Source organism: Achromobacter aloeverae, assembly GCF_004121055.1.
Lineage (GTDB): Bacteria > Pseudomonadota > Gammaproteobacteria > Burkholderiales > Burkholderiaceae_B > Bordetella_C > Bordetella_C aloeverae.
Map to the genome: position 1 here is coordinate 513,319 of NZ_PYAL01000002.1, position 422,448 is coordinate 935,766.

Sequence of the window (422,448 nt, forward strand, 5' to 3'; positions counted from 1 at the left end):
CCGCCAGCACCTGGCCAAGATGGAAGTCGCCGTGGATGCGGATATGCAGCGTGTCCTCCTCGTTGGCGGCCAGGTCGCGGACCACCTCGACCAGGGCGTCGCGGTGTTCGGCGAGCCAGGCGGCGGTTTCGGCGTGGGCGGCGTCCAGGCGTCCCATGTTGGCCTTGAGGGTGTCCAACCCCTGGTCCAGCATGGCGATCACGGCCTTGGCGCGCCGTTCGGCGTCGTGGCGCGTCGCGCGGTGCGGCTTGAAGGCGGCGTCGTCCGTGGGCAGGGACAAGGCGGCATGCAGTTCGCCCAGGCGCTTGCCCATGGTGTGCGCGAAGTTGATGTAGCCGAGCAGGTCCTCGTCATAGTCTTCCGCGCTTTCGGCCGTCAGGGCGGCCGCCTCCAGCGTGCGTTTCAGGTAGTTGAGCGTCCAGGTCCAGGCATCGCCCTGGTTGGTGATCATCTGGTGCATCAGCGCCAGCGTATGGGGCGTGCCGTCCTCGTCGATGCGCTGGATTTCGCCCAGCAGCGGCGCGCCGTTGGCGTAGCCGACCTCGGTCAGGCGGCGGGTCATTTCGGCTTCCGGATGGACGCCGGGAACGATGCGCCGCAACAGCTTGAGCATCATGATGCCGCCGAGGGTGACGGAGCTGTTGGATTGTTCGCCCGTGAACCACTGCACCTCGGCGTCCGGCGGCAGCTCTATCTTGTCCAGGGTGGGTTCGCCGCGGAAGCGCAGCACGGCCGGCGGATGCGCCCGCGGCACCGGTATTTCGGTCCTTTCCCGCAGCCCCCGCACCAGGGCGTGGATGAAGGACGGCAGGGTAAAGGCGTCGGTGAGGTAGCCCATTTCGGCGGCGCGGCGCACGCGGGCGAGGGCGTATTGCTGCGCCATCGGCGGCAGCGTCTCGTCCCATATCAGCGCGGCCGGCAAAAGGAAGCGCGCGGGCTTCCCGTCGAAGTCGACCTGGATTTCGGCGATGAAGCATTCGTGGTCCGCGCCCGGAAGCTGCGCGGCGTAGGCGGCCTGCGCCATCTTCACCTTGCGGTCCTTCGGATACCAGCGCTGGCGCGAAAGGTACAGCGGCAGCACGTCCTCGCGCAGGGAGCGGACCGCGCCTTCGGTCAGTTCGTAGCCGGTGCGGCCGCGCAACACCAGCGTGTAGTACTCCGGCATCCGTTCGGGATGGGTGGCATGCCACTCGGGCGGAGACGCGCTGGCGCTCAGGTCGAACCAATAGAAGCCATAGGGCGGCAGGGTGAGCAGGTAGGTCAGTTCGCCGATGGCGGGGAAGGGCGTGCCGCCCAGCAATTCCACCGGCACGCGGCCGGCGAGCGAGGACAGGTCCAGCTCCACCGGCTGCGATGCGCGCGAAAGATTGGCCACGCACAGGATGGTGGTCGCTTCGTATTCGCGCAGGTACGCCAGGATGTTGCGGTTGCCGGGAAACAGGAAGCGCAGCGTGCCGCGTCCGAAGGCCTGGGTCTTGGCGCGCGTGGCCAGCATGCGGCGCGACCAGTTGAGCAGGGAGTGCGGGTCGCGCTGCTGCGCTTCCACGTTGACCGCCTCGTAGCCGTACAGGGGGCCCATGAGCGGAGGCAGCGGCAGGCGTTCGGGGTCGGCCCGGGAGAAGCCGCCGTTGCGGTCGGGGGACCACTGCATGGGCGTGCGTACGCCGTCGCGGTCGCCCAGGTGGATGTTGTCGCCCATGCCCAGTTCGTCGCCGTAGTAGATCACCGGCGTGCCGGGCATCGACAGCAGCAGGCTGTTCATCAACTCGATGCGGCGGCGGTCGCGTTCCATCAAGGGCGCCAGGCGACGGCGGATGCCCAGGTTGATGCGGGCGCGGCGGTCGGCCGCGTACGTGTTCCACAGGTAGTCGCGTTCGTTGCTGGTGACCATCTCCAGCGTCAACTCGTCATGGTTGCGCAGGAAGATGGCCCACTGGCAGGTTTCCGGAATGTCCGGCGTCTGCCGCATGATGTCGGTGATGGGAAAGCGGTCTTCGCGCGCGATGGCCATGTACATGCGCGGCATCAGCGGGAAGTGGAAGGACATATGGCATTCGTCGCCCTGGCCGAAGTATTCCTGGGCGTCCTCGGGCCACTGGTTGGCCTCGGCCAGCAACATGCGGCCCGGATACTCGGCGTCCAGCTGCGCACGGATTTTCTTCAGGACGGCATGGGTTTCCGGCAGGTTCTCGTTGTTGGTGCCTTCGCGTTCGACCAGGTAGGGCACGGCGTCCAGCCGCAGGCCGTCCACGCCCAGGTCCAGCCAGAAGCGCATGACGCCGATGACCTCCTTCAGCACCTGCGGGTTGTCGTAGTTCAGGTCCGGCTGGTGCGAGTAGAAGCGGTGCCAGAAGTACGCCCCGGCAACGGGGTCCCAGGTCCAGTTCGATTTCTCGGTGTCGAGGAAAATGATGCGCGTGCCCGCATATGCCTGGTCGTTGTCCGACCAGACGTAATAGTTGCGCGCCGCCGAGCCGGGCTTGGCGCGACGCGCGCGCTGGAACCAGGGGTGCTGGTCGGACGTATGGTTGACCACGAGCTCGGTGATCACGCGCAGGCCGCGCGCGTGCGCCGCCTTGATGAGCTTGCGCACGCCGGCCAGGGTGCCGTAGTCGGGATGCACGCCCCGGTATTCCGCGATGTCGTAGCCGTCGTCGCGGCGCGGCGAGGGATAGAAGGGCAACAGCCAGATGGTGTTCACGCCCAGCGACGCGATGTAGTCCAGCTTTTCCACCAGGCCGGCGAAATCGCCGACGCCATCGTTGTTGGCGTCGAAAAACGACTTCACGTGCAACTGGTAGATGACAGCGTCCTTGTACCAGAGCGGATCGTCCCGGTTGGGGCTGTTGACGTGGTTATCTGACATGCCGTTATCCTCTTGTCGTTGCGCCGGCCGCGGGACCCGGCCCGGCTGCGCATTCAGGCGGGCGTCACTCGCCAGATGCGGTACGGCTGGTCGGGGTGCAGGTGCACGCCCTGTTGCTTGCCGCGCCATACCATGCGGTTGCCGTCGATCAGGTCCTCCGCCTGCAAGGGACCGTCGTCGGGCAGGCCGAATTCCCACATGGGAATTTCCAGGACGACGTCGCGGGGGTGATGTGGATCCAGGCTGATGGCGACCAGCAGGACGTTGTCGCGCTGCGGCGTGGACTTGGAGAAGAACAGCACCTGGTCGTCCCAGGCCGTGTGCCAGCGCACGCCCAGGTGCGTGTGCAGCGCGGGATTGGCGCGTCGGATGGCATTCAGGCGGGTAATCTCGCGCACGATATTGCCGGGACGTTCATGGTCCCAGGCGCGGATCTCGTATTTCTCGGAATCCAGGTACTCTTCCTTGCCAGGCACCGCGGACGCTTCGCACAGCTCGAAGCCGTTGTAGACGCCCCAGAGGCCGGACAGCGTCGCGGCCAGCGCCGCGCGGATCAGGAAGCCGCCGCGCCCGGATTGCTGGAGAAAGCGCGGGTTGATGTCCGGCGTGTTGACGAAGAAATGCGGGCGGAAGAAATCGGCGGGCGGGCCCTGCGTCAGCTCGGTCAGGTATTCGGTGAATTCCTGCTTGGTCTCGCGCCACGTGAAATAGGTATAGGACTGGCTGAAGCCGACCTTGGCCAGCCGGTACATCATCTTGGGGCGCGTGAAGGCTTCCGACAGGAACAGCACGTCGGGATGGCGGCCCTGCACGTCGCCTATCATCCACTCCCAGAAGGGCAGCGGCTTGGTGTGGGGATTGTCGACGCGAAAGACCCGCACGCCCTGCGCTACCCAGAACAGCACCACGTCGCGCAGCGCGCGCCACAGCGGCGCCTGGCGCGACGCGCCGGGCTTGGCGCCGTAGAAGTCGACGTTGACGATGTCCTCGTATTTCTTGGGCGGGTTCTCGGCGTATTTCAACGAGCCGTCCGGACGCCAGTCGAACCATTCAGGATGCGCCTTCAGCCACGGATGGTCCGGCGAACACTGGATGGCGAAGTCCAGCGCCAGCTCCAGCCCGTGCGCGCGCGCCGCCGCCACCAGGCGACGGAAATCGTCCAGCGTACCCAATTGCGGATGCAGGGCGTCGTGGCCGCCGTCTTCCGATCCGATGGCATAGGGACTGCCGGGATCGTCCGGCCCGGCCTGCAGGCTGTTGTTGCGGCCCTTGCGGTTGCGCGCGCCGATCGGATGGATGGGCGGGAAGTACAGCGTATCGAAGCCCATGGCGCGCACGCGCGGCAACGTGGCGATGACGTCGTCGAAAGTGCCGTGGCGTCGCGGATCGCCGCTTTGCGAACGGGGGAAGATCTCGTACCAGCTGGAGAATATCGCCGCCGGCCGGTCTACCGTGACCGGATAGATGGCGGAAGTGGTTTCGAAACGGCGGTCGTCGGCCTCGCGCATCGCGCGCGCGGTGGCCGCGTCCAGCAAGGCGGCCACCTGGTCGGGCGTGGGCGAGGGGAAGCGCGGCGGCGATGCCTCGCCGGCGCTTTTCTTGCGGTCGCGGCGTGGCTTCTCGGCGGGCGCGGCGCCGAGGACGCGCAGGACCTGGCGCAGCGCCGCCGCGCTGGTTTCCGCGGTGTCCGGCAGCCGCTCCAGCGCTTCCTGCACCAGGCCGCGACCTTCGGCGGTCTCCAGCGCGATATCGACGCCCGCGCGGTACTTCTTTTCCAGGCCGTCGCGGAAGGTCGTCCAGGCATCGTCCCAACCTTGCACCGCGTAGTAATGGCGGCCGATGCGGGCCGGCGCGAAGCTGGCCGTCCAGCGGTCGTTGCCGAGCGGCGTCATGGGCACGCGCTGCCATTCCTTGTCGTCGGCGGCGCGCCACAGCAGCGCCACGGCGATGTATTCATGGCCGTCGCAAAAGACATCGGCCTCGACCGTGATGGTCTCGCCGGCGATGCGCTTGATGGGGAAGGCGCCGTCGTCCACCGCCGGCGTGACGTGCTCGATGGCCAGGCGAGGTTGGCGCATCGCCGCGGTGACGCCCAGGCGCGTGTCGTCGGACGCCGGCACCGTGACCGGCGGCAGGCGGCTCGCGCCCAGCCGCAGCATGTCGCCGGGCGCCAGCGTCGTCGGCAGGTCCTGGGCCGGGCGGTCGGCGTCCCACTGGTCCAGGCGGCCGTAACCGTCCGGCAGGCGCGCGCGCAGGGCGTCCCAGTCCGGCGAGGCCGCCACGTCGTCGCTGGGATTCAGGACGATCAGGCGCGCGCTGCCGCGTCCGGCGCCGGCGGCAGGCGTCGCCGCGCCGTCGCCGCGGAACAGCGCGGTGACGCCGGTATGCGGCCCCTGAAGGCTGTGCAGCGGCCCGCGTGCGGACGCCGTGCGGGCCAGCCACTGGTTGGCGCGGCCGATGTCGATGTGCAGGCCGGGATCGCCCTGCGGGTCTTCGCGCACGCCGCTGCCGTCGCGTTCGAGCGCATGGGTGGCGGCGTCCTCGAAACCCATGGGCACCAGCACGCCATCGCCGACCACGGCCGCGGTCCAGACCGCGCGCGCGGCGTTGCGGTAGCGGCCGGCGGGGTCGCTGCGCCAGGAGGCCACGCGCTTGGCGTAAGGCGCTTCCACGGGCGCGATGACCGGGGCGATGGCGCGCAAGCGGTCGGTTTCCTCCAGCAGCCACTCGGCGCGGTAGTCCCACCAGGGGAATGACGAAAACACGCCATCGAAGCCGACACCGGCCAGCGGCGCCACGTCCCAGGGCGCGACCCCGGGCGTCCAGGCCAGCCAGCGGCAGTCCGGCCGGACCGCGCGCACGCCCTGGATCAGGTCGCGCCAGTCCGCCGGCGCCAGTTGCGCCAGGCCTTCGCAGCGGAAGCCGGCCACGCCGTTCTCCACCCACAGGCCCAGGCGTTCGATCCAGTGGTCGACAAAGCCGGCCGGCGCGCGCCCATGCTCGCGGCGCAGCGGCAGGGCATGGCGGTCTTCCCAGGGACGGCGCGGGTCGAGCAGGGCATCGCCACCGGCGTCTTCGTACCAATGAGGATGGGCGCGCGCCGCGGCGCCGTCGATCGCCACTTTTTCCAGCGGCAGGTCGATCATCAGCGCCAGTCCGTGCTCGCCGCACAGCCGCGACAAGGCGGTCATGGCGGCCGCCAGGTCCATGTCTCCCAGCGCCGGATGAAGGCGGTCGGGATCGTCGGGAACGTAAGGGTTGCCGGCGGGGTCGGGCGCCCACAGGGGCGCCGTCATCAAGGTATCGAAACCCAGCGACTTGATACGCGCGCACCGGGCCTGCCAGTGGCTGAAGCTGTCTCCGGAGAGGGAGCCAACGTGCAAGGGATGAACATAATAAATACGCATGAGCAGGCCTGGATCGACGTCGGCGTTGGCGGAAGAACGAGGGATGAGCGGGCGGTCCGCGGCATCAGTCTCCCGCGCCGGCGGCCAGTGCCACCGGTTGCGCGACAGTCAATGCCTTCAGCGGGCGCGTGGCCGCGCTGACCTGGTCAAGCAGGCTGGGACGTCCCAGCGCGGTGACCTCCGCCGGCGCCAGGCTTTCGGCGGCGACGCGGTCGGGCTGGATGGACCGGTACAGCGTCATGTAGAGCGGCGCGGCGCGCTCCCAACTGAAATCCGCGGCCATGGCCTTGTGCTGCATGGCGCGCCAGATCTCGGGACGGCGGTAGAGACCCAGCGTACGGGTGATAGCAGCCGCCATCGCGTCGACGGTCTCGCCGTCGAACAGCACGCCGGTGGCGCCGCGCATGGCATCGCGTCCCGCGGCGGCGCCCAGGTCGACGATGGTGTCGGCCATGCCGCCGACGCGCGACCCGATGGGGATGGTGCCGTAGCGCATGGCGTACAGCGGCGTCAGGCCGAAGGGTTCGAAGCGGCTGCCGTGCAGCAGCATGTCGCCGCCGGCATGCAGCTTATGCGCGGCGTCCTCATCGAAGCCGATGCGTACGCCGCAGCGTCCGGGGTAGCGATGGGGCAGGCGCTGGAACTCCTGCTCCAGCCCGCGTTCGCCCTGGCCCAGCACGGCGACCTGCAACTCGGGGTGGTCGTCAAGCGCGCGCTGGACCGCGTGCAGCGCCAGGTCGGCCATTTTCTGGTGCGTCAGGCGGCTGCCCATGATCAGCAAGGGCGCGTCCGCATCCAGGTTCAGCCCGTAGCCCCGCTGTAATTCCCGCTTGTTGTGCGCCTTGTTGGCCATGTCGCCCGCGTGGTATCGATAGATGCCCAGGTGCGGGTCGGTGGCGGGATCCCATTCGCGCGCGTCGATGCCATTGGGGACCGGCAGCAATTCGTGCTGGCGCGCCGCCAGCAGGCCTTGCAGGCCGCAGCCGAAACGCTCGGTCAGGATTTCCCGGGCATAGGTGTAGCTGACCGTGGTGATGCGGTCGGCGTAGCGCAGCCCCGCCTTCATGAAGCTCAGCTTGCCCCAGAACTCGGCGCCGTCCCAGGTCAGGTATTTGTCGTCGATACCCAGCGACTCCGCCCATTCCATGTCGTAGACGCCCTGGAAGGCCATGTTGTGGAGGGTCAGCACGCTCTTGACGTCGTGCAGGCCGGCATCGCGCAGCAGGAGCGGCACCAGGCCCGCGTGCCAGTCGTGTGCGTGCACGATGTCCGGACGGTCGAGCCGGGTGCGACCCGCCGCGATGTGCAGCGCGGCGTGCGCGAGGGCGCCGAAGCGCAGCGGGTTGTCAAGGTATTCGCGGCCGTCGCGGTCCACATAGAGGTGATCGCGGTCGTACAAGGCATCGTTTTGCAGAAGCAGCACCGGCACGCCCCCCAGCGCGGCGCAAGGCGCCCGCATCAGGCGCGCCGGCCCGCCGGGCAGGTCGGTAAAGCGGGCGACCTCGCGGGCGCCGGGCAGGCGGTCCAGTACGCCGCGATACGCAGGCATCAGGATCTGGACGGACGCGCCCGGCGCGGCATGTAGCGCGCGCGCCATGCCGCTAACCGCGTCCCCGAGGCCCCCGGTCTTCGCCAAGGGGAATGCTTCCGACGTTACAGCCAAGATTTTCATCGACACGATACCTGCTCCAGAGGCGACGGCATGATGGGGACGTATGGGCAAATTACGCGGGCCGGCTGCGTGTCACCGCGCCACGAAATACTGCGGCGCAAAAAAAGCGGTGACATGACAATTTCTACGCCGAATATTTCGGTTTGGATATCGCCTGCCCTTCAATTTTTGTCTGGTGAGCAAGCACCGTGCCCGCCCGTTTCCGAGGAGAAAACGCGGTTTCACCGGCCGGGGATTGAATTGAATGGTTACCAAATTCTTGCACTGCAATAGCGGGGGCGGATCACGCCCGGCGTGCTATTTGCTTGCGGGGGCGCTAGCTGCCGAGCATCGCTTGCGAGCGGCCCCGGGGGCTCCCGCGGACCTTCCAGCAACTCCTAACCCGCTACGTAGCGTCCCCACGATGGATCTGATCGTCGCCCGTCCCGAAGGCCTTTACTGTCCGCCCGGTGATTTCCATATCGACCCCTGGCGACCCGTCGATCGGGCGGTGATCACGCACGCGCATGCCGACCATGCCCGCGCCGGCAGCCGGCATTACATGGCGGCGGCGGCGGGGCAGGCCGTGCTGCGGCAGCGACTGGGGGACATCGACCTGCAGGCCGTCGCCTACGGCGCACCGGTGACCCACAACGGCGTGCGGATCAGCCTGCATCCGGCGGGGCACGTCCTGGGATCGGCCCAGGTCAGGGTGGAGCACCGCGGCGAGGTATGGGTGGCGTCGGGCGACTACAAGCTGGGCGACGATCCCACCTGCGCGCCTTTTGAACCGGTGCCTTGCGAAGTGTTCATCACGGAATCGACCTTCGGCCTGCCCATCTACCGGTGGCAGTCCGGGGACGCCCTGTATCGCCAGATCAATGCCTGGTGGGCCGGCAATGCGCAGGCCGGACGCACGTCGGTGCTGTATTGCTATGCCTTCGGCAAGGCGCAGCGGATCCTGTGCGGACTGGACACGGCGACCGGACCCGTCGTCGTGCATGGCGCGGTGGAAACCGTCAATCGCGGCTATCGCGCGGCCGGCGTGGCGCTGCCGCCGGTCTTGCGGGCCGACGAGGTGGACGCCCAGGCGCTACGGCGGGCCCTGGTTCTGGCGCCGCCGTCGGCGCGCGGGACCGGCTGGCTGCGCCGCTTCGGCGACCATGCGGACGCGTTCGCCAGCGGCTGGATGCAGGTGCGAGGCGCTCGCCGCCGCCGCGGCGTGGACCGTGGCTTCGTGCTGTCGGACCATGCCGACTGGCCGGGCCTGCAGACGGCCATCGGTGCGTGCGGCGCGAGCCGGGTGATCGTCACGCACGGACAGGTGGCGGTGCTGGTGCGCTGGTTGAACGAACTGGGCATCGCCGCGCAGGCCTTCGAAACGGCCTATGGGGACGATGAGAACGATGCGGCGGATGCCCACGAGGCCCCGGACACGCCGGAGCAATCCGGTCCGGAGGTCCCGCAATGAGGGCCTTCGCCGAGCTGTATGCCCGCCTGGACGCCACCACCTCCAGCAACGCGAAGCTGGCGGCCATGAGCGATTATTTCCGCACGGCGCCGCCGGAGGACGCCGCGTGGGCCGCCTATTTCCTTGCCGGCGGCAAGCCGCGCCAACTGGTGCCGACACGGCTGCTGCGGCAATACGTCATGACGGCGGCCGGCATTACGGAATGGCTGTATGAAGAGTGCTACCAGGCCGTGGGCGATATGGCGGAGACGCTGTCGCTGCTGCTGCCGGAGCCTGGACAGGCCGACGATGCGGGCCTGGCGCAATGGGTGGAGGAACGCCTGCTGCCCCTGCGGGGGCTGCCGCCCGAACAGGTGCTGGAGCGCCTTGCCGCCTTGTTCGAGCGCCTGGATGCGCATGGGCGCTTCGTCTGTGCCAAGCTGATGACGGGCAGCATGCGGGTCGGCGTGTCGAAACTGCTGCTCACGCGGGCGCTGGCGACGGTGGCGGGGATCGAAGCCGGGCACATGGCGCAGCGCCTGATCGGTTATACGGACATCGGCGCGCGACCGGCCGCGCAGGCCTACCTGGATCTGCTGGCGCCCGTGTCCTTCGATGCCGGGGCGCGCGCGGATGGCCAGCCTTATCCGTTCTTCCTCGCCCATCCGTTGGCGGCGCCCCTCGAACGCCTGCCGTCAATGCTGGGGCCGACCAGCAGCTGGCTGGTGGAGTGGAAGTGGGATGGCATACGGGCGCAGGTGGTGCGCCGGGCGGCGCAGACCTGGGTATGGTCGCGCGGGGAAGAACTGGTCAGCGAACGTTTTCCCGAACTGCTGCGGCTGGGCGGCCTGCTGCCCGACGGAACGGTGCTGGATGGCGAGATCGTGGTCTGGCGCGAAGGACGCGTCCAGCCGTTCGCGCAATTGCAGCGGCGCCTTGGCCGCAAGAACGTCGGCGCGCGGCTGCTGGCGGACGCGCCGGTGGTGCTGCTTGCCTATGATGTGCTGGAACTGGAAGGCGTGGATCTGCGCAGCCAGCCGCAGGCCGCGCGCCGCGCGGCGTTGGAGCGGCTGGCCGACCAGGTGGCGGGGCGGGAGCGGGCCGGCCATGAGCACGGCGCCAGGGGCAACGATGGCGACAGCGCATCCACCCCTTCGTCCTCCTTGATCCTGTCGCCCTTGCTGCATGGCGACGACTGGGCCGCATTGGAGGCGCAGCGCGCCAAATCGCGGGCACTGGGCGTGGAGGGCATGATGCTGAAGGCCGCCAGCGCCGCCTATGGCGTCGGGCGCACGCGCGAGACGGGCATCTGGTGGAAATGGAAAATCGATCCCTATTCCATCGATGCCGTGCTGATCTATGCGCAACGTGGCCACGGACGCCGCGCCAGTCTCTATACCGACTATACGTTCGCCGTGTGGGACGGGCCGCCCGGGGCGGCCGATCGCCAGCTGGTGCCTTTCGCCAAGGCCTATTCGGGCTTGAGCGACGAGGAAATCCGCGCGGTCGACGCCATCGTGCGCAAGACCACGATCGAGAAGTTCGGACCGGTGCGCAGCGTGGCGCCGACGCAGGTGTTCGAACTGGGCTTCGAGGGCATCGCGCGCAGCGCGCGCCACAAGAGCGGCGTGGCGGTGCGCTTTCCGCGCATGCTGCGCTGGCGCCAGGACAAGGGCGTGGCCGACGCGGACACCTTGCAGACGCTGGCGGAGCTGCTGCCATCATGACGCGTGCGAGCGCTGCCGCGTTGACCCCCGACGCCATTGCCCGCAACGTGGCGTGGATGGCGCGGCAGGGCTGGCGGCCTTTCGATTTCCAGCATGAGATATGGGACGCCATGGCGCGTGGCGAGAGCGGGCTGCTGCACGCGACCACCGGCGCGGGCAAGACTTACGCGGTCTGGCTGGGCGCGCTCGCCGCCTATGCGCCGGCGCGCACGCCCAAGCCGCCGCCCTTGACGGTGCTGTGGTTGACGCCCATGCGCGCGCTGGCCGCCGATACGGCGCAGGCCCTGGCGCGGCCCATGGCCGACCTCGATAGCGCATGGACGGTGGGCGTGCGCACCGGCGACACCTCCAGCGCGGTACGCGCCGCGCAGGACCGTACCTTGCCCACGGCGCTGGTGACCACCCCGGAGAGTCTCTCCCTGCTGCTGGCACGCGCGAATGCGCGCGACCTGCTGGGCCGCGTCCGCGCGGTCGTGGTGGATGAGTGGCACGAGTTGCTGGGCAACAAGCGCGGCGTGCAGGCGCAATTGGCGTTGGCGCGCCTGCGACGCTGGAATCCCGGGCTGTGCACATGGGGCTTGTCCGCCACGCTGGGAAATCCGCGCGTGGCGCTCGACGTGCTGCTGGGCGTGGACGAGGCGGCCGCGCCATCCGCGGACGGCAGGGGCCGCCTGGTTCGCGGCCGCTTGCCCAAGGCGCTGGTCATCGACACCTTGCTGCCGGCCGACCCCTTGCGCTTTCCGTGGGCCGGCCATCTGGGCATGTCCATGCTGCCGGCGGTCTGTCGCGAGATAGAGGCCAGCGCCACCACGCTGGTCTTCGTCAACACCCGTGCACAGGCCGAGCTCTGGTACCAGGCCTTGCTGGAGGCGCGGCCCGACTGGGCCGGCGTGCTGGCGCTGCATCATGGGTCGCTGGACAGCCAGACCCGGGAGTGGGTGGAGGCGGGGCTGAAGGATGGCTTGCTCAAGGCCGTGGTCTGCACGTCCAGCCTGGACCTGGGCGTCGACTTCCTGCCGGTCGAACGGGTACTGCAAATCGGCTCCGCAAAGGGTGTCGCACGGCTGCTGCAACGTGCGGGTCGCTCGGGCCACGCGCCCGGGCGCCCGTCGCGTGTGACGCTGGTGCCGACGCACAGCCTGGAACTGGTAGAGGCCAGCGCCGCGCGCGCGGCCGCCCAGGCGGGACGGATCGAATCGCGCGACCCGCCGGACCGCCCGCTGGACGTGCTGGTGCAGCACCTTGTGACCATCGCGCTGGGCGGCGGCTTCCGGCCGGACGATCTCTACGCGGAGGTGCGGCGGGCCTATGCCTATCGGCACCTGTCGCCGGAGGAATGGCAATGGGCCCTGGACTTTGTCGCCAGCGGCGGCCGTTCGCTGGGCGCCTATCCGGATTACCGGCGCGTCGTCCCCGACGACGAAGGCGTCTGGCGCGTGCCGGACGCGCGCCTGGCGCGCCGGCATCGCATGAGCATAGGCACCATCGTCGCGGATGCCGCCATGCAGGTGCGTTATTGGTCCGGCCGGGGCGGTGGCGCAAGATTGGGGACCGTGGAGGAGGGCTTCATCGCGCGCTTGCGGCCGGGCGACTGCTTCCTGTTCGCCGGGCGCCTGCTGGAATTGGTGCGCGTGCACGAGATGACGGCCTATGTCCGTCGCGCCCAGGGCCGCCGGCCCGCCGTTCCGCGCTGGAACGGCGGCCGTATGCCCCTGTCCAGCGAGTTGGCCGACGCCGTGGTGGAGCAGTTCGCGTTGGCGGCGCAGGGGCGCTTCGAAAGCCCCGAGCTCGCCCGCGCCGAGCCCATGCTGGCCTTGCAGGCCAGATGGTCCGCGCTGCCGCGGCCCGGCGTGTTGCTTGCGGAGACGCTGCGTTCGCGGGAGGGATCCCACCTGTTCCTGTATCCGTTCGGGGGCCGCCATGTGCATCTGGGGGTGGCCAGCCTGGTTGCGTGGCGCGTGGCGCAACGGGCGCCGGCGACGTTCACGCTCGCGGTCAACGACTATGGATTGGAACTGCTGTGCCCCGAGGCGCAGGATTGGCCGGCGCTGTTCGCGGACGCGTCCCTCGGCTTGCTGGAGGAAGGGGATCTGCTGGAAGACGTCCTGGCCAGCCTGAATGCCGCCGAGCTGGCGCGGCGGCGCTTTCGCGAGATCGCGCGTGTGTCCGGACTCGTGTTCCAGGGATTTCCCGGCGCGCACAAGAGCGCGCGGCAGTTGCAGGCGTCATCCAGCCTGTTCTACGAGGTCTTCCGCGAGCACGACCCACGCAATCTGTTGCTGACACAGGCCGAGCGCGAGGTCCTGGCGCAGGAGCTGGAACTGCGCCGCCTGCGCGAGGTGCTGGCGCGACTGCGGTCCAGCCGGCTGCAATGGCAGCCCTTGGCGCGCGCCACGCCCTTGTCCTTTCCATTGATGGTCGAACGCTTGCGCGAGAAGCTGTCGACCGAGAAACTGGCGCAAAGGGTGGCGCGCATGCTGGCGGACCTGGAGAAGGCGGCCGACGCGGCGCCGATGACCGAAGCGGGGAGGCGACGCAATGTCCGGCGCAAGGCCTGAGCATGAGCGTGAGGGTGGACATGAACGTGAACGTGCAGGGGGGGCCTCACGGCCGGATCCCGGGATCCCGGCTGCGAGGGATGCCACGGCCGCCGCTGCTGGCGCGACCGCCATGTCCGGCGCGATGGCCGGGGCGGCCGCGGTCGAAGTGGCTGGCGAGCGCGTATACCTGCTGCCACAGCGGGCGCTCTGGTGGCCCGCGCGCGGCGCCTTGCTGCTGGCCGATCCGCATTTCGGCAAGGCCGCCGCCTACCGGTTGCTGGGGCAGCCGGTGCCGGCCGGGACGACCGCGGCTACCCTGGCCAGGCTGGACATGCTGATCGCGGTCCTGCCGGTACGGTTATGCGTGGTGCTGGGAGATTTCCTGCATGCGCGGGCCGCGCGCGCGCCGGCCACGCTGGCGGCCCTGGAAGCGTGGCGCGCTCGCCATCCGGGATTGCGGCGGGTGCTGGTACGTGGCAACCACGACAGCCGCGCCGGTGACCCCCCGCCGGAACTGGGGTTCGAAGTGGTGGACGAGCCGTATCGGCTGGGACCCTACGATTGCCGGCACCACCCGCCCGTGCAGGGGGCGACGTCCGTGGGACGGTATGCATGGGCCGGGCACCTGCATCCGTCCCATGTCTTGAGCGGCCGTGGCCGCGACAGCGTGCGATTGCCCTGTTTCGTGCTGGACGAGGATCACGGCGTGCTGCCGGCCTTCGGCGCATTCACCGGCACCTGGCCGGTGGAAAGTCGCCAGGGGCGCCGCATTTTCGTGGTGGCGCAGGACCGGGTGCTGGCGGCGCCGGCGCGGGGCGGCTGAACGGGCTGGTCCCGGTATCAGCCGTCGCAGTCCGCCCAGCAATTGGGCGTTTCGTACAGGCGTACCCGCGTCAGGCGCAGGTCCAGCCCGTAATGGCCGTGATAGTGCGGCGCCAGCGTATCGAAGGCGATGCGCGCCAGGTTTTCCACCGTGGGGATGCGGTCCAGCACCACGGTCTTGTGACCCGGCAGGCTGTGCAGGAAGGCCAGCACCGCCTGGTCGCCGGCATGGACGAGGAAAGCGTGGTCCCACCGGTCCACCAATTCCCTCTTGGCGATGGCCTTGATCTCGGAAAAGTCCATCAGCATGCCGTTGTCGGAACTGCCGGGGGTGTCGACGACGTCGCCTTGCAGCGTGACTTCCAGCACGTACCGGTGGCCGTGCATGTTGCGGCATTGGCTGCGGTGGTCGGGAATGCGATGGCCGGCGTCGAACTCCAGCTTGCGAGTGACGGAAATCATGCCAGGCTCCAGGCCTGGAGGGCGGTAATCATGGAATGCCTATGTACTTATGGGTTTGCAGGCTGAGACGCCATTGCGGATGCTGCGTGCAGTAGCGCACGGCGCGCTCGGTATGAGCGGCCCGCTGCGGGCCGTCCATGGGCTGCAGGAAAAAATGCTCGAAATCCAGGCCGGCGAAGGCCTCCGGCGGCGCGTCGAGTTGCGGATAGACCAGCTTCAATTCATTGCCCGACCGCAGCGCCACCGGCGCCGTGCCCTTGGGACTGACGCAGATCCAGTCGATGCCGGGCGGCGGCAGCAGCGTGCCATTGGTCTCGATCGCGACTTCGAAGCCTTCGGCGTGGACCGCCTCCAGCAAGGCGGCGTCGAGTTGCAGCAGGGGTTCGCCGCCCGTGAACACGACGTAGCGGCGGTCGCGGTTCGGTCCCCAGGTGGCGGCCAGGGTCGCGGCCAGCGCCTGCGGGGTGGCGAACTTGCCGCCGCCGGGGCCGTCGGTGCCGACGAAGTCGGTATCGCAGAAGGTACAGGCGGCGCTGGCACGGTCGCTTTCACGGCCCGACCACAGGTTGCAGCCGGCGAAGCGGCAGAACACCGCGGCCCGGCCGGCCTGGGCGCCTTCGCCCTGCAGGGTCTTGAAAATTTCTTTGGCGGCGTAGGTCATGGCGTAGCGGGAAAGCGGGCGAACCGACTATTTTAGCAAGCCGCTCGCCCGGCTGCCCGCGCCAGGACGCCATCCGTCCCCTAGGCGGGGAAAAATGCGAAGCGCACCACGAACAGGGCAGCCACCAGCCACGTCGCCACGTGGATCTCGCGCGCGCGGCCCGTCAGCGTCTTCAGGACCACGTAGCTGATGAAGCCGAAGGCCAGGCCGTTGGCGATGGAGTAGGTGAAGGGCATGACCAGGGCCGTCAAGGCCGCCGGGGTGGCCTCGGCGACGTCGTTCCAGTTGACATCGATCAGTTCTCGCATCATCAACCCGGCCACGTAGAGCAGGGCGGGCGCCGTCGCATAGGGCGGCACCGAGCCGGCCAGCGGCGAAATGAACAGCGCTGCCAGGAACAGCAGGCCGATCACCAGGGCCGTCATGCCGGTGCGGCCTCCGGCCTGCACGCCGGAGGCGCTTTCCACGTAGGCGGTGGTGCTGCTGGTGCCCAGCAGGGAGCCGGCGACGATGGCCGCGCTGTCGGCGAACAAGGCCTGGCCCAGCGCGTTGGACTTGCCCTCCGTCACCAGCCCGGCGCGCTTGGCGACGCCGATCAGGGTGCCGGTGGCGTCGAAGACTTCGACCAGCACGAAAACCAGGATGACGTGGAACAGGCCGCCTTGCAGCGCGCCGCGTATGTCCAGTTGCAGCAGCGTGGGCGCCAGGCTGGGCGGAGCGGAGAAAATGCCCTTGAATTCGTTGTAGCCCAGCAGCATGGACAGCACGGTGACCACCAGGATGCCGATCAGTATCGCGCCGCGCACGCGCAGGGCGTCCAGCGTGGCGATGACGAAGAAGCCCAGGATGGCGAACAGGGGACCGGGCGCGCGCAAGTCGCCCAGCGTTACCTTGGTGGCCGGATGGGCGATCACGATGCCGGAGTTCGACAGGGCGATGATGGCCAGGAACAGGCCTATGCCGGCCGCGATGGCGCTGCGCAGGGAGTTGGGTATGCCCCGCACCAGCCACGCGCGTATTCCCGTCACCGTCAGCAGCAGGAAGATGAGGCCCGAGATGAAGACCGCGCCCAGGGCCTGTTGCCAGCTGAATCCCATGGTCTTGACCACGGTGAACGCGAAGAAGGCGTTCAGCCCCATGCCGGGCGCCAGGCCGATCGGCCAGTTCGCCAGCAGGGCCATGACCAGGGTGCCCAGCGCCGCGGCGAGGCAGGTGGCGACGAAGACCGCGTCGCGGTCCATGCCCGTGGACGACAGGATGGTCGGGTTGACGAAGATGATGTAGGACATCGTCAGGAAGGTCGTCAGGCCGGCCACGGCTTCGGTGCGTGCATTGCTGCCGTGCTCGCGCAGGTGAAACAGTCTCTCCAGCATCTTTTCTCCGTCTGTGGTTGCCGCGTCCCTTGGACTGGGGGGCGATGGTACGGATCTTCAGGGGGATAGGCAATTGGCTATGGTATCGCTTCGCGCATGCCGAAGGCTGCCGGGGCCGCCCGGGGCCGGCCGAGGTCCCGGACGTCCCGCGGCGGCAAGGCGCGGGCACGGTGCGCCGGCGCAATGCAAGGCGTGGGCGGCGCCGCGCCGGCGCAAGGTAAACTGCGGCCCATCATGATTATTCTTGGCTTCGAAAGCTCCTGCGACGAGACCGGCGTGGCGGTGGTCGACACCGCTCGCGGCCTGCTCGCGCACGCCCTGCACACGCAGATCGCCATGCACCAGGAGTATGGCGGGGTGGTGCCGGAACTGGCGTCGCGCGACCATGTGCGGCGCGTGCTGCCGCTGACCCGCAAGACCCTGGCGGATGCGGGACTGACCGTGGCCGATGTCGACGCCGTCGCCTACACCGCGGGCCCCGGCCTGGCCGGCGCCTTGCTGGTCGGCGCCAGCGTGGCCCAGGCCTTCGCCTGGGCGCGCGACCTGCCCGCCATTGCCATCCATCACCTGGAGGGGCATCTGCTGTCGCCCCTGCTGGCCGACCCCCGCCCGGAGTTTCCCTTCGTGGCCCTGCTGGTGTCGGGCGGCCATACGCAATTGATGCGGGTCGACGGCGTCGGCCGCTACGCGCTGCTGGGCGAGACGCTGGACGACGCCGCCGGCGAGGCCTTCGACAAATCGGCCAAGCTGCTGGGCCTGGGCTACCCCGGCGGCCCCGCGCTGGCGGCGATGGCCGAACATGGCGATGCGAGCCGGTTCGAGCTGCCCCGTCCGATGCTGCATAGCGGCGACCTGGATTTCAGCTTCAGCGGCCTGAAGACGGCGGTGCTGACGCGGGTGCGGGCCGCGGAAAAGGACGGTGGCACGCTGGACGACCAGGCGCGCGCCGATCTTGCGGCGGCGACCCAGGCCGCCATCGTCGACGTGCTGGCGGCCAAGGCGGAAAAAGCCCTGAAGCAGACGGGCTTGAAGCGGCTGGTGGTGGCGGGTGGGGTGGGGGCCAACAAGCGGCTGCGCGCGCGGCTGGCACAATCGCTGCCGCGCCTGAAGGCGCGCGCCTATTTTCCGCCGCTTGAGCTTTGTACCGACAATGGGGCGATGATCGCTTTTGCCGCCAGTGAGCGGGTCAAGGCCGGACTGGTCACGCTGCGGCGGGACGAGCATGCGTTCACGGTGCGTCCGCGCTGGGATCTGGCGGATATATCGGCCTGAAATGCCGGCCTGGGCGGCCCAGGGGCGTCCAGGTCGTGCGCTCCGGCGTCCAGGCCGCCTTTCTCAGCTTGCCTTTTTCTTGCTGCCGATGCGCGATTCGGTCCCGTTCAGCAGCCGCGTGATGTTGGCGCGGTGCCGGAAAATGAGCAGCAGCACGATGATGGCGATGGCCACGGTCAGCGGTCCCTGGGCATACCAGGCCAGCCCGCTGCCGAAAACGTAGTAGAAGGGCGCGAAGACCGCCGCGGCCAGCGCGGCCAGGGACGAGTAGCGGAAAAACACCGCCACGATCAGCCAGGTCGCCACGGTGGCCAGCGCCAGCAGGGGCTCTATCGCCAGCAGCACGCCCAGCGCCGTCGCCACGCCCTTGCCGCCGCGAAAACGCAGGAACAGCGGAAACAGATGTCCCAGGAAAACCGCCAGCGCGACCATGGCCACCACGTTCCAGGACAGCGACGGCGTACCCAGCCGTTCGGCCAGCCAGACGGCGAACCAGCCCTTGGCGGCGTCGCCCAGCAGCGTCAGCGCGGCTGCCGTCTTGCTGCCGGAGCGCAGCACATTGGTGGCGCCCGGGTTGCCGGATCCATAGCTGCGAGGGTCCTGCAATCCCATCAGCTTGCTTACCACGACCGCGAAGGGGACGGACCCGATCACATAAGCCAGTACGACCAGGGCCAGGCTAAACAAGATGGAATGCGGTTCCTGCACCATGAGTAGGTTTCCATAAGGACGACAGCCGCGGATTCTACTCCCTCGGCCGCCCGCCATGGCGGCGTTCGGGATGCGCAGCGGGTACAATTCGAGCCGCTCCGGCGGTTTGTTTTTGCCGATGGCCGCTCCAAGGTAGAAACGCCCCATCAAGGCGGCAATTGGCGTAGGCCGCGCCAGGTAAGCATATTTTTGGAAGGACAATGCGGATTCTCGTATCCAACGACGACGGTTATACGGCGCCGGGCCTGCTGGCGCTGGTCGAGGCGTTGCGGGGGCTGGGCGAATTGACGGTCGTGGCGCCGGAGGTCAACCACAGCGGCGCGTCGAATTCCCTGACGCTGAACCGGCCCTTGTCCGTGCGCGAAGCGGCCAACGGATTCCTGTACGTCAACGGCACGCCCTCGGATTGCGTCCACGTCGCCCTGACCGGCGGCCTGGTGCCCGTCCGTCCGGACCTGGTGGTCTCCGGCATCAACAATGGCGCGAACATGGGTGACGACACCCTGTATTCCGGCACCGTCGCCGCCGCGACCGAGGGTTATCTCTTCGGCATTCCCGCCATCGCTTTCTCGCTGGCCCAGAAAGGATGGGAGAACCTGGACGCCGCCGCCGCCATGGCGCGCCGGGTGGTGGAGCACCAGATCGCGCAGCCGCTGGCCGCGCCGGTGCTGCTGAACGTCAATTTTCCCAGTCGTCCCCTGGAAGCCATGACCGGCTGGGCCGTCACCCGCCTGGGCAAGCGCCATCCGTCGGAACCGGTAGTCCGCACCACCACGCCCTATGGCGATCCGGTGTACTGGATAGGCCCCGCCGGCGGCGCCGCCGACGCGACGCCGGGAACGGACTTCCACGCTGTCGCCGAAGGCAAGGTATCCATTACCCCCTTGCGCCTGGACCTTACGCACCAGGCGCAACTCGACCCGGTCCGCGCCTGGGCGGAGCCGCTATGCGCAAGCCGGTGAACCCTCCGACGGCGGCATCCACCCCGGCCTCTGCGACGCGGGCGGAGCCCACGCGCACGCGGGTCAACCCGGCCACGGGCATCGGCAGCCACAGCGGCCAGGCGCCCAAGGGCGTGACGGCTGCCAACAGCAATACGCGGATTTCGTCGGCCACGCTGCCGCGGCCCGCGGCGGCGCCCGCGGCGCCCAGCGCCGCCGGCAATCTGGGCTTGAATTCCGCGCGCTTGCGCTCGGCCATGGTGCAACGGCTGCGCGCCCAGGGCATTACCGATGAACGGGTGCTGACCGCCATGGAGGCCGTGCCGCGCCACATCTTCGTCGACCAGGCGCTGGCCAGCCGCGCCTACGACGATGCGGCCTTGCCGATCGGCCATTCCCAGACGATTTCCCAGCCGTGGGTGGTGGCGCGCATGATCGCCGCCGTCTGCGAGGGGCGCGCGCCAACGCGGGTGCTGGAGGTCGGCGCAGGCTGCGGCTACCAGGCGGCCGTGCTTGCGCATATCGTCCGGGATGTCTACGCCATTGAAAGAATACGCGGACTTTTTGATTTGGCGCGCGATCACCTGCGGTCGTTGCGCCTGAACACGCGAGTGCGGTTAACGTATGGCGACGGCATGCTGGGCCTGCCTAACGCCGCGCCATTCGATGCTATCGTTGTGGCCGCCGCGGGCATCGCCATCCCGCAGGCGCTGCTGAATCAGTTGGCGCCGGGCGGACGGCTGATCGCGCCGGAAGGCACATCGAACCAGCGCCTGGTGCTGGTCGAGCGGACCAGCGCGACGGCGTGGAAGCGTACGGAATTGGAAGCGGTGCGTTTTGTTCCGCTAAGGGCCGGCATACAATCTTGAGCAACCAGGAGAATCATATGCTCAACGGGCAGTTGTCACTGACCGGAATCAGTCATTTCGCGGGCGCGTCCTTCATGCGCGCGCAACGTAGCTTCATGATCGCGGGCCTGTTCGGCTGCGTGGTCCTCGCCGGTTGCACGACCGGGCCGCGCGCGCCCGTGGTCGACCTGACCAACGCGCCGCCGGCGCCGGCGACCAGTGGTGCAACGGGCGGCACGTATGTCGTCAAGCCTGGCGACACCTTGTACAAGATCGCTCGCGCCAATGGCGTCGACGTGGACACCCTCAAGCGCTGGAATGGCATGAGCGATTCCAACGTCCTGTCCGTCGGCCAGGTTCTCAAGCTGTCCGCCCCGGCGGGCGGCGCCGCCGGACCCATCGGCGCGCGTCCGATCGCCAAGCCGCCGGAACAGAATACGGAGCCCACGCCGCTGCCGCCGCCGGGCGAACAGCCCCAGCCGTCGTCGCCGTCCGCGCCGCCGGCGACGACGCCCAGCACCCAGCCCCCGCCCACCGTGGCCGAGACGCCGAAGACGCCGCGCGCGGCTGATGCCGGCATCATCAACTGGGCCTGGCCGGCCAGCGGACAACTGATCCAGACCTTCAACGCCAACACCAAGGGCATCGACATCGGCGGCAACGCCGGCGATCCCGTCACGGCGGCGGCCGACGGCAAGGTGATGTACAGCGGCAATGGCGTGCGCGGCCTGGGCAACCTGATCATCATCAACCACAACAACGGCTTCATCACCGCCTACGCGCACAACCGCGCCTTGCTGGTGAAGACCGGCCAGGAGGTCAAGCGCGGCACCAAGGTGGCCGAAATCGGCCAGACCGACGCCGCGTCGCCGCGCCTGCATTTCGAGATCCGGCGCCAGGGCACCCCGGTCGACCCCTTGCAATACCTGCCGCAGCGATGACGCCGACCCTGGTCTTCGACCTGGAGACCCTGCCTGACGTGCAGGGTCTGCGGCGGCTCAACGGCTGGGGGCCCGACGTGTCCGACCTGGAGGTGGCGGAGCGCGCCTTTGCCGCGCGCCGCGAAGCCACCGGCGGCGATTTCCTGCCCCTGCACCTGCACCAGATCGCCGTCATCGGTTGCGTCTTTCGCGACGAGCAGGGCTTTCGCGTGCGGACGCTGGGCAACCCGGACGATGCGGAGCCGGCCCTGCTGGCTCAGTTCTTCAAGACGATAGAGCGCTATACGCCCAAGCTGGTGAGCTGGAACGGCTCGGGCTTCGACCTGCCCGTGCTGCACTATCGCAGCCTGATCCACGGCGTCCCGGCGCCGCGCTACTGGGACCTGGGCGAGGACGACCGCGAGTTCAAGTTCAACAACTACATCGGCCGCTATCACACCCGCCACATCGACCTGATGGACGTGCTGGCCAAGTACAACGGGCGCGCCAATGCACCGCTGGACCAGTTGGCCAAGCTTTGCGGCTTTCCCGGCAAGCTGGGCATGGACGGCGGCAAGGTGTGGGAATCCTGGTGCCAGGGACGCGCCGACGAGGTGCGCGCCTATTGCGAGACCGACGTCGTCAATACCTGGCTGGTCTACTGCCGCTGGCGCTTCCTGCGTGGCGAGCTGGACCGCGTCTCGTACGACGAGGAGATTGCGCTGGTGCGCGAATCGCTGGCCAACAACCCGGCGCCGCACTGGCGGGAATACCTGGCCGCGTGGGACGCAAATTGAGGAGGGTTTGTGGAAGCGGGCCTGAAACCCCACTTTCGCAACCGACTGAAATAATCCTCCTCGGATAAGAAACCAACTCGTAATCAGGCTGGACAGACAATGGTCTCGCGTTCCCACTCCACAGGAGACCAAGATGTCCCGATTCGCACTTCGTCCTATCATTGCCGGCCTGTCGCTGACCCTTGCCGCCGGCGCCTTGTCCGGCACGGCCCTGGCCGCCGCCGCCACTGACGCTCCCGCCGCCGCGCCCGCGGCCACGGCCCCGCAAGGCGGTCACGCCGGCAAGGGCTCGCACGCCGGTCCCGGCGAACACCGCCGCTGGGAGGGCATGCGCGACGCCTTGTGGATTCCCGGCCTGGGCCCCATCGGCAAGAAGGAAGTCGATCAGCTGAAGCTGAATACCCAGCAGGAAGGCCTGTTCAAGACCGCGCAGGAGGCCCAGCGTGACCTGGGCAAGTCCATGCACGAGGCCGGCCGGTCCCGCCACCAACTGCTCGACGAGCAGATCAAGGCCGGCAAGCTGGACCCGCACGCGCTGATGGACCAGGAAAGCCAGAGCCGCCAGCAGTTCCAGGGCCAGGTCGACCAGGTCAAGCAGAAGTGGCTGGCGGTCTGGGATAGCCTGAACGATACCCAGCGCGGCCAGGTGACCCAGTTCGTCAAGCAGCGCCAGGCCCGTTGGGAAGCCGACCGCAAGGAGCATCGCGGGGAGCATCGTGGCCCGGACGGCCATCGCCCGCCGCCCGCCGGGGCGCCGGCGCCGGCTGACAAGCCGGCGGGCTGATCGTCCGGTGACGGCATAAGGTGCTGCCCCGCCGGCCAGGCGTGAGATCCTGGTCGCGCCTGGGCTTCAGGTCAGGCCCTAGGCGGCAGGCGCCAGCATGGCACCCGGGAATGCCCGGTCCGGTTCCGGACCGGGCATTTTCTTGTCCCGACAAAGGAGATTGCCCTCAAGCCGCGCGCCGAGGGCTTTTTTTGTGCGCACAGACGCGGCGATGCACAGCGAATCGCACCAATATGGTGCATTGTGAATGATTTGGATAGATTCCTAACCAAGTGAAAAAGTTGGCATGGATCGTGCTTGAAAGGAAACAGGGCCAGTCAGGTCTGACGTCTTCCGGAGGAGGGAAGAGCGTCGCAAAAGGACCTTCCTGGCTTGTACGGCAGTTTCCAAGCACGCGACGGCCGGGCGGCGATGCCGCCGTCGTCCCCATAAGTCTCAACTTGTTCTCTCATCAGGATCCGAACCATGAAGAAGACGCTGCTCGCTGTACCCTTTGCCTTGGCTTCCTGCCTGGCGGTTGCCCCGGCGCTGGCCGCCGAGCCGACCGACCTGGGGGCTGGCCTGTCCCTGAGCGGCAATGCCACGGTGACCAACGACTATCGTTTCCGAGGCTATTCGCAGACGGACTTTCGTCCGGCGGCGCAACTGGGTTTCGACCTGACGCATACGTCCGGCTTCTACCTGGGCAACTGGAACTCCAACGTGTCCAGCGCCGTGTACACCGACGGCAACCTGGAAATGGACTTCTACGGCGGCTGGAAGGGTGACATCGGCCACGGTTTTGGCCTGGATGTCGGCGTGCTGCACTACTACTACCCCGGTTCCAGCTCGCCCAAGGGCGGCAACTACAACAACACGGATCTCTACATAGGCGGCAGCTACGCCAATTATTCGTTGAAGTACTCCTATACCCCGGGCGACTTCTTCAGCACCCCGAACTCCAAGGGCACCTGGTACCTGGACGCATCGGCCAATTTCGACCTGGGCGACGGCTGGGGCCTGCTGGGCCACGTCGGCTACCAGAAACTGAAGAACGCAACCGACACCGACGGCGACGACCTGGGCCATTACGTCGACTACAAGCTGGGCGTGACCAAGGACATCAAGGGCTGGGTCTTCGGCCTGGCCGCGGTCGGGGCGTCCAAGGACAATTGGTACAACACCAAGTACGGCCATCCCGCCGGCCGCCTGGGCATCCTGGCGTCCATCCAGCGCACGTTCTAACCAGGTTTCCGAGTTTCGAGTTTCGAGCGGACCCGAGTCCGCCAGCTCCCAAGGGGACAACGCCCGCCACTAACGGCGGGCGTTGTTTTTTCCGTCGCTAGGGTTCCATTACAATGCCCGGCTGCTCGAATAGTCATGCCTGGATAGCTTAATGGCCGAAGTTCTCGATATCGAATCCCTGGATCTGGAAGCCCGGGGAATCGCCCGCCGCGACGGCAAGGTGGTTTTCGTCGAAGGCGCCTTGCCTGGCGAACGTGTCACGGTGGAAACCGTGCGCCGCAAACCGTCGTATGAAATCGCGCGTACCGTGGACGTGCTGCGGCCGTCGTCGCAGCGCGTGAAGCCGCGCTGTCCGCACTTCGGCGTCTGCGGCGGATGCGCCATGCAGCACCTGGAGCCCTCGGCCCAGGTGGCGATCAAGCAACGGTCCCTGGAAGACACCTTCTGGCATGTGGGCAAGCTGCGTCCGGCCCGGGTGCTGGCGCCCTTGCACGGGCCGACCTGGGGCTACCGTTTCCGCGCCCGCCTGTCGGTGCGGGTGGTGGCCAAGAAGGGCGGGGTGCTGGTCGGTTTCCATGAGCGCAAGAGCAGCTACGTGGCCGACATGCGCGAATGCCACGTCCTGCCCCCGCACGTGGCCGGCCTGCTGATGCCGCTGCGCGCCATGATCACCCGCATGTCGCGCCCGGACCGCATGCCGCAGATCGAGGTCGCCGTGGGCGACGTGGCCACCGTCCTGGTGCTGCGCCACCTGGAGCCCTTGACCGACGGCGACATCGCCATCCTGCGCGAGTTCGCCACGCATCACGGCGTGCAATGGTGGCTGCAGCCCAAGGGGCCCGATACCTGTCATCCGCTGGAGCGCGAGCACGCCGACACGCTGGCGTATTCGCTGCCGGAATTCGGACTGCGCATGCCGTTCAAGCCGACCGACTTCACGCAGGTCAACCATGCCATCAACCGCGCGTTGATCTCGCGGGCCTTGACGCTGCTGGAGGTCCAGCCGACCGACCGCGTGGCGGACCTGTTTTGCGGCCTGGGCAATTTCACGCTGCCGCTGGCGACGCTGGCGCGCGAGGCGGTGGGCGTCGAGGGCAGCAAGGCCCTGACCGACCGCGCGCTGGACGCCGCGCACCGCCACGGGCTGGGCGCGAGCACCCGCTTTTCCACGCTCAACCTGTTCGAGGTGGATGTGAAGTGGCTGCGCGGCCTGGGCTACTTCGATCGCATGCTGATCGATCCGCCGCGCGAAGGCGCGCAGGCGGTGGCGCAGGCGCTGGCCCTGCTGGCGCCGGCGGAACGGCCGCGCCGGATCGTCTACGTGTCCTGCAACCCCGCCACGCTCGCACGCGACGCGGCCATCATGGTGCACGAGGGCGGTTATGTGCTGCGCAGCGCGGGCGTGATCAATATGTTCCCGCACACGGGACACGTCGAATCCATCGCCGTGTTCGAGTCGCTGGACGACGAGGCCGTGCTGGCGGCGCAGAACCAGGCCGCCGAGAAGCGGCTGCTGGCGGAGCAGCAACAGCAGCAGGCGGAACAGCAACAGGCGGAACAGCAACAGCAGGCAGCGCCCACCGCCGCCACGACCGCCTGAGTCAGCGGCAAAAACAAAGGCACGCGCAAGCGTGCCTTTGTTCATTGCAGCCCGGTCACCAATCCCGGGCTTCGTTACCAACCCCGGACTTCGTCATCAACCCCGGGTTTCGTCCAGCACGCGCTGCGCTTCCTCGCGCACGCGTTCGGGCGCCGTGCCGCCGATGTGCTTGCGCGCGGCAACCGAGCCTTCCAGCGTCAGCACCTGGTGGATGTCCTCGCCGATGGCAGCGTTGTAGGCCCGCAGCTCGGCCAGCGTCAGGTCGGCCAGGTCGCAGCCGCGCTGCTCGCAGTCGCGCACCGCGTGCGCCACCACTTCGTGGGCGTCGCGGAAGGGCAGGCCGCGCTTGACCAGGTAGTCGGCCAGGTCGGTGGCCGTGGCGAAGCCCTGCAAGGCGGCGGCACGCATGTTGTCGGCCTTGACCTTGATGCCGCCGGCCATGTCCGCGAAGAGGGTCAGCGTGTCGCGCAGCGTATCCGCGGTGTCGAACAAGCCTTCCTTGTCTTCCTGGTTGTCCTTGTTGTACGCCAGCGGCTGGCCTTTCATCAGGGTCAGCAGGGCGACCAGGTGGCCGTTGACGCGGCCAGTCTTGCCACGTGCCAGTTCCGGGACGTCCGGGTTCTTCTTCTGCGGCATGATGGAGCTGCCGGTGCAGAAGCGGTCGGCCAGGTCGATGAAGCCGACGCGCGGGCTCATCCACAGCACCAGTTCTTCCGAGAAGCGCGACACGTGGGTCATGACCAGCGCGGCGGCGGCGCAGAACTCGATGGCGAAATCCCGGTCCGACACGGCGTCCAGCGAGTTGCGGCAAACGCCGTCGAAACCCAGGGTGCGCGCGACGCGCTCGCGATCGATGGGGTAGCTGGTGCCGGCGAGGGCGGCGGCGCCCAGCGGCAGGCGGTTGACGCGGCGGCGGCAGTCGGCCAGCCGTTCGGCGTCGCGGCCGAACATTTCGGCGTAGGCCAGCAGGTGATGGCCGAAGGTCACGGGCTGGGCCACCTGCAAATGGGTGAAGCCCGGCATGATGGTGCCGGCATGCTCCAGGGCCACGCCGGCCAGGGCGTGGCGCAGTTGCCGCAGCAGGTCCAGCAGGATGTCGATTTCCCCGCGCAGCCACAGGCGGATGTCGGTCGCCACCTGGTCGTTGCGGGAGCGTCCGGTATGCAGGCGCTTGCCGGCGTCGCCGACCAGCTCCACCAGTCGCTTTTCGATATTCAGGTGCACGTCCTCCAGGTCGAGCAGCCACTGGAAGCGGCCTGCGTCGATCTCGGACAGGATCTGCGTCATGCCGCGCTGGATGTCGGCCAGGTCCTGGGCGGAAATGATGCCCTGGGCAGCCAGCATGTCGGCGTGGGCCAGCGAGCCCTGGATGTCGTGGCGCGCCAGGCGCTTGTCGAAATCCACGGAGGCGGTGTATCGCTTGACGAGATCGGAAACCGGCTCGGAGAAGCGGGCGGACCAGGCCTGGGCCTTGTTGGCGAACTGGTCTTGCGTGGGGGCGGGGGAGTTTGCGGGGGTGTTTGCCATAGTGGGGGGGATTATAGAACCCGGCCGCGAACGCGGCATGCGATAATTTCATCCCTCTTTTTCTGCCTCTCCCCATCCCCAGCAATGAGTACAGCCCGAGTCTCTATCGCGCAGATCAACGCTTGTGTCGGAGACCTGTCCGGCAATGCCCAGCGCGTGCTGGCGGCCGCCCGGCAGGCGCATGAGCAGGGGGCTGACATCCTGCTGACGCCGGAGCTGGTCCTGACCGGCTATCCGCCCGAGGACCTGCTGCTGCGACCGCAGTTCGTGCAGGCGCAGCTGGAGGTGCTGGACGGCCTGCGCCAGGAACTGGCGCAATTCAAGGGCCTGCGGGTGGTGGTGGGCCACGTCGACGGGGAGGGCCGGTCACTGTACAACGCCGCGACCGTCTTCTTCGAGGGCGCGGCGCTGGGCAGCTACCGCAAGCGCGAACTGCCCAATTATTCGGTATTCGACGAGCAGCGCTATTTCAAGGCGGACGGCGCGCCGCTGACCTTCGAGGTCGCCGGCGTGACCTTCGGCGTGGTGATCTGCGAGGACATGTGGTTCGACCGCGCGCCGGCGGCCGCGCGCGAGGCCGGCGCCCAGGTGCTGCTGGTGCCCAACGCGTCGCCCTACAACACCGGCAAGCAGGACGATCGCCTGCGCGTGGCGCGCGATTGCGTGCGCGTCGGCGCCTGCGCGGTGGTGTACGCCAATATGGTGGGCGGACAGGATGAGCTGGTGTTCGATGGCGCCTCCTTCGCCATGGACCGCACCGGCCGCATGGCCGCGCGCTTGCCGGATTTCACCGAAGCGGTGCAGTCCATCGAGGTCGACGCCCAGGGCAATGTGCGTCCCGTGACGTCCCAGGCGGACGCCGCGGCGCCGGAACCCGAGGCGCAGGTCTGGCAGGCGCTGGTGCTGGGCGTGCGGGATTATCTGGGCAAGAACCGCTTTCCCGGCGCCATCATCGGCTTGTCCGGCGGCATCGATTCGGCCGTGGTGCTGGCGGTGGCGGTGGATGCGCTGGGCGCGGAGAACGTGCGCGCGGTCATGATGCCGTCGCGCTATACGGCGGACATTTCGCAGATCGATGCCGAGGACATGGCCAGGCGCCTGGGCGTGCAGTACGACGTCATCACCATCGGCTCGGTGGTCGATTCCTTCGAGGCCATGCTGGCGCCGCATTTCGCCGGGCGGCCGGTGGACGCGACGGAAGAGAATATCCAGGCGCGCGCGCGCGGCACCCTGCTGATGGCGCTGTCGAACAAGACCGGCCGGCTGGTGCTGACCACCGGCAACAAGTCGGAAATGACCACGGGCTATTGCACGCTGTATGGCGACATGGCCGGCGGCTTCGCCGTCATCAAGGATGTGCCCAAGACCCTGGTCTACCGGCTGGCCGTATGGCGCAACCGGCAGCAGGAAGTCATACCGGAACGCATCATCACGCGGCCGCCGTCGGCCGAGTTGCGGGAGGACCAGAAGGACCAGGACAGCCTGCCGCCCTACGACATCCTGGACGGCATCGTCGAGCGCTATATGGAGCGCAACGAGTCGGCCGCCGATATCGTCGCCGCGGGCTTTCCGCGGGAGGCGGTGGAGCAGGTGGTGCGCCTGATCCGCATCAATGAATACAAGCGCCGCCAGGCTCCTCCAGGACCGCGAATTACGCCGCGGGCGTTTGGCCGGGATTGGCGCTATCCTGTCACCAATGGCTTTCGCGAAACCGTGTAAGCCCCAATAAATAGAGTGTAGAAAGGACCTCAAGTGAAACAAGTCACCGCTATCATCAAACCGTTCAAGCTCGACGAAGTGCGCGAGGCGCTGGCCGAAGTGGGCGTCAGCGGGCTGACCGTCACCGAGGTCAAGGGCTTCGGCCGTCAGAAAGGCCATACCGAGCTCTATCGCGGCGCCGAATACGTGGTGGACTTCCTGCCCAAGATCCGGGTCGAAGTGGTGTTGCCGGATGAGCTGGTCGAGCCGGCCATCGAAGCCATCGTCAAGGCCTCGCGGACGGGCAAGATCGGCGACGGCAAGATTTTCGTTACCCACGTGGAGCAAGCGATCCGCATCCGCACCGGCGAAGCCGACGACGAAGCATTGTAGAAGGCCCCCCCCTACCGCGCGGAGCGCGGCCCCCCAGGGGGCGAAACCCGCGGACCGGGGGACCCGGATCCGCGGTTTCCCCGATGGGCCGGGGTTCTTGTGTTGGGTTTTTACTTTAGTGTTGGGTTTTTATTTAGTTGGCTGGATCTCGGTCTGCACGGCGTGAATCGACGAGCGATGCAAGTGCGGAGAGGCGGACATGGCCGGAAAGCTGAAGACCTGGGCGCGGTCGATAAAACGTGATGCCCATGCGCTTTACCTTGCGGCAAGAGATCCCAGGGTGCCCTGGTATGCGAAGGTGCTCGCCGCCTGCGTCGCCGGGTACGCACTGTCTCCCATCGATCTCATACCGGACTTCATACCGGTGATCGGGTTCCTGGACGACGTTATCCTGGTCCCGCTGGGAATCCTGGCGGTCGTCAGGCTCATCCCGCCCGGGATCATGGCCGAACACCGGGCCGCTGCCGCGCTCGCTGCCGGACGCCCCGCCAGCCGTCTTGCCGGCGTTGTCATCGCGCTGATCTGGGCGGCGTCGATCGCGCTGGCCGCATGGCTGGCCTATCGATATTTCCATGCCTGATGGCGGGGCGTCGCCTGGCGCCCTCGTACTAGCGTTCGTCCTGTAGTTGCGCGCAGCGCTGGAAGATGGAATCGGTGATGGCCTGGCGGGAATGCTCGCGACGGTCTATCAGGCCGACGGCCCGGACGATAGGCCCGATGTCTTCCGGGAGCGGCAATACCCGCAGGTCCGGCGCGCTTGCCCACTGCGCCGCCTTCAGCAAGGGCAGCAGGGTGACGCCGACCTCCTGCCGCACCAGTTCCACCACGGTCTCGATCGCGTTCAGCTCCAGGAATTCGTGCACATGCACGTTCAGGCGCCGCAGTACGCGGTCGATCTGCAGGCCGGTGCGCTGGGTGCGGTCGAAACGCAGGAAGGGGTTGCGCTCCAGCAGCTCGTGCAGGGTGTCGCCCGAGGCGCTGGGCGGGGCGATCACCACCAAGGGCTCTTCATAGAGCGGCGTCCAGCGCGTGCTGGCCATGCGCCGGCCCGATTCCACCACCAGCGCGGCATCCAGCTCGCCGCTCTCGACCTTGCCCGCCAGTTCGCTGGACTTGCCGGAAAACAGGCGCACGTCCAGGCCGTCATGTTCGCGCTTGAGCGCCGACACGGCCTTGGACAGCAGGCCCATGCAGGACACGATGGCGCCCACCGCCACCGATCCCGCCAGTTCGCCCGGCCCTGGCCGGCGCGGCGAACGGATACGGTCGTACAGATCCAGGAATTGCTTGATCTCGGGCAGCAGGTCCCGGCCCGCCGCGTTGAGGATGGCCAGCCGCCCGCTGCGGTCGAACAGCTCGCGGCCCAGTTCCTCTTCCAGCGCGCGCATCTGGAAGCTGACCGCCGCCTGGGTAAGCGCGACCCGCTCGGCCGCCTCCGAGAAAGAGCCGTAGCGCGAGACGGCGACAAAGGTGCGCAGGAAACGAATGGTGCTCATCGATTAGGCGATTCAAGTAAGTAGGCAGGAGCGCCAGGGACACGCTGGAGAGCGACGCCATCGCCCCAGCCGCTAGCCAGCGGCCAGGACCGGGCGGGCGCGGCCGGTACGGCCGGCCCGCGGCGCGCGTCGCCGTCGGGGCGTGGGTACCGGTCGACCGCGCTGGCCGGGCAGGCCAGCGCCCCTGCGGCGGTGCTGCCCAGTCCCGGAATGACGTCCCCATGACTCATAAAATTTTCTTGTTTGACGCGAAAAAAAATCAAATTGATTTAATTAGATCACGCGTGTACCTTGCGGTGTTTGATTGCCCTCACGCCATTTACTTCTAGCCGAGCGTCATATGAAGAACTTTCTCTGGGAAAACCCGTACCCGACCATACGCGCGCCGATGTTCGCCCGCAATATCGTGTCGACGTCGCATCCGCTGGCCGCCCAGGCAGGCCTTCGCATGCTGCTCAAGGGCGGCAGCGCCATCGACGCCGCCGTCGCGGCCGCGGCCACCATCGCCCTGACCGAGCCGGTTTCCTGCGGCCTGGGCAGCGATTGCTTCGCCATCGTGTGGGACGGCAAGGAACTGCAAGGCCTGAACTCCTCCGGCGTGGCCCCGGCCGCCTGGAACGTCGACTACTTCAAGAAGAAGTACGGCACGGGCGCGGACGGCCTCGCGGTCCAGCCCAAGCGCGGCTGGGACAGCGTGACGGTGCCCGGCGCCGTGGCCGGCTGGGCCGCCCTGCATGAGAAATTCGGCAAGCTGCCGTTCGAAACCCTGTTCGAGCCCGCCATCGAAATCGCCGAACGCGGCTATTCCGTGCCGCCCATCACGGCGCGCAAGTGGGACGCCGCCGTTGCCGAGCTGAAGGACCAGCCGGGTTTCGCCCAGGCCTTCATGCCCAACGGTCGCGCGCCGTCCGTCGGCGAGCATTTCCGCATCCCGGAAGCCGCCTGGACGCTGCGCCGCATCGCCGAGAGCAAGGGCCGCGACTATTACGAAGGCGATATCGCCGCCAAGATCGTCGCGCACAGCAAGGAATGCGGCGGTTCGATGACGCTGGACGACCTGCGCAACTACCGTCCCGACTTCGTCAAGCCCATTTCGCGCAAGTACCGCGGCTACGACGTGCATGAAATTCCGCCCAACGGCCAGGGCATCGCCGCGCTGATGGCGCTGGGCATCCTGGACCATTTCGACCAGGCCGGCCTGCCGCTGGACTCGGTGCGTGCCCAGCATTTGCAGATCGAGGCCATGAAGCTGGCTTTCGCCGACCTGTACAAGTACGTCGGCGACCCGCGCTCGATGGAAGTGACGCCGGAGCAGATGCTGGACGACGCCTACCTGGCCTCGCGCGCAAAGCTCATCAACATGGATCGCGCCACGCATTTCGCGGCCGGCCGCCCGCACGCCGGCGGCACCATCTACATGACCACCGCCGATGAAAGCGGCATGATGGTGTCCTTCATCATGTCCAACTACATGGGCTTCGGCTCGGGCGTGGTGGTGCCGGGTACCGGCATCAGCCTGCAGAACCGGGGCGTCGGCTTTTCCATGGACCCGAAGGCGGCCAACGTGGTGCAGGGCGGCCATCGTCCCTTCCATACCATCATCCCCGGCTTCCTGACGCGCGACGGCCAGCCCGTGATGAGCTTCGGCGTCATGGGCGGCGACATGCAGCCGCAAGGCCATCTGCAGACGGTCTCGCGCATGCTGGATTATCATCAGAACCCGCAGGCCGCCTGCGACGCGCCGCGCTGGAAGGTCAACCGCGACTTCACGGTGGACCTGGAGTCGACCATGCCGGCGAGCACGGTTGAAGGGCTGAAGAACCTGGGCCATGCCTTGAAGAGCGTCAACGATCCGTACATGGACTTCGGTTCGGGCCAGTTCATCTGGCGCATGTCCGAGCACGATCGCGAGCTGGGCTACGTCGCCGCCAGCGACAGCCGCCGCGACGGCCAGGCCGTGGGTTTCTAGGCCCTCGGTTTCCAAGCCTTCTTGAGCAATCGAAACTAGGGGATCAGCAATATGAAAAAACTGGCAAGCGCCGTCGGCGCAGCGGTCCTGATGCTGGCGTCCGGGGCCACCCTGGCCCAGGAGATCCGCATCGGGTTGCAGGAAGACCCGGACGTGCTCGATCCGCATCGCGCACGCACCTACGTCGGCCGCATCGTCTTCACGTCCCTGTGCGACAAGCTGGTCGACATCGATCCGCGCCTGCACATCGTGCCGCAGCTGGCGGAGTCGTGGAACTGGAACACCGACAACACGGTGCTGACCTTCAAGCTGCGCAAGGACGTGGTGTTCCATGACGGCACCAAGTTCGACGCCGCCGCCGCCAAGGCCAACCTGGACCGCGCCCGCACGCTGCCGGACAGCTTCCGCAAGGGCGAGCTGGCGTCGGTCGACAAGGTCGACGCGCCCGACGCCGAGACCCTGGTGTTGACGCTCAAGGGACCCGACGCCACGCTGCTGGCCCAGTTGAGCGACCGGGCCGGCATGATGCTGTCGCCCGCGTCCTTCGATCCCAAGGACCCCAACGCGGTGGGCCGCAAGCCCATTTGCTCGGGGCCGTACAAGTTCGTCGAGCGGGTCCAGAACGATCGCATCGTGCTGGACAAGTTCGACAAGTACTACGACGCCAAGAACTACCACTTCAGCCGCATCACCTTCCTGCCCATTCCGGATACCACGGTGCGCCTGCAGAACCTGCGCGCCGGCGGCCTGGACATGCTGGAGCGCCTGAGTCCCTCCGATGCGCCGGACGTGAAGAAGGACAGCAGCCTGCACTTCTCGTCGGTGGCGGGCCTGGGTTTCCAGGAAGTGGTGTTCAACTCGAACAACGGCAAGCGCGCGGAAAGCAGTCCCTTCCGCGATCCGCGCGTGCGCGCCGCCTTCGAGCTGGCGCTGGACCGCGACGCCATCAATGAAGTGGTGGGCGGCGGTATTTACGAGCCGGCCAACCAGCCGTTCCCGCCGGCCAGCCCCTACCATAGCGACAAGTTCCCGCTGGTCAAGCGCAATGTCGAGAAGGCCAAGGCGCTGCTCAAGGAAGCCGGCAAGACGCAGGTCAAGGCGGAGCTCGCCTTCGGCAACAACACGACCACCGCCGCGATCGCCGAAATGATCCAGGCCATGGAGCGCGAAGCCGGCATCGAACTGAGCCTGCGGCCCACCGACTATGCCGCGCTGCTCGGCCAGATGCACAACGGCAATTTCGAACTGGCCCTGCGCGGCTGGTCCGGCCGTCCCGATCCCGACGGCAATATCACCCAGTTCGTCAGTTGCAAGGGCGAGCTGAACGACGGCGGCTATTGCAACGCGGACGTCGACAAACTGCTGTTCGATGCCCGCAAGGTGCCGGACGAGGGCAAGCGCAAGGCGCTCTACGACCAGGCCCAGGCCATCCTGCGCAAGGACGTGGCTGACGCCTTCCTGTATTTCCAGCCGTGGCCCTTCGCCATGCAGCGCAAGGTGCAGGGCTTCATGCCGTATCCTGACGGTATGATTCGCCTGAAAGGCGTCTCCTTCGCCCAGAAGTAAAGCAAGTCCTGGCGCGCGGCGTCTTCCTTATCCGGGAGACACCGCGCGCTTGGCATTTTCCGGTCTTACCCATGATCAAACTCATCCTGCGCCGCGTGATCGTCGCGATACCGACACTGATACTGGTGTCGATCATCGTGTTCGCGCTGCAAAAACTCCTGCCCGGCGATCCCGTGCTGACCCTGGCCGGCGAAGAGCGCGACCCGGCCGTGCTCGACTACCTGCGCGAAAAATACCACCTGAACGATCCGATGCCCGTGCAATACGTGGCGTGGGTCAAGCAGGTCATGACCGGCGACCTCGGCAAATCGCTGCGCACCGACGTGCCGGTGACCCAGTTGATCGCCCAGAAGCTGCCCGTGACGCTGCAACTGGCGGCCATGGCGATGGTGCTGGCCCTGCTCGTGGGCATACCGACGGGCATCCTGGCGGCCGTGCGCAAGGGCAAGCTGACAGAATATGGCGCCAACGTGGCGGCGCTGTCCGGCATGTCCATTCCGAACTTCTGGCTGGGCATCATCCTGATCATGGTGGTGTCGGTGCAACTGCGCTGGCTGCCGGCGTCCGGCTACGTATCGCCCAGCGAGGACTTCTGGCTATCGATCAAGACCATGCTGATGCCCGCCATCGTGCTGTCCACGTCGCTGGCGGCCTACCTGATGCGCCATACCCGTTCGTCCATGCTGGAGGCGCTGGGCGCCGACTACGTGCGCACGGCCCGCGCCAAGGGCGTGTCGCCGCGCAACGTGGTCCTGCGCCATGCCCTGCGCAATGCCCTGATGCCCATCATCACCCTGGTCACGTTGCTGTTCGGCGAACTGCTGGCCGGCGCGGTGCTGACGGAGCAGGTGTTCACCATCCCCGGTTTCGGCAAGCTGGTGGTCGACGCCGTGTTCAACCGCGACTATGCCGTGGTGCAGGGCGTGGTGCTGTGCGTGGCCGTGGGCTTCATCGCGATGAACCTGCTGGCCGATATTCTCTACATCGTCGTCAACCCCCGTCTGAGGCACTCATGAGCGCAACTTCCGCCGCGGCCGCGCCCGGCACGCCGCCTCGCAGCGGCAACCGGGCCTGGGGCAAATTCAAACGCAATCGCATCGCCATGGTGGGCGCGGCGATCGTGCTGTTCTTCGTCGTGGTCGCCATCCTGGCCCCGCTGATCGCCAACCACGATCCCTTCCAGACCAGCTTCTCGACCATCCGCAAGGCGCCGTCGGCCAAGTTCTGGCTGGGCACCGACGAGCTGGGCCGTGACATCTTCAGCCGCATGGTCTACGGCGCCCGTGCGTCCTTGATGGCGGGCCTGGCGTCCGTGGTCATCGCCATGGTCGTGGGCGTGCCCTTCGGGCTGGTGGCCGGCTATTTCGGCGGCTGGACCGACAGCGCGATTTCGCGCGTGACCGAGGCCCTGCTGGCGATTCCTTTCCTGATCCTGGCGATCGCCCTGGCCGCCTTCCTTGGCCCTAGCCTGGTCAACGCGATGATCGCCATCGGCGTGTCGGCGGCGCCCAAGTTCGTGCGCCTGGCGCGCGGGCAGGCCATGGCGGTGCGCAGCGAGGACTATGTGCAGAGCGCGCGCGCCCTGGGCGCGTCGGACCTGCGCATCCTGGCGCGCCACGTGCTGCCCAACATCATGCCGCCGCTGATCGTGCAGGCCACCATCACCATCGCCACGGCCATCATCGCCGAGGCCAGCCTGTCCTTCCTGGGCCTGGGCCTGCAACCGCCCAATCCTTCGTGGGGCTCGATGCTGAACACGGCCAAGAACTTCATGACGCAGGCGCCCTGGATGTCGATTTTCCCGGGCTCGGCGATTTTCCTGGCAGTGCTGGGATTCAACCTGTTGGGCGACGGCTTGCGCGACGCCCTCGATCCCCGTCAGGACAAGTAGACACCATGGCCATGATCGATACGCAGCGCGTGGCGCAGGTCGAGGACCTGACCGTGCGCTTCAAGACCCATGACCGCACCGTCGAGGCGGTGCGCAATGTTTCCTTCCACGTGGACCGGGGCGAGACCCTGGCCATCGTCGGCGAGTCCGGTTCCGGCAAGTCGGTGACGTCGTTGGCCCTGATGCGGCTGGTTGAGTACGGCGGCGGCGTCATCGCCAACGGCCGCATCCATCTGCGCCGGCGCAACAACGAAGTCCTGGACATGACGGCCGCGTCGGAGCGCACCTTGCAGCGCGTGCGCGGCGCGGACGTGGCGATGATCTTCCAGGAGCCGATGACCTCGCTGAACCCCAGTTTCACGTCGGGGCGGCAGATCGCCGAAGCCTTGCAGCTGCACCAGGGGCTGGACGCGGCCGGCGCTCGCGCCGAGGCCTTGCGCATGCTGGAGCGCGTGCGCATCCCGGAAGCGAAGTCGGTGCTGGAACGCTATCCGCACCAGCTGTCCGGCGGCATGCGCCAGCGCGTGATGATCGCCATGGCGTTGTCGTGCAAGCCGCAGCTGCTGATCGCCGACGAGCCGACGACCGCGCTGGACGTGACCATCCAGGCCCAGATCCTGCAACTGATCCGCCAGTTGCAGGAGGAAATGGACATGGGCGTGATCTTCATCACGCACGACATGGGCGTGGTGGCGGAAGTGGCTGACCGCGTGCTGGTGATGTATCGCGGCGACAAGGTGGAAGAGGGCGGATCGGACGAAGTGTTCGCCCGTCCGCGGCATCCCTACACGCGGGCGCTGCTGTCGGCCGTGCCGCGCCTGGGCGCGATGCATGGCACGGACGAGCCATCGCCGTTCCCGCTTTTGAAGGTGAGCGATGCGCTGGCCAGCGCCGCCGCTGGTGCCGATGCAACGGCTCCTGTCGGCGCGGCTGCCACTGCCGATGGTGCCGCGAGTGCCGAGGGTGCCGAGAGCGCTGAGGGCGCGAGGGGGGCTGAGGTTGCTGCGGCGCCCGCCGCATCATCCAGCGCGCAGGCGGTGGCCCAGCCCAGCACCGTCCGGCGCGAGCAGGGGCCGGTGCTCAAGGTGCGCGACCTGGTCACGCGCTTCGACATCGCCGGCGGCGTGCTGGGCCGCGTCCAGCGCCGCGTGCACGCCGTGGAGAAGGTCAGCTTCGATCTCTACCCCGGCGAGACCCTGTCACTGGTTGGCGAATCGGGGTGTGGCAAGACCACCACGGGCCGTTCGCTGCTGCAACTGGTCAAGAGCCAGGGCGGCTCCATCGAGTTCGACGGGCGCGACATCGGCGCGCTGCGCGGCGCGGCCATGCAGACGCTGCGCCGCCATATCCAGTTCATCTTCCAGGACCCGTTCGGTTCGCTGGACCCGCGCATGACCGTGGGCGACTCCATCATGGAACCTCTGCTGATCCACGGCGCGGCCAAGGGCAAGGCGGCGCAGGAGCGGGTGCGCTGGCTGATGGACAAGTGCGGCCTGCTGCCGGAAATGATCAGCCGCTATCCGCATGAATTCTCCGGCGGCCAGCGCCAGCGCGTGTGCATCGCGCGGGCCCTGGCGCTGAATCCCAAGGTGGTGATCGCCGATGAATCGGTGTCGGCACTGGACGTGTCCATCCAGGCGCAGATCGTCAACCTGCTGCTGGACCTGCAGCGGGAACTGGGCGTGTCCTTCCTCTTCATCTCGCACGACATGGCGGTGGTGGAGCGGGTCAGCCACCGCGTGGCGGTGATGTACCTGGGGCAGATCGTGGAGATCGGCCCGCGCCGCGCCATTTTCGAGAATCCGCAGCATCCCTACACGAAGAAGCTGATGGCCGCCGTGCCCATCGCCGATCCGCAGCGCCGGCATCGGCAACGGTCCCTGCTGGTGGACGAGATACCGAGCCCCGTGCGCAAGGTCGGCGACGAGCCGCTGGTCGCGCCGCTGGTCGAGGTCGGGCCGGGCCATTACGTGGCGCGGCATTCGGTCGGGGTTTATTGAGCGCTATGATGGCGCCGTCGTGCCGGTGTGGGCGCGTTTTACGAAAATCAGTTTACGAAGGTCAGGTTTCATGGCATTGCGCGCCACCATCTACAAGGCCGATCTGCATATCGCGGACGGCGACCGGCACTACTACGGCAGCCACGCCTGCACCGTGGCGCGTCATCCGTCGGAAACGGATGAGCGGTTGATGGTGCGCCTGCTGGCCTACGCCTTGAACGCCGATGCGGACGAGACGCTGGCGTTCACGAAGGGATTGAGCGACGCCGACGAGCCGGACCTGTGGCGCAAGGACCTGACCGGGGCGATCCAGACCTGGATCGAAATCGGCCAGCCCGACGAACGCCGCCTGCTCAAGGCCTGCGGCCGCGCCGACCAGGTGCTGGTGTATTGCTACGGCCACGCCAGCGATATCTGGTGGAACGGCATACGCAACAAGGTGGAGCGGGCGCGCAACCTGGGCGTGGTCTATTTCCCGTCCACGGCGACCCAGGAACTGGGACGTCTGGCCCAGCGGACCATGGATCTGCATGTGAACATGCAGGACGGCGAGCTCTATGTCACCGCGCCCGGCGGCGAGGTGACCGTGTCGCCGCGGATCTGGCGCTGATCCGGCGCTCCCGCGCCACCGGCCGGCCGTCGAACCCCTTCAGGGCTCAACGGACATCGTGCAGGACGCGGGCGAGGTCCCAGAACGCGGGCAGGAAGCCCTCGGCCACCAGCAGCGGCTGACCCTGGCGCCAGAAAACGGAGCGCCGGGCCAGGATGCCGGCCGCGCCCAGGCGACGCGAAGCCTGCGACACATCCTCGGCGGTGCGATGAAAAGGCACCGGCGACGCCAGGCGGCGGCAGACGAACCGCGAACGGCGTACGCTGCTGTCGTGGTACAGCATGTCCGCCAGCGGCCGCGTGCGCAGGCGCCGCATACCCTGCCACATGGCGTGCGACGCGGCCAGGGGCGTGAGGCTGCGGGCCACCACGCTGTCCACGCCGTCCACCGACATCAGGACTTCGCGCACCCAGACCGCCGCGCCCGGGGCCAGGCGCAGGGCCAGTGCCTCGTCGGATTGCGCGCCTTCGGGATATTCGGCCAGCACGCGCAACCGCACCTGCCCCAGTTGGCGCAGGCCGGCCGTCAAGGCGCCGGGGCGGAACAGCCAGTATTTCTGGACGGCGGTGAGGGAGGGCGGGGGGGCGGGCAACCAGCCGCCCGCGGATAGATGCGGAGTCTTCATGGCGGCGTATTATCCCGTCCGATCGCCGCCCGGCAAAATCGGGGCAGGGTTCGCAACGTAAAATGCGTCTTTTGCACGCCGCCGTCCCCATGGAAAAAGTACGTATCTCCAAGCTCATGTCCGAACGCGGGCTTTGTTCACGCCGCGAGGCCGACAGCTATATCGAGCGGGGCTGGGTCCGGGTCGACGGGGTGGTCGTGTCCGAGCTGGGCGCCCGCGCCTTTCCCGACCAGGTCATCACGCTGGAGCGCGCCGCGCAGGCCCGCCAGACCGCCCGCGTCACCATCCTGGTCAACAAGCCGATCGGCTATGTGTCCGGCCAGGCGGAGGACGGCTATCAACCCGCGGTGGTGCTGGTCACGCCCCGCAGCCGCGCCGCCAACGACCGCGCGCCCTTGCGTTTCGAACGGGGCCATCTGCAAGGCCTGGCCGTGGCCGGCCGGCTGGACATCGATTCCACCGGCTTGCTGGTGCTGACGCAGGACGGCCGCATCGCCAAGCAGTTGATCGGCGAGGACTCCGACGTCGAGAAGGAATACCTGGTGCGCGTGCAGGGGCGCCTGGCGCCCAACGGCCTGGCCTTGCTCAATCATGGCCTGTCGCTCGACGGCAAGGCGTTGCGGCCGGCGCACGTCACGTGGCAGAACGACGACCAGTTGCGCTTCGTGCTCAAGGAAGGGAAGAAGCGGCAGATCCGCCGCATGTGCGAACTGGTGGGCCTGAAGGTCATAGGCCTGAAGCGGGTGCGCATCGGCCGGGTGGCGCTGGGCGATTTGCCGCTGGGACAGTGGCGCTATCTGCGCGACCACGAAAAATTCTAGATTCGCGGCAGTTCTTTCAGTCGGTTTCCATGTGATGGCGGCGCCAGCTTTTTGTCATGTGCGTCGCGTACGCTGACGCCGGCCGGACCGGCCATTGTCAGCGCACGCGGATCAAGCCGCTGCGCAGCCGCTCGGCCAGGAACTCGACGAAGATGCGCGTCTTGGCGGGCAGCAGCCGGGTCTCCGTCACCGCATAGACGGGGAAGGGGCCGGCCTCCCAGTCCGGCAGCACCCGTTGCAGCGTTCCGGCCGCCAGCTCGGCCCGCGCGCTGTCCTCGGCGAGGATGGCGATGCCCGCGCCCAGCACCGCCAGCCGGCGGATCATGCCGGTGCTGTTCAGGGAGAAGCGCTTGCCAGGATGGAACTGGATATGTTCTCCTGCGCTGTGCAGGGGCCAGCGCGTGACGCGCGAACCCTGGTTGGCGCGGAACTCGATGCACTCATGGCGCGCGAGGTCGGCAGGGTGGGTCGGCGTGCCGTGCTCCGCCAGGTAGCGGGGCGCCGCGTAAAGATGGGCGGACATGGTGCCCAGCTGGCGCGCGATGCGGGTCTGGGCCGGCTGTTCGCCGATTTCGATGGCGACGTCGCAGGTCTGGAAAACCTGGCCGGCATGTTCGGGCGCCGCCAGGTCCAGGCGGAAGGTTACGTCCGGATAGCGGCGCGAGAACTCCATGAAGATCTCCGCCAGGAAGTCGGTGCCAAAGTCAGCGGGCATGTTGACGCGCAGCGGCCCGAAGGGCGTGCTGGCAAGATCCATGATTTCTTCATGAGCCACCTGGGCCTCGGCCACGATATGCTGGCAGCGCGCGTAATAGCGCTCGCCGGCGTCGGTCAGCTCGACCTTGCGGGTGGTCCGGCTGAGCAGGCGCAAGCCCAGGGATCGTTCCAGCTCGGCCACTTGCCTGGACAGGGTGGACTTGGGCACGCCAAGGGCCAGGGCGGCGCGGCTGAAGCTTTTCGCCTTGGCCACCTCGACGAATAATTCCATGGTTTGTAACTGTTTGCTCATAACCGCTATTATCCCATGAGTGGAACTATGTTTTCGTGCCGGCTTTAGCTTGTTACCCCAGTGGAATAGTGCACAATGCACTCTTTTGCATCGCAGCAAATCTAGCAAGTGGTAAAAATTAGGGTTTGCGTTTTTGCGCTTGTCGTCTATCAAACCGCCTAACCCGCTTCGGCTTGCGGCCAGCAGGTGTCCGAGCCCCGCTTACGTTGGAACCAGGAAATGCAACAACTGAAAAAAAAGACCGCCGCGCGCACGGGCGCGGTAGCGGCTATCGCTGCAATCACGCTCGCGTTGGCCGCGTGCGGTAAACAGGAACAGGCGCCGCAGGCCGGCAAGCCCACGGTGGGCGTGGTGACCTTGAAGACCCAGCCCGTCTCGCTGACGACGGAATTGCCGGGGCGGACGTCGGCCTTCCGTATCGCCGAAGTGCGTCCCCAGGTCAACGGCATCGTGCTCAAGCGCACGTTCGTCGAGGGCGGCAATGTGAAGGCGGGCCAGCAGCTGTACCAGATCGATCCCGCCTTGTACCAGGCGACCCTGGACAGCAACCGCGCCGCGCTGGCGCGCGCCGAGGCGACGCTCAAGAGCGCGGCCTTGCTGGCGCAGCGCTACAAGCCGCTGGTCGAGACCCGCGCCATCAGCCGCCAGACCTACGACGACGCCGTCGCCTCGCGCGACCAGGCCGCCGCGGACGTGCAATCGGCCAAGGCGGCCGTCGACACGGCCCGCATCAACCTGGTCTATACGCGCGTGCTGTCGCCCATCGAAGGCATCATCGGCCGCTCCTCGGTGACCGAGGGCGCGCTGGTGACCGCCAGCCAGACCACCGCGCTGGCCTCGGTGCAGCAGATCGATCCCATTTACGTCGACGTGGTGCAATCCAGCGCCCAGCTGCTGCGCCTGCAGGACCAGTTGTCCAAGGGCCTGATCAAGCGCGTCGAAGGCGACCAGGCGGCCCAGGTCAGCCTGACGCTGGAAGACGGCAGCCAGTACGGCCAGCAGGGCAAGCTGCAGTTCTCCGAAGTCACGGTGGACCAGAGCACGGGCGCGGTGACGCTGCGCGCGATATTCCCCAACCCCGATCATCGCCTGCTGCCCGGCATGTTCGTGCGTGCCCGCCTGGTCGACGGCATCGCCCAGCAAGGCCTGCTGGTTCCCCAGAAAGGCGTTTCGCGCAGCCAGAACGGCAACCCCACCGCCATGGTGGTGAACGCGCAGGGCAAGATCGAGGTCCGCGAGATCAAGACCGACCGCGCCATCGGCAGCAACTGGCTGGTGACAGGCGGCCTGCAAGCCGGTGACCGTGTCGTGGTGGAAGGCCTGCAGACGGCTCGTCCGGGCGCGGAAGTCACGGCCAATGAAGTCAGCGCCGCCCCGGCGGCCGCTGGCCAGACCCAGGCGGCTCCGGCCGCGGCGGCACAAGCCCGCTAGGAGCCCGCAGCATGGCAAAGTTTTTTATCGAAAGGCCGGTATTCGCCTGGGTGATCGCCATCGTCATGATGCTGGCGGGCGCTCTGTCGATTTTCGGCTTGCCCGTTTCGCAGTACCCGAACATCGCGCCGCCTTCCATCGCCATCCAGGTGACCTACCCGGGCGCGTCCGCGCAAACGGTGCAGGATACCGTGGTGCAGGTGATCGAACAGCAGATGAACGGCATCGACGGCATGGAATACATGTATTCCGAAAGCTCCGCTGATGGCAGCGTCACCATGACGATCACGTTCCGCCAGGGCACCAACGCCGACACGGCCCAGGTGCAGGTGCAGAACAAGCTGTCGCTGGCCACGCCGCTGTTGCCGCAGGAAGTGCAGCAGCAGGGCATCCGCGTGACCAAGGCCACCAAGAACTTCCTGATGGTGGCGGGTTTCATTTCGCGCGACGGCAACATGACGCGCGCCGACCTGGCCGACTACGTGGCGTCCTATGTGCAGGATCCCATCAGCCGCACCGAGGGCGTGGGCGACTTCACGCTGTTCGGTTCCTCGTACGCCATGCGCATCTGGCTGGATCCGGCCAAGCTGCTGAACTACGGCCTGACGACGGTGGACGTGGTCAACGCCATCAGCGCGCAGAACGTGCAGATCTCCAGCGGCCAGCTGGGCGGCCTGCCCGCCGTGCGCGGGCAGCAGTTGACGGCGACCATCATCGGCCCGTCGCGCCTGCAGACGGCCGAGCAGTTCGGCAACATCCTGCTGAAGGTGAATCCCGACGGTTCGCAGGTGCGCGTGCGCGACGTCGGCCGCACCGAGCTCAACGCGTCGTCCTATACCATCGACAGCCAGTACAACGGCCGCCCGGCCGCCGGCCTGGCGATCAAGCTGGCCCCTGGCGCCAACGCGCTGGATACCGCCAAGGCCATCCGCGCGACCATCGACGGCCTGAAGCCTTTCTTCCCTGCCGGCATGGACGTGGTGTATCCCTACGACACCACGCCCTTCGTCAGCCTGTCGATCGAGGAAGTGTTCAAGACCCTGGGCGAAGCCATCGTGCTGGTGTTCCTGGTGATGTATCTGTTCCTGCAGAACTTCCGGGCGACGCTGATTCCGACGCTGGCGGTGCCGGTGGTGCTGCTGGGCGCGTTCGCCGTGCTGGCGGCCGCCGGCTTCTCGATCAACACGCTGACCATGTTCGGCATGGTGCTGGCCATCGGCCTGCTGGTGGACGACGCCATCGTGGTGGTGGAAAACGTCGAGCGCTTGATGGCGGAGGAGGGGCTCACACCCAGGCAGGCGACCCGCAAGTCCATGGAGCAGATCACCGGCGCGCTGGTGGGTATCGCCATGGTGCTGGCCGCCGTGTTCGTGCCGATGGCGTTCTTCGGCGGTTCGACGGGCGTGATCTATCGCCAGTTCTCCATCACCATCGTGGCGTCCATGGCCTTGTCCGTGCTGGTGGCCATCGTCTTCACGCCGGCGCTGTGCGCGACCTTGCTCAAGCCGATTCCCAAGGGCCATCATGGCGCCAAGACGGGGTTCTTCGGCTGGTTCAACCGCGTCTTCGACCGCGGCAGCCACGGCTACGCGAACACGGTGTCGCGCGGGCTGAACCGCACCAAGCGGCTGATGTTCATCTACCTGCTGCTGGTCGCGGGCATGGTCGTCATGTTCATGCGCGTGCCCACCTCCTTCCTGCCGGAAGAAGACCAGGGCATCCTGTTCGCGCAGGTGCTGGGGCCCAACGGCTCCACGGCCGAGCAGACGCAGCAGGTCCTGGACCAGGCGACCAAGCACCTGCTGGAGGACGAGAAGGATACCGTCGAGTCGGTGTTCGCGATCAACGGCTTCAACTTCGGCGGCCGCGGCCAGAACGCCGGCATGATGTTCATCAAGCTGCATGACTGGTCGGATCGCGGCACCGCCAAGCAGAAGGTGGGGGCGCTGGCCGCCCGGACGCAGGCGTGGTTCGGCAAGAACATCCGCAACGCGCAGGTCTTTGCCTTCGCGCCGCCGGCCGTGCTGGAACTGGGCAACGCCACCGGCTTCGACTTCATGCTGATGGACCGCGCCGGCGTGGGCCACGAGAAGCTGCTTGCCGCGCGCAACCAGTTGCTGGGCCAGGCCATGCAGAGCAAGATCCTGGCCGGCGTGCGCCCCAACGGCGTGGAAGATGCGCCGCAGTACCAGTTGAATATCGACCGCGAAAAAGCCCAGGTGCTGGGGCTGTCCATTTCCGATATCGACAGCACCTTGAGCACGGCCTGGGGTTCGTCCTACGTCAATGACTTCATCGACCGCGGCCGCGTGAAGAAGGTGTATGTGCAGGGCGAACCGTCGTCCCGCATGTTGCCCGACGACCTCAACAAATGGTACGTGCGCAACAGCAGCGGCGGCATGGTCCCGTTCTCGTCCTTCGCGACGGCGGAATGGACCTTTGGCGCGCAGAAGCTGAACCGCTACAACGGCGTGCCCGCCTATGAAATCCTGGGCCAGCCTGCGCCCGGCTACAGTACGGGCCAGGCGATGGCGGAAATGGAGCGCATCGCCGCCACCATGCCGCAGGGTGTCGGTTTCGAGTGGACCGGGCTGTCCTATGAAGAGCGCATGTCGGGCTCGCAGGCGCCGGCGCTGTACGCGATTTCGCTGATCGTGGTGTTCCTGTGCCTGGCGGCGCTATACGAGAGCTGGTCGATTCCGACGTCGGTGATGCTGGTGGTGCCGCTGGGCATTGTCGGGACACTGGCCGCGACCCTGTTGCGCGGGCTTTCCAACGACGTGTACTTCCAGGTGGGCCTGCTGACCACGGTTGGGTTGGCGGCGAAGAACGCGATCCTGATCGTGGAATTCGCCAAGGAGCACTACGAGGCGGGCGCCAGCCTGACCGAGGCTGCCGTGCATGCCGCGCGCCAGCGCTTGCGGCCCATCCTGATGACGTCCATGGCCTTCATCCTGGGCGTGGTGCCGCTGGCGATTTCCACCGGGGCCGGCTCGGGCAGCCAGAACGCCATCGGTACCGGCGTGATCGGCGGCATGCTGTCCGCGACGTTCCTGGCGATTTTTTTCGTGCCGATGTTCTTCGTGGTCATGCTCAAGCTCTTCCGCGTGAAGCGCATAAGCGAAAGCGGCGATCCGCACGATCCCAACGATGTCCGGAATCAACCCCGGCAGCCTGCTTCCGACCCGTCGGGAGGGCATGCTGAATGAACGCACTAGTCATGCATAACAACAAGATGTCGTCCTCGCGCTCCTTCCGTCCCGGCCGCCTGGCCGTGGCGGTGGCGTTGGCGTCCGCGCTGGCCGGATGCACGCTGATCCCCGACTACCAGCGCCCCGCGGCGCCGGTGGACGCGGCTTATCCGACCGGTCCGGCCTACGACACGCCGGCCGGCGCGGCCGCCAAGCCCGCCAGCCAGGCGGGGGTGGCGACGGCCAATATCGGCTGGCGCGACATGTTCCCCGATCCGCTGCTGCAACAGTTGATCGAACTGTCGTTGTCGAACAACCGCGACCTGCGCATCGCCGCGCTGAACGTGCAGTCGGCGCAGGCGCAGTACCGCATCCAGCGCGCCGATCTCCTGCCGACGGTGGGCGTGGGCGCGACCGAGAGCGCGCAACGCACGCCGCACGACCTGACGTCCAGCGGCAAGGCGGTGACCTCGCACACCTACCAGGTGGGTGCGTCGCTGTCCTGGGAGCTGGACCTGTTCGGCCGCATCCGCAGCCTGTCGGAAGAGGCCTTGCAGACCTACCTGGCGCAGGACGAGACGCGCAACGCCACGCAGCTTACCCTGGTGTCCGAGGTGGCCAACGCATACCTGACGCTGCGCGCGGACCAGGAACTGCTCAAGCTCACCCAGGACACGCTGAAAAGCCAGCGCGATTCGTATGACCTGACCAAGCAAAGCTACGACAACGATGTGGCGACGGCCTTGGACCTGAGCCAGGCCGAAGTGTCGGTGCGCACCGCGGAAAGCAACCTGGCGCAGTATTCGCGCCAGGTCGCGCAGGATATGAACGCGCTGGTGCTGCTGCTGGGCAATCCCCTGCCGGACGACGTGCGGGCCAAGCTGGACACCCCGGGGCGCCTGGACGATGCGCTGATCCCGACCGCCTTGCCGGCCGGCCTGCCGTCGGACCTGCTGGAGCGGCGTCCGGACATCCGTTCGGCCGAGCACAGCCTGCTGGCCGCCAATGCCGATATCGGCGCGGCGCGTGCGGCGTTCTTCCCGACCATCTCGCTGACGGGCAGCGCGGGCACGGCCAGCGCTACGCTGGGCGGCCTGTTCAAGGGCGGTTCGGGCGCGTGGTCCTTCGCGCCGCAGATCACCACGCCCATCTTCGCCGGCGGTTCCTTGCGGGCCGAGCTGGACGTGGCCAAGCTGCAGAAGCAGATCCAGGTGGCCACCTACGAGCAGGCCATCCAGAGCGCTTTCCGCGAAGTGGCGGACGCCCTGGCCGGCCGCGGCACGCTGGACCAGCAGATCCAGGCGCAGCAACTGCTGGTGCAGGCCGACCAGCGGGCCTACGACCTGTCGCAGCAGCGCTATCGCCAAGGCATAGACAACTACCTGACGGTGCTGGACTCGCAGCGGTCCTTGTACAGCGCGCAGCAGACCCTGGTGACGACGCGCCTGACGCGCCTGACCAACCTGGTGACCCTGTACAAGGCGCTGGGCGGCGGCTGGACCGACAAGACGGTGCAGGCGCAGGCGTCGGCGCCGGAGCCCCGTGCCGCGCAGTGAGCGGCGGGTTCGGGAGGGTGCCCGGGCGAGGTCCGGGCGCTTCCCGTTGCGGCAGGACTCGGTGCAGGAACGTCGACCGGCTCTCTTGCTGAGGTCGCTGACGCAGGGGCCTAGTCCGCCATCTGCGCCGGAGGTGTGAATCCAGCCGCGCGCAGCTCCGCGGCAACCATGCGCGTAAGCGACATCTTGCGCGCGTAGTTCATCTTGCCGGTCACCGCGGCGATGGAAATCGCCGCATATCCGTCTTCGCCGACGTCGAAGCTGATGCCGACGCCGGAGACGCCTTCGTGCACGAGGCCGTCCGTGGCGGAAAACCCCTGTTTTCTCGTTTTATCGACGAGACTCCGTATACGGGCCAACGTCAGTCCGGACGGACTGAATTCCTCTTTATGCCGCTTATAGATCGCTTCGATCGACGCATCGTCCTCGCGTGACAGCAGCGTAACGCCCGCTGATCCCACGCCCAGCACGCGCATGCCGCCCACCTGGAGCACCAGGGTCCGCACCGGCGATCGGCCTTCCTCGTAGTGCAGGCAATGCGCGTAGTCTCCGTTGCGGACAACCAGGAATACCGAGTCCTCGGTCATGCGTGCGAGCCGTTTCATCAACGGCCGGCACCGTTCGAGCAAGGGCGCCCGCTTCATGGACGCCAGTCCGATCTGCATGGCCTGCATGCCCAGCCGATAGCGCTTGCTGCCTTCCCCGCGTTCGACGAAACCCGATAGCGCCAGTGTCTTGAGTAGCCGATTCGCGGTGATGCGGTCGATTTTCGCGGCCTTGGCCAGGTCCGTGACCGTGGCGCCATCCGGATGCAGGCCGGCGACTCGGCGCAGCAGGTCCAGCGCTCGGGAAACGGATTGCGTCCGCTGTACGCCAGACGGTTGGTCGGTCTGTGTGCCTGTCATGGTTTTCCCTCAAAACGTTCGTATCGTGACCGTTTTAACTTGGTCTCAGTATGAACGTTTCCCGTCCGGGATGGAATAGCTCACTCGCGCAACCACATCACGGCTTGGCATGACACACAATCCCCATCAAATCCCTACGCTTAGCGACCAGGAATGGTCTGAAGGCCTTCGACTGGCGCTGCCGTCGGCCAATCTTCCGACGCTGCTGATGGTCCTGGTCCATCTGACGGGCGACCGCAAGTGGCTGGACCAACGCTATCAATGCTCGCGCATACGCGGCCTGGACGAGAATGATTCGGGTGGCTTGCAGGAAGAGGTTCAAGCGGAAATCCGTGTAGCGGCGGAGCGTGCGCTGCTGAAGTGGCGGGCCGACGGGCAAGTGCAATTGCCGGGTCCCGATTGGGACACCCTGGTCCAGATGCTGCAGCTCAGCGTCGGAGAGGCCATTCCGGCATCCTATGGCCCGATGATCAGCGCGTGGCTGGGTTTCGACGAGGACATGGTCATCGAACAGAAGGACCGCTTCGACGTTCCGGAAGGTTTCAAGGCCGTGATCATCGGCACCGGCGTTGCGGGGCTGTGCGCGGCGATCCGTCTTCAGGGCGCCGGCATCCCGTACATCGTCATTGAAAAGAACGACGAGGTCGGCGGCACCTGGTACGAAAACCACTATCCCGGCTGCGGCGTCGATACGCCCAACCATATTTACTCGTACTCGTTCGCCAAGGGCGATTGGTCGAAGTATTTCGCGCTGCAGGAAGAAATCCAGACCTACTTCGCAGGCGTTGCCGACCGCTACAACCTGCGCCCGCACATCCGCTTCGAATCGCGCGTCGAGTCGGCCCGCTACGACGAAGCCTCGATGCGCTGGACGGTGGAAGTCTCCAGCAAGGGAGCGAACTACAGCCTCGAAGCCGACGTCCTTATCAGCGCGGTGGGTCTGCTGAATGTACCGAAGATGCCGGACATCCCCGGCCTGGACACGTTCACGGGCCTGGCTTTCCATTCGACGCAATGGCCGGAGAATCTGGAACTGGAGGGCAAGCGTGTCGCCGTGATCGGGACCGGCGCTACGGCTATGCAGATCGTTCCGGAAATCGCTCCCCGCTGCGGCCACCTGACCGTATTCCAGCGTTCCAAGCAGTGGGCCGCGCCCTTCGAGCAATTCCGCAAGGATGTTCCGCAAGAGAAGCGCTTCCTGCTGGCGCAGGTTCCCTTCTACCAGGAGTGGTACCGCCAGCGCCTGGCGTATATTTTCAACGACCGCATCCACGCTTCCTTGCAGATCGACCCGGCGTGGCCGCATCCGGAGCGTTCGATCAACAAGACGAACGAACGTCATCGCACCTACTTCATCGATTACATCAAGGAGCAGCTCGGCGACCGCCAGGACCTGCTCGATGCCTGCATCCCCGACTACCCGCCCTTTGGCAAGCGCATGCTGATGGACAATGGCTGGTACCGGACCATGACGCGCCCGAACGTCTCGCTGGTCCAGGGCGGCGTGGTCGAGGTGCAAGGCAACAAGGTGATCGACAGCAACGGCGCATCGCATGAGGTCGACATCCTCATCATCGCCACGGGCTTCGACGCCGTGAATATGCTCTCGTCGTTCAATCTCTTCGGCCGCGATGGCCGCAGCATACGGGAGGTGTGGGCCGAGAAGGGCGCGGAAGCCTATCTGGGCGTCGCCGCGCCCGGCTTTCCCAATTTCTTCATGCTGGCGGGGCCGAATACGGCGCTCGGCCACGGCGGTTCGGTGGTCGCCCTGTTGGAAACGCAAGTCGCCTACGTCATCAATATCCTGCGCCAGGCAATGAGCCAGGCGGGCAGGAACCAGCGTTTCGAATTCGAAGTGGACCAGCGCATCCACGACGAATTCAATGTCCGTGTCCAGGAGGCCCATCGGCGGATGATCTGGTCGCACACCGGCATGACGAACTGGTATCGCGTCGGCCATGGCCGCATCATCGCCACGACGCCATTCCGGAACGACGATTACTGGCATATGGCACGCCGTGCGGATTTTTCCGACTATGCGTACAAGACGGCCGTTGTCGAAGTGGAGGCAGCGTAAATGGATGCGACGACCATGACCGCCACAGGCCGGCGGCAACCCGGCCCCTATATGCTCAGCGGCCTTCGCATCCTGGACCTGGGCACGATGGTCGCCGGTCCGGTGGCCTGCACGCTGTTCGGCGATTTCGGCGCCGACGTGATCAAGGTCGAGGTGCCGGAGCGCGGCGACACGGTACGCGACCTGGGCCCTTTCGTCGAAGGGGAATGCCTTTACTGGGAAGTCGAGAACCGCAACAAGCGCTCCATCACGCTGAATCTGCGGGAAAAGGAGGGCCAGGAAATCCTTTATCGGCTGGTCAAGGAAGCGGACGCGGTGGTGGAGAACTTCCGGCCCGGCACGCTGGAAAAGTGGAATTGCGATTTCAGCACATTGAAAAAGCACAATCCCAGGCTGATCATGCTGCGGGTATCCGGCTTCGGCCAGACCGGGCCGTATTCGGAACGCGCAGGGTACGACCGCATTGCCCTGGCATTCGGGGGCTTGATGGGCATTACCGGCTATCCGGATCGTCCGCCCGTCCGTATCGGCACATCGACGGCCGACTACCAGACCGCCATCCTGGGCGCGTTCAGCCTGATGATGGCCCTCTACAATCGCGACGTGCTGGGCGGTCCCGGCGAGGAAATCGACCTGGCCATGTATGAATCGGTGATTCGCTTCACCGAAGTCCTGGTGCCGGAATACGACCGCCTGGGTGTCGTGCGCAAGCCGCGCGGCAACAAGCATTTCGCCGCGGCGCCGGGCGAGCATTTCGAAACCAGCGATGGGCGTTACGTCATCCTGACCTGTTCCGCCGAGGCGGGTTTCCAGCGCCTTTGCGCGGCGATGGACCGTCCCGACATGCTGGAGGATCCACGGTTCAAGACTCATCCCATGCGTTGGCAGTACATCGACGAACTGAACGCCCTGGTCGGTGACTGGATCAAGTCCCTGCCGGTGCCGGAACTGACCGCCAAGCTCGATGAAGCGAAATGCGCCTATGCATTTATTCTCGGCATCGACGACATCATGAAGGACCCGCACTACCAGGCCCGCGAGACCATCGTGCCGGTGGACAATCCACGCATCGGGCCGGTGCGCATGGCTGGCGTCATACCGCGTATCCCCGGCGCTCCGCGGAAACCCATAACGCCCGCGCCGAGCATAGGCCAGCATAACGCCGACATCTATGGCGACTTGCTGGGCATGAGCGCCGGCGAGCGTGAGCAATTCCAGAAGAAGGGCATTATCTGATGAAGCGCGCGGCGGTTTTTGGCGGCGGCGGCGTCGTCGGTATTGCATGGTCTGCCGGCATCCTTCATGGCCTCGAAGAGGCCGGCGCGCGCATGGCGGATGCCGACCTGCTGGTCGGAACTTCGGCGGGTTCCATCATCGCGGCACAGGTCGCGTGCGGCGAAAAGGCGGCCGATATGTATGCGCGGCAACGATACCCGTCGCCCGACAGCCAGGAACAGTTCCGGCCATACTCGCAGGAGGACGCCGACGCGGCTAACCGCAAGCTGATGGAAAAGGTGGCGGGCGACCTGGTCGCCGCCCGCAAGCGCATCGGTGCATACGCGCGACGTAGCGAGACGCCCGCGGTCGCCGCCCGGCGCGCGATCATCGCCTCACGCCTGCCGGGCGACGAATGGCCGGATCGGCCTCTGCGTCTGGTCGCCGTCGACACGGATAGCGGAATGCCCCGGGTGTTCGATGCGGCGAGCGCTTGTCCATTTATCGACGCGGTGGCGGCGAGTTGCGCCGTGCCCGGCGTATGGCCTCCGGTTCCCATCGACGGGGCGCAGTACATGGACGGCGGCATCGCGTCGATAACCAACGCGTGGGCGGCCGTTGCGGCCGACCGAGTCCTGGTTGTGGCGCCGCTCGGCTATTCCGATGGCAATCCCGTCAGCGGCCACCTGCGCGCGGAGGTCGTCACGCTCGAAGCACGTGGAGCCAGCGTGCGAGTCCTCATTCCCGACGCCGCCTCGCTGGAGGCTTTCGGTAGCAACGTTCTCGATCCGGCGCGGCGCGGCCCCGCGGCGCAGGCGGGTCACGAGCAGGGCGTCACGCTCGCGCAGGAAATCGCGGCCTGGTGGCTGTGAATAATAAATATCAAGGAGACAGGCAAAGATGAGACAAGCAAGAGAGACGGGACAAATGGAGAACGCCCGCCATGAAGGCGCTGCTGATATCGGATCGCTGTGCGCGGGACGAACCACGCTCCGCACCCAGGCAAGGCGCCGCACCATTCAGCGGCCCCACTGCTGGTCCTTGTACGGCACAGCCGCCGTGCTTTTCGGCGCGCTCGCCGCTTTCTCGACCGGCGCCCGTGCGCAAGACTATCCGGCGCGCCCGGTCCAGGTCGTGGTGGGCTATACGCCGGGAGGCGCTTCGGACATTGTCGGCCGGCTGCTCGCCAGCGGCCTCAGCCAACTCAACAAGCAGAGTTTCATCGTCGCGAACAAGCCCGGCGATGGCGGCATGGTGGGCATGGCTTACGTGAAGAATGCCGCGCCCGATGGCTATGTGATCGGCGTATCCGTGTCCGGCACGATGGTTACCGGTCCGCATCTGCAGAAGCATGTTCCCTATGACGCGCTCAGCTCATTTGCCCCGATAGGCATGATCGCAAAAGCGCCCATGATCATGTTGGCGTCCCCTGAGTTCAAGGATCCCACCGTCAAGCACATCATCGCCCAGGCGAAGGCCCAGCCCGGCCGGCTCATGTCCGGGCAAGGCGCCAAGGCCTTCGAGCTGGCGCAGCGGCTCTTCAATTCGAAGGCTGACGTAAATATCGGCATCGTTTCCTATCGAGGCGGCGCGCCGGCGGCGATAGACGTGATGGCGGGGCGTGTGCCGCTGATGGTCGACACCATAGGCGCGCAGCTTGGCAGCATCCAGGGCGGCAAGCTGGTGCCGGTGGCCGTGCTGGACAGTAAACGGTCATCCCTGCTGCCTGACGTACCTACCGTTGCCGAGAGCGGCGTGCCCGGATACGAGGCCGTGGGTTGGCTGGGCCTGGTCGCCCCCAAGGACACGCCTCCGCAAGTCGTGGAGACGCTGCACAGGCAACTCGCGCAGGTCCTGGCGCAGCCCGAGGTGGCCAGGAAGCTCGAATCGCTCGGCTATGAACCGGACCCGAGTCCCACCCCGGAGGCATTTGCCCAGGTGGTTCGGACCGAGTACGCCAAGTGGGGGAAGGTGGTTGCAGATGCGGGCATCCAGCCCGAATAGTTGGTCGAACGCGATATAGGCCCGACTCCCCTCGCATCAGGACGGCCGGGTATCCCCAGGCCCTGTAGGGGGCGGTGACCCGCCTGTCCGGTGGTCCTGCGGCCCAGTAGGCCCGGAACGGGTTTCCCCCGTTCCGGGCCTTTTTCCATTTCCGCTCCCCGCCGCAGCGCGGCGGGGAGAACGTCTCGCGCGCTGCGGCAATTCTTTAAAGAAAGCCTTAAAAACCGCAGTCCTCGCCTAAACAACCCTTGAGACTTTAAATTAACATATAGAAATATTTACTCATCAAATGCGAGAATCTTGATGTCCCACTCCCATCCGTCCCGTTCCCTACCGAACTTCCGTCTTAGCGCCGCCGCCGCAGCCCTGGGGTCCGTGTTATTGGCCGCCCCGGTCGCAGGCCATGCCGCAGGCCTGGACGGACAGCAAGGATCGATAGGCCCCCGCTTCAATACCAGTCCGGGCGGTTTAGGCGGTGTCGGCCCGTTGGGCGCCGGCGGGCAGGGCGGTACGGGTACGGTCCAGAATGCGACTGTCACTAATCAGGGCCATGGCAGCTTGCCCGCGGGCACAAGTACCGAGTCCGCCAACGGCGGTGCCTATAGCTCCTGGCCGGGCGGCGGCCTGTCCCTGGCGAACATGCCGGAAGGCGGCGGTGGCGGGGCCGGCGGCGTGGGCAACGGGGCCGAGGCGGCCGGCGGCGGCGGTGGCGGTGGAGCCACCGCGGCGTCGTACTACACCGACAGCACGCCGTCGCTGACGACCGCCACCACGGGAGGCAAGGGCGGCGATGGCGCGGATGGCACGATCGTCAGCGGCGCCTATGCCAGTACCGGCGGTGGCGGCGGCGGTGGTGGCCATGGCGTCTACCTGACCGGCGCGAGTCCATTCTCGGTCGCCGCCAATGTGACCGGCGGCGCGGGCGGCAATGGCGGCACCGGCCAATACAACGCCGGCGCGGCGCGGGGCGGCCAGGGCGGTATCGGCATTGTTTCGAATGCCTGGTCTTACATCGTGGTCGAATCCGGCGTCACCGTCGCGGGAGGTAGGGGCGGCGACGGCGGATATACCGATACGACGCGCACCACCGTTGCCGGGATGGGCGGCGCGGGCGGCGCGGGCATCGCCTTCAATAACCCCGGGATCGTCCTCAACAGGGGCACGATCCTGGGCGGCAACGCCGGGGCAGATAGCCAGCCGTCGGCGTTCCAGGCCGTGGGCGGGGTAGGCGTCTCCCTGCTCCAGGGGACGGTGATCAACGAGGGCACGATCGTCGGCGGGCTGAGTTATGGCGGCGTGCGTAGCAACGCCATCGAACTCTACAACGGCGCGCTCGAACTGCATGCCGGCAGCACGATACTCGGCAACGTCGTGGCTTCGGGGAGTTCCAACCTCCTGGTGTTGGGCGGCTCGGCCGACCAGACCTTCGATGTCTCCGCGCTCGGCACGCAGTACCAGGGGTTCACGGATTTCCAGGTGAGTACCAGTGCCAACGTCACACTGGCCGGCATCACGACGCAACTCACGCCTTGGGTGCTTTACGACGGCCAGATAACGATCGCCGGCGATGCGGCGCTGGGCAGCGCGTCAGGCGCATTGAGCTTCAGCGGCGGCTCGCTGCGATACACCGGCGCGTCCGAGTCGTCCTATCGTGACATCCTCGTCAACGCGGGCACGGGCGCCGTCGACATCGTCAACCCCAATACCGTGCTGACCTGGAATGGTACCGTCTCGGGCTACGGCAACCTGGACAAGGCCGGGGCCGGGACGCTCGCGATCAAGAACGACAGCAGCGGCTTCATGGGCGGCTTCAAGGTGCTGGACGGTACGCTGAGCGTGCTGGGCAGCCTGGGCGGCACGGTGGCCGTGATGTCCGGCGGCACGCTGGCGGGCGACGGCACCGTCGGCACCACGTCGATAGCCAGCGGCGGCACCCTGGCCCCGGGCAAGGACAAGGCCGGCACCTTGACGGTGAACGGCGACCTGACGATGCAAGCCGGTTCGACGCTGCGCATCCTGTCGGATTCAAGCACGACCGCGGCCAGCCAGGTCGCCGTGACGGGCGCGGCGACCATCGCGGGGTCGGTGGCGAACGTGGAAGCCAACGGCAATTATTCGACGCAGCAGTCCTACGTCATCGTGCATGCGGGGCAGGGCGTCACCGGCAACTTCGACGGCGTGGCGAGCAATCTGGCCTTCCTGCAGCCGACCCTGACCACCAGCGCCAACGATGTCGTGCTGACCTTGAAGCGCAAGGACGTCGTGGTCGATCCCGGCTCGGGCGGAGGCACGACCCCGACCACGCCGACGGACCCGGGCACCCCGACTACTCCCACCACTCCTACTACCCCCACCACCCCGACTGCGCCGATCACCCCCACCAGCCCCTCCGCGGGAGGAGGCAGCTCCCCCGCCACGCGCCCCATGACGTTCGCGGACGCCGCCCAGTCGCGCAACCAGCGCGCCGTGGCCAACGGCATCGAGAGCCTGGGGTCGGGCAACGCCCTCTATCGCCAGGTGGAGAACCTGGCCGTGGGTCAGCCGGCGAATGTGTTCAAGGCCCTGTCCGGCGAATCGCATGCGTCGACCGTGTCCACGCTGCAAGCGGGCGCGGACATGGTTCGCACCCTGCCGCTGGAGCACTTCCGCTCCAACCTGGGCGCCAACCTGATGGCGGGCGCGCCGACCGCGCAGGCGGGTACCAGCGATGTTCCGACCAATATCAGCGCCTTGCCCAGTTCCTCGGCCAAGCCGGCGTGGGCACAGCTGTACGGCAGCTGGCAGACCTTCGGCGGCGGCGATGCGGCACGGGTAACGCAGGCCACGTCCGGGTTGTTCGTCGGTGGCGACCAGGCGGTCGGCGGCGGTTGGCGCGCTGGCGGCGCGCTGGGATACAGCAATACGCACAGCCGCGCCGGCGAGGTTTCGTCGCAGGCCGACATCGACAACTACAGCGCCACCCTCTACGCCGGCCGCAGCTTCGCGGCGGGCGCCGGCCGCTTGAACTTCATCGCCGGCGGCAGCTATACGTGGCATGACATCGACAGCAAGCGCAATATCGCCACCAGCGGCTTCGACCAGTCCCTGAAGGCCAACTATGGCGCGAGCACCGGACAGCTGTTCACCGAGCTGGGCTATGCCTTGCCCGTCACCGGCGCGCTGACCGTGGAGCCCTTCGCGGGCCTGGCGTGGAGCGACCTGCGCACGCGTGGTTTTTCGGAATCGGGCGGCAGCGCGGCGTTGAACGGCGCGAGCGACCGCAACACCATTACCACGACGACGCTGGGACTGCGCACGCGCACCGCCTTCGACCTGGGCAGGCTGGAAGGCAACCTGCGCGCGACCCTGGGCTGGCGCCATTCCTTCGGCGATGTCATCGGGCACAGCAAGATGTGGTTCGACGGCGGCGAGACGTTCACGGTCGCCGGCGCGCCTCAGGCAAGGGATAGCGCGCTGGTGGCGTTGAGCGCCGACGTGGCGCTGTCGCGCAATGTCTCCCTGGGACTGGCGTATGGCGGCGAGTTCGGCGGCGGCAACACGCAGAACTCGGGCATGCTCAACCTGGCCTGGAAGTTCTGATCGGAGGCGCGCGGTGCTGGGGCGAGGCCGCGCCTTGAACCGGGGGCCCTGAACAAGCGGCCTTCAGGCCTCAGCTCCCCTGAAGGCCGCGGCCCTGAACCCGCGGCCTTCAACCTTCCCGCTGCTCCAGCACGAAATGGGCGCGGTCGTCCTGCGCCAGCAGCCCGGTCAGCCACGGCATGGCTTCCTTCAGCGCCGCGTGCAGGGTCCAGGGCGGGTTGACCAGGAACATGCCGCTGCCGTGCAGGCCGAAGCCGGTGGCGGCGGGCTTCTTCACCGATAGCGCCACGCGCAGCCAGCTCTTGACGTCCAGGCGCTCCAGCTGGCGCGGCAGGTCGGTGGACTCGCGCCGCTGCACCTGCGGGTACCAGACCGCATAGGTGCCGGTGGCGAAGCGCTTGACCCCTTCCTTCACCGTCGTCAGCGCACGGCGGTAGTCCTGCTTGTCCTCGTAGGACGGGTCGATCAGCACCAGGCCGCGGCGGGGCGGCGGCGGCAGCAGGGCCTTGACGCCCTCGAAGCCGTCGGCGTCGTAGACCGTGGTCTGGCGCAGCGCGATGCGGCCCTGGTGTTCCAGGTTGCGCACCAGGACCTCGGCCTCGCTGGGATGCATTTCGAACAGGCGCAGGCGGTCGCTTTCACGCAGGGCCTCCAGCGTCAGCCAGGGCGAGCCCGGGTAGTTGCGCAGGCGGCCGTCGATATTGTGGCGGCGCACCAGTTCCATATAACGCGCGAACAGGGGCGGCAGGTCGTCGCGGCCCCAAAGCCGCGCGACGCCGTCGGCATATTCGGCGTTCTTGTTGGCCCAGTCGCTGTCCAGGCGATAAAGCCCGGCGCCGGCGTGGGTGTCGATCACCCAGTAGGGCGTGTCCTTGCGGTTCATGTAGTCGAGGACATGCGCCAGCACGGCGTGCTTGAGCACGTCGGCATGATTGCCGGCATGGAAGGCGTGGCGGTAACTGAACAAGCGGTATTCCCCTCAAGCCCGCGCCGGGAAGGGCGGGCGGATGGTGTCGAGCATATCGGTGAACAGCGCGTCCACCCCCCAGGCCAGCAGGTCGCGGGCGCGCTGGACGTCGTTCACCGTCCAGGCGCACAGCCGGTAGCCGGCCTCGTGGACGTCGCGCACCAGGTCGGGCGTGACATCCTTCTGGTTCACGTTCAGGGCCACGCAGTCGTGCCGCACCAGGCGATCGCGCCAGTCCACGGGGATGGCCTCGACCAGGAGCGCACGCGGCAGCAGGGGAGCGGCCACATGCGCGGCGGCCAGGGCATCCTCGGAGAAGGATGACAGCAGCGGCGGCACCGCGGCATCGCCCCATAGCCGCTGGACGGCCAGGGCCACGGCCGTGCCGGTCTCGGCCTCGCGGCCGGGGCAGGGCTTGATCTCCACGTTGCTGGCGATGCTGCGCTGCAAGGTAAAGGCCGCGACTTCGTCCAGGGTGGCCATGCGTTCGCCGGCAAAGGCGGGCGAAAGCCAGGAGCCGGCGTCCAGCGCGGACAGTTCGGCCCAGGTCCTGGCCCGCGCGGGCCCATGGCCGTTCGAGGTACGGTCGAGATCGTCGTCATGCAGCAGGAACAGCACGTCGTCCTTGCTCAGCTTGACGTCGTATTCGAACATGGTGAAGCCGTGCTCGGCGCCCACGCGCATGGCGGCGGGCGTGTTCTCCGGCGCCAGCTTGCCACCGCAGCGGTGCGCGATCAGGGATGGGTAGGGCCAGCGAAAAGAGGGGGCGGTCATGGGGGGAGGGCACCTGGATGGAAACGGGCACGGATGGAACGGGCACATGCGTCGCTGCGGAGCCGCCCGGAGCTGTTTTCCCGGTGGCGGCGTCGCGGGCGTCATGACGGGGTCATGGCGGGTATCACGACGATGACCGCCAAGGATACCGCAGGCGGCCGCCATGGCGATGGGCACGCCTGCCAGTGGTGGTAAACTGCTTGCCCGCTGATCCGATAGTATGCAGTGTCGGCTGCGTAGTATGAGAGCAAGGCGAATTTGTTTCGCCTTTTTTTATGCGTTTTGTGTGGCGGGCCGCGGTATGCGTTGCGGCCGTCGCATTGGGTCTCAGGTACTCCATGTTCGAATTCATTCGCAATCATCAGCGCTGGATGCAACTCATCCTGCTGATCCTGATCGTGCCATCCTTCGCCTTCTTCGGCGTGCAGAGCTATAGCAGCTTCATGTCCGAAGAACCCAAGATGGCCACGGTGGCGGGTCGCCCGATCACGCAGCGGGAATACGATCAGGCGCGCCGCAACCAGCTGGATCAATATCGCCAGATGATGGGCGCGCGTTTCGACGCCGCCGCCCTGGACAACCCGGCCATGCGCCAGCGCCTGCTCGACCAGATGATCGACCAGCGCGTGCTGGCCGCCGCCGCCGCGGACTATCGTTTCTCGGTGTCGGACGAGACCCTGCGCAACACCATCGCTTCCAATCCCGCGGTCCAGGACGACGGCCGCTTTTCCGCCGAGCGCTACCGCGCCGCCCTGGCCGCGCAGCGGCTGAGCGCCGCCGAGTTCGAAGCCAACCTGCGGGCCCAACTGGCCGTGGATCGCGTGTTGCAGCCCATCGGGCAATCGGCGCGCGTGCCGGGCACGGTTGCCGCCGATGTCGAGCACGCCCTTACCGAAACCCGCAGCGTTCGCACGCGCCGCTATGCGGCCGCGGATTTCCGCTCGAAGGTGCAGGTGAGCGATGCCGACCTGCAAACCTGGTACGACGCCAACAAGCAGCAATTCGCGGTGCCCGAGCAGGTCAAGGCGCAATACCTGGTCCTGGACGAAGCCGCCGCAAGCGCCGGCATCCAGGTCAAGGACGAGGACATCCAGCGCTACTACGACCAGAACAAGAGCCGTTTTGGCCAGGCGGAACGCCGCCGCGCCAGCCATATCCTGGTCCAGGTGCCGGCCGATGCCACCGACGCGCAGCGCAAGGCGGCGCAAGCCAAGGCCGAAGAGCTGGCCAAGCAGGCGGCCGCCGATCCGGCTGGCTTCGCCGAGCTGGCCAAGAAGCGTTCGGATGACGCCGGTTCGGCCGCCAAGGGGGGCGACCTGGGCTGGCTGTCGCCGGGCATGGTCCCGCCGGAGCTGGAAAAGGCCATCAACGGCATGTCGAAGGACCAGGTCTCGGGCGTGGTGCAAAGCTCTGCCGGCCTGCACATCCTGAAGCTGACCGATCTCCAGCCCGCGCAGTACAAGCCGTTGGCCGAGGTCAAGACGCAGATCGTCGACGAGATCCGCAAGCAGATCGCGGCGTCGCGCTTTTCCGACATGGCGACCAAGCTGACCTCGCTGGTCTATGACCAGCGCGACAGCCTGCAACCGGCCGCCGATGCGCTGGGCTTGAAGCTGCGCGAAGCCGGCGGCATCGGCCGTTCCGAACTGTTGCCGCCCGACGTGGCCGGTGCGGGCTCCGCCGCCGCCAGCCCGGACTCGGCCTTGCTGGACAGCCCGCGCGTGCGCCAGGTGTTGTTCTCGCCGGAAGTGCTGCGCGACAAGCAGAATTCCGGCGTCATCGAGCTGTCGCCCGACACCATGCTGGTGGTGCGCGTGGCTGGCCTGACCCCGGCCCATGTGCCGCCGTTGGATCAGTTGAAAGACAAGATCCGCGCCAAGCTGGTTGACGAGCGCGCGGCCGACGCCGCCGCCAAGGCGGGCGAGCAGGCCCTGGAGGCCTTGCGCAAGGATCCGGCCGCGTCGCTGGACGGCTTCGCGCCGGCCGTCGACGTTTCCCGCGACAATCCGCAAAAGCTGTCGCGTCCGGTGGTGGACGCCGTCATGCGCGTGCCCGCCAAGCCGCTGCCGGCCTACGTCGGGGCGCGCGAGGCCAATGACTACGTCGTAGCGCGCGTGGAGAAAATCGTAGCCGGCAAGAACGATCCCGCCGTGGCGACGGCCCTGACCCAGCAATTGTCCTCCGCATGGGGCCAGGCCGAGGACGCCGCCGTGCTGAAGGTCCTGCGCGAGCAGTACAAGGTACAGATCGCACCGGAAGCCGCGAAGATCCTGAAGGGCGACGATATCCAGACCGACGCGGGCTGATCACGACCGGTCGGTTACCGTTGGTGCAGCATCACGACGCACTCGAAGTTCCCGGCCTTTCCCGCCAGCGCCATCGCTTGCGGCAGCTCGGACAGCGGTAGCGTACGGGGGCGTATCGGTCCCAGGTCCAACTGCCCGGACCGGACCAGGTCCAGCAGGCGCCCGTAGGCCTGGCGCGGGTACATGAAGTTCCCGATGACTTCCCACCCGTTCAGCATGAGTTCGAGGTAGGAGATCGGCAAGGGCACCGTCATCGATCCCATCAGCACCAGGCGCCCTTCATGGCGCAGGCTGCGCAAGGCCGCCAGGGTCATATTGGGATCCGTGGCGCCACCCACCATATCGAACGCAAGATGCGCGCCGCCTCCCGCAGCGGCGCGGATGCGCGCGGCGTCGGTGGCAATGTCGCCCGTCACCGCCACCGGCGTCACGCGCGGGCCGCCGGCCACGGCAATGGCCTGCAGCGTTTTGGCGTTCCGCCCGATAGCGACCACCCGGGCCGCGCCCATGGCGAGCCCGAGCAGTACCGCCGCCGTACCGTAGGCGCCGGTGGCGCCGGAGACCACCAGCGTTTCGCCCGCGGCCAGCCGGCCACGCAGCAGGCCGCCATAAGGGACGACATAGCGCATGAGGGTCGCCAGGTCCGCCGCGCTGATTTCCGGCAGCCCCTCCGCCGGCGTGACCGCCGTCGCGGGCAACAGGGCGTATTCGGCCAAGGTGCCGTCGGGCCAGTCCGCCTGCATTTCTTCGGCGACGGGGCCGGCGGCGGTGATGCCGAGCAGGAAGCGTCCCGGTTCGTCCACGTTCTCCTGCGCGACGACGTAGGAGGAAATGAGCACGCGCTGTCCCGGCTTCAGGTGCCATACGTCCGCCCCGACCGCGTGCACGACGCCGACGCCGTTGCCGCCGGGGATGAAGGGCTGGTCCGGAGCGTGGTAGATCGGCAGGCGGCCTTCGACATAGGGTTGCATATACGACATGAGCGCGGACGCATCCATCCGCACCACGACGCTGCCAGGGCGGGCCTGGGGAATGGGCCGATCGATCAGGCGCAGGTCGCCACCGAGTTTTTCGAGTTGCCAGGCTTGCATGCTTGCTCCGGTTTGGGTTCGAGTCCGGCTATCATCGCGCCGATGGCTTGTACTTCATATAATCGAAAGCGCTGTTTTTCTATGAGACCGTACATATGGATGCGCTCTCCGACGTCTTGTCGACCCTGCGGGTCGGCAGCGTGCTTTCCACCCGCTTCGAGGGGCGTGGCGATTGGGCGTTGCGCTTTCCCGCCTACAAGCATGTCAAGTTCGGCGGCGTGCTGTCGGGCACCAGTTATCTCGGACTGGAGGGCGGCGAGCCGGTCCTGCTGGAGGAGGGCGACTTCTATCTGCTCACCGACGGGCGGCCCTTCTGCTCGGCCAGCGATCCGTCGTGCGCGCCGGAGGATGGCGTGGCGGTGGTCCACGGCAAGCGGGGGGAGGATGGCGTTACCCGCCACTATTGCGACGGCGCCGGCGCGCCGGTAAGCCTGGCCAGCGGTCGCTTCACTTTCGAGAACGAGGTGGGCGATGTGCTGTTGCGCCATCTGCCGCCGCTGATTCATTTGCGTGCCGCTGACATCGGATCCACCGCGCTGGGCCATGTCCTGGGCCTGCTGAGACTGGAATCCAGCGGCCTGCACCTGGGCGGCGAAGTGGCGCGCGGCAGCCTTGCCTCCCTGGCCCTGGTGCATGTGCTGCGCGCCCATCTTGATACGACGCCGCAACCGCAAGGCTGGCTGGGCGCCCTGTCCGATGCCAGGGTCGGCAAGGCCCTGTCCGCCATGCACGCCGAGCCGGGCCGGCGTTGGACCGTCGACAGCCTGGCCAGCACGGCGGCGATGTCGCGGACCGCTTTCGCCAACCGCTTTCGGGACCGGGTGGGAGTTGCGCCCCTGTCCTACCTGAACCAGTGGCGCATGACGCTTGCGCGCACCGCCTTGCGGGACTCCGACCAGCCCCTGGCCGATATCGCGGCCAAAGTAGGCTATCTGTCCGATACGGCCTTCAGCATCGCCTTCAAGCGCAGCACGGGCATGAGTCCGGGAAGGTTCCGCGTTTCAGCCGGCCGCTAGGCCTACTTCAGCAAGGGCGCCAGCACCGGCCATACGTTGTCCAGCAGTTTCGGCTGTCCGGCCTCGTTGGGATGCATGCCGTCGGCCTGGAAGAGCTCGCGGTTGGTGGCGATGCCGTCCAGCAGGAAGGGCACCAGGCTGGCTTGATTCTCCTGGGCGATCCTGGGAAAGAGGGCGGCGAAGCGCGTGGTGTAGTCGCGGCCGTAGTTGGGCGGGATCTGCATGCCGACCAGGACGACCTGGGCGCCGGCGCGTTTCGATTCCTGGGCCAGGGTGCGCAGGTTGTTTTCGGTCATGTTCAATTGCAGGCCGCGCAGGGCGTCGTTCGAACCGAGTTCGATGATGACGACGGCGGGATGGTGCTGGGCCAGCAGCGCCGGCAGGCGCGTGACGCCGCCGCTGGTGGTGTCGCCGCTGATGCTGGCATTGACGACCTTGTAGCCTGGCTTCTGCTCGTCGAGCCGCTTTTGCAGCAGCGGCACCCAGCCGCTGCCGCGCTCCACCCCGTATTCGGCGGACAGGCTGTCGCCCAGGACCAGTATGATGCGCGTTGCGGCGGAACCCGGCGCGGGCGTGGCGGTCTGACCGTGGGCAGGCTGGGCGATCGTGGCGGCGGCCAGGAGCGCCGCGGCGGCGAACCCCAGGCGGGAACACAAGTAACGGAAAAACAGGCGCATGGACACAGGCAACTCGATAGAGGTCACGGGACTGGGCAAGCACGTTGCCGACGCGGGAGGCCGGCTGGCCATCCTGGAGGATATCGCTTTTACGGTGCGCGCTGGCGAGGCCTTGGCCATCACGGGCAGCTCGGGCTCCGGCAAGTCGACCTTGCTGGGACTGCTGGCGGGCCTGGATGTTCCCTCGTCGGGCAGCGTGCGACTGGCGGGCCACGACCTGTTCGCGCTGGACGAGGACGGCCGCGCCCGGCTGCGCGCCAGCCACGTGGGCTTCGTGTTCCAGTCGTTTCAACTGCTGCCCAACCTGACCGCGCTGGAAAACGTCATGCTGCCGCTGGAGCTGGCCGGCCTGCCGGCGCGGGAGGCGGCCGAGGCCATGCTGGAGCGCGTCGGCCTGGGCCAGCGCCTGCACCACTATCCCCGCACCCTGTCGGGCGGCGAGCAGCAGCGCGTCTCGCTGGCGCGCGCTTTCGTGGTCAAGCCGGCCTTGCTGTTCGCGGACGAACCCACCGGCAGCCTGGACGCCGCCACGGGTGATCGCATCATCGACCTGATGTTCGCCCTGCAGCGCGAGCAGGCCGCAACGCTGGTCCTGGTCACCCACGACCCCGCCCTGGCGTCGCGCTGCGAGCGCCAACTGGTCCTCGCCGCCGGCCGCGTGGCCAACAGCAACTGACCGCCAGGCCAACCGCCGCTGGTGAGCGGGGCCGACTGTGCTGGCCTTTAAGGCCGAGGCGCCGCGGGGCGGCGGGCGCGTTGCCATTCGAGCAGGGCGATGCCGATGCCGCTGCCGCAGATGATGGCGATGCCCACCCATGTGACGGCGTCCGGGAAATGGCCCCAGATCAGCCAGCCGGTGGTCGTGGACGTGACGATCTGCAAGTAGGCGAAAGGCGCCAGGGTCGACGCCGACGCGTTGCGGTACGCGCCGATCTGCAGCAGGTGGCCCATGCAGCCGGTGAATCCCGTGGAAACGAGCACCAGCCAGTGGAGCGGGTCCAGCGTGCGCAGCACCGGCAGCGCGGCGGGCAGGGCGAAGGGCAGGGTGAAGGTCAGGGCGATGGCGCCCATGCCGCCGCTCCAGATGACCGACGTCAAGGGATCGTCCCCCGCCACGCGCCGCGTGGCGATGTACTGGGCGGCGAAGCAGCAGGCGCCCAGCAAGCCGCAGATCACGCCCGTGCCGTCCAGGCCGCCGCCGGGACGGATGATGACCAGCACGCCGCCGAAGGCGATGGCGGCGGCGACCCAGCGCGACAGCCGCGGCGGTTCGCCCAGCACCCAGGGCGCCGATGCCAGCACCATCAATGGCGCCAGGAAATTGATGGCGGTGGCTTCGGCCTGCGGCAGGAAATGCAGCGTGGTGAAGAACATCAGCGTCGCGCCCAGCATGGCCGTGCCGCGCAGCACCTGCTCGCGCGGCCGCCGGCTGCGCAGGATGCCCCAGCCGCGCAAGGGCACGATGAGCGCCAGGGCCAGCGCCAGGTGGACGGCATAGCGTACCCAGCACAGCAACAGCAGGGACACGCCGCCCGCCATCACCCATTTGCCGGTGGCATCCAGGGTGGACAGGAAGCACATGGACAGGAGCAGCAGCACGATGCCCATGAAGGGACTGGACGGGGTGGGCAGGCCTTTGCCAGACCGTCCCGCATCGACGCGCGGCGGGTTGGCCGGCGCCGCGCCTGTCGAGGCATGCATCGCGGCGTTGTCCTTGCGCGCGATGGCCTGGGCCCGCGTCATGGTGTGTCTCCTGTGCTCATTACGTCTTCCGGCCGTATTCCGGCATCGGGCCGGCGCGGCGGGCGGCAGGGCGCTGGTGGCCGTCGCGCGCGCCGCCTGTCGTCCGGCTCGCCCTTATTGTCCGGGCGTCATGATACGCTCAGGCGCGCTGCCATGTTGCGAACCGTGCATCGCGGTCCCCGTTCCTGGCTTCCTGTTTTTTGAGTCCGGTCCGTGGTCCTTATTCCGTGATCCCTATCCCTGATCCCCTTCCGGGGACGTCCTCCGCATGATCGACCTGCGCAATATCGAGACTTTCTTCTGGGTCGCCAGGCTGGGCGGCTTTCGCGCCGCGGCGGAAAAGCTCAACGCCACGCAGCCGGCCATTTCACAGCGCATCGCGTCGCTGGAGTCCGGCTTGGGCGTACGCCTGTTCGAGCGCGATGCGCGCGGCATCAAGCTCACCGCCAAGGGGCACGAACTGCTGTCCCATGCCGAACGGATGCTGCAGATGCGTACCGACATGCAGCAGGCGGCGCGCGCCCAGAACGTGATGAGCGGCACCCTGCGGCTGGGCGTGGCCGAAACCATCGTGCATACCTGGCTGTCGCGGCTGATGGAATACATGCACGAGGCCTATCCGGCCTTGATGGTGGAAATACAGGTCGACACCACGCCCGCGCTCAAGAGCCTGCTGACGTCGCATCAGATCGACCTGGCCTTCCTGATGGGGCCGGTGGACGAGCCCCGCGTGGACAACATCCACCTGTGCCGCTATCCCTTGGCATGGTTGGCCAGTCCGCAGCTGAAGCTGGGGCGCGAGCCCATTCCGCTCAAGCGCCTGGGCCAGTGGCCGGTGCTGACCTATTCGTCCATCACCGAGCCGCATCGCGCCGTGCGCCGCATGCTGGTTGAAGCCGGCGTGGCCACGCCGCGCATGTACGGCAGTTCGGCGCTGAGCGTCATCGTGCGCATGGCCATGGATGGCATCGGCACGGCCGCCATTGCCCCGGTTTTCCTGGGGCGCGAACTGGCCCAGGGCGAATTGCGCCAGCTGGATGTCCGCGCGCCGGACCTGCCCCCGCTGAGTTTCACGGCCAGCTGGATGCAGGGGCCCGACAGCCACGTCGCGCGCACCATAGCCCAGGCTGCCCAGGTCATCGCGCGGGACCATGCGGGGGAAGGGGCGTCGGAGATGGTCGCGTCGCCGCCGGCGCGCTGATCGCTGGCGGGCAGTGGCCACCCGCAACGGCCGGTACGCAGATCAAGGCCGGGAGGCCTGGCCGAACGGCGCACCCGCCTATTTCATCGCCATCTGGCTGCCCAGGATGCGGCGCACCCGCACGGCATCGCCGAAGCGCGACCCGCTGGTGCCGCCGGCGTTGAGCAGCACCATGGAGACTTCGCGATTGCCCAGGCGTGCCAGCATCACCAGGCAGTCGCCGGCCATGCGCGTCGTGCCAGTCTTGGACGCGAGGATGGTCCATTCAGGACGGCCGACCAGCATATTGGTGTTGCGGAAGTCCTGCGCGGCGACCTTGTATTGCGTATCGGTGGAATAGCGCTGGATCAGCGCTCGCCGGGACGCGGCGTACGCCAGCCTTGCCAGGTCCCGGGGCGAGGAGACGTTCTCGTTGGACAGGCCGGTGGGTTCGACAAAGCGGGTTTCGTTCATGTCCAGCTGTCTCGCCTTGGCATTCATGGCTTGCACGAAGGCCGCCATGCCGCCCGGGTAGGTCCGTCCCAAGGCATGCGCCGCGCTGTTCTCGGAAGCCATCAACGCCAGGTGCAGCAGATCGGACCGGGTCAAGCGCGCGCCCACCGCCAGGCGGGACGGCAGATCGGAAGGCATGTCGTTGTCGCTGGCCTCGATGCGTATCGATTCGTCCATGCGCAGGCCCGCGTCGACCGCCACCAGCGCGGTCATCAGCTTGGTGATGGAGGCAATGGGCCGCACCACGTCCGCGTTGCGCGCGAAGAGGACGTCGGACGTGGACATATCCTGCACGTATACGGTGCTGGAACGAAGTTTCTCGATTTCCTTGGCCGGATTCAGCGTGGTCAGCGAGGCATCCGCCTTGGCGTCGGGATCCAGCGGTCCGGACAGGCCGGACTCCGGCAGCGCGCCCCAGCGCATGACGGCGACCCGCTTGCCATAGCCGTGCTGGCAGATCGGCAAGGCGGGCTGGGCGTTGCAGGGATGGAAATTCGCGGGGCCTTGCGCGCGCGCGGCGGCCGGCCAGGTCGAGGCCCAGGCCGCGCCAAGCAGCGCCGGCGCCAGGATCGTCCTCCCGGCCCATCGCGCCCTCCATGCCGCTTGCCGCCGCAGTGGCGCCATGCTCTCTCCCGATGCGCCGCGGGGTGGCGGCGGATATAAATGGAGAGGGATTTTACTGTTCGTAGCTAAAGCTGCACCGGTCGATAGGTGAAAACCCCATCCGTAATAACCCGAATATTTTCTTTATAGGGTGATAATATTTTTTTATATCTCTTCATCGCAACATATGATTGGACACCCCCGGCCCCGATGCGATGCAATACCGCATCAACAAGAAAGCTGTCGTTTACGGGCATGCGTTCCGACCATGCCCAGGACTCATCAAGTTCAAGGGGAGTTTCCCATGTCGTCGCTCGCCCCGGTCAATACCGTCGCGCATCCGGCCTCGTACCAGGCCCGCCTGGACGCCCGTAACGGCGTAGCCACCGGTCCCACCGCCAACGTCGCGCCCGGCCATGTGCAGGGCAACCTGGCCATCCTGCCCAAGGACATGGCCGACGAGTTCCTGCGCTTCTGCCTGCGCAATCCCAAGCCGTGCCCCATCCTGGCGGTGTCCGAGCCGGGCGATCCCAGCCTGCCGGAACTGGGCGTCGATATCGACATCCGCACCGACATCCCGCGCTACCGCGTGTGGCAGGACGGCGTGCTGGTCGACGAGCCGACGGACGTGCGCAGCGTGTGGCGCGACGACCTGGTCTCCTTCCTGATCGGCTGCTCCTTCTCCTTCGAGGAAGCCATACTGGACAACGGCCTGCCGGTGCGCCACATCGAGCAAGGCTGCAACGTGCCGATGTACCGCACCAGCGTTCCGACCCAGGCGGCCGGCCGCTTCCATGGACCGCTGGTGGTGTCGATGCGCCCGCTCAAGCCGGCCGACGCCATTCGCGCGATCCAGGTCACGTCGCGTTTCCCGTCGGTGCATGGCGCCCCCGTGCACTTCGGCGACCCCGCCGCCATCGGCATCCAGGACATCAACCGTCCCGACTATGGTGACGCGGTGGAGATCCGCCCCGGCGAAGTGCCGGTGTTCTGGGCCTGCGGCGTGACGCCGCAATCGGTGGTCGCCGCGGTCAAGCCGTCGTTCTGCATTACGCACGCGCCGGGCCATATGCTGGTCACGGATCTCATCAACAGTCGTGTCGCGGCGCTCTGACGCCCTTGGGCGCTTCAGCCGCCTCGGCTGCCTCGGTCCGGAACGCGGCGTGGCGCCCGCGCGGGCGCTGCGCGGAACAGGGCGATAGCCCGCGCGCATCGCGACGGTGAAGACCGGCGACCAGGGAACGCATGGCGCGCCGAGCGCCCGTTGCGCCCCTGGACGGCCGGCCCTTGTGCCGCACGGAAGTGCATATGGCGCGCAACAAGCTTGCTGTCAGGGTTTCTACCGTCGCAAATACGTCGCTGGTGCGGGTAAGTTAGTCCGCGAAGTCAAAGTGCAAGGTCTCGTAACTTTTGTTGTAAGTCCTCTCAGTCCCTAAGGTTCTCCCAGGAGCAACGTAATGAAGATGAAGCTGATTGCCGGCGTCGCGGCATGCTTGGCACTGACGTTCGGTCAGCCGGCCGCCGCGCAGGAAAAGACGATACGTATCGGCGCGATCTATCCGCTGAGCGGCGCGCTGGCGTCCACCGGCGCGGAGATCAAGGCCGCCATCGAACTGGCCGTCGACATCATCAACAATCCGCATCCCGAACTCGAAGGCTTGCCGCTGGCCGCCGGCGCGGGCCTCCCCAAGCTGGGCGGGGCCAAGATCGAAGTGGTCTTCGGCGATTCGCAGGGCAAGCCCGAAGTGGGCCTGGCCGATGCGCAGCGCCTGATCCAGCAGGAAAAGGTGGTGGCCCTGACCGGCGCTTACCAATCGGCCGTGACCAAGACCGCCAGCCGCGTCGCCGAACAGGCCGGCATTCCCTACCTGAACGGTGAATCGAGCAGCCCGGACCTGACCGATCGCGGCTACAAGTGGTTCTTCCGCACCTCGCCGACCGACGACACCTTTGTCGAGAACATGATGCAGTTCCTGGACGGCATCAAGAAGGTGCCGACCAAGAAGATCGCGGTGGTCTACGAGAACACCGACTTCGGCGTCAACACCTACAAGGCGGTGGAGCGCTACGCCAAGAAGTACAACCGCGAGGTGGTCGCCAACATCGCCTATGCGGCGGGCTCGCCTTCCGTGACCGCCGAAGTGCAGAAGCTGGCGGCCGCCAAGCCGGACGTCGCGCTGTTCGCCAGCTATACGTCGGACGCCATGCTGTTCGTGCGCACCATGCGCGAGAGCAAGTACGCGCCGCCGGTGCTGCTGGCCAATGACGCGGGCTTCATCGATTCGCGCTTCGTGCAGGAAGTGGGTCCGCAAGTGCAGGGCGTGCTGACCCGCGACGTCTGGAGCAACGACGTCGCCGCTGCCAAGGCCGGTCTGAAGAAGATCAACGACATGTACAAGGCGAAGACGGGCAAGGACCTGAACGGCAACAACGCCCGTTCGATGCAGGGCGTGCTGGTGCTGGCCGATGCCATCAACCGTGCCGGTTCGACCGATCCGGAAGCCATCCGCAAGGCCATCGCCGCCACCGACCTGAACGCCTCGCAGATCGCGATGCCTTGGGAAGGCGTGAAGTTCGACGACAAGGGCCAGAACACGCTGGGCGCCGGCCTGATCCTGGAACTGAAGGGCACTGGCTACGTGCCCGTGTGGCCTGAGAAGTACCGCACCGACACGTCCTTGCCGACGCTGCCGTTCGCCTGGAAGTAATTTCCGGGTAATCGTGGGCGCGCGCCGCCGGGTGCCACTTGGCGCCTGATGGTGGCGGCGCGCCTCTGTATCGCAACCGCCGGCGGATCCGCGTGCATCCGTCGTGGGAGTACCGCATGTTCGAAGCACTAACCGCCGGCCTGTTCAACGGCTTGATCTACGCGGCCGTCGCCGTGGGCCTGGCGCTGATCTGGGGCATTACCGACGTCATCAACTTCGCCCATGGCGAGTTCCTGATGCTGGCGATGTATGCCGCGTACTGGCTTTTCACGTTGGGCCATGTCGACCCGACGCTTTCGGCGCCGCTGGTCGCCATCCTGCTGGGTTTCGTTGGTTTCCTTACCTACGCGCTGATCATCAAGCGCTTGCAGAAGGGGCCGCCCATGGCGGTCATCCTGGCCACCTTCGGCCTGGGCATTGTCCTGCGGCAGTTGGCCTTCATCGCCTTCACGCCCGACTACCGCAGCCTGCCCGACACGCTGGTGTCCGGTAGCGTGAGCCTGCTGGGCATTTCCATCGGCCGTCCGCAAGTGGTGACGGGCCTGGTGGCGCTGGTGGTCGTCATCGTGCTGTTCTGGCTGGTCTATCGCACGCGCTGGGGCCATGCCTTGCAGGCGGTCGCGGAGGATCGCGACGTGGCCGCGCTGGTCGGCATTTCGCCGGATCGCGTCAACGCCCAGGTGTGGATGCTGGGCAGTGCGGCGGTGGGCCTGGCGGGCGCGCTGTTGACCACGTTCTTCTATGTCTTCCCGTCGGTGGGGCTGGTGTTCGGCCTGCTGGCTTTCGTGGCGGTGTGCATGGGCGGTTTCGGCTCGCTGCCGGGCGCCTTCATCGCGGGCATCCTGATCGGCATCATCGAGGCGATGACGGGCTACTTCGTGGCGCCCGCGCTGAAGACGGTCAGCATTTTCATTCTTTTCATCCTGGTTCTCTGGTACCGGCCGCGCGGCCTGTTCGGGCGGTGGTGATATGACGACAGAAAACAAACTCGATCCGGCGGCCAGTACGGCCGCGGCCACGGCGGTGGCCGTCTCGCCCGCCAAGGCTTATCACTCACGCGCGCCGATCGCCGTGGCCATCGTCATCGCGGTGCTGTTCGCGTTGGCGCCGGTGGTCATCAAGGACCAGTTCACCATCCAGGTGTTGTTGCAGATCGTGCTGTTCGGCGCGCTCGGGGCCGCATGGAACCTGGTGGGCGGCTTCCTCGGCCGGGTGTCCTTCGGTCATGGCGTGTTCGTCGGGGTGGGGGCCTACACCACCATCCTGCTGTTGCAGCACCTGAAGCTCACGCCCTTGATCGGCATTCCGGTGGGCGCGTTGATCTCGGCGCTGCTGGCCTACATCGTGGGCGGTCCCACGCTGCGCTTGTCGGGCCATTACTTTGCCATGGCGACCATCGCCTTGCTGCAAATCGGCCTGCTGTTGATGATCAATTGGGATTGGGCCGGCGGCGCCGTCGGCCTTGAATCGCCGATCGGCGATGCGCCCTGGATGCTGCAATTCCGCAGCAAGGTGCCGTACTACTGGATCGCCGTGGGCCTGGGACTGGTGACTTTCCTGGTGACCTATTTCCTGGTGCATTCGCGCGTCGGCTTCTACTGGCGCGCCATCAACGGCGACGAGGGCGCGGCGCGCAGCCTGGGCGTACCGGCCGACCGCTACAAGATGCTGGCCTTCGTGCTGTCGGCCGCGTTGACGGGCGCGTGGGGCGGTTTCTTCGCGATGTACGTGGGCTTCATCGATCCCGATTCGATGTTCAGCCTGACCATGTCCGTGCAGATGGTGCTGGTGGCCATTCTGGGCGGCGTGGGCAGCCTGGTCGGTCCGTGGATAGGTGCGGCGCTGCTGCTGCCCTTGTCCGAGGGCACGCGTGTCATGTGGGGCAGTTCGGGCCTGGGCCTGGACCTGCTGGTGTTTGGTTTGGCTATCCTGCTGGTGACGATGTTCCTGCCCGGCGGTCTGGTGACGTTGAGGGGGCGCCGTGGCTCTGCTTGAAGTAAAGGAACTGACCAAGCGCTTCGGCGGGTTGGTCGCCAACAAGGACATCAACCTGTCGGTGGGCGAGGGCGAGATCGTCGCCATCATCGGGCCTAACGGCGCTGGCAAGAGCACGTTGTTCAACGGCCTGGTGGGTTATCACGAACCCACGTCCGGCACGGTGACTTTCGGCGGCAAGTCCATGCTGGGCCTGAAGCCGGAGCAGGTGGCGGCGATGGGGCTGGTGCGCACGTACCAGATCCCGCGCAACTTCGGCCAGATGACGGTGCTGGAGAACGCCATGGTGGGCGCCTTGCTGCGGCATCCGCGGCTGGCGGATGCCCGCGAGGCGGCGCGCAAGGTGCTGGACCTGGTGGGGTTGGCGGATCGTGCGGACGTCAAGGCGGCGGGTTTGAACGTGGCGGGACAGAAGCGGGTGGAGCTGGCGCGCGCGCTGGCCACCGAGCCGCGCATGCTGCTGCTGGACGAGGTGGCGGGTGGGTTGAATCCGACCGAGGCGATTGCGCTGGCGGACATCCTGCGTGGGATACATCAATCGGGCGTGACGCTGGTGATCGTGGAGCACGTGCTGGAAGTGGTGATGCGGCTGGCGCAGCGGGTCCTGGTGCTGAATTTCGGCCAGATGATCGCCGAGGGACCGCCGCAGGAGATCGTGCGCAATCCCACTGTCATCGAGGCCTATCTGGGGAGAAAGCACCGTGCCTGATGTGATGTTGAAAGTCGAGAACCTGAGCGTGGCTTATGGCGGCGTGCAGGCTGTGCGGAATATTTCCCTGGAGGTGCGGGAGGGGGAGATTACTGCCTTGCTGGGGGCCAATGGGGCTGGGAAGTCCAGTACGTTGGCGGCCATTATCGGCAACGTGCGGCCTGCGTCGGGTCGGCTCGTTTTCGAGGGGCAGGATATTACCGGTACGCGGCCTGAGACGCTGGTGACGCGCGGGATTGCATTGATTCCCGAGGGGGCGCGTGTGTTCGCCCGGCAGCCGGTCGAGCAGAATCTGCGGCTGGGGGCTTATACCGTGCGGGATGAGGCGGTGTATAAGCGGCGGCTGGAGCATGTGTACACGCTGTTCCCGCGGTTGCTTGAGCGGCGCGAGCAGTTGGCTGGGACGATGTCTGGTGGTGAGCGGCAGATGCTGGCGATTGGGCGTGCGCTGATGAGCGGACCTCGGTTGCTGCTGATTGATGAACCTAGTCTTGGGTTGTCGCCGTTGCTGGTCGAGCAGGTGTTTGATGCTCTGGCGGCGCTGAATCGGGAAGAGAAGTTGTCGGTGCTGCTGGTTGAGCAGAATATGGCGGCGGCGCTGGAGGTGGCTACGCAGGCGTATGTGATGCAGAGCGGGGCGGTGGCGTTGTCGGGGAGTGCTGCGGAGTTGGGGGCTTCGGATGAGGTTAGGCGGGCTTATTTGGGGATGTGATCGATAGGGACCATTGCCGCGAGCAGGGTGTGTGGTTCCGGTGATGGGGAAGGGCGGCTGCGGCGATCTTATGGGTTTGCCGGCAGTTACGATATTTGAATATGGATTGATGCGAATAAGGCCTGCGACCAATACGGTTTGCAGGCCTTTTGCTTTCCGGCTAGTGCTGTCGTAAATCGCTTCTAAAACAGATGCTTTCATATACAATAAGTTACCTATTGTGCGGACGGGATATGGTGCTCATAGGCGTCGACAGAGCATCCAAGGATCGGACCAGATGTTTTCCCTTAAGGTCTTTAGAGCCGCGATGGTTGCTGTTGCTTGAGCTGAAGGGTTTTGCCGCGGCGCTGCTCGGGGGCCATAAGATGGTGAGGGAAACGCCATTGAAGATCCGGCGATTACCATTTCAGAGTCATTGCGGCACAGGCTTGTCGCGGCCACGCATATGACGATCATAGGCGCGATCGAGGGGGCAAGGAACGACGACCGCGCACTATCCTTGAAGCCGGTTCTGGCAGCGATTTTGCCCTGGCATCAAGATATTGAACTGGATGGTCACGGTTACCGTGATCGACGGGTTTCACTATCAAGTAGTCAATGGCGTCAGGTTCTGGGTGATTGATGTTGTGAATAAGACCGCTACTCCGGAATCGGCCGCAGGGGACAGATCGATGACAAAAAGGCGCTACGGTTTGCTCAGAGGTGCTAGCACTAGACGTTAATGCTCTGATCAAAGTCCGGGCGTCGAAAGAACGGCCAGGACGTCACCACGTAACTCCACACGGCAGGCATCCGGCAATGTGGGTGCCTGCCACCATCAGCTTTCCCAGGGAGTCGAAATGAGTTACGACCTAGATTTTTGGAAGTACAAATCAAACGTGGTGTTGGACGAATCGACGTATGAAAGCCTGAGTCAAGGCAAACATGTCGAAGGGCTCGAGCAATTGCCGACTCAGATATGTTGGCTCGTCTCACGACTCTATTCTCGGATGGCTTGAATCAACTGGATGGGCTGCACTGGGAATCTGCAAAACGTGGAGCATTTAAAATTTTCATCACGCCACAACTTTTTCGTGTGGACTGCTATGAAATGAATGGCGATGACATGAACCGCTTCATCGACCTTGGTTCTGAGTTCGGATGTCCGCTCTATGACCCTCAAGTGAGAATGCGCCTTGATGTGAAAGCCGATCGTGAGTAGTTTACGAAGCGGTCCGTCAGGAGCGACTGCTTGTGGCCCGGACCTATCAGTCAACCGAAAATTATGCCCAGTCTCCGTACCTCTTTCTCAGCGAATTTCTCACAGTAGTGAAAGAGAACGAACGATGGTGAAAAGCCCGAAGGAAGCGCGACCCTCCGGCCGTTCGCCGCTGTAGTACAGTGTTACGCCATGGAAGCGTTATTACTTTGGAGAGCCGGAGTGTCAAATTTGGCGGTGTTGGTTGACTTTGACAATGTGGAATCAAGCCTTACCCGGGCCGGAGCTGTCAGCCTGGCAAAAATTTTAGTGCCGTTGATTCCAGCTTCTGTACTGGCCCGGCACACCGCGGTGCAAGTACGTCTGTATGGCGGCTGGCGCTGTCTGGGCACTTTGACGACAGGGGCTCAGAGGCTAATTCCGGATATCAGGGCGGGATCTCCTACGATCGCGGTACGACCGGGAACCGACACCGGACCGCCCATTCGACTGACGGTTGAATTGGCGGAAGGGCCTTTAGGTATATCCGCAACTCTTCAGGATACGCTGGTCCGAAATAGAGACCTGCGAAATTTTCGCGCTCGGTCCACTTGGACCGAGTGTGCTAGCCCAGGTGGTGGTTGCGGTATGAGCATGCATTCCACACTGACACACTCCACCTCCTGCTCCATGTCCGGCTGTGGGAGTCAACTACGTCATGTCTTGGTGCGCGACGAACAGAAAATGGTAGACACGCTATTAGTAGCCGACATCGCTTACCAAGCACTCGCGCTCAAAGCCACCGATATTGTAGTTGTGTCATCAGATACAGATATGTGGCCAGGAGTGCTGGTTGCAACCAGATCGGGATGCAATGTTGTGCATCTCCATACGCGAGCCGGCTGGAGAACGCAAAAGCGCCTAATGTCAACCCTTAGCGAGGCTGCTAAGGAACACTATATGCAATGCAGTATTTAGGATCTTGCTATGGATATTAACGATCTCCGAAGAATCTTGACCGCATTTGCTGATGAACCGTCCGATGTCGATGTTCGATTGGGACGAATCGTTGCGCAAGTCCGCGACGAGTTAGTTGAGGCGACCGTCCACTATTCCACAACAGAGGACAGACACCTGCGTGTGGTCGAGAATGGACAGGAATATACCGCGCGATTTTGGCTTGTCAATCGCATAGCGCGCCTCCCCCAGCTTGCGGAGCGGATCATAGCTGCCACCGGTCAGGTGCCGGATATCAGCTCGAAAAGCCCATTTGTGGTGCCCTCAGGTCAAATGTCCGCAGATTTAAGTTCTTCCAGTGATGCTGATACCGCAGTTAATGACGTTGTGGAGACGCTACTGAGTCAGGCTTCGGCCCCTGTACCAGGCGCGACATCGGTCCTGTATGTAACGTCGGACGCGGGCGAAGGTAAAACTACAGTGCTCAATCGGGCCTCGCGAGTTCAAGCTCAGCGCTATAAAGCGAAGCAGGCGTCTTCGTTGGTAGTGCCAATTCCGCTGAGTGGACGAGCCTTTTTAACCTTTGACGACGCCGTTATTGCAGCTTTAGTAAATAAGCTGCGTTTTAACTACTTGTATTTCGATGCATTTATAGAGTTGGTGAAACTTGGAGTCGTCGTTCCCGCATTTGATGGATACGAAGAAATGTTAGTGGAGGGGTCCAAGGGTGAGGCCGTTTCTGCTCTCGGTACACTGGTCCAACGTTTAGACTCGTCTGGAACCGTGTTTATTGCAGCACGGAAAGCCTTCTTCGAGTACTTAAGCTTTCGAACCCAAGCACGGCTTCTTGATGCGATTGGCGATCGATCGGCAGCGTTTGGGCGGCTGGCGCTCTCGCGGTGGAGCAAAGACCAGTTTTGTAGATACGGTCAACTTCGCGGCGTGGAAGATTCCTTGACAGTGTACGAAACTGTGGCCACCCGCCTCGGCGCTACCCACCCTCTTTTAACTAGAGCTGTACTCGTTCGACGACTCTTTGATGTTTTAGAAGGCGTCGATAGGACCGCCCTGGTAGACATGCTCGGAGCCAATCCGCACGACTACTTCTTCACCTTTGTCGATGCGATCGTTAAGCGCGAGGCGTCAGAGAAGTGGCTTGCTCGAGTTGCGGGCGATGTCATGGAGCCCTTGCTTCAACAAGGCGAGCATCACCAACTATTGGCCCAGGTCGCACTCGAAATGTGGCAGTCTTCGTCCACGTCCCTGCGACATGATGTCCTCGATGTTGTTGTCGACATCTTCTGCGAAGGCCTCAATAAAAGCGGTGCAGTGACGCGGCAAGTTAAGGAAAGAATCAAACAGCACTCGCTGCTTTCCTCCGAAACATCACGCGGACAAGGCGTTGGCTTCGATCACGAAGACTTTCAGAATTTTTTCCTTGGCGAAGGCCTTGGGCTAATCCTTTCCAAGAAGGCCATTACAGAAATCCGGGCGTTTCTTTCCGTAAATGTGGTGCCGGCGGCGACAGTGGAGCAATCGGTGCAGTACTTGATAAGGCACCAAACGGATCTTATGGGCGTTTTTAACACGATTATTGCAATCAACCAGTCTGAGGTGGGTTACTCTTTCTGCAAAGAAAATTGCGGATCGTTGGCAATACGGGTGTTAGAGTGCTTGAATGAGGGTGAAGCTGCACTAGCGCTAAGAGGTATGTTCTTCCCTTCTGGCGCATTGGGCGGACGGGTTTTTAAACGAGTTCGATTTGAAAAATGTCATTTCCAACCTACGCATGTATCCAATGGACTCTTCGCTGACGTAGTCTTCGTGGACTGTGAATTCGAGCGCATTGAGGTCGATCTACGCCAACCCAAATTGTTGTCCGGAGTTTCCTTTTCCGACTGCCGCATTGATTCTTTAGTGGTTACGGAAGAAGAAAACATTTACGACCCCATGTTGATCCTAGAATCGCTTCAGGCTCTCGGTGCGACGGTGGGAGATGGGCAAAGCACACTGTCGACGCCACTTCTTGTCGATAACAGATTGAAGCTGCTTGAGCGATTTCTCCGTGTCTTTCTTCGGCATACGCATGTTGATGAAGACATTATTCGCCTTCGACTTGGAAAAGGCTTTTCATCGAGTTTTTTCGATGATTTGCTCCCCGTTCTGCTGTCAGAGAATGTTCTTGAGCAGACTTCTTGGCGGGGGCAAGGTGTGCAACGGCGCTTCAAACTAGTAAGACCGATGTCCGAAATTAGTGACGCCCTTGAGCTGTCCCGAGGAAGTTTCGATAATTTCCTAAAAATTCTCAGGGAAAATTAGCCCGAGTACAAGGCTCAGCTTGCCTTGCTCGCCGCCTGTGATTTGCCTAATCGCGCGTAGCCACCCCTGTCAAGTAGACAACGGCCGATAGAGATTCGGAGCATGGGTTAGCCGGGGCATGTACTGCACCGGCGGGACGCCACCCAGGGCTTCATGGGGGCGGTATTCGTTGTAATCGACTAGCCACTGGTCGGTGATGGCCTGGACCTGCTCCAGGTTGGCGAACAGATGTGCATCGAGCACTTCCGTGCGGTACGTTCGGTTGAAACGCTCGATAAAGGCATTTTGATTGGGCTTGCCCGGCTGGATGTATCGAACCGCGATGCCTTTTACCGCAGCTCATTCGGTGAATGTTTGGGAGACTAGCTCCGGCCCGTTGTCCAGCCGTATGGCATCCGGCGCGCCGTAGCAGTCGACCAAGCGGCTCAAGACGCGGATCAGCCTGGCAGATGGGATCGACGTGCCAACCTCGATGGCCAAGCCTTCCCGATTGGCCTCGTCGATCACATTGAACGTTCGGAACCGCCGGCCGCAATACAGGGCGTCGCGCATGAAGTCCAATGCCCAGCAACGGTTTGGCTCGCTTGCCAGGTCCAGCGGCTGGCGAGGGCGGTCTGGCAACCGCTTCTTGCAACGCCGAGGCAAATTCAAACCCATATCGCAGTACACCCGATGCACACGCTTTTTGTTCCAGCAGCGGCCATCGAGCCGCAACCGGGTAAAGCACTCCCAGAATCCCCAGCGCCCGTGCCGGCTGACGATGGCATTGAGCGCTTCGATCACATCGGCATCTCGCTCGAATGCCGAGGCCGGCCGCTTGTAGTACGCCGCCCGCGACAGGCCAGCAATGCGGCAGGCACGCGTGATCGACAAGCGGGCTTGTACCAACTGCTCGACCACCTCGGGCCTGGCCGTCAGGATTTTCGGTTCAGAACATCCTTGATCGCCGAATTCTCCAGGGCGAGATCGGCGTACATGCGCTTAAGCTTGGCGTTCTCGGCCTCCAGCTCGCGCAACCGTTGCAGCTCGGACACCTGCACGCCCGAGTACTTGCTCTTCCACTGGTAATACGTGGCGTTGCTGATGCCGTGCTTGCGGCACAACTCGGCGACCGGAACTCCGGTCTCGCCCTCCTTCAACACCGCAACGATCTGGCTTTCTGTAAACCTGCTTTTCTTCAAGGGAGTCTCCGACTCTTGGAGGCTCCGAAATTCTACTGGCTGATGTCTACCCCAGTGGGGGAGCTTACGCGCGGACTGTGCTGGGCAGAAAATAGGTGGCAGACCTCTGAGACTTTCCACGACTTCCAAGGAATCTCATGCGGAGTCATCGCGGCCTGCCCAAATGCGGCACAGGTCTGTCGACCCGTTCGTTCGGCGCCTGCGCCACCTATGGCACGGCCCGAATGCGAGGCCTGAAGCCAATGGCCCGCTTTTTGACGTGCCAGCCCTTGAGCTGGAATACCGTTGTACCGTGTTCTTGTTGAACCCCAGTAGATACGCCACCGTCCGGTAGCCGAACGAAGGCGACTCCTCGATCATCGCCTTGATCGGCTCTGCGTATCTGGGACCCACCTTGGGCTCGGCCTTCACCGCCTTGTAGTACACCGTGCGGCGCGGCACTTCGAACCAGCGGCACAACTTGGCTATCGAGACGGAGGTGCCTTCGGTTTGCAGTCTGTGGCGGATCGTCTCGATCACTTCTCGTCCTCGCCCAGCAGGGACGGGAATTTTTTTCTGGCGCGCAACGCCAGCATCGCTTCGCCGTACGCCTCTTGCAGATCCTTGATCTGCCGTTCGTACTGCTCCTTAATTTCAAAAGGGCTGGCCCGCAAGGCGTTCTCCATGTCCCGCTTGCCATTTTCGACTCATTGTTCGACCTCCGAGGGCGACAGGTCTTACGCCCGACTCGCCTCGGCGACTGTCGTCTTGCCCTGGATGATGTCCAGCACCAATGCGCTCTTACGCTTGGCCGTCCATCGCTTAATTTCGTCTTCCATTTGCTTGTTCAAGGTCTTTTTCCTTCGAATTGTGGCCTGAGCTGATTTTCAGTGGGTCATTACACAAATCTCCAACTATCGCTCCTGGGTCAACATCCTGGCGGCCAATGCCGCCATTATGCCCAGGGGGCACTTTTGCCTCCGCGCCAGAGGGCAGTATTACTCCGGCGCTGACACTTGCCGGCGAAACGCAGACGCAAAACCGCCGATGCAAGTGATTGACTCAGGCATTCTTTTCAATTATTCACCTTGGTAACCGCTTAAGCAACCGTGAGTGAATGTCTTGGAAGTACATGTGATTCACAGAGGATTAAAGTTTTCAGCGAAGAAAATTTATGTTACAAGACTGCTGAGACGCCTTCGGCGTGAAGACACAATATCTCATCCCTGCACCAATAGACTGGAGAAGTATCGTGGCAACTGTGAAGAAGCAACCATCTCGCGGCAAGAAAGTCACGACAAAAGCGCGCGCTACTCCCATTGCCATTCCTACAGAAAAACGATCGTACCTGAAGCAATCGAACGTACCTGGGGCCTCGCTTGAGGAGGCTCTCCGTATCCCCGAAGCTATTCTTGATCACTACGCCGGGAAGCCGACCGCACCTCTTTATGTTGCCAAAGCCTTGAACGTTGATCCAAAAGGCTCACAGCTTCGAGTTCTTTCAGGCGCTTCAATCGCCTTTGGCCTCGCCGAGGGAGGCGCTCAGGCAGCAACCATGGTCGTTACCGACCTCGCAAAGCGGATCCTTAGACCCAAGGTGGAAGGTATGGACATTCAGGCGCGTAGAGAAGCTGTCTTGCAGCCTAGAGTCTTCGGAGATTTTCTGCGTCAGTATGATGGTCACCCTTTCCCTCGCCAGGACATCGCAATGAACGTTCTGGAGGAAATGGGTGTGCCGCGTGATAAGGCGCCCCAAATTCTCGAACGGATCGACGCTAGTGCTCGGGCTGTTGGCTTCATCGAGGAGATCAGAGGAAAGTCGTATGTGTCCTTAAATGGGGCCGCAAATCAATCATCTGCTCCCATAAGCGAGGAACAAGAAACGGTGAGTGCAGACCAAACTGAAGCAGCATATATGGAGTTTGACTCGAGTGTGCCAGAAGAGCAGCAGCAATCAACATCGGCTCCCCATATCCCTGTCTCTAAACTGTCTGGTCCACTGCCTGTTCAACCCCCCTCGACGGCTCTCGCGACGGCAATTGCGGACGATGAGCGACGGCGCAAAGTTTTTGTCACTCATGGCAAGAATCGGGAGTTGGTTGAGCCGATCAAGCGGCTCTTGGAATTTGGTGAGTTGGTGCCTGTTGTTTCAGTGGAGCGCCAGTCCGTCTCCAAGCCTGTGCCTGAGAAGGTTATGGACGATATGCGAATGTGTGGCGCGGCGATTATTCACGTTGACGCGGATAGGGCACTTGTTGATGCAGAAGGCGTGGAGCACCTCATGTTGAATCCCAACGTGCTAATCGAAATTGGCGCTGCAATGGCTTTCTATGGAAGGCGCTTCATCTTACTTGTCCGAGATGGAGTGAAACTTCCTTCTAATCTGCAGGGGCTATATGAAGTACGGTATGTCGACGACAAACTCGATGCTAATGCGACGATCAAGTTGCTTGAGGCCATCAAGGACATTAAGAATTATTCGCTTCCTACTGAGGGCTCTTTCACGGAAAAGTAAGGCGGGGTTGCGGCAAATTTTATTTCCAAAATTAATGAGTTACTTCGAATCTGGAGTCAGCCATTTTTTCGTTGTTTCAGCTTTTTGATGTGTTGGCGCGCAAACCAAACGAGCTTTCCCAAAAATAGAGTGACGCACGCTATCAATCTCCCCTTTCAACGCTCGATGGTTCTTATTCACCCGTTTTCTGACTGCCCAAGAAGCCCTTATCTGTCATTCACCGCAAATCGGTGAGCTCCCCCTTTAGGCTGTGTATTCAACCGGTCGTTGCAACACACTAGAGGCTGCGCAAGCAGAAGAGGTGTTGCAAATGAAGCAGAGACCTCGAATCTACTACATCGAAAGTCAGAAGCTCGTGATGTGGGAGCACTGGCGAAAGGGTGACTCGCTTCAGCAGATTGCTCAACTGTTTGACCGAAATCAGTCGTCAATTCAGAGGATTCTTGCTGAGACGGGCGGTATTCAGCCCGCGCCGCGCTGTGGATCTTGCCTAGCGCTGTCTTTGGCAGAACGTGAAGAAATTTCTCGGGGTCTGGTCGGCGGTCAATCGATTCGCTCCATCGCCATAGGGCTCAGGCGTGCGCCCTCAACCGTCAGCAGAGAGATCAAGCGTAATGGTGGGCAGTCGGAATACCGCGCCAGCCAGGCCGATCAAGCGACGTGGGACAGGGCGCGTCGCCCAAAGCCGTGCAAACTGGCAGACAATTGGCGTTTGGCGCGTTAGTGGCGGAGAAGTTGGCTTTGCAATGGTCGCCGGAGCAAATCGCCGGTTGGCTGAAACGCGCCTACTGCGGGGACGAGGCCTGCCAAGTGTCGCACGAGACCATTATCGGACGCTCTTTATCCAAGCGCCCGGAGCCTTGAAAAAGGAGTTCGTAGCGCATCTGCGACGTATCCGAGCCATGCGCCGATCTCGCCACCATACAGAAAAGACGGATGACCACGGGCGGATCGTGAATGCGATCTCGATAAGCGAGCGCTGGCCTCAGCGGAGGATCGAGCCGTACCGGGCCACTGGGAAGGCGACCTGCTCTTCGGAAGTTGTAATAGTCAGATCGCCACGCTGGTCGAAAGGCAGACGCGCTACCTCATACTGATCAAGGTGGCAGCGAAGGACACCGAAACGGTCGTCAATGCGCTGATCAGGCATGCTCGGAGGTTGCCTCGTGAGCTATACAATCTCTGACGTGGGACCGAGAAAAGGAAATAGCTGCCCATAGCCGGTTCACTCTAGCCACGGATATACAAGTGTTCTTTTGCGATCCACAGAGTCCCTGGCAGCGTGGAACCAACGAAAATACCAATGGCCTCCTCAGGCAATATCTGCCAAAGGGCCTCGACCTCAGCGACTACTCGCAGAACAGACTAGATGCTATTGCTAGATGCTTGAACGAGCGTCCGCGAAAGACTCTGGGCTACGAAACGCCGGCCGAGCGATTTAACAAGGCTGTTGCAACGACCGGTTGAATGCACAGTCGAAAGCAGCCGTCCGCCAACGCGGTCTCCGACCTACGTAGCCTTTCGGATTTATCAAAATCGGCTACTTAGCCACTTGCTAAATGTTGGCGGCGACCATTGCCGTCTCCACCACTGCATCGCCATCGTAGTAAGTCTGGTACGCCGTCGATCCGGCTCGCCATGACACCACGCCGTCTAAGGAAGCATCAACATAAAGAGCGGCTGCAAAATCATCGATTGCAATTGAAGTAGGTATCGTCCACGCCTGATGCGCGGCATGGAGGCTTCGTCGTCTTTCCTGATCACTGCTGTAATGCACGGCACACCCACCTCGCAGAAATCCCAAGCCGTCGAGCGGACGAAGCATGGCTCGCCCGAGTGAATCCGTCACTCCGGCTTCAAACCAGCACATCGCGCCGGCGCTCATGCCTGCAAGTAGTACGCCTCCTTCCCAAGCTTCTTTCAATACGTTATCAAGTCCCCACTCGCGCCAAACTGCAAGCGCAGACTTGGTGTTGCCGCCTCCTACGAATATTGCGTCTTGCTCCAGCAGCTTTGTATGAAACTCGGAGACAAGGATGGACCTCGAGTCGGGTTGGCGAAAGAACGCGAGATGAGATGTTTCACATCCCATATTGCCGTATGCGGCGTGAAATTTATCGAGATGAGCCGGGAGATCTCCACTAGCAGTGGCCAGATAGCAGATCCGCGGCCGGACTTTTCCTGTAAGAGACACAATATATTCGTCGATAGGCGATAAGGTATCTTCCATCATGAAGCCACCGCCACCTATGGCCAAAATGCGTTTCATGTCCCACCCTATGCTTTAGCGAGCATCCCCGCCAATTTGTCGCGCAGTGACAGACAGGGCTGCCCGCTCTGAAAGTTTGGCAGAGCTAATCCAGATAAATCCCAGCTTACGTGTCTTCGATCTCACGTTAAAGCATTCTTTAATGTGATTTGGCTAATGCAAGTGCTCTTTAATGTGTGGTGCATGGCCGGGGAGGGGCGCACTCGGGCCTGGCCGGCACGAAGTCCTCTGGGATGGTCGCCCGCGCCGTGCACGGAATCGGCGCCGGGCGCCGGCGCAGGAGCGCGCATCCGGCGCCGGCCCTCACAGCTCTGTTCGCCTATATGGTTCACATGTAACTTTTATGGAAAACAGGGAATCACCCACACCCGATCAGTGACGAACGTCGCGCAAATGCCGCAAAGCAGAGTGTTGTTAATACGTCCCTAAATATATCCACTAAAAATTTATTAGGGACGACACAAAAATCTCTGGCAAAATGGCGGCATCCTTTCAACGGAGCCACCCTTCATGTCGCAATCGCCTACCCATGCCTTGCCCTCGTACCTGGACCCGGAACACCTGGGCCCCTGGGGCGTCTACCTGCAACAGGTCGACCGTGTCACCCCCTACCTGGGTTCCCTGGGCCGCTGGGTCGAAACGCTGAAGCGCCCGAAGCGCGCGCTCATCGTCGACGTGCCGGTGGAGCTGGACAATGGCCGTATCGCCCATTTCGAGGGCTATCGCGTGCAGCACAACACCTCGCGCGGCCCGGGCAAGGGCGGCGTGCGCTTCCACCAGGATGTGACGCTGTCGGAAGTGATGGCCCTGTCGGCCTGGATGTCGATCAAGAACGCCGCCGTCAACCTGCCTTACGGCGGCGCCAAGGGCGGTATCCGCGTGGATCCGCGCACGCTGTCGCAAGCTGAACTGGAGCGCATCACCCGCCGCTACACCAGCGAAATCGGCGTCATCATCGGACCGTCCAAGGACATTCCCGCGCCCGACGTGAACACCAACGCCCAGATCATGGCGTGGATGATGGACACGTATTCCATGAACGAAGGCGCCACCGCCACCGGCGTGGTCACCGGCAAGCCGATCACGCTGGGCGGCAGCCTGGGCCGTGTCGAGGCGACGGGCCGCGGCGTGTTCGTGGTTGGCTGCGAAGCCGCCCGCGACGCAGGCGTCGAAGTGGCCGGCGCGCGCGTGATCGTGCAGGGCTTCGGCAACGTAGGCGGTACGGCGGCACGCCTGTTCCATGGCGTCGGCGCCAAGGTCATCGCGGTGCAGGACCATACCGGCACCATCTACAACCCGGCCGGCCTGGACGTTCCGGAACTGCTGGTGCACGTGTCGCAAAAGGGCGGCGTCGGCGGCTTCGCCAAGGCCGAGCCCCTCGACCCCAAGGAGTTCTGGACGCTGGAAACCGAATTCCTGATCCCGGCCGCGCTGGAGTCGCAGATCACCGCCGAGAATGCGCCCAGCATCCGCGCCAAGATCGTCGTGGAAGGCGCCAACGGCCCGACCACCCCGCAGGCCGACGATATCCTGTTCGAGAACGGCACGATGGTAGTGCCCGACGTGCTGGCCAACGCCGGCGGCGTGACGGTCAGCTACTTCGAATGGGTGCAGGACTTCTCCAGCTTCTTCTGGACCGAGGACGAGATCAACCAGCGCCTCGAACGCATCATGCGCGAAGCCTATTCGTCGATCTCGCAAGTGGCACGCGAGCAGAAGGTCACCCTGCGTACAGCGGCCTTCATCGTGGCTTGCACGCGCATCCTGCAAGCCCGTCAGGTGCGCGGTCTGTATCCGTGATGCAAGCGGACACCGGCCGATAGCCGCGACCCCTGCGCAGCTATCGGCCGGTGCTTGGAACCCGCGATGCAAGAAGACGGTTATGGACCTCGGAACTGCCGTAATGCTTGGCGTCCTCGCTGCCGTTGTTGGCTTCGGCCTGTTCGTCGCCAACAACGTCTTGAAGACCGACCGTGAAAAGGCGACCGCGAAGCAGGGCTCGTCGCCGACATCGAGCAAGCGGGATACTCAGCCTGACTGGCCTTTGGCGTACCGTCCGGGCGGTACGCCCACATGCCGCGTGAAAGCCACGCCGAAAGCGCTGACCGAACTGTAGCCGACACGCTCCGCGATCTCCGCCATGGCGGTTTCCCGTTTCAGCAGCAGCTGCTTGGCAAGCGCCATGCGCCACGCAAGCAGATATTCCATCGGCGCAATCCCGATAGCGCGGCTGAACCGTTCGAAGAAGCTGGACCGCGAAATGGCGGCCTCCCGCGCCAACTGGGCCACGGTCCACGGCGCGGCCGGCCGCTCGTGCATGCACCGCAGCGCGTGCGCCAGTCGCGGGTCGGCCAGGCCACGCACCAGCCCCGGCGACGATGCCGTGGTCGCCGTGGAGCGGAAGGCTTCGATCAGCAGCACTTCCAGCAGCCGGGCCGTTACGATGTCGCGCGCGGGACGGTCGGCGCGCGATTCGTCGCCAACCAGCTGTACCAGCGTCGCCAGGCGGTTTTCGCCGCTGACGTGTATCCATTGCGGCAACAGCGGCACCAGCAGGGCGGCATCCGGCGAGCCGAACAGGCAGTTGCCGACCAGCATGCGCACGTCCTCAACGCCGTCCGGATCCCCTACACGTACTCCCCAAGGCCGATGCGCCATCCGCGTGGTGACCGTCTCGTCTTCGCGAGGAGGCGGCCGGTCGACGCTGGATGTCGCGAAACTGCGCGCGGCCGGGATCAACACGAAGTCGCCCGAGTTGAGCGTGAGCGTATCGCTACCCGCAGGGCTATCGATCGTCAGATGGCAGCACCCATCAAGCACGACGAAGAAGAAGGGGCGCCCTGTGTCCGCGCGCCGAATCGCCCAGGGCGCCGTCGCGACTACGAGCTTCGAGAAGGGCGCGCCGGGCTGCAGAAGGGAAACGATCTCCGCCAAAGGATCGACCACGATGGACTATCTCTACAAAAATAGGGATCTCCAATTGTAGTCAGTCCACATCGCGACGCCTAAGCTGGTAGTCGTTCACCCCACAGGAGTTTCGAATGCCTTCCACTTCCACCATCCTGATTACAGGTTGCTCGTCCGGTTTTGGCCTTGAGACCGCGCGCTATTTCCTCGACAAGGGCTGGCGCGTCATTGCGACGATGCGGACGCCGCGCGATGAGCTGCTGCCGCGTTCCGACCGGCTTCGTATCCTGCCGCTGGATGTGGCCGATGCGGCAAGCATCCGCCGCTGCATCGAATCCGCCGGCCCCATCGATGCCTTGGTCAATAACGCGGGTATCGGCTTGCTGGCGCCGATGGAAGGCATCGCAATGGACGATGTCCGCCAGATTTTCGAGACCAATACGCTGGGCACGATCGCAATGACCCGGGCCGTGCTGCCGCAGTTCCGGGAGCGGCGTGCAGGCGTGGTCGTCAACGTGACCTCCAGCGTGACGCTCAAATCCTTGCCCTTGCTGTCCGTTTATACCGCCAGCAAGGCAGCGGTAAATGCCTTCACGGAGTCGCTTGCGTTGGAGCTGGAGCCGTTTTCCGTCCGAGTGCGACTGGTGTTGCCGGGACGGGCGCCAGGCACGAGTTTCGGCGCCAACGCCCGCCAGCGGATCACGGCCAGCGGGCACGAGGCTTATGCGGGACTCATGAAGCAGGTATTCGCCTCGGTGCAGGATACGTCGACGCCGATTACCCACGCAAAGGATGTCGTGGAGGCGGTATGGCAAGCCGTGACCGATCCCTCTGCGCCCATGCGGATTCCCGCGGGAGCCGATGCGGTCGCGGTAGCCGCGGGTCGTCCAGCAGCGTGAAGCGGGCCGAGCATGGCGGCCGCGTGCTTTTACCGCGTGGCCGTCTGCGCCGCGCCGTCGAAACCCAGCCGCAACGCATGGTCGCGCACATCCGCCGGCCACGCGCTGATCCGCGCAGCGAAACCCTCGCGGTCGTCAGCGAACAGGGCGCGGCTGGCTTCCTCGAAGCCCGGCAGGTCGCCGCCGATAGCCAGCATGAAGTGATATGCCGCTTCGCGGGCCTTGCGCAGGCGCGCTTTTTCCCCACCGGAACGGCGTGCTTCTTCCACCAGCTTGCGCAGCGCGATGGACGCGCCGCCGGGTTGCGCCGCCAGCCATTCCCAGTGGCGCGGCAGCAGCGTCACCTCGCGCGCCACCACGCCCAGCTTGGGGCGTCCACGCCCACGAGGTTGAGCAGGGGGCTCATCGCTCTCCGCGGGTGCCGCCTGCGCGGCGGCGGCTTGCGCCACGACCACGGGATGTCCCTCCAGCCGGGCGACGACGTCCGCCGTGCCGCCGCGTGTGTCGATATCGATCGTGCGACCGTTGCTGTCGTCGAACAGCAGCAAGGGACCGGCGGCGCCACTATCGAGCGCCTCCTTCAGCGCGACCGCCGCTCGCTCGATGGAGCCACTGGCAAGCCGGCGATAGCCGTCGAAACTGGTGAACGAGGCAATGGAGGGGACAGCGCCGTGCGTAACGGGCGCCGGGGTGGCCAGGTCAGTAGAGGGCATGTTCATGGAAGAGGTCGATGGCATGGAGTCCTTTAATTATTACCCGGGTATAAAATAATGTCAATTAAGCCCGGGTAAAAAGACGCCCAGATGCGCGACGCCTTGCATGGCGAGAACGATAATTATTCTTAAATAAAAAGTACAGCGAATACTCGCAGCCGACCCGCACCGTTTATTTTGTGTCATTGCCCGTCAGCAGGGCGATCAAACCATCAACGGCTTGCCCGTAAGGAACCACTGAATCCGCCGCCCGCGCCAGGACATACCCGCCCTGGCGTACCGCCAGGACAGTGGCCGCCAGGGCCCGCGCATCCAACCCGGCGCGCAAGCGGCCGGCAGCCTGTGCTTCGGCCAGCAAGCTTGCCAGCCGTTCCCCGATCTGGGCAAAGGTGTCCGCCACGGGCTTGCGCAGGGCAGGGTCGGCGACGACCTCCGGATCGGCCGCCAGGCGGCCAACGCGGCACCCCTTGAGTATGTCCCTCTCCAGGCGGAGATAGCCGACGACACGGTCCAGCGGATCGCCGGGCGCCTCCAGCAAATGGCGGACTTCCTCCAGTAATTCGGCCGAAGATCGCTCTTCGGCAGCCAACGCCAACGCCGCCTTGCCGCGGAAGTGGTGGTACATGCTGCCTTGGCCGACGCCGGCCATATCCTGGATGGCGCGGGGGCTGGTGCCCACGTAGCCGCGCTCCCAAAGCAGGGCCTGGGTCGTTTCGATGAGTTTGTCCGCGGAGGTCGTCATACGGAAATTGTACCAACTAGTACGTTTTTCATGCTAGCCTGAAAAAACATACTAGTTGGTACAGAGAGCCTCATGACATCCTCCCCCCTTTACGCCATCCCGCGCGCTACCCCCTCCTGGGGCCTCGCCGCCATCGGCACCGGCATGTTCATGGTGACGCTGGACGGCGTGGCGCTGAACCTCGCCTTGCCCAGCATCCAGCATCAATTCAACGGTACGGTGTCGCAGCTGGAATGGGTGGTGACCGCCTACACTTTGCCGTTGGCCAGCCTGTTGCTGACCACCGGCGCCCTCGGCGACCGCTGGGGCGCGCGGCGCTTGTTCATCGCGTCTCTCCTGGCGTTCGCGTTGGCCTCGGCCTGCTGCGCGGCCAGTCCTTCGTTGCCGGCGCTGATCGCCGCGCGCGTGCTGCAAGGCGTCGCTGCCGCTGGCGTGCTGCCCATGGTCCTGTCGCTGGTCGCCAAGACGTGGCAGGATCGCGGCGAACGGGCCCGCGCGGTGAACACGCTGGCCATCGTGGGCGGCGTCGCGATGGTGGTCGGCCCATTCGGCGGGGGCGCGCTTACCCAGGTCCTGGGCTGGCCTTCGATTTTCATGATCAATCTTCCGGTCGGCGTCCTTGGCGCGTGGCTGGCGCAACGGCACTTGCAGGAGACCCCGCGCCGCCGCGCGCCGCTGGACCTGCCGGGCCTGGCCGTGGGTACGCTGGCGCTGACGCTGCTGATGGCCGGTCTTATCGAGAGCAATACGCTGGGGCGCACGCATCCGCTGGTGCTCGCGCTCGTGGCAGGGGGCGTGCTGGGCTTGGCGGGGTTCGTCGCCATCGAGCGCCGTGCGCCGCATCCCATGCTGCCCTTGGGCATTTTCCGCAATGCGTCTTTCAGCGCCGCGGTGGCGGGCGGCTTCGCCTTCCAGTTCAGTTGCTATGGGCTGCTGTTCATGCTGGCGCTATTCGTGCAGCAGGCTTGGCGCCTGTCGCCTCTGCAGGCCGGCGTGATGCTGTTGCCTTTCGCGATCGCCTTGATCCTGACGACGCTGCTGCTCAATCCCAGGGTGATCGGGCGCGGCCCGCGCTGGATGTTGTGGGCGGGCGCCAGTTGCGCCGTGGCTGGCGGCATCGTGACGCTGGGAGTTTCCACGCATGCCAGCTGGCCTGTCCTGGTGCTGGGAACCGTGCTCATGGCCATCGGAACGGGCGTGTATTCGCCGACGTTGAACGTGGTGGCCGCGACCTCCGTCGATACGGCCTATGCGGGCCTGGCTTCCGGCGTCTACAACACGGCGCGGCAGATTGGCATGGCGGCGGGGATCGCCATCCTGGGATCCCTCGTCGGCGGCGCCTTGCCGGCCGCGGCCCCTGCATTGACCGGTTTGCGCATCGGCCTCTTGCTGGTCATCGGCTGCGCCGCCGCCATTGTCGGACTCACTCTGCGCTACATCCGCGCCTGATCGGCCTTGCTTCGGGCGGCGCGCCTTGAGTCGTTCAACCCCAATCGTTCAACCCAGGTCGTTCAACCCAAGTCGTTCCACCAAGTCGTTCAACCCGAGTCGTTCCACCCGATTCACTTGGCCGGCAGGAATTCCGGCTTCAACACGCCCACCAGCGCGCTATACGGGATGGTGAGTTCCGGTTCGCCGTGGGAGTAGGGCGCGATGCTGTAGGCGTCGTACTTGACCACCATGCCGTCGCGCGTCAGGGCGAAGTTGTCGCTTTCCGTGTAGGGGAAGGTGCGGGCATAGGTCGCGGGATCGCGCTTGGCGTCGTCGTTGCCGGCCAGCCACTTGTCGTAGACCTTGCGCAAGGCGGCCGCGTACTGGTCGCGACGGCCCGGGATGATGGCCTCGTCCAGGGCCAGCACGCGGCCGGACGTGCGCTGCCAGTTCAGGTACTGCGTGGCGGGAATGCCATGGGCCGCGCCGGCGAAGTACTGCTGGGTGTGCAATTCGATGGCGATGATGTCGCCGACGGTGTCCTTGACGCTGGCCTTGAAATACGTGGCGTCGCGCGGCTGGGCGGTTTTCCAGAACCAGGTGGCGTACTCGTCCAGGGTCTCATAGGGACCGCGCAGGCGTTGATCGGTGCCGGTCATATAGGCCAGCACGTGATCGACCAGCTGGGTCAGCCGGGGGATGGCCGGGAAGGCCACCGAGTCCACTTCGATGCGCGGGCAATCGTCGCCCTTGCAACCCGGCTTGCTGCGCTTCCACGAGATCGACTTCACGTCCACGTCGCCTTGCTTGGTCGTGGCGCCGGACTGCTGCGAGGGCAGGCTGATGTTGGCCGGAGGACTGCTGCCGCACGCGGCCAGCAAGGCCAGGCACAGCGTGGCGCCGGCGACGTGGAGCGCACGGAGCGCAGGGCGGGAGGATACGGGAAGAAGAGAAGTCGGCATCGTCGGTCTTTCCAGAGCGGGTCGCGTGCGAGGCGGCTCGGCGCCACGACGCATGATGATATCGGAATCGGCCGGCGTGGCCGCCGCGCGCTCGCCGGCGCTGCCGGTCATGGCACCTGGTACAGCCATTCTTCCGTGCCGAAACGCTCGCGCGCCTGCTGGTCGGCCTGGGCCAGTTCGTCCGCCGTGACGGCGCCCGCGGTCAGGCCATGCCGCGCCTTGAAGACGTCGATCATGCGCGCGATGATCTGGTCGCGCGGCATCCCGGTTTGCGTCAACAGGGGATCCACCCGTTTCTTGGCGCTGGTGGTGCCCTTGTCCGACAGCTTCTCGCGCCCGATGCGCAGCACCTGCACCATCTTGTCGGCATCGATGTCATAGGCCATCGTGACGTGGTGCAGTACCGCGCGCCCGCGGCGCGCCTGGGCGGCGCCACCGATCTTGCCGGCCGTGGACGTGATGTCGTTCAGCGGCTGGTACCAGGCCTTGATGCCCACGGATTCCAGCGCCTCCAGCGTCCATTGGTCGAGAAAGGCGTAGGACTCCTGGAAGCTCATGCCTTCGACCAGGGACAGCGGCGCGTAGATCGAATACGTAATGGTGTTGCCGGGTTCGACGAACATCGCGCCGCCGCCGCTGACGCGGCGAACCACTTCGATGTGGTGGCGTCGGGCGCCTTCGGGATCCACTTCGTTCCTGACCGACTGGAAGCGGCCGATGACCACCGCACCCGCCGACCACTCCCAGAAGCGCAGCGTGGGCGGACGCCGGCCGGCGCCGACCTCGTCGCAAAGCACGGCGTCCAGGGCCATGTGCTGCAAGGGCATCCGGGGGCCTTCGTGGATCAGCTGCCAATCGTGGTCGTGCCAGGTGCTGCGCGTCATGCCAGCGCCCTCCGCACCGCGATGGCCACCGCCTCGGGCGAGAAACCGAACATGACGGCTTCCGGGGGCAGGGCCGCCGCTACAGCCAGCGCCAATTCGGTCTCGCTGGCGTCCGCGTGCTGGCCCACCAGCGCCTTGTCGATATTGCCCAGCACCTCCGGCGGCTCCAGGAAGAAGTCACCGCTGATCTGTACCCGCACCAGGCGACCGGCCTGTACGCCGATGTCGGCGACAACCAGCTTGCCGCCTGGAACCTTGTATTCGCCGTGTCCGTTCATTGCTTGCCCCATCCTGGGTATAGGCGTAGAGCCTGGATATTAACGGCTTTGCGCGCCATGCCCACGCTTGTCCTTGCGCGCTACGGGGCGGAATTGCACGCCGCCTGCACCGCGCTCGCCAGCGATTCCGGCTTGTCGGTGGGAGCATAGCGGCGAATCACCTGGCCATCGCGGCCAACCAGGAATTTGGTGAAATTCCATTTGATCGCCTGCGTGCCCAGCAGTCCGGGCTTTTCCTGCTTGAGCCAGTGGTACAGCGGATGGGCCTGGTCGCCGTTGACCTCGATCTTGGCAAAGAGGGGGAATTCGACCTGGTAGTTCAGCGAGCAGAAATTGCGGATTTCCGCCTCGTCGCCCGGCTCCTGGTGGCCGAACTGGTCGCAGGGAAAGCCCAGCACGCTGAAGCCGGCCTCGCGATAGGTCTTGTAAAGTTCCTGCAAACCCTTGTACTGGGGCGTGAAGCCGCATTTGGACGCGACGTTGACCACCAGCAGCACCTGGCCCGCATAGTCGCGCAAGGAACGTTCGGCGCCGTCGATGTCGCGGGCGGAGAAATCGTATATCGAGGTCATGGGGCAGGCTCCTGGTTGCATCGCCGCGGTCATGATATCCCGGCCGGCGGGTATAGTGCGTGCGGAAAGAGCGGCGCGGGACGCCGGATTGGGCCCGATGGGCAGCGGCAAGGAGACAGGCATGGCACAGGCGACGCAGATGGTGGATCGATTGCTGGGGATGCTGGCGGCCGGCAAGGACAACATGCTGCTGCGGTACACGCTGGGCAAGACCTACGTGGAGCAGGAGAACTACGAAGCCGCCGCCGAGCACTTGCGCGCGGCGCTGGCCTTCGACGATACCTATTCGGTCGCCTGGAAGTGGCTGGGCAAGGCCAGGCTGGGATCGGGAGACCGCGCGGGCGCGCGCGAGGCCTGGGAACGCGGGGTAGCGGCCGCCCAGGCGCGCGGCGACGCGCAGATCGTGAAGGAGCTGGGCGTGTTCCTCAAGCGGCTGGATCGTGAGGAGGGCGGGCAGGCTGGCGCCGGCCAGGGCCAGGGCCAGGGCCAAGGCCAAGGCCAAGGCCAAGGCCAAGGCCAAGGCTAAGGCTAAGGCCTGGGGCAGGGGCAGGGGCAGGGAGGTACAGAGCCCTCATCGTGACGGCGTGGCCGGCCCGCGCAGATTGCCATAGGCCTCCAACGCGCGCAGCCGCGTTTCCTTCAGGTCGCACAAGGGTTCCGGATAGCCGAGGCGTCGCCGTTGTTCGCTAGCCGGCGCATGGATGGCGCGCGCGTCGAGCGGCGCCAGTTCCGGCAGCCAGGTGCGCAGGAACTGCCCTTGGGGGTCGAACTTCCGCGATTGCGATTCCGGATTGAAGATGCGGAAGTAGGGGACGGCGTCGGCGCCGGTGGAGGCGCTCCATTGCCAGCCGCCGTTGTTGGCCGCCAGGTCGCCGTCGATCAGGTTCTCCATGAACCAGGCTTCGCCGGCGCGCCAATCGATCAATAGATTCTTGCTGAGGAACATGGCCACCACCATGCGCAGGCGGTTGTGCATCCAGCCCGTGGCGGCAAGTTGCCGCATGGCGGCGTCGACGATGGGAAAGCCGGTGCGGCCGGCGCGCCACGCCTCCAGGTCGCCGGCGGCATCGCGCCAGGGCACCGCGTCGGTCTCCGGTCGCATGGGCCGGTGCATGGACAGGGCGGGATGGGCCGCCAGCAAGTGCTGGTAGAACTCGCGCCAGAGCAATTCGGTGATCCAGGTGCGCACGCCCTGGCTGCCGCTGTCGATTTCCCCGTGGTTCGCGGCCAGCGCGCGGTGCAGGCACTGCCCCGCCGACAGCACGCCGGCGGCGAGATAGGGCGAAAGGCGGCTGGTGCCGTCGCGGTCCGGGCGGTCGCGTTCGGTGTCGTAGGCAGCCAGGGCGTCCGCGGCGAACGCATCCAGGCGCCGGTGGGCGGCCTCTTCCCCGGCGGGCCACAGGTCGCGCAGTTTGTCGGCGGGCGGCTTGCGCCGCCCGAGGAAGGCGGCCTCGTCCGGCACGGCATCGGCCTCGATGACATGGCCCGGACGGTCCGCATGACGCACATGGTCCGCACCGGCGGTCTGCGCGCCGTGCAAGGCGCGGGGTGCGCGCGGGCCCCTGGTTTGCGCGCGCGGCAATGGCAGCGGTCGCGGTGGCGCGGTGATCAGTCGCTCGCGGCAGGCCCGCGCAAAAGGGGTGAAGACCTTGTAGCACTCGCCCTTGCCGGTCACGACCGTGCCTGGCGTCAACAGGGTGGCGCCCTGGTGCAGGGTCAGTGTGGCCTGGTCCTGTTCCAGGCACGCCGCCACCTCGGTGTCCCGGCGCCGCTCATTGATGGCCCACTCCACGTTGGCGTGGACGGTGGCGACATCATGGTCGCGGCAGAAGCGGGCGAGGGCGCGCGGCAGTGCCGTCCAGTCGTCCACGCTCAGGAACTTGAGGGGTATCCCGCGGTCGGCCAGCGCCGCGGCCAAGGCCAGCAGGTTGCGCCGCCAGAAATCGATCTTGACGACGGCGTCGCCATGGGCACGCCATTGCGCGGGCGTCACGATGAACAGGGCCAGCGTCGGGGCTTCCTGCAAGGCCGCGTCGAGAGCGGGGTTATCACCCAGCCGCAGGTCGCTGCGTATCCACCATAAGGTGTTGCGGCTGTCGGGGCGGTGCATGCGATCGGTCTCCAGGAAGGGCGTGATGGTGCGATGCCTGATGGTGCGATGCCTTTCGAGCGCGGCCGGCGGTTATCGCGGCGTCGATGGCGTGGCCGGGATGATCGCACAGGATAGGTCCCTACTGCTGCCATCGGATGCTCGAAACGTCGCACCGGTGTCGCCTGAAAAGTGTTGGTCTTGCGTCACATAGTGGAGGGCCGACGAGTAGGGATGAGCCACAAAAAGCAAACAGATGTGACGACTGAGACCAGCCCCAAGGGGGCTTTCTCCGCGCCTCTTCATTGCCGGGCGCGACGTCCGTCAAACCATGAAACAGGCGTGACGCCGTACCAGGTTGACGCTCGCGCGGTGGCCGACTTGTAATGCAATGGGACCAGCCTTGGCAGCCGCAATGGGATATTTGATGGATTTTCGTCCGCCCTTCTTCAGAGGGGGCTCTTCCAACCGTAAAGCAGCACACGGCGCGCTGGGCGCATTGTGGCGGCTGGTCGATTTGCCGGAAGAAGCGCTGGACTACATCGACCTGCCGGGCGCCGATCCTGTCCTGCCTTCCTCCTTCTCCGTAGGCATGGCCGCGCAATACAGCATGGGCGCGGCGGCATTGGCCGCGGCCGAGATCTGGCACCTGCGCGGCGGCGGCAAGCGGCAGCGCGTGACGGTGGACATGCGGCACGCGGCGCAGGAAACCCGTGGCTACTACACGCTCAATGGCACGCCATCGGCCCGCTACGACAAGATTACCGGGGTCTATCGCTGCGCCGACGGCAACTGGGTTCGCATACACGCCAACTTCGCGCATCACCGGGACGGGGCGCTGGCGCTGCTGGGCTGTCCGACCGGCGCGACCGTGGACCGGCGCATGGTCGAGAAAGCGCTGTCGCGCTGGAATTCCTTCGAGTTCGAACAGGCCGCTGCCGATGCCGGCCTGGTGGTGGCCGCGATGCGCTCCTTCGATGAGTGGGATCGCCATCCACAGGGCATCGCGGTGTCGCAACTGCCCGTGGTCAGCATAGAGCGCATCGGCGATGCGCCGCCGCGCGCGCTACCCAGCTATGGCGCCGATCCCCGGCCGCTCAAGGACATCCGGGTGCTGGACCTGACGCGCATCCTGGCGGGTCCGGTCGGCGGCCGCACGCTGGCTGCCTATGGCGCCGACGTCATGCTTTTGAATTCCCCCAATCTGCCGAATATCGACGCGATCGCGGAGACCAGCCGCGGCAAGCTGTCGGTGCTGGCCGACCTGGATACGGCGACCGGCCGCATCACGCTGGGCAATCTCCTGCGCAGCGCGAATATCTTCATGCAGGCCTATCGCCCAGGTGCGCTGGCGGACCTGGGTTTCGGGGTCGAGGACGTGGCGCGCATCCGGCCGGGCATCATTTATGTTTCCTTGTCCGCCTATGGCCATGTCGGACCGTGGGCGTATCGGCGCGGTTTCGATTCGCTGGTGCAGACGGCGACGGGCTTTAACCACGCCGAAGCCCAGGCGGCGCATCAAGAGGCGCCGCGGCCCTTGCCCACCCAGATTCTCGACTATGCCAGCGGCTATTTGATGGCGTTCGGCGCGCAGGCGGCGCTGGCGCGCCAGGCGACGGAAGGCGGCAGCTGGCACGTGCGCGTCTCGCTGGCGCAGACCGGGCGCTGGCTGCGGGGCTTGCCCCGGGTGGCCACCGGACTGGGCTCGGCCTTGCCGCCGCTGGAGCCGTATCTGGAAACCACCGATTCGGGTTTCGGGCGCCTGGCCGCCGTGCGGCATGCGGCGCGTTTCTCCGTCACCCCGGCGCGTTGGGCGCGGCCGTCGGTCCCGCCCGGCACGCATCCCACGGTCTGGCCGTTCAGCTGAAGCCATCCCTGGCGGATTTTCTGTAGACTTCCGGCGCCGGACGATACACGCGGTGTATCGTCATCGAAGCCGGCGCCCCCGCTTGCGTGGGCGCATTGTTTTCATAACGACCGCCAGGTGTCCATCATGTCCACGACCATCTATCACAATCCGCGCTGCGGGACGTCGCGCACTGTTCTTGAGCATCTTCGCCAGGCGGGTATCGAACCCACCGTGATCGAGTACCTGAAGACGCCGCCCACGCGCGAAGCGCTGGCCGCCATGATCGCGCAGTCCGGCCTGACGGTGCGCGAAGCCGTGCGCGCCAAGGAAGCGCTGTACCAGGAACTGGGCCTGGACGCCGAAGGCGTCAGCGACGACCAGTTGCTGGATGCGATGATCGCGAATCCCATCCTGATCAATCGTCCTTTCGTGATCACGGAGCGCGGCGCGCGCTTGTGCCGGCCGGCGGACGTGCTGGAAGAAATCCTGCCGCGCTGATCGTCGTGGCGGCGCTGCTAGCGTCCGGCTGGCGGCGCTAGCGCTTGCGCTACTGCCTCGCGGGCTTGTTCCGCGGCTCGGCGTGCCTGTTCGGCTGCTTCTCCGCGGGCTTGTTCCGCAGCCTGTCGTCCCTGTTCGGCTGCCCCCTGGCGGGTGTGCAGGTAGCATCGTGGGGCGCCGCGCCGAGTTAAAACGAGGCGATTCTCGGCGCGAATATGCCTGGGGAGCACCCGAAAGATCCGACCGGTGTCCGATCAATCCTTCGCGGGATGCTGCGCACGCCAGGCGCGTAGGGCTTCCAGGGTGTTGGCGACGTGTTTGTCGGGAGCGGAATCGGCGTAGGAATAGATCACCTTGCCGTCCGGCGCGATGACGTAGGAGATGCGTTGCGCGCGCTCCGCGTTGCGCTCGTGCACCGCGTCATAGGCGCGCATGATTTTGCCGTCCCCATCGGCGGCGACCGGGAACTTGCTCTGGCACTCGCTGACGGAGAAGGGCTTGAGCACGTCGATGCTGTCGGCGGAGATGCCGATGACGCGCGCGCCCAGCTTTTCGTACTCCGGCACGGCCTCGGCGAAGTCATGGGCTTCTATCGTGCAGCCCTTCGTGAAGGCGGCGGGGAAGAAATACAGCACCAGCGGGCCCTTGCGCAGGGCATTCTTCAGGTCGAACTGGAAGGTCTTGCCACCCTGCGCAGCCTGGGTCTTGAACTCGGGCGCACTGGCGCCGTTGGGCAGCGCGGCCCACGCCGACGGCAGCGCGATCAGTGAGCAAGCGAGGACAGCGGCAGTCAAGCGTTTTTTCATGATCGCACCTGCGGGAAGGGGGGAGGGGGCGCACCGTTCGGTACACCGATTATAGGCGCGTCGTGCGACCGTTCGCCGCGGGTGGCGGCATGCAGCCGATATGGTTCCGGATGGCGGACTGGCGGCTGGTGGCTGCGGACTGGTGGCTGCGGACTGGTGGCTGCGGGCTGATGGCTGCGGGGTGGTGGCTGCGCGCTGGCTGCTGCGGACTGGCTGCTGCGGGCGGGCGGCTGCTACTGCAGGCTGGTGGGAGTGGGCGCCCGTACATCGGAGGCCAAGGCTGCAATCGCAGCCGGTGCCTTCAGGTAAAGCCGGGCTCGGCGTCCCTGCGACGGGACGCCTTCGGGCGGGTGGCCCGGTGTGGGCTACCCGTTTTGCGACTGGCGTGGATCTCGCCGTTGTTCGTGACGGTCCTGGTGCTGCTCTCGACGATCCGATTGCTGTTGGCGCTGCTGCTGCTCCCGTTGTTGCATCTGCTGCTGTTGACGCTGCTGTTGCTGTTGCATTTGCTGCTGGCGCTGCTGCTGTTGCTGCATTTGCTGCTGCTGGCGCTGTTGTTGCTCTCGCTGCATCTGCTGTTGTTGCATCTGCATCTGCTGCTGCTGCTGCTGCTGCTGCTGGCGCTGCTGTTGCTCTCGTTGCATTTGCTGCTGCTGCATCTGCTGCTGTTGTCGCTGTTGCTGGTCGCGTTGCATCTGTTGTTGCTGCATTTGCTGCTGTTGGCGCTGTTGCTGCTCCCGTTGCATCTGTTGCTGCTGGATTTGTTGCTGCTGCATCTGCTGACGCTGCTGCTGATCGCGTTGCTGCATCTGCATCTGCTGACGCTGCTGCTGATCGCGCTGTTGCATCTGCATCTGCTGTTGTTGCTGTTGCTGCTGGCGTTGTTGCTCCTGCATCTGCTGCATGCGTTGTTGCTGCTGTTGCTGCTGTTGCTGCTGGACCTGCTGGACCTGCTGGACCTGCTGGACCTGCTGCACTTGCTGCGGGTTCTGGCGTTGCAACTGCGAATTCTGCTGCCGCTGGCCGGCCTCCTGCCGTTGCAGGTCCGCCGCGCGCTGTTGCTGCTGGCGAGCCTGGTCGGCCCGCTGTTGTTGCTGCTGGCGTTGCTGGTCGGCCTGCTGTTGCTGGAACTGGCGCTGCTGTGCCGGGCTCATCGTGCCGGCGCCGGCGGGTTGCTGTGGACCGCCCGGTCGCTGACCAGGACCTCCAGGCTGCGCCCCCGGTCCACCCGGCCGTTGCCCGGCACCACCGGGTTGCGCCCCCGGTCCGCCAGGCCGTTGTCCGGGCCCGCCAGGTTGGGCGCCCGGCCCACCGGGCCGATCACTGCCCGGCGGCTGGCGCCAGTTGTTCCCGCTGCCCATGGGATGGCTGAATGCCGCCTGCGGCGGCCGGCCATGGTTGACGTTCATGAATTGTCCGCGTTCGCGGCCGGCGTCGTAGGCGTGCCTATCCTGTACGGCCATGGGCGCCATGTGCCGTTCGCGCTGCGCGGCCACTTCATGGGGATCGGGCCCGCGCGTGATCCCGCCCGGCCCGCCGTGATAGCTCACGCGGTCGTTCCTGTTGATCACAACGTTGTGGTTATAGACGTATGTGACGCGCGTCGGCCCGATCCTGGTGACCGACCGGTTGTAGTAGAAGTGCCGGTCGCGCCAATAGCCGCCGACATATCCCGTGCCGAAATAGCCGAACCCGTAATTGATCCCGCCATAGAACCCGATGTGCGGTCCCCAATACCCCGGATACCAGCGGTAGTAGCCGCTCGAGAAGGCCCAGTAGCCAGGCGTCCACAGCGCGCCTTCATAAGGGGCCAGCACCCAGGCGCCTGGCACCCAATAGAACCCATAGTAATTACGCGCCCAATATCCCGGCACCCAGATATAGCCCTCACCTGGCACCGGCGGCTGTTCATATACCGGCAATGGCGGCGGCGCCTCCTGGGCGGTGGTCACCGGCGCGAGGTTGCCATCGGACGGGTCGGGCGATCCCTGCACCTGCTGCGCGGCGGGGTACGCCTGGCCTTGCTGATAAGACTGGTCTTGCTGATACGCCGGCTGCTGCCCTTGCGCATCGGCCGGATAAGGCTGCCCTTGCGCGTCGACCGGGTAGCCGTTCTGGTCGGTCTGCGGGTAGGGCACCTGGCTGGAGGGATAGGCCGGATAGTTGGACGGATAGGGATCCGACGCTTGCGCCTGCGTGAGCGCCGGCGCACAGGCGCCCAGGCCCAGCGCCAGGACCATGGCGGTCACGCCGGCGTGGCGCGGCCCCGCGATCCGTGCGAGCAGGCCGCCGCGCCATGGCGCATCCGGCGGGCGGACGGCGGCCGGTCGCGACCCGACGCGCCGGCCGGGAGAGTGGGGGGATTCTAGGCTTTTCATGCGAGCATCGAGCGGCTCACGCCGTTCGCCCTTTTCGTGGTCTCGGTATCGTTATCGGACGCGGCCTCGGCCTTCGCCTGGATCGCATCGATCGCCACCGTATCAATAGCCGTAGTAATAGTGCGCTGGCGCGGGATAGTAACGGTATCCACCATGGCGGTGGTAGCCGCCATCGGCCGGGACGACGATACAGCCGGTCAGCGAGCACGCGACGGCAATCAAGGCTATGAGCTTCTTCATGCTGGACTCCTTCAGGAACGCATATGCATCATGCGTACGAGCCCAGTGTAGAGAGGCGAAAGAAGCGCGTGGGGAGTCTGAAACCGATTTGAAATGCGGACGGGGTTACCAATTCCTACGCCTGTCGCGGAGCGTATCTGGACGGCCTCGATGCGTATCCGAAAGACTCGTTTAATGCAGGGCGTTGCGCCCTGCCACGCCCGGCCAGCGGCCGATTCCCGAACGGTGTCGCCTCCGTGCGGGAATCGATCCGGCAGTCCTAATTGTAGCGGCCGTTCGCTCCGCCCAGGCTGAAGCGGCCCGCGCCGAACAGCGCGACGGCCAGGCTAGCCGCGAGATACATGCCTTGGAGTTCCAGCTGCCATCCGCCTTGGGAGTTGATCTGGAACAGCTGGCTGGAATGCACCAGGCCGAAGGCGAACAGCATGTTGATGGCGATGATCAGGCCGCCCAGGCGGGCGAACAGGCCGACGATGACGAGGATGGGAGCGATGACTTCCCCGATGTAGACCAGGTAGCCGACGAAAGAGGGCAAGCCGTGCTGCTGGACCAGGTTGACGATAAAGCCGACGCCATGCGTCATTTTGCTGATGCCGTGCAGCAGGATCAGGATGCCCAGTACCAGGCGTAGGATCAGCTTGCCGGCGTCGTCGTTTCGGTTCATGGTGAGGTCTCGCGGGTGACAGAGTCTTGTTGGGGGAAGGGATCCCGTCCGGCGGCTTCCGGCCGAGGACGAAGCCGGTCATTATCGCAACAGAGTGTGAACCACTCAAGGACCCCGTGTAGCGCCATCCGGTCCGGAGACGGCGGCACCCGGGCCGGCGAGGCGGCCTACTTGCGGATCAGGGTGGATTTGCCGAACAGGCTCTCGACCAGGTCGACCACCACTTCCGCCGTCTGGTTGCGAACGTCGCACGCGGGATTGAGCTCCATCAGGTCCAGGGAGGCCAGTTGGCCGGTATCCGCGATCATTTCCATGCACAGTTGCGCTTCCCGGTAGGTGGGACCGCCCAGGACCGGCGTGCCGACGCCGGGCGCCACCACCGAATCCAGGAAGTCCGCATCGAAGCTGACGTGCAGATGGGTGTCCGCATCGACCTCGGCCAGGGCTTGTTCCATGGTCAGGCGCATGCCGTTCTCGTCGATGTGGCGCATGTCGAAGACGCGCAGGCCCAGCGCACGCAGCTGGCGTTTTTCCTCCGCATCGACGCTGCGGATGCCGACCTGGCGGATGGCCTTGGCGTCCACGGCCGGATAGGTATCGCTCAAGCGCGTGAGGGCGTCGGGACCCTGGCCGCACAGGCAGGCCACCGGCATGCCATGGATATTGCCGGTGGGCGTGATGTCGTGGGTATTGGCGTCGGCGTGGGCGTCCAGCCACAGTACGACCAGCTTGCGGCCGACGGCGCGGCAATATTGCGCCACGGCGCTGACCGATCCGATCGCCAGGCAATGGTCGCCTCCCATCAATATGGGAAAATGCCCGGCTTGCAGGGAGCCCAGCACCGCTTCGTGGACCGACCGGTTCCAGTGCGCCACCTCTTCCAGGTGGCGGAAACCGTCGCGCGGCGGATGCCAGGGATTGGTCGGGCCGGCCAGGTTGCCGGCATCGGCCACCCGCAGGCCCTGGCGTTCGAGGGCCAGGGGCAGGCTGGCGACGCGCAAGGCTTCGGGCCCCATCGATGCGCCGCGTATGCTTGCGCCGACATCGGTGGGCGCTCCGATAAGATCCACTTGCGTGATTGCCATGCCAGCCTCGCGAATTCCAAACGCCAAGGCTAACATCGTTTCATATCGCGCCGCCGTCCGTCCAGGATCACCGATGATCGTCATCATTTACGCCCATCCTTACCCCCGCCATTCGCGCGCCAACAACGCCTTGCTCGATGCCCTGGAGGGCATGGACAGCGTGCGGGTCCGGTCCCTCTACGACCTTTATCCCGATTTCAGCATCGACGTCGCGGCCGAACAGGACGCGCTGGCGCCGGCGCGCCTGGTGGTCTGGCAGCACCCCATGCACTGGTACGGGTCGCCAGCGCTGTTTCGCCTGTGGATGGACAAGGTGCTGCAATACGGCTGGGCCTATGGCAAGGGGGCGGCCAGCCTGGGCGGCAAGGACGTCCTGTGGACGGTGACCACCGGCGGCGACGCGGGCAGTTTCAGCCGTTGCGGCGAGACCGACCTGGCCCTGCTGGCGCAGCCCCTGCGCAACGCCGGCGAGCAATGCGGCATGCGCTGGCTGCCGCCATTTTCCCTGCACGGCGTGACCACGCTGACGCAGGAGCAGCTGGCCGGCGCCGGCGCCCGCTATCGGGAAATGCTGGAGGCGCTGGCCGGCGGCTATGACCAGGCCGGTGGTGTCCAGGATAGCGGAGGCCGTCCATGAACGATCAATTGTTGCTGCAGGTCCTGGTCTACCTGGCCGTGACAGTGGTGTTCGTGCCGCTGGCGGTGCGGGCGCGCATGGGATCGGTGCTGGGATACCTGATCGCGGGCTGCGTGATCGGTCCGTGGGGGCTGCGGGTGGTGGACGACCCGACCGAGATCCTGCATTTCGCGGAGATCGGCGTTGTCCTGATGCTGTTCCTGATCGGCCTGGAGCTGGACCCCCGGCGGCTGTGGAACCTGCGGGTGCCGGTATTCGGCGGCGGCGCGCTGCAAATGGCCGTTTGCGGCGCCGCGCTGGGCGCCCTGGTCTGGTGGCAAGGCATGGAGTGGCGGGTGGCGCTGCTGGTGGGGATGACGCTGGCGCTGTCTTCCACGGCCATCGCCGTCCAGGCCATGAACGAACGCAGCCTGCAGCAGACCACGCTGGGGCAGCGCGCATTCTCGGTGCTGTTGTTCCAGGACCTGGCGGCGATTCCCCTGGTGGCCCTGATTCCCCTGCTGGCAGGCGGCAAGGGCGGCGAGGGCGACACGCTGGGGGTAGCGACCTTGAAGATCGTCATCGCGCTGTCGATCGCGGTGGTGGGCGGCCGCTACCTGGCGCGGCCGCTGCTGCGTTTCGTGGCCAGGTCCGGACTGCGCGAGGTGTTCAGCGCGGTGGCGCTGCTGCTGGTGATCGGCGTGGGCGAACTGATGGAGAGCGCGGGGCTGTCCATGGCCATGGGCGCGTTCCTGGCCGGGGTGCTGCTGGCCAGCTCGGAATACCGGCACGCGCTGGAAAGCGATATCCAGCCGTTCAAGGGACTGCTGCTGGGACTGTTCTTCATCGGCGTGGGCATGTCCATCGACTTCGGCACGCTGTTGTCCCATCCCCTGCAAGTGCTGGCGCTGCTGCTGGCCTTCCTGGTGCTGAAATTCGTGCTGCTGTGGGCCCTGTCCCATATGCTGGGCATAGGCGGCGGGCGCTGCGTGCTGTTCGCCACGCTGCTGGGACAGGGCAGCGAATTCGCCTTCGTGGTGTTCGGCAGCGCGCACGACGCGGGGGTGCTGCCGGACGACTGGTCACGCCTGCTGACGCTGGCGGTGGCCCTTTCCATGGCGGCCACGCCCATCGTGCTGGCGGTGCTGGACGCACTGGAGCGGCGGCGGCCACGCAAGCGGCGCGCGGATGACGAGATCGATGATGATGGCGCCAGCGTCATCATCGCGGGCTTCGGCCGTTTCGGCCAGATCGCCGGCCGCTTGCTGCTGGCCAATGGCGTGAAGGTGGTGGTGCTGGACCACGATCCGGACAATATCGAGACCTTGCGCAAGTTCGGCATGAAGGTGTTCTATGGCGACGCCACCCGAGCGGAGTTGCTGGAGACCGCCGGCGCGGCGCGGGCGCGCGTGCTGGTCAACGCCATCGATACGGTGCCCGAGAATCTGCGGCTGGTGGACGTGGCGGCCGAGCACTTTCCCCATTTGCGCGTGGTCGCGCGGGCGCGCGACGCGGTGCATTACTACCAGCTGCGCCAGCGCGGGGTGGACGTGGTCGAGCGCGAAATGTTCGAGTCGGCGCTGACCGCCGGCCGCCACGCCTTGCAGGCGCTGGGCATGGATCCCTACGAGGCGCGCGAGGTGGCCGACGCCTTCCGCCGCAACAACGTGAACATGCTGGAAGAAACGACCGCCAATTTCGAGGACGAGGGCTTGCGCATCACGGTGGCCAAGCGCGCGCAGGAGACGCTGGAGCAGTCCATCGCGCGCGACCGCAGGCTGGCGCTCAGCACGCATCGGGATTCGTGGGGGCCGCGGTCCGACCATGCGGAAGAACAGCCTGAGCCGCGGCCGGAGGAAGCGCAGGGCGCTGGTTAAAGACGGGGAGAGGCGGGGCACCGCCTCTGATTGCTGGCCGCGAGCCGGCGAAAGCCGGCGAAATCGTACCGTGCCTTCCTAGAACCGGTACATGACCCCCACCGAACCGAACAGATTGGTCTTACGCTCGGTCAGCGGGCTGTCCCGCGCGTCGCCCAGCAAGGTGTGGACACCGATGGTGGACACCGTGCTCCAGCTTGCATTGATGCGATACGACCAGGTGGTGAAGAGCGCCGCCGACTTGAAGCCGGACGACGGCGAGTACGTCGACAAACCCTCGCGGCTGCGCGCGGCTTGCGATGACGTTACGCCGAACCAGGTCTGCATGGTGTCGTGGTCGGCCCATTCCGTGCTGACGCCCACCCGCACCGTGTTTTGCTCGGTCTTGATCGCCGCATAGGAAGCGCGCAGTTCCAGCGTGCCGCCATAGCCGTTGCGCGCCGCCTGCTTGTAGCCCGCGCCCAGCGAATAGCGGCCCGGATGCCATTCCACATAGGTCCCGTAGGCGGCGTGGAACTTGATGTCGTCCAGGCCTTTGGTGCGGTCGGCATCGTCGGCCTTGCGTCCCAGGTTCAGCCCCAGGAACACGCCCGCGTCCAGGTCGGGCGCCAGGGACGTCTTCAAGCCCATGGCGGGCAGGCCCATGCGGGGCGTGATGAAGAAATTGCCGGAATGGTAGTTAAAGAGCGGCACGGGCAGCGCGTGATATTCGCGGGATCCTTCATAGACCGGAACGACCCCGACCCCCAGTCCTATGCCGTTCGTCGCCTGTTCCTGCGCCTGCGCGGCGCCTGCGCAGGCGCCGCCAAGCACCGCACTCGCCATCAGGCATCTTGCTACTATACTCATCCGCATCAGGGCTTCCTTTCGTTCATGACAGTGGCCGTGGGCACGCGCCCCGGGATAGGCCGGCATTGTCCTGATCGACTTTTAATATTTCTTTAAGACCCCGCCGCGCCGTGCCTGACGGCGCTCTGGAGCGTGCGTGCGTATCCTCCTTGTCGAAGACGATTCCATGCTTGGCGATGCCTTGCGCGCGGGCCTGGCCGCGGACGGCGCCGACGTGGACTGGGCCCGCACGCTGACGGATGCCCAACTGGCGCTGGTGGACCACGACTATCGCGCCGTGCTGTTGGACCTGGGCTTGCCCGCCGGCAGCGGGCTGGCGCTGCTGAAGGCGCTGCGCGGTCGTTTCGATACCACGCCCGTATTGATCATTACCGCGCGCGACCGCCTGAGCGAACGCATCAAGGGCTTGGACGCGGGCGCCGACGACTACCTGGTCAAGCCGTTCCAGCTGGATGAGTTGCTGGCGCGCTTGCGCGCCGTGCTTCGGCGCAGCAGCAACAGCGTGGTGTCCGCGCTGCGTTGCCGCGACGTGGTGCTGGAGCCGGCGGGCCGCATCGTCAAGCGAGGTGGCCAGGAAGTCAGCCTGAGCGCGCATGAATACCATACGCTGCTGGCCTTGATGCAACGCATGGGCCAAACCGTCAGCCGCGACCAGCTGGAGGTGGCGGTCTATGGCAGCAGCGGCACGATCGAGAGCAATACGGTGGCCGTGTATATCCACCAACTTCGGCGCAAGCTGGGCGAGGGGCTGATCGAAACGCAGCACGGACTGGGTTACCGCATGGTGGCGGGCACCGCGCCATGATCACGCTGCGCAGGCGGCTGGCGATCACCCTGCTGTTGGCCATGCTGGCCACCTGGCTGATCGTGTTCTTGCTGATCTATGTGCAGCAGATGCGGGCCGAAACCGGCATGCTGGACCAAAGCGTGCGCTACGGCGCGCAAAAGGTGCTGCTGTCGCTGCCCACCAGCCTGCTGCAGGCCGAGCCGGCGCGCGAAGACCATTTTGACCTGCCTGCATCGTCGACCTTCGACGGGGAAACCTCCACCTTCCAGGTCTGGTCGCTGGCCGACAAGCGGCTTCTCGTGCGCTCGCCCACCGCGCCTGACCGACCGATGGTGCCCGGTTTCCAGGATCGTTTCCAGGATGTCATGGTGCGTGGCGAACCCTGGCGCGTCTATGCATTGTCGGATGCGGATGGCCTGGTGCAGGTGCAGTTCGCCAAGTCGGTCGATAAATTGCAGGACGACACCATGGCGCGGATGTGGAGCGAGCTGGGGTTTTTCACCGCGCTTTTCCTGGCGTTGACGGGCCTCACATGGGTGGTGATACGCCGCGCTTTCCGTCCCGTGGACCGGGCGCGAGACGCCATCGTCAACCGTACCGGCATGGACTTGACGCCGGTGCCCGCCGCGGGCATGCCGGGCGAACTGCGGCCTTTCATCGGAGCCATCAACGGTTTGCTGGAACGGCTGGCGGCGTCGCTGGACCGGGAACGGCGCTTTCTGGCCGACGCGGCGCACGAACTGCGTACGCCGCTGGCGGCGCTAGGCACCTATGCCGACCTGGCCTTGCGCAGCGACAGCGAATCGGCGCGTGCCCAGGCGGTGGAACAGCTGCGCAACGTGGCGTCGCGCACGTCGCGCCTGGCCGAACAGTTGCTGGAACAAGCGCGCATGCAGGCCCAGGACGAAAGTGAAATCGAGGCCGTGCCGCTGGACCACCTGATCGAAATGATTGCGCGTGACAGCGAAGTGCTGGCCAACACCAGGCAACAGCGCATCATCCTGGACACCCGGGCCACCACCATCCGCGGCAATGTCGACGCGCTGGGGGTGCTGGTGCGCAACCTGCTGGACAATGCATTGCGCTATACCCCCGAAGGCGGCTGCGTCCGGGTGGGCTGCGGCCCATTGCCGCAAGGTGGCGCGCAACTCAGCGTGGCGGACAATGGTCCCGGCATCGCGGTCGTCGAACGCGAGCGTGTGTTCGACCGTTTCTACCGCGTGCCCGGCGCCATCGAGCGTGGCAGCGGCATCGGTTTGTCGCTGGTGGCGCAGATTGCAACGTGCCACGGTGCGCGGATCGAATGGGGGCCGGGACTGGATGGCCGGGGCATAGGAATCACCCTCATTTTCTCCGACGTTCGGTAGGTCCTTTGTTCGGCAGGTCCTTTGTTCGGCAGGCCCTTTACGTTCCGTCGGCCTTTACGTTCGGAGCGGAACGTACTGCGGACCTTGCAGGCGACCCCGGGGCCGGCGTCATGAAGACCGTATCGGCCCACTCGATGAAGGCGCGCAGGCGCGGCGAAGGCAGGCGCGTGCGGGCGTAGACGATGGACACCGGATTGGACGGCGGCGGGAAGTCCTCCAGCAAGGGCGTCAACTGGCCCGCGGCGAAAAGGGCTTCCAGCCGATAGCGCGGCGACTGGATGATGCCCAGGCCGGCGCACGCCGCGCCGACATAGGATTCGGCGCCGCTGACGCGCACCCGGCACGGCAGGGCGATTTCGTGCACCTGGCCGTCGCGCCGAAATGCCAGGGGCAGCAGGGTGCCCGTGTTCGTGGACTTGAAGCCGACCATGAGGTGGCCCCGCATATCCCCCGGGTCGCGTGGCAGGCCATGGCGTTTGCAATAATCCGGCGAGGCCGCCGTGGCTTCGGGCAATTGCGTCAGGCGATGCGCGACCAGGTCGCTGTCCTGCAACCTGCCCACGCGCACCGCGCAATCCACGCCTTCGCGCACGAGGTCGACATAGCGGTCGCCTTCGCTGACATCCAGCTCGATGTCCGGATAGCGCAGCAGGAAGGCCGGCAGATGGGGGAACAACAGGTGCCGGGCCATGGTCCCATGCACGTCGATGCGCAGCAGGCCTTTCGGCGGCGCGTCGGCGAACGCTTTTTCGGCGTCCTCCATGTCGGCGATCAGGCGCAGGCACCGGCCGTAGTACGCCTCGCCTTCCAGCGTCGGCGTCACCTGGCGCGTCGTCCGACGCAGCAACTGCACGCCCAGCCGCGTTTCCATGGCCTTGATGGCGTCCGTGACGGTGGCGCGCGGCAAGCCCAGGTCATCCGCCGCACGGGTGAAGCTGCGACGTTCCACGATACGGGCAAAGACGCGCATGGCGTCGAAGCGGTCCATTGTTCGATTTTCCGAATAGCGATGACAGATCCATGGAGATTATCCGAAAGGTAAGAACTAATAAAGTGCCGTTCATACCAACCGCACTTCAATCCAGGAGCCACATCATGAACAGCCTAGCCCCCAGTCAGACCGTTTCCGCTTCGGCCACTTCAACCGCTTCAACCATTTCAACCGGTCCCGCCCGTCTCGTCTCGCTGGTCACAGGCGGGTCGCGCGGCATCGGCGCGGCCATCGTGGAGCGGTTGGCCGCCGACGGCCACGCCGTCGCCATCAACTACGCCGGGCGCCGCGACGACGCCGAGGCGCTGGCCGCCCGTATCGAGGCGGCGGGCGGCGCGGCGGTGGCCTTGCAGGCCGATGTCGCCGATCCCGTCGCGGTGCGGCGTCTCTACGATGCGGTGCAGGCCCGCTGGGGCGGGGTCGACGTCGTGGTGAACAATGCCGGCATCATGGCCTTGTCCCCCATTGCGCAGGTCGACGACGCCAGCTTCGACCGCCTGGTCGGCATCAATCTGAAAGGCAGCTTCAACGTCATGCGGGAAGCGGCGCGCCGCGTGCGCGACGGGGGCCGGATCGTGAACCTGTCGACCAGCCTGGTCGGCACGCGCCTGGAGACCTACGGCGTCTATACCGCCACCAAGGCCGCCGTCGAGGCCTTGACGCACATATTGGCCAAGGAGCTGCGCGGTAAATCCATCACCGTGAATGCCGTGGCGCCGGGCCCCACGGCCACCGACCTGTTCCTGGACGGCAAGACGCCGGAACTGATCGACCGCCTGGCCAGGATGAATCCGCTGGAGCGCCTGGGCACGCCCGCCGATATCGCCAATGTCGTGGCGTTCCTGGCCGGCCCGCAAGGCGCATGGATCAACGGCCAGGTCATCCGGGCCAATGGCGGGATGGTGTAGGAGCGCCGCCCGGATCCGCCGCCCGAATCCGCGGCCCGAATCCGCAGCCCTCAGCACCCGGCCGCGTAGGCCGGCCGGCGGGGGTCGGCCCCGCCCCAGCGTATGCCGGAGACAAGGTCGTGGCGCACCGCGCACATCGCTCCCGCACGCCAGCTGCGGTCGCGCCACCACTTGACGGTATGGCCGATGGCGGCCAGTTGTTCGCCGACGGCGCGGTCGACCAGGTCTTCTATCATCAATCGGCCCGGCATGGCGTTATGGGGTTCGAAGGACGAGGGGAAACTGAACGTGGCGAAGCGCGGGGCCTCGATGGCCTGCTGCACGTCCATGCCGAAGACCTCGATGTTCAGGAAGGTTTGCAGCATGGCCTGGCATTGGACATCGCCGCCCGGCGTGCCGAAAGGCATGACGTATTGCCCCGGCCGGATCGCCAACGAGGGATTAGGCGTCAGGCGCGGCCGCCGGCCCGGGCCGATGGCGCAGGGATGACCGGCCTCGGCCCAGGACTGGCTGCCGCGCCCCGACGCGCAGATGCCTGTGCCGGGAATGACCGGGATGTTGTAGGAGCCGTCGCTGGGCGTGGCCGAGAACGCGTTGCCATGCTTGTCCACCACGGCGACATAGGATGTGTCCAGGCGCGGGTCGGTGCGAGCCATGTCGTCGGCGCCCGCGACGCGTAGCGCGATGTCCCGCGCGGCGGGCAGGCGGCCCGCGGGCGGCATGTCGGGACCGGCGCGGTCGGGCGCGATCATGGCCAGGCGTTCGCGCGCATAGGCCTTGGACAGCAGCGCCTCTTGCGGCACGGCAACATGCCGGGGATCGGCATAGTGCGCTTCGCGGTCCGCGAAGGCCAGCTTGATGGCTTCGGTCAACAGGTGCACGTAGGGCGCCGTGTTGTGGCCCAGCGCCAACAGGTCGCGCGGTTCCAGGATGTTCAGCATTTGCAACAACGCCGGCCCCTGGCACCAGAAGCCGCAGCTATGTACGCGCGTGCCGCGGAAGTCGATAGCCAGGGCCGGGTCGACCTCGACGGAGAAGCCGCGCAGGTCTTCGTGCGTGACCAGTCCTCCTTCCTGCTCGTGGTACTTGACGATGGCGGCGGCGATATCGCCTTCGTAGAACGCGCGGCGGGCGGCGGCCAGGCCGGCGAGGCGTCCGTCGCCCTGGCGCGCGCGCTCCTCGTCGGCCATGTACTGGATGCTGGCCGCCAGGTCCGTTTGCCGGAAGATGTCGCCGGCCGCGGGCGGCTTGCCGCCCGGCAGGTAGACCGCCGCGCTGGAAGGCCAGCGCGCATAGTTCGCGGCGTTGTCAGCCAGGACTTCCGCCATCAGCGGGTACATGACGAAGCCTTGCCGGGCCAGCCGGATGGCGCCAGCCGCGACTTCACCGAAGCTCATGGTGCCGAAGCGTTCCAGCGCGGTGATCCAGGCATCGGGCGCCGCCGGGATCACGGTGCGCAGCACGCCGGCGGGTATGGTGCCGCCGTGCTTTTCCAGGAAGGTTTCCAGGCGAGCCGCCTTGGGCCAGTAGCCCAGCCCCGAGATGCTCCACACCTGGCCGGTTTGCGCCTGGTACACCAGGATGGGAGCGACGCCGCCGAAGTTGACGATATCGCTCTGGACCACGCCCAGGGCGATGCCGGCCGCCACGCCGGCGTCCACCGCATTGCCGCCGGCCTGCAGCACGTCCATGCCCGCCTGGGTGGCCAGGTAGTGGCCGGCGGAAATCATGTGGTTCAGGCCGGCCAGCGCCGGTCGCATCGAAGTGGGAGCGCTGCCGGCGGTAAGGTCGGGTGCATAGGGCGTGGTGGACATGGATGTCTCCAGTTCGGGGCGGCTTGCCGAGGTGTGCGGGCCTTCGTATGGCGTCTTGCGTGGGGTGTCTTGCGCTATGGGGCCGCGGGTTACTGCGGCTTGATGCCCAGTTTCCCCGTTACGTCTTTCCAGCGCTTGAATTCGGCCTGGAGGTATTGGCGGAACTGATCCGGGGAGCTGCCTTCGATGACGACATCGCGTGCTTCCATCGCGCGGCGAGCGTCTTCGCTCGACAAGGCCGTCCGGGTTGCCTGGTAGAGGCGGTCGACGATAGCCGGCGGCGTGCCCTTGGGTAGCAGCAGGCCGTACCAGGACCCGCCGACCAGGTCGGGAAAGCCCGATTCCTTGGCCGTGGGGATGTCGGGCGCGCGCGCCAGCCGCTGCTCGCTGAAGATCGCCAGCGCCTTGAGCTTGCCGGTGTGTATCAGCGGCAGCGTGGTGCCCGGCGTGTCCAGCGTGTACTGGACCTGTCCCGCCATCACATCGTTGAGCAGTGGCGCGCTGCCTTTGTAGGGAACGTGGGCGGTCTTGATGCCGGCCTGCATGTTCAGCAGTTCGGCGAAGAAGAAGTTGGCGGTCATGATCCCTGGCGACGCGTAGTTGATCTCGCCGGGATGCGCCTTGGCATAGGCCACCAGCTCGCTCAGGTTGCCGGGCGGGAACTGCGGATTGGCCACCAGGATGAAGGGGCCGCCGCCGATGCGGGTGACCGGGATGAGGTCGTTCAAGGGATCGTAGGTCAGGCCCTTGACGGTCAGTGGCGCGCCGGTCAGCGGCGACGCCGTGGCGAACAGGACCGTGTAGCCGTCCGGCTCGGAACGGATGACCTGTTGCGTGGCGATGGTGCCGCTGGCACCGGCGCGATTCTCGACAACGATGGACTGCTTCAGGACCTTGCCCAGTTGTTGCGCCAGGACGCGCGCCACGGTGTCGGTGCCGCCGCCTGGCGGATAACCGACGACCAGGCGTATCGGTTTGTCCGGCCATCCCGCGGTGTCGAGGGGTGCGGCGTGGGCGGGACGCTGCACGACAGCGCCGGCGGTGCACGCGAGCAGGGCGGCGGCCGCCAGGCGCAGGAGACGCCGGCCGTCGCGTGCCGGGCGCCGATTGCCGGTGGCGCCCCGGGCAGGGGCGAGTGACGGACTCCCGGCGTGCGCGCGCCGGAGGAAAGCAGGTACGCAAGCAATCATCGTGATCTCCTTGGATACTGCCACCGGCGCATGGATCGGGTCATGCGCCGGATCATGCCGGTGCTGCCTGCCCTACTTGCTCGACGCCAATCCCAGCTTGCGGACGATATCCGCCTCCAGCGCGTACTGCCTGGCAGCGTAGTCCGCGTACGCCTTGCCATCCATGTAGACCAATTCCTGTCCATATTGCGCCAGCACCTGCTTGAACGCATCGGTTTCGGCGACCTGCTTGAGCACGGCCTGCAATTTGGCGACGACCGCGGGTGGCATGTCCTTGGGTCCGGCGATGCCGAAGGGCGCGTTGGCGGGCGGCGTGCCATCCAGTTCCTTGAGCGTGGGCGTGTCGGGATACTGCACGCTGCGCTGGTCGCCCCACGTCACCAGCATCCGCATCTTCCCGGCCTGCACCATCGGCTGCACGGTCGTGGACCCGGCGTACGCCGTTATCTGGCCGCCCATGACCGCGGTCAGCACGTCGGCTTCGCCCTTGTATGGGATATGGCGCCACGTCACGCCGTTGCGGGTGGCGATGTCCTCCATCATCACGTTGGACGCACTGCCCACGCTGGCCGTACCGTACGTGACTTCGTTCGGGTGCTTTTTCGCGTAGCCTATGAAGTCCGCCCAGGTCTTGTAGGGCGAATCGGCAGGCACCGCGACGCCCAGCGTGTAGCCGCTGAGCATCATGATGTACGTGAAGTCGTGGACCGGGTCGTACCCCATGTCCTGGATGTGCGGCATGCGGAAGACAGGGCTGGGCAGGATGGCCAGCATATAGCCGTCCGGCCGCGCCGTCTTGATGGCCCGCGCGCCCAGGGTCGCGCCTGCGCCCCCGCGATTCTCGATGATGATGGGCTGGCCCAGCTTGGGCGCGGCGAGTTCGGCGAACTTGCGAATCACGATATCGGTGGAACCGCCGGCCTGGTACGGCACGACGATGTGCACGGGGTAGGCCGGATAGGCGTCGGCGGCGTGCACTGTCGTGGGCGACCCGGCGAGAGCCGTGAGCGCCAGGGCGGCGGCAGCGCAGCCCTGGCGCACGCCCTGGACGATGGCGGCGACGCCGATGGGGCGGCCGGCGGGACGGCCTTGATGCGGGCGGGGCAAGGGGAATTTCATGGGGATCTCCAGGGATTCAGGCCGCGGTCCATGCACGCGCGAAGGCACGCTGGAAGTTGCCGCCCAGCACGCCCAGGATCTGGCTGTCGCCCAGGCCGGCGCGATGCAGGGCTTCGGTGAAGACGGGGAATTGCGCGGGTGTGGGAGTTTCCACCGGATACCGCGCTTCCATGACGTCGCCGAAGGCATCCGAGAAGTCGCCGCCCGACTTGGCGTATTTGGTGCGCGACATCACCATGACGTGGCGTACGGCCTCATAGGTATCGGCGGAGGGGAAGTCGGTGCCGATACCGACATGCTCGTAGCCGACCCGCTCGCCGATGTGCTTCACGTTGGCGACAAAATCCTCCAGCAGCGGTTGCTGGCGCGGATCGCCGCGCCAGCTCAGGTACGCATGGATGCTGCAGCCTATGACGCCGCCGGTGTCGGCGACGGCCTTGATCACCTCGTCGGACTTGTTGCGTGGGCGCTGGATCACGGCATTGGCGTTGGCATGCGTCAGGAAGACGGGGCTGCGGCTGTGACGCGCGGCGTCCAGGCAGGTCCGCGGCGCGCAGTGGCTGAGGTCGATGGCGATGCCGACGCGGTTCATCTCCTCGACCATCTTCAGGCCCAGGTCGCTGAGCCCGGCGTTGCGCTTTTCCAGGCAGCCGTCGCCCAGCAGGTTGGCTTCGTTATAGGTCAGCTGGATCACGCGGATGCCCAGCGTGTGGAAGAGGGCAAGCCGGTCGAGTTGGTCGCCCAGGGGCTTGCCGTTCTGCCATCCCATGATCAGGCCCAGCTTGCCGGCCTGCTTGGCGCGCGCGATATCGTCGGCGGACCGCACCAGCAACCAGGGGCTGTCCGGCGCGGCGCAGCGCTCGCGCCAGGTCATGGCGTCCTTCAAGGCCTGCTCGAAATCGGCGCCCATGTCGCTGACGGTGACGTTGATCGCGCTGACGCCGCCGGCAAGCATGTCGCGCGTGCTGCCGTCGCTGAAGAAAACCAGGCCGTCGATGATGGTGGCGCGTCGGTGGAGGTCGGCGCAGTGGCTATCCATGTAGGAAGTCTCCTGGGGGAATTGGGGAAAGGGGATGTGTGGTCAGGGGCCGGGGAGCGAGTGGCGCGTTCGGTGCAATGGTCGCCGGCTAGGTGCCGTAGCGGTCGAAGCGGAAAGGGTGGAGATCCACGCCGGGCGTCTGCCCGCGTATCAATTGGGCCATCGCTTCGCCGGCGGCCGGCCCGATGCCGAAGCCGTGGCCGGAAAAGCCCGAGGCCAGGTACAAGCCCGGCAAGCCGGGCACGGCATCCATCACTGGCATCGCGTCGGGTGTCACGTCGATATAACCCGCCCATGAGTGGGCGATACGTGCGTGCTCGAAGACGGGGAAGGCGTGCCGCAGCCGCTTCCAGGCAAGCGCAATGCCGTGGGCGGACGGCCGCGGGTCCAGCATGCGATGGTTTTCGAAAGGCGAGACCTGGTCCTGCGCGAAGTGGCGCGGGATGGCGAGTTCCTCGAAAAAACGCTTGCCGAAACGCAGCCGTACGAAGCTGTTGTTGGCCAGCCAGGGGCGCAGGAAATGCGGCAGCAGGCGAAAGCTGTCGGGCACGATGTCCGCCATGGACGCGCCGAACTGCGACACCGTGTAGCCGCCGTCCGCGCGCCGGCGGCAGGTGAAGTCCTTGCCGTTGATCGCGACGTCCAGGCCGGCGTCGATCGGCTCAGTGCGCAGCACCGAGCCACGCACCTTGAGTTGCGGAAAGTCGGCGCCCAGGTTGCCGCAGAACAGGCGCGACCAGGCGCCGGCCGCCACCAGCACCGCGGGCGTGGCAACCGTGCCGCGTTCGGTGACGAGCGCGGATACACGGCCCGCGCTGCGCTCGACGCCGCGCGCGGCGCAGTTCTCGTAGATCAGGCCGCCCGCGGCGCGGGTCAGGCGGGCGATCGCGGCGGTGGCCAGGTGGGGCTCGGCGACGCCGTCAGTCGGGCTGTACATGGCGCCGGTCCAAGGGCGCCGGGATGGCGGCAGCAATTGGCGGACGGCGTGGCTGTCCAGCATCCGGGCGTCGACGCCATGGCTCTTGGCGCCGTCGAGCCAGGACTGGTGGCCGGCCGCGTCGTCCTGGGTTTCCTGCAGATAGAGCATGCCATTGCGGCGGAAGCCGACATCGGCGAGGGCCTGGATGTCCTGCCACAACTGGTTGGCGCGCAGCGCCAGCGGCACTTCGGGAAGATCGCGACCCAGGGTGCGCACCCAGCCCCAATTGCGCGAGGACTGCTCGCAGGCCAGCGTGCCTTTTTCGAATACGGCCACGCGTACGCCGGCACGGGCCAGGGCGTAGGCGGCGCTGATGCCGACGATTCCGCCGCCGATGATGGCGACGTCGACGGCGGCGGGCAGGCGGGGCGGCGGGCAGGCGTCGCCCGGGCCTTCTGTAGCCAATACTTGCTTCATCGTCCCTTGCTGTAGAATTATCGCTATTCGATAATATTCTACGAATAGCGATAGTTAAGATGGGCATACTTATACTGCGCATCCGCTGTCGCAACAACGTAAGGGTTTCCCTAGGGCACGTTATGCCGTGGACGCCCCGCCACCCGAGTTTTTGGAGACACCATGTCCGAGTCCTCCGCGTTGATGATCCAGTCCCTGGAAAAAGGGCTGGCCGTGCTGCAGGCCTTTCGCGCCCATGCCTCGCTGAGCCTGCAGGAAATCGCGCGGGAAAATGGCATTACGCTGGGATCGGCGCAGCGGGTGGCCCATACGCTGGAGCAGACCGGCTATCTGCGGCGGGACCCGCGCAGCAAGCGCTACAGCGTGACGGTGAAGGCCGTGGGGTTGGGGTATAGCTACCTGTACCGCCAACCCCTGTTCCAGAACGCGCATGCGGTGTTGCACCAGGTCAACCAGGAGTGCGGCGAAATCGTCAACCTGGCCGTTCCGGATGGCGAAGACAATATGGTTTTCGTCATGCGCGTGGCGCCCGCGCGGCATATTCCCGTCTACCTGCCGGCGGGCACGCGTATCCCGTGCGCCGCCTCGGCGTCGGGGCGGGCGATGTGGGCCCAACTGCCTCCGGCCGAACTGGATCGCAAGCTGCGCGGCATCGCGCGCATCAAGCACACCCCCAAGACCACCACCGATCCCGCCGCCTTGCGCCTATTGATCGACGAGGCGCGGCGTGACCATTACGCCTATGCCGACGAAGAATTCTTCCCTGGCGATGTGAACGTCGCGGCGGTGATCCAGGATGACCATGGCGAGGCGATCGGCGCGGTGAATATCTCCGTGCCCAAGCCCCGCTGGACACTGGCGCGGGCGCGGCAGGAGCTGGGGCCGCTGGTGATCCGGGCAGCGCGCGCGATCGGCAAGCACGGTTGAGCGTGCGGGGTTCAGTCGCGTTGACGGATAGCCGCGATAAGGCCGGCGCGTTGACCGGCTGCCCGCGGCCAGGCCTGGCGGTGTGCGTGGGCGGCGTGCCTAGACAGGCCGTTTCGCCAGCAGGGCCCAGATGCCGGCGGCCGAGAGCAGCGCGCCGCCGGTGAGATGGAAGCCGCGTTGCGCCCGCCGGGTGGCCAGCAGCCGCCGCGCCGAGCTGGCGAAGACCGCATAGAGCGTCGCATTCAACGCGGCCATCGACACGAAGGTCATGGCAAGCAGCCACAGTTGCTGCGTGACGTTGCCCTTGGGGTCGACGAATTGCGGCAGGAAGGCGACGAAGAACACGATGCCCTTGGGGTTCAGCGCGGTCACCAGGTAGGTGTTGAGAAAGAGCTTCCAGCGCGTATCCATGCGCGGGGCCTGCGCCAGCACCGCCGGCGCGACACCCGCGCGCAGCAGCTTCAAGCCCAGGTAGAGCAGGTAAAGGCCGCCTGCGTACTTGACGGCCGTGAACCAGAACGCCGACGCCGCGAGCAGGGCGCCCAGGCCCAGCAGGGAAAGGAACAGGGCCGTGGAGTCGCCCAGCGCGACGGCCGCCACCAGGGGAACGTTGGCGCGCCGGCCGTGCGACATCGAGTAGCTGATCACCGTGAGGATGGTGGGTCCGGGTATGGCCAGCAGGATCGCCGATGCGGCGACGAACGTGATCCATGATTCGATGGACATCGGAGTGCGCCCCTTATGATCGCTTAAGGTGTGTTGTAGCCCATGGTGGTGGGCTGTGGCCGATTGTGCTCGGGTCTGGCGGCCGTGGCCGGCCGTAGACCGTCGTCGCCTGGCGTGGCCGAGCCCCTATTGAATCCTCTTTCAAGCCCTTTGCGCAAGCAGGGCGCCCACGCCGAAGGCGGACAGCAGGACGCCACCCATGACCTGGATCAGGCGATGCGCGCGCGGGGTGGCGAGCAGCCGCCGGGCGCTGCTGGCGAAGCCGGCATAGACGGCGGAATTCACCATGCCCAGCGCCACGAAGGTGAGGGCCAGCATCCATGACTGGCGCGTTACATCGCCCTGCGGATCGACGAATTGCGGCAGGAAGGCCACGAAGAACGTGATGGCCTGCGGATTCAGCGCGGTGACGAGGTAGGCGTTCAGGCTCAACTTCCAGTACGGCTGCGCTGCCCCCGCGTCGTCGGGACCAACCGCCGCGGCGCGTGCCCGCAGCAGCCGATAGCCGAGGCCGAGCAGGTAAAGTCCCCCCGCGTACTTGACCGCGGCGAACCAGAATGGCGACGCGGCCAGCAAGGCGCCCAGGCCCAGTAGCGACATGGCGAGGCAGGTCGAATCGCCCAGCGCCACGGCGGTCACCAGCGGTGCGTTGACGCGCCGGCCGTGCGAGATCGAATAATTGACGATGGTAAGTACCGTCGGGCCAGGCATGGCCAGCAGCACCGCCGACGTGGCGACGAAGGCAATCCAGAGTTCGATCGACATCCTTTGCTTCCTCTTGTCCGGCCCTGGGCAGGGTCTTGCCCCAGCAGCGGTGATTCGGCGATCCGGTGACGGGTATCGCCGCTGCCGCGCCAGTCGCGTACAAGACCCGCGCCCCGACACGCCGCCAACGCGAGTGGGTAACACAGGCACGCGATTGGTTCGCGCCGAGGAGAGGAAAGGGAAACTGGAGGAGGAACTGGCGGGAAGGGCGATTACCGCTGCGCAACCGGTTGGCGTGGCTCGCCCGGTCGGTGATCGATGAAACGCCGCGCCAGCTTGTTCAGCCGGTCAGGCTAAGGCCTGGTGAGGATCAGGCGACGGCCTGGTGGCGGGCGAGCAGCAGGGCGATGGCGCAGGAGCCCAGGCGCGCCAAGGTCTCGTCCGCGCGGCTGGTGAGGATGATGGGTACGCGCGCGCCCAGCACGATGCCGGCGATCTGGGCGCCGGCCAGGTATTCGAGCTGCTTGGCCAGCATGTTTCCCGCTTCCAGGTCGGGCACCACGAAGATGTCCGCGCGGCCGGCCACGGGCGAGTGGATGCCCTTGGTGGCTGCCGCGGCGGCCGAGACGGCGTTGTCGAAGGCAAGGGGGCCATCGAGGATGCCGCCGGTGATCTGCCCCCGGTCCGCCATCTTGCAGAGCGCGGCGGCGTCCAGCGTGGAGCGCAGCTTGCCCGTGACGGTTTCCACCGCCGACAGGATGGCGACGCGGGGCTGCGCGATGCCCAGGGCGTGCACCAGGTCGATGGCGTTCTGGATGATGTCCTGCTTGTCTTCCAGCGTGGGCGCGACATTGATCGCCGCATCGGTGACGAACAGGGGTCTCGGATAGGCCGGTGCGTCGATGGCGAACACGTGGCTGATGCGCCGCGCCGTTCGCAGGCCGTCCGCGCCGCTGACCACGGCGCGCATCAGTTCGTCGGTATGCAGCGAGCCTTTCATCAAGGCCTGCACCTGCCCCGCGCGCGCCATCAGAACCGCCTGCCGGGCGGCGGCGTCGCTGTGTTCCGTGGCGACGATCTCGTAGGGCGCCAGGTCGATGCGGGCATGTTCGGCGGCAGCCTGGATCCTGGCGGCGGGACCGACCAGCACCGGCACGATGAGCCCGGCACGCGCCGCTTCGATGGCGCCGACCAGCGACGGCGTGTCCACCGGATGCACGACGGCCGTGCGCAAGGGCGCAAGCCCGCGGGTCATGGCGATCAGGCGTTCGTAGCCGCGGCCGCGCTGGACCAGCTCCACGTCGGGCAGGGCAACGCGGGGACGCGAGACCTTCTCCGTCGGGGCGGCCACCTGGACCGTGCCGACGATGACGTCCTCGGCGTTCTGGTTCACCGCCCGGCAGTCCAGCGTGACGCGGTGCGTCGCATCGTCCTTGGCCGTGACGCACACGGATACGGTGATGGCATCGCCGACGGCGATGGAGCGGGCGAAATGCAGGGACTGGTCCAGGAACATCGTGCCCGGCCCGGGCAGCCGGGTGCCCAGCACCGTCGAGAGCAGGGCCACCGCCCACATGCCATGCGCCACCGTGGCCTGGAACTGCTCGCTATGCGTCACGCCCTCGTCCAGGTTCATGGGCGCGGCATCGCCCGCCATGACGGAGAAGAGTTCGATATCGCGATGGGAAAGCGTGCGGGCGAGACTGGCCGAGTCGCCGACGCTCAGTTCGGCATACGTGCGATTCTCTATCCGATCCATGGCATTCTCCCAGGAGGCGCGCCGGTCCCGGGCAGGATGGCGGCAGGTCGATGGCGTCGATATTACATGCCTGTGCCGCGACGCATCGGCCCCAGGCCTTGACCTGCATCAATTGAGCCGGCTTTCCAGCGTGCCGTGCCACCCGGGAGCCCAGGACGCGATGATGGCGGGCAGCCGGCTACGGTTCCGGCCCCGCCGGCCTCGTCGCCGGCGCGAAAGCGCCGGATCCGCATAAGGATGCGCATAATATTGTCCGCATCCATGATCAACTCCTCCTTCAGGCGTCGCATGAAAAACTCAAACGCTTCCCGGCCATCATCGTATTTCGAATTGATAAGCGCGTCGCGCTTCGTGCCTACGTCCTACGTGGGCGGCGGCTGGAATCCCGCCGAGCAGCATATCGCGCCCGCCCTGGGCTTGCTGGCACACCTGGTGGAGACCCATCGCGACGGCCGGCGCCAGGATGGGCTGCAGATCGGGCGCGCCAGCTACGACATCTACGGCGTCCTGCCCATGGAGGCGTGCGACGTCGAGATCGAGGTCATCCGGCCGGGCAAGACGATAGAACTGGTGGAGGCCCGCCTGCTCCACGCGGGGCGCGTGGGACTCACGCTGCGGGCGTGGCTCATGGCCACGATGGATACCCAGGCGGTGGCGGGCGATCCCTACGCCCGGCTGCCCGCGCCGGACGCCTTGCCGTCCTGGGACATGACCGGCGTCTGGCCGGGCGGCTTCGTGCGCAGCGTGCAGTTGCGGCGCGACGAATCGACCCCCGGCGCCGCGACCTATTGGGTCAACACCGACGTAAGCCTGCTGGCCGGCGCCGAGGCCAGCCCGACCGCCAGGCTGCTGGGGCTGCTCGATACCGCGAACGGGGTGACCCCGCGCGCCCATCCCAAGGACGTGGCGTTTCCGAACATAGACCTGACGGCCCATTTGCTGCGGCAGCCCGTAGGCGACTGGGTGGGCTTCGATACGAAGGTCGGGTTCGGGCCCACCGGCCTGGGCGTGACCCACAGCATCGTGCACGACGTGCAGGGACCCGTGGCGGTATTGAGCCAGTCCCTGACCGTCCGGCCCAGGATCGCTTGACCCGTTCCCTGGGACCGACCTCATCCTGGATGCTCCTGGTCGATGACAACGAGGTTTGCGATGACGAATACGGTCCCTTTTCAATTGATCGCCTCCGAGGCCGCGCGGCGGCTGGGCGTGTCCATCAAGACCCTGAGGCTGTACGAGCAGCATGGGTTGGTGGCGCCCGGCCGTACCGCCGCCGGATACAGGCTGTATGGTCCCGCGGACATGGCGCGCGCGGGCGAGGTGGCGGCGCTGCGGGCCCTGGGCTTGAGCCTGGCACAGGTGGCCGAGGTGCTGGCCGGCGCGGGCGCAAGCCTGGATGCGGCCTTGCGCGCGCACGAGGCGGTGCTGGACCGCGAGATCCTGGAGCGCGTCCGCAAGCTGGACAAGCTGCGCGACATGCTATCCGGGCTGGCGCGCGGCACGATACCGACCGATAGCGACCTGGCTGCGGTGCTGCACGGCCGCCGCTGGCCGGGCGCCGCCTTCGCGTTGCCCTGGCCCTGGGCCGGGGAGTGGTTCGCGCTGGACGACATCCGCCCGCTGAACTATCTCATCGGGTCGCTGGGCAGCGGCAAGACGCGCCTGGCGCAATGCATCGCCGACCACCTGCCGCAGGCGCGCTTCCTGGGCCTGGACCGGCTGGACGCGGCCAACATGGCGGCGTCGATGGCGCGGCTCCAGGCCGATCCCGCGCTGCGGGCGCGGGTCGAACAGGCCGCCGCCTGGCTGGCGGGCGAGGGGGCCGAGGCCTCGGACGCCTTGACCGTGCTGCTGGCGGCGATGGAGGCCGACGGCACGGGCGCCCTGGTGGTCGACATGGTGGAACAGGACCTGGCCCAGGCCACGCAGGAAGCCCTGGCCGCCTATCTGCGCCAGCGGGCGGCGCTGTTGTCCAGGCCGCTGTTCCTGATGACGCGGTCGTCGTCCATCCTGGAGTTGGCGGCGGTGGGGCCGGACGAGGCCATCATCCTGTGCCCGGCCAACCACAGCCCGCCCACGCGCGTGGCGCCTTATCCGCGCGCCCCGGGCTACGAGGCCGTCGCGACCTGCCTGGCGACACCGGAGGTGCGGGCACGCGTCGCCAGGCGGCCCGCCGCCGCCTGACGCCGGCAAGAAAAAACGGCGCCGCCGGAAGCCGGGGGCGCCGTCATCGCGGGCATGGCTGCCCGTGCCGTTCAAGTCCCCTGCGCGCGCTTGCCGCCGTGGGTTTCGAACCAGTGCAGTTCGTGCCGGCCGTCCGGGCCGATGTTCAACTGGTCGCCGGCCTTGATGACCGCTTCCTGCATCTGCCGGGTCGTGCAGCGCACCACCACCGATGCCTTGCCGCAACGGCCATGCACCAGTTGCTCGGAACCCAGGGTTTCGACCATCTCCACCTCGACCCGCATGCCGGGCGAATTCAGCACCATGTGCTCGGGCCGCATGCCCATGATGATGTCGCGGCCGCGCACGGCGCCGGGCACCGCGGTGGGCGGGATGGCCAGGTCCAGGCCATCCTCGGTCTTCAGCGTGCCGTCGCCGTGGGCGTGGACATTGATCAGGTTCATGGGCGGCGAGCCGATGAAGCTGGCGACGAAGGTGGACGCCGGTTTTTCGAATACTTCCATCGGCGTGCCGATCTGTTCCGGAATGCCCTTGTTCATGACGATCATGCGATGCGCCAGCGTCATGGCTTCCACCTGGTCGTGGGTCACGTACAGGCTGGTGGTGCCCAGGCGGCGATGCATCTTGAGCAGTTCCAGGCGCATGGCCACGCGCAGCTTGGCGTCCAGGTTGGACAGCGGCTCGTCGAACAGGAAGACCTTGGGCTCGCGCACGATGGCGCGGCCCATGGCCACGCGCTGGCGCTGGCCGCCGGACAGCTGGCGCGGGCGGCGCTCCAGCAGCGGGCCCAGTTCCAGGATCTGCGCGGCGGCCTCGACGCGCTTGCGGATCTCGTCCTTGGGCATCTTGCGGATCTTCAGGCCGTAGGCCATGTTCTGGAACACGCTCATGTGCGGATACAAGGCGTAGTTCTGGAACACCATGGCGATATCGCGCTCGGCCGGCTCCAGGTTGTTGACTACCTTGCCATCGATTTCGATGGTGCCGCTGGTGATTTCCTCCAGGCCGGCCACCATGCGCATGAGCGTGGATTTGCCGCAGCCCGACGGCCCGACGATGACGACGAACTCGCCGTCGGCGATGTCCACGTCGATGCCGTGGATGACCGGCACGTTGCCGGCGTAGGTTTTCTTGACGTTGCGGAAGCTGAGGGTAGCCATACGATTGTTCGCTGGGTTGTAGCCTTGTTCAGTGGGGCAGGGGGCGCGGCGGACGCGGGTGCGTCACTTCTCCGTATCGACCAGGCCCTTGACGAACCATTTCTGCATGAGAATCACGACCAGCACGGGCGGCAGCATGGCCAGCATGGCGGTCGCCATGGTCAGGTTCCATTCGGTCACGCTGTCGCCGCCGCTGACCATGCGCTTGATGCCGATGACCACCGGGTACATGTCTTCCTTGGTGGTGATGAGCAAGGGCCACAGGTACTGGTTCCATCCGTAGATGAACTGGATGACGAAGAGCGCGGCGATGCTGGTCTTCGACAACGGCAGCAGCACGTCGCGGAAGAAGCGCATGGGGCCGGCGCCGTCGATGCGGGCGGCTTCCACCAGTTCGTCCGGCACGGTGAGGAAGAACTGGCGGAACAGGAAGGTGGCGGTGGCCGACGCGATCAGGGGCAGCGCCAGGCCGGCATAGCTGTTGAGCAGGCCCAGGTCGGCGACGACCTTGTACGTGGGCGCGATGCGCACTTCCACCGGCAGCATCAGCGTGACGAAGATCATCCAGAAGAAGAACATGCGGAAGCGGAAGCGGAAGTACACCACCGCGAACGCCGACATCAGCGAAATCACGATCTTGCCGATGGAGATCGACAGCGCCATGACAAGGCTGACGTACATCATGCGGCCGACCGGCGCGCCGCTGGAGCCGCCGCCGGAACCGGCGAACAGCGCCTGCATGTAGTTGCTGACCAGGTGCGAGCCAGGGATCAGCGACATGGGGGCGGACGCCACTTCCTGCGCGGTCTGCGTCGACGCGACGAAAGTGACGTACAGCGGGAATGCCACCACGGCCACGCCGCAGAGCAGGATTACGTGGGCCAGGACATCCAGCCAGGGACGGCGCTCAACCATATGCCTAATGCCTCGGAAAAATCAGTACTGGACCTTGCGGTCGATGTAGCGGAACTGGACCACGGTCAGGATCACGACGATGAACATCAGGATCACCGATTGCGCGGCCGACGAACCCAGGTCCAGGCCCACGAAACCGTCGCGGTACACCTTGTAGACCAGGATGGACGTGGACGTGCCGGGGCCGCCCTGGGTGGTCGTGTCGATCACCGCGAAGGTATCGAAGAAGGCGTAGATGACGTTCACCACCAGCAGGAAGAAGGTGGTAGGCGACAGCAGCGGGAATACGATGGACCAGAAGCGGCGCGCGGGCGACGCGCCATCGATGGCGGCCGCCTCGATCAGCGAACGCGGAATGGATTGCAGGCCGGCCAGGAAGAACAGGAAGTTGTACGAGATCTGCTTCCACACCGCCGCGATCAGCACCAGGATCATGGCCTGGTTGCCATTCAGGCGCGGGTTCCAGTCCACGCCCACGTTGCGCAGCGCCACGGCCAGGATGCCCACGGCCGGCGAGAACAGGAACAGCCACAGCACCCCCACCACGGCGGGCGCCACGGCGTAGGGCCAGATCAGCAGGGTCTTGTAGACGGCGGCGCCCTTCATCACGCGATCGGCCATGACGGCCAGCAGCAGGGAGACGGCCAGCCCGACGAAGGCCACCAGGGCCGAGAACACGGCGGTGGTCTTGAAGGAGTTCAGGTAGTCGGTCTGCTTGAACAGATCGATGAAGTTGGCCAGGCCGACGAATTCCGACGACAGGCCGAAGGCGTCCTCCAGCCGCAGGGACTGCCACATGGCCTGTCCCGCCGGGAGGAAGAAAAAGACGACGGTGATGATCAACTGCGGCGCGAGCAGCAGGTAGGGCAGGGTCTTGTGGCCGAATACGACGCGTTTTTCCATGGGGCGAGCTATGCCTTGCCCACGATGCGGGGGCATCGCGCGCGGGTAACAAACGTGTAATGGCCCTCGCGCGGCGCGTTCGGACCATCGTGTAAGCATCCAGACAAACGACACAATGCGGATTGCCGGGCTCGCCTGCAATCCGCATGGACTCGGTGCATCGCCGGAAACCGGGGGAGGAGGGGGCTTTTGCAGCCCGGTGCTTTATAGCCCGGCTTACAGCCCGACTTGCAGCCCTCTACCCGCGGTTCCGAACATATCTGTACGCAAGCCGGACCCCTGGGGCCCGGCAAAGCGCGCTACTTTACACTTTTTTCGAACTTTTCGAGCAACTCGTTGCCGCGCTTGGTGGCGTTGGCCAGGCCTTCCTTGGCGCTTTCCTTGCCCGAGACGATGCGCTCGATCTCGGCATCCTCGATTTCGCGGATCTGCGGCAGGAAGCCCAGGCGCACGCCGCGCGACTGCGCGGTGGTCTCCACGTTCAGTTCCTTGACGCCGACGTCGGTGCCGGGATTCTGGGTGTAGAAACCGGACTTCGCGGTCAGGTCATAGGCGGCCTTGGTCACCGGCACGTAGCCCGTCTGCTGGTGCCACTTGGCGGCGACTTCCGGGCTGGAAATGAACTTGAAGAACTTGGTCACGCCCTTGTAGACCGCCGGCGACTTGTTGCCGAATACCCACAGCGAGGCTCCCCCGATGATGGTGTTCTGGGGCGCGCCCTTGACGTCGGCGTAGTAAGGCACGGTGGAAGTGCCGAACTGGAACTTGGCGTTCTTGATGATGTTGGCGCGCAGGCCGCTGGAGCCGGTGATCATGGCGCACTTGCCGGAGATGAACAGGGCGTTGGGATCGTCGCCGCGGCCGCCGTACATGAATTCGCCGTCCTTGGCCAGCTTGGCCAGGAACTCCAGGTGGCGCTGGTGCAGCGGCGAGTCGATGGCCAGGCGGGCGTCCAGGCCGCCGAAACCGTTGTCCTTGGTGGCGTAGGGGACGTTGTGCCAGGCCGAGAAGGTTTCCAGCTGCACCCACGACGGCCACGAGGTGGTGTAGCCGCACTCCTGGCCGGCGGCCTTCAGCTTCTTGGTGGCCTCGGCCATTTCCTGCCAGGTCTTGGGCGCCTTTTCGGGGTCCAGGCCGGCCTTCTTGAAGGCGTCCTTGTTGTAGTACATGACCACGGTCGAGCTATTGAAGGGCATCGACACGAGCTTGCCGTCGGACGAGGAGTAATACCCCGCGACGGCGCCGATGAAGCCCTTGGGGTCGATCGGGTCGCCGGCTTCCTCGGACATTTGCTGCACCGGCTTGATGGCGCCCTTGGCGTACATCATCGTGGCGGTGCCGACTTCGAAGACCTGGAGGATATCGGGGGCGTTGCCGGCGCGGAAGGCGGCGATGCCGGCGTTCATCGACTCGCCGTAGTTGCCTTTGTAGACGGCCTTGACCACATAGTCGGACTGGCTCTTGTTGAACTGATCGACCATTTCATTGACACGGTCGCCCAGTGCGCCTTCCATGGAGTGCCAGAACTGGATTTCAGTGGCGGCATGGGCCGATGATGCGCCGAACGCGGCGATCAGGGCCGCCGCGGCAAGGGCGAGGCGATGGGAGCGCATGGGTATTCCTCCTAAGTACACGTATGTGCCGCCTGAGGGTTGTCCTCGGCGAAGCACGACACCATATGAATTGTTTGTGACGAACACGTGACTGTTACACCGGTCCGGAGGGCTGTCAAATGCGGAGTCTCCCTGAGAGAGTGGGCAAGGCAGCCTGCCCCCGCGGCCCGCCGATTACAATTCCGTCCATGAATACGCCATCGACTCCCCCCGCTACGGACCGTAATCTCCACGTCGCCTTCATCGGCGGCGGCAACATGGCCACCGCCCTGGCCATAGGCATGGCCGGCCGCCTGTGTCCCCCGGGCCAGATCCACGCCATCGATATCAATACGGACATCCACGCCGCGTGGCATGCCCGCGGCGCCACGGCCGCCACGGCCCCCGACGAGAAATTGTCGCTGTGCAATGTGTGGTTTTTCGCGGTCAAGCCGCAGTACATGCGCGAGGCGGTGCAGGCCTGCCGGCCCTGGCTGCGTCCCGGCACGCTGGTGGTCAGCGTGGCCGCCGGCCTGCGCGGCGACGTGCTGGCCGGCTGGCTGGGCCAGGACGGCCAGCCCTATGGCAAGCTGGTGCGCTGCATGCCCAATACGCCCGCCCTGGTCGGCGCCGGCGTGACCGGCATGCTGGCGCTGCCCGGCGTCGGCGAGGCCGACCGCGCGCTGGCGCAGGCCATGCTGGGCTCGGTGGGGCAGGTCGTCTGGGTGGATGACGATGCCGCCATCGACGCCGTAACGGCGCTGTCCGGCAGCGGGCCGGCCTATGTCTTCCGGTTCCTGGAGGCCCTGATCGCGGGCGGCGTGGCGGTGGGCCTGGACGAGGCGCAGGCCAGGGCGCTGGCGCTGGGCACCTTCGAGGGCGCCGCCAAGCTGGCCCGTGAATCGGCCGAACCGCCTTCGGTCCTGCGCGAGCGGGTCACGTCCAAGGGCGGCACCACCGCGGCCGCGCTCAAGGTGTTCGACGAGGGCGGCCTGATGACCCTGGTGGCGCGCGCCATGGCCGCCGCGGCCGAGCGTTCGCGGGAGCTGGCGCGGGAGTTCGGAAAGTGATGCGTGAACCGCAAGGGCGCGAGCGCGCGGTTCGCCCCGGCGCGGTGCCGCCGTCCCGCCGCATGTTGGGCCGGTCGGGCATGCCGGGCCTGTTGGGGCTGTTCGGGCTGGCGCCCTCCCGCGGCGACCATGGCCGCCCGGCGCGCTTCGAGCGCATGCGCGTGCCGCAGTTCCTGGTGGCGGTGCTGTGCATGGGCCTGGTGGTGGTAGGGTCCAACGTCCTGGTGCAGATCCCCTTGAATCACTGGCTGACCTGGGGCGGCCTGTCGTATCCGCTGGCCTTCCTGGTGACGGACGTGCTGAATCGCCGCTTCGGCCCGCTGGCCGCCCGGCGGGTGGCCTGGGTGGGCTTCGCGGCCGCGTTGGCGGCGTCGGTGTGGCTGGCGTCGCCGCGCATCGCGCTGGCGTCCGGGGTGGCCTATATCTGCGCGCAACTGCTGGATATCCAGGTGTTCGACCGGCTGCGCGACCAGCGCTGGTGGCGGGCGCCGCTGGTGTCCGGCGTGCTGGGCGCCTTGCTCGATACGGCGCTGTTCTTCAGCGTCGCCTTCGCCGCGACCGGGACGCCGTGGGTGACCTGGATGCTGGGCGACGTCGCGGTCAAGCTGGCGGTCAATATCAGCATGTTGGCGCCTTTTCGCGCCCTGATGTGGAACCTGGCGCGCCCCGCCGCTACGAACAGGACTCCTGCTTCACCCTGAGCGTGACGAGGCAGGCGCCAGGGGCGTTCGCAGGAAGGAAGGCCCGGGTTGAAATACCCGGGCCTTTTTTATCGCCGGCGCCCAGGGTAAAAGGCCCTCTCGGGCGCGGTAAGCGGCCTAAGCCGCGCGGCGTGGGGGGCTTTTTTGACTTTTTTACGGGAAGACCGTCACAGGGGTGGTGTTCCCCGGTCCTTGTGCTTGTCCATACATATTCAGACCTGGGGAATACACGCAGTGACAGTCTGACTCCTTGCTTTCAGAATGGCTGCCACGTCGTGTTTTGCCTCTGAGTTTTGCCCAAGAAGCCGGTGACGCGCGATGCGACGGGGGGACCATCATTCCCGCCCGACGTCCAGTGCCGAGCCGCCTAACCCTCGCGGAGACCCTCGCATGAAGTTGTTGAAACGCGTTACCCCCCTCGCACTGGCCCTGGGGGCCCTTACGCTGGCCGGCGCCGTGCACGCTGCCGATACCATCAAGATCGGCATTCCGCAGCCCATGACGGGTCCCAATACCCAATACGGGGACCAGATCCAGGCGGGCGCGCTGACCGCCATCGAAACCATCAACGCCAAAGGCGGCGTCAAGGGCAAGAAGCTCGAACCCATCCTCATCGACGACGGCTGCGAACCCAAGCAGGCCGTGCCCGCCGCCAACCGGGTGGTGAACTCGGGCGCCAAGTTCGCCGTCGCCCACGCCTGCTCCGGCGTCACGGTGCCGGCGGTCAACGTCTACGAGCAGGAAGGCATCGTCGGCATCACCCCGGGCGCCACTTCGCCCCTGGTCACCGATACCATCAAGCCCAAGATGTTCTTCCGCACCATCGGCCGGGACGACCAGCAGGGCCCCTACGCCGCCAACTACATCGCCAAGAACATCAAGCCCAAGAAGGTCGCCGTCCTGCACGACAAGCAGACCTACGGCTCCGGCGTGGCCACCCAGGTCAAGGACACCCTGGTCAAGGATGGCGTCAACGTCGCCATCTTCGAAGGCATCAACGTCGGCGACAGCGATTATTCGGCGGTCATCACCAAGCTGAAGTCGCAGGGCGTGGACTTCGTCTACTTCGGCGGCTACCACCCGGAACTGGGCCTGCTGCTGCGCCAATCGCGCGAACAGGGCCTGAACGTGCAGTTCATGGGACCGGAAGGCACGGCCAACCAGGACCTGGTGGCCATCGCCGGACCGGCCATCGCCGGCCTGCTGGTGACGCTGCCGGCGGACTTCACCAAGATGCCGGGCAACGAAGGCATCGTGAAGGCCTTCCATGACAAGAAGCGCGATCCGGACGGCGCGTTCCAGATGCCCGCCTACGCGGCGGTGCAGTTGATCGCCGACGGCATCGAGGCGGTGGGCGAGGACCCCGTCAAGGTCGCCGACTACCTGCACAAGCACAGCTTCAACACGGCCATCGGCAAGGTCGAGTACGACGCCAAGGGCGACTTGAAGAACTTCGAGTTCGCCGTGTTCAAGTGGGACAAGGACGGCAAGAAGACCCAGCTCTGATGACGCGCATCCCCGCCTGGCCGGGGTATCCACCGAAGTAAATCCAGGTTTCCGGCTCCGGGGGCGTTTTTCCGGGGCCGGATCTATTTGGAGCATTGGTAATAATGTCTGACCTTCTTCCGCAATTGACACAACAGTTCTTCAACGGACTGTCGCTGGGTGCCATCTATGCGTTGATCGCCATCGGCTACACCATGGTGTACGGCATCATCGGCATGATCAATTTCGCGCATGGCGAGATCTACATGATCGGCGCCTACGTCGGGCTGGTGACGCTGACGGCCGTCGGCACGCAAAGCGGCATGCCGGTCTACCTGCTCGTGGCGGTCATGCTCATCGTCGCCATGGCCGTGACGGGCGCCTACGGCTTCGCCGTCGAACGCGTGGCCTACCGGCCCCTGCGCGGCAGCCCGCGCCTGGTGGCCCTGATTTCCGCCATCGGCATGTCCATCTTCCTGCAGAACTGGATGGCCCTGGGGCAGGGCGCGCGCGACATGGCGGTGCCCAACATCCTTTCGGGCGCGCTGCAATTCCACATGGGCAGCAAGTTCGACGTCACGATTCCGTATTCGCGCGTGATGATCATCGTCGTGACCGTGGTGCTGATGATCGCGCTGTCGCTGTACATCCGCCACTCGCGCATGGGCCGGGCGTCGCGCGCCTGCTCGCAGGACATGCACATGGCCAACCTGCTGGGCATCGACACCAACCGCGTGATTTCCTTCACCTTCGTGCTGGGCGCCATGCTGGCGGCCGTGGGTGGGGTGCTGGTCGCGGTGACCATCGGCAAGCTCAATCCCTTCATCGGCTTCATCGTCGGCATCAAGGCCTTCACGGCGGCGGTGCTGGGCGGCATCGGCAGCATTCCCGGCGCCATGCTGGGCGGCGTGCTGCTGGGACTGGTGGAGACCTTCGCCGCGGCCTATCTCTCGTCCCAGTACAAGGACATCGTTGCGTTCCTGCTGCTGGTGCTGATCCTGCTATTTCGTCCCACCGGCCTGTTGGGCAAACCCGAGGTGGAAAAAGTCTGATGGCGCAAAACATACGAAATGCCTTTATCGCGGCCATCATGACCGCGGTCATCGTCACGCCCGTGTTCGGCCTGCAACTGGTGCGCCAGGGCGCGCGCACGCTGATGGACCCGCACTGGTCCAATGTCCTGGTCGCCATGGCGGTGGTCTTTGTCGGCCAGTTGCTGCGACCCTGGCTGGGCCTGCCGTTCAAGCGCCTCAAGGGCGCCTTGCCGACCTTGCCGGCCGCGCCCGCCAGCGGCCATAAGTGGCTGGCGTCGGCGCTGATCGTGCTTGCCATCGTGTGGCCTTTCTTCGGCGACCGCAGTTCGGTCGACATCGCCACGCTGGTGCTGATCTACGTCATGCTGGGCCTGGGCCTGAACATCGTGGTGGGTTTCGCCGGCCTGCTGGACCTGGGCTTCGTCGGCTTCTACGCGGTGGGCGCGTACACCTACGCCCTGCTGTATCACTGGGGCGGCTGGGGGTTCTGGGAAGCCTTGCCCTTCGCGGGCGCCATGTCGGCGCTGTTCGGCTTCGTGCTGGGCTTTCCGGTGCTGCGCCTGCGCGGGGACTACCTGGCCATCGTCACCCTGGGCTTCGGCGAGATCATCCGCCTGCTGCTGATCAACCTGAACTGGCTGACGGGCGGCCCGGACGGCATCTCCGGCATCCCCAAGCCGTCGGTATTCGGCATCGAGATGGCGCGCTCGTCCAGCGTCGAGGGGCGCCAGACCTTCCATGAAATGCTGGGCCTGACGTTCCAGAACCAGCACGTCATCATCTGGCTGTACCTGATGGCGCTGATGCTGGCGCTGATCACGCTGTTCGTGTCGACGCGGCTCAAGCGCATGCCGGTGGGACGCGCGTGGGAAGCGCTGCGCGAGGACGAAATCGCGTGCCGTTCGCTGGGCCTGAACCCGACCCGCATCAAGCTGTCCGCCTTCACGCTGGGCGCGATGTTCGCCGGCTTCGGCGGCGCTTTCTTCGCGGCGCGCCAGGGGCTGGTGAATCCCGAATCCTTTACCTTCATCGAGTCCGCGCTGATCCTCGCCATCGTGGTGCTGGGCGGCATGGGGTCGCAGGTGGGCGTGATCCTCGCGGCCACCTTGCTGACCGTGCTGCCGGAACTGGCGCGCGAGTTCGCCGAGTACCGCATGCTGATGTTCGGCCTGGTCATGGTGCTGATGATGATGTGGCGGCCGCAAGGCTTGCTGCCGATGCAACGTCCTCATGTGGAGCTGGACAACAAATGAGCCAGGCCTTGCTGAAAGTATCCGGTCTGTGCATGCGTTTCGGCGGCCTGCTGGCCGTGGACCATGTGGCCTTCGATGTGGGACACGACGAGGTGTTCGCCATCATCGGGCCCAATGGCGCCGGCAAGACCACCGTGTTCAATTGCGTCGGCGGTTTCTATAGCCCGAGCGAGGGCGATATCGAGATGGACGGCGTGGCCATTACCGGCCTGCCCAGCCACCGCGTGGCGCAGCACGGCCTGGTGCGCACCTTCCAGAACGTGCGCCTGTTCAAGAAGCTGACGGTGCTGGAAAACCTGCTGGTGGCGCAACACACCCAGGTCGAGACCCGGCTGCTGCCGGGCCTGCTCAAGTTCAAGTCCTATCGCCAGGCGGAGGCCGACGCGGTGACGCGCGCCGCCGAGTGGCTGGACTTCATGGGCCTGCGCGAATACGCCAATCGCGAAGCCGGCAACCTGGCCTATGGCCACCAGCGGCGCCTGGAGATCGCGCGCTGCATGATCACCAAGCCGCGGCTGCTGATGCTGGACGAGCCGGCCGCCGGCCTCAATCCCCAGGAGAAGCAGGACCTGCAACGCCTGATCGACCGCCTGCGCCGCGAGTTCGGCGTGGCGGTGCTGCTGATCGAGCACGACATGAGCCTGGTGATGGGCATCTCCGACCGCATCCTGGTCATGGAGCATGGCAAGCCCATCACTACCGGGACCCCGCAGGCGGTGCGCAGCGATGAGCGCGTCATCAAGGCGTATCTGGGAGAAGAATGATGCTGAAGCTGGACAACGTGCACACCTACTATGGCGCCATCCAGGCCCTGAACGGCGTGTCGGTGGAAGTCAACAAGGGCGAGATCGTGACCCTGATCGGCGCCAACGGCGCCGGCAAGACCACCTTGCTGATGACGGTTTGCGGCAATCCGCACGCGCGCAGCGGCGTCATCACCTTCGAGGGGCGCGATATCACGCGGGCGGACACGCACCAGATCATGCGCAGCGGCATCGCCGTGTCGCCCGAGGGACGGCGCGTGTTCAAGGACCTGACCGTGGAGGAGAACCTGATGATGGGGGGGTTCTTCGCCAACCGGGTGCAGATGCAGCAGGGGCTGGGCCACGTCTATGAGTTGTTCCCGCGCCTGAAGGAACGGGCCCAGCAGCGCGCCGGCACCATGTCGGGCGGTGAGCAGCAGATGCTGGCCATCGGCCGCGCGCTGATGACGCGGCCCAGCCTGCTGCTGCTGGACGAGCCGACGCTGGGGCTGGCGCCGCTGATCATCGCGCAGATCTTCGACATCATCCGCACCATCCGCGACCAGGGGGTGACGGTGTTCCTGGTCGAGCAAAACGCCAACAAGGCCTTGCAGGTGGCGGATCGCGGGTATGTGCTGGAGAACGGCAGGGTGGTGATGCACGACACGGGCGCCAACCTGCTGGTCAACGCCGATGTGCGCAAGGCCTATCTGGGCGCCTGACGGGGGCCGCCGTCAGGCGCAGGCTCTGGCGGCCTGGCGCGCGACGCCGGTGTCGGCCTGGTAGCGCTGGATCGCGGCCAGGGCCAGCGCGTCGATGGAGTCGGTCAAGGGCACGTCGAACTCGCTGCGACGGTCGTGCGGGATGGCCAGGGGCAGCTCCGTGCAGCCCAGGGCCACGGCCACGGCGCCGCGCGCGGCCAGCGCGCGGACGCAGGCGGCCGCCGGCTCGAACGAGTCCGCCAGGCGGTTGGCCTTCACGGCGGCGATGGACGGCGTGCAGTACGTCGTCATCTCTCCCTCGGTGGGCACCACGCAGTCGTAGCCGTGGCGCTCCAGATGGCGTTGGTACAAGCCCATGCGCAAGGTGCCTTCGGTGCCCATCAGGCCGATGGGGCCGCTGTCGATGCCGCGCCTGCGCAGGTCTTCCACTACGGACTCGATGATGTGCAGCACCGGCACGGAGGAGGCCGCGACCAGTTCGTCGTACCAGAGGTGGGCCGTGTTGCAGGGAATGGCGATCAGGCGCGCGCCGGCGTCGGTCAACAGCTTGATCCCGCGCGACATGGCCGGCAGGGGATCCTCGCCGCCGGCCAGCTTCGCGGCCGTGCGGTCGGGGACGCGGGGGTCGTTCACCAGCAGGGCAGGAATGTGATCCTGGTCGCGGGCGGCCGGCGTGAGGGCCACCAGCCGTTCGGCGAAGGCGGCGCCGGCCATGGGGCCCATGCCGCCGAGTATGCCCAGGTAAAGGCCGGATGAAGGGTTCGTCACGAAAAATACTCCGATTTATGCGGGGGCCGGTGGTCGGGGCGGACCGCCGGCCCGTCCGGTTCAGGCCGAGGCCTGGCCCCGGCGCATGGGCGTCAGCACCTGGCCGGGCCGCGCCGTGCCCGCCGCGCCATCGGCCCAGACGCGCTGGCCGTTGACCCATACGCCCTGGATGCCCTGGCTGGCCTGCACCGGCGCCTCGAAGGTGGCGCGGTCGCCGACCTGCGCGGGATCGAACAGGACCAGGTCCGCATAATAGCCCGGCCGCAGCAGTCCGCGCTCGGCCACGCCGTAGTTGCGGGCTGCCAGGCCCGTCATCTTGTGTACCGCCGCCTCCAGCGTCAGCACCGACTGCTCGCGGACCAGGGTGCGCAGCACGTTGGTGAACGTGCCCCATTGGCGGGGGTGGGGATGCGGATCGAAGGGCAGGCCGTCGGAGCCCACCATGGCCGCCGGATGCGCCATGATGCGGCGCACGTCTTTTTCGTCCATCAGGAAGTAGATGGCGCCCGCGGGCGTCAGCTTTTCCAGCAGCTGCTGCTCATCCAGGCCCAGCTCCGCCATCAGGTCGGCGAAGTCGCGGCCCTTGGCCGGCGGATAGCCCTTGGACCAGGTGATCATGGTGCGGCGCGCGATGCGCACGCGGTCCAGGCGCAGCATGGTCGACGTCGCGGGGTAGGGGTGGCAGTCCAGGCAGACCGGTTGCAGCGGGGCCGCGCGGTCTATCATCGCCAGCGTCTCCACGGAGCGGCCGTGGTTGGCCTGGCCGGCCAGCTTGTGATGCGAGAACACCACCAGGCAATCCAGCGCGCGACCGATGTCCAGGGCCTCCTGCATGGCCGGCACGATCTGGTCGGTCTCGTCGCGCAGGTGGGTGGCGTACAGGCCGCCGCGCGCGCGGATGGGCGCGCCGACGGCCATGATTTCCTCGGTGGGCGCGTGTGCCGCGGGTGGGTAGAACGTGCCCGTGGACATGCCGAAGGCGCCGGCCTCCAGGGCTTCTTCCATCATCGCCTGCATGGCGGCGATTTCGGGCGCGGAAGCGGCGCGCTGGGTGTCCTGCATGGCGGCCACGCGCAGCGTGGTGTGGCCCACCAGGGGGATGACATTGACGGCGGCTGGCGTGGCGCGCAAGGCATCGATCCAGTCGGCGAAGCGCGCATAGCGGAACAGTTCGGGCGGGCCCAGCAGGTCCAGGGGCTGCGGGACCTGCTCGCGGACCAGGGGCGCCAGGCTGATGCCGCAGTTGCCGGTCACCACCGTGGTGATGCCCTGGGAGACCTTGGGCGTCATGTCGGGGTGGGCCAGCAGGTAGCCGTCGTCGTGCGTGTGGGAGTCGATGAAACCCGGCGCCACGACCAGGCCCGACGCATCCAGGCGCGACGCCGTCGCATCGGGGAAGTGGCCGATGGCGGCGATGCGGTCGCCCGCGACGGCGATGTCGGCGGTGTAGCGGTCGGCGCCGCTGCCGTCGACGATGATGGCGTTGGCCAGGATGAGGTCTGGGCGAAGGTCGTAGGTTTGCTGCATGGCGTTCGGTGTATTCCCGTCAGTCCAGCTTCTCGATGTGGGCCGACTCGATGATGTCGTGCCACTTCTTCGTTTCGCTGTCGATCAACTGCTTGAATTCCGCCGGGCTGCCGCCGGCGGGCACGGCGCCCAGGGTGGCCAGGCCTTCCAGCACTTCCTTGGACTTCAGCGCGGTCTCGATTTCGCTGTTGATCCTGGCGACCACGTCGGCCGGCGTGTGCGCCGGCGCCACCACGCCGCCCCAGGCGACGGTTTCATAGCCCTTCAGGCCCGACTCGTCCAAGGTGGGCACGTCGGGAAAGAGCGCCAGGCGCTTGAGGCTGCTTACGCCCAGCGCGCGCACCTTGCCGCTCTTGACCAGCGGACCGGCTTCCGAAGAGTTGGCGAACAGATAATCGATGCGGCCGCCCAGCAAGTCCTGGATGGCGGCGGGGCCGCCGTTGTACGGGATGAACATGACGTCGATCTTGGCCATGCTCTTGAACAGCTCGCCGCCCATGTGGCCGGTGGTGCCCACGCCCGGTGCGCCGTAGGACAGGCGGCCCGGCTGCTTGCGGGCCAGGGCGATCAGTTCCTGCACGCTGTGCGCAGGCGAGCTTTCGGGCACGATCAGCACGTTGTACAGGTCGAACATGTGGGCGACCGGCGTCAGGTCCTTGTCCACGTCATAGGGCAGCGATTTGAACAGCGAGCGGTTCACGGCCAGCGTATTGATGTTGCCGTAGCCGATGGTGTAGCCGTCCGGCGCGGCGCGCTTGATCAGGTTGATGCCGATATTGCCGGCGGCGCCGGGACGGTTTTCGACGATGATCGAGCCGTTAACCTGCTTGGCCAGCTGCGTCGTCACCAGGCGCGACAGCACGTCGGGCGACCCGCCCGCGGCCGAGGGCACGACAAAGGTCACGGGGTGGTCGGGCCAGGTGCCGGCGGCTTGGGCGGCGCCGGCGGCGCATGCAAGCGCCAGGCTCGCGCCCAGCAGGCGAAAGGCGGTCGAAAGGCGGAAGGACGGTTGCGGCATGATGGTTTTCCCCTGGGTGTTCGCGAATGGGATGCCGTCGCGGCGGGCGGGGCCGTTGCGGACCCTTGCCGGGCCCTGGCGGCGGCCCCGCGGGCGCTGGGCGTTTTTGTTGGAGACAGGGCGGCAGACTAGCACCGGCCGGCGCGATGCCGCATATCAAAAAATATGGAAAACCTATAATCCGCCGTTATCGTTCAACGCATGAAAGAGGAAAAACGGCCCGATGCCCGACACCGCCGATGAACCGCGGGAAGACGACCTGGATGCCGATGCGGTCGACCCGGCCGATGCGGGGACAGGCGCGCGGCCGCCCTTGAATCTGCGGCAGATCGAGGTGTTCCGCGCCATCATGATGACCGGCTCGATCAGCGGCGCCGGCCGCATGCTGCATGTCTCGCAGCCAGCCATCAGCCGCGTGCTGGCGTTGACGGAAAGCCGCCTGCGCTTTCCGCTGTTCGAACGCAGCCGCAGCCGCTTGTCGCCGACCGCCGAGGCGCGCCGCCTGTTCGCGGAGGTGGAGCAGGTCTACGGCGGCATCCAGCGCGTCAACGAACTGGCGGCCAACCTGGCGCAGGCCGGCGCCGGCGTGCTGCGGGTGATCTCCAGCGCCAGCTTCGGCCAGCGCATGGTGCCGCAAGCCCTGGCGCTGCTGCGGCAGGGACGCGGCCAGGCGACGGTGGACTACCGCAGCTCGACGTATGACGAACTGGCGGGGCATTTCCTGAGCGGACAGGCCGATATCGCGGTGTCCATGCGGCCGCCGGTGCATCCCAACCTGGTGTCGGTGGAGCTGGGCCGCAGCGAAGTGGTGTGCATCATGCCGCGCGACCATCCCCTGGCACGGTGCAAGGCCGTCGCGCCGGCGGATTTCACGGCGGCGGCGTGGATAGACTATCCGGCGGATGCGCCGCTGGGACGGGTGCTGACGTCTTTCCTGGGCTACGCGCCGAACCGGCCGCCGGCGGCGATCAAGGTGCATTCGCCGGTGACCGCGCAGGCTTTCGTCCAGCAGGGGCTGGGGCCGGCCCTGGTTGATCGCTGGTGCGTGGAGCCGCGCGCGCGGGCGGGGCTGGCGGTGCGTCCCATCGTGCCGGCCGCGCATATCGGCATCTGGGCCACGTATTCGGAGTTGCAGCCGCTGCCCCTGATGGCCAAGCGCTTTCTCGCGGCGCTGAAGAAGGTGCTGCTGGAGGGGCCAGGAGCGGATGGCGAGGACGTGGAGTAAGGCGGGCACGTCCGAGCTCAGCCCGGGGTCCGGCTCGGGAGCCTGAGGTGGCAGGGCGGGGGGTAGCGGGCAGCAGGCCGCGACAGGCGCCTACCCGCCAGCGGCTTGCCGCATCAGGGACACCGCATTGCGGGCCGCCTGCGACGGCGAGTGCCGACGATAGGCCAGGTCCAGCAGCGCGCGCGGCGCCGGACCGCGCAGGGGGCGAAACCGGACACCTTCCGTATGGACATGGCGCATGCTGGCCGGCACCAGCGAGATGCCGAATCCGGCCGCGACCAAACTGATGATCGACGCCATTTGCGGCGCCTCCTGGGCGATGCGGGGTGTGTAGCCGGCCTGCCGGCATGCGGCCAGGATGGTGTCGTACAGGCCGGATCCGATCGGCCGGGGATACAGCACGAAGTCCTCGTCGCGCAGCGACGCCAGGGTCAGGGCCCGGGCCTTGGCCATGGCATGGCCGGCTGGCAGGGCCACCAGCATGGGTTCGTCCACCACGCGGTCCGCCTGGAAGTCCTCGCCCAGGCTGAAGGGCTGGCGCAGGAAGGCGACGTCGACCTCGCCGGTGCGCAGCCACTCCACCAGCGAACCCGTGTTGCCTTCGCGCAGTTCCACATGGACCTGCGGATAGCGGTCGCGATAGGCGCGCAGGGCGCGCGCCAGCGCCGGATGGAAGACGGACGACGAGGTGAAGCCTATGCTGACGTTGCCGCTTTCGCCGTGTCCCAGGTGACGCGCGCGCTCGGCCGCGCGGGCGGTGGCGGCCAGGATGGCGCGGCTGTCCTCCAGGAATTGACGGCCGGCTTCCGTCAGTTCGATGCCGCGCGGCAGGCGCAGGAAGAGGGGGGCGTCCAGTTCCCGTTCCAACTGCTGGATCTGCTGGCTCAGTGGCGGCTGGCCGATGCCCAGGCGCGCGGCCGCGCGGGTGAAGTGCATTTCTTCCGCGACGGCGACGAAATAGCGGAGGTGGCGGAGTTCCATGGGCGGCGGCGCGACAGTGGCGGTTATTGCTGGGATCATATTTCATAAATATGGGAATCACCAGTTCCATATATTGGACAGATGGCCCCCATAGGACTACCGTAGGCGCCTGGCTTCCCTGATTCCTTGATTCACTTGATTCTTTCTTCATGAGCAGCATCGCCGACCCCGAGCCGCCCTGGCGCGGCGCGAGGCCGGTGGCGATGGCCCAGTTGTTCCCTACCATGTCTTCCCCCACATCTCCTGTTTCCCCACCGGCCTCGCCCGAGACCGCGCCATACCTGCAACGCGGCACCGCCGCATTCCGACGCGCCAACTGGGCGCTGTTCGCCGCCGGTTTTTCGACCTTTTCGCTGATGTACTGCGTGCAACCGCTGCTGCCGCTGTTCGCCGACCATTTCAAGGTATCGCCCGCGCAGAGCAGCTTGTCGCTGTCGCTGACGACGGGCCTGCTGGCCCTGGCCATTTTCCTGGTGGGGTTGTGGGCGAGCCGGCTGCCGCGCAAGTCCGTCATGGCGGCGTCGCTGTTCGCTTCCGGCGTGCTGACGCTGGCCGTGGCGGCGACGCCGGACTGGCATGCGCTGCTGGCCGTGCGCGCCTTGCAGGGCCTGGTGCTGGGCGGCGTGCCCGCCGTGGCCATGGCCTATCTGGCCGAAGAGGTGTCGTCCTCCGATCTTGGGTTCGCCATGGGCTTGTACATCGGCGGCAGCGCATTCGGCGGCATGATGGGGCGCGTGATAACCGGCCTGGTGGCCGACCATAGCAGTTGGCGCGTGGCGCTGGTCGTGGTCGGCGTGGTGGGGGTGTTGGCTGCGGTGTTGTTCGTGGTGGCCTTGCCGACCTCGCGCCATTTCAAGCCGCAGCGCAGCGGGGGATGGTCGGCGGCGCGCCAGGGCATCGTCACGCACCTGGTCGATCCCAACCTGCTGTCGCTGTTCGCGCTCGGATTCCTGTTGATGGGCAGCTTCGTCACCATCTACAACTACGCGGGTTTTCGCCTGATGGCGCCGCCTTATTCCCTGAGCCAGACCTTGATCAGCGCGATCTTCACGGTCTACGTCGTCGGTATTTTCGCGTCCGCGCTGTTCGGCCGGCTGGCGGATCGCCATGGGCGCGGTGCCATGCTCTGCATGGGGGTAGGCACCATGCTGGTGGGCCTGCTGCTGACCCTGGCGGTCAACCTGGTCGTCATGGTGCTGGGCGTGGTGGTGCTGACCTTCGGTTTCTTCGCGGCCCATTCGGTGGCCAGCGGCTGGGTCGGGCAACTGGCGCGGGGCTACAAGGCGCAGGCCGCGTCGCTCTACCTGCTGGCGTACTACCTGGGGTCCAGCGTACTGGGATCGGTCGGCGGCAAGTGCTGGGAATGGGCAGGCTGGGACGGCGTGGTCGGCCTGATCGGCGCGTTCCTGGTGGTCTCGGCCGCGTTGGGCGCGCGCCTCTATATCGTCACGAGCCCCGGCCGCGCGGTCGTGGCGGGGGAACGCATGTCGTAGCGCCCCGCGCCGGCGCCATCGTTCGAACCGCTGGCTCGCGCGATGCGGCCGAGGTCATCGTGCTGGCCAGCGGGCCGTGCCATGTGGGCAGGGCCCTCGTTCAAGCGGTCGGCCCGCGCCACACGGCCAGGGCCACCAGCAACCAGCCGGCGAGGAAACCCAGCCCGCCGATGGGCGTGATGGCGCCCAGCCAGCGCACATTTGTCAGCGCCAGCACGTACAGGCTGCCGCTGAAGACCACGATGCCGGCGAACATCAGCCAGCCGGCGCCGGCCAGCAGGGACGAGCCGAAGCGCGGCGCCAGCGCGGCGATGGCCAGCAGTCCGAGGGCGTGCGCCATCTGATAGGTCACCCCCGTCTGCCAGATCGCCAGCATCCCGGCGTCCAGGCGCGCCTTCAATCCATGCGCGCCAAACGCGCCGGCGCCCACGGCGATAAACATATTCAGTGCGCCCAACAGGGCAAAAATCCGATCCATCATGGTGTCGCGTCCTCCTGGTCGATAGCCAAGGGCCTCGGCCCTTGCGCCGAGATCATGCAATTTTAGGCCTGAGCGGCACGCCGTTCGGGCGTGCCTATCCCACGCCCACACCGTCCTGACGAAGCGCATAGGCCGGTGCCCCACCGTCTCTCGCGGTGCTCCCCTGCTGCTCGACGCGAACCCAGAGGGCTCAACAAGAAGAAAGCTTTTCGCGATCGATAACGTCGGAACGAATCGACGGGTGCACCAACAAACGCGGACCGAGCCCGCGCTGGTCAAGCGTCCCGGTAGAGCGGGGAATTATTTCCTCGTTGCGGGAGGGTGGTGGCACGCCGAGATTGAGCCACGTATACTTGTAAAACCAAACGGATGGGTTTCGATGAAAATTTGTAGTCACAAGGGCTTGGTGATTGCAATCCTTACCCGGAATGAGCATTGCCCGCCCCATGTGCACGTCGGCACGGAGAGGTGGAACGCTCGCTTCACTTTCAGTTTCTGGCACAACGGTGTGCGACTGTGGGATGTGACGCCGGCCAGGAATGAGCCTACCGTTGTCGTGCTCGAAGAGTTGCGCCAGGCGATCAAGAGACCGCTTCATCTGCGCAAGGCCCGTGGACTGTGGTGGCGTAGTCGTCAGACGCTGTGTCTGGACAGGCAATGGTGGGATGTTGAGGGCGAAGAGGTGGTGAGCGCCAGGGCACCTCGGGCAGGTGCCCTGGCGATTGAATCGGCTCGTTTCGATGCACAGTCTTATAAGACCGTGTTGACGCTCGCGGGGCGATCTACACCCTTGGAGATTGAACTATGAAAGCGATAAAGGCGCGGGAACGCTACGATGAGCCGGTGACGACCGATGTGGTGGCTCGTGCGATCGAACGCGGTGGTGCGCGTCGAACTTCAAGCCTGCATGCCAGCGCCGTCCAGTATCTGGCGGATCTGCATGCCTTGCTCGTGGGATTCGCGGACCATACCGCCATAGTCTTCCCCGTTGCGAACACACCGGAGCTGGCGGAATTGAGCCGGGATGAACTGGAAAGAATGACGATCGGTTTTGGCGGCAGTGCGCTTTGCCTGGACGCTCGGGACCTGCACATATCGATTGCAGGCCTGGTTTCCGCAAGCCCGCCACTGATGGCTCTGGCTGCGACGGTGGTTGCGGCGCGCAATGGCAGACGCAGCAGCGAGGCCAAGCGCCAGGCGGCGCGGGCGAATGGCTTGAAAGGCGGCCGGCCGCGCAAGATGGCAGTGGCTGGCTAGCCCGATTCCGGCGTCACATTATGCAGTGACCGCAGTCGCCGCAACTCCGGATACCACCACATCCACAGCGCGGCCACCGCGACGGTGCCGATGCCGCCCAGCACCACGGCCGGCACGGCGCCGGTCATGGACGCCATGACGCCGGCACGGAATTCGCCCATCTGGTTGGACGTGCCGATGAACAGCATGTTGATGGCGCTGACCCGTCCCAGCATGTCGTTGGGCGTGTTCAGCTGGACCAGGGACGAGCGCACCACCACGCTGATGGAGTCGGCCGCGCCCAGCACCATCAACGCGATGATGGAGACGGGTATCGAGGTTGAAATACCGAACACCATGGTGGCGATGCCGAACGCGAACAGCGCCCCGAACAGCGTCATGCCGATATTGCCGGTCAGGTTCTTGCGCCCCAGCACCAGCGCCATGCTGACGGCGCCCAGCGCGGGCGCCGCGCGCAGCATGCCCAGCGCCCAGGGCCCGGCATGCAGGATGTCCTTCGCGAAGATGGGCAGCAGGGCCGTGGCGCCGCCCAGCAGCACGGCGAACAGGTCCAGCGTCAGCGTGCCCAGCAGGATGCGGCGGCTGGCGATGAACGTGAAGCCCGCGAACAGCGTGCGCCAGGTCGTGGGCTCCTTGCGCGATGGCAAGCCTTCCGTCTTCAACGTCAGCATGGACAGCAGGGCGAGGAAATAGCAAAGGGCGGTCAGGGCATAGACCCAGCCCGCGCCCAGGGCGTAGCCGACCCCGCCCAGCGCCGGACCAGCGATCTGGGCGATCTGGTTGGACGACGCCGACAGGGCGGTGGCGCGCGGAATCAGCGCCCGCGGCACCACCGCTGGAATCAGCGTGGGCATGGTGGGGGACTCGAAGGCGCGCGACGCGCTCATGGCGATGATGCAGGCATAGACCACGTAATGATTGGCCTCGCCCGCGAGCGATACGGCGGACAGGACGGCCGCCGACAGGGTTTCGACGGTCAGGCAGACCGCCAGGATCTTGCGCCGGTCGTAGCGGTCGGCCACATGTCCCACCACCAGCGTCAGCAGCAGCATGGGCATGAATTGCGCCAGGCCGATCAGGCCAAGGTCCATGGCGCTGCCGGTGAGGGCGTATATCTGCCAGCCGACCGCTACGGAAACCATCTGGTAGGCGAGCGAGGCGCCGAACCGGGAAAGAAGGAAGTGGGCGAAGGCGGGCCGGGTGACCAAAGGGGCGTCGGCGCTTTCGGTTTCTGGCGTACTGGCCATCTGGAGGGGTAGACGGGGCGTAAAAACGTGAAGCCTGGGATCGTATACCAAAACATTCGGGACGCCGCGTATAAGCTTGTTCCGGAAGCCGGCGTTCAGGCGCCGTTCAAGCCCGGCGTCAGCCAGCTTTCAATCCGGTCTCGATGCCCGCGGGGCAACGTGGCGCGTTAGCCGCAGCGCTCTCGCATGCCCGATTTTTGAATGGACTGTGACCATGCCACCGTGCTACTTTGCGCACGCCCTAGGGGTTTACGCGTAGATCATGCACCCTTTCTTCGATATTCGGCGCCTGGAGCGCCTGCCCGGCACCCGTCCCAACCGTTGGGATTGGCTTCTATTGCCGCTGGTCCTGGGTTTCCTGGTGATACTGGCGTTCGGTGCCAAGGAAATGGCCACCCCGTACTCGGTGGGCCAGCCGCTGCCGATATCGCTGGACCCCAGCTACCTGCCTTATTACCTGTTGCGGACCACGCTGCGCATGTTCATCGCGCTGGCCGCTTCGCTGGTCTTCAGCTTCGTTTTCGCCGCCGTGGCGTCGAAATCGCGCACGGCGGAGAAGATCCTGGTGCCGATGGTGGACATCCTGCAGTCCATCCCCATCCTGGGCTTCCTGTCGATCACCGTGACGGGTTTCATTGCCCTGTTCCCCGGCAGCCTGCTGGGGGTGGAGTGCGCGGCCATCTTCGCCATTTTCACCTCGCAGGCGTGGAACATGGCGTTGAGCCTGTACCAGTCCATCCGCACCGTGCCGTCGGAACTGAACGAGGCCGCGCGCGTCTTCCGCCTGAGCGGCTGGCAGCGTTTCTGGCGCCTGGAGCTGCCGTATGCCACGCCCGCGCTGTTGTGGAACATGATGCTGTCGATGTCGGGGGGCTGGTTCTTCGTGGTGGCGTCCGAAGCCATCACCGTGTCCAACCAGGACATCAAGCTGCCCGGTATCGGTTCGTACATCGCGGCGGCCATCGACCAGCAGGACCTGCACGCCATTTTCTACGCCATCATCGCCATGGCGGTGGGCATCCTGATGTACGACCAGTTGTTCTTCCGCCCGCTGCTGGCCTGGGCCGACAAATTCCGCTTCGAGGACACGCAGGGCAATACCGCCCAGCAGTCCTGGGTGCTGGACCTGCTGCGTCGCGGCAAGCTCACCCGCGCCTTGTCGCTGGGGCTGGCACAGCGCGGCGAGCGCGCCCTGGGCTGGTTTCGCCGCGGTTATGACGGCACGTCGGTGCGCGCGCGCGTGCGGGCCGCCAATCCGCTGCGCGAGCGCATGGTCGATGCGCTGCTGACCGCGCTGGCCCTTCTTGCGATCTGGCGCCTGGCCGAATTCGTGCACGCCGAAGTGGGCTGGTCCGAAGCCCTGCGCGTGCTGGGCCTGGGCGCCATCACCCTGTTGCGCGTGATGGTGCTGATCGTGCTGGCGTCGGTGGTCTGGGTGCCGCTGGGGATCATGATCGGCCTGCGCCCGCGCCTGTCGCAGCGCATCCAGGCGCTGGCGCAACTGCTGGCGGCTTTCCCGTCCAACCTGCTGTTCCCGCTGGCGGTGGTGGCCATCGTCGCCTTCAACCTGAACCCGGAAATCTGGCTCAGCCCCTTGATGATTTTCGGCACCCAGTGGTACATCCTCTTCAACGTGGTGGCCGGCGCCAGCACCATACCCAGCGAATTGCGCTATGCCGCCGACAACCTGGGCCTGAAGGGCTGGCTGAAATGGAAGCGCTTCTACCTGCCGGCCGTCTTCCCCAGCTTCGTCACGGGCGCCATCACGGCCAGCGGCGGCTCGTGGAACGCCAGCATCGTGTCCGAGGTCGTGACCTGGGGCAAGACCACGCTGACGGCGACCGGCCTGGGCGGCTATATCGCCGAGATGACCGAGAAGGGCGACTTTCCCCGTATCGCCCTGGGCATAGGCGTGATGTGTATTTTCGTGATGGGCTTGAACCGGTACTTCTGGCGGCGCTTGTACCTGCAAGCCGAGAAGTGGAGCCGCTAGGGCCGGCGTGGCTGCCAGGCCAGGCATCAGGGCGCCGCGCCAGCGCGGCATGGCCGCCGCGAGCGCGGCAAGTCAGAGGTACGGCGGCCATGCGGGCCGCCGGCGAGGGAGTAGGGCAATGAACGGCAAAGCCAGTTTCCTGCTGGACCTGAGCGGGGTCAGCAAGATGTTCCAGACCGCGGACGGCACCAACCGCTCGGTGCTTGAGGACGTGGATTTCCAGTTGCGGGATGGCGAGATCGTGGCCTTGCTGGGCAAGTCCGGATCGGGCAAGTCGACGCTGCTGCGCATCATGGCGGGACTGATCCCGGCCGACCAGGGGCAGGTGAGCTACCGTGGCCAACCCTTGTACGGACCGGCGTCGGGCGTGGCCATGGTGTTCCAGTCCTTCGCGCTGTTCCCGTGGCTGACGGTGCGGCAGAACGTGGCCCTGGGCCTGGAGGCGCAAGGCGTGTCGTTGGCCGAGCGCGAGCAGCGCGCCGAGAATGCCCTTGAGCTGATCGGCCTGGCGGGTTTCGGCGGCGCCTTGCCGCGCGAATTGTCCGGTGGCATGCGCCAGCGCGTGGGCATCGCGCGCGCCCTGGCCACCGATCCCGACGTGCTGCTGATGGATGAAGCCTTTTCCGCCCTGGACGTGCTGACCGGCGAGACCCTGCGCGACGACATGCTGGAGCTATGGGACGAGCGCCGCATCAGCACGCGCGGCATCCTGGTGGTGTCGCACAACATCGAGGAGGCGGTCATGATGGCCGACCGCATCCTGATCTTCGCCAGCGACCCGGGCCGCGTGCGTGACGAGATCCGCGTCAACCTGCCGCGTCCGCGCAATGCCGACTCGGCCGAAGTGCGCGCGCTGGTCGACCAGGTCTACGGCTTGATGACCGCGCGTCCCGTGCCCGCGACCACGACCGGCGCGCCGGCGCCGGAAGTGCACCATGGCTACCGCCTGCCCGACGCCAACGTCGGCCGCATGGAGGAAGTGCTGGAGCTGCTGGCCGAGCCGCCGCTCAACGGCCGCGCCGACCTGCCGCGCCTGGCCGAGGAAGCCGGCCTGCCGGACGAGGACCTGTTCCCCGCCTACGAGGCCCTGGGCCTGCTGGGCCTGGCGCTGGTCGAGCATGGCGATATCACGCTGACGGCCGACGGCCGGCGCTATGCGGGCGCGGACCAGCAGGAACGCCAGGAGCTGTTCGGACGCCAGTTGCTGGCCCACATTCCGCTGGCCGCCAACATCCGGCATTCGCTGGAGCAGGAGACCACGGGCGAACTGCCCGAGCGCCAGTTCCTGGACATGCTGGAGGAGTTCCTCAAGCCGGACGAGGCCGAGCGCGTGCTCAAGGTGGCCGTGGAGTGGGGCCGGTACGGGGAGGTCTACGGCTACGACTACCACACCGGCCGGCTGCATCTGCCGACGACGCCGGGCGGCGAGGCGGACTAGCGCCCCTAGCGCCCGGCCACCAGCCGGATGCGCGTGATCTCCGACGGCGCGCCCACCCGTTTCGGCGGGCCCCAATACCCCGTGCCGCGGCTGGTGTAGACCCATAGCCGCCCCAGGCGGCGCAGGCCCGCCGTGAACGGCTGTTGCAGGCGGACGAAGAAATTCCAGGGCAGGAACTGGCCGCCATGGGTGTGGCCGGACAGTTGCAGCGTGTAGCCCGCCGGCTCGGCGGCGAAGGCCGTGCGAGGCTGGTGCGCCAGCAGGATGCGCACGTTGGCGTCCATCGGCGCGCCCGCCAGGGCTTTTTCCGGATCGCTTTCCTGCGCGGGGTCGTAGGCCCCGGCGCCGTAGTCGGTCACCACGGCCACCACCAACCGCGCGCCCCCATGGTCGATGACCACGTGGCGGTTCAGCAGCACATTCAGGCCCAGCCGCTCGAATTCGGCCACCCAGGCCTCGACGCCGGAGTAGTACTCGTGATTGCCGGTCACCAGGTAGGCGCCATGGCGCGCTTGCAGCCGGCCCAGCGGCCGGGTGTGGGCGGACAGGCGGGCCACGCTGCCGTCCACCACGTCGCCGGTGACGGCGATGAGGTCGGCGTGCAAGCCGTTCACGGCATCGACGATGGCGTCGACGTAGCGCCGCTTGATGGTCGGCCCCACGTGCACGTCCGTGATCTGCGCAATGGTGAAACCCTCCAGGGCGGCCGGCAGCCCGGCGATCGGCACGTCCACCGACCGCACCGGCGCCCGCCGGCGCGCGTTGTAGAGGCCCACCAGGCTGCTCGCCAGCGCCAGCAGGGGCACCGCGACGGCCGTGTCGGCCAAGGTGCCGGCGCCCGGCAGGTGCCGCCCACCCGCGATGCCGGCGATCCATATCGCCAGCAGGAACAGGTCGCGCAGCAGCGTAAGGACGAACAGCGATGAGAAATACCCCATCAGCAGCAGGCCTATCCAGCCGAAGACCTCGGAGAACCGCCGCGGCAGGCGGCGGCTGAGGAAGCCGGCCGGAATCACCAGGCAGGACGCCAGCAGGAAGAGGGCGGCGCCCCAGCGCGCCGCCGGACTGAACGGGATATCGGGGATGAGGCGGGCGCCCACGTAGGCGTGGGCCAGAACCCCGATGACGATGATGCGGATGAGGAAGATGTAGCGGCGCATGACGCTCCCTGCTTGAATCCGAGACCAGGCCGGTTGAAAATCCACCGGCGCGCCCCCAATTATGCGGTATGGTGGCGGCGTGCCCCGGCCTGTGCCGGCGCGCCGCCGGCGCGGCCGGTTCCATGTCGACAGACGCGGGCCGGCCGCGGGCATTGAAGTGTATCGAGATTGCCGTGAAAGACATCCAGACCCTCTTGCATGACTACGGGCCGCTGCTGGTTTTCGCCAATGTCCTGCTGGAGCAGGCGGGGCTGCCGCTGCCCGCTTATCCTATCCTTATCGTCGCGGGCGCCATGGCCGTGCATGGCGACATGGCCTGGCAGGCGGTGCTGCTGGCCGCGGTGGTGGGCAGCCTGATCGCGGATAGCGCGTGGTACCACGGTGGCAAGCGCTATGGCGGCGGCTTGCTGGGCACGGTCTGCCGCGTTTCGCTGTCGCGCGATTCCTGCATCCGCCAGACGCAGTCGCTGTACCTGCGCACCGGTCCGGCGATCCTGCTGGTGGCCAAGTTCCTGCCGGGCGCCAGCGCGCTGTCCACGGTGATGTCCGGCCTGACGCGCCTGCCGATGCGCCGTTTCCTGGCGTTCGACGCCGCCGGCACCGTGCTGTGGGCCGGGTCGGCCATGATCATCGGCGCCGTCTTCAATGACATGCTGGGACAGGTGCTGGATACGCTGGGCCGCTATGGCGGCTATGGGCTGGGCGCCCTGGGCGTCGTGCTGGCGCTGTACCTGGCCTACCGCGTGTTCCGCCGCCGGTTCACCATCGCGCACCTGAGCCACGTGCCCCGCGTGACGCTGGACGAGCTGGACGCCTGGCGCGCGGCCCGGGAAGACGGTTGCGACGTGGTGCTGCTGGACGTGCGCGCCGGGGGGGAGGACCCCATGCCGGGCGCCATCATGTTCGATCCCCGCGATCCCATCGTCACCCAGCCCCATGCCTGGCCGCTGGACGCGCGCATCGTCGTCTATTGCGCGTGTCCGGATGAAATCTCGGCGGCCGTCCTGGCCGCCAAGCTCAAGAAGGCCGGCTATCGCAATACCTGGGCGCTGGCCGGTGGCTACAACGCCTGGCTGGAGCGCAACCGGCGCCAACAAGCCGCCAACGACAGCGATGCCGGCGTGGGCGCGGCGCCGGCGGCATGACGATGGCGGATATCCCGGCGGATGCCTCGGCCGGCGCCGCAACTGTTCCGTCCATCCAGAGCCGCACCGACGTCGATCCGGGTATCGCGGATTTCCTGGATGCGTTGTGGCTGGAGGACGGCCTGGCGCGCAACACCCTGAACGCCTACCGCAATGACCTGGCCAGCTTCGACGTCTGGCTGCGGGATCATGCTGGCCGCGGCTTGACGCAGGCGCAGGCCGGCGACATCGAGGCCTGGTTCGCCGCCGTGCATCGCGACACCCGTCCGACCACCGCCAACCGCCGCCTGGCCGCCTTGCGGCGTTATTTCCAATGGGCCATGCGCGAACGCCTGGTGGCCGAGGATCCCTGCTTGTCCGTGCGTTCCGCCAAGCAACCCATGCGCAGCCCCAAGACGCTGAGCGAGGCCCAGGTCGAGGCCTTGCTGGCGGCGCCGCAAGCCCTGACTGAACTGGGCCTGCGCGACAAGGCCATGCTGGAGATCCTGTACGCCACCGGCCTGCGCGTTTCGGAACTGATCGGCCTGTCGCTGCTGGACGTCAACCTGAACGAAGGCGTGGTGCGCGTGGTGGGCGGCAAGGGCGGCAAGGACCGGCTGGTGCCGCTGGGCGCCGAGGCCGCGCACTGGATAGACCGGTACGTGCGCGAGGCGCGGCCGCTGCTGTCCAAGGGGCGGCCGTCGGACGCGCTGTTCCTGACGGTGCGGGGCGAGGGGATGCATCGCCAGAACTTCTGGCTGATCATCGGCCGCTACGCGAAAGAGGCCGGCATACATGCGCCCATCTCCCCGCACGTGCTGCGCCATGCCTTCGCCACGCACCTGGTGAACCATGGCGCCGACCTGCGGGTGGTGCAGTTGCTGCTGGGCCACGCCGATATCTCCACCACGCAGATCTATACCCACGTCGCGCGGGAGCGCCTGAAGACCCTGCACGCCCAGCACCATCCGCGCGGGTGAGCGCGCGCCGTTGTCAGCGCGTCTTGCGGAAGGTCAGGTTCAAGCGCACCGCGCCCGTCGCGGGATGATGCCCCGCCGCCAGGGGCGCGATGCCATGGAAGGCCAGCCGCGACGGCCCGCCCCAGACGGCCACGTCGCCATGCTGCAAGGGAAAGCGGCGGGCCCGGTCGCTGCGTTGCAGGCCGCCGAACAGGAAGATCGCCGGCAGGCCCAGGGAAATCGATACGATGGGCGCCGCGAGATCCAGTTCGTCCCGGTCCTGGTGCAGGGTCAGCCGCGTCCCGGGGCGGTACAGGTTCATCAGGCAGGCCTGCGGCGCGAAATCGGGATAGCCGGCGCGAAGGGCGGCGCCACGCGCCACGTCGAGGAAGATGCCGGGCATGGGCGGCCAGGGGCGGCCGCTGGCCGGGTCCACGGGGTCGTAGCGGTAGCCGCGGCGGTCCGAGACCCAGCCCCACTCGCCGCAGTTGGTCATGGCCACCGACATGGTCTGGCCGCCCGGCGTGACCAGGTGGCGCAGCGGCGCGGCGGCGACGACCACGCGGGCCGCGGCCACCAGGACGTCGGCCTGGGCGCAGGCATGGCGGCGCAGCAGGACAGCGCCCGGTGCGATGACCTCGTCCCAGGGCGCTTCATGCTCCGGATCGCCGAACAGGTGGCCGGATCCGGATCCATGGTGGCCCGAGTCTTCGTGGCCTGATTCGCGGAGGCCCGATGCCGGATGGCCGGGCTCCGGGCGACCCGCCGCCGTCCCATCCGCCGAGGGCGGAGCGTCGCGCGGAGTGGCCGAGGGAGTACGGACAGGGGACATGACGCGATTTTAATGGCTCGGACCCGGCTTGAACGCTGCCGACCCCGACCCAACCCCGACCCAACCCCGACCCAACCCGGCTTGGCGCCCAGCCCAACCCGCCCGCCGTTCGGGCTTTTGCGGCCGATAAGCGGGCGGCCCGGTAAAATGTGGCCCATCTGGTACCTCCGGGTCCGCTACAACAAGGTCGTTGACATGAGCACAATCTCCTCCTTTCCCGATCGTCTTTCCTCGGGCTACCAGGCCTTCCTGTCCGGTCGCTTCCCGGCCGAGCGCACCCGCTTCCGCCAGTTGGCCGAGAAAGGCCAGAATCCGGAAATCATGGTGATAGGCTGCTGTGACTCGCGTGTCGCCCCCGAGCTGATCTTCGACGCGGGTCCCGGCGAGATGTTCGTGCTGCGCAACGTCGCCAACCTGGTACCGCCGTATCAGCCCGATTCGCACTACCACGGCACCAGTTCGGCCATCGAATTCGCGGTCAACGGCTTGAACGTCAAGCACATCGTGGTGATGGGCCATGCCTCCTGCGGCGGCATCCGGTCCTACTACGACGACGCCGAACCGCTGGCCAAGGGCGACTTCATCGGCAAGTGGATGTCGCAGATCAGCAGTACCGCGAACCAGCTGAAGTTCTCGGGCAAGGATCGCGCCGGCGACCTGCGGCTGCTGGAGCTGGCGGTGGTCGAGCACAGCCTGCACAACCTGATGACCTTTCCCTACATCCGCCAGCGCGTGCAGCGCGGCGAACTGCAGTTGCACGGCGCCTATTTCGGCGTCGCCACCGGCCTGCTGTTCGTGCGCGATCCGGAAACCGGGGAATTCCATCCCTGCGGCGACACCCCCGTGCCGCAGGACGGCGAGGCCGCATGACGCGGGACCGGCACGTACGCCGCAGTGTGCTGGCCGCCCTGGGCGCGGCCGCCGCCTTGCCCTTGCTGACCGCGACGCGGGGCGCGCGGGCGCAGAATGCGCCGCTGCGCATAGGCGTCATACCCAGCGTCGCCAACGAAGCCACCGAAATCGCCATCGCCCAGGCGCGCGAGCAGGGCGTGCAGGCCAGGCTGGTCGAACTGAGCGACTGGGTGATGCCCAATGTGGGCGTCGCCGAAGGTTCGCTGGACGTCAACTACTTCCAGCACGCGCCTTTTCTCGACCTGTTCAACAAGAGCCGCGGCCAGAACCTGGTGCCGATCGCCTATGGCTACTCGACCACCATCGGGCTGTTCTCCAAGAAGCTCAAGCGTGGCGATGCAATGCCGCATGGCGCGTCCATCGGTATCCCGGCCGATCCGGTGAACACCGGCCGCGCGCTCTTGCTATTGCAGGCCATGGGCCTCATCCGCTTGAAAGACGGCGTCGCGGAGAAGGCCACGTTGCTCGACGTGACCGATAACCCGCACAAGCTGAAGTTCGTATCGATCGAGGGCTCGCAGGCGTCGCGCACCTTCGACGACGTGACCGCGTCCGTCACCTACACGACCTTCGCCAAGCACGGCGGCCTGGACGAGAAGGACGGACTGGCCTTCGACAACAACGACCCCGTCAATGTGCGGCGCTACGCCATCCGCTGGGTGACGCTGCCGAACCGGGCGGAGGATGCGCGCTTGTTGAAGTTCATCGCCATCTACCAGCAGTCGGCCGAGGTCAAGGCGACCTTGCGACGCCTGTACGGCGACCTCATCGACTTCCCCTGGCAGGCGTAGAGGCCGGCCGCTACTCGTCCTCGGGCGGGGTCGGAATGCCGGCGTCCAGCACCTCGCCCGACGGCAGCGACTGGCCATCGGACGCGAACAGGTCCCACACGGCGGTGAACAGCGCCGCCACCAGGGGCCCGATGACGAAGCCGTTCAGCCCGAACAGCGCCATGCCGCCCAGCGTCGAGATCAGCACCAGCCAGTCGGGCAGCTTGGTGTCCTTGCCCACGAGGATGGGCCGCAGGATGTTGTCCACCATGCCGATGACCAGTACGCAGAAGGCGGTGAGGCCTATGCCTTGCCACAGCGCGCCGGTCAGCAGGAAATAGGCGGCCACCGGCACCCAGATCAGCGCCGCGCCCACGGCCGGCAGCAGCGACAGGAAGCCCATCAGCACGCCCCACAGCAAGGCGCCCTGGATCCCCAGCACCCAGAACGCCAGGCCCCCCAGGAAGCCCTGGGTCGCGGCCACGGCGACATTGCCCTTGACCGTCGCGCGGATCACGGTGGTGAACTTGCGCGCCAGATGCTGCTTGTAGGCCTCGCTCATGGGTATCGCCTGCGTCACCCGGCGCGACAGCGAACTGCCGTCGCGCAGCAGGAAGAACAACAGGTAAAGCATGATGCCGAAGCTGATCACGAACTGGAAGGTGTCCTGGCCGATGCTGAACGCCTTGGTCGCCAGGAACTGGCTGGCCTGCACCGCGCCCGCGCTGAGCTTCTGCTGCAGGCTGCGGATGTCGCTGAGGTCGTAGCGGTCCAGCATGCTGTGGACCGACGGCGGCAGGGCGGATACGGCCCGTTCGAAATAGGCGCCGAAATTCAGGTCGCCGGACTTGACCTGCTGGTACAGCATCGTGCCTTCCTGCACCAGCGAGCCGGTAATGACGACCACCGGCAGGATGGCCAGCACGATACATAGCAGCAGGGTGATGAGCGCGGCCAGGTTGCGCCGCTTGCCCAGCGCGGCGACCAGCCGGCGCTGCATCGGCGCGAAGATGATGGCGAGGATGGTGCCCCAGAAAATTGCCCCGTAGTACGGCCACATGATCCAGCCGAAGGCAATGGATACGGCAATCAGCAGGGCGAGGAAAGTACGGTAGTGCAGCGAAGTCGAATTCATGGAGTTCCCGTGTAGGTGCCCGTGTGGCGCCGGCCGGTGCGCGCCGCGGCGCGGGAAAGGGCGGGCGGCCATGGCGCATCATGCCATTAAATGGGGACTCGCCGGGGACTGGCCGGATAAACGGCTGGTGCGGCGGCCGGCTTCGATGGATACTGGCGGACGGTCGGCGTGGCGACCGATGCCAGCACCGATTACGCGGAGATACAAATGAGCGACGCGGTGGATCTGAAGGGAATCGGCCTGAAGGTCACATTCCCCCGCATGAAAATCCTGGACCTGTTCCGCAACAGCGAACAGCGTCATCTCAGCGCCGAGGACGTGTACCGGCTGTTGATCAACGACGGCGTCGAAATGGGCCTGGCAACGGTGTATCGGGTGCTCACCCAGTTCGAGCATGCCGGCTTGCTCCAGCGCAGCCAGCTGGGCGGCAACAAGGCCGTGTACGAATTGAACGATGGCGAGCGCCACCATGGCCACCTGGTCAGCACCACGACGGGCGAGGTCAAGGAATTCTTCGACCCCCTCATCGAGAAGCGGCTGCAGAAGATCGCCGACGAAATGGGCTACACGCTGACGGACCATACCATCACGCTTTTCGGCACCCCGAAGTAGGGCTGCGCACCGCGGGGCGGCCCAGGCGGCCGGCGTTCAGGCGGCGGCATGCCCGTCGCCGGCGGCGGCCATGGCGAAAAAACGCGCCAGCAGGGGCGACGGGTCGTCGGCCCGGTGCGCCAGCAGGATCTCGCTGGCGGCATCGCTGGTCTCCAGAGGACGGTAAACCACGCCCGGAATGCCGGTCTTGGCATAGGTTTCCGGCAGGATGGAGATGCCCATGCCGGCGGCCACCAGGCCGATGATGGTGGCGCCTTCGCGCGCGTCCTGGCCCACGTGAGGCGCGAATCCGGCGCGACTGGCCAACACCGTGACGTGCTCGAACAGGCCGCAGCCCAGCCCGCGCGGGAACAGGATGAAGGTGTCGTCGGACAGCGCGGCCAGCGGCAGCGGCGCTTGCTCCGCGGCAAGGCGATGGCCGGCGGGCAGCACCGCCACCAGGCGGTCGCGCCATAGCCGCAGTACGCGGATATTGGGGGGCGGGCAGAACAGGGTGGACGGACGCAGGAAGCCCACGTCTATGCTTTTCTCGGCCAGGGCCTGCAACTGCTGACCCGTGGACATGTGGATCAGGTCCGCCCGGGCCGCGGGATGGCGGCCGCGAAAGTCCTGCACCAGGCGTGGAAAGGCTTCGAACATGGGCACGGAGGCGGTGAACGCGATCCGTATCTCGCCTGCTTCGCCCCGTATGGCCTGGCGCACCACGTCGCCGGCGCGCTCCAGGTGCTGCAAGGCGCGACGAGCCTGGTCCAGGAAGAGCCGGCCGGCCTCGGTCAGGGCGACATTGCGCTTGTTGCGGGCCAGCAGCTCGGTCCCCAGTTCGTCTTCCAGCGCCTTGACCTGTGTGCTGAGGGGCGGTTGGCTGATATGCAGGCGACGGGCGGCGGCGCTGAAACTCAGCTCTTCCGCGACGGTGACGAAGTAGCGCAACTGGCGAAAGTCCATGGGTTATCTGCAAATCCTATTAGTTGGCGCTGGAAAAAGTATTGGACGATATCAGTCGTCGCGGGCACCATCAAGCCCAACTAAAAATCCTTACCGCTCCATGGAGACGAAATCATGCTACGCAGCCGCGCGCTCGCACGACTAATTCGCGGACTCGGCCTGGCCACCGCCCTGATCGCCGCCGGCGCTCCGGCCCTGAGCCACGCTGAAGACAGCTATCCTTCCAAGCCCATCCGCGTGGTGGTGCCCTATGCGCCCGGCGGCGCCGTGGACATCGTCAGCCGCCTGATCACCCAAAAAATGGGCGACACGCTCAAGCAGAGCATCATCGTCGACAACCGCCCGGGCGGCGCCACCAATATCGGCATGGACCTGGTGGCCCGCGCGCCGGCCGGCGGCTATACGCTGTTGACCTCGTCGCCGTCGCTGGCCAGCAATGCGTCGCTGTTCGCCAAGCTGCCTTTCGACCCGGCCAAGGACCTGGTGCCGGTCGGCGCCATCGGCTACGCGCCGCTGGTCGTGGTGGTGGCGGCCGACTCGCCGTTCAAGACCCTGAAGGAAATGATCGACTACGCCAAGGCCAATCCGACCAAGCTGACCTTCGGCACGGCGGGCAATGGCAGCTCGGGCCACCTGGCGAGCGAACTGCTCAAGGCGGCCGGCAAGTTCGATGCGCTGCACGTGCCCTACAAGGGCGGCGCGCCGGCCATCACCGACCTGCTGGGCGGCCGTATTTCGTTCATGGCCATCAATCCCCTGGAAGTCATCGCCCACATCAAGTCGGGCAAGATGCGCGCCCTGGCCGTGATGGACGACAAGCCGGCGGCGCTGCTGCCCGACGTGCCCACCGTGAAGTCGCTGGGCCTGGACAATTCGGAAGCCACCGTGTGGTGGGGCCTGAACGCGCCCAAGGGCACGCCGGCGCCCGTGATCGAAAAGCTCAACGCGGCGCTGAATCAGGCGCTGGCGGACGCGACGGTGAAGACCCGCCTGGCGGAGCTGGGCGCCTCGGCGACGCCGGGCAGCGCCGCCGACTTCGGCAAGTTCGTCGACGCGGAAACGGCCAAGTGGTCGCGGGTGATCAAGGCCGCCCACATCCAGGCGGATTGAAGGAAGCCCACCCCGTACCCGCTACGCGGGCCCCCTCAAGGGGGCGCGTTGGCGGACCGGCGGAGCCGGATCCGCAACGCCCTGAGGGGCATCGAGGCTTGCCACCGGGCTTTTTGCCCTGGGGCGCCTTCAGGCGCCCACGACGATGCCGGCGGCGATGATGCCCAGCACGAGCGCGGCGATCATCGCGTAGGTGTAGTCGCGCTCGCGCAGGAAGAGGGCCAGCATCAGCGCGACGCGGGCCATGGGCAGAAGAATGAATACCGCCACGCCCGCTTTCATCAGCGCATGGCCCGTCACCGGGAACGCGAGCGCGATGGAGGCCGGCGCGGCCGCCACCAGCAGGCCCGCGGCGATCAGCACGCAGGCGACCCCGGTTCCGTACCAGAGCAAGCGGGCGATGATCCACTCCCGGTTTCCGCGAATGCCGGACGAGGAGGCTGGCGTGGAGGCCGGCATCATGCGCCTCCCCGCGGCAGTTCGATGCCGAACGCGCTAAGGAACATCTGGACCGCCAGCAGCGCAAGAACGACGACGAAAAAGACCCGCAGCTTGTCGGCGGGCAGCCACATCAGCAAGCGCGCACCGGCCAGCGAGCCGATGACCGAGCCCAGCGCGATGGGACCGGCGATGCCGATGTCGATGTCGCCTCTTGCAAAATACGCACCGGCGCTGGCCGCCGCCGTCACCCCGATCATGAAGTTCGAGGTCGCCGACGATACCTTGATGGGCAGCCGCAGCGCGGTATCCATCGCCGGAATCTTCAGCACGCCGGACCCTATCCCCAGCAACGCGGATATCAAGCCCGCGCCATACATCAACGCCAGGCCGAGCGGAACGCGGCCGACCCGATAAGCCAGTTCCCGTCCCGACCGAGGGTCGGGATAGCTGGAGTGCAGGCCCAGCGTCGTCGCCCAACTGTTCGCGACCGGCGCGTCCACGCCCAAGCCCACGGCCTCGTGCCGCCGCGACAGCATTTGCCGCGCCGATACCGCCAGGACCACGGCGAACAGGCCATAGAGAAACGAGGTAGAGGCGATGCCGACCAGGAACACGCCGGTCAGCGCGCCCAGCGTGGTGGCCGATTCAAGCACGATGGCAAGCCGGATATTGGTCAGGCGGCCCTTGAGGAAGGGGGCCGCGCTGCCGCAGGAGCAGGCGATGACCGATACGATGCTCGCGCCGATCGCGACATGGATGTCGATGTCGAACAGCAGCGTCAGGATAGGCACGATGAAGATGCCGCTGGCCATGCCCAGCACGCCGCCGAGGGCGCTGGCGCCAAAGGCGGCCACGAAGAGCCACGGGATCGCCATGCTTCAGGCCTCGCGTCGCGAGGGTACGCGCGGATGCCTGGCCAGCCGGGTCACGAAGCTGATCGCGTCGCCGCGATAGTGCAGCTTTTCGTAGTCGATGGGACGATCCCCCTCGGTATAGGACGTGCGCTCGACCAGGAAAATCGCGCTGCCCGGTTCGACGGCAAGGGCCCGCGCGACATCCGCCGTGGCGATGGCCGCTTCGAGCCTGTATTCCGCGCCGATCAGTGGCAGGCTGTACCTGCCTTCCAGCAAGGCGAAAATGGGTTCGGCGTCCAGGTCGTGAGTGACGATCTTTTCTCCAATCTCACGCGGCAGATAGGTGTCGTCGAACGACACGGGGACCCCATCGGCCAGGCGCACGCGCTGGATCCGCATGACCAGGGTGCCAGCCGGCAGGGCCAGCTGCCGCGCGACCCGCGCATCGGCCGCCACGACGCGCTTGTCCAGCAGCCGGGCGGTCGGCGTGCGGCCGAGCGCCTGCATGTCCTCGACGAAGCCGGTCAGCTCGGTCAGTTCCTGGGTGATCCGGGGGGCCGCGACGAACGTGCCCTTGCCACGCCGGATTTCCACCAGCCCGCGCGCCACCAGGCGCTCGATCGCCTTGCGTACCGTCGTCCGGCTGACGCCGAACCGGTCGATCAAGCGGTCTTCGGGGGGAAGCTGGCTGCCCGGGGGAAGGCTGCCCGTCGAGATCTCGGCGGCCAGGGCGGTTTCGACCGCCGCGTAGCGGGGGCCGTGTTGTTGCTCATGCTCATGCGGGAAAGTCATGCAGACATCATGACGTCATGATGTCTGCATGTCAATGCGCGAGCGTCGATTTTTCCCTCGTGGAATATCGAAATTTCCCGCGGGTCTTATATAATACATAAGACTAGTTTCTCCCCCTGACCGCGCAAGGAAGCCCGCCGGCATGAGTCCCGCAGCCCCCACTCCGGATGCCGAATTGGCGCCGCCACCCACACTGAGCCAACTTTTCTGGGGCTTCTTCGTCCTTGGCATGACCGCCTTCGGCGGCGCGCTGCCGCTGGTCAGGCGCATGGTGGTGGAGAAGCACCGATGGCTGTCCAGCGATGAATTCACGACCATGCTGGGCCTGTGCCAGTTCCTGCCGGGAGGCAACATCATGAACCTGGCGGTGGCGCTGGGCATGCGCTTTCGGGGCGTGGTCGGCGCGGTGCTCGCGTTGACGGGCTTTGTCCTGGTGCCCACCATCGTCGTGCTGGCGCTGGGCGTGGTCTACGATCACTACCAGCATGACCCGCATGTGCGGCACCTGTTCGCCGGCCTCGCGGCCGCCGCCGCGGGCCTGGTGCTGTCGATGGCGCTGAAGATTGGCAAGCCCATACTCAAGAGCGCCTGGGGCGCGGTGATCGTCGTGGCCTGTTTCGTGGCGATCGCCATCCTGCGCCTGCCGCTGGTGCCGACCATGCTGGTGCTGACGCCCCTGAGCATCCTGGGAACGTGGAGGCTGCGTCGATGAGTTCGGTGATACAGACCCTGTGGGACCTCTTCACGCTGTTCGCCCAGCTGGCGCTGATTTCCTTCGGCGGCGGGATGACCATACTTCCCGAAATGCAGCGCCAGGTGGTGGACGTGCATCACTGGATGAGCGCCGAGACCTTCACGTCGCTGTTCGCCCTGGCGCAGGCCGCCCCAGGGCCCAACCTGATGATCGTGCCGCTGGTGGGCTGGCACGTCGAGGGCTGGTCCGGCATGCTGGTGTCCAGCGCCGCCAAGTTCGTGCCGCCGGCGGTGGTGACCATCCTGGTCCTGCGCTTGTGGGACAAGTTCAAGGACCGGCCGTGGCGCATCGTGGCGCAGCAGGGAATCTTTCCCATGACCGTGGGGCTGGTGGCGGCCAGCGGCGTCCTGATCACCGTGGCATCGGTGACCAACGTGCTGCTGCTGCTCATCGCGCTGGCATCGACGCTGCTGGGATGGCGGACCAAGCTGCATCCGCTGTGGCTGCTGCTGGGCGGGGCGGTGGCCGGGCTGGTCTTCGGGGGGCTGTTCTAAGCCTGTGCCGGCGGCAGGACATCGGTCGATTATTTTGCGCGCGGCGGGTGCGTTCCCTGGGTAAATGGGGAAAGGGAACGTAAAATCGATAAGCCATTATTCCCCGCCGGGCAGTATCCATGTCGCCGTTGAATGCCTCCCAAATCGAAACCCTGCGCCAGCAGGGTTTTGTCATCGCCAAGCATTTCCTGTCCCCCGAACGTCGCGAGGCCTTGCGCCAGTTGTCCGAGGCGCAACTGGCGCAGGCGCGGGCGCCGCTCGAATACGAGGCCGATTTGCGCTATCCGGGCGCGCCGTCCTCGCGCAACGCGGAGGGCGGCGGCACCGTCCGGCGCCTGCTCGATGCCTATGCGCGCGACGAGGCCTACGCCGCCTGGGCCACCGATCCGGCGATCGCCGCGTCGCTGCGGGCGTATTTCGGTGAACCCGTGGTGCTGTCGCGCGCGCATCACAACTGCGTCATGACCAAGCATCCGCGCTATGGCAGCCTGACCGGCTGGCACCGCGACATTCGCTATTGGTCCTTCGACAAGGAGGACCTGGTGTCCACGTGGCTGGCGCTGGGACCGGAGACCAGCCACAACGGCGCGCTCTGGCTGGTGCCGGGGTCCCATGCCATGAACCTGGCGCCCGAGCGTTTCGACGCGGTGCAATTCCTGCGCGAAGACCTGCCCGAGAACCAGGCCTTGATCGACCAGGCGATCTCGCCGGCGCTGGAGCCGGGCGATGTGCTGTTTTTCCATTGCCGCACGCTGCATGCGGCGGGTCGCAACCAGAGCGACGCGGTGAAATTGTCGGTGGTGCATACCTATCATGCGGCCACCACGCGACCGCGGCCGGGATCGCGGTCGGCCGGCAAGCCGGAAGTGCCGTTGGCTGCCGGGTAGGGCGACGAGGCAGGATCCGCGACGCCGGTCCGCCACGGGTCCATGGCGACGGCCGGCCGAGAGGCCGTCAGGAAATCGTGAAACCTAAGTCCTCGCGGGCGGTCATACCCGCTGACGAGACCTTCAGGATGACACGATGAATTCAGCCTCCATTCAGGAAAGAGGCGGCGCTGCGGGCCCGGGACGGCTCGGCGCCCAGGCGCCCGGCAGCTGGGCCTTGATCAAGCCCTACTGGTTTTCCGAGGAACGGCATCGCGCGCGTGGCATGCTCTTGCTGGTGGTGCTGTTGAACCTGGGCATCGTGTACGTCAATGTCCGCATCAACACGTGGTTCGCCAGTTTCTACGACGCCATCGAGAAACACGACTTCCCCGCGTTCAAGCACCTGCTGCTGGTGTTCACCGTGCTGGCGTTCCTGTTCATTTTCATGTCCACCGCGCAGATCTATGTGCGGCAGGGGCTGGAATTCCGCTGGCGGCAATGGCTCACGGATGTTTATCTGGCGCGCTGGCTGCGCGGGGACACCTATTACCGGCTGGAACGGGACCATACCTTCGACAACCCCGACCAGCGTATCGCCGAGGACCTGCGCAGCCTGGCGTCCAATACCCTGGCCCTGTCGCTGGACCTGTTGTCGACCGTGGTCACGTTCTTTTCCTTCGTGACCATACTCTGGATATTGTCGGGGACCCTCAGCTTCACGCTGTTCGGCCATGGGGTCGGGATACCCGGCTACATGGTGTGGGTGGCCATCGCGTACGCCGTCGTGGGATCGTGGATCATCCAGAAGGTCAGCGGCGGGCTGGTCGGCGTCAATTATCGGCAGCAGCGCGTGGAGGCGGATTTCCGGGTGCTGCTGGTGCGGTTGCGGCAGAACGCGGAGCAGATCGCGTTCTACGAGGGCGGCGCCATCGAAGGCAGCCGCGCGCGCGTGGCGTTCGGCGCGATACGCGCCAACTGGCGCGAGGTCATGCGCTATACCAAGCGCCTCATGCTGGCCAGTTCCATCTATGGACAGGCCGCGCTGATTTTTCCGATGATGGCGGCGGCCCCGCGCTACTTCGCGGGAGCGTTCACCATCGGCGTGCTCATGCGGCTGAACGATGCCTTCGGCCAGGTCAGCACCGCCTGTTCATGGTTCATCAACAGTTATTCGACGCTGGCGGACTGGCGCGCCACGGTGAATCGTCTGCGTGAATTCAGCTGGCGCCTGGACGAACCCGAGCACAGCGGGTTGCGCCTGGCCGACGGCGCCGAAGTGCGCGCGGCCGGCTTGCGGGTCAGCCGACCCGATGGCCGGCCGCTCGCCGTGCCGGCGGACTTCGACATCCAGCCGGGAGAGCGCTGGCTGGTGCGCGGGCCGTCCGGCAGCGGCAAGAGCACGCTGCTGCGGACGCTGGCGGGGTTGTGGCCCCACGCGGCCGGCGAGGTCACCATGCCGGACCGGACCGGCATGGGAGACGCGCGGCTGGCGCTGTTCTTGCCGCAGGTCAGCTATGTGCCGGACGGCGAGCTCAAGGATGCGCTGTGCTACCCCGACCACGCCGACGATCATGACGACGCGGACTGCGCGCGCGTATTGCGCGACTGTCGCCTGGATGATTACGTGGAACTGCTGCATGCGCGCGATGCGTGGGGGCAGCGCCTGTCCCCCGGCGAGAAGCAGCGCCTGTCGTTCGCGCGCGCCTTGTTGCTCAAGCCCGCATTCCTGTTCCTGGACGAAGCGACTTCCTCGCTCGATGGCGATATGGAGAACGACCTGTACCAGGCGCTGGTGAAGCAACTGCCGCGGACCGCCATCATCAGCGTGGCGCATCGCGATGCGCTGGCGCGCTTCCATACGCATGAGTTGCGGGTGGGGCCGGGGGCTGGCGTGGGTGATCTGGCGACAGTGGGGCACGCGTTGGCGTAAAACGCATGACGGGCGGCACAGGGGGCGGAAGGCGGGGCGATGACGGAACGGCGGGGGGGCCTGCCGCTACATAGCTACGTTATCCAAAACAATGACGACGTTCGGCAAAAGAAGAGATTCGGGGCAGCGCGGCAGCGATTGCTAAACTCGATTGCCGCGTCTCCAACGCCCATGTCCATGAAATTGCCAGGCCTGCAGCGCAAGCCGTGTCCGCTCACTCCCGTCCTTGCCAGCCTCATCTGCGCGCTGACGTTCGCGGGGGCTGCGTCCGCGGCGTCCGGCGGCATCACGACGACGCCCCCGCGCGGCGAGTTGACGCTGGGGGTGGCCGCGTACGCGCCGGCGCCGGGTCCGCTGCTCGACGAGGCCATCCCCGTGGCGGTGTTCTGGCGTGAAATCTTCCCGGCGATGGTACTGGTGCTGGCCTTCGCGGTGGTGCTGTCACTGGCCTATGTCCAGTTGCGACGCGAGGTGGGACGCCGGCGCGCCGCGGAATTGCGGCTGGAAGCCGCGCGCGACCTGGCCGACAGCGCGTCGCTGGCCAAGGCGTCCTTCTTCGCCACCATGAGCCATGAAATCCGCACGCCGCTCAGTGGCATCATCGGCATGCTGGACCTGCTGCGGCGCGGCACGATGGACGAGGAACAGCGCCAGATGCTGACCGCGGTGGACACCGCGGCCAATGCCTTGCTGCAGATCCTCGACGACGTGCTGGATTTTTCCAAGGCCGAGGCCAATCGCATGAGCCTGGAATCCGTGCCGGTCGACCTGCGCGCCATCGTTCATAGCGTGGTCATGGTGATAGGCGAGCCGGCGCGGCGGCGCGGCGTGCGCACGTCGCTGCGCGTCAACGCGAACGTCAGCGGCGAAGTGCTGGGCGATCCGCTGCGCATCCGGCAGATCCTGTCCAACCTCATGAGCAACGCGGCCAAGTTCACGCACCAGGGGCAGGTGACGTTGACGGTATCGGTGGATCGCAGCAGCGCCAGCGAACAATGGGTGCGTTTCACCGTCAGCGATACCGGCATCGGCATTCCCCGCGACAAGCTGGCGCACGTCATGGCGCCTTATCGCCAGGCGGACGGCGCCACCAGCCGCCACTATGGCGGGACGGGGCTGGGGTTGTCGGTGTGCAGCCGCCTGGCCGTCCTGATGGGGGGCGCCATCGAGTTGGACAGCCTGCCCGGGCGCGGGACCACGGCCACCTTCACCTGCCGCTTCGTGGTGACCGCCGGGCCGCCGGAGCCGGCCGCCTCGCTGGAGCTTGATGTCGACAGCCTGTCCAGTCGGGGGGACGCGCCGGCGCGGCGGTCGCCAGTGGCCGCGCGTACCGCCGCGGATGTTCGCGCGCCTGGAGACAGCGGCGGCGAACTTGGTAATGGCGATGGCGATGGCGTGGGCCGGGCGTGGGTCGGCGGAGCGCTGCCGGCGGGCGCTTCGCCCGGCAGCGGGGGCCCCATCCTGGTGGTGGACGATCACGCAATCAATCGCGAAGTGGTGCGGCGCCAGTTGATGACGCTGGGCTATTCCTGCGAAGTCAGGGAGGATGCGCCCTCGGCGTTGGAGGCCTTGCGGCAAGGCAGCTATGCGCTACTGCTTACCGACTGCCAGATGCCGCCCATGAACGGGGGGGAATTGGCGCGCGCGTGGCGTGAAATCGAAGCGGCGCGGGGTGCGGGGCCGCGCATGCCTATCGTTGCCATGACGGCGACGGCCGAGCGCGCCATGCCGGCGCCCGCCATCTGCGACGCGATCGATGCGTGCCTGTACAAGCCGATCAAGCTGGACTCATTGCGTGAAATGTTGATGGAGTGGTTGCCCGGGACGGCGTCTACGTCCGAGGGGGCGGCGCTCGGCGCCTTGGCTCCAGCCATCCCCGGCGTTCCCGACCACGGCGAGGTGCCCATGATCGCGGCCGGCCCGCTTGCGCCGATGCGCGGCCTGGATCTCGATAGCTTGCAATCGCAGTTTGGCGATGCGTTGACGGCGCGACGCTTTGCACTGCAATCCGTGCAGATGTTGCACGACGACCTGGCGCAGGCGCGCGGGCCCTTGTGCGAGCAGTTCTACGACCAGGCGGCGCGCTGGCTGCATCGCAGCGTGGGGGCATTGAGCATGCTGGGCCATTGGCCCGTGCTCACCACCTGCGCCCAGTTGGAGAAGGCGATGGAGCAGGCCGCCGCCGAACCCGCCAACGCCAAGGATTGCGCGCAACTGCTGCCTCGTCTTGCAGCTGTGCTGCGCGAGTTCGAGGACACGCTGGGGGAAATCGAGCGAGAGCTGGACGGTGGCCGTGGCCAATCGCTGTAGCCGATCGCTGTAGCCAGTCACTTTAGCCAATCACTACGGCCAACTACAACGGCCAACCACTACAGCCAACTCGTGTCGCCCCAGGGACTGAGCAGGCCCGTGACGGACGCGACCGAGCCGTCCGGCAGTCGCACGGCGGATCCGTTCAACTCCACCTCGTGGTATAGACCGTCGGCGCACCGCAGCCGCACGCGCATGCGTCGCGCGGCATCCGGCTTGCCCGTGCTCTCGACCCAGGCCGACAGCCGTTCCCGGTCTTCCTCGTGGACATGGGACAGCCATTGTTCGACAGTCGTGCTCGGCTGGCAGGCGGGACCGTAGGGCGAAGGGAATTCCCCCAGCCAGACCACTCTTTGGGTATCGGGGAAGAACTCCCAGGCCAGGTGATGGCTGGTGCGCAGCGCTGACTGCAATTGCTGCTTCCAGGCCAGGGCTTCGCGCGCGGCCCGCTCGCGGTCGGCGCTGAGCGCGCCCAGCAGCAGGCTGAGCAAGGCGGCGGCGCCCAGGAATCCCTGGATCGCGACCAGCGGCACGCTGCCCGCGCCGCCCACGCTGCCGTAAGGGCCGAGGCCGCTGAGGGTGTAGGAACCGGTGACGATGGCCAGGCCCGTGACGACCAGCGTGCAGCCCGCCTGGCCCCAGGCCACGGCGACGAACGCCAGGAAGACGAGCGGCGCGTAGGTCAGGTCCGCGGCCGGGCGGCCTTGCCACAGCCAATCCGACCATTGCTTGTTGAAGACCAGGGTGGTGCCGGCCAGCAGGGCCAGGGCGGCGGCCAGCCCCAGCCAGAGGTTGCGCAAGTCCTGCTCGATAAAGGCCTGCGTGCGCCAGTTGGACCAGGCGATGATCAAGGGGGTGGTGATGAGGCAGCCGACGAAGGCCGCCTGGGTCCAGATATACCAGTGATGGGTGTCGATGGCGTGGTCGACGGCGTGCAGCCCCTGGGCCACCAGCCAGCCGCCGGCCACGGCGCCCACGGCGAGGGGCAGGACGAACCACAGCACGCTGCCGACCCGGGCCAGGCTGCGGCGGTCGGCGGTGCGCGCGCGCCAGATCGCGGCCACCGCGCCGCAAAGCACCAGGTCTCCGACAGCGAAGATCAGCGAGGCGGCCAGGCCGCGCTGCGCGACCAGGATGCTGCTGGCGATATGCAGGGTGGCCGACAACGCCATCCACCCCGGCCAACGGCGCCGACAACTCAGCATCAGCGCCGCCAGCAGAAGGCCCGCGGGCGGCCAGAGCAGGGTGGACATCGTGACCGTGTCGCGCTGGCGCATGCACAGCACGGCCAGCAGCCCGTAGGCGAGCACGAAAGCGAGGCGGGGAAGGAAAATGTTGCGCGCCGCGTTGGTGGATGTTGGCGTCACCTGGGCGAAGTTCGTGAGAGAAAAAGGCAAGATACCGAAGCGTCTTCCGTCTGGCAAGCTGGGCTGGCGCGACAATGCAGGTTTTCAAAAGACCGTCCGACGCAGCATTCATTAGCGGGGATGTTTGTTTATGGAACTTACAATGGCCGGCCAGGGCGCCATCGTTCAAGGACCACATGCCTTCCATCCGCTTCCGCTCCATCACCCGCTTGTGTCGCGCGACGCGAACGCGCATCGCGCCCGCGGTGGTCGCTCCTATGGTCGCCCGTTTGGTCGCCCCTTTGGTCACCCCTTTGGCCGCCCCCTTGGTCGCCGCCCTTGTGCTGGGTATCGCGGACGGCGCGTCGGCGCCGGCGCGGGCCGCCACGCTGCCCGCCGTCGAGGCCCGCAACGGCATGGTGGTCAGCGCGCAGGCGCTGGCGGCGCGCGTCGGAGTGGACATCCTCAAGCAGGGCGGCAATGCCGTCGACGCCGCCGTGGCGGTGGGGTATGCGGAAGCCGTGGTCAATCCCTGTTGCGGCAATATCGGCGGCGGCGGCTTCATGACGCTGCACCTGGCGGACGGCCGCGACCGCTTCATCAATTTCCGCGAGACCGCGCCCGCGGCGGCGCGCCCGGACATGTACCTGGACGCAGCGGGAGAGCTGATACCCGGGGCCAGCCTGCACGGCTATCGCGCCGTGGCGGTGCCGGGCACGGTGCTGGGGCTGGAGACAGCGCGGCAGCGCTATGGCCGGCTGACGCGCCTGCAGGTCATGGCGCCGGCGATTGCCCTGGCGCGCGACGGCTTCGTGCTGACGCGCGCCGATACGGACCTGCTCGACCTCGGCGTCAAGCGCTTTCGCCAGGATGCGGAGGCAGCGCGCATTTTCCTGCGGCCGGACGGCAGCCCCTTGCAGCCGGGCGACCGGCTGGTGCAGACGGACCTGGCCCGCACCCTGCAGGCCATCGCCGAACAGGGCCCGGACGCCTTTTACCGGGGGCGCATTCCCGCGGCGGTCGAGGCCGCTGCGCGGGCGGGAGCCGGGGTGATCACCGCCGCCGACTTCGCCGCCTACCGCGTGCAAGAGACCGAGCCGCTGCGCTGCGCCTATCGCGGCTATGTCTTCGTGTCGGCGCCGCCGCCCAGTTCCGGCGGCACGACCCTGTGCCAGATCCTGAACATCCTTTCCGGCTATGACCTGCGCGCGATGGGATATGGTTCGGCGCAGTCGGTGCATGTCATGGTGGAGGCGATGCGCCATGCCTACCTGGATCGCAACATGCTGCTGGGCGACCCGGCCTTCGTCGCCAATCCCGTCGCGCATCTGCTGAGCGCCGGCTATGCAGAACGCATACGCGCGCGCATCGAGGCCGGACGCGCGACGCCATCGAGCGACCTTGGGGTGGGCGTGGCGCCGCATGAGAAACCGGAGACCACGCACTACTCCGTCATCGACAAGGACGGCAATGCCGTGTCCACCACCTATACGATCAACGGCCGTTTCGGCGCGACGGTGATCGCGCCCGGCACGGGCTTCTTTCTCAATGACGAGATGGATGATTTCACCACCAAGGCGGGCACGCGCAATATGGGTGGGCTGGTACAGGGCGAGCGCAATGCCATCGCGCCCGGCAAGCGGCCGCTTTCGTCGATGGCGCCCACGCTGGTCACCTGGCAGGGCAAGACCTACATGGTGCTGGGGTCGCCCGGCGGTCCGCGCATCATCACGATCCTCCTGGAGACGGCGCTCAACATCATCGACCACGGCATGCTGCCGCAGCAGGCGGTGGACGCGCCGCGGGTCCATCACCAGTGGCTGCCCGATGAGGTCTACTACGAGAACTACGGCCTGTCGCCGGATACCCTGGCCCTGCTGCGCGGCATGGGCTACAAGATGGTCGAGCAAAGTCCCTGGGGCGCCACCGCGCTGATCCTCGTGGGCCTGCCAGGACCAGGGCATGCGACGGCGTCCAGTTCGGGCAACGACGCGGCTGTCTCGGGCACCGTGCGGGAAGGCTATCTGTACGGCGCCAATGACGCCCGCCGGCCGGCGGGCGCCGCGATCGGCTATTGAGACGTTGCATCAACACAGAAGTTGCATCAACCACGCATACGCACATGGAAAACATTCAGGAATTGACTCGTCGCGTCGACGAGCTGGAAATCAAGGCGTCCTTCGCCGACGACATGCTGGAACAGCTCAACCAGGTCATCCTGCGCCAACAACGCGAGATCGACGGCCTTGCCCGCCAATTGGCGGACATGCGGCAGCAGGTCGACCAGGCCGGCGCCGGCACGACGCTGGCCAGCCTGCGCGACGAGATCCCGCCGCATTACTGAGCCGGGCCACGAGCCGGGCCCCGGCGCCCTGGCCGAGGCCGGATTCAGCTTGCCGCCAGGCGCGGCGTCCACGCGCCGGCACTTTTTGCGTGTACGATGCCCTGCACGGCGGTGGCGCCGGACAGCACAGCACAACAACAGGTGGACAGAGCGTGGATCTCGAATTGAAAGGCAAGGTGGCCGTCGTCACGGGCGGCAGCAAGGGCATCGGTCATGCCGTGGCGCGGGCCTATCTGGCCGAAGGCGCCAGCGTGGCCATCATCGCGCGCGGGCAGGCGGGCCTGGACGCGGCGGTGTCGGAGCTGGCGCCGCTCGCGCAGCATGGCGCGCGCATCGTCGCCATCGCCGCCGACCTCACCGACGCGGCGCAGGCCGAGCGCGCCGTCGCGCAGGCCGAGGCCGAACTGGGGCCCATCGATATCCTGGTCAACAGCGCCGGCGCCGCGCGCCGCTATGACCCGGACACGCTGGATGCGGAAAAGTGGCAGGCCGCCATGAACGCCAAGTTCTTTCCCTACGTCTACACGCAGGACGCCGTGCTCAAGCGCATGCGCACGCGCCAGCGCGGCAGCGTGGTCAACATCATCGGCAACGGCGGCAAGCAACCTTCCGTGACCCACGTGGCGGGCGGTTCGGCCAACGCGGCGCTGATGCTGTCCACCCTCGGCCTGGCGCAGCACTATGCGAAGCAAGGCATACGCATCAATGCGATCAATCCCGGTTCCACCTATACGGGCCGCGTGGACCAGGCGCTGGACGTGGATTCCAAGCGCCTGGGCGTCAGCAAGGAGCAGGTCTTGCAGGACAGCCAGTCGCGCATTCCCCTGGGTCGCTACGGCAAGCCCGAGGAAGTCGCCGACGTCGCGCTGTTCCTGAGCAGCGCGCGCGCCAGCTACGTCGTAGGCGTGATCGTACCCATGACCGGCGGCATGACGCCGACGGTCTGAAGGCAGCGCATCATCCCGCGATGTCGATGCACAGGTACTTCAGCTCGACATATTCCTCCAGCCCGTGGCGCGATCCCTCGCGCCCCAGGCCGGACTGCTTGACACCGCCGAAGGGGCCGACCTCGTTGGAAATGAGGCCCGTGTTGATGCCCACGATGCCGTATTCCAGGCCTTCGGATACCCGCCAGACCCGGGCGTTGTCGCGCGTGAAGAAGTAGGCGGCCAGGCCGAAGATGGTGTCGTTGGCCATGGCCAGGGCCTCTTCCTCGGTACGGAAGCGGAACAGCGGCGCCACCGGCCCGAAGGTTTCCTCCTGCGCGAAGCGCATCGATTGCGTGACGTCGCGCACCACGGTGGGTTCGAAGAAGGTGCCGCCCAGCGCATGCGGATGGCCCCCGGCGAGGATGCTCGCGCCGTGCTTGGTGGCGTCGTCGATATGCTCGCGCACCTTGGCTACCGCGTTCTCGTCGATCAGCGGACCCTGGGTGACGCCGCTATCGAAGCCGTCGCCGACCTTCAGGGCCTCCACCTTCTTGACCAGCCGCGCGGCCAATTCGTCGTAGACGCCGTCCTGCACATAGATGCGGTTGGCGCAGACGCAGGTCTGGCCGGCGTTGCGGAACTTCGACGCGATGATGCCGTCGACGGCCTTGTCCAGGTCGGCGTCGTCGAATACCAGGAAAGGCGCGTTGCCGCCCAGTTCCAGGGACAGCTTCTTGATGGTGGGGGCGCACTGCGCCATCAGCTTGCGGCCGACTTCGGTCGAGCCGGTGAAGCTGAGCTTGCGCACGACCTCGCTCTCGCACAGGGCCCCGCCGATCTCGCTGGAGCTGCCGGTGATGACGTGGATCACGCCGGCGGGCACGCCGGCCTCCTCGGCCAGCACGGCCAGGGCCAGGGCCGTCAGCGGGGTCTGTTGCGCGGGCTTGACGATCATGGTGCAGCCGGCCGCCAGCGCGGGACCCAGCTTGCGGGTGATCATGGCCGCCGGGAAATTCCAGGGGGTGATGGCGGCGCACACGCCGATCGGCTGCTTCAGCACCATCATGCGCTGGCCGCCCTTGGGGCTTTGCAGCACCTCTCCGTCCATGCGCTTGGCCTCTTCGCCGAACCATTCCAGGAACGAGGCCGCATAGGCGATCTCCCCGGCGGCTTCGGTGACGGGCTTGCCCTGTTCCGACGTCATGATGGCGGCCAGGTCCTGCTGGTGCCGCATCATCAGCTGGGCCCACTTCAACAGGACGGCCGCGCGTTCCTTGGCCGGCTTGGCCGCCCAGGCGGGCAGGGCGGCCTGCGCGCGGGCGATGGCGTATTCCGTATCGGCGCGGCCCAGCTTGGGCACCGACACGATGGTGGCCCCGGTGGCGGGGTTGGTGACGGGGATGCTGGCGCCGCCATCCGCGCCCTGCCACTTGCCATCGATGTAGCAGGCGTCGCGCAAGAGGTCGGGGCGTTGCAGCTTCTGTTTCAACGACGTGGGGGTCGAGGACGTGGTCACGGTGCTCTCCTTTCGTTTTGCACCGGACTATCGTAAGCGGATCGGGCGCGATACCCAAATCCGCGGTCAGGGCCGTGCGGGCGCGCCTCCGCTGTCGGCCACGGCCGGCGCGGCTTCCCAGTCGCCGCCCAGCGCCTTGATGAGGAAGACCGACACCAGCATGCGCTGGCCGGCCAATTGAGCCGCCTGCCGTTCCGTGTTCAGTACCGCCTGCTGCGCCGTGATAACGTCCAGGTAGGTGGTGGCGCCCCCGGCATAGCGCGACGTGGCCATGTCCAGCACCTTGCGGCTGTCCGCCACGGCGGTCCGCGCCTGGGTGCTGGCGCGTTCCAGCGCCGCCAGGCCGCTGATGCCGTCCTGGACTTCCTGCATGGCGCCCAGCACCACGCGGCGGTAGTTGGCCGCGGTGGCCTGGTAGCCGGCGCGCGCGAAGTCGACGTTCGCGCTGATGCGTCCGCCGTCGAACACGGTCTGCGCCACTGAGACGCCCAGGTTCCACAGCGTGCTGGGGCCGTCGAACAGGGCGCCGAGCACGCGGCTGTCCACGCCGTAGCCGGCGCCCAGCATGACGCTGGGATAGAAGGCGGCGCGCGCCACGCCGATCTGCGCGTTGGCCGACGCCATGGCGCGCTCGGCGGCGGCCACGTCCGGGCGGCGTTCGAGCACGTCCGACGGCACGCCCAGCGGGATCGCGGGAGGCGTCAACGCGCGCACATCGGGCGCCAGCTCGAATTGCGGCGCGGGCGTACCGGTCAGGCTGGCGATGGCATGTTCGTACTGCGCGCGCTGGCGCGCCAGGATATCGATCTGCGTCAGTGTGTTGTCGAGCAGGGCCTGTTGCTGGGCCACTTCCAGGCCGGACGCCGCGCCGCCGTCGTAGCGCGCGGTGATCAGCTCCAGCGCGCGCCGCTGCAGGCCGACCGAGCGGCGCACCACGTCCAGCTCGTTGTCCAGTGAGCGCAGGTTGACGTAGTTGGAAGCGAGCTCCGCGGTCAGCACCAGGCGCGCATTGCGCAGGTCGGCCTCGGACTGCTCGGCGTTGGCGCGGGCGACGGCGACCGAGTTGCGCACGCGGCCGAACAGGTCCACTTCGTAGCTGGCGTTGAACGACAACGTGTAGTCGTTCTGAACCGTCTGGTATTGCGGCGACGCGTAATTGGTGAGAGGACGGTTGCCGGAGATCTCCAGGCGCTGCACGCGGGCGCTGCTGCCTATCGTGGGAAACAGCCCGGCCGTCGCCGCGGTGGCCTGGGCACGCGCCTGCGCCAGGCGCGCGGTGGCAATCTCCAGGCTGGGGTTGGCCGCCAGCAGCTTTTCCTGCAAGGCGTCCAGCGCGGGGTCCTGGTAGCGCAGCCACCAGGCGCCCTTGGGCATGTCGTCGCGCGGCGTCGCGGTGCGCCAGGGGGCTTCCAGCTTCCAGCTCACCGGCATGTCGGGCGCCGGCTTGTGATACTCGGGCGCCAGGCTGCAGGCGGACAGCAGAAGCATGCCGGCCAGGGGTAGCAGCCGGGGCAGGCGCGGGACGGCCCGCGCCCGGCGGGCGGGCGCCTGGCCGGGCTCGCGGTGGAGCGTCGTCGGCGTGCGGCTCATTTGTCGCGGCCCTGGGCGGGCGCCTTGGCGGCCTCGCGGTTGGCGGACTGTCCGCCGGCGGTAGCGGCGGTATCGGTTCCCTGCGCAGCCTTGCCGCCTGCATTGTCCGCCACTGCTACCTGGTCCCCGTTGGCCAGCGAATCGGCAGGATTGAGCACCACGCGGTCGGTGGCCGTCACGCCCTGCGGCACTTCCACCGTCTGGCCGTAGTTGCGGCCCAGCGTCACCTTGCGCAGGCTGACCTTGCCGGCGTCGTCGACCACGGCCACCAGCGCGCCTTCGCGGCGGAACATCAGCGCATTGGCCGGCAGCACCAGCGTATCGCCTGGCGGCAGGTGCAGGTCCACCTGCACATACGCCCCCGGCAGCAGCATCTTGTCCGGATTCGGCAGGGAGATTTCCACCTGCATCGTGCGCGTGGCGAGATCGATGGAGGCGGCCGTGCGGGCGATAACGCCCTTGAACGCCTGGCCGGGCAGTTCGGCCTGCGTCACCACCACATGCTGGCCCGGCTTGACGCGCTGCGCATAGCTCTGCGGCACGTTCAGGTACACGCGCAGCGGATCGGTCTGCGACAGCACGAACAGGGGGCGGCCGCTGCCCGCGTCGATCAGGTCGCCGACGTCGACATTGCGTCGCGTGATCACGCCGGCGAAGGGCGCCACGATGCGCTTGAAGCCTTCCAGCTGGCGCAGGCGCTGTTCGTTGGCCTGGGCCGCCGCATAGTTGGCGCGCGCCTGGGCGGCGGCGCCGCGCTTTTCGTCCAGGTCCTGCTGCGAGACCACGTCCTTCTGGCGCAGGGCTTCCCAGCGCGACTGCGTGCTGCGCGCCAGGTCCATGGCGGCGGCCGCCTGCTCGCGCGCGGCCACGGCCTGCGACAGCTGCTGGTCGATCTCGGGCGTCTCGATTTCCGCGAGCAGGTCGCCTTTCTCGACCCGGCTGCCGATGTCCTTGGTCCACAGCTTCAGGTAGCCGCTGGCGCGCGCCGACAGGGGCGATTGCACGTAGCCTTGCAGCGTGCCGGGCAGGGACAGCGTCTGGCCCTTGTCCGGCGCGGCGGGCATGGCGGTCTGCACGTACTGGATGGCGCGTTGGGCGGTGCCTTCGCGCAGGTCGCTGGCGTTCTGCACCCGCGCGATGATGGTGCGGGCCGCGCCCAGGGCCAGGAGCACCAGCACGGCCAACGTCAGCCAGCGCAGGCGGCGCACGATGCGATCGCGGGTAGGCAGGTCGGCGCCGCCTGGTTCGCCGCTCAGGGAATGGATACCGAGCGCGTGGTGTCTTTCTTCCGACATGAATCAGCTCTCCTGCCGCGCGGGGCCGGGGGTTGCATTATTGCGGGGCGGACCCCGGCGCGCCGCACGGGCGGCAGCGCGGTGGGCCAGCCTGGTATGGACGCCGGCGTAGACCACCGGCACGAAGAACAGGGTGGACACGGTGGCGAACAGCAGGCCGCCGATGACGGCGCGCCCCAGGGGCGCGTTCTGCTCGGCGCCTTCGCCCAGGCCCAAGGCCATGGGGATCATGCCGATGATCATGGCCAGGGCGGTCATCAGCACCGGCCGGATGCGGGTGGCGCCCGCCTCCAGCGCGCTGGCCAGTATCGTGGCGCCTTCCTCGCGCCGCTGGCGCGCGAAGGACACCATCAGGATGGAGTTCGCGGTGGCCACGCCCATGGTCATGATGGCGCCCGTCAAGGCCGGCACGCTGAGCGTGGTGCCGGTGACGAACAACATCCACGCGATGCCCGCGAGGGCCGCGGGCAGGGCGCTGATGATGATCAGCGCATCGATCCAGGACTGGAAGTTCACCACCACCAGCAGGTAGACCAGGACGATGGCCATGGCAAGGCCGACGCCCAGGCCCAGGAAGGACGACTGCATGGTCTGCACCTGGCCGCGTATGGCCAGCTGGCTGCCGCGCGGCAGCTTGGGACGCAGTGCGTCCACCTCGCGTTCGACCTGCGTGGCCACGCTGGCCAGGTCGGTGCCTTGCACGCTGATGTAGACGTCGATGGCGGGCAGGATGTTGTAGCGCGACATCACGGCGGGCTGGCGCGACTGGGTGGCCTCCACCAGGTTGCCCAGCAACTGCGTGCTGCCGCCCGGCGTGCCGGCGCCGGCGCCCGTGGCGCCCACCGGCAGGTTCAGCAGGCGGTCCAGGGAGTCGATGTTGTATTGCGGCGTCTGGGTGGTGACGTTGTAGACCACGCCGTTCTGCGGATTGAGCCAGAAGGCGGGCGAGGTCTGCGAACTGCCGGACAGGGCGATCAGTACGTTCTGGCCCACGTTGGCGGGACTCAGGCCCACCTGCTGCAAGCGCGACCGGTCCATTTCCAGGTTGACCGTGGGCAGGTCCAGGCGCTGGTGGACGTGGGCGTCGACCGCGCCGGGAATCTTGCGCACCGCCTTGACCAGCTCGGACGCCAGCTCCGCGTTGGCGGCGTAGTTCTGGCCGGTGAACTGCACGTTGATGGCGGCCGGCAGGCCGAAGTTCAGGATCTGTGTGACGATGTCGGCGGGCTGGAAGAAGAACTCCACGCCGGGAAACTGGCGCGGCAGGTCCATGCGTAGCAGGGACACGAATTTTTCGGTGGGTTCATGGCCCTCCCGCAGGGAAATCAGGATTTCCCCATCCAGCGTACTGAAGGTGCCGGCATTGCTATATGACAGGTTGATCCCGCTATTCGGGACGCCCAGGTTGTCGAGTATGGTTTCCAGCTGGTCGGCGGGAATCAGGGTGCGGATGTGGCGTTCCACCTCGTCGGCCAGGCGCGCCGTTTCCTCGATGCGCGTGCCGGTGGGCGCGCGCATGTGCAGGCGCAACTGGCCGGCGTCCACGTTGGGGAAGAAGTCGCGGCCCAGGAAGGGGTACAGCGCGCAGGACAGCAGGCTGAAGCCGAGGAAGGCCAGGGCGAAGGCCTTGCGCCGCGACAACTGCGCCGACAGGGCCAGGGTATAGGCGCGGCGCAGCAGTTCGAAGCGGCGGTCGAAGGCGCGGTACAGGCGTTGCAGCAGGCTGTTGCTGGCCGAGGCCTCGTGATGGCCGGCCATGAGCAGCATCACCAGCGTCGGGACCAGGGTACGCGACAGGATATAGGACGCGATCATGGCGTAGACCACCGCCTCGGCCAGCGGCACGAACAGGAAGCGGGCCACGCCGGACAGGAAGAACATCGGCACGAACACGATGCAGATACACAGCGTGGACACCAGGGCCGCCGTGCCGATTTCATTGGCGCCGGTGAGTATGGCCTCCTTCAGCTCCGTGCCCAGGTGCAGGTGGCGCTCGATATTCTCGATGGTGACGATGGCCTGGTCGACCAGGATGCCGACCGACAGCGCCAGGCCGCCCAGCGTCATCAGGTTCAGCGTTTCGCCGGTGATTTGCAGGACCAGGATGGAGGCCAGGATGGACAGGGGAATGGTCAGGCCGATGATGAGCGTGCTGCGCCAGTTGCCCAGGAACAGCAGCACCATGGCGGCGGTCAGCGCGGCGGCGATCAGGGCCTCGATGACCACGCCCTTGACGGCCGCCTTCACGAATACCGACTGGTCGAACAGCGGCGTCACCTTGACGTCGGCGGGCAGCAGCTGGACCGCGCGCGGCAGCATCTCGCGCAGGTTGTTGACGATGTCCACCGTGGACGCGCCGCCGTTCTTCAATACCGACAGCAGCACGCCGCGCATGCCGTCCTGGCGCACCACGTTGGTCTGCGGCGTGAAGCCGTCGCGCACGTACGCGACGTCGCGCAGGTAGGTGGTGCCGCCCCCCGGGATGGAACGGATCGGCAGGTTGTTCATGCCCGCCAGCGTGACCGGCGAGCTGTTCATCTTGATCGAGTACTCGGTCTCGCCGAACTTCGCCGTGCCCGAGGGCAGGATGAGGTTCTGGGCGTTGATGGCATTCACCACGTCGGACGACGACAGGCCGCGCGCCTGCAGTGCCTGCAGGTCCAGGTCCACCGAAATCACGCGCGACTTGCCGCCATAGGCCGCCGGCACCGCGACGCCCGGGATGGTGACCAGTTGCGGGCGCAACTGGTTCATGGCGACGTCATAGAGGGTTTGCTCGGGCAGGGTGGGGCTGGACAGGCCCAGCTGGATGACCGGGATGCTGGACGCCGAATACTTGATCACCAGCGGCGGCGTGATGCCGGGCGGAAGCTGGCGCACCTGGGTCTGCTCGGCCGCCACCACCTGGGCAATCGCCGTCTGGATGTTGGCGGTGGGCTGGAAGAAGATCTTGATGACGCTGATGCCGGCCAGCGACGTCGACTCGATGTGCTCGATATCGCTGACCGTGGTGGTCAGGCCGCGCTCGTTGGACGCGGCGATGCGCAGTCCCATTTCCTGTGCGGACAGGCCGTTGTAGGACCAGATGACGCTGATCACCGGAATATTGATTTCCGGGAAGATGTCGGTCGCCATGCGCAGCAGCGCGAACGGCGTCGCCAACAGGATCAGCAAGGCCATGACGATGAACGTATACGGGCGGCGCAATGCCAGTTGGACGGCTGACACGGCTCACATCTTCCAAGGCGGGGGGAACGGCAGCTTCATGATCGTGGACCCGGGCAGGGCGGTTTCAGCAGATGATCGGATATTGCGGACGTATGCCCGGGATGCCGTCAGGAGCCCGCGGCCGATGCCGCCCGGCCCCGGCCTGCGCGTTGAATCGACATGGATGTCGCGCCAGTCAGCCCCCTTGCACTGCCTTTTCGCGGTGTCCCCGGCCGAGTCGCCCGGCAGGACGCAGGGCGTGTCGGGAGCAATACGAAAAGTAACAAGTATTTTTAGGGATGTTCCGAGTTCGCGCAAGGCGGGCAAACGCTATATCGGTATACCGTTGCATGCTTTTGGCGGATGGGGTAATCCCGCAGGGAACGGAGTCGCGGCATGTTGCGGCGCAAAAAGCCCATGGGATTTGCGTGGGTTAAGCTCTCGCCTCGTTCTTGTCTGTCACGCACAACACCATGCCCCTGCCATCCAACACCTTTATTGCAACCGTTGAAGACATGCGCCGCGTGGCGCGCCGGCGCGTTCCGCGCATGTTCTACGACTACGCCGATTCAGGTTCATGGACGGAGTCGACCTACCGGGCCAATGAAGCGGATCTGCAGAAGATCCGTTTCCGCCAGCGCGTCGCGCGCAATATGGAAAACCGCAACCTGGCCACGACCATGGTCGGCCAGTCCGCCGCCATGCCGGTGGCCCTGGCGCCGACCGGCCTGACCGGGATGCAGCACGCCGACGGGGAAATCCTCGCGGCGCAGGCGGCCGAGGCCTTCGGCGTGCCGTTCACGTTGTCGACCATGAGCATTTGCTCGATCGAGGACGTGGCGGCGCATACGTCCGCGCCGTTCTGGTTCCAGCTGTACGTGATGCGGGACCGGGATTTCATCGAACGCCTGATCGACCGCGCCAAGGCGGCCAAGTGCTCGGCCCTGGTCCTGACCCTCGACCTGCAAATCCTGGGACAACGGCACAAGGACCTGCGCAACGGCCTGAGCGCGCCGCCGCGCATGACGCTGGGCAACCTGCTGAACCTGGCCACCAAGCCCGCCTGGTGCTGGAACATGCTGCGCACGCAGCGCCGCACTTTCCGCAACATCGCCGGCCACGCAAAGGGGGTGACGGACCTGTCGTCGCTGGGGGCGTGGACCGCGGAACAGTTCGACCCGACCCTGAACTGGGACGACGTCGAGTGGATCAAGAAGCGCTGGGGCGGAAAGCTGATCCTCAAGGGCATCCTCGATCCCGAGGATGCGCGCCACGCGGTGGACACCGGGGCGGATGCGTTGATCGTCAGCAACCACGGCGGACGCCAGCTGGACGGCGCCGTATCTTCCGTGTCCATGCTGCCGCAGGTGGTCGATGCCGTGGGCAAGGATATCGAGGTGTGGATGGATGGCGGCATCCGGTCGGGCCAGGACATCCTGCGCGCGGTCGCGCTGGGCGCGCGCGGCGTGATGATCGGGCGGCCTTTCCTCTATGGCCTGGGCGCGGGCGGCCGCGAAGGGGTGGCCAAGGTGCTTGAGATCCTGGCCAAGGAGCTGGATATCACCATGGCGCTGTGCGGCTATCGCGATATCCACCAGATCGACCGCGACGTGCTGGTGCCCGGGACGTATTGAGCGCGGGATAAAACGTGGGACCCGGGACGTGGGATCCAGGATGTAGGACTCCAGGCGCAGGATCCAAAGCGCAGGATCCAGAACCTGGGACCCAAAGCCTGGGACCCAAAGCGTACGATCCAAGACATAAGGCCCCATGAGGGGCCTTATGTCTTTCCAGCTGCCTGTCCCGGGCTGGGGGCGCGGCCTGCATGGCCGCGCGCGGACCGGCGCCTAGCTCTTGCCTTTCAGGCAGGTACTCATGAAAGTCTTGCGGGCATCGCCGCTGAGCGACTTCGTGGCGGCCTGGGCGTTGCAGTCCTTCATGCGTTGCTGCTGCGGCGTCAGCGCCTTGCCGTTCTCGGCGGGCTTCTCGCCCTTCAGGCAGGAGGCGACGCCGGCCTTGTAGGCCTCGCCGGTCTTGCCCTTGTTGGCGGTGCTGCACTCGGACATCCGCTGCTGCTGCGGGGTCAGCGTCTTGCCGGTGCTGGGAGTAGCCGGCGTCTTGCTGGCGCCCGGGGCGGCCGGCGCCGGCGTGGTTTGCGCCCAGACCGGCGCGCTGCAGCTGGCGGCCAACAGGGCGGCGGCGAACAATAAGCTGGAACGGTTCTTCATCAGGCTTGCTCCTTGCCCCGTGTGGCGACGGGGCGCGCGGCCGGGGCGTAGCGCCCGGTTCCGGCGATTCTTGCATAAGGTTATTGCGAAAGACATCAGGTGGATTCCGCATTTCTTGAAAGCGGATGTTGCGACCGCGATCGCCGCAGCCGCCGCCGCGATCATTGCCGCGGGTCATGTGGCGGGCGGTCATACCCATATGCCGGATATTTCGTTGTTGCGACGCGATGCGGGCCCTAGCATTTCGCCCAGTGTTCATTTCGTGCCGGCCTCAGGCATCTCGATGCCTTCAAGCCTTGTCGCCTTCATGCCTTATGCGGGTGCCGGCGCTTTCCGTGGCAAACAAACATCGATGACCGTACTTGCGCTGGCTGGCAGTCCTTCCCTCACATCCCGTTCCTCCGCCTTGTTGCATCGCGCCGCCGCCCTGTTGGGCGAGCGCGGCCTCGCCGTCAGCACGCTGGGTCTGCGCGACCTGCCGGCCGAGGACCTGATCGAAGGTCATTACGCCGGCCCCGCCGCCGCGGCCTTGCGCGCGCGCGTCCATGCGGCCAGCGCCTTGCTGGTGGCCACGCCTGTCTACAAGGCGTCGTTTTCCGGCGGCCTGAAGGCGGTGCTGGATCTGCTGGATGAAAAGGCCCTGGCCGGCAAGGTCGTATTGCCCATAGCCACCGGCGGCAGCCTGGCCCACCTGCTGGCGCTCGAATACACCCTCAAGCCGGTGTTGTCGGCGTTGGGCGCGCGCCACATCCTTGCCAGCGTCTTCGCCACCGAAAAGGAAGTGCGCCTGACCGACGATGGCATCGCCGTTCTTGACGACGAGCTGAATGCCCGCCTGCACGCTGGCGTGGAGCAGCTGGCGCGCCATGTCGCGCCGCCGCCGGGCGAGCGCTACGACGTCGGACAGTTGCTGGCCCAGGCTCGCTTCAGCATCTGAAGTATCCGAACCTTTTTTCCCCCGAGGAGTATTTCCGCATGGCCATTCAATCCATCAACGCACGCAACCAGTTTCGCGGCAAGATCAAGGAGATCATCACCGGCCCCGTGGTGTCGGAGGTGGATATCGATACGCCTGCCGGCATCGTGACGTCCGTCATCACCACCCGCTCCGTGCAGGAGCTTGACTTGCAGGTGGGCACGGAAGTGCTGGCCTTCGTGAAGTCGACCGAAGTGTCGGTGGCGAAGCTGTAAGGCGGTTCACAAGCGGCGGCCAGGCCTAGCCCTGCGGATGCGCGGCCGGCTTGCCGTCCACGTGTCCCAGGTCGCGGCCCGGGTCGACCTGGTCGCGCACCCGCTGCTTCAAGGTTTTCGCGTCCGGAAAGCCGCCATCGCGCTTGCGATCCCACAGCAGCACATCGCCGCAGTGGACCTGGAAGATGCCGCCGGTGCCAGGCACCAGGGCGACCTCGCGCAGGTCCGTCGAGAACGTGGACAACAACTCCTGCGCCATCCAGGCCGCTCGCAAGAGCCAGTGGCATTGCGTGCAGTAGGTGATGGCGATGCGCACCGAGGCGCGCGCGCCGGGGTCCAGGGCGACGGCCGGCTTGGGAGTGGTCAGGAAATCGGGATTGTTCATCGTCAGGCTCCAACGGTCGGATACCGAGGTCAAATACGAGGTCAAATACCGCGGTCAGGCTCCCACGGGGCCGCGCAGGGCCTGCACCATCGCCTGCGCATAGTGCGGCAGCGCGTCCCAGCTGCGTACGCACAGCATCAAGCGACGATCGGCCCAGGCATCGTCCAGTTCCAGTATAAGGACCCGCGTGCCGCGCCGGCGCAGGGCGGCGGGGCGCGGCAGCACGGCCAGTCCCACGCCCTGGACGACCATGCGCGCCATGGCGTCGTAGTTGTTGACCCGGACCCGCACGCGCAGCCGGTGGCCGGCGCGCGCGGCCTGGTCGTCGAGATAGGCCGCCAGCGCGCTGGTCTGCGCCAGGCCCACGTAGTTGTGCGCCAGCGTGTCGGCGAAACAGACGCGGCCCGCCTTGGCCAGCGGATGGTCTGCCGGCGCCATCAGCACCAGGCGGTCGCGGCGAAAGGGAAAGGTCTCCAGGCCTTGCAGCGATACCGCGTCGGAGATGATGCCGACGTCGGCGCTGCCCGCGTGCAGTTCAGGCACGATGCGATGGCTGGCCCTTTCCTCCAGGTCGACGTCGATATTGGGATGCTCGCGCAGGAACGCGCCCAAGGGTTCGGGCAGGTATTCGCTGATCGCCGCGGTGTTGCATAGCAGGCGCACGCGTCCGCGCAGGCCGCCGGCGTAGTCGCTGAGATCGCCCTGCATGCGGTCGACCTGTTGCAGCAGGCTGCGCGCGTGGTAGGCCAGCGCATGGCCCGCCGGGGTGGGCGTGACGCCACGGCGGCCGCGAGCCAGCAGCGGCGTGCCCAGGGAGTCCTCCAGCGCGCGCAGGCGGGCGCTGGCCGACGCCAGGGCCAGGTGGGCGCGCACGGCGCCGGCGGTGATGCTGCCGGCGTCGACGGTGTGGAGGAAAAGGCGCAGGTCGGTCAGGTCGAAGTGCATGATCAGGCTGCCTTCGTCGGTGCCGAAGGCAGGCTAAGTGTAATCCGCATTTCCAGCGGGCGGCCGGCAGGGCATCATGGCGACCCATGATGAACACTATCCTCGATTTCTACCGCGAAGGCGGCGCCGCCCTCATCCTGCTGGTCACGGCCAGTTTCCTCGTGGCCGGCACCGTCAAAGGCGTGATCGGCCTGGGCCTGCCCACCGTTTCAATCGGCCTGCTCAGCGTCGCCATGCTGCCGGCGCAGGCGGCGGCCTTGCTGATCGTTCCCTCGATGGTCACCAACGTGTGGCAGTTGGCGATCGGCGGCCGCTTCCTTTACCTGTTGCGGCGGCTGTGGCCCATGCTGGCGGCGGTCTGCATCGGCACGTGGGGGGCGGCGGCCTGGCTGGCGGGGCGGTCGACCGGCTGGGCGGGCCATGCGCTTGGCGCCGCCCTGGTGATCTATGCCGCGATCGGCTTGTCCGCCGTGCGCCTGTCCGTGCCGCTGCGCATGGAGGGTTGGCTGGGACCGGTGGTCGGCGCCACCACCGGGGTGATCACCTCGGCGACCGGCGTTTTCGTGATTCCGGCCGTGCCGTACCTGCAGGCGCTGGGCCTGGATCGCAACGAGCTGGTGCAGGCGATGGGCCTGGCCTTTACCGCCTCGACCATCGCGCTGGCGGGCGACCTGGTGCACAGCGGCGACCTGGGCGGCCGCGAAGCCTGGGCGTCGCTGCTGGCGCTGGTGCCGGCGCTGGCGGGCATGTGGTTCGGCCAGTGGCTGCGGCATCGGGTGAGCGCGGCGACGTTTCGCCGGGTGTTCTTCCTGGGCATAGGCGCCCTGGGCGTGCATCTGCTGCTGGCGGGTTGAGGGCGATGGGGCCGGCGCTCAATTGCGCCGGTCCAGGTTCCACGGCGCCTGCCGCATCGAAGCCGCCAGGAAGTCGATGAAGGACCGTATCCTCACGCTCAGGTGCCGGCGCGACCGGTAGATCGCGTAGATGGGTTCGGGAAAGGCGTAGTCTTCCAGCAAGGGCACCAGCGTCCCGGCCTGGATATCGCTCGAGACCATGAACTCCGGCAGGCGCGCGATGCCGAGGTCGGCGCGCGCCATCTGGCAAAGCAGGTCGGCCAGGTCGGCCGACACCCGAAAGCGCGCCGGCACCTCGCGCACTTCCCCGTCCTGCAGGAAAGGCCAGTATTCGCGGCCGGGCAGGGAATAGCTCAATAACTCATGGCCATGCAGGTCCGCCGGTGTCCGCGGCCGGCCGTGGCGCGCCAGGTACGCCGGCGTGGCGCAAAGTATGCGGCGGCTGGTGGCGATCTTGCGGGCGACCAGGGACGAGTCGGCGGTCGCGCCGAACCAGACCGCGACATCCATATCGTCGGTCAGGGAGACGAAGCGCGGACCCACGCGCAACTGCAGTTCGACGTCCGGATAGCGATGGACGAATTCCGGCAGCAGGGGCACGAGCTGCGAGCGCGCGAAGGAGAGCGACGTGTGCACCCGCACCGTGCCGTGCGGCGCCCGCGCCAGGGTCTCGGCCAGGCCGTCGACGTCGGCGGCGGCGTCGATGACGCGGCGGATGTATTCCAGGTAGACCTCGCCTTCGCGCGTCAGCAGCGCGGCCTTCGACGTGCGGTCGAAGGCGCGGACATTGAAGCGTTTCTCCAGCCGCGCGATCAGCTTGCTGACCGTGGAAGGCGACAGCTCCAGCACCCTGGCCGCGGCGGAGAAGCTGCCGGTTTCGGCAACGGTCACGAACGCGTGGAAATCCTCGAGTCGATCGAACATGGACGGCGGTCTCCCCCTGGGGCCCCGCGCCGGGCGCGGCCTCGGGTTGTTATTTGCGGCGTGCTTGCTGCGATGCGTCATCGGGCGGACGCTGATTGCCGACGATCTTATCGCCAACGATTGTAGAGGCCCGCTACGGCGCGCTGGCGCTGCGTTGTGAATCCACTTCACACCGGGTGTGCCGGCCGTGGCCTGGGCGCGCCGGCGGTCGCTGGATAAGCTGCGTCAACTTCTTCCGACTTCCCAGCCATCAGCCAAAACATGACGCCGGACTCCCACGCCCCCGCCGCCGCGCATCCCGCGCCCATCGCCCACCACGTACGGGTCTACAAAAGCGCCGATACGCCGCCGCGGCAGGAACTGCTGGCCTGGAAGCTTGCCGAAGCGGCCCTGGACGATGCCCCGCTGGACGACGACGTCGCCACGATGATCGTCAACCGCGTCATCGACAACACCGGCGTAGCGGTGGCGGGCCTGTTGCGGCGTCCCGTCGCCAACGCCCGCGCGCAGGCCCGCGCCCATGGCCATGCGGGCGGCGCGACCGTGTATGGCCTGCCGTCCAGCGTGCGCGTGCATTGCGAGTGGGCCGCCTGGGCCAACGGCACGGCCGTCCGCGAACTGGATTTCCACGATACGTTCCTGTCGGCGGACATGAACCATCCGGGCGACATGATTCCGTCCATCGTGGCCGTGGGCCAGCAATGCGGCGCGTCGGGCGCCGACTTGATGCGCGGCATCGCGGCGGCCTATGAAATCTCCGGCAGTCTGACCAAGGGCATCGCGCTGCACACGCATCGCGTGGACCATCTGCTGCACATCGCGGCGGGCATGGTGGCCGGCATCGGCGCCATGTTGCGCCTGCCGACGCCTATCCTGTACCAGGCCATCAATCACGCGGTGCACGTGACGTTGACCACGCGGCAATCGCGCAAGGGCGAGATCTCGACCTGGAAGGCGAACGCGCCCGCGCATGCCGGCAAGCTCGCCGTCGAGGCCGTGGACCGCGCCATGCGGGGCGAGACCTCTCCCGCGCCCATCTACGAGGGCGACGACAGCATCCTGGCCTGGATCCTGGACGGGCCCGAAGCGGCCTACACCGTGCACCTGCCCGCGCGCGGCGCGTCCAAGCGGGCCATCATGGAGACCTACACCAAGGCCTATTCGGCGGAAATCCAGTCGCAGGCCTGGATAGACCTGGCTTTCCGCCTGCGGCCGCGGATCGCCGACCTGGCGGAGATCGCCAAGGTGGAGATCATCACCAGCCATCACACGCACCGCATCATCGGCAGCGGTTCCGGCGATCCCCAGAAATACAACCCCGGCGCCACCCGGGAGACGCTGGACCACAGCCTCATGTACATCTTCACGGTGGCGCTGCAAGACGGCCGCTGGCACCACATCGACAGCTATGCGCCCGAGCGGGCCCGGCGTGCGGACACGGTGGCGTTGTGGCGCAAGGTCGGCACGGTCGAGGACGCGGAGTGGGACCGGCGTTACCACCATCCGGATCCCAACCGCCGCGCCTTCGGCGGCCGCGTCGTCATCACCTTGCATGACGGGCGCGTCATCGAGGACGAGATCGAAGTGGCTGATGCGCATCCACGTGGCGCCCGTCCTTTCGTGCGCGAGAACTACATCGAAAAATTCCGCGCCTTGGCGGGACTGCACGCGACGGCAGCCGAGCAGGACCGCTTCCTGGATGCGGTCCTGGCGCTGCCCGGGCTGCCGCCCGGCGCCCTGGCGGCGCTCAACGTCGAAGTGCCGGGCGACCTGCTGGCCGACGCCGGCTTGATGCCGGGACTGTTCGAGCGGCAGGGTTAGGAGGCTACGTCCACCAGAGGAGGATCGACCATGATGAGACGCATCGCCGCGCTAGGCGCGGGCCTGTTCATTGCCCTGGCGGCACAGGCGCAACCGCAAGGAGGTTCCACGCCATGGCCCGCGCGGCCGGTGCGCATCATCGTGCCCTGGGCTCCGGGCGGGCAGACCGATGCCGAGGCACGACTGCTGGCGCAGAAACTCGGCGAGCATTTCAACCAGGCCTTCGTCGTCGAGAACCGCCCGGGCGGCGGCGGCATGATAGGCACGGACGCGGTGGCCAAGTCGCCGCCCGACGGCTACACCCTGGTCTTCACGTCCGCGTCCATTTCGGTGAACTCCACGTTGATGGCCAGGCAGTTCAAGCTGGACCCGGCGCGCGATCTCACGCCCATCGTCTGGGCAGCCTCCGAGCCGCTGGTGCTGACCGTGCCGGCCGCCTTGAAGGCGAAGACCGTCACGGAGCTGGTCGCGTTGTCCAAGTCCAGCAAGGCCGGCTTGAACGGCGCCTACAACGGCAGCGGCACGACCAGCCAGATCGCCCTGGAGATGCTCAAGCAGCAGACCGGCGCGAATATCACCGCGGTGCCCTACAAGGGCGGCGGCCCGAGCACGATGGCCCTGCTGGCGGGGGAGATCGATCTCTGCTTCGCCACCTTGTCGACCGTCAAGCCCTATATCGAGAACGGCAAGCTGAGGGGGCTGGCGGTAAGCACCAAGCGGCCGTCCAATATCTTCCCGGACCTGCCCACCATGGCGGCCACCTATCCGGACTTCGAATCCGACAATTGGTTCGGCTTGCTGGGGCCACGCGCGATGCCGGCCGACGTCGTGCGGGCGCTGAACGGGGCGGCGGTCCAGGCCTTGCGGACGGAAGAACTGCGCAAGATCATTACGCAGGGTGGCGGCGAGGTCATCGCCAGCAGTCCGGAGCAGTTCAGGCGCCACCTGGAGACAGAGGTCGAGCGCTACGCCAGGATCATCAAGGCGGGCAATATCCGCTCGGAATGAGGGCGGGGCGCGCTGGCCTCACGCCGCCCACTGTGTCGCTTTCAGATGCCGCCGCATCACCGCCACCGCCCATTCCTGGTCACCGGCTTCCATGGCGTCCAGGATATCGAGGTGCTCGCGCACATAGCGCTCCAGCGTAGAAACGGGGTAGCTGGCGGGGTGGGCGTCCAGCTGCCGCAACTGGTTCTGCTGCTGCACGGCTTGCAGTACGAAGCGGTTGCCCGAGCAGCGCGCCAGCATTTCGTGGAAGGCGCTGTTCAAGGCGAAGAACTCGTCGGTGACGATGGGACGCTGGACGTCCGCCAGCAGGGCCGTATGCCGTTCCCGCATGTCCTGGAACGCGCGCTGGTCGGCCATGAAGTCCGGTTCCTGCAAGCCCGCGCATTCGATCACGATGCGGAAGCGGTAGCTTTCCTTGCGCACGTCGTCGTCGGCCAGGGATGCGGGGAAACGCCATCCGTGTCCCTGGCGCTTTTCCAGCACGCCTTCGGACGCCATGCGCAGCAGCGTCTTCATGAGAATGCTGCGCGGCACGCCGTAGCGGTGCAGCAGCTCGCTGTCGGTGAAGCTGTCGTCGAGCAGGCGCTGGCTGCGGTCGGCCACCAGGCGCCGATAGAGGTCCTCGCTGGTCAGGGGGGCGCCTTCGGGCGCGCCGGCGGTATCGTCGACCTGCGCGCGGCGCGCGACGTAGTAGCCGCTATTGGGCTTGCAGCGCGCCAGGCCGCTTTCCGCCAGCAGGCGCAGGGCGCCGCGCACTGGCGTGCGCGAGACCTCGTATCGTTGGCTGAGGACTTTCTCGGACAGATGGCTGTCCAGTTCGAAGACGCCCGCGGCGATATCCTGGGCCAGGCGTTGGGCGAGCTCTCGTTGCAGGCGCGTGATGCGCACGGGCTGCGTGTCGGCAGCGCCGCTGGTCTTGATGGGCATGCGTGTTTCTATCTGGTTCATCGGGGCACGGGAGTCGCCGGCGTGGGTCACGCCGGGCGGACGGCCGGCCGCGCACGATCGGTGGGCGGGCCGGGGAAAAGCGTCGTGCTGCCTATTCCACCAGTGTAATCACCCCGTTGCGCCGCTGCATGCGTGCACTTGTGAATTTTGCCGGGATATTTGCGACGGTCTCGGCACGCAAGGTATCGTGTGGAGCGGCACGGCGGCGGCGCATGTCAATCAATGTCCGATTCTTGCGCGGCGCTAGTGTCGCCAGTGTCATCAAACGACATCGTCCGCGGTCGACGCCCGGATCTTACAAACAGAGGAACGCAGCATGCACGGCGATGCGGACATGCAAGCCTTGTTGACCCCGAATGAAATGGCTCGTGCCGACCAGGCCGCGATGGCGGCCGGCCACGGCGGCGCGGACCTGATGGAAGCCGCCGGCCTGGCCGTGGCGCTGACCGTGCTGGCGCGCTGGCGGCGGGGCCCGGTTGTGGTCCTATGCGGCCCGGGCAATAACGGCGGAGACGGTTTCGTGGCGGCCCGTCACCTGGCGGAGGCCGGCTGGCCCGTGACGCTGGCGCTGCTGGGAGACCTTGCCGCCCTGCGGGGCGACGCCGCCCATCATGCGGCGCGCTGGCGGGGCGGGGTTGCGCCGTTGACGCCGGCCGTGCTGCATGGGGCGGCGGGCGTGGTGGACGCCTTGTTCGGCGCCGGCCTTTCGCGGGACATCGAGGGGGTGGCGCGCGATACCCTGGAAGCGCTGGCCGCGAGCGGCTTGCCGGTTTGCGCGGTGGACGTGCCCAGCGGCGTCGATGGCGACAGCGGGCAGGTGCGGGGCGTCGCGGCGCCAGCCGATTTCACCGTGACGTTCTTCCGCAAGAAGCCGGGGCACCTGTTGCTGCCTGGCCGCGCGCTGTGCGGCGAACTGGTGCTGGCGGATATCGGCATTCCGGGCAGCGTGCTCGCGCAAGTGCCGCCGCGCGCGCACGAGAACGATCCGGCGCTGTGGCTGGCGCGCTTCCCCTGGCCGCGAGTGGAGGGGCACAAGTATGCCCGCGGCCATGTCCTGGTGGTGGGGGGCGCCGTCATGACCGGCGCCGCGCGCCTGTCGGCGATGGGGGCCGCGCGCGTTGGAGCGGGACTGGTCACGGTGGCGGCCCCGGCATCCGCGTGGCAGGTCTATGCGGCCGCGCTGACCAGCATCATGGTGCAGCCGCTGGCGCATGCGGGCGCCCTGGACGAGGTCTTGGCGGATACGCGCAAGAACGCCATCGCCATCGGTCCCGGCGCCGGCGTCACGGCGCTGACGCGGCGCCATGTGCTGTCGGCGCTGGCGACCGGGCGCGCGGTGGTGCTGGATGCGGACGCAATCACCGCGTTCGCGGGGCAGGGCGAATGCTTGTTCGAGGCGATCCGCGGGCCTTGCGTGATGACGCCCCACGAGGGCGAGTTCGGCCGGCTGTTTCCGGGAGGCGGGGGCAAGGCCGAGCGTGCCCGCGCCGCCGCGGCTCGCAGCGGCGCGGTGGTGCTGCTGAAGGGCGCGGACACCGTGATCGCCGCGCCCGACGGTCGCGTCGTGATCAACGCCAACGCGCCGCCGGAATTGGCCACGGGCGGCAGCGGCGACGTCTTGACCGGTTTGATCGCGGGCTTGCTGGCGCAGGGAATGGCGCCCTTCGATGCCGCCGCGTGCGCCGCCTGGCTGCATGGCGAGGCCGCGCGGGCGTTCGGGCCGGGGCTGATCGCGGAAGATATTCCGGCGCAATTGCCGGGCGTCTTGCGGATGCTGCGCGACAGCCCTTTGCCGCGGCGCGGAATCACATGAAACCTGGGTTGCGAGGCAGGTAGCGCTTCCAGTCTCCATAGGCGCGCGTCGCCATCAATACCATGGGCAGGGTGAATCGCATGCCCAGGTTGGCCGCGATCGACAGGGCTTCGCAGGTGCCGGGGATGAAGACGGAGATCTGCTCCGTTGCGCCGGCGGCGGCCATGGCCAGCGAGGTCTGGAAAGCCTCGGGTATCGCGTGCGCGTGCATGACCGCGACGGGGCCGATGTGGCCGGTCGCGGCCAGGTACGCATAGCCGATGCGCTCACTGCCATCATGGAGGAAAACGGCGTGCATCCCGGGGGCGTCGAGCAGGTAACGGTGGTGCTTGTCCCGCGCGATGCCCAGGGTCGCCAGGTCGATCCGCCTCAGCATGCCGAGGTCGGCGGCGGCTGTCGTGACGGGCGTCGCGCGTAGCCGGGGGCCATGCCCGCGCGAGGCCAGCGAGGCACGCTCGGCGCGACACAGATGGATGGGCACGCGCGGGAGCAGGCCATGGCGCACGTACAGCGCCTGTGACACGACGTTGAAGGCGAAGGTGATCAGGCATTTCTCGGTGGCGCCGGCCTGGCTGGCATGTTGCATGGCGCGCGCCAGCAATTCGTTGCCGATGCCGAGTCCCTGCCTGCCCGGCGCGACGAACAATTCCGCCAGGAACCAGAGGCGGCCGGAAACCCAGCTCAGCGCGAAGCCGACGATCTCGCCATCGTCCTCGACCAGCCACGCGCCGCGCGGATCGTCCCGCAGGCAGAAGGCCTGGAAATCCGCCGGCCGCGACGTGGCGATCGATCCGAAACCGTGGCGCGTGGTCAGGTCGTTGATGCTGCGGACGACCAGTTCCTGGGCGCGCTCCAGGTCATCGGCACTTGCGGGTCTGACAACGAGCGGCATGGGCAGCTCCCTGCGTGACAACGTTGGAGGTATAGCAGAAGGCCGGGGCGGGGCCAAGCGGCCGGGGCATCGCCCGCAGCGCTTGCCGATATTGCGAAAGCGGGACCAGGGGATGGGCGGAACCATCGTTGGCGCCTCCCGCACCAATGCTCACCATTTAGGAAACGTCCGGCGATCGCATATCAGCGATGGATCGGTGGAGATTGATGATGAGCTTTTGGAAAACGATTATGGGCACATTGATCGTTGTCAGTGGCGCCCTGAAGTTTGCCATGCCAGCCATGGCTCACGGAAAAGAGGTCAAGGTGTATCCAGACCGGCCGATCACGCTAGTTGTTGGTTTCCCGCCCGGTGGCATGGTCGACATACTAGGCAGGAATGTGGCACAGGCCATGGCCGAGGAATTGGGCCAGCCGGTCATAGTCGAAAATCGTCCGGGCGCCACGGGAACCGTTGGCGCGTTGGCGGTTGCGCGGGCGGCGCCAGATGGTTACACCGTCTACCTCAGTTCAAGCGCGGTCATGCTCTACTTGGCAGCCCAAAACGAACCAACGCTCGATTTTGCTGAAGCGCTGGCTCCCGTGGGCAAGATTGCGGTCGCTCCCGGCGTCCTGATCGTTGGAAACCACGTAAAAGCCAGCACTTTGGCCGAGCTCATTCTGTTGGCCAAGGACCGCCCTGAAGGGCTCAACATGGTGTCGCCCGGCGTGAATTCCCTGGGGCATGTCTTTGGCGAAGCATTCCAGGAAGCCGTGGGCGTTAAGTTGCATCACATCCCTCACCAGGGCGATGCACCCGCGTTAGCGGATATCCTGGGGGCGCGGGCCGATCTGATGATTACGGCGGTGCCCTCGGCATTGGCCCTTATCGGCAGCAATCGCGTAAAAGTAATAGCCGTACTTACGCCACACAGAGTGTCTCTGTTGCCAGGGATACCTTCGATCAAGGAACTTGGCTATCCGACCCTCGAAAGCAGCGACTGGTCAGCCATCTTCACGCCAGCTGGAACCCCGGACCATGTGATTTCTCGTCTGAATCGTTCCATCAACAAGGTCCTGGCTGATGCCAAGGTGCGCAAACAGCTCACCCGCCTGGGTTATGTGGTTCAGCCGCAAAACAACACGCCGGAAAATCTGGAAAAGCTGGTCACTCAGGAGTGCCGGCGGTGGAAACGGACATTGCACTGATGTGAGGCGCATGCTCCGGGGCAGCGGTCCGATGCCATTTTCTTAATCGTTACCGCATGGTTCCTGGCTATTTCCGCTGGAGGAGCGATACGCAGGCCCCCGGGACACCCTCATAGCTGTGCAACAGGATATCCGGCGCCAGATCCGCCGCGGGGACTTCGGTGTAGCCGAAGCTGAACAGTATCAGCGGCGTTCCGGCGCCCCTGGCCGCGCCGGCGTCGATGTCGGCGTCGCCGATCATGACCGTGCGGGCCAGGTCGCCGCCCACTGCTTCCACCGCTTCGATCAGATGCGCCGCATTGGGCTTGGGCGCCGTCACCGCATCCTGCCCCACCACGCCGTCGAAGAATCCGGCCATGTTCAGCTTCGTCAGCAGGCTGCGCGACAGGGCGGTCGTCTTGTTGGTGCACACCACCAGTTTGGCGCCCGCGCTTTTCAGGGTCCGTAACGTATCGACGGTCCCCGGAAAGGGACGGGTCTGGTCCGCGATATGGTCGCCGTAATAGCTGATGAAGCGGCCGAAGAGGGCGGCCGTGCGGGCGGCAGGGTCTGGCTCGCCGGCGATATCGAGGCTGCGTTGCAGCAGCCATCGGGCGCCACGGCTGATATAGGGGCGTCCCTCCTCGTAGGTCAGCGGCTCATGGCCTTCCGCGATAAGCGTGGCGTTCACGGCGCCGATCAGGTCGGGGGCGGATTCGACCAGGGTTCCATCGAGGTCGAAAGCAATGGTGGCGCCGTCGAGGGCGGTAAGGTCGGTCATGGTGCGGGCTCCTGTCTGGAATAAGGATTCAATTCGGACTACCCCGCCGTGCATGCACCGTCACGCCGGCGGGCGCTTGCTCCGCCCCGCTGGGCAGCGCGGCGATGGGGGACCGCAGCCACGCCAGCACATCCCGCCACACGGTTTCCGCGTGCAGGTCGCGCAGCAGCATGTGATAGCCCTCCGGGTAAAGCGCCACGCGCAGGCGCGTGCTGTCCTCCCGCTCGCGCAACCGGCGCAAGGTCGAGGCCACCAGGTGCTTGGGCAGCACCTGCTCGTTCTGGCCGTACATGACCAGGGTCGGCAGTTCGGGCGGAAGGTGGACGAGCGCGTCCTCGCCCGCGCCCATCAGGTCGACCAGGCCCTTCAGTGCATCGATGCGCGTGCGCTTGATGACCAGGGGATCGCCGCCCAGCTGGATCAACATGGGGATATTGTCCGAGGGCAGGATCTTCAGGCCGCGCGGCGGCTCGACCTTCATGCCGGGGAAGGCCTGGTAGCCCAGCCACAGCGTCAGGGTGTAGAAGACGTTCATCGACTGCCGGCCCCAGACGGCGGGCGCCGTCAGGATGGCCCCGGCGATCTCGCGCGCCAGCGGCGGCTCCCGGCCCGCCGGGCCGCTGCCCAGCGCGGCGGCCACCACCGCGCCGCCCATGCTTTCCCCCAGCACGTAGACAGGCACGCCGGGATGGCGCGCATGCGCCGCCGCCACGGCCGCATTGAGGTCGGCCACCATGGTGTCGGTATCCGACCAGATGCCCGGCCGCGCCGAGGCGCCGAAGCCGCGCTGGTCATAGGCATACGTCGCGATGCCGTAGTACGCCCAGTACTGCGCCGGCAGGTCGAACGCATTGGAGTAGTCGTTCATCCCGTGCAGCGCCACGATGACGGCCCAGGGCGGCTGCCGGTAGGGCAGCCAGGCCCGCAAGGGCAGGCGGGCATCGTCCGGCGTGACCAGCGCGTTGCCGTCGATGGCGGGCGCCCGCACGGCCGGCCCCATGGGCTGGAAGCTCGTCGCGCACCCGCCGAGCAGTCCCAGCGCCAAAACACACAGCAGCAAGGCGAACGCGCGGCGCAGGCCCATGGGGACGGCCGGGGTCATGATGCCGCGTTCACAGGCGCGTGGCGCCAGCGCGCGCGCGGATGTCGGCGAAGCGCCAGTCGTGCAGCAGCCGGCCATTTTCCCAGACGGTGACCATGGCGTCCTCGTAGCCCGGCGGGAGGCCCACGGCCTGCGCCGTGACCGCCCCGTCGGCGACGCCCGGCGGCACCGTGACGGTGCGGAAGCTGTGCCGGTCCGGATGGAACATGAGGGCCATGCGGCCGCGCTTGCTCTGCTTGCCCTTGTCCGTGACGGGATCCTTGTAGACATCCACCCAGTGTCCATCGATGCGCGCCGCCGAGCATTTCAAGGCGAATTTCTGCGTATCGCGATTGAGCTGCTGCAACAAGGCGCCGCCCATGCCGAAGGCGATATTGTCGGTGGCGTAGCCGGCGCTGGTGATGCGCTCCAGGATGGCGCGGATGCTGGTGGGATTGATGCCATCGCCCTGGATGACGCGCACATGGTTCAGTACCTTGTATCCCTTGCCGTTGACCGTGTGGCCGAAGGCCTCGTCCAGCAGCTCCATGCACTGATGCACCACCGCGACCGGGTCGCCCGAGTCCGGCCGGATCACCACCGTGGCGCCCGATGCGATGACCTCTTCCCTGAGCGTCTTGCCCCAGTGTTCGCGGATGGCGTGGAAGATGTCGTAGCTGTCCGAGACCACGGCAAGGATGGCGCCGGGCCTGGCGAACTGCTTGAGCATGTTGCGATAGGCGTCGGCCTCGTGTTCGCGCCCCCAGCTGGTGATGGTGCTGTGCTCTGCCGCGGGTATGGAGTAGGCCGCCATCGGTTCCTGGTAATAGGCCTGCGCCAGGCGCACGCCCGAGATGGTGTCGGTGCCCATGAAGTTGACCAGGTGGGCCGCGCCGCCCAACGCCGCCGACTCCGCGCTGGACACGCCGCGCGCGCCGAAGTCGTGCAACTTGAAGGGCAACTGGCCGGCCGGGTCGTCGCTGGTGCGTTCGAGGAACTGGCGTAAGGTCTGCTTGGCGTGCCAGCTGATGGTCGCGACGGTGATCGGGTACCAGATGCGCAGCAGCATGGTCTCCAGGTACGAAGGCACCCAGAAGGCGGCGGGATCGGTCGATTCGATGGTCATCAGCGCATTGTGCGTGGGCACCACCATGCCTTCGGGCACCGCTCGGATGCGGATTGGCAGGAAGCCGCCATGGCGGTCCACCACATCGCGCCAGCCGGCCTCGTTGAAAGGCTCGCCGTGGGCCTGGAAGAAATCGCGCGCCTCGTCCACGTCGGCGTGCGTGACGGGCTTGGCCAGGTATTCCTTGAGCAGGGCCTGGAGGCCGAAGAACACCGTGCGGTCATAAATGCCGCCGCGCGACTCCACATAGAAGAACGTGGCGTCGGTGCCGGGCGGGTATTGGAGCCAGTGGCTGGCCTTGTAGCTGTCGGTGTTGAGCAGCAGGTTGTCGAGGCATTTCATGACGGAAGCTCCTTCTCGTCGTTGCAGGGCCGGCGGTCTATCCGCCGGCGGCCGGGTGCGGGTCCAGGCTGCGGCCTAGCCGCGCCCCAGGAAGAACTCGATGATGTGCAAGTGATCTTCATACAGCCGGGGACCCATGTCCAATGCTTCGCTGACCAGGATCCAGCGCGCCTTGTCGGCATCGTCGCCGCCGCGCACGTCGGGCAGTTCGCCCGCCGGGAAATCGAAGTGGAAGGCGTGCGTGATCGTGCGGCCGCGCTGGCTGCGGTCGGGGTGGTCGAAGACATTGCGGCCCTTGAGCGACCCCTTGAGCACCGGCGTAGGCAGTTTGAGCCGGGTTTCCTCGCGCAGTTCCCGGATGGCGGCGTCGAGTATGGTCTCCTCCTGCCCGACGAAGCCGCCCGGCAAGGCCCACAGGCCCTTGCCGGGCGCGGCGCGCCGGCGCACCAGCAGCAGATGTCCGGAATGCACCACCACGGCGTCGGTGGTCACGAAAGTGGGCGGGTACGGGGCCTGTTTCCAGGCTTCCTTGTATTGCTGGATGAACTGGTATTCGACCGCCAGTTCCTTGTAGGCCGGCGCATTCCGGCGGAAGGCCTCCAGCATGTCGAAGACCGGCTCCGGCACATTGCCCCGCAACAGCAGCAGCGCGCCATGGCGGTCGTTGTCGCCCGCTTCGAAGAGATAACGGCGCAGCTCGGTGGCGGACAGCGCTTCCGTGTGGCGCACGTCGACCAGCGGCCACTGCGGGAACTCCTTCAGGTAGTAGCTGGAGGCGTCCTTGTCCATGCCGATGAGGCCGATGCGCGCGCCGGCGGGATCACCGCCGTCCTTGCGTATGGCCTCGGCCACGGTGCGCTGGACGCCCGCGATCCACAGGCTTTCGTTGTACAGGTGGTCGCGCAGCGGGCAGATGATCAGCCGCCGCGCCTGTTCGTCGCCCAGCGCGGCCTGGATCATGACGGTGCGTTCGGCGACCGTCCAGGGATTGCGCGTGGTGCGGGGGGTATCGGCGGAGCCGACCAGGAAGATGACCTTGCCGGCGCGGGTCAGGGCATGACGGGCAACCGCGGCGTGGCCATTGTGAAAAGGTTCGAAGCGGCCGATGAAGACCAGGTAGTCGAGTTCCATGAGCATCCCTCATAGAGATTGAATAGTGCGTCGGGTCTGTCCCTCCGCTGTTAGGAATCCTACGCCCGCGCGTGCGAGAACGCAACGCGTGGGACGTTGAAGCTGCTCGCGTGTAATATAGCGGTCGTAATATCCTGTCGTATATATCGAGCTGCGACCGAGTCGTGCTTGCGACGGCCGGCGAGCCTTCACCTATTCCCAGCTAGGATTCCTACATGAACATCCGATTCTTCTCGGCCGCGCTGGCCGTCGTCGCCACCGCCATCGGCGCCACCGCCCATGCCGGCGAGGTCCAGGTCGCCGTGGCGGCGAACTTCACCGCGCCCGTCAAGGCCATCGCGGCGGAGTTCGAGAAGGAGACGGGCAACAAGGTGGTCGCCGCTTTCGGCGCCACCGGCCAGTTCTACGCCCAGATCCAGAACGGCGCGCCGTTCGAGGTCTTCCTGGCGGCGGACGACAGCACGCCGGCCAAGCTGGAGTCGGAAAAACGCATCGTTCCCGGTTCGCGTTTCACCTACGCCACCGGCGCGCTGGCCTTGTGGTCGGCCAAGGAAGGCTATGTCGACGACCAGGGCGAGGTTTTGAAGAAGAACCAGTTCAAGCACCTGTCCATCGCCAATCCCAAGGCGGCGCCCTATGGCCTGGCCGCCGTGCAGACGCTGGAAAAGCTGGGCCTGGCGCAAGCCGTCAAGGACAAGATCGTCGAGGGCCAGAACATCACGCAGGCCCAGCAGTTCATCGCCACCGGCAATGCCGAACTGGGTTTCGTCGCGCTGTCGCAGATCTATAAGGACGGCAAGGTCACCGGCGGTTCGGCCTGGGTGGTGCCGGCCAGCATGCACGAGCCCATCCGCCAGGACGCCGTCATCCTGGACAAGGGCGGCGCCAATCCCGTCGCAAAGGCTTTCGCCGATTACTTGAAGGGGCCGAAGGCGGCGGCCATCATCAAGTCCTACGGCTATCAGCTGTAATCCGGGCATCGGAACCGTGAGGTTTTCACAAACCATCATCCGGCCCGGCCGCCCGGCGACAGTCCGGGCGATCGCGGAGGCGCGACGGCCATGGCACTGACAGCCAGCGATTTCGGCGCGATCTGGCTGACCTTGCAGCTGGCCACGTTCACCACCGTCCTGCTGCTGGTGGTCGGCACGCCCATCGCCTGGTGGCTGGCGCGCACGCATTCGCGCCTCAAGGGACCGGTGGGCGCCGTAGTGGCGCTGCCGCTGGTCCTGCCGCCGACCGTGATCGGCTTCTATCTGCTGCTGTTGATGGGCCCCAATGGCGCGATCGGCAGGATGACCCAGTCGCTCGGGCTGGGGACCTTGCCTTTCACCTTCGCCGGCTTGGTGGTGGGATCGGTGTTCTACTCCATGCCCTTCGTGGTCCAGCCCTTGCAGAATGCCTTCGAGGCCATCGGCAATCGTCCGCTGGAGGCGGCGGCGACCTTGCGCGCGGGGCCGTGGGACCGCTTCTTCACCGTGGCCCTGCCGTTGGCGCGGCCCGGTTTCGTGACGGCGGCGGTGCTGGGGTTCGCGCATACCGTGGGCGAGTTCGGGGTGGTGCTGATGATAGGCGGCAATATCCCTGACAGGACGCGAGTGGTGTCGGTGCAGATCTTCGATCACGTCGAGGCCCTGGAGTATGCGCAAGCACATTGGCTGGCCGGCGGTATGGTCGTATTCTCCTTCCTCATCCTGATGCTGCTTTATTCCACTCGCCGACGGGTGCTGGCGTGAGCGCCATGGCTATGGTCGATACCGGTGCCCGCCAGTCGCCGCGGCCGTCCTTGGAGGCGCGCTTCCTGCTGCGGCAATCGGCATTCACGCTGGACGTCGACCTGCGGCTGCCCGGCCGCGGCGTGACCGCGCTGCTGGGCCAGTCCGGGTCGGGCAAGACCACGTGCCTGCGTTGCCTGGCGGGCCTGGCCGCCCCCGGCGAGGGATATCTGAGCGTCGAGGACGAGGTCTGGCTGGACACGGCGCGGCGCATCGACCTGCCCACCCATCGCCGTCCGCTGGGCTATGTGTTCCAGGAGGCCAGCCTGTTCGCCCACCTGAACGTGCGGGACAACCTGCGCTATGGGCTGAAGCGGGTCGCGTCGGCCCAACGCCGGGTGGCGCTGGACCACGCCGTGGCGCTGCTGGGTATCGATCATCTGCTGGACCGCATGCCGGCAGGCTTGTCGGGCGGCGAGCGGCAACGGGTGGGCATGGCCCGCGCGCTGCTGACCAGCCCGCGGCTGTTGCTGATGGACGAGCCGCTGGCCGCGCTGGACAACGCGCGCAAGCAGGAGATCCTGCCTTACCTGGAACGCCTGCACGAAGAGCTGGACATTCCCATCGTCTATGTGAGCCATGCGCCGGAGGAAGTGGCGCGCCTGGCGGATCACCTGGTGCTGCTGGAACACGGCAGGGTATTGGCCAGCGGGCCGATAGGCCAGACCCTGGCCCGCCTGGACCTGCCGTCCGCGATGGCCGACGACGCATCGGTGGTCATCGAGGGGGAGGTGGCGTCCTATGACCGCGAGTACCGCCTGCTGACGGTCTTCGTGGCGGGCGCGGGCGCCAGGTTGCGCGTGGTGCACGACGACTTGCCCTTGGGGCGGCGCATGAGGCTGGTGGTGCGGGCGCGCGATGTCAGCCTGACCCTGGCGCCGCCGCGCGACAGCAGCATCCTGAACGTGCTGCCGGTGCGCGTGGAGGATATGGCGCAGACCGGCGAGCCGGCCCAGATCATGGTCCGCCTGGATGCAGGCGGCACGCCCTTGCTGGCCCGTATTACGCGGTATTCGCGGGATCAGCTGGCGTTGGCGCCAGGCAGCCGGGCGTGGGCGCAGGTGAAGTCGGTGTCCTTGCTGGCTTGAGCGGCAGCGCCCTCGTGTATGCTTGCCGCCATGACAACCTCGCCATCTCCTCGCAGCCCGGCGGGCAATGCCCTTGCCGCCGGCGATGCCGGCGCGTCCGGCACGGAGGTCCGTTTTCGCCTGCGCATCCGTCATCAGGACCTCCTGGCCATCGGTCCCGGCAAGGTCGACCTGCTGGAGGCGATACAGGCGCATGGCTCCATCGCCGCGGCCGCGCGCAGCATGGGCATGTCCTATCGACGCGCCTGGCTCCTCGTCGACGAACTGAACCGCGCCTTGCGCGAGCCGGCCACGCATTCCGGCCATGGCGGGGCGAGCGGCGGCGGCAGCGGGCTGACGCCCGCCGGCGAACGCCTGGTCGCCTTGTACCGCGACATAGAAAAGACCGCGCAACGCGCCTGCGCCGCGCAACTGAAAGGCCTGGTTGGCTTGTTGAAGGATTGAGCGGCGCTACGTCGCCGTACGCTGCCTAGTCCGCCCCGGCCGCCGCTTGCGCGTCCAATGCCGAGCGCAGCCAGTCCACCAGCGCCTGCCCCTCACGCGACAAGGGACGCCCCTGGGCCGGCAGCGCCATCATGCCGTCGTCGAATTCGACGAAACCGCGTGGCGCCACCAGGGTGCCGTCCTCCAGCTCGCGGCGGACCAGGCGCCGCTCGACCAGCGCCACGCCCAGGCCCGCCGTGGCGGCCTCGATGCACAAATGGGTGTGCGGGAAGGTTATTTCACGCGCGAACGACATCGGCCGCGCATCTCGCGCCTGCCAGTTTTCCCAGGCGCGGCCTGTGTAGTCATGGGCGATGCGCACGGCGCGTCCGCGCGCCGGCTTGTAGCCTGGCGCACGCACCGGCCCGAAGGCGGCGCCGGACAACCTGATGGCGCGTGCGCGGTCGGCGGACGTATAGGCCGACAGGTCCCAAGCGATCAGGATGTCGGCGTCCTCGCCGCGCATCTGGCGCGCCGACGTCATGGACAGGCGCAGGCGCACGTCGGGGCAGGCGCGGTAGAAGCGCTCCAGGTTGGGCACCAGCCAGCGCATGGCGAAGGTGGCGCTGCACGCCACGTGCAGGCCGGGATCGCGCGCCTGCCGCAGCACCCGGGCATAGCCGGTTTCCAGTTCATCGAAGCCGCGCCGCGCCAGGTCGTAGAGCGCGTGGCCCGCATCGTTCAGTTGCAGGCCGGTGCCGGCCTTGTCGAACAAGGGGCCACCGACGTCTTCCTGCAACAGGCGCAGCTGTCGGCTCAGGGCGCCATGGGTTCGATGCAGTTCGGCGGCGGCGCGGGTGACGGAGCCGTTGCGGGCGATGGACTCGAAGGCGCGCAAGGCGGACAGGGGAGGGAGCTTGCGCATGCGTAGCGAAGGGTCCGTTAAAAAAACTGACGATAACAGCAAAATTACTGCCTGTTCATGACTGCCGTAGGCGCCGTAGTATGCGGCTCATCGGGCAGGTTCAAGCCCTGTTGTAAATGTGGCTGCACAGGGCGCCTGCTAACGAGGCGCGAATCTACTGATAGTTTTTTTGATACCTGTGGACGCCCCAGGACCTAAGCCCCCGGGGGCAGCAAGCGGCGCGGGCCGCGTGACGTTTTTTTAATCGCAAAGCAAAGGGCATCGATCATGGATGAAGCACGCTGGATTGCCGTCGATCAGTATTTCGAACGCACGCTGGGCCTGTCGGACCCTACCTTGGAGCAGGCCCTGGCCGCCTCGCGCGCGGCGGGTTTGCCGGCGCACGAAGTGGCGCCCAACCAGGCACGCATGCTGCAACTGTTCGCGCAGATGTGCGGCGCCCGCCGCATCCTGGAAATCGGCGCCTTGGGTGGCTATAGCGCCATCTGCCTGGCACGGGTGCTGCCTGCCGACGGAGAGCTGGTGACGCTGGAGGCCAATCCTGGGCACGCCCGCGTGGCCGCCGACAATATCGCCAAGGCCGGCCTCGCCGATCGTGTGCGCATCATGGTCGGCGACGCGCGAGCGTCCCTGGCTCGGTTGCGCGAAGAGGACGGCGACCCGTTCGACTTCGCCTTCATCGATGCGGACAAGGCGTCCAATCCGTTCTACCTGGAAGCCACGCTGGCGCTGTCGAGGCCGGGCACGGTCATCGTGGGCGACAACATCATCCGCGCGGGCCGCATCGTCGATGCGGCGGCACGGGAGGATGCCGACGTGCGCGGCGTCTTCGAGTTCTTCGAGCAGCTGGGCGCCGATCGCCGCGTGTCGGCGACCGCCTTGCAGACCGTGGGGGAGAAAGGCTGGGATGGCTTTGCGCTGGCGCGCGTGCTCTGAGGTGGGGTGACGGCCCGGGGCGGTTCGAAGCCGCCCCGGGCGTGTGTCAGCAATCAGTGATGGTGGTCGTCGTGGCGATGGTCGTCATGATGGTCATGATGATCATCATGATGGTCGTAGTGCCGGGGCGGCGGCGGTGGCGGACGACGGTACTCATGTCCCCAGTAGCCGTTGCCGCGATAAATCACCGGCGGCGGCGGGGCGTACACCGGTGCGGGCGTGACGATGACGGGCGGCGGTGGGCCATAGGCGGGCACGCCGATACCCAGGTTGACGCTGATCTCGGCATGTGCCGCGCTGGTGGCGGCCATGACGGCAAGGCCCGCCAGCAGGGTCAGGGTGGAGCGTTTCATGGTGATGTCCTCGATTCTGTCTATGCCATTGCCGCGAGCAGGATCCATGCCAGGCCACGGGGCGGCCATGAGGGCGGCGCGGTTCCTTGCGATGCGCGGACGTCAGCCCCGGGCGGGTCCCGGGGGCGCGGCGCCGGCGCCCGGGGCGCCAGCCGGCGACTTGGCGCTCAACCCTTGCTGGGACTCTTGGCGGGCTGCGGTTTCTTGTTGTGCGCGGTGCGGCGGTTGTGCGACTCGCCGAAGACCTTGTCGGCGTTCTTCTTCTGTTCGTCGGACATGCTGTTGTACAGCGGGGCGAAGACCGCGGCGAGTTTTTTCACGCCGTCGGAATTGGCCTGCGACATATCGGCATAGGAATTGAGGTCGTCCAGGGCCGTCATCGTCGTATTGGCGTTGCGTTTCTCCACCAGCGCGTCGATCTGCTCGGCGTTGTCGCGCATGGTCTGGGCCACGGTCTCCCACTGGCTTTCCTGGGCGGCCGTGATCTTGAGCTGGTCGTGCAGGCTCTTGATGTGTTTTTCAACGCGATCGTTGCTTCGGCGCGGCGTTGCCGGCTTGGCGTTGGCGGGCGCCGTGGTCATGGCGGCCGGCGCAGCCGGATTGGCCGGCCCGGCGGCGGTCTGTGCCAGGACCGGCGTGCCGGCCAGCGCGGCGGCGGTCCACAGGGCGGCTTGCAGCGCGATGCGTGAATTCATGATTGCTCTCCTAGCGATTGCCTGGCCCGGCCAGGTGGCACGGGTCGAGGCGAGAATACGCAGCCGGCCGTCCGCGATCTGCATGCGTTCTTTTCAGTCGTGATGAATCGTACTGTCAGCTTGGCGATGGTTCACGCAAGACCACGGAAAGATTGGAGCAAAATCCAGCCCGCGCGGGGAGGGGTTTTCAATCGCTTACCCTTTGTGAACAGATAGGCGCCGCGGGTTCAACGTCGGGGACAGGCGTCCGGCGGTATTGGTGCGGTAACTAAAAGTATCCTATTATTCAGGGCCCCGCCGTTTCCAGCCTGGGCGCGTGTTAAGCGCATTAGTTCAGGCCCCCGGACTCAACATACAGGTAAACATGGATTCGCCTCAGATAGAAAAATGGCAAGCCGGAACGTCGCAATTGTTCTGTGTGCGTGACCTCCTGGATACGCGATTTTTCATTCCGGCCTTCCAGCGTCCTTACGATTGGCGCGACAGCCAGATCGATGAATTCATAGCCGATATCCGCAATGCCAGTCGCAAGGGCCAACCCCTGTTTCTTGGCATGACCGTCGTGTATATGGAGGCAGGGCGGCTGGGCGTGATCGACGGGCAGCAACGATTGACGACGCTGATGCTGGCGATGGCCGCCGTGCATAAGCAAGCCGCCGTGTTCCAGCCGTCGAATGCGATGAACCGCCTTTGGTTGGAAAGCCGGTCCGTGGATGACGCCAGGATCATCGAACTCCTATTGGGGGATCGGCCGGTCCAGCCGGAGACCCTGTCGCAAAACCTGCTTGTGAAGGCATATCGCCGGCTTGGCGAAAAACTGTCTGGCGAGGTCGCCGCGGCGGTGATCGAATCCTGCGAACTGATTGTGTACGTGGCGCCGCAGCTGGAAGGTGCTACAGCCCTGTTTGAACGCATCAATCTTAGAGGGCGCAAAGTCTCGCAGTTCGACCTCGTCAAGAACAAACTGATCGAAGTCGTTGCCTTGGTGCCGGAACGTCCTGAGCGGCAGGCTCTGATTGACAGGATTACGCGCAGCTACGACAAGCTTTATCGCGTCATTTGCCCTCGGCGCAAATCCAGCGCCGGCCAGGACACGGCATTGGAAGAACTGGATGCCGATCGCCTTCTGCGCGTGCATTGGATCCTGTTCGACAGGGAGAATTTCGATAGTTCTTCGCGGGTGCTCGATGTGCTGGTCCAGAGAGTGGAGGCGCTCAAGCCGGAGGACCTGGCCGGCTATATCCTGGGTTATATGGACACGCTGGTTCTGGTCGCCGAACATTGGGCTCGGGTCGTGTCGCCTGACATGAGCAAGGGACACGATCCAGTCGAGGCGGCGCTGCTGGATTTTGCGCGACTTAATCGGGAGGCTGAATGGCAGCCGTTGCTCGTGGCAGCGTTGCTCAAGATGCCGAAGGAAGCCGATCAGGTTATCCGGTTCTGTGAAATTGCATCCTTCCGGGATGCACTGGCGATGCGGCGGGCGAATTTCCGCCGTAGTTTCAAGTGGCGTATCGCGCGCCAGCTTTTCCATGGCGAACTGGTGGATGCCGCGGGCGCCAGCATCACCACGGCAAGGGAGCTCAACCATCAGCTTTTCTGGCCAAGGCGCCAGCCTACTTTCTGGGATAGAAAGGAGGCGGAGGTCCTGGACTCCACCGGCACCGCCGCGGTTTACGATGACTGGGAGTTCGCTGCTTCTGCCTTGCACCACGCCGATTTCTACGGAAGTTTTGGATCGTTCCTGAAATATTTTTTCTGGCAATACGGAATCGCCCTCGGACTGGGCGGAAAGAAAAAGAACAGGTTTCATATCGACGCCCAGCTTCCCGTCTTCCTTTCCGGGAACTGGGACGAGTTTCGCGCAACGTGGGATATCGAGCATATCTATCCCCAGAAACCGGATGACCGCTTCCTGAAAGACGCATCGCAAAAGGAAAGAAAGGCTTTTCGGGACTACAACCAATCGATGCTGCCGTATCTGCATACCTTGGGTAATCTGACATTGCTTCCCGCGCGCGAGAATCGAAAGCTTAAGAATGTCTGCTTCGATGAAAAATGGCAGGCTATGCGCGAAATCGTGCAAGTGAACTTCAATGAGTTGCTCGGGCGTGTCGACTACCGCGGCAAATTGATGTCCACGCCGTATTGGGGGGCTCATAACTGCCGGCGGCGCCTGGAGGCGTTGGACGAGTTCGCGGCGCAGCGGTGGGGATGGACCGCATTGGAGAAGCTGGGCGTCGGTCCCTACGACAGGCGGGTCGATAGCGCATTGGATAGCGCCGAGGACGATGGGACGGAGGACGCCGAGTCCTGACAAAAGCAAGCTGCGGGAAGCGTGGCTCGGCGAGGGGCCGCCGCAGGTCAGCCTGCCGCCGTTTCCGCGCACACTTCGCGCAGGATGCGCACCAGCGATTCCTCGGCTTGCAAGGTGAACTCGCGGCGGCGGCGGATCAGGCTGACGGGCGGCAGGGTCCAGTCGAAGGTCCATGGCACGATGGTGATATTGCCGTCGCGCCCGAGGTCGGTGGCGATCTCTTCGGGCACGATCGACAACAGGCTGTCGTGATGCGCCATCAGGCCGGCGATGACGTCCATGGAGTAGGTCTCTATCATCGGCGCCGGCGGCCGCGCGCCGGCGCGGGCGAATAGTTCGCTGACCATGTTGCCGATGGGCGTCAGCGGCGACGGCAGGATCCAGTTCATTTCCGCCAGCGCGGCCCAGTCCGGCGGCCGGCGCGCCAGCGCCCGCGCCAGCCGTCGGTTGGCGATCAGGGCGGGGCGCTGCGGGTACAGCACTTCGTGTTGCAACGCATCCATGCCCTTCATGACGGCCGCCCGGCCGATCACGCAATCCAGGGCATGGGCGCGCAGGCCGTCCAGCAACTGGTCCGTGGTGGCGCGTTGCAGGCTGATCGTGATCCGGTGGCGCTCGTACAGGCGCTCGATCAGCGGCACCAGTACGCGCGCCGAGATGTAGGGAACGGCCCCCACGTGCAGATGCGCGGTATGGCCGCCGCGCACCGCCTCCATTTCCCCCGCCCAGCGATCGACGTCCTGCAGCATATGGCGCGCACGCACGATGGCCCGTTCGCCCAGCGGCGTCGGCCGCAGGCCGCGCGAGGTGCGCAGGAAGAGCGGTGCGCCGAAGACGTCCTCGATCTCGGCCAGCGCCTTGGTGGCGGCCGGCTGGCTGATGCCCATTTCCTCGGCGACGCGAGTCAGCGATTCGCGCTCGGCGATGTGTATCAGCAGGGCCAGATGGCGCAGCTTCAGGCGCGAGACCAGGCGCGCGGCGGAGGCGGTCAGGGACGTGGCGGACATAGGGCTTGTTCAGGGACTGGTGAGGCGGGGCTAGTAAGGCGGGGCTAGTAAGGCGAGGCCGGCGAGGCACCGGCCGCCTCGGTTAGTCATAACCATCTGTTTATGGCGGCATTATAAAAAACCTGTAATGGGTTATTTCAGCCGACCTATACTTTTTCGAGCAGTCCGCCGCCATGGCCACCCTTGTCCTTCCCTTGCGCACCCATGTCCCCATCCTTCACCACTCGTCCTGAAATCCGCGGTACGTTTGGCGTGGTGTCTTCCACGCACTGGCTCGCCAGCCAGGTGGCGATGAGCGTGCTGGAACGCGGCGGCAACGCCTACGACGCGGCGGCCGCGGGCGGCTTCATGCTGCAGATTGTCGAACCGCACTTGAACGGCCCGGGCGGCGAGGTGCCCATCCTGTTCTGGAGCGAACGCGACAAGCGCATGCAGGCGCTGTGCGGACAGGGCGGCGCGCCAGCGCTGGCGACGCCGTCGTGGTTCCGCGGCCGGGGCCTGGACATGGTGCCGGGCATCGGCCTGCTGCCGGCCACCGTGCCGGGCGCCTTCGGCGCCTGGTTGACCCTGCTGCGCGATCATGGAACGTGGGAACTGGCCGATGTGCTGCGTCCCGCCATCGACTACGCGCGTAACGGCTTTCCGCTGGTCCCGCGCATTCCGCAGGCCATCTATGCGGTACAGGACCTGTTCCGCCAGGAGTGGTCCAGCTCCGCCGCCGTCTGGCTGCCCGATGGCAAGGTGCCGCATCCGGACCGCCTGTTCCGCACGCCCGGCATCGCCGCCACCTATGTCCGCATCCTGGAAGAGGCCAGCCGCGGCGGCGACCGTCGCGCCCGCATCGATGCCGCGCATGATGCCTGGTACCGTGGCTTCGTGGCGCGGGCCATCGACGCCTACTACCGCGATACCGCCATCCGCGACACCACCGGCGAACGCAACAAGGGCTTGCTGCGCCTGGAAGATATGGCGGATTGGCGCGCCGCCTATGACACGCCGGTGACCACCGACATCGGCCGCTATACGGTCGCCAAGTGCGGGCCCTGGTCGCAGGGGCCCGTGCTGTTGCAGCAGCTTGCCATGGCGCGCCACCTGGGCCTGGAAGGCCTGGCGCCCGATTCCACCGGGTTCGTGCATCGCATCGCCGAAGCCGCCAAGCTCGCCTTCGCCGACCGCCTGGCCTGGTATGGCGATCCCGCAGCGGTCGACGTGCCGTTGGCGGGCTTGCTGTCGGACGACTATGCGCGGGCGCGCGCCGCGCGCATCACGGGGCAGTCCGGCAAGGTGCTGGACCCCGGCCATCCGCTGGGACGGACGCCGCGCCTGCCGGACCTGGATGCCGCCGCGCGCACGCTGGCCAAGGCCGACATCCGCTTCGGCGTGGGCGAGCCGACGTTCGCCCAACTGCCGCCGGTGCAGGAATGGGCGGCGCGCGAGATCTTCGTCGGCGACACCTGCCATATCGACGTCATCGACAGCGAGGGCAATATGGTGGCGGCGACGCCTTCGGGCGGCTGGCTGTCGTCGAGCCCCGTGGTGCCGGAACTGGGTTTCTCGCTGACCACGCGCTTGCAGATGACCTGGCTGGACGAGGACCTGCCCGGCACGTTGCGCCCCGGCATGCGTCCGAACACCACCTTGTCGCCCGGCATGGCCTTGCGCGATGGCGAACCGTACATGGCTTTCGGCACGCCCGGTGGCGACCAGCAGGACCAGTGGACGGCGCCGTTCTTCCTGCGCCATGCCCTGCATGGCATGAACCTCCAGGAAGCCATCGACGCGCCATCCTGGCACGTCGACCACTTCCCGGGATCGTTCTGGCCGCGCTCGACGACGCTCAACCGCATCACCGTGGAGGGCCGCATGCCGGCCGCCACGCTGGAAGGACTGCGGGCCGCGGGGCACGACGTCAAGGTCGGCGCGGACTGGTCCGAAGGCCGGATCAGCGCTTGCACGCGCGAACCGGCGGCGGGCGGCGGCCTGCTGCTGCGCGCGGGCGCCAACCCACGCGGCATGCAGAGTTACGCGGTCGGCCGCTGACCGACCGTTTTTTCCGCCGGCATACGTACCGGCTCTTCAGTACCGACTCATTACGAACAGGGGATTTCCATGCCTTCCTTCCGACGTTATCTTCGCGGCGCACTGGCCGCATTGGCCATCCTGCCGGCGCTGGCCGCGGCCGCCTATCCGGACAAGCCCATCACGCTGGTGGTGCCGTGGGCAGCGGGCGGGTCCACCGACATCCTGGCGCGCCTGTTGTCGCAGCACCTGACGACGTCGCTGGGCCAGTCCGTCATCGTCGAGAATCGTTCCGGCGCGTCGGGCAATATCGGCTCGGCCTACGTCGCGCGCGCAAAGCCGGACGGCTATACGCTGCTGATCGGATCGATGAGCACGCACACGATGAACCAGGCCTTGTACGCCACCATGCCCTTCGACGGCGTCAAGGACTTCACGCCCATCGCCGAGCTGGCGTTGGTCACCAATACCATGGTGGTGAATCCGGAGCTGCCGGTGAAGAACGTCGCGGAGTTCATCGACTACGCGAAGACGCACCCGCTGGCCTACGCCTCGGCCGGCGCGGGGTCGACCAACCACCTGAGCGCGGCCATGTTCGAGAAGGCCACCGGAATCAAGATGACCCACGTGCCTTATCGCGGCGGCGCGCCCGCGGTGCTGGACACCGTGGCCAATCGCACCCAGCTGCTGTTCAGCGCCGGCACCCAGACGCTGCCGCACGTCAAGACCGGCAAGCTCAAGCTGCTGGCCGTGACCGAGGACAAGCGTTCGCCCCTGCTGCCGGACGTGCCCACCGTGGCCGAAACCGTTCCGGGCTACGAGCTTGCCGTGTGGTACGGCGCCTTCGGGCCGGCCGGCATGGACCCGGCCCTGGCCGAGCGGCTGAACAAGGAAATCAACCGCATCCTGGCCTTGCCGGAAGTACAGAAGCAGATGGGCGACATCGGCGTGCAGGTGCTGCAGACCACGCCCCAGCAGTTTGCCGAGGTGTTGCGGCGCGACGCCGACAAGTACGGCAAGCTGGTGCGCGAACTGGGCATCCGTGCCGAAGATTGAACCTGGGCGACCTCATGAGCCGAATGCTGGAACGGGAAGCCGCGGCCGCGCCGCTGCTCGATATCGATGCGATCGCGAGCGCGTGCGCCGGGCGCGACCCGGCGGCGCTGTTCGGCGCCATCGACCGCTATCTGCAGCCCTTGCTGGGCCACACGCTGTGCACCGTCAACCGCTTCGATGCCCAGCGCATCGCGGTGGTGCGCCTCTATAGCTCCGATCCCCGATCGTATCCGCCGGGCGGGTCCAAGGACAAGGCCGGCATGCCCTGGGGCCGGCATGTGCTGCTGGAGCGGCGGGTCTACGTGGGCGAGGGCGAGGCGGCGATACGCGCGTCTTTCGACGACCATGCCGCCATCGCCGCGCTGGGCCTGAACTCGGTGATCAATGTGCCGGTGGTGATGGGCGATGCCTGCCTGGGCACCTTGAACCTGCTGATGCCGGCCGAACGCGTGACGCCGGCCATGGTGGCCGCCGCCCGCCTGGGCGCCATGCTGGCGGTGCCGGGTTTCCTGGGCCTGCGGGCGGACTGAGGCAAGGGGGCGGGACGATACGTCCCGTTTGCGCGCATCCCGCGCCCGGGCGTCACTGTCCAGGCGGCTTCCAGTTGGCCATCATCTCCTTCATTTCCTTGTCCATCTGATCCGGCGTCATGTCGCGCTTGTGCGTCGCCATGGACCAGCGATGCCCGTAGGGGTCTTCCAGGACGCCGTAGCGGTCGCCCCAGAACATGTCGGCGGGCGGCATGATGGCCTTGCCGCCGGCCTCGATCGCGCGCGCGTAGCCGGCGTCGACATCGGCGACGTACAGGTGCAGCGTGATGGGCGTGCCCTTGAGCGTGACGGGACTGAACGACCCGCAGGTGGGCATTTCGTCGGCCAGCATGATGTTGGAGTCGCCGATGCGCACCATCGCATGCATCAGCTTGCCGTCGGGTCCGGGCAGGCGCGCCAGTTCGGTGGCGTCGAAGGCCTTCTTGTAGAAGGCGATGGCGCCGGCCGCGTCGCTGCAGACCAAGTGCGGCGTTACCGTGTGCATGTCGGGCGGGATGGGTTGGACGGTCGAGGTCATTGCGTGTCTCCTGGCGTTTTGGGGAGGCCGCCCGGCGGGCGGTTTCAGAGCTACGACGAACGGCGAGGCGCCGGATCGACATGGCGGGCGCGCCCGTCGCCGCCTCCTGTTCCCGAACCCTGAAATAAGAACGCAATTCCCGCTGATTGGCCATCGGTATTTGGGCGCACCGGCGCCTGCACCGGCGCCTGCACCAGCACCGGCACCAGCACCGGCACCGGCGCCAGCCTACACCGGCGCCCAGGCATGGCGCGTGGCGAGCGCCGCGCTCATGGCCGCCAGTTCCATCGGACGGGCGATGTAGTAACCCTGCATCTCATCGGTGCCCCAGTGCGCCGACAAGGCCTTGAGCTCGGCGGTTTCCACGCCTTCGACCACCACGCGGTGGCCCAGCCGCTTGGCCAGGTCCACCACGGACTGCACGATGGTCGCGGCGCGCGGATTGGCGGCGACAGCGCGGACCAGGCGATTGTCGATCTTGATCACATCGACCCGCAGCTCGCTCAACTGGGTCAGGTTGCTGTAGCCCGCGCCGAAGTCGTCGATGGCGATCTCCACGCCATGGCGGCTCAGGCCGCCCAGCGTTTCCAGCACGGCGCGCTCGGTGCGCACGATGGCGCCTTCGGTGACCTCCAGCTCCAGGCTGCGGGCCTGGATGCCGTGCTCGTCCATCAGCCGGCGCACCCGGCGGTCGAAGCCGGGCCGCTTGAGGTCGGATGCCGAAATATTGATGGACATCTTCAGCCCGGGCAGTTCGCGCTGCCACACGCCCAGTTGCCGCAGGCCCGTGCCCAGCACCCAGTCGGTGAGCAGCGGCATCAGCGCGGTGTGCTCGACCAGCGGAATGAATTCGCCCGGCGGGATGTCGCCCAGGGTGGGATGGGTCCAGCGCAGCAGGGCTTCCACCGCGATCCAGTTGCCATCGGCGGTGCGCTCGCGCGGCTGGTAGACCAGGCGCAGCTGCTGGGGCGAGGCGATGGCCGCGCGCAGGGAGCTGACGATCATGCCGTGGCGCTGCTGGGTGCGCAGCACCTGGCGGTTGTAGACGGTGACCGGGCGTCCCTGGCTGCGCGCGGCAACCGATGTCGAATACAGCGCGGCGATGAGGTCCTCCAGTTCACCATGCTCGACGGGAATCATGCCGGCCACGGCACAGAGGTCCAGCTGCATGACATCGTCCACGTGCAGCGGCGTATCGAACCGCGCCACGCAATCGCTGAGGCAGCCATGCATGTGCTCCAGCGTGTCGTCGCGAAACAGGCCGAAGCGCACCAGTCCCAGGCGATAGAGGCGGACGCCGGCGGGCAGCGTGCTCAGCAGGCGTTCGCTCATCATGCTGATGGCCTGCTCCACGCGGTGCAGGCCGGCGCTGATCACCAGGCGGCTGATGTCCTCCAGCGGCAGGACCTCGATGATGCCCGCCCACAGGCGCCCCGGGCTGCGGCCCGGCCGCTGCATGGCCGCGCGCGCGTCCAGGATGAAGCGGTGTCGGTTGCCCAACCCCGTCAGGTGGTCTTCGTAGTGCTTCGCGTGCAGCGTGCGCACGCCGCTTGCGATGTGGGCGGCGAGCCGGTCTAGCGCGGCTTGCGTATCGGCCAAGGGCCCCGCGGCCGGCGCCGCCGGGGCATCCGCGTCGAAAAGATGGAGGCTGCCCCAACCGGTCCCGTCGGCGCCGGGAATGGGGGCGCTCAGGCGCAAGCGCGCCGCCGGGGCGTGCGCCTGCCATTGCACGGCAGGGCCGCCCGGCAGCGCGGCCTGGGCCTGGCGGCACAGGGCCTCGTCGGCGATACCGGCCAGGCCGTTGTAGACATGGGTGACCGCGGTTGGACTGTGCAGCATGAGCACGACCGCGTCGGCGCCGAACAGGTCGGCGGCCAGCATTGCCGCGGTTTCCGCCAGCGCGGCCGCATGGGGATCGGCGGCGGGCCGGGTGGGCGCGGGAAAGACGGGCTGGGAGCGCATGGTCGCGGTGTCCGGGTCCAGGGGAAATAACATGCAGTCCTGCGGATGAGCATTATTCGTAACATCGTGGATGGCAGGGCTTTTCGTCAAGTGAAATAATTTCTCGCCTCTGGGCAGACGGCGGGACCCACGAGCCCTAGCATTAAAAAAGGGAAATAAGTTGCGTGTCCTAGAAACCTATTGTTTCTATTGATCTCCTGATATATAACCTTTCCCACAGTCGTGTAGCGCAAGTTACGCATCGAACAAGTTGTCCGCACGTGGATCCGAAGGTGAAAACGACGGGGTTTGGGAGTAGGAGATGGCCGTAAGAGAACAACCCGGGCAACAGCACGCGGAAGACGGCGATCTGTATACGTTCGCGCCGGAAGCGGACGAGGGCGATGCGCGGCAGTCCAGAGGGATGTCCGACGCGCAAGGCGTGGGGGCGCTTACGGGGACGAGCTTTACCGTCCTTTCGGTGGACGATGACAGCGAGTTCCAGCGTTCGCTGCGCCTGGCGCTTGCCAACTTCACCTTTCTCGGCGAACCGGTCCGCATCCTTTCCGTTTCATCCGCCGCCGCTGCCGCGCGCTTGCTGGCTGAAGGCGAGGAGATCGCGCTGATTCTGCTGGATGTCGTCATGGAAACCGACGACGCCGGCCTGCGGCTGGTGCGCAGCGTGCGCGAGGTGCTCGGCAATGCCGAGGTGCGGGTGGTCCTGGTGACCGGACAACCCGGCATGGCTCCCATGAAGGAGTCCTTGTCGCAGCTGGACATCAGCGATTATTGGCTCAAGACCGACCTCACGGTGGAGCGCTTGCAGGGCATCCTGATGAGCAACCTGCGCACCTGGGAGCAGATACGCGCCCTGGGCCGCGCCCGCAAGGGCCTGCAGGTCATCGTGGAGGCCGCCAACTGCCTCACCCGGTCCCGCAGCCTGGCGGATTTCTCGCAACGGGTGATGCTGGAGCTGGCGCGCCTGCTGGGCGTGGCGCCGGAGGGCCTGGTGTGCGTCGCCGAGGACGGCGGCGCGCAGCACAACCCCTTGCTGGCGCGCGTCGTGGGCGCCGCGGGCCAACTGGCGGGCGCCATCGACAAGACCCTGTCCGACCTGCAGCCCGGCGAAATACGGGACACGCTGGTGCAGGCGCTGACCTTGCGCGCCAATGTCGACGCCGGCGCCAGCCAGGTCCTGTTCTTTCCCGGCGCGGAAGATGGGCCGCACGCGGCCACGTATATCGCCACCGGGCGCGCGCTGGACGCCACCGAGCACGAGCTTTTGCGGGTCTTCGCGGCCCACATCAATTCCGGCCTGGTCAATGTGGCCTTGAACAGCCGCCTGGACCGCGTGGCCTATGAGGACATGCTGCTGTCGCTGCCCAACGCCAATGCCATGCTGCGTGCGCTGGAGCCGGTGCTGGAGCAGCCGCAGCCGCGCGACCGCGCGATATTGTTCATCGAGCTGGACCAATACGCGGCCAGTTGCCTGGCGCTGGGGGTGGAGCAGGGCAACCTGATGCTGCAGAAGATGGCGGCGCGCCTGCTGGCGGTTTTCCCGGCGCCCAGCCTGGTGGCGCGCCTGCACGACGACACGTTCGCGATCCTGGGGCCGCGCGACCGGCTGGGGCACCAGCAGGTGGAGCAACTGGAGCTCATGGACGGCGACGACGACCAGGCCTTCATCAGCGTGCGCGCGGCCAGGTTGGATCTCGACGCGTACGAAGGACCCGCCGCGTCGGCGATGGCGCTGGGTTTGCTGCTGCTGCGGCGTTCGCCGATCAAGAGCGGCCTGGGCCTGGCGGAGTACCAGGCGTGCGAGGAACACACGCTGAACCAGCGCTTCACCCGCTCGCGGGAATTATCCCGCGCCTTGCGTTGCGACCAGATCAGCATTGAATTGCAGCCCCAGTTCAATATCGCCACCGGCAAGGTGATCGCCGGCGAGGCGCTGGCGCGCTGGACCCGCGAGGACGGCACCCGCGTGCCGCCGTCCGAGTTCATCTCCATGGCCGAAGCCAACGGCCTGATCATTCCGCTGGGTAATCGCGTGCTGCATCTTGCCTGCCAGACACTCGCGCGGCTGGGCATGGCGGGGCACGAGGACATCAAGGTGGCGGTCAACGTGTCGGCGCTGCAATTGGCGCGGCGTGGTTTCATGCAGGAGCTGATTTCCATCGTGGACCGCTATGGCGTGAATCCGGCGCGCCTGGAGCTGGAGATCACGGAAAGCGTGGCCATGCACGATCATGAAAGCAACGGCGTGCTGCTGCGCGGCCTGCGCGAGGCGGGGTTTCCCATCGCCATCGACGACTTCGGCACCGGCTATTCGTCGCTCGCGTACCTGCGCGACATGCCGGTCACCACGCTCAAGGTGGATCGCCACTTCATCCATGCGATCGACCAGACGGCCGGCGACCATGTGATCGCGGAAATGATCATCAAGCTGGGGCGGCGCCTGAACATGCAGCTGGTGGCCGAAGGCGTGGAGACGGCCGAACAGGCGGCGTGGCTGCTGGCGCATGGCTGTCCGCATGCCCAGGGTTTCCTCTACGCGCGGCCTGAAAGCGTCGAGGCCTTCCTGGCCCGGTTGGCGTCGCAGGCACAGGCCATGGCGGGCTGATGGCCGGCCCGTCGTCCGTCGCCGCGGGGCCGGCTGAAACGCCGGCCGAAACGCTGACCGAAACCGCGGCCCAAACCGCGGCCGACACACCGGCCCGGCTGCCTGTGCTGAAGGCCTTTCGCGCCCTGCCGCGTCCACGGCGGCGCCGGTTCGTCGTCATGGCGCTGTCCTGGATGCTCGCTTTCGTGGTGGGGTACCCATGGCTATGGACGGAGGTCGACACCTTGGCGCAGGCGCCCCTCTGGCGCGAGCGGGAGAGCCTGCTGGACGAGTCCGTGGAAATCCTGCGGCGCACGCTGGACAGCGTGGAGCACGACGTGCTTTTCCTCAGCGACATGTCTTCGCAGCTGCCGCGCGATGATGTCACCGAGGGTTCGCCGATGGCGCGTCTTTACATGACGTTTTCCCGCACCGCCGGCGTCTACGACCAGGTCCGCTGGCTGGGCCAGGACGGCAGGGAAATGCTGCGCGTGAACCGGCGCGAGGGCGGTCCCACGCTGGTGCCACCGTCCCAATTGCAGGCCAAGGTCACGCGTCCTTATTTCGTGGATACCCTCGGCATGCCGCCCGGGTCCGTCTATTTTTCGCCTTTCGACCTGAACGAGGAGCACGGCGCCGTGGAGCGGCCGTTCGTGCCCACGTTGCGCGTGGCCACGCCGCTGTACCAGAACGATGTCGCCCAAGGCGTGGTGGTGATCAATTACCGGGCGTCGCGCTTGCTGGGCCGCCTGAACGACCTGGCCCGGCGCCAGGGCCTGGCGGTGTTCCTGCTCAATGACAGCGGCTATTGGTTGCAGGGGCCCACGCCGGATGACGACTGGGCCTGGCAGCTGGGGGCGCCGCAACGCAGCGTGCCCAATACCGACCCCGCCTTGTGGGCCGCATTGGGCCGGGCCGACAGCGGGCGCTACCACGGGAAGGATGGCGACTACGCGTTTCGCCGATTGAAGGTCAACGCGGACACCTTTACCGACATGGAAAGCGCCGGTCCCATGATCAACAAGATGGGCTTGATCGTGCTGGTGCGCGGCGACCGTGGGCAGGCGGCGGGCTGGGCCGATAATTGGAAGAAGGTGCTGGCGCCCCTGATGGCGGTGGCCTTGCTGGTGGCCTTGCGCTACGGCTGGGTCACGATGCGGGGCATGGTGGAGGAAGACGCCAATGCCCAGGCCTTGCAGCGCGCTCACCAGGCCCTGCGCGTCGCGTACGACAACCTGACCAATGTGCGCGCCGACCTCTCGCGGGCGGAGCGGTTGTCCTCGCTGGGGCTGATGGTGGCCGGGGTGGCGCACGAGCTGAATACCCCCTTGGGCAGCGCCAGCCTGGCGGTGAGCGCCTTGCGCCTATCCATCGAGACCTTGCGCGGCCGGCTGGAGACGGGCTTGCGCAAGTCGGATCTGCAAGGCTTCCTGGACGAGGCGGACGAGGCCTCGAAGTTGACCGACGTCGCCATCCAGCGGGCCTCCGGCATCGTGCGCCGCTTCAAGCAGGTGGCGGTGGACCGTACCAGCATGGAACGGCGCTCCTTCGCCCTGGACGAGGCCGTGCTGGACGCCGATCCGCGCTTGCGCAAGTGGCCTTACGAGGGGCGCATCCACCTGCGCCTGGAGCTGGAGCCGGGCTTGTTCATGGACAGCTACCCAGGCCCGCTGGAGCAGGTGATCGGCAATCTCCTGAACAATGCCTTGACGCACGCCTTCGATAATGCGCGGGAAAGCGGCACCCTTAGCATCCAGGTCCATGGCGACGCCAGCGATACCGTGGTCGTGCGTGTGATCGATGATGGCGTAGGCATCGACGAGGCCGACCTGGCGCATATCTTCGATCCCTTCTATACCACCCATCGCCACGAGGGCGGTACCGGCCTGGGCCTGCACATCGTCGCGCAGATGGTGACCGAGGTCCTGGGCGGCCGCATCGACGTCCAGAGCCGGCGCGGGCAAGAGCCGCACGGCACGACCTTCACGCTGGTGCTGCCGAGGCAGGCGCCGGCGGCGAACCCGGCGCGGGCGGCTTAGTGTATGTCCTAGGTAGGCGCGGATGGACCGCGTCGGCAAAATCCCCTGGAGTTTTTGAATGCAATTCAACCAGGGGGAAAGGAAATGGTCGGCAAGCGACTCTTGCTGGGCGTGGCGGCAGCCACGGCCCTGACGGCTGCCAGTGGTCCCGCATGGGCGGGCAAGGCGGATGACACCCTGGTATGGGCGACCGCCACCGAGATGAATACGCCGGACATCTACTACGGCAACCAGCGCGAAGCCCTGATCGTGACCTACGCGATGTGCGATTCCCTCGTGCATCGGGACCCCATCACCAACGAGTACAAGCCCCTGCTGGCCACCAGCTGGGCGTGGACCGACGACCATACGCTGGACGTGAAACTGCGCAAGGGCGTCAAGTTCCACAACGGCAAGGAAATGACGGCCGAGGACGTGGCCTATACCTTCAATACGTTGGCCCCGGAGAGCAGCGGCATGGCGTTTCGCGCGCTGGTCGACTGGATCAAGAACGTCGAAGTGGTGTCGCCATACGAAGTGGTGTTCCACGCCACGCGCCCGGCGCCGGCAGCCCTCGAATACCTGACCGGCACGTCGCCGATTTTTCCCAAGGGCCACTACGATAGCGCGCCCACGGTGCCCACCGCCGACGGCAAGACACGCCGCGACAACGGTGCGGTGCTGCCGATGTGCACGGGACCGTACAAGCTGAAGGAATACAAGCCCGGCCAGTCGCTGACGCTGGTGAAGAACGACCAGTATTGGGACGGTAGTCCCAAGGGTAAACCGCAAATCGGCAAGATCGTCCTGCGCACCATCCCGGATGTCGATACGCAGGTGTCCGAATTGATGACGGGCGGCATAGACTGGATGTGGGGCGTACCGCCGGAGAACGCCAAGCTGCTGGCCGAGCAGGACAATCTCACGGTGAAATCGGCGGCGACGATGCGCATGTCCTTCCTGTCGCTCGATGCGTCGGGCCGCTCGGGCGACAACCCGATGAAGGATGTGCGCGTGCGGCGCGCGGTGTTCTACGCCATCGATCGCGCGGCACTGGTGAAGAACCTGATCGGTCCTGGGGCGGTGGTGCAGAAATCCATGTGCTCCATGAACCAGTTCGGGTGCACGGACAAGGTGCCCGATTACCCCTACGACCCGGCCAAGGCCAAGGCGCTGCTGGCCGAGGCGGGCTATCCGAACGGCTTCGACATGACGTTCTACGCCTATCGCGATCGCCAGTACACGGAGGCCGTGGCGAATTATCTGCGCGCGGTCGGCATCCGCACCAACATACAGTTCATGCAATGGGGGGCGTTGCGGCCCATCGTGGTCGGGGGCAAGGCGCAGCTGGCGCACCTGACTCTGGGGTCCAACGGCATGCTCGACGCGTCGGCGTCGACCAGCTACTACTTCAAGTTCACGGGCGACGACTATGCCCGCGATCCGCAAGTGCGCGACTGGCTGGAGACCGCGGATACCTCCACCGATCCGGAGAAGCGCAAGGAATACTATGCCAAGGCCTTGTCGCGCATCCAGGACCAGGCGTATTTCGTGCCGTTGTACACGTATGGGCGTACCTATGCCTTCAACAAGGACCTGGACTACCCGCTGACGCCCGACGAAATGGCGCATTTCTACCTGGCCCGCTGGAAGTGATCTTCCAGGGTTGAGCAACCGGGCTGCGCCGGAAGGCGCGGCCCTGCCGGTTTTCTCCCATGCTGTCCTATGTAGTCAAGCGCTTGCTGGTCACGCTGGCGGTGGTGGCGGTAATCTCCGTCGTGGCGTTTTCGCTGGTCCATCTGGCGGGGGATCCCGCCGTTGCCATGGCCGGCGAGAACGCCAGCCAGCAGGATGTCGACAGCATCCGCAAGGTGTACGGTTTCGATCGCCCGCTGACGGAGCAATACGTCACCTGGGTGGGCCGGGTGCTGCATGGCGATTTCGGCCGTTCCTATTATTTGCGCACGCCCGTCCAGCCGGTGCTGGCCGAGTATGCGCCGGTGACGGTGCGGCTCGGCCTGATGGCGCTGGCTTTCACGCTGTTGCTGTCGATTCCGCTAGGGGTGCTGGCCGCGTTGCGGCCGAATACGCTTATCGACCGCATCTCGCTATGGCTGGCGGTGGCCGGGCAGGCCCTGCCTTCCTTCGTGTTCGCCATGCTGCTGATCTTCGTGTTCGCGGTGACGCTGCGCTGGCTGCCCGTGTCGGGCGGGTCTACATGGCTGCATTTCGTCCTGCCCGCCGTGGCGCTGGGCTATAACGCCGCGCCCGCCATCATGCGGCTGACCCGGTCCGGCATGATCGAGACCCTGCAATCGGATCACGTGCGGACGGCGCGCGCCTATGGCTTGTCGCGCTGGCGCGTGGTGCTGCGCCATGCCCTCAGGCACGCCATCATTCCAGTGGTGTCGCTGGCGGCCGTGCAGCTGGGCTACATGCTGGGCGGCTCCATCGTCATCGAAACGGTGTTTTCGCTGAAGGGCCTGGGCTACCTTGCCTGGCAATCGATCCAGCGGTCCGACATCGAGGTGGTGCAGGCCATCCTGCTGGTGGTGGCGGTGGTCTATGCGCTGCTGACCCTGCTGGCGGACCTGCTCAATGCGGTGCTGGATCCGCGCATCCGGATTTCGTGAGATGAAGATGCAAGCTGGCACCACTACCGCGGCGACCACCGCGACCACCGCGACCGCGGCGGCCATTCCAACCGCCACGGCGGCGGATCCCGTGGGCGCCTTGTCGCCCCGCCAGGTCGCCGCGCGGCGCGCCTTGCGCCACGGCGGTTTCTGGTTCGGCGGCGGCATCCTGCTGGTCGTCGTTTTCTGCGCGATCTTCGCGCCGCTGCTGACGTCGGCGGACCCTGCCTTGCAGGACCTGGGCCAGCGCCTGATCCCGCCCGTGTGGGCGCCCAAGGGCAGCTGGACGCATTCCCTGGGCACGGACGCGCTGGGCCGGGATTACTTCGCGCGGCTGCTGTATGGCGCGCGCATTTCCCTGGTGGTGGGGGTATTGACCGTGCTGGTCTCCGGCACGCTGGGCACGGCGCTGGGCGTGGCGGCGGGCTATTGGGGCGGCCGGGTCGACCTGGTGGTTAACTTCATCCTCACCATCCGCCTGACCTTGCCGGTGGTCCTGGTGGCGCTGGTGGTGGTGGCGGTGGTGGGCAATTCGCTGCCCTTGCTGATCCTGGTCATCGGCCTGCTGCTGTGGGACCGCTACGCCATCGTGGCCCGCAGCGCCACGCAGTTGATCGTGGGCCGCGAGTTCATCGGCGCGGCGCGCGCCATCGGCAGCTCGACGCCGCGCATTCTGTTCAAGGAAATCCTGCCCAACCTGACGGGGCCGCTGGTGGTGGTCACGTCGATAGAAATGGCCCATGCCATCCTGCTGGAAGCCACCCTGTCCTTCCTGGGGCTGGGGGTGCAGCCGCCGCTGTTCACCTGGGGATTGATGATCGCCGAGGCCAAGAACCAGTTGATGTTCCGGCCCTACCTGATCGCCGTGCCGGGCGCCGCGCTGGTGGTGCTGGTGCTGGCCATCAACATGCTGGGCGACGCGCTGCGCGATGCCACGGCGCCGGAGGGCAGGGCATGAACGGGCCAGTGCTGGAGGTGCGCGGGCTGGCGGTGGAGATCCCGACGGCGACGGGTTTGCTGCGTCCGGTGCGCGGCGTGGACCTGGATGTGGCGGCGGGCGAGACCCTGGCCATCGTGGGCGAGTCCGGCTGTGGCAAGAGCCTGACCTCGCTGGCCATCCTGGGCCTGCTGCCGCGCCATGCGCGCGTCACCGCGCAACGCATCGCCTTGAAGGACGAGACCCTGCAAGGCCTGTCCGACCGCGCGTGGCGCAAGGTGCGCGGCAATCGCATCGCCATGATCTTCCAGGATCCGATGACCGCGCTGGATCCCTGTTATCGCATCGGCGACCAGATGGTGGAGGTGCTGCGACAGCATAGGCGGATCGGGCGCGCCGACGCCGTCGCGCGTTGCATGGCGCTGCTGCGCCAGGTCGGCATCTCATCGCCGGAACAGCGCCTGGCGCAATATCCCCACCAACTGTCCGGCGGCTTGCGCCAGCGCATCATGATCGCCATGGCCTTGCTGTGCGAACCGGAGCTGATCATCGCGGACGAGCCCACCACGGCGCTGGACGTCACCATCCAGGCGCAGATCCTGCATTTGCTGGCGCGCATCCAGCGCGAGACGGGCATCGGACTGATGCTGATCACGCACGACCTGGGCGTGGTGGCCGGCATCGCCGACCGGGTTGCCGTGATGTATGGCGGCCAGGTCGTGGAAACCGGCGCGTGCAGTGAGGTGCTGGCGCGGCCGCTGCATCCCTATACGGAAGGCCTGCTGCGCGCCATCCCGGTGCCGGGCGCCACGCGGCGGGGCGAGATGCTGGGGTACATCCCCGGCGTGGTGCCGCGCCAGACCGGCACGCTGGCACGGTGCGGGTTCCTGGACCGTTGCCCCTATGCCGTCGCGGCCTGCGCCGCCGGGCCGGTGGCGCTGCGCGCGACGGCGCCCGGAGCCGGCCAGGCGGGACACGCGCTGCGTTGCGTGCTGCCGTCCGACGGCAGCGGCCGGCCCGCCGATGCCTGGCAGCGCTTCACGCACGCCGCCGGGACAAGGGCGGCCATGCCGGCGGGGAGCGCACCATGAAGCGCCATGGAGCCGTCGCGGGCGAGTCGCACGAGGCCACGCCGCTGTTGCGCGCCAGCGCGGTGACCCGGCATTACAAGGTGGCCGGCGGCACCCTGCAAGCCTTGCGCGGTGTGGACCTGGACGTGTACAAGGGCCAGACCCTGGGCCTGGTGGGCGAATCCGGTTGCGGCAAGAGCACCCTGGCCAAGCTGCTCCTGGGAATGGAGACGCCGACGTCCGGCACGGTGCTGGTGGGCGGCCGTCCCGTCGCGGACCATGGCAGGCTGGAGCGGGCCCGCCTGATCCAGCCGGTCTTCCAGGACCCGTACTCCTCGCTCAACCCCCGCATGACGGCGGCCGCCATCATCGGCGCGACGCTGGAAGTCCGCGGCGAACGCGCCGCGGCGCGCGCGCGCAAGGTTGCCGATATCGCCGACGCCGTGGGCTTGCCGCCGCACCTGCTCAACGCCTATCCCGGCCAGTTGTCCGGCGGCCAGCGCCAGCGGGTGGCCATCGCCCGCGCGCTGGTCGGCGAGCCGGAAATTCTCGTCTGCGACGAGCCGACTTCCGCGCTGGACGTATCGGTGCAGTCGCAGATCCTCAACCTGCTCAGCGGCCTGCGGCGGGATTTCAACCTGACCATGGTGTTGATCAGCCACAATCTGGCGGTGGTCCATCACCTGGTCGATCGCGTGGCGGTCATGTACCTGGGTGCGGTGGTGGAGGAGGGGGCGACCGATGACGTGTTCAACGCGCCGCGCCATCCCTATACCGCCGCGCTGCTGGGGTCGGTGCTGCCGCCGACCCCCGGCATCGGCCTGCCCGACATCCCGCTGTCCGGCGAGTTTCCCAGTCCCTTGCAGCCGCCATCGGGTTGCGCCTTTCATCCGCGCTGTCCACGCGCCAAGGACGCCTGCGCGCGCGAAGCGCCGCGCATGGCCGGCGCGCCGCACCGGCATGCCTGCCATTTTCCCCTGGAGGAGATTCCATCATGACCCGTAGCGCAGCCATCCAACGCGCGCAGCAGTATTTCGATGACGGCGCGCTCTTCGCCGACGTGGCGCGCCGCGTGGGCCGCCCCACCGAAAGCCAGAACCCGGAGCGCGCGGCCGAGCTGCGCGACTACCTGGACAGCGAGATGCGGCCGACGCTGGAAGCCCTGGGATTCACCTGCCGGGTGCTGGAGCACCCGCGCGCCAAGGGCCCGTTCCTGTTCGCCGAGCGCATCGAGGATCCCGCGCTGACCACCGTTTTCTCGTACGGCCATGGCGACGTGGTGCCGGGCATGGAGGGGCGCTGGCGCGACGGACTGGACCCGTGGGCGCTGACGCCCAAGGACGACCGCTGGTACGGCCGCGGCGTGGCCGACAACAAGGGCCAGCACTCGATCAACCTGGCGGCCCTCAAGTGTGTCCTGGAGACCCGCGGCAAGTTGGGTTTCAACGTCAAGTACCTGATCGAAATGGGCGAGGAAATGGGATCGCCCGGCCTGCTGGACCTGTGCGCGGCGCATCGCGACCTGCTGCGTGGCGATGTGCTGATCGCGTCCGACGGGCCGCGCCTGCTGGCCGAGCGGCCGACCCTGTTCATGGGCTCGCGCGCCATCATCAACGTCGACCTGGAGATCAATGCGCGCGAAGGCGGCCATCACTCCGGAAACTGGGGAGGACTGTTGTCCAACCCCGGCATACAGCTGGCCAATGCCATCGCCACCATCGTCGGCCCCACCGGCAGGATCCTGGTGCCCGAATGGCTGCCGCCGGCCCTGCCGGACTCCGTGCGGCGCGCCCTGGCCGACTGCGCGCTGGACATGGCCGACGGGCCCGCCATCGATCCCGGCTGGGGCGAACCGGGTTTTACCGCGGCGGAGAAGGTGTACGGCTGGAGTTCGGCCGAGGTCCTGGCCTTCGTCTGCGGCAACCCGGACAAGCCGGTGCACGCCATCCCGCCGCGCGCCTGGGCGCGCATGCAATTGCGCTATGTGGTGGGGGTCGACCCGGACGCGGTGGTGCCGGCCTTGCGCCGGCATCTCGACCGGCTGGGCTATGACATGGTGACGCTATCGAGCCCGCGCCAGGAAATCGCGCCGGCCACGCGACTGGATCCCGAACACCCGTGGGTGCAATGGGCCGCCGCGTCGATCGTGCGGACCACCGGCAAGAAGCCGGCCCTCCTGCCCAACCTGGGCGGCACGCTGCCCAATCACGTCTTCAGCGATACGCTGGGCATGCCCACGCTGTGGGTGCCGCATTCCTATGCGGGGTGTTCGCAGCACGCGCCCAACGAACACCTGCCCGTGGCCATCGCCCGCGAAGGCATGGCCATCATGGCGGGCCTGTATTGGGACCTGGGGGAGAAGGCGCCGGCCTGACGACGTGAGCTGTCGGCGGCCTACCGCTTGCAGGACCAGTACGGGCAGCCCGACTCGTCGACCAGCGCCGTCGCCAGCGGCCCGGTATCGCGCAGGATCCCGACGATGGCATCGGCCGATTCCTCGTCCGTGCCCTGGCCTTCGCCGATCTCCACGCCGGTTCCGTCGAGCAGGTTCTCCATGTCCGTGCGGGCCCGGTAGGCGGCTTTCATGTCGAGGTCCGCGGGCGCCTGTCCGAAGACGGCGGCATAGACGCGCGGCTGTATCGTGCAATAACGGTCGATGATGGCGAGGCCGCGCAGGGCCGCCTGCTTGGTGACCCGGTTGCGCAGGTCGGCGGCCTGCGCGCGGCAGTTCGCGTATTCGACGGGCAGGTAGCGCGCGAGCAGGCTGGCCCGGCTGTCCTCGCCATCCTTGCTGCCGTCGCACAGGCGCAAGTCCCCGGCCCGCATTGCGCCGGGCTCGCGGCCAGGGATGGGTTGGCCGTCCGGATCCTCGCCCATCATCACGCCGCGGATGCAGGCGTCCAGCGACTGGGCGCCGTCCAGCGCCGCGGCATAGCTGCCGAATCCCATATGCCGCAGCGTGTGGCGCAGGCGGGCGGCGGCCAGCTTGTCGCCCAGGTCCTGGTCGTGATAAGCCGACGCAACGCCGGCCAGCGCCACGGCGGCGATCACGCCGGCCAGGGCCAGCGTCGCGCCGGCGGCGGCCGGCCGCAGTTTCTCGCTATACAGCGCCACCAGGGCCAGCAGGAAGCCGCAGACCAGGCCGCCGGCATGGGCCGCATTGTCGATGGAGAAGACGGTGCCGGCGCCGAACGTCAGCACCAGGCTCATCAGCAGGTTGCGCACGGGAAAGTGCAGGCGGCCGCTGCGGCGGTCGCGCAAGGCATACGCCAGGGCCGCGCCGAACAGGCCCAGGATGGCGCCCGACGCGCCGCAGCTGATCATCAGCTCGCCCCGGTTCCACAAAGCCGTGGTCAGGCTGCCGCACAGGCCGGACAGCAGATAGATACCCAGGAACACCGGCCAGCGCATGCGCGGTTCCAGCACCAGTCCCAATGACCACAGGGCCAGCATATTCATGGCCAGGTGGGCGAAGCCGACGTGCAGGAACATGCTGGTGAACAGGCGCCAGTACTCGCCGGACAGCGTCAATGGGGGAACGTTGGCGCCCCAGTCGATCAGGAAGGAACTTTGGCTGAGCGTTTCGAAAGCGCGGGTATCCAGCAGGCCCAGGCCGGCATAGACGGCGATATTGGCGAGGACCAGCAACAGGGTGATCTTGCTGGCCCGGAGGGCGGAGAGCAGGGACGGGCGGCCCGGGGACGGCATGGGAGAGCGGCTCCTTGTAACTTGTAGGGATGGCGGGCAGTCCATGTGGGGAGCGGGTCCTCGACGAACTGTCCGTCATGGGCAAAGGGATGGAGTGCAAGGATAGCTGATCCACGCGCCGTCGCAGGGTGCGCGAGGACCGGCGGGGTGGCCGATCAGTCGCGAGGCTATCCTGGGTCGGCGCCGGGCCGACGCCAGGTCAGCCGCGCGGCGGCGCGTCCGGTGGGGCGCTGGACGCGCGCAGCACGAATTCCGTCGGCACCTCCACCCGCGTCGCGGGCGGAATCGATTCGCCGTTCATGCGGCGCAGGAGCAGCAGCGCCGCTTCGCGGCCCAGGGCATAGGCGTCGTAGCGGATGACGTCCACGGGCGGCGTGACCAGTTGCGCCAGCGGGCTGTCGTTGGACGCCACCAGGGAAATGTCCTGGGGAATGCGCCGGCCTTTCATGCGTATGCCTTGCAGCACCCCTTGCAGCAGATGCATGCCGGCGGCGACGATGGCGGTGGGCGGCGCATCCAGCTCCAGCAGCAGCTGGACCTCGCGCTGGCCGTATTCCGACGCGAAACTGTCCAGGCGCAGCAGGGCCGGGTCCAGCGGCACGCCGGCGGCTTCGTGCGCCTGTACCAACCCTGCCAGGCGGTCGCGGCCGACGCGGTTGTTGCGCCCGCCGCTGATCAGCGCGATGCGGCGGTGTCCCAGCGACAACAGGTGCGCGGTGGCGTGGCGCGTGCCGCTCAGGTGGTCGGCGCCGACCGCGCCCAGCGCCGCCGCCATTTCGCGCTCCAGCAGCACGATGGGATAGCCGGTATCGGCCACGCAGCGCAACACGTCCGCGTTCGATTCCTCTTCCACGGCGAACAACATGCCGTCGGCGCGGCGGCGTTTGAACAATTGCATCAGGGCGATCTCGCGCGCCGGCTGGCCGTCGCTGCTGGCGACCACCAGCATGTAGCCGTGTTCGCTCAGCACGTCTTCCGCGCCCTTGATCATCGAGGAATAGAGAGGATTGCGGATGTCCGAGAAGATGAAGCCCACCATGCGGGTGGGCGCGCCACGCATGGCCTGGGCCGCGGCGCTGGGCGCCCAGCCCAGTTCGGCGATGGCGGCCTCCACCCGTTGCCGCACGTCGGGGGCGACGCTGGGTGCGCCGTTGACCACGCGCGAGACGGTGCCGATGGCGACGCCGGCGGCGCGCGCCACATCATGGACGGTGATGCGGGCGGCGCCGGGGGCGCGGTCGGGCTGGGTTCTTTTCGGAGGCATGGGCGGCATTGTATCGGTCCGCGATTGGCGCGCGGGGCCATGGCCCGCCGTGGCCCGGGCGTGGTCCGGTCCGGGCCATGGCGGGCTTGCCGGCGTATCCGGTTGCCCGGTCAATACGCCTGGGCGAACAGCGCGCGGAAGTCCGCGGTGCTGGTCTGGCGTGGGTTCCAGCGGTTGTAGTTCGCCTGCGTGCACAGTTCGGCGATCTCGTCGAACTTGTCCTCGGTGGCGCCGACGTCGCGCAGGCGGCCCGGAATGCCCAGGTCGCGGCACAAGGTCTCGATGGCGTCGACCGCCGCGCGTGCCGCGTCGATTTCCGGCAGGCCGCGCACCGGGCGGTCCATGGCGGCGGCGATGCGGGCGAACTTGCGCGGGTTGGCCGGCAGGTTGTAGCGGGCCACGTGGGGCAGGCAGACGGCATTGGACAGGCCGTGCGACAGGTGCCAATAGGCGCCGACGAAACGCGCCATGCAGTGCACGTTGCCCAGGCCCGTCTGGCCGAAGGTGATGCCGGCCAGCGCCGAGCCCACCAGCATGTTCAGGCCCGCTTCCAGGTTGTCGCGATTGGCCACGAAGGGACGGATGTTGGCGGCCAGCAATTCGATGGCCTCGATATTGATGGCGTCGGTCACCAGGTTGGCCTGGCGCGAAATATAGGATTCGAAGGCGTGCACGAAGGCGTCCATGCCGGAATGGGCCGCCACGTGGGCCGGCACCGTGCGCAGGGCCAGCGGGTCGAGGATGGCGGCGCGCGCCGGATTCAGGGCGGCGTGGCGGATCGACATCTTCAACTGCTTTTCGGTGTCCGTGATCACGCACGACCCCGACACCTCGGACCCGGTGCCGGCCGTGGTCGGGATGGCGACCAGCGGCAGCGGCGGCGTGCTGAATTTCTCGATGCCTTCGTAGTCGTGGATGCGGCCGCCGTTGGTGGCGAGGATGCCCACCGCCTTGGCGACATCCATGGTGCTGCCGCCGCCCACGGCCAGCAGCAAGGTGGCGCCGTGCGCTTCGCAGGCCTGCCGGGCGCGCTCGACCGTGATGGCGCTGGGATCGGGCTCGATGTCGGAAAAGGCCGCCGCCGCCACCCCTTCCTCGTCAAGGATGCGGCGTATGCCGGCGTAGAACTCGCCATCGAGTAGCGCGCCGTCGATGGCGATGAAGACGCGCTTGCAGCCATGGGCGCGCAGGATCTCGCCCAGTTTGCGGTGCGCGCCGATGCCGGTGTACAGGCGGGTGGGGCAGAAGAAGGTGCTGATGTCGGTGGCAGCCATGATGAACCTGTGGAATGAGACGGCCGGCGGGCACGCGGCCTTGCGCGTGGGTCTGCCGGCCTGGTGAGGGAATCAACCCGGAATCAGTTGGCGTTGTCCCAGTCACGCGCCAGGTCGGTCCAGCGCAGGGTTTCCTGGTGCACGAACGCCTGGAACTTGGCGGGCTCCATGCCGCCCGGATCGGCGGCCATGCTGTCCAGCGCCTTGCGCATGCCGGGGTCGTCCATGGCCGCGCGCACGGCGCGGTAGATCCGGTCCGTGATGGCGGGCGGCAGGTCCTTGGGGCCGGCGAGGCTGTACCAGGTGGTCATCTGGTAGCCGGGCACCCCGGACTCGTCCAGCGTCGGCACGTCGGGCAGGAAGCGTGTGCGGGTGAGGCTGGTGACGGCCAGCGGCTTGACGCCGCCGCCGTTGATCTGGGCGGCGGCCGACGCGGCCGAATCGAGGGCGAACGTGAGGCGGCCGCCGATCAGGTCGGTCATCATCGGCGCGGCGCCCTTGAACGGCACGTGCAGGGCCGGTATTCCGGTCTGTTTCTTGAGCAGCTCGGCGGACAGGTGCTGCGTGGTGCCGATGCCGGCCGAGCCGTAGTTGATGTCGTTGGGATGGGCCTTGGCGTAGGCCAGCAGCTCGCGCACGTTGTTCACGGGCAGGTTCTTCGCCACCACCAGCACGTTGGGCACATTGGCCACGGTGGTGATCTGCGTCATGTCGCGCTCGAAATCGTAGGGCAGGTTCTTGTACAGCACGCCGGCGGCCGCGTGACCGACGTTGGCGAGCAGCAGGGTATAGCCGTCCGGCCGGGCGCGCGCGACGACGCCAGCGCCCAGGGTGCCGCCCGCGCCGGGCTTGTTCTCCACGATCACCGTCTGGCCCAGCTGCTGCTGCAACTGCACGGCGATCGCGCGGGCGACGATATCGGTGGTGCCGCCGGGCGTGAAGGGCGCCACCAGGGTAATGGGGCGCTCGGGCCAATCGCCCGCGTGGGCGGCCGATGCGAAGAGGCTGGCACAGCCGGTCAGGGCAAGGGCGAAGGCGGCCGCGCGGCGGCGGGGAAGTGATAAGGGCATGGTGTCTCCAGGGGCGTGCCGAGGCGTGGCCTCGATGTTGTGGATGCTGTCGTGGGTTTTCTTGTGGGTTTTCTTGTGGGGGGATCTTGTTCGTATCGCGGCGGGCTGGCTCGCGGAATCAATCCACGGTGATGGCCAGCTTCTTCAGGACGGGCGCCCAGCGCCGGACTTCACTGGCCAGCAGCTCGGCCGCGCCTTCCGGCGTCTGGTTGGGGACGCTGGGCGCCTCGATGCCGGAACCGGCCAGCTTGTCGCGCGTGGCGGGCGCCGCCACGGCGTTGCGCAAGGCCACGCTCAGGCGCGCCACCACCGGGGCGGGAACCCCGGCCGGCGCCAGCAGCATGTTCCAGATGTCGTAGTGCAGGTCGGCAAAGGCCGATTCGCCGGCCGCGGGAACATCCGGCAGCGCGGCGATGCGCTTGGGACGCAGGACGGCGACGCCGCGCACCATGCCGGAATTCACGTAGCCGACCGAGGTCGTGCTGCTGTCGACCAGATAGTCGAGATGGCCCGCCATGACATCGTTCAGCGCCTGGCCGGCGCCGCGATAGTTCACGGCGTTGATCTTCAGTCCCAGCCTGTCGTTGAGCAGGATGCCGCCGAGGAAGGAGCCCGACCCCACGCCCGCCGCGCCGAAGTTCATGTCCTTGGCGTGGGCCTGGGCGTACGCGGCGAACTGGTCCAGTCCGGATACCGGCAGGTCCTTGCGCGCCGACAGGACTTGCGGCGCATCGCCGACCGAACCGAGGGCGATGAAGTCCTTCAGGATGTCATAGGGCAGTTTCTTGTACAGCGTCGCGTTGGCGGCGAGCGTCCCGACATTGCCGATCAACAGCGTATAGCCGTCGGGCGCCATGCGGGCGGCGCGCGCCGTCCCAACGGTGCCGCCCGCGCCGGGCGTGTTCTCGACGATGATGGGCTGGCCCAGGTCGCGCGACATGCCTTCGGCGATGACGCGCGCGAGCACGTCGGTGGGGCCGCCCGCCGCGAAGGGCACGATCAGCACGATGGGTTTGGCGGGATAGGCGCCCGCGGCACGCGTCGTCCTGGCGGGCAAGCCGGCGCCGGCGGATGCCAGCGCGGCGGCCAGCAGCAGGCGGCGCCGCTGCGCGTGGGGATGGGGGGGCGCAAGGGAGGGGCCGGGGAGTGTCTCGCTCCGGATGTTGTGTTTGTTCTGGGTCATGGTCTTGGGGTCGTGCTGCGGAAGGCCACGGCGTGGCCTGATCGGGCAGGGCGGGCAGGGCGGGCGCCCGGGTTCAGGGGTTGAACACCACCAGGCGCTCCTCCGTCATTTCGCGGATGGCATGGGCCGGCCCTTCCTTGCCGAAGCCGCTGTCCTTCACGCCGCCGAAAGGCATGACGTCCGAGCGCGCGCTGGAGGTCTCGTTGATCTGCACCGTGCCGAAGCGCAGGGTGGCGGCGGCGCGCAGCGCGCGGTCGATGTCCTGCGTGAAGACGCCGGCCGACAAGCCGAAAGGCGTGGCGTTGGCATCGCGCAAGGCTTCCTCGAAATCGTCGAAGGGGCGCAGGGCCAGCAGGGGCGCGAAGGCCTCCTGGCACCACACCCGGCCGTCCTGCGGCGCGTGCGTGACCACGGCCGGCGTGATGACCGAACGCTGGCGCTGGCCGCCGCACAACAGCCGCGCGCCGCCTTGCTCGGCCTCGCGCAGCCACTGCTCGGCGCGGATGGCGGATTGTTCGCTGATCAGCGGGCCGACCTTGGTGGCCGGGTCGCGCGGATCGCCGGCTTGCAGCGTGCGGGCGTAGGCGGCCAGGCGCTCGCCGACTTCTTCGGCGATATCGCGCTGGACATACAGGCGCTGCACCGACGTGCAGACCTGGCCGGCCTTGCGCAGCCCGGCGTTGGCGATCTTGGGGATGGCGCGCTCGAGGTCGGCGTCGGCGCAGACGATGGTGCTGGCGATGCTGCCCAGTTCCATCTGCGTGCGGCGCAGGCCGGCGGCCTGCTGGATGATGCGGCCCACGCGGGTGCTGCCCGTGAACGTATAGAAGGCGATGTCCTGCTCTTCCAGCAGCCACGCGCCGACGCTGTCGCCTTCGCCCTGGACCACCGCCAGGAAGGCCGGCGGCAGGCCGGCTTCCAGCAGCAGTTGGGCCAGCAGGGCGCCCGTCAGCGGCGTGAAGGCCGACGGCTTGAGCACCACGGCGTTGCCGGCGGCATAGGCCGGCGCCACCTTGTGCAGCACGGTGTTCAGCGGCGAGTTGAACGGCGTGATGGCGCAGACCACGCCCACGGGAAAGCGTTGCGTGAAGCCGATGCGGCGATGCGCGCCGGGGCTGGCGCCGAAGGGGATGACATCGCCGACCAGGCGCAGGGCTTCATCGGCGGATAGGCTCAGCGTGACCATGGCGCGGTCGACTTCGCCGTTGGCGTCGGCCAGGGTGAAACCGGCTTCGGCCACCATCACGTCGACCAGGCGCTGGCGATAGCCTTCCATCAGCGCGGCCGCGCGGCGCAGCACCTGGGCCCGGTCATGCGGCGGCGGGGCGCCGCCGTCCGCGGCCGCGCGCGTCACGCGCACCGCCTCCGCGACCTGGGCCCGCGTGGCGGCCGCGACTTCGGCCACCGGGCGGCCGCTGAATTTGTCGTCGACGACGAAGCGGGGGCCGCCGTCGACCCAGCGGCCGTTGATGAGCGCGCCGGTGGGGGGCAGGCCGTCGATGTGCAGGGGAGATGCCGTCATGGGGTGGTCCGTGTAGAAATAGAGGGAGGTCAGGAATCGCCAAGCGCTTTCCTTTGTCTGGACGGGAGGCGCGTTCGGGCGAGATTTTTTGCTGTCTTTTTGGTTGGATAATGAAACGTTATATATTCTGCTGCATGAGAAGCCGACGGCGAGCGCTCGGCCCTCCGTCTACTCGTCGCCTATTTATCACTATGCCGCGGAAGCTCGCAGCTTTCTCGCTGTGTCTCTGAAGTTCGTATTTGATGAAACGTTATTTTTGCGAATTATAGGCGCTGTGCGCGAGCCCGTAACCCTGTCTGGATGAACAGGTCTTCAAACTAAGTGAAACCCGTCAAGGCAAAGAGGCCTTTGCATGCAAAAATACGGTTTTCATTTTTATTGAAGACAGCCATGGAACTGCGCCAACTGCGTTCGTTCGCCCGGGTCGTCGAATTGGGCAGCATGGGGCGGGCGGCGGCCGAGCTGGGCATCGTCACGTCGGCGCTGAGCCAGCAGATCAGCCGCCTGGAAAGCGAACTCGCCACCCGGCTGCTGCAGCGCACGTCCACGGGCGTGGTGCCGACCGACGCGGGCAGGGCATTCCTGCGCCAGGCGCAGCTGGCCATACGCCATGCGGACGCGGCGGCCATGGCCGCGCGAGAGGCGCGCCTGACGGGGCAGGTCAGCGTGGGCCTGGCGTCCACCACCGGCACCGTGCTGGCGCCGCGCTTCATCCAGGCCATGCAGCAGCGCTATCCGGACGTGCGGCTGCGCATGACCGAAAGCCTGTCCGGCCATCTGGCGTCCATGCTCAACGCGCGGCAGCTGGACCTGGCCATCGTCTTCCACACCGATCCGGCGCAGCGCTGGACGGTCCAGCCCCTGCTGGACGAACACCTGTTGCTGATGGGCCAGCCCAGCACGCCGGGCTGGCCGACCAGCGAGCACATTTCCCTGGCGGGCCTGCACGAAATTCCGCTGGTGCTGCCCAGCCCCGCCCATGGCTTGCGGCAGTTGATCGACACCGCCTGCGCGCGCATAGGCCGCAGCCTGAACATCGTCGCCGAAGTGGACGGCCTGGCCATGCTGATGGCGATGGTGCGGGTGGGGCATGTCGCCACCATCCAGCCCGGGGCGGCCCTGCCGGTCGATCCGTCGCTGTCGCGCCTGCAACTGAGCGATGCGCACCTGCAACGTCGCAACCTGCTGGTCAGCCTGCCCGAGGACGAACTGTCGCCCGCGGCGCTGGCGGCGCGCGTCGTGTTGAGCGACGTGGCGCGTACGCTGGTGCGGGAGGGCGGGTGGCCTGGCGCCACCCTGCACGGGGCGAATACGGAGGGCTCTTCACGATAAGTGAAGACCCCTTGCGCGGCGGATTCTGGCGGCCGCGTGACCGTCTGGTTACAGTGCCACCCTGTTCAAGGAGGACACACTAGCCATGGTGGACGTATTGGTGATAGGGGGCGGCAACGCGGCCCTGTGCGCGGCGCTGATGGCGCGCGAAGCCGGCGCCAGCGTGCTGTTGCTGGAATCCGCGCCCAAGGAATGGCGCGGCGGCAATTCGCAGCACACGCGCAATCTGCGCTGCATGCATGACGCGCCGCAGGACGTGCTCGTCGACGCCTATCCGGAAGAAGAGTTCTGGCAGGACCTGCTCAAGGTGACGGGCGGGATTACCAACGAGCATCTGGCGCGCCTGGTGATACGGGCTTCCTCGTCCTGCCGCGACTGGATGCGCAAGCACGGCGTGAATTTCCAGCCGCCGCTGTCGGGCGCGCTGCACGTGGCCCGCACCAACGCGTTCTTCATGGGCGGCGGCAAGGCCCTGGTCAACGCCTATTTCCGCAGCGCCGAGTCGCTGGGCGTGCAGATTCGCTACAACGCCCCGGTCGACCGCCTGGACCTGAAGGACGGGCGTTTCGTCGCGGCCTATGTCAAGGGCGAACGCATCACGGCCAAGGCCTGCGTGCTGGCCGCCGGCGGCTTCGAATCGAATATCGAGTGGCTGCGCGAGGCCTGGGGCCAGAACGAGCGCGGCGAATGGCCGGCCGACAACTTCCTGATCCGCGGCACGCGCTTCAACAAGGGCGTGCTGCTGAGGTTCATGATGGATGCCGGCGCCGACATCATCGGCGACCCGTCGCAATCGCATTGCGTGGCCATCGACGCGCGCGCGCCGCTGTACGACGGCGGCATCTGCACGCGCATCGACTGCGTGTCGCTGGGCGTGGTGGTCAACCGCGACGCCAAGCGCTTCTACGACGAAGGCGAGGATTTCTGGCCCAAGCGCTACGCCATCTGGGGGCGCCTGGTGGCCAACCAGCCCGGCCAGATCGGCTATTCCATCATCGACAGCAAGGCGATCGGCCGTTTCATGCCGCCGGTCTTCCCGGGCACCACGGCCAATACGCTGGAGGAACTGGCGGACAAGCTGGGCCTGGACCGGGCCACGTTCATGCAGACGCTGAACGAATACAACGCGGCCTGCCGCGTGGGCAAGTTCGACCATACCGCGCTGGATGACTGCCACACGGAGGGCATCGCCCCCGCCAAGACGCACTGGGCGCGTCCCATCGACCGCGCGCCGTTCTACGGCTATCCGCTGCGGCCGGGCATCACCTTTACCTACCTGGGCCTGAAGGTCAACGACAAGGCTGCCGTGCATTTCAACGGCGTGCCCAGCGACAACCTGTACGTCGCCGGCGAAATGATGGCCGGCAACGTCCTGGGCAAGGGCTACACGGCGGGCGTGGGCATGTCCATCGGCACCGCATTCGGCCGCATCGCCGGCACGCAGGCCGCGCAGTTCGCGCTGGGCCAAGGTAAAAACACTTCCATGGGAGCTTCCCTTGAAACAGCTTGAAGCCCTCGTGCGCCAGGCCAATACCACCCTGAACCTGGATCAGGTGTCGCCGGCTGGCGGCGGCATGAAGGAAACCCCGGTCAAGTTCGTGCGCAAGGGCGAGGACCTGGGACCCACCACCGCCGACGAAACCGAAGTCGCGCGCATCATGCAGATCTGCAATGCCTGCCGGTATTGCGAAGGTTTCTGTGCGGTCTTCCCGGCGATGACGCGGCGCCTGGAATTCGGCAAGGCGGACATCAACTACCTGGCCAACCTGTGCCACAACTGCGGCGCCTGTCTGCATGCCTGCCAGTACGCGCCGCCGCATGAATTCGGCGTCAACGTGCCGCAGGCGATGGCCAAGGTGCGCAAGCAGACCTATACCGACTATGCGTGGCCGGCGGCCCTGGGTACGCTGTACCAGCGCAATGGCCTGACGCTGTCGCTGGCCACGGCCTTCGGCCTGGCGTTGTTCCTGGTGCTGGCGATCCTGTCGACGGGGGCGCTGTTCCATGCGCCGCTGGCGGGCAATTTCTACGCCATCTTCCCGCACAACACGCTGGCGCTGATGTTCGGCGTGGTCTTCCTGTTCGCCATCGTCGCGTTGGGCATAGGCGTCAGCCGGTTCTGGCGCAACGTCTCGCCGGGCTCGGTCCATGGACCGGCGGTGGCCGAGGCGACGCACGACGTGCTGCGGCTGCGCTACCTGGATGGCGGCCATGGCAAGGGTTGCAACGAGTCCAGCGATGCCTTCACGCTGGCCCGCCGCCGCTTCCACCATTTCACGTTCTATGGCTTCCTGCTGTGTTTCGCCGCGACCTGCGTGGCCACGTTCTACCACTACTTCCTCGACTGGCATGCGCCGTATGGCTATACCAGCCTGCCGGTGGTGCTGGGAACGCTGGGCGGGATAGGGTTGATCATCGGGCCGGCGGGGCTGTTCTGGCTGAACGTGCATCGCAGCCCCTTGCATGGCGACGCCGCGCAGCGCCCGATGGATCGCGGTTTCATCGCCTTGCTGCTGCTGGTGGCGATCACCGGCCTGGCCCTGCTGGCCGGCCGCGACACCGGCGCCATGGGACTGCTGCTGGCCCTGCACCTGGGACCGGTGATGGCCCTGTTCCTGACCTTGCCCTACGGCAAGTTCGCGCACGGCATCTTCCGCAGCGCCGCGCTGTTGAAATGGAATATCGAGAAGCGGCAGCCGAATCCGGTGCAGATGGGGGCGGATTGAAGCTCCGGGACGAGTTACCGGCCTGGTGGCGTCCACGCTTAATACGCCTTGCCAGCGAGATGGACTGACCCGTAGTACGGCCCGGCTTCATTCCCGGTCCGGCCTCGCGGACGTCCGCGAGGCCGCTGCATTTCCGTTCGCATGGAAGTAGCGGTTCAGCAAGGGCGAGGCCGAGATGCCATGCAGGAAGACGGACGCCACGATGACCGCGAGCAGGACGGGCGCGATGGGGTGGATATTGTCGGCGTCCGTGTGCTCCAGGGCGAAGAGCAGATAGAAGAAGCTGCCGACGCCCCGGATGCCCAGCCAGCCGGCCAGCAGGCGCTGGATCGGACTCATGTCCGTGCCGACCAGGGACAACCACACCGACACGGGGCGCGCGACGAAGAACAGCACCAGCACCGCCACCAACGACTGCCATTGCAGCATGTCGCGCCAGTACGACGAGACGACGCTCCCTATCAATAGCATCAGGCCAAGTTCGACCAGGTGTTCCAGCTCCACCGAGAACGTCATCATCGATTCGGCCAGGTAGGCGTGGGCCAGGTCGGGATGCTTGGCGGCGTGTTGCATATCGCCGCGCGCCACCTGCTCCAGCGCCTCGCTGGGCGTTTCCTCGCCCGTTTCATGCATTTCCTTGCGACGCAGGGCCACGCCGGCGGCAAACACGGCCAGGAAGGCGTAGCTGTGGATCAGCAGCGCCACGCCGTAGCAGGCCGACATCAGCCCAAGCGCCAGGAACCCCTCATAACCCAAGGCTGTCGCGTAGCGGATGCGCAGGCGGGCAACCAGGGCCTCCGTGGCCGTGCCCATGAGCCATCCCACGACGACCGCCCCCAGGACGCCCCAGGCCAGAGAAAGCGCCAGGGTCGCGGGCGATTGCGCATCCGGATGTCCCAGGTTGCATACCGCCAGTCCTATCAGGACGAAGGGGTAGGCCGCGCCGTCGTTGGCGCCGCCTTCGCCCGACAGGGCGAAGCGCAGGGGCTCGTTGTCCCCCGCTTCACGGGGACGCAGTTCATTGGCCAGCACGGGATCGGTGGGCGCCAGCGCCGCCGCCGCCAGCAGGGCGACGCCGGCAGACCATCCCAATATGTAGAAACCGGTAAGCGCCATCGCGGCTATCGTCAGGATCATCGCGGGCAGCGCCAGGCGCAGCACCAGTCGCCACCGGCTGCTGCCCAGGGGGATGCGCAGGTGCATGCCGATGGAAAACAGTGAAATGAGCAGGCCGGTCTCGGCCAGCACGCGCAGGACGTGGACGTCGCGGTAGATGTCCAGGTCCAGCAGGCCCAGGCCGGCCGGGCCGATCAGAAAGCCGAACGCCAGGTACACCATGGCGCCCGTCATGGGCAGGCCGGCGATGACGCTGCGGGCGAGTCCCATGAATATGAGGAGGCCGCCGATCAGGAGAAACCAGACCGCTTCGAACATGGAGATGGCGCCAGGGTAGTCGTGAACAGGCCCGACGGACGCCCGCCGGGCGCGTATCGGAGACGATGGGTGGAAGGCCCGGGAGTGGCTTGCGCCGGATCGTCGCCGTCCAACAGCACATGCTGTGCCTGGTGCGGGGCCGTGCCCGCGCGCATCGGCGGAGCCCGCCGCCGGGGATGCGTCGGACGGGCGCCGGCGAATGGCCGACGGAGAATCAGCGGATCGACGCGAGCAGCGTGCTGGCCGTGTTGGCGAGCAGTTCGTCCGACAGGGCAGGGTCGTTGACCGCGCGGGCCAGGGTGATGGCGCCGACGAGGCCGGCGGCTAGCGTCTGCGCGCGGGCGCGGCCATGGGCGCCGCCAGGCGGATCGAACAGGCGGGCAATGGCCTCCACCAGATGCGACAAACCGTCGGTCACCACGTCGCGGGTCTCCGCGGAGCTGCGCGCCAGTTCCGTGCCCAGGGCCGCAAGGCCGCACCCATGGGCGGGATCGTCGCGATGGCGCGGCGACAGGTAGGCATGGACGAACCAGGCGAGCCGCTGGTCCGGCGGCTCCCGGAGCGCGCGCTCGGCCAGCGTGTCCGTGACGTCGATCATGATGGACGCACAGGCTTCGGCGACCAGTTGATCCTTGGACGCGAAGTGCTTGTAGAAACCCCCGTGGGTAAGCCCGGCGGCGCTCATGAGGCTGGCCAGTCCGGTCGCGGCGATGCCGCCGCGCCGGAATTCCTCGGCGGCGGCGGCGACGATGCGCGCACGGGTGCGCGCGGTTTCCTCTCGGGACTTGCGCATGGCATTGAAGGGCCGGCCCCGGGCGAGCAGGAGACACAAGGCAGCCGGCCAAATGACGTATTGACAATCAGATGATAGTCGACATCTAATTAGATGTCGATCCAAATCTAAATGACTGTTTCCAGCAACCGGGAAATCCCGAATCCCATATATCGTTGGTCTCGTCCTACACGGCGCGGCCAAAAAACCAGGAGTCACTTCATGGAAATCAAAGGAAAAGTCGCGCTGGTCACCGGCGCCAACCGTGGCCTGGGCAAGGCGCTGGTGCAGGCCTTGCTGGCGGCGGGCGCCGCCAAGGTCTATGCCGGGGCGCGCGACCCCGCGGCCGTCGACGTGACGGGCGCCCAGGCACTGAAGCTCGATGTCACCGATCGCGCCACCGTGCAGGCTGCCGCCGCGCGGGCCGGCGACGTGGACATCGTCATCAACAACGCAGGCATCTGCCTGCGTGGGCCCGCCCTGGGCGAGGACGCGGAAAGCCTGATCGCGCGTCACCTGGACGTCAATCTGTACGGCGTCTTGCGGGTGAGCGAGGCGTTCGCGCCCATCCTGGGCCGCAACGGCGGCGGGGCGCTGGTCAATGTGTTGTCGGTGCTCAGCTTCCTGACGATCGACCAGGTGGCCGCTTACTGCGTCTCGAAGTCCGCGGCGTGGGCCTTGAGCAATGTGATACGCCTGCAGCTCAAGGGCCAGGATACGGTGGTGACCAACGTCCACGTGGGATACATGGACAGCGACATGACGGCCGGTATCGACGCGCCCAAGACATCCTTGCGGGACGCCGCGGCCAGCATCCTGGACGCGATCGAAAGCGGGCAACCGGAACTGCTGATCGACGAACTCAGCCGCCAGGTGAAGGCCTCGCTGTCGACGCAGGCGCCGGCTTATCTTTGAGCGTTCCGGGCGCGGCGTGAACCGCGGCGCGGCCATGCTGCGCCGCGCCACGACCAGGAAGATTCCGGCAAGGTATAGTCCCGGCTATGAAAACGCTGGATATCCCCACGCTGGCGATCTTTGTCGCGGCGGTAGAAGAGAAAAGCCTTTCCAAGGCCGCGGAGCGCGAAAATATCGTGACGTCGGCGGCCAGCAAGCGCGTCGCGGAGCTGGAACGCCATCTTGATCGCGTGTTGCTGCACCGCCATGGCCGCGGCGTGGAGCCCACGCCGGCGGGGGCCTTGCTGTACCAGCGCGCCAAGGCCATCCTGCGCGGCGTGCAGCTGACCGAGCAGGCCATCAGCGGATACTCCGCCAATGGCCAGGCGAAGATCCGCCTGGCTTCCAATCCGTCCACCATCCTCCAGTTCCTGCCGTCCGTGATGAACCGCTTCCTGGCGGGGCGGCAGGGCGTCAGCGTGGACCTGCTGGAAGCGCACAGCTTCGACATTCCGCGCATGATCGCGGAGGGCGCCGTCGATATCGGCGTCTATCATGCGGATCATCCCGTGCCAGGCGTGAGCTCGATGCCATTCCGGCGCGACAGGGTGGGCCTGGTAGTGCCCATCGGCCATCCCCTGACCGACCGCCGCGAGCTGTATCTCGAGGATGCGCTGGACTACGACCTGCTGGGTTATTTCCCGCGCCATTCGCTGGAGCAGTTCCTGGCCTATGCGGGCCAGACGCTGTCGCGTCCGCCCAATGTCAAGCTGCAGGTCTCGAATTTTGAGACGCGCTGCCGCATGATCCGGGAAGGACTGGGCATAGGCGTGGTGCCCGAGGCCATCGCGCGCAACTATCTGACCGCCATGGGGCTGGTGCTGTTGCGCCTGCGCGATGCCTGGGCGGAACGGCAGTTCTATGTCTGCGTGCGGGATCCTGACCAGATGACCGCGCCCGTCGCGGACCTGCTGCAGGCCTTGCTGGCCCCGGAAGAAGGTTGAGCGCCGACGGAGCAGGCCTTGCCCCGGCGCGGCGCCGGAAGAGGGAGGACGCCGGCCGGACGGCTACCCCCATCCGCCGACGGATGGAATGAAAGCTCCTTTTCCGTTTCATCAACCCTGGCGCGGCATGGGGGCTCTAAAGTAGGGCCGGAAGCGCGCACCTCCGCCGGCGCGCCGCAGGAGACACCCCATGTTGCTGGATACCATCGCCGCCTATGGCGCCCATGACAGTCAGGCCCGCCTGTCGGACGACATTCTTCATTACGCCAAGCGCGCCTTCCTGGACTGGCTTTCGGCCCTGTATCCGGGCACCCGCGTGGCGCCTTCGCCGCAGTTGCTGGCCGCGCATGCGGATGAGCTGGGCAGCGGCCATTCCAGCCTGCCCGGCAACGGGACGACGGCGTTTCCGGCGACCGCGGCCTGGATCAACGGCAGCGTGTCGCACGCGGTGGAATTCGACGATATCTTTCGCGACGCGGTCTATCATCCCGGGTGCCCGACCATCGCGGCGGCGCTGGCGCTGGCCGAGGCCGGCAACGTGGACGGCCGCGCCTTGCTGAACGCCATCGTGGTGGGCTATGAGATTTCCACGCGCATCGGCGCGGCGGTGCAGCCGTCGCATTATCGCTACTTCCATACCACCGGCACGGTGGGCTGCTTCGGCAGCGCGGCCGCCGCCGCGGCCTTGTGCAAGCCCGGCGACGCGGACGTGATGCGCCATGCGCTGGCGACCGCCGGCACGTTCGCCAGCGGGCTGCAACAGGCATTCCGTTCCGATGCCATGACCAAGGCGCTGCATGCGGGCCATGCCGCGGCGGTCGGCGTGCGGGCAGGGCAGGGCGCCGCGCATGGCGTGACGGGCGTGCCGGACATCCTCGAAGGCGAGGTCGGCTTCGGCGCCGCGCTGGCGCGCGATCCGGATTGGCGGCGCGCGGTCGACGGCCTGGGAGAGCGCTACAACATCCGCGTCATTACGCAGAAGAACCATGGCTGCTGCGGCCACACGTTCGCCGCCATCGATGCGGCGATCGCGCTGGGCGAGCGCGGGGTACGGCCGCGGGATATCGCCTCGGTGCGCGTGGATACCTACCAGCCGGCGCTGGATGTCGCGGGCATCCGCAATCCCGCCACGGCCTACGAGGCCAAGTTCAGCCTGCCCTATGTCGTGGCGCATGCCTTCGTGCATGGGTCGCCACGCCTGGACGCGTTCACGCCACAGCGGATGGCGGACGCCGAGGTGCGGGACCTGATGGAACGGGTTTCGCTGAAGGCCGATCCCGAATTGACGGCGGGCTTTCCCAATATGCGGGCCGCACGCGTCAGCGTCACGACACGCGCGGGCGACACGCTGGAGCACCACGCGCCCTATCGCAAGGGCGATCCCGAGGCGCCCTTGTCCGACGCGGACCTCAACGACAAGTTCGCCGAGCTGGCCGGCCCCGTACTGGGCGCGAAGCGCATGGCGGCCTTGCGTGACGCGGTCTGGCGCCTGGAAACCCTGCCGGTGCGTGCGCTGCGCCTGGCCGAGGATGGCGGGTCCTGACGACGGATCATGCCGTCAGGGCATGCCATCGGACCATGCCCGGGCCGCCATGGCGGCAGGGCGCGGTCCGAGCGCAAGGATCCCTTGCGCGGAATGCGCGGCCGTGGGCCGCAACCCCCCAGAAGATTCACGACTACCGAGCTGAATACGCCATGTCAGAGACCTCTTTCGCCGACGCCTTGCTGGCGCCGCGTTCCATCGCCCTGGTGGGCGCCTCCGGCGATATCCGCAAGAACACCGCGCGGCCCCTGCGTTTCATGCGCAAGCACGGTTATGCGGGCACGATCTATCCCATCAACGCCGGCCGCAATGAAATCCTGGGCGAGCGCGCCTATCCTTCGTTGAACGACCTGCCCGCACCCGTCGATCACGTGTTCGTCATGATTCCCGGCGACGACGTGGCGCCCCTGCTGGAGGACTGCGCCCGCGCCGGCGCCCGCGTGGTGACCGTCTATTCCGATGGCTTCGGCGAGACCGGCCCGGATGGCATGGCACGCCAGCAGGCGCTGGTGGCGCGTGCCCGCGGCCTGGGCCTGCGGCTGCTGGGCCCAAACAGCATAGGCCTGGCGAATCTGCACAGCGGCGCCATCCTTTCCGTGAATGCCGCCTTCGAGACCGAATCGTTGTTGCCCGGTTCGCTCAGCATGGTGTCGCAGAGCGGGTCCATGATGGGATCGCTGCTGTCGCGCGCGGCGGCGCGCGGCTTCGGTTTCGCCAAATCGGTCTCGGTGGGCAATGAAAGCGACGTGACGGTGGGCGAAGTCGTGGATGCCCTGGTCGACGATCCGGACAGCAAGGTCATCCTGCTGTTCCTGGAAACGCTGCGCGACGCGCCGACGCTGGCGCGCGCGCTGGAACGGGCGCGGTCCGCGGGCAAGCCGGTCGTCGCCTACAAGCTGGGACGCTCGGAGCAGGGGGATGCCCTGGCGCAATCCCATACGGGCGCGCTTGCCGGCAACGATGCGGCCGTCGACGCCTTCCTCAAGGCCCACGGCGTGATGCGCGTGCGCCAGCTGGAGACCCTGTTCGAGATCGCGCCGCTGGCCGAACGCCATGGTCCGGGCAGCCAGCGCCGGGCCGACACGCCGGCGCGCGTCGCCGTCATTACGACCACGGGCGGGGGCGCCGCGTCCGTGGTCGACAACCTGGGCTTGCACGGCATGGTGGCGGTGGCGCCGCCGCCGGCCTTCATCGCCGAAATGGCCGGGTTGGGCCTGAAGCTGCGCGAAACTCCCATCATGGACCTGACGCTGGCGGCCACCAGCGCGCAATACAAGGGCTTGCTGGAAGCCTTGCTGCGCGCGGACTGGTGCGATGCCGTGCTCAGCGTGGTCGGGTCGTCCGCGCAATTCCATCCGGACCTGGCGGTGAAGCCGCTGCTGGAAGCCGACAAGCCCGCCGACAAGCCGCTGGCGGTGTTCCTGGCGCCGGAAGCGCCAGAGTCGCTGGCCCTGCTGCGGGCGGGCGGCATCGCCGCCTTCCGCACGCCGGAGGCCTGCGCGGATGCGTTGTCCGTCTTTTTCCAGGGCACGGGGCGACCGCCGGCCACGGTCGAGCCGACGGCCTGGCCGACCGGCCTGCCGTCCACGGGCATGTTGAACGAGCGCGAGGCCGCCCGGCTGTTCGCCGAGCTTGGCGTGCCGGTCGTGCCCAGCCGCCTGCTCGATGCCTCCCGCCTGGAGCAGGAACTGGCCCAACTCGAACGGGATCCGGCTAGCCTGTCCTATCCCTTGGTCGCCAAGGTATGTTCCCGCGACCTGGCCCACAAGACCGACGCGGGGGCGGTGCGGGTCGGCATCGGGAACCTGGCCGAACTGCGCGAGGCCATTGCCGCGATGCTGGCCAGCGTCGGCCAGCACGCGCCGCGGGCGCGCATCGAGGGCATCCTGCTCCAGCCCATGGAAGGCCGCCTGATCGAGTTGATCCTCGGCTACCGGCACGATCCACTGGTGGGACCCACGGTGCTGCTGGGGGCCGGCGGCATCACGGCGGAACTCAATCCCGATTACGCCTTGCGCCTGGCGCCCGTCGACCAGGACGAAGCCATGCGGATGATCGAGTCGGTAAGGCAGACGCGCCTGGTCCGCGGCTTCCGCGGCCTGCCCCTGGGCGATTGCGCCGCACTGGCGCGCGCCATCGCCGCCTTTTCGCGCCTGGCGGCGTTGGACGGCGCGGCGGTGCAGGAAGCGGAAATCAATCCCCTGTTCGTGCGCGCGGAAGGCGTGGTGGCGGTCGATGGCCTGGTCCGGCTGGCCTGACCGGTCGATGGCCACTGACCGCGCCACCCGCGCCATCCGCGAACCGCGGCCCTCGCATCGAACGCCCCCGTGATCCGCGATACACGTGAATACCTGTAGCGCCCTTGACCCGGCGCGCAAGAAAACCTCCTCACCAGGACATACAAGATGGACTTCAAACTGACTCCCGAACAACAGGACTTCCAGACCGCGGTGCGCCGCTTCGCCGAGGGCGAGCTGAAGGCCGGCGCGCGCGAACGCGCGCATGCCCAGTCCTACCCCTGGGATGTCGCCCGCAAAATGGCCGGGCAAGGCCTGCTGGGCATCACCATGAAGCCGGAGGACGGCGGCATAGGCGGCACGCTGATGGACGCGGTCGTCGCCATCGAGACCGTGGCCTCGGTGTGCCCGCGCAGCGCCGACGTGGTGCAGGCAGGCAACTTCGGCGCCATTCGCGTGCTGGCCGAATACGGCACCGCCGATCAGAAGGAACGCTTCCTCAAGCCGCTGCTGGCCGGCCAGGCCCTGATCGCGGTCGGCATGACCGAACCCGATGCCGGATCCGCCGTGACGGAGTTGAAGACCGCCGCAACGCGCGATGGCAAGGGTTGGCGCATCAACGGCACCAAGATCTTCACCACCCACGGCCCGCATGCGACGGTCATCCTGGCGTATGTGCGCTTCGGCCCGGGCACCGGCGGCATCGGGTCGGTGCTGATCGACACCAAGGCGGAGGGCGTGCGCCTGGGCAAGCGGTCCGCCTTCATGTCGGACGAGGAGTGGGTGGAGATCTTCTTCGACAATGTCTACATTCCCGATGAAATGGTGGTGCTGGGCGAGGGCGGCTTCAAGAAGCAGATCGCCGGCTTCAATGTAGAGCGCATCGGCAATACGGCGCGCTCCCTGGCCCTGGGCCGTTATGCATACGAAGAGGCGCGCGAGTGGGCCCTGCAGCGCAAGCAGTTCGGCCGCCTGCTGTGTGAATTCCAGGGCTTGCAGTGGAAATTCGCCGACATGCGCATCAAGCTGGATGCCGCGCAGCTGCTGCTGTATCGGGCCGCCACCAATGCCGATTCGGGCTTCCCGTCCGCCACCGAGACGGCCATCGCCAAGGCCTATTGCAACCAGGTCGGCTTCGACGTGGCCAACGATGCCTTGCAGGTGCTGGGCGGGATGGGCTACAGCCGCGAGTCGCTGGTCGAGTATTGCGTGCGTCGTTGCCGTGGCTGGATGATCGCCGGCGGCTCGATCGAAATCCTCAAGAACCGCATCGCCGAAGGTATCTTCGATCGCAGCTTCCCGCAGCGTCCGCCGCGCTGAGCGGCGTATCGTCGGCGTAAGCGCGTTTGCGTAGACCTCGCGTAAACCCTGATGCATCGGGCCCCCGCGCGGCGGGGTCTGCCCTACAATCCTTCCTCGTCGCGACGTCTCCTGGCCAAGCCGGCCAGCACAAGGAAGGTAGCCCGATGGACCAGACCCTCATGCAGCAAGCCATACAGTTCGCCAACGACCACGAGTCCTTGTGGGACCGCAGCGTCAGCGGCAAGTTCGGCGTGCACCAGAACGATCCGCCGCCCTGGAACCGCGCGTATGGCCCGCTGCATGACCGGGGACCGGTCTCGGGCGTCGTGGTGGTCGACGGCAAGACCCTGGCCAGCTGGGGCGAACCGGATCGCGCCGACCTGACCTTCAGCGTGGCCAAGATGTATCTGGCGCTGCTGGCGGGCGTCGCCCACGATCGCGGCCTCTTGCCCGACGTGGACGAGCCCGTGGTCAAGCGCCTCAAGGGCATAGGCTTCGACAGCGAACACAACGCGCCCATCACGTGGCGCCATCTGTTGACCCAGACCAGTGAGTGGGAGGGCGAACGCTTCGGCATCTCGGACCAGGCCGACCGCTATCGCGCGGTCAGCTTCGGCGTGCCGCCCAACGGCAAGAAGGGCGACGCGCGTCCCCTGCAGGCGCCCGGGACGTATTGGGAATACAACGACGTTCGCATCAACCAGCTTTCCTACGCCTTGCTGCACCTCTTCCGCCAGCCCTTGCCGGACGTGTTCCGCGAGGCCATCACGCGTCCCATCGGCGCCAGCGAGAACTGGCGCTGGGTCGGCTACGACAATGCCTGGGTGGACATCGACGGCAAACGCATGCCGTCGGTGCCGGGCGGTTCGCATTGGGGCGGCGGCATGTCCATCGGCAGCCGCGACCAGGCCTTGATCGGGCAGATGCTGCTGAACGGCGGCAAGGCCAACGATGGCCGCCAGGTCCTCTCGTCGGCCTGGATAGAGGCCATGCGGCAGCCGACCGCGCTGGCGCCTTATTATGGCTTCCTCATCTGGCTCAACCACCAGGGCAAGGTTTTCCCCAGCGTGCCGGAGTCGAGCTTCTTCGGCGTCGGCGCGGGCAGTTCCTTTACCTGGATCGAGCCGGAGCGGCGCATGGTGGTCATCGTGCGCTGGCTGCAATCCGAGCATGCCGACGGCTTGTTCGGACGCATACTCAAGGCGGTCGACGCGGCTTAAAGCGGCGTTGTATTTCCGCCGCGCAGCGGCGTTGCCGCCGGCTTCACGTCAGTGTTCCGTCAGGTCGTGCCGACACGGCCTTGACGTATCCTCCGCGTTTGGAAGCCTTCCGCAAGCCTTCAGCAAGCGGCGGCCAGGCAGGCGGCTTGCCGGCATTGACGACGTTGCCGCCTTGCTGTTCTAGTGGCAGGCAAGGGCCGAAACGGCCGCTTCGATCGCGCTCGAATGCGCGCACGAGTTCATGCCTGTCGAAAAATCCTCCCCATCCCCATCCCCATCCCCATCCATGCCGGAAACGCGTCCGGCCGTGACCGCGCTGGTCGTCGCCACGCTGTCGACCGGTGTGGCCGCCGGCCTGGGCGGCATGTTGCTGGCGCTGCTGCTGCATCTGGTCCAGCACCTGGCCTATGGCTATGGCGCGGACAGCGCCTCCGCGCACGCCAGCTTCCTGCAAGGCGTCACGATGGCCGGCGGCATGCGCCGCGTGCTGGTGCTCGCGGGCTGCGGCCTGGTGGCCGGGCTGGGCTGGTGGGCGGTCTATCACCATGGCCGCAAGCTGGTCAGCGTCAAGCAGGCCGCGGGCCCGGGCGCGCCCGCCATGCCCGGCGGCGCCACGCTTGCCCATGCCTTGCTGCAGATCGTCACCGTGGCATTGGGATCGCCGCTGGGCCGCGAAGTAGCGCCACGCGAGATCGGCGCGCTGCTGGCGGGCTATCTTGCGCGTTGGACGGGCCTGACGGTGGAGTACCGGCGGCTGTTGGTCGCCTGCGGCGCCGGCGCCGGACTGGCGGCGGTCTACAACGTGCCGCTGGGCGGCGCCGTCTTCGTGCTGGAAGTGCTGGTGGGCGCCTTCAGCTGGCCCGTCGCGGCGATGGCGATGGCCAGCTCGGCCTTGGCGGCCTGGGTCGCGTGGTGGGGGTTGGGCGCGGAGTCGCAGTATCTCGTGCCGCACATGGCGGTCACGCCCGCGCTGGTCGCATGGGCCCTGGTGCTGGGGCCCCTGTTCGGGGTGGCGGCGCATGGCTTCGCGCGGCTGACCGGGGCGGCGCGCGCGCGCGCGGCGCGGGGCTGGCGCCTGGCGGCGCTGTCGCTGCTGAATTTCACGGTCATCGGGTTGCTGGCCGTATACCTGCCTCAGCTGCTGGGCAACGGCAAGGGAGCGGCCTCCTTGTCCTTCGATGGTGAACTGACGGTGGGCGTGGCCGCGCTGCTGCTGGTGCTGAAGGTGGCGATCGAAGCCTCCACCCTGCGCGCCGGCGCCGAAGGCGGGCTGCTGACGCCGGGCCTGACCAATGGCGCGCTGCTGGCGTTCATCGCCGGCGGGCTGTGCAACCAGCTGCTGCCTGGCGTGTTCGGCGCGGTGCCGCTGGGCGCCTACGCCATCGTCGGCGCCACGGCCTTCCTGGCATCGTCCATGAGCATGCCCCTGACGGCCATCGTGCTGCTGGCCGAGTTCACCCGCATGGACCACGACATGCTCGTGCCCGTGGTGCTGGCGGTGGCCGGGTCGGCGTGCGCCAGCCGCTGGTGCGCCAAGGCGGCGGCCAAGCCGGCCCAGGTCGTGGCCATGCCCGTGCCGGTTTCGGCGAGTGCCGCGGGTGCCGTTAGCGCCGCTAGTGCGGTGGCGCCGCGGGCATCCGCACAGCATTTAGCCAGGGCCGACAAGACCGCCTAACGCCGGCTGGCAAGCGACAGCGGCGCGGCGGTGCCTTGCATGCGGCGACCTCTGCGTGTGGTGCTCTACGCTCTACACTGGACGCTCAACGCGCGGCGCACCATGCGGGGCACCACGTTCGGTGTGCACCACGTTCGGTGCATCACGTTCAGCGCTTCCACGTTCAGCGCCCTACGTGCCGGCCCTCGCGGTCACGGCCATTGCCTGGCGCGCCGCGATCCATTCCTCGTTGGTGGGCTCAACGCCCACCAGCACGCGGCTGCCGGGGCCGGCGATGACGGCGTCGTCGCGTTCGTTGGCGGCTTCGTCCAGGGCCACGCCCAGGTAGGCGAGATCCCGGCACACCCGGCTGCGGATAGCCGCGCTATGCTCGCCCACGCCGGCGGTGAAGACCAGCATGTCCAGCCCGCCCAGCACGGCGGCCAGCGCCCCGATCTCGCGCACGATGCGCCGCACGTAAAGGGCGAGCGCCGCGCGGATGCGCTCGCCCGCCTCGCCGTCTTCGCGTTCCCGCGCCAGCAGTTCGCGCGTATCGCCGGAAACGCCCGAGACGCCCAGCAGTCCGGATTCGTGATACAGCACGCGGCCGACCTCTTCCAGCGTCAGTTTCTCGATTTCCATCAGGTAGATCACGGCGCCCGGATCCAGTGCGCCGCAGCGGGTGCTCATCATCAGCCCGTCCAGCGCGGAGAATCCCATAGTCGTGGCGACGCTGCGCAGCTCGTGCATGCCGCACAGGCTGGCGCCGCTGCCCAGGTGCGCGACCACGGTGCGGCCGCGTGCGCGATCGCCATGGCGTTCGGCCAGCGCGACCGACATGTACTCGTACGAGAGGCCATGAAAGCCGTAGCGGCGCAGACCGCGCTCATAGGCGGAATAAGGCAGGGCCAGCATGCGCTCGACCAGCGGTAGCGTGTGATGAAATCCCGTGTCGAAGCAGGCGACCTGGGCGCAGTCGGGCAGGTTGGCCAGCAGGACGTCCATGGCTTCCAGCGCGAAGGGCTGGTGCAGCGGGGCCAGCGGGATATAGCTCTTGAGGTCCGCGAGCACGGCGGCGTCGACCAGGACGGGTTCGCTGTACTTGCTGCCCCCGTGCACGACCCGATGGGCCACGGCGCGCAGCCGCCGGCCCGCCAGCCGCTTGCGCGTGTGGGCGCGGATGTGTTCTAGCGCCGCATGGTGCGGCGTCTCCTTGCCATCGAGCGGCACGGCTTCGGCGACGCCGCCGTCCTCCGTGTAGGTGGGATGGGGGCCGCCGATGCCCGCCACCTGGCCGCGCCAGAACGGGCGCCGCGGGGGCGGATCCTCATGGCCGTCGAACAGCGCGAATTTGATGCTGGACGAGCCGCAGTTCAGGACCAGCAGGCAGAGGTCTTCACCTGCGCGGGCGGTGTCGTTCATGGCGCTCCCTATCGTCGGGAATCATGGAGGCGCCACGGAACCGTGGCGCGGCGGGGTCGCTACCATGATAGCGCGCGTCCGTGACCCTGATGCGCCCCTGATCGGCCCCTGACGCGCGCGCGCCTGCGATGCGCTTGGGATGATCGGTACCCTACCTTGCCGCCATCTTGTCCGGCAGCGGCGTGACCGGGGGCGTTACCGCCGGGTGCAGCGGTCCCAGCAGGATGTCCTTGCCGTCGGGATCCAACTGCTTGAAATCCAGCTCGCGCAAGGTGGGATCCTCATAGGTCTTCAGGTAATAGCGCAGGTTTTCCAGGTCCGCGACCACGCTCCATTGCGTGTATTCGATGGACGCTTCCTTCAGCGCGGGATCCTGCGCCCAACCCTTGGGAATGTCGAAGTTGTTGAGAATGTGCTCGGCCAGCCGCACGCTGGGCAGGCCGGGCTCGGTCGGCACGGCGGCCTGGGAAAAACCAAGGGCGCGGATGAAGCGCGACGGCGGCGTCGTGTCTCCCGGGATGCCCAGCAGGCCCGAGCCTTCGCCCAGCGGCCTGATGGTCTGGCCGGCGATCACGCGCGGCGGCGCCTGGGTGGGCGACAACTTGACGTAGTTGCGCAGGTTCATCTCGTGCCAGTCGAAGGGCGGCGAGTTGGTCAGGACACTATAGGGATTGTCATAGACCTTGAGCCTGCCGTCGATGGGTTCGATGACGATGGACGCGCCGCTGGCGTCATGCAAGGTGTAGTGCACGCCAGGCACGAAGCCGAGATGCGGTTCCTTGACGCCCAGCACCACGATCTGGGACAGCGCTTCCTTGACCTCGGCGACGTTGGCGAAATTGGTCAGTGCCCAGGTCAGCAGGTCCCACGGCGCCATGACCTGGCGGTTGCCGGCGTCCGCGTCCGGCGTGTAGGAGGCATAGTCAGGGAAGTACAGCAGGCCGCCGGCCAGGCCTTTCTCGTTCATGCCGTCGCTCAGGCATTTCAAGCCGAAGGCATTCATGCCTATCGTCGCGTACTTGGTGGTCCACTTGGTGCCCGGGTGCGCGTCGGTACCGGTGGCGGAGATCACCTGTTTGCGGGGGATGAACATGCTTTGGGATTGCAGCGGAAAACCGAATTCCATGGTGCGCGCGTAGATGACGCCCTTGGTCTGCGTCCGGATGGTGAAGCTGGTGCAGGCGATGGCTTCGAGGGGCGCCAGTATCATGGCCGCGGCCAGGACGAGCACCAGGGCGGCGCGCAGGCGGCGCGGCAGTTGCCGGACGATGCGCCGGCAGCGCGGTCGCGCGCGCGCAGCGAGGCGCCGCGCATGCGCGGCAAGCTGGGATGGGAAGGCGGGCATCAGACTCTCCTCGACAACGGTTCAGGGGCGCACCGTGCATCCCTGCATGATTGCCGCGCGGTGGCACGCGGCACTGTGCGCCTGGCGGGCGCGGGGTTCCATCGGAAAAATCTGGTCATGCCGGGCGCGGCGGGATCAGAACCGGATCGAGATGCCGGCCACCGGTCCTTGCATCGTGTTGGCCCACTTGGCGCGTCCGTAATCGGTATGTTCGCGGTAGTCCTGATACAGCGCGCGATAGCCGACGCGCAGCATGGTGTCGTAGCCGAACAGCTTGACGCGGTAACCGAGGTAGACCTGGCCGTTGGCGCTGAGCCGCGAGCCGATGCCGAACCCCCCGATGTCGCCTTCGGCCGACAGGTTCCAGCGTTCGTCCAGGTCGGCCTGTAGCCGCACGCCGACGAAAGGATCGGTCCAGTTGACGCGCGAGGACCCGTCGCCCAACGGCGTATCGATGGTGCCGTGCATGGACGTCCAGCGCAGGCCGGCCGTGGGCTCGATGGCGAAGATGCGCGGCATGCCGGCGAGGGTGGTGCCGCCCAGCGGCTGCTCGTAGGCGCGTATGTAGGCACCGCCCGTCAGCCAGTTGGCGCGCAGCCTGGCATGCGTGGAAAGTCCGTCGACGGAAGCGCGTTGTCCCAGGTTGGTGTAGACATTGTCGATATAGAAGCCGTAGCGTCCATTGGTCGCCTCGATATTGCCCATGAAGGTGAAGTCGAGGTCGCTGAAGATGGTGGAGAAGGGGACGCGGAAATCCGCGCGCCGACCCGCCACGTCGGCATGGCCGTGCAGAGAGGCCGCCCAAAGGTAGGGGCTGACGATGACATGCCAGCGATCGGGGTCGGATGGCGGGGGCGCATCGGTGGCCGCTGCCGTCCCCGTCATGGCGAACAGCAGGGACGCCAGCATGATCGTGGTCGCGGCGGGACGGCCTGGTGGGGATCTCTTGAACGGGGTGTTGCGTACTGCGCGTGGCATCTGGCGGTCTCCTGGCGCGCGCATGGCGCGTTGACGGCGATATTGAGGCCGGCGGGCGGGGAGGGGGGAGTAACTTCAGGCCACCATTTGCGACAGGCGTGGGGGGTTCGCAGAGAGGTTTTCTGTCGCGAGGCTGAACGACGTGGTCGTGGGGCCAGCGCTGCCCTCCAGGACGGCACGGAAAGACCCTGGCGAAGTAATGCCTTTATGCAGCCAGCCGGTCATCCACGATGCATTTCTGCTTCAGCAGGATGCACATCCGTACGCGCTGCAATGCACCATCCGGAGGTAAGATGCGCGGCATGACGCAGAGGTTCGTTGCGTCCCTCAAACCCCGGGACCCCGCTGTCACGGACCTGCCGCGGTCCGTTCCATATGCGGTGTTTCGTTAGCCGTCTTCTGCCTGACACCTACACCATGACCGCTGCCGCCTCCATCCCGCGCCTTGGACGCGCGGGTTTGTACCTTTTGCTCGCCGGCCAATTGCTGCCGATGATCGACTTCTCCATCGTCAATGTCGCGCTGGATGCCATGGCGCATGCCTTGCACGCCAGCGAGGTGGAGCTGGAGCTGATCGTGGCCGTCTATGGCGTTGCGTTCGCCGTTTGCCTGGCCATGGGCGGCCGCCTGGGCGACAACTATGGCCGGCGCCGCGTATTCACCTGGGGCGTGGTGTTGTTCACGGTGGCTTCGGCGCTGTGCGGCCTGGCCAACGCCGTCTGGGTTCTGCTGGCGGCCCGTGTCCTGCAAGGGATGGCGGCCGCGCTGGCGGTGCCCCAAATCCTGGCGACCATACACATCGGGCTGCAGGGCCGCGAGCATTCTCGCGCGCTGGGCCTGTACGGCGCCATCGGCGGACTGGCCTTCGTGATAGGGCAGGTGCTGGGCGGCCTGCTGGTCACCCTGGGCGAGGGCGGGCTGGGCTGGCGCAACGTCTTCCTGGTCAACCTGCCTATCGGGCTGGTGGTCGCGGCTTTCGCGCCGCGCCTGCTGCCGGAGACGCGGTCGCCGCACCCCGCCTCGATCGACGTGCCGGGAACCCTGCTGCTGGCGCTGGTTATCCTGTGCCTGCTGCTGCCCGTGTCGCTGGGGCCGGTGCTGCACTGGCCCTGGCCTTGCGCCGTGGCGCTGGGTGCGGTGCCGCCCCTGCTGTACGCCTTGTGGCGCGTGGAGAACCGCCAGGAAGCGGTGGGCGGTTTCCCCTTGCTGCCGCCCAGCCTGCTGCGGTTGAACAGCGTGCGCACGGGGCTGGGCATCGCGATCCTGTTCTTCTCCAGCTGGGGCGGCTTCATGTTCGTGATGGCGCTGACCCTGCAATCCGGCGCGCACCTGTCGCCGCTGCAATCGGGCAATGCGTTCATCGTAATGGGCGTGTCCTATTTCGTAGGATCGTTACTGACCAGCCGGGCTGTGGCCCGTTTCGAAAAAGCGACCGTATTGCTGTTCGGCTGCCTGGTGCAGATGGCCGGACTGGTGTTGATGATCGTGACCTTGCGTCATGTCTGGCCGTCGCCGTCGGTCCTCAACCTGATCCCGGCCTCGGTGCCTATCGGGTTCGGCCAGGCCTTCATCGTGGCGTGTTTCTACCGGATCGGCCTGTCGGAGGTGCCGCACGCCCAGGCCGGGGCGGGCAGCGCCACGCTGTCGACGGTGCAGCAGGCGGCGTTCGGCCTGGGGCCGGCGGTCTATGGCGCGGTGCTGACCCATCTGCTGCATACGGGGTCGGGCGACTACCTGCCGGCGTCGGTAGGCGTGATCGGCGTGGAACTGGGCGTGATGGCCTGCCTGTCACTGCTCGCGGTGGCGCAGCATCGGCGCGGTCAGGCACAGCGGCGCGCGGTGTCGCGCGCGGCGGCGGTGTGTCCGAACAGCCAATAGGGCAGCAGGGGGGCAGTAGGGAGCGCTTTAAGGCACGAGTAAGCGCGCGCCCTGGTTCTCGCCGCCCACGCGCATACAATACGGCCCGCCCGAGCAACCGCGGGCGCGGCAACCCACAAGGATGCAGGCGCGGCGCGGACCTGGCCACTTTCCCACGCGGAGCCGGCCACTTTCCCATAATCATTAAAGAGACCGCGCGGCTGCATTGCGCCATGTCGCGCGAGCGCATCCAGGATTTCCAACGTGCTTGCCCCTATCACTCGACTGTTCCCCGTATGGGCCGTGCTGGCGTCGCTGCTGGCCTATTTTTCGCCGTCTTCCGTCGTCGGTATCGCGCCGTATGTAACCACGCTGTTGACCATCATCATGCTGGCGATGGGCGTGACGCTGTCGCTGGGCGATTTCAAGCGTGTGTTCACGCGCCCCGCGCCCGTCGTGGCGGGCATAGTGCTGCATTACCTGGTCATGCCGCTGGCGGCGTGGCTGATCGCCAAGCTGCTGCGGATGCCGCCGGACCTGACCACCGGGATGGTGCTGGTGGGCAGCGTGGCCAGCGGCACGGCGTCCAACGTGATGATCTATCTGGCCCGCGGCGACGTGGCCTTGTCGGTGACGATCAGCGCGCTGTCGACGGTCGTGGGGATTTTCGCCACGCCGCTGCTGACGCGCCTGTATGTCGATGCGTCGATCGCGGTGGACGTGAACGGCATGTTGATGAGTATCGTGCAGATCGTGGCCCTGCCCATCGTCGTGGGCCTGGTGATCCATCACCTGTTCACCGGGTTCGTGCGCCGTATCGAGCCCATCCTGCCGCTGATATCGATGGTCTCCATCCTGTTGATCATTGCCGCCGTGGTCGGCGGCACGCAGAAGAGCATCGCCTCGGTGGGCCTGGTCGTCGCGCTGGGCGTCATCCTGCACAACGGCCTGGGCCTGCTGGGCGGTTATTGGGGCGGGCGCCTGCTGGGTTTCGACGAAGCCATCTGCCGCACGCTGGCCATGGAAGTCGGCATGCAGAATTCCGGCCTGGCTGCGACCCTGGGCAAGCTGTACTTCACCCCCTTGGCCGCGTTGCCGGGTGCCTTGTTCTCGGTGTGGCACAACCTGTCCGGCTCGCTGCTGGCCGGGTATTGGGCGGGTCGCAGCGCCAGGAAGGATGCCGCCGGCGGCGGCGAGCGCGCGACGGCCGCGGCAAAATAGCCGTCGACCGTCACGGCCCGGACATGGCTCAGTCCACCGTCGCGCCGGACATCTTCACCACGTTGGCCCACCGCTTGATGTCGGCCTTGTGGATGCGTTCGAAGGCGGCGATGCTGGGATCGGCCGGCGGCTGGATGCCTTGCAGGTCGGTCAGCCAGGCCTGGAAGTCGGGCGTGGTGATGATCTTGATCACCGCCGCGCTCATCTTCTTCTGGATTTCCGGCGGCAGCTTGGCCGGGCCGAACAGGCCGTACCAGGTGCTGCTTTCGTAACCCTTGATGTTGCACGCCTCGGCCACCGTCGGAACGTCCGGCAAGGCCTTGATGCGCTGCGCGGTCGTCACGCCCAGCGCGACGACCTGGCCCGACTTGACGGCGGGAACGGACGGCGCGCTCTGGTTGAAGAAGAAGTCGACCTCGCCCGAGAGCAGGGCGGTCATCGCCGGGCCCTGGCCGCGATACGGGACGTGCGTGACCTGGACGCCGGCGCCATGGGCGAACTGGGCGCCGGCCAGGTGGCCCGACGCGCCGTTGCCGGTGGACGCATAGTTCAGGACGCCCGGCTTGGCCTTGGCCTGGGCGATGAGGTCGGCGCAGGTCTTGATTTCGGGGTGCTTCTTGGGATTGACCAACAAGACGTTGGGCACGTCTCCCAGCAGCGCGATGTGCGTGAAATCCTTTTCGACATCGAACGCCAGGCTCTTGTAGAGCGCGGCGTTGATGGCGTGCGTGCCGGCCGTGCCGAGCAGGAAGGTGTAGCCGTCGGCCGGCGCCCGCGCGACGACGTCGGAGGCGACGTTACCGCCCGCGCCCGTGCGGTTGTCGGCGATGATGGGAACGCCCAATTCCTTGCCGAGCGCTTCGCCCAGCTTGCGGGCGTAGAGGTCGGTGCCGGCGCCGCCGGGAAAGCCGCCGACGATGGTAATGGCATGGGTGGGCCACTTGGCCGGGTCTTCGGCATGGGCGGCCGGCGCGAGGGCGGCGGCCATGACCAGGGCAGCGGTAGTGAACGAGCGCAGCGTGAATGTCGAGCGCAGCATGGATTTTCCCCTTCTGTGTGTTGCGCTGTGGGAGACGCGCGCCGGACAGGCGCGCGTGATGAAAACTACAAGGCCGCCGTCACCATGATTTCGACACGGATGTCGGGCGCGGCCAGTTCGACCGCGCCGCAGCAGCGGGCCGGGGCCTGGCCGGGAACGATCCAGGCGTCGTAGACCTCGTTCATGGCCTGGAAGTCCTTCATGGTGGACAACCAGATGGTCACGTTCAAGGCCTTGGACTTGTCGGTGCCGGATGCGGCCAGCATTTCGTCGATCTTGGCCAGCACCTGGCGGGTCTGGCCGGCCACGTCCAGGCTGCGGTCGTCGGCGGTGTGGCCGGCGAGATAGACGGTGCCGTTGTGGATCACGGCGCGCGAGCGGCGCGCGTTCTGGTCGAGGCGGGTGATGGCTAGGCTCATTGCTGGGTTCCCATGCCGGATTCGCGGCGGGCGTGGTTGAGGGCGGCCTGGATCAGGTTGTCGCTGGCTTCGGGCGTGCGGAAGGCCGAATGCGCCGACAGGGTCACGTTTTCGATCCTGGTCAGCGGGTGATCGGCGGGCATGGGCTCGGTGACGTAGACGTCCAGGCCCGCATGCAGCAGCTTGCCGGACTGCAGCGCGTCGATCATGGCTTGCTCATCGACCAGCGCGCCGCGCGCGGTGTTGACCAGGATGGCGCCGTCGCGCATGGCGGCGATGCGCTCGCGCGAAATGATGCCGCGCGTCTCATCGGTCAGCAGCAGGTGCAGGGAGACCACGTGGCTGCGCGCCAGCAATTCTTCCAGCGATACGAATTCGATGCCGTCGGCGCTGCGCGGCGTGCGGTTCCAGGCAATGACCTTCATGCCGGCGCCGCGCGCCAGGCGCGCCATTTCGGCGGCGATGCCGCCATAGCCCACCAGGCCCAGCGTCTTGCCGGTCAGTTGCACGCCATCCGAACGCAGCCAGTTGCCGGCGCGCATGCCGCGATCCATGCGGGCGAAGCCCTTGGCGGCGGTCCACATCAGCGAGAATGCGCACTCGGCCACGGCGGTGTCGCCATAACCCTTGATGATGTGCACCTTGATGCCGATCTCCGCCAGCTCCTCCGGATTCATGTACGAGCGCGGGCCGGTGCCCAGGAAGACCACGTGCTTCAGGGCCTTGCACTTGCGCGCGATGTCGATGGGGAAGTGGGTGTGGTCGACGATCATGATCTCGGCATCGCCCAGCACGCCGGGGATCTGGTCGGGCGTGATGTCGGGCTGCCGGTTGATGGTCAGCGGCATGTCGCCGGGCTGGTGCAGGCGTTCGGCGACCGCGCTGAGCGTCGGGTTCGCATCGATGAAGCAGGCTTTCATGGGACTCCGTGGGTAGAGAGGGTGCGTGGATCGAAAGAGGCGTCAGGCTTGCAGCCGCGCCTCGGCGAAATCGGCGAGGGCATTGCCCATGTAGATCTCCGCGTAGCCGGCGCGGGTCAGGGCGATGACGTGGTCCTGGTACTGGTTGATGTGTGTGTTCATCAGCGCTTCGACGCGGGCGAGATCGCGCGCCTGCAGGGCGCGCACGATGTCGGGATGATCGTTGCGCGTGTCCTGCCGGCGCGACTTCAGGTCCAGCCAGCGGGCGAAGCGGATGCGCTCGTTGATCGAGCGCACGGAGCGCAGGAATTCCTCGTTGCCGGCCAGCGCCGCCAGGCGCTCGTGGAAGGCTTCGTCGCGTTCCAGCAGGTGCAGCGCCTGTTCGTCGGTTTCCGGCGTGTCGCGGTTCTGTTCGGTGAACTCGGCCAGCTCGCGCAGTTGTTCGTCGGTAGCCCGTCGGCAGACCAGCCGCACCACGCCCAGTTCGACCGTCGCGCGGTATTCGTACAGGTCGAGGATCTGCCGCGCGTCCAGAGGCCGCGCCGAATAGCCGCGATTGGGTGTGGACACCAGGAAGCCCTCGGCGGCGATGCGGTTCAGCGCCTCACGCACCGGCGTGCGGCTGACGCCCAGGCGCTTGGCCAGCTCGACCTCGTTGACACGCTCGCCAGGCCGCAGGCGAAAGGTGGTCGCCATGGCCTTGATGCGGGCATAGACCTGGGCGGGCGTGTTGGCGGGAGCTTGCATGGCGGCTGGGATCAAGTGCGGATAGTTCTGTATACAGAAACGTATTATCCATGCTCGCCGCGGCTCGCGTGATGATTTTTTATTCGGGGATATCCCTAGGTGGCGCGATACCGCGGACTTGCGCCGGCAGGTGCGTGCGCAGGAAATCGACCAGGCAGCGCACCGCCGGCGGCACGGTCGCCGACCATGGCCGCAGGGCGTGGATGGTCTGTCCGAAGAAGCCGATGACCCGCCAGTCCGGCAGGATGGGCACCAGGTCCGCCGTGCCGGCCAGCGCGCTGAAGTCGGGCAGCAGGCCGATGCCCAGCCCGCCGCGCACGGCGTCGCGCAGGGCTTCGCTGTTGTTGGCGCGGAAGCGTACGCGTATGGGAACATCGATGCGCGCGCAGGCCTCCGCGCGCGGAACGAAGGACCAGATGTCCGCGACGCCCGGCCGCAGGTAATGCAGGCAGATGTGGCCGCCCAGGTCGTCGGGATGCGTGGGCGTCCCATGCCGCGCCACGTAGTCCGGACTGGCCAGCAGCCCGGCTTCGGTGGTCAGCAGGGGCCACGCCACATAGGACTCGGGAACCGTGTCGGCGTGCCGCACGGCCAGGTCGAAGCCCTCGTTTTCCAGGTTGACGAAGCGGTCGGCGAGGTCCAGTTCAAGCGTGACTTCCGGATAGGCCTGCAGGAAAGGCGTGACCAGCGGCGCCAGGTGCTGACGCCCGAAGGCCACGGGCGCGCTGACGCGCACCAGGCCGCGCGGCTGGTCCATGGTCTGGCGGGCGGCGTTGACGCTGTCATAGAGCGCGCCGAAGGCGTTCTGCGCGCCGCTCACCAGCAACTGGCCCGCCTCCGTCATGGATACCGAGCGCGTGGTGCGGCGCACGAGGGGCAGGCCCAGGCTGCGTTCCAGGTCGTGGATGCGGCCGCTGACCGAGGCCTTGGAGATGCCCAGCCGGCGCGCGGCCTGGGTGAAGCTGCGGGTCTGGCTGACGACCGTCAGCAGGTAGATATCCGCGACGTGGGGGGCAATGGCGTCGGCGCTCATGGCAGTGTTTCACTTTCGATGATTGTTCAAAATATCGAACACTAATATCACATTTTGCTGACTTATCAAGCTTTTCCCCCTTGCCTAGACTGGCGCTGTCACACATGTTGTATGGCGCATCCCACGTAATCGCCCCAGGACACGGCGCTTCCGCGCGCAGGCCGGACGCCGCAACAGGATACGAACCAGGAGGACTAGCATGGCTACCAATACTCCCACCCAGGCACCGGTCATTGGCCATTGGATCGACGGCAAGGCCGTGACCGGCGCCGGCGCTGGCCGTTTGCCCGTGTACAACCCGGCCACCGGCGCGGTGAGCGCGCAGGCCGCATTGGCGACGCCGGCCGATGTCGACACGGCCGTGGCCGCCGCGCGCGCCGCCTTCCCGGCCTGGGCCGACACGCCGCCGCTGCGGCGCGCGCGCATCATGTTCAAGTTCCTGCAACTTCTGCAGGAAAACCGCGAGCGCCTGGCCCATGCGATCACCGCCGAACATGGCAAGGTCTACGAGGACGCGCTGGGCGAAGTGGCGCGCGGCATCGATATCGTCGAATTCGCTTGCGGCATCCCGCAATTGCTCAAGGGCGACTACACCGAACAAGTAGCCGGCGGCCTGGATAACTGGACGGTGCGCCAGCCGCTGGGCGTGGTTGCCGGCATCACGCCGTTCAACTTTCCGGTGATGGTGCCGATGTGGATGTTCCCCGTGGCGCTGGCCACCGGCAATACCTTCGTGCTCAAGCCCAGTCCCATCGATCCGTCGCCGTCCCTGCTGCTGGGCGAGCTGCTCAAGCAGGCCGGGCTGCCGGATGGCGTGTTCAACGTGGTGCAAGGCGACAAGGATGCGGTGAACGCGCTGCTGGAACACCCGGACGTCAAGGCGGTGTCCTTCGTCGGTTCGACGCCCATCGCCAATTACATCTACGAGACCGGCGCCCGCCACGGCAAGCGCGTGCAGGCCCTGGGCGGCGCCAAGAACCACATGGTGGTGATGCCCGACGCCGATCTCGAACAGGCCGCCGATGCATTGATCGGCGCGGGCTTTGGTTCGGCCGGCGAGCGCTGCATGGCGGTGTCCGTGGCCATGCTGGTGGGCGACGTCGGCGACAAGCTGATCCCCATGCTGGTCGAGCGCGCCAAGGCCTTGAAGGTGCGCAACGGCGAGGACCGGGCCGCGGAAATGGGACCCATCGTCACGGCCGCGGCGCATGCTCGCATCACGGGCTACATCGAACAGGGCGTGAAGGAAGGCGCGCAACTGCTGGTCGACGGCCGGGGCTTCGATGCCAAGCAGGCCGGCGACGGCTGCGAGAAGGGCTTCTGGATGGGCGCCACCCTGTTCGACAAGGTGACGCCGCGGATGCGTATCTACAAGGAAGAGATCTTCGGGCCGGTGCTCAGCTGCGTGCACGTCAAGGACCTTGCCGAGGCGGTGGCCTTGATCAACGCCCATGAGTTCGGCAACGGCGTGGCGTGCTTCACCCGCGACGGCCAGGTGGCGCGCGAATTCGGCCGCCGCATCGAGGTCGGCATGGTGGGGATCAACGTGCCCATCCCGGTGCCCATGGCCTGGCAGGGGTTCGGCGGCTGGAAGCGGTCGCTGTTCGGCGACATGCACGCCTATGGCGAGGAAGGCGTGCGTTTCTATACCCGCCAGAAGAGCATCATGCAGCGCTGGCCGGACAGCATCGGCAAGGGCGCCGAGTTCACGATGCCGACGCCTGGAGGCGCCTGATCCGCTGGCGCTGCCCGCGCCGTCCGCGCCGCTTTTGCCTCTTGTGCGGCTTGTGCGGTGGCGGCGGCGGTCACCACGGCGATGGGACGGCGATGGTGGCGGTAATATGCCTGCCACCGCGCCGCGTGGCGCTCTCCGGGTAAGGGTCCACATGACAGCATCGAAGACGGCTCCCGCGGTCAGGTCCGCCGCCGCCAAGCGCGGAGCCAGCAAGGCTGGCCCCGTCGAAACCGCAGCGGCCGTGAAAAGGCCCGCGCAAAGGGCGGCTGCCCCGCCGCCGGCGCCCAAGGCCGGCGCGGCGGCCAGGCATCGTTGCGCCTGGGCCGGCGAGGATGCCCGTATGCAGGCCTACCACGACGAAGAGTGGGGCGTGCCGGAGTACGACAGCCGCGCGCTGTGGGAAAAGCTGATGCTGGACGGCTTTCAGGCCGGCTTGTCGTGGCGCACCATACTTCACAAGCGGCCGGCGCTACGCAAGGCCTTCGCGGATTTCGATCCGGCCAAGGTGGCGCGCTACACCGAGAAGGACGTTGAACGCCTGTTGCAGGACACAGGGATCGTGCGGTCGCGCGCGAAGATAGAGGCGACGATACGCGGCGCCCGGATCTACCTGGAAATGGCCAGGAACGGCGAGGATTTCGCCGAGTTCTGCTGGTCCTTCACGGGCGGCAAGCCGACGCGCACCCACGGCGGCGCGCGCCTGACGGCCAGCCCGGTCTCCGAGCTGATTTCCAAGGAGTTGAAGCGGCGCGGTTTCAAGTTCGTCGGACCGGTCATCGTCTACGCCTGGATGCAGGCGGTGGGCATCGTCAACGACCACGACAAGGCATGCTTCCGCCGCGATGAAGTGTCGCCCGCTGCGTAGCCAGGACGACGTGCCGACCGGCTGCCGGATGGGGCGACCGGCGCGTCAGTGTCCCGTCGCCGGATAGTTGGGGCCCGGGTCGCTGAATCCGCCATTGCTCCACGGGTTGGCGGCGCCGGGATGCGGCGGCCCGGGGTGGTCGAAGCGGCCATCGGCGCAGCCGGCAAGCAGGGCGGCCGCGAGCGCGGCAGTGAGGACGGCGGCCATCGGGCGCCGGCCGGCGGCGCGGCCCGTCCCACGCTGGGCGGGCCGACGAAGAGGAGAGGGGTTCTGCATGTTGGGACTCCTGTTTGCTGCGGGCTTGTCGCTAGCGTAACGCAACGCGCGTGCCCGCAGGCACATTTCCTGCTGTTCAGGACGTCTCTTGCACGCATTGGAGCATCGTCATGGCTGGCACTACATCGCGCACGCTTTGGAAGGGCGCCATCTCCTTCGGCCTGGTCCATATTCCCGTGGGCCTGCATACCGCCACGCGGGATTCGGGCGTGGATTTCGACTGGCTCGACAAGCGCACCATGGACCCGGTGGGCTACAAGCGTATCAACAAGCGCACCGGCCGGGAAATCGACCGCGAGAACATCGTCAAGGGCGTCGAGTACGAAAGCGGGCAGTACGTCATCATCTCCCCCGAGGAAATCGAGGAGGCCTATCCCCGCACCACGCAGACGATAGAGATCCTGCGGTTTGTCGAGGCTGGCGCCGTACCCTTCGTGTACCTGGAGCGGCCGTATTACGTGGCGCCCATTGCCCGCGGGCAGAAGGTCTACGCGCTCTTGCGCGATACGCTGGCCAAGGCGGAGAAAATCGCGATCGCCAAGGTGGTGATACAGACCAAACAGCACCTGGCCGCCCTGATTCCGTCCGGCGACGGCCTGGTATTGAACCTGATGCGCTGGGGCGACGAGGTCAAGTCGATGGACGAGCTCGACCTTCCCAAGGCGGGTGCCAAGGCCATGTCGCCCAGTGCCGCCGAGCTGAAAATGGCGCGCATGCTGGTGGACGACATGACCGGCGAGTGGAATCCGGACGAGTTCAAGGACGAGTTCCGCACGGCCATCATGGGGTTGGTGGAGAAGCGCGCCAAGGCGGGGCAGACGGAGCAGGTGTTCGAGCCGGAGGAGGAGGCGCCGCCGCGTGGCGACAACGTGATCGACCTGACCGCCTTGCTGCGGCAGAGCCTGGCGGGACGCAAGGGCAATGGCGGAGCAAGGGGGGCTGGGGAAGGGCGGGAAGCGGCGGACGAGTCGGACAGTGGATCGGCGGGTAAATCCGCGCGCAAATCGACCGCGGGCAAGTCGGCCACCAAGTCAGCCGGCAAGTCAGCCGGCAAATCCGCCAGCAAATCGAGCAGCAAATCATCCGGCAAATCGACACGCCCCTCGGCGACGAAGTCAGCCAAGCAGGCGAAGGCCACCAAGGCAGCCGGCAAGCGGGCGGGCAAGTCCACGGCGCGTTCGTCTTCGACGACCACGCGCAAGGCGGCCTGATCCATGGACGATACCCTGAAGACCTATCGCGCCAAGCGCGATTTCAAGGCCACGACGGAGCCGGCCAGCGGCGGCCAGGCGCATCCGGACGCGCCGGCCTTCGTCATCCAGAAACATTGGGCGTCGCGCCTGCACTACGACTTCCGGCTGGAGCTGGATGGCGCCATGAAAAGCTGGGCCGTGCCCAAGGGGCCATCGCTGGATCCCACGGTCAAGCGCATGGCGGTGCAGGTAGAGGACCACCCCATCGCATACAACCAGTTCGAGGGCACCATTCCTGAAGGGCACTATGGGGCGGGCAAGGTCATCATCTGGGACGAAGGCACGTGGACGCCGCTAGGCGATGCCCGCAAGGGTTATCGCGAGGGACACCTGAAGTTCGACCTGCATGGCGTCAAGCTGCACGGCCGCTGGGCCCTGGTGCGGATGAAAGGCAAGTCGGAGAAGCAGCCGCCATGGCTGCTGATCAAGGAAAAGGACGAGGAAGCGCGTACGGAACATGCGTTCAGCGTGATCGACCAGATGCCGGACAGCGTGGTGCCGCTGCGCAACGGCGCGGACGGGACGGCGAAGCCCAGGCGCGCCGCTGCGGCCGCCAAAGGTCGTGGCGCCAAGGCCGCCGAGCAAAAGAAAGCCGTTCAAGCGCAAGGGGACATCGACCCCGCGTATGCAACGGTGGTGTCGGAGGCCAACCTGCCCGGCGTGGCTGCCGCATTGCCGGCTAGACTGCAGCCGCAATTGGCGACGCTCTACGCGGGCAAGCCGCCCGTCGGCCGGGACTGGATCTACGAACTGAAGTTCGACGGCTACCGCATCCTGGCCCGTCTCGATAACGGCGACGTGCGTCTCTATACGCGCAAAGGCAATGACTGGACGGACCGCTTGCCGCACCTGGCGCGGGCCTTGGCGCAATTGCCCATTGTCGACGGTTGGCTGGATGGTGAGATCGTCGTACTGGATGATGAAGGCCGCCCCAACTTCCAGGCCTTGCAGAACGCGTTCGACAGCGACCGCACCAAGGGGATCGTCTATTACCTGTTCGATGCCCCCTATCTCAGCGGCCGCGATCTGCGTGGGGTGGTCCTGGAGGAAAGGCGCGGCTGGCTGGAGAAGGTATTGGAGCGCGGCCCGGGTGACCCGCTGCGTTTCAGCGCGACGTTCGATGCGCCGCCGGGCGACCTGGCCGCCTCGGCCTGCCGGATGGGATTCGAGGGCCTGATCGGCAAGCGCCGCGAGGCGTCCTATGTCTCTCGTCGGTCGCCATCATGGATCAAGGTCAAGTGCGGCCAACGCCAGGAGTTCATCATCGTCGGCTATACGCCGCCACAAGGCAGCCGGCGCGGACTCGGCGCCTTGTTGCTGGCGGTCAACGAAAAAGACGGGGCCTTGCGCTACGCGGGCAAGGTCGGTACCGGTTTCGACGACGCCATGCTGGACCGGGTGTACAAGCGGCTGTCGTCATTGGCGGCGGACCGCGCGCCGGCGCGGTTGACCGGGAAACCCACGGAACGCAACGTGCAGTGGGTGAGGCCGGAACAGGTCGCGGAGGTGGCCTTCGGCGCGTGGACCGACGGCGGCCATGTGCGCCATGCGGTATTCAAGGGCCTGCGCGAAGACAAGCCGGCGCGCGACATCACGCGCGAGCGCGCGGTGGGCGAGGAGGACGTGAAACGGCCGGCGGAGAAATCGCGCGCAGCGGGCGACAAGGCGGTCGCGTCGGCCGAAGCCGCGGATGGAACGCAAGGCAAGGCGGCCAAGGGCAGTTCGACGTCACCGAACTCGACCACGGGCCGGGCGGCCGGCAAGGACGGGAAGGACGGCAAGGGAAATCGCGCGAACGACCGTGGCGCGGGGCAGGGCCCGAGGCTGACGCACCCCGACCGGGTCATCGACGCCAGCACGGGCATCACCAAACTGGACCTCGCGCGGTTCTATGGCCTGGTGGCGCCTTTGCTGCTCAAGCATCTGGAACATCGCCCGGTCTCGCTCGTGCGGGCGCCGCAAGGCATCGATCACGAGCTCTTCTTCCAGAAGCACCTGGAAGCGCCCATGCCCGAGGTGCGGGATCTGCCCAAGGCGCTGTACCCAGGGCATCCCTCGCTGCTGGAGGTGCCGACCCCCACGGCCATCATGTCGGCCGTGCAGATGAACACGATCGAGTTCCATACCTGGAACGCGGTGTACACGGCTATCGATACGCCCGACCGCATGTTGTTCGACCTGGATCCTGGCGAAGGGGTGCGGTGGCCGCAGGTGGTCGAAGGCGCGGAACTGGTCCATGCCATGCTCGACGAACTGGGCCTGAAGGCCTGGCTCAAGACCAGCGGCGGCAAGGGCCTGCATGTCGTCGTCCCGCTGCGCAAGCAGTATGGGTGGGATACCGTGAAGGATTTTTCCGCCGAGGTGACGCGACACCTGGCGCGCACGCTGCCGGATCGCTTCGTTTCCAAGAGCGGTCCGAAGAACCGCGTGGGCCGTATCTTCGTCGATTATCTTCGCAACGGATTCGGCGCCACGACCGTGGCCGCCTGGTCGGCCCGCTCCCGTCCAGGGATGGGCGTGTCGGTTCCCCTCGCCTGGGACGAGTTGCATGCCTTGAAAAGCGGGGCCCAGTGGACCGTCAGCAATATCCATGAAAGACTGGATGTCGCTGACAGTCCTTGGGACGACTACGCGCCGCAGGACGTGCGTCCCGCCATGCGGGTCCTGAATTTCAAGCCCACTGACGGGCAGCAATAGGTGCCGCGATAGGAGCCCCAACAGGAGCCCCAATAGGCGCCACTATGCCGCTTCCGCGGCTTCCGCTTCCTCCGCCGTCACGCCGAGGCTGGCCAGCAGGCGCCTGCGCAGCGACACCACCCGCGCTTCCCGGGCGCCGGCGGCGGCAGGCAGGTCCACCGGGACATCCACGACCAGGCGTCCCTGGTCCAGCACGATGACACGCTGGGCCAGGTGTATGGCCTCGTCCACGTCATGCGTGACCAGCAGGACGGCGGGCTGGTGCGCGTCGCACAGGCGGCGCAACAGCGCATGCATGCGCAGCCGCGTCAGTGCGTCCAGGGCGCCGAACGGCTCGTCGGCCAAAAGCAGTTCTGGCTCCCGCACCAATGCCCGCGCCAATGCGACGCGCTGCTGCTCGCCGCCCGAGAGTTCAGCCGGCCAGGCGCTTTCGCGGCCGGCCAATCCGACCTCGGCCAGCGCCGCGCTGGCGCGTCCGCGCGCATCCGGCCCGCGCAGTCCGTAGGTGACGTTGTCGAGCAGGCGCTTCCAGGGCAGCAGACGGGCGTCCTGGAATACGACCGAGAGCTTCTCCGGCACGCGCAGGTCGCCGCTGCCCTGGACGTCATGGTCCAGGTTGGCCAGGGCGCGAAGAAACGTGCTCTTGCCGGAGCCGCTGCGGCCCAGCAGGGCCACGAACTCGCCGCGCCGGATATCGAGATCGATATTGTCCAGGATGGTGCGCGCGCCAAAGGCGCGGCGTAGCGCGCGCACGCGCACCACGCCGTCGGCCGGGTTCAATCCGCCAGTGTCTTGCGCCATTTGAGTACCTTGCGTTGCAGTAGACGCACCAGGGCGTCCGAACTCAGGCCCAGCAGCGCATAAAGCGCCAGGCCGACGATGATGACTTCCGTTTGCCCATACGTGCGCGCCAGCTCGATCATGTAGCCGATGCCGCTGGTGGAGTTCACCTGCTCGACCACCACCAGCGCCAGCCAGGAATAGGTGACCGCGAAGCGCAGGCCCAGCAGGAAGCCGGGCAGGGCGCCCGGAAGCACCACGTTGCGGATGAATTCCCAACGGCCGACGCCCAGCGTTTCCGACAGTTCGAGATACCGGCTGTCGATGGCGCGCAGGCAATCGTGGGTCTGGATATAGATGGGCACGAAGACGATCAGGGCGATGGCGGTGACCTTCATGCCTTCGCCTATGCCCAGCCACAGCATCAGCAGGGGCACCAGCGCCAGGCTGGGTATGGACCGCTTGATTTGCACCGGGCCGTCCAGCAGGTATTCACCCAGGCGGCTCAGGCCGGACAGTACGCCCAGCGCGCCGCCCGCGACGACGCCCCAGAACAGGCCTTGCAGCGCGCGCCATAGCGAGGTCTCGAAGTTGGACCAGAGCCGGCCGGAGCCTATCAGGTCGGCCGCCGTGCTCACCACGACCCACGGTGGCGACAGCGTGCGGCTGTCGATGTAGCCCGTCCACGATCCCACGATCCAGAGCAACAGGAGCAGCAAGGGCCCTAGCGCGGCGCCGTAGCGGATCGGCCGGCCGGGGCCGAGGCGCGGATGCCGGCGTGGCGAGGCGGCATCGGGCATGGAGGCGGCGGGCGAGGCGGCGCCGGGCGTGGAAGCGGCGGCCGGCGTGGGCGCGGCGTCGGCCGCGACGGACGAGCTAGTGCGCGGCCTGGCGCCGATGCCGCGTCCCGACAGCCGGCGCAGCGCGCCCAGGGTGGAAGCGGTATCCGCCATCACGGTTGCTCCAGTGCGCGCGCCGCGACGAACTCATAGCGCCGGTCGAAAAGATCGGCCGCATTCAGGCGGGGCTTGTTCGTCTCCTTGGCCAGCAGGTCGATGGTAGCCTGCTGGCGTTCGATCACCGCATTCCAATCCGCGGGAATGTCGGGTTCTCCGGCGGACTGGACCAGATAGCGGCCCGCATCGGCTTTCAGGCCCTCGTGCTCGACGTAGTAGCCTTGCACCCATTGCTCCGGATGCTCATTGATCCAACGCGTGGCGCGTGCCCACGCCTTGACGTACTCGCGCACGGCCGCGGCCTTGGCCGGGTCGTCCAGCACCGATTGCAGCCCATAGATATACCAGGGATCGTCACGCAGCCCGTGCGAAATCACCTTGGCGCCGCCATGGCCGTAGTTGGCCAGGTAGCGCGGCTGGTTGGCCTCGGCGATCGGGGCGGCGTCCACCAGTTTGTTGGCCAGCGCGCTGACGTAGACGTCGCCCGTGCTGGGCATTTCCACCAGCGTCACGTCTTTCTGCGTGAGCCCGGCCTTTTGCAGAATGCGCAGCACCAGCGCGCCTTGCGCCTGACCGGGGCTGTAGGCGATTTTCTTGCCCTTGAGGTCGGCGATGCCGTCTATCCTGGCACCGGGCGCGATGCCCAGCTTGTAGATCGGATGGTCGATGGGTTCCTTGCGGAACGACGCAGCGACGATGCGTACGGGCAAGCCGGTCCACGTCGCATGGATGGGAGGAATGTCGGCCACCGAGCCGAGGTCCAGCGCATTCGCGCGGAACGCCTCGATCGTGCGCGGGCCGCCGCTGATATTGGCCCATTCGATCTTGAACGGAAGCTTCCGCAGTTCGCCCGACAGCTCCAGCGCACGCTGGGTCTTGGGGTCGCCGATACGCAGGACGGTTCCGGGCGGTACGGTATCCGGGATGGGCGCGGTGCTTTGCGCGGCATGGGCAGCGCCGAAGGCGAACAACAGGGGCGGTAGCCATCGTCGCGCGTATCGCGATGCCGTACGGGACACACGGGACAGTGGTTTGGGAAGGTGCATGAGTATCGTCGTTCCAGGAGTGCGCGGCGGGGATGTCGCCGTCCGAACGACGATTGTCGAGCCATCGCGCGGTGTTCTTAACAGCCGATTTCTCATATCGATATGGGATGTCATGGCGCGGCGCAGGCCTGGGAGGCGCGGAATATCCATATCGCGAGACCGTCGTTCCCGCGCCTGGCCGGCATCGATAGCATCTACCGGTTTTTCATCCGGATCCCATATCGTGACTTCACGCAGACAATTCCTGGAAAAGGCGGCCGCGCTGGGCGTATCGGCGACGGTTGCCGCCGGCGCCCAGGCACAAGCGCCAGCATCCGCGTCCGCGGGGACGGCCGCACCGGCGGACGGCCCCTTGCCCGTCCCGACCTGGTCCAGGACGCCCGGCGCACCGGTTGGCGGACAGCCCTATGGCAAGCCCTCGACATTTGAAAAACGCGTGGTGCGTGGCGTCCGTGCCACCGACAAGCAATACATTTCGTCCTCTTCGCGCACGCCCATCGCCGAACTGGATGGCATCATTACGCCCAACGGCCTGTTCTATGAACGGCATCACGGCGGCGTGCCCGACATCGATCCCGCGCAACATCGCCTGCTGGTGCATGGCCTGGTGCGCAAGGAACTGCTGTTCTCCGTCGAGGACCTGCGCCGCTTCCCGTCGGTGTCGCGCATCCATTTCCTGGAGTGTTCCGGCAACCCGGGTTTCGATGTGTACGGCAGGACGGCGGCCGAGGCCAATGGCCTGATCAGCTGCGCGGAGTGGACAGGCGTGCCGCTGCGCACGGTGCTGGAGGAAGCCGGCTTGCAGCCGCAAGCGCGGTGGGCGGTGGCCGAGGGCGCGGACGCGGCGGCCATGACGCGCAGCGTGCCTATCGAGAAATGCCTGGACGATGCCTTGCTGGTATACAGCCAGAACGGCGAGCGGCTGCGGCCGGAGCAGGGCTATCCGCTGCGCCTGCTGCTGCCCGGCTTCGAGGGCAATATGAGTGTGAAGTGGCTGCGACGCCTGCACTTGGCCGAGCAGCCCGTCTACTCGCGCGAAGAGACCGCGAAGTACACCGACCTGATGCCCGACGGCACCGCGCGGCAGTTCACGTTCTACATGGAGGCCAAGTCCATCATCACCACGCCTTCAGGGGGCCAGCGCTTGCCCGGTCCCGGTTTTCACGAGATCCGCGGCATTGCCTGGAGCGGACGCGGCAAGATACGGCGCGTGGAAGTGTCGGTGGACGAGGGGCGGACGTGGCAGGAAGCGCGCTTGCAGGAGCCTGTGTTGAGCAAGGCGGTGACGCGCTTCAACTTCGCGTGGCGCTGGGACGGCGCGCCGGCGGTGATCCAGAGCCGCGCCACCGACGAAACGGGCTACGTGCAGCCACCGCTGGAGGCCTTGGTGGACGTACGGGGCCTGAATTCGGGTTATCACAACAACGCCATCACGCCCTGGCGCGTGGCGGCCAGCGGGGAGGTGACCAATGCGCGCCTGTGAGAAGAGTGCCGAGCCGCGCCGACCGCGGCGCGTGGCCCAGTCTTTGTTCGTGGCGGCTTGCTCGCTTCTGGCTGCCGCCGGGGCCACGGGCAGCCCGGCCGCCACGGATGGCGGAAAAGCGGCCAGTGTTGCCACCGCTGCCACTACGGGCAGCGGGACCGCCCCGGCTCCGAACGTTCCCCACGGCCCCTACGGCCTGGGCACGCCCGTCACGCCGCGCCAGGTATCGGGCTGGAACATCGATGTCGCCCCCGACGGCAAGAACCTGCCTCCCGGCAGCGGCACCTTGGCCCAGGGGCAGCAGCTTTACACCGCGCAGTGCGTGTCCTGCCATGGCGCCAAGGGCGAGGGCGGCGTCGGGGACCGCCTGGCCGGTGGATTCGGCACGCTCAAGGACAGGAAGCCGATACGTACCGTCGGCAGCTACTGGCCCTATGCCACGACGCTGTTCGACTACATACGCCGCGCCATGCCCCTGACCGCGCCGCAAAGCCTGGGCGACGACGAAGTCTATGCCGTCACGGCCTATGTGCTCTCGCTCAACGGCTTGTGGCCGGACGGCCAGCCGGCCAACGCGCAGACGCTGTTGAAGGTCCGCATGCCCAATGTCGATGGCTTCGTGCCGGACCCTCGGCCGGACGTGCCATGATGCGCGCCCCGCATTGCTTGCGCGCGGGGCCATGGGACGCTGTCTGCCGCGAGGCTCGCATCGGCCACGGACGCGACGCGGTACCGGACGCGCCGACGACTATGGCTGGAAGAACGGCACCGCGGTCATCAAGCGATTTTCCTGGCTGATCACGTAGGCCGCCTCGGCGCTCTTGGCCAGGTAGGCCGTCCAGTCGGGATCCTTCTGCAAGGCCAGCCGGCGGGCTTCGCGGTCGGCCGCGTCGCGGTAGACCCAGATGTGCATATAGCTGTTCACGTTGCCGGTGTCTGTCTGCATGTAGGCCAGCGGCTTGCCCAGGTGGCGGCTCTGTATTTCGTAGCCGTGCTCCGCATAGAGGGCCAGGTGCTTCCTGATGGTGCCGGGACGGCAGGTGTAGGTGCGGACGTCGTAAAGCATGCGGATTCCTTTCTTGGTGTGGCTCGATGGAAATGGTGGATGGGCGGGCCCGATCTGCTGGCGGAATGCGCGATCGCGGTTTCGCGGTGTGGCGGTTCCCCGGAAGGGATCGCGGCAAGGATCAATCGGGCGTGGCGCCGGACTGCCGCACCAGGTCGCGCCAGCGGACGACGTCCAACTCGACATATTGCTGGAAGGCGGCATGGCCGTCGCCCACCGGATCGGCGCCCAGTCCGCGCAGCTTTTCCTGCACGGCGGGATCGGCCACGCTTTGGGTAATGACCGTGGAGAGCTTGTCGATGACGGGCGCGGGCACGGCGGCCGGCGCGAACAGGCCGAACCAGGAGCGCGCGTTCATGGCCGCATAGGGGGTTTCGGAAAACGCGGGCACGTCAGGCAGCGCGGCGTGGCGGTGATCGCCGGTCACGGCCAGTGGCTTGATGCGGCCGCCCTGCACCTGGGCAAGCACCTCGGGCAGGTTGGCGAACATGATCTGCACCTGTCCGCCCATCAGGTCATTCAACGCCTGGGCGCCGCCCTTGTAGGGTACATGTGTCATGTTGGCGCCGACGAGGGTATTGAATTGCGCGCCCGCCAGGTGCGCCGCCGTGCCCGTGCCGCCCGAGGCGTAGTTCATTCGGCTGCCGCTGGCCTTTGCATAGGCGGCCAGCTCCGTCACGGTCCTGGCCGGCACCGAGGGATGCGTCACCAGCAACAGCGGCACGGACGCGAGGTTGGACAGCGCCGCGAAGTCCTTCGTCAGGCTGTAGTCCAGATGTGGGTAAAGCGTGGCATTGATGGCGTGGCTGGACGTCGCCATCAGCAGGGTATAGCCGTCCGGTTCGGCGCGCGCGGCCATGACCGCGCCGATATTGCCGTTGGCGCCCGCCTTGTTTTCGACGACGACGGGCTGGCCCAGGCGCACCGACATCGCCTGCGCGACGGTGCGCGCGATGACATCGGTCGCGCCGCCCGGCGCGAAGGGCACGATGACGCGTAGGGGACGCTGGGGGAAATCGGCGTGGGCGGCAGTGGCTCCCACGGCCAGCGTCAAGGTGACGCATGCCCGCGCCACGATGGTCAGCAGCTTTTTCATGGTTGTCTCGTCCTGGTTGCGCGCTTGGTAACCCTGCGCGTCTCGCCTCGCCGGCAGCGGCGAGTTCAGGCATGACTGTACGCAGGATGGGCCGGACAGCGTTAGGACGGATCAGCGCCAGTCCAGGACTTTTTTGCAGCGGGGCCGGCGTCGATGGGATGGCTGTATTGGCGCCGGAAGTCGCCCGGCGTGGAGCCGGCGTGTTTCTTGAAGAAGCGCGCGAAGTAGGCCGGATCCTCGAAATTCAACTGGAAGGCGATTTCGGAAATGCTCTTGCCGGTATGGGTGAGCAGGCGCTTGGCCTCCAGTACGATGCGCGCCTGTATCAGCTGGCTCGCGGTCTGGCCCACGGCCCGCTTTACCGCCTCATTGAGCTGGCGCTCGCTGACCCGGAGCGCGTCGGCGTATTCGCGCATGGTCCTGAATTGCAGGTAGCGGTCCTCGATCAACAAGCCTAGCCTGCGAGTCAGGTCATGGGACGGCCCCGCGCCGGTAGCCGGCGCGTCGACGGGATAAAGGCGGCGCAGCTTGGTCAGCAGGATCAACAAGCAGGACCGCACGATATCGAAGCAGCCGGCGCCGCGTTCCAGGGTTTCTTGCTCGATCTGCGCCAGCAGGGGTAGCAGGTCGTCGTGTTGCGCCCGCGTCAGGTAGAGCGCCGGGCTGCCACGGGTCAGGTGGAAGAAGGGGAACTTGGCGATGTCGTCCGCGCGCGGAAACATGTGGGCGAAGAATTCGGTGCTGATGTTCAGGACGTAGCCGTGCGGGTGCACGCTGGAGGTCCAGGCATGCACTTGCCCGGGCGTCAGGAAGAAAACGGCATGGTCGCGCACCTCGAACCGTTCGAAGTCCAGCAGGTGCGTCCCCTGCGCGCGGCTCATCCACAACAGGTGATAGTAGCTGTGCCGATGCAGGAAGCCGCGCGGAATATCGCCACGGTCCTGCAGACGGACAAGGTCGAAATAGAAGGTGCCCGCTCCCGAGAAATCCGAGGTCTCGAAAGTAGGGAAGGGTTCCGTTTGGGGAAGGGCTGCGACCAAGGCCTGCGTCTCCGGTTGACGGCCGGCTTGGGCCGGCTCGCGCTTTACGACGCATCTTAAAGGCAAATCGGCGGCGCTATCCGGCGCTATTCAGCCTTGATACCGCCTTTCCGGATCACCACCGTCCATTTGGCGACCTCCGCCCGTATCCGCTGGTCGAATTCCGCCGGGGTGCTGCCGACCGGATCGAACCCCAGTCCGACCAGCTTCCCATGCAGCTCGCCTTGCCGGACGGACTGCGCCAGCGTGGACGACAGCCGGTCAACGATCTCGCCAGGCGTTCCCGCCGGCGCCAGCACCCCGAACAGCGGCGTCGTATCGACCCCGGGCAGCCCGGCTTCGCCGAAGGTCGGCACGTCGGGCAATTGCGGCAGCCGCTGTGGCGTGGTGACCGCCAGCGCGCGCAGGCGGCCAGCCTTGATGTGTTCCAGCAATGTGGGCACGGTGGCGAAGGCGAATTGCACCTGGCCGCCCAGCAGGTCGGTGAAAACCGTTCCGCCGCCCCGGTAAGGCACGTGGAGCAGTTGCACGCCCGCTTCCTGCTTGAGCTGTTCGCCCGCCAGGTGCGGGGCGCTGCCGACGCCGGCCGACCCGAAGGACAGCGTGCCCGGCTGGGCCTTGGCCAGCGCCAGGAACGACGCGAGATCCTTGGCCGGCACGGCGGGGTTGACCACCATGACGAAGGGGGCGGTCGCCATCAGCGAGATGGGCGCGAAGTCCTTCAGCGTGTCATAGGGCAGCCGCGCGCCCAGCAGGCCGGGGTTGATGGTGAAGGTCGAGTCGACGATGCCGATGGCATAGCCGTCCGGCGCCGCCGTCGCGACCGCGCGCGTGCCGATGGTGGTGCCGCCGCCTCCGCGGTTTTCGACCACGAAGGTCTGGCCGAACTGCTGTCCGTAGATTTGCGCGGCCATGCGGCCCAGGGTATCGGTGGCGGCGCCCGGCGGATAGGGCACGTAGAAACGCACCGGCTTGTCGGGGTAGACGGCGGCGCGGGCGGGCGATGGCCAGGGCAGGGCGGCGACCAGGCCCAGGCCGGCGACCCGCGCGAAGAACTCACGGCGTTGTGGATGCATGTTGTCTCCAGGATTTCGGTTTCGAGTCGTTTCGACTTCTCAATTGCTGTATTGCCCGGCGGCCAGTTCGGCTTCGGGGTCCGCCCCCAGGCCGGGCCCGTCCGGTATCCCCACCCAGCCGTTTTCGATAGGCACGCTGCGGCCGTAGGGCACATGGGCCAGTTCGACGTAGAGCCGTTCCAGCGACACTTCCTTCTGCTGGGCGGCGATCAAATGCAGGCTTGCCAGATAGCCCGGACCGAAAAAGGCCACCTGGGGCGCGCATGTCACGGCGCCGTCCGCGCAGCGTTGGGCGATGCGCCAGGCGGCGGTCAGCCCCAGCTTGATCACGCTGGGTTGCACGTATTGCACGACGGCTTGCTCGGCCATGCGTTCGAGGGCCAGCGCATTGGCTGCGTTCTCGCCCACAGCCAACGGGATTCCACCCGCGTCCCGCAGGCTTGCCAGCGCGCGATCGTCCTCGGGGGGCCAGATGGGCTCCTCTATCCAGAACGGATCGTAGGGCGCCATGGCCGCGATGGCCGCCGGCGCTTCGTCCGGCAGCCACGCGCAGTTCGTATCCACCATGATGGGAATGCCGGCGCCGGTCGCGCGGCGCACCGCGGCCAGCGCGTCGGCGGTGCGTTCGTGCAGCTTGACCTCGGTATAGCCTTCGTCCAGCGCGCGCGTGGTCACCGCGTCCAGCTTGCCGGCGTCGCCGTAGTACTGCAGCAGCGAGGCATAGGCGCGGACGCGATTGCGTCGCTTGCCACCGAGCAATTCATGTAGCGGGACCCCGGCGCGCTTGGCGCGCAAGTCCCATAAAGCGATATCCAGGCCGGCCAGCGCATGGACGACGGGGCCGGACCGTCCCAGATTGTGCAAGGTCCGCTGCATCGCGGGTAGCAGCGTTGTGTCATCGCCGTCCTTGCCACGCGCCAGCGGCTCGATCAGCGTTTCGAATATCGCCTTCAGCGCACGCGGTTCCACGCAATAGGACTCGCCCCAGGCCACGGTGCCGTCCTCGGTCTGCACGCGCACCAGCGCGCTGTCCAGCTTGTCGCGCGGGCGGCCCGCGAACAGGGGCGGCGGGCTCCAGTGGTGGAAGGGCAGGCGCATGGGGATGCAGGCGACCGAGACGATGGCGTTGGGGGACATGAATGAAGGACCGTGCGTGGACATGGCAGGCATTCTTCCGTCGTCGGATCATATGGTCAAATAGATAGCCTGACTATTTTCATATGATTTTCATATGACTCTCCCATGATCAGCCGCCGTGAACTGACCCTGTTGCGCGCCATGTACCAGCATGCGACGGTGACGGCCGCCGCGGCGGCGGCCGGCATGACGCAGCCCGCCGCCAGCGCCTTGCTGCGCGATATGGAAGTGCGGCTGGGCTTTGCCCTCTTCAGCCGCGAGCACCGCCGCCTGCATCTCACCAGCCAGGGCCGCGCCCTGATACCCGAAGTGCTCAACGCCCTGGCGGGCATGGAGGCCGTCGACCGCATGGCCGGCGATATCCGGCAGGGCGCGCAGGCGCGGCTGGCCGTGGGCGCCGTCGCCATCGCGGCGTCCAGCCTGCTGCCGGCGGCGTTGGCCGAGATGCGGCGCGCGCATCCGACGGTGGCCGTCACCGTGCGCGCCGGCACGGCGCTGGACATCATCGAGATGGCGGTCGATCACCGTATCGACCTGGGCATCCTTATCGGTTCGCCCGAAGCGGACGATCGGGTGGCGAGCCAGCCCTTGGGACCGTTGAGCCTGTATGCGGTCTTGCGGCGCGACCATCCGTGGGCGCGCCGCAAGACCCTTGCATTGGAAACGGTGGCGCGGGCGGGGCCCATCGTGCTTGCGACCGCCTTGCCCGCGGGCCGGGCCACGCGGCAGGCGCTGGAGACGCGGGGCCTGCCTTACCGGCCCATCATCGAAGTCGCGCAATCGTCGGCGGCCTGCGCATTGGCCGCGGAAGGGCTGGGCGTGGCCATCGTCGAGAGCCTGGGCGCGCATTACGCGGCGCGCCAGGGGTTGGCGGCGCGTCATCTGTTGGATGTGGACGAGCCGGCGCTGGCGCTCGTCTGGCCGCGCGACCGCGCGATGAGCGCGGCGGCGGAAAGCCTGCGCAACGGCCTGGCGCGGCAGGCCGGTTCATGCTTGCGATGAGCGGCTTGCCCTGAGCCGCTTACGCGCTTACGCGCTCAAGCCTTACGTTAAGCCGCTTGCATTGAGCGGTGTGCGTCAAGCGTTTGACGCCAGCCGTTCCTAGCGATAGGGCGGCGGGGGCGGCGGCCCATCGCGGTCACGATCGTGGTCGTGGTGCCAATCGCGGTCGCGACGATCGTGATCATGGTCATGGTCGGGGGCGATGACACAGCCGGTCAGCAGGAAGACGGGCAGCAGCAGGGAGGCAAGCAGGATGCGGATCATGATGGGTGCTCTCGTGGTCAGATCGTTGTAAGGCCAGGCGACGGCGTGGCAACACCGTCGCGCCCGCCGCCGGGCAAGCTACACGGGCGGCATAAGCAAAGCTGCAATGACGACATGGCATGCAGCAGTCCCGGTCGGGTTTTCGTGTAGGCTGGAATCTTAGATCGTGAGCCGTGTCTGAACAGTTTCTTGATGGGGCCGTGTGTATCGTCGTCTTACCGCTTTGCCCCACACTCTCTCGCATTCGTCAGGAGTCTTCGATGTCCCATAAAACCGCTGTGCTTGCCGCCTTGATCGCCGTGCTGCCGCAAATCGCCTGGGCGCACGCGCACCTGAAGCAGTCGTCTCCCGCCAAGGACGCCGTCGTGCAGGCCGCACCGACCCAGGTCACGGCCAGTTTCACGGAGGGCCTGGAGCCCGCCTTCTCGTCGCTGACGCTCGTGGACGCGGCCGGCAAGCCGGCGGCGGACGCCAAGGCCGCGCCCGCGCCCGGCGACGACAAGACCCTGGTCCTGGCCATACCCAAGCCCTTGCCCGCCGGCGCCTACACCGTCAAGTGGCAGGTCCTTTCCAAGGACGGCCACAAGACGCAGGGCGATTGGTCTTTCACGGTGAAGCCGTGACGGAAAACACGATGCCGACTTTTCGGTGGACCAGGAAGCGACGGCATGGGGGCCCGCGTTGCGCGCCCGCCCGCCGCTCGGCGCTGCCGTACGCGATGGCCGCGCCGTGACGCCTTTGTTTGCCGCTTTTGCCGCCAGCCGTTTTCTCGCCTATGCCAGCGGCCTGCTGCTGTTCGGCGCCAGTGCGATGCTGGCGCTGGCAGGGCACGCGTCGCTCGCGCGGTCGGCGCGGGTACGCCTGCGGGGACTGCTGATCGGGGCAGCCGTCGTCGGCGTCCTGTCCGTGCTGCTGTTGCTGCCCTTGCAGACGGCTTCCATCGCCGACGACCCGCGGGCCATGCTCGATCCGTCCATGCTGGGCACGGTCGCATGGCGGACGCGCTATGGGCAGGCGTGGCTGCTGCGCATGGCGGGCGTGGCGGCGCTGCTGGCAGTGGTATGGGCGGGCGCCCGCCGGCACGGGGCCCGGGGCGGCTGGCAGGCCCTGGTCGCGGCGCTGGCCCTGGCGCCGTTGTGCCTCGGCGGCCATGCCGCCATGCAGGAGGGGGGAGCGGGCATCGTTCACGCATTGGCCGACTTTATTCACTGCCTTGCCGCCGGCTTCTGGCTGGGCGCGCTGCCTGTGTTCCTGCATTGCCTGCGCGCCTGGGAGCAGCCCGACTTGCGGCCGCAGGCGGGCCGCGCCTTGATGCGGTTTTCGACGGCCGGCCATATCGCCGTTGCGCTGTTGCTGGCGAGCGGAGCGGTCAATGCGTGGATGATCGTGGCGCCCGCCGGCCTGGACGCCGATGCCGGCTACCAGCAATTGTTGCTGTTGAAGATACTGCTGGCGCTGGCCATGGCCTTGCTGGCGGTGGTCAATCGTTATCGCTGGCTGCGCCGGCTGCGGGTGGCGCGGGAGCAGGCCCTGGCCCGCATCCGCGGCAATACGATCGCCGAGCTGGTGCTCGGTGCGCTGGCGCTGGCGGTGGTGGGATGCCTGGGCCTGATGGCGCCCGGGCCGATGTCCTGATAACTGGCGAACTAATCCCGGAAAAGAGGACGGGTAGGGAGCCCGGCGTCGTGGGTCAATTCGCCCGCGATTCCAGCGGGGTGCGGTTCAGGAAATGCTCGAAGGCGGTGAGGAAGGCCTGTTCCGGCGGGGTCAGCTTGCGCTGCTTGTGCCAGGTCAGGAAGACGTCGATTTCGGCCACGCTTTCCTCGGGAGGCAGGCGGCGCAACTCGCCGTTGAGAACGTCCTGCCGGATCAGGTGCTCGGGAAGGAAGCTCAGCCCGACGCCGGCCACCACCAGGCGCCGCAATTCCTCGATGTGCGGCGAGGTGCCGACGATGCGTCCGGTGAAGCCCCGCTGGTCGCGGAAGATGGTCAGCGGCGACAGTGTGTCGCCGATCTGGTCGCTGGCGAAGCAGACGAAATTCTGGTCCATCAGGTCTTCGATCACCACACGGCGCTTGGAAAACAACGGGTGATGGCGGCCGCAGACCACCGCGTAGCGATGGCGCAGGAACAGGCGCCGGTACAGCGATTCCACCGGCTTGCGGCACAGGCAGATGCCCAGGGCGGGCACGCGTTTGGTCAGGGCGTCCAGGATCGCGGCGCTCTGCTGGACATCGACCTGGAACTCGATCTTGGGATAGCGCCGGTGGAAGTGCGCCAGGAAGTCGTCGTAGGCCGAGCTCTGCACGCGACTCATGACCAGCAGGCGCAGCGTGCCCGCAACCTCGGCGGTATCCTGGTCCCGCAGCGCCGCGGTCTCGATGCGCGCCATGGTGCCGTACATATCGCGGGCGATGGCGTTGACCTCCTCGCCCAGCCCCGTCAGCCGGAACTCGCCGTTGCGGCGATGCAGCAGCGTGCCGCCCACCGCATCCTCAAGGCGCTTGAGCGCCTGGCTGACGGCCGGTTGGCTCAGGTGCAGCGCGCTGGCGGCGCGCCCGATGCCGCGCTCCTGCACCACGAACATGAAGGTGCGCAGCAGATTCCAATCCATGCGCTCGTGCACCAGCGGCAGCGAGGAAACGGGACGATTCGAGGAGGATGCCATGAGGTCGCGCGGGAGGTCGGTCGTCAGCCCCGGGTCCTTCCGGACCCCGAAGCCATGCTGGCCGTCCTCCATCCCGCGCGCCCGGCCGGTAAGGGTCAAGCGGCGGCCAGTCCGGTGAAGAACCGGTTGGCATTGGATTCCAGCCCTTCGATATAGTAGCCGCCTTCCTGCACGATCACGGTCGGCAGCTTGAAGCCGCCCACCACGCGTCCCAGCTTTTCGAAACCGTTCTCGCTGACGGCGACCATCGCCTGCGGGTCTTTTTCGAAAATATCGAAACCCAGCGACAGTACCAGGGCGTCGGGCTGGAACAGCTCGATGGCCTTGCGCGCCTGCGCCAGCTTGTCGAAGAACACCGATTCCGGCGAGCCATGCGGCATGGGCAGGTTGATGTTGTAGCCATAACCTTCCCCGGCGCCGCGTTCATCCTCGAAACCGGTGACCACCGGATAGAAATTCTCAGGGTCGCCGTGGATGGACACGTAGAGCACGTCGCTGCGTTCGTAGAAGATTTCCTGGATGCCCTGGCCGTGATGCATGTCCGTGTCCAGGATCGCCACCTTGCCGAACTTGCTGCGCAGGTGCTGCGCGGCGATGGCGGCGTTGTTCAGGTAGCAGAAGCCGCCGGCGGCGTCGCGCCGCGCGTGGTGGCCGGGCGGCCGGCACAAGGCATAGGACTGGCGCTGGCCGGCCAGCAGGTCTTCGGCGCTGGCGATGGCGCACTGGGCCGCCCAATAGGCCGACTGCCAGGTATGGGGGCCGACCGGGCAGCTGCCGTCGGCCAGGTAGCGCGCGGCCTGGGCCAGCACGCCGCGCAGCGCGTTGCGCTCGCGCACGAACACATTGGAGACCACCTCGTCGCCCCAGTCGTCGGGCAGTTGCTTCCACATGGCGTGGGCGTCCTGCAGGAAACGCAGGTAGTCCAGCGAGTGCACGGCCGAGATCGGGCCGGCGCCGTGGTCGGCCGGGGTCTGCACGTCGAAACCCAGCTTGCGGGCCGCGCCCACCAGGCCGTCCAGGCGGGCGGGAATTTCCTGCGGCGTGCGCATCTTGCCGCGTGAAAAATAGGTCTGCGGATGATGCAGCTTCTGGTCGTCGTGAAAATAAGCCTTCATGCCTGGTTGCTCCCAAGGTGCAAAGCAGCGCTGTCTTGCCGGCGCAGGGCGCTCAGGCCCAGGACGGAAACCAGCGACAACAGCGAAATAATCGTGAACAGCAGGGCGAGCGGCATCCAGTCGCCCCTGAACTTCTCCGCCAGGATGGTGCCCAGCAGGGGCGTCAGGCCGCCGAAGATGGCGCCCGACAATTGATATGCCATGGAAATGCCCGTGTAGCGGATGCGGGTGGGAAAGCAGTCGCTGACGTAGCCGGCGATCACTGCGTAGTACGCGGCCATGAACAGCACCGCGATGCCCACGCCGGTGGTGATGGCCGCCAGCGAGCCCTGGTCCACCAGGGTGAACATGGCGTACGGCGTGAACAGCGACACGAAGGACGTGATGGCCAGGAAGCGCAGGTTGCCGATGCGATAGGCGATCCAGGCCGACAGGGGCGTGATGCAGAACTGCATGACGGAGACGACCAGCAGGCAGTCCAGGATCACCGCGCGGCTCATGTGCAGGTACTGGGTGGTGTACGCGATCATGAAGGTGTTGGTGAAATAGAAGCCGGCGATGCCCAGCACGTTGGCGCCGACCGCCAGGGCCAACAGCCCGGGCGCACCGGTCAGCACTTCCACCAGCGGGGTGCGGGCGGCGCGTTCACGCTTGGCCTGGAGTTCCTGCTCTTTCACGAAATCGGGCGATTCGTTCACGCTCAGGCGGATGACGAAGCCGACCACCAGCAAGGCGGCCGAGAAGAGGAAAGGCACGCGCCAACCCCAGCTCAGGAAGGCCGCGTCGCCCATGCCGGTCATGATCTTGAACATCACGGTGGACAGGATCAGGCCGGCGGGGCTGCCCAGTTGCGCGAAGGACGCGAAGAAGGCGCGCTTGTTCTTGTCGGGCGAATGCTCGCCCGCCATCAGCACCGCGCCGCCCCATTCGCCGCCGACGGCGATGCCCTGGATGACGCGCAGCAGCACCAGCAATACGGGCGCCCAGATGCCGATGCTGTCGTAGGTCGGCAGCAGGCCGATGAAGATGGTCACCAGGCCCATCATCAGCATGGTGATGACCAGCGATTTCTTGCGGCCGATGCGGTCGCCGATGTGCCCGAACAGGGCGCCGCCCAGCGGGCGGGCGAAGAAGCCCACGGCGAATGTGCCGAGCGAGGCCAGGGTGCCGTAGAAGCCGTCGGCCGACGGGAAGAACAGCTTGCCGAAGACCAGGGCGGCCGCGGTGGCGTAGATGTAGAAGTCGTACCACTCGATCATGGTGCCGACGAAGGCGGCGGCCGATGCGCGCACCGGCTGGTGCGTGGACGTGGCGCTCTTGTTGGTTCCCCTCATGCTTTATCTCTCGAAAATGGGGTTGAGGTGTTGGAGGACACCGTTATACGCCGGAGGGGGGGTGTAGGAAAAATTCTGATTTCTTATTTTTGCCATTCGTTTTATTTATGAGGGATAACCCTTATTTATAGGGCGCCGTCAGGTTCATGAGGGAGGCGGCCAGCGGCGGCGGGCCGGCTGGCGCGGGCCGCGACAAGTGGGGCCGGCCGGACAGCAACGGGAGGGACGGTAGGCGGGACGAGGGCGGGCTGGGGCCAGCGGGCAAGCGAACAATCGGCCCGGGGGGCAAGGGGCGGAGGCGCGCGCCGGGCCGGCCTCCATGTCGGCTTGCGTCGATGTAGAGGGCGATGCCGCAGGGTCATGAACCGGGCCAGGGCCGCGCGGGTTTCGGCGCCGCCCGGCGCTAGACCAGTTCGTCCTGGTGGCCCATCAGGGCCGAGATCGCGCGGGCGCAGGCCTGGACCTCAGGCACCCATTGCTTGATCTTGGCGGCCGTGAAGCGGTCCAGCGGACCGGAGATCCCGATGGCGGCGACCGGGTCGTCCAGCGCGTTGAAGATGGCGACCGCGATCCCGCCCACGGTATCGCGCCATTCCCCGCGGTTGACGGCGTAGCCGGCGCGGACGGTCTTGCGCAATTCGTCCTTCAGGCGCGGCAGGGAGGTGAGGGTGGCGGACGTGTGCTTGTCCAGCTTCCCCCCATGGCTTTCCAGGTAGCCGTCCGGCTGGAAGGCCAGCAAGGCCTTGCCCGTGGCCACCGCATACGCGGGCGCCCGGCCGCCCACCATGGAATAGGCCCGGATCGGCTGCGGGCTGTCGATCTTGTCGATATAGACCACGTCCATGCCATCGAGCACGGACAGGTGCACGGTCTCCCCGGTCTTGGTGGCGAGCTCGCGCATATAGGGCGTGGCCAGGCGGCGCACGTCGAGCTTGCCCAACTGGCGCGCGGCCAGTTCGAACAGCCGGATGCCGCCACGGTAGCCGCCGCCGTCGTCGCTCCTGGTCACGTAGCCCGCGTGCATCAGGGTTTGCAGGGTGCGATGCGTGTTGCTGCGCGTCAGGCCGACACGCTCGGCCAGCGCGTCGATGGTTTGCGGCGGCGTGTCGACATCGGTGACCGCCTCCAGCACCATCAGTCCCTTGAGCAGCGTCTTGTCCATATCATTTCCCGAATATTGGGACGGCTAACTTACCACACGGCCGGGGGCGCATCGGCCTGGGAGGGATGGAAAGATCATGCTCCCAGATAGGCGCGGATACGCTGCTTCAGGCCGGGTTCGGCGGCGGAACGCACCAGGCTGGCCAGGTCCGCGTCCAGGGTGGTGGGCGCCAGCGTCTGGTGCAGCTGGGCGCGCACCGGCGCGGCCAGGGCGCGGGCGGCTTCGAGCGCCCGCGCGATGCAGGCGTCGTGGTCCGCCGGCCCCGCCAGTTCGGTCACGAAGCCTTGCAGCTGGGCCTCCTCGGCGCCAAAGGTACGGGTCTGGGTGAGCACGTCGCGCGCCACCTGCTTGCCCACGATCTCGGCGTAGCGCCGCGTGCCCAGCACCAGGCCGAACTTCAGGCCGGGCATGCGGAAGGTGGCGTCGGGCGCGGCGACCCGCAGCGCGCAGGCGCCGAACAGGTCGACCCCCGCGCCGAAGTTCTTGCCATGCGCCAAGGCCAGCGTCACGGCGGGGGACGTGGCGACTTTTTGCAGCAGTTGCTCGATGCGCACGAAGCGCAGCAGCAGGTCGCCTTCGCTCTGTTCTTCATAGCCGCCGAAATCGAAGCCGGCGCTGAAGTTGCGACCGGCGCCACGCATCACGATGAGGTCGCTGCCATGCGCATGGGCGTCGTCGACCGCCGCGATCAGCGCGTCCACGAGGCTCGCGGACAAGGCGTTCATCTTCTGCGGCCGGTTCAAGGTGACCAGGGTGGCGTGGTCCTGGTGCTCGACCTGAACCAGGTCGGCCGCGGTGTCCTGGATGCTGGCGTTCATCGCACGGCCTCCGTGCCGGCCTGCGCCTTGCCCAGGACTTCCGCGTTGTGTTCGCCCAGCGCCGGCGGGGCGCTGCGTATCGGCAGGGTCTGGCCGCCTATGCGCACCGGCGCGCCGAAAGTGCGCGTCTTCACGCCATTGGGCAATTCGAGCGGCTGCACCCATCCCATATGTTCAACCTGGGGGTCGGCCAGCACTTCGGAATAGCTGTTGATGGGCGCGCAAGGCACGCCCGTTTCGCGGAAGCGCGCCAGCCACGTCGCACCGTCCTCCTGGACGAAAATGGCTTCCAGCAGGTCGCGCAGTTCCACCTGGTTGCGGGCGCGCCGGCCCGTGTCCAGGAAGCGTTCGTCCTGGAACAGCTCGGGCCTGCCAACGACGGCGCACACGCTTTTCCAGAGCGCGTTGTTGCCGGCCGCCATGCCGAAGTAGCCGTCGCGGCAGCGGAAGGCCTGGTAGGGCGCATTGCGGGGATGGGCGGATCCCAGTTTTTGCGGATCCTTGCCGCTGCCGAAGTATTCCGAGGTCTGCAGGGCCGCGATGCCCATGGTCACGCCCAGCATGGGAACATCCAGGTGGGTGCCGCGTCCCGTGGCTTGCGCCACGCGCAGCGCCGCGGTGATGGAAAAGGCGCCATAGAGGCCGGCGGTGAAGTCGGCCACGGGCACGCCGCACTTGACCGGCGCGCCGCCGGCCTCGCCGGTCACGCTCATGATGCCGCTCATGGCCTGGATGGTCAGGTCGAAGCCGCCCTCCTGGGCGCGCGGTCCGGTCTGTCCATACGCGGAGATCGAGCAATAGACCAGGCGCGGGTTCAGCTCGGCCAGGTCTTCATAGCCGAGTCCCAGGCGCGCCATGACGCCTGGACGATTGTTCTCCAGCAGGACATCGGCGCCCGCCGCCAGCTCCCGCGCGCGCGCGACGTCGGCGGGATCCTTCAGGTTCAGCGTGACGGAACGCTTGTTGCGGTTGAGGGAGGCGAAGTTCTCGCTATAGCCTTCGCTCAAGGGGGGCCACGCGCGCAGCGTATCGCCGCCTTCGGGATGTTCTATCTTGATGACATCCGCGCCCATGTCGGCCAGCAGCATGCCGCAGAACGGGCCGGCGGCGACGTTGCAGATTTCGATGACCTTGATTCCAGATAAGGCCGCAGTATGTTTCATGGCGTTGGTATCCAGCGATATGTATGGAACTAAATCCGAAGCAAATCCGAAGTGAATCCTTGATCTCAGGACCTGGTTCCCGAAGTTTAGGCAGGGCGATTTCAGACAGGGTAAATCTCAGGCGGGCTGGCTTGCGGGGAGGATAGCACCCGCTCCGTGCGCTTGATCCTGGTCGCTGACCCACCGGGCCACGGCCTTGCGGTCCACCTTGCCGACCGCGTTCTCCGGCAGCGCGGCGCTGATGTAGATGGCATCGGGGGCGTAGATGCGTCCCAACTGCTCGCGCACCCGGGCGCGCAGGAGTTCGTGGTCGGGAATGGCGACGCCGGGCCGCGGGACGATGACGGCCACGGGGACTTCGCCCAGGTCGCGGTCGGCGCGCCCCACCACGCAGCAGGCCGCGACGGCCGGCTCGCGGCTGAGCACGTCCTCGATCTGCTTGGGCGACAGGTTTTCGCCGCCGCGGATGATGACGTCCTTGATGCGGCCCGTAATGCTGAGATAACCGTCGGCGTCGAAGCGTCCCAGGTCGCCGGTGCGCAGCCAGCCGTCGCGCACGGGGCTGTCGCCGTCGTGGCCCAGGTAGCCCAGCATCAGTACGTCGCCGCCGATGCAGACTTCGCCTTCGGCGCCGTCGGGCACGGCCCGTCCCTGCTCGTCGAGCAGCGCCACCCGCTGGCCGGGCAGCACCGTTCCCACGGTGCCTATGCGCCGCGCCGCCGGCGGATTGATGGTCGACGTGCAGGTGGCCTCCGACAAACCATAGGACACCACCAGCGGGCACCCCATGAAGGCCTCGATTTCCCGATGCAGGGCCGGCGTGATGGGCGCCGAACCGCAGCGCGCCATGCGCAGCCCGGCCAGTCGCGCGGGATCGAAGGTGTGCTGCAGCATGCGGGAATACATGGTGGGCACGCCGGTCATCAATGTCGGGCGGAAGCGCTCCAGCAGGTCCGGCATGTCCTCGGCGCGAAAGCGGCCGGCCAGCGCGACGGTGGCGCCGCAGGCCAGGGGCGCGAAAATCTGGTTGTTGATGGCATTGGTGTGATGCAGCGGCATGACGTGCAGCAGGACGTCGTCGGGCCGCAGCCCCGTGTGCGCGACCACGCCGCGCGTGTTCAGCAATACGCCGCGGTGCGCCTGCAGCACGCCCTTGGGCTTGCCGGTGCTGCCTGACGTGAAAAGCAGCAAGGCGGGGTCGCCATCGGCATGTCCCTCGTCCCAGTGCGGTTCCGCCGCGGGCAGCCGGTCCAGGTCCAGCCGGCAAGACGGCGCGATACCGCTGGCCTGGGCCAGGTCGGCATGGTCGGCGTCATGCAGCATCCAGCGCAGGCCGACCGCGGCCACGCGGCGCCGGGTTTCATCGGCCGCCAGGCGCGGCTCCAGCGGGCAGGGGCAGGCCCCGGCCACCAGGCTGGCCAGCAAGGCCAGCACCTGGCCGGGGCCGCGCGCCATGGCCAGGGCCACATAGTCGCCGCGCGACACGCCGGCCTGGCGCAAGGCGCCGGCCAGCCGCCGTACCGCGGCGTCCAGTTCGCCGTAGGTCCAGCCCTGCTGCTCGGTGACCAGCGCCATGTGGTCGCGGTGCGCGGGATCCTGCCAGACGGTGCGCCACAGCGCCGGCAGATTGCGGGGTTCGGCCATGCGGGACTCTCCTGATTCGTCGGTAGCCGGCGTGGCCGGGGTCAGCGCAGCTTGACGGCGGCGTCGCGTTCGAAGGCGCCATCGGGATCGATAGCCTTGAGCGCCGCCAATTCGCCCGGGGTGGGCAGGGGCGTGGGCTGCGCGCCGGTGGCGTCGAATTCGAAAGCCGTGCGCTCGCGCACTTCTTCCAGGCTGGCGTCGGGATGCCAGGATTGCAGCGCCAGCCGTCCATCGCGCTTGATGAAGATGGCGATGGGCGTGGCGATGCCATGGAAGCCGCCCCAGGATGTGCGGAAATCCAGCTTCTGCACGAAGGTGCGGCGCGAGTGTTCGGTGCGCCACGTGCAGGCGCGCCGCGCGGTGGGCAGCATGACGGCGCCGCCGCCTCCGCCGGGCAGGCGCACCTTGGGCTGGTGCCAGTCGCCGATGCAGGAATTGTTGGCCGACCCTTCGCCGTCGATCTGCGCCGCGCCCAGGAAGGTCAGGTCCATGCGGCCGCGCGTGCAGAGGTCGTAGAAATCCTCGTTGGCGAAAATGGAGGCCGTGTGCGCCGCCAGTTGCGGGTCCGAGCTGGAGAGCGGGATATGGTCGGGCCGCGGGTCGACGCCGCCCGCCACGTTGATATAGATGTAGTCGAAATCGTAGGCCCGCTTGGCCACCAGGCAGGCCAGCATCGGCAGCGTCGAGTTCACGCCGCTGAAGGTGATCTCGTTGGGGCGAATGAAGCGGGACAGGCCCAGCACGATATGGGAGAAGGGCGAGAACTCAGACACGGGACGTCTCCCGGATTTCGGGCGCTTCGGCCATGTGGGCGTCCAGGGTGCGGGTGGTATCCATATAGCGTTCGACGGCGGGGTAGTCGATCTCGTAGAAGGGGGTGCAGGAGCCCGGCCAGGCGCTGCCCGGCAAGACGGTAAAGGCTTGCACCATGAAGTAGGGCAGCAGGGTTGCTTCGGGCTGTGCCTCGAAGACCGCCGTATCGACCAGCTTTTCCGCCACCACCAGCACGCTGCCGGCGGCGCGCGACATGATGCGGTCCCAATGCGAGGTGCCGTAGACACGGGCATTGCCCAGGCGATCGACCTCCGACACTTGCAGCACGGCGAAGTCCGGCTTGACCGCGGGAATGAGATAGGGGCTTTCGCCGCTGCCGTAGGGGTCTTCCACGCTGGCCCAGCCGTTGAGGGCGGGCAGGTCGCTGCCGTGCAGCCCGCCGCAGGGCATGTAGGGCACGCCGAAGGCGGCGGCGCGCAGGCCCGCGGTGAGCGTGGCGCAAGCATGTTCTTCCAGCACCATCTGGCGCTGTTCGACTGCCTTGCGATACCACGGCGCCAGGCCGAAATTGCCCTCCATGGCGACGATGCCCGCGCGCGCCTTGCGCACGGCGCCGGCGCGGCAAAGGATGTCGATGTCGTAGCCCGGCGATTGCTTGATGATCTCCAGGTCCTGTCGCTGCTGGCGGATGAGTTCGCGCACGAAGGCGAAGGGGCCGCGGTGCAGGAAGCTGCCGCCCAGCGCGACGGAAGCGCCGTCCGGCACCAACGCCGCGAGTTGCGCCAGGGGAAGCTGCTTGTCCTGGCCGTTGAATCCGGAAGTCATGGTTTGCGTGTCTCCTTGCCGGGGGCGTCCAGGCCGCGGCCGTGTTCGCGGCGGCTGTCCGAGCCTCGTCTATATCCCATTTATTGATATGTAAATCTCACCGCTTTAAAGGCGGGGCGGAATTTTCTTGACCAGAATATCACCGTATGGAATTCTTGTTAAGCCAAATATAGGAATGGCATCCTAAATAATAGGATTTATAAAATCGCCCGAGGCGAAAAAACGGAGAGAGACAATGATGCGCAGGTTTGCACGAGGCGTACTCGTGGCGGCGGCTGCCGCCTGGATGTGCGCGGCCCACGCGGGCGAATGGCCGGATCGGCCCATACGGATGATCGTGCCGTATCCTCCCGGGGGCGCCACCGACGTGGCGGCCCGTCTCTATGCCCAGCACATGGGCGACTACCTGAAGCAGACGGTGGTGGTGGAGAACAAGGCCGGGGCGGGCGGCGAGCTGGGCGCCGAATATGTCGCGCATGCACCCGCCGACGGCTATACGGTGCTCATGGGCGCGCTGGGCAGCCTGGCGATCAATGCCGCGATGCTGGAGAAGCAGAACTACAGCTTCGCCAAGGACTACAAGGGCGTGTCGGTGGCCATCACCATGCCGATGGCGCTGGCGATCAGCACCAAGGTGCCCGCGCATACGCTGGCGGAATTCGTGGCCCTGGCCAGGCAGCGGCCTGGCAAAATGACCTTCGGTTCGGCGGGCACGGGCAGTTCCCAGCATATGGCTGGGGAGTTGTTCAAGCAGGTGACCGGCACGGACATCCTGCATGTGCCTTATCGCGGCAGCGGTCCCGCGGTCACGGACCTGCTGGGCGGCCAGATCGACATGGTCATCGAGACCTTGCCGGCCTTGATTCCCCACGCCAGGAGCGGCAAGATCCGCATCCTCGCCGTCAGCGCCACCGAGCGCGCGCCCAGCCTGCCGGACGTGCCCACGTTCGCGGAGGCAGGGGTGAAGGGATATACGGTGGCGACCACTTATGCCTTGCTGGCCCCGGCCGCGGCGCCGCCCGCCGCCATCGAGAAATTGTCGCTGGCCATGCAGCAGGCCGGCAAGCTTCCTTCCGTGAAGGAAGGCGCGCAAAAGCTGGGGGCGGTCGCGGCGCCCGGTTCGCCGGCGGCCACCGACCAGACGGTGGCGCGCGAAATCAAGACCTGGGGCGAAGTGGTGCGTCGCTCCACCCAACACTCCATCCAGCATTAGCGGCGGCCCGCGGCGCGCGCGTCCCACATACCGGGCGCGTCGTCGCGGCCCCGCGCCGGCCCAGGCCTCCGCCAGGCCAGGGTCATTGAATGAACACATTGAATGGAACACAAGGACGCAGCATGACGGAATCCCTCAAACTGGCCATCGTGGGCGGTGGCTCGGTGGCGGTGTCTTTCCTGGCGCAATTCCTGCGGGCGTGGCCTGGACCCGTCGCGGGGCTGGACGCGGGGCGGCGCCTGGAGGTGGTGCTTTTCGAGCCCCGCGCCGAGGTCGGACCCGGCACGGCCTACCAGGACGACTCGGCCAGCAACCTGCTGAACATCCCGGTCGGCCGCATGTCGGCCCTGGCCCGCGTGCCCGGCGACTTCCTCGACTGGCTGCGGGCCCGCGATCCGGCGTGGCTGCGGGAGCAGGGCGTGGACGAGGCGACGCCTTCGTCCTTCCTGCCACGCCCCGTGTTCGGCCACTATCTGCGCGACCTGCACCGGGACTGCCTGGCCTTGGCCGCGCGCAAGGGCGTGCGGGTGGAGCGGGTCGCCGCCGCCGTGGTGGGCGTGTGGCCTGCGCGTATCGAAGGCGAAGGCGGTGGCGATGGCTTGGGCGCGATCGTCCTGGCCGCTGACGGGACACGCATCGACGCCCATCGGGTGGTGCTGTGCAACGGCAATCTTCCCTCGACGGCATTCGAGGCGCTGGGGGCCCTGCCGGGCTATTTCAACAGCCCCTATCCCGTGGCGGACCTGACCGCGCGCATCGGCGCGGATGACGCCGTCGCCATCGTGGGCACCAGCCTGAGCGCCATCGACGCCATCGCTGCCCTGGCCGCGCGTGGCCATCGCGGACCGGTTTTCAGCGTCTCGCGCAATGGGCGCCTGCCGTCGGTGCGTAGTCCGCACAACCGGACGGTGAAGCTGCCCGACCTGCCGTTGCCGGAGCCCGATGGCCGCGTCACGCTGGATGGCGTGCTGGACAGCCTGCGGCGCGCCTTGCGCGAAGAGGGCGGCATCGAGGAACCGGACGACATTCTCGGCCTGCCCGGTCCGGCGCGCACGGCGCTGGATGCGGAGATCGCGCGCTCGCAGGCCGGCCCGCGGCCGTGGCAGGCGGTGGCCGCGGCGACCAACGACCGTATCGAGCACATCTGGCACGCCCTGGACGACAGCGAGCGGCGCCGCTTCCATCGCGACTGGCGCACCTTGTGGATGGCGCGGCGGGCCACATTCCCCATGCGCAACGCGCTGACGGTGCAGGGGCTGCTGAAACGAGGGCAGTTGCGCGTGGAAGCGGGCTTCCGCGATGTCCGTTATGACGCGGCGCGGGGATTGTTCGAAATCGCCTGCGGCACGGCGGAAGGCGGCGGCACCCTCGGCGCCCCCTGGCTGGTCAACGCCACCAGCTTCTCGATGGATGTGGAAGGGACGTCCGATCCTTTGGTCAAGCGGCTTCTGGCCGATGGCCATGCGCGGGCTCATCCTTTGGGAGGCTTCGATCAGGATTTCGAAACGGGTTGCCTGCGTGATGCCGACGGCCGCATCGTGTCCCAGGTTTCCGTCCTGGGCAGCCTGGCCGCGGGCACCTATTTCTGGACGACGTCGATGGAGGTCAATGCGCGGCTGGCGCTGGGACAGGCCGAGCGCCTGGCGCGGGAAATGCGCGTCGCCATGGAGCGCCCCATGACCCGTACGGCCTAGACCCCGCATGACGGGGACCGCTACGACATGCACCCATACGACCTAGTGAAAACGTTAATGGCAATTTAACCTGCTATTACCCGCTGGCCTCCCAGCGTGCCTAGACTCTCTCCACGGCGGCCGTACCACCGCCTTATCCATACACAAAGGAGAGAGTCATGGCCAAGAAGATATTGGTGCTCGCGGGCGACTATGTCGAGGACTACGAACTCATGGTCCCCGTGCAGGCCCTGGGCGCGGTCGGCCACGTCGTGCACGTCGTGACGCCGGACAAGAAATCCGGCGACCAGATCCGTACCGCCATCCACGATTTCGAGGGCGACCAGACCTATAGCGAGAAGCGCGGGCACAATTTCACGCTGAACGCGGATTTCGCCGGCGTCGACAGCGCCAACTATGACGCCGTGCTGATTCCCGGCGGACGCGCCCCCGAATACCTGCGCCTGAACGACCGGGTGCTGGACCTGGTCCGGGAATTCGCCCGCGCCGGCAAGCCCATCGCCGCCGTCTGCCACGGCGCCCAAATACTGGCGGCGGCCGGCGTCATCGAAGGCAGGAAGATCTCCGCGTATCCGGCCTGCGCGCCCGAAGTGCGGCTGGCCCGCGCCGAGTACGTCGAGCTGGCCTGGCCCGACGCCATCACCGACGGGCAGTTCGTCACGGCGCCCGCCTGGACGGCCCACAGCAACTGGATCGCGCAATTCCTCGCGCTGCTGGGCACGCGCATCGCGCATTGAACGGGTGGCGGGCATGGCAAAACTCATACACACGATGATCCGCGTGCGCGATCTCGATCGCTCTCTCGCGTTCTACGAGGCCGTGTTCGGCCTGAAGACCAGCCACAGGCTGGACTTCGACGACTTCACGCTGGTCTACCTGCGCAATGGCGAAAGCGAAGCGGAGCTCGAACTGACGTGGAACAAGGGCAGGGCCGAGCCCTATACCCACGGCGACGGCTACGGCCATGTGGCCTTCGTGGTCGACGATGCCAAGCAGGAACGGGAACGTCTCGTCGACCAGGGATACACCCCCAACGACCTGCGCGAATTCCATGCGGGCGACGGCAGCCTGCTGGCGCGCTATTTCTTCATCGTGGATCCGGACGGCTACAAGGTGGAGGTTCTCGAACGGCATGGGCATTACCGGTAGCGCGGACGCCGGCATGGCCGGCGCGGCGCTGCCCACAACGACCGACGAATCCGGGGAGCCACCCGGTAGAGGAAGGAGACAAACAATGAAATCAACGACGATTCGGGTCGCCGTCGCCGAGGCGAGCGGCGCGGCCAGGCCGGCAAGGGCCTTCGACATCCCGCTTACCCGGCGCGAATGGCTGAAGGGCACGGGCGTGCTGTTCGGCACGCTGGCGCTGTCTTCCACATTGGCCATGTTCGCGCCCAGCCGCGCGTGGGCGCTGGCGCTCACACGGCTCGATACCCACCAGGGCGACGTCCTGCTGGCGCTGACCCGGCGCATCTACCCGCACGCGAAGCTGGATGACGCGGTCTACGCGCTGGTGGTCAAGAGCCTGGACGAGAAGGCGGCCGGCGACGCCGCCGTGCAGGCCCAGCTCGCCGCCGGCGTGCAGAAGCTCGATGGCATGGCGCAGGGAGACTGGCTCAAGCGCGCGCCCGCGGACCAGGATCGCGACGTGGCCGCGCTGGCCGGCTCGCCCTTCTTCGAAACCGTGCGCTCGACCGCCGTGGTGGCGCTGTACGCGAATCCGCTGGCCTACGCCCACTTCGGCTATGGCGCCAACGCGGGGGACGGCGGCTACCTGGCCACGGGCTTCAACGCCCTGGCGTGGTTGCCCGATCCACCGCCGCAGGATAGCGGCCCGGTCCCGACGAACTGAGCACCAGGAGAAAAGACATGTCAGAGACTGAACTGCAAGGCCAGCACGGCAAGACGTTCGCGCTGGACGACGACCAGGTCGTGGTCATCATCGGCTCGGGGGCGGGCGGCGGCACCTTGGCCAATGAACTGGCCCAGAAAGGCGTGGACGTGGTTATCCTGGAGGCGGGCAAGCTGCATACGCGCGCCGATTTCCTGACCGACGAATGGGGCTCCTTCCAGCAGCTGGCGTGGCTGGACAAGCGGCGGTCCTCGGGCAGCTACCAGCTGGCGAAGGATTTTCCCAACCTGCCGGCCTGGATCTGCAAGACGGTGGGCGGGACGTCGGTGCATTGGGCCGGCGCCAGCCTGCGCATCCAGCCGTACGAGTTCAAGGCGCGCACGACCTATGGCGATATTCCCGGCGCGACCCTGCTGGACTGGCCGTTGACGCGCGACGAACTCGATCCGTACTACGACCGCGCCGAGAAAAAACTGGGCGTGACGCGCACTAACGGCGCGCCAGGCCTGCCCGGCAACAACAACTTCAAGATCTTCCACGCCGGCGCCGCCAAGATCGGCTACAAGCACGTGAATACGGGGCACATGGCGATCAATAGCGTGCCGCAGGACGACAGGCCGCATTGCTATCAGCGCGGCTTCTGTTTCCAGGGCTGTCGGTTCGGCGCGAAGTGGTCCACGCTGTACACGGAGCTGCCTCGCGCCATCGTCACCGGCCACGCGGAGCTGCGCACCGAGGCCCACGTGGCGCGCATCGAGCACGATGACCGCGGCCGCGTCAACGCCGTGGTGTATTACGATGCCCAGGGCAAGCTGCAAAGGCAGAAGGCGCGGGCGGTGGCGGTGGCCGGCAATTCGATCGAAACGCCACGCCTGCTGCTGAACTCGCATTCGGCGCGCTACCCGCGCGGCCTGGCCAACACGTCGGACCAGGTGGGACGCAACTACATGCGGCACACCACCGGGTCGGTGTACGCGACCTTCAAGGAAAAGGTCGATATGTACAAGGGGACGGTCATGGCCGGCATCGTGGAGGACGAGGCCCGCCACGATCCCAAGCGCGGTTTCGCCGGCGGCTATCACCTGGAGACCATTTCGCTGGGGCTGCCATTCTATGCCGCCTTCCTCAAGCCGGGCGCCTGGGGCGCGGACTTCGCCCACGCGATGGACCAGTATGCCTACACGGCCGGCCTGTGGATCGTCGGGGAGGATATGCCGCGCGCCGACAACCGCGTGACGCTGGATACGGAGCTGAAGGACCAGTACGGCTTGCCGGTGGCCAACGTGCATTTCGACGATCACGCCAATGACACCGCGATGCGCGAGCATGCCTTCAGGCAGTCCGAGGCGCTGTACAAGGCGGTCGATGCCGTCGATGTGTACCGGGTGCCGCCGTATCCCTCGACGCATAACCTGGGCACCGCGCGCATGAGCGCACGCGCGGAGGACGGCGTGGTCAACAAGCACGGGCAGGCGCACGATATCCCCAACCTGTTCGTGGCGGACGGCAGCCAGTTCACGACCGGGGCGGCGGAAAATCCCACGCTGACCATCGTCACGCTGGCGATCCGCCAGGCGGACTATATCGCCGGGCAGATGAAGGCGCGGGCGATCTGAGCAGGGCGGCCAGGGCGGTCCTTGCCCGGGCCGGGCCGCCCTGGCTTATGATTGCAGTCGACGCACGCCGGCGGGCATCAGCGTGCCCACTTCCAGGAGTGAAGCATGTGCAAGATATACGTCAACACGGATCCCATCCTCTATGAATCACGCACCCGCTCCCTGCGCATACATGGCGTGGTGACCACCGTGCGCCTGGAGAACCTGTTCTGGGACGTCCTGCAGGAGATCGCCGAGCGGGAAGGCCTGACCACCAGCCAGTTCGCCATCAAGCTGCACGACGAATTGCTGGCTCGCCATGGCGAGATGACGATGAGTTTCGCGTCCTTCTTGCGAGTCTGCTGCTTGCGCTACCTGTCGCTGGGCGCGGGACGGGCCCACGGCGAGGAACGGGACGACGCGCCCTTGCGCGAGACGCCGCGGCAGTTCCAGCCCATGGTCGTACGGGCGGTCTGACGATGAAGGATATGCAGTGAGGGACAGTGCGCGGACGCCGGCGAGCGACAGGGCCGCCTTGATCGAGACGTGCCGGAATATTTTAGGGCCCACCCATGTGCTGACGGACGCGGCCGCGACGCGCCGCTATCGCCGGGGTTTCCGCTTTGGCGAAGGTGCCGCGCTGGCGGTGCTGCGGCCGGGCACGCTGGTGGCGCTGTGGCAGGTCTTGCAGGCCTGCGTCGCGGCCGACGTGGCGGTCATCGCCCAGGCCTCCAACACGGGACTGACGGGTGGGTCCACGCCCGACGGCGAGGACTACGGGCGGCCCGTGGTCATCATCAGCATGGCGCGCCTGCGCACGGTGCACGTCATCGAAGCGGGGCGGCAGGTGGTGTGCTTGCCGGGCGCGACGCTGGACCAGCTGGAGAAAACGCTCAAGCCGCTGGGACGCGAGCCGCATTCGGTCATCGGCTCGTCCTGCATCGGCGCGTCCGTCATCGGCGGCGTGTGCAACAACTCGGGCGGCGCGCTGGTGCGGCGCGGTCCGGCCTATACGGAACTGGCGCTCTACGCCCAGGTCGACGCTGGTGGCGAATTGAAGCTGGTCAATCACCTGGGCATCGCGCTGGGCGATGCGCCGGAGGCCATGCTGGCGCGCCTGGACCGGGGCGACTGGCCGGCCAGCGCCGTCAGCCCCGATGCGGGAGCCGCCTCCGACCACGGCTACGCCAGCCATGTGCGGGATATCGAAGCCGCCACGCCGGCACGCTACAACGCCGACCCCTTGCGGCTGCACGAGGCCTCGGGGTCCGCCGGCAAGCTGATGGTGTTCGCGGTGCGGCTCGATACCTTTCCGATCGAAAGCGGCGCCCGGGTGTTCTATATCGGCACCAACGACCCCGGCGAACTGACCGATATCCGCCGCCATATGCTGGCCAATTTCACCAGCCTGCCCATCGCCGGCGAGTACCTGCACCGCGACGCCTTCGATATCGCGGAGCGCTACGGCAAGGACATGTTCTTGCTGATCGAGCACCTGGGCACGCAGCGCCTGCCGGCATTGTTCGCGATGAAGAGCCGCTGCGACGCCTTTTTCGAGCGTTTCGGCTGGCTGCCGCGCAACCTGACCGACCGGCTCATGCAGGCGGCCAGCCGTCTGTTTCCCAGCCATCTGCCGGCGCGCCTGAAGGCGTTCCGGGAGCGCTATGAGCATCACTTGATGCTCAAGGTGTCGGCCGACTCCGTCGACGAGACGCGCGCGCATCTACAGGCGTATTTCGCCGGTCATGATGGCGATTTCTTCCTGTGCGATGACGAGGAAGGACGCAAGGCCTTCCTGCATCGCTTCGCCGCGGCCGGCGCCGCCGTGCGCTACCGGGCCATGCACCCGGAGCAGGTCGAGGACATCGTGGCGCTGGACATCGCCCTGCGGCGCAACGACAGGGACTGGGTCGAGCGTTTGCCGGCCGAGATGGAGCGGGCCATCGCGATCAAGCTGTACTACGGCCATTTCTTCTGCCATGTCTTTCACCAGGACTACATCGTCCGCAAGGGTGAGGACTGCCTGGCGCTGGAGCACGCGATGTGGCGGCTGCTTGACGAGCGCGGCGCGGAATACCCGGCCGAGCATAACGTCGGCCACCTGTACGACGCCAAGCCGGCCCTGCGCGCGTTCTACCAGGGGCTGGACCCGTGCAACTGCCTGAATCCCGGCATCGGGCATATGTCCAAGCGGCCGTACTATCGGGATGACGAGGCCTAACGGCCGGCCCTGACGCCCGTGGGGCAGGGCCGGCGGCCGCGCATCCGACGCCTGCGCGGCCCTCGCAACGCCTGCCGCGGTTTCAGTTGGCCGGCTTGCCGCCCGAGGCCAGCAGCGTGTCGAAGTCCTTGTCCAGGCGCGCCAGGGAGTCGTCGATGTGCGCCCGGTGGGTCTTGATCCAGTTCTCCTGCAACGCCAGGTTCTCGCGCGCTTCCTTCAGCATCCGCTCCATCTCCGCCGGCTGCGGGCCGCCCGAGGTGGCGCGCGCCTTGACGATGGCCACGGGATCCAGCGACGCGCGGAATTCCGCCTCGGACATGGGCAGCTCCTGCGGATACTTGCTGCCCTTGACGACGTCGGCATAGATGCGTTTCGCGTCGGCGTAGGGGAAGTCCAGCGGCTTGATGTCGTGCTGCCGCGCGTACTCCACCACGTCGGACGCGAAATGATGGCCCTCGCGGAACGGCAGCTTGTACTTGCGCATGAGCAGGTCCGCCAATTCCTGGGACGCCGTCCAGTCGCTGTTCAGTTCTTCCAGGGCGCGATCCGGGTTGATGACCAAGGCCTTGAGAATACGGTCCCATTTCTTCAGCGCCTTGATGGCGGCATCGACCATGGCGGAGTTCTGGTCCACCTCCTTGGGGTCGGGCATGCCCGGCGTGATGTTGTGGGTCTGGAGGATGGGGCCCATGGCCAGCGTCAGGGCCGTCGAGGCATCGCTGCGGGTCGAGTTCAGCAGGCCGGGATTGCGCTTCTGCGGCATCGCGCTGGACACATACGTATTGCCGCCGCCTTCCTGCAGGAGGATCCACGGACGCGACTGGGCGTACTGCGTCATGATGTCCTGGATGAAATTGCCGGTGTGCAAACCGATGGCGGTCACGATGGAGGAGACTTCCACCGGTTCGTCCATGGACGATAGCTGCGCGGCGTCGTACGCGTTGTCGACCAGCCTGGCGTAGCCCAGGTAGTCCGCCATGCGCTTGCGGTCCAGCGGCCAGCTGGTGCCATTGAGCACCGTGGTGCCCATGGGCGAACGGTCGACGCGCGCATAGGTCTCGCGGATGCGTTCGGCGTCGCGCTGCAGGGCGGCGGCGAAACCCAGCAGATAGTGGCCGTAGCTGTTGGGCTGGGCGGCCACGCCGTTGGTGTAGTTGGGAACGATGGTGTCTACATGCTTGGCCGCCAGGTCGACCAGGGTCCGGGACGTGGCGTGCAATTGATCGGCCAGCGCCAGCAGCTTGTCGCGCAGGATGGCGGAGCGGTAGGTGGCATGCATGTCCTGGCTGGAGCGGCCGGCATGCAGCAGCGTGACGTCCAGGCCACCGGCCTTGATCAGCAGCGGTTCGAAGGTGATGACCGTGGACGGACGTTTGCCGCCGGGCTGGTTGCCGTCGTCGATGACTTTCTGCACGGCCGCCGCCAGGCGGGGCGCCATGGACTTGTCGAGGAGCCCTTCGTCGGTGTTGATGACCGCGGTGGCCTTGTTGATTTCGCCCAGCCAGAAGAATTCGTCGCGGACGGGCTTGGCGGGGACCTTGGGCGCGGGCTTGTCCGCGGCGGTTTTTTCCGTCGCGGGGGCCGCGTGGGCAGGGCCCGACGCCGAATTGTCGGCGGCTTGCGCGGCGGCCAGGCCGGGGGCGCAAGCGATGGCGATACAGAGGCAAAGGGGAGATAGGCGGAGTCTCATGGCTGTTCTCGTCATGGCCCGGTGCCGGGCTGGTGTGGGTCGATGCCGGCCAAGGCCGGTCCAACGGGAAGGAGCATTCTATCCAAGGCCCGGGGCGGGGCGCTTTCGGTTGGCTGAATGTCATGTCGTTCATATATCATCGCCGCACTCCGGCGCCTGCCCAGCAGGCCATAGGCCAGACCATCGCCAGGAATCAGGAAATACGAAATGCCTCTCTTGCCACCGACCGAAGAGCGTCCCACTGCCTGGGAGGTGTTCCTCATTTTTCTACGCCTGGGCCTGACGTCATTCGGCGGCCCGATCGCCCACCTGGGCTATTTCCGCACCGAATTCGTGACACGGCGGCGCTGGCTGTCGGAGCGCAGCTATGCCGACCTGGTGGCGCTGTGCCAGTTCCTGCCCGGCCCGGCCAGCAGCCAGGTCGGCATGGCCCTGGGGCTTACGCGGTCGGGTTATGCCGGCGCGCTGGCGGCCTGGGCCGGTTTCACGTTGCCCTCGGCAATAGTCTTGATCCTGCTGGCGTTGGGCGTTTCCAACTACGGCGACTTTATCCCGCCCGGGGTCCTGCATGGCCTGAAAGTCGTGGCCGTGGCGGTGGTCGCGCAGGCGGTGTGGGGGATGGCGCGCAATCTCTGCCCGGACGTCACGCGGATCACGCTGATGGCCGTGGCCGCCTGTGGCGCGCTGCTGGCGCCCGCGGCGTGGGGGCAAATCGCCATGATGGCCCTGGCGGCGGCCGTGGGATTGCTGCTATGCAAACCGAAGCAGGACGCGGCGCACGAACCGCTGCCCATCCCGGTCGGACATCGCGCCGGCGCGATCTGGCTGGCGCTGTTCTTCGTGCTGCTGCTGGGACTGCCCGTGTTGGCCGGATGGATGCCCAGCCGTCCGCTGGCCATGGTCGATGCGTTCTACCGCTCCGGCGCGCTGGTCTTCGGCGGCGGCCACGTGGTGATGCCCTTGCTGCAGGCCGAGGTCGTGCCGCCCGGCTGGGTGGGCAACGATGCCTTTCTCGCCGGCTACGGCGCCGCGCAGGCGGTACCGGGTCCCTTGTTCACCTTCGCCGCGTTCCTGGGCGCGTCCATGAACGGGGCGCCCACTGGATGGACGGGCGGGCTGCTGTGCCTGGTGGCGATCTTCGCCCCGTCCTTCCTGCTGGTTGCCGGGGCCTTGCCGTTCTGGGAGCGCTTGCGGCGCAGCCGGCATGCGCAGGCGGGGCTGGCGGGGATCAACGCCGGCGTGGTCGGCCTGCTGGTGGCCGCGTTGTACCAGCCCGTGTGGACCAGCGCCGTGCTGCGTCCCGCGGACTTCGGCCTGGCGCTGGTGGCCCTGGTCGCCCTGATGTTCTGGAAGCTGCCGCCCTGGCTGGTCGTGGCGGGCAGCGCCGCGGCGGGCTGGCTGATAGGCGCCTGACCCGGCGGGGCAGGCGCCCGGCCCGGCTCAGGCCTTGCGCAGCGGCAGCACGATGGATGACGCATGGCGTCCGCCCGTGCCCAGCGTGAGCCTGGGCGGCCGCCCGTGCGGAACCTGGCCGCAATGGTCGGCATCATGGCCGGCGATGGACACCCGGATGCGGCTGCCGCTCGCGAAACGCCATGCCGTCGGCAGCAAGGCCAGTTCGACGCGTTCGAACCGCCCGGGCACCAGGGGCGCGGCGTCCTCGCGGCGGAAGCTGTGGAAGGGCCATGTCGTGCGGTACCCGGTCGGGCAGGGCGAGACCTTGCGGTGCAGCAGGCGCAAGATGCCTTCCGTCACGTAGCGCTCGCGGCCGTCGGCCTCGATCTCGCTCAGGTAGACATACACGGCGGCGTCGGGTTCGCTGCTGGCCACCCAAAGGTCGATCACCGCATGGCCGCCCAATTCGGTCGGCGCGTCCAGCGGCGCGGAGGTGAAGCTGGCCATGAGGTCCGTGCGTCCCTGCCAGTCAGGGTAGTACTCGGTGCTGTTGATCGCGGCGATGCGTTCGTAGCGGGTGCCGGCGCCGGTGCCCAGCGAGAAATCCACCTGGTAGTCTTGCTGGCTGGTGTCGGCGGATGCGCTGGCTGCCAGTTCTCCTCGCGGCGCCAGGTGCAGGCGGGTGGCGGGCTCGTCGCCATGGGGTGGCCATTGCGTGGCGCTGCGCCATTGCTCGGCATGCAGCGCGTAATAGTGGATGGGCGCCTCCTTGCGCAGGCCGGTATCCAGGCCCAGCAGGTATTCATCGAAGAATCGCAGCGCCTCCGCCAGCCAGGGGGCGTCGGCCATTTGCGTGGCGCGCCACGGCGATACGTCGATGCGCGCGCCGTGGTCCCAAGGGCCCAGCATGAGATGGCGCGGATTCCGGTCCAGCGTCAGGTAGCGCGAGATGGCGCTGTTCATGTAGCCGGCGCCGTCCATCCAGCCGGAAATCGACAGCACGGCCACGTCTTGCGGGATCTGGTCCGCCAGGCTGTAGGGGCTGAAGGTGGCCGAGCTGAAGCTGGCGTCGTAGGGCAGGGGTTCTTCGCGGAAGCGGAACTCCGGCATGAATTCGGTTTGGCGGAAGTTGCCCAGGTGCTCGTGCACGGCCTGCTTCAGCAGCGCGCCGTCGGGATCCTCGTCGACCGGCTGCGGCCCGGCGAAATCCGGGTTCGCGTAGTACACGAAGCGGTGCAGCATTTCGCGCCGGTCATGGTCCATCGCCACCATCAGGTCGTCATAGCTTTGCGTCAGCGCCTTGAGCTGGATGCCGCCTGGATAGTAGTTGTCCGTATAGGTGTCCCAGACCGAGAAGAGCGGCGCGATTGCCTTCAGCGCCGGATGGCGCGTCGCCGCAAGGAAGTCGGAGGCGGCGCCCAGGTAGGAAATGCCGGTGGCGCCTACCACGCCCGTGGACCACGGCTGGGCGACGATCCAGTCGACGACTTCATGGCTGTCGTCGCGTTCGCGGGGCGACCGGAAGCTGTCGCGCGTCCCGAAACTGGCGCCGGTGCCGCGCACGTCGATCGCGACCACGGCATAGCCGCGCGGCACGAAGTAGTCGCGCAGCTTGGCGATGTTGGGCGCGCGCTCGCCGCTGCCGCCAGGCTTGATGTTGAAGCGGCGGTAGTAGGGCGTGAACAGCGTGATCGTGGGAAAGCGCGTCGCGGCCGTCTTGCCGGGGGCGGCCCGTGGAATGTAGACGTCGATCGCCAACCGGCAGCCGTCGCGCATGGCCAGGTAGCGCGAGGACGGCTCGGGAACGACGTAATCGACGGGCCGGCGTTCCGCATAGGCTTGCGGCGGCACGGACCAGGCCTGGTCTTCATTCTTGGCGTACGGGGGCATGGCGTTTCCTTGGGGGTGTGCTCGGAATATCGCCGGCTATGTTAGAGAGCGATGCCGATTCCTGCCAATATTTGATGTGGATGGTGCCATAGGAAAATGCGATCCCGGATGTTGAATGCTGTACCGGCGGTTGGCGCCAGTAGTGCACCGCGTCGCACACTGCGAACGTCCTATCTTCGTTAAGATTCCATCAGCCAAATAGGATTTTCTGATGGATCTGCGCCAACTCAAGTATTTCGTCCGCATCGTCGAGCTCGAAAGCATCACCGCCGCCGCGGAAACGCTGCATATCGCGCAACCGTCGCTGAGCCAGCACGTGGCCAACCTTGAAAAGGAACTGGAAACGCCGCTGCTGGTGCGCGGTCCCGGCGGCGTGCGCGCCACCGAGGCCGGCAAGTTGCTGTATCGCCACGCCAAGGTCATGCTGCGGCAGGCGGAGGAAGCCAAGTCGGCAATCAAGCACGGGCGCGACACGCCCTCGGGCCATGTGAAAGTGGGATTGCCCACCAGCACTTCGCGCATACTGGCCCTGCCCTTGATCGAAGCCGTGGCCAGCCGTTATCCGGAGGTCGTGCTGGAAGTGGTGGAGGGCAGCAGTAGCGACCTGGCGACGGCGGTGTCCATGCACCGCCTGGACCTTTCCGTGGCCATGGACGCGCGGCCGCAGCCGGCGCGCATGACGGTTACGCCCCTGCTGACCGAGGAACTGTTCCTGGTCGGACCGCCGCTGGGCCTGGACGCGGTGACCCTGCGCCAGATGTCGACGATGCCGCTGGTGCTGCCCAGCTTTCCGAACTCCATCCGGGTATTGGCCGCGCGGGCCTTCGCGGAAGAGGACCTGTCCTTGCGCCTGGTGGTGGAGACCAGCGCCGTGTCCGTCCTGCTGACGCTGGTGCGCGAGGGCAAGGGCTGGACCGTGCTGCCGTCGTCGGCGCTGGTCGGACCGGAGGCCCGTTCGGAGAACATCGTCGCCACGCGCATCGCCAGCCCAGAGTTTCGACGCCGGGTGTCCGTATGCATGTCGGTGTCGACCGAGAAAAGCGTGGCGTGCACGCATGTCCATCAGGCGCTTATCGACGTGGCGGCCGGGCTGGTGGCGGATGGCCGCTGGACGGGCGTGCAATGGCAGGGAGAGCGGCCGCTGCCGGGGCGCCAGCCGAACAGGCCGCTGACGCGGCCGTAATCGGCGCCGCTGCCGTCGCGGCTTCGATGGGCCCCGCCGCTGCCGCGGCCGTGGTGGGCCCGACCGCTGCCGCGGCCGTGGTGGGCCCGACCGCTGCCGCGGCCGTGGTGAGCCCGGCCGCTGCCGCGGCCTCAGTCGACCTGGATGCCGTTCTTGGCGATGAACTCGCCCCAGAAGCGCGCGTCCTGGTCGGCGCGGGCGCGCATTTCCTCGGCGCTGCCCTGCAAGGGAACGAAGTAGAGGTCCTTCAGCTTCTTGTTGATGGCGGGGTCCGCGATGGCCGCCTGTACGGCCCCGTTCAGCTTGCGCACCACCGCCTGGTCCATGCCGGCCGGGCCGACGATGGCGAACCAGCCCGGCATGGGCGGCACGTCCAAGCCGGACTCCTTCAGCGTCGGGACCGTGGGCAGGTCGTTGGCGCGCTGGTCGGCCAGGACGGCCAGCGGGACGACATTGCCGGCCCGGATCTGCGGCAAGGCCGAACCCAGCACGCTGGTCATCAGGTCGACCTGCCCGCCCATCACCGCGTTCAGCGCGGGACCGGAACCCTTGTACGGGATATGCTTGAGCTTGATGCCGGCGCCGCTGGCTATCAGTTCCGTGGACAGGTGCGTCGAGTTGCCGGCGCCCGCGCTGGCGAAGGTAATCGCATTGGGCGCCGCCTTGGCGGCCGCGATGAGCTGCGGCAGCGTCTTGTAAGGGGTGTTCTTGCCGGCGACCAGCACGAAGGGCGTATCGACGACCGGCGCGACATAGGTGTAGTCCTTGTCCGCGTCGTAGGGCAGGTTCTTGTACAGCTTGGGATTGAAGCTCATCTGCGACACGCCGGCCAGCAGCAGGGTATAGCCGTCGGCGGGCGACTTCGCGACGTAGGACATGGCGACGATGCCATTGGCGCCGGGTTTGTTCTCCACCACCACCGACGCGCCCAGAGCGCTGCCCATCTTGTCGCCCAGCAGGCGGACAACGACGTCGCCCCCCGAGCCGGCGGACTGCGGGACGATCAGGCGGATGGGGTGATCGGGGAACCCGGCGGCATGGGCGCCGGGCAGGGCGAGGACGGACGCGAGCACGGCCGTGCCGGCGAGGGCGGCGCGGCGTGCGCCGGATAAACGGATACTGAACATCGGTTTCCCTTGAAGTGACATGCCATACGCGTTTCTTATGACGAATAGGCCGCGCAGGCGTGCTCCATCGTAGGGAGACGGCATCGCCAGGGCAAATATCGCTTTTCTATGCGCGCATAGGATTTTCCTTTATCCGTATTTACCCCGTGCGCGGCCGTTCCAATGCGCGCGGCCGTCCCACTTTCCGGCGCAAGCGCGCCAGGCCGATCACCACGCCCGTCAGGCTCAGGGCCAGTCCGCCAAGGCTCAGGACGATCAGTACGCCGGCGCGCCATCCGTCGTCCCGCAACATCGCAGGCAAATCCCAGCTATGCAGGAAGTTGAACAACCAACGGCCGCGACGCTGCGCGCGATCCGCGCTCAGCGCCATGTCGCCCGTGCGTGGGTCCAGGTAGACCCACGTGTCGGCGCCGTCAGCGTACGTCAGCCGCCAGGCCGGCAGTCGCCGTTCCAGTCCGCCGTTCATGGCTTCCGGCGCGCGGCCGTAGTAGTAATCGTCGTAGCGTTCCAGCCATCGCATGTCCATCAGGGCAGCGGTGTTCAGGCGGGCGGCGGCGGCGCGCAAGGTCGCTTGCGGCCAATGCGCCAGGATGCGCGGCGCGGCATTTCCGGTACCGGCATCAGCGCCGGCGGTGGCACTAGCAGTAGCACCCGCAGCAGCACCGGCGCCATCGGCGTCGCCCTTGTCTTCGCCGCCTGCGCCGCCCCCCACCATGTCCATCACCAGCCGGGTGCGATCGGCGCCGTCGCGCGCCAGCAGATAGGGCTGGCCGCCCAGCACCCGCCAGGCGATCTCGCGCGGCGCGAAGCCCGTCGCCTGCAAGGCCCGCAGCGCGTCGGCGGCCGCAACCGCGGGGCGAACCGTGCCGGGCAGGCCGCCGCGATAAGCCGCGACATCGGGCCGCTGGCCCTGCGCCGCGAATATGCCCAGCGGATTCATCGACATCAGGCCGCTGAATATCCAGGTGCACGTAATGGCCGCGAAGACCAGGCCGGTAATGTGATGCCAGCGCAGGTAGAAGTCGCGATACGGGGAACGCTTGCCCGATTTGTAGCGGCCACGGAAACGCCAGCGCCAGATGCCGGCCAGCGTCCCGGTCAATGCCACGATGGTGCCGCCCGCCGACAGTACGATGACGATCCAGCTCCATCCCGGATCGACGGGCCGGTCGCGCAGGAAATACAGCCAATGCAGCCAGGCGCCGACATAGTTCCAGGCGCGTTGCGACAGCGGGGCGTCCAGCACCACCTCGCCGGTGGCCGACGAGATGTAGAGCAGGGTGCGCGCGTCATCGTCCAACTGTACGCGCAGCAGCGGCCGGTGCGGGTTCAGCGCGCTGGAATGGGTCCAGCGGTCCTCGGTCACGGTGTCGACATAGCGGGCGGCGGCGTCGGGCGGGCCTTCCCTGGCCGGGGTTCCGGCGCTGGCGGCGGCCCAGGCCCGTGCCGCCGCCTCGGCCGCCGCGGGGCTGGCGCGTGGCAGCACCTGGCCGTTCGCGGCATCGATGACGGACAGCCGCCCCGCGCCGTCGCGCACGCGGTACGCCGGCCGTCCCGCCACCGAGGTCAGGACGATCTCGGTGGCGTTCGCCGGTTCGCCCACGCGCGCCAGCGCCTGCGCGACGGGTATCCGCACCTGGTCCGCGTCGAGTGCGGGCAGATGCGCCATGCGCTCCCACGGCGTCAGCTTGGGATAGCCGATGAACAGCATTACCACGCCGCTGACGAACCACAGCGCCATCAGCAGGCAGGCACCGATGCCCATCCAGCGGTGCACCAGGTACACCGCGCGTTTGAAGGACGACCAGGCGGTTCCCATGGAGGCTGTCCTAGAACTTGTAGTTCATGGTCAACTCCACGCGCCGGCCGTCGTCGTACAGCCATTGCGTGGCGTTGTAGTACGCCGTGGTGGCGTAGTGGCGGTCGAAGATGTTGAAGCCCCGCAGCGTGAAGGAGAGGTCGCGCCGCGCGTCCCACTTCAATGCCAGGTCGGTCGTGGTGTAGGCCCCCATCTCCAGCGTATTGGCGCGGTCGGCATAGCGCCGGCCAACATAGCGCAGGCCCGCGCTGGCCGTCCATTGCGGCAGGAAACGCCAGCTCAGCCAGACGTTGGCCAGCCGTTCGGGCACGTTGGCCGGCACGTTGCCGGCCCGCGATACCGCGACCCCGCCGACGGATTCGGTGAAGTCGTCGTAGCGTGCCCGCAGCACCGTGGCGTTGGCGTCCAGGCGCCAGTCGCGCGCAAGCGCCAGGCCGAGCGTGGCCTCGATGCCGCGCGACGATTGCTGGCCCACCTGCACGCTGGTGGACGGATCGAGGGTGTCGGCCGTGACCAGGTTCTTCTTCACGATGCGATAACCCGCGAGGGTGAAGTCGCCATTGCCGTCGAGAAAGGATTGCTTCAGGCCGATCTCGACCTGGCGGCCGGTGGCCATGCTGAAGCCGCTGTTCGAGGGCGACAGCATCAACAGGGCGCTGACCGGGTCCGCCGCTTCCGCGTACTGGCCGTAGACGGACAGGTCGGGCGTCAGGTCGTAGACCGTGCCCAGGCGCCAGCCGGTATGGGAATAGCGTTGATCGAAGGCCTGCTGGTCGAGCACCAGGTCGCGCCGTGACACATCGACGTGGTCGTAGCGCAGGCCGCCGACCACCGACCATTTGTCGGTCAGCGACAGCCGGTCTTCGCCGTACAGCGCGTACTGGGTCGCCTTGTTGCGATACTTCGGCACGGTGCCCGCGACATTGATGAAATCGCCATGGCCGAAGTCGTAGGGGTCGACATAGGTCGTGCCGGAATAGGGCGAATTATTGGTGTGCTTGAAGCTGCTGTGGCTGGCGTCGAAGCCGACGGAAACCTGGTTGGCCAGGCCCAGCACGTGTCCCTTGAACGTGGCGTCGGTCGTCGCGCCGAGTTCCGACTGGTCATGCAGGATCTCGGTGTAGGACGAACGCTGGATCAAACCGCTGGATGGCTGCCAGGTGTAGTACTCCGCGTCGCGCCAGTGGCGGTGGCTGTCCACCTGGTACAGGCGCGTGCGCACGGTGGTGTCCTCGTTGGGCGTCCATTGCGCCGAAAGCTCGGTCCAGCGGTCGTCGTACTTGATCATCGAGTCGCCGACGTTGTAGTTCTTCTTGCGGATCGAGTCGTCGAGATGGCCGTCGATCAAGGGCGTGCCGAAATAGCGCATGGGCTGTTGCCAGCCCTGGGCGTAGCTCAGCGTCATGCTGAACTCGGGGGACACGGTCAACTTCACGGCGCCGGAGATACTGAGATTTTTCGAATCGCCCATGTCCACCCAGTTTCCCGAATGGTTGCCGCTGATATCGAAACGATAGGACAGTTTGTCGTTGATGGCGCCCCCGCTGCCGAAGGCCAGGCGCTGCGTGTCCTCCGTGCCGACGGTGGCCTGGATCTCGTTCTCGATGGGGCCGTTGGAGGGCTTCTTGGGGATCACGTTGACCACGCCGCCGATCGCGCCTTCGCCGTAGATCACGGACGCGGGGCCGCGCAGCACCTCGATGCGGTCTATGGACCACGTATCGAAGGGAAAGGTGACGCCCAGGCCGCCGTATTGGCGCAGCCCGTCATAGAGCTGCATCACCGAAGTCGAATCGGTGAAGCCGCGCACCGACAGCCCGGATCCGCCGTTGCCGGGATGGGCGATATTGCTGAAGCCCGGCGCGCGCGTGATGGCATCGACCAGGCTGGCGTCGCCGCGTTGCTCCAGCTGGGCGCGGTTTATCGTGTCGACGCTGGCGGGCGTCTGGCGCGGCGTCAGGCCGAGGTTGGAGCCGGTCGTCGCGGGGACGTCCAGCGGCGCGTTGTCCTGCTGCGCGGTGACTGTTATCGGCGCCAGCGTGGTGGTCGGCGCATTGTCGCCGGCGGATAGTGGCGCGCTGCCCGTCCGCGCCGGAGTAGCCGGGGCCGCCGGGGCCGCCGGGGCCGCCGGGGCCGCCGGGGCCGTCGGGGCGGTCGAAGCCGCCGCCGTCGTGCCGGCGTCCGCGGCCCATGCGGCCGGCGCCGCCAGGGCAGGACCGAACACGGCCAGCAGGGACAGGGCCAGCCGCGACAGCGCCTGCCTGCCGTGCAAGCGCGGGGTGGCACGGCGGATGGGTACCCGGAGACGCCGGGCGCGGGAAGGATGGGTGACAGGCAGGGGCGACCGGTGAGCCGGCCGCAAGGAAGTACCGTTCATATGGGGAGCTGCCGTTGAAACGAACCGTGGGGAGGCCGCGCGCAAGGCGGCGGCCGTGGTCGATGCGGTCAGGCGGGGCGGCGTTGCGGGACGGGCGTGCCCGGGCTCAGGTGTGGCGGGGTGACTCCATGTCCGGGCTGGCGCGCGGCGCGTCGGCGTTGCGGGCAGAGCATGGCGGTACTCGACAATGAGCGGGGACGCCCCGGCACGCACGATCGCCGCGGGCGCGCAGGCGGATCAGGCCAGCGTGCCATCCGGACGACGGCATCGAACCATCGCGGGGCGGAGCGGTTCAGGCGGCGGGCGGCCCGCGTGGCCGGCCCGGTGAACTGGCGAGCAGGCCTTGCGCCGGCGGCGGCGCATCAACGGTGAAATCCGGCAGGCGCACCGGATCGGAGGGCAGGGCCCACGCCAACAGATAGAGCGTGGGCAGCAAGGCTGCGCCAGCCATGGCGCAGCCGCCGCTGCAGCAATGGGGCAGGGTGTTGCCATGCACGGCGGCGGCCTTGGATGCGGAGGCGCTGTCTCCCGCGTCCAGGGTAATCACGCGTGGGCCCGCGGCCGTGCAAATAATCGTCGTGGCGCCGCCGTCCTTGGACGACACCACCGTCCCGGCCAGGGCCGACGCCGACATGAGCGAATAAAAGGCGATCACGAACGCCGCGAATGTCGCGAACCAGGATGTGGCTCTGCTGCGGGTTCCGGAGCGCATGGCTTTGTTCGGTGGTTTCGTACGGCTTTGAGAAAAATCGCCTGGAAATTTGCAGCGGATGGTATCACGGGCGACCGCGCCGCGGCCAGGGGAAGCGGGGCGAGGCGAGGCAAGGAACGCCATTTGCGCCCTCCCGCCTGTTCTTGTCGAAACCAGCTCATCCATCGGGAGTTTCATATGGCCATCACTGTTGGCGATTTCCTGGTCGACCGCCTGTATGCCTGGGGCGTGCGCCGTATTTTTGGTTACCCAGGCGACGGCATCAATGGCGTGTTCGGCGCCTTGCGGCGGGCACGCGGCAAGATCGAGTTCGTGCAGGCGCGTCACGAGGAAATGGCTGCGTTCATGGCCAGCGCCCATGCAAAATTTACGGGTGAGCTGGGCGTGTGCATCGCCACGTCCGGACCGGGCGCGTCCCATTTGCTGACAGGGCTCTACGACGCCCGCATGGATCATGTGCCGGTCCTCGCCATTGCCGGGCAGCAGGCGCGCGCGTCCCTGGGCGGGCATTACCAGCAGGAACTGGACCTGGTCTCCATGTTCAAGGACGTCGCGGGGGCCTATATCCAGCAGGCGGTGTTGCCCGGCCAGGTGCGTCATCTGGTCGACCGCGCCGTCCGCACGGCGCTGGCGGAACGCAAGGTCACCGCGCTGGTGCTGCCCAATGACCTGCAGGAACTGGAGTACGAACCGCCGGGCCGCAAGCATGGGACGGTGCATTCCGGAATCGGGTACCAGCCGCCGCGGCTGCTTCCTTTCAAGGAAGACCTGGAGCGCGCGGCCGAGGTCCTGAATGCTGGAAAAAAGGTTGCGATCCTGGTCGGGGCGGGCGCCTTGTCGGCCACGGATGAGGTGCTTGCCGTGGCCGATCGCCTGGGCGCGGGCGTGGCCAAGGCGCTGCTGGGCAAGGCGGTGCTCCCCGATGACCAGCCCTGGGTCACCGGATCCATCGGTCTGCTGGGCACCAAGCCCAGCTTCGAGATGATGGAGGCCTGCGACACCCTGTTGATGATCGGATCCGGCTTTCCCTACTCGGAGTTCCTGCCCAAGGAAGGCGCCGCGCGCGGGGTGCAGATCGACATCAAGGCCGACATGCTCAGCTTGCGCTATCCCATGGAGGTCAACCTGGTGGGCGACAGCGCCCTGACCCTGCGCGAACTGCTGCCGCTGCTGGAGCAGAAGACCGACACGCGTTGGCGCGATGACATCGCCCATTGGACCGAACGCTGGTGGAAAACGTTGGAGAAGCGGGCCTTGGAGCCCGGGCGGGAAGGCGTGAATCCACAACGTGCCGTTTGGGAGCTGTCGCCGCGCACGCCCGCGGACGCCATCGTCACCAGCGATTCCGGATCCGTGGCCAACTGGTATGCGCGGGACTTGAAGGTGCAGCGCGGCATGATGTGCTCGCTGTCGGGCGGACTGGCGTCCATGGGCGCGGCGGTTCCTTATGCGATCGCCGCCAAGTTTGCCCATCCGCAACGGCCGGTCATCGCGCTGGTGGGCGACGGCGCCATGCAGATGAACAACATGGCTGAATTGATTACCGTCGCCAAGTATTGGGAACAGTGGGCCGACCCCCGATGGATATGCATGGTCCTGAATAACGGCGACTTGAACCAGGTGACGTGGGAGCAGCGCGTCCTGAACGGCGACCCCAAGTTCTCCGCGTCGCAGGACATTCCTTCCATTCCCTATCACGCGTTCGCGGAAATGATAGGCCTGAAGGGCATATACGTCGACAAGGACGACATGCTGGGCGCGGCGTGGGACAGCGCCTTGCACGCGGACCGTCCCGTGGTCATCGAAGTGAAGGCAGACCCCAGCGTGCCGCCGCTGCCGCCGCATATCACCATGACGCAGGCGCGCGCGTTCGGCAAGGCGCTGCTGCAGGGCGACCCGGACCAGGGCAACGTGATGATCGACACGGCGCGCCAGGTGCTCGGCAGCGTATTGCCGGGTGGGCACGGCGGATAGCGCTCCCGCGGGGCCGGGGCGGGGAAACCGCCGCCGCGGCCCACGCCCCGCCACGCAATCCTATTCGCCGCGTCCCAGCAAACCCTCGAACCTGCGGGTGATTCCTTCCGCATCCATCCCGAATTCCCGGAACAGATACGGCGTGGTGGCGCCGTAGCCGAAGGCATCGGGCACGCCCACGCGGGCAAAGCGCAGGGCGCAGCCCGCTTCGGCGATCTGTTCCGCCAGCGCGGAGCCCAGGCCGCCGACGATGGAATGGTTCTCCACGGTCAAGACGGTACCGGCCGCGCGCGCCAGCGCCAGCAGGTCGGCGCTGAGCGGCTTGAGCCGCGTCACCGCGACCACGCCGACGTGGATCCCCCGCGCGGCCAGCCGTTCGGCGGCGTCGTGCGCCTCGGGTACGCCAAGTCCAGATGCCAGTATCAATCCATCGGCGCCTTCCCGCAGCCGCGTGTAGCCGCGGCCGGCCGAGGGTGGCGCGACGGCGCCGGCGGCCTGCGGCTTGGCCCGCGCCAGGCGCAGGTAGACCGGCCCGTCGTGCGCCACGGCTTCGGCCACGGCGTCCTCGACCTGGCCCGGCGCCGGTTCCAGGATGCGCATATTGGGCAGGGCACGCATCATCGCGATATCGTCGATGGCCTGGTGGCTCACGCCCAGCAGGGTATCGAGCCCAGGGATGAATCCCACCACCTTGGCGTTCAGGCGCGGATAGGCGATCTGCATGGCCACCTGGTCGTAGGCCCGCCGCGTGGCGAAAACGCTGAAGGTGTGCACGAAGGGAATGCGGCCGCAGCGGGCCATGCCGCCCGCCATGCCCATCATGTTGGCCTCGGCGATGCCGACCTGGAAGAACTGGTCGGGCAGGGCGTCGCGCAGCAGGTCGGTCTCGGTCGGGCCGCTGAGGTCGGCCGTGAGGGCGACGATGCGCGGGTCGCGCCGGGCGGCGGCCAGCAGGGCCGACCCATAGGGCTTGGCCGCCACGCCCAGGGCGGAGCGGTCGGTAAAGTCATTGACGGTCAGCGTGGGCGAGTTCATGCGCGGACCTCCTGTGCGTCCAGTTCTTCCAGGGCCTTGGTCGCCGTCTCGGGCGGCAGGCGCAGGTTGTGGCCCAGTATTCCTTCGAGCGAGGGCGCGCCCTTGCCGACCAGGGTGCGGGCGATGATGCAATGCGGCTGCCCGGGCGTCGCGCGTACGCGGGCCAGCATCGCGAGGATGGCGTCCATATCGTTGCCGTCGATGTCCTCGACGCGCCAGCCGAAGGCGCGCCACTTGTCGGCCAAGGGCTCATGCGGCTGCACCTGGTCGATATGGCCCTCGACCTGCATGTCGTTTGCATCGATGACCAGGCAAAGGTTGTCCAGCCGCCAGTTGCCCGCGGCCATGGCCGCTTCCCAGACCTGGCCTTCCTGCAGTTCGCCATCGCCCAGCATGACGAAGACGCGGCTGTCGCTGCCCGTGCGCTTGAGCGTGGCGGCCATGCCGACGCCCACCGAGAGTCCCTGGCCCAGGGACCCGCACGTGGCCTCTATCATCGGGCCGAGCCGTTCGGAGGCGTTGATCTCCAGCGGGGAGCCGTCGTCGCAATAGCTGTCGAGCAGGGCCGGCGGGAAATAGCCGCGCGCCGCCAACGTCGCGTAGAAGATGGCGGTGTTGTGCGCGGTGGACAGGATGAAGCGGTCGCGTTCCGGCCAGTCGGGCGTCTGCGGGCGCTGGCGAAGTTCGGCGAAGTACAGGGCCGCGAACAGGTCCGCGGCGCCCAGGCCTTGCTGTACGTAGCCCTGGCCGGTGCGCGCCACCATGCGCACGACCTGCTTGCGCAGGGCGAGCGCGATGGCGCGCAGTTCACCGACGGCGCGCGTGGGTTCGAAACGAAGTTCGGTATGCATGGGACGGGTTTCCTCACAGATGCGCCGCGAGGCGGGCGCAGGCGTGGTCGGTGACTTGCAATGCGAGATCGATGTCCTGGACCGTGTGCGCAAGACTCAGGAACATGTTGTGCTTGTGGTGCAGATATACGCCGTGCTTGATGGCCTCGGCGGCGAAATACGCGCCCTTGGCGTAATCCGGGTCGTCCTCGAACAGTACCGAAGGCAGTTGCGCGGGGCCGCTCTGCCGGATGGCCAGGCCGTGGCGTTGCGCCTGCCGGGCCAGGCCGTCGCGCAAACGCTGTCCCACTTGTTCGAAGTGCCGGACGGCATGGTTGTTTTCCAGGACGTCCAGGGTGGCCAGCGCGGCGGCCATGGCGACGCCGCCCATCCAGAACGAACCCGTGACGTAGACTTCCTGCGCGGCCTGGCGGAAGGCCTCGTTGCCGGTGACGGCCGCCAGGGCGTAGCCGTTCGCGATGGCCTTGCTCCAGGCCGACAGGTCGGGGCGCACGCCCAGGGCCTCCCAGCTGCCTTGCATGGAAAGGCGAAAGCCGGCGCGCACCTCGTCAAGGATCAGGGCCGCCCCTTTGCGATCGCACAAGGCACGTGCCGTCCGCGCGAACGCGGCGGTGGGCAGTTCCTGCGGCTGTCCCATATCGTGGCGGAAGGCGGAAACAAGGATGGCGGCCAAGTCGTCGCCGGCCTCGCGCACGGCCGCTTCCAGGCTCTCGACATCGTTGTAGCGGAAGTAGATGAGGTGGGCGCGGTCTTCCACCGTGACGCCCGCCAGCGATGGCGAGCACCAGGGCACGGCGCCGTGGTAGGCGCCCTTGGCCAGTACGATCTTGCGTTTGCGGGTGCCCGCGCGCGCCATGGTCACCGCCGTGGTGGTCGCGTCCGTGCCGTTTTTCTGGAAGACGGCCCAGTCGGCGTGTGGCAAGAGCCCCACCAGCCGTTCGGCAAGCTCCACCAGCCGCGCGCTGGGGCCGTTCATGCAATCGCCCAGCGCCGCCTGGCGCCGCGCCGCCTCTTCGACAGCGGGGTGCTGGTGGCCGACGATGATGGGTCCCCAACTGCACATGAAATCCAGGTATTCGCGCCCGTCGACGTCCCACAAGCGGCAGCCTTGGGCGCGCTCGTAGAACTGCGGATAGCCCGGCGGCAGCAGCTTGGCGTTCAGGTGGCCATACATGCCGCCGGGAATGACGCGGGCCGCGCGCCGGCGCAACGCTGCCTCGTCGAGAACACCACTACTGCCAGGATCCGCTGCCGGTAAAAAGGCGGGTGTAAGGGCGGTCATATTCCTTCCTGTCTGTGCGCTGCGGTTGTTTATGCGAACACGATACATGATATATGATGTTCTCGTAAACGGGAAAGCACCGGGTAGAAACCCGCCCCGCGATCCTTACTTGCGCGCGGTCTTGCGCGGCGCGCGCCTGACTGATTTGGTCGAGGATTTCTTGACGGGCTCGACGTCCTTGCCGTCGATGCTGGCCAGGTAGTTGATGAACTGCTCGCCGCCCTCGATCAGGTCCTGCTCGACCGCGGTCTTCAGCGCCTGCGGGTTGCCGGCCTTGATCGCCGCGATGATCTGCTGGTGCTGGTGGTCGCCGTGGTAGGTCGGATGGCCGTGCGGATAGAGGTAGTTCAGCAGCGGCCCCGCCTGTATCCACAGGCGTTCGAGGATGTCCGTCAACTGGCCCATGCCGGAACGGCGATAGAGGAGGAAGTGGAAATCGAAATTCGACTGCACCGCCTGCGGATAGTCCTTTTCCTGTTCGGCGCGGACCAGCGTGGCGTGGGTGCGTTCGAGGTCGGCGATGAAATCGGCGTCGACGTGGGGCAGGGCCTCGACGGCGGCCATGGGTTCGAGCAGCAGGCGCAGGCGCCGGATCTCCATGTATTCGGCCAGCGACAGGCGGCGGGTGAGGAAGTAATAGCCCGCCTTCATCTCGATGGCGCCGTCGTTGGCCAGCAGCAGGATGGCCTCGCGCACGGGCGTTTCGCTGACTTCCAGGTCGGCGGCGAGCTCCTTGATCTTCAGGCGTTCGCCGGGCTGGAAGCGGCCGGACATGAGGCGGTCGCGCAGGGTGTGGTAGACCTGGCCGGTCAGGCTCGTGCGGGTGACGGACGGTTGCTCGATTGCCATGGTGTCTGGAAGGTGGGACGTGGTCGTATTGTAGGGAGGATGGACGCAGCCGCCGGGCGACCGCCGCGATGCGTCGCCGCGCGCGGATCGTGTCCGCGCCGGGCTGGCCGCTTCCCCTAGTAGAACTACTGATATCGGGATAGGTTGTAAAAACACCATATATTATATATCGTGTTCAGCATTCGTCCTGAACCGCAAGGGGTCCAAGCATGGTTTTCAAACGCACACTGATGGTCGCGGCGCTGCTCGGCGCGATGTCCCTGGCTACGGCGGCCCCCGCGGCGGAGGATGCGCCGAAGAAAGGCGGAACGCTGGTCTATGCCGACCTCTCGGGCCCCAACACCCTGGATCCGCAGGTCGCCGCCAGCATGGTGGACCTGGAAGTCGTCCATCACCTGTATGAAGGCCTGGTGGCCATGGATGCCAAGTACAACGCCAAGCCCATGCTGGCGCGCGAGGCCAAGGCCAGCGACGACAACAAGACCTATACCTTCATCCTGCGCAAGGGCGTCAAGTTCCACAACGGCAAGGTCATGACATCGGCCGACGTCAAGGCAACGTTCGAACGCTATGCGCGCGTCAGTCCCAACAAGTCCGTGCTGGACGACGTGGCGGGCTATGAGACGCCGGATGCGGACACCTTCGTCATCCACCTCAAGCATCCCAATACGGTCTTCCTGGACGTGCTGAAGACGCCGGTCTACCCCTTCGTCATCCTGCCGGCCGAGGAAAAGGACAAGCCCGCGCGCGGTGTCGACGTCATCGGCACCGGCCCGTTCAAGCTGGGGCAGTGGGTCAAGGACAGCTACCTGACCTTGCAGCGCTTCGACGGCTACACGCCCGACGACAGCGCCAGCGGACCGGACGGCCTGGCCGGCAAGCGTACGGCCTATGTGGACACGGTGCGCTTCAATTTCGTGCCGGAGGCCAATGCCCGCGTCGCCGCCATGCAGACGGGCGAGGCGGTGTTCACCGCGGCCATTCCGCCCGAGCTGCTCGCGCGCCTGAAGTCGATGAAGCACCTGGAGTCGTTCACGACGTATCCCGCCTGCCAGCAGTACTTCATCGTCAATACCCAGCAGCCGCCCACCGACAAGACCGAAGTGCGGCAGGCCATACGCACGGCGGTGCACGTGGACGACATCATGAAAGTGATAGGCGCGTCGCGCAAGAATCACTCGATGGTGTATCCGGACGGCCCTTACTACGGGGGCGAGGTCACCGACGGCCGCTACAACCAGAACGATCCGAAGAAGGCTGCGGAACTGCTCAAGCAGGCGGGCTACCAGAACGAGCCCATCGTGCTGCAGACCAACAACAACTACGACTACATGCGCGACGCCTTGCTGGTGCTGTCGGAACAGTTGAAGAAGGGCGGCATGAACGCCAAGATGGACATCACCGACTGGACCACCAACGCCTCCAACATGCAGTCCGGCAAGGGCAACTGGAATGTGTCGACCACCACGTTCTGCGCCAATCCGCTGCTGGGCCCGCAACAGTGGCAGGCCATGATCTACAACTTCCCGCACGTCAAGAACGACAAGGTGCTGGACGACGCCTACGATGCGTTCTACAAGACGCCCGACCTGGCCGGCCGCAAGGCCGCGTGGCTGACCATCGAGCAGCGTGTGCTCGACCAGGCCTACATGATCAAGGTGGCCGACCGCGGCAATGTCCAGGTGATCAATACCCGCAAGGCGGGCGGCTTCGAGCCGTACTACCTGAATCATTTCTGGAACGTCTGGCTCAAGTAAGGATAAGCGGCCCATGTCCCGTATCGTGTCCGCGCGGATCGCCCAGGCGCTGCCTGTGATGTTGATCGTGGCGATCCTCACCTTCTTCCTGATGCACATGCTGCCCGGCGACCCGGCGGTCATCATCGCCGGCGACCAGGCCGGGCCGGAGGCCGTGGCGGCGATCCGCCACAGCCTGGGCCTGGACCGGCCCCTGCCGGAACAGCTCTGGCTGTGGCTGACGCACCTGGCGCACGGCAATTTCGGCGATTCGCTGGTGCTCAACCAGCCGGTGTTGCAGGCGGTCACCGAGCGCCTGCCGGTGACCCTGTCGCTGGCGGCCGTGGCCTTCGTCATCACCGTGCCCGTGGGCGTGGGCCTGGGCATCGTGGCGGCATTCTGGCGCAACTCGTGGATCGATTCCGCCGTGATGGGCTTCGCCCTGCTGGGCGTGTCGGTGCCCAGTTTCTGGGTCGGCACCATCTCGGTGATTCTTTTCAGCGTCAACCTGGGGTGGCTGCCGACGGCGGGCTATGTGCCGATCGCCGAAGGCGGGGTGGGGGAGTGGTTCGCCTCGCTGATCCAGCCGGCGGTGGTGCTGGCCTTGTTCCAGATCGGCTTCCTGGCGCGCATGACAAGGTCCGAAATGCTGGAAATCCTCGACCAGGATTTCGTACGCACGGCCCGCGCCAAGGGCGTATCGGAGTTCGCCACGGTGGGCAAGCACGCTTTCCGCAATACGCTGGTGTCGGTGGTGACGGTGGGCGGCTACATCCTGAGCCTGCTTATCGGCGGATCGGTGGTGGTCGAGCAGGTGTTCGCGCTGCCCGGCGTGGGACGGCTGCTGGTGCAGGCCATCATGTCGCGCGACTACCCGACGGTGCAGGGCACGATGCTGCTGCTGGGCTTCGCTTTCGTATTGATCAACGTGTTGATCGACGTGCTCTATACCTATCTGGACCCACGGGTGCGCTATGACTGACATCGCAACGGACCTCGCCATCGACAAGGCCGCGGCCCAGGGCGATATCGCGCCCCCGCAGCCGCGTACGCTGGTGCTCAAGCGGCTGTGGCGGCATCGCTCCTTCCGTATCGGCGCGATCGTCCTGCTGCTGATCGTCGGCACCGCGCTGCTGGCGCCCTGGATCAGCTCGGGCGACCCGCTGACCATGCAGATGGTGAATCGCTTCCATGCGCCATCCGGCGAGTTCCCCTTCGGCGCCGACCAGTATGGACGCGACGTCTATACGCGGGTGCTGTACGGCGCGCGGCTGTCGCTGTGGATCGGGTTCAGCGTGGCCATCCTGTCGGCCATCGGCGGCGCGGTGGTGGGCATGGCGGCCGGCTATTTCTCGCGCCTCGATTCCATCCTGATGCGCTTCATGGACGCCTTGCTGGCGTTCCCCGCCATCCTGCTGGCCATCGGCATCAATGCGGTGCTGGGACCGCAGGTGCACAGCGTCATCGTCGCTCTGTCCTGTGCGTACGTGCCGCGTACCGCCCGCATCGTGCGCGCGTCGGTCCTGGTCATCCGGCGGCTGGACTACGTCGACGCGGCGCGCATCAGCGGCGCCGGCGCCTGGCGCATCCTGACGCGGCACATCCTGCCCAATACGCTGGCGCCCTTGCTGGTGTCGCTGACCTTCGTGTTCGCCTACGCCATCCTGGCGGAGGCCACGCTCAGCTACCTGGGCATCGGCCCACCGCCGCCCACGCCCAGCTGGGGCAACATTATTTCCGAAGGCCGCGACTACGCGGTGGAGTCGTGGTGGATCATGCTCTTTCCCGGCCTGGCCATCAGCCTGTCGGCGCTGGCCATCAACCTCCTGGGCGATGGGTTGCGCGACGTCCTGGACCCGCGCTTGAAAGTGGAGGGCAACTGAATGGCCCTGTTGGAAGTCGAGAACCTGAACGTGGAGTTCCGCGGCGACGGCGGCTGGACCCGCGCCGTCAGCGATGTGGGTTTTTCCCTGGACGAGAATGCGTCGCTGGGCATCGTGGGCGAATCGGGCAGCGGCAAGAGCGTGTGCGCGCTGTCCATCCTGCGGCTGCATCACCGGCGCATGTCGCGCATGCCGGGGTCGCGCATCCGCTATGACGGCCGCGACCTGTTGACGCTGTCCAACCGCGAACTGCGCCAGGTGCGCGGCGCGGATATCGCGATGATCTTCCAGGATCCCATGACATCGCTGAATCCGGTGCTGACCATCGCCGACCAGATCGGCGAGACGCTGCGCATCCACCAGGGCCTGGATCGCGCGGCGGCGCGCCGCCGAGCCGTGGAGTTGCTGGACATGGTGCGCATTCCGGACGCGGCGCGGCGGGTGGATGAGTATCCGCATCGCCTGTCGGGCGGCATGCGCCAGCGGGTGATGATCGCCATGGCCATCGCCTGCCGTCCGCGCCTGCTGATCGCCGACGAGCCGACCACGGCGCTGGACGTGACCATCCAGGCGCAGATCATGCAGCTGCTGCGCGAGTTGCAGGCAGAGATCGGCATGTCCGTCATCCTGATTTCCCACGACCTGGGCCTGGTCGCCGAATTCGTGCAGCGCGTCGTGGTGATGTACGCCGGGCATGTGGTGGAGGAGGCCGACGCCGCCGATATCTTCACGCGGCCGCTGCATCCCTATACCGAAGGCCTGTTGCGCGCGATTCCCAAGCTGGACCACGACGCCCGCCGCTTGCCCGCGATACCGGGCAACATCCCGGCGGCGGGCAACTGGCCGCAAGGCTGTCGCTTCAGTCCCCGCTGCGCGCTCGCGGAACCCGCCTGCCGGGCCGCGCCGGTGCCCCTGGATGCGCTGGCCACCGGCCGGCGCCTGCGCTGCCCGCCGCGGCGCGCCATCGCGCGGGACGGCATGCCGGAGGCTGTCGTATGAGCGCGCTCGGCCTATCGAAGCCCCCGGAAGGAGGCGTGCAAGGACAGTTTGGCGCCCCGGCCAATCAACCACCCATCGTACAGGTGGACGGCCTGACGCGCGAGTTCAGGCTGGGGAGTAGCGCCGGCCATGCCGTCCTGCGCGCCGTCGACAACGTCAGTTTCCGGATCGGCCTGGGCGAGACCCTGGGCCTGGTCGGCGAATCCGGCTCCGGCAAGTCCACCATAGGTCGCATGATGATAGGCCTGTTGCCGCCATCGAGCGGCGACATCCGCCTGTTCGGCAAATCGATCGCGGGCAAGCCCGGACAGGCCAACCTGAAAGCCGTGCGCCATCGCCTGCAGTTCGTCTTCCAGGATCCATATTCGTCCTTGAATCCTCGCATGCGCGTAGGCGACGCCGTGGCCGAGCCCATCGACATTGCCGGCAAGCTGGACGGCAAGGCGCGCGCGCAACGCGTGGCCGAACTCTTCGAAATGGTGGGCCTGCCGCCGTCCTTCGCCGGCCGCTTTCCGCATGAATTCTCCGGCGGCCAGCGCCAGCGTATCGTCATCGCGCGCGCCCTGGCGCTGAACCCCGACTTCGTCGTCTGCGACGAGGCCGTGGCGTCGCTGGACGTGTCCATGCAGGCGCAGATCGTCAATCTGTTGATGGACCTGCAGGACAAGCTGGGCCTGAGCTACCTGTTCATCGCGCACGACCTGGCGGTGGTGCGGGCGATCTCGCAGCGGGTGGCGGTGCTGTACGCGGGCGAGGTGGTGGAGATCGGCGAAAAGCGCCGGCTCTATGCCTGGCCGCGCCATCCCTACACGCAGGCGCTGCTCAAGGCGGTGCCGCGCCCCGAGGTCGGCCGGCCGCGCCAGCCTCCCATCAAGGGCGAGCTGCTGAGCGTGCTGGACAAGCCCACGGGTTGCAGCCTGGCGCCGCGCTGCCCGCACGCCGTCGAACGCTGCCGCGCGGAAAAACCGCGACTGCGCGAAGTCGAGGCGGGCTGGCAGGTCGCTTGCCACTTCCATGAAACCATCAGCCCGGCTGCGCCGGGCATCACGTCCCTTTAAAAGGAATCCGTCTCATGTCTCGCGCTCGTCCCGAGTTCGGTGCCTTCAACCAGCGTCCCCGTCCCACCAGCGTCATGCATCCGGACCAGGGATGGCATGTCTCGCACTGGTACGAGGCGCCGCGCGAGGATCCCGCGCTGCCCGAAGTCTACGTGTACACGAACGCGATGTCGTACGCGCCGGGCGAGACGGTGGTCTTCCACGGCTCCAGCACGGCGCCGCGCTTCAGCCTGGAAATCTGGCGCGACGGCGTCACGCCGGACTGCGTGCACGCGCGCGACGATGTGCCGGGCGAGTTCGTCGCCATGCCGCCGACCGCGTATCGCGATGGCTGCGGCTGGCCGGAAGTGCATCGGTGGACGGTGCCGACGGATGCGGCCAGCGGTTTCTATCGCATTGCGGCGTGGTGCGAGCGGGCCGACGGGTCCCGTTTCCTGCAGCATCACTTCTTCGTCGTGCGCCCCGCGGCGGGCCAGCCCAGGCAGCCGGGCCGTTTCCTGTTCCTGTTGTCGACGTCGACGTGGACCGCCTATAACGATTGGGGAGGCGCCAATTCGTATGACGGCATCGACGGTCCGAACGGCAAGCAGTTCTCGCCGACCCTGAGCATCCTGCGCCCCTGGACGCGCGGGCTGGTGTGGCTGCCGCCCGGCGCGCCTCGCCTGTGCGATCCGCTGCCGCGCGGCGCGGGCGAGGCGCCCCGGTATCCGACCAAGGAATGGGCCTACACCAATGGCTATGCCCAGTACTACGCGTCGTCGGGCTGGGCGCAGTTCGAACGCCATTTCGCGGTATGGGCTGAACGCGAGGGCTACGCCTTCGATACCATCACGCAGACCGACCTGCATTACCGCCCAGAACTGCTCGATGCCTACAGCGCCGTGGTGATCGCCGGCCATGACGAATACTGGACCCGCCAGATGCGCGAGGCCATCGACCGCTATGTGGACGGCGGCGGCCGCGTGGCGCGTTTCGCCGGCAACTTCATGTGGCAGATCCGGTTGGAGGAGGAGGGCGCGCGCCAGGTCTGCTACAAGGCGCGGGCCGACACGGAAGACCCGGTCGCCGGGGGCCCCGATAAGACCTACCTGACGGGGGCCTGGGAGCAGCAGTCCGTGAACTGGCCCGGCGCGACCACGTTCGGCGTCAATGGCTGGCGCGGCACCTATTCGTCCTGGGGCGGTTTCGCGCCGCGCGCGAGTCGCGGGTTCACGGTGTACCGGCCGCGCCATTGGGCCTTCGCCGGCCTGGACATGCACTACGGCGACGTGCTTGGCGCGGAGGCCGGCATCTTCGCCTACGAAGTGGATGGCGTGGAGTACACGTTCCGCCATGGCCTGCCGTATCCGACCCACGAGGATGGGGTGCCCATGAATACGGAGATCCTGGCGTTGTCGCCGGCCGTGCACGACGAGGAAATGCACGATGGCGAGGGCTTCCGGTACTACATCAAGGCCGACGGGGCGGCGCGCCGCACCAGGGCCTTGTGCGGCGACGACAGCCCGGAGGCGATCGAGCGCTACAAGTACGGCTGCGGGGTCATCGTCTCGTTTACCCGTGGCAAGGGCGAGGTTTTCACCGCCGGCAGCTGCGAGTGGGTCATGGGATTGACCAGGAACTGTCCCTATACGCAGGGGGTCACGCGCAACGTGCTGAATCGCTTCCTGGCGGAGTAGTCGGAGGTAGCGCGAAGTAGTATGGAGCAGTGGCCCGCCATGGAGCAGTGACCCGCCGGGCCGCCAGGAGGCACAGGGGGCGCAATGAGGCGCCATTGCGCACCACGGCGGCGCATTTCCTGGTGCGGCGCCATATCGCGCACCGTCACGCGCGATTGTTGAGGCATATCGATAAAAGCATTGGATTTTTTCATTTGTGCGGCCTTCCGCCCCGCGCCGATAGTTGAGGGGAGGGAACACGCCGGCGTGCGCGCCGGCGGTTCCGAGCCAATAAACAGGCAGCACCAAGGGGCACTATCCAATGCGTACGCTACGCCATACCGCAAGCGCGCTGCTTGCCGCGGTTTTCTGTTTGCTGGGCCTGGCGGGCGGCGGCCAGGCCCGCGCCGACGAGTATCCCTCGCGTCCCATACGCATGATCATCCCGTGGTCGGTGGGCGGGTCCACCGACATGCTGGGCCGCCTGCTGGCCGAGGGCATGGGCAAGCGCCTGGGCGCTGCCATCGTGGTCGAGAACAAGCCGGGCGCCACGGGGACCATCGGCTATGCGCAGGTGGCGCGTTCGCCGGGTGACGGCTACACCTTGCTGCTGGGCACCAACAGCACCTTCGCCATCGCGCCGCATTTCTACCACGACCTGCCCTACGACCTGCAACGCGATTTCCGCCCCATCGGCATGATAGGCGCCAACCAGCAGGTGCTGTGCGTACAGCCGCAGGCGCCGTACAAGACGGTGGCCGACCTGGTCAAGGCGGCGAAGGCCAAGCCCGGCGTCATCAATTACGCGTCCTCCGGCGTCGGCGGTTCCAGCCATCTGGCAACGGAACTGTTGATGTCCACCACGGGCATCAACATGATGCACGTGCCTTACCGGGGCGGCGCGCCCGCGGTGCAGGCCTTGCTGGGGGGACAGACCGAAGTCGGCTTCGTCGACATCAGCGTGGCCGAGCCCCTGATCCACAGTGGCAAGCTGCGCGCGCTGGGAACCAGCGGCGCCAGCCGCGCGCCCTTGCTGCCCGACGTGCCCACGCTGGCCGAGTCGGGCGTGCCGGGCTTCGAGTCGCTGACCACGTTCGGGCTGTTCGTGCCCGCCGGCACGTCCGACGCCATCGTGCGCAAGTTGAACGCGGTGCTCAACGAAAGCCTGGCGGACGACAAGTTGTCCAGGCAGCTGGCCGCGCAAGGCTACGAACTGACGCCGGGCGCCGCCCAGGCCTATACCGCCTACGCCGCCGAGGAAACCCGCAAGTGGGGGACCCTGATCGCCCAGCGGCATATCTCCCTGCCTTGACCCCGCACCGTCCACCGACGACGGTGCATCGTCCTCGTCCAACGCCCTCTTTCCACGGAATCGAACATCCATGATGGCCGCCCAGCCCGATGTCGCCGCCCATCCCTTGCCGCAACTCTTCACGCCGTACACCTTGCGCGGCCTGACGCTGCGCAACCGCGTCGTCGTCTCCCCCATGTGCCAGTATGTCTCGCGCGATGGCGCGGCCACGGACTGGCATCTCGTGCACCTGGGGAAGTTCGCCATGGGCGGCGCCGGCCTGGTCTTCTGCGAGGAAACCGCTGTCGAGGCGAGCGGGCGCAAGACCTACGGCTGCGCCGGCATGTATGACGATCGCCACGTGGCCGCCGCCCGACGGGTCAACGACTTCATCCATGCGGCCGGCGCGGCCTCGGGCATCCAGCTGGGGCATGCGGGGCGCAAGGCTTCCTGCGGGCCACCCTGGACCAACTTCCGTCCGCTGACCGACGACGATGCCCGCCAGGGCATGCCGCCCTGGCGCGGTGTGTCCGCCAGCGAGCTGCCGGCCAAGCCCGGCGCGCTGGTTCCCCATGCGCTGGACGAGGACGGGATACGCGCCATGATCCGGACCTGGCGCACGGCGGCGCAGCGCAGCGTCGACGCCGGCTACGACGTATGCGAAGTGCATGGCGCGCATGGCTACCTGATCCACCAGTTCCTCTCCCCGCTGGCCAACCAGCGGACCGACGGCTGGGGTGGCGACCTGGCTGGCCGCATGCGCCTGGCCCTGGAGATCGCCGAGGCGGTGCGCCAGGCCTGGCCGGCGGACAAGCCGGTCTTCTTCCGCGTGTCCGCCGTCGACGGCGAAGGCGGCGCCTGGAACATGGACGACACCGTGGCGCTGTCGCGCGCGCTGCGGGAGCGCGGCATCGACATGGTGACCTGCTCGTCGGGCGGCATCAACGGCCCGCTGAACATGGCGGTGGTGCCGCGCGTCCCGGGCTACCAGGTGCCCTATGCGGAGCGCGTGCGCAAGGAGGCGGGCATCGCCACGTGCGCGGTGGGCCTGATCACCGAGCCGGCGCACGCGGAGCGCATTCTTGGACAGGGCCAGGCGGACCTGGTCGCGCTGGCGCGCGAACTGATGGTCGATCCCAATTGGCCAGTGCGCGCGGCACACGCCCTGGGCGTGCCGGACTACCTGGGGCTGCTGCCCAAGGATTACGCGTGGTGGCTGCGGCGGCGCGAGGATATCCGCGCGTTGAGCCAGGCATCGTAGTCCGGAGGGGCGGCCCAGGACCGGCTTGGCGTGCGCGTAGGGCGCGTGGCTGCGGTCTATGCCTCTGGCCTACGCCTTTTGCGTATGCCTCCGGCCCATGCGTGTGCCCTATGCGTGAATGCGTACGTCCTACGCGCCCTATGCGTCCGGCGTGCCGGACGCTGGGGCTATGGACAGCGTGATGCCCTCCGGCAATTCCCGCTCGCCCAGGGTGTCCATCAATGCCTGCTGCAGGGCCTGCGCGGTCGAGGACAGCGATCGCAGGCTGCGCGATACCAGGAACAGCTCCCGGTACAACACCGGGTCGCGCAGCATGCGAAAGGGCAGTTTTTCCAGTTGGTGGGTGGACGCGGTCAGGCGCGGCAGGATGCACAGCCTGCCGCCGAGTTGCAGCATGGGATAGAGCGAGGTCGAGCTGGACACTTCCTCGCGCGGTTCGGCCACGTCGAAGTCCTGCAGGGTCTGGCGATGCACGATGCCGACCTGCGTGTCGGAAGCCAGGCCCACCAGGTCGTCCCGGTGCGCGGAGACCTGCGACCAGTGGACTTCGCCGGACGGCGTGGCCAGCGGGTGATCGGCGCTGCACGCGATGCCGTAGCGGTCGCGCAGCAGGGGTACGTAGTCCAGGTCGTCGTAGTCCATCAGGCGGCTGGTGATGCCGAAGTCGACGTCGCCATCGCGCACGCGGCGTTCGATCTCCGCCGAGCCGGCCTCCCGCACGGACAGCGTGACGTGCGGATAGTCGGCCTGGAAGCGGGGCAGCGCGGGAATCAGCAGCCAAGCGACGATGGACGGCGCGGCGGCGATGCGCAGATGGCCATGCTGTTGCAGGGCCACGGCGCGCAGGTCGCTGATCATGGTGTCGAACTGCTGCAGCAGGGTCTTGGCCTGCTGGTGCAGGTGGCGGGCGGCCGGGGTCAGGGTGACGCTGCGCGTGGTGCGCTCGAACAGCTTGACGCCCACGTCTTCCTCCAGCTGGTGGATGGTGGAGCTGAGGGAAGACTGCGTCAGGAACAGGCGTTCCGCCGCGCGGGTAAACGAACCCGTGTCGGCGACCGCGACGAAGCTGCGCAGATGGCGCAGCGTGATGAGCGTGGACATGTCAGGCGGCGATGGGCGTGGGTATAGGCGACCAGGCGAGGGCGACCAGGCGAGGGCGACCAAGTGGAGACGACCGCGCGGCGCGGCGGCGCCGGCGCGCGCAGGGTCCCAGCATATATAGGCTGCATCGCTGAATCAATCCGAATTTTTCATTTGTAGGTGTAAATCCCGACCCCTATCATTTTTCCATTCAGTCACGAGGGAGCATCAGCGTGGAGTCTTCGACTAGGCAGTCCGACGGCAAGGCGGCGCAAGGGCTGCGCATCGCCGTCGATATCGGCGGCACGTTCACGGACGGCGTCGCCATCCGCGAATCCGATGGCCGCATCTGGGTGGGCAAGACGTTGACCACGCCGGACGATCCGGGCGTGGCCGTGTCCACGGTAATCGCCAGCCTGTTGTCGCAGGCGGACGCCGAGGGCGATGTGCTGGAGGAGGTGGTGCACGGCACCACGCTGGTGACCAACACCTTGATCGAGCGCAAGGGCGTGGCGACGGCGCTGGTGACCACCCAGGGCATGCGCGACGCGCTCGATATCGGCCGCGAATGGCGTTACGACCTGTACGACCTGGAGCTGGCCTTGCCGGAACCGCTCATCGCGGTCGAGCGACGGGTGCAGGCGGACGAGCGCCTGGGCGCGGCGGGGCAGGTGCTGACGCCGTTGACCAGGCAGGAGCTGGACCGCATCGCCCACGCCGTGCGCGCGCTGGACGTGCCGTCCGTGGCGGTGTCCCTGCTGCATTCCTACATCAACGACGAACATGAACGCGCCATCGGCGCCCACCTGCAAGAGGCCTTGCCCGGCGTGGAGGTGTCGCTGTCCTCGGATATGGCGCGCGAACTCAAGGAGTTCGAGCGGACCTCGACCGTCGCCGCCAATGCCTACGTCAAGCCCATCGTGGCGGACTACCTGCGCCAGCTGGGCACGCGCATCGATGCCGTGCATCCTGGAATACCCTTGCGCATCATGGTCTCCAGCGGCGGCTTCACGTCGGCGCGGGCGGCCGCGCATACGCCGATTTTCCTGCTGGAGTCGGGGCCGGCCGCCGGCGTGCTGTCGGCCTTGAATACAGCGCGCGCGCAGGGACTGCGCCAGGTCCTGGCCTTCGACATGGGCGGCACGACGGCCAAGGCCTGCGCCGTCACCGAGGGCGAGCCGCCGATCGCCTACAGTTTCGAGTGCGCGCGGGTGCATCGCTTCAAGCGCGGGTCCGGGCTACCCATCCTGATTCCCAGCATCGACCTGATCGAGATCGGCGCCGGCGGCGGCTCCATCGCGCATGTCAACCGCCTGGGCCTGCTCAATATCGGTCCGGAGTCGTCCGGCTCGGTGCCTGGCCCCGCCTGCTACGGCAATGGCGGCACCGACGTCACGGTCACCGATGCGGACCTGGTCCTGGGCTACCTGAACCCGGACAACTTCCTGGGCGGCGAGATGCGCCTGCGCAAGGACCTGGCCCTGGAAGGCATGCAGCGCCTGGCCGACCAGCTGGGCATGGCGCCCCTGGAAGTCGCATGGGGCATCCACGACATGGTCAACGAGAACATGGCCAGCGCAGCGCGCATCCACATCGCCGAGAAAGGGCACGACCCGCGCGATTTCACCTTCGTCGCCACGGGCGGCGCGGGACCGGTGCATGCGGCCGAGGTGGCGCGCAAGCTGCGCATCCCGCGCCTGCTGGCGTCGATCGCGGCGGGCGCCGGGTCCTGCCTGGGCATGCTGGCCGCGCCGGCGCGCGCGGACCGCAGCTGGTCGCAGCCCGCCTTGCTGGGCGAGATCGACTGGGGCGACGTCAATGCGCGCCTGGCGGACCTGCGTGCCGACGCACAGGATGAACTGCTGGCTTCGGGCGCCGACGCCGGCAGCCTGTCCTGGACCATAGGCGCGGAGATGCGCTACTACGGCCAGGGCGACAACGTGCCGGTGGCGCTCGACTGGCGGGAGTTCGATATCGAGGGCGAGCAGGCCGGCGCCGAAGTCATGCGCGCGGTCTTCGAGCAGCGGTATCGTGAACTCTACGGGCACCTGGTGCCAGGCGCCTTGCCGCAGGTGCTGACCTGGCGCCTGACGGGGCGCTCCGTCGTCGGCGCGCGTCGCTTCTCCTGGGGCGGCGCGCGCGACGGCGGCGGCGTCGCGCCGCGGCAGCGCGACATCTATCTACCCTTGCAACGCGGCTTCCGCGCCGTGAACGTCCACGAGCGTTACGCGCTGCCGCCGGGCACCCGCCTGCAAGGGCCGCTGGTGCTCGAAGAACGGGAATCGACGCTGGTCGTGCCTTTCGCGGCGGACGTGGACATCCTGCCCGACCTGACCGTTTCCGTGACCCTCAAGGAGTTCGAATAATGCAAACCGTTGCGGACCCCGGCGCCTCGGTGGCGTCCCGTTTCGACCCCATCGAGCTGGAGATCCTCTGGCGCCGTCTCATCAGCATCGTGGACGAGGCCTCCACCGCTTTCGTGCGCACCTGCTTTTCCACGCTGGTGCGGGACGCCAACGACTTCGCCGTGGTGCTGACCGACGCCCAGGGCCGGTCGCTGGCGCAGTCGACCATGAGCATCCCTTCCTTCATCGGCAGCCTGCCGGCCACGGTGAAGCATTTCCTCAAGAAGTACCCGGCCGAGACGCTGCGGCCCGGCGACGTGCTGGTGACCAACGATCCGTGGATGGGCACGGGTCACATTCATGACGTCAACACCGTCATGCCCATCTTCTTTCGGGGCCGCCTGGTGGCCTTCGCGGCCCTGGTGTCGCACCTGCCCGATATCGGTGGCCGGTTGCGCAGCAACGCCAACCGCGAGATCTACGAGGAGGGCTTGCAGATTCCCATGCTCAAGCTCATGGACCAGGGCCGCGTCAACGAGACGCTGGTGGACATGATCCGCCAGAATATTCGCGTGCCCGAGCAGGGCCTGGGCGACGTCTGGGCGCAGGTCAGCGCCTGCCGCATGATGGAGGAGCGGCTGCTGCCCCTGCTGGAGAAGATAGACCTGGACGCGCTGGGCGCGGCCATACGCCGGCGTTCGGAGACGGCCATGCGCGAGGCCATCGCCGCCTTGCCCGACGGGGTGTACGAGTCGGAGGTGTTGCATGACGGCTTCGAGGAACCCATCCGCATCCACTGCAAGCTCACCGTGGCGGGCGACGCGATAGCCATCGACTACGCCGGTTCCAGTCCGCAGCAGCCGCGCGCGGTGAACGTGGTGCCCATCTACGCCTTCGCCTATTCGGCCTATCCCATCAAGGCCTTGCTGTGCCCCGAGGTGCCCAACAACGAGGGCGGTTTCCTGCCCATCACCACGCAGGCGCCCCTGGGGTCCATCCTCAATCCGACCTATCCTGCCGCTTCGGGCGGGCGGGGGGCCATCGGCCACATGCTGTCGCCCGCGATCTTCCTGGCGCTGGCGGACGTCCTGCCGGAGCGTGTGTGGGCGTCGGGGTCGGCCAATTCTTCGGTGACCATGTTCGGCCAGTATCGTGGCCGGCCTTTCAACGTCGTCAATTTCATCAATGGCGGGCAGGGCGCGACGGCGGCGCGCGACGGCTACTCGGCGATTTCCTTCCCCGCCAACCTGGGCAATACGCCGGTGGAAATGATGGAAGCGCTGGCGCCCATCGTCGTGCACAAGCGCGAGATCCGGCGCGGCAGCGGCGGCGCGGGACAGCATCGCGGCGGCGACGGGCTGACCTTCGAGTTCGAGATCACGCCCGAGGCGTCCAGCGTGGCGACGTCTTTCCTGATGACGCGCCTGAAGTTCCCGCCGCCGGGCCTGAACGGCGGCGAAGCCGGACAGCGCGGCCGCCTGATGGTGAACGGACAGGAGCTCGATCCCACGGAGCAGCGCATACTCAAGCCGGGCGACCGGGTGGTGATGGAAAGCGCGGGCGGAGGGGGATACGGCGCTCGTGGATGAGCGGGGTCGCCGGGGATCGGCTTTCTCCGCGCGAGCGTGCGCCGCGGGCGCCGCGGCCGCCGTGGCCGGGCCCGCCGGCCGGGCCGCGGTGGCGCATGTGCTGCGTGAGACAATGCGGGTCGTGTCATCTATCGTGGAGACGACCCTACATGACCAGCGACAAGCCGCCGGTGGCGGCGAAGCGCCGCGTGAAACGGCCGCGGCCCAAGCACCTGAGCGATATGTTTTCCTATCGCCTCAACCGCCTCGCGTTCATCTCCAGCCGTATTGCCGCGGGCATCAACGAACATCGCTATGGCATAGGCCCGCGCGAATGGCGCATCATGGGCCTGCTCGGTACGTCGGCGCCCATGGCCTTGAATGCGGTGGCGAAGGAAGCCAACATAGACAAGAGCCAGGCAAGCCGGACCGTCGCGGACATGATAGAGCGGGGCTTGGTCCGGCGCAGCGCCGACGAGGCGGACGGCCGTGGCATACGGCTGGCCCTCACCGACAAGGGGCGCGCGCTTTTCGATGAGATGTTCCCGGCCGCCATCGAGCGCAACGAGGCAGTGCTGTCGGTCTTGACGGGGGAGGAGCGGGACGCGCTGGATGCCATCATGGACAAGCTGACGGCGCACGGGCTGGAGATGATGAAGTCGCTCAAGGACGAGATGGCCACACGCCGCGGGCGCGGCGCCGGGCCGCGTTAGGCGCGGGGGCGGGTCCCGGTCGTGGTCATGCGTCCGTCCCCTGTGCCTGGACAGCGGCGCCGTCCGCGATCATGCGGCCTATCGTGGCGTCGTCCAGTCCCAGTTCGCGCAGGATCTCCGTGGTGTGCTCGCCGATGCGCGGCGCGGGGATACGCAGGGAGGGCTCGAAGCCGGTCATGGAGACGGGCACCTTGATATCCTTGACCCGGCCCTGGGTGGGATGGTCCACCGTGCGCACCAGGCCGACGTCGACCATGTGAGGGTCGCGCAGCAACGAATCCACGGTGTGGCAGGGCATGGCCGGAATATCGTGTTCCGCCAGCACCCGCACCCAATGCGCCGTCCCTTGCCTGGCGATTTCTTCAGCACGGACCTGGAAGAACTCCTTGATGTGGTCGATGCGCCCCGGCGCATTGTTGAAGCGCTGGTCCTGCTTCAGGTCCGGTCGCCCGAAGGCGTCGAACAGGGCCAGCACCTGCGCGTCCGTGTTGGTGGTGATGCAGATGTGGCCGTCCAGGGTCTTCACTGGCCGGGCGTTGGCGTCGAGCAGGCGCTTGTCGCCACTGCTGCCTATGGCCGGTTCGAAGGTCTCGCCGTAGAGGTGCTCGCTCAGCAGCAAGGACGCATAGCTTTCGAACATGGGAACTTCGATGTAGCGCGCGCCGGCCTGGCTTTCGCGGGCGAGCAGGGCAACCAGGATGGCGTTGGCGACCATCAAGGCGGCGGTGCGGTCCACCACGACATAGGGCACGTAGCGCGGCTCGCCGCCGTCCTGGGCGGCAAACAGGCTGGCCAGGCCCGTCCCGCCTTGCAGGATGGAGTCATAGGCCGGACGTTCGGCGTACGGGCCCGACGTGCCAAAGCCCACGATGTTGCAGTAGATCAATTCGGGATTGATGGCCTTGAGCGTATCGAAATCCAATCCCAGCTTACGGACCGCATCGGTACGCATGTTGTTGACGAACACGTCCGAGCCGCGCAGCAGGTCGTACACCGTCTCGCGGGTGCCCGGCTTCTTGAGGTCCAGCGCGATGCTGCGCTTGTTGCGGTTCATGTGCATGAACTTGCCCGACATGCCGGGCGTGGGCGAGCGGCCGGATATCCAGCGGATGATGTCTCCGGATGGATGCTCCAGCTTGGTCACGGCCGCGCCGTAGTCCGCCAGGACCTGGGTCGCGTAGGGGCCGACGACGGCCGATGTCACGTCCAGGATACGGAAACCCGCAAGCGGGAGCTGGGCAGCGCCGATGCAATGGCGGGGCGTCGTGAGGGCATGCGTCATGGCTACTCGGCGGTAATGTGCGCTTTTTCGATCAGCGTCTTGTAGCGTGCGGTTTCGTCGGCCACCAGGCGGGTCAGGTCTTGCGGCGATCCCGCGAGCGGCTCGTTGCCTGTGGCTTCGAAGGCTTTCACCAGGGCGGGATCGTGCAGCGCGGCGACGATGGCGGCGTTGAGACGGTTGACGACGGCGGGGTCCATGTCCCTGGGGCCGAAGATCGCGAACCAGTTGCTCGCCTGGAAGTGCGGCAGCCCGGACTCCATCAGGGTGGGAACGTCGGGCAGGTCGTGTTCGCGCTTGTCGCCGGTCGTGGCATAGCCCTGGACGGCGCCGCTCTTGACCTGTTGGGTGACCGTGGGTACGGAGTCGAACAAGAGGTCGATATTGCCGCCCATGATGTCGTTGAGCGCGCCGGCGGTGCCCTTGTAAGGCACGTTACGGATCTTCAAGCCCGTTTCCGCCAGGAACTGGATGGCGACCAGGTGCGTGTTGGAGCCGATGCCGGCATTGCCGATGGTCAGCTCGTTCGGGCGCTGCCCGGCATATTCGGTCAGGCTCTTCACATCGTGCGCCGGCAGTCCCTTGCGGCCCATCAGCACGTACTCGAACCGCGACACCGCGCCGATGGGGGTGAAGTCCTTGACCGCGTCGTAGCCGACGTCCTTCTGGATGTAGGGATTGATGACGAACGCCGCGGCGCTGCCCAGCAGCAGGGTATAGCCGTCGGGCTTTTCCTTGGCGACGCCGCGCGTGGCCAGCATGCCGCCCGCGCCAGGCCGGTTCTCGACGACCACGCTCTGGTGCAGTTGCTCCCCCAGGGGCTTGGCAAGGGTCCGTGCCACCAGGTCGCTGCCGCCGCCCGCGGAAAAGCCGACCACCAGCCGGATCGGCCTGTCGGGGTAGGCATCGGCGTGCGCCGACGCGGCGGCGCAGGATAGCGCGGCGAGCGCCGCGACACGAACCAGGGTCTTCATCTGTCTCCATCCACGGTTTGTTATTTAGTTGATATTATCAACAATAAGGTGGATTTCGACAACTAGTTTCAGATCAAGCTGGTCCGGCGAGAAAGGATCGCAAGCGCCGGACGATGGATCGCGGATCGTCTTCCAGGCTGTAATGGCCGGCATCCTGCAATGCATGGATGTCGGCACGCGGATAGATGTCGCGGAATAGCGGCAGGAAATGCTCGGCCCGCAGCGTCCGGTCCGCCATGCCCCAGATGGCCATGGCGGGCAGGGCGGCGATGGTTTTCCTGGCCGCGGCGTCGGGGGTCTCCATGCGATGCGCACCGTCCGCGGAACCGCGCGCCCATCCGATGGCGCCGGCGCAATCGGCGGGGGTGGCGAAGCGGGCGCCATAGGCGCGCAGCCACGTGTCGTCGATCAGGTCGTTGCGCTCGAATCCGTTGAGTTTCAGGGTGCTCAGGATGTTGTAGCCCAGTTCACTCAGCACGTTCTCCAGGCGGCCCTGCGCCGCTGCCCCAAGGATCCACTGGAACCACGGCGAGGCCTGCGCGTTGCGGGCCAGGCGGTCCGCGAGCTGTTCCTGGCCGAAAGGCGTCGGTCCGTTGATGCTGACGATGCGCCGGATGCGGTCCGGGTGGTGGTGGAGGTTTGCGGGTGCGGGACGGCGAGTCACTCGTCGCGGCGGAAGGCGGGCCGGGCGGCCGCGGGCGTCTTGCCGGTCAAGCGGGTCGAAAGCAGGCCGGCGACGATCAACAGGGCTACATTGCAGGCCATGGCGACGGCGTAGGCATGCCTGTAGCCGGCGGCGCCGGACGGCTGACCGCCAAGGACGCTGTAGAAGACACCGCCGACGATGGCGACGCCCAGCGCGGCGCCGATCTGGAAGGTGGAAATGACGATGCCGGAGGCCAGGCCGGCGTGGCGGGGCGGGACATCCCCGATAACCGCCTTGATGACGGAAGGCATCACCAGGCCGTAGCCGATTCCCGCCACGGTCAGGGCTATTGCCGTTTCGCGCCAGGCGTCCGCTCCTATCGTCAAGATTGACGCGCCGAATCCCAATATCTGGATAAAGAATCCCAGGGTAAGGGCTCGCGTACCCAGTTCACGCATCAATCGGGCTGCGCCGAAGGAGGCCAGGAAATAGCCCATGCCGAAAGGCAAGGTGCGCAGGCCCGCGTCCAGGGGCGTCAGGCCGAGACCGCTTTGCAAGTAGACGGAGAAGGTAAGGTAGAACGCGGACAGCATGTAGTAGAGCAAGGCCATCGCGACACCGATCACATAACGGCGCTGCTTGAACAGGCCGAGCTCGACCAGCGGATTGCCGCCCCCGGCCGCCAGGCGGCGCTCGTGGCGAACGAAGGCGGACAGGGCGAGAGGCGTGCTTGCCAGCATGAACAGTGTCCAGGCGGACCAACCCGTCTCCCGGCCTTCGATGAGCGGATAGACCAGCAGGCCCAGCGTCAAGGACAGCAGCAGCACTCCGCGCACGTCCAGGCCCTGCCCGGAATCGCCGGCGGTCGTGGGGAGCAGGCAGGCGCCGCCGATGCTGGCCGCCAATCCTATCGGCACGTTCACGAGGAAGATCGCCTGCCACGCCAGGCCAAGAGGATGGAGCGTGACCAGCGCGCCGCCAAGGATCTGCCCGGCGATGTTGGCGAGACCGAAAGTCGCGCCATAGAGCGCCAGGGCCTTGCCTTGTTCCGCGGCGGGAAACAGGGTGCGGATCGATGCGAGCACCTGGGGCGCCATGATGGTCGCGGTGAGGCCCTGCAACATCCGGGACGCGATCAGGGCGGCAGGGGTGGTGGCCGTCCCACACAGGATGGAGGCAATCGTGAAACCCAGGACGCCGAGCAGAAACATGCGTTTGCGCCCCAGCCAGTCGCCCAGGCGGCCGCCAGTGATCAAGAACACCGCATAGGTGGCGGCGTAGGCCGAAATGACGAACTGCGTATCGCTGACCGTCGCGCCCAGATCGCGGCGAATTTCCGGCAAGGCGAGGTTGACGACATTGAAATCCAGGATGGGCAGGAACGCGCCGGTTAGCAGGACGGGCAAGGCCAGCCAACGGCGCGGATGGCCGTCTTGCGGGTAGCCGGCGGCTGACGGCAACGCATGGGAGGGACGCGGGATGGCGCGCGGGGGATCGAGGCGGGGCATGGTCATGTGTCGTAGCGCGGTTTTTTCGGCGGAGGCAGGGCCGGTGGCCTGGATCGGCCATGGCGACGCGAGACACAGTGTGCGGACGCACAGGGATAATGTACAGATATGGTAGATTATTTAAGACATAACAATTTTGGATGATCAGCATGGCCGTCCTGGATGTTGAATCTGTCAGCGCCTTTGTCCTGGTGGCCGACCTGGGCAGTTTCACGAAGGCCGCGCATGCGCTCGGCACCTCGCAGGCGGCTGTCAGCGTGAAACTCAAGCGCCTGGAGGACAGGCTGGGTTACCGCCTGCTGGAGCGCACGCCGCGCAAGGTTCGCTTGTCCGCGCGGGGGGCGGGGTTTCTCAAGCCCGCGCGTCATTTCATCGCGGCGCACGAGCAGGCGTTGAGCGGACTGGAGCGAGGTCCCCGCCGCCTGGCGATAGGCTTCAGCGACCAGGTTGCCGGGCCGGGCTTGCCGGGGCTGCTGGCGAACCTGCGCGCGCACGATCCGGCGCTGTTGATGGAGGTGCGCATCGAAGGTTCGGCCAAGCTGCTGGAGGCCTACGACCGCGGCCTGCTCGACGCCGTGATCGCGCGCAACAGCGACGGATACCGCGAAGGCGCGCTGTTGCTGCGTGAACGCCTCGGGTGGTTTGCCGCGCCCACGTGGGACCGCGAGGAAGGGCTGCCCTTGCCTTTGGCCTCGTTGACGGTCGACTGCGGCATACGCGGGCTGGCGACGGCCGCGCTGGACGCGGCGGGCATCGCGTGGACCGAGGTCTTCATCGGCGGCGGGACGGCCGCGGTGGGGGCCGCGGTATCGGCCGGCCTGGGCATCGCGCCCATTCCTTACAGCATGGCGCCGGCCGATACGGTGGAGATCGGGCAGGCGCATGGCCTGCCGCCCTTGCCGGATTCCGACATCATCCTGATCAGCGCCGTTGGCGACCCCGCCACGCGGGCCGCGCTAAGGACAGTGGCGGCGTCATTCCGCGGCGGCGAGGCGTCGCGCCGCGGGCAGGGATGACGCGGCGGCCCAGGCCGCGGGGCTCACGGCCTGGGCCGCTCGGCAGCTTGCGGCTCGCCGTCCAGCAAGCGGCCGCCGCGCGAGGATAGCGCTTCGCCGGCGCGGTGATAGCCGATGACGCTGGCCACGCTGGCGTGATTGCTCAGGGCCATGGTTTCGCCCAGGGGCAGGCCCTGGCGTCCCGCCTCGGTAATGAAACCCGAGCGCAGGCTGTGGGCGGCGTAATCGCCTTCCAGGCCCGCCTGGGCCGCGCGCGCCTGGACGATCTTGCGCACGGCTTCGGCGCTCAGGCCCTCGCCGATGACGCCGCCGCGGCGCACCCGGCGAAACAGCGGCCCGGTGGTGATGCCGGCGGCCGCCAGCCACGCATCCAGCGCCAGCGCGGCGCGGCCTACGACCGGTTTGTGGCTGTCGGCGCGCGCCACGCCTTCCTGGTTGGTCTTGGAATAGGCGAGGGTGTAGAGATAGCCCTCGGCCACGCGCCGGGTGTTCTCCATCGTGGCGCGGACCACCTCGGAACGCCGGCGGCCGCCGCTGGCCCAGGCGAACAACAGCAGGGCGCGATCGCGCAGGCCAGCCAGGGATTCGTCGCAGGTGGCCAGCAGCCGCTCCAGCGGTTCGCGGGTCAGCGCATCCTTGCGGGCGCTGCGCACGCCGCGCTTGGCATAGGCGCTGCGGGTGCGTTCCAGCACGGCTTGCACGGCGCGGTCGCGGCAGGGATTGGGCAGCGAGCGGGTTTCGTGGGCCTCCGACAGGACGGCCAGGCGGTGGCGCACCGTGGCCAGCTTGTAGGGGCCGGGCCGGCGCTTGACCTTGGCCGAGACCAGTGCGGCGTCGACCTCGGCGGGCAGGTCGTGCACCAGCGCCTGGCCTTCCAGGTGCTCGACATGATCGGCGATGAACTGCAGCACGGTGTCGACCGCGACCGGCAGCGCCAGGGCGCGCCGCATGCGCAGCTGGTGCCAGGCCGCCCAGTATTGAATGGCCGAGCGATAGGACGCCATCGTATTGTCCGCGCTGCCCTCGCGCAGCAGCGCGCGTATCGACGCATCGCTGGCGCCCAGGCCATGCGCCGGCTCGCCGACGGGGGCGAGCCATTCGGCGAGGCTGGTGGGAGATGCGGACGGTGGCGGTGTTTCCTTCATCGCGACGAACTTAACACGTTTGCCGGCATCGCCTTGGCGCGCCGGGCGGCTCGCACCCACAGCAGGGTCATCGCCGCCGCCAGCGCCAGCAGCGGGAACGTGACCAGGTTCAGGCTGGTCCAGCCATAGCGTTCCAGCACCGGGCCCGCTCCCAGCGTCGCCAGCGCGGTCAGCACGTAGCGGATCAATTCGGCCGTGCCCTGGACGCGGGCACGTTCGGACGGCCGGTGGGAGGAGGCGAGGAGGGCGGTGCCGCCGACGTACATGAAATTCCATCCTATGCCCAGGCATAGCAGGGCCACATAAAAGGACGACAGCGTCGTGGACGACATGGCGACGATCCCGCAGAGTGCGCTCAGCCCCATGCCGGCGAACAGCACCGCCGGCATGCCAAGGCGCTTGATCAGGCGGCCGGCGAAGAAGGACGGCGCATACATGCCGACCAGGTGCCACTGGATGATGTTGGCGCCGTCGTCGATCGTATGGTGACAGGCGACGGCCGCCAGCGGCGCGGCGGTCATGGTGAACATCATGACGACGCCGCCGATGGCGTTGTTGGCCAGCGCGGCCAGCGATATGGGCTGGCGCAGGACGACGCCGACCGGCCGCGGCGGCAGCTCGGCGTCCTGTTTCAGGACGCCCGTCGGCTCGACGTCGCGGTAGCAGACCCCGATCAATAGCGCCGACAGGAAACCGAGCAGGGCGACCACCATGTAGGATCCGGCGAATACCGTGGACATGAGGTCCCGGCTCCAGGCGGCCAGGGCCGGTCCCAGTACCGCCGCGATCACGCCGCCGGTCAGCACGATGGAAATGACGCGCGCCTTGTGCGCTTCCTCCACGGCGTCGGCGGCCGCCAGCCGATAGTACTGGGCAAAGGCCTGGAACACCCCCACGGCGGCGGTGCCGATGCAGAACAGCCAGAAGTGCCCATGGATCACGGCCCAGACGGAGACCAGCCCGCCCATGCCGCCGGTCACGGCGCCGATGATGAAGCCCCATCGACGGCCCAGGCGCTGCATCAGCAGCGACGCGAACAGCGTGACCACGGCCGCGGCCACGGTGATCATGGCGAACGGCAGCGTTGCCAGCGACTTGTCGGGCGCAAGCTGGTAGCCGGTCAGGCCTGTCAGCGTGAGGTCGACCGCGATGGAAGCGGTGAACAACCCCTGCGCGATGGCCAGGACCGTGGCGTTGCCGCGGCTGGAGGGGCCTTCGGCGTTCGGCGGCACGTCAGAGTGGGGTCGGATGGCGTTCATGCCCGGCCTCCGTGCAGGGGGCAGGACGCAAGGCGTGGCGGGAGATGCATGGACGGATTTCCTGGGGCTTCGGGATGTCGGGATGGCGCGCCTGGCGGGGTGCGCCATGGACGGCATTCTCGACAAGCGCCCGTCACGCGCAAAGGACAAAGATCCCTCTTTTCAGGACATGCGTCTCATGATGGCGGTTTTTGAGGGATACGTGTCCTTTCCGTCATCCCGTTTTCCGGGCATCATCCAGCATGCGGGACATGGAAGACTTCGCCGGACCACGCAACGCGGGCGCGTACGTCCGCCCCGGCGCAACAGGAGACGGCCAGGCAATGGACAAGGTGAACCCAGGACAGGCGTCAGGCAGCCCGACGCGCGATATCGGCTTCCTCGTCTATCCGGAATTCCAGATACAGGATTTGAGCGGACCCTTGTCGGCGTTCGATATCTCCAATCGCATCGCCGGCGGTAGCGCCTATCGCTGCCACGTCGTCTCCACCGAAGGCGGGGGCGTCGTCAGCACCTCCGGGCTGGAAGTGGTGACGCGCAAGCTGCGCACCATGCCCTATGACACCTTGATCGTCGCCGGCGGCCAGGGTTCGCACGATCCCTTCCGATCGCCGTCGATAACCACCTACCTGGCGCGGGCCGCGATGCGCCGCACGCGCCGCATCGCCAGCGTCTGCACGGGCGCTTTCATCCTGGCGGCCGCGGGCCTGCTGGACGGGCGCACGGCGACGACCCATTGGCAGCACGCCATCCGGCTGCAGCGCATGTTCCCGCAGGTCAAGGTCGATGGCGACCGCATCTACACGCGCGATGCGCATATCTGGACCTCTGCGGGAATCACCGCGGGCATCGACCTGGCGCTGGCCATGATAGAGGAGGACCTGGGCCAGGAAGTGGCGCGGCAGACGGCGCGGATGCTGGTCGTGTACTACCGCCGACCGGGCGGACAGTCCCAATTCTCGGCCCTGGCCGAAATGGAGCCGGAGTCCGACCGCATCCGCACGGTTCTCGCCTACATGCGGGAGCACCTTAACAAAGAACTATCCACGGAGAAGCTGGCGGAAGTCGCCTGCCTGAGCCCCCGGCAATTCGGTCGCGCGTTCCTGGCCGAAACAGGCGAAACCCCAGCCAAGGCGGTGGAGCGCCTGCGCGTGGAAGTCGCGCGCCCCCGCGTGGAAGCGGGCAAGGAACCCATCGAACGCATCGCCCAGTCGGTCGGCTTCGTCGACCCCGAACGCATGCGGCGCGCCTTCGTCCGCCTGTTGGGCCACCCGCCGCAAAGCGTACGCCGCATGGCGGTGTGATGCGCGCGCGGCTACTGCGCCCGAGCCTGGCGGGGCGCTGGCCGTGCGTCCCCGCCATGCCGGCGGAAGTGGTAAGGTCGCGTCTCGGGCAGTGCTAGACCGCGGCCCTTGCCAGCGTATCCAGGCCCTGGTCGCGCCGGGTGCCGGGCGCTGGCGGAGCGACAACTACAACTTTCGAATCCCACGGAGACAAGCCGATGAAGTCGGTTTCACTTATCAAGGCATTGGCATTGACCATACTTGGCGGCGCCGCGCTGGGCGCGCACGCCGAAACCTATCCGGCCCGCCCGATCACCCTTATCGTTCCCTATCCGGCGGGCGGGACCACCGATATCGCCGCGCGCACCATCGCCCAGGCCATGGGGCCCTTTCTCAAGCAATCCATCGTCGTGGACAACCGCGCGGGCGCGGGCGGCAACATCGGCATGGGGGTGGTCAAGCGCGCCCATCCCGATGGCTACACCATAGGCATGGGCACCATCGGCACGCAGACCATCAACCAGTACCTGTACAGCGACATGCCCTTCGACCCGGCGAAGGATTTCGCGCCGCTGGCCATGGTCTTCACGACGCCCAACGTGATCGCCGTGAGCGCCACGTCGGACATGAAGACCGTGCAGGACCTGTTCGCCAAGGCCAAGGCCAACAAGAACAAGCCGTTGACCTACGGCTCGCCCGGTATCGGCTCGTCGGTGCACCTGACCGGCGCGTACCTGGAGCAAGCCGCCGGCATCCAGATGCTGCACGTCCCGTTCAAGGGCGTTTCCGGCTCGATGCCCGCGCTGATCGGCGGCCAGATCGACATCCTGCTGGACAACCTGCCCAGCACGCTCAGCCAGCTCAAGGATGGGACGCGCGTTCGTGCGCTGGCCGTCACGTCGGCCCGGCGTTCGCCTTCCTTGCCCGACGTGCCTACCGTGGCGGAAGCGGGCCTGAAGGACTTCGACGTTACGGCCTGGTTCGCGCTGTACGCGCCGGCCGGCACGCCACCCGAGGTGCAGGCGACGCTGATCGACGCCGCGAAAAAGGCCCTGGCGACGCCGGAGGTGAAGGCGCAACTGGCGTCCGTGGGCGCCAGCGGCGGCACGCTGACCGGCGCCGACCTGTCCGCCTTCGAAGTGCAGGAACGTCAGCGCTGGAGCAAGCTCATCAAAGAGCGCAACATCACGACCAACTGATCCGGCAAGGCGGCCGCCGGCGTTTCCCGCTCACGCCGGTGCGCCGCCGGCGTTTCCCGCTCACGCCGGCGCACCGGCCCACGCATCCCAAGGCCCCCGCTCGCCCCTGGCGCGCCACTTCCCCTTTTCACCGCTCCGTCACGCGAGCGCACAAATCCATCACCAGCCGGCTCAAGGTTTTCTGGTTGCGTTCGATGCGCTGGGTCGGCGCCGCGATCACGATCGCATAGAGCTGTCCGTTCAGCCACACGAAGTTTCCTATCGAGGAGACTTCCAGCTGGTAGCCGCCGATGGACATGAACCAGCCCCGCTTGACGCCTTCCTCCACCTGCTTGAGCAAGGCGGCGCCGTTGGTGATGGTGTTCGGCGAGAATCGTTCAAACTGCATCCTGTTCACCAGCGCCACGCGCTCCGCCTTCGGCATGCCGCCCAGCAGGCTCAGGCCGGCCGCGCCTATGTACAGGGGGCGGCGCTCGCCCGCCGTGCCCGCGAAGCGCAGCGCCTGCCGGCCTTGCACGATTTCCAGGTAATGCGACATGAGGTCCTGGCGACGCGCCAGGAACACCGATTCGCCGGTGGCCTCGCTGAGCTCTTCCAGCAAGGGCATCAGGTCCTTGAGGAAAGGATCCTCCTCCACGATGACACGCATCTCCTCGTACAGCTTGCGCGTCGGGTAATAGTCCTTCGTATCGTCGCGATTGGCCAGGTAGCCGTGCGCCTCCAGCGTGCGCAGCAAGGCCTGGCAGCTGGACTTCGGCATCTCCAGCCGCTGGCTGACGGTAGCGAGGGATGCCGGCTTCTTGAGCTCCGAAAACAGTTGAAAAACCTGCAGCGCGCGTACGGCGCTCTTCACATCTGCGCTCACTTATGTCCTCGGTCTGTGCGTCGATTACACGCGCATTCTATGCGAAAGGATGGTTGCGGAATAAAAAGGCCGCGCGTATTATCAGTTCTACCTGATGAACGTAGCGTACACATACATGAACGATATGAACGATGCCGTGAATCAAATGGAGCAAGGATCGGCCGCTGAACTTGCTGATTTCAAGACGCTGCGCGTCGTGCCCATGGCGGGCGCATTGGGCGCGGAGATATTCGGAGTCAACCTGTCCGAAGCGCTGGAGGCCCCGGTCCTCGATGAGGTGAAGCGGGCCTATCACCAGTTCGGCGTAATCTTTTTCCGCGACCAGGACGTCTCGGATCTCGATCTCGCCCGGTTCGCCAGGTATTTCGGTGAACTGGCGGTGCTGCCGCCGCACCGCCAGCATCCGGGCTCACTGCCAGAGCTGCTGGTGATAGACAAGAAGCCGGAGACCAAGCTGGTGTTCGGGTGGGAGTGGCACTCCGACACGACGCACCTGGAGATTCCGCCGCTGGGGTCGGTCCTGGCCGCGAAACGGCTGCCGACCGTGGGCGGCGACACGCTGTTCGCGAATCAGTATCTGGCCTACGACACGCTTTCCGGCGGCATGAAGAGGATGCTAGACGGCATGAGGGCCGTGCACTCGAACGGGCGCATCCTGTCGTCGCTGGAAGCCGATGACGTCCTGGCGCCGGGCCAGGGCGTGGGTAGCGCCAAGACGACGATATCCGCCGTGCATCCGGTGGTGCGCACCCATCCGGTGACAGGGCGCAAGGCCTTGTTCGTCAACGAGATGCATACCGAGCGCTTCAAGGACATGACCATCGCGGAAAGCGCGCCGCTGTTGCGCTTCCTGTACGACCATTCCACGCGCCCGGAATTCACCTGCCGCTTCCGCTGGGCGCCCGGCTCGGTCGCCTTCTGGGACAACCGCTGCCTGCAGCATCTGGCGCTGGACGATTACCACGGCCAGCGGCGGCTCATGCATCGGGTGCAGATCCGCGGCACCAGGCCCGTGTAGCTGGCCGGTCGAGGTACGTACGCCCGTGACGCGGGACTGACGCCCGACCGCCGCAATATCGATAAGGAGCGATACCGATGCCTGACATCCAGGACGAGGACTTGCCTGTCGTTGCACACAAGCCGCCCGCCGCGAGCGCGGGAACGGCCATCGAGGCGGCGATCGATCCCGATCTGCCCATCATCGATCCGCATCACCATTTTTCGTCTCATTGGGGCGGGTATTTCGTCGAGGACCTGCGGGCCGACATGCAGTCGGGACATGCGGTGGCGGCGACGGTCTACATACAGTGCGGCCACGCCTACCGCGCCGACGGTCCCGAGGCTTTGAAACCGGTCGGCGAAACCGAGTACGTGGTGGCGCAATGCGCGGCGGCGGGCAGGGTCGGCAAGGCGGGCAGGATGGACAAGGCGGACAGGGGCATCGCCGCCGGCATCGTCGGCCATGCGGACCTGCGGCTGGGCGAGGACGTGGACGAGGTGCTGGCGGCGCACATCGAAGCCGGCCAGGGCCGCTTCCGGGGCATCCGGCATTCGGGCGCGCGGCATCCCGCCTTCAAGCATGGCGTGCTGTCCAGGCCGCCGGCGGGCTTGTACGGCGACCCGGCGTTTCGCAAGGGATACGCTCGGCTGGGCGCCCATGGCTTGTCGTTCGACGCCTGGATCTACCACCCGCAGATCGATGAAGTGATTTCGCTGGCCCAGGCGTTTCCCGATATTCCCTTGATCCTGGATCATGTGGGCGGCGTGCTGGGTGTCGGCCCCTATGCGGACGATCGTCCCCGGGCATTGCAGGAATGGCTGCCCGAACTCAAGCGCCTGGCGGCCTGCCCCAATGTCCGCGTAAAGCTGGGCGGCCTGGGCACCGCTACCTTCGGCTTCGACTTTTCGCAGGCGCGGCGCCCGCCCGATTCCGAAATGTTGGCGGCGCTATGGCGTCCGTACTTCGAACCCTGTCTCGAATTGTTCGGCGCCGACCGCTGCATGTTCGAAAGCAACTTCCCTGTCGATCGTAGCGCCGGATCCTACGCCGTACTCTGGAACGCCTTCAAGCGCATCGCGCAGGCGGCCAGTCCGGACGAACGTTCGGCGCTGTTCCATGGCACCGCCGCCGCCACGTATCGACTGGCGCCCTTGGTGGCGATCGGCTGAGGGCGTTCGCGTACGGGCTACATCGCGCGCCGCGCGTTTAAGACCAACCAGGTGGAGACCATCCAGCATGAAATCCTATGAGATGTTCATCGACGGCGCATGGACGCCGGGCACGGAGCGGCAGCGCTTCGAGACCTTGAATCCCTACACCCAGGTTCCGTGGGCCACGATACCCCAGGCATCGACGGAAGACGTGCGGTCGGCGATCGCGGCCGCCCGGCGCGCCTTCGATTCGGGCTGGCGCCGCATGCCGGGCCTGAAGCGCGCGGCCTTGATGAATCGCCTGGCCGACATCATTGAACGCGAGGCAAAGCCGCTGTCCGTGATCGAGTCGACGGACAACGGCAAGGTCATCCGGGAGACCAGCGCGCAGATGCTCTATACCGCGCGCGTTTTCCGATATTTCGCCGGCATGGCGGACAAGCAGCGCGGCAGCACGATACCGCTGGACCATCCGGATATCTTCGATTTCACGGTGCGCGAGCCCTATGGCGTGGTCGCGCTGATCACGGCATGGAATTCCCCCATCGCGCTTCTTGCCAACAAGCTGCCGGCCGCGCTGGCCGCCGGCAACTGCGCGGTCATCAAGCCTTCCGAACATGCGTCCGCCAGCACGCTCGAATTCTGCCGTTTCGTGGAGGAGGCGGGTTTCCCGCCGGGCGTCATCAATGTGGTGACTGGCGACGGCAAGGTCGGCGCGGCCTTGACGGAGCTGGAGGGCGTCGACAAGATCAGCTTCACGGGCAGCCCCGGCGTCGGCCGGCGCGTCGCGGCCGCCGGCGCGCAACGCCTGGTTCCGGTCACGCTGGAACTGGGCGGCAAATCGCCCAACATCATTTTCGATGATGCGGACCTGCCGCGCGCCATCGTCGGCGCGCTGGCCGGCATTTTCGCGGCGACGGGGCAAACATGCATCGCGGGATCGCGCTTGCTGGTGCAGCGCCCGGTCTATGACACGGTGGTGGAGCGCCTGGTCGAGCGCGCCAACCGCATCGTCATGGGCAATCCCCTGGAGGCGGTGACCGAGATGGGCACCGCGGCGAACCGCCCCCAGTACGACCGTATCCTGGCCGCCATCGAACAGGCTAAGGACCAGGGCGCCAAGGTGGCGGCCGGTGGGGGCGGCGCCACCGATCCGGCGCTCAAGGACGGGCTGTTCATCAAGCCGACCATCTTCCGCGACGTGCATCCGGAGATGGCCGTCGCCCAAACCGAAATATTCGGTCCGGTGCTGTCCGTGATTCCGTTCGATACCGAAGAGCAGGCCATCGCCATCGCCAACGGCACCAGGCTGGGGCTGGCCTCGGGCGTCTGGACGCAGGACATTTCGCGGGCCTTGCGGATGATACACGCAATGGATGCCGGGGTTGTCTGGGTCAACACCTATCGCATGGTGTCGGCGCAGGCGCCGTTCGGCGGACGCAAGGAAAGCGGATATGGGAAGGAGCGGGGCGAGGAAGGCCTGCTTGAATTCAGCGTGCTCAAGAACGTCATGGTGGATTTTTCCGGAGAGGACCGGGATCCGTTCGCGGCGAAGACGTGAGGCAGGCGGCCCTAAAGGCAAGGTGAAGATCAAGGTCGAGGAATAAGGAGACTTGTAATGGCGAAGCAACTCGGATTTGTGGGCATCGGTCAGATGGGCGGCGCAATGGCGGCGCATCTCACGCGATCGGGATTTTCCGTGACGGGCTACGACCCCAGCGAACAGAGCCGCGCTCTCGCGGCCAAGGACGGCGTCAAGGTGGTCACGCAGCTGCGCGATGCGGTGCTGGGCGCGGATGTGGTGCTGACCAGCCTGCCGAATCCGGCGATCGCGCTGGAGGCCTGGCTGGGGCAGGAGGGCATCCTGGACTATATGGCGGAGGGATCGACAGGCATGGAACTGAGCTCCATCGATCCCGAAGTCATGCGCCAGATCGCGGCGGCGGCCGCGAAGCGGGGCGTGCGCATGGTGGACGCGCCGGTGAGCGGCGGGCCGCTGGAGGCGGCCGCCGGCCAATTGGTGTTGATGACCGGCGGGGAGGAACGCGACATCGAGGCCGTCGGCGACATCCTGGACAGTCTTTCCAGTTCCCGCCACATGACCGGCCCCGTCGGCACGGGGAAGACGGTCAAGCTGGTCAACAACATGATGTCCATGGGCAATATCGTGGTTGCCGCGGAAGCCTTCGCGCTGGGAACCGCGGCGGGCGTCGATCCCAGGACCTTGTTCAACGTGCTGTCGCAGAGCGGCGGGCGGTCCCACCATTTCCTGAAGCGCTTCCCCAAGGCGATCGAAGGCGACTACGCGCCCGGGTTCAAGATAGAGCTGGGCGAAAAGGATGTCGCGCTGGGAATAGAGCTGGGCCGCAAGCTGATGCAGCCCACCCCCGCGGCATCGCTGGTCAGGGAAATGATCGCCCTGGGGATGGCGGGCGGGCGCAAGGGGCAGGACGTCGTCGCCATGCTCGACTACTACCTGAGCGCCAACAGCGTCCGCGCCGGCCAGGCCTCCGGTTCCTGATTTTCCCGGTTCCATGATGGCCGGTATACGCGGGCCGGGACGCGTTCCGCGGCGCTCCGGCGTCCCGGCGCCGGTGGCGGCCGCCGCTTATGCCCCGGCCCCGGGCGCCGGCCGCACCAGCAGCACGGGCACCGGCGACGTCCTTGCCACGCCTTCGGCGACGCTGCCCATGAACATGCGGTCCAGGCCGCGTCGTCCACGGGTTCCCATGACGACCAGGTCCGCGCCCCATTGCTGGGCCCGCGCAACCACCACGTCGGGAATGCGGCGATCCTCGCATTCCTCCAGCAGGACCTCGATCGAGGCGTCGTCCTGCCCGAGCCTCTTCCTGGCCGCGTCCAGGATCTCGGCGCCGTGCCGGCGCATGGCCGGCAATACGTCATTGACGAAGACGCTGTGGCGCTCCATGCCGTGGGAGTACCACAGCGGGTCGATCACATGGAGCAAGAGCACGCGCGCGTCCATCACCGCCTTCATCCGCGCCGCTTCCTCGATGGCACGCCCGTTTTCCTCGCTACCGTCGACGGGAACCAGGATTTTCTTGTACATGGCCTTACTCCTCGTGGGTCGGCGCGGGGGCCCGGCGGGCATCGGACGGCCCGCCCCGGGAAGTGTCCCGCCCGGGAAGTATATTAGGTGCCGCTCGGGGGAGAGGGCTGCGCCGGCGGTCCCAGGTCAGCGAACCGCGCACGCGAGGAGGGCGGCGATGGCTATTCCTTGTCCAGTCCGGCCTTTCTGACGATGGCGCCGTAGCGACCGTATTCCGCCTTGACGAAGGCCTCGAAGTCCGCGCCCGTCTTGTAGACCAGCGGCGTATCCAGCTTTGCGGCGGCCTCCTGGTAGGCGGCGGTATGCACGGCCTTGTCGCAGGCCGATTCCAACTTGGCGCGCACGGACGCGGGCAGCCCCTTGGGCGCGATCAGGCCGCCCCATACCGAAAACGTGATGGGATAGCCCAGTTCCTTGACGGTGGGCACGTCGGGATACGCGGCCAGCCGGGTATCGCTGAACAGGGCCAGGGGGCGCAGCTTGTATTGCCGGGATACCGTGGGCGTCTCGTCGAACACGTCGATCTGGCCGCCCATCAGGCCGGTCACCATCTCGCCCGAACTCTTGTAGGGGACATGCAGCGCGCTGGCGCCGGCCGCGTCCATCAGGCCCTGCATGGACAGATGCAGGACCGTGCCCGTGCCCGATGATCCATAGTTGATCTTTCCCGGCTCGCGCCTGGCCGCATCGAGAACGTCTTGCAGGCGGCGCCATGGCGAGCCCGCCTTCACCATCATCATCAAGGGCACGTCGTAGGTGCCGCACAGATGGTCGTAGCTGTCCGGCGTGTAGCCGGTCTTGCGGATGACGGGCTGGATGGCTTCGGGACCGACCACGCTCAGGCCGATGGTATAGCCGTCATGCGGCGCGCGAGCCAGCTCCGACATGCCGATGGCGCCGCCCGCGCCCGCGCGGTTCTCGATGACGACGCCCTTACCCAGCGTCTCGGTCAAGGACTTCTGCAGGATGCGCGCCATGATGTCCGACGTGCCCCCCGGTCCGAAGGGCACGATCATGGTGATGGGGCGGGCGGGGTAGCCGTCCTGTGCCCGCGCGGGCGCCGCCGCCATGGTCGTGGCCATGAGCGCCAGCGTCAGGCACAGGTGAGCGGCATGCCGATGAGGCGGCGTGGATGCGCGGGCGGTGGGGGCGGTCATGATGGGTCTCCGTCGGATCTTGTCGTGATTGCCTCAATACACCGTGCTGCTGAATTCGCGCGCCAGGCCGGGCCGTATGGCCTGGATGAAGGCGGCGGCCTGGCGCATCATCATGCCCATGTCCGACGCCACCGCGACGAAGCGATAGCCGAGGTCCAGGAACTGCCGTACCACCTCGGGCGTGGGGCCGACGATGCCGCAGGGCTTGCCCAGGGCGCGGCAGCGCCTGGCCACGTCCTCGATCACGGCCAGCACGTCGGGGTGGGTGATGTTGCCGATATGCCCCATGTTCGCCGACAGGTCGCCCGGCCCCAGGAAGAAGGCGTCGACGCCCGGCACCGCCGCCATGGCTTCCAGGTTGCGCACGGCCCGCGGCGTCTCCAGCTGGATGATGGTGTAGACGGAGTCGTTGGCCCGCGCGCCGTAATCGGCCGCCGTGCCGTAGCCGCTGGCCCGGTGCACGGCGGCGAAGCCGCGCGTTCCTTGCGGCGGGTACTTGGCGTGGGCCACGGCCTGCGCGGCCTGTTCGGGCGTATCGATGAAAGGGAACATCAGCGTCGCGGCGCCGAGATCCAGCGCGCGCTTGACGCAAACGGCGTCGTTGGCCGGCAGGCGCGTGACGGCGCAGGCGGATGTCCCCGCGATCGCCTGTAGCGTGTGCAAGGTGTCCTTCTGGTCCATGGGCACGTGCTCCAGGTCGACGAGCAACCAGTCGAAGCCCGCCCGGCCCATGGCTTCGGCGGTGCTGGTGGCGCCCGACATCAGCCAGGTGCCCAGCGGCACGCCGGGTTGGGCGAGGCGCTGGCGGAAGAGGTTGACGAGGGGATCGCGGTTCGCGGTCATGACAATTCCTTGGCGGCGTGGGCCGGCGCGAGCCGGCGAGGGATGGCGGGATGGAGCGGGATGCTTCAGTAGATCGGCGGTTCCGGCGTGGGCGCGGTGCCTTGCAGGAAGGCGAAGTCGCAGCCTTGGTGGGCCTGGGTGACCTGCTCCTGGTACAGCTTGGCGTAGCCCCGTGCGTAGGTGCGTTCGGGCGCGCGCCAAGTCGCGCGGCGTGCTTGCAGCTCCGTTTCCGGAACGTCCATGTCCAGGCGGCGCGCGCCGACGTCCAGGGTGATGCGGTCGCCGTTGCGCAGCAGCGCCAGCGGCCCACCTACGGCGGCTTCGGGGGAAATATGCAGCACGCAGGTACCGTAGTGGGTGCCGCTCATGCGCGCGTCGGAAAGGCGCAGCATGTCGCGCACGCCCTGGCGCAACAGTTTTTTGGGGATGGGCAGGTTGCCCCATTCGGGCATGCCGGGGGCGCCGACCGGGCCGCCGTTGCGCAGGACCAGCACGGTGTCGGCATCCACGTCCAGGTCCGGATCGTTCATCGCCGCCAGCATGTCCTCGTTGGTATCGAATATCAGGGCGCGGCCAGTGTGCCGCAACAGGCGAGGCGTCGCCGCGGAGGGCTTGATCACCGCGCCGTCGGGACAGAGGTTGCCGCGCAGCACCGCCAGCGCCAGTCCGGCTTCCGGGCACTCGGGCGTGGCCACCTTCAACGGCCGGTCGGGGTCGCGGATAACCTCATCGTCCTCGCATGCCGTGCCGTCGATGTTCTCGCCCAGCGAGCGGCCCGTCACCGTCATGGCGCCCAGGTCCAGCCGCGACCGTAGCTTGTTCAGCAGCGCGGGCAGGCCGCCGGCATAGTGGAAGTCTTCCATCAGGCGGTCGCCCGACGGGAACAGGTTGGCCAGCACGGGAACGTCGCGCGCTATCGCGTCGAGGTCGTCCAGCGCCAGGGCCAGGCCGGCGCGCCCGGCCATCGCCATCAGGTGCACGGCGGCGTTCGTCGATCCGCCCAGGGCCATGTAGGCGACGATGCCATTGCGCAAGGAACCCTGCGTCAGCAGGCGCGAGGGACGCAGGTCCTCCCAGACCATGTCGGTGATCCGGCGTCCGCAGGCCCATGCCATGCGGGTGTGCCCGGCATCCATGGCCGGCAGGCTGCTGGCGCCGGGCAGCGACAGGCCCATGGCCTCGACGATGGCCGTCATCGTGCTCGCTGTTCCCATGGTGTTGCAGGTGCCCGGCGCGCGCGTCATGCGCGCTTCCAGCGCGATCCATTCCTGGCGGCCGATATTGCCGACCGCGTATTCGTCCCAGTATTTGCGGGTATGGGTGCCGGCGCCCACCGTCTGGCCCTTGTAGCGATCATTGAGCATGGTGCCCGCCGGACAGTAGATCACCGGCAGGTCCATGGACAGCGCGCCCATGACCAGCCCCGGCGTGGTCTTGTCGCAGCCGCCCATGAGCACGGCGCCGTCCAGGGGCAGGCTGCGCAGCAGTTCTTCGGCCTCGATGGCCAGGAAGTTGCGATACATCATGGTCGTGGGCTTGACCATCACCTCGCCCAGGCTCAGTGCCGGCAATTCCAACGGGTAGCCGCCAGCCTGCAGCACGCCCCGCTTGACCGCGGCGGCGCGCTCGCGCAGGTGCGCATGGCAGGGCGACAGCTCGCTCCAGGTATTGAGGATGCCGATGACCGGCCGACCCATGAATTCCTCGCGGTCCAGCCCCTGTTGCTGCATGCGTTGCCGGTGCGCGAACCCGCGCATGTTGTCGGCCGCGAACCAGCGCTGGCTGCGCAGGTCTTCGAGGGCCTTGCGTTTGACGTCGGTCATGTTGCTTGCACCATGTTGCTCTGCATCTTGTTGTTTTCCATCTTGTCGCCTCATTCCATCCTGATATTGGCCCGCTTGACCAGGTCGCCCATGGCGGCGTAGTCCTTACGCAGGAGCGCCGCGAACCGCGCCGGCGTCGAGCTGAGGATGTCGTAGCCCTGCGCCGTCAGCAGGTCGCGGAATTTCGGGTCGCCCAGCACGGCGCCCATGGCCGCATTCAATTGCGTGACCACGCCAGGCGGCGTGCCATGCCGGACCAGGATGCCGTTCCATACCACGGACGTCGCGTCGGCCACGCCCGCTTCGGCCATCGTCGGCACGCCGGGCAGCAGGGGAGAGCGCTTGTCGTCCGCGATGGCCAGGGCGCGCAGCTTGCCGCTCCTGACCAGGGGGACGATGGCCGGCAGGTTGTTGAACATCATGGGAATGCGTCCGCCCAGCAGGTCGTTCAGCGCTTCGGGGCCGCCCTTGTAGGGCACATGGAGCAGCTTGACGGCCGCGCGCAACTGGAATAGCTCGCCCGCCATGTGCATGGTGTTGCCGATACCGGCCGACCCGAATTCGAGGCTGCCGGGCTTGCGCCTGGCTGCGTCGATTAGCTGGCCAAGCGTCCGATACGGCGTATCGGCGCCCACGACCAGCACATTGGGCATGCTGTGCGTCAGGCTGACCGGTTGCAGGTCGTCCAGCACCGAGTACCCCATGGACGGGTAGATATGCGGATTGATCGCCAGCGTGCTCAACGACCCCAGCAAGAGGGCATAGCCGTCGGCGGGCAGCCGTTCGGCGACATAGGCGGAACCGATATTGCCGTTGGCGCCAGGCCGGTTCTCGATGATCACCGTCTGGCGCAGGCGGTCGCCCAAGGCCTGGGCGTAAGGGCGCGCGAACTGGTCGGCGGCGCCACCCGGCGGGTAGGGCACGACGAAGGTCAGCGGCCGGTCCGGATAGGACCCGGCCGCGCGGGCCTGCTTGAGCGCCCCCAGGCACAAGGCCGCTGCGGCCCCGACGGTAAAGCCTCGACGGTTCATGATGTCTCCTTGCTTTTTTTCTCGCGGCTGTCGCGATGAGGGCACTCGCGGGAGCGAATGGCCTGTCGGCGGCGTGGCCTGCGGACGTCTTCGCTGTTACCGGTAACACGATTCCATGGTTACCGGTAACATCGGACTCGGCGAAGTCTATAATGCGGTTCCTCCCGCCGTCAATGCGGCGGTCCAGACACGAGGGGTATCGTTGGCAGGCAAGAAGAAGACAGCGGCGCGGCCGGCGCCCGCCGGGCGGCGCAAGATCGCCGCGATCACCATCCATGACGTGGCGGCGCTGGCGGGCGTCTCCGCCATTTCCATTTCCCGCTACTTCAACCAGCCGGACCGCTTGTCGGAGGAGCTGCGCGCGCGCGTCGAGGACGCCGTCGTCCGGACCGGGTTCGTGCCCAGCCAGGTGGCGATGGGCCTGGCGTCGGCGCGATCCAAGGTCGTTTGCGCGGTGATTCCCAGCATCGCCAACTCCGTGTTCTCCGAAACCGTGCAGGGCATGACCGATGTGCTGCGGTCTTCAGGCCACCAACTGCTGCTCGCGACCAGCAACTACGCCATGGCCGAAGAGGAGAGCGCGGTCTGCGCCTTCGCCGGCTGGCGCCCGGCGGCGATGATACTGACCGGGCCCACCCATACCGAACGCACCGATGCCGTGTTGCGCGCGGCGGGCTGTCCCGTCGTCGAGACCTGGGACGTGCGTCCGCAGAGACCGTTCCACCAGGTGGGGTTTTCTCACGAGCAGGCGGGCCACGACCAGGCCATGCACCTCCTGGAACAAGGCTTGCGCCGCATTCGCTTCGTGCGCACCGGCATGCCCGAGGACTTCCGCGCCGAACAGCGCGCGCAGGGCTACGCGCGAGCCATGGAGGCGTCCGGCCTGGCGCCAGATGTCCATGTGCCCGCGGACCTGGATCCGTTCGAGGCCGGCGCCAAGGCCATCACGCACTTCGCGGCCGAATCGGCCAGGCGGCGACCGCAGGGCATCATCTTCGCCAACGACAATATGGCGGCGGGCGCCATCCTGGCCGCGCCCGGACTGGGATTGTCGCTGCCCCTGGACTGCGCCATCGTGGGCTTCGGCGATTTTCCCATTGCGCGCCGGTTGACCCCCGCGTTGACCACGGTGCATCCGGGCCGCTACGAAATCGGCCGCACCGCGGCCCTGCTGGTTTTGCGGCTGATCGGGGAGGGCGGCGGCGCCGCGCTGCCGCCGGAACGGCACCTGGTCGACACCGAATTCCATGTACGCGCCAGCTCCATGGTTCGCGTGTCGAAAGGCGCTGGGCGGCGCACGGGACGACGGCCTTCCGGGGCATGAAGCCGCGGCGCGTAGCTGCCACGGCGCGGCACCGCCCCGGCCTCGTCGCCGGGCTGCGGCCAGAACGCCCCGGTCAGAAGATAGGCGGTTCCGGCGTCGGCGCCGTTCCCGCCAGCGAGCGGAAATCGCAACCCTGGTCCGCCTGCGTGACTTCTGCCTGGTAGATCCGTGTATAGCCGCGCTGATAGGGCTGTTGGGGCGGCGTCCAGGCTTGCCGGCGGGCGGCGAGTTCGGCTTCCGGCACCAGCATGTCCAGGCGCCGCTCGCCGATGTCCAGCCGCACCTGGTCGCCCGTGCGCAACAGGGCCAGGGGGCCGCCAACCGCGGACTCAGGCGCCACGTGCAGGATGCAGGTGCCGTAGTGCGTTCCGCTCATGCGCCCGTCGGAAATGCGGACCATGTCGCGCACGCCCTGGCGCAGCAGCTTCTTGGGTATGGGCAGGTTGCCCCATTCCGGCATGCCGGGGCCACCCACCGGCCCCGCATTGCGCAACACGAGCACGGTGTTCTCGTCGGCGTCCAGGTCGGGATCGTCGACCGCCGCCAGCATTTCTTCGTTGGAGTCGAATACCAGCGCGCGGCCGGTATGACGCAAGAGCTTGGGGTTGGCGGCGGAGGGCTTGATCACCGCGCCGTCAGGGCAGAGGTTGCCGTGCAGCACGGCCAGCGCCATGCCGGCCTCCGGACAGTCGGACGTGGCCGCGATCAAGGGCTGCTCGCAAGTCCGTATGGTGGGCGCCGCCTGCGCCGAGGGTCCTTCGTCCGCGTCGGGCCAGGCGTCGATTTCCTCGCCCAGGGTGCGTCCCGTGACGGTGAGCGCCGACAGGTCCAGGTGCCCGCGCACCTGCTTGAGCACGGAAGGCAGGCCGCCGGCGTAGTAGAAGTCTTCCATCAGGTGCTTGCCCGACGGATAGAGGTCGACGATGACCGGGACCGCGCGCGCCACGGCGTCCAGGTCGTCCAGGCCCAGCGCGATGCCGGCGCGGCCCGCCATCGCCGGCAGGTGGACGGCGGCGTTGGTCGATCCGCCCAGCGCCATGTACGCGACGATGGCGTTCTGGAAGGAGGCGCGCGTGATGAAGCGCGAGGGCTTGAGGTCTTCCCAGACCATGTCGACGATACGCTGGCCGCAGGCCCAGGCCATGCGGGGATGCGCGCTGTCCACCGCCGGTATCGCCATGGCGCCCGGTAGCGACAGGCCCAGCGCCTCGGCGATCGCGGTCATGGTGCTGGCCGTGCCCATCGTGTTGCAGGTGCCCGGCGAACGCGCCATCCGGCCTTCCAGGCGCACCCACTCGTCGTGTCCGATATTGCCGATGGCGTATTCCGCCCAGAACTTCTTGGTGTGCGTCCCCGCGCCCACGGCCTCGCCGCGATAGCGGTCGTCGAGCAGCGGCCCCGCCGGCAGGTAGATACAGGGGATGTCCATGGACAGCGCGCCCATGATCAGTCCCGGCGTGGTCTTGTCGCAGCCGCCCATCAGCACCACGCCGTCCAGCGGCAGGCTGCGCATCAGCTCTTCGGCCTCCATGGCGAGGAAGTTGCGGTAGATCATGGTCGTGGGCTTGACCATGACCTCGCCCAGGCTCATCGCCGGCAGCTCGAAGGGAAAACCGCCGGCCTGCAGGATGCCGCGCTTGACGGATTCGGCACGCTCGCGCAGGTGCGCATGGCAGGGCGACAGCTCGCTCCAGGTATTGAGGATGCCGATGCAGGGCCGGCCCAGGAAGGCCTCGCGGGAAAAGCCCTGTTGCTGCATGCGCTGGCGGTGGGCGAAGCCGCGTATTTCCTCGTTGGCGAACCAGCGCTGGCTGCGCAACTGGTCCAGCGTCTTGCGGGCGGCGGGGCGGATGGCGCTCACGGCGATGTCTCCAGGAAAGAAAGGTCAGTATTGGCTGTCCGCCGCGGGACCGAGATGCTGGGCATAGCGGGCGGCGACGTCGTCGGCCGCCTTGCGCAGCAGCACCTGGTCGGTGGCGACGGCGACGAACAGCGCGCCCAGGTCCAGGCAGGCACGGGCCCGCTTCTCGTCCAGCATCAGTATGCCCGGCGCCTTGCCGCAGGCGCGAATACGCCGGATGGCGTCGTCGATGGCGGCGCTGACCTTGGGATGCTGCAGCTCGCCGGGATGGCCCATGCTGGCCGACAGGTCGGCCGGTCCGATGAAAATGCCGTCGACGCCGTCGACCGCGGCGATGGCTTCGATATTGTCCAGCGCTTCCTCGGTTTCCACCTGCACCAGCAGGCACAGCTCCTTGTCCGCATCGCGCACGTAGTCCGCGTCGCGGCCGAAATGGCTGGCGCGCATGGTGCCGCCCATGCCGCGTATGCCATGCGGCGGATAACGCATGGCGGCGACGGCGGCGGCCGCTTCCCCGGCGTTCTGCACGAAGGGCAGCAGCAGCGTCTGCGCGCCGATGTCCAGATAGCGCTTGATCAGCACGGCATCGTTCCAGGCGGGACGAACCACGGCCGATGACGGGCGCCGCTGCTCGGCCGCGACGGCCTGCAACTGTTGCAGCATGAGGGGCACGTCGCTGGGCGTGTGCTCGGTGTCCAGCAGCAGCCAGTCATAGCCGGCGCCGGCGATCAGCTCGGACACGAAGGGCGAGGCCAGGGTGGACCACAGGCCGATCTGCGGACGGCCGGCACGCAGGGCGTGCTTGAAGGAATTGTGCAAAGGCATGATGGGCTCGTTGTGTTTGCCGGGTTCTCAATCGATATGGACGTTGCCGGCGCGGATCACGTCGCCCATGGACTGGTAGTCCTTCTTCAGGCGGGCGCTGAACGCGTCAGGCGTCGAGGAGAGGACCTCGAAGCCCTGCGCTTCCATCGGCTTGCGGAAGGCGGGGTCGTCGAGGACCTTGCGCATGGCCGCGCTCAACTTGTCGACCATGGGCGCGGGCGTGCCGGCGCGCACCAGCATGCCGCTCCACGCCACCGATTCCACGCCGGGCAGGCCGACCTCGGCCATGGTGGGGACATCGGGCAGCAGCGGCGAACGCTTGGTGTCGGCCACCGCCAGGACGCGGACCTTGCCGGATTGGTGGAAAGGAATCACGGCAGACAGGTTGTGGAACATCATCGGGATCTGGCCCGCCAGCACGTCGTTCAGCGCGGCGGGGCCGCCCTTGTAGGGGATGTGCATCAGCTGCACGCCCGCCTTGGCCTGGAACTGCAGGCCCACCAGGTGCATGGTGTTGCCGTTGCCGGCCGACCCGAAGGCCAGCGCGCCGGGCTTGGCCTTGGCGGCGGCGATGACGTCGGCCACGGAGTGGTAGGGCGTTTGCGCGCCCACCAGCAGCACGTTGGGCGTCTGGTTGGTGAGCGTCAGCGGCTGGAAGTCCTTCAGCGGATCGAAGCCGGCGTCCTTGTACAGGTGCGGGTTCACGGCCAGGGTGCTGACCGAGCCGTAGAAGACGGTGTAGCCGTCGGCCGGCGTGATGCGGGCGACGTTGGCCGCCGCGATATTGCCGTTGGCGCCGGGCCGGTTGAGGATGATGACGGACTGCCCCAGTTCCTTGCCCAGCGCCTGGCCGAAGGGACGGGCGAACTGGTCCGCCGCGCCGCCGGGCGGCTGGGGCACCACGATGGTGATGGGCTGGCTGGGATAGTCGCCGTTGGCCTGGGCGGCCTGGGGCAGGCAGGTCGTGGCGATCACGGCAAGCGCGCCGGCAAACAGGGCGAGGGCGCGCGCGGGGGCGGTCGAGGGCATGGGGTGTCGTCTCCTGGTGTCTTTCAATACCGCGGCGGCGGATGCCGGCCTCATCGCCGGCAGCGGTCGCCGCGGTTCATATGCCTGGTTTGTATATGCGTATAGGCCTGGGATATGAAACCGGTTTCATCGTGGTGTCGAAAAAACGCCGGCGGAATGAGCGTCGGCGTATTCGCTGCCTCCATCGGCTGGGGGCGGCCCGGCATCACGTCCATTCCATGGGCTTCCCCGGGAAGTTTTTATATGAAACCGGTTTCATGGCAAAAGTGTATTATTCCTTCTTGCCGGTCGTCAATCATCGGACCGCTCATTAGTTCATACCTTCAACACCAACCAGCGCGGCCCGGCCCGGTCGCACAGCCAGTCATACAGGGGAAGCCATGACCGCCGACGCGCCGGACGAAAGCGCCACACGCCGCCGTGGCGCGCGTCCGAAATTGCTGGCCACCACCAATCGCGACATCGCCCGATTGGCGCAGGTGTCCGTGGTGACGGTCTCGCGCTATTTCAATTCGCCCGAGCTGGTTTCCGAAGGGGTGCGCGCACGCCTGCGTGAAGTCATCGCCCAGACCGGCTATGTCCCCAGCCAGGTCGCGCGCCGCCTGGCGTCGTCCAAGAGCGGCGTGGTCGGCGCCGTCATGCAGAACATAGGCAGTCCCACGTTCGCCCGCGTCGTGCAGGGCATTACCGAAGTGGTGGACCGGCACGGGCTGCAACTGCTGCTCGCCAGCAGCGACTACCTTCAGCATGCCGAGGCGCGCGCGATACGGACGTTCCTGGGGTGGCATCCCAGCGCGCTGATCCTCACCCGCGGCGACCACGCGCCCGATATCGAAGCCTTGCTGCGCGGTACACGCGTGCCCGTGGTGGAAGCCTGGGACCTGGCCGACGACAGGCCCTTTCACCAGGTCGGCTTCCGGCAGCGGGACGCGGGCGCGCTGGTCGCGCGGCATTTCCTCGAACAGGGCGTGCGGCATGCGCGTTATGTGCTGCCCGCCAGCGCGCAGGACAGCCGCGCGACGCGCCGCGGCGAAGGCTTTGTGGCGGCCATGCGCGCGGGCGGCGCCGATGCGGCATGCGTGCGCGCGGACGAGGCGGATGACTTCGCGGCTGGGGAGGCCGCCATCGCGGCCTTTGCGGCCGAGCCGCCGGCGAGCCGGCCGCGGGCGCTGGCGTTCGCCAACGACAACATGGCGATGGCGGCCTTGCTGCGTGCGCCGGCCCATGACGTGCAGGTGCCGCGCGATTGCGGCGTGGCGGGTTACGGCGATGCCCTGGTGGCGCCCATGCTCTCGCCCGCGTTGACCACGGTGCGCCCCGATCCCTATGCGATAGGGGCCGCCGCCGCGCATGCGGCCCTGCGTCTCATGCAGGGCGGGGCCGACAGCGGCGCCGCGGTGGCGCGCCAGGAAGTGCCCTGCACGCTGGTCGCCCGCGCCAGCAGCACGATGCTCGAATGACCGGATTCGTTTTTCCCATCCTTTCTCACCGATCACGACATGGCTCAAGAAAGCAGCTTCGAAATCACCCGCCTGGAAACCTTCGTCCTGCGCGTCCCCGCGAGTCCGCCGGTGCGCACGTCGTTTGGCGTAATGCATGACCGTCCCGCGCTGCTGGTGCGCGTGACGGGCAAGGAGGGGTTCCAGGGTTGGGGGGAGGTCTGGTGCAACTTTCCCGCCGTGGGCGCCGAACATCGCGCGCGCCTGGTGGATACCTGCGTCAAGCCCTTGCTGTCTGGCCAGACTTGGCGCGACCCCGGCGAGTGCTTTGATGCGCTAAGCGCGCGTCTACATATCCTGGGAATCCAGTCCGGGGAACCGGGACCGTTGGCGCAGGCGGTGGCCGGCGTCGATACCGCCATCTGGGATATGGTGGCGCGCCGTGCGGGCCAGCCCTTGTGGCGCTACCTGGGAGGACAACCGACGATCGACGTCTATACGTCGGGCATCAATCCGGACCGGCCCGAACGCGTCGCCGAGGCCAAGGCGCGTGAAGGGTATACGGCGTTCAAGCTCAAGGTCGGTTTCGGTGACCAGCGCGACGAGGACAATGTCCGGACCTTGCGCCAGGCCATGGGCACGGGGGCCACGCTGATGGTCGACGCCAACCAGGCATGGACGCCGACGCAGTCGGCGGAGATGGCGGCGCGCCTGGCGGCCTACGACCTGGCGTGGCTGGAAGAGCCATTGCCCGCCGACACGCCCTGGCCGACGTGGCGCACATTGACGGCGGGGTCGCCCATCCCCATCGCCGGCGGGGAAAACCTGCGCGGGCCGGAGGCCTTCGTCGCGGCCATGGAGGAGGGCGGCTTGTCCGTCATCCAGCCCGACCTGGGCAAATGGGGTGGTTTCAGCGCCTGCCTGCCGGTGGCGCGCGATGTCTTGCAGCGCGGGCGCCGCTACTGTCCGCATTGGCTGGGTGGCGGCATCGGGCTGACGGCCTCCATGCACCTGAAGGCCGCGATAGGCGGGGCCGGATATGTCGAGGTGGACTCCAATCCCAATGCCCTGCGCGACTGGCTGCTGCCGGCCGATTACGCGGTCAAGGACGGCAAGGTGACCTTGTCCGGAGAGGCGGGGCTGGGCGTCACGCCGGACCTGGAGCGCTTGCGGCCGTATATCGTTGCGGCGTACGGTACCTGACGAGTCCGCAAGGCCGGTTGGTACGCACCGGGCCTGCGTTCAGTGTTCAGTTTCTGCCTGCTTGCATCCGCTTCGCGTCCGCTGTGCGGATGCAAGCAGCGGCTATCAGAAGCCCTTGCTGATCACCGCCCACACGCGGGTGGACGATTGATCCGACACCACTGAAGGCACGCCGCCGATGCGGCGCGCGACCGAGATGCTCACGCGCCAGAGGTCCTTGCCCCCCCACGCCAGGCCGACGCCGGCGCCGGAGAGCGTGGCGCTGTTGTCTCCGCCGCTCCATGGATGACGGTTGAGCTTGGCGTGGGCGCTGTCGAAGAACGCCACCGTCTGCCATTGACCGGTCATGAAGTCGCCGAGGTCATGGCGCCATGGCTAGCTGATATGGCCGTCATTGATATCACGCTGAACGATGGCCAATTGTTGTAATAACTTAGGCAGCGCCGCCTGCACTGTGTCCCACACCACGTCGAGGTTGATGTCGAAATAGCCGTGTGCGATGCGGTTTCGCATCCCACGCATATTGCGCCACGGCACGTTTGGGTGCGCCTGCGCAAATTCGGCGTAGCTGTCCATCACTTTCGTGGCGGCCTCGCCGATGATGATGAGGCTCATGATGGTGGCCTGTTGGGTACGCTTATCCTCCAGGAAGTCGGATTTGGTCAGCCCGGCCACAAAGTCACATGCATTCCCAGCGGCTTGCCGCATATGGTCCAGATAGTCTCCCAGGCGACTTTCAGTCATACCGGCCTGGCCTCCGCGAGAACCTTGGCTCTAAACCTGGGTGGTAGATCAGCGGGGGTCAACAGATCGACATGAACGCCGAGCAACAATTCAAGCTCGTCCTGGAGGCCGCCAAGGTCGAATAGCGTCGCCCCCGGCAATGCATCCACCAGGAGATCAATGTCGCTCCCGTCCCGATCTGTTCCATGTAGCACCGAGCCGAAGATGCGCGGATTCGCTGTTGGAAAGCGGCTAACTGCCTCAAGTACCGCGCTTCGATATATGTCTAGCACAGCAGACGGTCGCATGGTCATTCCTTCCTATGAATGCTGCCTGAGATGATATGTCAATAGCAGGGCGGCGGCCATTGATCGGCGCGACGATGCCATCACCTTGCTACCCCGGTTTTCTCTAAAGGAGAGATTCGCCGGCGCCGCTTTGCAGCAAGAGAACTTGTTTTTCACATCGATGTCTTGGATAATACATCAAATGTATTGAATAATACATTATCCTCAGATAAGGTCGGATAACTTTTAATTATCCAGCCTAGATATCCGGGATCGCTGGCGGCGGCATCGCTGCCAGCGCACAGCGACACAGACGGGAGAACGAATCCATGGCCACCGGTGTGCAGGCGTCGGACGTATGGGCCGCAGCGGATGCGCTGTTGCAGGCGGGCGAGCAGCCGACGATAGAACGGGTGCGTCTGCATTTGGGACGCGGTTCGCCCAACACGGTCGGGCCGCATCTCAAAGCGTGGTTTCGCGGGTTGAGCGACCGGCTGGTTGGCGGGCAGGGGCGGTCCACGGAGATTCCCGAGGCCGTGACGCGCGCGGTAAGTCAGGTATGGGAACAAGCCTTGGCCGCGGCACGCGAGGAATGGGCGATCGTCGCGGCACGGGAACGCGAGGAGCTGGCGCGCGCCAGGGAGCAGGTCGCCGCGGACCAGGCGGCTCTCGCGCAGGAGCAAGTCCGTTTGCGCATCCGGGAAGGAGACCTGGAGGCCGCCGCGCATGCCGCGCGCGCCCAGGCCGCGGCCGCCGAGGAACGCCTGCGCGGCGTCGAGCGTCAGGCACGCGAGGACGCGAATGCCATCAAGGCGCTCAATCAGCGCCTGGCCGCTGCGCAGGAGCAGGTCGCCGCCGGCCAGCAAGCCTTGCGCGAGGCGCAGGCCGCGGGCCGGGAAGCCTTGGCAGCCAGCGAGGCGCGCCACTCGGTCCATGAAAAACGTTGGCTGGGCGAGATCGACGCGCAGCGCCAGGCGCTGAAGAAGGTACAAGACGACCTGGACCGCTCACGCAAGGCCGCGGAAGCCGCGGCCACGCAATTCCAGGCACAAGTGTCCGAACTCCAGGCCCAGGCGACCCAGCTCCAGGCGCAGGGAGCGGCGCTCCAAGCGCAACTGGCGCAAGCACGCCTGGAGCACGATGCCCAGGCCCGCCGCGCGACGGCCGCCGAAGCGCAAGCCGAAACCCTGGCCGCGCGCATGGCGTCCGCCGCCGAGGCAGCCGATGCCGCGCGCGCCCAGGCCGAGCAGTCGTCCCACCAGTTGATCGCCCAGAACGAAACGCTGCGGGAACAACTGTCGGCAAAGGACCGCCAGATCGAGCTGTTGATGCAGGTGGCCGCGCGGGTAACGCCGCCCGCCAGTCGAGGCCAGGATGGCGGCAAGCCCGCGAAACCGACTGCGCGTAAGTGAGGGGTTATGGAGGATCAGGGGGAGGTTAGGGGGGATGATGTGCAATAGATAAAAAAAACAAACATATATGCATATGAAATTATTAATTGTTTGAATGAATTCCTGCACGTAGCCTAGGCGGACTTTGGTTCCGTCCAGAAGCAACATGCAGGGAAAATGAACGAATACGTAGATTACATAATCGTCGGGTCCGGCCCAGCCGGCTCGGTCATCGCGAAGAGGCTCAGCGAGAAAACCCGCCGCAGTGTCTGCGTGCTCGAAGCCGGTTGCGAGGATAAAGACTTTTTCATTCGCGTACCCGCCGGATTCGTGAAGACGCTCTACGGCGGCAAGATCACCTGGAACTACGAGACCGAACCCACGCCTGCCACCCACAACCGCAGGATCGCGATGCCTCAAGGCCGCGTGGTGGGAGGATCGAGTTCCGTCAACGGCCTGGTGTACTCGCGCGGCCAGCGCGAGGATTTCGACGATTGGGAGGAGATGGGTAATCCCGGCTGGGGCTATGCCGACGTCTTGCCCTACTTCAAGCGATCCGAGCGCCGCATCGGCCCAGGCGACCCCGCATTTCGCGGCGTGACGGGCGAGTTGCCCATTACCGATCCCGATTGGACTTCGCCCCTATGCGACGCCTTTATCCGGGGTTGCGCCGAATTCGGGATCCCCGAAAACCCCGACTATAACGGCGCGGAACAGTTGGGCGTGGGCTACTTCCAGCGCTACATCTACAAGAGCAAGCGCGTCAACTGTTCCGATGCCTTCCTGCGGCCGGCGCTGAAGACGGGGCGGGTCCGGCTGAAGACGGATGCCGTGGTGACGGAGGTCCTCTTCGAGGGCCAGCGCGCGGTCGGCGTCAAATACGTTCGCGATGGGGCGATGCACACCCTCTATGCTAACTGCGAGGTGATCCTCAGCGCGGGGGCGGTCAATTCGCCGAAGATCTTGCAGTTGTCCGGCATCGGGCCGGCGGAACTGCTATCGCGGCATGGCATTGCCGTGAAGCATGCCATGGCGGGCGTGGGGGCGAACTTCCGCGACCATTACACCGTGCGCTCCATCTCCCGCGCAAGATCGGTGACCACCTTGAACGAGTTGTCCAAAGGCTGGCGCCTGGGCAGGGAGGTATTCAACTGGCTCCTGCGCAAGCCGAGCATCCTGAGCTTGAGCCCCTCGATGGTGCATGTCTTCTGGAAGACGCGCTATAGCGCGCAACGTGGCGATATCCAGATTCTTTTCACGCCGGCGAGCTACAAGCCCGGCAGCAACTATGTGCTCGATGACCTGCCAGGCATGAGCACCGGCGCGCGGCAGCAGCGGCCGGAGAGTAGCGGCTACGTCCATATCCAATCGAAGGACCCGCTCGCCGCGCCGCGCGTGCAACCGAACTTCCTCGAGCACGAACTCGATCAACGCACCATCGTCGAAGCGTTGAAGCTCGCTCGCCGGCTCATGGCTTCGTCCGCCATGGCGCCCTACCTGGACCATGAACTGCAGCCGGGCCGGGACGTCGCCAGCGACGACGAATGGCTGGACTACGCCAGGCAGAAGGGCACTACCGGCTATCACATGGTCGGCACTTGCAAAATGGGCCGTGGCGATGACCCGATGGCAGTGGTGGACGCGAAACTGCGCGTCCACGGCCTGAATAATCTGCGCGTCGCGGACGCGTCGATCATGCCTCAGGTTCCTTCGGCCAATACGTTGGCCGCCAGCCTGATGATCGGGGAGAAAGCAGCGGACATGATTCTCGCCGCCTAGACCCGATGCAAAACAATTCAATCCACTGGAGATAATTCATGACGCCTTCCGCCTCCCCGGTCCTCCAATCCGTATCGATGCTGAGCCTTATCGCCGGTCAGCGAGTAAGCAGCGGCGCTACATTCACGGTCCATGATCGTTACTCCGGCGCGGAGATTGCGCGCGTCGACCAGACTTCTCAGGCGAACATCAAGGAAGCCGTTGTCAAGGCCCGGCAGAACCTGCGGAAAGTGCCGGATGGCTACGAGCGCTCGCGCATCCTGCGCAGGGCGGCGGAGATCATCCAATCCCGCAAGCAGGAATTCGTCGACGTCATGGCCCTGGAAGCCGGGTTCACCGCTGCCGAATCGTCCAATGAAATCGCTCGGGGATTGGACACGCTAGAGATATCCTCGGAGGAAGCCAAGCGCATATGCGGTGAGATGATTCCCATGGACGGCAATCCCGGCCAGAAGGACCGCGTCGCCTTCACCTTGCGTACGCCGGTAGGGATCGTTTGCGCGATCACGCCGTTCAACGCACCGTTCAACGCGCTGCTGCACAAGGTCGCACCGGCCGTGGCCGCTGGCAATGCCGTCATCGTAAAGCCTTCGGGATACACCCCGCTGACCGCGAGCCTGATTTGCGACGTGTTGCTCGAAGCCGGCTGGCCGCCTGAACTCCTGTCGCTTATCCAGGGCGAAGGGGCCGAGGCCGGCGAATGGCTGCTCGACGAGAAGGACATCGACTTCTATACGTTCACCGGCAGCACGCGCGTGGGCCGCATCATTCAGCAGAAGGCCGGCGCAAGGCGCACGCAATTGGAATTGGGAAGCATCGCCTGCACCATCATTTGCGCCGACGCGGATCTCGACCTCGCGCTGCCTCGTATTCTGCGTGCGACATTCCGCAAGGCAGGCCAGGTCTGCACCTCGATCCAACGATTATATGTGGCGGCGGCTCGCATTGACGAGGTGAGCGCCCGGCTGGAACAGGCAACGCGCGCGCTCAAGAGCGGTAATCCCCGCCAGGCCGGCGTCGACGTTGGCCCCATGATCGCAGAGAGAGAGGCAGTGCGGGCGGAATCGTGGGTGAAGGAAGCCGTGTCCATGGGAGCCCGTGTCGTCACGGGCGGCGGCCGTAGCGGGTCCGTGCTGGAACCGACGATCCTGGCCAATGTCCGGGAAGGCATGAAAGTGATGGACCAGGAGATTTTCGCACCTGTCGTCACCCTTATTCCCTTTGACGATATCGACGCCGTCATTGCGAGCATCAACGCAACGCCCTACGGCCTGGCTGCCGGCGTATTCACCAATGACGTCAATACGGCATTCCACATGGCGCGCGAACTGCGCGTGGGCGGCCTGCACATCAACGAGACGTCCAGCTCCAGGAATGACGGGATGCCTTATGGCGGTCTCAAGGACAGCGGCTATGGATTCGAAGGGCCGAAATATCTGATCCGCGATATGACGGACGAGAAGGTCGTGACCTTCTCGTTGCAGCGTCCCCACTGATAGGGCGCCGGCGGCCGGCGTAACCATGCCGCGCCGCGCGCCTTGGCAATCGAGGCCTTCGAAAGGCTTGCTGCACCGCCTCGGCAAGAGGCGGATTTTCACTAAAAACTCTTGGAGACAAATATGCACCAACGGGGCATACGTTTGCGCGTCCCCGCGCGCCTTCTGCGCGCGGCCGCCGCCACGCTGTCAATCTTCGCGGCCACCGCCGCCCATGCCGGAACCTACCCTGAACGTCCTATCAGCCTGGTGGTGCCGTATACCGCCGGCGGAGCGACCGACGTCCTTGCCCGCGCCGTGGCCGATAATCTGGCAAAGGAACTGAAGCAGCCGATCGTCGTCGAGAACTACCCCGGCGCCGGCGGGACGATCGGGCAATCGCGTGTCGCCCGGGGCGCCGCCGACGGCTATACCCTGCTGTTCGGGAATGTCGGCACGCTCGCCGCCAATGCGTCGGTATATAAAAACCTGCCTTACGACGTCCTCAAGGACTTCACCCCGCTCGCTTCCGTCGGCGACGCGCCGCAAGTCCTGTCGGTGCGCGCGAATTTCCCGGCGACGAATTTCGAAGAATTCGTCGCCTACGCGAAGGCAAACTCCGACAAGATGAACTTTGGGGATGCGGGCGTTGGATCGGGCGCATTCCTGGGCGGCATGTTGCTGAACGCCACCCTTGGCATAAACGTGATGCCCGTGCATTACCGGGGCGCGGCGCAGGCCACTTCCGACGTCATGGCCGGGCAGATCGACTACACGGTGGAAAGCAGCAGTACCGCGGTCGGTTCGATTTCGACCGGGAAGGTCCGTGGACTGGTGGTGCTGTCCAAGGAGCGGGTGAGCGTTCTGCCCGACGTTCCCGCAGCCGGCGAGACCTCGTACAAGGCGCTGAATTATGCGATCTGGAACATGATGCTGGTCAAGAAGGGCGTTCCCGACGATGTGGTCGTCAAACTTAACGCGGCGATCAATAAGACGTTGGCGCGACCTGAGCTGCAGGAGCGCTACAAGCAAATGGGCGTGACGGTTCCCGGTGCGCACCAGCGTAGCCTGGCTGGCTCCCAGCAGTTCCTGGCTGACGAAGTCTCGCGATGGCACACCTTGCTCGGAGAGGCAGGCGTGAAGCCGGAATAGGAAAGAACAGGGAGGGGCGCCGTGGCGCCTTTTCCTCGATCCCAGGTTCAATTGAACGTCGAAACATTCCTCGCGATATTCACGAGCTTTCGTATGACCGTCTGGCTCTGGTCCATTCCCCAGGCCGCATTGAAGGAAATGCGGGGGAAGGCCGGGGCGTCCTTGAGCAGGACCAGCTCACCACGTTCGAGTTCCGACTTGATGAGCGGGTAGGACATCAAGCCGACTCCGGTGCCGCTGCATAGCAGCTGCTTCAGCGTCAGTATATTGCCGCAGATATCGACCTTGATTCGAAGGTTATGGTCCTTGATGACTTTCATCAACGCCGGATATAGCGGCGACTCCTTGGATAATGACCATACGGGCCGGCTGCGGAGCGACTCCAGCCAATGCTCTCCGGAATGTTCGCCGACCTGGCCGACCAGTGCCGGGGCGCCTACCAGGACCACGTCGACGATCCCGATCGGCTCCACATGGAAACGGTCCGATGTCAATGAAGGCGTAGCCATGAAGACCAGATCGAGATGTCCTGCCTCCAGCTTGCTGACGCTGAGCGACGTTTGTCCCACTTCGACCTCGAAACTGAGTTGAGGCATGGCGGCGCGTGCGGCCGCGATGAAGTCGGGGAACCAGGTCTGTCCGACCAGGCTGGCGATACCCAGGCAGATCAGGCCGGAGGCATGCGTTGCGTCATCCAGGGAATAAATGACATCGTCGATCGCGGCAAGCAGGGGCTTGATTTGTTGTACCAGCTCCCGTCCTTGCGTGGTCAAGTCCATCTTGCGGCCGCGCTTGTGAAACACGGGGAATCCCAGGCGGCCCTCCAGTTCGCGCATGCGGACCGATATGGTGGGCTGGGTGGTGTACATGTGGTCCGCGGCCGCCTGGAAGCTTCCCAACTGGGCAATGTTGCACAACGTCTGCAGATGCACGATGTTGATCTTTGGCATTTCTCGATGAGTCGAAAATTGGGTTCACGCCCGAAAGCAGCGACGGATTTCGTCGATCGACGCCCCCGCGGCAATGGCAAGCGATAGCAGCCAGCGTGCCTTGCCGGCCGTGTACACGCCAGCGCCGATACCCTCGGGCTTCTCGGCGACGATGCCGTTATTGGTCCGCGATGCTCGAATCACCGGAAAGCCCTGTTGATCCAATTCCCGGATGCGCTGCTTCGTACTGGTCCTGACCGAACCATGTCCTGACGCATCGATGACCAGGCCTTTGGCGCCGCCGGCGATTGCCGCGTCGATGAGGGCGTCATCCGCGTCCTGGTGCATGTAGAGGATGGGGACCTTGGGCAGGCTTTCCATTGCGCTGATATCGAAGTGGGGCTTGCCGATGGGCGTCGCGGGGGTGTACCAGAAGCGCGGGCGGGCGTTGATGTAGGTGCCCAGGTACCCTTGCTCATACGCATGGAAGGTATCGAGCGCGGTGGTATGGGTCTTGTTGATGTAGAACGCGGAACCTATCCGGTCGTTGAGCGTAAGCAAGGTGCCGCGGCCAACCGCCTCATCGGAAGCCGCCAGCGCAACGGCTTGCAGCAGGTTGCCGGGGCCGTCGGCACTGATCGCGGATGCGGGCCGCATTGCGCCGACGAACACCACCGGCTTCGTGGTCCGCACCGTGAGATCGATGAAGAACGCCGATTCAGCAAGGGTATCCGTGCCGTGTGTCACGACGACGCCTTTCACCCGCGGGTCATCGAGCTTGGCGGAGATGGCCTTGGCCAGCTTGAGCAATACCTCGGCCCCGACGTCCGAACTCGGTACGTTGGCGATCTGCTCGCCGCTGACTTCCGCGATCTCCGCCAGTTCCGGGACGGCCGCGATCAGGTCCCGGGCGCCGATGGATCCTATCTTGTAGTCCGTGGTGTTGGTGCGGTTGTCGGCGCGGCCGGCTATGGTGCCGCCGACGGCAAAGAGCGCAACGCGGGGCAGCGGTTGGCGGGTTTCAAAAGGTTTGACGCTCATGGGGCTATGAACCTCGAAAAATTGCGTACCTGAGGAGCGGCCTCGAAACCGCCACGGCACAAAGTTATCCGACATGGATAGTCCGTCGAGGGCCGGGTCGCGTTCAAGTGCGCTCATCCGGCGCAACCCAGGGCGGCCCGACTTCTTCCTCGATATGCTGGATGATCATCGCCAGGAAGCGCCGCGCGCTGACAGGAAGCTCGCGACCCTCCATCGTAATGATCTGCAGGTGACGCTGGTGCAGCTGGGCGTCGGCGATAGGCAAGGCGACCAGGCCGTGGTGCTTGAGAACGGACGTCGCCGTCAGCTCCCCGAAGAAAACCACGGCATTTTCCCGCACCAGGCAGAAGTTCTGCAGGGCGGTGACGTTGTTGCTCACGAACGCGGTCGTGAGCGCGACGTTCTTCTGCATGCAGCACAGATCCACGATTGCCCTTATCGTCGTGCCCTGGCTCATATGTCCCACCGGATACGAGGCGATGTCCTTCAGCGAGACCGAGTCCCTGGCCGTCAGCGGGTGCCCCTGCTTGACCAGCGCCAGCACGCGCATGCGGCGCGTGTACTGCAGGTTGACATCCACGGCGGGCTTGAGGCTGTAGTACAGGCCGATGTCGTCCTCGCCGTCCTGGACGCGCCGATGAATTTCGCTGGCGCGAAGCAGCGTCAGGTTGAAAGTGACTTCAGGCGTGGCGTTTTGAAAGCGCGCCATCAGCGTCGGCAGCAGTTCCATCCCGAACGCCTGGTTGGCTGAAATGCGTATGAGCCGCTGGCCGACCTTGCGCAGATCGCCTATATCCGTGCGGGCGAGTTCCGCTTCGAGCTGGCTGCGTTTTGCGCTGGTGGCGAGAATTTCACCGGCCTCGGTCAGGACCATGCCGCGGCCATGGCGCTCGAACAGGGCAATGTCGTATTCGTCCTCGATCTTGCGGATCATGCGGCTTACGGCCGACGGCGCGACATGCAGCCGCAATGCGGCGCCGGTCAAGGAGCCCGCGTTGACCACCTCCAGGAAATAGCGGAAGGCTGTGTTCAGCATAGGACGAATGGCGAAGACCGCCGTGGCGTATGGGACATAGCGGCAAAGTATACGGGTGAACAAGGGCGCCCCACGCCGGCCGCAATCGGTTGGCGTGGGGCCAGGCCATGGTTCTACCCGGGCGCCCGCCGGTGTCGCTAGAGCACTTCGCCGTCGAACGCCGGGTTCCCGTAGGGGTAGTAGTCCGTCAACTTGAGATGCTTGTAGTTCAGCCCATCCAGGCGAACCGTCCCGACAAATGGTTGCGAGGGCTCAACAATGAGGATGGTGGGCGAATATCCGCTGTCGTCGAAGCCGCGCCGGAAGTGGACCCGCGATTTGATGGCCACCACATCGAAATCTTCGGGCGCCAGGCCGAGCGCCCAAAGGTCCGTCGGTTCCTGGATCTGGACCAGGTAGGGGCTGAGAATCAGGACATTGCCCTCGCCGAAGGCGATCAAATACCAATTCTGGGCCCTGAAGCGTCCCGCGGTGGCCTGCTGAACCCGCAGGATCTTGCCCGTGACGCGTACCGCCGGGCCGGCCGATTCATCGACGAGGCCACCGACTTCCATATCAAAGTCGTCGCCGGCCTTGGCGCCGGCCTGCTCGAGCGCCTGGACCTGCCGCGCGGACGCAAGCGTGGCGACCAGTGTGCGCTTGAGGTTCTGGGCAAGGATCTCCGCCAGCAGCCACGTCGCATAGCCTGACCGGTCGCTGGAATCCGCCAGGACCACGGGCCCCTTGCCCTCGGCGACGGCCTCGGCCGCCAGGCGGACGCCGGATGCCATGTCGTGGATCCTGGTGGTATTCAGTAGCGCGTGCCGCTTGCGCCAGGCCCAGTTCGCCATGTCCTGGGCGACGGACTTGGCGAGGGCGGGCTTGCCATTGGTGAGGACCTGGATGGTCATGCCGGCGTCGGGCACGTCGGCCCAGGGAAAGCCGAAAAAGACATTGACGTACACGTCCGGCTCGCGCGCCTCCCAGGTCAGCGCACGCTGGACCAGGTCGGACCAGGGCGACGCACCGGTCCACATCAGGACCGTGGGCGCAATGATGGGAATGCGGATGACGGCGTTGGTGGGGACGAAATCCTTGCGGATCGCGCGCACCAGCATGCGCGCTGCCCGCTCGCCCTGTAGATGCATGTCGTAGTGCGGAAAATACTTCACGCAGAACGCCATGTTGGCGCTTTTCAGGAATTGCTCGTCCTCATTGCCATGCGGGTCGAATGTGCCGCTGATGTATGCCGATTCGCCGATCACTGCGCGCACGCGACGCGCGATCTCCGCTTCCGGGCGGGGCACGCCGCGTACGGCGGCGGCCCCGTGCAAGGCGAGAAATGCGCCGTCGAACGGACCCTGTTCGGCCAGCTCCTTCACCATGATGCCGATGAAGTGCTCGAAAGCCTCCTCGGTAATCCAGCCCGAGCCGGTCCCGGTCTTGGGAAAGAGGGGCGACGTTATCCCGACCAGCTCCACGTCGGCATACTCGCGTGCCACCTGGACGAAGCCTCCCATGTAGCCTTTCGGATCGGTTTGCAGCAGGGCTTCCCCTGTCGCGGGGGAACCCACGTAGGTAAAGTCGTCCAGCGTGGTGTCGTTGGGAAGGAAGGTCACCGTTTCGTGGGTGAACTGCAGTACTGCGATGCGCATTTTTTCTGCTCCAGCGGTATGTGATGCTGTTCTTGTGTCCCAGGGTGCAGGACGGTGGTGTCGAGTTCAGGCCTGGCGCAGGTTGTAGAAAAGCGGCATGTAGGGTTCGAAGTTTTTCCATTGCGAGCGCAATGCGGAAACCTGGTAGGTGGCGCCCAGTGGGATGTAGGGGACGTCGATGAACACCTGCTCCTGGATTTGCGCGCAGATCTTTTTCTGCGTATCGAGGTCCGGCGCCTTGAACCACTGGTTGCGGAGTTCTTCCAGCTTGGGGCTGTCCGGCCAGCCGAACCACGCGTCCTTGCCGTTGCCGCGCAGCGCAAGGTGACCGGCGGGATCCAGGTTGTTCATGCCGCTCAACCCGGTGAAAGCGACGCTCCAGCCGCCTTCTTGCGGAGAGGCCTGGCTATTGCGCCGCTGGACGGCGGTGCCCCAGTCGACGGCTTGCAGGTCGACATTGAAGCCCAGCTTCTTGAACAGGTCGGCGGTAACCAGCGCGGACGCATGGTGCGAGGGAAAGTCCACGGGATCCAGCAGGACGACGCGCTCGCCGTTGTATCCGGCCTTCTTGATCGCGGCCTTTGCCGCGGCAATGTCTCGCTTGCCGGTCAGCTTCTCCATGCCGTTGCGGCTGTCCATCGGGCACCCGGGCACGAAGACCCCGCATTTGTCGTTCCAGTATTCCGGGAAGGAAGAGCCGTTTGCCGCCGTCATGTACTCTGTCTGGTTCACGACCGACAGCACCGCCCGTCGTATGTCGGCGTTGTTGAAAGGCGGGAAAAGCTGGTTGAAACGCATGATATTGATGCCTGGCAGCGCGATCTTGACCAGGTGTATGTCAGGCATCTCCTTCAGCATGCCCAGGAAGTCGTTGTTGATGCGCTCCACGCCATCCACTTCGCCCGCCTGCAAGGCGGCGATTGCCGTGGCGCCGTCGGGAATGATGTTCCACTCGACGCCGGGCACATGGGCGATCTTGGGGCCGGCGCCGAAGCTGGATGGCGTATCGGCAGGACGTGGCACATAGCCCTCGAAGCGTTCGTAGATCACCTTGGAGCCGGAGATCCACTTTGCCGGCACGAAACGGAACGGCCCGCTGCCTATCATTTCCTTGACAGCCTGGTTCGGGGGCGTCTTCGCCAGGCGTTCGGGCATGATGGCCGCCATGTTGGTCGTCTGGCGGCCCAGTGCGTGAAGGATGAGAGGGAAGGGCTCGGACAGGGTAATGCGCAGCGTATGGTCGTCAATGGCCTCGATGGATTTCGTTGCCTGCAGCAGCGAACGGCCCATCAAGTCCCGGTCGCCCCAACGCTTGATGCTGGCCACGACATCGGCTGCGCGCACCGGGGACCCGTCATGAAACCCGAGGCCCTGGCGCAACTTGATGGTCCAGACCAGTTTGTCGTCGCTGACCGTGTGGCCTTCCGCCATCTGCGGGTGAGGCTCGAGTTTTTCATCCAGGCCGTAGAGCGTGTCGAAAACCAGCTGCGCGTGGTTCTGGGTCACCTGCGCCGTCGTGAAAATCGGATCGAGCAGGGCGAGATCGGCCTGTGGCACCCACTTGAAGTTGCGCGGCTTGGGCTGGGCGAAGGCGGAGAAGGGGAGCGTCTGGGCGACGGCCAGGGCGAGCGGCGTCAGGAGAAAACTTCTGCGGTTCATGCCGGATTTCCTTGTACTGTTGTGGGGCCGGGCCGATCAAGCGCCGACCTTATGGTGGGCAACGAAGTGCCCGGGACCGACCTTGACCAAGGGCGCGATGTCCGGGCGGTAGCCGATAGGACGAACGGGGCTGGGGATCTCGGAGACTTCCAGGGTTCTTGTCCGCCGTTGCGTTGGATCGGCTATGGGTACTGCCTGCATGAGCTTGCGGGTATAAGGGTGCTGCGGGTTCTCGAAAATGCTCTGGCGCGGGCCGATTTCCACGATCTGGCCCAGATACATCACCGCGACGCGGTGGCTGATGCGCTCCACCACCGCCATGTCGTGCGATATGAAGAGATAGGCCATCCCGAACTCCTGCTGCAGATCGATAAGCAGGTTGACGATCTGGGCCTGGATGGAGACGTCCAGCGCGGACACGGACTCGTCGGCGATCAGCACCTTGGGATTTACCGACAAGGCGCGCGCGATGCAGATGCGTTGGCGTTGGCCGCCGGAAAACTCATGGGGCCAACGGTCGGCCATCGCGGCGCTCAGTCCGACACGTTCCAGCAGCGCCGCCACCCGGCGGTCTGCCTCTTGTCCCTGCGCAATGCCGTGGATCAGCATCGGTTCCTTGATGCTTGCGCCGATGCGCATGCGAGGATTCAGGGACGCAAAGGGATCCTGGAAGATGAACTGCATGTTGCGGCGCAGGTGCGTCAAGGACGCGGGGTCCTTGCCGTCTATGCGGTGGCCGTCGAATTCGACGGTGCCGGAAAGCGGTTTTGCCAGCCGCATGAGCGAGCGACCTGTCGTCGTCTTGCCGCAGCCGGATTCGCCGACCAGCGCTAGTGTTTCGCCTGCCTTGAGTTCGAAGCTCAGGTGCTCGACGGCGTGTACCCGCTTGCGTACGCGCGCCAGGAAGCCACCTCGGACGTCAAAGCGCGTTACCAGGTCCTTGACCCGCAGGATGATGCGCCCGTCGCCTTTGGACGCCGAGTCTTGCGTCTTCCTGCCAGTGGTGGGGGCGGCGCCCTTATCCAGAAGCGCGAAATGCGCCGGGGCCGCGGTTCCGCGCATATCCCCCAGGCGCGGCACGGCGGCCAGCAGCGCCCGCGTGTAGGGATGGACAGGGTGGGCGAACAAGGGCTCGACGGCGTTCTCTTCGACGACTTCGCCGTGGCGCATCACCATGACGCGGTCGGCGACCTCGGCGACGACGCCCATGTCATGGGTGATGAAGATGACCGCCATGTCCATCTCTTTCTGCAACTCGCGGATCAGCTGCAGGATCTGGGCCTGGATGGTGACGTCCAGCGCGGTGGTCGGTTCGTCGGCGATGAGCAGCGACGGTCTGCAGGACAGGGCCATGGCGATCATGACGCGCTGGCGCATGCCCCCGGACAATTCGTGGGGATAGCGTTCAAGGATGCCGCGCGCGTCCGGGATCCGCACCTGGTCCAGGATGTGGCGGGCGCTTTCCAACGTCGTGCGCGCGTCGCTCTTCTGGTGCAGGCGGATGGCCTCCGTGATCTGCTGGCCTACCGTCAGGACGGGATTCAGCGACGTCATGGGCTCCTGGAAGATCATCGCGATCTCGCTGCCGCGTATGGATCGCATCTCGCTTTCGGACAGCTTGAGCAAATCGACGGCGCCCTTGGTGCGCTGGAATTCGATGGCGCCGGCGGCGACCCGGCCGCCGCCGAATTCCACCAGGCGCATTGTGGTCAGGGACGTGACCGATTTTCCGGAGCCCGACTCGCCGACGATGGCGAGCGTCTCGCCACGATCGACGTGCAGGCTGAGTCCCCGCACGGCGTGGACCGGTTTCTGGATGCTGCCGAAATCGACGGACAGGCGGTCTATCGTCAGGACCCGTTTTCCCGGGGCATGCGTGTTCAAGGGGTTCATTCGCCGGACCTCCGGTTCATGCGAGGATCGATCGCGTCGCGCAGGCCGTCGCCCAGCATATTGATGGCAAGGATGGTGATCGACAGGAACAGCGCGGGGAACGCGATGAGGTAAGGCTTGACCTGCCAGAGCGCCCGTCCTTCCGCCATGATGTTCCCCCAGGAGGGGACCGAGGGCGGCACGCCGGCGCCTATGAAGGACAGGCTCGCTTCGGCCAGGATCGCGACACCGCAGATATACGTGGCCTGGACGGTGAGCGCCGCGATGGTGTTGGGAAAAATATGCTTGCACACGATGCGCAAGGTGCTGGCGCCGGAGGATTGCGCCGCTTCCACGTAAGGTTGTTCCCTTAACGTGAGGACCAGGCCCCGTATCAGGCGGACCACGCGCGGGATTTCGGCGACCGTGATGGCGAGGATGACGTTCTTCATGGAGGCGCTGGTCACCGATATCAGGGCGATCGCGAGCAGAATGGTCGGGATCGACATGAATCCGTCCATGATGCGCATGACGATCGTGTCCAGCCAACGTACGAATCCCGCCGCCAGGCCGATGGCCACGCCGATGGCGGTCGACAGGATGGCCACCGAGAAGCCGACGATGAGCGACACCCTGGCGCCATAGATGACGCGGGAATAGACATCGCGGCCGAGCAGGTCGGTGCCGAACCAGAATTCCGCGCCGGGGTTGCGGGTACGGTGGATGGGCGACAGCGCGGTCGGGTCGACCGTCCCCATCCAGGGAGCGAATACCGCGAGAAGGATGATGACGGCCAGAAGCAGCAGGCCGACGAGTATGGTGGGTTGCCTCTTGCAGAGGCCGGTCAGCTTGTTCATCAGTACTTGATCCTGGGGTCGAAAACGCGATAGAGAAGGTCGACAAGCAGGTTGACGATCACGTACAGGAAGCTGAAAAGAAGCACAGTTCCCTGGATGACGGGATAATCGCGCCGCAAGATCGCATCGACGACAAGACGGCCCAGGCCGGGTATGGAGAACACGGTTTCGGTGACCACGGTGCCGCTGATCAGGAGCGCGACGCCGATGCCGACGACGGTCACGATCGGCACCGCGGCATTCTTCAGCGCGTGGCGGAACAGCAGGGTCCGGTTGTCGACGCCCTTGGCGCGCGCGGTGCGGACGTAGTCTTGCGAAAGCGTTTCCAGCATCGTGGCGCGGGTGATGCGGGTGATGAGCGCGACGTAGACGCTGCCCAATGCGAGCGCGGGCAGGATGAGGGTGTGCAGGGACGCCCAGACGCCCGAGGAGAAGGGCATATAGCCCTGGACCGGGAACCAGCGCAATTGCAGGCCGAATATCCAGGCGAGCAGGTATCCGACGACGAAGGCGGGCACGGAAAATATAAAGACCGCGAACACCATAATGCCGTGGTCCTGCCAGCGGTTGTGCTTCCACGCGGCCAGCGTGCCCATGGGCACCGCGAGCACGACGGATATGATGAGCGTCATCGCCATCAACGTAAAAGTGGGCGCGATACGCTGGGCGATCATGTCGGAGACCTGCAAGCCGGTGTACAGCGACTTGCCCAGGTCGCCATGGGCGGCGGCAAGGATCCAATCGCCGAAACGGTGCAGGAAGGAGTGGTCCAGTCCCAAGGACTCGCGGATACGCGCGATGGTTTCGGGCGTCGCGTCCTCGCCCGCAAGGAGGGCGGCGGGATCGCCGGGGGCAAGGTCAAGCAGGCCGAACACAAAAAGTGCGACAAACAGCATGACCGGTAGCGTCATCAATAGACGCCTACAGGTGTAAGCGAGCATTTTCCCCTCGTGTGAGGTTGGATGCGGGCGCATGGGCCCGATTCCGTTGTTGTCGGTCCGGACAGGTCTCGCCTGCGCCGGGCGTTGGGTGAGCGGCCGCGGCAAGAGGACCGCCATCCCATCCAGTTCGAAAAATTCTAGAGATGGCGCAGCTGTACAACAATTAGAGTTTGATCAAAGAATTCTTGCCAAAATTAGAACGGATGAGGCGGCCGTTCTCGCCCATGATGGCGGACCGCGGATTTTCCCTGTGCCGCGCATGCGCGCGACGTTGGCGACCGCGTTGAAAGCGGCGCCGTTTGCGTGCTTCGCAATGGGTGCGGGGTAAGGGAAAATCCTAGGCGGTGGCGGCCTGGCGGCGGACTGCCTTGGTCGACGTCTTTTGATGCAACGCTGTCGCGGCCTAACCCCGGACAGGCCCCAAGGGATGAAAACACGCCGCGGCCCCAAGCCCGGCTTGCGCCGACAACGCCGGCACGCCAGCCTTGCAATCCGCCTGCGCATACGCGCAACGCGGATGAAAAGCACAACCCGGAGGCAGGTTGGTGGGCGAGGGGATCTCGCCCTGGATCTTGGCCAGCGCGATACGCGCCTTGGGATCCGGCACGGGCGAGGAATCCCGCAACACGCGGCTATAGGGATGTCGCGGTGCGTCCAGTACCTGCCGCGTCGGCCCGGTTTCGATGATGCGCCCCAGATACATCACGCTGACCGTGTCGCAGAAATGCCGGATGACGCCCAGATCATGCGACACGAACACGAACGACAAGCCGCGCTCGCGTTTCAGGCGGTCCAGCAGTTGCAGGATTTGCGCCTGTACCGACACATCCAGCGCCGATACAGGCTCGTCGGCGACGATCAGCTGCGGATCGAGCACCAGCGCGCGGGCGATTCCTATACGCTGCCGCTGGCCACCCGAGAATTCATGCGGGTACTTCTCCAGCGCGGACACGGGTAGTCCTACTTCCTGGATGGTCTGCGTGATCTTCGCCTCGATGGCGGAGGCATCGCCGACACCATGGACGAACAAGGGCTCCGCCAGGGTCTGCCGTATGGTCCGGCGCGGATTCAAGGATGCATAGGGATCCTGGAAAATGATCTGGACGCGCTGCCGCAAGGTCCGCAGCTGCGCTGCGCCCGCGCTGCGCATATCCTGGCCGTCGAAAACGATGCTGCCTTCGTCCGCCTCGATCAGGCGCAGCAGCATGCGGGCGACGGTGGATTTGCCGCAGCCGGATTCCCCCACCAGCCCGAGCGACTGCCCTCGTCCGACGTCGAAGGACACGTCGTTGACGGCGTGCACGGTCTTCTTCGCGCCGCCCAGCCAGCCGCCGCCGCTATGGAAGCGCTTGACGAGATGGCGGACTTGCAACAACTGGCTCATGCTTGCACCTTGGAATCGGACGGTCCCGTCATTGGGGAACGCGATGTCGAGGCAGGCGCCCGCACCAGGCACCGCACTCCATGCTCGCCCCCAATATCGTTCAATGCCGGACGGCTGGCCTCGCAGGCCGCCTGCCGCAGCGGGCAGCGCGGCGCATAGGCGCATCCGGGCGGTATGGCGGTGATCGCGGGTACGCTGCCGGCGATCGGATCCAGCGATTCCGCATCGGTGTCCACGCGCGGCATCGCGCGCAACAACGCTTCGGTATAGGGATGCGTCGGATAGGCGAACAAGGTGTCGACATCGGCCGTCTCGACCACTTCGCCGGCATACATCACCGCCACCCGGTCGGCAATCTGCGCCACCACGCCCAGGTTGTGCGTGATGAACACCACCGCCATGCCACGCGCCGTCTTCAGGTCCGCCAACAGGCTCAGGATCTGCGCCTGGATGGTCACGTCCAGCGCCGTGGTCGGCTCGTCCGCCAGCAGCACCTTGGGCTTGCAGGCCAAGGCCATGGCGATCATCACGCGCTGGCGCATGCCGCCGGAAAATTGATGCGGATAGTCGTCGTAGCGGCTGGCCGCGGCGGGTATCTTCACTTCCTCCAAGGCCTGCAAGGCTTCCGCCCGGGCCTCTTTCCACGACACGTCGCGATGCTGGCGTATCGCCTCGGCGATCTGCTCGCCTACCCGCATGGTCGGGTTCAGGGACGTCATGGGTTCCTGGAAAATCATCGCCATCGCGTCGCCCCGCAGGCGCGACATCTCCTTTTCCGGCAAGGTCGCCAGGTCGCGGCCTTCCAGCAGGATCCGGCCGCCGGCGTGGCGGGCGCCGGTCGCGGGCAGCAGGCGCAGGATGGACAGGGCGGTGACGCTCTTGCCGCTGCCCGATTCGCCGACGACGGCCAGGGTTTCGTTGCGCCTGACGCTCAAGGAGACATCCCGCACCGCCGCATGCCAGGCGCCGCCGATACGGAATTCGGTGCGCAGGTCGCGCAGTTCGAGCACGGCGCCTGCGGTATCGGCGGGCGCCCGCCCATCCTTCGCGCCGGCCTTCAGGATCGTTTCCTTCATCATGAATGCTCCGACCGCAGCTTGGGATCGATCGCGTCGCGCAGCGCATCACCCAGCAGATTCAAGGCCAGCACCGTCAGCAGGATCGCAATGCTGGGAAACACCGTCAGCCACCAGGCATCCAGGATGTTCTCGAAGCCCTCGCGTATCATGGCGCCCCACGTGGCGGCGGGGGGCGGCACGCCCAGGCCGATGAAGCTCAAGGACGCCTCGGTACGGATGGCCGACGCCATCCACAAGGAGCCCAGCACCACCACGTCCGAAATCATGTTGGGCAGGATATGCACGCCCATCAGGCGGAAGGGACCGAATCCCAAGGCCCGGCCGGCTTCGACGAAATCACGCTGTTTCAAGGCGATGGTCGGCGCCCGCGCCACCCGCACGAAAGGCGCGATTTCCGTAATGGCGATGGCGACGATCAGGTTCTCCAGGCTGGCGCCCAGCATCGCCGCGACCATCAGGCCCAGCAGCAGGGTAGGGAAGGACAGCAGGACGTCTACCAGTCCCATGATGAACTGGTCCAGCAGCCCGCCCACATAGCCCGCCAGGATGCCCAGGGACGCCCCGATGCTCATGGCGATGAGGATGGCGACGAAGCCGACCAGCAGCGACACGCGGGCGCCGTAGATCAGCCGCGACAGCACGTCCCGGCCATAGCTGTCGGTGCCCAGCCAGTAGTCCGCCGAAGGCGGGTCCAGGCGGTAGGCGATGTTCTGCTGCAGCGGATCATGCGGCGCGATCCAGGGCGCGAACACCGCCACCAGGACGATGACCAGCAGCAGGCCGATGCCGACCCACGATAGCTTGTTGCGGCGCAAGGCCTGCCATAGCGCATTGGGCCTGCGCGACGCCGGGGCGCCGGCGGTGGCGGAAGAGGGAACGGCGCTCATTGGTATTTCACCCGGGGATCGACCCACCCGTACACCAGGTCGGTCAGCAGGTTGACGAAGATCACGCAGGTGGCGAAGACCACCATCAGCCCTTGCAGCAAGGTGTAGTCGCGCGTATTCAGCGCGCCCAGGATCAGCTTGCCCAGTCCCGGCCGGTTGAAGACGATCTCGGTCAGCACCGAGTTGCCGATCAGCGTGCCGAAGTAAAGCCCCACCACGGTGACGATGGGTATCAGCGCATTGCGCAAGCCATGACGCAACACCAGGCGCATGGGCCGCACGCCCTTGGCGCGGGCCGTGCGGACATAGTCCTCGCCCATCACGCCCAGCATGGACGAGCGGGTCACGCGCATGACGTAGGCGGTCATGATCAGGCCCAGGTTGAATGCGGGCAGGACCAGGGCGCGCAACTGGCTGGTCCAGTCGCCGGCGACGCTGCTGCCTATGACAGGAAACCAGCGCAGCTGGATGGCAAAGGCCAGCAACATCAGGATGCCGGAGACAAATGCCGGGAAAGACAATCCCGTCAGCGACAGCACACGTCCCAGATAATCGGGCCAGCCATTGCGGCGCAGGGCGGCCCAGGTGCCCAGCGGCAAGCCGAACAGTACCCCGATCAGGATGGACGCGGCGGTCAGCTGCAGCGTCCACGGCAGCACCAGGGCGACTTCCTGCAGGACCGTGCGGCCCGACGCCATGGACACGCCGAAGTTGCCGGACAGCATGTCACGCAGGAAATGCAGGTATTGAACCTGCATGGGCAGGTCCAGGCCCAGGCGAGTGCGCAGCGCGGCCAGGGCTTCGGCGCTGGCCTGGTCGCCCAGCATCACCGCCGCGGGGTCGCCGGGCACCAGGCGCACCAGGACGAAGACCGCCGTCAACATGGCCAGCAGGGTGGGTATGGCCAGCAGCAGTCGCTTGACCGCATAGCGCATCATGGTGGAGGTCTCCTGAAGCTAGAACACGGTCGGGTCGACCGGCGGCTTGGCGGCCGGCGCGGCGCCCGGCGTGCCCGGTGCCATCAGCCGTTCGGCCGTGAGGTTCTGGATGGGCCGGCGGGTGCCGCCCCGCAGGACGAAGTCCGCCAGGGTCGCGCCGACCACGGGCACCAGCTCGAAGCCATGTCCGGAAAATCCGAAAGCGTGAAACACGCCGGGCGCGTTGGGCGACGGGCCCACCACCGGCAGCAGGTCCTCCGTCTTGGCTTCCAGCCCGGCCCAGACACGGACGATGCGGATATTCGAGACCGACGGGAAGAGATCGGTCGCCGCATGCGCGCCCTTGGCGAGGACCTTCATGCGTGCGGTGGACGTTTCCTTGTCCAGGTCCGGGATGCCCTGCAGGCCGCCGCCGATCACCAGCGTACCCTGGTCGGACTGCTTGAAGGACAGCGACCGCCCCATGATCGCCACCACGGGCTTGATGAAAGGCCGCAGCCGTTCGCTGACCATCATCATCGACGATTTGGTCGCCAGGGGAATGTCGTCGCCCACCAGGGCGGCGATGCGGGCGGACCAGGCGCCCGCGGCATTGACCACTGCGGGCGCGATCCACGCGCGGCCGCCTTCGCCGACGACGCGCCAGTCCTGGCCTTGCCGTTCGATGGCCGTGACGCCGCAATGCTCGATCAGCTCCACGCCGGCCTGCAAGGCGCTGCGGCGGAAGGCGCGCAGGGCGCGATGGGGATCGGCGGCGCCGTCGCGGCGGGCGATGGATGCGCCCACGCAATGGTGGCTGAGGTCGGGCAGCAGGCGGCGCAATTCATCGGTGTCGATGATCTCCTCGTGCGTGTAGCCGTCGGCGCGCAGGCCGTTCACGCGGCCCTGGAGTTTTTCCAGGGCCGCGGGGCTTTCCGCCACGCAGATCTGGCCGTTGGCATGGAAACCGCAGTCATCGCCGACCAGCGACTCCATGGCATGCCACATGTCCATGGCTTCCAGCGACAGGTCCAGCTCGCGCCGGTCGCGGTTCAGCGTGCGCACCCCCGCGGCGGTAGCGCCGGATGCGTGACGCCCCACCCAATGTTTTTCCACCACCACCACGCGGCCGCCGCCGCGCGCGATGTGCAGCGCGGCCGACAGGCCGTGCAGGCCGCCCCCGATGACGACGGCGTCGTAGACCGGCCGTGCCCCGGCGGCTTCGCCGGAGGCCTTGTTGCTGACCTTGCTGCCGAGGTTGTTGGAGATGCCGCTCATTTCGCCGCCGCTCCCTTTATATCCTCCTCCAGGTCCAGGCTGGCCAGCTCCCCCAGCGTAAGCGGCTTCAAGGGCGGCCGCACGCGATAGAAGCCGACGTCCGCCACCGGACGCCGCTGCTTTTCAGCGAGGATGTGCGCGATGGTGTAGCCGCACTGCCGTCCCTGGCAAGGCCCCATGCCCGCGCGGGTAAAGGACTTGATCTGGTTGGGACCGGGCTGGCCCAGGTCCGCCGCCTTGCGGATATCGCCCGCCGTCAGCTCCTCGCAGCGGCAAACGATGGTGTCGTCGGCGGGAGAATAAATATTGGGACGCGGCGGATAGAGCGCGTCCAGCATGGGGCGCAGGCGCAGCATGTCCGCGAGGGACGCGCGCAGGGGCGCGGCGGCGGCGTCCGCCTTGGCGGCATCCAGGGCGCCGGCATCCAGGGCCATGCCCAGGGCGGCGATCTCGCCGCGCACGCAGGCGGCGGTGGCGCCGCCGATGCCGGCGCCGTCGCCCGCCACGTACAGGCCGGGGCGGCTGGTGCGGCCCCATTCGTTCAACACGGGGGCAAGGCAGGACTGCTGTTCGTTCCAGGCATGTTCGCACTCCAGCGCGCGCGTCATGTGGATGGACGGCACCACGCCTTCATGGACCAGCAGCACCTGCGCGTCGGCGCGCTGCTTGCCGCCGCCCGGCAGCGTGTATTCGATCTGTTGCAGGCGGCCGTCGCCCAGGGCGCGGAATTCCCGCACGCCCTTGATGCGGCGTACGCCGGCCGCACGCAGTTCGCGCAGCCAGCGCAGGCCCTTGCCGACCTCGCCGGCACGGCGCAGGGCGTCACCCAGGTAGGGCAAGGCGCGGCGCCAGGCGCCCGGCGGCGCGGTGTCCAGCCAGCCGGCGATCTTGCCGCCGGCGCGCAGCAGCTGCGCCATGTAGAGCAGCACCAAAGGCCCGCTGCCCGCTATCCAGACGGGCTGGGCCGGCACCTGGCGCGAGGTCTTCAAGAGGATCTGCGCCGCGCCTACGGTGAGCACCCCCGGCAGCGTCCAGCCAGGGAAGGGCATGGGCCGCTCCTGCGCGCCGGTGGCCAGCAACACCTGCCTGGCGCGCACGGCTTCGGCCTTGCCCGCGCGGGTCATGTAGACATGCCAGTCGGGTTCGATCTGCCACACCTGCGTGCCGGGCTCATAGACAGCGCCGCTGCGGCGAAAGGCTTCGGCCAGCGTGGCGCCGGCGCGATATTCGTCGCCCAGCAGCGCGCCGGTGGCCGTCGCGGCCACGGTTTCGACCGCGCGCCAGATCTGTCCGCCGGGCGCGGGCTGCTCGTCGACCACCAGCACGTCGCGGCCCAGGGCGCGCAGGCGGATGGCCGCGCTCATGCCGGCCGGGCCGGCGCCCACGATCAAGGCATCGAATTCACGGATCATGGCTGCACGCTCCGCTTGCCGTACTGGCGTTGGACCCGCATGCCATCCCGCACGGTGACCAGGCAGGTCTGGGTCGAGGCCACGCCGTCGACGATGGCCAGGCAGTCGAAGCACACGCCCATCATGCAATAAGGCGCGCGGGGGCTCTCCTGGACCGGCGTGGTGCGCGATGCCGCGGCGTCCTGGCGCAGCAGGACGGCGGCGACCGTCTCGCCGGGTTCGGCGACGGCCGGCTGGCCGTCGATATAGACCGTCAGCGCCTGCGCGCCGGGTTCATGCAGCTTGCGAAACATCGAAGCGCTCATGGTTGAAGGCATCCAAGAATGAAGACCAGGCCGCGAGGTCGGCCGTGGCGGTGGAAGACGGGTGTTGCGCGCCGGCAGCGGCGGCGATCGCCGCGCCAGCACGCCGCCGTGGCAGGCGATCGGAAAAGGAGAGCGGCAGGCCGCCGCCATCAATGGCCTGCGCCAGGGGCCCCGCGTGAAAGGAGGCCAGCGTGACGCCGGAGTGGCACAGCGCGGTCCAGGCGCCCGGCTGGGTGGCGGATTCGGCATAGACGGGGCAGCCGTCCTGCGTCATGACGCGCAGGCAGGACCACTGGCGCACCAGGCGTGCGCCCGCGAGATCGGGCAGCACGCACAGGGCCTTGCGGGCCATGCGGGTCGCGGCGACGGCGGTGGTGGTGATGTCGTATCCGACTTCTTCCTGCGTCAAGCCGACCAGCACGGTGCCGTCGCCGGTCTGGCGCACGCCGCTGGCCGGCACGGGCAGCATGGGCGCGAGGCGTTCGGTGACCAGCACTTGCCCGCGCTGCGGGCGCAAGCGGATGTCCAGGCCCACCATGGGATTGAGGTCGTTGGATCCCAGGCCGGCCGTGACGATGACGCGGCCGGCGCGATAGCGGTCCTTGCCCGCGGAAACCGTGAAGCCGCCTCCCGGCGCCGGCGCGATGGCATCCACCCGATGCTGGCTGACCAGACGTCCTCCGCGGCCCTGGTAGGCCGATTGCAATGCGGCCAGCAGCCGCAGCGGATTGACGTGGCCGTCGGTGGCGCCGAAGCTGCCGCCCGATACGTCATCGCCCAGGCGCAGTCCGGGAAAACGTCGCAGCAGGGCGCCGCGGTCCAGCATCTCGACGCAGGACGGGCGCTCGGGCGTATTGCCTTCCCACGCGCGCATGCGCCTCGCGCGGTCCTCCCATTCCGCCTCCCCGAGGCAGAAGTGCAGGCCGCCACGGCTTTCGTATTGCAGGTCGATGCCGCTTTCCCGTTGCAGCTCGGCGGCGAAGGCCGGCCACAAGGTCGCGGCCTCGTGCGACAGGCGCTGGTAGTGGACATTGCCATAGCCCTTGCCCTGTACCCACACCAGGCCGAAGTTGGCCTTGGCCGCGCGGAAATCGGTATCCGCGCCGTCCAGCATGAGCACGCGGCGGCCCCGGCCCGCCAGGCCCATGGCGATGGCGGAGCCCACCATGCCGGCGCCGGCGACGATGTAGTCGTAGTCCTGGGTCATCGGGCGTCTCCTGGCTGTGCATGGTGGACGTGGGGGCGACGACCGTGACACGGCGCCGGAACCGGCGGCATGGCTCCCCAGCCGTGCCGGGATAGGCTATAACCCATGCTGCCCCGCAAGCGTGGGGCATTCGAAAAGGTTATACAGGGAGCGGCATGGCGCAAACACTCAATCTGCGGCAGATCGAGGCCTTCAAGGCCGTCATCGAGCACGGTACCGTCAGCCAGGCCGCCGCCGTGCTGGGCGTCACGCAGCCGGCGGTCAGCAAGCTGCTGGCGCACCTGGAAGCCGATACCGGCCTCAGCCTGTTCGACCGGGTGCGCGGCAAGCTGGCGGCCACCACGCACGGCATGCGCCTGTACGAGGAAGTCGACCGGATCTTCGCCGGCTTGCGCCAGGTGGAGCAGGCGGTGGAGTCCATACGCCGCGACGAGCAGCGCACGCTGATCGTCGGCGTGCTGCCGGCCCTGTCGGGTTCCTTCATCCGCCGCGCGACGATGAACTTCCTGCGCCATCATCCCGACGTGCGCATGAACATCCAATGCCGTGGTTCGCATCTCCTGGCGGACTGGCTGGCGACGCGGCAGATCGACGTGGCGCTGGTGGGCAGCCGGGTCGACAATCCCTATATCGACCGTGAACCGATGTTCCAGCATCCCTTGATGTGCGCCTTGCCTGTCAATCATGAGCTGGCCCGCAAGCGCGTGCTGCGGCCGCGCGACCTGGACGGGCTGCCCTTCATCGGCTTCAGCGCCGAAAGCCAGACCCACGGGCTGGCGCAGGCCGCCTTCCAACGGGCGGGCGCCAGGCTGAATGTGGTGCTTGAAACCAGCACCTCGCCGACGGCGTGCGAGTTCGTCGCCGCGGGGTTGGGTGTGTCGTTGATTCATCCGCTCTTCGCCGATGGGTTTCAGAATCGCCTGGTGCTCAGGCGCTTCGATCCGGAAATGCAATTCCACTTCCAGTTGTGCCGGGTCCAGGCTTCACGCAACGACAGCCTGGTCGAGACCTTTGTGCAAGAGGCCCGCGCGGTGGCGGCGCAGGTATCTCGCGAATTGCGCTGATCCGGCGGGCCTTGGCGCGGGACCGGCCGGGGGACTGTCCGGGTCAACGCTTGACCGTCGTCTTCTCCGTGATGGGCGGCTGCAGGTTCAGCGCGCCCTTCAGGTCGTAGCCGTAGGTCACGCCGTCGCCGTGCGCCCAGACCTGTTTCAGGCCGAATAGCGGGATGGCGCAGACGTCGTCGTGGATCTTGACCTGCGCATCCTTCCACAGGGCCAGCTGTTTGGTCGCATCCGGCTCCACGCGCGCCGCGCGGATATCGGTGTCGGCAATACTGCAGTGCGAAAAATTGGACATGGCGGCCGGCGCGCCGATGGCGGAGGCCGAGTCGTAGAACTCGGTCAGGTAGTTGTCGGCGTTGGGAAAGCGCGCCGCGCCGTAGAAGACGAGGGCGCTCAGGTCCTGCCGGCTCTTGGCCTGGTAGGTGGCATGGTCCACCACCTCCATGTTCAGCTTGATCCCGGCCTTGGCCAACTGGGCCTGGACGATTTCCATGATGGGAAGCTGCGCCGAAATGTTGGACACCACGGACTTGATCTCGATGCCGTTCGGGTAGCCGGCCTCGGCCAGCAGCTGCCTGGCCTTGGCGACGTCGTACTTATAGGCGCCGGCGCTGCAATCTTCGCCCAGGTAGCCGTTGGGTACGACCGAACAGCCTTTCTGCGCCACGTCCTTGCCGGCGTAGCGGACGATTTCATCGACGTCCACGGCGGACGCGATGGCCAGCCGTACCTTGGGATTGTCCAGCGGCTTGACCGTGCGGTTCAGGTGCAGCGTGCGGAATTCCGCGGGATCGAAGATATCGACCTTCATCCCGCGCTTGCTCGACCGCTCCACCCACCGCTGCTCGCGCTTGCCCTGCATGACGTCGATCTCGCCCGACGTGAATGCGAGCTCGCGCGCGCTGTCCGACGGGATCATGCGGTAGACGATGGCGGCCAGCTGCGGCTTGCCGCGGAAGTAGTTGTCGTGGGCGACCAGCTTGACGTACTGCTGGGTGACGTGCTCGCCAAAGGCGAATGGGCCCGTGCCCACCGGCGCGGCGCCGAACTTGTCGCCCAGCTTTTCCGCTGCCTTCTTGCTGACGATGTTGCCGCCATGGTAATTGGAGACCCGGCCGAGGAAGGCGGCATCCGGGTATTTCAGGGTGATCTTCACCGTGTAGTCATCGACCGCCTCGACCTTGTCGAGCAGGTCGAAGTTGTTGGCGAAGCTGGACCGCTTGGGATCGGCGGCGCGCTGCAGCGAGTAGACGACGTCCTCGGCCTTCAACTCGCCGTACCCGGCGTGAAACTGCACGCCCTTGCGCAGGTGGAAGGTCCAGACCTTGCTATCCGGGGAGTGTTCCCAGGATGTGGCCAGGTCGGGTTCCAGGGCCTTGGGGTCGGCGCTGCCGGCGGGGAATCGGACCAGCGCGTCGAACATTTCCGAGGCGACGCCCTTGTCCACGGTCGACGTGGCGCGGTGCGGATCGAGCGTGGCGTTGTCGGCCGCGCCCGAGCTGACGCGCAGTTCGGGACGGTCGGCGGCCTGCGCCGGGACATGCATACAGGCGCCCGCCGCGAGCAGGGCGGCGGCGAGGACGGACAGGACTGGACGTTGCATTGATTCCCCCGATTTTTCGTGGTCGTGTGAACTCGCCGCGGTAGGGCGTCGATCGGACGATCGAAAATTAGAGGGTGGGGCGCATAGCGTCAAAGTACCTGGAGGCCTATTCCTATTCCTGAAGGTTATGGAGGGAATGCTGCAATGCAGGACAAGCCCGGGGCGGCGGCCGATGCGACGTCCCGAATAATGGTTAGTACCAATCCTCTGCTGTTACAAAAAAGCCTCCTCAGCGGACTCTTCTGCTGTCGGCCGCCGCGATTTCCTTTTTGAGGTGCGCGACGAAGGCCTTGCATGCCGCCGGCAAGGGCCGGCCGGCCAGGGTCTGGACCTCGAAATGCCGCTCGTTCATCTCGCGGTCCCGCAAGGGCACGCAAACCACCTCGCCGCGCCGCAGGCGGGCGCGGATGGCCAGTTCGCCGCAGAAGGCCACGCCGTCGGACTCCGCGGCGAAGGTGATCAGGGCATCGAGATGGCGGCTGGTGAACGCCGGCTCGTAGGACAGCTGCTGGCGGCTGCAACTGATTTCCAGCAACTGCCGCAGCGTGGACGCCCGGTCGGGCAAGGCCAGCGGGTAGGGCGCAAGCTGCGCCAACGACAACGTGCGCTTGCCCGCCAAGGGATGGCCGGGCGCCAGCACCGCCATGACCGGGGCGGGCGTGCGCAACTCCACCCGGATGTCGCGCTCCGACGTCAGGCTCAGCGTCAGGCCGATGTCCGCCTCGCCATCGCGGATGCGGCGCGGTATGTCGTGCTGGGATCCCGCCTCCAGCGAAAAACGGATGCCTGCGTATTCCCGGCGGAAGGACGCGATCAGCGACGGGACGAAGCCGAAGGCATAGCCCTCGGTGCTGACCAGTCGGATCAACCCCTGGCGCACGCCGCGCAAGGCCAGGATGTCGCTGCCCAGCCGCTCCATGTCCTGTCGGACCCGCTTGGCATGGGCGGCCAGCAGTTCCCCTGCGGCGTTCGGCACCATGCCGCGCGCGCGGCGCTCGAAGAGCAAGGTGTCCATTTCCCGTTCCAGGCGGGCGATCTGGCGGCTGACCGCCGATGGCGCGACCTCCAGGCGTTCGGCGGCCTCGGTGACCGAACCGCTGCGGACGACTTCGAGGAAATAGCGCAGGGCGGGGCTTTGCAACGTGGCAGGGATCATCGCGACGGCGTCGGTAAGGGCACTGGAAAGCGGAGCGGGAAAGCCGTCAGGGTATTCCCGGTATAGGCGCCGGCTCCTCTATGAGCATTGCCGTTTCGGCAACGATGGATTCTACCCGTTGATCTTGTAGCACGGCCCACGCATCCCTAGGATGGCAATCGGATTGCAGTTTCGTTGCAGCACATATTCATCCCATCCTGTCGCGACCCATGACGCTCCCCGCCACCGCACCTGTCCCTTCGTCCAGCGTCCAGCCAGGGCACGACGCGCCTGCCGAAGCCGAAGCCGTAACCCCCGCCGCGACGCTGGCCGCTTTGCGCCGCGCGCAACCCTGCCTGTGGTTGCGCCCCGCGCCGCCAGCCACCGGCAGCCTCGCCCCCGCCACCGTCCTGCCCACCGCCCACGCGTCCTTGCGTCCCGAGCAGGTCCTGCTGGCCCGTGCCCGTTTCGACCGCTACGCTCCGCTGCTGGCGGCATTGGCGCCGGAACTGGCCGGCAGCGGCGGCATCATCGAGTCGCCCTTGCTGCCCGCGCCCGCGTTGCGGCAGGCCTTGGGCCTGCACCCCGACGAGGGGCGGCTATACGTCAAGGCCGACCACGGCCTGGCGGTCGCGGGCTCGATCAAGGCGCGGGGAGGCATACATGAAGTCCTGCAATATGCGGAATCCCTGGCCACGCAAGAAGGCTTGCTGCGCCCTGGCGACGACTATCGCATGCTGGGCGGCGTGGCCGCGCGGGCCTGCTTCGCGCGTCATCGGATCGCCGTCGGTTCGACGGGCAACCTGGGCATGTCCATCGGCATCATCGCGTCCCTGCTGGGTTTCCAGGCGGAAGTGCACATGTCGGCGGACGCCAAGGCCTGGAAGAAAGCCAGGCTGCGTTCCCATGGCGTGAAGGTGATAGAGCATGCGGGCGACTATGAGCAGGCCGTGGCCGCCGGCCGCGCCGGCGCCGAGGCGGACCCCCACGCGTATTTCGTCGACGATGAGCGTTCGCCGGCATTGTTCGCCGGCTACGCGGCGGCGGCGCTGCATCTGCGCGACCAGCTGCGGGCCGACGGCATCGCCGTGGACGCGGACCATCCGCTTTTCGTCTACCTGCCTTGCGGCGTGGGCGGCGCCCCCGGCGGCATCGCGTACGGCCTGAAGATGCTGTTCGGCGACCACGTGCATTGCTTCTTCGCGGAGCCGGTGCAGTCGCCGTGCTTCCTGCTCGGCATGATGGCGCGCTGCGGACAGGCGCCGGGCTTGCCCGCGCTGCCGTCGGTCTACGACATCGGCCTGGAAAACCGCACGGAGGCCGACGGCCTGGCGGTTCCGCGCGCGTCGGAACTGGCCCTGGATGCCATGGTCACCCGCCTGGCGGGCATCTACACCGTCAGCGACGATCGTCTCCTCGCCGACCTGGCGCGGCTGCACGAGCACGAAGGCTTGCGGGTGGAGCCCTCGGCGGCCGCCGGTTTCGGCGGCCCGGCGTGGTTGTGCGGCACGCAGGCCGGCCAGGCCTACCTGCGCGGCCAGGGTTTGCAAGGCCGCATGGGCAAGGCCACCCACCTGGCCTGGACCACCGGCGGCCGCTTCGTCCCGCCGGAGGAGTTCGAGGGTTTCCTGCGCCGCGGAAAGGCCGTGCTCGCGGCCGGCGCCGCCTGAACCATCATTTCCCTTCCAACCAAAACACAACCCTGCCGCCATGAAACTACGAACCTTCTTCGCTGCCGCGGGTATCGCCGCCGCATGCTGCGCCGCCGTCCCCGCGTCCGCGGCGGACGCCTATCCGTCCAGGCCCATTACCCTGGTGGCGCCGTTCCCGCCGGGCGGAGCGACCGATGTGGTCGCGCGCGTGCTGGCCCAAGGCCTGACCCGGCAACTGGGCCAGACCGTGATTGTCGAGAACCGGGCCGGCGCGGGCACGGTGATCGGTGCGTCATACGTCGCCCGGGCGGCGCCCGACGGCTACACCTTGCTGACCAGCTCGGGAACGACGTTCACCATCAACCCGGTGGTGCGCCCCGACTTGCCCTATGACCCCATCAAGAGCTTCCAGCCGATCGGCATCGTCGCGCGGACGGGCCTGATCCTGATCGCCAATCCCAAGGTGCCGGTGCATGACATCGCGTCCTTCCTGGCCTATGCGAGAGACCCCGCCCATCCGTCGACACCGTATGGGTCCTTCGGCAGCGGCACGACGGCGAATTTCGTCGGCGAGGCGTTCGCGGCGGCGGCCGGAATCAAGCTGACGCATGTGCCGTACAAGGGCAGTTCGCCGGCGATGGCGGACCTGATCGGCGGCCAGATCCCCTTCGCCGTGGACACCGTGGCCGCGGCCTTGCCCCAGATCAAGAGCGGCAAGATCAAGGCGGTTGCCGTGTCCGCGCCGCGACGCTCCAGCTTCCTGCCCGACGTGCCCACGTTCGCGGACCAGGGCTATCCCGGTATCGCCATGGATACCTGGCTGATGGTGGCGGCGCCGCATGGCTTGCCGGCGGACATCCGGACGCGGCTGGAGAAGGCGCTGGCCGCCGTCGTGGCGGACCCGGAGGCACGCAAGAGCCTGGAGGCACAGGGCTTCGAGGTCGGGTTCCAGGATGCCGCCGCCGGCTCGGACCTGATTGCCAAGGAACTGCCGCGGATGCGGGAGATTGCGCGGCAGGCCAATATCAAGGTGGAATAGCATCGCCCGGCAACCCCATGACCCCATAACCCCATAACCCCATAACCTGGACGAGACAGCCATGCACGATGCAAGCTCCCTGGTTTCCCTGGATGCGGTAGAACTGCGGCGGATGATAGGTGCGCGACAGTTGTCGCCGGTCGAGCTGCTCGATGCCTGCATCGAGCGGATCGAGCAGATCAACCCTTACGTCAACGCGATCACGGCGACCGCCTTCGACCGCGCCCGCGCCGAAGCGCGCGCCGCCGAACAGGCCGTCATGCGCGGCGACGCCCTGGGCCTGCTGCATGGCCTGCCGCTGGGGGTCAAGGACCTGGAACCGACGGCGGGCCTCCTGACCACCTTTGGTTCGGCTATTTACCGCGGCAACGTGCCGGACGAGGACGTGGAGCTGGTGGCGCGCCTGCGCCGCGCAGGCGCCATCGTCACCGCCAAGACCAACGTGCCGGAAATGGGCGCCGGCGCGAACTCGCGCAACACCGTGTGGGGCGCCACCGGCAACCCCTTCAACCCCAACCTGAACGCGGGCGGCTCGTCCGGCGGGTCGGCCGCCGCCCTGGCCTGCGACATGCTGCCGGTCTGCACGGGCTCGGATACGGGCGGTTCGCTGCGCATTCCCGCCGCGAAGTGCGGCGTGGTCGGTTTCCGCCCATCGCCCGGCGTGGTGCCCAGCGTGCGCAAGCTGCTGGGCTGGACGCCCATCTCGGTGGTCGGCCCGATGGGACGCACGGTGGCGGACGCCTGCCTGCAACTGGCCGCCACCGCCGGCATGGACGCGGGCGACCCGTTGAGCTATCCGCTCGATCCCTTGTCCTTCCTGTCGCCCGGCAGGGCCGACCTCGGCCGGCTGCGCGTGGCCTATACCGAGGACTTTGGCGTCTGTGCCGTCGATCGGGGGATACGCGCCACGTTCCGCGAAAAGATCGCCGCCATGCGCCATCTGTTCGCCGCCTGCGACGAAGTGGCTTTCGAGATGGACGAAGCGCATCGCTGTTTCGACGTGCTGCGCGCGGAATCGTTCGTCGCCGGCATGCGCGCCGCCTATGAAAACGACCCGGCCAGCCTGGGGCCCAACACCCGCGTCAACTACGAAATGGGCGCGGCCATGAGCCTGAAGGACAGCGCCTGGGCGCAGGCCGCGCAGACCCGGCTGATCAAGCAGTTCCAGGATGTCTATGCCGGCTATGACCTGGTGCTGTCGCCGACCACGCCGGTTTCGCCTTTCCCGTGGACCACCCTCTATGCCGATGCCATCAATGGCGAAAAGCAGGAGAACTACTACCGTTGGCTGGCGTTGACCTATGTGATCACGCTGACCACGCATCCGGCAATTTCCTTGCCCTGCGGCCGCGACGGACAGGGCATGCCCTTCGGCCTGCAAGTGGTGGGCCGCTTCCGCGGGGACCACGAACTGCTGGCCGCCGCCCAGGCGCTGGAGCAGGCGTTCGCCGCCGTGCCCACGCTGGCGCGTCCGCGTCCCGACCTGTCCGCCCTGGCCAAGGCGGAGCCGGCATTGACGTCCATCGTCACGACGCCGCCCATCCTGGAAGGGCAGGGGCGCGGCGCGGCCACGTCGGCGGTTTGATACGGACCTCCGGCACGGCGAAAGGCATCATGACGCGCAACTTCGACATATTGGTATTGGGCGCCGGGATCGTCGGCGTCTCGGTCGCCGTGCATTTGCAGTCGCGCGGCCGCGCGGTGGCGCTGATCGACCGGCGCGGGCCGGGACAGGAAACCTCGCACGGCAACGGCGGCCTGATCCAGCGCGAGGGCGTGTACCCGTACGCCTTTCCCCGCAGCCTGCGCACGCTGATCAAGTACGCCGGCAACCGCGCGCCGGACGTGCGTTATCACGCCAGCGCGCTGCCGCGCGTCGCGCCGTTCCTGGCCCGTTACTGGAGGCATTCGGAGCCCGCGCGGCACGCCGCGATCGCCAGGCGCTACGCCACGCTGATCGAGCACTGCGTGGCCGAGCACCGCGCGCTGGCGCGGCTGGCGGGCGTGCCGGACATGATCCGTCCGTCGGGCTGGATCAAGGCCTTTCGCAACGCCGCTACGCAAGAGCGGGAGTTGCGGCAGTCGGAACAATGGCGGCGCGACTACGGCGTGGCCTACGAGGCCTACGACGCCGCCGGCCTGCGTGCGCTCGAGCCGCACCTGACAGGCCTGGCCGGCGCGCTGCGCTACGTCGATGCCGATACGGTGGGCGACCCGCGCGGACTGGCCCAGGCCTATGCCAGGTACTTCGAGTCCCTGGGCGGCCATATCATCCAGGGCGACGCGATGACGCTGGAATCGGGATGGCGCGTCGATACGGAAAGCGGTCCGGTGCAGGGCCGCGACGCCGTGGTCGCGATGGGCCCATGGTCCGGGGACCTGGCGCGAAAGCTGGGCTACAGGCTGCCGCTGGCGGTCAAGCGGGGCTATCACATGCATTACGCCGCGGGCCGGGGGGCGAGCCTGGCGCATCCCGTGCTGGATGCGGACAACGGTTTCCTGCTGGCGCCCATGGCGCAAGGCATCCGCCTGACCACCGGCGCGGAGTTCGCCATGCGCGATGCGCCCCGCACGCCGGCGCAACTGGACGCCGTCGAACCGCTGGCGCGCGCCATCTTCCCCTTGGCCGGACGGATGGACAGCTCAGCCTGGATGGGCGCGCGGCCTTGCACGCCGGACATGATGCCCATCATCGGGCGCGCGCCCGATCGTCCCCATCTGTGGTTCGCGTGCGGCCATGCGCATCATGGCCTGACGCTAGGGCCCGTGACGGGACGCCTGCTGGCGGAGATGATGACAGGCGGGGAACCTTTCGTGGATCCGGCACCTTTTGCGATGACGCGATTTTGACGGGAATGGCGCCGCTCGGCGGCACCTGGCGACGGCCGGCCGCGGGTTTTTCCGATTGTGCGGCAGGCCAATCTCACGTGTGACACTCGAGTACGACAAGACATCTCTTTTTGTCATCTTCTTATGTCATCTTCGGAAAAAATAAGGATATCGCCATAGGGTCGTTCGCAGCGCCAGCCAGCGGCGCTAGCATGACCCAACTTTCGATGAGTCATGCAATGAGCCACACGTTATGAGACATTCCTTTCTTGCTTCCCGCCTGCCCATGAGCCTGGCCGCGCAAGGCCTGGCGCGCGTGCGCCAGCATGCCTTGGCCGCTGAACGACGCCGTATCCGGGCCCCCCGGATGGACGTGTCGGTCGATCGCATGCTGGCCGTCTCGGCCGGCTACTTCTTCGCCGACGCCAAGACGCAGTGAACGCTCAGTTGGCCGGATAATCGCGCGCATGCGACTGCGCGCGCGGATCCAGCCGGCAATGCAGGATGGCGGGCTTGCCCGATGCCAGGGCCCGCTCGAACGCCGGCGCGAATTGCGCGGTGGTATCCACCCGTTCGCCGTGGCCGCCGAAGGCGATCGCCATCGCCGCGAAATCCGGATTGGCCAGGCGAGTGGCGACGACGCGCCCAGGGTAGTCCCGTTCCTGGTGCATGCGGATGGTGCCGTACTGGCCGTTGTCCACCACGACCACGACGATGGGCGCGTCATATTGAACGGCGGTGGCGAATTCCTGCCCGTTCATCAGGAAGCAACCGTCGCCCGCGAAGGCCACCACCACGCTGTCGGGCCGCTGGCGCTTGGCCATCACCGCGGCCGGAACGCCATAACCCATGGAGCCGCTGGTCGGCGCCAACTGCGTGCCGTAGCGGTGGAAGCGGTGATGGCGATGCAGCCAGCCCGCGTAGTTGCCGGCGCCGTTGCAGATGATGGCGTCCTTGGGCAGGCGGTCGCGCAGCCAGGTGATGACTTCCCCGTATTGGAACTCGCCAGGCAAGGCGCGCGCGGTGTCGGTCCAGGCGCGATATTCGGCATGCGCCGCTTGCGCGGTACCCGCCCAGGCCGGCGTTGCCGGCACGGCCAGGGCGTCCAGCGCGGCGGCGAATGCCTTGGGGCTGGCCTGGATGGCTAGCGTGGGCTGGTAGACGCGGCCCAGTTCCTCGGCGCCCGGATGCACATGCACCAGTTTCTGTCGCGGCACCGGCACGTCCAGCAGGGTGTAGGAAGAAGAAGGCATTTCCGAAAGACGGCCGCCCACCAGCAGGACCAGGTCGGCGTCGGCCACGCGCGCCTTGAGCCTGGCGTCGGGACCGATGCCGAGGTCGCCGGCGTAGTTGGGATGATCCGCGTCCATCAGCGAGGCGCGGCGGAAGGAGGTCGCCACGGGCAGTTGCGCCCGTTCGGCGTAGCGCGCGAAGGCCGTGCAGGCCGCCTCGTCCCAGCCCGAGCCGCCCAGGATGGCGATGGGCTTGCGAGCCTCGGCCAGCAGGGCGGACAGGCGCGCCAGGTCGGCAGGAGCGGGCCAGCCCCCGGCGGCTTCCACGCGCGGGGCGTCGGCCACGCGGCAGGTCTCGACCAGCATGTCCTCGGGCAAGGCGATCACCACCGGGCCCGGACGGCCCTGCATGGCGACGCGGAAGGCGCGCGCAACGAGCTCGGGCACGCGGGCCGCGCTGTCGATTTCCACCACCCACTTGGCGATGCCGCCGAAGAAGGCGCGGTAATCCACCTCCTGGAAGGCTTCGCGTTCCCGCATGGAGCGGTCCACCTGGCCGATGAAAAGAATCATCGGCGTGGAATCCTGCATGGCGATGTGCACGCCGTGGCTGGCATTGGTGGCGCCGGGGCCGCGTGTGACGAAACACACGCCGGGACGGCCGGTCAACTTGCCATAGGCCTCGGCCATGATCGCCGCGCCGCCCTCGTTGCGGCAGGAAATGACCTCGACGCCGCTGTCATAGAGGGCGTCGAGGGCGGCCAGGTAGCTTTCGCCGGGCACGCAGGTCAGGCGCTCCACGCCCTGGACGCGCAGTTGGTCGATAAGGACTTGGCCGCCGGTGCGTTCGGGCCAGGAGGAGGGGGCAACGGTCATGGATGGGCGTCTCGGAAGAGGACGGACGCGGCTGGGCGCCCGTGGCGTAGAAGGCCAAGAAGGTGCGATAGGAAAAAATGCCGGTCGGGAACCGGTCGAAAAAGCATAACACTTGACTGCATACACAACAAGCATCATCATCTGTATACAGATTCAAATACACGAGTCGCCAACTGGCGATGCGGCCGGATATCATGTACAACCCGCGGCGGGAAGGGCGGCTGGCTCCTGGGACCATTGCCAGGACCGGCTTCGCTTCACAAGGCGCGGTCCGTCCGGCGCGAAAGCCGGTCGTAAACCGGCCGTAAACCGGCCAAAAACAGGCGGCGATTGGTACATTTTCATGACAGCATCCTCCTCGGCCGTGCAGGCCAACACCTACGAACGCATCAAGGCGATGGCCACGACGTATCGCCTGCGTCCGGGCGAGCGCATCAATGAAGTGGAGCTGGCGCGCCAACTGGGCGTGTCGCGCACGCCGGTGCGCGAGGCCTTGGCGCGCGTCGCGGCCGAGGGTTTCCTGATCGCCACGCCGGCGCGCGGCTTCAGCGTGCGGGCGCTGGACGCGCAGCACCTGCTGGCGCTCTACGAGTACCGGGCGACGGTGGAGCTCGGCGTCGTGCGCCTCGTCTGCCAGCGCGCCAGCGACGAAGACCTGGCCGCCTTGCTGGCCTTCGCCGAGGAAAGCCGCGACGAACCCGAGACGGACGCCCAGGCCATCGGCCTGCTATGGCGCGACGAGGCCTTCCACGAGCGGCTGGCCACGCTGGCCGGGAACGCCGAGTTCCTGCGGTCGGTGCGCTCCATCAACGAGCGCATCCGCTTTGCCCGCTGGATGGACCTGCGGGCGCGCCGCGACCATACCCGCAACGACCATCCGGAGATCGTGCGCGCCTTGCAGCGCCGCGACCTGGAGCAGGTGCAGACCTTGATGGCGGCGCACATCGACCATCACCTGGACCACGTGATCGACCTGACCCGGCGCAGCTACGCCGAAATCTACATGGGCAATGCCTTGGCGGATTACGCCGAAGCGCGCCTGGCCGGCGAGATGACGCCGACCGAGCTGGACCCTGCCTGAACTCCCACCTGAATCGACTACCCACTTGAAGGCTATCGTCTCCATGTCCACTTCTGAAGTTTTTGCTCCCGCCACGCCGCTGCGCCGCGCCCAGCGCATCGCCAATATCGAGGTTTCGGAAATCCTGCGCATCGGCGCGCGCGCGGCGCAGCTCAAGCGCGAAGGCCGCGACGTGATCGTGCTGGGCGCGGGCGAGCCGGATTTCGACACGCCTGACAACGTCAAGGCCGCAGCCGTGCGCGCCATCGAGGCGGGCGACACCAAGTACACGCTGCTGGACGGCACGCTGGCGCTGAAGCAGGCCATCGTCGGCAAGTTCAAGCGTGAAAACGGCCTGACGTTCGGCGTCGACCAGATAACGGTGGGCGCCGGCGCCAAGCAGGTGCTGCACAACGCCTTGATGGCCACGCTGGACGATGGCGACGAAGTCATCGTCGTGACACCGTACTGGACGTCGTATGCCGACATGATCACGCTGGCCGGCGGCGTCACGGTGCAGGTGGCAGGGCGCGAGGAGAACGGCTTCCTGCTGGATCCCGCCGACCTGGAAGCCGCCATCACGCCGCGCACGCGCTGGCTGATGTTGAACTCGCCGTCCAACCCCTCGGGCGCGGCCTACGACGAGGCGCGCCTGCGCGCCATCGCCCAGGTGCTGCTGCGCCATCCGCATGTATGGCTGCTGTCGGACGATATCTACGAGCACCTGATCTATGACGGCTTCGAATTCAAGACCATGGCGCAGATCGAGCCGCGCCTGGCCGACCGCACGCTGACGGTCAACGGCCTGTCCAAGGCCTATGCGATGACGGGCTGGCGCCTGGGCTACGCCGGCGGCCCGCGCGAGCTGATCGCGGCCATGGCCGTGGTGCAGAGCCAGAGCACGTCCAATCCCTGCTCGATCTCGCAGGCCGCCGCCATCGAGGCGCTGAACGGCCCGCAGGACGTGCTGGAGGAGCGCCGCGCGTCCTTCCTGCGGCGCCGCGACCTGGTGGTCGACGCGCTCAATGCGACCGACGGCATCCGTTGCCGCCGGCCGGAAGGCGCGTTCTACACCTTCGCCAGCTGCGCCGGCGTGCTGGGCAAGACCACGCCCGACGGCAAGGTGCTGGAGACGGACGCGGACTTCTGCGCGTACCTGTTGAACTCGCACGACGTGGCCGTGGTGCCGGGCGGCATCTTCGGCCTGGCGCCGTATTTCCGCATCAGCTACGCCACATCCGAAGCGCAATTGAAGACGGCGATGACCCGCATCGCCGCGGCGGTCCAGGCCCTGCGCTGAGGGACGCGTGGCGCCGGCCTGTGATGGTCGGGGCCCGGGTTCGGGTCCGGACCTGCTGCTGCCGCTTCGGGCCCGGGTTCAATCCAGCTGCAGGTGCGCTTCGCTGGCAACCGTCTTCCATTTGTCGATCTCGGCGCGGCGAAAAGCGTCGAGTTCGGCCGGGGTCGAACCAACCAGCTCCGCGCCCATGTCCGTCAACTGCCTGGCCACGGCGGGTTCCTTCAGGACCTGGGCCAGGGCCAGCGAAAGCTGGTTGACGATGTCGGGCGGCGTCCCGGCGGGCGCGAACACCGCGTTCCATTCATAGGATGAGTAGCCCGGCACGCCGGCCTCGGCGATGGTGGGCAGGCCGGGGGCGGCGGCGGAGCGATGGTCGCCGCCGACCGCGATCGCGCGCAGCTTGCCGCTTTGCACATGCGGCCACGAGGACGCCATGCTGGCGAACATGACCGGTACCTGGCCCGACATGACGTCGACCATGGCGGGGCCGCCGCCCTTGTACGCGACGTGTTGCAGGTGCGTCTTCGCTTCCAGGTTGAACAGCTCGCCGGCCAGGTGCTGGGCCGAGCCCGGCCCGGACGATGCGAAATACACATGCTCGCCATCCGTGCGTTGTCCCTGCTGGATCAGGTCCCGCACCGTCCTGATGGGCGAGGACGGCGTCACCACCAGCACGTTGGGCACGCGCAGCAACAAGGACACGGGGGCGAAGTCGCGCAGGGTGTCGAACATCATCTTGCTGTGCAGCGCGGGATTCTGGCCGTGGTTGGATGCGTCGAGCATCGGGGTATAGCCGTCCGGCGCCGCCTTGGCCACCACCGCTCCGCCTATCATGCCGCCGGCGCCGCCGCGGTTCTCGATGATGACGGGTTTGCCGAGGATGGCGGCCAGGCGCGGACCGATGACCCGGGCCACGACGTCGACCGTGCCGCCGGGCGGATAGGTGACGACCAGGGTGATCGGGCGTTCGGGATAGGCGGCCGAGGCCGTCGCGGCGGTGGCCGCGATGGCCAATGCGGCCAGTCCGCGTCCCGAGCGGCGGGACAGTTGCTTGTATAGCGTCTTGAGTATCGTCTCGAATCGCATGGTTGTGTCTCCTGTAGTCATAGGTATGGTGGCTGACTGGCCGGCTGTGACGGTCGTGCCCGGGGATGCAACGCGACGGGCTTCCGGCGCGCGGCGCCACGCCTGATCATTGCGTTATCGGTCCATGTGGAAAAGCCGTGCCGGCGTGTCGACCAGGACGACCCGCCGGACCACGGGATCGTCGATCCAGTCGTCCAGCCAGCGCCGGGTGCCGGCGTAAGCGATATCGGGGTGTTCGGTGTGCGGCCAGTCGCTGCCCCAGACCAGGCGTTCGGGCGTGTAGGCGTCCAGCAAGCGGCGCGTTGCCTCCAGGCCTTGCGCCGCTGCCTGGCGGGGCGCCCAGTTGCGGTAGGCGCCGGACAACTTGACCCAGACGTGGCCGGTGACGGACTGCTCCACCAGGTATTGGAATCCGGGATCGGCCACGCCGAGCGCAGGGGCCGGTCGTCCGAAATGGTCGACAACGATCGCGCAATCCGTCCGCAGCAGGATGGGCAGGATTTCCGGCAGCCGCGCCGCCGGCAGGTGGACTTCCACATGCCAGCCCAGCGCCGCGATGCGCGCGAACAGGGCGCGCCACGGCAGGCTGTCCAGTTCGGGGGTGGGCCGGCCCATCAGGTTCAGCCGGATGCCGCACACACCGGCGTCCTCTGCGATGTCGAGGGTGGAGATGCGCTGCCCAGCTTCGATCTCAGCGCCATCTGGCCGGTACGATCGGTGCCCACGCTGGCGGACCTCTTCGCCAGCCTGGAACTCGGACCGCGGGCGACGCAGGGCGGCGGGTAAAATTGCCCACATCCTGGAAAACGCCTCCCGCCCGGGCTCGCGCCCGACAACACACATGACCACACTGGGACTGATACACCTGCCGCTGTTTGTCCTGTCCACCTTGCTGCTGAATGTGACGCCCGGCCCGGACACGGCCTATGTCGTCGGCCGCAGCCTGGCGCAGGGCAGGGCGGCGGGGCTGGTATCGAGTTTTGGCATTTCCGCCGGGTGCTGCGTCCATGTGCTGGCGGCGTCGCTGGGCCTGAGCGCCTTGCTGGCCACGTCGACGTATGCTTTCGCCGCCATCAAGTGCGTCGGCGCCGTCTACCTGGCCTACCTGGGGACGCGGATGATATGGGCGACGCGCGGGCGCAAGCCGCTGGCGGCTGCCATGCCCGCCGCCATGCCGGGACAGCGCGCGCGCTCCTATCGCAAGCTGTTTTTCCAGGGTTTCCTCACCAATGTCCTGAATCCCAAGGTCGCCGTGTTCTTCCTGTCGTTCTTTCCGCAGTTCGTCCAGCCCGATACCGCGCACCGGACGCTGGCCTTCCTGATGCTGGGCGGCATTTTCATCGTCATGTCGACGGTGTGGAACGGCATCGTCGCCTGGGTCTCCGCTGGCGTGTCGCGTGGCATTTCCGGCAATGCCGCGGTGAAGACCTGGGTGGACCGGGCTGTCGGTGCGCTATTCATCGGCGTGGCCGCGCGCATCGCCGCCACGCTGCGGTCCTGAGAACCGAATACCGGCGGGAAACCGAAGCTCCTGCGTCCCGCAGGTCTTGCGAATGTCCTGCCGCGCGCCTTAGCGCAGCGCGCGGTCGTCGATGCTGATGCGCTCTGAAAAGAAATCCAGGAAAGCGCGGATCTTCTTGGGCATGCCCTTGCGGCTCAGCACCATGGCGGTGGCGTGCATGGAAGGACTTTCCCAGTTTTCCAGCACGCGCCGCAGGCGGCCCGCGCGCAAATCGTTCCCGCACATGAGATTGGGCAGCATGCACATGCCGACATGCCCCACGGCCATTTCCCGCGCGATCGAGATGTTGTTGACCACGACCTTGCCATGCACGGTGGCGAAGCGATGCGTCGCCTGGTTGCGCAGCGTCCAGACCCCATCCAGGCGCTGTTGCGCGGTAATGATGCAGTCATGGTGGTGCAGGTCGTCGACCGCCAGGGGCACGCCGCGCCGCGCCAGGTATTCCGGGCTGGCGTAGACCCCACGGGTGAGCGTGGCCAGCCGCCGGTAGATCAGGTCGGTGTCCTTGATCGGTCCCAGCTGTATGGTCAGGTCGTAGGGTTCCTCGCGCAGGTCGACCGTGCGGCTGTTGACGTCCACCTCCAGCTCGATTTCGGGATAGGCCTGCACGAACTCGGCCAAGGCCCGTCCTATCCATGACATCCCGAAATCGATGGGGATGCTGACCCGCAGCACGCCGCGCATTTCGCTTTGCAGCGTCAGCGAATCGCTGCGCGCCTGCTCCACTTCATCGACCACGCGGCGGCAATGCTCGTAGAAGCGCGCACCGATCTCCGTGGTGGTCAGCTTGCGCGGCCCCTTCTTCAACAGGGCCGTGCCCATGTGACGTTCCAGCTCGGCCAGCTTGCGGCTGATGGACGACTTGGGCAGGCCCAGTTCCGTCGCCGCGCGCGAGATGCTCTGGGCGTTCACGACTTCGAAGAACAGACGCAGGGAGTTGAGATCCAGCCTTTCTGCCATAACCCGTGGAAGTGAGAGAGACGAGACCCAGGATGAAACCACGGATGACGGTCCGCGAGCGTTCCATGACTGGAACGCCCGTCCCGATTCCATGGCTATCTGGAACGGCGGGCCTATCCTACCATTCACTTCACTCACCTGGCGCGGGCGGCCACGTCCACGCACGAGGGGGATAAAAATATAACGGAGACAGGCATGAACGCACGCGCACGATCGCGCCGGGCGCTGCTGAAGACCGCGTCGGCCCTGGGGCCGGCAGCCATCCTTGGGGTGGGGTCCTTGATCAGCAGTCCCGTCCGCGCCCAGACGCCCCTCAAGTGGGCGAATCTGACGCCAGGTTTCACGACCCTGCTGACCGACTATATGTTGGCGCGGCAGCTCACCAAGGCGAACGGGCTGGCCCTGGGCAAGCCCACCTCGTACACCGCCGTCAGCACGTACTACAACGACTTCGTCGCGGGTAACTACGACGTTTGCATCGGCAGTTGGGACACCTTCGCTTCCCGCTACCTGGCCGGCGTCCCGCTGCAATATGTCTGCTCCGTCACGACGGGCAACATGATCAATATCGTCACCCGCGCGCAGGCCGTCCAGAAGTTCCAGGACCTGCAAGGGAAAACCCTGGCCGCGCCGCAGTCGACCGGCACGTACCGGATGATGCGCGCCATCATGCAGGAAATCGACGGCATCGACCTGGAGAAGGTGGCGACCGTCCAGAACGTCGACAATCCCGCCGCGTCGGTCACCCTGGTCATGGCCAACCGGGCGGACGCGGGCCTGACCTGGGAACCGAATGTCTCCATGGGACTGGAGCGCGTGCCCGACATGCGGGTGCTCTATAGCGCCGGCGTAGCGTTTCGCCGCAAGCTGAAGCTGGACCTGCCTTACTTCGGCGTTGCCGTGCGCAAGGAAGCGCTGGCCCGCGATCCCGGCCTGGCCAGCCGCCTGAACCAGGCGTTCCAGCAAAGCATCCAGGGCATTACGACGCAGACGGAAGAGGCGATCAAGATCGCGGGCGCCCAGTCCGGAACCTCGCCGCAGGTCTTGAAGACGGCCATCGATTCCAGGCGCCTGGAGTTCAAGCACGCCTCGATGCAGACGGAGGAAGGCCGCCGGTCCATTCTCGTCGCCAACGAGTTCCTCAAGCGCAGCGGTGCCTTGCCCGCGGTCGTCGACAAGGAGTTCTTCGCGTCATGAGCCAGGCTGATATCCCCGCGGGGCAAACCGTGAAATCCATCGACCGGCCGGTCGCCATGCCCAGCCGGCCGCCCGCCATGGCGCGCAAGCCGGAAAAGCGCGACCGGCGCGACCGGCGAGACTTGAGGGCCTTGATCGGCGTCGTCATCCTGCTGCTGGTGGCAATGCAGGTTGCGAGCAGCTATGTGCCGGACTATGTCATGCCGTCGCCCGAGGCCATCGCCAAGGCGCTGGGCGGACTCTTCGGCACGGATCTCATCCACGTGGCGATCACGCTTGCGCGGCTGGCCGCCGCCATCGTGTTTTCCGCGCTGGCCGGCGTGCTCATCGGCCTGCTGATGGGAACGGCCAAGCGCGTCGGTCCCTACCTGAAGGCCGTCGTGATCATCGATACCGGCATTCCGGCGCTGTCCTGGATGCTGTTGGCGGTGTTCTGGTTCAAGGATCCGGAGGCGCGCATCTTCTTCATCCTTACGGTCATCCTGCTTCCGTTCTACGCCTTGAATGTCTATGAGGGCGTGCGGGCACTGTCCACCGAGTGGGTCGACATGCTGGAAAGCTTCCGCCCGTCGCGCTGGCAGATGCTGCGCTTCCTGGTCGCGCCGCACATCATCCCGTACATCTTCCTGACCACCAAGTCGGTCATCGGCTATGCAATCCGCATGGTGATCTTCGCCGAGCTGGTGGCGTCCGCCGTGGGCATCGGTTCGCGCATGAGTTTCGCGCAATCGACCTTCCGCATCGACCAGGTGATGGCATGGACCTTCCTGCTGGTGGTCCTGAACCTGGTTTTCCAATGGCTGGCGGGATGGGCCGAGCGCCGCTTCCTCGGTTGGCGCAAAGAAGCACAGGTGCGCGGATGAACGACACCCGGAACACGATCATCGCGCTGCGGGACGTCGTCAAGCGCTTCGGCAAGCATACGGCCATCGATCACCTGACCATGGAAGTGCGGGAGGGCGAAACGGTCGCATTGCTGGGACAGACGGGTGCGGGCAAGAGCACGGTCATGTCCCTGTTGATGGGAACGGCGGCGGCCGATGCGGGCACCGTGCGGGTGGCCGGTGTCGACCCCGCCCAGGATTTCACCGCGCTGCGCGGGAAACTGGCCGTCAGTTTCCAGACGGATCGCCTGCTGCCCTGGCGCACCGCTCAGGAAAACGTCGAGCTGGGACTGCTGTTGCTGCATGTGCCGAAGAAGGTGGCCAGGCAGCGCGCCCGCGACTGGCTGGCGCGGGTCAAGCTGCAGGATGCCTGCGACAAGTATCCCGCGGAGCTGTCGGGCGGGATGCGCCAGCGGGTGTCCCTGGCGCGGGCGCTCGCGGTGGACCCGGCCCTGGTGCTGCTGGACGAGTCGTTCAGCCAGCTCGACCACGTGACATCGCGCACGCTGCGCCACGACTTCGCCGAGATCGTGCGCGAACAGCGCAAGACCTGCGTCTTCGTGACCCACAGGATCGAGGACGCCCTGGAAATCGCCGATCGCGTCGTCGTCCTGGCCGCGCCCGCCCGCGTCTGCCTGGAGTTGTCCATCGACGCCGGGCAGCGCGCGGACGCGGCGTGCATGGCCGACATGCACGGCTTGATCGAACGCGCCATCGGCGGGGATAGCGAACACGCCATCGGCGGGGACAGCCCGCCGACCGGCCAGTCAACCGTATCTGTCAGCACTGAAACAGCGAGTCTCTGATGAACATGAACACGACCGACATCATCGTCGAACGCATCGAAGGTTGGATGGAAATCACCATCAACCGTCCCGAGAAACTGAACTCCCTGCGCGAACAGACCGCGCAGGAGATCATGGACGTCCTGAATGAGGCCGAGTCGGCGCGCGATGTCGCGGCCATCATCCTGAAGGGCAGCGAAAAAGCCTTCTGCACCGGCATCGATACCAGCGAGTTCACGATCGGCGACAACGAGTACTTCGATTTCTATCGCAAGCGCCGGCGCCAGCGCAAGGTCAACCAGCTGTTCCGCGACTTGCCCGCGTACTCCAAGCCCGTCATCAGCGTCGTCGAAGGCTATGCGCTGGGCGGTGGCCTGGAGCTGGCGCTGGTGGGCGACCTGATCGTGGCCGGCGCCAACGCCAAGTTCGGGCTGCCCGAGATACGCCTGGGCCTGATGCCCGGCGGCGGCGGCACGCAGACCTTGCCGCGCCTGGTCGGTCCGGCGCTGGCCAAGGAGCTGATGTGGACCGGCCGGCGCCTGGGCGCGGTCGAGGCGCGTGAGTACCGCCTGGTGAACCACGTGACGGAAGCGGGGCAGGCGCTGGAGAAGGCGCGCGAACTGGCGCGCACGATAGGCGGCAATGCGCCGCTGTCGGTGATGTTCACCAAGGCGATGATAGATCGCGGCATGGACCTGCCGCTGGCGGAAGGCATGGCGGCGGAAGGCGACGTGTCCTTCATGTTGTATTTCACGCGCGACCGGGCGGAAGGCCTGTCGGCCTTCCGCGAGAAAAGAACGCCGGATTTCCGAGGAGAGTGAGAGCATGAAGAAGAGGGATATGGTGATCGCTGGCTATGCGGAAACGCCGGTCGGCTTCAAGACGGGGCGCAGCGCCTACGACCTGGCCGGAGAGGCCCTGGACCAGCTGCTGGAGCGCACGGGGCTGGACAAGCGGGAGATCGACGGCCTGTCCGTGACCACCGCCTTGTCCGAGGCCCAGAACCCGTTCTTCGCGGTGTACATGACCGAGGCGCTGGGGCTGACGCCCACATGGCTGAACTATGGCGGTATCGGCGGCTGCTCGGCGACGGGCGGCGTGGCGCGTGCGATGTCGGCGATCCGGGATGGCATGTGCACCCTGGCCGTGGTCATGTCCGCCGACGCGCCGAGCAGCGACTGGCGTTCGAACTACGGCGCGTACCGGGGCGAGTTCCAGGACCCGCCGGGCGTGCAGGGGCCGCCCGCCAGCTTCGGGCTGCTGATGAGCCGCTACATCCACCAGTACGGCCTGGATCCGCGGGCGCTGGGCAAGATCGCCGTCACGCAGCGCGCGCATGCCCTGCACAATCCGAACGCGCTGAAGAAGTTCCAGAAGCCGCTGTCGATGGAGGAGTACATGGAATCCCGGGTGATCGCCGATCCCCTGCGGATGCTCGACAGCGTGATGTTCTGCGACGGCGCGAACGCCTTCATCGTGACCAGCGAGGCGAATGCCAAGCGGCTGGGCTTGAAGAACATGGTCTATCCGGTGGCGTATGGCGAGGTCACGAATTTCAACGGTGCGGATCCGCTGGCCGACATCACCGAGACGGGCTTTGGCAAGATCGGCCCCGAAGTGCTGCGGCGCGCCGAGCTGGCGCCCAAGGACGTCCGCATGTTCCAGCCCTACGACGATTTCACCATCGCCGTGATGATGCAGTTCGAGGCCTTTGGATTCTGCGAACGTGGGCAAGGTTCCGCCTACACCCTGCGCACGGACCTGTCCTTCGAGGGCGAGCTGCCTTTGAACACCGGCGGCGGCCAGATCTCCGCCGGCCAGCCCGGCCTGGCGAGCGGCGGCCTGAACCTGGCCGAGGCCGTGCGCCAGATGTTCGGCGAGGGCGGTACCCGCCAGGTGAAGGATGCGCGCAACGCATTGGTCACCGGCATCGGCGTGATTCCCTACGGCCGCAACTGGGGCACCAGCTCGGCCATGGTCCTGGAGGCATGAACACCATGAACGATAAGAATATCGACGCAACCCGGCCGGCGCGCCCCATTCCCCGGCAGGGCGTCTATGTGGACACCAGGCCGTTCTGGGACGGCATCTCGCAGGGCAGGCTGGTGCTGCAATATTGCACCGCGGCGGGCCGTTTCCAGCACTATCCGAAGCCGGTCAGCGCCTACAGCGGGCGCCGTACGCTGGAATGGCGCGAGGTGTCGGGCAAGGGCGCCATCTATGCCGCCACGGTCGTGCGTATCGCGGGCCCGGGCGTGGAAGGACGCATCCCCTTGTGCGTGGCCACGGTGGAGCTGGACGAAGGCGTGCGCATCATCGCCAACGTGCTGAACTGCGCGCCGGCCGACCTGGCCGTGGGCAAGCGGGTCAGGCTGGCCATCGACCACCTGGCGCCCGACCATCCCTATCCGGCCTTTGAACTGGAATAAGGGGACCTCATGCGGCTCGAACAATTCCTGGCGGCGCACGCGCTGCGCTTTCCCACGAAGATCGCGGTGAAATGCGGCGACCAGTCCCTGACCTACGCCGAGCTGCTGGCGACCTCGCGGTCGCTGGCCGCGGGCCTGCGGCGAGCAGGGGTGGGGCCAGGCGACCGTGTCGTCGTCTACCTGCCCAATTGCCTGGAGATCGCCCAGGTTCTGTACGCCGCGTTCTGGCTGGGCGCGCTGGTCATCCCGGTGAACACGCGCAGCACGCCGCGCGAGCTGGCCTATTTCGCGCGCGACAGCCAGGCCCGCATGCTGGTGTTCCATGCCGGCGACGCGCCCGCCCTGGACGCCATCGCCAGGGACATGCCGGACCTGCGGCGCGTGGCCGTGGGTGGCGCCGTTCCCGGCGCGGAACCGCTGGCCACGCTGATGCGGCCGTCGGACGAACGCCTGCCGGATGCGCCGCTGCATCCGGACGACGCAATGATCCTGTATACGTCGGGCACCACCGGCAAGCCCAAGGGCGCCATCCTGACGCACGCGAACTTCGTCATCGGCAATGCCTTCGTCAATGCCGTGGAATGGGGCATCACCGCGGAGGACGTCTTCCTGGTCACGACACCGCTGGCGCACCGCACCGGCCTGGCGCGGCTGATGAACTCCATGGGCCTGGGCGCCACGCTGGTGGTGATGGAGCGCTTCGACGCGCAACAGGCCGTCGATACCATCGAACGCGAGCGGGTCACGGCCGCGGGCATGGTGCCCACGGTCGCGCGCATGCTGATGCCCATCCTGGAACAGCAGGCGTCGCGTTGCGCCAGCCTGCGGCACATCATCGTCACGGGCGAGGCCTTTCCCATCGAACTCAAGCGACGCATGATAGAGAAACTGCCGCGCGCCCGCCTGCATTCCTTCTTCGCCATGACGGAGGTGGGATCGGTGACCGTGCTCAACCACGAGGAGCAATTCACGCACCCCGCGTCGGTGGGGCGGGTGACGCCCGGCGTGGAGGTCAAGCTGGTGGACGAACGGGGCCAGCAGGTGTCGGTCGACGATGTCGGGGAAATCCTGGTCCGCGCCGGCGAGGCCGGCCGCTTCACGACCATGCGCGGCTATTTCGGCCGTCCCGAGGCGACCGCGGAAACCATCGTGGACGGTTGGGTGCATACCGGCGACATGGGCCGTTTCGACAGCGATGGCTATCTGTACATCGTCGATCGCAAGAAGGACATGGTGCTTAGCGGCGGCTTCAATATCTACACCAAGGAAGTGGAGCAGGCCCTGGCGGAACATCCCAGCGTGGCGGACGTCGCCGTGGTGGGCGTGCCCGATCCCATCTACGGCGAGGCGGTGGCGGCCTTCATCGAGCTGCGGCCGGGAATGACGCTGAACGCGGACGAAGTGCAGGCCCATGCGCGCGAGCGGATCGCCAGCTACAAGAAGCCCAAGCACGTCTTTTTCGTCGATGAACTGCCGCGCAGCGGCGTGGGCAAGGTGCTGAAGCGGGATCTGCGCGGCATCGCCATGGCAAGACTGGAACAGGCCGCATGATGCTGAGAACGGAGTCGGAAGCGGAATCGTCCTTCCGCCTGGAAGTACGGGGCTGGTTGCGCGACCATGTGCCGCCGGCCCTGCGTCACGCCACATTTCGTCCTGCGCCGGACAAGGCGATGCAGTGGTACAGGACCTTGTCGCGGCGCGGCTGGATCGCGCCGCACTGGCCGCGTTCGCACGGCGGCATGGGTGCGACGCCGATGGAACAATTGATCCTGATGGAGGAGATGGCGTTGGCGGGAACGCCCGACATTCCCACCCAGGGGCTGAACCATATCGGTCCGCTGCTGATCGCGCGCGGCACGCCCGCGCAGCAGGCGCGGCATCTTCCCGCCATCCTCGCGGGCGAGACGATCTGGTGCCAGGGCTACTCCGAGCCTGGCGCGGGCTCGGACCTGGCCAGCTTGCGCACGCGAGGCGAGGTGCGGGATGGATGCCTGGTCATCAACGGCCACAAGATCTGGACCACCTGGGGACACCATGCCGACTGGATGTTCGCGCTGGTGCGCACGTCCAGCGAGGGCAAGCCCAGGGAAGGCATCACCTTCGTCCTGATTCCCATGAGCACGTTCGGCATCCGGCGCCGCCCGATACGCACCATCGCGGGCGACGAGGAGTTCGCCGAGGTGTTCCTGGACGATGTCGCGGTGCCGCTGGACCATGTGGTGGGAGAAATCAACGGCGGCTGGGACGTGGCCACCGCGGTCCTCAGCGAAGAGCGCCTGCGCATCGGCTCGCCGGCGCAAGCGCTGCGGGCTCGCGAGCGCCTGCGCATGATGATGCGGGCGGCGCCCGCCGAGCGCTTGCCGGCCGGGATCGAGGAGGCCGTGGCATTGGCGGAGGTGGAAGTGCAGGCCTTGTGCGCGGCCTACCTGGAGGCCGCCGAGGACGATTCCGGAAGCGGGCGGGGAGACGGGGTGGACAGCGCCTACCTGAAGCTGCTGGCGACGGACACGGTGCAGCGCCTGCTGGACCTGGCGCGGGAGGTCGCGGGCGCGGGGGCGGCCTTGCGCGACGCGACGCGACAGGGCGAGGACCTGCTGGATGCAACGGAAATGTTCCTGCAGGCGCGCCGCCTGGGGATCTATGGCGGCAGCAGCGAAGTGCAGCGCGGCATCATCGCGACGCGCGTGCTGGGCTTGCCGGCCGCGGGGAGCAAACGATGAGCGATACCTATGCCGCGCAGCTGCGCATGATAGGCGCAAGCGCCGCGGACTTTGCCATGCGGGAGGGCGGTCCGGCGGTGGCGCGCGCGGTCCATGAGGGCAGGGCGGCCTGCGAGCGGGCAGCCTGGAAGCGCATCGCCGATCTGGGTTGGTTCGGCATTGCCGTGGCGGAAGCGCACGGCGGCCTGGGCCTGTTCGCGCCCGCGGCGGCTGTTGTCGCGCAGGAAGCGGGACGCGCCTTGATGATGCCGCCGGTCACCCTGGGCATGGCGGCTTGCGCCGTGCTGGCCGCGGCTGGCGACGGCCAGGCCACGCTGGAAACGGCAATGGCGGGCGATGCGCTGGTCGCGATGGCGCGGGTCGTACCTGCCGCGCCTGCCGGGGAAGAGAGACAGGACGCGATGCTGGTGCCCGACACCGGTGCGGCGACGCATTTCCTGCTGGGCAAGGGGACGGGCGCGGCATTCGAGGCACGGCTGGTCGCCCGGGGCGCGCCGGACACGGAGTGCGCGTCGCGCATCGCCGTCGACGGCAGCGCCCTGACCGACGTTCGCGTCGGCGCATCCGCCTGGCGCAATGCGGCCCTCATGCTGCGCGGCGAGCCAGGCTGGCGGGCGTGGCGGCAAGGGATGAACCTGCTATGGCTGCTGGACGCCGCCTATCTGTGCGGCTTGACGGAGGCGGCCCTGGACCTGGCGCTGGAGTACATGCGCCTGCGACGCCAGTTCGGCGTGCCCATAGGCAGCTTCCAGGCCTTGCAGCATCGCGCCGCGACGTGCCATGTGGACAGCAGGGCCAGCCGCGCCCTGGTCCACGAGGCCGCGCGGGCCTGGGGGGGAAGGCGCGAGGCGTGGGCCGCCGCGGCGGCCCGGCATCGCGCCGCCGCTTCCGCGCTGCGCGTGACCAAGGAAGTCATTCAATTCCATGGCGCCATCGGGTTCGCCGACGAACACGACGCGGGCCTGTATCTGCGGCGCGCGATGACCGTGGGCGCGTGCCATCAGGATGATGTCCGCCTGGCCTTGGTCGCGACCGCGAATCAGGACCTGGATCCGGACGCGAACCCGCACCTGGACACGAACCCGATCACGGCCGGCATCGCGGCTTGAGCCGGCGGGGCGGCCAGCTGTGCGGGGACCAGTGCGGGGACCGGCGTGGGGTCAGGCGCGGGGTCAGGAGTCTTATCGCCTGGCCGTCAGTTCCGCATGGCGGCGGGCAATGGCCTGGGCGGTCACGCGCATGCAGTCGACCACCTTGGCGAACTTGTCCTGGGCCAGCCGCTCGGCCATGGCGGTGACGGTGACCGCGCCCAATGCGGCGTCCATCGCGCCCGTCGCCCCGGGGGTCGCGCCCGGCCGTGGAATCGGCACCGCCACCGCGCTGGTGCCGGGCATGAGGCCCATGGGCGCGTGGGCGATGCCCGTGGTCCGCGCCCTGGCCACGCGCGCCAGGATATCCGCCGGATCTTCACCCAGCACCGACAGGCGCGCCGTATTGGCTTGCACCAGGGCCTTGCCTTCGGGCTCGGGCATGCAGGCCAGCAGCGCCACGCCGGACACGCCCACGCCCAGCGGGCGCCGCACGCCGACCTCGATCGACAGGACCTGGATGGGATGGTGCCCCGTGCGCCGGCCTATGCAGATGGAGTCAGGGCCATGGCGGATGCTCAGGAACACGGTGTCGCCCACCTGGTCCGCGAGCTCGGCCAGATAGGGATCGGCCAGCGTGGCCAGTGGAAAGCGGCGAGTGCGGGCCAATCCCAGCAGGCTGATTTCCGGGCCGATGAGATAGCGTCGCGTCTGGGCATCCTGCTCGACGGCGCCTTCTTGCAGCAGGGTTTTCAGCAGGCGGTGCACGGTGGGCCGGTTCAGGCCCGACATGCGCACCAGGTCGATCAGCCTGACGCCGCGTTCTTGGCCGCAGGCCACCAGGCGCAAGATGGCCAGGGCGCGTCGCACGGTCTGCGCGCCGGCGGGGGTGTCCTCGGCGGGCGCCGTCATGGCTGGGTGTCCCGGAGGACGGACTTGGGCGTCTGGCGTATCGCCCGCTTGGTCACGATGGGACCGAGGGATGCATAGTTGGGACCGCCGATGCGGCAGACGGGCCGCAGCTGTTCCGTGTCGATCTTGCCATCCCGGGCCAGGCCGTCGCGGATATGGAAGACCAGCACTTCGCCGACGAAGAATTCGGCGCCTGTGTCGCCATACGGCGTGACGCTGTGCAGACGGCATTCCATGCTGACCGGCGCGGCGGCCAGGCGCGGGGTATCGATGGCCTGGCAGGCGATGACGTCCAGGCCCAGCAGTTCCGCCTCGCTGACCTCGGGAGGATGCTCTTCGGCGCTGGCATGCATGGCGTCGAGCAGGGTCTCGTCGCCGATGTTCACGACGAAGTGCCCGTGCGCCAGGATATTGCGCGCGGTGTCCTTGTGCTGGCCGGCCTTGCGACCGATGTTCACGCCGACCATGGGCGGCGCATTCGACACGAAGGTGAAGCAGCTGAACGGCGCCAGGTTGACCTTGCCTCCCGGCCCCAGGCTGCTGATCCAGGCGATGGGACGCGGCACGACGATGCCTCTCATGAGCTTGTAGGCCTGTTCCGGCGTGAGGTCTGGAGCGGTGATGCGCATGATGTCTATTCGGCTCTCTGGATGGGACGTCCAATTATTGAACTGTACCTCCTGCGCATTTTCGGTGTTTCACGCGGGAATCTCCGTAAGGTCGTTGGACCATTCCCGGATTAAGTCCGTTATTTGGACTTTTTCGGGATTCTGTCGTTGTCGGCGCGGACGCAAATTCCTAGAGTCTGGTCTCACAAGATCAAAGAACCCGACACCGGAGACAATCATGATGACCTGCCGTTTCCTGGCCCGCGCCTGCGCCGCCGTCGCGCTGGCCGGCCTGAGTTCCATCGCCCATGCCGCATGGCCGGACAAGCCGGTCCGGATCGTGGTTCCGTACCCGCCTGGCGGCAACGTGGATGTGGCGGCGCGCCTGATCGCGCCCGGCTTGCAGGCCGCCCTGGGCCAACCCTTCATCGTCGAGAACAAGCCCGGCGCGGGCGGCATGATCGCGGGCGAGTACGTCGCGCGCTCGGAGGCGGACGGCTATACGCTGTTCATGGCGGCCAACGGCCCCTTGTTGTTCAGCCCGTTAATATTCAATCGCCAGGCCTACAAATGGGACCGCGACTTCGCGCCGATCAGCTCGGTGTCCTTTACCCCCATGGTGCTGGAAGTGAAACCGTCGCTGCCGGTGCGCACCGTGGCGGACCTGATCGCGTTGGCGAAGAAAGAGCCGGGCAAGCTGACCATGGCCGCGCCCGGCGCCGGGACGAGCAATCACCTGGTCAGCGAGCTGCTCCAGCATGTGACGGGCGCGCGCTGGATCACCGCGCAATACAAGGGCAACGCCCCGGCCAATACCGACCTGCTGGGCGGCCAGGTGGATTTCCAGTTCGACCAGATCTCCGTGGCATCGCCCTTCATCAAGGATGGCCGCTTGCGTGCCCTGGCAGTGACGACAGCCAGGCGCGTGCCGTCACTGCCTGACGTGCCGACGTTCGCCGAGGCGGGCTACAAGGACATGGAAGCCGCGACCTTCACGGGCCTGCTCGCGCCCAAAGGCACGCCGCCGGAGATCCTGCACCGCCTGAGCAAGGCCCTGGACGGCATCCTCAAGCAGCCCGACATCATCAAGCGCTTCGACGACATCGGCGCCGAGGCGCGCGGCAATACGCCGGAGGAATTCACCCGCTACCTGGCCGCCGAGGACGCCCGCTGGACGCCCATCATCGAAAGCGCCCATATCACCGCGAATTGATGGCCGCCGTGCCACACGTCGTGCCACACGTTCACGCTACACGAGACATCGCCATGACCAGACGCAGCATCTACGCCGAAGGCTTCAGCCACAAGAATCCCATCCCCGCCGCCTGCCGCATCGGCAACATGCTCTATTCGGGCAGCATCCAGGGCACCGATCCCGCCACGGGCGCCTATGGCGAGACCATCGAGCGGCAATGCGAATTGATGTTCGACCATGTGCGCCGCATCGTCGAGGCCGGCGGCGGTTCGCTCGGCGACATCATCAAGATGACGGTATGGATGCGCGACCGCAGCCTGCGCACGGCCCTGAACCCGGTGTGGCTGCGGGCCTTTCCGAATGCCGAGGACCGGCCCGCGCGCCATACCATGACCGCGCCCCTGGACGGCGACAAACTCATCGAATGCGATTTCATCGCCGTCATCGTGCAAGGAGCGCCGGCATGACCCAGTACCAGTCCTTCCAGCCACGGCCCACCGCCCCCAGCATGCGCCTGCCCGCCGGGGCGTGCGACAGCCAGTTCCATGTGTTCGGACCCGCCGACCGCTATCCGGTGCGTCCCGGCGCGGCCTACGAAATGCCCAGCGCCACCATCGAGACCGCCTTGGCGCTGCATCGCCTGCTGGGCATCGAGCGCGGCGTCATCGTGCAGGCGACGACCTATGGGGCCGACCACGCCGTCGTCCTCGATGCCTTGGCGGCCGCCGGACCGAATTATCGCGGCTGCGCCAACGCCGCCGTCCTGGCCGAGCGCGACGACGCCTATATCGCCAAGCTGCACGACGCCGGCGTGCGCGGCGCCCGCTATACCCGCCAGGCCCTGGGCATCAGCATGGCGCCCGCGGAGTATCGGCGGTCCATCGCGCGCCTGCGCGAACTGGGCTGGTACGCCAAGTTCCAGCCCGAACCCGAGGGCATCATGACCCAGGTGGGGCAGTTCGAGGACCTGGATATTCCCGTGGTCATCGACCATATGGGACGCGCGAACCCGGAAGCAGGGGCGGACGATCCCAGCCGCCGCAAACTGCTGGAACTGCTCAAGCGGGGCAACTTCTGGGTCATGCTGTCCCTGACGGAGAAACTGTCCCGCACCGGCGAGCCCTGGGACGATGTCGTGCCCCTGGCGCGGGCCCTGATCCAGGCCAATCCCGACCGCGTGATCTGGGGCAGCGATTGGCCCCATCCGGTCTCCGTCAAGGCCACGCCCGACGAAGGGCGCCTGGTCGACCAGCTGGCGCGCTATGCGGGCGATGCCGCCACCCTGAAGAAAATCCTGGTCGACAATCCGGCCCGCCTCTTTGGATACGACGCATGAAACTGCTTTCCTTCGAACATCGCGGCCACGCCCGTTTTGGCCTGCTGCGCGGCGACGATGGAATCGTCGACCTGAGCGAACTGGGCTACGCCAGCCTGCGCGCCGCGATCGCGGCGCAGGCGCTGCCCGAACTGGCGCGCCGCGCCGCGGCGCTGGGAGTGTCGCTGCGCCTGGCCGACGTGCGCCTGCTGCCGCCCATCCCGGCGCCGGAAAAGATCATCTGCGTGGGCGTGAACTACGGCAACCGCAACGAAGAGTACAAGGATGGCAGCGCGCCGCCCGCGTATCCCAGCGTCTTTCCGCGCTTCCCCGGTTCATTCGTGGGACACGGCCAGCCCTTGCTGCGTCCTCGCGTGTCCCGGCAATTGGACTATGAAGGCGAGATCGCGCTCATCATCGGCAAGCGCGGACGGCATATCCCGGCGGCCGAGGCCTGGTCGCATGTCGCCGGGCTGACCTGCTGCAACGAGGGCACCGTGCGCGACTGGGTGCGCCACGGCAAGTTCAACGTCACGCAGGGCAAGAATTTCGATGGCAGCGGGTCGATGGGACCCTGGATGGCGACGGCGGACGAATTCGATCCCACCGCGCCCTTGACCGTCACCACGCGCGTCAACGGCGAACAGCGGCAGCATGACACCACCGCCAATCTCATGTTTCCGTTCGCCGAGTTGATCCGCTACATCTCCATCTGGACCACGCTGGAGCCGGGCGACGTCATCTCCACTGGCACGCCGGTGGGCGCGGGCGTGCGTTTCGATCCCCCGCGCTTTCTCGAGCCGGGCGACGTGGTGGAGGTGGAGGTGCCCGGCATAGGCACGCTGTCGAACACGGTGGCGGATGAGTCCGCCGCTGAAAAGCCAGACCAAATCAAGGGACCAAGGACTAGCCATGCTCAATGAACAGGACCGCGCCCGCGCCGCCGCGCTGCTGCTGGAGGCCGAGCTTACCGGCGTACCGACCGGGCAGCTGGCCCAGGCCTTCCCCGGGATGGAAATCGCCGATGCCTACGCCATCCAGAAATGCCTCATCGACCGGAAGCTGGCCGGGGGCGCACGCCTGCGCGGCCACAAGATCGGCCTGACCTCCAAGGCCATGCAAAGCACCGTGGGCATCGACGAGCCGGACTACGGCCATCTCCTCGACTCGATGTTCTTCCAGGATGGCCAGACCATTTCGACCGAAAAGCTCATCGTGCCGCGCGTGGAAGTGGAACTGGCGTTCGTGCTGGGCAAGCCCCTGCGCGGGCCCGGCGTGTCGCTGTTCGACGTGCTGGACGCCACCGACTACGTCGTGCCCGCGCTGGAAATCATCGACGGCCGCAGCCGGTATCCGCGCACCATCGTCGACAACATCGCCGACAACGCGGCGTGCGCCGGCATCATCCTGGGTGGACGGCCCGTGCGTCCCATGGATGTCGACCTGCGCTGGGTCGGCGCCATCCTGCTGAAGAACGGCGTCATCGAAGAGTCCGGCGTGTCGGCGGCCGTGATGGGACACCCCGCGCTGGGCATCGCCTGGCTGGCCAACAAGCTGGCCTTGCACGATGCCGGCCTGGAGGCGGGCCATATCGTCCTGGCAGGGTCCTTCACGCGCACCGTGGCGGTGGGGCCGGGCGATACGCTGCACGCCGACTATGGCAAGCTGGGAGGGATTTCCGTCCACTTTTCCTGAGTCGCGCTGAACTGAAGCGGCCGCCGTCCTCGCTCCGGCCCGCGTATCAAAGCTGCTTGTAGAAAAACGTCGTGGCGCACAGGCCGCCGTGGGGCTTCAGCGCAAAATCCGGGATGACGCCCGCGCGTTGCCAGCCCGCGCGCTCATATAGCCGCTCGCCGTCGCCGCCGGTCTCCGTGTCCAGCACCAGCACCGATTTGCGCGCGCCGGTCGCGGCCCGGTCCACGGCCTCCATCAATTGCCGGCCGATGCCCCGGCGCCGGTAGTCCCGGTGGACCAGCAGCTTGGAGACATCGGCGCGGTGCGGCTGGTTGGGCGGCTGCGCGGTAACCAATTGGACCGTGCCGGCGACGCGTCCGCCGTGGTCCCGCGCCACCAGCAGCAGGCGTTCCCCGCGCGCGACCCCGGCGACCACGCCTTGCCAGAATCGCAAGGCTTCCTGCCTGTCCAGGGGCGCCATGAAGCTGACCGAGGCGCCGCCATCGACGCAGTCCACAAGCACGTCCGCCAGCCCCTCTATCAAGCTGCCGGCCGTGCGGGCGTCCACGACATCGACCGTTACCTGGTATTCCATTTCCTTCTCGCTCCCGTTCCATGGCGGCGCCAGCATAGCGCCGCGGGACTTGTTATCGTGTATACAATCTTATAGACTTGTACGACATCAAATATAACTGAATACACACATGGTGAGAGACACACCTTCCGATGCCGGGCGCACGCGCGTCTTCGAAGCGGTCAACGAGCATCTCAGGTCCCTGCGCGAAGGGCTGACGGAACCCGTGCGCATCGGCGAGGAGGCCTTGGCGGAGCAACTGGGCGTCAGCCGCACGCCGGTGCGCGAGGCGCTGATCCGCCTGGACAGCACGGGCATGGTTCATTTGCGGCCGGGCAGGGGTGCGTTGCTCATGCCGGTGACGGACGCCGAGTACGTGGAATGGCTGCAGATCCGGGAGCACCTGGAAGGGCTGGCGACGCGGGAAGCGGCGCTCAATGCCTCCGGCCGCGACGTGGAGCTGCTGCGCACGATCTTCGCGCCGTTCCAGCCGCCGGCCGCGGACCACGCCGATGACGAGGCCTACGCCCAAGCCAACGTCGCCTTCCACAAGGAAATCATGCGCCTGTCGGGCAATGGCCTGCTGGCGCGCATATGGGAATCGTTCGGACACCGGCAGACCAGCGCCCGCCGCCAGGTCATCGCGCGCCTGCAACGGCGCGAGCAGTCCTTGAGCGATCACCTTGCCATCATCGAAGCGATACACCGACGAGATCCCGATGCCGCGGAAAGGCTGGCGCGTGCGCACGTGCGCGCGATCCTCGACGCGGTCAAGCAGTCCCTGGAACCCTCCCACTCCCTCTCCTGAGCCTTATCGATATGAAATTCCTGTCCTTTCTCGACGCGCGCCAGCAAGGCCAAGGTCCGCAACTGGGCATCGCCCTGGACAACGGCAAGATCTTCAACGTCACGGCCGCGGTCCGCGCGCTGCCGGCGGGCGAGGCCGACGGCCTGCCGCAGTCGATGGACGCATTGATCGACGCCGACGATACGCCGCTGGCGGCATTGGCCCAATTGACCCAGCGTCCCGGCAACGAAGCCTGGATGGTCGGGCAGGAGCAGGTGCGCCACCTGCCGCCGCTACAGCCGCGCCGCAATGTATTCTGCGTGGGCCGCAACTATCGCGAGCACATCATCGAAGGCAATATCGCCAAGGGAATACCGCCCAACACCTTTCCGGAGGCGATCGAGTTCTTCACCAAGCCGTCGACCACCGTGGTCGGCCATGGGTGGGACGTCAACCGCCACGCGGCGCTGACCAACAGCCTGGACTACGAAGTCGAACTGGCCATCGTCATCGGCAAGCGCGGTGTCAATATCTCCGAGGCCGACGCGCTGGATTACATCTTCGGCTACACCGTCGTCAACGATGTCACCGCGCGCGACCTGCAGCGACGCCATGGACAATGGTTCAAGGGCAAGGGCCTGGATACCACGTGCCCCGTGGGCCCGGTCATCGTGCACAAGTCGGCATTCGGCGATCCCAATTCGAAGCGCCTGGAGCTCGAGGTCAATGGCGAAATCCGCCAGTCGGCCAATACCGACGAGATGATCTTCAATGTGCAGGCGGTGATTGCCCAGTTGTCGGCGGGCCTGACGCTGCTGCCGGGCGACATCATTTCGACGGGCACGCCCAAGGGCGTCGGCTATGCCGCCATTCCGCCGCGCTGCCTGAACGTGGGCGATGTGATGACCGCGCGCGTGGAGGGCATAGGCGACCTGACCAACCAGGTTGTGGCGTAACCGGGTGGCGTAGCCGGTCGTACCCGGTGGCGCGTGCTCACCCGCCGTGCGACCACGGTTCAAGCCGCCAACAGCTGCGTGGCGCGGACATGGGCCAGTCCCGCGTCGGCCCCAGGGGCCTGCCCGCGCTCGATGCGCGCCTGTCCGGTGGCGTCGTCGCTGTCGTACAGCCTGAATACCTCCACGGCTTGCACCAGGGTATCGGCTTCACCTTCCAGCGTCGTCGACGCGGCGGCGGCGGCGATGACCAGCGCGGCGTTCTGGCGGGTCTGCTCATCGATTTCGGCGACGGCGGTGTTGACCTCGTCGATGCCGGCGCGCTGCGCCTGGTTGGCCTCGCCGATCTCCCCGACGATCGTGGACACGCGCTCCACGCTTGCGACGATGTCGCTCATGACCGCCGCCGCATCGTTGGCCTTGCGGGCGCCGTTGTCGGTCTTGTCCAGGGATGCCGTGATCAGCCCGCGAATGTCCTTGGCGGCCGTCGCGCTGCGCTGGGCCAAGGCGCGCACCTCGGCGGCCACCACCGCGAAGCCGCGGCCGCTTTCGCCGGCGCGGGCGGCCTCCACCGCCGCGTTCAGGGCGAGGATATTGGTCTGGAAGGCGATGCTGTCGATCAGGCCCGTGATCTCGGAAATCTTCTGCGATTCCTGGCGGATGTCGTCCATGACGCCGGCGACTTCGGTAACGGCCTGGCTACCCGACCCGGCCACCTGGCGCGCCGCCAACGCCAGGTCGGCCGCCTTCAGCGCGTTGGAGGCGTTGTGGTGCACCGCATCGGCCAACGCCTGCATGGACGCCACCGTCCGTTCCAGTGACGCTGTCTGGATGCGGGTGCGTTCTTCCAATTGCACATAGCCTTGGCGCAATTCATGCGAGGCGGACGAAATGACCCCGGCCCCGTCCCGCACATGACGCATGGTTCGGTGCACCGCATCCATGGTCGACTTGAAGGAGCCCGCCAGGTCGCCATGCATTTCCATTTCGCCGAAGCGCAGGTCGAAGCGCCCGGTCTCGTGGCCGAGGTGCGCGCTCAGGAGCGCCAGCTCCTCGGCCGTCATGGCGTCCCGTTCCATGCGCCAGGCCAGCCAGCCCAGCGCCGAGGCCTGCACCACGACGTAGCTTGCGTGCAGCAGCACCACGCCCAGGCCCGGCGCGGTGAAACAGGACACGCCATAGCCCCATTGCTGCAAATAACTGAAGGACAGGTGATGGACGGCGATGACGATGGCCGCGCACAGGATGGGACGCCAGTCGCGGTAGGCCAGCAACAGGGACAGCAGGACGAAGACGCCGAAGTGCATCTCCGTCAGGCCGCTGGCCAGGTGGATTTGCAGGGCGGCGAACACCATCAGTGCCGTGGCGACGGCCAGCCGCGTGACCAGGCGGGCGGGCAGGGCGATGATCAGCAGGGACGGCAGGAGCGCGGCGGGTATCCCCACGGCCAGGGCGGACGTCCAGCGACCGTACTGCGGCGCCAGGCATAGCGTCACGGCCAGGAGGGCCCAGAGGACCGGCAGCATGGCTCGGTCTACGCGACGGTAGGAGGTTTCGAGCAGGAAGGCGGGATTTTGCACGGCAGATCGTCCTCGAAAGAATCGCACCGGGGCGCGTAAGCTGCGATCGAGGCCAATTAAATCATTTTGTGTGTGCTTGTGGCAAAAAATTTCTCCACAATTGCCATGCGCTGATGCGGGCGACGCATTGCAGCGGCATTCAAAAGGAATGTGCCGTACTGCAACGGCGTCGTCCGTCGGCCGCGTGATAAATACGAGAGGCCGATATCAGATCCCGCTACCCAGTCCGCCTACTTATCCGATGCCTCGTCTTTGCGCCGGCACTCCGAAGATCACTGTCCGCGACAACCGCGGGCTGGACGTGCGCACGCTGCGGTACAACCGCAACGCCGAAGGCGCCGTGGCGAGGCAGTATGTCGACGCGCAAGCGCACAACGCGCTCGGCCAACCGGTTTCGTCGCAAGATCCGCGATTCTTTGGTGGCTCGACGCTGAATTTCCAGTACACGCCGGCCTTGTCCGGGCAGGTATTGCAG

At 66.8% G+C, this 422,448-nt stretch carries 360 protein-coding genes and 5 pseudogenes (1 of these 365 only partly in view); 192 read left to right on the forward strand and 173 right to left on the reverse strand.

What is annotated here, in order from left to right; translation table 11 throughout:
• The 3 genes from treS to glgA all read right to left on the reverse strand — a co-directional run.
• Nucleotides 1–2,866: the 5' portion of a maltose alpha-D-glucosyltransferase gene (gene treS, locus C7R54_RS09210; RefSeq protein ID WP_240039448.1), read on the reverse strand. The gene continues 485 nt to the left of window position 1, outside the view; 2,866 of the gene's 3,351 nt are visible here — the first part of the coding sequence; its start codon is at nucleotides 2,864–2,866; its stop codon lies off the left edge, out of view.
• 53 nt (nucleotides 2,867–2,919) lie between these two features.
• Nucleotides 2,920–6,273: a maltotransferase domain-containing protein gene (locus tag C7R54_RS09215; RefSeq protein WP_129149888.1), complete on the reverse strand. Its 3,354-nt coding sequence runs from the start codon at nucleotides 6,271–6,273 to the stop codon at nucleotides 2,920–2,922.
• Nucleotides 6,274–6,337: 64 nt separating this feature from the next.
• Nucleotides 6,338–7,945, reverse strand: coding sequence for a glycogen synthase GlgA (gene glgA / locus C7R54_RS09220; protein ID WP_129149889.1), 1,608 nt, complete (start codon nucleotides 7,943–7,945; stop codon nucleotides 6,338–6,340).
• Nucleotides 7,946–8,348: 403 nt separating this feature from the next.
• Between glgA and C7R54_RS09225 the strand changes: the two genes are divergently transcribed.
• The 4 genes from C7R54_RS09225 to pdeM all read left to right on the forward strand — a co-directional run bounded on the left by C7R54_RS09225 (nucleotide 8,349) and on the right by pdeM (nucleotide 14,464).
• Complete coding sequence (locus C7R54_RS09225) at nucleotides 8,349–9,395, forward strand: ligase-associated DNA damage response exonuclease (protein WP_129149890.1); 1,047 nt, start codon at nucleotides 8,349–8,351, stop codon at nucleotides 9,393–9,395.
• Nucleotides 9,392–11,101, forward strand: a complete 1,710-nt coding sequence (locus C7R54_RS09230) for an ATP-dependent DNA ligase (protein WP_129149891.1) — start codon at nucleotides 9,392–9,394, stop codon at nucleotides 11,099–11,101. The genes C7R54_RS09225 and C7R54_RS09230 overlap by 4 nt, the downstream gene beginning before the upstream one ends.
• On the forward strand, nucleotides 11,098–13,659 hold the full coding sequence (locus tag C7R54_RS09235; protein WP_192903623.1) for a ligase-associated DNA damage response DEXH box helicase: 2,562 nt from the start codon (nucleotides 11,098–11,100) through the stop codon (nucleotides 13,657–13,659). The genes C7R54_RS09230 and C7R54_RS09235 overlap by 4 nt, the downstream gene beginning before the upstream one ends.
• 112 nt (nucleotides 13,660–13,771) lie before the next feature.
• Entirely contained in the window at nucleotides 13,772–14,464 is a 693-nt protein-coding gene (gene pdeM, locus C7R54_RS09240) for a ligase-associated DNA damage response endonuclease PdeM (RefSeq protein WP_129149893.1), read from the forward strand.
• Nucleotides 14,465–14,481: 17 nt separating this feature from the next.
• On the opposite strand, the gene queD is transcribed toward pdeM, so the two are convergent.
• The 3 genes from queD to C7R54_RS09255 all read right to left on the reverse strand — a co-directional run bounded on the left by queD (nucleotide 14,482) and on the right by C7R54_RS09255 (nucleotide 16,959).
• On the reverse strand, nucleotides 14,482–14,925 hold the full coding sequence (queD, locus tag C7R54_RS09245) for a 6-carboxytetrahydropterin synthase QueD (RefSeq protein WP_129149894.1): 444 nt from the start codon (nucleotides 14,923–14,925) through the stop codon (nucleotides 14,482–14,484).
• 28 nt (nucleotides 14,926–14,953) lie between these two features.
• Nucleotides 14,954–15,586, reverse strand: coding sequence for a 7-carboxy-7-deazaguanine synthase (gene queE, locus C7R54_RS09250; RefSeq protein ID WP_129149895.1), 633 nt, complete (start codon nucleotides 15,584–15,586; stop codon nucleotides 14,954–14,956).
• A gap of 80 nt (nucleotides 15,587–15,666) precedes the next feature.
• The gene (locus C7R54_RS09255; RefSeq protein WP_129149896.1) at nucleotides 15,667–16,959 is read right to left on the reverse strand and encodes an NCS2 family permease; all 1,293 of its coding nucleotides are present in this window, start codon (nucleotides 16,957–16,959) and stop codon (nucleotides 15,667–15,669) included.
• A 234-nt stretch (nucleotides 16,960–17,193) separates the two neighbouring features.
• Here C7R54_RS09255 and tsaD point away from each other — a divergent pair, with 234 nt between their 5' ends.
• Nucleotides 17,194–18,231 (forward strand): tRNA (adenosine(37)-N6)-threonylcarbamoyltransferase complex transferase subunit TsaD, encoded by a 1,038-nt coding sequence (gene tsaD / locus C7R54_RS09260; RefSeq protein WP_129150435.1) that lies wholly within the window; start codon nucleotides 17,194–17,196, stop codon nucleotides 18,229–18,231.
• A 63-nt stretch (nucleotides 18,232–18,294) separates the two neighbouring features.
• On the opposite strand, the gene plsY is transcribed toward tsaD, so the two are convergent.
• The gene (gene plsY / locus C7R54_RS09265) at nucleotides 18,295–18,942 is read right to left on the reverse strand and encodes a glycerol-3-phosphate 1-O-acyltransferase PlsY (protein ID WP_129149897.1); all 648 of its coding nucleotides are present in this window, start codon (nucleotides 18,940–18,942) and stop codon (nucleotides 18,295–18,297) included.
• Between the two features lie 200 nt (nucleotides 18,943–19,142).
• On the opposite strand from plsY, the gene surE reads away from it, so the two are divergent.
• From surE to rlmD, 7 genes are all read left to right on the forward strand, one after another.
• Nucleotides 19,143–19,904 carry a 5'/3'-nucleotidase SurE gene (gene surE, locus C7R54_RS09270; RefSeq protein ID WP_129149898.1) on the forward strand — a complete coding sequence of 254 codons (762 nt, stop codon included), beginning with the start codon at nucleotides 19,143–19,145 and terminating at the stop codon, nucleotides 19,902–19,904.
• Between the two features lie 155 nt (nucleotides 19,905–20,059).
• Complete coding sequence (locus C7R54_RS09275) at nucleotides 20,060–20,752, forward strand: protein-L-isoaspartate(D-aspartate) O-methyltransferase (protein ID WP_129150437.1); 693 nt, start codon at nucleotides 20,060–20,062, stop codon at nucleotides 20,750–20,752.
• Between the two features lie 17 nt (nucleotides 20,753–20,769).
• On the forward strand, nucleotides 20,770–21,672 hold the full coding sequence (locus C7R54_RS09280) for a peptidoglycan DD-metalloendopeptidase family protein (protein ID WP_129149899.1): 903 nt from the start codon (nucleotides 20,770–20,772) through the stop codon (nucleotides 21,670–21,672).
• Nucleotides 21,669–22,448: a 3'-5' exonuclease gene (locus C7R54_RS09285; protein WP_129149900.1), complete on the forward strand. Its 780-nt coding sequence runs from the start codon at nucleotides 21,669–21,671 to the stop codon at nucleotides 22,446–22,448. The genes C7R54_RS09280 and C7R54_RS09285 overlap by 4 nt, the downstream gene beginning before the upstream one ends.
• Nucleotides 22,449–22,581: 133 nt before the next feature.
• Nucleotides 22,582–23,232: a hypothetical protein gene (locus C7R54_RS09295; RefSeq protein WP_158021180.1), complete on the forward strand. Its 651-nt coding sequence runs from the start codon at nucleotides 22,582–22,584 to the stop codon at nucleotides 23,230–23,232.
• Nucleotides 23,233–23,697: 465 nt separating this feature from the next.
• Nucleotides 23,698–24,456, forward strand: coding sequence for a TorF family putative porin (locus tag C7R54_RS09300; RefSeq protein ID WP_129149902.1), 759 nt, complete (start codon nucleotides 23,698–23,700; stop codon nucleotides 24,454–24,456).
• 151 nt (nucleotides 24,457–24,607) lie between these two features.
• The gene (rlmD, locus tag C7R54_RS09305) at nucleotides 24,608–26,056 is read left to right on the forward strand and encodes a 23S rRNA (uracil(1939)-C(5))-methyltransferase RlmD (protein ID WP_129149903.1); all 1,449 of its coding nucleotides are present in this window, start codon (nucleotides 24,608–24,610) and stop codon (nucleotides 26,054–26,056) included.
• A gap of 96 nt (nucleotides 26,057–26,152) precedes the next feature.
• Here the strand turns inward: rlmD and argH are convergent, their stop codons facing one another.
• Nucleotides 26,153–27,583, reverse strand: coding sequence for an argininosuccinate lyase (argH, locus tag C7R54_RS09310; protein WP_129149904.1), 1,431 nt, complete (start codon nucleotides 27,581–27,583; stop codon nucleotides 26,153–26,155).
• An 84-nt stretch (nucleotides 27,584–27,667) separates the two neighbouring features.
• Between argH and C7R54_RS09315 the strand changes: the two genes are divergently transcribed.
• The 3 genes and pseudogenes from C7R54_RS09315 to C7R54_RS09325 form a co-directional block, all read left to right on the forward strand.
• Nucleotides 27,668–29,302 (forward strand): NAD+ synthase, encoded by a 1,635-nt coding sequence (locus C7R54_RS09315; protein ID WP_129149905.1) that lies wholly within the window; start codon nucleotides 27,668–27,670, stop codon nucleotides 29,300–29,302.
• A 33-nt stretch (nucleotides 29,303–29,335) separates the two neighbouring features.
• Nucleotides 29,336–29,674 (forward strand): P-II family nitrogen regulator, encoded by a 339-nt coding sequence (locus C7R54_RS09320; RefSeq protein WP_129149906.1) that lies wholly within the window; start codon nucleotides 29,336–29,338, stop codon nucleotides 29,672–29,674.
• Between the two features lie 199 nt (nucleotides 29,675–29,873).
• Nucleotides 29,874–30,254: pseudogene (locus C7R54_RS09325) on the forward strand (YkvA family protein); the annotation flags it as partial.
• Between the two features lie 28 nt (nucleotides 30,255–30,282).
• Here C7R54_RS09325 and C7R54_RS09330 read toward each other — a convergent pair.
• Nucleotides 30,283–31,170, reverse strand: coding sequence for a LysR family transcriptional regulator (locus C7R54_RS09330; RefSeq protein ID WP_129149908.1), 888 nt, complete (start codon nucleotides 31,168–31,170; stop codon nucleotides 30,283–30,285).
• Between the two features lie 340 nt (nucleotides 31,171–31,510).
• Here C7R54_RS09330 and C7R54_RS09335 point away from each other — a divergent pair, with 340 nt between their 5' ends.
• The 6 genes from C7R54_RS09335 to C7R54_RS09360 all read left to right on the forward strand — a co-directional run bounded on the left by C7R54_RS09335 (nucleotide 31,511) and on the right by C7R54_RS09360 (nucleotide 39,206).
• Entirely contained in the window at nucleotides 31,511–33,139 is a 1,629-nt protein-coding gene (locus C7R54_RS09335; RefSeq protein WP_129149909.1) for a gamma-glutamyltransferase family protein, read from the forward strand.
• Between the two features lie 51 nt (nucleotides 33,140–33,190).
• Nucleotides 33,191–34,705: an ABC transporter substrate-binding protein gene (locus C7R54_RS09340; RefSeq protein WP_129149910.1), complete on the forward strand. Its 1,515-nt coding sequence runs from the start codon at nucleotides 33,191–33,193 to the stop codon at nucleotides 34,703–34,705.
• A 71-nt stretch (nucleotides 34,706–34,776) separates the two neighbouring features.
• Nucleotides 34,777–35,721: an ABC transporter permease gene (locus tag C7R54_RS09345; protein WP_129149911.1), complete on the forward strand. Its 945-nt coding sequence runs from the start codon at nucleotides 34,777–34,779 to the stop codon at nucleotides 35,719–35,721.
• Complete coding sequence (locus C7R54_RS09350; RefSeq protein WP_129149912.1) at nucleotides 35,718–36,596, forward strand: ABC transporter permease; 879 nt, start codon at nucleotides 35,718–35,720, stop codon at nucleotides 36,594–36,596. Before C7R54_RS09345 ends, C7R54_RS09350 begins: the two co-directional genes overlap by 4 nt.
• 5 nt (nucleotides 36,597–36,601) lie before the next feature.
• Nucleotides 36,602–38,596, forward strand: coding sequence for a dipeptide ABC transporter ATP-binding protein (locus tag C7R54_RS09355; protein ID WP_240039449.1), 1,995 nt, complete (start codon nucleotides 36,602–36,604; stop codon nucleotides 38,594–38,596).
• Between the two features lie 70 nt (nucleotides 38,597–38,666).
• Nucleotides 38,667–39,206, forward strand: coding sequence for a YaeQ family protein (locus C7R54_RS09360; protein ID WP_129149913.1), 540 nt, complete (start codon nucleotides 38,667–38,669; stop codon nucleotides 39,204–39,206).
• 46 nt (nucleotides 39,207–39,252) lie between these two features.
• On the opposite strand, the gene C7R54_RS09365 is transcribed toward C7R54_RS09360, so the two are convergent.
• The gene (locus tag C7R54_RS09365) at nucleotides 39,253–39,831 is read right to left on the reverse strand and encodes a chorismate--pyruvate lyase family protein (protein ID WP_129149914.1); all 579 of its coding nucleotides are present in this window, start codon (nucleotides 39,829–39,831) and stop codon (nucleotides 39,253–39,255) included.
• An 89-nt stretch (nucleotides 39,832–39,920) separates the two neighbouring features.
• On the opposite strand from C7R54_RS09365, the gene C7R54_RS09370 reads away from it, so the two are divergent.
• Nucleotides 39,921–40,652: a pseudouridine synthase gene (locus C7R54_RS09370; RefSeq protein WP_129150439.1), complete on the forward strand. Its 732-nt coding sequence runs from the start codon at nucleotides 39,921–39,923 to the stop codon at nucleotides 40,650–40,652.
• A 97-nt stretch (nucleotides 40,653–40,749) separates the two neighbouring features.
• On the opposite strand, the gene C7R54_RS09375 is transcribed toward C7R54_RS09370, so the two are convergent.
• Complete coding sequence (locus C7R54_RS09375; protein WP_129150441.1) at nucleotides 40,750–41,640, reverse strand: LysR family transcriptional regulator; 891 nt, start codon at nucleotides 41,638–41,640, stop codon at nucleotides 40,750–40,752.
• 240 nt (nucleotides 41,641–41,880) lie between these two features.
• Between C7R54_RS09375 and C7R54_RS09380 the strand changes: the two genes are divergently transcribed.
• From C7R54_RS09380 to adeC, 3 genes are read left to right on the forward strand one after another with little or no spacing between them, the layout of a single operon-like run.
• Nucleotides 41,881–43,092 (forward strand): efflux RND transporter periplasmic adaptor subunit, encoded by a 1,212-nt coding sequence (locus C7R54_RS09380; RefSeq protein ID WP_129149915.1) that lies wholly within the window; start codon nucleotides 41,881–41,883, stop codon nucleotides 43,090–43,092.
• Nucleotides 43,093–43,103: 11 nt separating this feature from the next.
• Entirely contained in the window at nucleotides 43,104–46,301 is a 3,198-nt protein-coding gene (locus C7R54_RS09385; RefSeq protein WP_129149916.1) for an efflux RND transporter permease subunit, read from the forward strand.
• 26 nt (nucleotides 46,302–46,327) lie between these two features.
• The gene (adeC, locus tag C7R54_RS09390) at nucleotides 46,328–47,839 is read left to right on the forward strand and encodes an AdeC/AdeK/OprM family multidrug efflux complex outer membrane factor (RefSeq protein ID WP_129150443.1); all 1,512 of its coding nucleotides are present in this window, start codon (nucleotides 46,328–46,330) and stop codon (nucleotides 47,837–47,839) included.
• Between the two features lie 110 nt (nucleotides 47,840–47,949).
• Here the strand turns inward: adeC and C7R54_RS09395 are convergent, their stop codons facing one another.
• Nucleotides 47,950–48,744 (reverse strand): IclR family transcriptional regulator, encoded by a 795-nt coding sequence (locus C7R54_RS09395; protein WP_129149917.1) that lies wholly within the window; start codon nucleotides 48,742–48,744, stop codon nucleotides 47,950–47,952.
• A 109-nt stretch (nucleotides 48,745–48,853) separates the two neighbouring features.
• Between C7R54_RS09395 and C7R54_RS09400 the strand changes: the two genes are divergently transcribed.
• The 5 genes from C7R54_RS09400 (at nucleotide 48,854) to C7R54_RS09425 (ending at nucleotide 57,619) form a co-directional block, all read left to right on the forward strand.
• Nucleotides 48,854–50,821 carry a flavin-containing monooxygenase gene (locus tag C7R54_RS09400; protein WP_129149918.1) on the forward strand — a complete coding sequence of 656 codons (1,968 nt, stop codon included), beginning with the start codon at nucleotides 48,854–48,856 and terminating at the stop codon, nucleotides 50,819–50,821.
• 15 nt (nucleotides 50,822–50,836) lie between these two features.
• Nucleotides 50,837–52,057, forward strand: a complete 1,221-nt coding sequence (locus C7R54_RS09405) for a CaiB/BaiF CoA transferase family protein (protein WP_129149919.1) — start codon at nucleotides 50,837–50,839, stop codon at nucleotides 52,055–52,057.
• Nucleotides 52,057–52,908 (forward strand): patatin-like phospholipase family protein, encoded by an 852-nt coding sequence (locus tag C7R54_RS09410; protein ID WP_129149920.1) that lies wholly within the window; start codon nucleotides 52,057–52,059, stop codon nucleotides 52,906–52,908. Before C7R54_RS09405 ends, C7R54_RS09410 begins: the two co-directional genes overlap by 1 nt.
• Before the next feature lie 28 nt (nucleotides 52,909–52,936).
• Nucleotides 52,937–54,040, forward strand: coding sequence for a Bug family tripartite tricarboxylate transporter substrate binding protein (locus C7R54_RS09415; RefSeq protein WP_129149921.1), 1,104 nt, complete (start codon nucleotides 52,937–52,939; stop codon nucleotides 54,038–54,040).
• A 558-nt stretch (nucleotides 54,041–54,598) separates the two neighbouring features.
• Nucleotides 54,599–57,619, forward strand: coding sequence for an autotransporter family protein (locus tag C7R54_RS09425; RefSeq protein WP_158021181.1), 3,021 nt, complete (start codon nucleotides 54,599–54,601; stop codon nucleotides 57,617–57,619).
• A 109-nt stretch (nucleotides 57,620–57,728) separates the two neighbouring features.
• On the opposite strand, the gene C7R54_RS09430 is transcribed toward C7R54_RS09425, so the two are convergent.
• Nucleotides 57,729–58,586, reverse strand: a complete 858-nt coding sequence (locus C7R54_RS09430; RefSeq protein WP_129149923.1) for a 23S rRNA (adenine(2030)-N(6))-methyltransferase RlmJ — start codon at nucleotides 58,584–58,586, stop codon at nucleotides 57,729–57,731.
• A gap of 12 nt (nucleotides 58,587–58,598) precedes the next feature.
• Nucleotides 58,599–59,360 (reverse strand): glycerophosphodiester phosphodiesterase, encoded by a 762-nt coding sequence (ugpQ, locus tag C7R54_RS09435; RefSeq protein ID WP_129149924.1) that lies wholly within the window; start codon nucleotides 59,358–59,360, stop codon nucleotides 58,599–58,601.
• Between the two features lie 338 nt (nucleotides 59,361–59,698).
• On the opposite strand from ugpQ, the gene C7R54_RS09440 reads away from it, so the two are divergent.
• Nucleotides 59,699–61,666, forward strand: coding sequence for a SurA N-terminal domain-containing protein (locus C7R54_RS09440; protein ID WP_129149925.1), 1,968 nt, complete (start codon nucleotides 59,699–59,701; stop codon nucleotides 61,664–61,666).
• Nucleotides 61,667–61,680: 14 nt separating this feature from the next.
• Here the strand turns inward: C7R54_RS09440 and C7R54_RS09445 are convergent, their stop codons facing one another.
• Nucleotides 61,681–62,757: a quinone oxidoreductase family protein gene (locus C7R54_RS09445; protein WP_129149926.1), complete on the reverse strand. Its 1,077-nt coding sequence runs from the start codon at nucleotides 62,755–62,757 to the stop codon at nucleotides 61,681–61,683.
• 95 nt (nucleotides 62,758–62,852) lie between these two features.
• Here C7R54_RS09445 and C7R54_RS09450 point away from each other — a divergent pair, with 95 nt between their 5' ends.
• Complete coding sequence (locus tag C7R54_RS09450) at nucleotides 62,853–63,773, forward strand: AraC family transcriptional regulator (protein WP_129149927.1); 921 nt, start codon at nucleotides 62,853–62,855, stop codon at nucleotides 63,771–63,773.
• 2 nt (nucleotides 63,774–63,775) lie between these two features.
• Here C7R54_RS09450 and C7R54_RS09455 read toward each other — a convergent pair whose 3' ends face one another.
• Nucleotides 63,776–64,450 (reverse strand): arylesterase, encoded by a 675-nt coding sequence (locus C7R54_RS09455; RefSeq protein WP_129149928.1) that lies wholly within the window; start codon nucleotides 64,448–64,450, stop codon nucleotides 63,776–63,778.
• On the opposite strand from C7R54_RS09455, the gene C7R54_RS09460 reads away from it, so the two are divergent.
• Nucleotides 64,449–65,126, forward strand: coding sequence for an ABC transporter ATP-binding protein (locus C7R54_RS09460; protein ID WP_129149929.1), 678 nt, complete (start codon nucleotides 64,449–64,451; stop codon nucleotides 65,124–65,126). The two genes, C7R54_RS09455 and C7R54_RS09460, sit on opposite strands and share 2 nt — an antisense overlap.
• Nucleotides 65,127–65,173: 47 nt before the next feature.
• Here C7R54_RS09460 and C7R54_RS09465 read toward each other — a convergent pair whose 3' ends face one another.
• Entirely contained in the window at nucleotides 65,174–66,058 is an 885-nt protein-coding gene (locus tag C7R54_RS09465; RefSeq protein ID WP_240039481.1) for a DMT family transporter, read from the reverse strand.
• A 403-nt stretch (nucleotides 66,059–66,461) separates the two neighbouring features.
• Between C7R54_RS09465 and C7R54_RS09470 the strand changes: the two genes are divergently transcribed.
• Nucleotides 66,462–67,394, forward strand: a complete 933-nt coding sequence (locus C7R54_RS09470) for a LysR family transcriptional regulator (RefSeq protein ID WP_129149930.1) — start codon at nucleotides 66,462–66,464, stop codon at nucleotides 67,392–67,394.
• Between the two features lie 78 nt (nucleotides 67,395–67,472).
• On the opposite strand, the gene C7R54_RS09475 is transcribed toward C7R54_RS09470, so the two are convergent.
• Complete coding sequence (locus C7R54_RS09475; protein ID WP_129149931.1) at nucleotides 67,473–68,510, reverse strand: serine hydrolase; 1,038 nt, start codon at nucleotides 68,508–68,510, stop codon at nucleotides 67,473–67,475.
• Between the two features lie 283 nt (nucleotides 68,511–68,793).
• Here C7R54_RS09475 and C7R54_RS09480 point away from each other — a divergent pair, with 283 nt between their 5' ends.
• The 8 genes from C7R54_RS09480 (at nucleotide 68,794) to C7R54_RS09515 (ending at nucleotide 79,066) form a co-directional block, all read left to right on the forward strand.
• Nucleotides 68,794–69,603: a putative hydro-lyase gene (locus C7R54_RS09480; RefSeq protein ID WP_129149932.1), complete on the forward strand. Its 810-nt coding sequence runs from the start codon at nucleotides 68,794–68,796 to the stop codon at nucleotides 69,601–69,603.
• 343 nt (nucleotides 69,604–69,946) lie between these two features.
• Nucleotides 69,947–71,197, forward strand: a complete 1,251-nt coding sequence (locus C7R54_RS09485; RefSeq protein WP_129149933.1) for an ABC transporter substrate-binding protein — start codon at nucleotides 69,947–69,949, stop codon at nucleotides 71,195–71,197.
• A 116-nt stretch (nucleotides 71,198–71,313) separates the two neighbouring features.
• Nucleotides 71,314–72,165: a branched-chain amino acid ABC transporter permease gene (locus C7R54_RS09490; RefSeq protein WP_129149934.1), complete on the forward strand. Its 852-nt coding sequence runs from the start codon at nucleotides 71,314–71,316 to the stop codon at nucleotides 72,163–72,165.
• 1 nt (nucleotide 72,166) lies between these two features.
• Nucleotides 72,167–73,192, forward strand: coding sequence for a branched-chain amino acid ABC transporter permease (locus C7R54_RS09495; protein ID WP_129149935.1), 1,026 nt, complete (start codon nucleotides 72,167–72,169; stop codon nucleotides 73,190–73,192).
• Nucleotides 73,179–73,901 (forward strand): ABC transporter ATP-binding protein, encoded by a 723-nt coding sequence (locus C7R54_RS09500; protein WP_129149936.1) that lies wholly within the window; start codon nucleotides 73,179–73,181, stop codon nucleotides 73,899–73,901. The genes C7R54_RS09495 and C7R54_RS09500 overlap by 14 nt, the downstream gene beginning before the upstream one ends.
• A 4-nt stretch (nucleotides 73,902–73,905) precedes the next feature.
• The gene (locus tag C7R54_RS09505; protein ID WP_129150447.1) at nucleotides 73,906–74,613 is read left to right on the forward strand and encodes an ABC transporter ATP-binding protein; all 708 of its coding nucleotides are present in this window, start codon (nucleotides 73,906–73,908) and stop codon (nucleotides 74,611–74,613) included.
• A 958-nt stretch (nucleotides 74,614–75,571) separates the two neighbouring features.
• Complete coding sequence (locus C7R54_RS09510) at nucleotides 75,572–75,814, forward strand: hypothetical protein (protein ID WP_158021182.1); 243 nt, start codon at nucleotides 75,572–75,574, stop codon at nucleotides 75,812–75,814.
• Between the two features lie 963 nt (nucleotides 75,815–76,777).
• Nucleotides 76,778–79,066, forward strand: coding sequence for an NACHT domain-containing protein (locus tag C7R54_RS09515; protein WP_129149938.1), 2,289 nt, complete (start codon nucleotides 76,778–76,780; stop codon nucleotides 79,064–79,066).
• A gap of 69 nt (nucleotides 79,067–79,135) precedes the next feature.
• On the opposite strand, the pseudogene C7R54_RS09520 reads toward C7R54_RS09515, so the two are convergent.
• The 3 genes and pseudogenes from C7R54_RS09520 to C7R54_RS09530 all read right to left on the reverse strand — a co-directional run bounded on the left by C7R54_RS09520 (nucleotide 79,136) and on the right by C7R54_RS09530 (nucleotide 81,065).
• Nucleotides 79,136–80,247 (reverse strand): annotated as a pseudogene (locus C7R54_RS09520) (IS3 family transposase).
• Between the two features lie 135 nt (nucleotides 80,248–80,382).
• On the reverse strand, nucleotides 80,383–80,766 hold the full coding sequence (locus C7R54_RS09525) for a hypothetical protein (RefSeq protein WP_240039450.1): 384 nt from the start codon (nucleotides 80,764–80,766) through the stop codon (nucleotides 80,383–80,385).
• Nucleotides 80,763–81,065, reverse strand: a pseudogene (locus C7R54_RS09530) (DUF1153 domain-containing protein). Before C7R54_RS09530 ends, C7R54_RS09525 begins: the two are co-directional and overlap by 4 nt.
• 413 nt (nucleotides 81,066–81,478) lie before the next feature.
• Between C7R54_RS09530 and C7R54_RS09535 the strand changes: the two are divergent.
• Nucleotides 81,479–82,741 carry a TIR domain-containing protein gene (locus C7R54_RS09535; protein ID WP_129149939.1) on the forward strand — a complete coding sequence of 421 codons (1,263 nt, stop codon included), beginning with the start codon at nucleotides 81,479–81,481 and terminating at the stop codon, nucleotides 82,739–82,741.
• Between the two features lie 310 nt (nucleotides 82,742–83,051).
• A pseudogene (locus C7R54_RS09540) lies at nucleotides 83,052–84,208 on the forward strand (IS30 family transposase).
• 88 nt (nucleotides 84,209–84,296) lie between these two features.
• On the opposite strand, the gene C7R54_RS09545 reads toward C7R54_RS09540, so the two are convergent.
• The gene (locus tag C7R54_RS09545) at nucleotides 84,297–85,010 is read right to left on the reverse strand and encodes a Type 1 glutamine amidotransferase-like domain-containing protein (RefSeq protein WP_129149940.1); all 714 of its coding nucleotides are present in this window, start codon (nucleotides 85,008–85,010) and stop codon (nucleotides 84,297–84,299) included.
• A 510-nt stretch (nucleotides 85,011–85,520) separates the two neighbouring features.
• On the opposite strand from C7R54_RS09545, the gene C7R54_RS09550 reads away from it, so the two are divergent.
• Nucleotides 85,521–86,810 (forward strand): Glu/Leu/Phe/Val family dehydrogenase, encoded by a 1,290-nt coding sequence (locus C7R54_RS09550; protein WP_129149941.1) that lies wholly within the window; start codon nucleotides 85,521–85,523, stop codon nucleotides 86,808–86,810.
• Between the two features lie 228 nt (nucleotides 86,811–87,038).
• Here C7R54_RS09550 and C7R54_RS09555 read toward each other — a convergent pair whose 3' ends face one another.
• Entirely contained in the window at nucleotides 87,039–87,956 is a 918-nt protein-coding gene (locus C7R54_RS09555; protein ID WP_129149942.1) for an AraC family transcriptional regulator, read from the reverse strand.
• Between the two features lie 95 nt (nucleotides 87,957–88,051).
• On the opposite strand from C7R54_RS09555, the gene C7R54_RS09560 reads away from it, so the two are divergent.
• Nucleotides 88,052–88,816 (forward strand): SDR family oxidoreductase, encoded by a 765-nt coding sequence (locus tag C7R54_RS09560; RefSeq protein ID WP_129149943.1) that lies wholly within the window; start codon nucleotides 88,052–88,054, stop codon nucleotides 88,814–88,816.
• 29 nt (nucleotides 88,817–88,845) lie between these two features.
• On the opposite strand, the gene C7R54_RS09565 is transcribed toward C7R54_RS09560, so the two are convergent.
• Together C7R54_RS09565 and C7R54_RS09570 are read right to left on the reverse strand one after the other, a co-directional pair.
• Complete coding sequence (locus C7R54_RS09565; protein WP_204524317.1) at nucleotides 88,846–89,529, reverse strand: DUF2239 family protein; 684 nt, start codon at nucleotides 89,527–89,529, stop codon at nucleotides 88,846–88,848.
• A 172-nt stretch (nucleotides 89,530–89,701) separates the two neighbouring features.
• Nucleotides 89,702–90,271 carry a TetR/AcrR family transcriptional regulator gene (locus C7R54_RS09570; RefSeq protein ID WP_129149944.1) on the reverse strand — a complete coding sequence of 190 codons (570 nt, stop codon included), beginning with the start codon at nucleotides 90,269–90,271 and terminating at the stop codon, nucleotides 89,702–89,704.
• 72 nt (nucleotides 90,272–90,343) lie between these two features.
• Here C7R54_RS09570 and C7R54_RS09575 point away from each other — a divergent pair, with 72 nt between their 5' ends.
• Complete coding sequence (locus C7R54_RS09575) at nucleotides 90,344–91,720, forward strand: MFS transporter (RefSeq protein WP_129149945.1); 1,377 nt, start codon at nucleotides 90,344–90,346, stop codon at nucleotides 91,718–91,720.
• 113 nt (nucleotides 91,721–91,833) lie between these two features.
• On the opposite strand, the gene C7R54_RS09580 is transcribed toward C7R54_RS09575, so the two are convergent.
• From C7R54_RS09580 to C7R54_RS09595, 4 genes are all read right to left on the reverse strand, one after another.
• Nucleotides 91,834–92,664, reverse strand: a complete 831-nt coding sequence (locus C7R54_RS09580) for an RsiV family protein (protein ID WP_129149946.1) — start codon at nucleotides 92,662–92,664, stop codon at nucleotides 91,834–91,836.
• A 107-nt stretch (nucleotides 92,665–92,771) separates the two neighbouring features.
• On the reverse strand, nucleotides 92,772–93,548 hold the full coding sequence (locus C7R54_RS09585; RefSeq protein WP_129149947.1) for a lipoate--protein ligase family protein: 777 nt from the start codon (nucleotides 93,546–93,548) through the stop codon (nucleotides 92,772–92,774).
• Entirely contained in the window at nucleotides 93,545–93,826 is a 282-nt protein-coding gene (locus tag C7R54_RS09590; RefSeq protein WP_129149948.1) for a lipoate-protein ligase small subunit, read from the reverse strand. Before C7R54_RS09590 ends, C7R54_RS09585 begins: the two co-directional genes overlap by 4 nt.
• An 80-nt stretch (nucleotides 93,827–93,906) precedes the next feature.
• On the reverse strand, nucleotides 93,907–94,398 hold the full coding sequence (locus tag C7R54_RS09595) for a glutathione peroxidase (RefSeq protein ID WP_129149949.1): 492 nt from the start codon (nucleotides 94,396–94,398) through the stop codon (nucleotides 93,907–93,909).
• A gap of 121 nt (nucleotides 94,399–94,519) precedes the next feature.
• Here C7R54_RS09595 and C7R54_RS09600 point away from each other — a divergent pair, with 121 nt between their 5' ends.
• A complete protein-coding gene (locus C7R54_RS09600; protein WP_377814203.1) occupies nucleotides 94,520–94,924 on the forward strand; it encodes a tetratricopeptide repeat protein in 405 nt (134 codons plus the stop codon).
• Between the two features lie 45 nt (nucleotides 94,925–94,969).
• Here the strand turns inward: C7R54_RS09600 and C7R54_RS09605 are convergent, their stop codons facing one another.
• A complete protein-coding gene (locus C7R54_RS09605; protein ID WP_129149950.1) occupies nucleotides 94,970–96,508 on the reverse strand; it encodes a cryptochrome/photolyase family protein in 1,539 nt (512 codons plus the stop codon).
• Nucleotides 96,509–96,902: 394 nt separating this feature from the next.
• On the opposite strand from C7R54_RS09605, the gene C7R54_RS09610 reads away from it, so the two are divergent.
• Nucleotides 96,903–98,354: a CoA transferase gene (locus C7R54_RS09610; RefSeq protein WP_129149951.1), complete on the forward strand. Its 1,452-nt coding sequence runs from the start codon at nucleotides 96,903–96,905 to the stop codon at nucleotides 98,352–98,354.
• A gap of 126 nt (nucleotides 98,355–98,480) precedes the next feature.
• Nucleotides 98,481–98,834: an arsenate reductase (glutaredoxin) gene (gene arsC, locus C7R54_RS09615; protein ID WP_129149952.1), complete on the forward strand. Its 354-nt coding sequence runs from the start codon at nucleotides 98,481–98,483 to the stop codon at nucleotides 98,832–98,834.
• Nucleotides 98,835–99,088: 254 nt separating this feature from the next.
• Here arsC and C7R54_RS09620 read toward each other — a convergent pair whose 3' ends face one another.
• The 5 genes from C7R54_RS09620 to rocF all read right to left on the reverse strand — a co-directional run bounded on the left by C7R54_RS09620 (nucleotide 99,089) and on the right by rocF (nucleotide 104,007).
• On the reverse strand, nucleotides 99,089–99,640 hold the full coding sequence (locus C7R54_RS09620; RefSeq protein WP_129149953.1) for a peroxiredoxin: 552 nt from the start codon (nucleotides 99,638–99,640) through the stop codon (nucleotides 99,089–99,091).
• A gap of 365 nt (nucleotides 99,641–100,005) precedes the next feature.
• Nucleotides 100,006–102,018, reverse strand: coding sequence for an adenylate cyclase (locus C7R54_RS29205; RefSeq protein ID WP_158021183.1), 2,013 nt, complete (start codon nucleotides 102,016–102,018; stop codon nucleotides 100,006–100,008).
• Between the two features lie 102 nt (nucleotides 102,019–102,120).
• Nucleotides 102,121–102,258 carry a hypothetical protein gene (locus C7R54_RS28955; RefSeq protein WP_192903625.1) on the reverse strand — a complete coding sequence of 46 codons (138 nt, stop codon included), beginning with the start codon at nucleotides 102,256–102,258 and terminating at the stop codon, nucleotides 102,121–102,123.
• Between the two features lie 259 nt (nucleotides 102,259–102,517).
• Nucleotides 102,518–102,922 carry a DoxX family protein gene (locus tag C7R54_RS09630; protein ID WP_129149954.1) on the reverse strand — a complete coding sequence of 135 codons (405 nt, stop codon included), beginning with the start codon at nucleotides 102,920–102,922 and terminating at the stop codon, nucleotides 102,518–102,520.
• A gap of 167 nt (nucleotides 102,923–103,089) precedes the next feature.
• Nucleotides 103,090–104,007, reverse strand: coding sequence for an arginase (gene rocF / locus C7R54_RS09635; protein ID WP_129149955.1), 918 nt, complete (start codon nucleotides 104,005–104,007; stop codon nucleotides 103,090–103,092).
• 73 nt (nucleotides 104,008–104,080) lie between these two features.
• Between rocF and kefF the strand changes: the two genes are divergently transcribed.
• On the forward strand, nucleotides 104,081–104,644 hold the full coding sequence (kefF, locus tag C7R54_RS09640) for a glutathione-regulated potassium-efflux system oxidoreductase KefF (RefSeq protein ID WP_129149956.1): 564 nt from the start codon (nucleotides 104,081–104,083) through the stop codon (nucleotides 104,642–104,644).
• Entirely contained in the window at nucleotides 104,641–106,500 is a 1,860-nt protein-coding gene (kefC, locus tag C7R54_RS09645; protein WP_129149957.1) for a glutathione-regulated potassium-efflux system protein KefC, read from the forward strand. The genes kefF and kefC overlap by 4 nt, the downstream gene beginning before the upstream one ends.
• 78 nt (nucleotides 106,501–106,578) lie before the next feature.
• Here the strand turns inward: kefC and C7R54_RS09650 are convergent, their stop codons facing one another.
• Nucleotides 106,579–107,355, reverse strand: coding sequence for a MipA/OmpV family protein (locus C7R54_RS09650; protein ID WP_129149958.1), 777 nt, complete (start codon nucleotides 107,353–107,355; stop codon nucleotides 106,579–106,581).
• Nucleotides 107,356–107,485: 130 nt separating this feature from the next.
• Between C7R54_RS09650 and C7R54_RS09655 the strand changes: the two genes are divergently transcribed.
• Together C7R54_RS09655 and C7R54_RS09660 are read left to right on the forward strand one after the other, a co-directional pair.
• Nucleotides 107,486–108,154, forward strand: a complete 669-nt coding sequence (locus tag C7R54_RS09655; protein WP_129149959.1) for a response regulator transcription factor — start codon at nucleotides 107,486–107,488, stop codon at nucleotides 108,152–108,154.
• Nucleotides 108,151–109,503 carry an ATP-binding protein gene (locus tag C7R54_RS09660; RefSeq protein WP_129149960.1) on the forward strand — a complete coding sequence of 451 codons (1,353 nt, stop codon included), beginning with the start codon at nucleotides 108,151–108,153 and terminating at the stop codon, nucleotides 109,501–109,503. The genes C7R54_RS09655 and C7R54_RS09660 overlap by 4 nt, the downstream gene beginning before the upstream one ends.
• A gap of 37 nt (nucleotides 109,504–109,540) precedes the next feature.
• Here the strand turns inward: C7R54_RS09660 and C7R54_RS09665 are convergent, their stop codons facing one another.
• Nucleotides 109,541–110,491: a LysR family transcriptional regulator gene (locus C7R54_RS09665; RefSeq protein WP_129149961.1), complete on the reverse strand. Its 951-nt coding sequence runs from the start codon at nucleotides 110,489–110,491 to the stop codon at nucleotides 109,541–109,543.
• A gap of 107 nt (nucleotides 110,492–110,598) precedes the next feature.
• On the opposite strand from C7R54_RS09665, the gene C7R54_RS09670 reads away from it, so the two are divergent.
• Nucleotides 110,599–111,402: an SDR family oxidoreductase gene (locus tag C7R54_RS09670; RefSeq protein ID WP_129149962.1), complete on the forward strand. Its 804-nt coding sequence runs from the start codon at nucleotides 110,599–110,601 to the stop codon at nucleotides 111,400–111,402.
• Between the two features lie 50 nt (nucleotides 111,403–111,452).
• Here C7R54_RS09670 and C7R54_RS09675 read toward each other — a convergent pair whose 3' ends face one another.
• From C7R54_RS09675 to C7R54_RS09695, 5 genes are all read right to left on the reverse strand, one after another.
• Nucleotides 111,453–113,216: a gamma-glutamyltransferase family protein gene (locus C7R54_RS09675; RefSeq protein ID WP_129149963.1), complete on the reverse strand. Its 1,764-nt coding sequence runs from the start codon at nucleotides 113,214–113,216 to the stop codon at nucleotides 111,453–111,455.
• An 89-nt stretch (nucleotides 113,217–113,305) separates the two neighbouring features.
• Nucleotides 113,306–114,406 carry a Bug family tripartite tricarboxylate transporter substrate binding protein gene (locus C7R54_RS09680; protein ID WP_129149964.1) on the reverse strand — a complete coding sequence of 367 codons (1,101 nt, stop codon included), beginning with the start codon at nucleotides 114,404–114,406 and terminating at the stop codon, nucleotides 113,306–113,308.
• Nucleotides 114,407–114,478: 72 nt separating this feature from the next.
• Nucleotides 114,479–115,525 (reverse strand): tripartite tricarboxylate transporter substrate binding protein, encoded by a 1,047-nt coding sequence (locus tag C7R54_RS09685; protein ID WP_129149965.1) that lies wholly within the window; start codon nucleotides 115,523–115,525, stop codon nucleotides 114,479–114,481.
• Nucleotides 115,526–115,541: 16 nt separating this feature from the next.
• A complete protein-coding gene (locus C7R54_RS09690) occupies nucleotides 115,542–116,564 on the reverse strand; it encodes a dipeptidase (RefSeq protein ID WP_129149966.1) in 1,023 nt (340 codons plus the stop codon).
• 88 nt (nucleotides 116,565–116,652) lie between these two features.
• The gene (locus C7R54_RS09695; protein WP_129149967.1) at nucleotides 116,653–117,960 is read right to left on the reverse strand and encodes an NAD(P)/FAD-dependent oxidoreductase; all 1,308 of its coding nucleotides are present in this window, start codon (nucleotides 117,958–117,960) and stop codon (nucleotides 116,653–116,655) included.
• Between the two features lie 162 nt (nucleotides 117,961–118,122).
• Here C7R54_RS09695 and C7R54_RS09700 point away from each other — a divergent pair, with 162 nt between their 5' ends.
• Nucleotides 118,123–118,887: an IclR family transcriptional regulator gene (locus tag C7R54_RS09700; RefSeq protein ID WP_240039451.1), complete on the forward strand. Its 765-nt coding sequence runs from the start codon at nucleotides 118,123–118,125 to the stop codon at nucleotides 118,885–118,887.
• A gap of 99 nt (nucleotides 118,888–118,986) precedes the next feature.
• Here the strand turns inward: C7R54_RS09700 and C7R54_RS09705 are convergent, their stop codons facing one another.
• The 3 genes from C7R54_RS09705 to C7R54_RS09715 form a co-directional block, all read right to left on the reverse strand.
• A complete protein-coding gene (locus C7R54_RS09705) occupies nucleotides 118,987–119,613 on the reverse strand; it encodes a LysE family translocator (protein WP_129149968.1) in 627 nt (208 codons plus the stop codon).
• 141 nt (nucleotides 119,614–119,754) lie between these two features.
• Nucleotides 119,755–120,378 carry a LysE family translocator gene (locus C7R54_RS09710; RefSeq protein ID WP_129149969.1) on the reverse strand — a complete coding sequence of 208 codons (624 nt, stop codon included), beginning with the start codon at nucleotides 120,376–120,378 and terminating at the stop codon, nucleotides 119,755–119,757.
• Nucleotides 120,379–120,688: 310 nt separating this feature from the next.
• Nucleotides 120,689–122,077 (reverse strand): bifunctional enoyl-CoA hydratase/phosphate acetyltransferase, encoded by a 1,389-nt coding sequence (locus C7R54_RS09715; protein WP_129149970.1) that lies wholly within the window; start codon nucleotides 122,075–122,077, stop codon nucleotides 120,689–120,691.
• Between the two features lie 288 nt (nucleotides 122,078–122,365).
• Here C7R54_RS09715 and C7R54_RS09720 point away from each other — a divergent pair, with 288 nt between their 5' ends.
• Together C7R54_RS09720 and C7R54_RS09725 are read left to right on the forward strand one after the other, a co-directional pair.
• A complete protein-coding gene (locus C7R54_RS09720) occupies nucleotides 122,366–123,169 on the forward strand; it encodes a thioesterase family protein (RefSeq protein ID WP_129149971.1) in 804 nt (267 codons plus the stop codon).
• A 60-nt stretch (nucleotides 123,170–123,229) separates the two neighbouring features.
• On the forward strand, nucleotides 123,230–124,261 hold the full coding sequence (locus C7R54_RS09725; RefSeq protein WP_129149972.1) for a MerR family transcriptional regulator: 1,032 nt from the start codon (nucleotides 123,230–123,232) through the stop codon (nucleotides 124,259–124,261).
• 71 nt (nucleotides 124,262–124,332) lie between these two features.
• On the opposite strand, the gene C7R54_RS09730 is transcribed toward C7R54_RS09725, so the two are convergent.
• The 4 genes from C7R54_RS09730 to ugpB all read right to left on the reverse strand — a co-directional run bounded on the left by C7R54_RS09730 (nucleotide 124,333) and on the right by ugpB (nucleotide 128,852).
• On the reverse strand, nucleotides 124,333–125,421 hold the full coding sequence (locus tag C7R54_RS09730; RefSeq protein ID WP_129149973.1) for a sn-glycerol-3-phosphate import ATP-binding protein UgpC: 1,089 nt from the start codon (nucleotides 125,419–125,421) through the stop codon (nucleotides 124,333–124,335).
• 63 nt (nucleotides 125,422–125,484) lie between these two features.
• Entirely contained in the window at nucleotides 125,485–126,336 is an 852-nt protein-coding gene (ugpE, locus tag C7R54_RS09735) for a sn-glycerol-3-phosphate ABC transporter permease UgpE (protein WP_129149974.1), read from the reverse strand.
• Nucleotides 126,337–126,357: 21 nt separating this feature from the next.
• Nucleotides 126,358–127,239, reverse strand: coding sequence for a sn-glycerol-3-phosphate ABC transporter permease UgpA (ugpA, locus tag C7R54_RS09740; protein WP_129149975.1), 882 nt, complete (start codon nucleotides 127,237–127,239; stop codon nucleotides 126,358–126,360).
• 299 nt (nucleotides 127,240–127,538) lie between these two features.
• Nucleotides 127,539–128,852 (reverse strand): sn-glycerol-3-phosphate ABC transporter substrate-binding protein UgpB, encoded by a 1,314-nt coding sequence (gene ugpB, locus C7R54_RS09745; protein ID WP_129149976.1) that lies wholly within the window; start codon nucleotides 128,850–128,852, stop codon nucleotides 127,539–127,541.
• Between the two features lie 188 nt (nucleotides 128,853–129,040).
• Here ugpB and proC point away from each other — a divergent pair, with 188 nt between their 5' ends.
• The 7 genes from proC to C7R54_RS09780 all read left to right on the forward strand — a co-directional run bounded on the left by proC (nucleotide 129,041) and on the right by C7R54_RS09780 (nucleotide 135,839).
• Entirely contained in the window at nucleotides 129,041–129,901 is an 861-nt protein-coding gene (gene proC, locus C7R54_RS09750; RefSeq protein WP_129149977.1) for a pyrroline-5-carboxylate reductase, read from the forward strand.
• A 155-nt stretch (nucleotides 129,902–130,056) separates the two neighbouring features.
• Nucleotides 130,057–130,602: a queuosine precursor transporter gene (locus C7R54_RS09755; protein ID WP_129150457.1), complete on the forward strand. Its 546-nt coding sequence runs from the start codon at nucleotides 130,057–130,059 to the stop codon at nucleotides 130,600–130,602.
• A gap of 390 nt (nucleotides 130,603–130,992) precedes the next feature.
• Nucleotides 130,993–132,108, forward strand: a complete 1,116-nt coding sequence (locus tag C7R54_RS09760; protein ID WP_129149978.1) for a high-affinity branched-chain amino acid ABC transporter substrate-binding protein — start codon at nucleotides 130,993–130,995, stop codon at nucleotides 132,106–132,108.
• A 104-nt stretch (nucleotides 132,109–132,212) separates the two neighbouring features.
• The gene (gene livH / locus C7R54_RS09765) at nucleotides 132,213–133,139 is read left to right on the forward strand and encodes a high-affinity branched-chain amino acid ABC transporter permease LivH (RefSeq protein WP_129149979.1); all 927 of its coding nucleotides are present in this window, start codon (nucleotides 132,213–132,215) and stop codon (nucleotides 133,137–133,139) included.
• Nucleotides 133,139–134,374 (forward strand): high-affinity branched-chain amino acid ABC transporter permease LivM, encoded by a 1,236-nt coding sequence (locus C7R54_RS09770; RefSeq protein ID WP_129149980.1) that lies wholly within the window; start codon nucleotides 133,139–133,141, stop codon nucleotides 134,372–134,374. The genes livH and C7R54_RS09770 overlap by 1 nt, the downstream gene beginning before the upstream one ends.
• Entirely contained in the window at nucleotides 134,371–135,138 is a 768-nt protein-coding gene (gene livG / locus C7R54_RS09775) for a high-affinity branched-chain amino acid ABC transporter ATP-binding protein LivG (protein WP_129149981.1), read from the forward strand. Before C7R54_RS09770 ends, livG begins: the two co-directional genes overlap by 4 nt.
• Nucleotides 135,138–135,839 (forward strand): ABC transporter ATP-binding protein, encoded by a 702-nt coding sequence (locus C7R54_RS09780; protein WP_129150459.1) that lies wholly within the window; start codon nucleotides 135,138–135,140, stop codon nucleotides 135,837–135,839. The genes livG and C7R54_RS09780 overlap by 1 nt, the downstream gene beginning before the upstream one ends.
• Before the next feature lie 12 nt (nucleotides 135,840–135,851).
• Here the strand turns inward: C7R54_RS09780 and cuyB are convergent, their stop codons facing one another.
• From cuyB to C7R54_RS09795, 3 genes are read right to left on the reverse strand one after another with little or no spacing between them, the layout of a single operon-like run.
• Complete coding sequence (cuyB, locus tag C7R54_RS09785; RefSeq protein ID WP_129149982.1) at nucleotides 135,852–136,607, reverse strand: cysteate racemase; 756 nt, start codon at nucleotides 136,605–136,607, stop codon at nucleotides 135,852–135,854.
• 60 nt (nucleotides 136,608–136,667) lie between these two features.
• On the reverse strand, nucleotides 136,668–138,134 hold the full coding sequence (locus tag C7R54_RS09790; protein WP_129149983.1) for an N-acyl-D-amino-acid deacylase family protein: 1,467 nt from the start codon (nucleotides 138,132–138,134) through the stop codon (nucleotides 136,668–136,670).
• Nucleotides 138,135–138,153: 19 nt separating this feature from the next.
• A complete protein-coding gene (locus tag C7R54_RS09795) occupies nucleotides 138,154–139,152 on the reverse strand; it encodes a Bug family tripartite tricarboxylate transporter substrate binding protein (protein ID WP_129149984.1) in 999 nt (332 codons plus the stop codon).
• A gap of 223 nt (nucleotides 139,153–139,375) precedes the next feature.
• On the opposite strand from C7R54_RS09795, the gene C7R54_RS09800 reads away from it, so the two are divergent.
• Nucleotides 139,376–140,377, forward strand: a complete 1,002-nt coding sequence (locus tag C7R54_RS09800) for a LysR family transcriptional regulator (RefSeq protein ID WP_129149985.1) — start codon at nucleotides 139,376–139,378, stop codon at nucleotides 140,375–140,377.
• A gap of 90 nt (nucleotides 140,378–140,467) precedes the next feature.
• On the opposite strand, the gene C7R54_RS09805 is transcribed toward C7R54_RS09800, so the two are convergent.
• A complete protein-coding gene (locus tag C7R54_RS09805; RefSeq protein ID WP_129149986.1) occupies nucleotides 140,468–141,358 on the reverse strand; it encodes a LysR family transcriptional regulator in 891 nt (296 codons plus the stop codon).
• Between the two features lie 224 nt (nucleotides 141,359–141,582).
• Between C7R54_RS09805 and C7R54_RS09810 the strand changes: the two genes are divergently transcribed.
• On the forward strand, nucleotides 141,583–142,851 hold the full coding sequence (locus C7R54_RS09810; RefSeq protein ID WP_129150461.1) for an MFS transporter: 1,269 nt from the start codon (nucleotides 141,583–141,585) through the stop codon (nucleotides 142,849–142,851).
• 100 nt (nucleotides 142,852–142,951) lie between these two features.
• Here the strand turns inward: C7R54_RS09810 and C7R54_RS09815 are convergent, their stop codons facing one another.
• On the reverse strand, nucleotides 142,952–143,332 hold the full coding sequence (locus tag C7R54_RS09815; protein WP_129149987.1) for a DUF423 domain-containing protein: 381 nt from the start codon (nucleotides 143,330–143,332) through the stop codon (nucleotides 142,952–142,954).
• An 804-nt stretch (nucleotides 143,333–144,136) separates the two neighbouring features.
• On the opposite strand from C7R54_RS09815, the gene C7R54_RS09825 reads away from it, so the two are divergent.
• Nucleotides 144,137–144,589, forward strand: a complete 453-nt coding sequence (locus tag C7R54_RS09825) for a DUF2442 domain-containing protein (protein WP_129149989.1) — start codon at nucleotides 144,137–144,139, stop codon at nucleotides 144,587–144,589.
• On the opposite strand, the gene C7R54_RS09830 is transcribed toward C7R54_RS09825, so the two are convergent.
• Complete coding sequence (locus tag C7R54_RS09830) at nucleotides 144,586–145,836, reverse strand: MFS transporter (RefSeq protein WP_129149990.1); 1,251 nt, start codon at nucleotides 145,834–145,836, stop codon at nucleotides 144,586–144,588. The genes C7R54_RS09825 and C7R54_RS09830 overlap by 4 nt on opposite strands.
• A 262-nt stretch (nucleotides 145,837–146,098) precedes the next feature.
• On the opposite strand from C7R54_RS09830, the gene C7R54_RS09835 reads away from it, so the two are divergent.
• Nucleotides 146,099–147,829: an ABC transporter permease gene (locus C7R54_RS09835; protein WP_129149991.1), complete on the forward strand. Its 1,731-nt coding sequence runs from the start codon at nucleotides 146,099–146,101 to the stop codon at nucleotides 147,827–147,829.
• A gap of 118 nt (nucleotides 147,830–147,947) precedes the next feature.
• Nucleotides 147,948–149,267: an ABC transporter ATP-binding protein gene (locus tag C7R54_RS09840; protein WP_129149992.1), complete on the forward strand. Its 1,320-nt coding sequence runs from the start codon at nucleotides 147,948–147,950 to the stop codon at nucleotides 149,265–149,267.
• Nucleotides 149,268–149,272: 5 nt separating this feature from the next.
• Here the strand turns inward: C7R54_RS09840 and C7R54_RS09845 are convergent, their stop codons facing one another.
• Nucleotides 149,273–150,427, reverse strand: coding sequence for a metallophosphoesterase (locus tag C7R54_RS09845; RefSeq protein WP_129149993.1), 1,155 nt, complete (start codon nucleotides 150,425–150,427; stop codon nucleotides 149,273–149,275).
• A 173-nt stretch (nucleotides 150,428–150,600) separates the two neighbouring features.
• Here C7R54_RS09845 and C7R54_RS09850 point away from each other — a divergent pair, with 173 nt between their 5' ends.
• Together C7R54_RS09850 and xerD are read left to right on the forward strand one after the other, a co-directional pair.
• Nucleotides 150,601–151,572: a VTT domain-containing protein gene (locus tag C7R54_RS09850; protein WP_240039452.1), complete on the forward strand. Its 972-nt coding sequence runs from the start codon at nucleotides 150,601–150,603 to the stop codon at nucleotides 151,570–151,572.
• Between the two features lie 2 nt (nucleotides 151,573–151,574).
• Complete coding sequence (gene xerD / locus C7R54_RS09855) at nucleotides 151,575–152,531, forward strand: site-specific tyrosine recombinase XerD (RefSeq protein WP_129150463.1); 957 nt, start codon at nucleotides 151,575–151,577, stop codon at nucleotides 152,529–152,531.
• Between the two features lie 13 nt (nucleotides 152,532–152,544).
• Here xerD and alkB read toward each other — a convergent pair whose 3' ends face one another.
• Nucleotides 152,545–153,342 carry a DNA oxidative demethylase AlkB gene (gene alkB, locus C7R54_RS09860; protein WP_129149995.1) on the reverse strand — a complete coding sequence of 266 codons (798 nt, stop codon included), beginning with the start codon at nucleotides 153,340–153,342 and terminating at the stop codon, nucleotides 152,545–152,547.
• A 195-nt stretch (nucleotides 153,343–153,537) separates the two neighbouring features.
• On the opposite strand from alkB, the gene C7R54_RS09865 reads away from it, so the two are divergent.
• Both C7R54_RS09865 and C7R54_RS09870 read left to right on the forward strand, forming a co-directional pair.
• A complete protein-coding gene (locus C7R54_RS09865; RefSeq protein WP_129149996.1) occupies nucleotides 153,538–154,212 on the forward strand; it encodes a carbonic anhydrase in 675 nt (224 codons plus the stop codon).
• A complete protein-coding gene (locus tag C7R54_RS09870) occupies nucleotides 154,209–155,045 on the forward strand; it encodes a MetQ/NlpA family ABC transporter substrate-binding protein (RefSeq protein ID WP_129149997.1) in 837 nt (278 codons plus the stop codon). Before C7R54_RS09865 ends, C7R54_RS09870 begins: the two co-directional genes overlap by 4 nt.
• Before the next feature lie 10 nt (nucleotides 155,046–155,055).
• Here C7R54_RS09870 and C7R54_RS09875 read toward each other — a convergent pair whose 3' ends face one another.
• The gene (locus C7R54_RS09875; RefSeq protein WP_129149998.1) at nucleotides 155,056–156,159 is read right to left on the reverse strand and encodes an AI-2E family transporter; all 1,104 of its coding nucleotides are present in this window, start codon (nucleotides 156,157–156,159) and stop codon (nucleotides 155,056–155,058) included.
• A 207-nt stretch (nucleotides 156,160–156,366) separates the two neighbouring features.
• Between C7R54_RS09875 and C7R54_RS09880 the strand changes: the two genes are divergently transcribed.
• Complete coding sequence (locus C7R54_RS09880; protein ID WP_129149999.1) at nucleotides 156,367–156,771, forward strand: ferric uptake regulation protein; 405 nt, start codon at nucleotides 156,367–156,369, stop codon at nucleotides 156,769–156,771.
• Nucleotides 156,772–156,807: 36 nt separating this feature from the next.
• On the opposite strand, the gene C7R54_RS09885 is transcribed toward C7R54_RS09880, so the two are convergent.
• Nucleotides 156,808–157,716, reverse strand: a complete 909-nt coding sequence (locus C7R54_RS09885) for a LysR family transcriptional regulator (RefSeq protein WP_129150000.1) — start codon at nucleotides 157,714–157,716, stop codon at nucleotides 156,808–156,810.
• A 114-nt stretch (nucleotides 157,717–157,830) separates the two neighbouring features.
• Between C7R54_RS09885 and C7R54_RS09890 the strand changes: the two genes are divergently transcribed.
• A complete protein-coding gene (locus C7R54_RS09890; RefSeq protein WP_129150001.1) occupies nucleotides 157,831–158,826 on the forward strand; it encodes a Bug family tripartite tricarboxylate transporter substrate binding protein in 996 nt (331 codons plus the stop codon).
• Between the two features lie 129 nt (nucleotides 158,827–158,955).
• Here the strand turns inward: C7R54_RS09890 and C7R54_RS09895 are convergent, their stop codons facing one another.
• From C7R54_RS09895 to C7R54_RS09905, 3 genes are read right to left on the reverse strand one after another with little or no spacing between them, the layout of a single operon-like run.
• Entirely contained in the window at nucleotides 158,956–159,288 is a 333-nt protein-coding gene (locus tag C7R54_RS09895; RefSeq protein ID WP_240039453.1) for a DUF1634 domain-containing protein, read from the reverse strand.
• Nucleotides 159,285–160,142 (reverse strand): sulfite exporter TauE/SafE family protein, encoded by an 858-nt coding sequence (locus C7R54_RS09900; protein ID WP_129150002.1) that lies wholly within the window; start codon nucleotides 160,140–160,142, stop codon nucleotides 159,285–159,287. Before C7R54_RS09900 ends, C7R54_RS09895 begins: the two co-directional genes overlap by 4 nt.
• A gap of 3 nt (nucleotides 160,143–160,145) precedes the next feature.
• A complete protein-coding gene (locus C7R54_RS09905) occupies nucleotides 160,146–160,913 on the reverse strand; it encodes a GntR family transcriptional regulator (protein ID WP_129150003.1) in 768 nt (255 codons plus the stop codon).
• Between the two features lie 142 nt (nucleotides 160,914–161,055).
• Between C7R54_RS09905 and C7R54_RS09910 the strand changes: the two genes are divergently transcribed.
• The 5 genes from C7R54_RS09910 (at nucleotide 161,056) to C7R54_RS09930 (ending at nucleotide 167,270) form a co-directional block, all read left to right on the forward strand.
• Nucleotides 161,056–161,625: a chromate transporter gene (locus C7R54_RS09910; protein ID WP_129150004.1), complete on the forward strand. Its 570-nt coding sequence runs from the start codon at nucleotides 161,056–161,058 to the stop codon at nucleotides 161,623–161,625.
• Nucleotides 161,626–161,630: 5 nt separating this feature from the next.
• Nucleotides 161,631–162,161, forward strand: coding sequence for a chromate transporter (locus C7R54_RS09915; RefSeq protein ID WP_377814423.1), 531 nt, complete (start codon nucleotides 161,631–161,633; stop codon nucleotides 162,159–162,161).
• A 119-nt stretch (nucleotides 162,162–162,280) separates the two neighbouring features.
• Nucleotides 162,281–163,048, forward strand: a complete 768-nt coding sequence (locus C7R54_RS09920; RefSeq protein ID WP_129150006.1) for a phytanoyl-CoA dioxygenase family protein — start codon at nucleotides 162,281–162,283, stop codon at nucleotides 163,046–163,048.
• Between the two features lie 136 nt (nucleotides 163,049–163,184).
• Nucleotides 163,185–164,960 (forward strand): ABC transporter ATP-binding protein/permease, encoded by a 1,776-nt coding sequence (locus tag C7R54_RS09925; protein WP_129150007.1) that lies wholly within the window; start codon nucleotides 163,185–163,187, stop codon nucleotides 164,958–164,960.
• A 177-nt stretch (nucleotides 164,961–165,137) separates the two neighbouring features.
• Nucleotides 165,138–167,270 (forward strand): ATP-binding protein, encoded by a 2,133-nt coding sequence (locus C7R54_RS09930; protein WP_192903627.1) that lies wholly within the window; start codon nucleotides 165,138–165,140, stop codon nucleotides 167,268–167,270.
• Nucleotides 167,271–167,329: 59 nt separating this feature from the next.
• Here C7R54_RS09930 and C7R54_RS09935 read toward each other — a convergent pair whose 3' ends face one another.
• On the reverse strand, nucleotides 167,330–168,667 hold the full coding sequence (locus C7R54_RS09935) for an MASE1 domain-containing protein (RefSeq protein ID WP_129150009.1): 1,338 nt from the start codon (nucleotides 168,665–168,667) through the stop codon (nucleotides 167,330–167,332).
• 227 nt (nucleotides 168,668–168,894) lie between these two features.
• Between C7R54_RS09935 and ggt the strand changes: the two genes are divergently transcribed.
• The 3 genes from ggt (at nucleotide 168,895) to C7R54_RS09950 (ending at nucleotide 171,907) form a co-directional block, all read left to right on the forward strand.
• Nucleotides 168,895–170,694 carry a gamma-glutamyltransferase gene (ggt, locus tag C7R54_RS09940; protein ID WP_129150010.1) on the forward strand — a complete coding sequence of 600 codons (1,800 nt, stop codon included), beginning with the start codon at nucleotides 168,895–168,897 and terminating at the stop codon, nucleotides 170,692–170,694.
• Nucleotides 170,695–170,738: 44 nt separating this feature from the next.
• A complete protein-coding gene (locus C7R54_RS09945; RefSeq protein ID WP_129150011.1) occupies nucleotides 170,739–170,960 on the forward strand; it encodes a SlyX family protein in 222 nt (73 codons plus the stop codon).
• A gap of 152 nt (nucleotides 170,961–171,112) precedes the next feature.
• Nucleotides 171,113–171,907 (forward strand): SDR family oxidoreductase, encoded by a 795-nt coding sequence (locus C7R54_RS09950; RefSeq protein WP_129150012.1) that lies wholly within the window; start codon nucleotides 171,113–171,115, stop codon nucleotides 171,905–171,907.
• A gap of 10 nt (nucleotides 171,908–171,917) precedes the next feature.
• Here C7R54_RS09950 and C7R54_RS09955 read toward each other — a convergent pair whose 3' ends face one another.
• The 4 genes from C7R54_RS09955 to C7R54_RS09970 all read right to left on the reverse strand — a co-directional run bounded on the left by C7R54_RS09955 (nucleotide 171,918) and on the right by C7R54_RS09970 (nucleotide 179,518).
• Nucleotides 171,918–173,405, reverse strand: a complete 1,488-nt coding sequence (locus C7R54_RS09955; protein ID WP_129150013.1) for an NAD-dependent succinate-semialdehyde dehydrogenase — start codon at nucleotides 173,403–173,405, stop codon at nucleotides 171,918–171,920.
• A 66-nt stretch (nucleotides 173,406–173,471) separates the two neighbouring features.
• The gene (locus tag C7R54_RS09960) at nucleotides 173,472–174,893 is read right to left on the reverse strand and encodes an efflux transporter outer membrane subunit (RefSeq protein WP_129150466.1); all 1,422 of its coding nucleotides are present in this window, start codon (nucleotides 174,891–174,893) and stop codon (nucleotides 173,472–173,474) included.
• 98 nt (nucleotides 174,894–174,991) lie between these two features.
• Nucleotides 174,992–176,290 carry an efflux RND transporter periplasmic adaptor subunit gene (locus C7R54_RS09965; protein WP_129150014.1) on the reverse strand — a complete coding sequence of 433 codons (1,299 nt, stop codon included), beginning with the start codon at nucleotides 176,288–176,290 and terminating at the stop codon, nucleotides 174,992–174,994.
• Between the two features lie 3 nt (nucleotides 176,291–176,293).
• Nucleotides 176,294–179,518: an efflux RND transporter permease subunit gene (locus tag C7R54_RS09970; protein WP_129150015.1), complete on the reverse strand. Its 3,225-nt coding sequence runs from the start codon at nucleotides 179,516–179,518 to the stop codon at nucleotides 176,294–176,296.
• A 452-nt stretch (nucleotides 179,519–179,970) separates the two neighbouring features.
• Here C7R54_RS09970 and C7R54_RS09975 point away from each other — a divergent pair, with 452 nt between their 5' ends.
• Nucleotides 179,971–181,131 carry an alpha-hydroxy acid oxidase gene (locus C7R54_RS09975; protein ID WP_129150016.1) on the forward strand — a complete coding sequence of 387 codons (1,161 nt, stop codon included), beginning with the start codon at nucleotides 179,971–179,973 and terminating at the stop codon, nucleotides 181,129–181,131.
• 213 nt (nucleotides 181,132–181,344) lie between these two features.
• On the opposite strand, the gene C7R54_RS09980 is transcribed toward C7R54_RS09975, so the two are convergent.
• Nucleotides 181,345–181,725, reverse strand: coding sequence for a PsiF family protein (locus C7R54_RS09980; RefSeq protein ID WP_129150017.1), 381 nt, complete (start codon nucleotides 181,723–181,725; stop codon nucleotides 181,345–181,347).
• A gap of 352 nt (nucleotides 181,726–182,077) precedes the next feature.
• On the opposite strand from C7R54_RS09980, the gene ssuE reads away from it, so the two are divergent.
• Both ssuE and C7R54_RS09990 read left to right on the forward strand, forming a co-directional pair.
• Nucleotides 182,078–182,662, forward strand: coding sequence for an NADPH-dependent FMN reductase (gene ssuE / locus C7R54_RS09985; RefSeq protein ID WP_129150018.1), 585 nt, complete (start codon nucleotides 182,078–182,080; stop codon nucleotides 182,660–182,662).
• Nucleotides 182,663–182,700: 38 nt separating this feature from the next.
• Nucleotides 182,701–182,916 carry a TOBE domain-containing protein gene (locus tag C7R54_RS09990; RefSeq protein ID WP_094853509.1) on the forward strand — a complete coding sequence of 72 codons (216 nt, stop codon included), beginning with the start codon at nucleotides 182,701–182,703 and terminating at the stop codon, nucleotides 182,914–182,916.
• Nucleotides 182,917–182,941: 25 nt separating this feature from the next.
• Here the strand turns inward: C7R54_RS09990 and C7R54_RS09995 are convergent, their stop codons facing one another.
• Nucleotides 182,942–183,301 (reverse strand): Rdx family protein, encoded by a 360-nt coding sequence (locus C7R54_RS09995; protein WP_129150019.1) that lies wholly within the window; start codon nucleotides 183,299–183,301, stop codon nucleotides 182,942–182,944.
• 54 nt (nucleotides 183,302–183,355) lie between these two features.
• Nucleotides 183,356–184,246 (reverse strand): LysR substrate-binding domain-containing protein, encoded by an 891-nt coding sequence (locus tag C7R54_RS10000; RefSeq protein WP_129150020.1) that lies wholly within the window; start codon nucleotides 184,244–184,246, stop codon nucleotides 183,356–183,358.
• 89 nt (nucleotides 184,247–184,335) lie between these two features.
• On the opposite strand from C7R54_RS10000, the gene C7R54_RS10005 reads away from it, so the two are divergent.
• The gene (locus tag C7R54_RS10005; protein ID WP_129150468.1) at nucleotides 184,336–185,100 is read left to right on the forward strand and encodes a sulfite exporter TauE/SafE family protein; all 765 of its coding nucleotides are present in this window, start codon (nucleotides 184,336–184,338) and stop codon (nucleotides 185,098–185,100) included.
• An 18-nt stretch (nucleotides 185,101–185,118) separates the two neighbouring features.
• Here C7R54_RS10005 and C7R54_RS10010 read toward each other — a convergent pair whose 3' ends face one another.
• The gene (locus C7R54_RS10010; RefSeq protein ID WP_192903628.1) at nucleotides 185,119–186,024 is read right to left on the reverse strand and encodes a LysR family transcriptional regulator; all 906 of its coding nucleotides are present in this window, start codon (nucleotides 186,022–186,024) and stop codon (nucleotides 185,119–185,121) included.
• Between the two features lie 261 nt (nucleotides 186,025–186,285).
• Here C7R54_RS10010 and C7R54_RS10015 point away from each other — a divergent pair, with 261 nt between their 5' ends.
• Both C7R54_RS10015 and C7R54_RS10020 read left to right on the forward strand, forming a co-directional pair.
• A complete protein-coding gene (locus tag C7R54_RS10015; RefSeq protein ID WP_129150022.1) occupies nucleotides 186,286–187,845 on the forward strand; it encodes an MmgE/PrpD family protein in 1,560 nt (519 codons plus the stop codon).
• Between the two features lie 30 nt (nucleotides 187,846–187,875).
• Nucleotides 187,876–188,853 carry a Bug family tripartite tricarboxylate transporter substrate binding protein gene (locus C7R54_RS10020; RefSeq protein WP_129150023.1) on the forward strand — a complete coding sequence of 326 codons (978 nt, stop codon included), beginning with the start codon at nucleotides 187,876–187,878 and terminating at the stop codon, nucleotides 188,851–188,853.
• 18 nt (nucleotides 188,854–188,871) lie between these two features.
• Here the strand turns inward: C7R54_RS10020 and C7R54_RS10025 are convergent, their stop codons facing one another.
• Nucleotides 188,872–189,780: a GntR family transcriptional regulator gene (locus C7R54_RS10025; protein ID WP_129150024.1), complete on the reverse strand. Its 909-nt coding sequence runs from the start codon at nucleotides 189,778–189,780 to the stop codon at nucleotides 188,872–188,874.
• Nucleotides 189,781–190,117: 337 nt separating this feature from the next.
• On the opposite strand from C7R54_RS10025, the gene C7R54_RS10030 reads away from it, so the two are divergent.
• The gene (locus C7R54_RS10030) at nucleotides 190,118–191,614 is read left to right on the forward strand and encodes an NAD(P)H-hydrate dehydratase (RefSeq protein ID WP_204524305.1); all 1,497 of its coding nucleotides are present in this window, start codon (nucleotides 190,118–190,120) and stop codon (nucleotides 191,612–191,614) included.
• Here C7R54_RS10030 and C7R54_RS10035 read toward each other — a convergent pair.
• Nucleotides 191,607–192,506, reverse strand: a complete 900-nt coding sequence (locus C7R54_RS10035) for a GNAT family N-acetyltransferase (protein ID WP_129150025.1) — start codon at nucleotides 192,504–192,506, stop codon at nucleotides 191,607–191,609. The genes C7R54_RS10030 and C7R54_RS10035 overlap by 8 nt on opposite strands.
• Before the next feature lie 206 nt (nucleotides 192,507–192,712).
• On the opposite strand from C7R54_RS10035, the gene C7R54_RS10040 reads away from it, so the two are divergent.
• Entirely contained in the window at nucleotides 192,713–193,693 is a 981-nt protein-coding gene (locus C7R54_RS10040; protein ID WP_158021184.1) for a Bug family tripartite tricarboxylate transporter substrate binding protein, read from the forward strand.
• Between the two features lie 67 nt (nucleotides 193,694–193,760).
• Here C7R54_RS10040 and C7R54_RS10045 read toward each other — a convergent pair whose 3' ends face one another.
• The 4 genes from C7R54_RS10045 to C7R54_RS10060 form a co-directional block, all read right to left on the reverse strand.
• A complete protein-coding gene (locus C7R54_RS10045) occupies nucleotides 193,761–194,453 on the reverse strand; it encodes an HAD-IA family hydrolase (RefSeq protein WP_129150027.1) in 693 nt (230 codons plus the stop codon).
• A 28-nt stretch (nucleotides 194,454–194,481) separates the two neighbouring features.
• Nucleotides 194,482–195,555 (reverse strand): alpha/beta fold hydrolase, encoded by a 1,074-nt coding sequence (locus tag C7R54_RS10050; protein WP_204524306.1) that lies wholly within the window; start codon nucleotides 195,553–195,555, stop codon nucleotides 194,482–194,484.
• A 10-nt stretch (nucleotides 195,556–195,565) separates the two neighbouring features.
• Nucleotides 195,566–197,002, reverse strand: coding sequence for a nicotinate phosphoribosyltransferase (locus C7R54_RS10055; protein WP_129150028.1), 1,437 nt, complete (start codon nucleotides 197,000–197,002; stop codon nucleotides 195,566–195,568).
• A gap of 75 nt (nucleotides 197,003–197,077) precedes the next feature.
• A complete protein-coding gene (locus C7R54_RS10060) occupies nucleotides 197,078–198,133 on the reverse strand; it encodes a bifunctional nicotinamide-nucleotide adenylyltransferase/Nudix hydroxylase (protein WP_192903629.1) in 1,056 nt (351 codons plus the stop codon).
• A 215-nt stretch (nucleotides 198,134–198,348) separates the two neighbouring features.
• On the opposite strand from C7R54_RS10060, the gene modA reads away from it, so the two are divergent.
• The 4 genes from modA to C7R54_RS10080 all read left to right on the forward strand — a co-directional run bounded on the left by modA (nucleotide 198,349) and on the right by C7R54_RS10080 (nucleotide 201,440).
• Complete coding sequence (gene modA, locus C7R54_RS10065; protein ID WP_129150030.1) at nucleotides 198,349–199,104, forward strand: molybdate ABC transporter substrate-binding protein; 756 nt, start codon at nucleotides 198,349–198,351, stop codon at nucleotides 199,102–199,104.
• 90 nt (nucleotides 199,105–199,194) lie between these two features.
• Nucleotides 199,195–199,869, forward strand: coding sequence for a molybdate ABC transporter permease subunit (gene modB / locus C7R54_RS10070; protein WP_129150031.1), 675 nt, complete (start codon nucleotides 199,195–199,197; stop codon nucleotides 199,867–199,869).
• 5 nt (nucleotides 199,870–199,874) lie between these two features.
• The gene (modC, locus tag C7R54_RS10075; protein WP_240039454.1) at nucleotides 199,875–200,996 is read left to right on the forward strand and encodes a molybdenum ABC transporter ATP-binding protein; all 1,122 of its coding nucleotides are present in this window, start codon (nucleotides 199,875–199,877) and stop codon (nucleotides 200,994–200,996) included.
• Between the two features lie 30 nt (nucleotides 200,997–201,026).
• Nucleotides 201,027–201,440, forward strand: coding sequence for a winged helix-turn-helix domain-containing protein (locus C7R54_RS10080; protein ID WP_129150032.1), 414 nt, complete (start codon nucleotides 201,027–201,029; stop codon nucleotides 201,438–201,440).
• 25 nt (nucleotides 201,441–201,465) lie between these two features.
• Here C7R54_RS10080 and C7R54_RS10085 read toward each other — a convergent pair whose 3' ends face one another.
• Nucleotides 201,466–202,344, reverse strand: a complete 879-nt coding sequence (locus tag C7R54_RS10085) for a LysR substrate-binding domain-containing protein (protein ID WP_129150033.1) — start codon at nucleotides 202,342–202,344, stop codon at nucleotides 201,466–201,468.
• 267 nt (nucleotides 202,345–202,611) lie between these two features.
• Between C7R54_RS10085 and C7R54_RS10090 the strand changes: the two genes are divergently transcribed.
• Complete coding sequence (locus tag C7R54_RS10090) at nucleotides 202,612–203,280, forward strand: O-methyltransferase (RefSeq protein WP_129150034.1); 669 nt, start codon at nucleotides 202,612–202,614, stop codon at nucleotides 203,278–203,280.
• A 53-nt stretch (nucleotides 203,281–203,333) separates the two neighbouring features.
• On the opposite strand, the gene C7R54_RS10095 is transcribed toward C7R54_RS10090, so the two are convergent.
• Together C7R54_RS10095 and C7R54_RS10100 are read right to left on the reverse strand one after the other, a co-directional pair.
• Nucleotides 203,334–203,633, reverse strand: a complete 300-nt coding sequence (locus C7R54_RS10095) for a hypothetical protein (RefSeq protein WP_192903630.1) — start codon at nucleotides 203,631–203,633, stop codon at nucleotides 203,334–203,336.
• Between the two features lie 167 nt (nucleotides 203,634–203,800).
• Nucleotides 203,801–204,328, reverse strand: a complete 528-nt coding sequence (locus tag C7R54_RS10100; RefSeq protein WP_158021185.1) for a Spy/CpxP family protein refolding chaperone — start codon at nucleotides 204,326–204,328, stop codon at nucleotides 203,801–203,803.
• 364 nt (nucleotides 204,329–204,692) lie between these two features.
• Here C7R54_RS10100 and C7R54_RS10105 point away from each other — a divergent pair, with 364 nt between their 5' ends.
• Entirely contained in the window at nucleotides 204,693–206,645 is a 1,953-nt protein-coding gene (locus tag C7R54_RS10105; protein WP_129150038.1) for a DUF262 domain-containing protein, read from the forward strand.
• A gap of 47 nt (nucleotides 206,646–206,692) precedes the next feature.
• Here the strand turns inward: C7R54_RS10105 and C7R54_RS10110 are convergent, their stop codons facing one another.
• The gene (locus tag C7R54_RS10110; RefSeq protein WP_240039455.1) at nucleotides 206,693–207,652 is read right to left on the reverse strand and encodes a LysR family transcriptional regulator; all 960 of its coding nucleotides are present in this window, start codon (nucleotides 207,650–207,652) and stop codon (nucleotides 206,693–206,695) included.
• Nucleotides 207,653–207,856: 204 nt separating this feature from the next.
• Here C7R54_RS10110 and C7R54_RS10115 point away from each other — a divergent pair, with 204 nt between their 5' ends.
• The 3 genes from C7R54_RS10115 to C7R54_RS10125 all read left to right on the forward strand — a co-directional run bounded on the left by C7R54_RS10115 (nucleotide 207,857) and on the right by C7R54_RS10125 (nucleotide 211,257).
• Nucleotides 207,857–209,692, forward strand: coding sequence for a gamma-glutamyltransferase family protein (locus tag C7R54_RS10115; RefSeq protein WP_129150040.1), 1,836 nt, complete (start codon nucleotides 207,857–207,859; stop codon nucleotides 209,690–209,692).
• Nucleotides 209,693–209,761: 69 nt separating this feature from the next.
• Nucleotides 209,762–210,727, forward strand: a complete 966-nt coding sequence (locus tag C7R54_RS10120) for a Bug family tripartite tricarboxylate transporter substrate binding protein (protein ID WP_129150042.1) — start codon at nucleotides 209,762–209,764, stop codon at nucleotides 210,725–210,727.
• A 14-nt stretch (nucleotides 210,728–210,741) separates the two neighbouring features.
• Entirely contained in the window at nucleotides 210,742–211,257 is a 516-nt protein-coding gene (locus C7R54_RS10125) for a GAF domain-containing protein (protein WP_240039456.1), read from the forward strand.
• 52 nt (nucleotides 211,258–211,309) lie between these two features.
• Here the strand turns inward: C7R54_RS10125 and C7R54_RS10130 are convergent, their stop codons facing one another.
• Both C7R54_RS10130 and C7R54_RS10140 read right to left on the reverse strand, forming a co-directional pair.
• Nucleotides 211,310–211,795: a VOC family protein gene (locus C7R54_RS10130; protein ID WP_129150044.1), complete on the reverse strand. Its 486-nt coding sequence runs from the start codon at nucleotides 211,793–211,795 to the stop codon at nucleotides 211,310–211,312.
• 228 nt (nucleotides 211,796–212,023) lie between these two features.
• Nucleotides 212,024–213,757, reverse strand: coding sequence for a bifunctional diguanylate cyclase/phosphodiesterase (locus C7R54_RS10140; RefSeq protein WP_158021186.1), 1,734 nt, complete (start codon nucleotides 213,755–213,757; stop codon nucleotides 212,024–212,026).
• A 301-nt stretch (nucleotides 213,758–214,058) separates the two neighbouring features.
• On the opposite strand from C7R54_RS10140, the gene C7R54_RS10145 reads away from it, so the two are divergent.
• From C7R54_RS10145 to C7R54_RS10180, 8 genes are all read left to right on the forward strand, one after another.
• A complete protein-coding gene (locus C7R54_RS10145) occupies nucleotides 214,059–216,359 on the forward strand; it encodes a putative bifunctional diguanylate cyclase/phosphodiesterase (RefSeq protein ID WP_129150048.1) in 2,301 nt (766 codons plus the stop codon).
• Nucleotides 216,359–218,377 carry a sensor histidine kinase gene (locus C7R54_RS10150; RefSeq protein WP_129150050.1) on the forward strand — a complete coding sequence of 673 codons (2,019 nt, stop codon included), beginning with the start codon at nucleotides 216,359–216,361 and terminating at the stop codon, nucleotides 218,375–218,377. The genes C7R54_RS10145 and C7R54_RS10150 overlap by 1 nt, the downstream gene beginning before the upstream one ends.
• 84 nt (nucleotides 218,378–218,461) lie before the next feature.
• Nucleotides 218,462–220,012 (forward strand): ABC transporter substrate-binding protein, encoded by a 1,551-nt coding sequence (locus C7R54_RS10155; protein WP_129150052.1) that lies wholly within the window; start codon nucleotides 218,462–218,464, stop codon nucleotides 220,010–220,012.
• A gap of 59 nt (nucleotides 220,013–220,071) precedes the next feature.
• Nucleotides 220,072–220,989, forward strand: a complete 918-nt coding sequence (locus tag C7R54_RS10160) for an ABC transporter permease (protein WP_129150054.1) — start codon at nucleotides 220,072–220,074, stop codon at nucleotides 220,987–220,989.
• Between the two features lies 1 nt (nucleotide 220,990).
• A complete protein-coding gene (locus C7R54_RS10165) occupies nucleotides 220,991–221,947 on the forward strand; it encodes an ABC transporter permease (RefSeq protein WP_240039457.1) in 957 nt (318 codons plus the stop codon).
• Nucleotides 221,944–223,017, forward strand: coding sequence for an ABC transporter ATP-binding protein (locus C7R54_RS10170; protein WP_129150056.1), 1,074 nt, complete (start codon nucleotides 221,944–221,946; stop codon nucleotides 223,015–223,017). The genes C7R54_RS10165 and C7R54_RS10170 overlap by 4 nt, the downstream gene beginning before the upstream one ends.
• Complete coding sequence (locus C7R54_RS10175; RefSeq protein ID WP_129150057.1) at nucleotides 223,014–223,994, forward strand: ABC transporter ATP-binding protein; 981 nt, start codon at nucleotides 223,014–223,016, stop codon at nucleotides 223,992–223,994. The genes C7R54_RS10170 and C7R54_RS10175 overlap by 4 nt, the downstream gene beginning before the upstream one ends.
• Nucleotides 223,991–225,370: a M20 family metallopeptidase gene (locus C7R54_RS10180; RefSeq protein WP_129150059.1), complete on the forward strand. Its 1,380-nt coding sequence runs from the start codon at nucleotides 223,991–223,993 to the stop codon at nucleotides 225,368–225,370. The genes C7R54_RS10175 and C7R54_RS10180 overlap by 4 nt, the downstream gene beginning before the upstream one ends.
• Before the next feature lie 20 nt (nucleotides 225,371–225,390).
• On the opposite strand, the gene C7R54_RS10185 is transcribed toward C7R54_RS10180, so the two are convergent.
• The 6 genes from C7R54_RS10185 to C7R54_RS10210 all read right to left on the reverse strand — a co-directional run bounded on the left by C7R54_RS10185 (nucleotide 225,391) and on the right by C7R54_RS10210 (nucleotide 233,017).
• The gene (locus C7R54_RS10185; protein WP_158021187.1) at nucleotides 225,391–226,704 is read right to left on the reverse strand and encodes a rhomboid family intramembrane serine protease; all 1,314 of its coding nucleotides are present in this window, start codon (nucleotides 226,702–226,704) and stop codon (nucleotides 225,391–225,393) included.
• A 199-nt stretch (nucleotides 226,705–226,903) separates the two neighbouring features.
• Nucleotides 226,904–227,968 carry a LacI family DNA-binding transcriptional regulator gene (locus C7R54_RS10190; protein ID WP_129150063.1) on the reverse strand — a complete coding sequence of 355 codons (1,065 nt, stop codon included), beginning with the start codon at nucleotides 227,966–227,968 and terminating at the stop codon, nucleotides 226,904–226,906.
• Between the two features lie 110 nt (nucleotides 227,969–228,078).
• Entirely contained in the window at nucleotides 228,079–229,242 is a 1,164-nt protein-coding gene (locus C7R54_RS10195) for an iron-containing alcohol dehydrogenase (RefSeq protein ID WP_129150065.1), read from the reverse strand.
• A gap of 83 nt (nucleotides 229,243–229,325) precedes the next feature.
• Nucleotides 229,326–230,312 (reverse strand): Bug family tripartite tricarboxylate transporter substrate binding protein, encoded by a 987-nt coding sequence (locus C7R54_RS10200; protein WP_129150067.1) that lies wholly within the window; start codon nucleotides 230,310–230,312, stop codon nucleotides 229,326–229,328.
• Nucleotides 230,313–230,430: 118 nt separating this feature from the next.
• Nucleotides 230,431–231,495 carry a Bug family tripartite tricarboxylate transporter substrate binding protein gene (locus C7R54_RS10205; RefSeq protein ID WP_129150069.1) on the reverse strand — a complete coding sequence of 355 codons (1,065 nt, stop codon included), beginning with the start codon at nucleotides 231,493–231,495 and terminating at the stop codon, nucleotides 230,431–230,433.
• Nucleotides 231,496–231,568: 73 nt separating this feature from the next.
• The gene (locus tag C7R54_RS10210; RefSeq protein WP_129150071.1) at nucleotides 231,569–233,017 is read right to left on the reverse strand and encodes an aldehyde dehydrogenase family protein; all 1,449 of its coding nucleotides are present in this window, start codon (nucleotides 233,015–233,017) and stop codon (nucleotides 231,569–231,571) included.
• Nucleotides 233,018–233,407: 390 nt separating this feature from the next.
• Here C7R54_RS10210 and C7R54_RS10215 point away from each other — a divergent pair, with 390 nt between their 5' ends.
• The 3 genes from C7R54_RS10215 to tcuB all read left to right on the forward strand — a co-directional run bounded on the left by C7R54_RS10215 (nucleotide 233,408) and on the right by tcuB (nucleotide 237,075).
• Nucleotides 233,408–234,349, forward strand: coding sequence for a LysR family transcriptional regulator (locus tag C7R54_RS10215; protein ID WP_129150072.1), 942 nt, complete (start codon nucleotides 233,408–233,410; stop codon nucleotides 234,347–234,349).
• 85 nt (nucleotides 234,350–234,434) lie between these two features.
• The gene (tcuA, locus tag C7R54_RS10220; protein WP_129150073.1) at nucleotides 234,435–235,859 is read left to right on the forward strand and encodes an FAD-dependent tricarballylate dehydrogenase TcuA; all 1,425 of its coding nucleotides are present in this window, start codon (nucleotides 234,435–234,437) and stop codon (nucleotides 235,857–235,859) included.
• The gene (gene tcuB, locus C7R54_RS10225; RefSeq protein WP_240039458.1) at nucleotides 235,846–237,075 is read left to right on the forward strand and encodes a tricarballylate utilization 4Fe-4S protein TcuB; all 1,230 of its coding nucleotides are present in this window, start codon (nucleotides 235,846–235,848) and stop codon (nucleotides 237,073–237,075) included. Before tcuA ends, tcuB begins: the two co-directional genes overlap by 14 nt.
• Nucleotides 237,076–237,162: 87 nt before the next feature.
• Here the strand turns inward: tcuB and C7R54_RS10230 are convergent, their stop codons facing one another.
• Together C7R54_RS10230 and C7R54_RS10235 are read right to left on the reverse strand one after the other, a co-directional pair.
• Complete coding sequence (locus C7R54_RS10230; protein WP_129150075.1) at nucleotides 237,163–238,509, reverse strand: cation:proton antiporter; 1,347 nt, start codon at nucleotides 238,507–238,509, stop codon at nucleotides 237,163–237,165.
• Between the two features lie 214 nt (nucleotides 238,510–238,723).
• Nucleotides 238,724–239,302: a TetR/AcrR family transcriptional regulator gene (locus tag C7R54_RS10235; protein ID WP_129150077.1), complete on the reverse strand. Its 579-nt coding sequence runs from the start codon at nucleotides 239,300–239,302 to the stop codon at nucleotides 238,724–238,726.
• 201 nt (nucleotides 239,303–239,503) lie between these two features.
• Here C7R54_RS10235 and C7R54_RS10240 point away from each other — a divergent pair, with 201 nt between their 5' ends.
• The 7 genes from C7R54_RS10240 (at nucleotide 239,504) to C7R54_RS10270 (ending at nucleotide 249,156) form a co-directional block, all read left to right on the forward strand.
• A complete protein-coding gene (locus C7R54_RS10240; RefSeq protein WP_129150079.1) occupies nucleotides 239,504–240,196 on the forward strand; it encodes an SDR family oxidoreductase in 693 nt (230 codons plus the stop codon).
• A gap of 86 nt (nucleotides 240,197–240,282) precedes the next feature.
• On the forward strand, nucleotides 240,283–241,179 hold the full coding sequence (locus tag C7R54_RS10245; RefSeq protein ID WP_129150080.1) for a LysR family transcriptional regulator: 897 nt from the start codon (nucleotides 240,283–240,285) through the stop codon (nucleotides 241,177–241,179).
• Between the two features lie 190 nt (nucleotides 241,180–241,369).
• The gene (locus C7R54_RS10250; RefSeq protein ID WP_129150082.1) at nucleotides 241,370–242,722 is read left to right on the forward strand and encodes an MmgE/PrpD family protein; all 1,353 of its coding nucleotides are present in this window, start codon (nucleotides 241,370–241,372) and stop codon (nucleotides 242,720–242,722) included.
• A gap of 152 nt (nucleotides 242,723–242,874) precedes the next feature.
• Entirely contained in the window at nucleotides 242,875–244,980 is a 2,106-nt protein-coding gene (locus C7R54_RS10255) for an acetate--CoA ligase family protein (RefSeq protein ID WP_129150083.1), read from the forward strand.
• A 147-nt stretch (nucleotides 244,981–245,127) separates the two neighbouring features.
• On the forward strand, nucleotides 245,128–246,279 hold the full coding sequence (locus C7R54_RS10260) for an acyl-CoA dehydrogenase family protein (protein WP_129150085.1): 1,152 nt from the start codon (nucleotides 245,128–245,130) through the stop codon (nucleotides 246,277–246,279).
• A 146-nt stretch (nucleotides 246,280–246,425) separates the two neighbouring features.
• Nucleotides 246,426–247,481: a serine hydrolase domain-containing protein gene (locus tag C7R54_RS10265; RefSeq protein ID WP_129150087.1), complete on the forward strand. Its 1,056-nt coding sequence runs from the start codon at nucleotides 246,426–246,428 to the stop codon at nucleotides 247,479–247,481.
• A gap of 286 nt (nucleotides 247,482–247,767) precedes the next feature.
• Entirely contained in the window at nucleotides 247,768–249,156 is a 1,389-nt protein-coding gene (locus C7R54_RS10270) for a chloride channel protein (RefSeq protein WP_129150089.1), read from the forward strand.
• 171 nt (nucleotides 249,157–249,327) lie between these two features.
• Here C7R54_RS10270 and C7R54_RS10275 read toward each other — a convergent pair whose 3' ends face one another.
• From C7R54_RS10275 to C7R54_RS10285, 3 genes are all read right to left on the reverse strand, one after another.
• Nucleotides 249,328–250,557 (reverse strand): acetate/propionate family kinase, encoded by a 1,230-nt coding sequence (locus tag C7R54_RS10275; RefSeq protein WP_129150090.1) that lies wholly within the window; start codon nucleotides 250,555–250,557, stop codon nucleotides 249,328–249,330.
• A gap of 151 nt (nucleotides 250,558–250,708) precedes the next feature.
• Nucleotides 250,709–251,902, reverse strand: a complete 1,194-nt coding sequence (locus C7R54_RS10280; RefSeq protein WP_129150092.1) for a linear amide C-N hydrolase — start codon at nucleotides 251,900–251,902, stop codon at nucleotides 250,709–250,711.
• Between the two features lie 135 nt (nucleotides 251,903–252,037).
• Nucleotides 252,038–252,880: a hypothetical protein gene (locus C7R54_RS10285; protein ID WP_129150093.1), complete on the reverse strand. Its 843-nt coding sequence runs from the start codon at nucleotides 252,878–252,880 to the stop codon at nucleotides 252,038–252,040.
• Nucleotides 252,881–253,297: 417 nt separating this feature from the next.
• Here C7R54_RS10285 and C7R54_RS10290 point away from each other — a divergent pair, with 417 nt between their 5' ends.
• Entirely contained in the window at nucleotides 253,298–254,758 is a 1,461-nt protein-coding gene (locus C7R54_RS10290; protein ID WP_129150094.1) for an MFS transporter, read from the forward strand.
• A gap of 243 nt (nucleotides 254,759–255,001) precedes the next feature.
• A complete protein-coding gene (gene panS, locus C7R54_RS10295) occupies nucleotides 255,002–255,958 on the forward strand; it encodes a ketopantoate/pantoate/pantothenate transporter PanS (RefSeq protein WP_129150096.1) in 957 nt (318 codons plus the stop codon).
• Between the two features lie 28 nt (nucleotides 255,959–255,986).
• Here panS and C7R54_RS10300 read toward each other — a convergent pair whose 3' ends face one another.
• From C7R54_RS10300 to C7R54_RS10320, 5 genes are all read right to left on the reverse strand, one after another.
• Entirely contained in the window at nucleotides 255,987–256,997 is a 1,011-nt protein-coding gene (locus C7R54_RS10300) for a Bug family tripartite tricarboxylate transporter substrate binding protein (RefSeq protein ID WP_129150098.1), read from the reverse strand.
• Nucleotides 256,998–257,062: 65 nt separating this feature from the next.
• The gene (locus C7R54_RS10305) at nucleotides 257,063–257,416 is read right to left on the reverse strand and encodes a RidA family protein (RefSeq protein WP_129150100.1); all 354 of its coding nucleotides are present in this window, start codon (nucleotides 257,414–257,416) and stop codon (nucleotides 257,063–257,065) included.
• Nucleotides 257,413–258,336, reverse strand: a complete 924-nt coding sequence (locus C7R54_RS10310) for an NAD(P)-dependent oxidoreductase (protein WP_129150102.1) — start codon at nucleotides 258,334–258,336, stop codon at nucleotides 257,413–257,415. Before C7R54_RS10310 ends, C7R54_RS10305 begins: the two co-directional genes overlap by 4 nt.
• 42 nt (nucleotides 258,337–258,378) lie before the next feature.
• Nucleotides 258,379–259,083, reverse strand: coding sequence for a GntR family transcriptional regulator (locus C7R54_RS10315; RefSeq protein WP_129150104.1), 705 nt, complete (start codon nucleotides 259,081–259,083; stop codon nucleotides 258,379–258,381).
• A gap of 79 nt (nucleotides 259,084–259,162) precedes the next feature.
• A complete protein-coding gene (locus tag C7R54_RS10320; protein ID WP_129150105.1) occupies nucleotides 259,163–260,116 on the reverse strand; it encodes a LysR family transcriptional regulator in 954 nt (317 codons plus the stop codon).
• 199 nt (nucleotides 260,117–260,315) lie between these two features.
• Between C7R54_RS10320 and C7R54_RS10325 the strand changes: the two genes are divergently transcribed.
• Together C7R54_RS10325 and C7R54_RS10330 are read left to right on the forward strand one after the other, a co-directional pair.
• Entirely contained in the window at nucleotides 260,316–261,851 is a 1,536-nt protein-coding gene (locus C7R54_RS10325) for a CoA-acylating methylmalonate-semialdehyde dehydrogenase (protein WP_129150107.1), read from the forward strand.
• A gap of 340 nt (nucleotides 261,852–262,191) precedes the next feature.
• Complete coding sequence (locus C7R54_RS10330) at nucleotides 262,192–262,716, forward strand: DNA-3-methyladenine glycosylase I (protein WP_240039459.1); 525 nt, start codon at nucleotides 262,192–262,194, stop codon at nucleotides 262,714–262,716.
• 45 nt (nucleotides 262,717–262,761) lie between these two features.
• Here the strand turns inward: C7R54_RS10330 and C7R54_RS10335 are convergent, their stop codons facing one another.
• On the reverse strand, nucleotides 262,762–262,992 hold the full coding sequence (locus C7R54_RS10335) for a hypothetical protein (protein ID WP_129150110.1): 231 nt from the start codon (nucleotides 262,990–262,992) through the stop codon (nucleotides 262,762–262,764).
• Between the two features lie 110 nt (nucleotides 262,993–263,102).
• On the opposite strand from C7R54_RS10335, the gene ku reads away from it, so the two are divergent.
• Both ku and ligD read left to right on the forward strand, forming a co-directional pair.
• On the forward strand, nucleotides 263,103–264,203 hold the full coding sequence (gene ku, locus C7R54_RS10340; RefSeq protein ID WP_129150112.1) for a non-homologous end joining protein Ku: 1,101 nt from the start codon (nucleotides 263,103–263,105) through the stop codon (nucleotides 264,201–264,203).
• Nucleotides 264,204–264,206: 3 nt separating this feature from the next.
• Entirely contained in the window at nucleotides 264,207–266,942 is a 2,736-nt protein-coding gene (gene ligD, locus C7R54_RS10345; protein ID WP_129150114.1) for a DNA ligase D, read from the forward strand.
• 42 nt (nucleotides 266,943–266,984) lie between these two features.
• Here ligD and C7R54_RS10350 read toward each other — a convergent pair whose 3' ends face one another.
• From C7R54_RS10350 to C7R54_RS10360, 3 genes are read right to left on the reverse strand one after another with little or no spacing between them, the layout of a single operon-like run.
• A complete protein-coding gene (locus tag C7R54_RS10350; protein ID WP_129150116.1) occupies nucleotides 266,985–267,743 on the reverse strand; it encodes an ABC transporter ATP-binding protein in 759 nt (252 codons plus the stop codon).
• On the reverse strand, nucleotides 267,719–268,675 hold the full coding sequence (locus C7R54_RS10355) for an ABC transporter permease (protein ID WP_240039460.1): 957 nt from the start codon (nucleotides 268,673–268,675) through the stop codon (nucleotides 267,719–267,721). The genes C7R54_RS10350 and C7R54_RS10355 overlap by 25 nt, the downstream gene beginning before the upstream one ends.
• On the reverse strand, nucleotides 268,675–269,724 hold the full coding sequence (locus C7R54_RS10360) for an ABC transporter substrate-binding protein (RefSeq protein WP_129150118.1): 1,050 nt from the start codon (nucleotides 269,722–269,724) through the stop codon (nucleotides 268,675–268,677). Before C7R54_RS10360 ends, C7R54_RS10355 begins: the two co-directional genes overlap by 1 nt.
• Before the next feature lie 223 nt (nucleotides 269,725–269,947).
• Between C7R54_RS10360 and soxC the strand changes: the two genes are divergently transcribed.
• Entirely contained in the window at nucleotides 269,948–271,207 is a 1,260-nt protein-coding gene (soxC, locus tag C7R54_RS10365) for a sulfite dehydrogenase (RefSeq protein WP_240039461.1), read from the forward strand.
• Nucleotides 271,208–271,238: 31 nt separating this feature from the next.
• Nucleotides 271,239–271,856 (forward strand): c-type cytochrome, encoded by a 618-nt coding sequence (locus C7R54_RS10370; protein WP_240039462.1) that lies wholly within the window; start codon nucleotides 271,239–271,241, stop codon nucleotides 271,854–271,856.
• A gap of 99 nt (nucleotides 271,857–271,955) precedes the next feature.
• Here the strand turns inward: C7R54_RS10370 and C7R54_RS10375 are convergent, their stop codons facing one another.
• From C7R54_RS10375 to C7R54_RS10395, 5 genes are all read right to left on the reverse strand, one after another.
• The gene (locus C7R54_RS10375) at nucleotides 271,956–272,273 is read right to left on the reverse strand and encodes an NIPSNAP family protein (protein ID WP_129150124.1); all 318 of its coding nucleotides are present in this window, start codon (nucleotides 272,271–272,273) and stop codon (nucleotides 271,956–271,958) included.
• Between the two features lie 121 nt (nucleotides 272,274–272,394).
• Complete coding sequence (locus tag C7R54_RS10380; RefSeq protein ID WP_129150127.1) at nucleotides 272,395–273,369, reverse strand: Bug family tripartite tricarboxylate transporter substrate binding protein; 975 nt, start codon at nucleotides 273,367–273,369, stop codon at nucleotides 272,395–272,397.
• 101 nt (nucleotides 273,370–273,470) lie between these two features.
• Nucleotides 273,471–274,409 carry a helix-turn-helix domain-containing protein gene (locus tag C7R54_RS10385; RefSeq protein WP_129150129.1) on the reverse strand — a complete coding sequence of 313 codons (939 nt, stop codon included), beginning with the start codon at nucleotides 274,407–274,409 and terminating at the stop codon, nucleotides 273,471–273,473.
• 86 nt (nucleotides 274,410–274,495) lie between these two features.
• Nucleotides 274,496–275,485 (reverse strand): Bug family tripartite tricarboxylate transporter substrate binding protein, encoded by a 990-nt coding sequence (locus C7R54_RS10390; protein ID WP_129150132.1) that lies wholly within the window; start codon nucleotides 275,483–275,485, stop codon nucleotides 274,496–274,498.
• A 39-nt stretch (nucleotides 275,486–275,524) separates the two neighbouring features.
• Nucleotides 275,525–276,622: a mandelate racemase/muconate lactonizing enzyme family protein gene (locus C7R54_RS10395; protein ID WP_129150135.1), complete on the reverse strand. Its 1,098-nt coding sequence runs from the start codon at nucleotides 276,620–276,622 to the stop codon at nucleotides 275,525–275,527.
• Between the two features lie 105 nt (nucleotides 276,623–276,727).
• Between C7R54_RS10395 and C7R54_RS10400 the strand changes: the two genes are divergently transcribed.
• Entirely contained in the window at nucleotides 276,728–277,624 is an 897-nt protein-coding gene (locus C7R54_RS10400; RefSeq protein ID WP_129150138.1) for a LysR family transcriptional regulator, read from the forward strand.
• A 99-nt stretch (nucleotides 277,625–277,723) separates the two neighbouring features.
• Here C7R54_RS10400 and C7R54_RS28850 read toward each other — a convergent pair whose 3' ends face one another.
• A complete protein-coding gene (locus tag C7R54_RS28850; RefSeq protein WP_158021188.1) occupies nucleotides 277,724–277,888 on the reverse strand; it encodes a hypothetical protein in 165 nt (54 codons plus the stop codon).
• Between the two features lie 260 nt (nucleotides 277,889–278,148).
• Between C7R54_RS28850 and copC the strand changes: the two genes are divergently transcribed.
• Nucleotides 278,149–278,511, forward strand: coding sequence for a copper homeostasis periplasmic binding protein CopC (gene copC / locus C7R54_RS10405; protein WP_129150141.1), 363 nt, complete (start codon nucleotides 278,149–278,151; stop codon nucleotides 278,509–278,511).
• A 106-nt stretch (nucleotides 278,512–278,617) separates the two neighbouring features.
• Entirely contained in the window at nucleotides 278,618–279,523 is a 906-nt protein-coding gene (copD, locus tag C7R54_RS10410; RefSeq protein WP_129150144.1) for a copper homeostasis membrane protein CopD, read from the forward strand.
• Between the two features lie 55 nt (nucleotides 279,524–279,578).
• Here the strand turns inward: copD and C7R54_RS10415 are convergent, their stop codons facing one another.
• From C7R54_RS10415 to C7R54_RS10455, 9 genes are all read right to left on the reverse strand, one after another.
• Nucleotides 279,579–280,556, reverse strand: coding sequence for a LysR family transcriptional regulator (locus tag C7R54_RS10415; protein WP_129150147.1), 978 nt, complete (start codon nucleotides 280,554–280,556; stop codon nucleotides 279,579–279,581).
• A 95-nt stretch (nucleotides 280,557–280,651) separates the two neighbouring features.
• Nucleotides 280,652–281,671 carry a histone deacetylase family protein gene (locus C7R54_RS10420; protein ID WP_129150149.1) on the reverse strand — a complete coding sequence of 340 codons (1,020 nt, stop codon included), beginning with the start codon at nucleotides 281,669–281,671 and terminating at the stop codon, nucleotides 280,652–280,654.
• Nucleotides 281,668–283,005, reverse strand: a complete 1,338-nt coding sequence (locus C7R54_RS10425; protein WP_129150151.1) for an MFS transporter — start codon at nucleotides 283,003–283,005, stop codon at nucleotides 281,668–281,670. Before C7R54_RS10425 ends, C7R54_RS10420 begins: the two co-directional genes overlap by 4 nt.
• Before the next feature lie 403 nt (nucleotides 283,006–283,408).
• A complete protein-coding gene (locus C7R54_RS10430) occupies nucleotides 283,409–284,167 on the reverse strand; it encodes an IclR family transcriptional regulator (protein WP_129150154.1) in 759 nt (252 codons plus the stop codon).
• Between the two features lie 74 nt (nucleotides 284,168–284,241).
• A complete protein-coding gene (locus C7R54_RS10435; protein WP_129150156.1) occupies nucleotides 284,242–284,985 on the reverse strand; it encodes an enoyl-CoA hydratase/isomerase family protein in 744 nt (247 codons plus the stop codon).
• A complete protein-coding gene (locus tag C7R54_RS10440; protein WP_129150159.1) occupies nucleotides 284,982–286,148 on the reverse strand; it encodes a CaiB/BaiF CoA transferase family protein in 1,167 nt (388 codons plus the stop codon). Before C7R54_RS10440 ends, C7R54_RS10435 begins: the two co-directional genes overlap by 4 nt.
• Nucleotides 286,149–286,265: 117 nt before the next feature.
• The gene (locus tag C7R54_RS10445) at nucleotides 286,266–287,792 is read right to left on the reverse strand and encodes a class I adenylate-forming enzyme family protein (protein ID WP_129150160.1); all 1,527 of its coding nucleotides are present in this window, start codon (nucleotides 287,790–287,792) and stop codon (nucleotides 286,266–286,268) included.
• A 41-nt stretch (nucleotides 287,793–287,833) separates the two neighbouring features.
• On the reverse strand, nucleotides 287,834–288,565 hold the full coding sequence (locus C7R54_RS10450) for a CoA-transferase subunit beta (protein WP_129150163.1): 732 nt from the start codon (nucleotides 288,563–288,565) through the stop codon (nucleotides 287,834–287,836).
• Nucleotides 288,558–289,391 carry a CoA transferase subunit A gene (locus C7R54_RS10455; RefSeq protein ID WP_129150166.1) on the reverse strand — a complete coding sequence of 278 codons (834 nt, stop codon included), beginning with the start codon at nucleotides 289,389–289,391 and terminating at the stop codon, nucleotides 288,558–288,560. Before C7R54_RS10455 ends, C7R54_RS10450 begins: the two co-directional genes overlap by 8 nt.
• 235 nt (nucleotides 289,392–289,626) lie before the next feature.
• On the opposite strand from C7R54_RS10455, the gene C7R54_RS10460 reads away from it, so the two are divergent.
• The 8 genes from C7R54_RS10460 to dld all read left to right on the forward strand — a co-directional run bounded on the left by C7R54_RS10460 (nucleotide 289,627) and on the right by dld (nucleotide 297,966).
• Entirely contained in the window at nucleotides 289,627–290,604 is a 978-nt protein-coding gene (locus C7R54_RS10460; protein ID WP_240039463.1) for a Bug family tripartite tricarboxylate transporter substrate binding protein, read from the forward strand.
• A gap of 122 nt (nucleotides 290,605–290,726) precedes the next feature.
• The gene (locus C7R54_RS10465; protein WP_158021189.1) at nucleotides 290,727–292,298 is read left to right on the forward strand and encodes an FAD/NAD(P)-binding protein; all 1,572 of its coding nucleotides are present in this window, start codon (nucleotides 290,727–290,729) and stop codon (nucleotides 292,296–292,298) included.
• Between the two features lie 158 nt (nucleotides 292,299–292,456).
• Nucleotides 292,457–293,035 carry a DJ-1/PfpI family protein gene (locus C7R54_RS10470; protein ID WP_129150171.1) on the forward strand — a complete coding sequence of 193 codons (579 nt, stop codon included), beginning with the start codon at nucleotides 292,457–292,459 and terminating at the stop codon, nucleotides 293,033–293,035.
• Nucleotides 293,036–293,048: 13 nt separating this feature from the next.
• Nucleotides 293,049–293,447, forward strand: a complete 399-nt coding sequence (locus C7R54_RS10475; RefSeq protein WP_129150173.1) for a VOC family protein — start codon at nucleotides 293,049–293,051, stop codon at nucleotides 293,445–293,447.
• Between the two features lie 85 nt (nucleotides 293,448–293,532).
• Entirely contained in the window at nucleotides 293,533–294,150 is a 618-nt protein-coding gene (locus C7R54_RS10480; protein WP_240039464.1) for a tat (twin-arginine translocation) pathway signal sequence, read from the forward strand.
• Between the two features lie 17 nt (nucleotides 294,151–294,167).
• Nucleotides 294,168–295,766, forward strand: coding sequence for a GMC family oxidoreductase (locus tag C7R54_RS10485; protein WP_129150175.1), 1,599 nt, complete (start codon nucleotides 294,168–294,170; stop codon nucleotides 295,764–295,766).
• A gap of 105 nt (nucleotides 295,767–295,871) precedes the next feature.
• Nucleotides 295,872–296,222: a ribbon-helix-helix domain-containing protein gene (locus C7R54_RS10490; protein ID WP_129150177.1), complete on the forward strand. Its 351-nt coding sequence runs from the start codon at nucleotides 295,872–295,874 to the stop codon at nucleotides 296,220–296,222.
• 16 nt (nucleotides 296,223–296,238) lie between these two features.
• Nucleotides 296,239–297,966 (forward strand): D-lactate dehydrogenase, encoded by a 1,728-nt coding sequence (gene dld, locus C7R54_RS10495; RefSeq protein ID WP_129150179.1) that lies wholly within the window; start codon nucleotides 296,239–296,241, stop codon nucleotides 297,964–297,966.
• A gap of 82 nt (nucleotides 297,967–298,048) precedes the next feature.
• Here dld and C7R54_RS10500 read toward each other — a convergent pair whose 3' ends face one another.
• Entirely contained in the window at nucleotides 298,049–299,656 is a 1,608-nt protein-coding gene (locus tag C7R54_RS10500; protein ID WP_129150180.1) for an argininosuccinate lyase, read from the reverse strand.
• A 207-nt stretch (nucleotides 299,657–299,863) separates the two neighbouring features.
• Between C7R54_RS10500 and chrA the strand changes: the two genes are divergently transcribed.
• Entirely contained in the window at nucleotides 299,864–301,069 is a 1,206-nt protein-coding gene (chrA, locus tag C7R54_RS10505; protein ID WP_129150182.1) for a chromate efflux transporter, read from the forward strand.
• Nucleotides 301,070–301,096: 27 nt separating this feature from the next.
• Here chrA and C7R54_RS10510 read toward each other — a convergent pair whose 3' ends face one another.
• A complete protein-coding gene (locus tag C7R54_RS10510; RefSeq protein ID WP_129150183.1) occupies nucleotides 301,097–302,941 on the reverse strand; it encodes a CocE/NonD family hydrolase in 1,845 nt (614 codons plus the stop codon).
• A 211-nt stretch (nucleotides 302,942–303,152) separates the two neighbouring features.
• Here C7R54_RS10510 and C7R54_RS10515 point away from each other — a divergent pair, with 211 nt between their 5' ends.
• Complete coding sequence (locus C7R54_RS10515) at nucleotides 303,153–304,124, forward strand: LysR substrate-binding domain-containing protein (RefSeq protein ID WP_129150185.1); 972 nt, start codon at nucleotides 303,153–303,155, stop codon at nucleotides 304,122–304,124.
• A gap of 131 nt (nucleotides 304,125–304,255) precedes the next feature.
• Here the strand turns inward: C7R54_RS10515 and C7R54_RS10520 are convergent, their stop codons facing one another.
• From C7R54_RS10520 to C7R54_RS10535, 4 genes are all read right to left on the reverse strand, one after another.
• Nucleotides 304,256–305,251: a Bug family tripartite tricarboxylate transporter substrate binding protein gene (locus C7R54_RS10520; protein WP_129150187.1), complete on the reverse strand. Its 996-nt coding sequence runs from the start codon at nucleotides 305,249–305,251 to the stop codon at nucleotides 304,256–304,258.
• Nucleotides 305,252–305,390: 139 nt separating this feature from the next.
• Nucleotides 305,391–307,070, reverse strand: coding sequence for a PepSY domain-containing protein (locus C7R54_RS10525; RefSeq protein WP_129150189.1), 1,680 nt, complete (start codon nucleotides 307,068–307,070; stop codon nucleotides 305,391–305,393).
• Between the two features lie 10 nt (nucleotides 307,071–307,080).
• A complete protein-coding gene (locus tag C7R54_RS10530) occupies nucleotides 307,081–309,447 on the reverse strand; it encodes a TonB-dependent receptor (RefSeq protein ID WP_129150191.1) in 2,367 nt (788 codons plus the stop codon).
• A gap of 292 nt (nucleotides 309,448–309,739) precedes the next feature.
• On the reverse strand, nucleotides 309,740–310,102 hold the full coding sequence (locus tag C7R54_RS10535; protein ID WP_129150193.1) for a hypothetical protein: 363 nt from the start codon (nucleotides 310,100–310,102) through the stop codon (nucleotides 309,740–309,742).
• Nucleotides 310,103–310,336: 234 nt separating this feature from the next.
• On the opposite strand from C7R54_RS10535, the gene C7R54_RS10540 reads away from it, so the two are divergent.
• Nucleotides 310,337–312,133 (forward strand): thiamine pyrophosphate-requiring protein, encoded by a 1,797-nt coding sequence (locus C7R54_RS10540; protein ID WP_129150194.1) that lies wholly within the window; start codon nucleotides 310,337–310,339, stop codon nucleotides 312,131–312,133.
• Nucleotides 312,134–312,193: 60 nt separating this feature from the next.
• Here the strand turns inward: C7R54_RS10540 and C7R54_RS10545 are convergent, their stop codons facing one another.
• The 4 genes from C7R54_RS10545 to C7R54_RS10560 form a co-directional block, all read right to left on the reverse strand.
• Nucleotides 312,194–313,168, reverse strand: a complete 975-nt coding sequence (locus C7R54_RS10545; RefSeq protein ID WP_129150195.1) for a transketolase family protein — start codon at nucleotides 313,166–313,168, stop codon at nucleotides 312,194–312,196.
• The gene (locus tag C7R54_RS10550) at nucleotides 313,165–314,019 is read right to left on the reverse strand and encodes a transketolase (RefSeq protein ID WP_129150197.1); all 855 of its coding nucleotides are present in this window, start codon (nucleotides 314,017–314,019) and stop codon (nucleotides 313,165–313,167) included. The genes C7R54_RS10545 and C7R54_RS10550 overlap by 4 nt, the downstream gene beginning before the upstream one ends.
• Nucleotides 314,020–314,032: 13 nt before the next feature.
• A complete protein-coding gene (locus C7R54_RS10555; protein WP_129150199.1) occupies nucleotides 314,033–315,301 on the reverse strand; it encodes an aminotransferase class III-fold pyridoxal phosphate-dependent enzyme in 1,269 nt (422 codons plus the stop codon).
• A 105-nt stretch (nucleotides 315,302–315,406) separates the two neighbouring features.
• Nucleotides 315,407–316,150 carry a GntR family transcriptional regulator gene (locus C7R54_RS10560; protein ID WP_192903631.1) on the reverse strand — a complete coding sequence of 248 codons (744 nt, stop codon included), beginning with the start codon at nucleotides 316,148–316,150 and terminating at the stop codon, nucleotides 315,407–315,409.
• A 209-nt stretch (nucleotides 316,151–316,359) separates the two neighbouring features.
• Here C7R54_RS10560 and C7R54_RS10565 point away from each other — a divergent pair, with 209 nt between their 5' ends.
• The 8 genes from C7R54_RS10565 (at nucleotide 316,360) to C7R54_RS10600 (ending at nucleotide 326,033) form a co-directional block, all read left to right on the forward strand.
• A complete protein-coding gene (locus C7R54_RS10565) occupies nucleotides 316,360–317,907 on the forward strand; it encodes an ABC transporter substrate-binding protein (RefSeq protein ID WP_204524308.1) in 1,548 nt (515 codons plus the stop codon).
• 13 nt (nucleotides 317,908–317,920) lie between these two features.
• Nucleotides 317,921–318,868, forward strand: a complete 948-nt coding sequence (locus tag C7R54_RS10570; protein WP_129150203.1) for an ABC transporter permease — start codon at nucleotides 317,921–317,923, stop codon at nucleotides 318,866–318,868.
• On the forward strand, nucleotides 318,861–319,769 hold the full coding sequence (locus C7R54_RS10575) for an ABC transporter permease (RefSeq protein WP_129150205.1): 909 nt from the start codon (nucleotides 318,861–318,863) through the stop codon (nucleotides 319,767–319,769). The genes C7R54_RS10570 and C7R54_RS10575 overlap by 8 nt, the downstream gene beginning before the upstream one ends.
• Nucleotides 319,770–320,768, forward strand: a complete 999-nt coding sequence (locus C7R54_RS10580) for an ABC transporter ATP-binding protein (RefSeq protein WP_129150207.1) — start codon at nucleotides 319,770–319,772, stop codon at nucleotides 320,766–320,768.
• Between the two features lie 35 nt (nucleotides 320,769–320,803).
• On the forward strand, nucleotides 320,804–321,826 hold the full coding sequence (locus tag C7R54_RS10585) for an ABC transporter ATP-binding protein (RefSeq protein WP_240039465.1): 1,023 nt from the start codon (nucleotides 320,804–320,806) through the stop codon (nucleotides 321,824–321,826).
• A gap of 14 nt (nucleotides 321,827–321,840) precedes the next feature.
• Nucleotides 321,841–323,502: a N,N-dimethylformamidase beta subunit family domain-containing protein gene (locus C7R54_RS10590; RefSeq protein ID WP_129150211.1), complete on the forward strand. Its 1,662-nt coding sequence runs from the start codon at nucleotides 321,841–321,843 to the stop codon at nucleotides 323,500–323,502.
• 301 nt (nucleotides 323,503–323,803) lie between these two features.
• Nucleotides 323,804–324,793 carry a Bug family tripartite tricarboxylate transporter substrate binding protein gene (locus C7R54_RS10595; RefSeq protein WP_129150212.1) on the forward strand — a complete coding sequence of 330 codons (990 nt, stop codon included), beginning with the start codon at nucleotides 323,804–323,806 and terminating at the stop codon, nucleotides 324,791–324,793.
• A 70-nt stretch (nucleotides 324,794–324,863) separates the two neighbouring features.
• Nucleotides 324,864–326,033 (forward strand): NADH:flavin oxidoreductase/NADH oxidase, encoded by a 1,170-nt coding sequence (locus C7R54_RS10600; protein WP_240039466.1) that lies wholly within the window; start codon nucleotides 324,864–324,866, stop codon nucleotides 326,031–326,033.
• A 138-nt stretch (nucleotides 326,034–326,171) separates the two neighbouring features.
• Here C7R54_RS10600 and C7R54_RS10605 read toward each other — a convergent pair whose 3' ends face one another.
• The gene (locus tag C7R54_RS10605; protein WP_129150214.1) at nucleotides 326,172–327,134 is read right to left on the reverse strand and encodes a LysR family transcriptional regulator; all 963 of its coding nucleotides are present in this window, start codon (nucleotides 327,132–327,134) and stop codon (nucleotides 326,172–326,174) included.
• Nucleotides 327,135–327,346: 212 nt separating this feature from the next.
• Here C7R54_RS10605 and C7R54_RS10610 point away from each other — a divergent pair, with 212 nt between their 5' ends.
• From C7R54_RS10610 to C7R54_RS10620, 3 genes are all read left to right on the forward strand, one after another.
• Nucleotides 327,347–329,479: a hydantoinase/oxoprolinase family protein gene (locus C7R54_RS10610; protein ID WP_240039467.1), complete on the forward strand. Its 2,133-nt coding sequence runs from the start codon at nucleotides 327,347–327,349 to the stop codon at nucleotides 329,477–329,479.
• The gene (locus tag C7R54_RS10615; RefSeq protein ID WP_129150218.1) at nucleotides 329,479–331,047 is read left to right on the forward strand and encodes a hydantoinase B/oxoprolinase family protein; all 1,569 of its coding nucleotides are present in this window, start codon (nucleotides 329,479–329,481) and stop codon (nucleotides 331,045–331,047) included. Before C7R54_RS10610 ends, C7R54_RS10615 begins: the two co-directional genes overlap by 1 nt.
• A 149-nt stretch (nucleotides 331,048–331,196) precedes the next feature.
• Nucleotides 331,197–331,739: a MarR family winged helix-turn-helix transcriptional regulator gene (locus tag C7R54_RS10620; protein ID WP_129150219.1), complete on the forward strand. Its 543-nt coding sequence runs from the start codon at nucleotides 331,197–331,199 to the stop codon at nucleotides 331,737–331,739.
• Nucleotides 331,740–331,764: 25 nt separating this feature from the next.
• Here the strand turns inward: C7R54_RS10620 and C7R54_RS10625 are convergent, their stop codons facing one another.
• The 4 genes and pseudogenes from C7R54_RS10625 to C7R54_RS10640 form a co-directional block, all read right to left on the reverse strand.
• Nucleotides 331,765–333,021, reverse strand: a complete 1,257-nt coding sequence (locus C7R54_RS10625; RefSeq protein ID WP_129150220.1) for a CaiB/BaiF CoA transferase family protein — start codon at nucleotides 333,019–333,021, stop codon at nucleotides 331,765–331,767.
• Nucleotides 333,022–333,023: 2 nt separating this feature from the next.
• The gene (locus C7R54_RS10630; RefSeq protein WP_129150221.1) at nucleotides 333,024–333,992 is read right to left on the reverse strand and encodes a Bug family tripartite tricarboxylate transporter substrate binding protein; all 969 of its coding nucleotides are present in this window, start codon (nucleotides 333,990–333,992) and stop codon (nucleotides 333,024–333,026) included.
• Between the two features lie 73 nt (nucleotides 333,993–334,065).
• Nucleotides 334,066–334,620, reverse strand: a pseudogene (locus C7R54_RS10635) (alpha/beta hydrolase family protein); the annotation flags it as partial.
• Nucleotides 334,621–334,652: 32 nt separating this feature from the next.
• Nucleotides 334,653–336,146, reverse strand: coding sequence for an MFS transporter (locus tag C7R54_RS10640; RefSeq protein ID WP_204524309.1), 1,494 nt, complete (start codon nucleotides 336,144–336,146; stop codon nucleotides 334,653–334,655).
• 149 nt (nucleotides 336,147–336,295) lie between these two features.
• On the opposite strand from C7R54_RS10640, the gene C7R54_RS10645 reads away from it, so the two are divergent.
• Nucleotides 336,296–337,162 carry a LysR family transcriptional regulator gene (locus tag C7R54_RS10645; protein WP_129150225.1) on the forward strand — a complete coding sequence of 289 codons (867 nt, stop codon included), beginning with the start codon at nucleotides 336,296–336,298 and terminating at the stop codon, nucleotides 337,160–337,162.
• 23 nt (nucleotides 337,163–337,185) lie between these two features.
• On the opposite strand, the gene C7R54_RS10650 is transcribed toward C7R54_RS10645, so the two are convergent.
• The gene (locus tag C7R54_RS10650; protein WP_192903632.1) at nucleotides 337,186–338,307 is read right to left on the reverse strand and encodes a site-specific integrase; all 1,122 of its coding nucleotides are present in this window, start codon (nucleotides 338,305–338,307) and stop codon (nucleotides 337,186–337,188) included.
• Nucleotides 338,304–339,566, reverse strand: coding sequence for an MFS transporter (locus C7R54_RS10655; RefSeq protein WP_129150227.1), 1,263 nt, complete (start codon nucleotides 339,564–339,566; stop codon nucleotides 338,304–338,306). The genes C7R54_RS10650 and C7R54_RS10655 overlap by 4 nt, the downstream gene beginning before the upstream one ends.
• A gap of 323 nt (nucleotides 339,567–339,889) precedes the next feature.
• Here C7R54_RS10655 and C7R54_RS10660 point away from each other — a divergent pair, with 323 nt between their 5' ends.
• Together C7R54_RS10660 and C7R54_RS10665 are read left to right on the forward strand one after the other, a co-directional pair.
• Nucleotides 339,890–340,870 (forward strand): GlxA family transcriptional regulator, encoded by a 981-nt coding sequence (locus tag C7R54_RS10660; protein WP_129150229.1) that lies wholly within the window; start codon nucleotides 339,890–339,892, stop codon nucleotides 340,868–340,870.
• Between the two features lie 197 nt (nucleotides 340,871–341,067).
• On the forward strand, nucleotides 341,068–342,048 hold the full coding sequence (locus C7R54_RS10665; RefSeq protein ID WP_129150230.1) for a Bug family tripartite tricarboxylate transporter substrate binding protein: 981 nt from the start codon (nucleotides 341,068–341,070) through the stop codon (nucleotides 342,046–342,048).
• A 127-nt stretch (nucleotides 342,049–342,175) separates the two neighbouring features.
• On the opposite strand, the gene C7R54_RS10670 is transcribed toward C7R54_RS10665, so the two are convergent.
• On the reverse strand, nucleotides 342,176–342,913 hold the full coding sequence (locus tag C7R54_RS10670; RefSeq protein ID WP_129150232.1) for an IclR family transcriptional regulator: 738 nt from the start codon (nucleotides 342,911–342,913) through the stop codon (nucleotides 342,176–342,178).
• A gap of 115 nt (nucleotides 342,914–343,028) precedes the next feature.
• On the opposite strand from C7R54_RS10670, the gene C7R54_RS10675 reads away from it, so the two are divergent.
• From C7R54_RS10675 to C7R54_RS10690, 4 genes are all read left to right on the forward strand, one after another.
• On the forward strand, nucleotides 343,029–343,931 hold the full coding sequence (locus C7R54_RS10675; protein ID WP_204524310.1) for a TauD/TfdA dioxygenase family protein: 903 nt from the start codon (nucleotides 343,029–343,031) through the stop codon (nucleotides 343,929–343,931).
• 77 nt (nucleotides 343,932–344,008) lie between these two features.
• On the forward strand, nucleotides 344,009–345,082 hold the full coding sequence (locus C7R54_RS10680) for an amidohydrolase family protein (protein ID WP_129150234.1): 1,074 nt from the start codon (nucleotides 344,009–344,011) through the stop codon (nucleotides 345,080–345,082).
• 67 nt (nucleotides 345,083–345,149) lie between these two features.
• On the forward strand, nucleotides 345,150–346,625 hold the full coding sequence (locus C7R54_RS10685) for an aldehyde dehydrogenase (protein WP_129150236.1): 1,476 nt from the start codon (nucleotides 345,150–345,152) through the stop codon (nucleotides 346,623–346,625).
• Nucleotides 346,626–346,682: 57 nt separating this feature from the next.
• Nucleotides 346,683–347,585, forward strand: coding sequence for an NAD(P)-dependent oxidoreductase (locus C7R54_RS10690; protein WP_129150238.1), 903 nt, complete (start codon nucleotides 346,683–346,685; stop codon nucleotides 347,583–347,585).
• Nucleotides 347,586–347,672: 87 nt separating this feature from the next.
• Here the strand turns inward: C7R54_RS10690 and C7R54_RS10695 are convergent, their stop codons facing one another.
• From C7R54_RS10695 to C7R54_RS10715, 5 genes are all read right to left on the reverse strand, one after another.
• Nucleotides 347,673–348,134, reverse strand: a complete 462-nt coding sequence (locus tag C7R54_RS10695; protein ID WP_158021191.1) for a universal stress protein — start codon at nucleotides 348,132–348,134, stop codon at nucleotides 347,673–347,675.
• Between the two features lie 161 nt (nucleotides 348,135–348,295).
• Nucleotides 348,296–349,291 (reverse strand): tripartite tricarboxylate transporter substrate binding protein, encoded by a 996-nt coding sequence (locus tag C7R54_RS10700; RefSeq protein WP_129150242.1) that lies wholly within the window; start codon nucleotides 349,289–349,291, stop codon nucleotides 348,296–348,298.
• A 33-nt stretch (nucleotides 349,292–349,324) separates the two neighbouring features.
• The gene (locus C7R54_RS10705; protein WP_129150244.1) at nucleotides 349,325–350,134 is read right to left on the reverse strand and encodes an HpcH/HpaI aldolase family protein; all 810 of its coding nucleotides are present in this window, start codon (nucleotides 350,132–350,134) and stop codon (nucleotides 349,325–349,327) included.
• 65 nt (nucleotides 350,135–350,199) lie between these two features.
• Nucleotides 350,200–351,957, reverse strand: a complete 1,758-nt coding sequence (gene araD / locus C7R54_RS10710; RefSeq protein ID WP_129150246.1) for an L-arabinonate dehydratase — start codon at nucleotides 351,955–351,957, stop codon at nucleotides 350,200–350,202.
• A 50-nt stretch (nucleotides 351,958–352,007) separates the two neighbouring features.
• A complete protein-coding gene (locus C7R54_RS10715; RefSeq protein ID WP_129150248.1) occupies nucleotides 352,008–352,988 on the reverse strand; it encodes a Bug family tripartite tricarboxylate transporter substrate binding protein in 981 nt (326 codons plus the stop codon).
• Nucleotides 352,989–353,103: 115 nt separating this feature from the next.
• On the opposite strand from C7R54_RS10715, the gene C7R54_RS10720 reads away from it, so the two are divergent.
• Nucleotides 353,104–354,312 (forward strand): LacI family DNA-binding transcriptional regulator, encoded by a 1,209-nt coding sequence (locus C7R54_RS10720; protein ID WP_129150250.1) that lies wholly within the window; start codon nucleotides 353,104–353,106, stop codon nucleotides 354,310–354,312.
• A gap of 73 nt (nucleotides 354,313–354,385) precedes the next feature.
• Here the strand turns inward: C7R54_RS10720 and araD (C7R54_RS10725) are convergent, their stop codons facing one another.
• Genes araD (C7R54_RS10725) through C7R54_RS10735 form a run of 3 tightly spaced genes read right to left on the reverse strand, consistent with a single transcriptional unit; the run spans nucleotide 354,386 to nucleotide 358,027 of the window.
• Complete coding sequence (gene araD, locus C7R54_RS10725; RefSeq protein ID WP_129150252.1) at nucleotides 354,386–356,173, reverse strand: L-arabinonate dehydratase; 1,788 nt, start codon at nucleotides 356,171–356,173, stop codon at nucleotides 354,386–354,388.
• A gap of 24 nt (nucleotides 356,174–356,197) precedes the next feature.
• Nucleotides 356,198–356,998, reverse strand: a complete 801-nt coding sequence (locus C7R54_RS10730) for an aldolase/citrate lyase family protein (RefSeq protein WP_129150253.1) — start codon at nucleotides 356,996–356,998, stop codon at nucleotides 356,198–356,200.
• A gap of 27 nt (nucleotides 356,999–357,025) precedes the next feature.
• Entirely contained in the window at nucleotides 357,026–358,027 is a 1,002-nt protein-coding gene (locus C7R54_RS10735) for a Bug family tripartite tricarboxylate transporter substrate binding protein (RefSeq protein WP_129150255.1), read from the reverse strand.
• 380 nt (nucleotides 358,028–358,407) lie between these two features.
• On the opposite strand from C7R54_RS10735, the gene C7R54_RS10740 reads away from it, so the two are divergent.
• Together C7R54_RS10740 and C7R54_RS10745 are read left to right on the forward strand one after the other, a co-directional pair.
• On the forward strand, nucleotides 358,408–359,487 hold the full coding sequence (locus C7R54_RS10740; RefSeq protein WP_129150257.1) for a LacI family DNA-binding transcriptional regulator: 1,080 nt from the start codon (nucleotides 358,408–358,410) through the stop codon (nucleotides 359,485–359,487).
• A 39-nt stretch (nucleotides 359,488–359,526) separates the two neighbouring features.
• Nucleotides 359,527–360,669, forward strand: coding sequence for a mandelate racemase/muconate lactonizing enzyme family protein (locus tag C7R54_RS10745; protein WP_129150259.1), 1,143 nt, complete (start codon nucleotides 359,527–359,529; stop codon nucleotides 360,667–360,669).
• 105 nt (nucleotides 360,670–360,774) lie between these two features.
• On the opposite strand, the gene C7R54_RS10750 is transcribed toward C7R54_RS10745, so the two are convergent.
• The 3 genes from C7R54_RS10750 to C7R54_RS10760 are packed head-to-tail and all read right to left on the reverse strand — an operon-like array spanning nucleotide 360,775 to nucleotide 361,700.
• On the reverse strand, nucleotides 360,775–361,017 hold the full coding sequence (locus C7R54_RS10750; protein WP_129150261.1) for a hypothetical protein: 243 nt from the start codon (nucleotides 361,015–361,017) through the stop codon (nucleotides 360,775–360,777).
• Nucleotides 361,018–361,044: 27 nt separating this feature from the next.
• Entirely contained in the window at nucleotides 361,045–361,413 is a 369-nt protein-coding gene (locus tag C7R54_RS10755) for a HepT-like ribonuclease domain-containing protein (RefSeq protein ID WP_129150263.1), read from the reverse strand.
• Nucleotides 361,410–361,700 carry a nucleotidyltransferase family protein gene (locus C7R54_RS10760; protein WP_129150495.1) on the reverse strand — a complete coding sequence of 97 codons (291 nt, stop codon included), beginning with the start codon at nucleotides 361,698–361,700 and terminating at the stop codon, nucleotides 361,410–361,412. Before C7R54_RS10760 ends, C7R54_RS10755 begins: the two co-directional genes overlap by 4 nt.
• A gap of 308 nt (nucleotides 361,701–362,008) precedes the next feature.
• Here C7R54_RS10760 and C7R54_RS10765 point away from each other — a divergent pair, with 308 nt between their 5' ends.
• The 4 genes from C7R54_RS10765 to C7R54_RS10780 all read left to right on the forward strand — a co-directional run bounded on the left by C7R54_RS10765 (nucleotide 362,009) and on the right by C7R54_RS10780 (nucleotide 367,476).
• On the forward strand, nucleotides 362,009–363,091 hold the full coding sequence (locus tag C7R54_RS10765; RefSeq protein WP_129150265.1) for a DNA-binding protein: 1,083 nt from the start codon (nucleotides 362,009–362,011) through the stop codon (nucleotides 363,089–363,091).
• Nucleotides 363,092–363,247: 156 nt separating this feature from the next.
• A complete protein-coding gene (locus C7R54_RS10770) occupies nucleotides 363,248–364,849 on the forward strand; it encodes a GMC family oxidoreductase (protein WP_129150267.1) in 1,602 nt (533 codons plus the stop codon).
• Between the two features lie 38 nt (nucleotides 364,850–364,887).
• Nucleotides 364,888–366,345, forward strand: a complete 1,458-nt coding sequence (locus C7R54_RS10775) for an aldehyde dehydrogenase family protein (RefSeq protein ID WP_129150269.1) — start codon at nucleotides 364,888–364,890, stop codon at nucleotides 366,343–366,345.
• A 123-nt stretch (nucleotides 366,346–366,468) separates the two neighbouring features.
• Nucleotides 366,469–367,476, forward strand: a complete 1,008-nt coding sequence (locus tag C7R54_RS10780) for a Bug family tripartite tricarboxylate transporter substrate binding protein (protein ID WP_129150271.1) — start codon at nucleotides 366,469–366,471, stop codon at nucleotides 367,474–367,476.
• 47 nt (nucleotides 367,477–367,523) lie between these two features.
• On the opposite strand, the gene C7R54_RS10785 is transcribed toward C7R54_RS10780, so the two are convergent.
• The 16 genes from C7R54_RS10785 to C7R54_RS10860 form a co-directional block, all read right to left on the reverse strand.
• Nucleotides 367,524–368,426, reverse strand: a complete 903-nt coding sequence (locus C7R54_RS10785) for a LysR family transcriptional regulator (protein ID WP_129150273.1) — start codon at nucleotides 368,424–368,426, stop codon at nucleotides 367,524–367,526.
• Between the two features lie 24 nt (nucleotides 368,427–368,450).
• Nucleotides 368,451–369,563, reverse strand: a complete 1,113-nt coding sequence (locus C7R54_RS10790; protein ID WP_129150275.1) for an asparaginase — start codon at nucleotides 369,561–369,563, stop codon at nucleotides 368,451–368,453.
• Nucleotides 369,550–370,482, reverse strand: a complete 933-nt coding sequence (locus tag C7R54_RS10795) for a LysR family transcriptional regulator (protein WP_129150277.1) — start codon at nucleotides 370,480–370,482, stop codon at nucleotides 369,550–369,552. The genes C7R54_RS10790 and C7R54_RS10795 overlap by 14 nt, the downstream gene beginning before the upstream one ends.
• 137 nt (nucleotides 370,483–370,619) lie before the next feature.
• Nucleotides 370,620–372,116 (reverse strand): M81 family metallopeptidase, encoded by a 1,497-nt coding sequence (locus C7R54_RS10800; RefSeq protein WP_129150279.1) that lies wholly within the window; start codon nucleotides 372,114–372,116, stop codon nucleotides 370,620–370,622.
• 66 nt (nucleotides 372,117–372,182) lie between these two features.
• On the reverse strand, nucleotides 372,183–373,775 hold the full coding sequence (locus C7R54_RS10805) for an ABC transporter substrate-binding protein (protein WP_129150281.1): 1,593 nt from the start codon (nucleotides 373,773–373,775) through the stop codon (nucleotides 372,183–372,185).
• 36 nt (nucleotides 373,776–373,811) lie between these two features.
• On the reverse strand, nucleotides 373,812–375,668 hold the full coding sequence (locus C7R54_RS10810; protein ID WP_129150283.1) for an ABC transporter ATP-binding protein: 1,857 nt from the start codon (nucleotides 375,666–375,668) through the stop codon (nucleotides 373,812–373,814).
• Nucleotides 375,665–376,504: an ABC transporter permease gene (locus C7R54_RS10815; protein WP_129150285.1), complete on the reverse strand. Its 840-nt coding sequence runs from the start codon at nucleotides 376,502–376,504 to the stop codon at nucleotides 375,665–375,667. The genes C7R54_RS10810 and C7R54_RS10815 overlap by 4 nt, the downstream gene beginning before the upstream one ends.
• Entirely contained in the window at nucleotides 376,504–377,445 is a 942-nt protein-coding gene (locus tag C7R54_RS10820; RefSeq protein WP_129150287.1) for an ABC transporter permease, read from the reverse strand. Before C7R54_RS10820 ends, C7R54_RS10815 begins: the two co-directional genes overlap by 1 nt.
• Before the next feature lie 403 nt (nucleotides 377,446–377,848).
• On the reverse strand, nucleotides 377,849–378,829 hold the full coding sequence (locus C7R54_RS10825; protein ID WP_129150289.1) for an ABC transporter ATP-binding protein: 981 nt from the start codon (nucleotides 378,827–378,829) through the stop codon (nucleotides 377,849–377,851).
• Complete coding sequence (locus C7R54_RS10830; protein ID WP_129150497.1) at nucleotides 378,826–379,905, reverse strand: ABC transporter ATP-binding protein; 1,080 nt, start codon at nucleotides 379,903–379,905, stop codon at nucleotides 378,826–378,828. Before C7R54_RS10830 ends, C7R54_RS10825 begins: the two co-directional genes overlap by 4 nt.
• The gene (locus C7R54_RS10835; protein WP_129150291.1) at nucleotides 379,905–380,795 is read right to left on the reverse strand and encodes an ABC transporter permease; all 891 of its coding nucleotides are present in this window, start codon (nucleotides 380,793–380,795) and stop codon (nucleotides 379,905–379,907) included. The genes C7R54_RS10830 and C7R54_RS10835 overlap by 1 nt, the downstream gene beginning before the upstream one ends.
• On the reverse strand, nucleotides 380,792–381,733 hold the full coding sequence (locus C7R54_RS10840; protein ID WP_129150293.1) for an ABC transporter permease: 942 nt from the start codon (nucleotides 381,731–381,733) through the stop codon (nucleotides 380,792–380,794). Before C7R54_RS10840 ends, C7R54_RS10835 begins: the two co-directional genes overlap by 4 nt.
• A gap of 18 nt (nucleotides 381,734–381,751) precedes the next feature.
• Complete coding sequence (locus C7R54_RS10845; protein ID WP_129150295.1) at nucleotides 381,752–382,990, reverse strand: NAD(P)/FAD-dependent oxidoreductase; 1,239 nt, start codon at nucleotides 382,988–382,990, stop codon at nucleotides 381,752–381,754.
• Complete coding sequence (locus C7R54_RS10850; protein ID WP_129150297.1) at nucleotides 382,987–384,402, reverse strand: NAD(P)/FAD-dependent oxidoreductase; 1,416 nt, start codon at nucleotides 384,400–384,402, stop codon at nucleotides 382,987–382,989. Before C7R54_RS10850 ends, C7R54_RS10845 begins: the two co-directional genes overlap by 4 nt.
• Nucleotides 384,399–384,695 (reverse strand): (2Fe-2S)-binding protein, encoded by a 297-nt coding sequence (locus tag C7R54_RS10855; protein WP_129150498.1) that lies wholly within the window; start codon nucleotides 384,693–384,695, stop codon nucleotides 384,399–384,401. The genes C7R54_RS10850 and C7R54_RS10855 overlap by 4 nt, the downstream gene beginning before the upstream one ends.
• Nucleotides 384,676–385,914 carry an NAD(P)/FAD-dependent oxidoreductase gene (locus C7R54_RS10860; RefSeq protein WP_129150299.1) on the reverse strand — a complete coding sequence of 413 codons (1,239 nt, stop codon included), beginning with the start codon at nucleotides 385,912–385,914 and terminating at the stop codon, nucleotides 384,676–384,678. The genes C7R54_RS10855 and C7R54_RS10860 overlap by 20 nt, the downstream gene beginning before the upstream one ends.
• 155 nt (nucleotides 385,915–386,069) lie before the next feature.
• On the opposite strand from C7R54_RS10860, the gene C7R54_RS10865 reads away from it, so the two are divergent.
• Nucleotides 386,070–386,978, forward strand: coding sequence for a LysR substrate-binding domain-containing protein (locus C7R54_RS10865; RefSeq protein ID WP_129150301.1), 909 nt, complete (start codon nucleotides 386,070–386,072; stop codon nucleotides 386,976–386,978).
• 43 nt (nucleotides 386,979–387,021) lie between these two features.
• Here C7R54_RS10865 and C7R54_RS10870 read toward each other — a convergent pair whose 3' ends face one another.
• Nucleotides 387,022–388,581 (reverse strand): ABC transporter substrate-binding protein, encoded by a 1,560-nt coding sequence (locus C7R54_RS10870; RefSeq protein ID WP_192903633.1) that lies wholly within the window; start codon nucleotides 388,579–388,581, stop codon nucleotides 387,022–387,024.
• Between the two features lie 229 nt (nucleotides 388,582–388,810).
• Nucleotides 388,811–389,737, reverse strand: a complete 927-nt coding sequence (locus C7R54_RS10875; protein WP_129150303.1) for a LysR family transcriptional regulator — start codon at nucleotides 389,735–389,737, stop codon at nucleotides 388,811–388,813.
• A gap of 209 nt (nucleotides 389,738–389,946) precedes the next feature.
• On the opposite strand from C7R54_RS10875, the gene C7R54_RS10880 reads away from it, so the two are divergent.
• The 5 genes from C7R54_RS10880 (at nucleotide 389,947) to C7R54_RS10900 (ending at nucleotide 395,675) form a co-directional block, all read left to right on the forward strand.
• Nucleotides 389,947–391,386 carry a D-serine ammonia-lyase gene (locus tag C7R54_RS10880; protein ID WP_129150305.1) on the forward strand — a complete coding sequence of 480 codons (1,440 nt, stop codon included), beginning with the start codon at nucleotides 389,947–389,949 and terminating at the stop codon, nucleotides 391,384–391,386.
• 40 nt (nucleotides 391,387–391,426) lie between these two features.
• Entirely contained in the window at nucleotides 391,427–392,407 is a 981-nt protein-coding gene (locus C7R54_RS10885; protein ID WP_129150307.1) for a Bug family tripartite tricarboxylate transporter substrate binding protein, read from the forward strand.
• Nucleotides 392,408–392,468: 61 nt separating this feature from the next.
• Nucleotides 392,469–393,992 carry an amidase gene (locus C7R54_RS10890; RefSeq protein WP_129150308.1) on the forward strand — a complete coding sequence of 508 codons (1,524 nt, stop codon included), beginning with the start codon at nucleotides 392,469–392,471 and terminating at the stop codon, nucleotides 393,990–393,992.
• Between the two features lie 29 nt (nucleotides 393,993–394,021).
• On the forward strand, nucleotides 394,022–395,257 hold the full coding sequence (locus C7R54_RS10895) for an NAD(P)/FAD-dependent oxidoreductase (RefSeq protein WP_129150310.1): 1,236 nt from the start codon (nucleotides 394,022–394,024) through the stop codon (nucleotides 395,255–395,257).
• A gap of 232 nt (nucleotides 395,258–395,489) precedes the next feature.
• Nucleotides 395,490–395,675 (forward strand): hypothetical protein, encoded by a 186-nt coding sequence (locus tag C7R54_RS10900; RefSeq protein ID WP_129150312.1) that lies wholly within the window; start codon nucleotides 395,490–395,492, stop codon nucleotides 395,673–395,675.
• Nucleotides 395,676–395,679: 4 nt separating this feature from the next.
• On the opposite strand, the gene C7R54_RS10905 is transcribed toward C7R54_RS10900, so the two are convergent.
• Nucleotides 395,680–397,344: a thiamine pyrophosphate-binding protein gene (locus C7R54_RS10905; RefSeq protein ID WP_129150314.1), complete on the reverse strand. Its 1,665-nt coding sequence runs from the start codon at nucleotides 397,342–397,344 to the stop codon at nucleotides 395,680–395,682.
• A 343-nt stretch (nucleotides 397,345–397,687) separates the two neighbouring features.
• Here C7R54_RS10905 and C7R54_RS10910 point away from each other — a divergent pair, with 343 nt between their 5' ends.
• On the forward strand, nucleotides 397,688–398,425 hold the full coding sequence (locus tag C7R54_RS10910; RefSeq protein ID WP_129150316.1) for a GntR family transcriptional regulator: 738 nt from the start codon (nucleotides 397,688–397,690) through the stop codon (nucleotides 398,423–398,425).
• 43 nt (nucleotides 398,426–398,468) lie between these two features.
• Nucleotides 398,469–399,704: a pyridoxal phosphate-dependent aminotransferase gene (locus C7R54_RS10915; RefSeq protein WP_129150318.1), complete on the forward strand. Its 1,236-nt coding sequence runs from the start codon at nucleotides 398,469–398,471 to the stop codon at nucleotides 399,702–399,704.
• A gap of 78 nt (nucleotides 399,705–399,782) precedes the next feature.
• Here the strand turns inward: C7R54_RS10915 and C7R54_RS10920 are convergent, their stop codons facing one another.
• On the reverse strand, nucleotides 399,783–400,790 hold the full coding sequence (locus C7R54_RS10920) for a tripartite tricarboxylate transporter substrate binding protein (protein WP_129150320.1): 1,008 nt from the start codon (nucleotides 400,788–400,790) through the stop codon (nucleotides 399,783–399,785).
• A 114-nt stretch (nucleotides 400,791–400,904) separates the two neighbouring features.
• Nucleotides 400,905–401,405 (reverse strand): amidohydrolase family protein, encoded by a 501-nt coding sequence (locus tag C7R54_RS10925; protein WP_240039469.1) that lies wholly within the window; start codon nucleotides 401,403–401,405, stop codon nucleotides 400,905–400,907.
• Between the two features lie 226 nt (nucleotides 401,406–401,631).
• On the opposite strand from C7R54_RS10925, the gene C7R54_RS10930 reads away from it, so the two are divergent.
• Nucleotides 401,632–402,291: a LysE family translocator gene (locus tag C7R54_RS10930; RefSeq protein ID WP_129150324.1), complete on the forward strand. Its 660-nt coding sequence runs from the start codon at nucleotides 401,632–401,634 to the stop codon at nucleotides 402,289–402,291.
• Nucleotides 402,292–402,360: 69 nt separating this feature from the next.
• On the opposite strand, the gene C7R54_RS10935 is transcribed toward C7R54_RS10930, so the two are convergent.
• On the reverse strand, nucleotides 402,361–403,272 hold the full coding sequence (locus C7R54_RS10935) for a LysR family transcriptional regulator (protein WP_129150325.1): 912 nt from the start codon (nucleotides 403,270–403,272) through the stop codon (nucleotides 402,361–402,363).
• Between the two features lie 195 nt (nucleotides 403,273–403,467).
• Here C7R54_RS10935 and C7R54_RS10940 point away from each other — a divergent pair, with 195 nt between their 5' ends.
• The 9 genes from C7R54_RS10940 to C7R54_RS10980 are packed head-to-tail and all read left to right on the forward strand — an operon-like array spanning nucleotide 403,468 to nucleotide 412,396.
• Nucleotides 403,468–404,469 carry an ABC transporter substrate-binding protein gene (locus tag C7R54_RS10940; RefSeq protein ID WP_129150327.1) on the forward strand — a complete coding sequence of 334 codons (1,002 nt, stop codon included), beginning with the start codon at nucleotides 403,468–403,470 and terminating at the stop codon, nucleotides 404,467–404,469.
• The gene (locus tag C7R54_RS10945; protein WP_204524311.1) at nucleotides 404,466–405,332 is read left to right on the forward strand and encodes an ABC transporter permease; all 867 of its coding nucleotides are present in this window, start codon (nucleotides 404,466–404,468) and stop codon (nucleotides 405,330–405,332) included. The genes C7R54_RS10940 and C7R54_RS10945 overlap by 4 nt, the downstream gene beginning before the upstream one ends.
• Complete coding sequence (locus C7R54_RS10950) at nucleotides 405,329–406,159, forward strand: ABC transporter ATP-binding protein (RefSeq protein ID WP_129150329.1); 831 nt, start codon at nucleotides 405,329–405,331, stop codon at nucleotides 406,157–406,159. Before C7R54_RS10945 ends, C7R54_RS10950 begins: the two co-directional genes overlap by 4 nt.
• Nucleotides 406,159–406,959, forward strand: coding sequence for an enoyl-CoA hydratase/isomerase family protein (locus tag C7R54_RS10955; RefSeq protein WP_204524312.1), 801 nt, complete (start codon nucleotides 406,159–406,161; stop codon nucleotides 406,957–406,959). The genes C7R54_RS10950 and C7R54_RS10955 overlap by 1 nt, the downstream gene beginning before the upstream one ends.
• A gap of 4 nt (nucleotides 406,960–406,963) precedes the next feature.
• Nucleotides 406,964–408,130, forward strand: coding sequence for a thiolase family protein (locus C7R54_RS10960; RefSeq protein ID WP_129150331.1), 1,167 nt, complete (start codon nucleotides 406,964–406,966; stop codon nucleotides 408,128–408,130).
• Between the two features lie 5 nt (nucleotides 408,131–408,135).
• A complete protein-coding gene (locus C7R54_RS10965; protein ID WP_129150333.1) occupies nucleotides 408,136–408,567 on the forward strand; it encodes a Zn-ribbon domain-containing OB-fold protein in 432 nt (143 codons plus the stop codon).
• A gap of 9 nt (nucleotides 408,568–408,576) precedes the next feature.
• A complete protein-coding gene (locus tag C7R54_RS10970; RefSeq protein ID WP_129150335.1) occupies nucleotides 408,577–410,118 on the forward strand; it encodes a class I adenylate-forming enzyme family protein in 1,542 nt (513 codons plus the stop codon).
• Nucleotides 410,115–411,287: an acyl-CoA dehydrogenase family protein gene (locus tag C7R54_RS10975; protein WP_129150336.1), complete on the forward strand. Its 1,173-nt coding sequence runs from the start codon at nucleotides 410,115–410,117 to the stop codon at nucleotides 411,285–411,287. The genes C7R54_RS10970 and C7R54_RS10975 overlap by 4 nt, the downstream gene beginning before the upstream one ends.
• On the forward strand, nucleotides 411,284–412,396 hold the full coding sequence (locus C7R54_RS10980) for an acyl-CoA dehydrogenase family protein (protein ID WP_129150338.1): 1,113 nt from the start codon (nucleotides 411,284–411,286) through the stop codon (nucleotides 412,394–412,396). Before C7R54_RS10975 ends, C7R54_RS10980 begins: the two co-directional genes overlap by 4 nt.
• Nucleotides 412,397–412,468: 72 nt before the next feature.
• On the opposite strand, the gene C7R54_RS10985 is transcribed toward C7R54_RS10980, so the two are convergent.
• Complete coding sequence (locus C7R54_RS10985) at nucleotides 412,469–413,287, reverse strand: IclR family transcriptional regulator (protein WP_129150340.1); 819 nt, start codon at nucleotides 413,285–413,287, stop codon at nucleotides 412,469–412,471.
• Nucleotides 413,284–413,916, reverse strand: coding sequence for a flavin reductase family protein (locus C7R54_RS10990; RefSeq protein WP_129150342.1), 633 nt, complete (start codon nucleotides 413,914–413,916; stop codon nucleotides 413,284–413,286). The genes C7R54_RS10985 and C7R54_RS10990 overlap by 4 nt, the downstream gene beginning before the upstream one ends.
• A 220-nt stretch (nucleotides 413,917–414,136) precedes the next feature.
• Between C7R54_RS10990 and C7R54_RS10995 the strand changes: the two genes are divergently transcribed.
• The 5 genes from C7R54_RS10995 to hpaH are packed head-to-tail and all read left to right on the forward strand — an operon-like array spanning nucleotide 414,137 to nucleotide 418,100.
• Entirely contained in the window at nucleotides 414,137–415,108 is a 972-nt protein-coding gene (locus tag C7R54_RS10995) for a Bug family tripartite tricarboxylate transporter substrate binding protein (protein WP_129150506.1), read from the forward strand.
• A gap of 53 nt (nucleotides 415,109–415,161) precedes the next feature.
• Nucleotides 415,162–415,557, forward strand: a complete 396-nt coding sequence (locus C7R54_RS11000; RefSeq protein ID WP_129150344.1) for a RidA family protein — start codon at nucleotides 415,162–415,164, stop codon at nucleotides 415,555–415,557.
• Nucleotides 415,554–416,426 (forward strand): amidohydrolase family protein, encoded by an 873-nt coding sequence (locus tag C7R54_RS11005; RefSeq protein ID WP_129150346.1) that lies wholly within the window; start codon nucleotides 415,554–415,556, stop codon nucleotides 416,424–416,426. The genes C7R54_RS11000 and C7R54_RS11005 overlap by 4 nt, the downstream gene beginning before the upstream one ends.
• On the forward strand, nucleotides 416,423–417,328 hold the full coding sequence (locus C7R54_RS11010; protein ID WP_129150347.1) for a fumarylacetoacetate hydrolase family protein: 906 nt from the start codon (nucleotides 416,423–416,425) through the stop codon (nucleotides 417,326–417,328). Before C7R54_RS11005 ends, C7R54_RS11010 begins: the two co-directional genes overlap by 4 nt.
• On the forward strand, nucleotides 417,318–418,100 hold the full coding sequence (gene hpaH / locus C7R54_RS11015) for a 2-oxo-hept-4-ene-1,7-dioate hydratase (RefSeq protein WP_129150348.1): 783 nt from the start codon (nucleotides 417,318–417,320) through the stop codon (nucleotides 418,098–418,100). Before C7R54_RS11010 ends, hpaH begins: the two co-directional genes overlap by 11 nt.
• 46 nt (nucleotides 418,101–418,146) lie before the next feature.
• Here the strand turns inward: hpaH and C7R54_RS11020 are convergent, their stop codons facing one another.
• Nucleotides 418,147–418,674, reverse strand: coding sequence for a GNAT family N-acetyltransferase (locus C7R54_RS11020; protein ID WP_129150349.1), 528 nt, complete (start codon nucleotides 418,672–418,674; stop codon nucleotides 418,147–418,149).
• Between the two features lie 109 nt (nucleotides 418,675–418,783).
• On the opposite strand from C7R54_RS11020, the gene C7R54_RS11025 reads away from it, so the two are divergent.
• Complete coding sequence (locus C7R54_RS11025) at nucleotides 418,784–419,461, forward strand: GntR family transcriptional regulator (RefSeq protein WP_129150351.1); 678 nt, start codon at nucleotides 418,784–418,786, stop codon at nucleotides 419,459–419,461.
• An 11-nt stretch (nucleotides 419,462–419,472) separates the two neighbouring features.
• Nucleotides 419,473–420,396, forward strand: coding sequence for a fumarylacetoacetate hydrolase family protein (locus C7R54_RS11030; protein WP_129150353.1), 924 nt, complete (start codon nucleotides 419,473–419,475; stop codon nucleotides 420,394–420,396).
• 59 nt (nucleotides 420,397–420,455) lie between these two features.
• On the opposite strand, the gene C7R54_RS11035 is transcribed toward C7R54_RS11030, so the two are convergent.
• Nucleotides 420,456–421,973 (reverse strand): methyl-accepting chemotaxis protein, encoded by a 1,518-nt coding sequence (locus C7R54_RS11035; RefSeq protein WP_129150355.1) that lies wholly within the window; start codon nucleotides 421,971–421,973, stop codon nucleotides 420,456–420,458.
• A 241-nt stretch (nucleotides 421,974–422,214) separates the two neighbouring features.
• Between C7R54_RS11035 and C7R54_RS11040 the strand changes: the two genes are divergently transcribed.
• Nucleotides 422,215–422,448, forward strand: a 234-nt coding sequence (locus tag C7R54_RS11040; protein ID WP_204524313.1) for a hypothetical protein, incomplete at its 3' end; no start/stop codon positions are given.

Excerpts from the sequence above, each read along its gene's own strand:
- C7R54_RS09215 (WP_129149888.1), bottom strand. The coding sequence starts at position 6,273 with ATGCGTATTTATTATGTTCATCCCTTGCACGTTGGCTCCCTCTCCGGA.
- glgA (WP_129149889.1), bottom strand. The coding sequence starts at position 7,945 with ATGAAAATCTTGGCTGTAACGTCGGAAGCATTCCCCTTGGCGAAGACC.
- C7R54_RS09225 (WP_129149890.1), top strand. The coding sequence starts at position 8,349 with ATGGATCTGATCGTCGCCCGTCCCGAAGGCCTTTACTGTCCGCCCGGT.
- C7R54_RS09230 (WP_129149891.1), top strand. The coding sequence starts at position 9,392 with ATGAGGGCCTTCGCCGAGCTGTATGCCCGCCTGGACGCCACCACCTCC.
- C7R54_RS09235 (WP_192903623.1), top strand. The coding sequence starts at position 11,098 with ATGACGCGTGCGAGCGCTGCCGCGTTGACCCCCGACGCCATTGCCCGC.
- pdeM (WP_129149893.1), top strand. The coding sequence starts at position 13,772 with ATGTCCGGCGCGATGGCCGGGGCGGCCGCGGTCGAAGTGGCTGGCGAG.
- queD (WP_129149894.1), bottom strand. The coding sequence starts at position 14,925 with ATGATTTCCGTCACTCGCAAGCTGGAGTTCGACGCCGGCCATCGCATT.
- queE (WP_129149895.1), bottom strand. The coding sequence starts at position 15,586 with ATGACCTACGCCGCCAAAGAAATTTTCAAGACCCTGCAGGGCGAAGGC.
- C7R54_RS09255 (WP_129149896.1), bottom strand. The coding sequence starts at position 16,959 with ATGCTGGAGAGACTGTTTCACCTGCGCGAGCACGGCAGCAATGCACGC.
- tsaD (WP_129150435.1), top strand. The coding sequence starts at position 17,194 with ATGATTATTCTTGGCTTCGAAAGCTCCTGCGACGAGACCGGCGTGGCG.
- plsY (WP_129149897.1), bottom strand. The coding sequence starts at position 18,942 with ATGGTGCAGGAACCGCATTCCATCTTGTTTAGCCTGGCCCTGGTCGTA.
- surE (WP_129149898.1), top strand. The coding sequence starts at position 19,143 with ATGCGGATTCTCGTATCCAACGACGACGGTTATACGGCGCCGGGCCTG.
- C7R54_RS09280 (WP_129149899.1), top strand. The coding sequence starts at position 20,770 with ATGCTCAACGGGCAGTTGTCACTGACCGGAATCAGTCATTTCGCGGGC.
- C7R54_RS09285 (WP_129149900.1), top strand. The coding sequence starts at position 21,669 with ATGACGCCGACCCTGGTCTTCGACCTGGAGACCCTGCCTGACGTGCAG.
- C7R54_RS09295 (WP_158021180.1), top strand. The coding sequence starts at position 22,582 with ATGTCCCGATTCGCACTTCGTCCTATCATTGCCGGCCTGTCGCTGACC.
- C7R54_RS09300 (WP_129149902.1), top strand. The coding sequence starts at position 23,698 with ATGAAGAAGACGCTGCTCGCTGTACCCTTTGCCTTGGCTTCCTGCCTG.
- rlmD (WP_129149903.1), top strand. The coding sequence starts at position 24,608 with ATGGCCGAAGTTCTCGATATCGAATCCCTGGATCTGGAAGCCCGGGGA.
- argH (WP_129149904.1), bottom strand. The coding sequence starts at position 27,583 with ATGGCAAACACCCCCGCAAACTCCCCCGCCCCCACGCAAGACCAGTTC.
- C7R54_RS09315 (WP_129149905.1), top strand. The coding sequence starts at position 27,668 with ATGAGTACAGCCCGAGTCTCTATCGCGCAGATCAACGCTTGTGTCGGA.
- C7R54_RS09330 (WP_129149908.1), bottom strand. The coding sequence starts at position 31,170 with ATGAGCACCATTCGTTTCCTGCGCACCTTTGTCGCCGTCTCGCGCTAC.
- C7R54_RS09335 (WP_129149909.1), top strand. The coding sequence starts at position 31,511 with ATGAAGAACTTTCTCTGGGAAAACCCGTACCCGACCATACGCGCGCCG.
- C7R54_RS09340 (WP_129149910.1), top strand. The coding sequence starts at position 33,191 with ATGAAAAAACTGGCAAGCGCCGTCGGCGCAGCGGTCCTGATGCTGGCG.
- C7R54_RS09345 (WP_129149911.1), top strand. The coding sequence starts at position 34,777 with ATGATCAAACTCATCCTGCGCCGCGTGATCGTCGCGATACCGACACTG.
- C7R54_RS09350 (WP_129149912.1), top strand. The coding sequence starts at position 35,718 with ATGAGCGCAACTTCCGCCGCGGCCGCGCCCGGCACGCCGCCTCGCAGC.
- C7R54_RS09355 (WP_240039449.1), top strand. The coding sequence starts at position 36,602 with ATGGCCATGATCGATACGCAGCGCGTGGCGCAGGTCGAGGACCTGACC.
- C7R54_RS09360 (WP_129149913.1), top strand. The coding sequence starts at position 38,667 with ATGGCATTGCGCGCCACCATCTACAAGGCCGATCTGCATATCGCGGAC.
- C7R54_RS09365 (WP_129149914.1), bottom strand. The coding sequence starts at position 39,831 with ATGAAGACTCCGCATCTATCCGCGGGCGGCTGGTTGCCCGCCCCCCCG.
- C7R54_RS09370 (WP_129150439.1), top strand. The coding sequence starts at position 39,921 with ATGGAAAAAGTACGTATCTCCAAGCTCATGTCCGAACGCGGGCTTTGT.
- C7R54_RS09375 (WP_129150441.1), bottom strand. The coding sequence starts at position 41,640 with ATGGAATTATTCGTCGAGGTGGCCAAGGCGAAAAGCTTCAGCCGCGCC.
- C7R54_RS09380 (WP_129149915.1), top strand. The coding sequence starts at position 41,881 with ATGCAACAACTGAAAAAAAAGACCGCCGCGCGCACGGGCGCGGTAGCG.
- C7R54_RS09385 (WP_129149916.1), top strand. The coding sequence starts at position 43,104 with ATGGCAAAGTTTTTTATCGAAAGGCCGGTATTCGCCTGGGTGATCGCC.
- adeC (WP_129150443.1), top strand. The coding sequence starts at position 46,328 with ATGTCGTCCTCGCGCTCCTTCCGTCCCGGCCGCCTGGCCGTGGCGGTG.
- C7R54_RS09395 (WP_129149917.1), bottom strand. The coding sequence starts at position 48,744 with ATGACAGGCACACAGACCGACCAACCGTCTGGCGTACAGCGGACGCAA.
- C7R54_RS09400 (WP_129149918.1), top strand. The coding sequence starts at position 48,854 with ATGACACACAATCCCCATCAAATCCCTACGCTTAGCGACCAGGAATGG.
- C7R54_RS09405 (WP_129149919.1), top strand. The coding sequence starts at position 50,837 with ATGACCGCCACAGGCCGGCGGCAACCCGGCCCCTATATGCTCAGCGGC.
- C7R54_RS09410 (WP_129149920.1), top strand. The coding sequence starts at position 52,057 with ATGAAGCGCGCGGCGGTTTTTGGCGGCGGCGGCGTCGTCGGTATTGCA.
- C7R54_RS09415 (WP_129149921.1), top strand. The coding sequence starts at position 52,937 with ATGAGACAAGCAAGAGAGACGGGACAAATGGAGAACGCCCGCCATGAA.
- ugpQ (WP_129149924.1), bottom strand. The coding sequence starts at position 59,360 with ATGACCGCCCCCTCTTTTCGCTGGCCCTACCCATCCCTGATCGCGCAC.
- C7R54_RS09440 (WP_129149925.1), top strand. The coding sequence starts at position 59,699 with ATGTTCGAATTCATTCGCAATCATCAGCGCTGGATGCAACTCATCCTG.
- C7R54_RS09445 (WP_129149926.1), bottom strand. The coding sequence starts at position 62,757 with ATGCAAGCCTGGCAACTCGAAAAACTCGGTGGCGACCTGCGCCTGATC.
- C7R54_RS09450 (WP_129149927.1), top strand. The coding sequence starts at position 62,853 with ATGGATGCGCTCTCCGACGTCTTGTCGACCCTGCGGGTCGGCAGCGTG.
- C7R54_RS09460 (WP_129149929.1), top strand. The coding sequence starts at position 64,449 with ATGGACACAGGCAACTCGATAGAGGTCACGGGACTGGGCAAGCACGTT.
- C7R54_RS09455 (WP_129149928.1), bottom strand. The coding sequence starts at position 64,450 with ATGCGCCTGTTTTTCCGTTACTTGTGTTCCCGCCTGGGGTTCGCCGCC.
- C7R54_RS09465 (WP_240039481.1), bottom strand. The coding sequence starts at position 66,058 with ATGGGCATCGTGCTGCTGCTCCTGTCCATGTGCTTCCTGTCCACCCTG.
- C7R54_RS09470 (WP_129149930.1), top strand. The coding sequence starts at position 66,462 with ATGATCGACCTGCGCAATATCGAGACTTTCTTCTGGGTCGCCAGGCTG.
- C7R54_RS09475 (WP_129149931.1), bottom strand. The coding sequence starts at position 68,510 with ATGGCGCCACTGCGGCGGCAAGCGGCATGGAGGGCGCGATGGGCCGGG.
- C7R54_RS09480 (WP_129149932.1), top strand. The coding sequence starts at position 68,794 with ATGTCGTCGCTCGCCCCGGTCAATACCGTCGCGCATCCGGCCTCGTAC.
- C7R54_RS09485 (WP_129149933.1), top strand. The coding sequence starts at position 69,947 with ATGAAGATGAAGCTGATTGCCGGCGTCGCGGCATGCTTGGCACTGACG.
- C7R54_RS09490 (WP_129149934.1), top strand. The coding sequence starts at position 71,314 with ATGTTCGAAGCACTAACCGCCGGCCTGTTCAACGGCTTGATCTACGCG.
- C7R54_RS09495 (WP_129149935.1), top strand. The coding sequence starts at position 72,167 with ATGACGACAGAAAACAAACTCGATCCGGCGGCCAGTACGGCCGCGGCC.
- C7R54_RS09505 (WP_129150447.1), top strand. The coding sequence starts at position 73,906 with ATGTTGAAAGTCGAGAACCTGAGCGTGGCTTATGGCGGCGTGCAGGCT.
- C7R54_RS09510 (WP_158021182.1), top strand. The coding sequence starts at position 75,572 with ATGTTGGCTCGTCTCACGACTCTATTCTCGGATGGCTTGAATCAACTG.
- C7R54_RS09515 (WP_129149938.1), top strand. The coding sequence starts at position 76,778 with ATGGATATTAACGATCTCCGAAGAATCTTGACCGCATTTGCTGATGAA.
- C7R54_RS09545 (WP_129149940.1), bottom strand. The coding sequence starts at position 85,010 with ATGAAACGCATTTTGGCCATAGGTGGCGGTGGCTTCATGATGGAAGAT.
- C7R54_RS09550 (WP_129149941.1), top strand. The coding sequence starts at position 85,521 with ATGTCGCAATCGCCTACCCATGCCTTGCCCTCGTACCTGGACCCGGAA.
- C7R54_RS09560 (WP_129149943.1), top strand. The coding sequence starts at position 88,052 with ATGCCTTCCACTTCCACCATCCTGATTACAGGTTGCTCGTCCGGTTTT.
- C7R54_RS09565 (WP_204524317.1), bottom strand. The coding sequence starts at position 89,529 with ATGCCCTCTACTGACCTGGCCACCCCGGCGCCCGTTACGCACGGCGCT.
- C7R54_RS09570 (WP_129149944.1), bottom strand. The coding sequence starts at position 90,271 with ATGACGACCTCCGCGGACAAACTCATCGAAACGACCCAGGCCCTGCTT.
- C7R54_RS09575 (WP_129149945.1), top strand. The coding sequence starts at position 90,344 with ATGACATCCTCCCCCCTTTACGCCATCCCGCGCGCTACCCCCTCCTGG.
- C7R54_RS09580 (WP_129149946.1), bottom strand. The coding sequence starts at position 92,664 with ATGCCGACTTCTCTTCTTCCCGTATCCTCCCGCCCTGCGCTCCGTGCG.
- C7R54_RS09585 (WP_129149947.1), bottom strand. The coding sequence starts at position 93,548 with ATGACGCGCAGCACCTGGCACGACCACGATTGGCAGCTGATCCACGAA.
- C7R54_RS09590 (WP_129149948.1), bottom strand. The coding sequence starts at position 93,826 with ATGAACGGACACGGCGAATACAAGGTTCCAGGCGGCAAGCTGGTTGTC.
- C7R54_RS09595 (WP_129149949.1), bottom strand. The coding sequence starts at position 94,398 with ATGACCTCGATATACGATTTCTCCGCCCGCGACATCGACGGCGCCGAA.
- C7R54_RS09600 (WP_377814203.1), top strand. The coding sequence starts at position 94,520 with ATGGCACAGGCGACGCAGATGGTGGATCGATTGCTGGGGATGCTGGCG.
- C7R54_RS09605 (WP_129149950.1), bottom strand. The coding sequence starts at position 96,508 with ATGCACCGCCCCGACAGCCGCAACACCTTATGGTGGATACGCAGCGAC.
- C7R54_RS09610 (WP_129149951.1), top strand. The coding sequence starts at position 96,903 with ATGGGATATTTGATGGATTTTCGTCCGCCCTTCTTCAGAGGGGGCTCT.
- arsC (WP_129149952.1), top strand. The coding sequence starts at position 98,481 with ATGTCCACGACCATCTATCACAATCCGCGCTGCGGGACGTCGCGCACT.
- C7R54_RS09620 (WP_129149953.1), bottom strand. The coding sequence starts at position 99,640 with ATGAAAAAACGCTTGACTGCCGCTGTCCTCGCTTGCTCACTGATCGCG.
- C7R54_RS29205 (WP_158021183.1), bottom strand. The coding sequence starts at position 102,018 with ATGAAAAGCCTAGAATCCCCCCACTCTCCCGGCCGGCGCGTCGGGTCG.
- C7R54_RS28955 (WP_192903625.1), bottom strand. The coding sequence starts at position 102,258 with ATGAAGAAGCTCATAGCCTTGATTGCCGTCGCGTGCTCGCTGACCGGC.
- C7R54_RS09630 (WP_129149954.1), bottom strand. The coding sequence starts at position 102,922 with ATGAACCGAAACGACGACGCCGGCAAGCTGATCCTACGCCTGGTACTG.
- rocF (WP_129149955.1), bottom strand. The coding sequence starts at position 104,007 with ATGGCAATCACGCAAGTGGATCTTATCGGAGCGCCCACCGATGTCGGC.
- kefF (WP_129149956.1), top strand. The coding sequence starts at position 104,081 with ATGATCGTCATCATTTACGCCCATCCTTACCCCCGCCATTCGCGCGCC.
- kefC (WP_129149957.1), top strand. The coding sequence starts at position 104,641 with ATGAACGATCAATTGTTGCTGCAGGTCCTGGTCTACCTGGCCGTGACA.
- C7R54_RS09650 (WP_129149958.1), bottom strand. The coding sequence starts at position 107,355 with ATGCGGATGAGTATAGTAGCAAGATGCCTGATGGCGAGTGCGGTGCTT.
- C7R54_RS09660 (WP_129149960.1), top strand. The coding sequence starts at position 108,151 with ATGATCACGCTGCGCAGGCGGCTGGCGATCACCCTGCTGTTGGCCATG.
- C7R54_RS09665 (WP_129149961.1), bottom strand. The coding sequence starts at position 110,491 with ATGGACCGCTTCGACGCCATGCGCGTCTTTGCCCGTATCGTGGAACGT.
- C7R54_RS09670 (WP_129149962.1), top strand. The coding sequence starts at position 110,599 with ATGAACAGCCTAGCCCCCAGTCAGACCGTTTCCGCTTCGGCCACTTCA.
- C7R54_RS09675 (WP_129149963.1), bottom strand. The coding sequence starts at position 113,216 with ATGTCCACCACGCCCTATGCACCCGACCTTACCGCCGGCAGCGCTCCC.
- C7R54_RS09680 (WP_129149964.1), bottom strand. The coding sequence starts at position 114,406 with ATGATTGCTTGCGTACCTGCTTTCCTCCGGCGCGCGCACGCCGGGAGT.
- C7R54_RS09685 (WP_129149965.1), bottom strand. The coding sequence starts at position 115,525 with ATGAAATTCCCCTTGCCCCGCCCGCATCAAGGCCGTCCCGCCGGCCGC.
- C7R54_RS09690 (WP_129149966.1), bottom strand. The coding sequence starts at position 116,564 with ATGGATAGCCACTGCGCCGACCTCCACCGACGCGCCACCATCATCGAC.
- C7R54_RS09695 (WP_129149967.1), bottom strand. The coding sequence starts at position 117,960 with ATGAAGCAAGTATTGGCTACAGAAGGCCCGGGCGACGCCTGCCCGCCG.
- C7R54_RS09700 (WP_240039451.1), top strand. The coding sequence starts at position 118,123 with ATGTCCGAGTCCTCCGCGTTGATGATCCAGTCCCTGGAAAAAGGGCTG.
- C7R54_RS09705 (WP_129149968.1), bottom strand. The coding sequence starts at position 119,613 with ATGTCCATCGAATCATGGATCACGTTCGTCGCCGCATCGGCGATCCTG.
- C7R54_RS09710 (WP_129149969.1), bottom strand. The coding sequence starts at position 120,378 with ATGTCGATCGAACTCTGGATTGCCTTCGTCGCCACGTCGGCGGTGCTG.
- C7R54_RS09715 (WP_129149970.1), bottom strand. The coding sequence starts at position 122,077 with ATGGATCGGATAGAGAATCGCACGTATGCCGAACTGAGCGTCGGCGAC.
- C7R54_RS09720 (WP_129149971.1), top strand. The coding sequence starts at position 122,366 with ATGAAAAACTCAAACGCTTCCCGGCCATCATCGTATTTCGAATTGATA.
- C7R54_RS09725 (WP_129149972.1), top strand. The coding sequence starts at position 123,230 with ATGACGAATACGGTCCCTTTTCAATTGATCGCCTCCGAGGCCGCGCGG.
- C7R54_RS09730 (WP_129149973.1), bottom strand. The coding sequence starts at position 125,421 with ATGGCTACCCTCAGCTTCCGCAACGTCAAGAAAACCTACGCCGGCAAC.
- ugpE (WP_129149974.1), bottom strand. The coding sequence starts at position 126,336 with ATGGTTGAGCGCCGTCCCTGGCTGGATGTCCTGGCCCACGTAATCCTG.
- ugpA (WP_129149975.1), bottom strand. The coding sequence starts at position 127,239 with ATGGAAAAACGCGTCGTATTCGGCCACAAGACCCTGCCCTACCTGCTG.
- ugpB (WP_129149976.1), bottom strand. The coding sequence starts at position 128,852 with ATGCGCTCCCATCGCCTCGCCCTTGCCGCGGCGGCCCTGATCGCCGCG.
- proC (WP_129149977.1), top strand. The coding sequence starts at position 129,041 with ATGAATACGCCATCGACTCCCCCCGCTACGGACCGTAATCTCCACGTC.
- C7R54_RS09755 (WP_129150457.1), top strand. The coding sequence starts at position 130,057 with ATGCGCGTGCCGCAGTTCCTGGTGGCGGTGCTGTGCATGGGCCTGGTG.
- C7R54_RS09760 (WP_129149978.1), top strand. The coding sequence starts at position 130,993 with ATGAAGTTGTTGAAACGCGTTACCCCCCTCGCACTGGCCCTGGGGGCC.
- livH (WP_129149979.1), top strand. The coding sequence starts at position 132,213 with ATGTCTGACCTTCTTCCGCAATTGACACAACAGTTCTTCAACGGACTG.
- C7R54_RS09770 (WP_129149980.1), top strand. The coding sequence starts at position 133,139 with ATGGCGCAAAACATACGAAATGCCTTTATCGCGGCCATCATGACCGCG.
- livG (WP_129149981.1), top strand. The coding sequence starts at position 134,371 with ATGAGCCAGGCCTTGCTGAAAGTATCCGGTCTGTGCATGCGTTTCGGC.
- C7R54_RS09780 (WP_129150459.1), top strand. The coding sequence starts at position 135,138 with ATGCTGAAGCTGGACAACGTGCACACCTACTATGGCGCCATCCAGGCC.
- C7R54_RS09790 (WP_129149983.1), bottom strand. The coding sequence starts at position 138,134 with ATGCAGCAAACCTACGACCTTCGCCCAGACCTCATCCTGGCCAACGCC.
- C7R54_RS09795 (WP_129149984.1), bottom strand. The coding sequence starts at position 139,152 with ATGCCGCAACCGTCCTTCCGCCTTTCGACCGCCTTTCGCCTGCTGGGC.
- C7R54_RS09800 (WP_129149985.1), top strand. The coding sequence starts at position 139,376 with ATGCCCGACACCGCCGATGAACCGCGGGAAGACGACCTGGATGCCGAT.
- C7R54_RS09805 (WP_129149986.1), bottom strand. The coding sequence starts at position 141,358 with ATGGAACTCCGCCACCTCCGCTATTTCGTCGCCGTCGCGGAAGAAATG.
- C7R54_RS09810 (WP_129150461.1), top strand. The coding sequence starts at position 141,583 with ATGTCTTCCCCCACATCTCCTGTTTCCCCACCGGCCTCGCCCGAGACC.
- C7R54_RS09815 (WP_129149987.1), bottom strand. The coding sequence starts at position 143,332 with ATGATGGATCGGATTTTTGCCCTGTTGGGCGCACTGAATATGTTTATC.
- C7R54_RS09825 (WP_129149989.1), top strand. The coding sequence starts at position 144,137 with ATGAAAGCGATAAAGGCGCGGGAACGCTACGATGAGCCGGTGACGACC.
- C7R54_RS09830 (WP_129149990.1), bottom strand. The coding sequence starts at position 145,836 with ATGGCCAGTACGCCAGAAACCGAAAGCGCCGACGCCCCTTTGGTCACC.
- C7R54_RS09835 (WP_129149991.1), top strand. The coding sequence starts at position 146,099 with ATGCACCCTTTCTTCGATATTCGGCGCCTGGAGCGCCTGCCCGGCACC.
- C7R54_RS09840 (WP_129149992.1), top strand. The coding sequence starts at position 147,948 with ATGAACGGCAAAGCCAGTTTCCTGCTGGACCTGAGCGGGGTCAGCAAG.
- C7R54_RS09845 (WP_129149993.1), bottom strand. The coding sequence starts at position 150,427 with ATGCGCCGCTACATCTTCCTCATCCGCATCATCGTCATCGGGGTTCTG.
- xerD (WP_129150463.1), top strand. The coding sequence starts at position 151,575 with ATGGCGGATATCCCGGCGGATGCCTCGGCCGGCGCCGCAACTGTTCCG.
- alkB (WP_129149995.1), bottom strand. The coding sequence starts at position 153,342 with ATGTCCCCTGTCCGTACTCCCTCGGCCACTCCGCGCGACGCTCCGCCC.
- C7R54_RS09865 (WP_129149996.1), top strand. The coding sequence starts at position 153,538 with ATGAGCACAATCTCCTCCTTTCCCGATCGTCTTTCCTCGGGCTACCAG.
- C7R54_RS09870 (WP_129149997.1), top strand. The coding sequence starts at position 154,209 with ATGACGCGGGACCGGCACGTACGCCGCAGTGTGCTGGCCGCCCTGGGC.
- C7R54_RS09875 (WP_129149998.1), bottom strand. The coding sequence starts at position 156,159 with ATGAATTCGACTTCGCTGCACTACCGTACTTTCCTCGCCCTGCTGATT.
- C7R54_RS09880 (WP_129149999.1), top strand. The coding sequence starts at position 156,367 with ATGAGCGACGCGGTGGATCTGAAGGGAATCGGCCTGAAGGTCACATTC.
- C7R54_RS09885 (WP_129150000.1), bottom strand. The coding sequence starts at position 157,716 with ATGGACTTTCGCCAGTTGCGCTACTTCGTCACCGTCGCGGAAGAGCTG.
- C7R54_RS09890 (WP_129150001.1), top strand. The coding sequence starts at position 157,831 with ATGCTACGCAGCCGCGCGCTCGCACGACTAATTCGCGGACTCGGCCTG.
- C7R54_RS09895 (WP_240039453.1), bottom strand. The coding sequence starts at position 159,288 with ATGATGCCGGCCTCCACGCCAGCCTCCTCGTCCGGCATTCGCGGAAAC.
- C7R54_RS09900 (WP_129150002.1), bottom strand. The coding sequence starts at position 160,142 with ATGGCGATCCCGTGGCTCTTCGTGGCCGCCTTTGGCGCCAGCGCCCTC.
- C7R54_RS09905 (WP_129150003.1), bottom strand. The coding sequence starts at position 160,913 with ATGACTTTCCCGCATGAGCATGAGCAACAACACGGCCCCCGCTACGCG.
- C7R54_RS09910 (WP_129150004.1), top strand. The coding sequence starts at position 161,056 with ATGAGTCCCGCAGCCCCCACTCCGGATGCCGAATTGGCGCCGCCACCC.
- C7R54_RS09920 (WP_129150006.1), top strand. The coding sequence starts at position 162,281 with ATGTCGCCGTTGAATGCCTCCCAAATCGAAACCCTGCGCCAGCAGGGT.
- C7R54_RS09925 (WP_129150007.1), top strand. The coding sequence starts at position 163,185 with ATGAATTCAGCCTCCATTCAGGAAAGAGGCGGCGCTGCGGGCCCGGGA.
- C7R54_RS09930 (WP_192903627.1), top strand. The coding sequence starts at position 165,138 with ATGAAATTGCCAGGCCTGCAGCGCAAGCCGTGTCCGCTCACTCCCGTC.
- ggt (WP_129150010.1), top strand. The coding sequence starts at position 168,895 with ATGGTCGCCCGTTTGGTCGCCCCTTTGGTCACCCCTTTGGCCGCCCCC.
- C7R54_RS09945 (WP_129150011.1), top strand. The coding sequence starts at position 170,739 with ATGGAAAACATTCAGGAATTGACTCGTCGCGTCGACGAGCTGGAAATC.
- C7R54_RS09960 (WP_129150466.1), bottom strand. The coding sequence starts at position 174,893 with ATGCTTCTGCTGTCCGCCTGCAGCCTGGCGCCCGAGTATCACAAGCCG.
- C7R54_RS09965 (WP_129150014.1), bottom strand. The coding sequence starts at position 176,290 with ATGTCGGAAGAAAGACACCACGCGCTCGGTATCCATTCCCTGAGCGGC.
- C7R54_RS09975 (WP_129150016.1), top strand. The coding sequence starts at position 179,971 with ATGCCCCTGCCATCCAACACCTTTATTGCAACCGTTGAAGACATGCGC.
- C7R54_RS09980 (WP_129150017.1), bottom strand. The coding sequence starts at position 181,725 with ATGAAGAACCGTTCCAGCTTATTGTTCGCCGCCGCCCTGTTGGCCGCC.
- ssuE (WP_129150018.1), top strand. The coding sequence starts at position 182,078 with ATGACCGTACTTGCGCTGGCTGGCAGTCCTTCCCTCACATCCCGTTCC.
- C7R54_RS09990 (WP_094853509.1), top strand. The coding sequence starts at position 182,701 with ATGGCCATTCAATCCATCAACGCACGCAACCAGTTTCGCGGCAAGATC.
- C7R54_RS09995 (WP_129150019.1), bottom strand. The coding sequence starts at position 183,301 with ATGAACAATCCCGATTTCCTGACCACTCCCAAGCCGGCCGTCGCCCTG.
- C7R54_RS10000 (WP_129150020.1), bottom strand. The coding sequence starts at position 184,246 with ATGCACTTCGACCTGACCGACCTGCGCCTTTTCCTCCACACCGTCGAC.
- C7R54_RS10005 (WP_129150468.1), top strand. The coding sequence starts at position 184,336 with ATGAACACTATCCTCGATTTCTACCGCGAAGGCGGCGCCGCCCTCATC.
- C7R54_RS10010 (WP_192903628.1), bottom strand. The coding sequence starts at position 186,024 with ATGTTCGATCGACTCGAGGATTTCCACGCGTTCGTGACCGTTGCCGAA.
- C7R54_RS10015 (WP_129150022.1), top strand. The coding sequence starts at position 186,286 with ATGACGCCGGACTCCCACGCCCCCGCCGCCGCGCATCCCGCGCCCATC.
- C7R54_RS10020 (WP_129150023.1), top strand. The coding sequence starts at position 187,876 with ATGATGAGACGCATCGCCGCGCTAGGCGCGGGCCTGTTCATTGCCCTG.
- C7R54_RS10025 (WP_129150024.1), bottom strand. The coding sequence starts at position 189,780 with ATGCCCATCAAGACCAGCGGCGCTGCCGACACGCAGCCCGTGCGCATC.
- C7R54_RS10030 (WP_204524305.1), top strand. The coding sequence starts at position 190,118 with ATGCACGGCGATGCGGACATGCAAGCCTTGTTGACCCCGAATGAAATG.
- C7R54_RS10035 (WP_129150025.1), bottom strand. The coding sequence starts at position 192,506 with ATGCCGCTCGTTGTCAGACCCGCAAGTGCCGATGACCTGGAGCGCGCC.
- C7R54_RS10040 (WP_158021184.1), top strand. The coding sequence starts at position 192,713 with ATGATGAGCTTTTGGAAAACGATTATGGGCACATTGATCGTTGTCAGT.
- C7R54_RS10045 (WP_129150027.1), bottom strand. The coding sequence starts at position 194,453 with ATGACCGACCTTACCGCCCTCGACGGCGCCACCATTGCTTTCGACCTC.
- C7R54_RS10050 (WP_204524306.1), bottom strand. The coding sequence starts at position 195,555 with ATGACCCCGGCCGTCCCCATGGGCCTGCGCCGCGCGTTCGCCTTGCTG.
- C7R54_RS10055 (WP_129150028.1), bottom strand. The coding sequence starts at position 197,002 with ATGAAATGCCTCGACAACCTGCTGCTCAACACCGACAGCTACAAGGCC.
- C7R54_RS10060 (WP_192903629.1), bottom strand. The coding sequence starts at position 198,133 with ATGGAACTCGACTACCTGGTCTTCATCGGCCGCTTCGAACCTTTTCAC.
- modA (WP_129150030.1), top strand. The coding sequence starts at position 198,349 with ATGAACATCCGATTCTTCTCGGCCGCGCTGGCCGTCGTCGCCACCGCC.
- modB (WP_129150031.1), top strand. The coding sequence starts at position 199,195 with ATGGCACTGACAGCCAGCGATTTCGGCGCGATCTGGCTGACCTTGCAG.
- modC (WP_240039454.1), top strand. The coding sequence starts at position 199,875 with ATGGCTATGGTCGATACCGGTGCCCGCCAGTCGCCGCGGCCGTCCTTG.
- C7R54_RS10080 (WP_129150032.1), top strand. The coding sequence starts at position 201,027 with ATGACAACCTCGCCATCTCCTCGCAGCCCGGCGGGCAATGCCCTTGCC.
- C7R54_RS10085 (WP_129150033.1), bottom strand. The coding sequence starts at position 202,344 with ATGCGCAAGCTCCCTCCCCTGTCCGCCTTGCGCGCCTTCGAGTCCATC.
- C7R54_RS10090 (WP_129150034.1), top strand. The coding sequence starts at position 202,612 with ATGGATGAAGCACGCTGGATTGCCGTCGATCAGTATTTCGAACGCACG.
- C7R54_RS10095 (WP_192903630.1), bottom strand. The coding sequence starts at position 203,633 with ATGAAACGCTCCACCCTGACCCTGCTGGCGGGCCTTGCCGTCATGGCC.
- C7R54_RS10100 (WP_158021185.1), bottom strand. The coding sequence starts at position 204,328 with ATGAATTCACGCATCGCGCTGCAAGCCGCCCTGTGGACCGCCGCCGCG.
- C7R54_RS10105 (WP_129150038.1), top strand. The coding sequence starts at position 204,693 with ATGGATTCGCCTCAGATAGAAAAATGGCAAGCCGGAACGTCGCAATTG.
- C7R54_RS10110 (WP_240039455.1), bottom strand. The coding sequence starts at position 207,652 with ATGTCCGCCACGTCCCTGACCGCCTCCGCCGCGCGCCTGGTCTCGCGC.
- C7R54_RS10115 (WP_129150040.1), top strand. The coding sequence starts at position 207,857 with ATGTCCCCATCCTTCACCACTCGTCCTGAAATCCGCGGTACGTTTGGC.
- C7R54_RS10120 (WP_129150042.1), top strand. The coding sequence starts at position 209,762 with ATGCCTTCCTTCCGACGTTATCTTCGCGGCGCACTGGCCGCATTGGCC.
- C7R54_RS10125 (WP_240039456.1), top strand. The coding sequence starts at position 210,742 with ATGAGCCGAATGCTGGAACGGGAAGCCGCGGCCGCGCCGCTGCTCGAT.
- C7R54_RS10130 (WP_129150044.1), bottom strand. The coding sequence starts at position 211,795 with ATGACCTCGACCGTCCAACCCATCCCGCCCGACATGCACACGGTAACG.
- C7R54_RS10140 (WP_158021186.1), bottom strand. The coding sequence starts at position 213,757 with ATGCGCTCCCAGCCCGTCTTTCCCGCGCCCACCCGGCCCGCCGCCGAT.
- C7R54_RS10145 (WP_129150048.1), top strand. The coding sequence starts at position 214,059 with ATGGCCGTAAGAGAACAACCCGGGCAACAGCACGCGGAAGACGGCGAT.
- C7R54_RS10150 (WP_129150050.1), top strand. The coding sequence starts at position 216,359 with ATGGCCGGCCCGTCGTCCGTCGCCGCGGGGCCGGCTGAAACGCCGGCC.
- C7R54_RS10155 (WP_129150052.1), top strand. The coding sequence starts at position 218,462 with ATGGTCGGCAAGCGACTCTTGCTGGGCGTGGCGGCAGCCACGGCCCTG.
- C7R54_RS10160 (WP_129150054.1), top strand. The coding sequence starts at position 220,072 with ATGCTGTCCTATGTAGTCAAGCGCTTGCTGGTCACGCTGGCGGTGGTG.
- C7R54_RS10165 (WP_240039457.1), top strand. The coding sequence starts at position 220,991 with ATGAAGATGCAAGCTGGCACCACTACCGCGGCGACCACCGCGACCACC.
- C7R54_RS10170 (WP_129150056.1), top strand. The coding sequence starts at position 221,944 with ATGAACGGGCCAGTGCTGGAGGTGCGCGGGCTGGCGGTGGAGATCCCG.
- C7R54_RS10175 (WP_129150057.1), top strand. The coding sequence starts at position 223,014 with ATGAAGCGCCATGGAGCCGTCGCGGGCGAGTCGCACGAGGCCACGCCG.
- C7R54_RS10180 (WP_129150059.1), top strand. The coding sequence starts at position 223,991 with ATGACCCGTAGCGCAGCCATCCAACGCGCGCAGCAGTATTTCGATGAC.
- C7R54_RS10185 (WP_158021187.1), bottom strand. The coding sequence starts at position 226,704 with ATGCCGTCCCCGGGCCGCCCGTCCCTGCTCTCCGCCCTCCGGGCCAGC.
- C7R54_RS10190 (WP_129150063.1), bottom strand. The coding sequence starts at position 227,968 with ATGCCTCCGAAAAGAACCCAGCCCGACCGCGCCCCCGGCGCCGCCCGC.
- C7R54_RS10195 (WP_129150065.1), bottom strand. The coding sequence starts at position 229,242 with ATGGCTGCCACCGACATCAGCACCTTCTTCTGCCCCACCCGCCTGTAC.
- C7R54_RS10200 (WP_129150067.1), bottom strand. The coding sequence starts at position 230,312 with ATGCCCTTATCACTTCCCCGCCGCCGCGCGGCCGCCTTCGCCCTTGCC.
- C7R54_RS10205 (WP_129150069.1), bottom strand. The coding sequence starts at position 231,495 with ATGACCCAGAACAAACACAACATCCGGAGCGAGACACTCCCCGGCCCC.
- C7R54_RS10210 (WP_129150071.1), bottom strand. The coding sequence starts at position 233,017 with ATGACGGCATCTCCCCTGCACATCGACGGCCTGCCCCCCACCGGCGCG.
- C7R54_RS10215 (WP_129150072.1), top strand. The coding sequence starts at position 233,408 with ATGGAACTGCGCCAACTGCGTTCGTTCGCCCGGGTCGTCGAATTGGGC.
- tcuA (WP_129150073.1), top strand. The coding sequence starts at position 234,435 with ATGGTGGACGTATTGGTGATAGGGGGCGGCAACGCGGCCCTGTGCGCG.
- C7R54_RS10230 (WP_129150075.1), bottom strand. The coding sequence starts at position 238,509 with ATGTTCGAAGCGGTCTGGTTTCTCCTGATCGGCGGCCTCCTCATATTC.
- C7R54_RS10235 (WP_129150077.1), bottom strand. The coding sequence starts at position 239,302 with ATGCGCAAGTCCCGAGAGGAAACCGCGCGCACCCGTGCGCGCATCGTC.
- C7R54_RS10240 (WP_129150079.1), top strand. The coding sequence starts at position 239,504 with ATGGAAATCAAAGGAAAAGTCGCGCTGGTCACCGGCGCCAACCGTGGC.
- C7R54_RS10245 (WP_129150080.1), top strand. The coding sequence starts at position 240,283 with ATGAAAACGCTGGATATCCCCACGCTGGCGATCTTTGTCGCGGCGGTA.
- C7R54_RS10250 (WP_129150082.1), top strand. The coding sequence starts at position 241,370 with ATGTTGCTGGATACCATCGCCGCCTATGGCGCCCATGACAGTCAGGCC.
- C7R54_RS10255 (WP_129150083.1), top strand. The coding sequence starts at position 242,875 with ATGTCAGAGACCTCTTTCGCCGACGCCTTGCTGGCGCCGCGTTCCATC.
- C7R54_RS10260 (WP_129150085.1), top strand. The coding sequence starts at position 245,128 with ATGGACTTCAAACTGACTCCCGAACAACAGGACTTCCAGACCGCGGTG.
- C7R54_RS10265 (WP_129150087.1), top strand. The coding sequence starts at position 246,426 with ATGGACCAGACCCTCATGCAGCAAGCCATACAGTTCGCCAACGACCAC.
- C7R54_RS10270 (WP_129150089.1), top strand. The coding sequence starts at position 247,768 with ATGCCGGAAACGCGTCCGGCCGTGACCGCGCTGGTCGTCGCCACGCTG.
- C7R54_RS10275 (WP_129150090.1), bottom strand. The coding sequence starts at position 250,557 with ATGAACGACACCGCCCGCGCAGGTGAAGACCTCTGCCTGCTGGTCCTG.
- C7R54_RS10280 (WP_129150092.1), bottom strand. The coding sequence starts at position 251,902 with ATGCCCGCCTTCCCATCCCAGCTTGCCGCGCATGCGCGGCGCCTCGCT.
- C7R54_RS10285 (WP_129150093.1), bottom strand. The coding sequence starts at position 252,880 with ATGCCACGCGCAGTACGCAACACCCCGTTCAAGAGATCCCCACCAGGC.
- C7R54_RS10290 (WP_129150094.1), top strand. The coding sequence starts at position 253,298 with ATGACCGCTGCCGCCTCCATCCCGCGCCTTGGACGCGCGGGTTTGTAC.
- C7R54_RS10300 (WP_129150098.1), bottom strand. The coding sequence starts at position 256,997 with ATGCTGCGCTCGACATTCACGCTGCGCTCGTTCACTACCGCTGCCCTG.
- C7R54_RS10305 (WP_129150100.1), bottom strand. The coding sequence starts at position 257,416 with ATGAGCCTAGCCATCACCCGCCTCGACCAGAACGCGCGCCGCTCGCGC.
- C7R54_RS10310 (WP_129150102.1), bottom strand. The coding sequence starts at position 258,336 with ATGAAAGCCTGCTTCATCGATGCGAACCCGACGCTCAGCGCGGTCGCC.
- C7R54_RS10315 (WP_129150104.1), bottom strand. The coding sequence starts at position 259,083 with ATGCAAGCTCCCGCCAACACGCCCGCCCAGGTCTATGCCCGCATCAAG.
- C7R54_RS10320 (WP_129150105.1), bottom strand. The coding sequence starts at position 260,116 with ATGAGCGCCGACGCCATTGCCCCCCACGTCGCGGATATCTACCTGCTG.
- C7R54_RS10325 (WP_129150107.1), top strand. The coding sequence starts at position 260,316 with ATGGCTACCAATACTCCCACCCAGGCACCGGTCATTGGCCATTGGATC.
- C7R54_RS10330 (WP_240039459.1), top strand. The coding sequence starts at position 262,192 with ATGCAGGCCTACCACGACGAAGAGTGGGGCGTGCCGGAGTACGACAGC.
- C7R54_RS10335 (WP_129150110.1), bottom strand. The coding sequence starts at position 262,992 with ATGCAGAACCCCTCTCCTCTTCGTCGGCCCGCCCAGCGTGGGACGGGC.
- ku (WP_129150112.1), top strand. The coding sequence starts at position 263,103 with ATGGCTGGCACTACATCGCGCACGCTTTGGAAGGGCGCCATCTCCTTC.
- ligD (WP_129150114.1), top strand. The coding sequence starts at position 264,207 with ATGGACGATACCCTGAAGACCTATCGCGCCAAGCGCGATTTCAAGGCC.
- C7R54_RS10350 (WP_129150116.1), bottom strand. The coding sequence starts at position 267,743 with ATGGCGCAAGACACTGGCGGATTGAACCCGGCCGACGGCGTGGTGCGC.
- C7R54_RS10355 (WP_240039460.1), bottom strand. The coding sequence starts at position 268,675 with ATGGCGGATACCGCTTCCACCCTGGGCGCGCTGCGCCGGCTGTCGGGA.
- C7R54_RS10360 (WP_129150118.1), bottom strand. The coding sequence starts at position 269,724 with ATGCACCTTCCCAAACCACTGTCCCGTGTGTCCCGTACGGCATCGCGA.
- C7R54_RS10375 (WP_129150124.1), bottom strand. The coding sequence starts at position 272,273 with ATGCTTTACGACGTCCGCACCTACACCTGCCGTCCCGGCACCATCAGG.
- C7R54_RS10380 (WP_129150127.1), bottom strand. The coding sequence starts at position 273,369 with ATGAAAAAGCTGCTGACCATCGTGGCGCGGGCATGCGTCACCTTGACG.
- C7R54_RS10390 (WP_129150132.1), bottom strand. The coding sequence starts at position 275,485 with ATGCATCCACAACGCCGTGAGTTCTTCGCGCGGGTCGCCGGCCTGGGC.
- C7R54_RS10395 (WP_129150135.1), bottom strand. The coding sequence starts at position 276,622 with ATGTCCCCCAACGCCATCGTCTCGGTCGCCTGCATCCCCATGCGCCTG.
- C7R54_RS10400 (WP_129150138.1), top strand. The coding sequence starts at position 276,728 with ATGATCAGCCGCCGTGAACTGACCCTGTTGCGCGCCATGTACCAGCAT.
- C7R54_RS28850 (WP_158021188.1), bottom strand. The coding sequence starts at position 277,888 with ATGATCCGCATCCTGCTTGCCTCCCTGCTGCTGCCCGTCTTCCTGCTG.
- copC (WP_129150141.1), top strand. The coding sequence starts at position 278,149 with ATGTCCCATAAAACCGCTGTGCTTGCCGCCTTGATCGCCGTGCTGCCG.
- C7R54_RS10415 (WP_129150147.1), bottom strand. The coding sequence starts at position 280,556 with ATGGCATCCTCCTCGAATCGTCCCGTTTCCTCGCTGCCGCTGGTGCAC.
- C7R54_RS10420 (WP_129150149.1), bottom strand. The coding sequence starts at position 281,671 with ATGAAGGCTTATTTTCACGACGACCAGAAGCTGCATCATCCGCAGACC.
- C7R54_RS10425 (WP_129150151.1), bottom strand. The coding sequence starts at position 283,005 with ATGAGGGGAACCAACAAGAGCGCCACGTCCACGCACCAGCCGGTGCGC.
- C7R54_RS10430 (WP_129150154.1), bottom strand. The coding sequence starts at position 284,167 with ATGGACAAGACGCTGCTCAAGGGACTGATGGTGCTGGAGGCGGTCACC.
- C7R54_RS10435 (WP_129150156.1), bottom strand. The coding sequence starts at position 284,985 with ATGAACGCCAGCATCCAGGACACCGCGGCCGACCTGGTTCAGGTCGAG.
- C7R54_RS10440 (WP_129150159.1), bottom strand. The coding sequence starts at position 286,148 with ATGAAACATACTGCGGCCTTATCTGGAATCAAGGTCATCGAAATCTGC.
- C7R54_RS10445 (WP_129150160.1), bottom strand. The coding sequence starts at position 287,792 with ATGGCCGAACCCCGCAATCTGCCGGCGCTGTGGCGCACCGTCTGGCAG.
- C7R54_RS10455 (WP_129150166.1), bottom strand. The coding sequence starts at position 289,391 with ATGACTTCCGGATTCAACGGCCAGGACAAGCAGCTTCCCCTGGCGCAA.
- C7R54_RS10460 (WP_240039463.1), top strand. The coding sequence starts at position 289,627 with ATGATGCGCAGGTTTGCACGAGGCGTACTCGTGGCGGCGGCTGCCGCC.
- C7R54_RS10465 (WP_158021189.1), top strand. The coding sequence starts at position 290,727 with ATGACGGAATCCCTCAAACTGGCCATCGTGGGCGGTGGCTCGGTGGCG.
- C7R54_RS10470 (WP_129150171.1), top strand. The coding sequence starts at position 292,457 with ATGGCCAAGAAGATATTGGTGCTCGCGGGCGACTATGTCGAGGACTAC.
- C7R54_RS10475 (WP_129150173.1), top strand. The coding sequence starts at position 293,049 with ATGGCAAAACTCATACACACGATGATCCGCGTGCGCGATCTCGATCGC.
- C7R54_RS10480 (WP_240039464.1), top strand. The coding sequence starts at position 293,533 with ATGAAATCAACGACGATTCGGGTCGCCGTCGCCGAGGCGAGCGGCGCG.
- C7R54_RS10485 (WP_129150175.1), top strand. The coding sequence starts at position 294,168 with ATGTCAGAGACTGAACTGCAAGGCCAGCACGGCAAGACGTTCGCGCTG.
- C7R54_RS10490 (WP_129150177.1), top strand. The coding sequence starts at position 295,872 with ATGTGCAAGATATACGTCAACACGGATCCCATCCTCTATGAATCACGC.
- C7R54_RS10500 (WP_129150180.1), bottom strand. The coding sequence starts at position 299,656 with ATGAGACTCCGCCTATCTCCCCTTTGCCTCTGTATCGCCATCGCTTGC.
- chrA (WP_129150182.1), top strand. The coding sequence starts at position 299,864 with ATGCCTCTCTTGCCACCGACCGAAGAGCGTCCCACTGCCTGGGAGGTG.
- C7R54_RS10510 (WP_129150183.1), bottom strand. The coding sequence starts at position 302,941 with ATGCCCCCGTACGCCAAGAATGAAGACCAGGCCTGGTCCGTGCCGCCG.
- C7R54_RS10515 (WP_129150185.1), top strand. The coding sequence starts at position 303,153 with ATGGATCTGCGCCAACTCAAGTATTTCGTCCGCATCGTCGAGCTCGAA.
- C7R54_RS10520 (WP_129150187.1), bottom strand. The coding sequence starts at position 305,251 with ATGTTCAGTATCCGTTTATCCGGCGCACGCCGCGCCGCCCTCGCCGGC.
- C7R54_RS10525 (WP_129150189.1), bottom strand. The coding sequence starts at position 307,070 with ATGGGAACCGCCTGGTCGTCCTTCAAACGCGCGGTGTACCTGGTGCAC.
- C7R54_RS10530 (WP_129150191.1), bottom strand. The coding sequence starts at position 309,447 with ATGAACGGTACTTCCTTGCGGCCGGCTCACCGGTCGCCCCTGCCTGTC.
- C7R54_RS10540 (WP_129150194.1), top strand. The coding sequence starts at position 310,337 with ATGGCCATCACTGTTGGCGATTTCCTGGTCGACCGCCTGTATGCCTGG.
- C7R54_RS10545 (WP_129150195.1), bottom strand. The coding sequence starts at position 313,168 with ATGAACTCGCCCACGCTGACCGTCAATGACTTTACCGACCGCTCCGCC.
- C7R54_RS10550 (WP_129150197.1), bottom strand. The coding sequence starts at position 314,019 with ATGCATACCGAACTTCGTTTCGAACCCACGCGCGCCGTCGGTGAACTG.
- C7R54_RS10555 (WP_129150199.1), bottom strand. The coding sequence starts at position 315,301 with ATGACCGCCCTTACACCCGCCTTTTTACCGGCAGCGGATCCTGGCAGT.
- C7R54_RS10560 (WP_192903631.1), bottom strand. The coding sequence starts at position 316,150 with ATGGCAATCGAGCAACCGTCCGTCACCCGCACGAGCCTGACCGGCCAG.
- C7R54_RS10565 (WP_204524308.1), top strand. The coding sequence starts at position 316,360 with ATGGTTTTCAAACGCACACTGATGGTCGCGGCGCTGCTCGGCGCGATG.
- C7R54_RS10570 (WP_129150203.1), top strand. The coding sequence starts at position 317,921 with ATGTCCCGTATCGTGTCCGCGCGGATCGCCCAGGCGCTGCCTGTGATG.
- C7R54_RS10575 (WP_129150205.1), top strand. The coding sequence starts at position 318,861 with ATGACTGACATCGCAACGGACCTCGCCATCGACAAGGCCGCGGCCCAG.
- C7R54_RS10580 (WP_129150207.1), top strand. The coding sequence starts at position 319,770 with ATGGCCCTGTTGGAAGTCGAGAACCTGAACGTGGAGTTCCGCGGCGAC.
- C7R54_RS10590 (WP_129150211.1), top strand. The coding sequence starts at position 321,841 with ATGTCTCGCGCTCGTCCCGAGTTCGGTGCCTTCAACCAGCGTCCCCGT.
- C7R54_RS10595 (WP_129150212.1), top strand. The coding sequence starts at position 323,804 with ATGCGTACGCTACGCCATACCGCAAGCGCGCTGCTTGCCGCGGTTTTC.
- C7R54_RS10600 (WP_240039466.1), top strand. The coding sequence starts at position 324,864 with ATGATGGCCGCCCAGCCCGATGTCGCCGCCCATCCCTTGCCGCAACTC.
- C7R54_RS10605 (WP_129150214.1), bottom strand. The coding sequence starts at position 327,134 with ATGTCCACGCTCATCACGCTGCGCCATCTGCGCAGCTTCGTCGCGGTC.
- C7R54_RS10615 (WP_129150218.1), top strand. The coding sequence starts at position 329,479 with ATGCAAACCGTTGCGGACCCCGGCGCCTCGGTGGCGTCCCGTTTCGAC.
- C7R54_RS10620 (WP_129150219.1), top strand. The coding sequence starts at position 331,197 with ATGACCAGCGACAAGCCGCCGGTGGCGGCGAAGCGCCGCGTGAAACGG.
- C7R54_RS10625 (WP_129150220.1), bottom strand. The coding sequence starts at position 333,021 with ATGACGCATGCCCTCACGACGCCCCGCCATTGCATCGGCGCTGCCCAG.
- C7R54_RS10630 (WP_129150221.1), bottom strand. The coding sequence starts at position 333,992 with ATGAAGACCCTGGTTCGTGTCGCGGCGCTCGCCGCGCTATCCTGCGCC.
- C7R54_RS10640 (WP_204524309.1), bottom strand. The coding sequence starts at position 336,146 with ATGCCCCGCCTCGATCCCCCGCGCGCCATCCCGCGTCCCTCCCATGCG.
- C7R54_RS10645 (WP_129150225.1), top strand. The coding sequence starts at position 336,296 with ATGGCCGTCCTGGATGTTGAATCTGTCAGCGCCTTTGTCCTGGTGGCC.
- C7R54_RS10650 (WP_192903632.1), bottom strand. The coding sequence starts at position 338,307 with ATGAAGGAAACACCGCCACCGTCCGCATCTCCCACCAGCCTCGCCGAA.
- C7R54_RS10655 (WP_129150227.1), bottom strand. The coding sequence starts at position 339,566 with ATGAACGCCATCCGACCCCACTCTGACGTGCCGCCGAACGCCGAAGGC.
- C7R54_RS10660 (WP_129150229.1), top strand. The coding sequence starts at position 339,890 with ATGGACAAGGTGAACCCAGGACAGGCGTCAGGCAGCCCGACGCGCGAT.
- C7R54_RS10665 (WP_129150230.1), top strand. The coding sequence starts at position 341,068 with ATGAAGTCGGTTTCACTTATCAAGGCATTGGCATTGACCATACTTGGC.
- C7R54_RS10675 (WP_204524310.1), top strand. The coding sequence starts at position 343,029 with ATGAACGATATGAACGATGCCGTGAATCAAATGGAGCAAGGATCGGCC.
- C7R54_RS10680 (WP_129150234.1), top strand. The coding sequence starts at position 344,009 with ATGCCTGACATCCAGGACGAGGACTTGCCTGTCGTTGCACACAAGCCG.
- C7R54_RS10685 (WP_129150236.1), top strand. The coding sequence starts at position 345,150 with ATGAAATCCTATGAGATGTTCATCGACGGCGCATGGACGCCGGGCACG.
- C7R54_RS10690 (WP_129150238.1), top strand. The coding sequence starts at position 346,683 with ATGGCGAAGCAACTCGGATTTGTGGGCATCGGTCAGATGGGCGGCGCA.
- C7R54_RS10695 (WP_158021191.1), bottom strand. The coding sequence starts at position 348,134 with ATGTACAAGAAAATCCTGGTTCCCGTCGACGGTAGCGAGGAAAACGGG.
- C7R54_RS10700 (WP_129150242.1), bottom strand. The coding sequence starts at position 349,291 with ATGACCGCCCCCACCGCCCGCGCATCCACGCCGCCTCATCGGCATGCC.
- C7R54_RS10705 (WP_129150244.1), bottom strand. The coding sequence starts at position 350,134 with ATGACCGCGAACCGCGATCCCCTCGTCAACCTCTTCCGCCAGCGCCTC.
- araD (WP_129150246.1), bottom strand. The coding sequence starts at position 351,957 with ATGACCGACGTCAAACGCAAGGCCCTCGAAGACCTGCGCAGCCAGCGC.
- C7R54_RS10715 (WP_129150248.1), bottom strand. The coding sequence starts at position 352,988 with ATGAACCGTCGAGGCTTTACCGTCGGGGCCGCAGCGGCCTTGTGCCTG.
- C7R54_RS10720 (WP_129150250.1), top strand. The coding sequence starts at position 353,104 with ATGGTTACCGGTAACATCGGACTCGGCGAAGTCTATAATGCGGTTCCT.
- C7R54_RS10730 (WP_129150253.1), bottom strand. The coding sequence starts at position 356,998 with ATGCCTTTGCACAATTCCTTCAAGCACGCCCTGCGTGCCGGCCGTCCG.
- C7R54_RS10735 (WP_129150255.1), bottom strand. The coding sequence starts at position 358,027 with ATGCCCTCGACCGCCCCCGCGCGCGCCCTCGCCCTGTTTGCCGGCGCG.
- C7R54_RS10740 (WP_129150257.1), top strand. The coding sequence starts at position 358,408 with ATGACCGCCGACGCGCCGGACGAAAGCGCCACACGCCGCCGTGGCGCG.
- C7R54_RS10745 (WP_129150259.1), top strand. The coding sequence starts at position 359,527 with ATGGCTCAAGAAAGCAGCTTCGAAATCACCCGCCTGGAAACCTTCGTC.
- C7R54_RS10750 (WP_129150261.1), bottom strand. The coding sequence starts at position 361,017 with ATGACCGGTCAATGGCAGACGGTGGCGTTCTTCGACAGCGCCCACGCC.
- C7R54_RS10755 (WP_129150263.1), bottom strand. The coding sequence starts at position 361,413 with ATGACTGAAAGTCGCCTGGGAGACTATCTGGACCATATGCGGCAAGCC.
- C7R54_RS10760 (WP_129150495.1), bottom strand. The coding sequence starts at position 361,700 with ATGCGACCGTCTGCTGTGCTAGACATATATCGAAGCGCGGTACTTGAG.
- C7R54_RS10765 (WP_129150265.1), top strand. The coding sequence starts at position 362,009 with ATGGCCACCGGTGTGCAGGCGTCGGACGTATGGGCCGCAGCGGATGCG.
- C7R54_RS10770 (WP_129150267.1), top strand. The coding sequence starts at position 363,248 with ATGAACGAATACGTAGATTACATAATCGTCGGGTCCGGCCCAGCCGGC.
- C7R54_RS10775 (WP_129150269.1), top strand. The coding sequence starts at position 364,888 with ATGACGCCTTCCGCCTCCCCGGTCCTCCAATCCGTATCGATGCTGAGC.
- C7R54_RS10780 (WP_129150271.1), top strand. The coding sequence starts at position 366,469 with ATGCACCAACGGGGCATACGTTTGCGCGTCCCCGCGCGCCTTCTGCGC.
- C7R54_RS10785 (WP_129150273.1), bottom strand. The coding sequence starts at position 368,426 with ATGCCAAAGATCAACATCGTGCATCTGCAGACGTTGTGCAACATTGCC.
- C7R54_RS10790 (WP_129150275.1), bottom strand. The coding sequence starts at position 369,563 with ATGAGCGCACTTGAACGCGACCCGGCCCTCGACGGACTATCCATGTCG.
- C7R54_RS10795 (WP_129150277.1), bottom strand. The coding sequence starts at position 370,482 with ATGCTGAACACAGCCTTCCGCTATTTCCTGGAGGTGGTCAACGCGGGC.
- C7R54_RS10800 (WP_129150279.1), bottom strand. The coding sequence starts at position 372,116 with ATGCGCATCGCAGTACTGCAGTTCACCCACGAAACGGTGACCTTCCTT.
- C7R54_RS10805 (WP_129150281.1), bottom strand. The coding sequence starts at position 373,775 with ATGAACCGCAGAAGTTTTCTCCTGACGCCGCTCGCCCTGGCCGTCGCC.
- C7R54_RS10810 (WP_129150283.1), bottom strand. The coding sequence starts at position 375,668 with ATGAACCCCTTGAACACGCATGCCCCGGGAAAACGGGTCCTGACGATA.
- C7R54_RS10815 (WP_129150285.1), bottom strand. The coding sequence starts at position 376,504 with ATGAACAAGCTGACCGGCCTCTGCAAGAGGCAACCCACCATACTCGTC.
- C7R54_RS10820 (WP_129150287.1), bottom strand. The coding sequence starts at position 377,445 with ATGCTCGCTTACACCTGTAGGCGTCTATTGATGACGCTACCGGTCATG.
- C7R54_RS10825 (WP_129150289.1), bottom strand. The coding sequence starts at position 378,829 with ATGAGCCAGTTGTTGCAAGTCCGCCATCTCGTCAAGCGCTTCCATAGC.
- C7R54_RS10830 (WP_129150497.1), bottom strand. The coding sequence starts at position 379,905 with ATGAAGGAAACGATCCTGAAGGCCGGCGCGAAGGATGGGCGGGCGCCC.
- C7R54_RS10835 (WP_129150291.1), bottom strand. The coding sequence starts at position 380,795 with ATGAGCGCCGTTCCCTCTTCCGCCACCGCCGGCGCCCCGGCGTCGCGC.
- C7R54_RS10840 (WP_129150293.1), bottom strand. The coding sequence starts at position 381,733 with ATGATGCGCTATGCGGTCAAGCGACTGCTGCTGGCCATACCCACCCTG.
- C7R54_RS10845 (WP_129150295.1), bottom strand. The coding sequence starts at position 382,990 with ATGAGCGGCATCTCCAACAACCTCGGCAGCAAGGTCAGCAACAAGGCC.
- C7R54_RS10850 (WP_129150297.1), bottom strand. The coding sequence starts at position 384,402 with ATGATCCGTGAATTCGATGCCTTGATCGTGGGCGCCGGCCCGGCCGGC.
- C7R54_RS10855 (WP_129150498.1), bottom strand. The coding sequence starts at position 384,695 with ATGTTTCGCAAGCTGCATGAACCCGGCGCGCAGGCGCTGACGGTCTAT.
- C7R54_RS10860 (WP_129150299.1), bottom strand. The coding sequence starts at position 385,914 with ATGACCCAGGACTACGACTACATCGTCGCCGGCGCCGGCATGGTGGGC.
- C7R54_RS10865 (WP_129150301.1), top strand. The coding sequence starts at position 386,070 with ATGGCGCAAACACTCAATCTGCGGCAGATCGAGGCCTTCAAGGCCGTC.
- C7R54_RS10870 (WP_192903633.1), bottom strand. The coding sequence starts at position 388,581 with ATGCAACGTCCAGTCCTGTCCGTCCTCGCCGCCGCCCTGCTCGCGGCG.
- C7R54_RS10875 (WP_129150303.1), bottom strand. The coding sequence starts at position 389,737 with ATGATCCCTGCCACGTTGCAAAGCCCCGCCCTGCGCTATTTCCTCGAA.
- C7R54_RS10880 (WP_129150305.1), top strand. The coding sequence starts at position 389,947 with ATGACGCTCCCCGCCACCGCACCTGTCCCTTCGTCCAGCGTCCAGCCA.
- C7R54_RS10885 (WP_129150307.1), top strand. The coding sequence starts at position 391,427 with ATGAAACTACGAACCTTCTTCGCTGCCGCGGGTATCGCCGCCGCATGC.
- C7R54_RS10890 (WP_129150308.1), top strand. The coding sequence starts at position 392,469 with ATGCACGATGCAAGCTCCCTGGTTTCCCTGGATGCGGTAGAACTGCGG.
- C7R54_RS10895 (WP_129150310.1), top strand. The coding sequence starts at position 394,022 with ATGACGCGCAACTTCGACATATTGGTATTGGGCGCCGGGATCGTCGGC.
- C7R54_RS10900 (WP_129150312.1), top strand. The coding sequence starts at position 395,490 with ATGAGACATTCCTTTCTTGCTTCCCGCCTGCCCATGAGCCTGGCCGCG.
- C7R54_RS10905 (WP_129150314.1), bottom strand. The coding sequence starts at position 397,344 with ATGACCGTTGCCCCCTCCTCCTGGCCCGAACGCACCGGCGGCCAAGTC.
- C7R54_RS10910 (WP_129150316.1), top strand. The coding sequence starts at position 397,688 with ATGACAGCATCCTCCTCGGCCGTGCAGGCCAACACCTACGAACGCATC.
- C7R54_RS10915 (WP_129150318.1), top strand. The coding sequence starts at position 398,469 with ATGTCCACTTCTGAAGTTTTTGCTCCCGCCACGCCGCTGCGCCGCGCC.
- C7R54_RS10920 (WP_129150320.1), bottom strand. The coding sequence starts at position 400,790 with ATGCGATTCGAGACGATACTCAAGACGCTATACAAGCAACTGTCCCGC.
- C7R54_RS10925 (WP_240039469.1), bottom strand. The coding sequence starts at position 401,405 with ATGGGCCGGCCCACCCCCGAACTGGACAGCCTGCCGTGGCGCGCCCTG.
- C7R54_RS10930 (WP_129150324.1), top strand. The coding sequence starts at position 401,632 with ATGACCACACTGGGACTGATACACCTGCCGCTGTTTGTCCTGTCCACC.
- C7R54_RS10935 (WP_129150325.1), bottom strand. The coding sequence starts at position 403,272 with ATGGCAGAAAGGCTGGATCTCAACTCCCTGCGTCTGTTCTTCGAAGTC.
- C7R54_RS10940 (WP_129150327.1), top strand. The coding sequence starts at position 403,468 with ATGAACGCACGCGCACGATCGCGCCGGGCGCTGCTGAAGACCGCGTCG.
- C7R54_RS10945 (WP_204524311.1), top strand. The coding sequence starts at position 404,466 with ATGAGCCAGGCTGATATCCCCGCGGGGCAAACCGTGAAATCCATCGAC.
- C7R54_RS10950 (WP_129150329.1), top strand. The coding sequence starts at position 405,329 with ATGAACGACACCCGGAACACGATCATCGCGCTGCGGGACGTCGTCAAG.
- C7R54_RS10955 (WP_204524312.1), top strand. The coding sequence starts at position 406,159 with ATGAACATGAACACGACCGACATCATCGTCGAACGCATCGAAGGTTGG.
- C7R54_RS10960 (WP_129150331.1), top strand. The coding sequence starts at position 406,964 with ATGAAGAAGAGGGATATGGTGATCGCTGGCTATGCGGAAACGCCGGTC.
- C7R54_RS10965 (WP_129150333.1), top strand. The coding sequence starts at position 408,136 with ATGAACGATAAGAATATCGACGCAACCCGGCCGGCGCGCCCCATTCCC.
- C7R54_RS10970 (WP_129150335.1), top strand. The coding sequence starts at position 408,577 with ATGCGGCTCGAACAATTCCTGGCGGCGCACGCGCTGCGCTTTCCCACG.
- C7R54_RS10975 (WP_129150336.1), top strand. The coding sequence starts at position 410,115 with ATGATGCTGAGAACGGAGTCGGAAGCGGAATCGTCCTTCCGCCTGGAA.
- C7R54_RS10980 (WP_129150338.1), top strand. The coding sequence starts at position 411,284 with ATGAGCGATACCTATGCCGCGCAGCTGCGCATGATAGGCGCAAGCGCC.
- C7R54_RS10985 (WP_129150340.1), bottom strand. The coding sequence starts at position 413,287 with ATGACGGCGCCCGCCGAGGACACCCCCGCCGGCGCGCAGACCGTGCGA.
- C7R54_RS10990 (WP_129150342.1), bottom strand. The coding sequence starts at position 413,916 with ATGCGCATCACCGCTCCAGACCTCACGCCGGAACAGGCCTACAAGCTC.
- C7R54_RS10995 (WP_129150506.1), top strand. The coding sequence starts at position 414,137 with ATGACCTGCCGTTTCCTGGCCCGCGCCTGCGCCGCCGTCGCGCTGGCC.
- C7R54_RS11000 (WP_129150344.1), top strand. The coding sequence starts at position 415,162 with ATGACCAGACGCAGCATCTACGCCGAAGGCTTCAGCCACAAGAATCCC.
- C7R54_RS11005 (WP_129150346.1), top strand. The coding sequence starts at position 415,554 with ATGACCCAGTACCAGTCCTTCCAGCCACGGCCCACCGCCCCCAGCATG.
- C7R54_RS11010 (WP_129150347.1), top strand. The coding sequence starts at position 416,423 with ATGAAACTGCTTTCCTTCGAACATCGCGGCCACGCCCGTTTTGGCCTG.
- hpaH (WP_129150348.1), top strand. The coding sequence starts at position 417,318 with ATGCTCAATGAACAGGACCGCGCCCGCGCCGCCGCGCTGCTGCTGGAG.
- C7R54_RS11020 (WP_129150349.1), bottom strand. The coding sequence starts at position 418,674 with ATGGAATACCAGGTAACGGTCGATGTCGTGGACGCCCGCACGGCCGGC.
- C7R54_RS11025 (WP_129150351.1), top strand. The coding sequence starts at position 418,784 with ATGGTGAGAGACACACCTTCCGATGCCGGGCGCACGCGCGTCTTCGAA.
- C7R54_RS11030 (WP_129150353.1), top strand. The coding sequence starts at position 419,473 with ATGAAATTCCTGTCCTTTCTCGACGCGCGCCAGCAAGGCCAAGGTCCG.